This window comes from Acidovorax temperans, assembly GCF_006716905.1.
GTDB classification, from domain to species: Bacteria; Pseudomonadota; Gammaproteobacteria; order Burkholderiales; family Burkholderiaceae_C; genus Acidovorax; species Acidovorax temperans.
On record NZ_VFPV01000001.1, the window covers coordinates 1,324,805 to 1,718,268 of the forward strand.

The window sequence follows — 393,464 nt, forward strand, 5'->3', positions numbered from 1 at the left end:
CCTTCTACGACCAGACCGGTGCGCTGCGTGACATGGTGCAAAACCACGCCTTGCAACTGCTGTGCGCCATCGGCATGGAGCCGCCCATCAACTCCAGCGCCAACGCGATTCGCGATGAAAAGCTCAAGGTGCTGCAGTCGCTCAAGCCCTGGACGCTGGAGAGCATCGGACAGCATGTCATCCGTGGTCAGTACGCGGCAGGTACCCACCAGGGCCAGGCCGTGCCCGGATACGCGCAGGAAAAAGGGGTTGCCCCCGACAGCACCACGGAAACCTTTGTGGCACTGCGCACCGAGATCCTGAACTGGCGCTGGGCGGGCGTGCCTTTTTACATTCGCACCGGCAAGCGGTTGGCGGGACGCGATGCGCACATCGTCATCAACTTCCGCCCTGTGCCCCACCCGATTTTCAAGACGCCCATTGGCGCAGCCAACCGCCTGGTGATCAACCTGCAACCCAAGGACGGCCTGGAGTTGCACCTGATGGCGCAAGGCGCAGCACAGCACCAGACCGAGCCAGCCCTCTCGCAGGTACACCTGAACCTGGACTTTGACCAGCGCTTCGGCGCAGAGCGCGTGGGCGCGTACGAACGCCTGCTGCTGGACGTGATTGCCGGCCGCCTGAATCTGTTCGTGCGCAGTGACGAGCAGGAAGAAGCCTGGCGCTGGGTTGAACCCATCCTGCAGTACTGGAAGAACGATCCTGCAGGCCCCCGTCCCTATGCCGCAGGCAGCTGGGGCCCACGGGCCGCCAGCGCAATGATTGCGCGCGATGGGAATTGCTGGAGCGAAGAGATGTGATTCGGGACGGAGGCGACGCAAGCATCGCCTCTTCCGATTCACCAGGCCAGCGATCGGCAGCTGCAGCGCACGACTGCAGCAGATGGAATCAAGCAGATGTAAACGCCTTCGCATGCTCCGCAAGGTGCATCGCGTGGGCCTGCTCGTAGTCGCGGCGCTCCAAGGCACCGTAAGCAAAGTGCGGACGCAGCGGGCCGGAATGCTGCAGAAAAGCCTGAGCTGCGGCTTCCAGGCGCTGAAGTGCAGAGGCTGGGTCCTGCGCTGGCGCCGGCAGCGGGGCGGCCGATGGAATGGGCTCGTTGATGTCGTGCTGCATGTAGCCACGGGCACGGAACACAGCAAACGCAGCCGCACCGGCCGTCTGCTGGAACAGAGGTGAATACAGCTGCGGATAGCCCTGCAGCGAATATTCAATGCTCTGCGCACAGTGCTCCAGCGTTTGGGACCAAGACCACCGCGCAGCGGCAGACGACGGCTGCGTTTGGGAATGCGCCTGCAACTGCCGCATGCCTTCCAGGGCCTGCTCCAGTGAATGCCATGGTGGTGGATGTTGGCCTGCCGTCAAGCGGGACACGCCCCACCCGATGGCAGCGGCGCCGCCCGCTGAAGCCACCAGCACGGATCGCCGCCGCCAGCGGGCTGGGCTGGGGCGTGGGTTGGAGGCAGAGCTGGAGGGTGCAGGCTGGTGAGACATGGGCGCAGTCGCGGTGATGGCAACTGGCGCATTGTGCGCAGCGGTGGGCCCATTCGCCATGCCCGCTAACGGCTGAAGGTCAGCCAGCCGACACGCCCGGCGCAGCAGCGCCCGAGGGCGCGACCAGCTCAATGGGCAAACCATCCGGGTCCGCAAAAAAAGTGAACAGATCGCCCGTGACCGGATCGGTGCGCACGGGTTCCACCGCCACACCATGCGCCGCGAGCCACGCCACGCTCGCGCCCATGTCGGCCACGCGCAAGGCCAAGTGGCGCAGGCCACACGCCTCGGGGTACGAAGCGCGCGGAGGCGGCGAGGGAAACGAAAACAGCTCCAGCTGCGTGCCATCGGGCAGCTGCAGGTCGAGCTTGTACGACTGGCGCTCGGCGCGGTACATCTCATGGACCACCGGCAGGCCCAGCACCTGGGTGTAGAAGTGCCGGGAGCGGGCGTAGTCCGACGCAATGATCGCGACGTGGTGCAGGCCCGAGATCTGTAACGGGTGGGGTGAGGAATCTGCCACGGCGTTCATTCGGTGCCCGCAATGTCCAGCGCGCGCGCGGCGCCGTGCAATGCGGGGGTGGCGGTAGGGTCGATGATCCAGCACGGAATACCGGCCAGATACGACTGAAAGCGCCCCTTGGACTCGAACCGCGCGCGGAACGAGGATTGGTCAAACCAGGTGCCCAGGCGCGGCACGATGCCGCCGCCCAGATACACGCCGCCCCGCGCGCCCAGCGTGAGGGCCAGGTTGCCCGCCACGCTGCCCAGAAAGCCGCAGAACAGGTCCAGCGCCTCCAGCGCCAGGGCGTCGTTCGACTGCAGAGCCAGGTCGGTCACCTGGGCGGCAGAGCTGACTTCTTTGCCGCCGCGCTGCGCCAGCCTGCGCAGCGCGTGGTACAGGTCTACCAGCCCGGCGCCACACACCGCGCGCTCGGCAGACACATGGCCGTAGCGCTCTTGCAGGATGGCCAGCACATCAAATTCCCGCTGGGTCTGCGCGGCCAGCGTGACGTGCCCGCCCTCGCCCGACAGCGGCACGCCGTGGCTGGCCCCCGGCGGGAACACCAGGCCCGAGACCCCGAGCCCCGTGCCCGGCCCCACCAGCGCAATGGCGCTGCCCGCCACGGCCGCACCGCCGCCCACCTGGCGCAGTTGCGCCGGGGCCAGCGTGGGCAAGGCCAGCGCCAGCGCGGTGAAGTCGTTGATAACCACCAGGCGCTGCAGGCCCAGCGACGCCTTGAGCGCACTTTGCGAGAAACACCAGCTGTGGTTGGTCATGCGCACTTCATCGCCTGTCACCGGGTTGGCAATGCCGAAGGCGGCCTCGCGTGGGATGGGAATGTTCACCTCAGCCAGGTAGGCGGCAATGGCCGCGTCTACCGTGGGGAACTGGGCGCAGGGCAGCACGCGGGTGTCGTGCAAGGGGCCATCAGGCTGGTCTTGCCAGGCCAGGCGAATGTTGGTGCCGCCGATGTCGGCCAGCAGGCGCAGGGGGGTCATGCGGTACTTTAAATAAAAACGGCCTCCAGCGCTTATTCAACAAGCGCCAGCAGCTATTATTTTCATAGCATTTGATCGACTGGTTTGCCACGACGGAGAACGCACCCGCAGGCGGGCTCCCTCTGTCACGCCAGACGATTTTCGCTGCTGGCGTCAAACCAGTGGGCGTTGGCGGGCTCTACGGCCAGGCCCACGGCGTCGCCGGGCTGCACGCGGGTCTGCGCATCCGTGCGCAGCGTCACGCTGCCTGCGGCAGTGTCCACCACCACGTAAGTGTCGGGGCCCGTGGGCTCCACCACGCTGACCTTGCCGCGCCAGGGGGCGCTGTCGTTCATCACCAAATGTTCAGGGCGCACGCCCAGCAGCACCTCGTTGGCGCTGGCCGGGGCTGCCAGGTTCAGCGCCGCGCCCTGGATGCCAAACTGCCCGCCCGTGGCCGCACCGCGCAACAGGTTCATGGTGGGCGAGCCGATGAAGGTGGCCACGTAGGTGTTGGCCGGGCGGTTGTAGATGTCGTCCGGCGTGCCCAGTTGCTGCACCACGCCGCCCTTCATCACCGCAATGCGCGAGCCCAGCGTCATCGCCTCGACCTGGTCGTGCGTGACGTACACGCTGGTGATGCCGCTGGCCTGGTGCAGGCGCTTGATTTCGGCGCGCATCTCCACACGCAGCTTGGCGTCCAGGTTGGACAGCGGCTCGTCAAACAAGAAGAGTTGCGGCTGGCGCGCCAGGGCCCGCCCCATGGCAACGCGCTGGCGCTGGCCGCCCGAGAGCTGGCTGGGCCGGCGGTCCAGCAGGTGGCTGATCTGCAGCATGGCCGCGACTTCATCGATGCGCTTTTGGCGCTCGGCCTTGGGCATCTTGCGCATCTCCAGCGCAAAGCCGATGTTGTCGGCCACGCTCATGGTGGGGTACAGCGCGTAGCTCTGGAACACCATGGCAATGTCGCGGTCGCGCGGGGGCATGCCCACCACGTTCTTGCCGCCAATGCGCACCTCACCTTCGGTCGGGTCGTCCAGACCCGCAATGATGTTGAGCAAAGTGGATTTGCCGCAGCCCGAGGGGCCCACCAGGATGAGGAACTCGCCCGGCGCGACGTGGATGTCCACGCGGCGCAGAACCTCCACGCTCTTGTCGCCGTTGCCAAAGCGCTTGTTGATGCCTGCAATTTCGAGTGATGACGCCATGATCTTCCCTTACCCTCTTAACCCTTAACTGCGCCAGCCGTCAGCCCGCGCACAAAAAACTTTCCGGCCAACACATAGATGGCCATGGTGGGCAGGCCCGCGATGATGGCGGCAGCCATGTCCACGTTGTAGGCCTTCACACTGCTGCTGGTGTTGGCCAGGTTGTTCAGGCCCACGGTGATGGGCTTGGACTCGGTGCCCGAGAACACCACGCCGAACAGGAAATCGTTCCAGATGTTGGTGAACTGCCAGATGAGCGTGACCATGAAGATGGGCGTGGACAGCGGCAGCACGATGCGCCAGAAGATCTGCCAGAAGTTCGCACCATCCATGCGCGCCGCATTCACCAGCTCCTTCGGAATGGCGGCGTAGTAGTTGCGAAAGAACAGCGTGGTGCCCGCCAGCCCCGCCAGGCAGTGCACCAGCACCAGCCCGGTAATGGAGCTGGACAGCCCCAGCATGCCCAGCACCTGGCTCATGGGCAGCAGCACCACCTGGAAGGGCATGAACACGCCGAACAGCAGCAGGCCAAACAGCACATCGCTGCCGCGAAACTTCCACAGGCTCAGCACGTAACCGTTGAGCGCACCCCACAGCGTGGAGATCAGCACGGCAGGCACGGCCATGGCCACGGAGTTCCAGAAGAACGGCCGCAGGCCATTGCAGTCCACGCCCGTGCAGGCACTGGACCACGCGGTGGACCAGGCCGACCAGTTCAGCCCGCCGGGCAGCGCCAGCAGCGAGGTGGTGCGAATTTCCTCCGCATCCTTGAACGAGGTGACCAGCATGGCGTACAGCGGCAGCAGGAAGAACGCTGCCGCCAGCAGCAGCACGCCATACACCAGCACGCGGCCGACGGAAGGGAAAAGTGAGGGCTTAGCGGTCATGGGGCTTGGAACGCAATTCGCTGTAGAGATAGGGAACCACCAGTGCCGCCACGGTGGCCAGCATCATGGTGGCGCTGGCCGCGCCCAGGCCGATCTGCCCGCGCGAGAACGACATGGTGTACATGAAGGTGGCGGGCACATCGGTGGCAAAACCGGGGCCGCCGGCCGTGAGCGCCATCACCAGGTCAAAGCTCTTGATGGCCAGGTGCGACAGCACCATGAGCGTGGAGAAGAACACCGGGCGCAGGGCCGGCAGCACGATGCGCCAGTAAATGCGCGGCAGCGAGGCACCATCGACCTGCGCGGCCTTGATGATGCTGTCGTCAATGCCGCGCAGCCCGGCCAGAAACAGCGCCATGGCAAAGCCTGCGCTTTGCCAGATGCCGGCAATCACCACGCAGTAGATCGCCATGTCGGTGTCTACCAGCCAGCCAAATTCAAAATTGGGAAAGCCCCAGTCCCGCACCATTTTTTCAATGCCCAGGCCGGGGTTCAGCAGCCACTTCCAGGCGGTGCCGGTCACCACGAACGACAAGGCCATGGGGTACAGATAAATGGTGCGCAGCGCGCCCTCGGTGCGGATCTTCTGGTCCAGCAGCACGGCCAGCAGCACACCAATGGCCAGCGAGCCACCCACGTAGCCCACGCCAAAAATGCCCAGGTTCTTGAGCGCCACCCACCAGCGGTCCATGGTCCACAGCTTTTCGTACTGCGCCAGGCCCACCCATTCGTAGTTGGGCAGCATGCGCGAGGCGGAGAAGCTCAGCACCCCGTTCCACACCATCAGCCCATAGATAAACGCGAATCCCAGCACAAAGGCCGGCGCCACCACCAGCTTGGGAAGCCAGGTTTCAAAAGAATTCTTCATGGAAGTCTCGGTTGCATCACCAAACGCGGTCCTGTCCAGTCACCACGAGTCATGTTGTGAACATGAAAAAAGGGGGGAGCGCCCAGAGCTCCACCAAACGAACAAAGTAACTACCTCAGACTCACTCGCTTTTTCACACTCTCACCACCACACCTCGTACTGCACGCCCACCAACGTGCGTGAGGTCTTGCCATTGGCACCAAACGTGGCGGCGTTGGCCACCGCGGCTGCCTGGTTCCAGTTGGCCTTGGTCACATACAGCCGCAGCTCGGGGCGCGACCAGAAGTCTTCGTTCAATGCCAGGGCACCGGCCAGGGTGACCTTGGACAAGCGCTGGTCCGCGCCCGCGCCCTTGCGCGTGGTGGTGGACAGTTCTGCCAGGCCCTTGAAGTGCTTGGTGAAGGCGTAAGAACCGCGCGCACCCAGCGAGAAGTCCTTGGTCTCCACGTTGGTCAAATCGGCCTTGTTGGTCTGATAACCAATCAAGGCCTGCCCGCCGAAGCGGCCCATTTGCCAGCCAATCGAGTCGGCGATACGGAAGACGCGCTTGCCCGCGCTCTTGCCATCAATCGACTCAAACTGCCCATCAATGCGGGCATGCCCACGGGAACCCTGCAGGAACAGCGCATTGCTCATGCCAGGCATGAGGAAGTCTTTCTGGTTGTGCGAGATAGAAATCCCGGAGCCAGAGCCCCCGTTGACCTGCCCTGTGCCGTTCACAGCCGTCAGCAACACCCGCAGCGTGCCGCCCGGATTCACATTGATCTCGGAGATGTCGGCATTGATGCGGCGAGCCTTCACGTTGGCCGGCTGGTTGTTGTCGAACTTGTCGCCGGTGAACACGCCCAGACCCAACTTGGCGCCGCCCAGGGGGATGTCGGTGACACCGGCGCCCTGGTTTTCTCCATAGTTCATCAGGAAGTTGTCCACGATGTGCACGTCCTGAATGCGCAGGCGACGCTGGCCCGCCCAGAACTTGGCCTCGGGCGCAAAGTCAAAGCCACCCATTTCCACATAGGCCTGCTGGGTGGTGATGTCGCCACTGCCCCACTTGGCGGGCATGTAGTGGACCTTCCACTTGATGCCACTGGTCTCGAACCGTTTGATCAGGTCGATTTCAATGCCGTTGTCTCCCTCGTTACCCAGGCGGTACTTTTGCAGCTCACCACCCAGGGCCAGGTTGCCCTTGACACCGTCGGTTTGGTTGAACACGGGGCCACCCCGTGAATAACCGGTGAACTCAAAGCCTGCTACATCCATAGCAAAGGCACCATTCGCGCATGTAGCGGCCAAAGCCACCGCCGTGCGGCGGTTTCTTGTCTGCATTGGGTTGTCTCCTCGTTACTTGTTTTTCGCGGCGGTCGCGATCTTCTTCATGGCATCGGCGACGCTGACCTTGTCGTCGTTCCAGAACTGGCTCACAGCGTCCTTGATGGCGCCTTCCGTGGCAGGGGCAATGGCCATGCCATGGGCCACGCTGGGCACCAGGCCGCCGGACTTGGCGGTATCGGCAAAGTCTTTGGCAGATGCCTTGGCACAGTCGTCAAACTTGTCCATGGACTGGCCTGCACGCACGGGGATGGAGCCCTTGTTCAGGTTGAAGACCTCCTGGAAGCCTGGGCTCATGATGGCGCTGGCCAGGTCGCTCTGCGCTTTTTGCGCAGCATCATCTTTCAGCTTGAACAGAATGAACGAGTCCACGTTGAAGGTGAACGCATTGGACGTGCCGGGCGCTGCGGCGCACATGAAGTCCTTGCCAGGAGCCTTGCCAGCGGCAATGAACTCGCCCTTGGCCCAGTCACCCATCAGCTGAAAACCTGCCTTGCCCTGGATGAGCATGGCCGTGGCCAGGTTCCAGTCGCGGCCTGGGGCGCCAGGGTCGGTGTAGGTCTTGATACGGCGGAAGGTTTCCAGCGATTTCTTCATGGTGTCGCTGGTCAGGGCCTTGTCGTCCAGCTTCACCAGCGCGTCCTGGTAAAACTTGGGGCCACCCACGCCCAGCACCACGGATTCGAAGGTAGTGAAGTCCTGCCAGTTCTGGCCGCCGTGTGCCACAGGGATCAGGCCCGCAGCCTTGAGCTTGTCAGCGGCGGCAAAGAATTCGTCCCAGGTCTTGGGCATGGCGGCAACGCCGGCCTTCTTCAGCGCATCAGAGCTGGCCCAGATCCAGTTCACGCGGTGCACGTTGACTGGGGCAGCCACATAGTTGCCCTTGTACTTCATCACATCGGCCACGACCTTGGGCAGCGCCTCGTCCCATTTCTCGGACTTGGCCAGGGCGTCCATGTTGCCCAGCACACCTTCCGATGCCCATTCCTGAATGGCAGGGCCCTTGACCTGCGCGGCCGATGGGGGGTTGCCCGAAATCACGCGGCTCTTGAGCACCGTCATGGCGCTGTCGCCGCCGCCGCCGGCCACGGCAAAGTCACGCCAGGTGTGGCCCTTGGCCTGCATCATCTTCTTGAGCTCCGCAGCCGACTTGGCTTCCCCGCCGGAAGTCCAGTAGTGCAGCACCTCCACCTCACCCGCATGTGCAGCCACTGCTGCTGCCAGGGCAGCCGCCACAGCGGCGACTTTTGTCAGTTTCCACATATCCCTTGTCTCCTGGTTGTTTGCCTGCGGCGGTGCACCACAGGATTGTTGCGTTCAGCGCAGCCCGTACTTTAATTACAATAATTAAAGAAATGCTCAGGGCTTTCCCTGAGGTGTGATCGGCCTCATTCACGAAGCGCTCGCAGGGGCTTTGCTATGCTCAAACCCATGGCCACGATACTGATCGTCGAAGACGACGCACTGCTGCAAGACGCCCTCACCGGGCAACTCAAGCAACTGAATTACGGCGTTTGCACGGCAACCAGCGTGGCGCAAGGCATGGCGGTTTTGCAGGACCAGGCCGTGGACGGCATCATTCTGGATCTGGGCCTGCCCGATGCTGACGGACTGGACTTGCTGACCTGGGCGCGCACCCGCATTGTGGGCTTGCCCGTGCTCATCCTCACCGCCCGTGATGGCATTGACGACCGCGTGCGCGGCCTCAACGCCGGGGCGGACGATTACCTCACCAAACCCTTCAACATGCAGGAACTGCAGGCCCGCCTGCAGGCCATGCTGCGGCGCGCGCGCCAGCCGGCCTTCACCCAGGCCACCAGCGCCCAGGGCGGGCCCAGCACCACCATCGGCAACCTGCAACTCGACCACCAAGGCCGCGTTGCCGCCCTGGATGGCCAGCCCCTGGAGCTGACACAGCGGGAGTGGGAACTGCTGGAGTTGCTGGTGAACCGCTGCGGCGAGGTGGTGACGCGCGACGACGTGCTGGCCGCATGGCGCGCCAGCCCCCCCGAGCCTGGCCAGACCGCCGCCCCGCTCAATTCCAACGCCCTGGAGGTGTACGTACACCGCCTGCGCAAAAAGCTCGATCAGTCCAGCCTCAACATCCGCAACATCCGCGGCCTGGGGTACATGCTCGAAAAGCCATGAGCCTGTCGCTGTGGCCCTGCAGCCATCGCCAGGGCAGTGGCGTTTTTGTGGCCTGCGCAACTCCCTCCTGAGGCCCATCCCATGCGCCAGGTTCCCGGTGTTTCTCTCCAGCGCAAGCTGTTGCTATGGCTGCTGCTGCCCCAGCTGGTACTGTGGCTTTCGGGTGGCTTTCTGGCGTGGCGCATTGCGCTGCAGAACGGCGAAAAAGGCATTGACCAGACGCTGACCCAGTCGGTGCGCGCGCTCGCGCGGCAGATCAAGCCGGTGGGCGATGGGCTGCTGGTGGACTTTCCCAAAGCCGCACAAGACATCCTGGAGCAAGACCCCGCCGACCGCATCACCTACATGGTGTCGTCCCCGCCCGGCCGCTTTCTGCTGGGCAACGCGCAGCTGCCTGCGCCGCCCGCACAGCCCATCACGCTGGGCGAGCCGTTGCTGTACCACGCACAGGTGGACAGCCGCACCGTGCGTGTGGCCTTGCTGGAGGTGGACTACGGCAGCGAGCCTGCCCGCCAGCGCCTGCGGGTGCAGGTGGCGCAGAGCCTGACGGTGCGTGAACGCATCGCGCAGGAGCTGCTCGAACAGCTGCTGCTGCCCATGGGCCTGATGGGCCTGGTGCTGAGCGCACTGGTGTATGCCGGCGTGCTGCGCGGCCTGCAGCCCCTCAAGCGGCTGGAAGCGCAGATTGAGCGGGCTGGCAAGCGCAGCCACAACGCAGCAGACCCGCTACCGCCCATTGAACTGACCTCGGCCCCGCAAGAGGTGTATTCCCTCGCCAGCACCATCAACCGCTTGCTGGAAGCGGTGGCCCGTGGGCAACAAAAGGAAAAGCGCTTCCTCAACGATGCTGCCCATCAGCTGCGTACGCCGCTGGCAGGCCTGATTGGCCAGACCGAACTGGCCCTGCACGAAAGCCATGAGCCCCAGGTGCGTGAGCGGCTGCACAAAGTGTTATCGGCCGCCCAGCGCAGTGCCCACCTGGTGCACCAGCTGCTGCAACTGGCACGGTCCGAAAGCAACGTGCCCATGCTGCCGTTGGACCTGCCGCAACTGGCCTGCGAAGTCGCCCGCGAATGGACCGCCAAGGCCCTGGCTGCGGGCATTGACCTGGGGTATGAAGGCGAGGAGCAACTCCGCGTGCTGGGCCACCCCCTGCTGCTGCGCGAAGCGCTGAACAACCTGATTGACAACGCACTGCACTACGCTGGCACCGGCGCCACGGTCACTGTGCGGGTGCACATCACCGCCCCTGGCATGGCTGCGCTGGCAGTGGAAGACGATGGCCCCGGGGTGCCCGCAGAGCATCTGGGCGACCTGTTCGCGCGGTTCTGGCGCGGGTCAGACAAGGCCGGCGGTTGCGGCCTGGGCTTGTCCATCGTGGACGAGATTGCCCTGCGCCATGCTGGGCAAACCTTTGCAGAGTCCATAGCACCCCACGGCTTGCGCGTGGGGATCTCGCTGCCAGCCCTGCCCTAAGAACCTGTCAAAGGCTGGCAGAAACCCTGCTCAGATGGCCTGAATCAGCTTTTCGAGCTTGACCGCATCCACTGCAAAAGCGCGAATGCCTTCTGCCAGCTTTTCGGTCGCCATCGCGTCTTCGTTCAAGGCATAACGGACGCCTGGCTCGTCGTAGGTCACGAAGGGCAGATCCATCGCCTTGGCGGCATCGGCGCTCAAAGCAGGCTGCAGGGGGGCTTCGGTGGCGGCCAGCTGGGCCAGCAGCTCGGGGGCAATGGTCAGCAAATCGCAGCCTGCCAACGCCGTGATCTGGCCTACGTTGCGGAAGCTCGCGCCCATCACCTCGGTGGCAATGCCAAAGCGCTTGTAGTGGTTGTAGATCTGCGTGACGGACTGCACGCCAGGGTCGTTGGCGCCAGCACGGGCGGCCTCGTCCCAGCTCGCGCCTGCCTGCTTCTTGTACCAGTCGTAAATGCGGCCCACAAAGGGCGAGATCAGCTGCACCTTGGCCTGGCCGCAAGCCACAGCCTGGGCGAACGAGAACAGCAGCGTGAGGTTGGTGTGGATGCCCTTGCGCTCCAGCTGTGCAGCGGCCTGGATGCCTTCCCAGGTGGCGGCGATCTTGATGAGCACACGGTTGATGTGGATGCCTTCGGCCTGGTACAGCTCAATGATGCGCTCAGCGCGCGTGACGGTGGCGCTGGTGTCAAAGCTCAGGCGGGCATCCACTTCGGTAGAAACGCGACCCGGCACATGCTGGAGGATTTCGCAGCCAAAACGCACCAGCAGGCGGTCAATCACCTCGTCCATCGCCCGCCCTTGCCACTTGGCCACGGTGTCCTTGAGCAGGGGGGCGTATTCGGGCTTCTGCACCGCCTTGAGGATCAGCGACGGGTTGGTCGTCGCGTCCTGCGGACGGAACTGGGCCAGTTGCAGAAAGTCGCCAGTGTCGGCAACCACGGTGGTGAACTGTTTGAGGGCGTCGAGTTGGTTCATGGCAATGGTCTCAAAAGTGGACAGCGAACAGGGCAAGGCATCGCGAATGACCGGGGGCACAGGCGGGCCAGCGCTGATAGCAAGTGTAGACGCGCACCGTTACCGGTAGCCCCCGCTGCATGAAACCAAGTTACATTGCAGTTACCTCGTTTCGTTTTCTGTGGATCTCCCATGCTTGAACGCATCACTGCATCCTTGAGTTCCCTGGCCCCGGCAGAGCAGCGCGTGGCCAAGCTGGTGCTGACCGACCCCCGCGCCTTTGCCCGCCTGCCTGTGCGCGAGCTAGCCGAGCGCGCCCATGTGAGCAAGCCCACCGTGGTGCGCTTTTGCCGCAGCATGGGCTACGACGGGCTGGCCGACTTCAAGCTCAAGCTGGCTGGCAGCGTGAGCGAGGGCGTGCCCTTCATCCACCGCAGTGTGGACGTGGACGACAAGACGGGTGATGTGCTGGTGAAGGTGGTGGACAACGCCGTGGCGGCCTTCCTGCAATACCGCAACGCGGCCAGCACCGTGGCGCTGGAGCGTGCGGCGCAGGCCATCTCTGACACCTGGAAGAAGGGCAAGCGCATCGAGTTCTACGGCGTGGGCAACTCGGGCATCGTGGCGCAGGATGCGCAGCACAAGTTCTTCCGCCTGGGCGTCACCTCTATTTCGAGCAGCGACGGTCACATGCAGGTGATGAGCGCCACGCTGCTGGGGCCGGGCGACTGCGCCGTGATCATCTCCAACTCGGGCCGCACGCGCGACCTGATGGACGCCGCCGACATTGCCCGCAAGAACGGCGCCGTCACCATTGCCATCACCGCCAGCGGTTCACCGCTGGCCAGCACCTGCAACATCCACCTGGCCGCCGACCACCCCGAGGGGTACGACCGTTACAGCCCCATGGTGTCGCGCCTGATGCACCTGCTCATCATTGACGTGCTGGCCACCTGCGTGGCGCTGCGCATCGGCAGCTCGCTGCAACCCATCCTGCAGCAGATGAAAGAAAACCTGCGGGCCAAGCGCTACGCGTAAGCGCCCGTTCCCCAAACCGGCTCAAAGGCCAGGCCCCAGGCCCGGCACCAGATCAATCCAGCGTGACGCCCGCGTCGCGGATCACCTTGCCCCACTTGGTCGTCTCGGCTGCCAGGAAGGCGTCACAGGCCTCGGGCGTGGTGCCTTCGCCGAAGGTGCCCATGGCTTCGAGCTTCGCCTTGGTTTCTTCGCTCTGGATGATGGCGTTCACCGCGTCGGACATGCGTTTGACGATGTCGCGCGGCGTGCCTGCCGGAGCAATCATGCTGGCCCAGGTGCTGCCCACCATGCCGGGGATGCCTTGCTCGATGAAGGTGGGCACATCGGGCAGCATGGGCAGGCGTTTTTCGCTGGCCACGCCAATCAGCGTGATGCGACCTGCCTTGGCAGGCTGGATGAGGTTGGGAGGTGGATCGAGAAACAACGGCACCTGGCCGCCCAGCAGATCAGTGAGCGCCGGTGCCGCGCCACGGTAGGGAATGTGCACCATGAACGTCTGCGTGAGCGACTTGAGCAGCTCGCTCGTCAGGTGCGCGGCCGAGCCGGTGCCTGATGAAGCAAAGCTCACCTTGCCCGGGTTGGCCTTGGCGTAAGCCACCAGTTCCTTCACCGTTTTAAACGGCGCATTGGGCGCCACGGCAGCCACCAGGGGCGATACGCCCATGAGCGACACGCCCACCAGATCCTTGCGCGGGTTGTAGGGCAGCTTGGGGTACAGCGTGGTGTTGGCGGTGAAGGCCGGAATCACCACCCCAAAGGTGTGCCCGTCGGGCGCGGCCTTGGCCACGGCTTCCACACCGATGATGCTGTTGGCACCGGGCTTGTTGTCGATCACCACGGGCTGGCCCAACTGCTTTTGCAGGCCCACGGTCAGCAGGCGCGCCATCTGGTCGGTGAAGCCACCGGCGGTGTACGGCACCACGATGCGAATGGGGCGGCTGGGCCAGCCGGACTGCGCCAGTGCGGGCAGCGCGGCCGTGGCCAGCGCAGCGCCTGTGGCCTGCACGATGCGGCGGCGGGAAAGGGATGCGTTCATGGTGTTGTCTCCTGTATCGTTTTTCAAGTAAAAATAGCTGCTAACGCTTTATGGATAAGCGCTAGCAGCTATGTTTTTAGTAGCAATCAGCCTTGCACATGCGGGCCGATGGTGGAAGGCCTGGGCAAGTCAGAGGGCCTTGATCAATTCAGGCACAGCCGTGAACAAGTCCGCCTCCAGCCCATAGTCGGCCACGCTGAAGATCGGTGCCTCTGGATCCTTGTTGATCGCCACGATCACCTTGGAATCCTTCATACCGGCCAAGTGCTGGATCGCACCCGAGATACCAGCAGCGATGTACAGCTGCGGCGCCACGATCTTGCCGGTCTGGCCCACTTGCAAATCGTTGGGGGCGTAGCCCGCATCCACCGCTGCGCGGCTGGCGCCAATGGCTGCGCCCAGCTTGTCGGCCAGTGGGGTGATGACTTCGTTGAACTTCTCGGCGCTGCCCAAAGCCCGGCCACCGGAGACGATGATCTTGGCGGCGGTGAGCTCGGGCCGGTCGCTCTTGGCGATTTCGCTGCCGATGAAGCTGCTCTTGCCGTTGTCGGCTGTGGCGGCTGCGGTTTCGACGGCGGCAGAGCCACCGGTGGCGGCTGCGGCGTCAAAGCCGGTGGTGCGCACGGTGATGACTTTGACGCTATCTGCGCTTTGCACCGTAGCGATGGCGTTGCCGGCGTAGATGGGGCGCTCGAAGGTGTCTGCGCTCACAACCTTGGTGATGTCGCTGATCTGGGCGACGTCGAGCTTGGCGGCCACGCGGGGGGCGACGTTCTTGCCGCCAGCGGTGGCGGGGAAGAGGATGTGGCTGTAGTGGGATGCGATGGCCAGGACCTGTGCGGCGACGTTTTCTGCGAGGCCGTGGGCCAGGCCTGCTGCGTCGGCGTGGATGACTTTGGCGACACCGGCGATCTGGGCTGCGGCTTGTGCGGCTGCTGCGGCGTTGTGGCCGGCGACGAGCACGTGCACATCGCCGCCGCAAGCAACAGCGGCGGTGACGGTGTTCAGGGTTGCGCCTTTGATGGAGGCGTTGTCGTGTTCAGCAATAACGAGAGTTGTCATTTCTTGTTCTCCTTAGATGACTTTTGCTTCGTTCTTGAGTTTCTCGACCAAAGCAGCCACGTCGGCCACCTTCACACCCGCGCCGCGCTTGGCAGGTTCAGTCACTTTGAGGGTCTTGAGGCGGGGTGCCACGTCCACGCTGAGGTCTTCTGGCTTGACGGTGTCCAGCTGCTTTTTCTTGGCCTTCATGATGTTGGGCAAGGTGACGTAGCGGGGTTCGTTCAGGCGCAGGTCGGTGGTGATGACTGCGGGGAGAGTCAGGGCCAGGGTTTCGAGGCCGCCGTCCACTTCACGGGTCACGCTGACTTTGTCAGCAGCCAGTTCCACCTTGCTGGCGAAGGTGGCCTGGGGCAGGTCTGCCAAGGCGGCGAGCATCTGGCCGGTCTGGTTGGCGTCGTCGTCGATGGCTTGTTTGCCCAGGATGATGAGCTGGGGCTGTTCTTTGTCGACCAGGGCTTTGAGGAGCTTGGCCACGGCCAGGGGCTGCAGTTCGGCATCGGTTTCCACCAGGATGGCGCGGTCAGCGCCGATGGCCATGGCGGTGCGCAGGGTTTCCTGGCATTGGGCCACGCCGCACGAGACTGCGATGACTTCGGTCACCAGGCCTTTTTCTTTCAGGCGCACGGCCTCTTCAACGGCGATTTCGTCAAAGGGGTTCATGCTCATCTTCACGTTGGCGATGTCCACACCGCGCAAGTCCGACTTCACGCGGACCTTCACGTTGTAGTCCACCACGCGCTTGACGGGTACGAGAACTTTCATGGGAACGTCTTTCCTTGGTTTTTGTTGTGGGTGTGCGGGTGGCACATTGAGAGCGGCTGACAAAACTCAGCGAAGCGGCCCTGGCTAGGCGTTCCGCCGCAGACAGTACAAACAGTACGACAAGGCGGAACAACGACGCCAGGGGAGTTTTGGGAGCTGCTCTTACTCGTTCGAGATGCCCTTGTCGCGGATCACAGCGCCCCACTTGGCGTAGTCGCTCTTGATGCGCTGGGCCATCTGTTCAGGCGACTGGAAGGCGGCGATGGCACCGGCGGTGAGCAGCTTGTCCTGGATTTCCTTGTCGGCCAGGATCTGCTTGACCTCGCCCGCGATGCGGTCCACCACGGCCTTGGGCGTGCCGGGTGGCGCCATCAGGCCGCCCCACGACACGGCTTCGTAGCCCTTGAAGCCCTGCTCGGCAATGGTCTTCACATCGGGCAGCATGGCCACGCGCTGGGGCGAACCCACGGCAATGGCGCGCAGCTTGCCTGCCTGAATGTGGGGCAGCGCAGCCACCAGGTCGGCATACATCAGCGGCACCTGGCCACCGATGGTGTCGGTGATGGCGGGCACGCCGCCCTTGTAGGGCACGTGCTGCATTTCAAAGCCACCCATCTGCTTGAGCAGTTCCATGCTCAGGTGGCCAAAGCTGCCTGCGCCCGAGCTGGTGTAGTTGAGCTGGCCAGGCCGCGCCTTGGCGTGGGTGATGAGCTTTTGCACATCGGTCACCGAAGGCATCTGCGCGGGGTTGACGACCACCACGATGGGCAGGTCGTACACCGTGGCCACGGGCGTGAAATCCTTCGTCGTGTCGTAGCCTGCCTTTTTGTACAGGTGCGGCGCCAGCAGCGTGGGCGTGGCGAGCATCATCAGCGTGTAGCCATCGGCCGGGCTCTTGGCCACCTGGGCCGCCGCGATGGAACCCGAAGCCCCTGCGCGGTTTTCCACCACCACCGGCTGGCCCAGCCGCTCGGACAGGCGCTGACCGACGATGCGCGAGGCCGTGTCGGTGGGGCCACCCGCCGGGAACGGCACCACCAGCTTGATCATCTTGTTGGGCCAGGCCTGGGCATGCGCCGGGGCCGTGCCCAGCAGACCGATGGCCGAGACTGCTGCAGTTGCGGCGAGCACCGCGCGGCGCGAAAAGGTGGCGGGGAAAAGGGATGGTTTGTTCATGGCGAAAACGTCTTGTCTTTCAGTGGTCTTTAGCGCTGCGTAGGCCCACGCCGTCCGAAACTGGCGCGGCCGAAGCGGGAGCAGCCGCGCAAGGGCCGCCCCGCCGCGCTGGCTGCGTCCCCTGCCCGCAACGCGCAGCGTTGCGAGAGCGGGGGAAGCCGCGCAGCGGCTCAGGGGGTTAAGGCAACGCTGAACAAGTCCTCCCGAGCGGCGCATCCCTGGCTCAGGACGGTCTGCGGCGTTGCAAATACTCGCCATAGCAATGGCTATGGCTGCGTTTTGCGCCTTGCAGCCCATCCCGATCCAGGGCCCGCCGCATCGCGAGGACTTATTCAACGTCGCCTCAATCAAGCTTTGCGCCAGAGACCTTCACCACCCGCTCCCACACAGGCGCATCTTTCTTGAACTGGGCGTTGAACTGCTCGGGGCTGCTACCCACCGGGATGAAGCCCATCTGCTGGATGCGCTCGCGCACTTCGGGCATGGCGATCACGGCCTGCAGCTCGGTGCCCAGGCGGGCCACCACTTCAGGAGGCGTCTTGGCAGGGGCGCTCATGCCAAGCCAGCCGGTCACCTGGAACACCTCATCCTTGATGCCCTGTTCGGACATGGTGGCAATCTTGGGCAGCGCGTCCATGCGCTGCGTGCCGGTTACAGCCAAGGTCTTGAGTCGGCCTGACTCGATATAGGGCCGAGCCGACTGCAGGCTGGCAAACGCCATCTGGAGCTGACCGCCCACCAGGTCTTGCAGCATGGGCGCCTCGCCCTTGTAGGGCACATGGTTCATGTCGGCCTTGAGCTTGTCCGACAGCCACGCGCCCGCCAGATGGGCATACGAGCCCGCGCCCCACGAGCCGTAGGCGACCTTGCCCTTGTTGCGGTCGATGTACGCCATCAGCTCCTGCGCGTTGGACACCGGCAGTTGCGGGGGCACCAGCAGCACCACCGGCGCCAGGGCAATCTGCGTGATGAGGGCCTGGTCTTTTTGCGGCTGGTAGGGAAGGCGCTCGTACAGGAACTGGTTGATGAGCATGGTGGTGCCCAAAGACACCAGCAGCGTGTAGCCATCGGCTGGCGACTTGAGGGCGTGGTCGGTGCCGCTCACGCCGCCAGCGCCACCCCGGTTGTCCACCAACACGGGCTGGCCCAGGCGGGCCGAGAGCTTTTCGCCCAGGGTGCGGGCCGTGATGTCGGTCGCGCCGCCCGCCTGGTAGGGCACCACCAGCCGGATGGGTTTGCTGGGCCAGGCGTCTTTGCCCGCCTGGGCCAGGGCAGAACCCAGCAGGCCCGTGCTGCCCAAAGCGGCCAGGCCTTGCAATACGCTACGGCGGTGGATGTTCGATGTACGCATGTTTTGTCTCCTTGGGTTGTAGTGAAAACCGGCTGCAGCGCCCTATTTAAAAGCGCTAGCAGCTATTACTTATATAGCAATCAAAGCGGTGGCAGGGTCAGTACACCCTTGTCGCGCAGGGCTTGCAGTTCGGCCTCGGGCAGTTGCAGCAGCTGCTGCAGCACATCGCGCGTGGCCGCGCCCAGCGTGGGTGGCGCGTTGCGAATGGGCAGGCGTTGACCATCGAGGCGGTACGGCGGCGCAAACACATGCGTCGTGCCGGCCACGGGGTGCGGCATCTCTTGGAGCAGGCCGCCACGGCGCGTGCGTTCGCTGGTCAGCGCTTCATGCAAACCAGCCACCTTGCCGCAGGGAATGCCGGCGGCCGACAGGCGCTCCAGCAGCACATCGCGCGGGAAGCCGGCAATCAACTCCTTGAGCATGGGGCCCAGCACCAGGCGGTTCTTGGCGCGCTCCACATTGGTGGCAAAGCGGGGGTCTTCGACGATGTCGGGGCGCTCGATGACCTGGCGGCAGAACTTGTCGAACTGCGCGTTGTTGCCCACGCCGATGATGAGCGGGCCATCGGCCGCGTCGTACATGCCGTAGGGCACGATGGACGGGTGCGCGTTGCCATAGCGCTGCGGGTCGTGGCCCAGCAGCAGGGCATCGAGCCCGTAATAGCCGGTGATCATCAGGCCGCAGTCGTACAGCGCCATCTCGATGTGGCGGCCCTTGCCCGTGCGTTCGCGGCGGAACAGCGCGGCCAGCACGGCCTGCGCGGCGTACATGCCGGTCATCATGTCCACAGCGGCCACGCCAAACTTCAGCGGCGGCTGGCTGGCTTCCCCGTTGATGGCCATGAGCCCCGCCTCGGCCTGGATCACCAGGTCGTAGCCGGGCCGCCTGGCTTCGGGGCCAGAGCTGTCGTAGCCCGATACCGAGCAATAAATCAGATCAGGCTTGATGGCCTTGAGCTGCTCGTAGCCCAGGCCCAGTTTTTCGGCGCCACCGGTCTTGAAGTTCTGGATCACCACGTCGCACTGCGGCAGCAGGCTGTGGATGATCTTCACGCCTTCGGGGGTTTGCAAATCCACCGTGATGGACCGCTTGTTGCGGTTCATGCTGTTGTAGTAGGTGGTCTCGGTCTTGCCGATGCGCATGCCCCAGTCGCGGGTGTCGTCGCCCCGGCCGGGGTGTTCCACCTTGATCACGTCGGCACCAAAGTCGGCCAGCACCTGGCCGCACAGTGGGCCGGCGAACACGCGCGAAAGATCGAGCACACGCACGCCTTCGAGCGGGAAGTCCATGCCCTCGGGCAGCGATGGATTGGGAGATGTTTGCTGGGTCATGGCTGAGTCTCTTCATTGCCAGTGCGCGGTGCATTGACCTGGCGCAGGCGTACAAAATCGGCCGGGCGCTTTTCCAGAAAAGCGCCAATGCCTTCGCGGGATTCTTCGGTGGCTTGCGACTGCACCATGAGCTGTGCTTCCAGCTCCAGTTGGTCGTCCAGCGGCTGCGCATAAGCACTGCGGCACAGCGCCTTGATGCGGCCCATGGCTATATCGGGCCCGGTGCCCACTTGCGCAGCCAGCGCCAGCGCCTGGGCCAGGGCCCCGCCCGGTTCGGCCAGGCGGTTGACAGGGCCCAGCGCGTGCAGGCGCTCGCCAGAGATGCGTTCGCCCGTCAGGCACAGCTCGGTCAGCACCTGGCGCGAAACGAACTCGGCCAGGAAGGCGGTAGCACCGCCGTCGGGCGTGAGGCCCACCTTCACATACGCGACCGAGAACACGGCATTGCGCGCAGCCACCAGCATGTCGCAGGCCAGCGCCAGCGACAGGCCCGCACCGGCGGCAGCGCCCTCCACTGCGGCAATCACCGGCTTGCGGCAATCGCGCACGGTACGGATCAGGTCGTGCAGGCCTTCGAGCTTGGCGCGGCGCTCTTCAATGGGCAGTTCGCGGCGCCTGGCCAATTGGCGCAAGTCACCGCCCGCGCAGAAGTGCCCGCCCTCGCCCGTGAGCACGATGGCACCCACGGTGGGGTCGGCCTCGGCCTGCGCCAATGCCTCGGTCAGCGCCGCGTAGAGCGCGGGCGACAGCGCATTGCGCGCGGCCGGGTTGTTGTTGGAGAGCACCAACACCGCGCCCTCGCGGCGTTGCAGCAGAGGCAGTGGCTGCTCCATGGCCTCAGCCCTGGCCCAGCGCGATGAAGCGCGCCAGGTGGTGGTCTTCATCACCAAACTGGTGGTCCACCATGACGAGGCGCTTGGCGTAGTGCGACAGCGGCAACTCCCACGTCATGCCGATGCCGCCGTGCAGCTGAATGCTTTCTTCTGCCACCAGAGCGCCGATGCGGCCCATGGTGACCTTGGCGGCCGACAGTGCGCGCTCGCGCTCGGCGCGGTCGGTGCTGTCCATGGCGGCCGCGGCATTGATGACGGCGGAGCGGGCCTGCTCCACTTCGAGCAGCAAGTCGGCCATGCGGTGCTGCAGGGCCTGGAAGCTGCCAATCGGCACACCAAACTGCTTGCGCGTTTGCAGGTATTCCAGCGTGTGCTTCTTGGCCACATCCATGGCGCCCAGCGCCTCGGCACACACGGCCAGAATGCCCCAGCCCACGGCGCGCTCCAGCGTGGCAAAGCCCTGCCCTTCCGCGCCCAGCAGCGCACCCGCGCCGACTTGCACGTTCTGCAGCGTGACTTCGGCTACGCGGCCACCGTCGATGCGGCCCATGCCACGGCGTGTGAGGCGTGCAGCATCGGCGGGCACCAGGAACAGCGAGATGCCGTCTTCATCGTCCACCGCGCCCGAGGTGCGGGCGCTTACCAGCAGCATCTGCGCCTGGTCACCATGCACCACCACCGCCTTGTGGCCGGTGAGCAGCCAGCCGTCGCCATTGCGCACAGCGCGGGTCGTCACGCGGTTCAGGGCGTAGTGCGCACCAGGCTCTTCGTGCGCCAGGGTCACCACGGTGCTGCCGTCGATGATGCTGGCAATGTGTTCCTTTTGCGCTGCGCTACCGGCCAGGCCCAGTGCCCGGCCCACCACCAGTGCGCCCAGGAAAGGCTCCACCACCAGGCCACTGCCCAGGGCTTCAAACACCACGGCCACATCAAAGCCCGCGCCGCCAAAGCCGCCATCGGCCTCCGGGAACAGCGCGCCAATCGCGCCCAGTTCGGCAAAGCGGGACCACAGGGCGGGGTCCATACCCTTGTCGCCGTAGGCAATGTGGTTGCGGGTTTCGATGCCGTACTGCTCGGCCACGAAGCGGTTCAGGGTGTCCGCCAGCATGCGGCGGTCTTCGGTATGTTCAAAGTTCATCGCGGCAACCTCACAGGCCCAAGATCATTTTTGAAATGATGTTCTTCTGGATTTCATTGGAGCCGCCGAAGATCGACAGCTTGCGGTAGTTGAAGTAGTTGGCCGCCGCTGTCGCTGCCTCTTTCGGGCCCACGGGTTCTTCGGCATAGCCTTCGTACTGGGCTTCTTCAATGAAGGGCAGCGCGTACGGGCCCACGGCGCGGCGCATCAGCGACAAAATTTCCTGGCGAATCTCGGTGCCGCGTATCTTGAGCATGGAGCTTTCCGCACCGGGCACGCCGCCACCGGCCACGGCGGCAATCACGCGCAGGTTGGTGGTCTTCATGTTCTCCAGATCAATCTCGACCTGGGCCATGCGGGCGGCAAACAGCGGGTCCTGGTCCAGCGGCTTGCCGTTCTTCATGACCTTGGCGGCAATGACCTTGAGCTTTGCCAGCGCGGCAATGCAAAAGCCCACGCCGGCAATGCCCGTGCGTTCGTAGGTCAGCAGGTACTTGGCGTACGTCCAGCCCTTGTTTTCCTCGCCCACCAGGTTTTCCACCGGCACCTTCACGTCGGTGAAAAACACTTCGTTGACTTCCTTGTCACCATCGAGCGTGCGGATGGGGCGCAGCTCTACGCCGGGCGACTTCATGTCCACCAGCAGGAAGCTGATGCCCGACTGGGCCTTGGCTTCGCGGTCCGTGCGCACCAGGCAGAAGATCATGTTGGCGTGCTGGCCCTGGGTGGTCCAGGTCTTCTGGCCGTTGACGATGTAGTGGGCGCCCTGGCGCACGGCTGTGGTTTTCACCGAAGCCAGGTCCGAGCCCGCGCCGGGTTCGGAGTAGCCCTGGCACCACCAGTCCTCACCGCTCAGGATGCGCGGTAGCCAGTATTTTTTCTGCGCCTCGTTGCCAAACTTGATGAGCACCGGGCCCAGCATGTTCACGCCAAAGGGCACGATGCGCGGGCCACCGGCCAGGGCGCACTCGGTGTCGAAGATGAACTTCTCGACCGCGCCCCAGCCGGGGCCGCCGTATTCCTCGGGCCAGTGGTTGGCCAGCCAGCCGCGTTCGTTCAGGATGGCGTGCCACTCGTCCTGGTCCGCCTTGGTCAGGCGCTGGCCAGCCTTGACCTTGTTGGCGATGCGCGCGGGCAGCTTGTCTTTGAGGAAAGCCTGCACCTCGGCGCGGAAGGCTTCTTCTTCAGGGGTGAAATTCAGGTCCATGTCGGTCGTCGGTTTCAGGAATGGATTGCGTTGGATGGATCAGAAAATCTCGAACAGGCCAGCCGCGCCTTGGCCGCCGCCGATGCACATGGTCACCACGGCCCACTTCACGGAGGGGTCCTTGGCCTTGCGGCGCTGGCCTTCGAGCAGGATGTGACCGGCCAGGCGCGCGCCCGTCATGCCAAAGGGGTGGCCGATGGAGATGGCACCGCCGTTGACGTTGAGCCGCTCCATCGGAATGCCGAGCTGGCGTTGGCAATACAGAGCCTGCGAGGCAAAGGCCTCGTTCAGCTCCCACAGGGCAATGTCTTCGACCTTGAGGCCCGCGCGCTCCAGCAGGCGGGGCACGGCGAACACGGGGCCAATGCCCATCTCGTCAGGTTCGCAGCCCGCCACGGCAAAGCCACGGAAAGCGCCCAGGGCCTGCAGGCCACGGCGCTCGGCCTCTTTCGCTTCCATCATCACGCAGGCGGCCGAGCCGTCTGACAACTGCGAGGCATTGCCCGCCGTGACGAACTTGCCCGCGCCCTTCACGGGCTCCAGCTTGGCCAGGCCCTCCAGCGTGGTGCTGGGGCGGTTGCAGTTGTCCATGGTGGCCACCACCTCGCGGTAGGTCACCTCGCCCGTTTCCTTGTTCTTCTCGGCCATGGTGGTTTTGCAGGGCACGATTTCGTTGTCGAACACGCCGCTGGCCTGCGCGGCCGCCGTGCGCTGCTGGCTTTGCAGCGAGAAAGCGTCCTGGTCTTCACGCGTGATGCCGTAGCGCTGCGCCACCACGTCGGCGGTGTCGATCATTTCCATGAACAGCGCGGGCTTGTGTTCCACCAGCCAGGGGTCCAGGTGCGATGCACCGCTGCGGCCGGCGGGGTTCATCAGCGAAATGCTTTCCACACCACCGGCCACCATGGCTGGCACGCCTTCGAGCACGATGCGCCCGGCGGCCACGGCAATGGCCTGCAGGCCAGAGGAGCAGAAACGGTTGATGACGGTGCCACCCACGGTGACGGGCAGGCCTGCGCGCAGCGCCGTCTGGCGGCCAATGTTGCGGCCGGTGGTGCCCTCAGGGTAGCCGCAGCCCCAGATCAAGTCTTCGATCAGGCCGGGGTCAATGCCTGCGCGCTGCACGGCAGCCTGCACCGAGAAGGCACCCAGCTGGGCGCCAGGGGTTTGGTTGAATTCGCCGCGGTGCGACTTGGCCAGCGGGGTACGGGCGGTGGAAACGATGACGGCTTCGCGCATGGCGGGCTCCTGGGTGTGTGAGAGTGCTTTGTTTTTGATAGCTGCTAGCGCTTGATTCACGGGGCTTTCAACATGAAAACCCTTTGAAATCATTGAAATACAAGCGCTGGCAGCTCCTGTTTTTGATGACCGCTGGGGCGATCAAGCCGCCTTGTTCAGGCTGTCGAAATTGCGGCCTTCGGCCACCAGTTGTTCCAGCAGCGGCGCGGGCTTCCAGAACAGCGGGTCTTCCTTGGCAAAGGCCTGGATGTCGGCCCGCACCTTGTTCAGACCCGTCATGTCGGCCCACTTCATGGGGCCCCCACGGTGGCGCGGGAAGCCATAGCCCGCGACGAAGGTCACGTCCACATCCAGCGGGCGCAGGGCAATGCCTTCGGCCACCACCTTGGCGCCTTCGTTGACCATGGCGGCCATGTAGCGGCGCATGATCTCGTCGGCGCTGAAGCTGCGCGGCGTGATGCCTTTCTTGGCGCGCTCGGCATCCACAATGGCCAGCACTTCAGGGTCGGGCTGGCCTACGCGGGCGCCTTCGGGGTAGAGGTAAAAACCGCGCCCGGTCTTCTGGCCAAACCAGCCGCGCTCGCAGATGCGGTCGGCAATCTCCACGTACCGGGCCTTGGGGTCGCGCGTGGCGGCGCGGCGCTTGCGCGTGGCCCAGCCAATGTCTCCACCGGCCAGGTCCGTCACCTGGAACGGGCCCATGGCAAAGCCAAAGCCGCGCACGGCCGCGTCGATTTCGTAAGGGCTGGCGCCGTCTTCCATGAGGTAGTCAGCCGCCTGCTTGTACACGGCCAGGATGCGGTTGCCGATGAAACCGTCGCACACACCGGCGCGCACGGGCACCTTCTTGAGCTTCTTGGCCAGCTCGAACGCCGTGGCCACCACGTCGGCCGCCACCTTGGCGGGCACCACGATCTCCAGCAGCTTCATGATGTTGGCGGGGCTGAAGAAGTGCAGGCCGATCACGTCCTGCGGGCGGCTGGTGGCTGCGGCAATCGCGTCGATATCGAGGTAAGACGTGTTGGTGGCCAGCACGGCACCGGGCTTGCACACGCGGTCCAGCTCGCGGAACACGGCCTTCTTCACCTCCAGGTCTTCAAACACGGCTTCGATCACCAGGTCCACCTGGGCGATGTCGGCGTAGTCGGTGCTGCCGGTGTAGCGCGCCATCACGGCGGCCTTGGCGGCTTCAGTCATGCGGCCCTTGGCCACCAGGCCGTTGTAGACCTTTTCCACGTTGGCGCGGCCACGGGCGATGGACTCGGCATCGCGCTCGATCATGGTCACGGGCAAACCGGCATCCAGCGCGGCCACGGCAATGCCCGCACCCATGGTGCCGCCACCGATCACGGCAACACTGGCCACGGGGCGTGGCTGCGCGGCCTGGGCTTCAGGCACCTTGGCCACTTCACGCTCGGCAAAGAAGGCGTGGATGAGGCCAGCGCGCTGGGGGCTGTCCAGGCATTCGATGAACAGCGCACGCTCACGGGCCAGGCCTTCGTCGAACGGCAGTTGCACAGCGGCTTGCACGCATTCGATGATCTTGAGGGGCGAGAACAGGCCGCGGGCCTTCTTCGCGGTCTCGGCCTTTTGCTCTTCCAGCCAGGCCAGCGCAGCCTGAGGTTCGGCAATCGCCAGATCCCGGGTGCGGCGCACGGGGGCCTTGGCGGTGAGCAGTTCGCGCACATAGGCCAGGCCTGCGGCCTGCGCGTCGGCGCCTTCAACCAATTTGTCCACCAGACCAGCCTGCAGCGCAGCCTGGGCCTTGAGGTGCTGACCGCTTAGCATGAGGCTGGTAGCAGCCTGCACGCCCATCAGGCGCGGTGCGCGCTGCGTGCCGCCCGAGCCGGGCAGCAGGCCCAGGTTCACTTCGGGCAAGCCCACCGTGGCGGCGGGCAATGCCAGGCGGTAGTGGGCCGACAGGGCCACTTCCAGCCCACCGCCCAGGGCGGCGCCGTGCAGCACGGCCACGACGGGCTTGTCCGAGCCTTCGATGGCGCGGCAGACCTCCGGCAGCGCCGGGGGCACGGGCGGCTTGCCAAATTCGCGAATGTCGGCCCCGGCAATGAAGGCCTTGCCTGCGCCCACCAGCAGCACGGCGGCCACGGCCGCATCGGCCTGCGCCTGTTGCAGGGCGGCCAGCAGGCCCTGGCGCACGGCAGCGCCGAGGGCGTTGACCGGTGGGTTGTCGATGGTGACCACCAGCACGTCACCATGCAAGGCGGTGGTAACAACGGAAGAGGCGGAAGCGGCAGCGCCCATGCGGGGAGTCTCCTGGTCAGTGGCTGTTGATGACCGGGTGATTGTTGATGCGCGAAACTATCTTGACAATTACATAGTCCATTGACAGACTGTCAAAACGCTTTTGACAAAAGCGGCGCATGGCCTCATCACACCACCTTTGTTATGGAACTCACCTCCCTCACCGTGCTGGTGGACATCCTGGACGCAGGCAACCTGAGCCAGGCGGCCCGCAACCTGAAGATGACCCGGGCCAACGTGAGCTACCACCTGCACCAGCTGGAAAAGTCGGTCGGCGTGCAACTGGTGCGCCGCACCACGCGCCGGGTAGAGCCCACCGAAGTGGGCCTGCGCCTGTACGCGCATGGCCGAGCCATTCAGAACGAAATGCTGGCTGCGCGCGAAACGATTGCGACGCTGGGCCAGGGCCTGCAGGGCCGGGTGGGCCTGAGCGTGCCCAGCGGTTACGGGCAGATGGTGATGTCTGACTGGCTGATCGACTTCAAGCGCCTGTACCCCGGCATCGTGCTGGATGTGCGCTTTGAAAACCGGGTGGACGATCTGATCCGCGACGAAGTGGACATTGCCATCCGCGTGATGCCCGAGCCCCCGCCCACGCTGGTGGCGCGCGACCTGGGCAGCGTGCGCTACATTGCCTGCGCATCCCGCGCCTATGCAGAAGCGCAGGGCCTGCCGCAAACCTTCGAGGCGCTGCGGGCCGCGCCGGTGATCACCTCGGGCGTGGTGGGCAAGCAGCTGCGCCTGCGGGGCTACCAAGGCGAGCTGCGCCAGGAGGTGCTGCTGGAGCCAACCATCATCTCCGAGCACTTTCCGTTTCTGCGCCAGGGCATTCTGGCCGGGCTGGGCGTGGGCCTGGTGCCCGACTATGTGGTGCAAGACGCCGTGACCAGCGACGAGGTGCTGACTACGCTGAACGAATGGCGCCTGAGCATTTTCGGCACGCAGATGTTCATGCTCTACATGCCCGACAGGCACCAGACGCGCGCGGTGCGCACCTGCATCGACTACCTGCTGGGGCGAGCCCTGCCCACGCAGGCGTGATTGAGATCCACATACAAAAATAGCCTCTAGCGCTTGATAGATAAGCGCCAGAAGCTATGTTTTTGATAGCAAACCTCTACCCACAAACATGGGCAGAGGTAGCTATTGAGATCAGAAAGCGTACCGGGTGTGCGTTTTCACGCCCCCTCAGATGCGCCCTTCTTCCACCGCATGGCACGCAATGCGGATGCCGCCCAGCGTGAGCAGCTGGGGCCGCTCGGTGCGGCAGCGCTCGTTCACATGTGGGCAGCGTGGGTTGAAGGCGCAGCCCGGTGGCGGGTTGAGCGGGTTGGGCACCTCGCCCTGCACGGGGGTGCGGGCCTTGCCGGTGTCGTGCATCTTGGGGATGGCATCGAGCAGCATGCGCGTGTAGGGGTGGCGCGGCGTGTCAAACAGCGTGTGCTTGTCGGCCAACTCCACCAGGCGGCCCAGGTACATCACGCCCACCTGGTCACTCACATGGCGCACCACGGCCAGGTTGTGGCTGATGAACAGGTAGGTAAGCTGCCGCTCGCGCTGCAGGTCCTTCATGATGTTGAGCACCTGCGCCTGCACCGACACGTCGAGCGCGCTGGTGGGCTCGTCGCACACCAGGAACTCGGGCTCGGTGGCCAGGGCGCGCGCAATCGAGATGCGCTGGCGCTGGCCGCCCGAGAACTGGTGCGGGTACTTCACCATGTCGAGCGGCGACAGGCCCACCGACTGCAGCAGCTCGCCCACGCGTTGCTTAAGCTGGGCCTTGTCGGTGATGAGGCCATGCTCCTTGAGCGGCTCGCCAATGATGTCTTCGACCAGCCAGCGCGGGTTCAGGCTGGCGTAGGGGTCTTGGAAGATCATCTGGATGCGGCGGCGCATGGCCTTGGCGTTGCTGCCCTTGAAGGCAGCGTGGGCGTCTTGCCCATCAAAAGTGAGGCCACCGCGCGTGGGGTCATACAGGCCCACCAGCAGGCGCGCCACGGTGCTCTTGCCACAGCCGGATTCGCCCACCAGGGCCAGCGTCTTGCCCTTCTCGATTTCAAAGCTCACACCGTCCACAGCGTGCAGCAGCGTGCGGGGTTTTCCTTCCAGCACGCGGTTGAGCCAGGGGGCGGACACGTCAAAAGTCTTGGCCAGGTCGTGCGCCTGCACCAGGGGCTTGTGTGTGGAATTCACTGCGCTGCTCATGCGGCCACCTTGGTGTTGTCAGCAGCGTGCAGCCAGCAGGCGGCGCGGGTGTTTCCGGCACTCATCAGGTCGGGGCGGTCGGTCATGCAGCGGTCAAATTTCTGTGGGCAGCGCGGGTTGTAGGCGCAGCCCTGGGGAATGGCGTTCAGGCGCGGCATGGCGCCATCGATCTGGTTCAGGCGCTCACGGTCTTGCTCCATGTCGGGGATGGAGGCCATGAGGCCGGCGGTGTAGGGGTGCGAAGGCTGGTTGATCACATCGTGCACCGGGCCAATCTCGGCCACACGGCCGGCGTACAGCACGGCCACGCGGTCGCAGGTCTCGGCAATCACGCCCATGTCGTGGGTGATGAGCATGACAGCCGCACCGCGCGATTTGCAGATGTTTTTCAGCAGCGTGATGATCTGCGCCTGGATGGACACATCCAGCGCCGTGGTGGGCTCGTCGGCCACGATCAGCTTGGGCTCGGCCGCCAGGGCCAGGGCAATCACCACGCGCTGGCGCATGCCGCCCGAGAACTGGTGCGGGTAGTGGTCAATGCGCTCTTCGGCCGCCGGAATGCCGGTGTCCTTGAGCAGCTGGATGGCGCGCTGGCGGGCTTCGGCCGCGTTCACGGGCAGGTGGGCCAGGATGGTTTCCGTCAACTGGCGGCCCACTGTGTACAGCGGGTTCAGCGAGGTCAGCGGGTCCTGAAAAATCGCACCGATGCGGCGGCCACGGATGTGGCGCATTTCTTCGTCGCCCAGGTTGTCGATGCGCTGGCCTTCGAGCAGGATCTGGCCCGAGGCCAAACGGCCTGGAGGTTCGAGCAGGCCGATGATGGCCGCGCCGGTGAGCGACTTGCCCGCGCCCGATTCACCCACCACGCCCAGGATCTCGCCGGGTGCGATGGAGAAAGAGATGTCGTCCAGAGCGCGCAGGGTGCCGCGACGGCCTGGAAATTCGACGACGAGGTTTTTGACTTCTAGAAGGCTCATGGGAGTATCGATTTTTGTTCTTGTGATGGCTTAGCGAAGGCGCGGGTTCAGGGCATCACGCAGCCAGTCGCCCAGCAGGTTCACAGAAAGCGCAATCAGCACCAGCATGACGCCGGGGAACACGGTAATCCACCATTCGCCCGAGAACAGGTAGTCGTTACCAATGCGGATCAGGGTGCCCAGCGAGGGCGATGTGGGAGGCGCGCCCACCCCCAGGAAGGACAGCGTGGCCTCGGTGATGATGGCCGTGGCCACCTGGATGGTGGCCAGCACCATGACGGGGCCCAGCACATTGGGCAGCACATGCTTGCGCATGATGCGCAGCGGCGAGACGCCGGTGACGCGGGCTGCCTGCACATATTCCTTGTTGCGCTCCACCAGCGTGGAGCCGCGCACGGTGCGTGCGTACTGCACCCAGCCGGTGAGCGAAATCGAGATGATGAGCACGCCAAACGCCAGCGACTCGTGCGCGTTGGGGAACAAGGCGCGGCCCACGCCAGCGATCAACAGGGCCACCAGGATGGCTGGGAACGACAGCATCACATCGCACAGTCGCATCAGCACGGCATCGATCCAGCCGCCCCGAAAGCCAGCCAGCAAGCCCAGGCCCACGCCCACAACCACCGACAGCAGCACCGACGCCAAGCCCACCACCAGCGAGATGCGGGCGCCGTAGATCAGTGCAGAAAGAATGTCACGGCCCTGGTCGTCCGTGCCCAGCAGATATTTGGTGGTGCCATGCTCGCTCCAGGCGGGTGGCAGGCGCGCATCACTCAGTTCGAGCGTAGCCAGGTCAAAGGGGTTGTGCGGTGCCACCCAGCCGGCAAAGACCGAGCAGAACACGCACACCAGTGCAATCAAGGCCGCCACCATCGCCATGGGCGAGGTGCGGAAGCTGTAGCCAACGTCGCTGTCGAGCCAGCGGGCAAGTGTTTTTTTCATCGTAAGAACCAGAGGCATCCGCCAGCGCACCAGGCTTGTGGCCTTCGTGCGCTGCGGTCAACAGAAAAAGCGAAACAGGAAACAGCGTGGAATCAGGGCAGGCTGATCCACTTGAAGTACATGAAGTTGTCGGCCAGCTGCACGAGCTTGACCTTCTTGTTCACGCCCCAGGCCAGTGCTTGCTGGTGCAGTGGAATGTGGCCCACATCGGCGGCATGCAGGTCAAACGCTTCCTTGATGTAGGCGTTGCGCTTGTCCTTGTCCGTCTCGGCCTGGACCTTGAGGGTCAGCTCGTCCACCTTGGGGTTGCAATATGCCCCTAGGTTGAACTGGCCTGCGCCCTTGTCGTCCACGCAGCGCATGATGGCATTCATGACGTTGTGCGCGTCGTAGGTCGCGGGGGTCCAGCCCAGCATGTAGAAGCTGGTGTCGCGGCGCAGCACCTTGGGGAAGTACGTGCCCTTGGTTTCGGCCTGCAAGTTGATCTTGACATTGATGCGCGAGAGGTTGGCCGCCACCGTCTGGCAGATGCGCCCGTCGTTCACATAACGGTCGTTGGGGCAGTTCATCGACACTTCAAAGCCGTTGGGGTAGCCGGCCTCAGCCATCAGCTTTTTGGCTGCTTCCACGTCGTAGGGCAGTCGCTTCATCTCAGGCTGGAAGCCGTTGATGCCAGGGCCCACCAGTTGCGCGGAGGGGTTGGAAGCACCGCGCATCACAGTCTTCTTGATGCCTTCAATGTCGATGGCCTGGTAGAAGGCCTGGCGCACGCGCTTGTCCTTGAAGGGGTTCTTGCCCTTGACGTTGGAATACAGCAGCTCGTCGCGCTTTTGGTCCATGCCCAGGAAGATGGTGCGCAGCTCGGGGCCGGTGATGGCGCGGGTGTTGGCGCTGCTGTTGACGCGGTCAATGTCCTGCACGGGCACGGGTTCCATCACGTCCACTTCACCCGAGAGCAAGGCGGCCACGCGGGTGGCATCGTTGCCGATGGGGGTGAACACCACCTCGGTCACATTGCCTTCGATCTTGCCCCAGTAAGAGCCGTTGCGCGTGAACACCGTGCGCACGTTGGGCTGGCGCTCGCGCACCCGGAAGGGCCCGGTGCCATTGGCCTTGAACGATGCCGTGTTCTCCACCCCCTTGCGGCGGTCCACAGGCACGGTGGCCTGGTTGGTCTCGCACCACTTCTTGCTCATGATGTACACGAGCGAGAGCACGTCGGGCAGGATGGGGAAAGGCGTCTTGGTTTCAATCTCGACGGTATGGCTGTCGATCTTGCGCACTTCCTTGAAGTCGTTGGTGTAGCTCTTCATGTCCGAGCCTTCGACCTGGGTGCGGGCCAGGCTGAACACCACATCATCGGCGGTGAAGGGAGTGCCGTCGTGGAATTGCACGCCCTTGCGCAGCTCAAAGCGCCACACTGTGGGCGATGTCTGCTTCCAGCTGGTGGCCAGCATGGGAGTAAGGCTCAGGTCCTTGTTGCGGCCCACCAGGGGTTCGTAGACGTTGCCCGTCACGCTCAACTGCAGGCTCTCGTTGAGCGAGTGCGGGTCCATCGACAAGGCGTCGCCCTGGTTGGCGATGCGCACGGTCTGCGCGCTGGCTACAACGCCAGCTGCAGACAGGGCAACAAACAATGCTGTCGCGGCCATTTTCCGTTGGATCTTCATACGGTTCTCCTGGGAGGGGTTGGGAATTGCGGGTGTGCCCATCATCGTCAAACGGGTTGCTTCAAGGCGTGGGCAGCGGCATGGCCTGCTCGATCAGGCTCGCATGCAAGGCCGAGCCCAGCGGCAGGATGTCGTCATTGAAGTCGTAGCGGCTGTTGTGCAACGCACTGCCGCTGGCGCCGGTGCCCTGCCCTATGCGCAGGTAGGCGCCAGGTTTGGTCTGCAGCATGAAAGAGAAGTCCTCGGCGCCCATGCTGGGCTCCAGGTCGCGCACCACATGGTCCGCCCCCACCAGAGATTCGGCCACATCGCCAGCAAACAGCGCCTCGCTCTCGGTGTTGATGGTGGCAGGGTAAATGCGCTCGTAATGCACCGTGGCGGTAGCACCAAAGCCCAGGGCAATGGCGTTGCACAGATCTTTAAGGCGGTTCTCCACCATCTCCTGCACGAGGGGATCGAAAGTGCGCACCGTGCCCACCAGCGTGGCCGAACCGGGCAGCACACTGAACGCGCCCAACTCGCCAGCCTTCATCGCGCACAGGCTGATGACTGCGCTCTCAATCGGGCGCACGTTGCGCGAGACGATGCTCTGCGCCGCCGTGATGATGTGGGCTGCCACCAGCACCACGTCCACCGTTTGGTAGGCGTGTGCGCCATGGCCGCCACGGCCTGTGATCTCGATGGTGATGCGGTCTGCCGCGGCCATCATGGGGCCGGGGTTGATGCCGATCGTGCCCGGCTTCATGGCAGGCCAGTTGTGCATGGCGTAGATGGACTGCACCGGAAAGCGGTCAAACAATCCGTCTTCCATCATTACCCGCGCACCGGCAAAGCCTTCCTCGCCCGGCTGGAATACCAGCACGGCCGTGCCGTCGAAGTTACGCGTCTGCGCAAGGTAACGCGCCGCTCCCACCAGCATGGCCGTGTGCCCGTCATGGCCGCAACCGTGCATCAGCCCCGGCTTGCAAGACTTCCAGGAAAAGTCGTTGTGCTCCGTCAGCGGCAATGCATCCATGTCAGCCCGCAAGCCCACCATGGCGCCGCTGGCCACGCTGCGCCCACGAATCACCGCCACGATGCCTGTGCGGCCGATGCCTTGGTGGATCTCATCCACCCCGCAGACCTTGAGCGCCTCTACCACCCGCTTGCCGGTGTAAACCTCTTCAAAACCCAGTTCAGGGTGCGCGTGCAGGTCGCGGCGCAATGCAGTCAGCTCAGGATGAAACTGGGCGATGTGGGCAAACGCCCGCCCGCCCGCTTTCAGGCGAGAGCCTTGCATCAGTGCCCCCCGGCCTTGCCCACGCGCAGGCGCGGGTCAACCACGAAGTACAGCAAGTCCACCACCAGATTGATCACCACGAAGATCAAGGCAATCAGGCACAGGTAGGCAGCCATCACAGGAATGTCAGCGAACGTCACCGCCTGGATGAACAGCAAGCCCATGCCGGGCCACTGGAACACTGTCTCGGTGATGATGGCAAACGCAATTAGACCGCCCAGTTGCAGACCCGTGATCGTGAGCACTGGAACGAGCGTGTTCTTGAGGGCATGACCAAAATGGATGGCCCGGTTGGACAAACCACGGGCGCGGGCAAACTTGATGTAATCCGTGCGCAGCACTTCCAGCATTTCAGCACGCACCAGACGCATGATCAGGGTGAGCTGGAAAATGGCCAGCGTGATGGCTGGCAAAGTAATGTGGTGCCAGCCCTTGGCTGTCATCAGCCCCGAGCTCCACCACCCCATCTGCACGACCTGGCCCCGACCAAAGCTGGGGAACCAGCCCAGCGTCACCGAAAACACCAGAATCAGCAAGATACCGATCAGAAAGGTGGGCAGCGACACACCCAGCAGCGAGATCGTCATGAACAGCTGGCTGGTGAAGGTACCGCGCTTCAGCGCCGCATACACGCCCATCGGAACGCCCACAATCAGGGCGAGGAACGCGGCTACCAGCGCCAGTTCCAGGGTAGCGGGGAAGCGTTCTGCAATCAGGCGCGACACCTTCGCCCCTTGGCGCAGACTCAGGCCAAACTCGCCTTGCGCCGCATTGACCAAGAAGTGCCAGAACTGCACGATGAAAGGCTGATCCAGCCCCAGTTGTGCGCGCAATTCACGAATTTGCTCAGGGGTAGCGTCCTGCCCCAGCAAGAACACCACGGGGTCGCCCACATACTGGAACAGCATGAAAGCGATGAAAGCCACCGTGACCATGACAATCACGGCCTGAATGAGGCGGCGCAAGATAAAAGCAAGCATCGGAAGGTCGAGTTTGTTTTCGAAAGCGTGTCAACGTCGCTTTTGGCCACGGTGACACTGGTTGAAATCGTCCGGGGTAGCGTGTGCGCCCCGTGCTGGGTACCAAAGCGGGTATTGTCGCGCCTCTGCCATACCGAGCAAGCCGTTGAGGCACCACATTTCACAGGTTCTGCAAAGGCCTAGCGATGTGTGGCGCCTCACCGGCTTCAATGGAAAGCCGGGCCACCGCGCGCTCGGCTCTCATTCACGGTCTTCTTGGCAGTACCTCAGTTCACCTTCACAGCACGCATGTCCACGCGGTTGTCTGCGCGGTGGATCATCTCCACGTTCTTTTTCATCGCCCAAGGAATGACCTGGTCATGCAATGGAATGTGCGACACCGTGTCATTGGACAACTGCAGCGCTTCGGTCAGCATGCGAGAACGCACGGGCGCATCGGTTTCCGCCTTGATGCGGTCCACCAGGTAGTCCATGCGCTGGTTGCTGTAGCGGCCCACGTTGTAGTTACCGTCACCACCCTGGCCCACGGAGCGGGTCAGCGACTGCAGGCTGTACAGCGCGTCGAAGGTGGGCACGCCCCAGCCCAGCATGTAGATGCTGGCTTCGTAGCGCTGGATCATCGGGAAGTAGTTCACCAGTGGCAGCGTGCGCAGCTTGGCCTTCACGCCCACGCGCGACCACATGGCGGTCACGGCCTGGCAGATGGCCTCGTCATTGATGTAGCGGTTGTTGGGGCAGGCGAAATCCACTTCGAAACCGTCGGGGTAGCCCGCCTCGGCCAGCAGCTTCTTGGAAGCTTCCACGCTGTAGGGGAAGCGCTTGCCCACCGCCTTGGTATAGCCCGCCACCTGCGGTGCCACGATGGTGCCCGTGGGCTTACCCAGACCGCGCATGATGTTGCGCGAGATCGTCTCGGCATCAATGGCCTGGTACAGGGCCTTGCGCACGCGCACGTCCTTGAGCGGGTTCTTGCCCTTGATGTTGGAGCCGGGAAGTTCTTCGCGGAACTGGTCCATGCCCAGGAAGATGGTGCGGTTCTCGATGCCGTCAATCACCTTCAGCTCAGGGCTGGCGCGCAGGCGGCCCAGATCCTGGGGCGTGGGGTCCAGCACCATGTCCACCTCGCCCGAAATCAGCGCTGCGATCCGCGTGGCATTGGACTTGATCGGCGTGTAGATGATTTCGGTCACGTTGCCGTCCATCTTGCCCCACCAGTTGGGGTTGCGCTTGAACACCATCTTCACATCGGGCTGCCACGAATCCAGCGTGTAGGGGCCGGTTCCCATGGCGTTGCGGTGTGCAAAATTCTCGTCCGAGCCCTTGATGTCCTTGGGCTCGACCGACTTGTTCTTTTCCGCCCAGGCCTTGCTCATGATGCGCAGCTCGGTCATCTGGCGCAGCAGCACCGGGTTGGGCGAAGACAGGATCACATCAAAGTTCTGGGCATCCACCTTCACCACTTTGCTGATGCCCTGCACGTAGGGGGTGAAGTTGGACGTTTTGGCCATGGCCCGCTGGATGGAGTACACCGCATCGTCGGTGGTCAGCGGCGAGCCATCATGGAACTTGACGCCCTGACGCAGCGTAAAACGCACCTGCGTGGGGCTGATCTCCTTCCAGGCTGTTGCCAGCACGGGCTCCACATCGAACGTCTTGCTGTTGTAGTACACCAGGCTTTCATACACGTTGGCATGAAGGCCGTTTTGCAGCGCATTATTCTGGGAGTGAATGTCCCAGGTCGAAATTTCCCCCTGACTGGCCCATTTGAAGGGCTTGGCTTGCAGTGATGGCGCAAACAGCAGCGCGGCAGCTGCAGCCACCGCCAAAAGACTGTGGTTGAGTTTCATGGAACCCTCTTGATTAAAAATTTTACTATGCAGTAAAGGTTGCTCTATAGCCAACGGGAAATCCCTGAATCCCCGGTGCTATGAAGGGCCTATATCTGCGCTGACAGCGCGTCCTTTATGCAAGGTTGGTGCCAGCTAAAACTTTCTTTTTATCTTGTCCGCGCGGGCTCACGCCTCTGGGCACGGCTGCGACATCGCTTCGCCGCTCAGCAACCCGGGGTAGGAGACACTGCACCGTGGCCTTGCCACCCACCGGGCCTTCTGGCCGCCTCAACGGAAGCACTCAACAGAGGGGAATCGGTCGCCCCACAAAACGTATAGGTCTGCATGAGCAGTCATGGTTCAGCACGCAAACCACGAGACAGCTTTGGACCACCCGAGCCGATACACAGGGAGTCGCAGGCGACGAACCGACTCACGAAAACAAATCGAGAAATGAAAAAAGCCGCCCGAAGGCCAATGCCAGTCAGTTAAGAGCTGACTGGCATTTTTTTCGTTGGGAATTTGGAAGCGCGTTTTTTGACGACCCTTGGGAAGCGGCGCCCAGTGCGGCGTGGCGGCAGCACGAAGTGTCGCGATTGCGCCAACAGGGCTGCCAACTGCTTGGGCAAGGTGCCGGCAGAGTCCAGGCTGGGGACCGCCAGTAAGTTCACGATGGCGTAGCTGGCTGTGTGGAAGCTGATGCGCTGGGGCTCGACCTGGACGTGCGCTGCCATCTCGCGCATCCAGCGGCGCAGCAGCGTGTAGGCGATCAGCACGCCCCACAGCTCCTGGCGCACCAGCGCGGGCTGCTTGCTGCGCAGCACCGGCTCACCCTCCTGCAGGGTCTGCTTGATCTCCCGGAACCCCAACTCGATCTCCCAGCGCTGGTGGTAGAGCTCGGCCAGCTCCTGCGCCGGATGCGTGCGGGGACACAGCAAGGATGTGATGAAGCGGCGCAGCCGTCCACCCACGCTCACCTCGATCAGGCGTGCCTGCCAGTGGCTGGGCAGATGCGGGTGTGCCTTGCGCGCTTGTGGGGACACCGGCATGCGGATCAGCGCATCGCCGCACGCCAGTTGCTGGACGATCTCATGGCGCAGATTGTCCCGCGCGCGCATCAACCAGTGGCGCTGCGTACCCGCAGCCTGCCAGTCCAACAAGAACGCTGCCGAGAAGTACGCTCGGTCAAACAGGGTCACGGAGTGATCCTCGCCGCGCAACTGCGCTGCCAGGCTCAATTCGCCGCAGTCCATGGCGCCGAGCTTGGCATCAAGCATCTCGTGGCTGTGTGTGTCCATCAGGCAAGTGGCGCGGATCTGCGGCCAGGGCAAGAGGCCATGCTGGTTGCTGCAGCTGCCCAGTTCGACTCGATTCTCAGGGGTGTCCGGGGCCGACCAGACCACACCATCCACAGCCAGTACGCGCAGTGGCTGGCGCACATTCACCGCAGGACGGCTCCAGGCTTGGGTCAGTAGAGCGAACAGCTCGGCTAAAGGCTCCTCGCCCAGGCGCTGGCGGGCTTGCACGCTGACGCTCGGCGCGGGCAACGCTTGTCCATCCAGACTCAAATCCAGCTGCTGCACCACCTGCCACAGTGGCCGATCTCGAAACAGCGCCAGTCCGATCACAAGCCACACGGCATGTTCGGCAGGCAGCTTGCGCCGGCGGATGGAGGCCTTGCCGCTGGTCCCCAGCGCCTGTGCGATCCAGGCAGGGTCTATCAACGCGCTGAGCTGCTCGAGGCGATCAGGTACTCGGGGCAGGGTCTCGCGCAAGGCGTTTGCAAGCAGGCTCATCAAGAAAAAAGGGAACGTGTTGAACACGTCCCCTTTTTACTGGATCAAGCCGCCTGCGGGCTTAACTGACTGGCATTGGCCCGAAGGCGGCTTTTAAGCTTTTGTATCAACAACTGGCCAAAGCCAGCTGACGATATTAGAAGCTGTGACTGATACCGAAGTCGTAACCGTTGGAGTTGCTGTTCAAACCAGTCACAGCGCCGTTCAGAGCTTGTGCAGCGCCGTTCTTGTTGGACAGGCGAGCGTACGTTGCGTACAGAGCAGTGCGCTTGGACAGGTTGTGCACGTAGCCCAGAGCCAGCTTGTTCGTACGTGGATCAGCACCAACGGTGTCGATCTTGTAGGTGGAGTAAGCCAGACGAACTTCGCCAGCGCCCACGGGCACCAGACCACCGATCAGGAAGCCCTTGCCGTCGTTGCCGCCGCTGATCTTGTCTTGGTTGTAGTGAGCCATGATCTTAGCCATGCCCAGGTCGTAGGAACCGCCCAGGTTCACAGCCTTGATGTTGCCGGCCAGGAACTTGGTTTCGGAGAAAGCGATAGCGGCGTTGATGGGGCCGTTAGCGTAACCAGCGCGCAGAGCCAGGCCGTTGCCGTCCTTCTTGTTCGCTGCGTTGCTCAGGTTTTCACCCATGTAGTACTGGACTTGGCCGTAGAAACCGCCCAGGTTGCCAGGCAGGAAGTAGCCGATGGAGTTCGAAGCGCGCCCGGCGGTTGGGCCACCCAGGCTGGAGTTCAGGGTTTGGGTCGTGCCAACACCGACCGTGCCAACACCGACCGTGCCGAACGGATCGAACACGGTCAGGTTCCAGAATTGGGGCGTGTAGTCACGGCCCAGACGCACTTCACCGAAGCCGCCGTTCAGGCTGACGGTCGAACGACGGTTGAAGGTCAAGCCGCCGCTGGTGACGCCGCTGGTGACGCTGCTTGCGCGTTGGTTGTTGGTGCTGGTGGCGTCACCGGAACCGTTGTCGTTGTTCAGGCCAGCTTCGAGCCAGAACGAAGCGGACAGACCGCCACCCAGATCTTCAACGCCACGGAAACCCAGACGGCTGCTGGAGTAGCCGGAGCTCTTCAGTTGGGACTTGTTGGCGACGCTGCCGGAACCGTAAGCGTAGGCTGCGTCAACCACGCCGAACAGGGTCACGGAAGATTGAGCCATTGCAGCGCCGGAAGCAGCCAGCACAGCCAGGGCAATCAGGGATTTTTTCATTGCGAGTTACTCCAAGGTTAAACATCGGGCTCCGGTACGGGGGGGGTCTATGGTGAAAGCACCTGCACAGTCCCGCCGGTTTCCCGGGCCAGCCTCCTGGTGGGGAAGTTGCTCTTATTGCACCAGACCCGGCCGGGTTTCGCAAAGGAATTCGCCCACAATCGCCCCGAAAGGGAAAATTCGTTGCAGTGTTGCAACATTTCAGTGCGTGCGGGCAAAATCACGATTGCTGCAAGCGACCCCTGTGCCTTGCCTGGTGTTTTTGTATCCAAGTGCAATTTTTGTTTCGACACCATTGCCTCCCGAAATTGCCTCCCGAAAGCTTTCCATGGACGCTTTTTTGACTGCCGCAGACAACGCGCTGCGCACACTGTTCGCCCAACCTCGCGCTTCTGCGCAGACACCTGCCCACGGTGTGCCCGAGGCGTCGCTCGATCCCGCACAGAAAAAGCTGGCAGGGGCCCTGATGCGGGTGAATCATGTGGGAGAAGTGTGCGCCCAGGCGCTCTACAGCGCGCAGGCGGCCGTCACCCGCGACCCCGCCCTGCGGGACCACCTGCAGGCAGCGGCGCGCGAAGAAACCGATCACCTGGCCTGGACACAACAGCGTCTGGACGCACTGGGAGCGCGCCCCAGTCTGCTCAACCCTCTGTGGTTCGCAGGGGCTTTTGCACTGGGGCTGGTAGCCGCCAAGGTCAGTGACCGGGCCAACCTGGGGTTTGTAGTGGAAACGGAAACCCAGGTGGCCGCGCATCTGCAAAGCCACCTCGACCGGCTTCCCGAACAGGATCAGGCGTCAAGGGCCGTGGTCGCCCGGATGAAGCAGGACGAGGAGCGGCACGCAGACCAGGCCCGTGCCGCTGGCGCGCTGGAATTGCCCGCCCCGGTGCGCCTGGCCATGAAAGGCGCCGCCAAGATCATGACCACCACGGCGCACTATCTTTGAACCCCCAGCTGGTTCACGCGGGCAGCAGGTGCACCAAAAACATACGCACAGCAGCCCGCTCAACTGGGCAGTCCAGACCACCACACTACCTCGTCAGGCCTCCAGCACCTCGTAGCCGGTGGTGATGTCGGCAGTCTTGCCCAGCATGATGCTGGCCGAGCAGTACTTGTCATGGCTCATGGCAATCGCGCGCTCCACGGCGGCTGGGGGGATGCCCTTGCCCGTGACGGTGAAGTGCATATGGATCTTGGTGAACACCTTCGGGTCGGTCTCGGCGCGTTCCGTCGTCAACTTGACGCTGCAGCCGCGCACGTCATGGCGGCCGCGCTTGAGGATCAGCACCACGTCATAGGCGGTGCACCCGCCTGTGCCTGCCAGCACGGTCTCCATGGGCCGGGGCGCCAGGTTCTGGCCGCCGTTGGCAGGGTGGGCGGCATCGGGGGCACCATCCATGGTCAAAACATGGCCGCTGCCGGTCTCGGCCACAAAACCCATGCCCGAGCGGGTTCCCGCCCCGCCGGTCCAACTGACTGTGCATTCCATTTGTTTTCTCCTGTATGACACGTGGTTTTTTCGCACGAAAAACCGAAACGAAAAGAATTTGATGCGAATTTTGCTGCATCGCAACAAGACTCGCGCTAAACTTCGCCCATGCATTGCCGCTTTCGAACAGAAAGGAAGCGGCAGGCGGCAAGAAGCCCGGAACCCGGCACTTGCCCCGCACCGATTGTCTCCTCCATCTCCTCAAAGGATGGATTAGCCCCAGGCCTCACGGCCTGGGGCTTTTTTTTGCCCCGGGTTTGGTCGCAATGAACCCAGCGTCACCCCGGCCAGCACCGCAGAGACTGCTCAAAAAAAAGGCACCAACCGCCCCCACTATGATGTGTGCCCCGCCTGCTCTGCTGGGCGGGTGATCCTATCGCCCCATGACACAGCCACTCACCCCCGCCGATTACCTGAAAAAAATCCTCACCGCCCGTGTGTACGACGTGGCCGTGGAGTCCCCCCTGGAGCCTGCCAAAAACCTGAGCCAGCGCCTGAAGAACCGGGTGCTCTTGAAGCGTGAAGACCAGCAGCCTGTCTTCAGCTTCAAGCTGCGGGGGGCGTACAACAAGATGGCGCACCTGACGCCTGCACAGTTGGAACGCGGCGTGATCTGCGCTTCGGCCGGCAACCACGCGCAAGGTGTGGCCATGAGCGCCAAGCGACTGGGCGTGCGTGCCGTGATCGTGATGCCCACCACCACCCCACAGCTCAAGATTGACGCGGTGAAGAGCCTGGGTGGCGAAGTGGTGCTGTTTGGCGACAGCTACTCGGACGCTTACGGCCACTCGCTCAAGCTCGAAAAGGAACAGGGCCTGACCTTCGTGCACCCCTTCGACGACCCCGATGTGATTGCCGGGCAGGGGACGATTGCCATGGAAATCCTGCGGCAGTTGCAAAGCCTGGGCAGCAACCAGCTCAATGCGGTATTCGTGGCGATTGGCGGCGGCGGGCTGGTCAGCGGTGTGGCCAATTACATCAAGGCCGTGCGACCCGAGGTCAAGATCATTGGCGTGCAGATGAACGACTCGGACGCGATGATCCAGTCCGTCAAGGCACACCAGCGCGTCACCCTGCCCGATGTGGGCCTGTTCTCGGACGGCACCGCCGTCAAGCTGGTGGGCGAGGAAACCTTCCGCATCGCCTCCGGGCTGGTCGATGAATTCATCACCGTAGACACCGATGCCGTCTGCGCTGCCATCAAGGACGTGTTTGTGGACACGCGCAGCATCGTCGAGCCCGCAGGCGCACTGGCCGTGGCCGCCATCAAACAGTATGTGGACACGCACCACACCGAAGGCGAGACCTACGCCGCCATTTTGTGCGGCGCCAACATGAACTTCGACCGTCTGCGCTTCGTGGCCGAGCGCGCCGAGGTAGGCGAAGAGCGCGAAGCCCTGTTCGCCATCACCATCCCCGAAGAGCGCGGCAGCTTCCGCCGCTTCTGCGAAGCCGTGGGCGCCCTGCCCGGTGGCCCGCGCAACGTGACGGAGTTCAACTACCGCATCAGCGATGCCGCCCGCGCCCACGTGTTTGTGGGACTGACCACGCGCGGCAAGGGTGAATCGACCACGATTGCGCAGCATTTCAACCAGCAAGGGTTTGAAACGCTGGACCTGACACACGACGAGCTGGCCAAGGAGCATTTGCGCCACCTGGTGGGCGGCCACTCGGCCCTGGCGCAAGACGAGCGCCTGCTGCGCTTTGTCTTCCCTGAGCGCCCCGGCGCGTTGCTCAAGTTCCTGAGCTTGATGCAGCCGACCTGGAACATCAGCCTCTTTCACTACCGCAACCAGGGGGCCGATTACGGGCGCATCCTGGTCGGCATGCAGGTGCCTGCCGAAGACACTGCCACGTTCGATGCGTTCCTGGACACGCTGGGCTACCCCTACGTGGAAGAGACGAACAACCCGGCGTATCGCCTGTTCCTGCGCGCAGGTTCTTGATCAAAATGGCCTCTAGCGCTTATTCAGCAAGCGCATGCGGCTACTGAATCAATAGCACCTTCAACACAACCGATGCAAGCCCTGCGCCACTACCTGCTGGCTGTGCAGTTCTTCACCCGCATCCCCGTCACGGGGCGGCTGGCTGCGTGGGTGGGTTACAGCCCGGCCATGCTGCGCGCCAGCGCGGCGCATTTTCCGGGCATTGGCTGGTTGGCTGGGGGTTTGTCATGCGCCGTGTTTGCCTTGCTGCACCAAGGGTTGGGGGCGCAGCAGCCGCTGGCATCCCTGGTGGCTGCGGTGCTGTGCACCGCAGCCACAGTGATGATGACTGGCGGCTTTCACGAGGATGGCCTGGCCGACGTGGCCGACGGCCTGGGCGGCAGCTACGACCGCGAGCGGGCGCTGGACATCATGAAGGACTCGCGCATTGGTGCCTTTGGCGCCATGGCCCTGGTACTGGCGCTGCTGGCCAAGGTCAGCCTGCTGGCGCTGCTGGGCTCGCACAGCCTGGGGGCGGCGCTGGCGGCGCTGGCGGGGGGCCATGTGCTTTCGCGGCTGTGGCCGCTGTTCATCGTGCGGTGGCTGCCGCATGTGGGTGACACGGCCCGATCCAAAAGCAAGCCACTGGCCGACCAGATTTCACGCGGCGCGTTGGCGGCGGCAGCTTTGTGGTGTTTTTTGCCTCTGGCGCTTGTCTATCAAGCGCAAGCAGCTATGTTTTTAATAGCGTCCATCACCGCCAGTATGGCGGCTGCTGCGTGGATGGGGCGCTGGTTTGCGCGCCGTCTGCAAGGTTTTACGGGTGACTGCCTGGGCGCCACCCAGCAGGTGGGCGAAATCGGTTTTTACCTGGGTGCCGCCCTGGCGCTGGGCGCGGCGCGATGAACTCGGCTGCGTGGTGGCTGGTGCGGCACGCGGCACCGCAGGTGGCACCCGGCACCTGTTACGGCGCGCTGGATGTGCCTGCCAACCCCCAGGCCACCCAGCAAACAGCACGGCGACTGGCCGAGGCCCTGCCAACAGCTACGCTGATGAGCCACTCGCCGCTACAAAGATGTGAGCAGCTTGCGCACTACCTGATTGCGCTGCGACCCGATTTGGCTAGCAACCCCGACCCGCGGTTGCGCGAAATGGATTTTGGCGCCTGGGAAGGCCGCCCGTGGGCCGACATTGCGCGTGGCGAGATCGACGCCTGGACGCAGGACTTTGCCCACTACCGCCCGGGGGCCGGTGAGAACCTGCACTCCATGCTCGCCCGTGTAGACGCAGCACGGCGCGAAGCCCTCAAGGCCCTGGAGCAAGGCCGCCCTGTGGCGTGGATCACGCACGCAGGCGTCACGCGCTGCGTGGCGTGGCTGAGCAATCACGGAGGCAAACTGCCGCTATCGCACCAATGGCCGCTGGAGGCGCCAGGCTGGGGAGATTGGGTGGTGATTCAACCCGGCTTTGCCGATAAAGCACCAGTGCAACAGGCGTAACGGGTCGTAGAAGAAAAAGCCCGCCTGCCGACCACAGCAAGGGGTGCACCCCGGAAAGCAGGACCGTTGAAAAAAAGAAGCCGTCAGCCCTTGGGCGGCATCTCCAGGCGCACCGTGGTGGGCCCGTCCACCGACGCACCCAACAACGCCTGGCGCGGGCCCAGCGACTGCAACACCAGCCCCGAATCCACCTGCGCGCCCACGCGGAACGGGCGGGCCGGTTTGCCATCCAGAGAGATCAACGCCGCGCCGCCACCGCTGCTGCGGCCCGACAGCACGCCCAGCAGCGCGAAGCGGCTGGAAGGCGCGGCCACGGCCACCGGTGCCGCAGGCCCGGCGGGTACTGCACCCAGCAGGCGCGCCAGCGCCATGCCATCCGGCGCGGCCTGGGGCGCGGGTGCCACGGGTGCCGCCATGTCTGAAGGCCGCGAGGACAAACGCAGCCCCCAATAAATCACACTGGCACCCGCAGCGGCCCACAAGACCAAAGTTGCCAGTCGGATGCCCCATTGAGAGTGTGTGTTTGTCACCATGTGGCGATTATGATTCAGCCGATTCGAGACCACCCCGAGAACGCTTGCAGTGAACACCCCCTCTTTCTTCTCTCTGCGCTGCGCACGCCGCAGCCTGGCCCGTGGCTTCACGCTCATCGAACTGATGGTGGTGATGGTCATCATCGGCGTGCTGGCCGCGCTGATCGTGCCCAACGTGCTGGACCGCGCCGACGACGCCCGCGTGACGGCCGCCAAGACCGACATTGCCAACATCGTCCAGCAACTCAAGATGTACCGCCTGGACAACCAGCGCTACCCCACGGCAGAGCAAGGCCTGCAGGCGCTCATCGCCAAGCCTACGTCCGGCCCCATTCCCAACAACTGGAAGCCTTACCTGGACAAGCTGCCGAACGACCCCTGGGGCCGCCCCTACCAATACCTGAGCCCCGGCATCAAGGGCGAGATTGACGTGATGTCTTTCGGCGCAGACGGGCAATCGGGCGGCGAAGGCAAGGACGCGGACATTGGCAGCTGGCAGTGACGCCACGCACCGCCGCCCTCGCGTGCATGTGCCCACATCATTGTTGGCCGACCTGCTGATTCCGCCGTGCCCGTGCGGCTGCCTGCCTTGAACCCTTTCCACACCGCCCGCCCGGCGCGTGGCTTCACGCTGCTGGAGCTGCTGGTGGTCATCAGCATCATGGCGCTGGCCACGGCGGGTGTTTCCATCGCCATGCGCGACAACGGCCAGACGGTGCTGGAGCGCGAGGGCGCCCGGCTTGCTGCGCTGCTGGAGTCGGGCCGGGCCCAGTCCCGCGCCACCGGGGCCATGGTGCGCTGGCGCGTGACGGAACAAGGTTTTCGGTTTGAAGGCCTGCCCCCTTCGGCGCTGCCCAGCCAGTGGCTGGACCCGGGCATCATCGTGCGCGGCCAGGCCGCCGTGGTGCTGGGGCCCGAGCCCTTGATCGGCCCCCAGCAAGTGATCTTGTCGCACCAGCAGCGGCCCGACCAGGCCCTGCGCGTGGTGACCGACGGGCTGCGCCCGTTCACCGTGGAGTCCATGCCTTGAGCGCGCAGCGCGCGGCTGGCGGATTCACACTGGTGGAAGTGCTGGTGGCGCTGGCCATCGTGGCGATTGCGCTGCTGGCGGGCACGCGGGCGGCCAGCACGCTGACGAGCAATGCACAGCGGCAGACGGACATCGTTCTGGCCCACCTGTGCGCCGAGAACGAGCTCGTCAAGGCACGTCTGTCGCGCCAGATGCCCAGCGTGGGCGACAGCACCGAGATTTGCGAACAGGCGGGGCGGCAATTCAGCGTGAGCGTGATCGTGCGCCCCACCCCCAACCCGCAATTCAGGCGCATGGACGCGCAGGTGTTTGATGCCGACACGCCCATTTTGCGTATCTCCACCATCATCGGAAGGAACTGAATGGCCACCCTGCGCCGCTCGGCTTTCTTCATCCATTTGCGCAGCCGCTGCTCCAGCGGGGCGGCGCCGTCAGTGCGCGGCTTCACGCTGATTGAGCTGCTGGTGGCCATCAGCGTGATGGCATTGATCGCCATTTTGAGCTGGCGCGGCATTGACGGCATGGTGCGCACCCAAGAGGCAACCCGCCAGCGCGCAGACGAAATGCTGGTGCTGCAAGCCGCACTGGCCCAGTGGGGTGCCGATCTGGACGCCCTGGCCCCGCTGGCACAGACCACACCCCTGGACTGGGACGGGCAAGTGCTGCGCATGACGCGTCGCAGCTCCGCCATCCCCGACGAAGGCCCCGTGGTCGTGGCGTGGACGCGCCGCGCCACCAACAACAGCGCCCAATGGCTGCGTTGGCAATCGCCCCCCGTGCGCACCCGTGCCCAGTGGCAAGAAGCCTGGGCCCAGGCGGCCCAATGGGCGCGCACACCGGGCGATGCAGACCGACGTTATGAAGTAGCGCTGATCCCCATCGATGGATGGCAGGTGTTCTATTACCGCGGCGGGGCCTGGTCCAACGCACTCTCCAGCGCGGGCACAACGCAAGGCACTGCGCCGGGAGTGGGCCAAGGCGCTGACCCCAGCAGCGCCATTCCCGAGGGCATCCGGCTGCAGCTCACGCTCTCGCCCGGCGGGGCCCTCAGCGGCCAGCTGGTGCGTGACTGGGTGAACCCCGCGCTGGGAGGGCGACGCACATGACTAAGCCCATGGCGCAGCACACCATTGACGAGCCCGCGGGCCGCCGCCGGCAGCGAGGGGCGGCCCTGCTGGCCGCCATGCTCACAGTCACGCTGGTGGCCACCTTGGCCGCCTCGGCCATGTGGCAGCAATGGCGCGCGGTCGAAGTGGAAACGGCCGAACGAGGCCGCGTGCAATCCGCCTGGATTCTGGTGGGCGCCCTTGACTGGTCACGGCTCATTCTTGCGTCCGACGGCCGTGCCGGTGGCCCCGACCACCTGGCCGAGCCCTGGGCCATTCCGCTGCAAGAGGCACGCCTGTCCACCTTCCTCGCGGCAGACCGCAACGTGGCCCAGGTGGACGATGCCAGCACCGACACCACGGAAGCCTTCCTCTCCGGCCAGATCACCGACATGCAAGGCCGCCTCAACCTCACCAGCCTGGTCGAAGGCGGACAGGTACAGGCCGGCGCCCTGCGACAGTTCACGCGGCTTTTTGAGCGCCTGGGGCTGCCCCCGCAGCAGCTCAACGCCTTGGTGGATGCCCTGCGCAACGCCCAGGCAGCGCCGGGCAAGGACGATGCCAACGCACCGCTGATGCCGCAAATGGTGTCTCAACTGGGCTGGCTGGGCCTGCCCGCCAGCACGGTGGCCGCACTGGCACCGCATGTCACCATCCTGCCCGTGCGCACCCCGGTGAATCTCAATACCGCCCAGCTGGATGTGTTGTGGGCCGCTATCGACGGCATTGACCTGGCCGGTGCGCAAAAGCTCATCGCGGCGCGTGAATCGCGTCACTTCCGCAGGTCAGACGATGTGAAAGAGGTGCTGGGCGCCAACATGCTGTGGGATGACCAGTTGCACGCCATCGCCTCACGCTACTTTGAAGTGCGTGGGCGCTTACGCCTGGGCCCCTCCACCGTGGATGAGCTTTCGCTGGTGCGAAAAGACGGCACCGTGGCCACCACGCTGTGGCGCCAACGTGGTGTTTTGGACCGCGATTCCGCCGCAGCCGCGCAGCCTCTGCGCTGACGCATTGCCAGCAGCGCATTACCGTCATGCCAGCCCCCTAAAATGGTTTGCAAAACCTGCCCATGAGCTCTCTGATCCTTACCCTGCCCCTGACGCCACCGGGCATCACCACCACCTACAGCTACGCGCTGACATCCGACGGCCACACGGCCGCGGCCCATGCGCACGCGGCTGCCGGTTTGCTGCCCGAGCCATCGCGCCCCGGCGGCGAAGTGGTGGCAGTAGTGCCCCTGGCCGCGCTGTCGTGGCAACGCGTGCAGCTGCCACCGGGCATTCCGCTGGGGGCCAACCAGCAGACACCCCGCCTGCGCTCCATTCTGGAAGGCCTGCTGGAAGACCGCTTGCTGGACGACCCCGCCCAGTTGCACTTTGCCCTGCAGCCTGGCGCCCGCGCTGGCAGCCCGGTGTGGGTGGCCGTGTGCGACCGCAGCTGGCTGCGCGACCACCTGCAGGCGCTGGAGGCAGTCGGCCGACCCGTATCTCGCGTGGTACCTGAATTTGCCCCCGGCCCCACCGCCAGTGGCGTCACCGAAATCTTTGCCATCGGCACTCCTGACGACCCGCAGATGGTTCTGTGCGGCCAGGGTGCAGACCACAGCGTCACCATGCTGCCGCTCTCGGCCGCCGTGCTGGCCTTGGCCGGTCTGACGCCGCAAGCCGACGACGATGCTGCCGCCCCCGTGGTGCGCGCCGACCCGGCGGTGGCCGAGGCCGCAGAGCGCACCCTGGGCCGCCCGGTCACGCTGCACACATCTACCCAACGTGCTTTGGACGCAGCACGCGGTGACTGGGATTTGGCGCAGTTCGAGCTGGCCAGCACCGGCCGCCTGCGGGCCATGCGCAAGGCGGGCTCCGCAGCCAGCGCCTTCCTGTATGGCCCCCAGTGGCGCGCAGCGCGCTGGGCGACAGGGCTGCTGGCAGCGGCGCACCTGGTGGGCCTGAATGCCTGGGCATGGCAAGAAAAGCAGGCCCTGGCGGCCAAGCAAGTGGCCGTGCGCGGCGCGCTCACCACAACATTCCCCCAGGTCAAGGTGGTCGTCGATGCCCCCGTGCAAATGGAGCGCGAGCTGACCCTGTTGCGCCAGAAGGCAGGCAGCGTGTCGCCCCGCGACCTGGAACCCCTGATGGCCGCTGCTGGCGGTGCCCTGCCCGATGGCCGCGTGCCCAGTGCGGTCGAATTTGCGCCAGGTGAACTGCGCCTGCGTGGCGTGACCCTGGCCCCTGATGAGGAATCTGTGTTCAACACCCGACTGCAAGCTGCGGGCTACCGCGCACGGACCGAAGATGGCACCCTGCTGGTGCGCAGCGAGGGCACGCCATGAGCCGCACCACCGCCCTGCAGGCGCGCTGGAAGGCGCTGGCACCGCGCGAACAAAACCTGGTGCTGGCCGCTGGCGGTATCGTCGCCCTCGCACTGGTCTGGTGGGTGGCCCTGGCGCCCGCGCTGGCCACGCTGCGCCAGGCCCCTGAGTTGCACCGCAAGCTCGATCAGCAACTGCAGCACATGCAGCGCCTGCAGGCAGAAGCACAGCAACTGCAAGCCCAGCCACAAACCTCGCCCAGCGATGCCGTGGGTGCGCTGCGCACCGCGCTGACGCAGCGCCTGGGCACTGCCGCGCAAATGAACGTGCTGGGCGACCGCGTGACGGTCACGCTCAAGGCCGCCCCTGCAGATGCCACCGCCGAATGGCTGGCCCTGGCGCGCACCAATGCGCGGGCCGTGACGGTGGAGGCGCGGCTGACGCGCAGCAACGCCGCAGCGCCCTCCAATGCCGGCCCGGCCACACTGGGCAATGCCGCCGCCCCTGCCGCTCCACGCTGGGACGGCACGGTGGTGCTGGCCCTGCCCGCCCGTTAATTTCTCACTCGCCCAGCCAACGCCCTACGCCGTGTTCAACCGCACCCGATCCAGCCCCCGTTCTGCCGATGCCGCCTTGCGCAGCAAGGCACGGTCGCGCTCGCGCGCACTGCCGATGAAAGCGGCGCGTGCACCCTGGGGCTGGGCCGTTGCGGGTGCCTTGGCGGGGGTGTTGCCGGCTATCGTCGCCTTCGCGCCAGCGCAGTGGCTGACGCAGCGCCTGGGGGCCGCCACGGGCGGACAGGTGCAACTGACCCAGGCCCGGGGCACCATCTGGACCGGATCGGCCCAACTCGTATTGACCGGCGGCGGCGCCAGCCAGGACAGCGCCGCCCTGCCCGGTCGGCTGGAATGGCAACTGCGCCCGTCATGGACCGGCCTGCGGCTCCAGATCAACGCCACCTGCTGCACCCCACAACCCCTGCAGGCGCAGGTTCGCGTGCAACTGGGGCAGGTGCGCGTGGCACTGCAAGACAGCCGTAGCCAATGGCCCGCTGCCGTGCTGGCAGGTCTGGGCACGCCGTGGAACACCCTGCAACCACAAGGGCAGCTGATGCTGCAGACCCAGGGGCTGGAGGCCGTCTGGTCCGCCGGCCGTATGGCCCTGGCCGGGCGCGCCCAGCTTGACGCCATGTCCATGTCATCGCGACTATCGACCTTGCGCCCCATGGGCAGCTACCGGCTGGAGCTGACGGGCGGCGAAGTGCCAGCCCTGGCGCTCAGCACCTTGCAGGGGCCTTTGCAACTGACGGGCAGCGGCCAATGGGTGAGCCAGCGCCTGCGCTTTGCGGGCGAAGCCTCTGCCGCGCCAGACCGCGAAGCGGCCCTGGCCAATCTCCTGAATATCATCGGGCGGCGCAGCGGCGCACGCTCCCTCATCACCGTGGGTTGACCCTATGACGACTTCCATCCTTTCGCCACGCCTGCGTTTTGCTATGAATAGCATAGCTTTCAGCGCTTTTCTGGCGTGCCTTAGCGGCCAAATTCATGCACAAACTGCGGTAGGCACGGGTACCAGCAGCGTGCGCGCCGGGGAGCCGGTCACGCTCAATTTCGCCAATGCCGAGATCGAAGCCGTGGCCCGCACCATGGCCACCATCACCGGGCGCAACGTGGTGGTGGACCCCCGCGTCAAAGGCCAGCTCACGCTGATCACCGAACGGGCGGTGCCGCCCATGGCCGCGTTCCAGCAATTCCTGGCGGCGCTGCGCCTGCAAGGCTTCACAGTGGTGGAGTCTGCAGGTTTGTACAAGGTGGTGCCGGAAGCCGATGCCAAGCTGCAGGGCGGCAGCGTGAGCGTGTCGCAGGGCGGCGTCACGGGCGGGCCTGCCGGTGGGCAGATCGTCACGCAAATCTTCAAGCTGAACTTTGAAAACGCAGCCAACCTGGTGCCGGTGCTGCGCCCGCTGATCAGCCCCAACAACACCATCAACGTGAACCCCGGCAACAACTCGCTGGTGATCACCGACTATGCCGACAACCTGCAGCGCCTGGCGCGCATCGTGGCGGCGATGGATGTGTCCAACGCCACCGACGTGGAGGTGATTCCACTGCGCAATGCGATTGCGGCCGATTTGGTGCCGCTGGTGTCGCGCCTGATTGATGGCGGCAGCAACGGCGCAGCGCCAACTGCCGTGCAGGGGCAAACCGACAACGCCTTCAAGACCACACTGCTGGCCGAGCCCCGCAGCAATTCGCTGATTCTCCGGGCCGCCAACCCTGCCCGCGTGGCCATGGTGCGTTCGCTGGTCGAGAAGCTGGACCAGCCGCCAGCACCCGGCAGCAGCGCATCCACCGGCAACATCCACGTGGTCTACCTGAAGAATGCCGACGCCACCAAACTGGCCACCACCCTGCGCGCGGCCATGTCCAGCGCCAGCGGCGCGGCCGCCACGAGCACAGGCGGCAATGGCTCGTCCACGCCCAGCACCACCACCGGCATCACCAACACATCGATGCTGGGCAGCGGCACCAGCAGCAGTTCCGCAGGCCTGGGCTCTGGCACCGCTCTGGGGGCTGGAGCCAACAGCAGCAATACCAACAGCAACCAGCCCTCCACCGGCGGGCAGATCCAGGCCGACCCGACCACCAACTCGCTCATCATCAGCGCGCCCGAGCCCCAATACCGCCAGCTGCGCGCAGTGATCGACAAGCTGGACGGCCGCCGGGCGCAGGTGCTGGTGGAAAGCCTGATTGTGGAAGTGTCGGCCAGCAAGCTCGCGCAGTTTGGCATTCAGTGGCAAGGCACCATCGGTGCGGGCAACAACGGCACGGTGGGCGTGATCGGCACCAACTCGGGCACAGCAGGCGCCAACATCCTGGGCGCGACAGCGGCCATTGCCTCGGGCAACGCCACCACCATCGCTACCGCCGTTGGCTCGCTGGGCGGCGGGCTCAACATGGCGCTGGCACCCCGCATCAACGGCCAGTACTACCTGGGCGCGCTGGCCAACTTCCTGCAAAACAGCGGCGATGCCAACGTGCTCTCCACCCCCAACCTGATGACGCTGGACAACGAGGAAGCCAAGATCGTGATCGGCAACAACGTGCCGTTCGTCACGGGCTCCTACGCCAACACCGGCGGCAATTCTGGTGCGGTGAACCCGTTCAACACGGTGGAGCGCAAGGACGTGGGCCTGATGCTGCGCGTGCGCCCCCAGATCAGCGAAAACGGCACGGTGAAGATGTCGATCTACCAGGAGGTGTCGAAGATCGACGCCGCCACGCTGAAGGACACCAATGGCCCCACCACCAGCAAGCGCTCCATCGAGTCGAACGTGGTGGTGGACGACGGCAACATCATCGTGATTGGCGGTCTGCTGGAAGACAGCTACTCGCAAGCCGAGGACAAGGTGCCGGTGATGGGTGACATCCCCGTGGTGGGTGCGCTGTTCCGCAGCGAGAACCGCTCGCGCAAGAAGACCAACCTGATGGTGTTCCTGCGCCCCGTGGTGGTGCGCGACTCCATGACCAGCGATGCGCTGATGACCGACCGCTACGAAGCCATTCGCGCGCTGCAGCAAGTGGTGCAGCCTGACAACAACCTGGTGATGCGTTCGGTGTCAGGCGCCCCCATCCTGCCACCGCTGGAGCCCCGCGCAATGCCAGCAGCAGAGCCTGCACTGCAGCCCGCCCCTGTTCCCGCTGCGGCACAGCCGCCCGCGCCCATGCCGCCACAAACGGCTGTGCCTGCGGCCCTTGCGGCACCAGCACCTGTCGTGGCGACATTGCCGCCCGCAGCGGAAGCGGAACCAGCTGAAGCCGCCCCATCGCCAGCGCCTGCCAAGGCACTGCAGCCCTCTTATTTCGTGAACGTTGGCATTTTTTCCAACGGCAAGACGACGCGCGACACCGTGGCCAAGCTGCGCAAAGCAGACTTGCCCGTGAATGTGCAGGCCGTGAACACCAACCGTGGTTCGCGCACCCGCGTGCGGGTGGGGCCCTTCAACACATTGAAGGCGGCCGACAAGGCAGCGGTATCGGTGCGGGCGCTGGCGCTCGAAGCCGACGTGATCCGCCAGTGAGGCACAGGCTCACCTTTTTGGCCCTTTTACCCCTCCGATAGAACCGCTGATCGACACGCCATGCGCCACCCCCTGCCCTATGCCTTTGCCCGCTCATCACAGCTTCTGCTGGAGGATGATGGGCAACAGCTTGTTCTCTGGCATGGCCCTGCGCCCGACGTGACCGCGCTGTCGGAGGTCTTGCGCAAGCACAAGGTGAGGCACCTGCTGTCGCTGGACGCTACCAGCCTGGCGCAGCGCATCAGCGCCGCCTACGCGCAGGGAGAATCGAGCGCTGCCACGGTGGTGAGCGAGGTCGAGAGCGATGCCGACCTCTCACGCATGATGCAGGACCTGCCTGCGGTGGAAGACCTGCTGGAAACCGCAGACGACGCGCCCATCATCCGCATGCTCAACGCCCTGCTGACGCAGGCCGCGCGCGATGGGGCGAGCGACATCCACATCGAGCCGTACGAGCGCCACAGCAGCGTGCGCTTTCGCGTGGACGGCACGCTGCGTGAAGTGGTGCAGCCCAACCGCGCGCTGCATGCGGCCCTGATCTCGCGCCTGAAGATCATGGCGGACCTGGATATTTCGGAAAAGCGCCTGCCGCAAGACGGCCGCATCAGCCTGCGCCTGGGCACGCGCGCCATCGACGTGCGCGTATCCACCTTGCCCAGCGCCCATGGCGAGCGCGCCGTGCTGCGCCTGTTGGACAAGAGCGAGAACAAGATCAGCCTGGAAGCCGTGGGCATGCAGGGCGAAACCCTGCGCCGCTTTGAGGGGCTGATCAGCCAGCCGCACGGCATCATTTTGGTGACAGGGCCCACAGGCTCGGGCAAAACCACCACGCTGTACGCTGGCCTGGGCCGCCTGGACGCCACGCGCAACAACATCATGACGGTGGAAGACCCGATTGAGTACGAGTTGCCCGGCGTGGGCCAGACGCAGGTGAACAGCAAGATCGACCTGACGTTTGCCAAGGCCTTGCGCGCCATCCTGCGCCAAGACCCGGACATCATCATGATCGGTGAGATTCGCGACTTCGAAACCGCGCAGATCGCCATCCAGGCCTCTCTCACCGGTCACCTGGTGCTGGCCACGCTGCACACCAACGATGCGGCCAGCGCCGTGACGCGCTTGATCGACATGGGGGTGGAGCCCTTCCTGCTGTCGTCCTCGCTGCTGGGGGTGCTGGCCCAGCGGCTGGTGCGCAAATACTGCGGCAGCTGCCACGGCAAGGGCTGCGAGGCCTGCGGCCACACAGGGTACGCAGGGCGCACCGGCGTGTTCGAGTTGCTGGTGACGGACGACGCCATCCGTGCACAGATCCACGCCCAGGCGTCAGAGGCCGAAATTCGCACCGCTGCCCTGGCTGCTGGCATGACGCTGATGCGCGAGGACGGAGAGCGGCTGATTGCTGCAGGCATCACCAGCCGCGAGGAAGTGCTGCGAGTCACCAGGGATTGAGCCCCGCAGCAGGTGAGGGCGCCCCACCGCTCAGGTGAAGCCTCCTACCTGGCAAACCGGCCCTATTCCATGGCCCCGGGTCAGGCCAGTCGGGGCACTGCTTGCCCCAGCAAGGCCGCGGGAGCATCGTGGCTGTAGCCATCGTCCTCGTGCCGACTCAGACGCATACCCTCTGCAGGCAGCTTGAACTGCGCCACCGCACGCGTGAGCTGCACAGCCTGTTCACGCAGCGATTCGGAGGCCGCGGTCGATTCCTCCACCAGCGCCGCGTTCTGCTGTGTCATGTTGTCCAGCTGGCTCACCGACTGGCTGATTTGCGCCACGTTGTCGCTTTGCTCAGAAGACGCTGCGGTGATCTCTTCGATGATGCCGGACACGCGGCGCACGCTGCTCACGATCTCTGTCATCGTCTCCCCCGCCTGGCTCACCAGGCGCGAGCCATCTTCAACGCGTTCCACAGACGATCCGATCAGGCCCTTGATTTCCTTGGCCGCTTCGGCGCTGCGCTGGGCAAGGCTACGCACCTCGCTGGCCACCACGGCAAAACCGCGCCCCTGCTCGCCCGCGCGGGCGGCTTCCACGGCCGCGTTGAGCGCCAGAATGTTGGTCTGGAAGGCAATCGAATCGATCACGCCGGTGATGTCGGCAATCTTGCGCGAGCTGGCAGTAATCTGGTCCATGGTGGTCACCACCTGCGACACCACGGCGCCGCCGCGGGCCGCCACTTGAGCGGCAGACGAGGCAAAGTCGCTGGCCTGGCGTGAAGACTGGGCGCTTTGCTGGATGGTGCCTGTCAGCACCTCCATGGACGAGGCGGCCTCTTCCAGGTTGGCGGCGGTCTGCTCAGTGCGTTGGCTCAGGTCGTGGTTGCCAGTGGCAATTTCCGAGCTGGCGGTAGAAATGTTGCTGGCAGCCTCTTGCACCTGGTGCACCAGCCCGCGCAGCGCATCCTGCATGCGGGCCATCGCGCCCACCAGTTGCCCAACCTCATCGCTGGAAGTCACGTGCACATCACGCGAGAGGTCGCCACCCGCGATGCGCTCGGCCAATTCACTCGCTTGCGAGATCGACTGGGTGATGGAACGCACGCTGAAGAACGTCAGCGGAATCAGCACGGCCAGCGCCAGCAGCAGGGCTACGCCAATCATTCCAGACATGGTGGAAGCCAGTGCGTCCACACCCTGGCGGGCTTCGTCCATCTTCTTGCGGGCATCCATGGCCAAGTCGAACAGCAGTTTATCGCTGGCCTCCATGTGCTTCTTGTACTTCTCGGCATAGGCACCGCCCACTGCCCCGTCAATCTGCGCACGCTCGATCTGCTCGAACACGGGCGAAATGCCGGCCTCGTACTCTTTCACTTCGGCCAGGGCCTTGTCGATGGCTTCTGCAAAGCTCGCATCGGCCGCCTGTACCTTACGCACATCGGCCATGCCCTTGTTCAGGTTTTGCAGCGACTTCTTCCACAAGTCCCGCCCATTCGACACTTCAATCGTGTTGTTGAAGTTGATGATGATGTCTTTTTCAGCGCGGCGCAGATCCCCCAAAGTGGTGCGCAACTCACCCATGTCGGTCAGGGTCTGCACCCTTTGGGTGAACAGCACTTCCAGCGTGTTACGGGTCCGCTCCAGCGCCAGGTATCCCATTGCACCGATCACGACCAGCAACACCAGAGAAAAGACAGTACCGAAATAAAGGCGGGTGCGAATGGAGAGTCGATTCAGAGCGTTCATGGCGCTTCCTTACACTTTTTAACAAATCGACTACAGGACAGCAACTTTGATGCCATTGAGATGTAGCGTTTGCCCTAGACGCCATAGCGCGCTGATGGAAAGTGGCTGCTGCCCCTGAAAATACAGTCCTCATGGGACAAGCCACGCCAGGCTGACACTGCAGACCACCCATGCCAATAGCTTGAGCAAACCCCCAAGGCAGGCAGCCTTGGGGCGAGTGAAAAACTGTGCACGACTGTAGAGGCCACGGCCATCGCGCTCCAGAGGGTATTCACCCGTGACCCTGCCATGAACAGGGAAACGCTCAAACCATTAGCGATGATTATTCAGCTTTCAGCGGCACATACAACTGCCCGCCATTGCGCTGGAATTCCACCGCTTTGACCTGCATGCCTTGTGCCAGCGCGTTCTGCTCATCCAGCCCCTTCTGCGCGGCAAAATCGCGCACTTCCTGCGTGATCTTCATCGAGCAGAACTTGGGGCCGCACATCGAGCAGAAATGCGCCACCTTGGCGCTGTCCTTGGGCAGCGTCTCGTCGTGGTACTCCTTGGCCGTTTCGGGGTCCAGGCCCAGGTTGAACTGGTCCTGCCAGCGGAAGTCGAAGCGCGCCTGGCTCAGTGCATCGTCGCGCGAGCGGGCGCCGGGGTGGCCCTTGGCCACGTCGGCCGCGTGGGCCGCGATCTTGTACGCGATGATGCCCTGCTTCACGTCGTCACGGTCGGGCAGGCCCAGGTGCTCCTTGGGCGTCACGTAGCACAGCATGGCCGTGCCCATCCAGCCGATCATGGCCGCGCCAATCGCGCTGGCGATGTGGTCATAGCCCGGCGCGATGTCGATGGTCAGGGGGCCCAGGGTATAGAACGGAGCCTCGTGGCAGGTCTTGAGCTGCTCGGTCATGTTGGCCTGGATCATGTGCATGGGCACGTGGCCGGGGCCTTCGATCATGGTCTGCACGTCGTGCTTCCAGGCCACCTGGGTCAGCTCGCCCAGCGTGTGCAGCTCGGCAAACTGCGCTTCGTCATTGGCATCAGAGGCGCAGCCGGGGCGCAGGCCGTCGCCCAGGCTGAACGACACGTCGTACGCCTTCATGATGTCGCAGATGTCCTCGAAGTGCTCGTACAGAAAGCTCTCGCGGTGGTGCGCCATGCACCACTTGGCCATGATGGAGCCGCCGCGCGAGACGATGCCCGTGCGGCGCTGCGCCGTGAGGTGGATGTAGGCCAGGCGCACGCCCGCGTGGATGGTGAAGTAGTCCACGCCCTGCTCGGCCTGTTCGATCAGCGTGTCGCGGAAGATTTCCCAGCTCAGGTCCTCGGCCACGCCGCCCACCTTTTCCAGCGCCTGGTAGATCGGCACGGTGCCAATCGGGACGGGCGAGTTGCGCACGATCCAGTCGCGTGTGGTGTGGATGTTTTTGCCGGTCGAGAGGTCCATCACGTTGTCGGCGCCCCAGCGGATCGCCCACACCAGCTTTTCCACTTCTTCTTCGATGCTCGACGTGACGGCCGAGTTGCCGATGTTGGCGTTGATCTTGACCAGGAAGTTGCGGCCAATCGCCATCGGCTCCACCTCGGGGTGGTTGATGTTGGCGGGGATGATGGCGCGGCCCCGGGCCACTTCGTCGCGCACGAATTCGGGGGTGATGATGCGCGGGATGCTCGCACCCAGGGGGTTGCCCATCAGGCGCTTTTCACGGCCTCCGTCGGCCATGTATTGCTCCATCCACTCGCGCTTGCCGTTTTCGCGGAGGGCCACGTATTCCATCTCGGGGGTGATGATGCCCTTCTTGGCGTAGTGCATTTGCGTCACATTGGCGCCTGCCTTGGCACGCAGGGGCTTGCGCTGCAGCGCGGCGGCCTCGGCACGCAGCTGGGCCAGGCGGGTGGCGTCCTCGCTCTTTTGCCCGTCGTCCAGCGCTACGGGCGCGCGGCCTTCGTAGTGCTCCACATCGCCACGGCCGGTGATCCAGCCGCCGCGCACGCTGGCCAAGCCCTTGCGCACGTCAATCAGGGCATCGGGGTCGGTGTAAGGGCCCGAGGTGTCATACACGCTGACCACCTCGCCATTCGTCAAGGCAATGTCGCGCACAGGCACGCGCAGGTCGGCGTGCAGCTGGCCGGGAATGTAGGCCTTGCGCGATGCGGGGAAAGGCTCACGCGTCAGCGCCAGCAGTTCGGCAAATTTCTCGCGGGTGATGGGGTCGGGGGCGTTCATGGTGCAGGTCTCCTGGTTCCGGTAGCGGTGGGTTGTGCTCCGGAATGGACCTGTGCACCCCTCGGGTGCGGCAGCACCTAAGGCAAGCGGTGCCCGCAATGGATGCAGGCACGGGACAAGAAGGTCAGCTCTTCTTCCGCCGGTATGAACCGGATCAAGTTCGTCGGGTTCGCAAGCTCGCCTGAATTTCTTCAGGTCTCTTGCATCTCAGCGCATCAGCACACCCCGGAGCAGGCGCGAGTATAGGCCAGCTCCGTTGTGGTGCTGTGTGGTCAGAGCAATCGCTCGAAGAGAACCACCACAAAGAAGACGACAGCGGCGATGGTCGTCCACTTGAGAATCACCAGTCCCAGCCGTTTGTAGAAAGCCTGCCCAGTGCCCACATAGAAGCCGAAACACACGGCAGATGCGAGCAACAGAAACAGGGCCAGCCAGCGGACGATCAGCATGACAGGTGATTTACCAGGCCCGCGCTGGCTGGGCGAAGCCAGCGGGTGCGGAACGGTCGTCCTCAAAGGTGACGACATCCCACGCATCGCGCTGGGCTAGCAGTTCACGCAGCAGCAGGTTGTTCAGGCCGTGGCCCGAGCGGAAAGCGCTGTAGGCAGCCAGCAGCGGCTTACCGATGAGGTACAGGTCACCCATGGCATCCAGGATCTTGTGCTTGACGAACTCATCGTCGTAGCGCAGACCGTCGCTGTTGAGCACCTTGTAGTCGTCCATGACGATGGCGTTGTCCAGCCCACCGCCCAAGGCCAGACCGTTGGAGCGCATCATCTCCACGTCGCGGGTAAAGCCAAAGGTGCGCGCGCGCGCGATGTCACGGCTGTAGTTTCCAAGCCCCAGGTCGAACTCCACGCGCTGACCGGTGGAATCCACGGCCGGATGGTCAAAATCAATTTCAAAGCTCAGCTTGTAGCCGTGGTACGGCGTAAGGCGCGCCCACTTGGCGTTCGCGCCTGAACCTTCCCGCACTTCGACCAGGCGATTGACGCGGATAAAGCGCTTGGGCGCGCGTTGCAACTCAATGCCTGCGCTTTGCAAAAGAAACACGAACGATGCCGAAGAACCGTCCAGAATCGGCACTTCTTCTGCGGTGATGTCCACGTAAAGGTTGTCAATGCCCAGCCCCGCACAGGCCGACATCAGGTGCTCCACGGTGTGCACCTTGGCATTGCCCACCGCGATGGTGGACGCCAGCCGCGTGTCGGTCACCGCCTCGGCGCGGATGGGAATGTCCACCGGCTGCGGCAGGTCTACCCGCCGGAACACGATGCCCGTGTCCGGCTGCGCGGGCCGCAGGGTCAACTCGACCCGCTGGCCGCTGTGCAGACCCACGCCTACGGCGCGGGTCAGGGTCTTGAGGGTGCGTTGCTGGAGCATCCGCGCATTTTAGTTTCTGCGCCGCCGCCCCGCATGCGCCGAGGTCTTGTCAGCCCTTCAGAGACGCGTACGTAGAGCTACCGCCGCGTTTTCACCTACTGTGCCGGCCCCATGCTTGGTCGCACAATTTGCACTCTGAGGGCCTTGAAAAATGCACTTTATGAACTCACTACACCCGCCCCGCAGGAGACTCCCATGAGCAAACTCAGTTTCAAGATGAAGGTCATGCTCATGATCGGCACAGCGCTTACGGCGCTGCTGATCATGGCCATCCTGTCCCTCCTCCAGGAGCGACGGCTGATCACCGAGTCCCGCAAGGACATGCTGACCACCGCCGTACAGTCCGCCCACAGCATCGTGGTCGGCTACCAGGCCAAGGCCGCCAGCGGCGCCATGTCGGTGGAAGACGCGCAGAAAGCCGCCAAGGACGCCCTGCGCATTGCCCGTTACGGCGGCCCCGAGGGCAAGACCGAATATTTCTACATCTGGACCACGGAGGGCGTGGGCGTGATGCACCCCTTCAAGACCGAATGGGACGGGCAGGACATGCTCGGCAAGGTCAAGGACGGTGAAGGCGCCGACATCCTCAAGACCATCTCCGACGCGCTCAAGGCGAGCAAAGACGGGCGGGTGTTCGTGCCCACCATGTTTGCGCGGCCCGGCCAGCAGACGCTGGTGCCCAAGCTGCAGTACGTGATTCGTGTGGACGGCTGGAACTGGATGGTGGGCTCAGGGCAATACACCGACGACATCGACGCCCTGGTGCGCAAGACCCTGCTGGCCGACCTGGTGCTGGTGCTGGTGGTAATGGCGGTGGTGGGCGGTGTGGGCTACACCGTGGCGCGCTCGGTGCTGCGGCAAATCGGGGGCGAGCCCAGCGAAGCCATCGGCATCATGTCGGAAGTGGCGCAGGGCAACCTGGACACGCAGATTCCCAACGCCTACCCAGGCTCCATGCTCGACGGGCTGGCGCACATGGTGACTTCGCTGCGCCGCCTGGTGACAGAAGTGCGCTCGGCCACCGACAACATTGCCACGGCATCCACCGAAATCGCCCAGGGCAACAACGACCTGGCGCGACGCACGGAAGACACCGCCAGCAACCTGCAGACCACGGCCAGCAGCATGGAAGAGCTGACCAGCACCGTGAAACAGACTTCCGACTCCGCCCAGACCGCCAACCAGATGGCGACCTCGGCCGCCGAAGTGGCAGCGCGCGGTGGCCAGGTAGTGTCGCAGGTGGTGTCCACCATGCAGGACATCAACACCAGCAGCAAGAAGATCAGCGACATCATCGGTGTCATCGACGGCATCGCGTTCCAGACCAATATCCTGGCGCTCAATGCCGCCGTGGAAGCCGCCCGTGCCGGCGAACAGGGCCGGGGTTTTGCCGTGGTGGCCAGCGAGGTGCGCAGCCTGGCCCAGCGCAGTGCGGATGCAGCGAAGGAAATCAAGTCGCTGATCAACGCCTCGGTCGAGAAGGTGGAATCTGGCACCGCTTTGGTGGGCAACGCCGGAGCCACCATGAACGAAATCGTGGCCAGCGTGCAGCGCGTGACCGACATCATTGGCGAGATCCGTGCCGCCACGTCGGAGCAGAGCCAGGGCATCGAGCAAGTCAACACGGCCGTGAACCAGCTTGACCAGATGACGCAACAGAACTCGGCCCTGGTGGAGGAATCTTCCGCCGCCGCCGACAGCCTGCGCGAGCAGGCCCTCAAGCTGACCGAAGTCGTCGCGCTGTTCCGCGTGAACGGCAGCTCGGCCAGCACGCCACGCCCACCCGCTCCACCAGCACCAGCCCGCGCTGCTGCGCCCCGCGCCGCCACAACGCTGCCCAAGGCCAAGACTCCTGCAGTCACGGCGCGCCCCCCCGCCCCCAAGCCCGCAGCGGCGCTGCCGCCCAAGGCCAGCCCCAAGCCCGCCTCTGAAGACTCAGGCGATTGGGAAAGCTTCTGATCACAAGGCGTTGGCCACCCACAAAAAATTGCTCATGTCAAGCCCTGGCCCGGAATTTCCAGGGTTTGAAATCATAAGCAGGGCAATAGGTTAGCTCTGTTTTGGGCCACTTGAAGTGACTGCTGCGTCGTGGGCTAGGTGCCACATAAGAGCGTCGGGAGAGAAAGCCGGATCGCACTTGGTCGTGCTGGATTGCCGGGAGGCGGCGGGCTTGTCGCACCATGATAGCCCAAGTGGCTTCGCAGCATCCAGAACGAAGAACGCGCAGCCGAAGGCTGCGCGTTCGATGAATGCCGTTGGATGGCACGCGACGCCATCAGGCCGGTTTCGTTGGCGCGCTCCGTATCGCCGAGCCCTTCCTGAATCCCCTGTCCCCCGCCATGAAGGCTTCCAGCATGTACGGAATCAGCGTCATGGCATCGACCACCTCGCCATACGCTTGAGCGTGCAGCGCGGCGTAGCAGTCGAGGTCGGCCTTGAGGCTGGCCGGGCACGAGAACGTGAGCTTCGTGCTCTCAGTCTTGGGAAGCGGCCCGAGCCGCAGCTTCTTGGTGGTGTTCATCGCATTGCTCCCCGGTTGAAGAACATTGGCTGGTACGGTCGCAGCACCAGATCGCGGTTGACGATGATCCGCACCGGCAGGCCCGGCCGCTCCGTCAAAGTCGGCTGGATGTTCATGTTGCGCCTGGTCATCTCCTGGCCCACCTGGTTGATGCTGTCTTGTGCGCTGTCGCGCCCAGCGATCACGATGCGGTTGCCGTTCTGCCGGTTCTCCGGCGCGGCCAGCTCGGCACCCACGCCCAGCAATGTGGTCAGCGCCGCACCGGCAAAGACGCGATCCCAGTGCCAATCGACACCATCCTCCAGGCCGGCATAGCCGGCCGGATCGGTGCCCGCGAGGTTGTCGAGCTTCAGCGAAGACGTGTCCGGCAGGATGATTCGGTTCCACACCACCTGCACGCGGCTTTGCCCGTAGCTCACCTGGCTGTTGTACTTGCCCAGGATGCGCGATCCCTGCGGGATCAGCAGGAACTTGCCCGTCGCCGTGTCGTAGACCGGCTCCGTCACCGTGGCGATCACGTCGCCCGGCAAATCAGACTTGATGCCCGTCACCAGCGCACCGGCGATCACCGTTCCCGCCATGACCTGATACGGCGAGGACGGCATTTGCAGACTGGTGGAATTACGGGTTTCCGTAGAGGCGCCTTTCAGGAAAGCCTCTTTCTGGTTTTGCCGGTTCTGCACGGCGGTTGGGTCGGCAGGCTGGGCCGCCGTCGAGGCCGGGCCAGCGGCCAGCGGGTCGAAGCCCGCCAAGGCCGATGCCGGGCCAGCTGCTTGCGCGGTCGCTGGCGCTGCGGTCTTGCCGGGAGTGCCTGAGCGGAAAAACACCGACGAGGCTGCGGCTGCTTCGGCCTCCTTGCGCCGCGCATCCTCCGGGTCATGACCCGGTGGCGCATAGGTCGGCGTCACCGGCTGCTGCGACTTCACGATGGCCGGGCCAAGGTCGCCGGGCAGCGGCGGCCCCAGCTCCGGCACCTTCGGCAGCTTGGAGTAGTCGGAGGGCAAGCCATCCAGCCCTTCAGACTTCGACACGCGATCGACGTTGTACAGCTCGGTCCGCTCGCCTGCGCCGCGCCGATGTGACTGCAATGACCAGATCGTGGCTCCCAGCACGGCGACCGACAGGCCGCCGGTGAGCATGGCCAAGGTGCGCCGGTTCAGGCGCGTTACCGGGCGCGGCTGGGCGCGCAGCGCCACCGCCTCGGGCGCGACCTTGCCCGCCTGCGCCGCAAGATCAGGGGAGTCGTCCTGGCTCATGGTCAGTTCCTCCGCGTTCCGTCCGTGCGCTCGATCCGAACCACATCGCCCTTGTCACCGCCCAGGCGCAACTCGGCCGCGCCGAACAGGCGATCCACGATGTAGTACGGCGAGCGGAAGCGGTAATTCACCAGTTGCCCATCGCCCTGGGCGCCGATGACGAACAGCGGCGGCAGTTCGCCTTGGGCGATGCCCGGCGGAAACTGGATATAGACCTTCTCGCCGTCATCGAAGGCGCGCAGCGGCTTCCAAGGCGGATTGCTGCCGCTGACCGCATAGCGGAACCGGATCTTCTCCAACGACAGCCCGGCATCGACCGGCGCGGCGGCGCTGGCCGCCTGCGCCTGGCGCTGCAAGGCCAGCATCTTGTCCTTCGGGTACTCCCAGGACACCGACGCCATCCACGTCTTTTCGGTAGAGGTCAGCTCCAGCAGATAGGTGCGCCGGCTGGTCGTGATGACGAGATTGGTCTTCAGGCCCGAGCGGATCGGTTTGACCATCACATTGACGCGCAGCGCGTCAGCGCTGCCGCTCGATGTGTCCCCGACGATCCAGCGCACGGTATCGCCAGCGGCCACCGTCACCAGTTCCTCGCCGGGCTGGAGCGCGATCACCGTCACGCGGCCCACGGCCGCATAGACCTGATACAGCGCGCCATCGGTGAAGGGCCAGACCTGGATCGCGTTGACGTAGCCCTCGCGCGTGGGCGCAATGCGCGCCTCGGCGTTGGCGCGGGACACACGCACGGTTTCATCGGCGGGTTCCGGCGTGGGCTTGGCATCCGGCACAGGTTTCATCTGCGCCGGCATCGGCAGCACCTGCGGCACGGCCACCACTTCCACAGGCGCAGGCGGCTCCGGCAGCGGCTGCGCCTGCGCCGGCTCATCGAGCGAAATGGACGGCGGCGGCTTGCCCTGCGTGGCGCAGCCCGCGAGGGCAAGCAACATGATCGGCAAGGCGGATTTACGGAAAAGATCATTCATGGCTTTGCTCCTTCGTTTCCTTCCAGTTCGCGGCTCCACGACAGCCCGTTGACGTAGATACCCAGAGGGTTCTTGCGCACGCGCTGCTCGGTGCGCGGCGTCTGCTGCACGATGGAAACCACGGCGTTCCAGCGTTCGGTGCGATCCAGCGCGCCATTGACAAAGCGCGTCTCCGTCCAGCGCACGTTGAAAGACGTGTCGCTGGCGCGGGTCACGCTGGTGATCTGCACCGTCACCGACTCCTTGCCGATGCGCGCGAACGGATCGTTCACGCGGGCGTACTCGTTGAGCACCACGGCGCCCTTGTCAGTGGTGTAGTCGTAGGCATCCAGCCAGTTCTGCCGCACCACGATGGGGTCGATGGACAGCGAGCGCACCAGGCCGATGAAGCGGCCCAGGTGATAGGCCACCTGGGCATCGCTGGGCCGATACGGCGTAGCGGCTTCACCGACCGCGCGCACCTGGCCCGCGTTGTCCACCTCGATAACGTAGGGCGTGACGATGGACTGCGCCGAGCGCCAGACCAGCCCGCCCGCCATCAGCACGGCCAACGTGAGGCAGCCAAAGGCCATGAAGCGCCAGTTCTTGGCCTGCACGCGGGCCGAGCCGATACGGTCGTCCCAGACCTGCGCGGCGGATTGGTAGGGGGTGGCAGGCTGCGGCGTATCGGCGTAGCGCACCTGCGGTCTTTTGAATCGCATGAGGGTTCTCCTTGAAGATCAGGAATCGGAATCACGCAGGCTTGGCCCCTGGCTGGAGCTGCCGCCGTCGCCGCCGCGCAGCGTGTGGGCGGCGGTCGTGGCGGCATGGGTGAGCTGCTGCCTGCGGTGCAGGCGCTTGGCCCAAGCGGGTTGTGCGGTGGATGGGGCTGTGACGGGAGATTCGCTCGCAGCCCGTGCGGCACTGTCCCCCGACGCCGATCCGGCGTCATCAGGCCGGAAGGCGGCGGCGACGCGCTCCTTCATCGAGCGTGCGCCTTGGGCCACCTTCTGCCCGGCTGCCTGCGCGCCAGTCTTGGCGACATTGCCCACACCGGCGGCGGCGCCCTGGAGGCCGCCACCGGCCGAAGCGGAGCCCGCCTGATAGGCCGACTTGGCGCTGCTGGCGGTCGATGCCATCGAACGGGCGCCACTGACCCCTGCTTTGGCGGCTGCGGGCGCCATACGCGCTCCGGCCGCCACGGCGCCGCCGACACCCGTAGCAGCAGCGCCGACCGCAACGGCGGTTCCGGCTGCGCCGATGGCAGCACCGGCCATCGCGCCCGCGCCAAGCTGCGGGCCGCCGGACACCAGCCCGGTCGCAATGCCCGGCCCGAAGATGCCCAGGGCCAGCATGGACAGCGAGACCAGCATGATGACCAGCGCCCGGTCGATCGAAGGCTCCGAACCTGCCGGGATGTTGAACTCGGAGAACAGCCCCGAGCCGATACCGACGATGACGGCCAGTACCAGCACCTTGATGCCCGACGACACCACGTTGCCCAAGACCTTCTCGGCCAGGAATGCCGTCTTGTTCCAGAGGGCGAACGGCACCAGCACGAAGCCCGCCAGCGTGGTCAGCTTGAACTCGATCAGCGTCACGAAAAGCTGCACCGCCAGCACGAAGAAGCTGACGATGACCACCATCCATGCGAAGAACAGCACGACGATGGGCATGATGTGAATGAACACCTCGGGGAAGCCCGCCATCTCCTTGATCTGCTCAAGAATGGGCGCCCCGGCGTCGATGCCCACTTTGGCGAGCCGTCCCGGCTGCAAGAAGTTACCCATGCTCAGGGTCGAGCCGCTGGCCGTCAGGCCCAGCCCGGCGAACGAGCGGAACACGATGCTCGCCAAGGTGTTGAAGTTGCCGATGATGTAGGCGAAGGCACCGACGTACAGCACCTTGCGGATCAGCTTGGCGATCACGTCCTCGCCCTGGCCGCTGGCATGGCTCATGGCCCAGAACAGCCCGGCGAGCGTCATGTCGATGACGATCAGCGTGGCTGTGAGGAACGCCACCTCCCCGTGCAGCAGGCCGAAGCCCGAGTCGATGTAGCGCGAGAACACATCGAGGAAGCGATCAATGATCGAAATGTCATTCATGGCGAGTCCTCCTGCCCCGGCAAGGCCGCTGCCACCGCCTCGCCGTCTTCGGTGGGTTCATCGAAGCTGGCCGGAATCGGCGGCAATTCGGCCAGCGTCCGGTACTCATCAGGCCCGGCCTTGCCGGAGAAAAAGCGGCGCAGGTCGGCCTTGACCACCTGCGCGCATAACGCGCCGTCGAGCTGACCCGCGCGGCATTGCTCCTTGAGCAAGCGCAGCCGCGCCGGATGGGCCGAGAGTGCATCGACCGAAGGCACCTCCTGCTGGCCGCAACCGGCCAGCAAGAGCACGAGACCGCAGAAAGCAGGCGCGCGGGTCATGGCAACACCTGTCACCGGCCGTAGAAATCGACGGTCTGCGGCGTGTACGGCGTACCTTCACCCAGGAAACGCCGGTTCACCTCGCGGCCTCGCTCCACGGCGGCAGCCTGCCGCGCCAACTCCAGCGACGCGGCGCGATCCTGGGTGATGCTCAGGCGTTGCGTTTGGATGGACTGCTTGGCCTGCAAAGCCAGAAGCTGATTGGTGGCTTGCATGGCCTGCAAGGCGCCCACGGCCGATTGGCTCTTGCCCACGAGGTCGGCCAGCACGCCTTCGTCGTCGCTCAGGTTCTGCGACGCCTGGGCCTGCATCTGCATGGTGGTCTGCAAGCCGTTGAGCGTGTTCTTCCAGCGCTCCTGCGCGTCGCGGTACATCTGGTTGCCGCTGACGGTAGCGGCATATTGCTCGGGATACAGGCGCTGGAACTCCCGATCCAGATTCGTCACGTCGTAGGCCAGTCCTCTGGCCTGGGCGATCAGCCGCTGTGTGGTCGCCAGATTGGCGCGCAACTGGCCGACCACGCTGGACGGCAGGCTGGCGAGGTTGCGCGCCTGGTTCATCAGCATCTGCGCTTCGTTCTGGAGCTGCTGGATCTGGTTGTTGATCTGCTCCAGCGTGCGGATCGCGGTCAGCGTGTTCTGCACGAGGTTCGTGGGGTCGATCACGACCCATTGCGCATGGGCGGTGGCGGTGCAAAGCATGGCCGCGATGGCGGCGGCGATGAGACGTTTCTTCATGGCTGGTTCTCCAGGGGTTGGTCAGCGAGGGAACCCGGCGCGAGGCCGGGGAACGAGGGCAGCAGGTCGGCCGCCCAATCGAGGCCGCGATGGCGCAGCCAGGCGCCCGCGAAGCCGGGCACGCCGGCGTCGGCCAGCACCGCGTCCATGTCGCGCTGGTCTTGCGGCGTGGACGCGCCCGCGAAGGCCAGCGCCGCCGGCCCCAGGTCGAGGTCGAACAGGCGATTGCCGAGGCGCGATTGGTAGTAGTAGTCGCGCTTGGGCTGCGCGGTGGCGACGATCTCGATCTGCCGCCTGTTGAGGCCGAAGCCCTCGTAGATCGTGCGAATCTGCGGCTCGGTGGCCTGCGGGTTCGGCAGGAAGATGCGACTCGCGCAGCTCTCGATGATCGCGGGCGCGATGCTCGAATCCTTGATGTCGGCAAGGCTCTGCGTGGCGAAGATGACGCTGACGTTCTTTTTCCTGAGCGTCTTGAGCCACTGGCGGATACGCGCGGCAAACACCGGGTCATCGAGGAACAGCCACGCTTCATCGAGGATCAGCAGCGTGGGCGCCCCGTCGAAGCGTTCATCGAAGCGCGCAAAGAGGTAATGCAGCACCGCCATGACGGCGGCCTTGCTGTGCATCAGCTCCTCCATCTCGAAGCACTGCACGTCGGCCATGCCGAGCCGGTCATGGTCGGCGTCCAGCAGCTTGCCGTGGGCACCGCCCAGCACATAAGGCGACAACGCCTGCCGCAGCGTGTTCGATTGCAGCAGCACGGACAGCCCCGTCATCGTGCGCTGCTCCACCGGCGCACCGGCGAGGCTGCCGAGCGCCGACCAGATGGCGGCCTTCTCTTCGGGGCCGACGACCACGCCCTCATGCCGCAAGCGGCCTTCGATCCACTCTGCCACCCAGGTGCGGTAGCCCTCGCGGTCGATACGAGCCAAGGGCTGGAAAGCGATTTCGCCATCCATCCCGAGGTCGTAGTGCTCGCCGCCCAGGCCCAGGATGGTGGCGCGCATCGAGCGGTCCATGTCGAAGGCGAAGATGCGCGAGCCGCGATAGCGACGGAATTGCATCGCCAGGGTGGCGAGCAAGACCGACTTGCCCATGCCGGTCGGGCCTGCGACCAACGTGTGGCCCACGTCGCCGATGTGCGTCACCAGCCGGAACGGCGTGGCGCCATCGGTGCGCGTGACGATCAGCGGCGGGCCGTCAAGATGGGCATTGCGTTCGGGGCCGGCCCATACCGCCGACACCGGCATCATGTGCGCCAGGTTCAGCGTCGAGACGATGGGCTGGCGCACATTGGCGTAGGCATTGCCGGGGAGCGAGGACAGCCACGCATCCACGGCGTTCAAGGTTTCAGGGATCGTCACGAACCCGCGCCCTTGGATGGCCCGCTCCACCATCCGCAACTTCTCGTCGGCCACGGCCGGGTCGGCATCGAGCACTGTAACCGTGGCGGTGAGATAGCCGAAGGCGACTTGATCGCTGCCCAGCTCCTGCAAGGCGGCATCGGCGTCGGTGGCCTTGTTGCTCGCGTCGGTATCGACCAGCGGGCTTTCTTGCTGTAAGATCGTTTCGCGCAGCAGCGCGATGACGTTCTTCCTTTTCGCAAACCACTGGCGACGCAGGCGGACGAGTTCCTTTTCCGCTTCGGCTTTGTCGAGGCACAGGAACCGGGTTGACCAGCGATAGGCAAATCCAAGCCGGTTGAGGTCGTCCAGAATCCCCGGCCAGGTCGAGGGCGGAAATCCCCGCACCGACACCACGCGCAGGTGCCGGTCGCCCAGCATGGGCGCCAAGCCACCGACAAGTGCGGAGTCGGTCAGCAGCGCGTCGATGTGGAACGGCACTTCGGGCACGCCGACGCGGTAGCGCCGCGTCGAAATGGTGGCGTGCAGGTAGGTCAGCGTCTGGCTGTCATCCAGCCAGGCGATTTCCGGCATCACGCCGTCGAGCAGGTCAAAGATGCGATCCGTTTCTGCGGCGAAAGCTTGCAGCCGCTCGCGCCAGTCCACGCCGTCGGTAGGCCGGTTCTCGTACAGCATCCCCGCCGCGCGGGCGTGCGATTCCTCGGGCGGCAGGTACACCAGCGTCAGGTGATAGCCGCTCTCGAAGTGATTGCCCGAGTCCTCGAATGTGGCCCGGCGTTCCTCGTCCACCAGCCACGACAGCGGCTCGGGGAACGCCGAGTGCGGATAGTCGGCGGCGGCGCGGCGCTCGGCCTCGATGAACAGTGCCCAGCCCGAACCCAGGCGGCGCAGCGCGTTGTTCAAGCGCGCCGACGTGGCGATCAACTCGCCTTGCGTCGCGCTGTCGAGGTCAGGCCCGCGAAACCGGGCCGTGCGCTGGAAACTGCCGTCCTTGTTCAAGACGACGCCCGGTGCGATCAGCCCGGCCCAGGGCAACCAGTCAGCCAGCAAGGCCGGGCGCTGGCGATATTCGGCAAGGTTCAGCATGGCATTCCCCTCACACGTCCAGCAGCGGCCGGTGCTTGATATGGCGCGCGAACACGGCCATGAACTGCGGATCGACACGCGCACCCCAGACCGCCAGCGAATGGCCGACGATCCAGAGCACCACGCCTGGAATCCACATCTGTAAGCCCAGCCCGACAGCAGCGGCCAAGGTGCCGTTAGTGATGGCCACGGTGCGCGGCGCACCGCCCATCAGGATCGGCTCGGTCAACGACCGATGCAGCGGCACCTCGAAGCCGGGTATTCCATCGTGTGGGCCGTTCATACGACGGCCCCACCGGAGAAGCTGAAGAACGACAGGAAGAAGCTCGAAGCGGCGAACGCGATGGACAGGCCAAACACGATCTGGATCAGCTTGCGGAACCCGCCCGAGGTATCACCGAAGGCCAGCGCCAAGCCCGTAGCGATGATGATGATGACCGCGACGATGCGCGCCACCGGCCCCTGGATGGATTCGAGGATGGATTGCAGCGGCCCTTCCCAGGGCATCGAGGAACCGGCGGCCTGCGCAGTACCTGCGAGCAGCAGCATGAAGGCAGCGAGCATCAAGCCCTGCATGGCCGGGCGAGCCAGGCCATCCAGCCGTGCGGGCCGAGGAAGCGGATTTGCGGAAATACGGAAAGCATCAGCGTGCGTCATGGAAGTTCTCCAGAGTGGTCAGGGGACGGGGAGGAAAGGTCGGACTGCGACAGCAGCTCCGGGAATGGAGCCTCCAGCGCATCCGCCAGGTGGTAGCCCACGCCATCGAAGCCGATGACGCGGACGATGCTCTCGATGCGGCGCTTGCGCCCGCGCCCAGCGATGTGGATGACCACATTGACCGCTTCCGCGATCAGCGCACGGGGCGGGTTCACCGCCACTTCGAGGATCAGTTGCTCCAAACGCAGCAGCGCGCCCAGCGCGGAGCCGGCATGGATGGTGGCGATGCCGCCCGGATGGCCAGTGCCCCAGACTTTGATGAGATCCAATGCCTCGGCGCCACGCACCTCGCCGACGACGACACGATCCGGGCGCAGGCGCATCGAAGATCGCACCAGCTCGGTCATGGACACCACGCCCTGGCGTGTGCGCAGCGGCACGTGGTCGCGGGCCGCGCATTGCAGCTCCACCGTGTCTTCGAGCACCAATACGCGGTCGCCCGTGGCGGCGATCTCGGCCAATAGCGCATTGGCCAAGGTGGTCTTGCCGGTACTCGTCCCGCCGGCGATCAGGATGTTCTGGCGTTCGCGCACGGCGCGCACCAGCAAGCCCGCCTGCGCGGCGGTCATCATTTCGTCCTCGATGTAGCGCGACAGCGGGATCACGCCAAAGGCGCGCTTGCGCAACGCAAAGGCCGGCCCCGGCGCAGCGGGCGGCAGGATGCCCTCGAAGCGCTCGCCCGTCTCGGGCAGCTCCGCCGTCAGGAGCGGCTGGCCGCGATGCACCTCGGCGCCGACGTGGGCCGCGACCAGCCGGATGATTCGTTCGCCGTCGGCCTCGGACAGCTCCACACCCATCGGCGCGCGGCCCGACGAAAGCCGGTCGATCCACAAGGTGCGATCCGGGTTGAGCATGATTTCCACCACGTCCGGGTCTTCCAGCGCGGCGGCGATCAGCGGCCCCATCGCCGTGCGCAGCATCAGGATGCGGCGATCCAGTGAAACGGCGGTGAAGGAAGGAACGGCGCTCATGACGCGCGCTCCTGCGCGTCGTCCATGCGTGCCGGGTCTGGATGCAGTTCTTCCACCACGTCTCGCACCAGACTGCGACCGCGCAGCAAATGCCGCCCGAGTTGTTCGACGAACTGCTCGAAGCGCGCCTTGCCCTGGGCGCGCGCTGCGTCCTGATGCGCTTCGGGCACGGGCGTGCTCACCGTGAGGAAGTAGCGGATGAACAGTGCCAGCGTCTCGATCTGGATGTTCTGGTCGCGCTCCATGCGTTCGGCCTGCCGCGACAGGCGATCCAGCCGCTTGGCAATGGCCGCCTCGCGCTGGTCGGCGGCATCGGGCGACAGCCACGATGCGAGCGCCGCCGCGACGATGGACGACTTGGACACGCCCTTCTTGGCGGCCAGCTCATCGAGCCGCTTGGCGTGCTCCGGCTGGATGAACACGTTGAGGCGGTGTTGGGTCATAGGTCGATTCCGTCATCAGGGTCGAGGGATGCCAGCCGGGCCGTGCGTTGCAGGGCAGGGTCGAGCTGGCGAGGAAGGGGAAGCGGCAGGTCGTCGTCATCGAGCAACCCAAGGTCGGCCGCAGGCGCGGCCAGCTCGGGGTCGTAGGCGGCGATTTCGGAGAGTTCGGGCTGGCGACGCGGGCCGCCGTCATCGGCGCTGCCAAGGTCGCCAACGGTCTCCGCGACGAGAGGTGCCGGCACCGCAGGAATTGCCAGCCCGCTCCAGTCATCGGCGCGGGCCGGCGGCGCGTCGGCGTACTGCCCGTCCGCCAGCGTGGGCGGCGGCAGCACGCGGCGCTTGAAATTGGCGTCCGCGTAGTAGCGCAGCTTCTTCGCCTTGATGGGCGCCACGCTGGACACCATTACCACGGCCTCATCAGGCGGAAGCTGCATGACTTCGCCCGGCGTCAGCAGCGGACGCGCGGTTTCCTGGCGCGACACCATGAGGTGGCCCAGCCACGGCGCGAGCCGGTGGCCCGCGTAGTTGCGCTGCGCGCGCAGCTCGGTGGCGGTGCCCAGCGTCTCGGAGATCCGTTTGGCGGTGCGCTCGTCGTTCGTGGCGAACGTCACGCGCACATGGCAGTTGTCGAGGATGGAGTGGTTTTGCCCATACGCCTTGTCGATCTGGTTGAGCGACTGCGCGATGAGGAAGCTGCGGATGCCATAGCCCGCCATGAAGGCCAGCGCCGTCTCGAAGAAGTCCAGGCGCCCCAGCGCAGGGAACTCATCGAGCATCAGCAGCAGCTTGTGGCGGCGCTCGATGCCATCGGAGCCATCGAGCGACTCGGTGAGGCGCCGCCCGATCTGGTTGAGGATCAGGCGAATGAGCGGCTTCGTCCGCGATATGTCCGAAGGCGGCACCACCAGATACAGCGATACCGGATGCTCGGCCGCGATCAGGTCGGCGATGCGCCAATCGCACCGCGACGTGACTTGGGCCACCGTGGGATCGCGGTACAGGCCGAGGAACGACATGGCGGTGCTCAACACGCCGGAACGCTCGTTGTCCGATTTGTTGAGCACTTCGCGCGCAGCCGAGGCCACCACCGGATGAGGCCCATCGCCGAGGTGCGGCGTGGTCATCATCCGGTGCAGCGTCAACTCGAAGGGGCTGGCCGGGTCGGAGAGGAAGTTGGCGACGCCGCGCAGCGTCTTGTCTTCGCCCGCGTAGAGCACATGCAGGATGGCCCCGACCAGCAGCGCGTGCGAAGTCTTTTCCCAGTGATTGCGCTTCTCCAGCGCACCTTCGGGATCAACCAGAATGTCCGCGATGTTCTGCACGTCGCGCACCTCATGCGCGCCGTGTCGTACCTCCAGCAGCGGGTTGTAGGCCGCTGACTTCGCATCGGTGGGGTTGAACAGCAGGCAATGCGAGAAGCGCGAGCGCCAACCGGCGGTGATCTGCCAGTTCTCGCCTTTGATGTCGTGGATGACGGCGGATGCAGGCCAGGAAAGCAGCGTCGGCACCACGAGGCCCACGCCCTTGCCCGAGCGCGTAGGCGCGAAGGTCAGGACGTGTTCCGGGCCTTCATGCCGCAGGTACTGTTGGCGATGCAGGCCGAGGAACACGCCCGCAGGGTGGTCAAGGCCCGCCTTGTGAATGTCCTCCACATTGGCCCAGCGGGCCGAGCCATAGGTCGTGACCAGGCGCGACTGGCGCGAGCGCCAGATCGACATGCCGATGGCGACCACAACCGCCAGTAGGCCACTGCCGCCCGCGATGGCGCCGCCGGTATCGAACACGCGCGGCGCGTAGGCATCGAAGAAGAACCACCACTCGAACAACCGCCACGGGTGATAGACCGGTGTGTCCAGGAAATCGAACCACGGCGAGCCCAGGCGTAGTTGGTAGCCCAGGGCCGCCGCTGTCCATTGCGTGGCGCTCCACACCCCAGCGATCACGATGCCGAACACCACGGCAATCTGACCGAACAGCACGTTCGTTCCCTGCATCATCCAGCCTCCGATCGCAGCACAGGCATGTGCCGCCCTCGTGAGGATCAGTGCCGCTGGGCGTGCCGGTCAAAGACCGTTATCGGCAGGTTGATGCCGCAAAAAACATGGTTTCCGGCAGGGAAGAACTGGGGCGAAAGACCGCCACAATGAGCGCGCTGCTGCGCAGCGCGCAAAAAGGCGCAGGCACGCGCAGGTGCGTTGCGGCAAGCCGACCATCAGAACTTCGGCGGTTCCTTCGGTGGCGTATAAGGCACCTTGCCGTCGCCCAGGAAACGTCGGTTCGTCGCCTCGGCCACTCGGTTGCACAGCACGTCGCCCATCGTCGGACGATCCGTCTTGCACTGCTGGCGCAGTTCTCGCAAACGCACGGGGTCAGCAGCCAGTTCCTCCACGCTGGGCACGGCAGCGGGCTTGGACGGCTCAGACTTGCCGCAGGCGACCAGCAGAACTGCTAGCGACGACATAGCGATGATCTTGGATAGGTTCATGGCTTGAATCCTCCGAAGTGAAACGGGGCCAATGGCTAAGCGTCTCCCGGTCCCAGGGCTTCGACCCGCTCGATAAAGCGGGCTAGCGCCTGCGACGGCTCGGCGTCGCGGCGCAGCAGATAGGTAGTGAGCATGGGCGACTTTCCCGCGAGCGGTCGGCCCACCACGCCCGGCTCGCGGCTGGAAGCGATGTGCGCGGCGCCTGCGAGCCCTAGCGCCAAGCCGGCCGACACGAAAGTCATCATCACGTCGAACGTGGCGACGTACTGTTCGATCAAGGGCTCCCGGTCCTGCTTGCGCAGGATGCGGTCGATCTGCTTGGCATGGCCTTCGCAAACTGCCGGGTCGCCCAGCACCAGGGGATGTTGCAGCACTTCATCCAGCGGTACCCGCTTGTGGGCCAGTAGTTCATGGCGCGCGGGCATGGCGACCATCAGCTCATCCTCCCAGGCGGGTTCGATGATGATGCCGTCGCCCACCTCGTCGGCCATCGAGAAGCCCACGTCGTATAGATCGTCACGCAGGCCGCTGAGCTGCTGGGCCAGCGGCACCTCGAACAGGCGGATCTCGATCTCCGGGTCTTCCTCGCGGCAGCGCGCCAGCAGCGCCGGCAAGCGCGAGGGGGTGATGCCGTCGGACAGCGCCACGCGCAACCGGCCGTGAAAGCCATTGGCCGCTGCCTTCACGCTCTCACGCGCCTGGTCCAGCGCCAACAGCACGCGAGGCGCGTTCTCCATCAGCAGCTTGCCCGCAAGCGTCAGGCGCGTGCTGCGGCTGGTACGCACGAACAGTTGTGCGCCCAACTCTTCTTCCAATTCCCTGATGGCGCGCGACAGTGGTGACTGTTCGATATGCAGCCGCTCCGCAGCGCGGGCGAAGTGCAGCTCCTCGGCAACGGCCAGAAAGTACCGAAGGTGACGAAATTCCATGAGTCGATGTCCCTGTAAAGCTCGAAGGAGTCTGTCGTGGTGCCGTAACGGCGTTCATCGTTGTTCCTTTCAAGCGGTTACGCCCTCATGTGCGGGCTCTGCCGTGACATCCTCTTCTTGCTCGTCCGGGCGATGAGCCAGCCGATACAGAATTGGCAACACGAGCAGCGTCAGTACGGTGGACGACAAGATGCCGCCGATAACCACGGTGGCCAGAGGCCGTTGGACTTCCGCGCCCGTTCCCGTGGCGATGGCCATCGGGATGAAACCCAGCGACGCCACTAGGGCCGTCATCAGCACCGGCCGCAAGCGTGTCAGCGCGCCCTCGCGGATGGCTTCATCCAGCGGCGTTCCGTCCTCGCGCAAGCTGCGGATGTAGGAAATCATCACTAGGCCATTGAGCACGGCCACACCTGACAGCGCGATGAAGCCCACGGCGGCGGAGATGGACAGCGGAATGTCGCGCAGCCACAGCGCCAGGATGCCGCCGGTCAGTGCAAACGGAATGCCGGTGAAGACCAGCAAGCCGTCCTTGACATTGCCGAACATAGCGAACAGCAGCACGAAGACCAGCAGCAGCGACACTGGCACGACGATCTGCAAGCGCTGCGTGGCGGATTGCAGGTTCTCGAACGTGCCGCCCCAACTCGTCCAATAGCCAGTGGGAATCTTGACTTGCGCCAGCGCTGCCTCGGCGTCGGCCACGAAGGAACCCACGTCACGGCCGCGCACGTTGGCGCTGACCACGATGCGGCGCTTGCCGTTTTCCCGGCTGATCTGGTTGGGGCCGGGCGCCAGCTCGAAGCTCGCCACCTCGGCCAGTTGGATGAAGTTGGTTCGGCCCTCGCCGCCGCCCGCGCCACCCGTTGCGCGCGGCAGAGGAATCGGCAGGCGCTTCATGCTTTCCAAGTCATTACGCAAGGACTCGGGCAAGCGCACCAGAATGTCGAAGCGGCGGTCGCCCTCGAACAGCGTGCCGGCCTCGCGCCCACCGATGGCGGTGGCCACGGCGTCCTGGATGTCGGCCACGTTCAGCCCATAGCGCGCGGCTTTCTGGCGGTCGATGTTCACGGTCAGCATCGGCAAGCCGGTGGTCTGCTCCACCTTGACTTCGGAAGCGCCGGGAATCTTCTGCAGCATGGACGAGACCTCCTCGGCCGTCTTATTCAGGACATCCATGTCGTCGCCAAAAATCTTCACCGCCACATCGCTGCGCACCCCCGAGATGAGTTCGTTGAAGCGCAACTGGATCGGCTGCGAGAACTCATAGTTGTTCCCCGGCACCTTGCCCACGGTCTCCTGAATAGCCGCCAGCAATTCGTCGCGCGACTTGCGCGGCTCGGGCCACTCGGACACGGGCTTGAGCATGATGTAGCCGTCGGAAATGTTCGGCGGCATGGGGTCGGAGGCAATCTCGGCCGTGCCGGTGCGCGCGAAAACGCGGTCGATCTCGGGGAACTTGGCCTTCAGCGTGGCTTCCAGTTGCTGCTGCATCGCAACCGATTGCGAAAGGCTGGTGCCCGGAATGCGCAGCGCCTGGATGGCGAAGTCGCCTTCGTTCAGACTGGGCACGAACTCGCTGCCCATGCGGGTGGCGATCAAACCGCACAGCACCACCGCCACGGCGGCTGCCGCCAGCATCACTGCTTTGGCCGCCATCACGCGATCCAGCAGCGGGCCATACCAGCGCTTGGCCTGCACGACCAGGAAGTTTTCCGTCTCGCTGACCCGATGGCCGATGAACAGGGCGACCGCTGCCGGGATGAAAGTCACCGACAGGATCATGGCCCCCACGAGTGCAGCCACCACCGTGAACGCCATCGGGTGGAACATCTTCCCTTCCACCCCCGTCAGGGCGAAGATGGGCAGGTAGACCACCATGATGATGAGTTGCCCGAACAGCAGCGCGCGGCGTGATTCCTTCGATGCCAGGAACACCTCGTGAAAGCGCTCCGCCCGCGTCAAGGGCCTGCCCTGGTGCGCCTGCGCATGGGCCAGTCGGCGCACGCAGTTCTCGACGATCACCACCGCCCCGTCGATGATGATGCCGAAATCCAGCGCCCCCAGGCTCATCAGGTTGGCGCTCACCTTGTAATGCGCCATGCCGGTGAAGGTGAACAGCATCGACAGGGGAATCACCGTCGCCGTGATGATGGCGGCACGGATGTTGCCCAGGAACAGAAACAGGATCACGATCACCAGGATCGCGCCTTCCAGCAGGTTCTTCTTCACCGTGGCGATGGCCTTGTCCACCAGCACGGTGCGGTCGTACACCGTCACCGCATGCACGCCCTCGGGCAGGCTGCGGTTGATCTCCACCATCTTCTTGTCCACGGCCTGCGACACCGTGCGGCTGTTCTGGCCGATGAGCATGAACACCGTGCCCAGCACCACTTCGCGGCCGTTGTCCGTGGCGGCGCCGGTGCGCAGTTCGCGCCCCATCCCCACGTCCGCCACGTCGCGCACCCGGATCGGCACACCGCCCGCGCTGCTGAGGATGACATTGCCAATGTCCTCCAGCGTCTTGACCTGCCCGGGCGCCCGGATCAGATACTGCTCGCCGCGCTTCTCGATATAGCCCGCACCCACGTTGCCGTTATTGCGATCCAGTGCCGTCACGATGTCTTGCAGGGTAACGCCGAGCGAAGCCAGGCGAGCGGGTATAGGTGCGATCTGATACTCCTTGGCATAACCGCCAATCGAGTTGATTTCAGTCACACCGGGCACGTTGCGCAACTGCGGCTTGATGATCCAATCCTGAATCTCGCGCAGGTCTGTTGCCGTGTAGGGCATCCCGTCGGGTTTCTTCGCACCGTCCTTCGCCTCGACCGTCCACAGGTAAATCTCCCCCAGGCCGGTGGAGATCGGCCCCAGCGCAGGCGTGATGCCGGAAGGCAGTTTTTCCCGCGCCTCCTGGATGCGTTCATTGACCAACTGGCGCGCGAAGTAGATGTCGGTGCCGTCCTTGAAGATCACGATCACTTGCGAGAGGCCGTAGCGCGAAAGAGAGCGGGTTTGCTCCAGGTTGGGCAGGCCCGCCATCACGGTTTCAATGGGATAAGTCACCCGTTGCTCGGTCTCCAACGGTGAATAGCCCGGCGCCTGGGTATTGATCTGCACTTGGACGTTGGTGATGTCGGGTACGGCGTCGATGGGCAACTTCTGGTAGCTGAACACGCCGACGGCGGCCATGCCAATGGCGGCTAACAACACTAGCCATCGGTGCTCGATGGCCGCGCGAATAAGTTTTTCAAACATGTGCGTTGCTCCGGCATCAATGGGTGTGTTCGGCAGAGGCTTTGCCAAGCTCTGACTTCACGACGAAACTGCCTGCGGCCGCATATGCCGCCCCTGCTTGAAGACCTTGCAGTACCTCGACCCGCTTGCCATCGCTGCGACCCAACTGCACAGGCTGGGCCACAAAGCCGTCCTTCACCTTGACGAAAACGACCGGCTTGTCCCTCACGCTCTGAATAGCGTCGCTAGCCACGCTGACTGGCACGGCGGTTTCGGACGCGATCACTTCCACATTGACGAACAGGCCGGGACGCCAAGCGCCTTGGGGGTTGGACAAGACCACGCGGGCCTTGGCCATGCGGGTTTGTTCGCCAATCAGCGCGCCAACAAAGGTGATGGTGCCTTGCGCGCTGGCATCGAATGCCGTTGCCTTGATGGTGACCTTTTCGCCGACCCTGACCAGTGGCAAGTCCTTGGCAGGTATGTTGATTTCAGCCCAGACCTGTCCCAGATCGGACACGGTGAACACGGCGGCGTCTTCCTTGACGGCCTCACCCAGGCTGAGATGCTTTTCAATCACCAGGCCATCGAACGGGGCGCGCAACTCAAAGCGATTCAGCCCTCCCGAAGATCCCGCGCTCAACCCCAAGGCCGACAGCTTCTGCTGAGCATTGGCCACAGCGACTTGCGCCTCGTTTAACGCCTGCCCTGCTTGTAGGTAGTCCTGCTCGGCGGAAATTTTCTGCTCCCAGAGCCGCTTTTCACGCTCGAACGTGGTCTTGGCCAAGGCCAGACGCTTTTGTGCTGTCTGCAACTCGCTGCGCTGCTCAGACGCAGCCGGGCTGGCAATGACTGCGAGAACCTGTCCCTTCTTGACTGCTTGACCCAGACTGGCCTGAACGCTCTCGACCACTCCTGCAATGCGTGGGACAACGTGCGAAGTCCGGTCTTCGTTCAAGCGAATTTCCCCGGGCAATTGCAAGGCTGACTTGATTCGTGCCGCGCCAGCCGTGTCGATGCTAATGGATGCCGCTTTGATTTGTGCATCACTGAGTTCGACTTTCCCCTCCTCTTGGTTGAGGACGAACATGAAGGGTTCGTTGGCTGTCTGGGCAACGATGCTGATCTCGAACGCGTGCGGCTCCGGCACGACCTCGCGGCTCAGCAGGCTGTCCTTGTCAGGCGCGAAGTTGAGCGCCTGCTTCTCGCCGGTCAAGCGCGTGACGGTGGCGCTGACCTTTGCAGTGTTGCTGGCAAGTGGTTTGCCCTTGTCATAGAGCCAGATTCGCAAACGAGGCTCACCGCCTTCCTCCGCGAGCAACGCCTCCAATCCGAAATCCCCTTCATTGAACAGTTTGCCGCCATGCACCCCCTTGCTCGGCCCTTCGTGGTGCTCACCGTCCGCATGGCCCTTGTCGTGGTCGTGCTGGTCACCACTTGCCTTGTCGTGATGCTCACCATCACTGTGGGCCTTGGCTTCAACGTGGCTGCCGTGACCCTCGCCCTCGGCGCTCTTATCCGTCTTGCCGCCGAGAATGGCGCTGCCCAGTCCTATGCCCACTGCGGCGATCACGGCGATGGCAAACCACTGCTTCTTGCCGACGTTCAGTTTGTTCGTTTCGGGTTTCATGTTCATTCCTTGTTTGCAGGCAGGGTGGTCGTGGATTCGGATGCGCCGATCACGCGATCCATGTCCGCCGCCGCGCGGTGCGCATCGGCGAGCGCCTTGAGGTACTGGGACTTGGCGGCAAAGTAGGTGCGTTGCGCGTCCAGCACTTCCAGGTAGTTGAACTTGCCGTAACCAAAGCCCACGGTGGCCGCGTCATAGGCGCTCTTGGCCCCTGGCAGCACCTCTCGCTGCAATATGTCGATCTCGCCGCGAACCGACGCCAGCCGTTCGCGGGCTTGCAGCACCTCCGTGCTCAGGCGCACGTTCAGCGCCTGGAGTTCGTCCCGCGCCTTGTCTTCGCGCTTCAACGCTTCCAGCAAGTTGCCCTGATTGCGGTCGAACAAAGGCAGCGGCACGGAAACACCAAGCATCAACTGATTGCGTGCAAGCTCGTACGGGCGCTTCACGCCCAGGCTGACCGTGACGTCGGGCGTCTGCTTGCTGCGCTCCACGTCGGCCAGCGACCGGCGACGTTCGATCTCCAACTGCGCCCGGCGCAGTGCCGAAGAGGCCGACAGGCGCTGCTGGATGTCATCCAGCGAAGGGACGTTGGGAAGATCATCCACGCTGCCCGCTACCTGGGTGAAACGCGGCGGGTTGGCCCCGAGCAAACTAGCCAGCCGCGCGCGGGCACTGCGTTGTTCGCTCTGCGCCTGTGCCAGTTCAACCCGCACGCCGGCTTCGGCCACCCGAGCCTTGGTTTCTTCGACCGGGGACACCTTGCCCGCCGTCACGCGCTTGGCAACGGCATCCGTCGCTTGCCTGGCCAGGTCAACGCTGTCCTGGGCTAAGGCCGTGCGATCCTGGGCGGCCAGCGCCTCAAAGAAGGCGGCAACCACAGCGGCGCGAATTTCGACGCGCCGCGTGTTCAGTTCTTCAACTGCGACGTCACGCCCTCGCTCTGCCGCGGCAATGCGGGCAGCGCGCTTGCCCCCCAGCTCGATGGGCAGATTGATCTGGACGCTTTGCGTGCGGGTTGGCGTGCGTTGGTCTTCGAGCGAGTACGCCAGCTCGGGATTAGGACGTACTCGTCCCTGAATTACCTGGCCCTCCACGGCCTCGATCTCCCGTTGGGCGACAGTCAGGTCAAGATTCGCCTCCAAAGCCAGCGCGACGGCCTTTTGCAGGGTCAGGGGCGTTGCTGCTTCAATCTGCTCTACGCCGTTGGCGCTCTGCCCAAGAGCTGGTGCCGTCGGCAATAACTGAGCGAAAGCCGTCCCCGTCATGAGCGCAAGGAGCAAGCCTGCCGCAACCGCCCTCGCGTTGTAATTGTGAATATCCTTCAGCATCCGATTCTCCAGTGATTTGAAATACACAAGGGAATCGGCGGGGGGCAATCCAGATGATCGCCAGCAACGTCATCACATCAGCCGCGCGAAGCCGGCTGGATACCGTAGCGCGCCATGCGCGACGGCAGGGGTGAGGACGAAGGGAAAGGAACGCGCTCCCCGCCGATCAGGCGAGGACACGCCACTGAGGGCGCTCTAAACGTTCAGGTGGAGGCGCAGCAAGGTGCTCCGGGGGATACCCCGTAACCAGGGACGGGCTGACTGGCGACGCCAGCTTCACATCCCCTGACAAGACCGAGAAGCACCCGGCATGACAGGACGCGCAATCAGGATCGCCACCCAGGGTCTTGGCCGGATCAGGGCTGGCATCCTTGCCGTCGGCCGCCTTGTGCTGATGCGCGTGGTGGCCGAAGTGCTTGGCCGCAGCCCCGGTTTCATGCTGGCAATAGCTGGCCGCTGCCGCCCAACTGAATTGAAGCGGCAAGAACACCAGCAAGACGATGGCCAGCCATTTGCGCATAGGGGTAACAGTGTAGCAGCTACATGCTTTACTTTGCCACTCCTCGCTGCTTGGGTTTTCTCAGAGCCCCGTGCGCGTAGCGTGCCTCCTCTCAGGTTCATCCTGCATCAAATCAGAGCCGCTTCGATATTCGGCGAGTTGTGGCCGCTTTGACGACTGAGGCGACACGAGGGGGCGCCACAGCGCAGGGTACGGGCAACTGGAAGCCTTCAATGCTGATGTTGCGCATGAACTGTTCACGCCGTTGGCGACGTTGATGGGGGGCACTGAAGTTGCTTTGCGCAAAGCACGCGATGCCGACACGTTGCGAGATGTGTTGGGCTCGCACCTCGAAGATCTCCAGCGCATGTCGATGATCGTGCAGGACATGCTCTTTCTGTCGCAAGCCGACCGTGGGGCTGAGGCCCGCCGCGAGCATGTCGCCTGTCTGGCCGGCGTTGCGCGCGCGGTGGTGGAATTGCACGAGGCGGCCATTGAAGAGGCCGGGCTGAAGGTTCGTATCGACGGCGATGCCACCGGCTTGGCCGATGTGCGCCTGTTGCAGCGCGCGCTATCCAACCTGATCGGCAACGCAACCCGACACGCGCATCCGCACAGCACCGTTGTCGTGCAAATCGACCGGCTGGACGGCGAGATCGCCCTGCGGGTGGTGAACGAGGGGCAGACGATTTCAGCCGAGCATTTGCCCAATCTGTTCAACCGCTTCTACCGGGCAGATGCGGCGCGGTCGGATGCCGCCCGCAATCATGGACTGGGCTTGGCCATCGTGGCTGCCATCGCCCGCATGCACGGAGGGCGGACGATGGTCGATTCGAGCAACGGCATCACGTCTATCGGGCTCATGGTGCCCACCCCGCGCGCGCAATAGTCAACGGATCGGGCACCACCAACAGACTGGCTCCACTAGCCAATTACTTCTTCCAGCAGGAGAAGCGCCAGAAAGCCGACAAAGAACATCGCCGTCACCCAGGGGCGATCTGGCGTTTCGTGTGCTTCGATCAGCAGTTCTTCGGTCACGAGGTAGAGCAACGCAATCAGACCAAACGCGAAGAAGCCAGTCAGAAGAGGGTTGGGCAACAGCGCCACCGGCGCTCCAAGCAAGGCCCCGATCGGCAGCAAGAGCACGAGCGCGGCCGTGATCCAGACGACCCTGGCACGGGAGCGAACGCTCTCGCCGAGTTCCGTGGCCACTGTCAATCCCAGGAACAGAACCTCGATGGTCAGGGCGATGGTCAGAAGCAAGCCGACCTTTGGGCCAGCCGCAAACCCGATACCAAGCACCAAGCCATCAATCAGGATGTCGATGCCGATCACGGTCAGGAGACCGGCCGGCCCCTTCGCCAACGCTTCCAGATGCTTCACCAGCAGCATGGTGGCGACGCCGATTCCGCCGCCGATCATCGTCGCCCAAGGCGAGGCCCGGTGCATGATGTCGGGCAAGATTTCGCCGGCCGCCGCCGCGAACACGACGCCAGCGGCGAAATGCTGAATCGCGCTGACCAGTGTTGGCCCCGGCCGCACGTTCACCGCGACCGCAGCTCCGATGATGGCGGCCGCTGCCGGGATCAAGGTGTAGATCCAGGCCGAGATCACCATGACTTAAGTTACCGCGTTGCCGCACTGAGCACAGAATTTCGCGCCGATCGGAATGACGCTACTGCACTTCGTGCACGACGCTGGCACCAGCGATGTCCCGCACTGGCCGCAAAAGCGAGCGCCGTTCGGATTGATCGCTTTGCATTGCGGGCAAGTGATGCCGCTGGCCGAAGGCGCCGGATTGCGCCCCCAGTCGTGACTGCTGGGGCCACCGTGGCCATGGCTACTGCCATGCCCGTGGGAGCCGCCATGCCCCCCGCCGTGGCCGCCGCCATGCCCACCAAAAATTCGATCCAGGATTCCCATTTTCAACACTCCATATTCGGTTTTACTGACCCGCCTGCTGCCTGAGCAGCCTCAGCCCGTTGAAGACCACCAGCAAGCTCGCCCCCATGTCGGCGAACACGGCCATCCACATGGAGGCATCGTCGAAGATCGCCAGCAGCAGGAACACTAGCTTGATGCCCAGCGCGAGCGCGATGTTCTGCCATAGCACGGCGTGGGTGCGCCTGGACAGCCGGATCGTTTCGGGCAGGCGGCGTAGGTCGTCGTTCATGACCACCACGTCGGCGGCCTCCATCGCGGTGTGGGTGCCCGCGCCGCCCATAGCGAAGCCGATGTCAGCCTTCGCCAGCGCGGGGGCGTCGTTGATGCCGTCGCCGGTCATCGCCGTGACGCCCATGCGCTGCTGAAGCTCGCCGATGGCCTGCAACTTGTCCTCGGGCAGCAGGTTGCCACGCACCTCGGCGATGCCCGCCTGGGTGCCGACGGTTTGCGCCGTCGCCAGGTTATCGCCCGTCAACATCACCGGCGTCACGCCCAATGCCTTCAGGTCGGCCACGGCCTGCGCGGATGAGGATTTGATGGTGTCGGCTACTGCACAGATGGCCATGACCCGTTCGCTGCTGGCCAACAACGTGACGGTGCGGCCAGCTTGCTCATGCACTGCAAGGCGGGCTTCGAGGTCAGCCGAACACTGCCCGCGCTCTTCAATCCAGCGGTGGTTAGCCAGCACATAGGTATGGCCGTCGATCACCCCCTGCACGCCGCGCCCGGCAACAGCCTGAAACTCATCCACTTCTTGCGTGGCGGACGACACGCCATCTGCGATGGCCTTGGACACTGGATGATCCGACCGCGCTGCGAGGCTCTTGGCCAGCCCCTCCAGGGCTTGTTGGCCGAGTCCTGTGTCCACGGGCTCGAAGGCCACCAGCTTGGGCTTGCCTTCGGTGATGGTGCCGGTCTTGTCCAGCGCCACGGCCTTGATCTTGCGCGCCTCTTCCAGGTACACACCACCTTTGATCAGGATGCCTCGCCGCGCCCCAGCGGCCAAACCGCTGACGACGGTGACGGGCGTGGAAATCACCAAGGCGCAAGGGCAGGCGATGACCAGCAGCACCAGGGCCTTGTAGGCGGCCTGCATCCAGGTCAGCCCCATGAGCCAGGGCGCCAACAACGCAACGGCAACGGCCAGGACGAACACCGCAGGCGTGTAGACGGCGGCAAAGCGATCCACGAAACGCTGCGTGGGCGCACGGGAAGACTGGGCCTGCTCAACGGCGTGGATGATGCGCGCCAGCGTGCTGTCGGACGCGGGGGCCGTGACACGGATTTCCAACGCCGCAGCCTGATTGATGGTGCCGGCGAAGACTTCATCGCCGGGGCTCTTGTCCACCGGCAAGCTTTCGCCGGTCACGGGGGACTGGTCAATAGCGCTCTGACCTAGGCTCACGATGCCATCCAGCGGAACGCGCTCGCCAGGGCGAATACGCACGGTCATGCCCACAGTGACTTCCTTGACTCCCATGCGCACCCAATTGCCATCGTCTTGACGCACTTCAGCTTGCTCCGGCGCGAGCGCCAGCAGGCTCTTGATGGCGCCGCGCGCCCGATCCACGGCGCGGGCCTCGATGGCTTCCGCAATCGCATATAGGGCCATCACCATCGCCGCTTCGGGCCACTGGCCGATCAGGAAAGCGCCGGTCACGGCCACGGTCATCAGGGCATTGATGTTCAAGCGGCCCTGCCGCAGTGCAGCCAGCCCCTTGCCGTAAACCGAGAAACCCGACAGCGCGATGGCCGCCGCGGCCAGCGCCATTCCCAGCGCCTTGACAGGTACGCTGTCTGGAAAGGCGAATGCCAAGCCCTCGGCCGCCACAGCCAACCCCAGGGCGCCCAGCGACTTGCCCCATGTCGTCCAGAAGCCCGTTGGCGAGGCAACCGCAGCAGCCGACGAGCCTGTGTCGCCAAGAGGTTCCGGCTTGAAGCCTGCCTTGCGGATTGCGTCTAGCGCCTGCTGCAAGACAGGATCATCGGCGGCAATGGCCAACTCGCGTTCGCCCAGATTGAATTGCAGGCTACGAATTCCCGCCATGCCGTCCAACGCCCGGCGGATTTCCGACTCCTCCGAGGCACAGTCCATATTCGCAATGCGGAAGCGCTGGACATTCTTCGCGCCGAGGGGTTCTGGCTTGAAACCCGCTTTGCGGATCGCTTCTAGGGCCTCGGGCAGCGCGTGGTCATCGGCGGCAATGGCAAGCTCTCGATCCCCCAGGTTGAATCGCAGGCTGCGAATCCCCGCCATGCCTTCCAGCGCCCGGCGGATTTCCGACTCCTCTGAGGCACAGTCCATGTTTTCTATGCGAAAGCGTTGCGGCCCAATAGTCGTTGCATCAGACGCTGTTGGCTCGGGCGCCACAGGCACTGTTGCACAGCCACTCCCGCAGCAGGCAGCGTCGGCGTGTTGGCGTTGGTGGGCAGAGTTCATGAAATTCTCCTTTTCAGTCAGATTGGAAACCCTGTACCCACTACAGAGTCAAGCGCCTACAATGAGCCTTGGAGAAAAACCCGCGACCGCTGAAGATGAACTCATGAAAATCGGCGAACTGGCTAAGGCCGCACATACCCAGGTAGAGACGATCCGGTACTACGAGCGTGAAGGCTTGCTACCCGAAACGGCCCGTACGGATGGCAACTACCGCATGTACGCAGAAGAACACGTTGACCGGCTGTCCTTCATCCGGCACTGCCGGGGGTTGGACATGACGCTGGATGAAATCCGGGTTCTGTTGCGCTTCAAGGATGCACCGCACGAGAACTGCGCCCAGGTGAACGACCTGCTCGACGAGCACATCGACCATGTGGCTACCCGCATCAAGGAATTGAAAGCGTTGGAACGACAGCTCAAGACCTTGCGGGAACGCTGCCGTGAATCCCAGCAGGCCAGCCAGTGCGGCATCTTGACCGAGCTGTCCTCAGCATCGCGCCATCTGCACGAACCGGCGACGCGCAGGGGCCATGTTCATGGGGCACATAGCCTCAAGTGACTAGCCCAAAGAAACCCCAAGCCGACGCCCGATTTCCCATGAGGTCGTTCCGCCACGCACTGTCGCCGCAAGCGGCTGCCCCAACCGCTGCTCGATCACTGGCCTCCACGGTACCAGGCTGAAGCCCATGCCGTCGTCCAGCATCGCATACCGACCGCTGGCGAGCATGAGGCTGCGGCGGTAGATGCCGGCCACGCGCTGGCCGTCGGCCACCGGGCGGTGCTCCAGGCCGGTTTCGGCGGCGATGTCCTTGGCGGCCTGCGCCAGCTCGCGGCTGCGCAGCGTGCCCAGCAGGTTTCGGGCGAGGATCACGCGCTGCCCGCGCCGCTCGGCCAGTCCCTGTTCGGCCAGGAAGTCGGCGCGCTGCTGCATCGCCTGCTTGGCCTCGCCGCCAAAGCCGAGGTCGCCCAGGCCCGAGCCGCCGCCGATCAGTTGCTGGTCGAGCCAGGTAGCCCCGATGACGCGGGCCTGCCGCTCGATGGGCAGGTGCGATTTCAGTTCCACGGCCACGCCGCCCAGGCGCTGCGCGTCGTACTGATGGCCACGCTCGGGCAGATCGTCCGGCACCTTCCATAGCCCTTCGGCCACGCGCTCCACGATGCCGGCGCGGCGCAGGGCTTCGAGTCGGCGGATGTGGGCCGCGACGACTTCCTGCGGATCACGGCCCGGCACGGCCTGACCCTGCGCGACGGCCAGGTGATGGTCGGTGCGGTATAGGCCGCCGCTCGCCAGTGCGGTGATGTTCTTGTCGGCTGCGCGCACGTCGGCCGATCCCTTCACCTCCACTACGGCGCCGGCCGGATAGTTCGCCAGTTCATCGTGTGCGTTGAGCGCGACGTAGTGGGCCTTGCCGTCCACGCCGTCGATGACCAGATAGCCCCGGTCGCGCAGCTCGTCGGCCAGCCCCTTCGCTGCCACGCGGCCGAGAATGGTTCGGCCATCGTCTCCCGGCTCGAACACCGCCAGCTCGCGCGGCTCGCCGCGCATGGCCCGCCGCATGGTGCGGATGATGTCGCCACGCTCGCCCAGGGCGCACAGGGTCTTTTCCGCGTCGGCATGGACGGCCCAGGTGCCCGGCTGCATCTCGTCGGCCAGGCCCAGGCGCTGCAAGCGTTGCAGTCGGCCGATCAACAGCAGGCGTTGGCGTTGCAGCTTCGGTTCGTTGAAGCGTTCGATCTGCACTCTGCCGTCTTCGCCGGCCTCTCGTTGCAGCGTCCGATCCAGACTCGTCCACCGCTCCTGCTCCACCTCGCGCTGCAAGGTCTGCTGGATCTCCAATTCGGTGCGTGGCCCCAGCCATTCGGTTGCCAGCTCGGATGCTCGATGGCGGAAGCCATCGGCGATGTAGTCGCCCGCGATGATGAGGTCTTTGCCCGTGTCGTCGCGTCCGCGCACGATCAGATGGGTGTGCGGGTTGTCGGTGTTCCAGTGATCGACCGCCACCCATTCCAGCCGCGTGCCCAGGTCGGCTTCCATGCGGCCCATCAGATGCCGCGTGTAGGTGCGCAGGTCTTCCAGTTCCGTGCCATCCTCTGGCGAAACGATGAAGCGGAAGTGGTGCCGATCATCGGCACAGCGTTCCTTGAAGGCATCAAGATCGGCTTCGTCGGTCTGCGGCCCGTAAGCCCGGCCCGGTTCACCGTCCCGGCCCACGCCGTCGCGCTCGATGTAGCGCAGGTGCTTGGCGAGCGACTGCGGACTGGCCCGCTGCTGGTTCACCAGCAAGGTCTTGATGGTCACGCGCCGCGACATGGGCGTGAGCTTCGCCCCCGCGAAGCGCGCCGCCGTATGCCCACGCCCCAGGCGCGAGCCGGGTCGCTGGCCAGTGGTCTTGCTGCCACCAGTCGATGCCGGACGGCGCACCGAGGACTTGCCGCTGCTGGCTTTGCCCGCCTGCTTGAGCACCTTGGAAACGAAGCTCTGGCCCTGGCTCTTGCCCCGGTTCTTCGGAGCGCTGGGACGGATGCGGAAATCATCGTCGCGGCGGTCGGTCATGGCCGCGCTCCCTGCAAGCTCTGGCGTGTCCGGTCGTGCGAAGCACGCGGACATGCCCGCATCGGCGCGGGCCTCGCGCCCCACGCGGCACGGAGGCGAAGCCGCGCCGTGCCGCGCCACCCCCACGTGCAGACTGGCTTTGCGGGCCGACAGGTGCCGCCCCCTTTTGTCTTGCCTTCCGCCTTTGCCCCTCGCTGACGCTCCGGGCAGCGGCGGCCCGGCGGCGCTGCTGCGCGAGCAGTCAGCGCGCTGGCGAACACGGCGATGGCCACAGGCCAACCGTGTTCGAGGCAAGACGCCTGCACGTGGGACGGCTGCGCCGAAGGCAGTGCGAAGTGCGGTGCGAATGCACCCGCACTGCACGCGCGACGACACGGCGACGGCCAGCAGAACGACACGCCCGATGGCACGATGAGATGCACGGCAACGTGCAGCGAATCGGCGGCCATCATGGGCGTGACTCCAGCCAGACCGGGCGCGCAACGCCGATCACGGCGGCGGCGCTGATCGGCCCGAAATACCGGCTGTCGAACGACGCCGGGTTAGTCACGCTCAAGAGGAACAGTTCGCCAGGTCGAAGGCGGCGGCACTGCTGCCAGGACGGCAGTGGACGGCCCAGCCGATCAGCGGGCAGCACGGCGGCCGAAGGCACGCCGTCGATGCGGACGCTGCCGCCAGCGATGCACACCTCCTGCGGCGCGATGGCGCCCACGCGCTTGAGCAGTGGGATGCGCGTCGGTAGGTAGCCGCGCTGCGCTGCGAGCGCAGCGGCCTCGGCGGGCAGCGGAACCAGCACGATGCTGTCCACGGACAACGGACGTGGCAGCGAGCTGGTGCGACGGTCGAGCGGATCGACGCGATACCAGCCGACCGCCACGCTGTCGGACGGGTTGTAGGTCAGGCGCGGCAGTGGATGCACGAAGGACGCCCAGGCCAGCGCAGCGAGGCCGTAGGCGGATAGGCCCGCCAGCACGAGGCGAACGCGCAGGCGGGAGCGAGGATGGGCCGTCATGGCAGCACCCTCCCGGCCAGCCAGGCGGCGTGCCGCTCGGCACTGTATTCGGGCAGCGGCAAGCGCGCCGCGAGCCGGTTGCCCAGTGCGCGCCAGTACGCGGGCGAGGCGGTAGCAGGCGCGATGCCCAGCGCCTCGATGGCGTCGATACGCTCCAACACGGCGCGCACCGCGTTGTCGCCCTCGGCGTGCAGCAGCAGGCGCGCGCCCGGCTGCACGCCGGGGATGCGCTGCGCGTCATCCAATGGCGTGCAAGCCTGCATCACCATGAGCTGCCAGCGGATCGTGCCGTAGTCGTTGGCCTGCCAGCGAATGCGGCAGAACACGGCGTTCGGCATGAACACGGCGAGACTGCGCCAGCGGTCGAGCCGCAGCGTGCGCGCGGGTTCGCCAAAGCGCAGATAGAGCTTGAAACGGTGCTCCAGGAAGGCCAGCGAAACGCGCGTCAGCGGCGTTAAGGTGTGCCGCGCCGCGAGCACAGCGAGCGACGGCGACGGTGCAGCCGTGGCCGCGATAGGAGCCTGCACGTCGGCAGGAAAAGCGGATGCGTTCATGGCGTGTTCTCCCTGCGTTGCTCCGGGAACTCCCGTTCCAGCAGTGCGCGCAGCAGATCGGCCACCGTCACGCCCCGCGTGAAGGCCGAAACCTTGATGCGCGCCCGCATCGCGGGCGTGATGTCGAGGGTCAAGCGGGCGGTATAGAGATCGCCCTTGTTGAGCGCATCGCCGTCGCCCTGCCGAATCCACGCCTCGGCGTGCGGATTCGCAGGCGGGCGGGCGCCGATGCCGACACGCTTGGCAGCACGTTTGCTGCTGGGTGTGGGCTTCGTGGTCATGACGGCCACCGCAGCAGTTCGTCCACCAGTGCGGTGATCTCGCGCGCGGCGGCGCTGTCCGGCGCCGTCTCGCGGGCGAGCCGCCCAGCGGCCACGCTGTCGGCGAAGACGATGCGCTGGCGCACTTCCGAGCGCAGCGCAGGCAGCGGCTGCTCGGCCAGCGCGCCGCGTGCCTCGCGTCCGATCACGGTGGTGCTGACGCGCCGGTTGATGACGAAGGCCGCGCGCAGCGCAGGCCGGAAGACTTGCGCCTCGCGGATCAGCGCCACCATCTCGGCAGAAGCCCACAGGTCGTAGGGACTCGGCTGCACCGGGATCAGCACCCGCTCGGCCGCCAGCAGCGCGGAGCGCGCCAAGGCGGCGATGCGCGGCGGGCCGTCGATGACGACGTGATCGGCCCGCCTGGCGAGTTCTGGCGCTTCCTGATGCAGCGTTTCGCGTGCCAGGCCCACGGCGCTGAACAGCCTTGGCAAGCCTTGCTGGCTGCGGCGCTGCGTCCAGTCCAGCGCAGAGCCTTGCGGGTCAGCGTCCAGCAGGATGACCGACTGCCCACGCATCGCCAGCTCGCCGGCGATGTGGGTGGCGAGCGTGGTCTTGCCCACGCCGCCTTTCTGGTTGAGCAGCGCGACGATCATGGCCTGGCCCTCCGTGTTGGAAAGCCCGGCTGTTGCTGCTGCTTTTCGTGCCGCGTGGTGGTTGTCCACCGTGGCGCGGCGCTTCTACTAAAAGTTAGAGAATTTAAGTTAGGGAAGTTAGGAGAGGCCGAAACCCGCGCCAGCATTGGCTTTGCGGCCGATTTTGTTGCCTGATAGCACGAGGATTCGTTGCCTGATAGCACGATACCTCTGTTGCCTGATAGCACGAGTCCGTCCACAGGCTTTGTCGCAGTTATCCCCGTGCCGTTTGCGGCACGGGCCGGAACGTCAGTAGCGGCGAGGAAATGCCCGAGACGTACTCGATGCCCAACTGGTAGCCCGGCAGGGCTTGCCGCGCCACCAGCGCCCGCAGGTCGGCGGCGAAGTCGTAGTACCGCGCCACGCTGCCCGACTTGCGATACAGGTGCTGGAAGTCGAATTGCCAGCCGCCCGGTTGGCGCCCGCCATGTTTGCGCACCAGCCGGTACAGCCAGCGCTCGATCCCCCCCGTGAGCCGGAAATACGCCGGGTCGATGGTCAGCACCAGGGCGGCGTCGAGCACACCGGCAAAGAACCAGTCCGGCAGGATCAATTCGAGACCCAGCGGCGTGCCCTTGGCATCGGCCAACTCCTTCCACTCGTTGATCCACGAGAAGCGGTGCAGCCGTCTTCCCGTGATCTCCCGGATCGACGTGGCCACCGTCGTGGATTGCAGTCGATCCAGCGCGGCCTTGAGGCGCTGGTAGTCGCGCAGCGACGTACCGCGCCCGATGAAGCGCAGGATCTCGTAGGGCGTGGCTTGCATCAGCCGCGACGGGCGCAAGCCCGCGTCGCGCGCTTCCACGATCTGCGAGGCCGCCCAGATCAGCACGTCCGCATCCCAGATCGTGGCGATGCCGTGCTCGGATGTCCCCTCCACGCGGATCGTGATGCCGCTGGCGCGGAAGTCGATCGGCGCCACGCGCCGCGACTTCGCCAGCGAGAAGAACGGAAAGGCCATCAAATCCTGGCTGTCGCGCGGCGCCATGTCGCCCGGCAGGGCACGGAACAGGTCGAGCTGTTCGCGCTCTGGCACGGGCCGCTGCCGGGACGGCAGCGCAGGGCTGGACATGGCGAAGGCCACCCGCGTGCCTGCGATCAGCGCGCACGGCTGTCCGCCGAGTGCTGCTCGGCGTATTCGGGATCGGACGTGCTCTCAAAGCTGCGATCCGCAGCCCAGGCATCGAGGTCGGCCACGGCGTACATCACGCGGCGGCCGAACTTGCGGAACTTGGGGCCGCCACCCAGCACGCGCTGCTTCTCCAGCGTGCGCGGCGACAGCCGCAGGTAGTCGGCGGCTTCGTCGTTGGTGAGATAACGCTGCGGTTGCGCGACAGCGGTCGAGGTGGTTGCGGGAGCGGCGGCAGGCCGCAAGGGAGCAGGACGCATGGTGAGAACCTCCATCGGTTGCAGGGCTCCGGCCGCACAGCGCAACCGGATGGAGGCAGTCTCAGAAAACGAAGCGCTCCTGCTCAGGGTCGTTTTGCGTGGCCTTCAAAACGACCCTTCTCAAGCGGAGCAAGCTGTGCTAGGCGGCGATAGCCGCCGCGCATCAGCGCATCGCCTCGACGCACCAGGCGGCGCACCTTGGAACGCAGTCCACCATCGCTGTACCAACCAGCCGCGGCATCCACGCCGAACAAACCTTCGGCCACGTCGCGCAAGGACGCGCCCGTCAGGGCCGCGTCGAGCGCCTGCAAGGTGTGCAGTTCCAGCAAGGCCGAATGCGATGGCCGGGGCCGCGCATCGGCCAGCGCCGCACCGGGCGCATGGCCGCGTGCAGGTGCGGCAGCACCGCCGTGATGGGCATAGGCGACAGCCATGCCGTCCTCCAGGCCGGGCGCCAGCGCGAAGCGCAGGCACTGGCCGGGGCTGCGCGCGATCAGCGCCAGTCGCTTGCCGTCGTGGAGCAGGTGCTTGTGGCCGGGGATGTTCCAGAAGTCGAATGCGGCGGCGTCGGGCGGCGGATCAGCATCAGGGTAGAGCTGCACCACACCAGTGTGGCCGGGCAGCCAGGCCGGGTGCGCGTCACGCGCATCCAGCGCCGGGTCTTCCAGCAAGCGCAAGCCCCAGCGATGCGCGGCATCGGGGCGGCGCGCACGGCGCAGCCAGTCGAGCCGGTAGTCAGGATGGCGGCGCAGGTACTCCCAGGCCAACGCGAGCGCATCCAGCCACAGAACGTAGAGGTAGGCGGCAGTGGGATACCAGTGTGCAACATGATGAGGATCGACCATGACCAAAGCTCCCGTCGAATAGCAGGAACGTCGCCACGGCGGCAGGTATGCGGGAGCGTCAAATCAACGTACAAATCCGGTTGAGCTGTAACTTCTAGTGTCAAAGACTAATTGGCTCCGGCGTGTTGCGAAATCCGTCTGAATGCGACGGCCGCCTGACCCAAAAATGTCACGCGGCACAAAACACCGTGCCGCAAGCCGCGCGAAAGATCGTGACTGTTTCAGTCACAGATATTCCGGTTAGATGCAGAGTGCGGATTCAGACCGAACAGGTCTGGAGCAAGACCGAAATAGTCTGAATTCGCCCGGCTTGGCCGGGGCGCGAACGGTTCAATCAACGATGGAACCGTTCTCCTGCGCCAGCCGCAGATATTCCGACAGCGGGCGCACCCCCTGGAAATACAAATCCCGCGTCACGGGCTGTTTGTTCGGGCCAACGATGGAGGCCAGGTCGGACAGCTTGATGCGGCCCACCTCGGGCATGCCGATGCCCACGTCCATGATGCCGAACGCCGTATCGCCATCGGCAGGATCGAGCGAGGCCAGCAGCCAGATAGCGTGCGCGTCGGGGGTGAACAGCCGCATGACCGGCAACGGGTCGTCCGGTTCACCGGCGGCGGCCCGCCGCCCGTTCTCCAGCAGCGCGGCGCGCTGCGCCTCGGTGACGAGGGGAGCTTTCATCGTGATGCTCCTGTTCCAACATGGAATGCCGGTTTTGCGCTTCCGCGCCGAAACACGGATGTGTGTTCCACCAAAGTCGTGGAAACACGAAAGCGCAAAAACGGCGGATTCAAGTACGAGGTGCAACACGGTTTAACGAGGCGTGAAACACCTCGTGGGGTGTCTTGAATCCGAGCCGCTTTCGAGGTCTGTGATTCAATCTGTTTTGGATCATAGCCAGCTCTTCATCCGTCACGGTTTCCATGCGCCGCTTCTTTGGGATGTACTGGCGCAGCAGCCCATTGAAGTTCTCGTTGCTTCCGCGCTGCCAGCTGCAATACGGATCGGCAAAGTAGGTCTGGATGCCCAAGGCCTGATCGATGGCCTGGTGGTTGGCAAACTCCTTTCCGTTGTCCACCGTCAACGTCTTCACCCGCGCAGCCAAGGGCCCCAGTTTGTCCTCAATGGCTTGGCCCACCAGATCAGCGGTCTTGTTGCTGACCTTGGCCAAAACGGCATAGCCGCTCTTGCGCTCTACCAAAGTCACGATGGCCTGCTTGTGTGCTGCGCCAATGACGGTGTCGCCCTCCCAGTGGCCTACCTGCTTGCGCTCTTCAATATGGCCTGGCCGCTCGCTGATCGGGCGTCTGTTGGGGATTTGCCCGCGTCTGTCGCGGCCGTGTAGATAGCGTTTGCGCCGAGGTTTTTGACTGCGCAGGTTCTGGTGCAGCTTGCCACCAGCGGCCTTGTCCGCATAGACACGCAGGTACACGCTCTCGTGGCTGACTGCAACCTTCTGGGCAATCTGCTCAGGACTCCATTGCAGTCCAAGGTAGAACACTACATCGCCCCAGACCTGAGCACTCACGCGTCGGGCGTTGCGGCTGCGCTGCGCTCGTTGGGCTGCCTTGCGGCACGCCTGCTCAGCGCGGTACCCGCGCTGACCACGACCGCGGTTCAATTCGCGGCTGATGGTGCTGCGGCTTCGACCCAGCAGGCGGGCAATCTCGCTGATGGTGTGATTGGCTTTCAAGAGACTGTGGATTTGGTATCGTTCTTCTCGGCTGAGGTGCTTGTACATCGGGCAACTTGGACTTGGCGGTTTGAGCGGCCATGATGCCTTGGCATCCTCAGCCACCCGTCACCGGGTTCATCTTTGTTGCGCTTCGTACTTGAATCCGCCAACAGAATTGTAGAAATCTGGAAAGGCACGTAGGCGGTTCTCCGGTTCTGTCGGAATCCGCAAAAGCGGATTTCCGTAAAAGCACGAATAAGGCCAGAGCCATGAAAGAGTTAAAGATAACGTGGTTTTATTGATCCGGCACGGTTTATTGCAGAGTCCAGATGCCGTTCAACTTGAGCCCGTCGAGGGGCTTCGACACCTCAGCCCGAGCAAGGTTTACGAATAAAGCCTGCCGGATCAATAATTGTGCTGCGACTTGACGCTTCTGTCCATGCAGAAGCGATCCATCCAGCGCGGCCGACCGGCCGGCGCCACCACCTACGATGCCGAGTTGGCGCAAGCCTTCGGCGCGGCGGTGCGCGCGCTGCGGACGGAGCGCGGCATCGCGCAGGAATCGCTGGCGCACCTGGCGGGCATCGAGCGTTCCCACATGGGCAAGGTCGAGCGCGGCGAGCACATGCCCACGCTGGCGATCATCTTCAAGATCGCCAGCGCACTCGAATGCAGCACGGCGCTGCTGATGAGCAAGGCCGAAGAACTGCTGGCGGTAGCCCAGGCGTAGCCACCTGAAGCCCTGCTGTCATGGCGGGGCGTGTCGGGCCGATCCGGCGCCAGCCGGTTCGGCGGTATCGAGGGGCGCCAAGCACCGCGCGGCGGGGATGGGCCTGGCGCCGATCCCCTGGAGGCAAGCGCAGCGCCACAGGCGCGAAGGCGGGAGGGATTGGAGCCGAATGGCTGTGACGGCGTAGTCGGCACGGGGCGGAGCCCGCAAAGCCCGGTGGTGCGCAGCACCGACCCGCCCCGCATGTACCTCTACCAATTCAAGCCATTGCTTGGTGGCCAGGCAAGACACATCCCGCACACTGCCAAGCCCTTCTGCTTGCCGATACAGCGCAGCATTCGCAGCACAGCGCCCCGCCGCGTGGGCGAGGCGCCGGCGGCCCGTCAGGCCGCCTGGGGCTTGCTGCGCGACCAGATCAGGTCGTGCGTGCCGTCCTCGCCCTCGATCAGGCGGGCGTAGACCGTTGCCGGGAACGAGGGGTCATCAAGGGTCACGGAGACGTAATTCCGTCCGGCCTCGCTGGTCTTCTTCCATGCCGCGCCGATGTCGTGACTGGCGGCCTGAACGCGGAAGTCCGGGGCTTTCTCGTTGTCCCCCTTGTCGTTGGGAACCAGCTTGGCCTTGACGTTGAGCGTCAGGGTGCGCAGCGTGCCGGTGAAACCGTCTTTGTCCGCGGTGAAGGTGCCGATGGTTGCCATGATGAAACTCCTTACGGTTGAACAAGGTTCGCGCCCATCGCGTCCTTGTTGTGATCCGGCCGGCGGAGGAAGGGCTGGCTGCACCGCTTGCGGGCGCAACGCAGTGAAGCACCTGGAAGACCAAATAATTTGCCCCGCGAGGAATGCGCGCAGCGCAGGGGAAATTATTTGGGCTGGAAGGTTGCAGACATGAAGCCCGCGCCACCGCCAGGATTCACAACAACACAAGGACGCCTTGGGCCGAACCACCCCAATCCGAAAGGAGTCATGGCCACCACGGCATCCCCGCACGAAGGTTTTACCGGCACGCTCTCTGACACAGGCAAGGCCATTCCCCAACGACCAGCAGGAACACGCCCCTGCCCATGCGGGCGGCCCTGCTTGCAGCGCGGCATGGAACCCAAAAGCATGGCCGGGCGGCGTATTCGTGAACCATCCTTCGTGACACACAGGCAACGAGCCGCCAGCGTCGCGGACGGCACGCATTCGCACAACCTGCCGCAGCAAGCCCCGGCGCACCCACCGAGCACTGCCCAGCGGCGGGGCGTTGACCTTGGCCGATCCGGCGCTGCCGGTTCGGTGGTATCGAGGGGCGCCAAGCCACGCGCGGCGGGGATGGCCCGCAGGGCTTTCCCCTGGAGACAAGCGCAGCGCGCAGTGCCGCAGGCGCGAAGGCAGTTGGATGAGGAATCGGGCGTGCCGCCCGCATATTGCAACGCCGCCGCCTGAGTGCCAGCGAAGGCGGCGGCGTGATGTTCGGCTTCAACACCGGGCGCGGCCACCGCCGCGCCCGGATTTTTGAAGTTCACCGCGCCCAGGGCGGAACGGCCTGGGCGCGGTGCTGACGATGGCTATTCCTTCGTCTCGATGATCCACCATACGGCACGCGGCAAGGCGCGGCCCGTGACGGGGTGAATGTCGGTGAGGTCGGCGCGGGCCGTCCAGCCCGAAGGCGGACGGTAGCCGCGCACGTCGCCATCGCCGTGCCAGCGGCGGGCGCGCACTGTGCCGGGTGCGTAGATTGCCGCCATGCGCGGGCGGCTGGTGGTGTTGATGGTGGGCATCATTCGGCTCCCTGCGGCGAAGCGCCCCGGTCTGAACCGGGGCGCTTCGCTGCGGTGAGGGTCAAGCAGCCAATGCCTCGGCGGGTTCATCCGCCACGGCGGCGGCGTCCTCCGCCCCGTCTTCGGGCACGTCCTCCGGTGTCACCTCCTGCGGCCCTGCGGCCTTGAATATGGCGGGCATCCATCCCGTGCCATCGGCCAGTCGCTCCGCTTCGCTGGCAATGTCGGCCTTCTTCAACTTTGCCAGCCGCGTGACGTGCTCGGGTGCGTATTCGCCCACAGCCTCCAGAATCACGGCCTTCGGCACATGCCGGAAATACCCCTCGGCGGTCGGCTGCCACCATGCGGCCATGTCGAGGCCCACGGCCTGCGCCAGTTTCGCGCCCGGCTGGTGCGGCGTGGCGCGAGGCGTCACCACGTCCACCGTGGACGCCACGCACACAGCCAGCAGCGCCATCAGTTCGGCTTGGCCCATTGCCAGCAACGCGGGGAACAATTCGGCATCGTCCTGCGGAAGCCTTTCGGCCCAGGCCTGCTGCATTTCGCGCAGCGCCACGGCGGCGGATGATTCGGGCAAGTCCGGGGCCATGCCTTCCAGCCGGTCTTGCACCGTGAGCCGCACGCCCAGCGGCAGGTCATGTCCATAGCGGCGATCAAACAAGACGGTCTGCACCATGCCATGCACCAGCGCGGCCAGCGCCACCTGCGGACGGCAGGCCACCCCGATTTGCAGCGCGGCGGTGCGGTGGGCGCTCAGGCGCTGGGCCAGCCGGTCGGACATGGCTGCGGCCTTGGGCTGCTCGTCTTCTTCGCCTTCGTCATCGTTCGCGGCCTCCGGGTCGCTGAAGCCCTGCCGCAGCTTCTCCAGTGTGCGCAACGCCTTGGCCTCGGCTTCCCGCAGCAGCCCGCGATGGATCACGGCTTCGCCGTTGCGGTCAATGGTGACGATAGCCCCGGCAGCGGCCTTCACGTTCGGACTGTAGTCCTGCAAGCCATCTTCCAGCGCCTGCAACTGCTCGCCTACTGTTTCGCCTTCCTCCTGCAAGGCGTCCGCCTTTTCCTCGTCGTCGGCGTCCAGCGCAGCATCCACGGCTTCGGCCAATTCGTGCATCTTGATTTGCAGCTTCTCGATGCGTGCGGCTTCGCGCTTGTTCGGCTCGCGCCGCTCCCTCGGCGCACGCTGGAAGGCGTGCAGGTCGGCATGGGTCACACCCGGCGTGGCATCGACCCACGCCCAACCCTCGGCGCGGACAGTGGCGGCAATGCCTGCCAGCTTGTCTTGCGCCAGCCGTTCCAGCATTGCGGCATCGGTCAGATACACGCCCGCATCGCCTTCCGCGAACAGGTCACGGCGAATGCCGCCGCCTGCGGCTTCGTAGCTATCCAGCCCGACGAAGCGCACCAGCGGATGCCGGTAAGCGTCGATTTCCCTTTCGGTGAGGCGTTCGCGCAGGTGCGGGGGATGGCGCTGCCACTGCGGCGCATCGTAATACGCGGCTTCCTGCGCGGCGTGGTCGTCGGTGATGGCAAGGGCCATCAACTGGTCAAGGCTCACGGCATCGGCGCGATAGTCGGCCATCAGGCGCGGCGACACGTTGGCGAGCTTCAAGCGACGCTGCACCACCAGCGGCGTCACGCTGAAATCCGCCGCAATGTCCTCGATGGGCCGGCCTTCGGCCACCAGTGCCGCGAAGGCTTCAAACTGGTCTGCGGGGTGCATGGTTTCGCGTTGCACGTTCTCGGTCAGGCTGGCGGTTCGGGCGGTGCCATCGGCCACCAGCAGGCAAGGCACTTCCCATTCCTTGCTGATACGGTGTTTCTTCGCCAGCAGCTTCAACGCGGCGAGGCGACGGCCACCGGCCACGACTTCGTAATGCTCGCCATTGGCGGATGCAATCACGATCAGGTTTTGCAGCAGGCCCACGCGCTGGATGGATGCGGCCAGCTCGGGGATGGACATGCGCGGGGTCTTGCGCACGTTGCGGCCCGTGGGGCGCAGCACCAGCCGCGACAGTGGAACCAGAATCAGGTTCTTGGTCGGGTCGGCGGCTTCCAGCACAGGGGTTTGGATGGCGCGGGCTTCGGTTTGGGTGATGGCGTTCATGGTGTATCTCCAATCGAGTGAAACAAGGGAATGGAGGGGAACCGCCCCTCCGGCGGGGGAACGGTTCAGGCTTTCAACTGGCGCAGGCCATCGGCCAGCATCCAGAGGGCGCGATTCAGGCGCACATCGGAATCAATGCCCTGTACGGGTCGGGTCTGCTGGCGGCGTCCATTGGCGCTGCGGCCATGCAATCCACCCTTGGTCAGGTTCTCCTGCGTGCGGTTGAACACGCTCCACAGGTCGGGGCGGCGGTCGTCGAACCGGCGCGGCATCAGGATTTGCGATTCGGTGATGGGCGCGGGCTTGCTGTCGGTAGGGTCGTACTTGAGCGCCAGCGCGGAACGGGCGAACACTTCGGCTTCACCTTCGTCCAGCGTGATCGCACGCATGGCATCGCGGGACTCCTTCACTCGGTCGAAGCCGCGCAAGACTTCGTAAGCGCCTTCGATGACATGCCCGGAAACATCGCCTTTGTGGGGCACGCGCACATCGGCCACGGTGTCGCCGCAGACAAGGCCATTGCTGCAAACGAAGCGGAACATTCCGGCCAGCATCTGATAGCTGCTGGTGCCGTCGTGCGAGTTCAGCAGCACGATTTCGTTAGCCTCCGCACCGTTGATCTGGCTGGCGTGGCGCAGGCGCAGCATGTGTTTCGTGTGGTCGCGCTTGCCTTCATCGCGCACGCGGGTCTGCGTCACCATGAAGGGCTGAAACCCCTCCTTGCGAAGTTCGGTCAGTACGGCAGCCGTGGGGATATAGGCGTACCGCTCGGAACGGCTTTCATGCGGAGCGTCCGCAAAGATGGACGGGGCTACGCGGTGAATCTGGTCATCGGACAGCGGGTAATCGCTGCGCAGCGAGGGGGAACGGGAAGCGAAACGGGATGCGAGTTGCATGGTCTTTCTCCTGACAAAAAGAGGTTTGCTGTTCACACCGCACACCGGATTCCTAGATTCGGAGCCCAGCCTTTCGGCTGTTCGGTGCGGTCGGCACGAGGAACCCGGTTGGCCCTGTTGCCACCGTCTTTCCTGAGTTCATCGCCCGCGACGAAAGGGAGCCCGTGGACGGGGGCCGTCAAGGAAACAAGCGCAGGGTTGGTGCGGCCCGCAGGCGCAGCCGAGGACACGGCCCTGCGCGCCTTGACGGCACACGGCCGCGGGCTACAGTCGCGGACAAGGTGATGAAGTCAGGGAAGACGGCTGGACATGGCAACGGCCTCCCCACACGCCGACCGCACGGCAAGCGCAAGCGCGCAGGCCCGAAGCTGGAAGCCGGGCCGGAGGCGTCAGCCGAGCGGAGCGAGGGAACGATGGAAGCCCGACAGGGGCGAGACGCCGCAGGCGGCTCGATGCGCTACGCGCACGAGAGCGCGACCGGCCATCTCCCAGGTGGCCGGAGACGCCCAGCCTTCAATGCCAAAGAAACGGCAAGATCAGGACGAGCACACGCAAGGCACTGTGGGTGTGATGCGGCTGCTGTCTGGCCGATCCGGCGCAGCCGGGTCGGCGGTCTTCGAGGGGCGCCAAGCTTGCGCGGCGGGGATAGCCCGCAGGGCTTTCCCCTGGAGTGCAAGCGCAGCGCGCAGCGCCGCAGGCGCGAAGGTATCGGCTCCGGGCGCAGCAAGAAGAAAGGTGCGCCGCTCCCGAAGGAACGACGCACCGAAGGCAGCGCGGCGCGATCAGCTCGCCGCCGGCGCCGTCATCGACTGCAACTGTTCGATCACGCCAGGCTCAACGAATACGCAAGCCTGCTTGTCTTCGATCAGCACGTTGAATACCTGCGCGAACACCGTGCGCCGTAGATGGGCCAGTCGGCCCGTCCGGTACGCCTGTTCGGGCTTCATGCGACCACTGGCCTGCGAGCCGCTGCGCTGCGGATCGCATTCGACCAGCGTGACAAAGCCATCGTCGGCCAGCTTCTGATGCTCGGGGCACAGGCCCCAGCCGGTCGCCGTATGGCGTTCCATGCTCGCGCGCAGGTGCTTGTCCAGCAGGATGGCGCCGGTATCGAACGGCTTGCCGCAAACGAGGCAAACATGCTGTTCGAGGGAAACGTGTGATTTGTCGTTCATGACGATCTCCGGTTGCACGGGCGGAATTGCCCGGAACCGTCGCCCTCACGGCGCAGCGCAAGCAGTCAAAGATCGAAGACGGCCGCCAGGCCGCAAGCGTGCCTGCACGCGCAGTCATTGACGGCGCGAACGCCGTGATACGGTGAAGGGAACAGCAAGACCGCCCACACCCCGCCCACTGCACAACCTGCCTTGGGGCAAGCGCAGGCCCGAGAGGGCCGGAGGCGTCAGGGATCAAAGCCGGATGGCCGCGATTCGGCACGAAACGCGGGGCGCAGCCCGCGAGCCCGACGGCGGCACGCCGGGACGCCCGGTTATGGCTTACGCTTCTTGGGAAGTACGGTCACGCGAGATTCGATCAGCCGCCGCGTGTTCTCCAGTTCCTTTTGCAGCACTTCGGCATCCGGCAGCACCATCTTGTAGTTCGCTGCCATCACCTTGTTGGGCAAGCCTTCCAGCGCGTACCGCGCCAAGGCGTGTCCCTTGTCGGCGCAGAGAATCAGGCCCACGGGCGGATTTTCCTCGGGGAACGTCCAGTGTTCCTTCGCATAGTTGCAATACAAGTGCATCTGGCCCACGTCGGCATGGGTCAACGCACCGAGCTTCAAGTCGATGATGACCAGGCAGCGCAAGCGCCGATGGAAAAACAGCAGATCGACGCGATACCACGTCTGGTCGATGCGCAAGCGACGTTGCCGCCCGACGAAGGTGAAGCCGTCGCCAAGCTCAAGCAGAAAATCCTCCAGCCGTCGAATCAAGGCTTGTTCGAGGTCGGATTCCGAATACTCGTCCTTGAGGTCGAGGAACTCCAGCACATACGGGTCTTTGATCGCATCATCGACCGTCACGGCGTCGTCTGGCTTCGGCACAGCGCCCTTGACCAGCATCCCTGCCTTGTTCTTCGACAGCGCCGTGCGCTCGTAGAACTGGCTGCCGATCTGCCGGTCGAGCTGGCGCACGCTCCAGCCGCCGCGCAGGGCCTCGGCTTCGTAGAACTGGCGCGCATGGTCGTCCTTGACCATCAGCAGCCGCACATAGGCCGACCACGGCAAGGGGAAGACCTGGGCCAGTTCGTCCAGCCGCTCAGGGCGCCCCTGCGCCAGCAGGAAATGCCCTTGCGACGGCGCCAGGGAAGATTCGCTAGACACTGTCTGGCGAATTGGCCAGGTCAGGAAGAACGACCGCATCTGCTGCAAGTTCGGGCGGCTGAACCCACGCCCGAACTGCGCAGTCAAGTCGGCAGACAGCCGTTCGATCAACTGCTCGCCATACCCCGCGCGGCGTTTGCCCTGCTGCTCGGCTTCCACGATGCGGCGGCCGATTTCCCAATAGCTGGCGGTCATCAGCGCATTGACGCTGCGCGCCGTTGCACGGCGTGCAGCGTCGAGCAGTTCCACGATGCCGCCGTGGATGCCGGCGTAGCCGGCAGGCAAGGCGGCAGGCTTGACCGCCACTGCGGCCGATTTCTTGCTGTTCATGCTGTTGCCTCCCGCGGCTGACTCTGCCGCGCACCCGTGATGGCCTGCCGCCGGCTGGCCACCAACTCGGCCGCATCGCGGACGGGCTTGTCCTCGGTGTGGACGTAGTGCATGAACTGCGCGACGGTCTTGTGCTGGGTCAGCTCCATGCCGACCTTGATGGGGACGCCAGAATTGGCAATGTCCGTCGCCGAGCGGTGGCGGATGCCGTGCGTGCCAACGTGCGGCACGCCAGCGGCCTTGAGCACTCGGCACCAGCCACCGTAGTGCTCGCCGAAGGTCAGGTGCTTGTCCGGGTCGTTGGGCGAAGGCAGGACATAGGGGCAGCCTTCCCGGCGCGGAGCCGTCGAAAGCAGCCGATAGGCTTCCGCGCTCATGGGCTTGGACATGCCGCCGGTCTTGCTGTCAGGCCACTTCACTCGCCGCCCCTCGAAATCCAGCCAATCCCATTCGAGCGGGCAGATTTCGGAGCGACGCGCGGCAAACTCGAATTGCAGCCGGATCGCCAGCGGAATGACGTAGTTCTCCAGTCCCTCCGCTTCCAGCTTCTCCAACTGACGGAAGACGCGCACCAGTTCATCGTCCACGATGAGCCGCGTTTCCTTGCCGGGCGGGTACATCGGAACGTGGCGGCACGGATTCGTGCCGTCCGGGCGGAAGCCCCACACTTCGGCCAGGTTGAACATCTTGCGCAGCACGCCGAAAGCCTTGTTCGCTTCGGTCGGCTTGTAGGCCAGCTTCTCCATCAGGCCGGCAATGTCGGGCCGTTTCACGTCCTGAACCTTCTTGCGGCCTAGCAGCGGGACGATGCAGCGGTCGATGACGCCCTGGTAGCCGTCCTGCGTGCTGGGCTTGTTGCGCTTCTTGGAGTAGTCCTCCATGAACTTCTTGCACAACTCGGCCATCGTAGGCGCCTTGCGCGCCTCGGCCTTGGCGCCGCCGGGGTCGCCGCCCCGGCGAACCTCGGCCAGCCAGTCCTGGGCCATGACGCGGGCCTGTTCAACCGTCAGTTCCCCGAACAAACCCAAGGCGGGCTTGCGACGTTCTCCGGCGTTCGTGCGGTACTGGAGCATGAACACCCGACGGCCCGCCGGGGTGATCTTGCAGAGGAATCCGGGCACCACGGTGTCCCGCAGTTCGATGGCCATGACCTGGGGTTGTGCCGCCTCTACGGCGGTCTTGGTGAGCTTGATCTTTGCCATGATGACTCCTTGGAACGACCCGATTCCAGGAGCCAGATAGGAGCGGCGCGAGGGGAAACCGGGTCAGGTTTCGGAAAGCACCGGCATATGATGGACGCGCGTAAGTTATTGATAAACCTGCTGTATCGGGCTACAGCGCAGTCCAGCGCAATGTCGGGCTGGAGTCATCGTGAAACAAAAAAGCCCCGGTGACGGGGCTTTTTTGTGGGCAATGCAGTACGGGTACAACGCTATTAATTACATAGCTGCTTGCGCTTATTTCATAAGACTCTTGAGGCTTAAAACCCTCAAAGCCCCGCAAATAAAGCGTAAACAGCTCTCTTTTTCATAGCATTCCTGTGACTGCGCAGCCCTGAGTTTCTGGCGGGCAGCCAGGCGCGCACTGCCATGCGCCCCGGCCGCCAGCCGCCTCAGTCAGCCTGTTTGCGCAGGAACGCGGGGATTTCCAGATCGTCCATGCCACCGGACGACAGCGCGTCCACACGGGCTGCGGCCTGGGTGCGGTTGGTACGCCACACGCTGGGCACCGACATGCTGCCGTAGTCCGCCGCCTGTGCACCACCGGCCACGCCCACCGCACTGCCCACGGCGCCCATGGCACCGGCCACAGGCATCTGGTAGGCGATGTTGTCGGTGCCGGTACGCAGGCCGCCCTGCACCACCGAGATAGGCTGGCGGCGCGCGTTGGGGCGCGACAGGCCGGTAGCCACCACAGTCACGCGAATCTCATCACCCAGGCTGTCGTCGTAGGCAGCGCCGTAGATGACATGCGCGTCGGGCGAAGCGTAGGCGTTGATGGTGCTCATGGCCAGGCGCGACTCGGACAGCTTGAGGCTGCCCTTGGCGGCCGTCACCAGCACCAGCACGCCCTTGGCACCCGAGAGATCGATGCCTTCCAGCAGTGGGCAGGCCACGGCCTGCTCGGCAGCGATGCGGGCGCGGTCAGGGCCGCTGGCGGTAGCCGTGCCCATCATGGCCTTGCCGGGCTCGCCCATCACGGTGCGCACGTCTTCAAAGTCGACGTTCACATGGCCGTATTCATTGATGATTTCGGCAATGCCGCCCACGGCGTTCTTGAGCACGTCGTTGGCGTGGGCAAAGGCTTCGTCCTGGGTGATGTCGTCGCCCAGCACTTCGAGCAGCTTTTCGTTCAGCACCACGATCAGCGAATCAACGTTGGCTTCCAGCTCGGCCAGGCCGTTGTCGGCGTTTTGCATGCGGCGGCCACCTTCCCAGTCGAAAGGCTTGGTCACCACGCCCACGGTCAGGATGCCCATTTCCTTGGCCACGCGGGCGATCACAGGCGCAGCGCCCGTGCCCGTGCCGCCACCCATACCAGCAGTGATGAACAGCATGTGCGCGCCATCAATGGCGGCGCGGATGTCTTCCACGGCCGCTTCCGCAGCATCGCGGCCCTTGTCGGGCTTGCTGCCAGCGCCCAGGCCGCTGCCGCCGAGCTGGATGATGCGGTGGGCCGAGCTGCGGGTCAGGGCCTGCGCGTCGGTGTTGGCGCAAACGAATTCCACGCCCTGCACGTTGCGGGCAATCATGTGCTCAACGGCGTTGCTGCCGCCACCGCCCACGCCGATCACCTTGATCTGGGTGCCCTGGTTGAATTCTTCGGCTTCGATCATTTCGATGGACATCTGGGAGCTCCTGTTTCTTTACGGGTATGGATTTGCCAATGAATGAATGGGGTCAACTTCGCGGGGGGTGAGCCTGGCGGTCCGGTACATCGCCATCGCTCACGGTGGCGCAGGTGGGGACTTTCCCGGGCGAGGGTCGTGGGGAAGTGCTGCATCAGAAATTCCCCACGATGAAGTCTTTGAAACGGCCAAACGCGGTCTTCACAGAGCCGCTCTTTTGCGCAACCTTGAAGCCGCGCAGCCGGGCCAGGCGGGCCTCTTCGAGCAGGCCCATCACGGTGGCAGCACGGGGCTGGGCCACCATGTCGGCCAGTGCGCTGGAATACTTGGGCATGCCACGGCGCACGGGCTTGAGGAAGATATCTTCGCCCAGCTCGATCATGCCGGGCATCACAGAACTGCCGCCAGTGAGAACAATGCCCGAAGACAGCACTTCTTCGTAGCCCGACTCGCGCACCACCTGCTGCACCAGCGAGAAGATTTCTTCGACACGCGGCTCGATCACACCGGCCAGCGCCTGCTTGCTGAGCATGCGGGGGCTGCGGTCGCCCAGGCCTGGCACTTCCACCTGGGCTTCGGGGTCGGCCAGCAACTGCTTGGCGTAGCCGCTTTCGACCTTGATGTCTTCAGCATCTTTGGTGGGCGTGCGCAGCGCCATGGCGATGTCGCTGGTGATGAGGTCGCCCGCAATCGGGATCACCGCCGTGTGGCGAATGGCACCGCCGGTGAAGATGGCCACATCGGTCGTGCCTGCGCCAATGTCCACCACCACCACGCCAAGCTCGCGCTCGTCATCGGTCAGCACGGCCTGGCTGCTGGCCAGGGGGTTGAGCAACAGCTGCTCCACTTCCAGGCCGCAGCGACGCACGCATTTGATGATGTTCTCGGCCGCGCTCTGGGCACCGGTCACGATGTGGATCTTGGCTTCCAGGCGGATGCCGCTCATGCCGATAGGCTCTTTCACGTCTTGCCCGTCGATCACAAACTCTTGTGGCTCCACCAGCAATAGGCGCTGGTCGCTGCTGATGTTGATGGCCTTGGCCGTCTCCACCACACGCGCCACGTCGGCCGCGGTGACTTCCTTGTCCTTCACGGCCACCATGCCGCTCGAATTGAGGCCACGAATGTGGCTGCCGGTGATGCCGGTGTAGACGCGCTGGATCTTGCAGTCCGCCATCAGCTCGGCTTCTTTCAAGGCCTGCTGAATGCTCTGCACCGTGGCGTCGATGTTGACCACCACACCGCGCTTGAGACCATTGCTGGGTGCCACACCCAGCCCGGCCAGCTTGAGCTCGCCACTGGGCAGGACTTCGGCGACCACGGCCATGACCTTGGCTGTGCCAATGTCCAGGCCCACCACCACGTCTTTGTATTCTCTTGCCATATCAGTTTCTGCCCTTCATGGTTCTTTTCTGCTGCGCATTGCCTCTGGCGTCACCGGCGCACGGCGGGGGTTGCTTCCACCCCAGCCGTGGTGGTCACCCCCCTCAGCTTCAACGCGTAGCCCCCAACATGTCTCAAATCTGCCGACTCCAGCGCATCCACCCGTCGCTGGTATTGCGCAGCCACCTGTGCCAGCGTGCGGGCAAAGCGGCGCGTGCGCTGCAGCAGCTCTTGCTCGTCGCCACCGCCCAGTTGCACCACGGCGTTGTTCGCCAGCTTGGCGCGCCAGCCGCCGCGTCCGTTCAACTCCAGCTCTTCCAGCTCCAGCCCCATGGTTTTGAACACCGGGGCCACCACGCCGTACATGGCCAATACCTCTTGCGAACTGCCTTCGGGGCCTGACAGGCGCGGCAGGTCTTCCTGCTCGACATCGCCTACGTTCGCTTCAAATACCTCGCCCTGGCTGTTGACCAGCGCCGAGCCCGACTCCGGGCCCCAATACGCCACAGCGTCGTGCTCTTCCAGTTCCACATGCAGCAGGCCGGGGTATTCGCGGCGCACAGCCGCCTTGCGCACCCAGGGCACCTGCTCGAACGCCTCGCGCGCTGCACGCAAATCCACCGTGAAAAAGTTGCCCGCCAGCCGGGGCCCCACATTGGCCCGCAGGGTGACAGCGTTGTTGTGCACCAAGTCTCCGTGCACCACGATGCGTGCGATGGCAAAGCCGGGGTAGCGCATCACCCACCAGGCACCCGCTGCCAGCACAAGCAGGGCGCAGCCCACAAACAGGACCGAGGCGGTCATGTTCATGAGCTTGACGTCCAGCGGTGCTGGCATGGCGGCGGTCATGGCTGAATGGCTCCTTCATGCCCGGCGGCAGAGTCCAGCGACGCGGTGGCCAAAATGCCCACGCACAGGTCTTCATAGCTCAGCCCCGCAGCGCGGGCCGACATGGGCACCAGCGAATGGCCAGTCATGCCGGGCGAGGTGTTGATTTCCAGCAGGAAGGGCTGGCGGTCGCTGGCGCGAATCATGATGTCGGCACGTGCCCAGCCCCGGCAACCCAGGGCGCGGAAGGCCTTTTCCACCAGACGCTGGATGGCGGCTTCCTCATGCGCTGGCAAGCCGCTCGGGCAGTGGTACTGGGTGGTGTCGGTGAAGTACTTGTTCTGGTAGTCGTAGTTGCCCTCGGGCGCCACGATGCGGATCACCGGCAGTGCCTGGGCAGCAGCCCCCTCGCCCAGCACGGGGCAGGTGGTTTCATCGCCTTCGATGAACTGTTCGCACAGCACTTCAGGGTCGTATTGCGAAGCCAGCGCATACGCCTTGGCGCATTGCTCGGCCGAGGTGACCTTGGTCAGCCCGATGGTCGAGCCCTCACGCGAGGGCTTGACGATCATGGGAGCGCCCAGGGCCTGCAGCGCCTGCTCGGTTTCCGCTGCGCTGGACACCAGACGCCAGTCGGGGGTGGACAGACCTTCAAAGCGCCAGATGCGCTTGGTCATGATCTTGTCGATGGCAATGCTGGACGCCATCACGCCAGGGCCGGTGTACGGAATGCCCAGCAGCTCGAGCGCGCCCTGCACGGTGCCGTCTTCACCATGGCGGCCATGCAGCGCGATGAAACAGCGGGCGTAACCACCGCGCTTGAGTTCGATCAGATCGGTTTCCGAAGGGTCGAACGCATGGGCATCGACACCGCGCGAGCGCAGGGCCTGCAGCACGCCGGTTCCCGACATCAGCGAAACCTCCCGCTCTGCCGAGGAGCCACCCATCAACACGGCCACCTTGCCCAGGGCCTTCACATCAACATTGGTATTCAATTGCGTCATTGCGCTTTCCCTGCAAGCGGTGCTAGCTCACTATTTTGTAGCAAATCGACCACCTTTCCGGGCACCAACCCTATGGAACCAGCCCCCATGCACATGACTACGTCGCCATCGCGTGCGTTGTCGGCAATGGTCTGTGGCAGATCCGCCACGTTGTCTACAAAAAGCGGCTCCACGCGGCCCGCCACGCGCAGCGCGCGGGCGAGAGAACGCCCGTCCGCAGCCACCACCGGAGCCTCACCGGCGGCATACACCTCGGTCAGCAACACCGCGTCGGCACTGCCAATCACCTTCACGAAATCTTCAAAGCAATCGCGTGTGCGGCTGTAACGGTGGGGCTGGAAGGCCAGCACCAGCCGGCGCCCAGGAAAGGCACCACGCGCGGCGGCCAGCGTGGCGGCCATCTCGACCGGGTGGTGGCCGTAGTCGTCGATCACGGTGAACTGGCCGCCGTCCTTGGCGGGCAGGTTGCCATAGCTCTGGAAGCGCCGGCCCACGCCCTTGAAGCCCGCCAGCGCGCGCTGCACGGCTTCGTCGGGAATGTTCAGCTCCACCGCAATCGCGATAGCCGACAAGGCATTGAGCACGTTGTGCTCGCCCGCCAGGTTGAGCACGATGTCCAAGTCCGGCAGCGTGACGCCGTTGCGCCGCTGCACCGTGAAATGCATTTGCCCGGCTTGGGCGCGCACGTTGACGGCACGCACCTGGGCGTCTTCCGAGAAGCCGTAGCTGGTCACCGGGCAGGTCACGTTGGGCAAGATCTCGCGCACCGCGGGGCTGTCCACGCACAGCACTGCGGTGCCGTAGAACGGCATGCGGTGCAGAAAGTCCACAAACGCGCCCTTGAGCCGGCCAAAGTCGTGGCCGTAGGTTTCCATGTGGTCGGCGTCGATGTTGGTCACCACCGCCATCACCGGCAGCAGGTTCAGGAATGAGGCGTCAGACTCATCCGCCTCCACCACGATGTAGTCACCGCTGCCCAGCTTGGCGTTGGCACCCGCGCTGTTGAGCTTGCCGCCAATCACGAAGGTCGGGTCCAGCCCCGCCTCGGCCAGCACGCTGGTCACCAGGCTGGTGGTGGTGGTCTTGCCATGGGTGCCTGCGATGGCAATGCCCTGCTTCAGGCGCATCAGCTCGGCCAGCATGAGGGCGCGGGGCACCACGGGAATCTTCTTGGCGCGTGCCGCCAGCACTTCGGGGTTGTCAGCGGTGACTGCGGTGGAGGTCACCACGGCATCGGCACCATCGATGTTCGCTGCGGCGTGGCCCAGGCAGGTCTTGATGCCCAGGCCCTGCAGGCGGCGCAGCGTGGCGCTGTCGGCCAGGTCCGAGCCCGAAATGCGGTAACCCAGGTTGAACAGCACTTCGGCAATGCCGCTCATGCCGGCGCCACCCAAGCCTACGAAGTGGATATGGCGAATGGCGTGCTTCATTGTGCCAACTCCTCGCACGCGGCCACCACTTCGCGGGTGGCATTGATTTTTTGCATGTTTTTGGCCTTCTCGGCAATCTCTACAAGCGCTGGGCGCTCTGAATTCAATAGCATTTTGGCCAACCCCTCGGGGGTCAGGTCGCTTTGCTGCACCAGCCAGCCGCCGCCCGCGCCCACCAAAAACTGGGCGTTGGTGGTCTGGTGGTCGTCCACCGCCGAAGGGAATGGCACAAAGATGGCCGCGGCACCCACGGCGGCAATTTCGGTCACGGTGCTGGCCCCGGCACGGCAGACGATGATGTCGGCGTGGGCAAACGCACTGGCCGTGTCTTCGATGAACGGAGTCAACTCCGCCTGCACGCCAGCGGCCTCGTAGTTGGCGCGCAATGCATCGATCTGCGTGGCCCCGCTTTGGTGGAGGGCCACGGGGCGTTGCTCGGGCGGAATCAAGGCCAGTGCCTGGGGCACGATCTCGTTGAGCGCCCGGGCGCCCAGGCTGCCGCCCACCACCAGCAGCCGCAGCGGGCCGGTGCGGCCTGCAAAACGCTCTGCCGGTGCCGCCTGGCGCGTGAATGCAGTGCGCAGCGGGTTGCCCACCCACTGGGCCTTCTTGAACACGTTGGGGAAGGCGGTGAACACCCGGTCGGCCACGCCCGCCAGCACCTTGTTGGCCATGCCCGCCACCGAGTTCTGCTCGTGCAGCACCAGCGGCTTGCCACACAGCACGCCCATCATCCCGCCCGGGAAGGTGATGTAGCCGCCCAGGCCCACCACCACATTGGGCTTGACGCGGCGCACGACCTGCAATGCCTGCCAGAACGCACGCAGCAGGCGCAGCGGCAGCAAGGCCAGCGTGACCAGACCCTTGCCGCGCACGCCAGAAAAATCAATCAGCTCCAGCGCAAAGCCGTGCTGGGGCACGATGCGCGATTCCATGCTGCCGGGCGCGCCCAGCCAGTGCACTCGCCAGCCGCGCGCACGCAGCTCTTCGGCCACTGCAAGGCCAGGGAAGATGTGGCCGCCGGTGCCGCCGGCCATGATGAGAGCAGTCTTCTGGCTCATACGCGACCTCCGCGCATGGGCTGCTGCGCAGCCCGCATTGCTGGTGCAATGCAGCGCATATTTTTAAGAAACAAGCTGCTCATACGCGGCCTCCGTGCATCGAATGCTTCGCATTCGGCAGCGCTGACGCGCTGCAGTTGCTTGCTTTGATGAAACAAGCTGCTCATACGCGGCCTCCGCGCATGAGCAGCTTGTTTTCATAGTCCACTCGCATCACGATGGCCAGGGCCACCAGGTTGAGCAGGATGGCCGAGCCGCCGAAACTCATCAACGGCAAGGTCAGCCCCTTGGTGGGCAAGGCGCCCAGGTTCACGCCCATGTTGATGAAGGCCTGAAAGCCGATCCAGATCGCCACGCCCTGCGCGACCAGACCCGAGAAGACACGGTCCAGGGCAATGGCCTGGCGGCCAATGTGCATGATGCGGCGCGTCATCCAGAGGAACAGGACGATGAGCGTGATCACGCCCACCAGGCCAAACTCCTCGCCGATCACGGCCAGCAAAAAGTCGGTGTGCGCTTCGGGCAGCCAGTGCAGCTTTTCCACACTGCCGCCCAGCCCCACACCAAAAACCTCACCGCGCCCGATAGCGATCAGCGAGTGTGACAGCTGGTAGCCCTTGCCCAAGGCGTGTTGCTCGCTGAACGGATCGAGGTACGCAAACACCCGCTCACGCCGCCAGGGGGAACTGGCAATCATCAAGGCGAAGGCCCCCACCAGCACGCCAGCAATCAGGAAGAACATGCGGGCGTTAACGCCCCCCAGAAACAGAATGCCCATGGCAATCACCGCCACCACCATGAAGGCGCCCATGTCGGGCTCGGCCAGCAGCAGTACACCCACAATGCCCACCGCAGCGCCCATGGGTAGCACGGCGCGGAAGAAGCGCTCCTTCACTTCCATCTTGCGCACCATGTAATCGGCGGCGTAGATCAGCACGGCCAGCTTGGCCACCTCGGAAGGCTGAAAGCCAATGGGGCCGATGGCCAGCCAGCGGCGGGCACCGTTCACCACCTTGCCCACACCTGGGATGAGTACCGCCACCAGCAACAGCAACGCGCCCACAAACAGCCAGGGCGCCAGGCGCTCCCACACCTTCATGGGCACCTGAAAAGCCAGCAGCGCCGCCACAAAACCAAACACCAGGTACATCATGTGCCGGGTGAGGAAATGGGTGGGGGCGTAGTTGGCAAAGCGCGGGTTGTCTGGCAACGCAATCGAGGCCGAATACACCATCACCAGCCCCCAGGCCAGCAATGCCACCACCACCCACATCAGCGCCTGGTCGTAGCCCAGCACGCTGGCAGGCGTGGTGGTGGACTGGCGGTACTCCGTGCCGCCCACGCGCACGGGCAGCACATCACCAGCCTTGCCTGTCAGGCTGCCAAACCAGCCGCCCAGGCGCGACAGCAAGCCTGTGCCGGATTCGGGGGATGTGTCGGCGGATGCGGGCATCACTCGCCCTCCAGGGTTTGGCCTGCGTCCTGCGCCAGGCTGCGCACGGTGTCGCAGAACACATGCGCGCGGTGTTCGTAGTCTTTGAACATGTCAAAGCTGGCGCAGGCAGGGGACATCAGCACTGCATCGCCCGCGTGCGCACGCTGCGTGGCCAGGGCCACGGCCTGGGGCAGGTCGGGCGCGTCGATCAGGGCCACGCCCGTGTCGGACAAGGCGCTGCGGATCTGCGGGGCATCGCGGCCGATGAGTACCACGGCACGCGCGTACCGCGCCACGGGCGTTGCCAGCGGCGAAAAATCCTGCCCCTTGCCTTCACCACCCAGGATGAGGACGATGCGGCGATCCGCCCCCAGGCCCGTCAACGCGGCCACTGTGGCGCCCACGTTCGTGCCCTTGCTGTCGTCAAAATATTCCACGCCATTGACCAACGCCACAGGCTCCACGCGGTGCGGCTCGCCGCGGTATTCGCGCAGGCCGTAGAGCATGGGAGCCAGCGGGCAACCAGCGGCAGAGGCCAACGCCAGGGCAGCGAGGGCATTGGTGGCGTTGTGCCGACCGCGAATGCGCAGGGCATCGGCAGGCATGAGGCGCTGGATGTGCAGTTCTTCCTCCGCCTCGCTGCGGCTGCGTTTGCGGGTTTCGTCGGCTTCCAGCGCGCGCACCAGCCAGGGCATGCCGTTGACGATTTCAATCCCGAAATCGCCCGGCCGACGCGGCATGTCGGCACCAAAGGTGATGTGTTCGCGCTGCTGCGGCTTCTGGAGCTTCACCCGCACGGGCGGCGGCAGCATCTGCATCACCTCGGGGTCTTCGCGGTTGAGCACCATGAGGCCCGTCTCGCCAAAAATGCGGGCCTTGGCCGCAGCATAGGCGTTGATGTCGCCGTGCCAGTCGAGGTGATCCTGCGTGATGTTCAGCACCGTGGCGGCCGTGGGTTCAAAGCCAGCCACGCCATCGAGCTGAAAGCTGGAAAGCTCCAGCACCCAGGCCTGGGGCAATGTGTCCGCGTCGATATGACCTGCCAGGGTGTCGAGCAGTGTGGGGCCAATGTTGCCGGCCACCGCCACGGTTTTGCCAGCACGCTCCACCAGTTGCCCGGTGAGCGATGTGACCGTGGTTTTGCCATTGGTGCCAGTGATGGCCAGCACGCACGGTGCGTAGCCGTGCTGGCTGCGCAGGTAGGCCAGCGCTGCGGCGTACAAGGTCAACTCGCTGCCCGTGACCAGGCCAATCGCCTGGGCTGCCCGGAACACCGGGGCAAACGTGGCCGGGCTCAGGCCAGGAGAACGGTACACCGCATGCAGGCCTTTGCCATCGACCAGTGACGCATCGAAGGGCCCTGCCACAAACCGCACCTGCGGCAGCTCTTGCTGCAGCAAGGCCAGTTGCGGGGGCGCTTCGCGCGTGTCGGCCACCGTGACCTGGGCGCCGCAGCGCACGCACCAGCGGGCCATGGCCAGGCCCGAAGCGCCCAAACCCAGCACCAGCACGTTCTGGCCTTGCATGGGGGCCATGCCTTCGCCGGGACGCCCCTGAGGCTCCAGTTCAGCGGGCTGCGCTTCAGCCACAGCAAGGTCATTGACCACGGGTCCCGCGGCGCCCTCGGGCACATCGCTCGCGCGGACCTCGGCAAAAATCTGTGCGACAAAATCGGCAGCGGCCTTGGCCGCAGAAACAGCTGGCGCCACGTAGTTGTCTAGCACCGCCACGCTGGGGGTGGACTCTGCTACGGGTTCGACACCTTCTGCTGGAGGCTCACCTACGCTGGGTTGCAGATTGTCGGACGCGGTTGGGTCCGCTGCAGGTTGTTCATCAGGTGCATCCGCCATGGTGCACTCTGCTGCGGGCTGTACGGCCTCGCCGGCAAGGCCAGTGCGGTCAGCAGGCTCGCTCGCTGCGGGCATTTCTTGACGTTCCAACGCAGCGTCCTCCAGCCCGGTGGGCGCATCAGTGCCCGGCACTTCGGCACCGTGGTTCAGAGAAGAGGAATCCAGCGTACTCATCGCAGTTTCAACGTGGACAGGCCGATGAGGCACAGCAGCATGGTGATGATCCAGAAGCGGATGACCACTTGCGTTTCTTTCCAGCCACTCTTTTCAAAGTGGTGGTGCAGCGGCGCCATCTTGAGCAGGCGACGGCCTTCGCCGTAGCGCTTTTTCGTGTACTTGAACCAGGTCACCTGCAGCATCACGGACAGGGCTTCCACCACGAAGATGCCGCCCATGATGGCCAGCACGATTTCCTGGCGCACGATGACGGCGATGGTGCCCAGCGCGCCGCCCAGCGCCAAGGCGCCCACATCACCCATGAAGACCTGCGCGGGGTGGGCGTTGAACCACAGAAAGGCCAGCCCCGCCCCGGCCATGGCCGCGCAGAAGATCAACAACTCGCCCGAGCCAGGAATGTGCGGGAAGAACAGGTACTTGGAGTACACCGAGCTGCCGGTGACGTAGGCAAACACGCCCAGGGCCGAGCCCACCATCACCACCGGCATGATGGCCAGGCCATCGAGTCCGTCGGTGAGGTTGACGGCATTGCTGGAGCCCACGATGACCAGGTAGGTCAGGATGACGAAGCCCAGCACGCCCAATGGGTAGCTCACCTCTTTGAAAAAGGGCAGTTGCAGGCCCGCCTTGGGCGGCAAATCCAGCGAGAAGCCCGACTGCACCCAGCTCACGAACAGCTCAAGCACCTTGGCGTTGGAGCTTTCCGAAATGCTGAACGCCAGGTACAGGGCCGCCACGAGCCCAATGACTGACTGCCAGAAATACTTCTCGCGCGAGCGCATGCCTTCGGGGTCTTTGTTGACGACCTTGCGCCAGTCATCCACCCACCCAATGGCACCAAAGCCCAGCGTGACGATGAGCACGATCCAGACAAAACGGTTCGACAGGTCAAACCACAACAAAGTGGAGATCGCGATCGACAACAGAATCAGCACCCCGCCCATGGTGGGCGTGCCGCTTTTGGACAGGTGCGACTGCATGCCATAGCCCCGAATGGGCTGGCCGATCTTGAGCGCGGTGAGCACACGGATCACCCTCGGGCCCGCCACCAACCCGATCAGCAGAGCCGTCATCGCCGCCATCACGGCGCGGAAGGTGAGGTACTGGAAGACCCGGAAAAAGCCGAACTCGGGCGAGAGCCCCTGCAGCCATTGCGAAAGCATCAGTAGCATGCGAATCCTCCCTGCACCGTGACCTGGTTCATTGCCTGAGTCATCACTGCACGCCCCCTGCACCTGCTGCGGCGGGCTGTTGTTGTTCTTGTGCGGTGGCGACCATCGCCTCCACCACCTGTTCCATCTTCATGAACCGGGATCCCTTCACCAGCACGCTGCCCACCTGGGGCAGCGCCTTGCGCACCGCTGCCTGCAGCGATGCCATGTCTTCAAAATGTTGTGCGGCCGGGCCACAAGCCGCAGCAGCGTGAGCGGACAGCGCGCCCAGCGTGTAAACGTGCGAAATGCCTGCGCTGCGTGCGTGCTCACCGGCTTCTGCATGGAACGCGGGGCCCTGGTTGCCCACTTCGCCCATGTCGCCCATCACCAGCAACTGGGGGGCGGGCAGATCGGCCAGCACGTCGATCGCGGCGCGCATCGAATCGGGGTTGGCGTTGTAGCTGTCGTCCACCACCGTGATGCCGCGACCGCCATGGGTGATTCGCAGGGCGCGCGAGCGGCCCTTGACGGGAGCAAATGCTTCCAGCCCTTGCACCACCGCATCCAGCGGCGCGCCGGCTGCCAACGCGCAGGCTGCAGCAGCCAAGGCGTTAACAACGTTATGGCGGCCTGCAATGTGCAGCCGAAAGCGCACTGCGCCCGCAGGGGCGGCCACAGCCACGCTCCAGGCCCCTTGCTCCCAAAGAGCCTGCGTGCACTGCACATCGCCGCCTTCACCAAAGGTGATGCAGCGGCGCCCCCCCGCCAACTGGCGCCACAGCGGTGTGTAAGTGTCTTGCGCCGGGAACACGGCCACCCCGTCGGCAGGCAGGGCGGTCAGCACGGAGCCGTTTTCTTCCGCCACCGCCTGCACGGTGTGCATGAACTCCAGATGTTCGCGCTGGGCGTTGTTGACCAGGGCCACCGTCGGTTGGGCCATGGCCGCCAGCGTGGCAATTTCGCCGGGGTGGTTCATGCCCAGTTCGATCACGGCAGCCTCGTGGGCGGCCGTGAGGCGCAGCAGCATCAGGGGCACGCCGATGTCGTTGTTGAAGTTGCCTTGCGTGGCAAACGCGGCCTCGCCCTTCCAGGCCCGCAGAATGGACGCAATCATCTGCGTCACGGTGGTCTTGCCGTTGCTACCCGTCACGCCGATCAGCGGCAAAGCAAACTGGGCGCGCCACCCTGCAGCCAAGGCGCCAAACGCAGCCAGGCTGTCGGGCACCTCAATGCCGGGCAGCCCCGCCGCCGCGACGCCACCGTGCGCCAGGGCGGCTGCGGCGCCGCTGGCCTGGGCTTGGGGCAGAAAGGCGTTGGCATCAAACCGCTCGCCCTTGAGCGCGACAAATAGGTCGCCGGCTTGCAAGGTGCGGGTATCGGTGTGCACACGGGCCAGGGGCGTGGCACCATCACCCACCAGGTGGGCGCTGGGGATGCGCTGGCGGACAAAGCCCAGGGCCTGTTGAAGGGTCATCATGCCCATGTGCTGCCTCCGCGGGCCTGCAGCGCTGCACGCGCCTGGGCCATGTCTGAAAACGGGCGGCGCACGCCCGCCACCTCTTGGTAATCCTCGTGCCCCTTGCCGGCAATCAGCACCACATCCGCAGGGTCGGCCTCGTTCAATGCCAGGGCGATGGCGGCGGCACGATCGGGCTCCACCCGCACGGTTTCGCCGGCAATCGTGCCCTGCAGGATCTGGTGCAGGATGTGGGCAGGGTCTTCGCTGCGCGGGTTGTCGCTGGTGGCCACCACCCAGTCGGCATGGTGCTGGGCGGCAGCGCCCATGAGCGGACGCTTGGTGGCATCACGATCACCCCCGCAGCCGAACACGCACCACAGTTGCCCACCGCGCTGCTGCGCCAGGGGGCGCAATGCTTGCAGGGCTTTTTCCAGCGCGTCGGGCGTGTGGGCGTAGTCCACAGCCACCAGAGGCTGGCCGGGCAGCGCCAGTTGCTCCATGCGGCCCGGCACGGGGCTGAGCTGTGCGCAGGCGTGCACGGCATCCGCCAGCGGCACCCCCAGGCTGCGCAGCGTGGCCACCACGCCCAGCAGATTGAGCACGTTGTAATGGCCCACCACGCGGGATTGCAGCAGGTGCTGCTCCGCCCCTTCGACCACCAGCCACTGCAGGCCTTGCGTGCCGGCGGCAATGTCACGTGCGGCAATGCGCGCTTCGCCCGCAGCAGACACACTCCACACGTCCAAAGCACTGGCACCGCTGCGCTGAAGCAGTTCAGCGTGCAACTGCGCCCCGTGGGGGTCGTCGATGTTCACTACTGCGGTGCGCAACCCAGGCCAGTCGAACAAGGCCCGTTTGGCCAGCCAGTAGTCGGCCATGGAGCCGTGGTAGTCCAGATGGTCCTGCGTGAAGTTGGTGAACACGCCCACGCGGATCTGGGTGCCCGCCAGGCGGTGCTCCGCCAAGCCAATGGATGACGCTTCGATCGCACAGGCTGCCAAGCCTTGGTCGGCAAACTGGCGGAAGGCCCGGTGCAGGCGCACGGGGTCGGGAGTGGTCATGCCAGTGGTGAGCAGAGAGGGCGGAACACCCACACCCAAAGTACCCACTACCGCACAACCAGCAAGCGCAGGCAGCTCATTTTTTGATAGCAAATTCAAGGCTTCTGCCAACCACCAGGTGCTGCTGGTCTTGCCATTGGTGCCCGTCACGGCCAGCACCTGCAGGGCGTGGGACGGGTCATGAAACCATTGGGATGCCATCTCGCCCGTGGCGGCCTTGAGCCCACTGAACGCGGCGATGGGCGCAGCTGCCGGAAAGACAAAGTCCTGCACGCCCTGGGCTTCGACCAAGCAGGCTGCAGCACCGCGCTGAAGCGCATCTGCCACATGGGCGCGGCCATCGGTGGCCGCACCGGGCCAGGCGATGAAGCCGTCGCCCGGCTGCACACTGCGGCTGTCCGTCTGCAAAGTACCCGTGACGCGGGCGCGCAGCCACGCCACGGCTTCAGCCGCCTGGTGCAGGGTGGTCAAGGGGGCTGTCACAGCGACTCCTCCACCGGGTTGGCCACGATCTGGGGTTTGACGGCCATGTCGGGCTGCACGTTCATCATGCGCAGGGTTTGCTGCACCACCTCGCTGAACACCGGGGCGGCCACCAGGCCGCCGTAGACCTGCCCTGCGCTGGGCTCGTCCACCATCACGGCCACGATGATGCGGGGCTTGTCGACGGGGGCCAAGCCGGTGAACCATGCGCGGTATTTGCCGGCGGCGTAGCTCTTGCCCACCTGCTTGCGGGCCGTGCCTGACTTGCCACCCACCGAGTACCCCACCGTCTGGGCCTTCTGGCCCGTGCCGCCGGGGCCTGCCGCCATCTGCAGCATCTTGCGCACCTGGTCAGCGGTGCGCTCAGAAAAAACGGGGACGCCCACAGCGGGCTCATCGGTCTTGAGCAGCGTGGCAGGGATGACGCGGCCGCCGTTGGCGAACACGGTGTACGAGCGGGCCATCTGGAACAGGCTGGCCGACAGGCCGTAGCCGTAGGACATGGTGGCCTGCTCCACCGGGCGCCAGGTTTTGTAGGGGCGCAAGCGCCCACTGATGGCGCCGGGAAAGCCGATCTGCGGCTTCTGCCCAAAGCCAGCGGCCGAGAAGGTTTCCCACATCTCCTTGGCGGGCATTTGCATGGCGAGCTTGGTGGTGCCCACGTTGCTGGACTTCTGGATCACGCCTTCAACGGTGAGCGCGCCGTAGTTGTGCGTGTCGGAAATGGTGGAGCCAGTGATGTTGATGCGCCCTGGGGAGGTGTCGATCACGGTTTCAGGCTTGACGCGGCCAGACTCCAGCGCAAGGCCAATGGTGAAAGGCTTCATGGTCGAGCCGGGCTCAAACACGTCGGTGAGCGCGCGGTTGCGCAGCTGCTCGCCGGTCAGGTTCTGGCGCTTGTCGGGCACGTAGCTGGGGTAGTTGGCCAGGGCCAGCAGCTCGCCGGTGTGAGCGTCCATCACCACCACGCTGCCCGCCTTGGCCTTGTGCAGCGCCACCTGGTCGCGCAATTTTTGGTAGGCGAAGAACTGCACCTTGCTGTCGATGGACAGCTGCATGTCTTTTCCGTCGATCGGTGGAATGGTCTCGCCCACGCCTTCGACCACGCGGCCCAGGCGGTCCTTGATCACGCGGCGTGAGCCAGGCTTGCCAGCCAGCTGGCTGTTGAAGGCCAGCTCCATGCCTTCCTGCCCCTTGTCTTCCACATTGGTGAAGCCAACGATATGGGCTGCCGCTTCACCCTCGGGGTACTGGCGCTTGTATTCCTTGCGCTGGTAGATGCCCTTGATGTCGAGTGCCGCAATCTTCTGGCCCACGTCCCAGTCCAGCTGGCGCTTCACCCAGACAAAGGTCTTGTCTTCGTCGGAGAGCTTGGCCATCAGGTCGGCAAAAGGCATTTCCATCAGCTTGGCCAGCTGGCGCAGCTTGGCCTTGACCTCGGGCTTTTCGTGCTCCACGTCTTCGGGAATCGCCCAGATGCTGGCAGCGGGCACGCTGGACGCCAGGATGAGCCCGTTGCGATCCAGAATCTTGCCGCGGTTGGCGGGCAGCTCCAGCGTGCGGGCAAAGCGCACCTCGCCTTGCCGCTGGAAAAAATCATTGCCAAACACCTGCACATAGGCAGCGCGGGCACCCAGACCTACAAAGCCCAGCCCGATCATCGCCACGATGAACTTGCTGCGCCAGACGGGCGTCTTGCTCGCCAGCAACGGGCTGGAGGTGTAGAGCACGCTGCGGCTCATCGCGCGCCCTCCACCGCAGGCGCAGGCTTGGCCTTGGCACCGGAAGCAGCGGCTTCAGCCCCGGCAGGGTCACTTACGTACTGCGTGATGGCCGGCGTGGCCGTGCGCATGTTCAGCTGGGCGCGGGCCATCTTTTCCACGCGCAAGGGTGTGGCCTGCGCGCGTTTTTCAACCTGCAACCGCTGGTGCTCCGTGTCCAGGCGGCGCGCTTCGGCCACCGCGCGGTCCAGCTCGGTGAACAAGCGGCGCGACTGGTACTGCGTGTGCACCAGATACAGGGCGCTCACCAGCACCGCCAGCAAGAGCATCAGGTTCAGGCGCGCCATGCAGCCTCCTGAACGCGGCGCACGCGCACGCTCTCACCGCCCCAGACAGGGGCGGCGGCGTACAGCGGTGCGCCATGCAAGATCATGCATCCGTCCTTTGCGCGACGCGCATGATGGCGCTGCGCGAGCGGGGGTTGCCCGCCACTTCTTGCTCGCTGGGCTTGATGCGATCGAGCGCGATGAGCTTCATGGCTTGCGGCACGGCAAACGGCGCACGGCGGTCAAACACTTCTTTGGAATGCTTGGCGATGAACTGCTTGACGATGCGGTCTTCCAAAGAATGGAAGCTGATCACCACCAGCCGCCCGCCCGGGCGCAGCACCGTCAGGCTGGCCTCTAGGGCCTGCTGCAGCTCTTCAAGCTCAGCGTTGATGAAAATCCGTAGAGCCTGAAATGTGCGCGTTGCAGGGTTCTGGCCCGCCTCGCGGGTCTTGACCGCGCCAGCCACGAGATCGGCAAGCTCGGAGGTGGTGGCAAGGGGGCCCCGTTCCTCGCGCCGAGCAACAATCGCCTTTGCAATGGGGCCAGCAAACCGTTCTTCACCGTATTCACGTATCACCTCCGCAATCTGCCCGACTTCGGCCGTGGCCAGCCACTCGGCCACGCTTTCGCCGCGCGTGGTATCCATGCGCATGTCCAGCGGGCCATCAAAACGGAAACTAAAACCCCGCTCGGGGCTGTCGATCTGGGGCGAACTCACCCCGATGTCCATCAGCACGCCCGAGGCACTGCCCGCAGGCAACTCGCCCAGATGGCGAAAACCTTCGTGCCGAATGGAAAAACGCGCATCAGTGATGCGCGCTGCCTCCTGGATGGCTTCGGGGTCTTTGTCGAATGCGACAAGATTCCCCTGCGGCCCCAGCCTCTGCAGGATCAGCCTGGAATGCCCCCCTCGCCCGAAGGTGGCATCCACCCAGGTACCGGAAGGCTCAGGGCCAGCATTGCCCAGCAAGGCATCGACTGCCTCATGCAGCAAAACCGTGGTGTGTTGAAGAGATGGGGTCACCGCGGCCTCAGAAAGAAAAATCCTTGAAGGCATCGGGCATTTCGCCTTGCATGGCTTGTGCCTCCTGCTCGTCGTACGTGGCCTTGTCCCACAGTTCAAAGTGGTTGCCCATGCCCAGCAGCACGGCCTCTTTGGTCAGGCCTGCAGCTGCGCGCAGTTCCGGGGAGATCAACACACGGCCCGTTCCATCCATGTCCACATCCATGGCATTGCCCAAAAAGATACGTTTCCACCACTGGGCGGACATGGGAAGCTGCGCCAGGCGCTCGCGGAACTTCTCCCACTCGGGGCGCGGGAACACCATCAGACAACCGTGCGGGTGCTTGGTGATGGTGAGCTGGCTGGATGCCGTCGCCGCCAGGACGTCACGATGCCGGGTCGGCACGGAAAGCCGACCCTTCGCATCGAGACTGAGCGATGAGGCACCTTGGAACACGGATGGATTTCCCAGATTGGTGGACCGCCAGACACTCCGCGAATCGGAGCAAATGGCACTTTCCCCCACTTATTTGCACTTTTTTCCACTGTAGCAGGAAAACCATGTTCATCAACAGGGTCGCTACAAAGTTTTTCAATGAAATCAATGACTTAGCGCCGAATTGCAAGGTAACCAGGCGAGAAAATATGTTCAAAAATAAGCACTTAGAACAGGCTATGCAAGTGATACCTGAAGCATAGGCATGCCGATAGGACTTGTTAACTTTGGTGACCTGCCGATAGGCACCCCTGATCGGCTCTCATCGACACAGACAGGACACCCCGATACCAGACGACTTGCTCGTTACCGGCATAAAAAAGCCCCGCCAAGTAGGGCGGGGCTGAATCACGGCAAGCATTGGCGCAAACATGCGCCCTCTTGCATCAAAGGATGTAACGCGACAGGTCTTCGTCCTGGCTGAGCGACTGCAGGCGTGCATCCACATAGGCCGCATCGATGCGCACGGTTTGACCGCCCAGGCGGGTGGCGTCAAAACTCACCTCGTCCAGCAGGCGCTCCATCACGGTGGACAGCCGGCGCGCACCGATGTTCTCCGTGCGCTCGTTCACTTCGTAGGCAATGTGGGCCAGGCGCGTGATGCCTTCAGGCAGAAACTCCAGCGTCACCCCTTCGGTAGCCAGCAAGGCCTGGTACTGCTTGACCAACGACGCATGGGTCTGGGTGAGGATGGCCTCGAAGTCCTTCACTGACAGCGACTCCAGCTCCACACGGATGGGGAACCGCCCCTGCAACTCAGGAATAAGGTCGCTGGGCTTGGAGAGGTGGAAGGCCCCCGAGGCAATGAACAGGATGTGGTCCGTCTTGATCATGCCGTACTTGGTGGAGACGGTAGTGCCTTCCACCAGGGGCAGCAGGTCACGCTGGACCCCCTGACGGGAGACGTCAGAACCGCTGGTTTCCTGGCGCGCAGCCACCTTGTCAATTTCGTCGATGAAGACGATTCCGTTTTGCTCGGCATTGGCAATGGCGCGGACCTTGATTTCCTCTTCATTCACCAGCTTGCCAGCTTCCTCGTCGGTGATGAGCTTGAGGGCCTCGGCGATCTTGAGCTTGCGGGTGCGGCGACGGTCCTGGCCCAGCTGGCTGAACATGCCACGCAGCTGGTCGGCCATTTCCTCCATGCCCTGGGGGCCCATGATCTCGACCTGCGGGCGGGCATCGGCCACGTCGATCTCGATCTCCTTGTCGTCCAGCTGGCCTTCGCGCAGCTTTTTGCGAAACACCTGGCGCGCGGTGTTGTCGGCAGCGGGCTCAGCCCCGGCCGCTGTGCGGGCCTGCGGGATCAGCACATCCAGGATGCGCTCTTCGGCCGCGTCTTCGGCGCGGGTGCGCACCTTCTTCATCTCGGCTTCACGCGTCTGCTTGACGGCCATCTCGGCCAGGTCGCGGATGATGGCGTCCACATCCTTGCCCACGTAGCCCACTTCGGTGAACTTGGTGGCCTCGACCTTGATGAAGGGAGCATCGGCCAGCTTGGCGAGGCGCCGGGCGATTTCGGTCTTGCCCACGCCCGTGGGGCCAATCATGAGGATGTTCTTCGGGGTGATCTCGTGGCGCAGGCTGCCCTCGACCTGCTGGCGGCGCCAGCGGTTGCGCAGCGCGATGGCCACAGCGCGCTTGGCGCTGGCCTGGCCCACGATGTGGTTGTCCAGCTCGGAGACGATTTCCTGGGGGGTCATGGAAGACATGGTGTCAGCCTGAATTCAATCAAAAATGGCTCTGGCGCTTATTAATAAAGCGCTAGCAGCTATCAAAATAATAGTAAACCTGCGCAGTCGCCGCTCAGAGCGTCTCGATGGTGTGGTTCATGTTGGTGTAGATGCAAAGTTCACCCGCAATTTCGAGCGACTTCTTCACGATCTCCTGCGCGGACAGATCCGTGTTGACCAGCAGCGCCTTGGCAGCCGAGTGTGCATACGCCCCACCCGATCCAATCGCCACGATGCCCTGCTCCGGCTCCAGCACATCGCCATTGCCCGTGATGATGAGCGAGGCTTCCAGGTCGGCCACGGCCAGCATGGCTTCGAGGCGGCGCAGCACGCGGTCGGTGCGCCAGTCCTTGGTCAGCTCGATGGCTGCACGCGTCAAGTGGCCCTGGTGCTTTTCCAGCTTGGCCTCAAAGCGCTCAAACAACGTGAAGGCATCGGCCGTGGCGCCCGCAAACCCTGCCAGCACCTTGCCGTGGTACAGCTTGCGCACCTTCCGTGCCGTGCCCTTGACGACGATATTGCCCAGCGTGACCTGGCCATCGCCACCAATGGCGACCTGCATGCCCTGCGGCGTCTGGCGGCGCACGCTCAAAATCGTGGTGCCATGAAACACCGGTGTGTTGTGTGTTGAGTCCATAGCTGCCGCAGGTGGGGATGGTCCGCCCAATTGCAAGCGCCCCCCCCGCAGACGAAACGCCGCCGCAGCAAGGGCTTCAGTTCTTGCGCGGAATGACCCAGGCGTGCTCGTTGATGCCGATCACGTTGAAGAACACGGCAATGAGGCGGTGCAGGTTTTGAAAATGCACCACATGGCCCTGCGATTGCAGATCGGCCGCCCAGTTAAGCACGGAGCCAGCCGCCGCAAAGTCAATGCGCATGAGCTTGTCGCACGCAATGACCAGAGGCACGCCGGGTTTGACCAGCTCTTGCAGCGGTTGCAGCAAAGGCACTGCATCGCCCTCAATGACGCCACTGAGCAGCGCTGCCGGCCCGTTGTCGATGGGAGGCGGCAGTGTCAGCTCTCCAAAATCAGAGGCCAGCATGTCGCGCTCGTTGGCCTGCGGCTGCGCGTTGGCCGACGCGTTGTCATCGGAATAACCGCACTTGGGCGCCGCCCACGATGGAGGCGAAACTTCAAATGTCACGCAGTAGTCCAGCGCGACCAGTTCGAATTCATCCGGGCGCCCCATCAGGCGCAAAGCCGACATGCGCAGACGCCACCATTCCGTGCCGGAGGTGCGATCTCCCGACTGGGTCATGATCTCCAGCAGGGTCTCCAACCGATCCACACCAGAAAAAACAAACTGGCCTTGCTTGTCGGCCCAGCGGGTGAACAGATCGGCCAGCAGCGGCACCGCAGCATCGTCAATACCCGCAATGCGCGACCAGGCCAAAGTCCAAGGGGAAGCAGCCCGCTCGACAGAGGCCTGCAATGCAGCTATAGAGGACACAGCCAGCCGCTGAGGGGCATTCCAGCTGAACTCACGGCGCCCCGGCGCATCACCAGCCGCCTTAGACGAGGAAACTTGCACACCCAACTGGTCAGGCAGCGAGAACCACAGCGGGGCGGAGCGGCTGTACTGCGCCGCAAAATCAATGGCCAGGCTTTCAAAACGGTCTTGCTGGCCGGTGGCCCGGTACAGGTCGAACAGCGTCATCCACAGTTCCAGCTGCTGCTCAGGGTCATCCTGCCGGTGCTGCTCCAGCACCTGCAGCAAGCCCGACTCAGCGCCTTCGTGGTCGCCGTTGGCGTAGCGGATGGCCGCTTCTTCAAGATCGGGTTCGTGCACGAATCTCTCCAGCTGGACAACCACAGGGGGAACCCCGCCTGGCACGGTGGGGCTGAACGAAGGGTGTACCTCTGGTTCCGCTTGCAGCGCAGCGTCCACACCGCAAAATCGACCTACCGCCATGCTGTCGTTAGCAAACAAAGGCGCCACCGGGCTGGAGGCCGTAGGCGCAGCGGCGCTGGCGGCGGCCAACGGGCTGCCCAGGGTAACCGGCGCCGTGGGCGCAAATGCTCGCACATCGGCCGCCTGGGTGTCCGGCCCCGGTGCGGGCTGTGTTGCGCCAGGGGGCATGGTGAGCGGCATGGTTTCGCCAGCCTCGTTGCCCGACTGCTTGCTCTTCCACCACTGCTGCGACATCTGGGCTTCGATCTCGTCGATCTTCTTGAGCGTCACGGCGCGCTCGTCGGGCGAGGCCATGCTGCTTTGGAAGAGCGAAGGCCGGTTGCTCGCATCTTCAGTGCGATGGCCTTGCAACACCTCACGCTGGCGCAGCTTGCGCAGTTGATCGAACTCGCGGCGGCGCACAAAGTCGTTGCGGCGCTTGCGCTCAATCATCTCCTTGAGCATCTGCTTGCTGTACTGGCTCTCCCGGTCATCTTGCAGTGAGTCCAGCTCTGTCCACTGCACGGTGGGATTGCGCACAAACCTCACCATCTTGGACAGCAGTCCACCGGCTGGTGGGGTTTCTTCCTTGCTCATGGTGATGCGGGTACGGTGGTGAAGAGGCTACTCAGGATACAGCCTGCTTCAATCCCCGAACATCTTTTGCTTGAGTTCGCGGCGCTGCTGGGCTTCCAGCGACAGCGTGGCCGTGGGGCGTGCGATCAGGCGGCCCACGCCGATGGGCTCGCCCGTCTCGTCGCAGTAGCCGTAGTCGCCCGCATCAATGCGCGCGATCGATTGCTCGATCTTCTTGAGCAGCTTGCGCTCGCGGTCGCGGGTGCGCAGCTCCAGGGCGTGCTCTTCCTCGATGGTGGCACGGTCGGCGGGGTCGGGCACCACCACGGTGTCTTCGCGCAGGTGCTCGGTGGTTTCACCGGCACTGTTATGGATGTCTTGCTTGAGCTGAACGAGCTTGAGGCGGAAAAACGCCATTTGCTTGTCGTTCATGTACTCGCTGTCCGGCATCGCCATCACTTCAGCGTCTGTCAGCTCCTCGGCCGTCTTGGTCTTCCAGTTGTTGGCGAGCTTGGGGTCTTTTTTGGCAGCGGTGTAGGTAGGTTGCACTGGCGCGGTCGTGGGCATGGTGTGTTGATAACTAGCTTTGGCAGCGGTGGAAGCCACTGCCTGGGCCATCGATGGTACGGTCAATTGGGCCAATCGCGAAGAAGGCCGAGTGGCGCGCAGCGGAACTTGCGGGCTCTCGGCCACGGGGGCCGGAGCGGCAGCGGCAGCTGCAGCCTTGGTGGAAGCCGCAGGCTTGGTCGCCTTGGCGGATACCGGGGCGGCAGCACCTTTGGCCGCAGTGGCAGGCGCTTTGGTCACCGCTTTGGGTTTACTGGTATCGGCTTTCACTTCCTGGTCTCCTCGCTATACGGGCAGGCCCCGGCTGCGGGGGCAGTCAGGGACGGATGGCAAGCCTTCCGGGGTTTTACCGGGGCGCGATTGTATCGACCTGCGCCGCCGCAAACGAAAACGTTGCAGATACAACACACCCCGGTGTTTCCCCGAGGGAAACGGCCTCAGACCAGGCTCTGGTCCAGACCCTGACGGAAGATGTCCTGCGGCAGATCGATGCCGATGAACACCATCTTGCTCACCCGCGCCTCACCTTCAGCCCACTGGGGGCCCAAATCACTGCCCATGAGCTGGTGCACGCCCTGGAAGATCACCTTGCGATCGGTGCCCTTCATGTTCAAGACACCCTTGTAACGCAGCATGCGCGGGCCATAAATGTTGACAATGGCGCCCAGGAAGTCTTCCAGCTTGGCGGGGTCGAACGGTCGGTCGGAGCGGTAGACAAAGCTCTTGACGTCGTCATCGTGGTGATGGTGGTGACCATGCCCGTGGCCGTGCTGGTGCGAGGGGTGATTGCACGCCTCGCCCGGCGCATGGTCGTGGTGCTCATGGCCATGGTCGTGATCGTGGTCGCAATGCCCATGGTCGTGGTCGCAGTGGCTGTGGTCGTGCTCGTCTTCCTTGAGGAAGTCGGGGTCGATGTCCAGCTTGGCGTTGAGGTTGAAGCCCCGCAGATCCAGCACCTCCTTGAGCGGCACCTCGCCAAAATGCACCGCCTTGATGGGCGCACGCGGGTTCATGTGCTTGAGGCGGTGCGTCAGGGCATCCACGTCCTCGGCACTCACCAGATCCGTCTTGGACAGGAAAATCTGGTCAGCAAAGCCCACCTGGCGGCGCGCCTCCTGGCGGTCGTTGAGCTGCTGCGCTGCGTGCTTGGCGTCCACCAGGGTGATGATGGAGTCGATCAGGTAGGTCTCGGCAATCTCTTCGTCCATGAAGAACGTCTGCGCCACAGGGCCGGGGTCGGCCAGGCCGGTGGTTTCGATCACGATGCGCTCAAAGTCCAGCAAGCCCTTGCGCTTTTTGGCGGCCAGCAGTTGCAGGGTTTCACGCAGGTCTTCACGGATGGTGCAGCAGATGCAGCCGTTGCTCATCTGCACGATCTGCTCTTTCGACTCCGTCACCAGGATGTCGTTGTCGATGTTTTCTTCACCAAACTCGTTCTCGATCACGGCGATCTTCTGGCCGTGGGCCTCGGTCAAGACGCGCTTGAGCAAGGTGGTTTTGCCCGAGCCCAAAAAGCCCGTGAGGATGGTGACTGGAATGAGTGCCATGGGAATCTCTTTCAAATGAACTAAGGCGGGGGCCACAGCCCCCTGCCCGCTGGATAACCGTGTCCGCAGATCGGGGCAGAACTGGTTTTTTCCAGTGTAGCGATCGTGTCAAGCCCCTGCGGGCGACAAAGTGTGCCCGCTCAGGCCTTGCGCATCACCACCAGGCCCTTGAGGTATTCCCCTTCAGGAAACTCCAGTGTCATCGGGTGGTCAGGTGCGCCCCCCAGGCGTTCGGTGATGTAGCCATCCACCCCCGCATCGGCCCCGGCGGATGCCACGATCTTGTGGAACAGATCAGCACTGATACCGCCCGAGCACGAGAAGGTGAACAGCACGCCGCCCGGCTCCAGCAGTTGCAGCGCCAGGCGGTTGATGTCTTTGTAAGCCCGCGCTGCGCGGTCGGCGTGGGCGGCCGTGGGCGCAAATTTGGGCGGGTCGAGCACGATGGCGTCAAAGCGCACGCCGTCCTTCAAAAACTGGCGCAGCGATGCATTCACATCGGCGTCCATGAACCGGGCCTGCGCCACATCAAAACCGTTGAGCAGCACATGGGCGCGGGCCCGATCCAGCGCGGGGCCGGACGAATCGATGGAAGTCACCACGCCACCGCCCTGCCCGCCCGCCTGCTCGGCAGCGCGCATGCCCGCCAGCGCGGCCACGCTGAAGCCGCCGGTGTAGCAAAAGCAGTTGAGCACCTTGCGCAGGTTCAAGCGCTGCACACAGTCGGCAAAACGCTTGCGGCTGTCGCGCTGGTCCAGGTAAAAGCCGGTCTTGTGGCCTTCGGCGATGTTCAGCGTCAGGCGCCAGTCGTGTTCGTGGATGGTCAACTCCAGTGGCGGCTCAGGCTGCCCCGTCTGCCCAGCAACAGGCCCACCCCGCAGCCAGCCGGTGGCGGGCTCCAGACCTTCCAGCTGGCGCACGTTGGCGTCCGATCGCTCATACAGCTTGCTCAAGCCCGTGGCCTGCAGCAAGGCATCGACCAGCACCGCCTTCCAGCGCTCAGTGCCCGCACTGGTGAACTGGGCCACCAGCGTATCGCCGTAGCGGTCCACGATCAGGCCGGGCAGCCCATCGGATTCGCCGTGCACCAGCCGCACGCCATCGCTTTTAACGTCAAATCGGTCTCTAGCGCTTATAGAGCGAGCGCAAGCAGCTATAAAAAAAGAAGCATCAATGCGCTGCTTTTCATCAAAGCTCCACACCCGGGCTCGGATGCGCGAATGGGGGCTGAACGCCGCCCAAGCCAGAAACTGCCCCTCGTGCGACTCGACACGCACCGTCTCTCCGCTGTCGCCGCCGCCTTTGGCAATGGCAGATTCAAATATCCAGGGGTGGCGGCGCTGCAGCGAGCGTTCTTTGCCTTGCTTAAGTCGGATCGTTTTCATCCCTGGATTGTGCAGGCAGCCATCCCGTTAGCCACCGGCCCGAACAGCGGCGAATGACCTCACAGTCAAATAAAAATTTGTCAAAATTGACACGATTTTTCTCATTGATAAAATTTGATTCATATTGTTATCATTTAAGCCAGGGCATCCGATGATCAACGCCGCAACTGCCACATCTACCTCCCTCTCCGCCGCCTCCAGTGGCACCGGGGCGCTGACCCAAATTCGGGAATTCCTGGCATTCAAGATCGCCAACGAGGAATACGGCGTGGACATCCTGCGCGTGCAGGAAATCCGCTCGTACGAAAAGCCCACCAGCATTGCCAATGCACCAGAGCACCTCAAAGGAGTGGTAAACCTGCGTGGCGTGATCGTCCCCATCATCGACCTGCGCATCAAGCTGGGCGTGAGCGATGTGCAATACAACCACCTCACCGTGGTGATCGTGCTGAACATTGGCCAGCGCGTGATCGGCGTGGTGGTGGACGGCGTGTCAGACGTGCTGACACTGGAGCCCTCGCAACTGCGCCCCGTGCCCGCGCTGGACTCCAACTTCGACCCTGAGCACCTTCTGGCCATTGGCTCGGTGGACGAACGCATGCTCATCTTGCTGGACATCGAGAAGTTCCTATCAGACACAGTGCTGGGTGAGTCCACTGTCGGCGCGCATTGACGCCAAAGCGCAGCCTGAGTAGCTGACCAGCGCGTAGCGCCAGGCTTCAGGGCTTTTTGCGCGCCCGCGGGTGGGCTGCGTCGTATACCTTGGCCAAGTGCTGAAAATCGAGCCGCGTGTAGACCTGTGTGGTAGTGATGTTGGCGTGGCCCAGCAACTCCTGCACCGCCCGTAAATCACTGCTGGACTGCAGCACATGGCTGGCAAACGAATGGCGCAGCATGTGCGGGTGCACCGGGGTGGTCAGCCCCGCGAGCTGGCTGCGCTGGCGCAGCCGCAGCCACACCGATTGCGCCGTGAGCCGCTTGCCGCGCTGGCCCACAAACAAGGCCCCATCGAGCCGGGCTGAGGAGGCCCCAAACGGCTGCGCGCGTAGCGCCAGCCAGGCCTGCAGCGCCTGCACCGCCGCACGGCCCACAGGCACGCTGCGGCGCTTGCTGCCTTTGCCAAACACATGGGCTTCGCCCGCCTGCAGATCGACCCAGCCACGGCCTTCGCGCTCGGCTTGCGGGCTGGCCACGGCGTCCAGCCCCACCAGCTCGCCCACACGCAGGCCGCAGCCGTAGAGCAGCTCGACCATGGCCGCGTCACGCGCCTCCAGCCAGGGGTCGGCTCCGGTGTTTTCGTAATCGGCCAGGCGCACCGCATCGTCCACGCCCAGGGCCTTGGGCAGCGGCTTGGGCGCCTTGGGCGCGCGCACGTCCTGCACCGGGTTGTGCGCGACCAGGCCCTGGCGCCCGGCCCAGGTGTAAAACCCGCGCCAGCCCGACAGAATCAGCGCAATACCCCGCCCGCTGCGCCCGCCGCTGTGCATCTGCGCCACAAAGCGGCGAATGTGCGCACTGGTGAGTTGCAGCAACGGCAGATTCACCCCCGCCGCAAACTGCGCGAGCTTTTCCAGGTCCAGCGTGTACAGCGTGAGCGTGCGCGCCGCCAGCCGCTTTTCCACCCGCACATGCTCCAGGTAGCGCAGAACGTGCGGATCGGTGGGCAGCAAAGCAACCAGGGCGTCGGGCATGGGGATTTAGAAGGCCCTGAGCGCAGGTCCCGAGGTGTCCGTGCACCCACTGTGGCGCAGCGTGCGCAACCGGCGCGGCCCCGGACCAGTGCCACCGTGGAGCCGGCTTTGCCGGTCCAGGGGTGGCGTCCCCCCCTTGGGGGGGGAAGACGCGAAGCGGCTCAGGGGGGGCGTCACTTCAACCGCACCAGCGCCGCGCTGGCCAGCTCCGCAATGCGTGAGAGGAATTCCGTGCCCATGGTGGCGTCAAAGCGCTGCGGGTCGGGCGAGCCCAGCACCAGCAGGCCAAACGCTGGCGTGGCGCTGTCGATGGCGCCTTCGCGCAGCGGCAGCAGGGCCAGCGACTGGGCGGGCTCGCCTGCCTCCTGTGCCAGCCAGCCCGCAGGCTCAAAGCCCAGGTTGGGGCCGCAAAACGGCATGGTCAGCGACGAGGCAAATGCCCGCGCGTCTTCGCTCGCGCCTTGCGTGAAGTCGGCGTCGATATAGGGGCCAGCCACCGTCCACACACGCACGGCCGCCTGGGGCACGTCGAACAGGGTGCGGATGCCGCTGACCACCGCCTCGGGCAGGTCAAACGGGTCCTTCACGCGCAGCAAGGCGCTGGTCCACTGGTGCACCTTGGTGGCAATGGCGGTGTTGTCGTTGCTGTTGCGCACCATGTCCATGATGCGGTGCTCCAGCCCCTTGATCTTCTCGCGCAGCATCTCGGCCTGGCGCTCTTGCAGGCTCACGGCGCGCTGGCCGTGGGGGCTGGTGATCTGCACGCTGGCCAACACCTCGGCATGGCGTTCAAAGAAGCCGGGGGTGTTGGTCAGAAAGTTGGCGATGTCTTCTTCGGTGATCGGGGGAACGTGGGTGCTGGTCATAGGTGGTCTGGGATGTCGATCTGGCCTTCGAACACGGTGGTGGCCGGGCCGGTCATGTAAAGGGTGTCGGTGTCCTGGCCCGTCCAGGCGATGGTGAGGCGGCCGCCGCGCATGTCCACATGCACTTCGTTGTCGAGCAGCCCCAGGCGAATGCCGGCCGCTACAGCCGCGCAGGCGCCCGTGCCGCAGGCCAGCGTTTCGCCCGTGCCGCGCTCGAACACGCGCAGGCGCACGTGGTTGCGGCCCACCACCTGCATAAAGCCCGCATTCACACGCTGCGGAAAGCGCGGGTGCCGCTCCACCAGGGGGCCCCAAAGGGCCACCGGGGCGGTGTCCACATCGTCCACCAGCTGCACGGCGTGGGGGTTGCCCATGGACACCACCACTACCAAAACTGTAGCTGGTTGCGCAGGCACATCAAGCGCTAGCGGCCATTTTTGCCCTGAACCTTGCGCCACCGGCTGCAGGCCGGTGGTGTCAAAGGGCACGCGGGCAGGCTCCAGCACGGGGCGGCCCATGTCCACGGTGACTCGGCCATCGGGCGTGAGGCGGGGGGCGATGACGCCGCTGAGCGTTTGCACGCGGATGGTGTCCTTGTCCGTCAGACCCTTGTCGCGCACGTAGCGGGCAAAGCAGCGCGAGCCGTTGCCGCACTGCTCCACCTCGCCGCCATCGGCGTTGTGGATCACGTATTCGAAATCGATGCCTTCAGCGGCAGCATCTGCGGTGGGTCGGCGCACGGTGAGGATCTGGTCCGCGCCCACGCCAAAGTGGCGGTCAGCCAGGTAGCGGTAGTGCGCAGGCGTCAGGCCCAGGCGGCCCTGGGTTTCGTCCAGCACGACAAAGTCGTTGCCAGCGCCCTGCATTTTGGTGAAGCGAATCTGCATGGGACGGGATTATGGCCCCGCCCCTGCGCCAAACCGCGTGCGGGCGTACGCTTGGCAGCTTCTCTCGATTCCACCGGCTTTTCAGGAACCTCGCATGACCGATCTTTCCGCTTTTGCCATCACCCGCAAATGGCCCGCCCGGCACCCGGACCGCATCCAGCTGTATTCCCTGCCCACGCCCAACGGCGTGAAGGTGTCGATAGCGCTGGAAGAACTGGGCCTGCCCTACGAGCCCCATCTGGTGAGCTTTGAGACCAACGACCAGACCACGCCCGAATTCCTCTCGCTCAACCCCAACAACAAGATCCCAGCCATCCTGGACCCGAACGGCCCGGACGGCCAGCCGTTGGCGCTGTTCGAGTCCGGTGCCATCCTGCTGTACCTGGCCAGCAAGACCGGCCAATTGATGCCACAGGACACCGCCGGGCGCTTCGAAACCCTGCAGTGGGTGATGTGGCAGATGGGCGGCGTGGGCCCCATGTTTGGCCAGCTCGGCTTTTTCCACAAATTTGCGGGCAAGGACTACGAAGACAAACGCCCGCGCGACCGGTATGTCGCTGAGTCGAAGCGCCTGCTCAAGGTGCTGGACGAGCGCCTGACGGGCCGCCAATGGGTGATGGGCGACCAGTACACCATCGCCGACATCGCCATCCTGCCCTGGGTGCGCAACCTGGTGGGCTTTTACGGTGCGGGCGACCTGGTGGAGTTTGACCAGTTCAAGGAGGTGCAGCGCGTGCTCGCCGCCTTTGTGGCACGTCCGGCGGTGGCCCGGGGGCTGGCCATTCCGGCACGCGGCTGACGGGTAACCATCCCCCGGCAAAGCCGGGGGCATTCGGGATGTGAGCCGCTCAAAGCGGCTGTAAGGGGTCGCTAACGCGGCCCCTCATTCTTGGGGCCACCTATCGGTGGCTACTCACCTCCATAGACCGAGTTGGTCCAACCTCTCGTCTTCCTTCTCCTGGTTTCGGATGTACTCCCGTATCACCGCTTCGTCGCGTCCCACCGTCGAGACGAAGTACCCTCGCGCCCAGAAGTGCTGACCCACGAAGTTGCGCTTTCGCTCTCCGTACACCCGCGCAAGGTGGATTGCGCTCTTGCCTTTGATAAAGCCCACCACCTGCGACACCGAGTACTTCGGTGGGATCGACAGCATCATGTGCACGTGATCGGGCATCAGATGCCCCTCTTCAACCCTGCATTCCTTTTGCGCGGCCAACTTTCTGAATACCTCACCCAGGTGTTCGCGTAGCTGCTTGTACAGCGTTCGCCTTCGACACTTGGGGATGAAGACCACGTGATATTTGCAATCCCAGGCCGTGTGACTCAAACTTTCATACTTGTCCATCGTGTTTCTTCCTTTCGTTTGCTTGGCGGCTCACGATTGAAAGTCTCTACGGTGGACAACCTCCTGAAAAGTCAAACTTCTACTGCCTCCCCGGCAGAGCCGGGGGGCCTCCTTTTGGTAGCTAGGGCGCCGGGTTTCTCATCCGCCCTTGATCTTGATCATGCCGCGCAGCCCGGCACCCGGGCGCCACGCATCTACCATGAGCCTCCTCAAAAAACAGGGAGCACCCCATGGGATTGACCGTTGATGTTCTTCAGGATCTGGAGCTGCACGACCTGCAGGCTGCCGCCCGCGCAGCGCTGCAGGAAACCAACGCCATCGCGCTGATCGAGTTGCTCGAAATGCTATGGAGCTGCGATGTGGAGGGCGCCAACGCCGTCATCGACGCGGTGCTGCTTCGCTTGCAGCAGCTGCGTGGATTGCGCTGAGAACCAGTCCACCAGCCCGCAAGACGGTCAGCCCAAACGCTCCTGCAAGAAAACCAGAAAACACGTGATGCGTGCCGCCAGCTGCGTGTTGCGGTAGTACGCCGCGCTGATGGACTGGCGCACGTCCATCGTGTCCTTGGCCAGCAGGCACCAGGCCCCCACAGTGGACCAATGCGGACGCAGGGTCCATCCCGAAGGTCGGGCTGCCTCTAGCCTCCCCTCTCAGTCAGCCATCACCCGCACGAACGCCGGCACCACACCCAGCAGGTCGTCGCGCCGCTGCACCGCATGCACATCGGCGCGCGGCGCTTTGGCGCCCAGGGGCTTGAACACCACGCGCGGCCCGAACAGCATGCCCAGGGACGACGGCACCAGGGCCACGCCCAGCCCGGCCGCCACCAGGCTCAGCACAGCCGCCAGCTCCACCGTGGTCTGCGCCACCCGGGGCGCAAAGCCCGCCTGCACGCAGCACTGCACCATGTGCTCGGCATGGGCTGATGAATCGCGGCGCAGCATCACAAAGGCCTCGCTGCGCAGGTCCTTCAAGGCCAGCGCCTTGCGCGCCGCCAGCGGGTGGCCGGGCGGCAGGGCCGCCACCACAGGGTCGGGCCACAGCAGGGTGCTGGCGAGCTGGTCGTCGTTGACGGCCGTGCGCGAGATGCCCACATCGATGCGTTTGTCGCGCAGGGCCGCCTGCTGCAGCGAAGGCTGCATCTCGTGCAGCACCACATCCACGCCCGGATGGCTTTGTCGGTAGCGCGCCAGCGCCGCCGGAAACGGCCCGAGGAAATGCGAGCCAGACAGTCCCACTTCAATGCGCCCCGCCTGCCCCTGGCCGATGGCCGCCACACGCTGGCGCGCCGTGTCCAGCCGCTCCAGCACCGCGCGTGCATCCACCAGATAGGCCTGGCCTGCCAGCGTCAGCTCCACGCGCCGGCTGGTGCGCACGAACAGCTGGGCGCCCAGTTCCTGTTCCAGCTGGGCGATCTGCAGACTCAGCGGCGGCTGCGAGACATGCAGGCGCTGCGCGGCGCGTGTGAAGCTCAGCTCTTCCGCCAGGGCGACGAAGTAACGCAGATGGCGCAGTTCCATTGATACTTTTCAGGTCTTGATCAAGACCAACAATATATTGGACTGTTGATTCGCTTGTTTCCACAATACCCTCACTACAACATCTGGTGGAGACAAACATGACGATCAAGCACAGCCTGCTGGCTGCCACGCTGGCCCTCTCGGGCCTGGCCATGGCGCAAGACAACTACCCCAGCAAGGCCATCACGCTCACCGTGCCCAACCCGCCTGGCGGTGTGGTGGACACCTCGGCCCGCCTGCTCAACGAGCCGCTGGCCCGTGTGATCGGCCAGCCGGTGGTGATCGACAACAAGGCGGGCGGCAGCGGCAACGTGGCCTATGGCGCCGTGGCCCGCGCCAAGCCCGACGGCCACAACCTGCTGATCTCGTACTCGGCCTACCACGTGGGCAACCCGGCCCTCACCCCCAGCCTGCCCTGGGAGGCCAAGGACTTCGCCCCCGTCGCGCTGCTCACCGTGGCCACCAACGTGATTGCAGCCCACCCCTCGGTGCCAGCCAACAACCTCAAGGAATTCATCGCCTACCTCAAGGCCAACCCGGGCAAGGTGAACTACGCCTCGCAGGGCAACGGCTCGCTCTCGCACATCGGCACCGAGATCTTCAAGCAGCAAAGCGGCACCTTCATGACCCACATCCCCTACCGTGGCTCGGGCCCAGCGGTGGCCGATGTGCTGGCGGGCCAGGTGCAGGTGTTCATCACCACGCCACCGTCGGTCATGCAGCATGTGGTCAGCGGCAAGCTCAAGGCCTTTGCCGTCACCGGTACCAAGCGCCACCCGGGCCTGCCCAACGTGCCCACCGTGGCCGAGGCCGGCATGCCCGACTTCAAGCTCGAGGCCTGGGTGGGCCTGTTCGCCCCGGCCGCCACGCCACCCGCCGTGGTGGCCAAGCTCACGGCCGATGTGAAGAAGGCGCTGGACATGCCCGAGACGCGCCAGCGCGCCGACGCTGCCGGCATCGAACTGCGCTACCTGCCGCCCGACGCCCTCGGTGAGCTGGTGAAGACCGAAACCGCCTACTGGGCCAAGACCATCAAGGCCGCCGGTATCAAGGCCGACTGACCGGCCCACAGACATCCCCTGCGCGATCCATTCCCGGCGCTCCGCGCGCCGGGCGGGCCGCGCTTTGCCCATCCATTCCTGAAAGACCACCATGCAACGCACCTACCGCATCGGGCAGATCGTGCCCAGCTCCAACACCACAATGGAGACCGAGATACCGGCCATGCTGCGCGCCCGCGAGCAGATCCTGCCCGAACGCTTCAGCTTCCACGCCAGCCGCATGCGCATGCAGAAGGTCACCAAGGAAGAGCTGGCTGCAATGGACCGCGACTCCGACCGCTGCGCACTGGAGCTGTCGGACGGCAAGATGGACGTGATGGGCTATGCCTGCCTCGTGGCCATCATGAGCATGGGCCTGGGCTACCACCGCGCATCCGAAAAGCGGCTGCATGAGGTCACCGTGGCCAATGGCAAGCCCGCGCCGGTGGTGTCCAGCGCAGGGGCGCTGGTCGAAGGCCTCAAGGCCATGGGCGCCAAGAAGGTCTCGGTGCTCACGCCGTACATGAAGCCGCTCACGCAACTGGTGGTGGACTACATCGAGCACGAGGGCATTGCCGTGCACGACAGCCTGTCGCTGGAAATTGCCGACAACCTGCAGGTGGGCGCGCAGGACCCCGCCGCCCCGGCCCAGCTGGTGCAACGGCTGGACACGCGCGGCGTGGACGTGGTGGTGATCTCGGCCTGCGTCCAGATGCCCTCGCTGGCGTCGGTGCAGATGGCACAGGACCAGTTGGGCATTCCTGTCGTGTCCGCTGCAGCCTGCACAACCTGGGCGATGCTCAAGCGCCTGGGGCTGGAAACGCGGGTACCCAACGCAGGGGCCCTGCTCTCTGGCGCCTACTGACCTCGCCAAAGGCAAGAGGCCGGTCCGGTGCCGAAAGCAGCTGGCGGGCAGGCTGCAGGGCAACACCGGATAATGGCCCCATGCCACGCACCAGCCAGCACCTGCACCCCTCCCGCGAGCCCGTGAGCCCTTTGCACGCAGCCACCGTGCTGCTGATGCGCGATGCCTCGCCGGGCGGCGATCTTGAAGTTTTGATGACCCGGCGCTCTGGCAAAGCCAGCTTTGCGCCGGGGGCGTATGTCTTCCCCGGCGGGGGCATCGACGAGGCAGACCGCCTGGCCCACCCGGTGGCCGACCGGCGCCCCACGCAAAGCGACGAACACCTCACCCAGGCCATTGCGGCCATTCGCGAGAGCTTTGAAGAGCTGGGCATTTTGCTGGCGCGCCATGCCAGCGGCCCCCGCCAAGGCCAGATGGCCGACGCGCAAGACATTGCCGCGCTGGACCGCCACCAGCCCTTTGCCGAGCAATGCAGCGCCCGCGGCCTGCGCCTGGCCGCCGACAGCGTGTTCCTGCTGGCCCACTGGACGGCCGACCGCGACCTGCCCCGGCGCTTTGCCGTGCCCTTCCTGGTGGCGCGCATGCCCGAGGGGCAAGAGCCCGTGGCCGACGAAACCGAGCAGTTTGAGCCCGTGTGGGTGCGCCCGGCCGACGCACTGGCGCGGCACGAGGCAGGCCAGTTCTTCATGATCTTCCCGACCATCCGCACCCTGCAGTGGCTGGCCCGCTTTGCCAATACCGACGCCGTGCTGGCCGCCCTGGCGCACGAAAAGCCGCTGTGGACCAGCTGCCCCCGCGCCGGGCTGCTGGGCGGCAAGGAAGCGCACTACATGGAAGGCGATGCCCCCTTCGGCGAACTGGCCCTGGTGTGCCCCGATGGCCAGATCGCCCACCCGCTGGACTGGCAGAGCGAGCGGCCCGTGCCGCTGCTCAAGAACGTGCAGCGCCTCACCGCCCCCAATTCGGGCGTGATGACCGGCCCCGGCACCAACAGCTACCTGGTGGGCGAACCGGGCACCGGTTTCATCGCCATCGACCCCGGCCCGGCCGACCCCGACCACCTGGAAAAGCTGTGGCGCGCTGCGGGCGGCGATATCCGCATGATCGTGTGCACCCACTCGCATCCCGACCATTCCCCTGGTGCAGCCCCGCTGCAAGCGATGTGCGAACGCGCGGGCCGGGCCAAGCCGCCCATTTTGGGCCTGCCATCGGCCCCCACCGCGCGGGTGGTGAGCCAGTTCACGCCCGACAGGGCGCTACAAAATAATGAGCTGCTGGCGCTTTCTGGTAAAGCGCTAGAAGGCGAAATCACCCATACCCTGCAAGTGGTGCACACCCCCGGCCACGCAGCCAACCACCTGTGCCTGATCCTGCGCGAAGATGGCCTGCTGTTCAGCGGAGACCACATCCTCAACGGCAGCACCACCGTGATCGACCCGCCCGACGGCAATATGGCCGACTACCTCGACTCGCTCGACCGGCTCGATGCCCTGTGCGCCGAACACGACGTGCAATTCATCCTGCCCGCACACGGCTATGTGCTGGACAATGCGCGGGGCGCCATCGCGCAGCTCAAAGCCCACCGCCTGGCGCGCGAAGCGAAAGTGCTGGCCGCCATGCAAGCCCTGCCCGACGGCACGCCCGAAGACTGGGTGCGCCACGCCTACAGCGATGTGCCCCCGCGCATGTGGCCCGTGGCCCAGCGTTCGCTGCTGGCCCATGTGGAGCGCATCCGCACCCTGCCACCGGGCAACAATTGACCCCTGCCCCCTCCACAAGAACAACGAGCCCCGCCTCCATGACCGCACCGAATCCCAACCCCAGCCACATCCGCCTTGCCAAGCGCGTGGCCGAGCAGTTGAACTGCTCGCGCAGCACCGCAGAACAGTTCATTGAGGGCGGCTTTGTGAGCGTGGACGGGCAGCTGGAAGAAGCCCCCGGCGCGCGCGTGCGCCCGGACCAGGTCGTCACCGTGGCGCCCGACGCCAGCTTGCTGGAGCTGACCCCGGTCACGCTGCTGCTGCACAAGCCTGTGGGCTTTGAAGCGGGCCTGGGCCTGCCGCAGGGCGCTGCCGCCCACGGCAGCCGCAGTCAGGGCGCGGCGCAGGCCATCACGCTGCTGAGCGCCGCATCGCACCTGCCTGAAGACGCCAGCGGCATCCGTGTGCTGCAGCGCCACTTCAAGCAGCAGGAATGTTTCACACCGCTGCCCACCGAAGCCAGCGGGCTGGTGGTCTACACGCAAGACAAGCGCATCGCGCGCAAGCTGGCGGAAGACATTGAGTCGCTGGAGCAGGAGTGCATCGTCGAGGTGGCGGGCGAGATTGCGCCCAACGGGCTGCAGCGCCTGTGCCACGGCCTGTCGTTCAACGGGCGGCCACTGCCCCCCATCAAGGTGAGTTGGCAAAACGAGACCAAACTGCGCTTTGCCTTGAAGGGCATCCGCCCCGGCCAGATTCCGGCCATGTGCGAGGCTGTGGGCCTTCGCGTGCTGGGCATCAAGCGCATCCGCATCGGGCGGGTGCCGCTGGCCAAGGTGCCTGAAGGGCAGTGGCGCTACCTGCAGCCCTGGGAAAAGTTCTGACTGCGCCCACCCCGGAGCTACCAAAACCATAGCTGCCAGCGCTTGCCACGATTGCGCCAGAGGCACTTTTCGCCTCAAGCAAACCCCTCCTGGTCGGCTGCTAAACTGCGCCCACAAAAGGGAGGGAGAGAATGCACCACAACACCCAAGGCGGCGCTGCAGAACAGCCGTCGGTTTTCATGTCTCAGAACATTGAGGCGTATCCCATGGAATTCACCGGCAGCGGCGGTGAGTACTTCCGAGTCTGGATCGTGAACGTGCTGCTGGGCATCGTCACGCTGGGGTTCTACACCCCCTGGGCGCGCCGGCGCACCGCCATGTATTTCTACGGCCACAGCCTGGTCGCCCACAGCCCGCTCGAATTCACCGCGCAGCAGCGCAAGATGGTGCTGGGCTTTGTGCTGCTGGCCCTCATTTCCATCGCCTACCAAATTGCCGCCAAAACGGGGCAGGACCTGGCCGTGGGACTGATGCTGCTGGCCGGCGCCGCGCTGGCCCCCTACCTGTGGGCCAGCGCCATGCGTTTTCGGCTGGGGGCCACGCGCTGGAAGGGGCTGCGGCTGCAGTTTTCTGCCAGCTGGAAAGAGGTGTACCTGGCCAGCTGGCCGGTGTTTGCCCTGGCGCTGGTGTGGTTTGGTGTTTTCTTTGGCATGCAGATGCTTTCGCCCGAACTGGCCCAGGCCCTCGATGGCCCGGCCGCCAGCGGTGCCCCCAAGGTCAAGCCGCAGTTCACCGCCCCCATGGGCGCCCTGCTGGGCCTGGGGCTGCTGCTGTCCATCCTGTGCTTTATCCGACTCGAATACAACTACAAAAGCCTGCTGGTGCTGCGCGCCCGCCTGGGCAACGAGCACGGGCGCTGGAAGCCCGTGTACACCGATTTCGTGACGGTGTGGCTGGCCACCGTGGCGGTGTTCATTGCCTGCGTGCTGGTGGTGTGGCTGGCCGTGACGGCGCTGGCCGGTGGCTCCATCGCCATGCTGCTGATGAGCAAGGGCGCGGGCAAGGGCAACATCTTCTGGATCATCGTGATTGCCATCGTGGGCGTCATCGGCTTCTTCTTTCTGCTGCTGCTCGCATCGGCCCCCGCCCGCGCCTACCGCGAGGCGCGCATGTTCCAGCTGCTGTGGAACAACATCGGCGTGAGCCAGATCGCGCGCTTCAAGTGCAACCTGCGCGCCGGCCGTTTTGTGCGGCTGCGCCTGAAAAACACGGTGCTGACGCTGCTGACCCTGGGCTTTTACCGCCCCTTCGCACGGGTGAGCGAATACCGCATGAAGCTCGAATCGGTCACCCTGCACATCAAGGGCGGGGCCGACCAGGTGGCGGGTGTGCTGGTGCGCCAGCAGGAAGGTGGCCTGGGCGATGCGCTGGCCGACGCCGCTGGCCTGGACCTGATTGGCTGACGCATGACCCCCACCGCAGGCCCAGAGGCCACGGCCCCCATGCTGCCCGCCCGCTGGTTTGACGGGCTCAGCAGCAAGCCCCGCCCCGTGATGGTGGTGCTGCAGGCCGGGGCCAAGGGGCCTTCGCTGCTGCTGCACCCCTTGAACGAACCGGGCGCTGCGCCCCAGGTGTTCACCCACGCCCAGGTGGGCTGGCCCGAGGCCTGGAGCGACCGCCGCCCCCAGCGCCGTGTGGTGGTGGACCTGCGCGAGCGCGGCAGCCTTGAAGTGGACGCCGTGGCCGCTTGGTACAGCGCCTGGGCGGCTGCGGGCGCCAGGCCCGGCGTGGCCCAGCGCATGCAAACGCGCTGGCCCTTGCTGCTGGGCGTGGTGGCGGTGTCCATCGTGGCGCTCGGGCTGTTCTACCGCTACGGCACCCCGTGGGCAGCGGCGCAGCTCACGCGCTGGGTGCCCTTGGGGTGGGAAACGCGCTTGTCCGGCGACTTGCTGCAGCGCCTGGACGACGGCTTTCTCAAACCCAGCAAGCTGCCCGCCGAGCGTCGCGCCCAGCTCAACGCACGCTTTGAGGCCCTGGCCCAGCAAGCCCCCCACGCCGCCCAGCGCTACGCCAGTTACCGGCCGCCACTCAAGCTGGAGTTCCGCTCTGGCATGCCTGCCAACGCCTTTGCCCTGCCCGGCGGCACGGTGGTGATGACGGACGCCATCGTCCAGGCTGCGGCCGACAAGGGCATCAGCGACGACGCACTGATAGGCGTGCTGGCCCACGAAATCGGCCATGTGGTGCACCGCCACGGCATGCGCATGGTGGTGGAACAAGGCGTGCTGAACATGGGCCTGGGGCTGGCCTTGGGCGATGTGTCGGGCGTGGTGTCCACCGGCGCCACCCTGCTCACCAGCCGCGCCTACAGCCGCAGCCACGAGCGCGAGGCCGACTGCTATGCCATCGCCCTCATGCGCCAGGCATCGTTACCCACGGCCCCCATGGGCCAGTTGCTGCTGGCGATTGCGCACGATGAGGAAGAAGAGGCCCACAAGCCCAAGGGCACCAAGCCTGCTGAATCGACCGCCCCTGCCGCCGAGCCAGCCTCTGCCCCCAAGGCCAAGGACAAAGCTGCCACCCCACGGGAGTCCAGCCCGGTGTGGTCGCTGCTCGCCTCCCACCCCGATACCGTGCAGCGCGCCACCGAGCTGCAGCAAGGGCACGCGCCGCATTGCGCGCGTTGAGCGTATTGAGCGCGCCCAAGCAAAAGGGCCGGACCGCGTTGGCAGTCCAGCCCTTGAAAATAAAGTGTGAAGCGCGCCGATAAGCCGGATTCTGTGCACCACGGTTGCCCGCAGTGTGACCGCCATTAATCTGGGCCGGGTGTCGCCACCACGGCTCGGTGCTACCTACCCGCCAGCTCTCCCCGCGGATCCACAAGGTCGAGAGAGGTCGCCCTGCTCCCGTGGCTGGCCTACTTGGTATTGCTGCGCGTAGAGATTGCCCGTTTCACCCCCAGTGGTCTACCTTGCGGCACTCCCCTGGGACTCGTCTCTGTTGCTCTGATCCTCACCTCACGGTGGGCAGCCGTTAGCTGCTACGCTGTCCTGTGCAGTCCGGACGTTCCTCCAGTGCCTGGTTTCCCAGATTGCACCAGCGGCGGTCTGGCGTGCTTCACGGCGCTGATTATCCCAGAGCATGGCGTGCGCTGCGCCGAGGGCATTGAAAATAGATGCTCCACCAGCCACCAACGAGCCATGACAGAACCCACCCACTTCGACACCGGCGCCCGCGAATGGGACCAGCGCCCCACCTCGCTGCAACTGGCTGCCGTGCCCCCGCGCCTGCTGGCGCAGGTTCCCTTCGCCGCCACCGACCGCGTGCTGGACTTTGGCGCAGGCACCGGCTTGCTGGCCACCGCCATCGCCCGGCATGTGGCGCATGTCACCGCGCTGGACAGCTCCGGCCCCATGCTGCAGGTGCTGCGCGAAAAGGGCTTTGCCAACATCACCACGCTGCAGCAGGACATCTTCGACGGCCTGCCCGAGCGCTACGACGCCATCGTGAGCTGTATGGCCATGCACCATGTGCCGGACACACGCGCGCTCCTGCAGGCCTTTGCCGACGCACTCCAGCCCGGCGGCCGCATTGCGCTGGTGGACCTGTATGCCGAGGACGGCAGCTTCCACGGCGACAACGCGGCCAAGGGCGTGCACCACTTCGGCTTTGCGCCCGATGCGCTGCAGGCACTGGCCGAGCAGGCGGGGCTGCAGGGCATTGCATTCACCGAGGTGCTGCGCATGCACCGCTCCAACGGGCGCGAATACCCGCTGTTTCTGATGACAGGGCACAAGCCCTGAGCCCGCACGCCCTTCAAAAACCATAGCACCTGCCGCTTTCTGCATGGGCGCTAGACGGTGTTTTTGCACCAAATCCGCATCTTTTTGCAGCGGCATATCCATATGCCCAGGCGGGCAGAACAAGTGGTTCAGAATGTGCGACATCTTTTCATCCCCTTCTCCAGGAGACGCCATGAGAGTCGAGAACATCCTGCAAACCATCGGCAACACGCCCCACGTTCGCATCAACCGCCTGTTTGGCCCATCGGCCAATGTGTGGGTGAAGTCCGAGCGCAGCAACCCCGGTGGCTCGGTCAAGGACCGCATTGCGCTGGCCATGGTGGAAGACGCAGAAAAATCGGGTGCGCTGCAGCCCGGCGGCACCATCATCGAGCCCACCTCGGGCAACACGGGCATTGGCCTGGCCCTGGTGGCCGCCGTCAAGGGCTACAAGCTGATTCTGGTGATGCCCGACAGCATGAGCATTGAGCGCCGCCGCCTGATGCTGGCCTACGGCGCGCAGTTTGACCTGACGCCCCGCGAAAAGGGCATGAAGGGCGCCATCGCCCGCGCCCAGGAACTGCAGGCACAAACCCCCGGCGCGTGGATTCCGCAGCAGTTTGAAAACCCCGCCAACATCGACATCCACGTGCGCACCACCGCCCAGGAAATCCTGGCCGACTTCCCCGACGGGCTGGACGCGCTCATCACCGGCGTGGGCACCGGCGGCCACCTCTCGGGCACCGCACGCGTGCTCAAGGCCAAGTTCCCGCAGCTCAAGGTGTTCGCGGTCGAGCCCACGGCATCGCCCGTGATCTCGGGCGGCGCACCGGCACCCCACCCCATCCAGGGCATTGGCGCGGGCTTCATCCCCAAGAACCTGGACACCAGCCTGCTCGACGGCGTGATCCAGGTTGAAGCCGAAGCAGCCCGTGAATACGCCCGCCGCAGCGCACGCGAAGAGGGCATGCTGGTGGGCATCTCCTCCGGGGCCACACTGGCCGCCATCGCGCAAAAGCTGCCCGAGCTGCCCGCTGGCGCCAAGGTGCTGGGTTTCAACTACGACACGGGCGAGCGCTACCTGTCGGTCGAGGGCTTCCTGCCCGCGTGATACCGCTCACGGTGCAGCAACGCACCTGAATGACCAGGGCCCTGCGGGGCCTTTGGTTTTTGCGCCACGGCAGCACACCGCCACGGCCAGCCGTCCTACACGGGTAGAGCCCCGTGGCTTCAACAATCGTTTGCACCCCTTGGCACGCCCGTAGCGCGGGCCAGCCTAGGGGCTTGTTCACAACGATTTGTTCACCCATGGCCACCCCAACGTCCCTGCCGATTGCATTCAAGGTGCTCACCGTGAATGTGCACAAAGGCTTCACCACCTTCAACCGTCGCTTCATGCTGCACGAGCTGCGCGAGGCCGTGCGCGGTGTGGCGGCAGACCTGGTGTTTTTGCAAGAGGTGCAAGGCAGCCACCAGCGCCATGCGCAGCGCGTGGCCAACTTTCCGCAGGTGCCGCATTACGAATTTCTGGCCGACACGATCTGGTCGCAATACGCCTACGGGCGCAACGCGGTGTATGACAACGGCGACCACGGCAACGCCCTGCTGTCGAAGTTTCCCATCACGCATTACGAAAACCACGACATCTCCATCCGGGGGCCGGAGCGGCGCGGCATGCTGCATTGCGTCCTGCAGCCGCCGGGCCACCACCTGCCGGTGCATGCGGTGTGTGTGCACCTGGGGCTGCAGGAATCGCACCGCCAGCAGCAGTTGCAGCGCGTGTGCGATCTGATCAACAGTTTTCCGGCCGACGAGCCCGTGGTGCTGGCGGGCGATTTCAACGACTGGCGCCACCGCGCCCACGCCGTGCTGCAGCGCGAAGCCGGTTTGCAAGAGGTGTTCGTCCATGCATTCGGCCGTGCGGTGCGCACCTTTCCGGCATCGATGCCGCTGCTGGCGCTGGACCGCATTTACGTGCGCAACGCCGCCGTGCACGCGCCACTGGAACTGCCCCGCAAACCCTGGGACCAACTCTCGGACCACGCCCCCCTGGCGGCGGAGATTCTGTTATGACCCGCCCCTTCTTTGCACCGCGCTCCTCCCGCTGGGTGCCGGGCAACCACTTCGAGTTGCTGGAAAACGGCGAGGAGTTCTTCCCCCGTGTGTTCGACGCCATTGCCCAGGCAAGGCACGAGGTGATGCTGGAGACCTTCATCCTGTTTGAAGACAAGATCGGCCAGCAACTGCACGCAGCGCTGCTGGGCGCCGCGCAACGTGGCGTGGAAGTGCATGTGCTGGTGGACGGCTTTGGCTCGCCCGACCTGTCTGAACAGTTTGTGGGCAGTCTGGTGGCCGCCGGAGTGCATTTCCGCATTTTTGACCCGGGGCGGCGCATTCTGGGCCAGCGGCTGAACGTGCTGCGGCGCATGCACCGCAAGATCGTGGTGGTGGACGGGCAGCTGGGCTTCATCGGCGGCATCAACTACTCTGCCGACCATGTGGCCGACTTCGGCCCCGAGGCCAAGCAGGACTACGCCGTACAGGTGCGCGGCCCCGTGGTGGCCCACTTGCACCACTTCACGCGCCAAGCCGTGCTGCCCAAGGCAGAACGCCAGCGCGCCCGGCAGGCGGGCGTGCTGGGGCGCCCCCATGCGGGCACGGCGCATGCCATGTTCGTCACGCGCGACAACCAACACCACACCAATGACATTGAGCGCCACTACCGCGTGGCCCTGCGTGCCGCGCGCAGCCGCGTGGTGATTGCCAATGCCTACTTCTTTCCGGGCTACCGCTTCATTCGGGAGATGCGCCGCGCTGCCAAGCGCGGTGTGGATGTGCGGTTGATCCTGCAGGGCCAGCCCGACATGCCCATCGTGCGCACGGCCGCGTCGCTGCTCTATGACCACCTGTTGCGCGCCGGGGTGCGCATTTACGAATACTGCGACCGCCCGCTGCACGGCAAGGTGGCGCTGGTGGACGAGGCCTGGGCCACCGTGGGGTCCAGCAACCTCGACCCGCTGAGCCTTTCGCTGAACCTGGAGGCCAACGTCATCATCCAGGACCGCGCCTTCAACGCGCAGCTGCACCGCCGCCTGTCGCACCTCATGAACCATAGCTGCCGCCAGGTGCAAGCTTCGCCCTCGGGGCCGTGGGAGGGGCTGCGCCTGCTGCGCAGCTATGTGGTGTTCCACCTCATGCGCTGGTTCCCCACCTGGGCCGGATGGCTGCCCCGCCATGAGCCGGTCATTACCAAGGCCAAAGCCGGTCCAGCCGCCGAGCCCACGCGCCATGCAACCCGCAGCCCTGCCTGAATTGCATCAGCGGCATGAGCGGCGGCACGGCTGGCGCAGCCTTCCGCAACGCCCGTGGTGGCCCTGGCTGACACGCGGGGCTGCCGCGGCATTCTTTGTGCTGGTGGCCGGGTTGCTGTTTCGCCAGGCCCGCACGGTGGACTGGCCCGCCGTGCTGCAGGCGTTGCGCGCCCTGCCCCCGGGCACCCTCGCCGTGGCTGGTGCGCTGGCGCTGGCCAGCCACTGCCTGTATGGCACGTTTGACCTGGTGGCGCGCCACTGCTGCGGGCACCGCCTGCGGCGCAGCACCACGCTGGGCATCGCCATGACCAGCTATGCATTCACGCTGAACCTGGGCTCGCTCGTGGGCGGGGTGGGCGTGCGCTACCGGCTGTATGCGCGGCGCGGGGTGGATGCGGGCACCATCGGCCAGGTGGTGGGCACCAGCGTATTGACCAACTGGGTGGGCTACCTGCTGCTGGCTGCCGTGCTGCCCTGGCTTTGGGCACCGCCGCCGCTGGCAGGCTGGAGTGCACCCGCATGGCAATGGCGCCTGGGCGGCGCCTTGCTGGGTTGCATTCCACTGGCTTACGGTGTGCTGTGTGCGCTGCGCGCGGGGCGCGCCGTCACGCTGCGGGGCCACGCGTTTGCGCTGCCCCGCTGGCCCGTGGCCTTGTGGCAAATGGCTGCGTCGGCCGGCAACTGGATGCTGATGGGTGCCGCGCTGTGGGCCACGCTGCAGGCGCAGGTGAGTTACCCCGCGGCCTTGGCCACCGTGTTGCTGGGCGCGGTGGCGGGGCTGGTACTGCGGGTGCCCGCTGGCCTGGGGGTTCTGGAAGCCGTGGGCGTAGCCCTGCTGACCAGCCCCAGCCTGGGGCAGGACAAGGTGCTGGCTGCCCTGCTCGCCTACCGTGCGCTGTATTACTTCGTGCCCCTGGTGCTGGCTTCGCTGGCCCTGGGTGCGGCCGAACTGCGCTGGCGCCACGGCGAAGCAGCATCTGCAAAGAATTAAGCCAAATCGGCGCGTAGCGCTTATTCCACAAGCGCAGGCAGCTATCAATTTTGATGAACCACCCCTTACCCGCATCACACCCAGATGGCCAGGGGGTGCGCCCGCCATACACCCCCGGTAAAATCACGGCCCCTCGACTTTGCCTGCCGCCCGATCGACACGGGCCCGCAAAACCATGATCCGAATCTCTGAAATCCGGCTGCCCTTCACGGTGGCCGAGGCCCCCGAGGCGCCCCTGCGCGCAGCCGTTTCGCAACTACTGGGCATGCCTGCTGGCGACATCGCGCACCTCCACGTTTTCAAGCGCAGCTTTGACGCCCGCAAGGCCGACCTGCTGGCCGTCTACATCGTCGATGTCACGCTGATCCAGCCCGAGCGCGAAGCCGCGCTGCTCGCCAGGTTCGCCAGCAACCCGCACATCCAGCCCACGCCCGACATGGCCTGGCACCCCGTGGGCCAGGCGCCGGCCGACCTGCCCCTGCGCCCGGTGGTGGTGGGCTTTGGCCCCTGCGGCATCTTTGCCGCGCTGGTGCTGGCGCAAATGGGCTTCAAGCCCATCGTGCTGGAACGCGGCAAGACCGTGCGCGAGCGCACCAAAGACACCTGGGGCCTGTGGCGCAAGCGCGCGCTCAACCCCGAGAGCAACGTGCAGTTTGGCGAGGGCGGCGCTGGCACCTTCTCGGACGGCAAGCTCTACAGCCAGATCAAAGACCCGCGCCACCTGGGCCGCAAGGTGATGAACGAGTTCGTCAAAGCCGGCGCACCCGAAGAAATCCTGTACGTCGCCCACCCGCACATCGGTACCTTCAAGCTGGTGAAGGTGGTGGAGAACCTGCGCGAGCAGATCATTGCGCTGGGCGGCGAGATCCGCTTTGAGCAGCGCGTGACGGACGTGATCGTCGAGAACGATGCCCAAGGCCAGCGCCACCTGCGCGGCCTGAAAGTGCTGAACCAGGCCACGGGCGAAACCACCGAGCTCGCTGCCTCCCATGTGGTGATGGCGCTGGGCCACAGCTCGCGCGACACCTTTGCCATGCTGTACGAGCGCGGCGTGGCCATGGAGGCCAAGCCGTTTTCCATCGGCTTTCGCATCGAGCACCCACAAAGCGTGATCGACCGCGCCCGCTGGGGCCGCCACGCGGGCCACCCGCTGCTGGGCGCGGCCGACTACAAGCTGGTACACCACGCGCAGAACGGCCGTGCGGTCTACAGCTTCTGCATGTGCCCCGGAGGCACGGTGGTGGCCGCCACCAGCGAGCCGAACCGCGTGGTGACCAACGGTATGAGCCAGTACTCACGCAACGAACGCAACGCCAACGCGGGCATGGTGGTGGGCATTGACCCGCGCGACTATCCGCACGACCCCGCTGCGTTCGAGGCCCACCTGGGCCAGACCTATGGCGTGGAGGCGCTGCCTGCCGGGCAGTTCCACCCGCTGTCGGGCAGCGTGCTGCAGCGCCAGCTCGAATCCAACGCCTTTGTGCTGGGCGGGCGCGACTACAGCGCGCCGGGCCAGCTGGTGGGCGAGTTCATTGCGGGCAAGCCGTCCACCCAACTGGGCGGTGTGGAGCCTTCATACAAGCCCGGCGTGGCCCTGGGTGACCTGCACGCCGCCTTGCCTGGCTACGCCATCGAGGCCATGCGCGAAGCCCTGCCCGCGTTTGGCCGCAAGATCAAGGGCTTTGACATGCACGACGCGGTGCTGACGGGGGTGGAAACACGCACGTCCTCGCCACTCAAGATCCCGCGGGGCGATAACCTGCAAAGCCTGAACACCGCCGGTCTGTACCCGGCGGGTGAAGGCGCCAGCTACGCGGGCGGCATCTTGTCGGCCGGGGTGGACGGCATCAAGGTAGGTGAAGCCGTGGCGCGCAGTCTGCTGGGCACAGGTGCCGCATGACAGTCGCGCCCCTGCAACGCCCCAGCAAGGCACAGTTTGCCACCGCCGCACTGGCCATGGCGGTGGTGGTGCTGGCCTCCAACATCCTGGTGCAGTTCCCCATCAACGACTGGCTGACCTGGGGCGCCATCACCTACCCGGTGGCCTTCCTGGTGAGCGAGCTGGTCAACCGCGCCCATGGGCCAGCGCAGGCCCGGCGCGTGGCCTGGGTGGGGTTTGCCGCAGCCGTGGCGGCATCGCTGGTGCTGGCACCCGCGCGCATTGCCGTAGCCTCAGGCACCGCCTTTTTGCTGTCGCAATGGCTGGACATTGGTGTGTTTGACCGGTTGCGGCATGCCACCTGGTGGCGCGCTCCGCTGGTGGCCACCTTGCTGGCTGCGGTGCTGGACACCGCCGTGTTCTGGAGCATTGCCTTTGCGGGCACCGAGGACCCCTGGGTGACCTGGGCACTGGGCGACCTGGCCGTGAAGCTGGCACTGGGCGTGGCGCTGCTGCTGCCGTTTCGCCTGTTCATCGGCCGCCAGCTGGCACAGCGCGCCGCCTGACGGGCCACCGCGCCGCGTTCACGCGGACGTGGCTGCGGGGAGGCGGAGCACTGGTGCGGCCGCACCGCGCCCCTCTCTTGACTTGAATCAACCCGCCCGCCGGGCCGCGCGCAACACTTGGGGTCTGCGCGCATCTCGCTGAAGTGGCCTTCGGCGGATCGCTCCCGTGCCTTCACAAACCGGAGTTGTTCCATGTCTTCCAGCGCGCCCAGTGCAACCCCCGCCGCCCCTTCGGGCAGTCTCTCCAAACGGCTCGGCCTGGTCGGCGCGGTGCTCGCGCTGATACTGGTGCTGGCGCTGCCCACCCCGGCAGGCTTGCCCTTGGCGGGGCAGACGATGCTGGCCATTTTGGCGTTCGCTGTGATCGTGTGGATGACCGAGGCGCTCGAATATTCGGCAAGCGCGGTGGTGATTGCTGCGCTGATGGTGTTTTTGCTGGCCTATGCGCCCAGCGTAGCCAAGCCCGACGGGCCGGACATGGGCACCGGCGCGGCGCTGAACCTCGCGCTTTCGGGCTTTGCCAACAGTGCCGTGGCACTGGTGGCAGCGGCGTGCTTTATCGCATCGGCCATGACGGCCACCGGGCTTGATCGGCGCATTGCGCTCACGGTGCTGTCGAAAGTAGGGGCCAAGACGCACCACATCGTGATCGGCGCCATGGTGGTGGGCTTTCTGTTGTCGTTCATCGTGCCCAGCACCACGGCCCGCGTGGCCTGCCTCATGCCGATCATGATGGGCTTCGTGCTCGCCTTCAAGGTGGACCGCAAGAGCCGCTTTGCCGCCCTGCTGGTCATCACCACGGCGCAAACCGCCAGCATCTGGAACGTGGGCATCAAGACGGCTGCCGCACAAAACATGGTGGCCATCGGCTTCATCGAAAAGCAGCTGGGCGCCCAGATCACCTGGGGTGAATGGTTTGTGGCAGCGGCCCCGTTTGCCGGGCTGATGACGGTGGCGCTGTTCTTCATCATGACGCGCATGATGGAGCCCGAGATGAAGGAAATTGCAGGCGGCCAGGAGACCATTCGCCAGCAACTGGCCGAGCTGGGCCCCATGACGCTGAACCAATGGAAACTGCTGGCGGTGGTGCTGGTGCTGCTGGGGTTCTGGTCCACCGAAAAGGTGCTGCACAACTTTGACACCACCTCCACCACCATCGCCGCCGTGGCGCTGATGCTGTTCCCACGCATCGGCGTGATGGACTGGAAGCAGTCGCAAAAGGGCTTCCCCTGGGGCACCGTGGTGCTGTTTGCCGTGGGCATCAGCGTGGGGTCTGCGCTGCTGCAGACCAAGGCCGCTGGCTGGCTGGCGCAGCTCATTGTGAGCAACCTTGGCCTGCAAATGGCCTCGGCCTTCGTGATTCTGATGCTGCTGTCGGCCTTCCTGATTGTCATCCACCTGGGCTTCGCCAGCGCCACGGCCCTGGCGTCCACCATGATCCCGATCGTCATCAGCGTGCTGTCCACCGTGCAAACGCCGGGCATCAACATCGTGGGCATGACGATGATCCTGCAGTTCGTGGTGAGCTTCGGCTTCATCCTGCCGGTGAACGCACCGCAGAACATGATTGCCTACGGCACCGACACCTTCGAGGCGCGCGACTTCGTGCGCACCGGCATCGTGATCACGCTGGCGGCGGTGGTTCTGCTGGTGGTATTTGCGCTGACCTACTGGCCCTGGCTGGGGCTGATGGTGAACCGCGCCTGATAGGGCGAATTGACCGCAGCGCCTTGAGTACACCTGCCGCAGCGGGCAGGCGGAAGGCCTCTACCAAACCTGCCAGCTGCTGCGCCTGCACTCGCAAGCCCTGCGCAGCGGCGGAGGATTCCTCCACCAGCGCGGCATTCTGCTGGGTCATCTGGTCAAGCTGAGATACAGCTTCGCTCACCTGGCTCAGGCCCGTGGTCTGTTCGCGGGCGGCAGTGCTGATCTCGCCAATGATCGTGGCCACCTGCTGCACCGATTGAACAATCTCGCCCATGGTGCCGCCGGCAGCGTGGACCAGTTGGGTGCTTTCGTCCACCTGCCGCACGCTGTCGCTGATCAACCCACCGATCTTCTTGGCCGCCGTGGCCGAGCGCTGCGCCAAGCTGCGCACCTCGCTGGCCACCACGGCAAAGCCCCGGCCTTGCTCACCGGCCCGCGCCGCTTCAACCGCCGCATTCAGTGCCAGGATATTGGTCTGGAACGCAATACCGTCAATCACGCTGGTGATGTCCGCAATGCGGCGCGACGACAGTGCGATACCGTCCATGGTGCCCACCACACGATCCACAGCGTCACGGCCGCGCTGGGCAACGCTGCTGGCATCCGTGGCCAGGGTGTTGGCCTGTACAGCCGCATCAGCACTGTGCCGCACGGTGGCCAGGAGTTCCTCCATGCTCGCAGCGATCTCTTCAAGGTTGGAGGCCGTCTGCTCGGTACGCGCCGACAGATCGCTGTTGCCTGCAGCTATCTCGCTGCTGGCGCCCGCTACCGACGTACTGGCCTGGCGCATGCCCACCACCAACTCCGCCAGGCGCGCCTGCATGCCCGGTAACCATCCCCCGGCAAAGCCGGGGGCATTCGGGATGTGAGCCGCTCAAAGCGGCTGTAAGGGGCATCCCTTTCAAGGTCTTGTCCCCGCAGCCTGTTTGAGGACACGAGCGGTGGACAGCTGCTTGCGAGCCACAGCGCCAGCCACGTATCCCCCAGGCTTTTCCTTCTTGGGGCCGCGCTTGGCCGTGGCAACACTGCGCGGGTTGACCGTCCCTGCCAGGCGCAGCAGATGCTGCGCAACCTCCGCGCTTGACGCCTCGCACCACGATTGCCACACCTCAGATGGCAGCGCGATGAGCATGCCCTGGTAGTCGCTGGCCACATGCACGCCCAGGTGATAGGTCGAGACATCCAGACCAGGCGCTCGCTCGCAGTGCGCCTGCTCCACGCAGCGCTTGAGTAGCGCCAACACGTTGAACGCCAGCACTGCTGCAGCAAACCCCAACAGCGCCGCACGCGGGTGGCCCAAGGTCCGGATCTCGCTGTGCAGCACCGATTCGAGCCGTCCGAACAAGCCCTCGATGCGCCAGCGCTTGCGGTACAACTGCGCAATGGTGGCCGCGTCGATGCTCGCCGGCAGGTTGCTCCACAAGGCAATGCTTTGGTCACCCGCTTCGGTGGGCGCCTGCAACTGGATCTCGATGCGGCGCCAGGACGGCGGGGCGAGCACCGTCTCCTGGGTGGCCGCCAGCTCAATGGCTTGCTCACGCACCTGCCCGGTCTCTGTTGGCACGGCTTCGCTCCAGGGGCCGGTATTGTCCAACTTCGGGTGCCTGGCGTGCTCACGCACGATAAAGCCCGCTTGGCGCTGTTGCCAGCCCTGCAGCAGGGTGCGGGTGCAGAAGTGGCGGTCGGCGATCCACACCTGGCCCTGCTGGGCCTGCTGCAGCAAGGTGGCCGCGCCTACGCGCTCGCTCTCGTGCGCGTCCTCGCAGGCCAGGATGTCCGTGACCAGGGCGCTGTCGGGGTCGTAGACCACCAGCGTGTGGCCCGGCATGGCCGCTCCCCGGTGCGAGCGCAGTGGCGCCAGGCGTTTGTCACTGGCTGGCAAATGGTTGCCATCGAGAATGCGCAGTTGCCAGCCCTGTAGGCTGGGCTGGCTGCCTACCGCAGCAACCACCGGCTGCAGGCGCGCCGCGCTGCCTTGCACCAGTGCCCGCAGCACCTGGGGCTCTGTGCGCTTGACCTTGTCGTACAGCGCCGCCAGCGTGACGGGCAACTGCGCCATCTTCTTGGCCGCCGCGTGCAGCGAGGGGCGCAGCCCCAGGCTCACCAGCATCATCAGCTCCACCACGCTGGAGAACAGCAACTCGCGTGGATATTGGCGTTGGCGGCTGGTCTGGAACACTTCATCCACCCAGCACGCCGGCAAGGCATGCTCCAACGCCACCCGGGTCATCACGCTCACCGGCGCATGGCTCTCAAACCTCTCCAAGACTTCTTTCCACATCCGCAGTTCTCCCTCTGTGGGGCGAAGGTTACTGCTGCGGGAGCAGGGACAACACCTTGAAAGGGATGGCTGTAAGGGGTCGCTAACGCGGCCCCTCATTCTTGGGGCCACCTATCGGTGGCTACTCACCTCCATAGACCGAGTTGGTCCAACCTCTCGTCTTCCTTCTCCTGGTTTCGGATGTACTCCCGTATCACCGCTTCGTCGCGTCCCACCGTCGAGACGAAGTACCCTCGCGCCCAGAAGTGCTGACCCACGAAGTTGCGCTTTCGCTCTCCGTACACCCGCGCAAGGTGGATTGCGCTCTTGCCTTTGATAAAGCCCACCACCTGCGACACCGAGTACTTCGGTGGGATCGACAGCATCATGTGCACGTGATCGGGCATCAGATGCCCCTCTTCAACCCTGCATTCCTTTTGCGCGGCCAACTTTCTGAATACCTCACCCAGGTGTTCGCGTAGCTGCTTGTACAGCGTTCGCCTTCGACACTTGGGGATGAAGACCACGTGATATTTGCAATCCCAGGCCGTGTGACTCAAACTTTCATACTTGTCCATCGTGTTTCTTCCTTTCGTTTGCTTGGCGGCTCACGATTGAAAGTCTCTACGGTGGACAACCTCCTGAAAAGTCAAACTTCTACTGCCTCCCCGGCAGAGCCGGGGGGCCTCCTTTTGGTAGCTAGGCGCGCCAACAGGGCACGCAGTTCGTCCCGGCTGCCCGTTTGCGGCTCGGGCACAGCCGAGGTGAGGTCACCTTCGGCAATGCGATCGGTCACTTCGGTGGCATGGGCCAGAGGCCGCAGAATGGAACGCGACAGCAGCCAAGCACAGGCCAGACTGAGCAACAGGCCCACCAGCGAGCCCGCCGCCAGCAGCGTGTGCCTTGGCGTTCGCTGCGCGCGGCGGCCTCACGGGCCTCTGCCACGCGCTGGCGCTGGAATTCGGCCAGCTTGTTCACCGCCGCCGCATAGGCATCAGCCGCAGGCCGCAGCTGGTTGGCAATGGCGTCCGGCGGCAAAGCCTCGCTGGCCTTGCGGCGCGTTACGAGGTCATCCCGCACCGTGCGAAAGCCATTGCCAGCCTTGTCGATGGCGTCGAATAGCGCCTGAGACTCCGCATCTGCCGCCAGCTCATCCAGGCGCTTGCGCACTTCAGAGGAACGGACCGAGGTGGTTTTGCGGTCGGCTTCGATGCGCGCGGCGTAAGCTGGGTTGTCGATCTCTAACAGCGTTTCCGCGCGGGCGGAGCTGAGCACCACGATCGCGTGCAGTTAACGCGCCAGCAATGCGCGCTCGGACGATGCACCGCCCAGGTCATCCGCAATGTCCTGCAAGCCCGCCAGTCGCCAGATGCCTACCGCTGCCGACAGGGACATGACGAGACAGACCACTCCAAAAGCCAGGGCCAAGCGGACTGCAACACGTGCGTGGGAGATAGACATGGGGGTTCTCGTGAGGAAGAAATGAAAATCGCGGCCTTACCGGTGCGGCCGCTACCGAAGTGATATCGACAAATGGTGACGAACCCTTGAACGAACCGACACCAGCTTGCCACTGCGCGCGCGAGAGCAGCCCCAAAACAAAAAAGCCGCCGCAGTACCAGACTGCGGCGGCCTTGAGGCCCGAGAAGGCGTTGCGCCGGTCGTTATTGCTGCGCGTTTTGCAGGGCGGCAATGCGCTCTTCAATGGGTGGGTGGGTGCTGAACAGCTTGCCAATGCCACCGACAATGCCCATGGCGGCCACGCTCTTGGGCAGTTCGCCGGGGTGCATGCCGCCCAGGCGGGCCAGGGCGTTGATCATGGGCTGACGGCGGCCCATCAGCTGGGCTGCACCGGCGTCGGCGCGGAATTCACGCTGGCGACTGAACCAGGCCACGATGATCGCAGCCAGGAAGCCCAGCACGATGTCGAGCACGATGGTGGTCACGTAGTAACCGATGCCGGGGCCGGAGCTTTCCTCGTCGTTCTTGCGCAGGAAGCTGTCCACTGCATAGCCAATGACGCGCGACAGGAACACCACGAAGGTGTTCATCACACCCTGGATCAGCGTCATGGTCACCATGTCGCCGTTGGCGATGTGGGCCACTTCGTGGCCGATCACGGCCTCGATTTCTTCGCGGGTCATGCCTTGCAGCAGGCCGGTGGACACGGCCACCAGCGCCGAGTTCTTGAACGCGCCCGTGGCAAAGGCATTGGGGTCGCCTTCAAAGATGCCGACTTCGGGCATGCCGATGCCCGCCTTGTCGGCAAACTTGCGCACGGTCTCGACGATCCAGCGCTCGTCGGGCGAGCCGGAGCCGTCGATCACGCGCACGCCCGAGGTCCACTTGGCCATGGGCTTGCTGATGAGCAGCGAGATGATGGCGCCGCCAAAGCCCATGACCAGCGCGAAGCCCAGCAGCGCGCCCAGGTTCAGGCCGTTGGCGGTGAGATAGCGGTTTACACCCAGCAGGCTGGCCACCACCCCAAGCACCAGCACGACGGCCAGGTTGGTCAGTACAAATAACAAGATCCGTTTCATGTTCTCTCCGTGGGGTCAACAACAAGTGTTTGTTCGCTCATGTGGGGGCTGGTTCCGTGCAGTTCAAGCATGGATGGCAGGATTGCCGGCCCGCCGCCCCTTCATGGACGCGATTGCATCGCGCTATGGTAGGGGCAAACTCACTGCAGGCCTTATCACACAGGCCATGGCGGGAATTACACCGCCTGCCCAGGATGTGGCCCTGGCTGGTGTCTGCTCACCGGGGCGGGCGAAACACCTGGGCGTCTGCGTAAAACTCCGGCGCTTCGTTGCCCGGCCACCAGCCTGGCACCCCCAGCACCGGCAGGGGTGCGAAAGGCTTGGCATCCCAGGGCTGGGGCTGCATGGCCTGCGCCAGCCAGCCATCCAAAGCAGCTATGGATTTTATAGCTTGCGGCGCTTGATAGACGTGCGCTACCATCGGTTTTCGTGGTGAAACCAGCTTTTCCAGCAGGGCGTGGCCGAACAGCAACAGCCGAGCCTCGGCCCACAAAGGGCGCAGCTCGATGAAAAGGCGCTGCCAGTCCCGCGCGCGCAGGGCCTGCCACAGCGCAGCGGGCGCTTGCAGCAGAGCCCCGTTTTCATCAAACACCGTGAGCGCGTCACGCAGCGGACCGCGCACCGCGCCCACGCCGTCTTGCGCAATCGCCTGGGCCTGCAGTTCGTTGATGCGCCGCTTGGCCTGCGGAAATTCCAGCCACACCAGGCCGTTGAAAAAATCGTGCAGGTTGTCGCGCGTGGGCACGCAGCGGGTGTCCCAGATGAATTGTTCGTAGGCCTGCCCCTCGGGCAGATCGCTCTGGGGCACAAAACGCACCGGAGCGGGGGCGGCTGAAAGCGCGGCATGCACTGGCACACCGGCCGCTTGCAGCGCAGCCGCCAGAGGCTCTCCCCGGGTCTGCCAGGGCTGCAGCCAGGGGGCAGCCCAGTCGATGCGCTCTACACCAGGCGCCACGGCAACGCTTCGCCAGCGCGCAGGGGCTTGAGGTTGGCCTCGCCAAACACAAAGCTTTCGGGCGGCGTCCACGACTCGCGGCGCAGGGTGATGGTGCCGGTGTTGCGCGGCAGGTTGTAGAAGTCGGGGCCGTGGAAGCTGGCAAAGCCCTCGAGCTTGTCGAGCGCGCCCGCGTTGTCAAACGCCTCGGCATACATCTCCATGGCGGCGTGCGCGGTGTAGCAGCCTGCGCAGCCAGTGGCGTGTTCCTTGAGATGTGCAGGGTGCGGGGCGCTGTCGGTGCCCAGGAAGAACTTGTGGCTGCCGCTGGTGGCGGCCTGCACCAGGGCCACACGGTGCGTTTCGCGCTTGAGCACGGGCAGGCAGTAGTAGTGGGGGCGTACACCACCCACAAAGATGGCGTTGCGGTTGTACAGCAGGTGGTGCGCGGTGATGGTGGCGGCCGTGTAGCGGTCGGCCTCGGCCACGTAGTCGGCAGCGTCTTTGGTGGTGATGTGCTCGAAGACGATCTTCAATTCGGGAAAGTCGCGGCGCAGCGGGATGAGTTGCTGCTCAATGAAGACGGCCTCGCGGTCGAAGAGGTCGATGTCGCTGCTGGTCACTTCGCCGTGCACCAAGAGCAGCATGCCTGCCTTCTGCATGGCTTCGAGGGTCTTGTAGGTTTTGCGGATGTCGGTCACGCCCGCGTCGCTGTTGGTGGTGGCGCCTGCGGGGTAGAGCTTGCAGGCCACCACGCCTGCGGCCTTGGCACGCACGATTTCTTCGGACGGCAGGTTGTCGGTGAGGTACAGCGTCATCAGCGGCTCAAAGCTCACGCCTGCGGGCACGGCGGCCAGGATGCGCTGCTTGTAGGCCAGGGCCTGCTCGGCCGTGGTGACCGGGGGGCGCAGGTTGGGCATGATGATCGCGCGGCCAAACTGGGCGGCCGTGTGGGGCACGACGGTGTGCAGGGGTTCGCCGTCGCGCACATGCAGATGCCAGTCGTCAGGGCGGGTGATGGTGAGGGTGTGGGGTGCTGCAGTCATGGGCTCCATTGTCCCATTGCCTCCAGCCCTGCCACAGCCCTCTGCGCAATTGCTATATTTTTAATAGCTACTTGCGCCTTCTATTCGGGCGCTAGAGCCTGAAATGGCTTCAATTCACGCGCCCGTGCACGACATTGAAGTTATTCGGCCTTGATGCCAGCGCGCTTGACCACGTCGCCAAACTTCACCATGCGCTCGGCCATCATCTTTTCGAAGGCGGCAGGCGTCATCTCTTCGGGCGGGATGACGCCACGGTCTTTGAGATTGGCGATCATCGCGGGCGATGCTGCCACCTGGCGCACGGCCTTGTGCAGGGTTTGCACCGCAGCGTCGGGCGTACCGGCGGGTGCGGCAATGCCGATCCAGGACGTGAGGTTGAGCTGGGGGTAGCCCACTTCGGCCAGGGTCGGTACATCGGGCAGTTGGGGCAGGCGCTGGTCATTGGCCACGGCCAGTGCACGCACCTTGCCCGCCTGGATGTGCGGCAGCATGATGACCAGGTTGTCGAGGATGAACTGCACCTCGTTACCCAACACGGCGGTGATCAGTGGTGTACCGCCCCGGTAGGGAATATGGGTGGTATAAGCGCCGGTAGAGGCCTTGAGCATTTCCACGTTCAACTGGCCCATGCTGCCCACGCCGCCACTGCCGTAGTTGAGCTTGCCAGGGTTCTTCTTGGCGTAGTCAATGAACTCCTTGAAGGTCTTGAACGGCAGGCTGCTGTGCACCACCAGGGCGTTGGGCAGGCGCCCCAGGATGGCGATGTTTTCAAAGTCCTTGACCGGGTCGTAGCCCACCTGGGGCTGGGTCAGCGGGTTGGCCAGATGGCTGCTTTGCGACGACACCACCAGGGTGTAGCCGTCGGCCTTGGCGCGCGCCACGTATTGCGCGCCCACCGAGCCACCCGCACCGGGGCGGTTTTCCACCACGATGGGCACGCCCAGCACGCGCGACAGAGGCTCCGAATACTGGCGGGCCATGATGTCCACCGAGCCGCCGGGTGGGAAGGGCACCACCATGGTGATGGGGCGCGAAGGGTATTTGTCTTGCGCAACGGCAGGCAGCGTAGCCAGGCCAGCCAGGCCCAGGCCGATGGAAAGGAGAAGTCGGCGGGAAGAAAATTTCATAGGGTTCAAAGGTTTCACGGGGTCAATAAAAAGTCTTCAATGAGCGCGCTCCACGGCTGCGCCGTCGGCTTCAGGGGTGCCCCAGCACGGCCAGCGCCACTGCCTGTGCGCGCGGTACAAAGGTGGTCAGCTCGCAATACTCGCGCTCGGTGTGCGGGTGGCCGCCCACGGGCCCGGTGGCGCACAGGGTGGGCACGCCCACCGAGGCAGTGAGGCCGCTGTCGGCTGCGCCGCCTGTGAACTCGCCCTGCACTTCAAAGCCCAGCGTGCGCGCGCTCTCCTGGTACAGCGCCAGAAGGTAGTCGGGCGTGGGTTTCATGGGCAAGGTGCTGCGGGCCACGGTGATGCGGCCCTGGGTGCGCGGCACGCTTTCTTCTTCGATGATGGCGCGCACACGGGCCAGCAGGTCCTCCGGGTTGGTGTCGGCAGTGAAGCGCAGGTCCAGCTCCGCCCGGGCATGGGGGGCCACCATGTTGGACACCACACCGCCATGCACCACACCCACGTTGGCGGTGACGCCAGTGGCAGGGTCGGTCAGCGCGTGCAGGGCCAGCGTCTTGCGGGCCAGGGCGTCAATGGCGCTGGCGCCCGCCGCGTGGTTGATGCCAGCATGGGCGGCCACACCCTCCACCTCAAACTCCACCAGCATTGAGCCTTTGCGGCTGGTGACCACGTTGCCGCTGACGCGGCCCGGCTCGGCATTGAACACGGCGCGGGCGCCCCGCACGCGGTCCATGATCAGATCGCGCGTGGCGGGCGAGCCAATTTCTTCATCACACGAAAAGAACAGGTGCAGCGGCGCTTTCAGGCCACCGCAGCGTGCAAAGGCTTCGGCCACGAACACGTTGAGTACCAGGCCTGATTTCATGTCGGCCACGCCAGGGCCGTAGGCGCGCCCGGCTTCCTCGCGGTAAGGTCGCTTGGCGACCGTACCGGCGGGGAATACCGTGTCCATATGCCCCATGAGCACGATGGGGGCGCCCTCGCCCGCAGCGTTGACCTGCGCGTGCAGTAGCACGCCGTAACCAGGTACGGCCTCAAACTGCACCGGCACGCCTGCCGCCTGCAGGCGTTCAGCCAGAGCGTGGGCCACGGCCGTCACGCCTGCTTCGTCGCGGCTGCCGCTGTCGATATTGACCACTTTCTGCAACAAGTCTTGCATCGCTTGCTGCTGGCTGGCCAGCCAGTCCAGGACCAGACCGCGGGCCTGCGGCGCGCTGGCTTCAAGGGTATCCTGCATGGTTCATCCTTCTGTACACCGGCTCACCGGCGAAAAACCGGGCGACAGTGTTGCACGCGTTGCAGGTGTTTGCAATACTCATTGCAATAAATTGGTTTTATGAAATCATCATTGCAAACTTCCGCAGGCCTGCTGACCGAGCGGTTGGCACGGCACCATGCCGACTTGACCGGCAGCGAACGCGCCCTGGCCGAAGCACTGCAGCGCGACTACCCCCACGCGTTGCTGGAATCGGCCACGGCGCTGGCAGCTCGCAACGGCACCAGCGCATCGACCGTGGTGCGGCTGTTTGCCAAGCTGGGCTATGCCAGCTACGCAGAGGCGCAGCGCGAGGCCCGTGCCGAAGTCACCGCCCTGCTGCAAACGGCGGGGCAGCGCGCCCCCGTCACCATCGGAGCAGAGCGCACCCTGCAGCAATGTGTGGACGATGCCCTGCTGCACGACCAGCACAACCTGTCAGCCACGCGCGAAGGCTTGAACCTGGCTGCGTTTGAGGCCATGGCCACGTGCCTGGCGCAAGACAAGGGCCGGGTGCATGTGCTGGCGCAGATCAACAGTGCACCCGTGGGCTCATGGCTGGCCCTGCACCTGAACATGTGCCGCCCCGGCGTGCAGGAACTGGGCGCTGGCGCCATGGACACCACCGACCAACTGCTGTGGGTGCAGCCCGACGATGTGCTGCTGGTCTTCAGCATCCGCCGCTACGCCAGTGGCCCTGCCAAAGTGGCGCAGCACTTTCGCGACGCGGGGGCCCAGGTGCTGGCGATTACCGACAGCCCGGCCGCACCCGTGGCGACGCTGGCGCACCACCATCTGCAAGTTCATACCTCGAACGCCTCACCGTTCGATTCATACACCGCCGCGTTCTTCCTGTGCAACGCGCTCGTTTCTGCCGTGGCCCAGCTACGGCACGGGGCAGTGCCGCAGGTGCTGGCCCGGCGCGACAGCCTGTGGGACCAGTTTGAATCACAGCGCTTGCTGGATCCTCCCGCCAGCCGCAGTGCTGGTACGCGCCGCAAACCAGCAGACAAGAAATAGCGCCTGCCCGCCACGCCCTCACCGCAAGACGGCATGAAAAAAGGCACCCGAGGGTGCCTTTGAACCACCGTACTGCGGCAGCGCGCCGCAGAATCATCAGTGCTGCAGGATCTTGTTGAGGAAGTCCTTGGTGCGGGGCTGGCGTGCGTCGGGGTTGTTGAAGAACTCCTCTTTCGAGCAGTCTTCCAGAATGCGGCCGCCCACGTCCATGAAAATCACGCGGTTGCTCACCTTGCGGGCAAAGCCCATTTCGTGGGTCACGCACATCATGGTCATGCCTTCGTTGGCCAGGCCCACCATCACGTCCAGCACTTCGCCCACCATTTCGGGGTCCAGTGCAGAAGTGGGCTCGTCGAACAGCATCACGATGGGGTCCATCGACAGCGCACGCGCAATCGCCACGCGCTGCTGCTGGCCGCCCGAGAGCTGGCCAGGGAACTTGTCCTTGTGGGCGATCAGGCCCACGCGCTCGAGCATCTTCAGGCCGCGCTTCTTGGCATCATCGGCCGTACGGCCCAGCACCTTGATCTGCGCAATCGTCAGGTTGTCCGTCACCGACAGGTGCGGGAACAGCTCGAAATGCTGAAACACCATGCCCACGCGGCTGCGCAGCTTGGGCAGGTTGGTCTTGGGGTCGTGCAGCTTGATGCCGTCCACCGTGATCTCGCCCTTCTGGAAGGGTTCGAGCGCGTTGATGGTCTTGATCAGCGTGGACTTGCCCGAGCCCGAAGGGCCGCACACCACCACCACTTCACCTTTGCTGATGGTGGCCGAGCACTCGTTGAGCACCTGCACTGGGCCATACCACTTGGATACGTTCTTGAGTTCGATCATTTCTTTCTCCAATCTCTTCTCTTGTCACTTTTTCGGGGCGCCGCCCATAAGACCGATGCGGCCTCATGCGGGGACGCCGTGGAGCTGGCTCTGCCAGGCCACTGGCGTCGTCACCCTCGGGGGAAGGCGCCGAAGGCGACTCAGGGGGGCTACCGAATAATTGCGATCTTCTGGTGCAGGCGCTTCACAGCCCAGGACAGCGCATAGCACATCACAAAGTACAGGACGGCAGCGGCCAGGTACGCCTCGATGGGTCGGCCAAAGTTCTTGCCCGCCACTTCAAAGCCCTTGAGCATGTCGTAGGCGCCAATCGCATACACCAGCGAGGTGTCCTGGAACAGGATGATGGTCTGGGTCAGCAGCACAGGCAGCATGTTGCGGAAGGCCTGGGGCAGCACCACCAGCTTCATGTTCTGGCTGTAGGTCATGCCCAGCGCCTGCCCGGCATACACCTGCCCACGCGGAATGGACTGGATACCCGCGCGCATGATTTCGCTGAAGTACGCGGCCTCGAACGCGATGAAGGTGACCACCGCCGACAACTCAGCACCAATGGGGCGACCGATGATGGCAGGCATCAGCAGGAAGAACCACAGAATCACCATGACCAGCGGAATGCTGCGCATGCCGTTGACGTAGATGGTGGCGGGCACATCCAGCCATTTGCGGCCCGACAGGCGCATCAGCGCCAGCACCGTGCCGAACAGCACGCCGCCAATGGTGGCAACCAGGGTGAGCATCAGGCTGAAGTACAGCCCCTTCAGGACGAAGTTGGAGATCAGGTCCCAGTTGTAGAAGGAAAAGTCGAGATTCATGTTCAGTGACCTCCGCCCGCTCCGCCTGCCACCACCATGCCGGGGATGCGCACGCGCTTTTCAATGAAGGCCATGATGCGGTTGATGGCGAAGGCCGACACGATATAAAGCCCGGTCACCGCGAGGTAGACCTCAATGCCGCGCGAGGTTTCTTCCTGCGCCTGCATGGCAAACATCGTGAGCTCGGCCACCGAAACGGCAAACGCCACCGACGAGTTCTTGAAGATGTTCATCGTCTCGCTGGTCAGCGGCGGCACGATGATGCGAAACGCCATCGGCAGCAGCACATAGCGGTACGTCTGGAACGTGGTGAACCCCATGGCCATGCCTGCATAGCGCTGGCCGCGTGGCAACGCCTGGATGCCCGAGCGCACCTGCTCGGCTATACGCGCCGAGGTAAAAAAGCCCAGGGCAAACACTACCAGCACGAACCCCGGCACGCCCTTCATGGCTGGCACCAGGGTCGGCACCACGTGGTACCACAAGAAAATTTGCACGAGCAACGGTATGTTGCGGAACAGCTCCACCCACGCATTGCCCAGCCGGGTCACGATGGGGCTGTTGGGCAACGTGCGCAACGTGCCGATCAGCGAGCCAATGACCAACGCCAGCAACAAAGCCAGCAGCGATACAGACACTGTCCACCCCCAGGCCGACAGCATCCAGTCGAGGTAAGTGATGTCGCCGCCTTTGCCAAAGCAGCCTTGCACCACTTCCCGCTCAATGGTGTCCTGGCAGAACACCTGCCAATCCCAACTCATAGGATCACCCCTTAGCAGGCCGTTGAAAAAGTGCTCTTCGAACGCATCAAGGTCGTGGATTTCGAAGAAGCAAGTCGCCCAGACGCGCCCACGAATCAAATTCGAGGGCCATTTCGGCCTGTTTGCAGGCCGTTTTGCCCGTTTCGGGCGCACGTATCCCATGGCTCACGCATGATGCGCGTCCCACCAGCCACCCAGACTGCCCATGCGCACCAGGTTGTAGGTGGCAAAGCACAGCAGCGCCTGGCCCGCGAGCTTGGCCTGACCGATCAGCTTGGTCTTGGCCAGACCACCCACGGTCTTGATCCAGCCAAAGGCCTCCTCGATGCGCTTGCGCACCTTCAGGCTGGTCTTGTAGCTCTCGTGCCGCGTGACTCTGGCGTCGACCGCCGAGTGCTTGTCCTTGGCCGCCACGTGTGGCGTGACCAAAAGCCGGCGGCAGCCCTTGATGAAGGCCTTGCTGTCGTAGCCCTTGTCGGCCCCGACCGTGGCCCGCTTGTTCCTGTTGCCCCGGCGCCCCAGCATGGCCAGCGCCGCTTCGCGCTCGGCGGTGCCACTGGCGTGGGTGATCTCAACATCCACGATCAGCCCGTTGCGGTTTTCCATGAGGATGTGCCCCATGTGGCACAGGCGGGACTTGTCACCCGCGCTCTTCTTGAACAACCGTGCATCAGCGTCCGTGGTGCTTTGGTGGGTGTCGTTGCAGCGCTCCTGTCCTTTGAAGTCCACCTCGGGATTGCGTCCGGGCGGCGTGTCGCTGTCATCGTCTTTGCGCTTGAAGCTCTTGTGCGAGGCCCAGGCTTCGATGAGCGTGCCGTCCACGCTGAAGTGCTCGTCGCTGGCAAGCCGCCCCCACTGGGCGCTGAGCTTGACGCGCTCGAAGAAGGCACGGGCGAGGTCTTCGTTGAACAAGCGTTCGCGGTTGGCGCTGAAGGTGGAGTGGTCCCAGACCTTGTCCTCGATGTTCAGGCCCACGAACCAGCGGTACAGCAGGTTGTAGTTGACCGCTTCGACCAACTGGCGCTCGCTGCGGATGGAGAACAGGATCTGCAGCAGCAAGGCCTTGAGCAGCATCTCGGGCGGCACCGAGGGGCGCCCGCGGCGGGCATACACCGCTTCGAACTCGCTGTGCATCGTCGCCAGCAGCGCATCGACCACGGCGCGCAACTTGCGCAGCGGGTGTGCCGCTGGCACGCGATCTTCAAGGCTGATGTAGCTGAACATCGCCCCCTGGAAGTCTTGGTTGCCTCTCATCTTTCTTGTCTGGGTCGTTCTTGGATGGCTTCAGATCGTAGCGGCCCACACGGGCGGCGGCGAAGGATTTTTCAACGGCCTGTTAGTTATTTGATATTGCGTTGGCGCCACCGCTTGGAGGCCCAACAAAAAACGCCCCTTCAAACCCACTGTTCGAAGGGGCGCAGGTGATCCAGGAATTACTTCTTGGCGTAGTCTTCCATGGGCTTGTCGTTGGGGTTGGCCCAGGCAGCCTTGGTGGCTTCAGACAAAGGCAGGCCGATCTTCACGTTGGCTGGGGGCACAGGCTGCATGAACCACTTGTCGTACAGCTTGGCCAGCGAGCCGTCCTTGATCTGGCGCTTGATGGAGTCGTCCACAGCCTTCTTGAAGGCGGGGTCATCCTTGCGCAGCATGCAGGCGATGGGTTCCACGCTCAGCACTTCGCCCACGATCTTGTAGTCGGCAGGGTTCTTGGACTTGGAGATGTTGGCGGCCAGGATGGAGCCATCCATCACGAATGCGTCGGCACGGCCGGTTTCCAGCATCAGGAAGCTGTCAGCGTGGTCCTTGCCGAACACTTCCTTGAAGTCGATGCCGCCAGCACGTTCGTGCTTGCGCAGGGTCTGCACCGAGGTCGTGCCGGTGGTGGTGGCCACGGTCTTGCCGTTCAGGTCCTTGATGGAATTGATGCTCGAGTTGGCCTTGGTGGCAATGCGCACTTCTTCCACATAGGTGGTCACGGCAAACGCCACGTCCTTCTGGCGGGCGGCGTTGTTGGTGGTGGAGCCGCACTCCAGGTCCACCGTGCCGTTGGTCACCAGGGGCACGCGGTTTTGCGAGGTGACGGGCTGGTACTTGATGTCCAGCTTGGGCAAGCCCAGTTGCTTCTGGATATCGGCAAGGATGACTTCAGCCATCTCGGTGTGGAAGCCCACGTACTTGCCGTTGCCCAGGGTGTAGGACAAGCCGGAGGACTCACGCACCCCCAGGGATACGCTACCGGAGGCCTTGATTTTGGCCAGCGTGTCGTTCGCCTGAGCAAACACGCTGCCAGCAGCCAAGGCGGTGACGGCAATAGCCAACAAATGCTTTTTCATAGAGGTCTCCTTAGTGGATAGGGCAGAGAGAATCGGAAGCGCGCTTGCATGCCAATCGTGCCGGCGAGGCAAGTGCTTCCAGCAATAAGCCGCGGGCGGTCATCTTATTCAGAACGGAACCTGGTCGGTAGGGTATTTCCAGAAGTCCCTGAGTAAATAGCTGACCGGTATGTTCAACGGCTTGTTGTGGGGTGGGATAGGTTGGGCAAACCACTTATCGTAAATCGGATAGATCTCGCGGCTGGTGATCAGACGTTTCATTTCTTCGTCCACCAGCTTTTTAAATTCGGGGTCGTTCTTGGGCAGCATGATGGCCAAGGGCTCGGTGGTGACGAATCGGCCCACCACCTTGAGTGCTTTCGGGTCTGGGCGAGCAGCTGCCAGACCGTACAGGAGCACATCGTCCATCAAAAACGCATCGGCCTCACCCTTCTCGACCATTTCCACGCCACGGGCATGGTCTGGCGCCTCCACGATCTTGATACCCATCAGGCGCTCGCGATTGGCTTGCGTCACAGCCTTGAGGGGCGTGGTGCCTTGCGTCGAAGCGAGGATTTTGCCCTGCAAGTCTTCGAGGCGATCCATGGAGCTGGAGGCCTTGGTCAACAAGCGTGCGCCCGTGATGAAGTGGGGCACCGTGAAAGCCACCTTCTGGCGGCGCTCGGCATTGTTGGTGGTGGAACCGCACTCCAGATCGGCCTTGCCCTGCTCGATCATTTCGATGCGGTTGGCGGGTGAGACCATGACGAACTCCACCGCCATGTCCTTGGCGCCCGTCTTCTTGCGCACCACTTCGGCCAGGCGCAGGCACAGGTCTACCGCATAGCCCACGGGCTTGCCCGAAGCCACGTACGAAAACGGCACGGCAGATTCGCGGTGTGCAATCACCAGCTTGCCCCCGGCGCTGATGCGCTCCAGCACCGTGGCGGCCGTTGCGGCAGGCACGCAGCACAGGGCCGCAAGGCACCATGCCAATCCCCAATATTGTTTATTCATACAAAGTTTCCCTGCGTGACCCAGAAAGTACCTTGCAAGCTTTGTGCCATTGCCCGCCGGTGGCGGCCAGCAAGTGCAGTTCACCCGCGCGGGCCAACCAAAAACTTACTGCAAACTTTCAGATCAAGGCGCGACTGTACGTTTCAGTTTGGTGAAACACCAATGCTGATTGCGCGCCCTGTTATGCAAAAATTTTATGTCCGTATTTACCCTAGGCATGGGCCAGCCTGCGTTTGCAGGTAGGCCCAGAGTGCTTGGGCCGTGCCTTTGGCAGACTCCTTGCCCGCAGGCTTTTCACGGTAGGCGCGCACATCCATGATCATCTGCAAGCCTTCGGTATCGGCGGGTGCAGCACTTACCAGGCGCTTGGAACGCAGTTCCTTTTTCACCGCACTGTGGGGCAGAAAGGCCACGCCATGCCCTTCCAGCGCCATGGCTTTCAGGCCTTCGGCCATGTCGGTTTCGTACACCCGCTCCAGATGAATGGGCGTGCGGGACTCTTTCAGGATCAGCTCCGTCACCCGCCCCAGGTAGGCCCCCGGGGCATAGCCCAGGTAGGGCAGTGGCTGCCCGGCGCGGCCCGGCAGGCGGAACAGCGGCTCGCCATCGGCGTCGGGCTTGCTGTAGGGCGACAGCACTTCCTGCCCCAGGCTGACCATTTCGTAGCGGTTGGCATCCAGCTGAAAGGGCTGGGATGAGTGGTGGTAGGCAATGAGCAGATCGCAGCCACCTTCCACCAGCCGCATCACGGCGTCGTGCACATTCAGGGCAATCAGGCGGCTTTTGAAGGGCCCGAACTTTTCGTGCAGGCTCGACACCCAGGCCGGGAAGAACGTGAACGCCAGTGTGTGCGGCACGGCAAACTCGATCATGTCCTTGCCGGCGCTGGTGTGTCCGCGCAGCATGGCGCGCGTGTTTTGCAGTGCCTGCAGCATTTCCAGCGCCTGGTCGTACAGCGTCTTGCCCGCGGGCGTGAGGCGCGTGGGGTACGAACTGCGGTCCACCAGATCAGTGCCCGCCCAGGCTTCCAGGGCCTGGATGCGCCGCGAGAACGCGGGCTGTGTCACATGCCGCAGCTGGGCTGAACGGCTGAAGCTGCGGGTCTCCGCAAGGCTGACGAAATCTTCTAACCACTTGGTTTCCATCGGCAACATTATCCGCGCCTGACTGGAACCTTGCGCACGCAACCCGGCCGACAGGCCCTGTGGAATGGGTGTGGCCCCAAGCGTCGCATAATGTAACGGGGGCTTCAACCACGCGCCCGCGTCCTGCCTTGGGTTGCACAACATCCTCGGGGCATCGACATTGAGAACCTGTTCAAAGTCTTTTTGGTGCTGCTGCCATGGCTTGCCGCGATGAGGGCAAGGCTTGGAATGCGCTCCATCGCCCCGCACGCTTGTCGGCGCTGTTGCGCACCCAGCATGGCCTGCAGCAGATCGGGCGGCGAGGCACTCGCCCACAGGGTTGCGTTGAAGCCAGCAAAGAGACTCTGAACAGGTTCTGAAACCTGTTCCGTTTTTCCGCACCCGCTCTCCATGTCCTCCACCCCTCCCCCCAGCCCGTCCGAGCAGGAGCCCCGCTCACTGCAGTTTGAAGACTGGCTCACCGTCATCGTCATGGCGGCCCTGGCGCTCATCACCTTTGCCAATGTGCTGGTGCGCTACTTCACCAATTCGTCGTTCGCCTGGACGGAAGAAATCTCCGTCTTCCTGATGATTGCCCTGGCCCTCATCGCAGGCTCTGCCGCCGTCGCGCGCGACCAGCACATCCGCATCGAGTATTTTGCCGAGGGCGGCTCGGCCCTGCGCAGCAAGCGCCTGTCCATGCTGGGCGCGGCCACCGTGGCCGTGCTGTTTGGCGTGATCGCCGTGCTCAGCGTTCGCGTGGTATGGGACGACTACCGTTTTGGCGAAACCTCGCCCGGCATCGGCGTGCCGCAGTGGTGGTATTCGATCTGGCTGCCCGTGTTCTCGGCCCTCATCACGCTGCGCGCCGTGGGCCTGTTCATCCGCCGCAGCCGCAGCAAGGTCGATGCCTCTGATGCTCACTCACAGGAGCCCCAAGCATGATCGCCACGCTGCTCTTTGTGGCCTTTTTGGGCCTGATGTTTGTGGGCGTGCCGATTGGCGCCGCGCTGGGCCTGGCGGGTGCCGCAGCCATTGCGCTGGCCAATGCCGACAGCCAGTGGTTTGGCCTGCTGGCTGTGCCGCAGAACTTCTACGCCGGGCTGGGCAAATACCCGCTGCTGGCCATCCCGATGTTCGTGCTGGTGGGCTCGATTTTTGACCGCTCGGGCGTGGCGCTGCGCCTCGTCAACTTCGCCGTGGCGATGGTCGGCCGTGGCCCCGGCATGCTGCCGCTGGTCGCCATTGCCGTGGCCATGTTCCTGGGCGGCATCTCGGGCTCCGGCCCCGCCAATGCGGCCGCCGTGGGTGGCGTGATGATTGCGGCCATGTCGCGCGCAGGCTACCCGCCCTCGTTCTCGGCCAGCGTGGTGGGCGCAGCAGCGGCTACCGACATCCTGATCCCACCGTCCGTCGCCTTCATCATCTACTCGGTGCTGGTGCCCGGCGCCTCGGTGCCCGCGCTGTTTGCGGCCGGCATGATCCCCGGCATCCTGGCCGGTGTGGCGCTCATCGTGCCCGCCGTGTGGATGGCCCGCAAACACAAGATGGGCGCGCTCGAAGCCACCATGCCCCGCCCGCCGTTCTGGAAGAGCCTGCGCGAAGCCACCTGGGGCCTGGCCGCTCCGGTGCTGATTCTGGGCGGTATGCGCGCTGGCTGGTTCACACCGACGGAAGCCGCCGTGGTGGCCGTGTTCTACGGCCTGTTCGTGGGCATGGTGATCCACCGCACGATCAAGGTGCGCGACCTGTTCCCCATCCTGCGCGAGTCGGGCGAGCTGTCGGCGGTGATCCTCATCGTCGTGTCGCTCGCGGGCATCTTTGCCTATTCGCTATCTACCCTGGGTGTGATCGACCCCGTGGCCAAGGCCATCGTGAACTCGGGCCTGGGCGAATACGGCGTGCTGGCGCTGCTCATCGTGCTGCTCATCACCGTGGGCATGTTCCTTGATGGCATCTCGATCTTCCTGATCTTTGTACCGCTGCTCTTGCCCATCATGCAGCACTACCACTGGGACCCTGTCTGGTTCGGCGTGATCCTCACCCTCAAGGTCGCGCTGGGCCAGTTCACCCCGCCCCTGGCCGTGAACCTGATGGTGTCGTGCCGCATTGCCGGTGTGCGCATGGAGTCCACCGTGCGCTGGGTCGGCTGGATGCTGCTGGCCATGTTCCTGGTGATGGTGGCCGTGATCGCTTTCCCCCAACTCGCCCTGTGGCTGCCCGCCAAAATGGGTTATTGATTGATTTCTAACAAGGAGACTGACCCGATGAAACTGCGTACCTTCCTCACTTCCGCCGTGGCTGCCGCCGCCGCCCTCGCCTTCACCGCCCCTGCCGCCCTGGCGCAAACCGCGTACAAGAGCGAATACCGCATGTCGCTGGTGCTGGGCACCGCCTTCCCCTGGGGCAAGGGCGGCGAGCTGTGGGCCAACAAAGTGCGCGAGCGCACCAATGGCCGCATCAACATCAAGCTGTATCCCGGCGTCTCGCTGATCCAGGGCGACCAGACGCGCGAATTCAGCGCGCTGCGCCAAGGCGTGATCGACATGGCCGTGGGCTCCACCATCAACTGGTCGCCCCAGGTCAAGCAACTCAACCTGTTCTCGCTGCCCTTCCTGTTCCCCGACTACGCAGCCGTGGACGCGGTGACGCAAGGCGACGTGGGCAAGCAAATCTTCGCGACGCTGGACAAGGCGGGCGTGGTGCCCCTGGCCTGGGGCGAAAACGGCTACCGCGAAATCTCCAACTCCAAGGTCGCGATCAAGTCGCCCGCCGACCTCAAGGGCCTGAAGATCCGCGTGGTGGGCTCGCCCCTGTTCCTGGACACCTTCACCGCCCTGGGCGCCAACCCCACGCAAATGAGCTGGGCCGATGCCCAACCCGCATTCGCCAGCGGCGCGGTGGACGGCCAGGAGAACCCCATCGCCGTGTACCAGGCCGCCAAGCTGCACACCGTGGCCCAGAAGCACATCACCATGTGGGGCTACGTGAACGACCCGCTGGTGTTTGTGGTGAACAAGGACATCTGGAACAGCTGGACACCCGCCGACCGCGAGATCGTGAAGCAAGCCGCCCTTGACGCAGGCAAGGAAGAAATCGCCATCGCCCGCAAAGGCATGGTCGAGGCGGACAAGCCCCTGCTCAAGGAAATCGCTGCCAACGGCGTGACGGTGACCCAGCTGTCGGCCGCCGAGCGCGAAGCCTTCGTCAAGGCCACCCGTCCCGTGTACGACAAGTGGAAGAACCAGATCGGCGCCGATCTGGTGACCGCCGCTGAAAAGGCGATTGCTGCACGCAAGTAAGTAAGCGGAACGCTCCTAAAACCATAGCTTCTAGCGCTTGTACAGCAAGCGCTAGAAGCTTTTTTTATGCCCAAGAACCTGACCCCAACTGGGCAGAAGCCCGACCGACACAGCACAACCTACCGATTCAAAATTGGTAATACCAATATAGAAAAATAAAGCCGCAAAGACCATAAATCAGTATTAACCCTATCAGGCATAACTCCTAGAAAGACCCAGAATCTCGCCAATTCGCACGGATAAGCATTTTTTTGGTCATACCAATTTAGGTCAATGTCTACCTGAGAAAGCCAGGCGCCACCTGCCCCTTTCAGACAGGCCCGCAGCACAGGTCGCCCGCCGACCCGCAACGCGAGCCTCAGGAGACCACGCCGCCTGGCCGGCGCGTCCACTGCGGTGAAGAAAGCCATGGGCCCTGGGCCCCTGTCTGCGTTTCAATGTCTTTGTCTTCGTTATGCAAACCCTCTGGCAACAAAACTACGACCCGGCCGGGAACATCTGGCTGTCCGCGCTCGTAGCCCTCATTCCCATCGTCTTCTTCTTTCTGGCCCTGACCAAGCTGCGGCTCAAGGGCTACCAGGCGGGCACCGTCACGGTGCTGCTGGCACTGGGCGTGGCGCTGCTGTTCTACAAAATGCCCGTGAGCGCCGCGCTGGCCTCGGCCGTGTATGGCTTCTTCTACGGCCTGTGGCCCATCGCCTGGATCATTGTGGCCGCCGTGTTTCTGTACAAGCTGTCGGTCAAGACCGGGCAGTTTGATGTGATCCGCAGCTCCATCCTGTCGGTCACGCACGACCAGCGCCTGCAGCTCATCCTGGTGGGTTTCTGCTTCGGAGCCTTCCTGGAAGGGGCCGCAGGCTTTGGCGCCCCCGTCGCCATCACCGCCGCGCTGCTGGTGGGCCTGGGCTTCAAGCCGCTGTACGCCGCCGGCCTGTGCCTGATCGCCAACACCGCCCCTGTGGCCTTTGGCGCCATGGGTATCCCCGTCATCGTGGCCGGGCAGGTGTCGGGCATCGACCCCTTCCTCATCGGCCAGATGGCCGGGCGCCAGCTGCCCTTCATGACCATCCTGGTGCTGTTCTGGATCATGGCGATCATGGACGGCTGGCGCGGCGTGAAGGAGACCTGGCCTGCCGTGCTGGTGGGTGGCGGCTCGTTCGCCGTGGTGCAGTTCCTCACCGCCAACTACATTGGCCCTGAGCTGCCCGACATCACCTCCGCCATCGTCTCGCTGATCGCGCTCACCGGGTTCCTCAAGGTGTGGCAGCCCAAGCGCATCTTCCGTTTTGATACAGCAGAAAGCACGACCAGCCAGACCACCGGCACGAAAGCACCCGCTGCAGCCAAGCCCCAAGCCGGTGCCACAGCGCCCCTTACCGCAGGCGCCATCGTCAAGGCCTGGTCGCCCTTCATCATCCTGACCGCGATGGTCACGCTGTGGAGCCTCAAGCCCTTCAAGGCACTGTTTGCTGCCGGCGGCCCCCTGGCGTCCACCATCATCAACATCCCCGTGCCCATGCTCGACAAGCTGGTCGCCAAGATGCCCCCGGTGGTTGCGCAGGCTACGCCTTACGGCGCGGTGTACACCTTCAACTGGCTGGCCGCCACCGGCACGGCCATCCTGATCGCCGCCATCCTGACCATCGCCTTCGCCCGCTTCTCCCCCGCCAAGGCCTTGGCCACGCTGGGCGAGACGGTGCGTGAACTGGTCATCCCCATCTACTCCATCGGCATGGTGCTGGCCTTTGCCTTCGTGGCCAACTACTCGGGCCTGTCGGCCACGCTGGCCCTGGCGCTGGCCCACACGGGCAAGGCGTTCACCTTCTTCTCGCCCTTCCTGGGCTGGATTGGTGTGTTCCTCACGGGCTCGGACACCTCGGCCAACGCCTTGTTTGGCGCGCTGCAGGCCACCACGGCCAACCAGCTCGGCCTGTCGCCCGTGCTCACCGTAGCGGCCAACACCACGGGTGGCGTCACCGGCAAGATGATTTCGCCCCAGTCCATCGCCATTGCCTGCGCGGCCGTGGGCCTGGCGGGCAAGGAATCGGACCTGTTCCGCTTCACCGTCAAGCACAGCCTGGTGTTCGCTGCCATCATCGGCATCATCTGCACGTTGCAGGCCTATGTGTTTACGTGGATGATTCCGGGTCATTGAAACCCTGCATCTGAGAGCCCCCATGCGCCTGGCCGATCACGTTGTCGAGAAACTGCTTGCCCTCGTGCAAGACCGCGGACTGCAGCCCGGACAGAAGCTGCCCGCAGAACGGCAACTGGCCGAGGAGCTGGGGGTGTCGCGCACCTCGGTGCGCGAAGCCATCCAGAAGCTCACCAGCCAGGGTGTGCTCTCGGCCCGGCGCGGCGATGGCACCTATGTGCAGCAGATCCACAAGCCCGCAGAGTGGCTGCAAGAAGCCATGGTGCCGCTGGCGGGCCTGATCGAATCAGACCCGCACTACCGCTACGACGTGCTGGAGACGCGCCACGCGCTGGAAACCAGCACCGCCTGGCTGGCCGCACAGCGCGCCACCGTGCAAGACAAAGTCCACATCCAGCGCTGCTTTGAAGTGATGCTGCAGCACCAGCAAAGCGGCCATGCCGAACTGGCCGCCCGCGCCGATGCGCAGTTCCACCTGGCCATTGCCGAAGCCTCGCACAACCTGGTGCTGGTGCAGGTGATGCAGAGCCTGTTCACCGTGGTGCTCTCCACCGTGGAGCGCAACCGCCACGACATGTTCCGCCTGAGCGCGCCCATCACGCTGCAGGCGCTGACGGCGCAGCACCAGAAGCTGATGCAGGCGATTCTGGACGGCGATCCGCAGCACGCACGCGAATGCATCGGCGAGCACCTGGAGCATGTGCGCACCACCATCCAGCGCATGGACGAAGACCGCGCCCGGCGCGAACGTTCCACACGCCTTCCCCTGGATCTAGCCCCCCAAGACCTGAAACAGCCACCATCATGATCATCTCTTCCAGCGCCGACTACCGCGCAGCAGCGCAACAGTTTCTTCCGCCCTTCCTGTTCCACTACATCGACGGCGGCGCCTATGCCGAGCAAACGCTGCGCCGCAATGTGGACGACTTCGCCGCCGTGGCGCTGCGCCAGCGCGTGCTCAAGGACATGAGCCAGCTCGACACCAGCATTGAGCTGTTTGGCGAAAAGCTCAGCATCCCTGTGGCCCTGTCGCCCGTGGGCCTGACGGGCATGTACCGCCGCCGCGGCGAGGTGCAGGCGGCCCGCGCGGCTGATCGCCACGGCATTCCGTTCACCATGTCCAGCGTGTCGGTCTGCCCCATTGAAGAAGTGGCGCCCAAAATCCAGCGCCCCATGTGGTTCCAGCTCTACGTGCTGAAAGACCGGGGCTTCATGCAGAACGCGCTGGAGCGCGCCCAGGCCGCAGGCTGCACCACGCTGGTGTTCACCGTGGACATGCCCGTGCCCGGCGCCCGCTACCGCGACGCGCATTCGGGCATGAGCGGCCCCAACGCCCCGCTGCGCCGCTACTGGCAGGCCGTGACGCACCCGCGCTGGGCGGTGGACGTGGGCCTGCTGGGCCGCCCGCACGACCTGGGCAACATCTCCGCCTACCGCGGCAGCCCCACGGGCCTGGCGGACTACATGGGCTACCTGAGCGCCAACTTCGATCCGTCCATTTCCTGGAAAGACCTGGAGTGGATTCGCGCCTTCTGGAAGGGCCCGATGGTCATCAAGGGCATCCTGGACCCTGAGGACGCCAAGGACGCCGTGCGCTTTGGCGCGGACGGCATCATCGTCTCCAACCACGGTGGCCGCCAGCTCGACGGCGTGCTGTCGTCCGCCCGCGCCCTGCCCGCCATTGCGGACGCGGTGAAGGGCCAGATCAAGATCCTGGCCGACTCGGGCATCCGCAACGGGCTGGACGTGGTGCGCGCCATTGCCCTGGGCGCCGACTGCGCCATGATTGGCCGCGCCTACATCTACGCGCTGGCCGCAGCGGGTGAGGCGGGCGTCAAGCACCTGCTGGAGCTGCTGGAAAAAGAAATGCGCGTGGCCATGACGCTGACCAGCGTGGCACGAGTGGCGGACATTTCGGGCGATCTGCTGGTGCGCGAAGCGTGAGCAGCGCCCCCCAGGTTCCACGCGAAGCCCTGCTTGCACAGTTGCGCAACGCCGTGGGTGCTGCCCATGTCCTCACCGACGACCAGGCCACCCGGCGCTTTCGCAAAGGCCACCGCACGGGCGAAGGCCCGGTGCTGGCCGTGGTGCGCCCCGGCACGCTGCTGGAGCAGTGGAAGGTGCTGCAGGCCGCTGTGGCGGCGGGCCGCATCGTCATCATGCAGGCCGCCAACACGGGCCTGACCGGCGGCTCCACCCCCGACGGTGCCAACTACGACCGCGAGATCGTGCTGGTGAATACGCTGCGCATCACCGGTGTGCAAGTGATTGCCGGGGGCGATCAGGTGGTGTGCCTGCCCGGTGCCACCCTGGACAAGCTGGAGCAGACGCTGGCCCCGCTGGGGCGCGAGCCCCACTCGGTCATCGGCTCGTCGTGTATCGGCGCGTCGGTGCTGGGTGGCATCTGCAACAACTCGGGCGGCGCGCTGGTGCGCCGGGGCCCGGCGTACACCGAGCTGGCGTTGTACGCCCGCGTGAAGGACGACGGCACGCTGGAGCTGGTGAACCACCTGGGCATCGCCCTGGGCGATACACCCGAAGAAATCCTGACGCGCTTGCAAAACGGCGACTACGCCGAGGCCGACATCCAGCGCGACACCGGCCGGGTCGCCTCCGACGCCCGCTACGCCCAGGACGTGCGTGCCGTGGATGCAGACACCCCCGCCCGCTTCAATGCCGACCCGTCCCGCCTGTTCGAGGCCTCGGGCTCCGCAGGCAAGGTGTGCCTGTTTGCCGTGCGGCTGGACACCTTCCCCAAGGAACCCAGCACCGTGTTCTACATCGGCAGCAACACGCCCGATGACCTCACCGCCGTGCGCCGCCACCTGCTCACCGCCCTGCCCCGCCCGCCCATTGCCGGTGAATACATCCACCGCACCGCGTTTGACATTGGCGAGAAGTACGGCAAGGACACCTTCCTGCTCATCGACCGCTTTGGCACGGCCCGCGTGCCTGCGGCCTTTGCGCTCAAAAGCCGGTTTGATGGGTTCTTTGAACGCCTGGGCATGCGCGGCTTTGTGGACCACGCCATCCAGGCCGTGACACGCCTGCTGCCCAGCCACCTGCCCCGGCGCGTGCGCCAGTGGCGCGATCTGTACGAGCACCACCTGCTGGTGCGCGTATCGAACGACCAGGTGGAAGCCACCCGTGCATTCCTGACCGAGCACTTTGCGAACAGCACCCAGGGCGGCTGGTTCGAGTGCGATGCCGACGAGGGCCGCAAAGCCTTCCTGCACCGCTTTGCCATCGCAGGCGCGGCCATCCGCTACCGCGAGGTGCACCGCAGCGAGGTCGAAGACATCGTGGCGCTGGACATCGCCCTGCGCCGCAACGACCGCGAATGGGTGGAGCAACTGCCGCAGGACGTGGAGCGCGATGTGGTGCACAAGCTGTACTACGGCCACTTCTTCTGCCATGTGTTCCACCAGGACTACATCGTGAAGAAAGGCGTGGACCCGCTGGCCATGGAGCACCGCATGTGGGAGCTGCTGGACGCGCGCCGCGCCGAATACCCCGCCGAGCACAACGTGGGCCACCTCTACGTGGCCAAGCCCGCGCTGGCAGGCTTCTACCAGTCGCTGGACCCGACCAACACCTTCAATCCCGGCATCGGCCACACCCCGCGCGGGCGCAACTGGCAGGAGTGCAACCACGCCAACGGCGGCTGGCCCAAGGGGTATTCCGAAAACGCCTGAGCGCGCGCAGCCCAGCTATGGTCCATCGGCCGAAGTCGGGCCAGCGGGCGGCGCCGGGTGCTTGATGGCGTTCTTCACCAGCTTGCGCTCCACCGCGTCGCGCAAGTCCACGCCGGTGTGGTCGGCCAGTTGCAGCAGATAGAGCAGCACATCGGCCATCTCTTCACCCACACGCTCTTTCTGCGCGGGGTCGGCGGTGAGCTGTTGCGACTCCTCGGGCGTGAGCCACTGGAACAGCTCCTGCAGCTCGGCCGCCTCCACCATCAGCGCCATGGCCAGGTTCTTGGGCGTGTGGTACGGCTGCCATTGCCGTGCAGCGGCAAAGGCACGCAGGCGTTGCTGAAGGTCGGTCAGGTCCAGCGTCATGCGCCGCTCCTGGGTTGACCCACACATCGCCCAACGCAAATGCTATTGATTTCATAGCTGCTTGCGCTTGTTAATAAAGCGCTAGAGGCCGATTTGATGCTCATAGCGGCGTCACAGGTGCTTCGCCCGCCAGGTGGCGGCGGGCGTTTTCCATGAAGCGGTCCACCGAGTTCTGCACCGCTTCAGGCGACCAGCCCGCCACATGGGGTGTGAGCACCACGTTGTCCAGGCCCAGCAGCTCGGCCGGGGGCGCGGGCTCGCTCTCGTACACGTCCAGGCCGGCTGCAGCGATGCGGCCTTCGCGCAGCGCGGCGGCCAGGGCCGAAGTATCGATCACGCTGCCGCGTGCGATGTTGACTACCACGCCGCGCGGGCCCAGCACGTTCAGCACGGTGGCATTGACCAGATGCCGGGTAGCAGCACCACCGGGCGTGGCGATGACGAGAAAGTCCGCCCACTCGGCCAGCGCAGCCACATCGGCAAAGTAGCGGTAAGGCACATCGGTGCGGGCGCTGCGGTTGTGGTAGCCCACCTCGATCTCGAAGCCCAGCGCGCGCTGAGCAATCTTCTTGCCGATGGTGCCCAGGCCGATGATGCCCAGGCGCTTGTGCGACACGTTGGGTGGCAGCGGCAGGGCCGTGCGCCACACACCCGCCCGCGTGGCCTTGTCCAGCGGCAGGATGCGGCGCTGCGCGGCAATCAGCAGGCCCCAGGTGTGGTCGGCCACGCAGTCGTCGTTGGTGCCCGCACCGGTGGCCACCACAATGCCGCGCGCCTTGGCGTGGTCTACCGCCACGTTTTCATAACCCGCGCCCAGCACGCAGATCAGCGTGAGCGCGGGCAGCGCGTCGATCTGCGCGGGCGACAGGCCGATGGCGCCGATGGTGAGCGCTACCCGCACGCGCGGGCCGTGTTCAGCAATCGCGGCCGCAGCCTGCGCTGCATCGGGCGCGTAGACCACTTCAAACACCTCGGCCATCTGGGCGCGGTGTTCTTCCGAGAGAAAAGTGAGGGCAAGCAGGAGAGGCTTCATGGGTTCAAGGTTCCAAATACAGGGGGGATCAGGCGGCGCCATCGCTTTGTTGCAAGGCCCACATGTTGGCGTAGCGGCCGCCTTGGGCCAGCAGCTGCGCGTGCGTGCCGCGCTCAATGATGCGGCCCGCATCCATCACCAGAATCTCGTGCGCGTCCACCACCGTGGAGAGGCGGTGGGCAATGAGCAGCGTGGTCTTGTTTTGCGCAGCGCTTTGCAGCTCGGCCTGGATGGCGCGCTCGTTGGCAGAGTCCAGCGCGCTGGTGGCCTCGTCGAAGATAAGGATGGGCGGGTTCTTGAGCAGCGTGCGGGCAATGGCCACGCGCTGCTTTTCACCGCCCGAGAGCTTGAGCCCCCGCTCGCCCACCATGGTGGCGTAGCCCTTGGGCGTGGCGGCGATGAAGTCGTGGATGCGTGCAGCGCGGGCGGCGGCCTCCACCTCTTGCTGCGTGGCGCCTGTGCGTCCGTAGGCAATGTTGTAGGCCACAGTGTCGTTGAAGAGCACGGTGTCCTGCGGCACGATGCCAATGGCCTGGCGCACGCTGGCCTGCGTCACGCTGCGAATCTCTTGCCCGGCGATGGTGATGCGGCCCTGCTGGATGTCGTAGAAGCGGAACAGCAGCCGCGCCAGCGTGGATTTTCCCGAGCCCGAGGGCCCCACCACCGCCACCGTCTTGCCCGCAGGGATTTCAAAGCTCACGCCTTGCAGAATGGGCCGCGCAGGGTCGTAGGCAAAGTGCACATCTTCAAACCGCACGGTGGGCTGCGCCAGGCCTTGCAGCGGCTGCGCGCCGGGGGCATCGGCCACCTCGCGCTCCTTGTCCATCAGCACGAACATCTTGTCCAGGTCCGTCAGGCTCTGCTTGATCTCGCGGTAGATCACGCCCAGGAAGTTGAGCGGGATGTAGAGCTGGATCATGAACGCGTTGATCATGACCAGATCGCCCAGCGTCAGGCGCCCATCGACCACGCCCTGCGTGGCGCGCCACAGCATGGCCACCAGCCCCACGGCAATGATGAGCTGCTGGCCCGCGTTGAGCATGGACAGCGTGGTCTGGCTCTTGAGCCGCGCGCGGCGCAGGCGCTCCAGGCTTTCGTCGTAGCGACGGGCCTCGAAGCCTTCGTTGTTGAAGTACTTCACCGTCTCGTAGTTCAGCAGCGAATCCACCGCCTTGGTGTGCGCAGCCGAATCGAACTCGTTGGCCTCGCGGCGGAACTTGGTGCGCCACTCGGTCACCAGCACCGTGTAGGCGATGTACAGCACCAGCGCGGTGAGTGTGATCCAGGCAAACCAGGCGTCAAACTTCACGGCCAGCACGCTGAGCACCAGCACCACCTCAATGAGCGTGGCAAACACATTGAACAGCGAGAACGAGATCAGCGACTCAATGCCGCGCACCCCGCGCTCGATGTCGCGCGTCATGCCACCCGTTTGCCGCTCCAGGTGAAAGCGCAGGCTCAGCGCGTGCAGGTGCTCAAAGGTCTGCAGCGCAATCGAGCGCGCCGCCCCCTGCGTGGCCTTGGCAAAGACCAGCTCGCGCAACTCGTTGAACACGGAAGTGGACAGGCGCAGCGCGCCGTAGGCCACCAGCAGGCCCACGGGCACGACCAGCATGGCGGCCGGATCGCCCGGCTTGAAGCTCATGGCATCGACCAGGGTCTTGAGCAGCAGGGGCACGCCCACGTTGGCCAGCTTGGCAGCCACCATGAAGGCGATGGCAGCCACCACGCGCCACTTGTACTGCCACAGATAGGGCAACAGGCGCTGCAGGGTCAGCCAGTCGGTGCGGGATCGCTGCTCGGATGGAGGGGACGATGGGGAATGTGGAGGGCCGGATTCACCGCGTTGGCGCATGGGGGACAATCCTGATTGTTGTTATCTAGTGATTGTGCCCATGTCTGCCTCTTTCAGCCCGCCACCCGCCGCATTGCCCTCCGAGCACGAACTGGTGCTCAAAGTCATTCCCATGCCTGGCGACTGCAACGCCAACGGCGATATTTTTGGCGGCTGGGTGATGGCCCAGGTGGACCTGGCCGGATCGGTCCTGCCCGCGCGCTATGTGCAGGGGCGCATGGCCACGGTGGCCGTCAATGAGTTCATTTTCAAGCAGCCGGTGCGCGTGGGCGACATCCTGTCGTTCTTCTCGCACATCACGCGCGTGGGTAACACCTCGGTCACCGTGCAGGTCGAGGTGTATGCCGAGCGCTTTTCAGACCAGGGCCGCTATGTGAAGGTGACCGAGGCCACGCTGACCTATGTGGCCATAGACGCCAATGGGCGCCCGCGCCCGCTGCCCAAGCCGCAGGCGCCTGCCCAGGGCTGAAAGCCCCAGGCGGTTTTCTGAGCCCTCAGGCCGCCATGGCAGCGGGCTCTGCGCGCACCACCGCAGGCGCAGCCGATGCGCGCGCGCCAGCGCCAATACCGGCTTCGATCTCGCCCGCCAGCTGCCCGCCCTCTTCCACCACGAGCTTGCCGTAGCGGATCTTGCCGTTGACCTTGCCCGTGCTGTAGATCACCAGCTTATGGCGCACGGTGAGGGTGCCGTTGAATTCGCCATGGATCTCGGCAATGTCGATCTCTGCCGAGCCTTTGAATGCGCCGTTTTCCGAGATATGGATCACGCGCGAATCCATGGTGGCTTCTACCGTGCCTTCCACCACCAGCGTGTCGCAGTCGGTGATCTCCACGCCCTTGAGCTTGATATTAGGGCCCACCGTGAGCTTGCTGCCCGAGCTGTCGCCCACCGAAGAGGCCTGTGGCTTCTGCCCCGTGAGGCCGCCCGCTGGTGCGGCCACCGCGGGGGCGGAGCCCGAGGCGAGCGTGTTCAAACCGTTGGCAGGGGGAGTGTGGCGCTGGAAGGGTTCGGGTTCGCGTTTGCCAAAGAAGGGGTTTTGCACGGCCATCAGATCTCCTTGAAAAGGATGCATCCTAGGTTTTCATGCCTGCAAAAGTTGCCATCTTTCGCAAAAGCAGTAACCAAACGGTTCGTTCGTAGCATGCGCTTGCAAGGCTTGCAGGACCACACGCCCACCGCCTGCGGCGCAGCACAACTTACGAAACGATATAAGCCGCCGCCCCGGCCGACATGAGCTGCCCATCGGGGCCAAAGAATTCCATGCGCGTGGTGGCCACGCGCGAGCCCAGGCGCAGCACCTCGGCCCGCAGCTCGAAGTGGCTGCCAATGCCGGGGCGCAGGTAGTCGATGCGCAGGTCGATGGTGCCCAGCTTGGCAAAGCGGTGCAGGCGCTGCTCGGGCGGCTCGCTCATGTGCTTGGCGCCAATGGCAGCCATCACGGCCAGGCCACCCATGGCATCCAGCCCGGCACTGATCACACCGCCGTGGATGCGGTTGTAGGCATAGTGGCCCACCAGCTCCGGCCGCATGTCGATGCGCGCCACCACCTGTTGCGGGGCAATGCTGGTGACCTTGAGCCCCAGCAGCTGGTTGAAGACGATCTTCTCTTCAAAGATGGTGGTGAGCCCGGCGAGGAACTCGGGTTCGAACACGATGGCGGCAGCGGAAGCAGACGAAGCGGACATAAACACCCTTGAGGCTGCGGCGGGCTACCCGCCATCTTTACTATGCTTTTGATAGCTGCCAGCGCTTGTCAATAAAGCGCCGGAAGCCAATTTCGCTTAAATCACGGACATCAGTAGCAGCCTTCAGACCTTGCTGAAATCAGGATGTCTTTTAGCGAAACACTTCCGCCCTGCTGCGCAGTGCGTGCTGGCTGCGCCAGCTCCAGACTTCAGACCTTGCTGAAGTCTGGATGTCTTTTCTAGCGAAAGATCCACCGCCCTGCTTCGCAGTGCGTACTGGCTGCGCCAGCACCAGACTTCAGACTTTGCTGAAGTCTGGGTGTCTCTTTTGATGGAAACACATCCTGCGACTGCGTCGCTGGTGCCTGCGGCACCTGATTTCAGACTTTGCTGAAATCAGGATGTCTTTTCTCCATAAACGCTCCAAATGCTTCGCGGGCGGCGGGCTCGCGCAGCATGCGGCCAAAGCTGGCGCCTTCTTCGGCCATCACGGCGGCGATCTGGGGCAGCTGGTGCTTCTTCATCAGGCGCTTGGTCTCGATCAGCGAAGACAGGGGCTTGGCTGCCAGCTTCTTGGCCTGGGCTTGCGCCACGCCGTTGCATTCGGTGGGTGGCAACACGCGGTTGACCAGACCCACTTCCAGGGCAGCTTCGGCAAAGAAGGGCTCACCCAGCAGCAGTGCTTCGGCGGCGCGGTGGTAGCCCAGCATTTGCGGCACCAGCAGGCTGGATGCGGCTTCAGGGCACAGGCCCAGGTTGACGAAGGGCATGGAGAACGCTGCGTTGTCGCCCGCGTACACCAGGTCGCAATGGAACAGCATGGTGGTGCCAATGCCCACGGCCGGGCCGCACACCGAGGCGATCACGGGCTTGGGGAAGGCGGCCAGGCGGTGCAGAAAGCGGAACACGGGCGAATCCTGCGTGGCAGGGGGCTGCTGCAAAAAGTCGCCAATGTCATTGCCCGCGCTGAAGATGGCCACGTCGCCCTGGAACACCACCACGCGCACGCTGGCGTCCTGCTCAGCAGCGGCCAGGGCGTCAGCCATGGCGGCATACATCGTGGTGGTGATGGAGTTTTTCTTGTCCACCCGGTTGAAGGTGATGGTGGTCACGCCGGCTTCGGTGTGGACGAGGATGTCTTTGGTGGTTTCGGTCATGGTCAAAGAGGTGAATGAGGAACGTAGCAGCGCACGGCGGTGCGCTCACTCCTTGTAGTAAACGATCTGGTGGCTGGTGGCCAGCATGGTGCCGGCTTCGTTCCACAGCTGCACGGTCTGGTCAAAAAACCCGTTGCGGAACTCCTGCCCGCGCGCCTGGCCCAGCAGGTAGCCGGTGCCGGTTTGCGCCAGTTGCTCCGCGCTGGCATGAAAGTACACGGTGATGGACACGGTGCCTGCGGGCACGCGGTGCGCACGGCGCAACCACACGCGGGGGAAGAACAGGTCGGCCAGCGCAGACAGCGCGCAAAAGTCGAGCGGCCGGGCCGGTGCGTCGCGCATCCACAACTGGCTCAGGCTGTGGTCGCCACTGCCATCCCAGGCGCGCGGCAGTGCGCCGGTGATGGGGCGCATTTCATAGCGGTTCAGCCACTCCATGGCTTCGGGCCCGTGTTCGATGGCCGGGTGGGCCGTGGGGCCGGGCACGGCGGGCATGGGCACATCGCCAGCGCTCCAGGTGTCGCGCCGCACGGCGGTCACGGCCGTGGCCGTGGTGGTCACCACGGGCGCGCCTTCGGCATCGGCCTGGAGAATGGTCAATGTCCAGTGCTGGGTGGACCGGTTGGTGCGCACGGGCGTGGCCTGCACGGTAAAGGCCCCCGCCGTGAGCGCCCCCGCGTAATTGACGGTGAGCGACAAGGGGTCGCCCAGCCGGTCAGGGTGCTGCATCACGGCCTGCAGCAGCGTGGCCGCAGTCACGCCGCCGAATGGCCCCACCATGTTCCAGTAACCGGGGTGGGTCTGGCCCGTGAACTGCCCGGGCGCGGAAGACGTCAGCGCAAGCGCCTCGTCCAAAGGATGGATGGATGAAGTCATGCCGCTAGTGTGCCGCGAAACCAAACGCCAGGGCGTCGTCACGGAGACTGCAGCCGCCCCACACCATCACACACCGATTGGCCGGTTGAGCCATGCTTGTCTCCTCGTAGCAAAACCGGTCTGCGCCGGTTTGAATGGAAAACATGAACAGGCAGTGCACTTTCCCCCTGCCTTCACACCCCGCACTCAAAGGCGTAGCGAGCGGCCTTCAGGCGAGGCGGACGGAGCGCAGCAACCGGAACGTACTTGCGGTACGTGAGGATTGCGACGGCAAGGGGGTGGGGCCCCTTGCCTCCCCACTCGGCCCAACGACGCATGAAAGCCGCGCAGTAGCCAGTCAACTCAAAGAGCTTCGATGATGCCGGCGGCGCCTTGTCCTGTTCCTACACACATCGTGACCATGCCGTACTTCAGCTTGTGGCGGCGCAGCGCATGCACCACCGTCGCAGCACGGATCGCACCGGTCGCCCCCAGCGGATGCCCCAGCGCAATGGCGCCGCCCATCGGGTTCACATTCGCAGGATTCAGCCCCAGCGTATTGATCACGGCGAGCGATTGCGCCGCAAACGCTTCGTTCAACTCATACCAGCCAATGTCATCACTCTTGAGCCCCGCATAACGCAAGGCTGCCGGAATGGCTTCGATAGGCCCAATGCCCATGATCTCGGGCGGCACGCCGCGCGCGGCGTAGCTCACAAATCGCGCCAGGGGCGTCAGGCCAAACTGCTTCACGGCCTTTTCGCTGGCCACGATGAGGGCGCCCGCGCCATCGCTGGTCTGCGAGCTGTTGCCCGCCGTGACGCTGCCGCGTGCGGCAAACACGGGCTTGAGCTTGGCCAGGCCTTCCAGGGACGTGTCGGGGCGTGGGCCTTCGTCCAGGCTCACGGTGCGGCGCTTTTCCACCACTTCGCCGGTGGCGAGATTGGGCGAGCGTTCCACGATTTCGATGGGGGTGATTTCGTCGGTGAACTCACCGGCCTTTTGCGCCTTGATGGCGCGCAGGTGGGACTCAAGCGCGAACGCGTCCTGCATTTCGCGGCTCACCTTCCACTGCTGGGCGACCTTTTCTGCGGTGAGGCCCATGCCATAGGCGATGCCCACGTTTTCATCCTTCGCGAAGATCTCGGCGTTGAACGAGGGCTTGTTGCCGCCCATGGGCACCAGGCTCATGGACTCGGCGCCACCGGCGATCAGCACGTCGGCCTCGCCCACACGGATGCGGTCGGCCGCCATCTGCAGCGCGGTGATGCCCGATGCGCAAAAGCGGTTCACCGTCACGCCGCCCACGGGGTGGTCGAACGCCAGGCCCATGGCAATGCGGGCCATGTTCATGCCTTGCTCGCCTTCGGGGAACGAGCAGCCAATGATGGCGTCTTCAATCGCCTTGGGGTCCAGCGTGGGCACCTGCAGCATGGCGCTCTTGACGGCGGCGACCAGCAGGTCGTCGGGGCGGGTGTTCTTGAAATAGCCGCGGCCCGAGCGCCCGATGGGCGTGCGCGTGGCGGCGACGATGTAGGCGTCCTGAACTTGTTTTTGAGCCATGGTGAAACTCCTTCAATTCTTGGGGGGGCGGCTGGAAGGAACCCAGGCCCACGTAAATACACATTCGACCGGCTCCACACCGGCTTCGTCGGTCACGGTGACTTTCACCTGCACCTCACCCTTGTCGCTGCCCTGCATGGCGGCGCGCTGCTCGGCGGTGAGCGTGGCCACGGCCTTCAGGCCGCCCGTGGCGCGCTTCTTGAACGCCATGCTGAACTCCTTGGCCAGCGGCAGGCAGTCGTCGCGCACGTTCATGCCCGCGACCATGCCGGTGGCCGTTTCGGCCAGCAGGTTCATGGCCGAGGCGTGCACGCCGCCGATGTGGTTCTGCACGCGGTGCTCGTTGGCAAGATGCACCTCGACACGCTCGGGCGTGAGCGACACGAACTTCACCCCGGCCGTGCCGGTGAAAGGCACGGCCCGGCGCAGGATGATGTTCTGCACAAAGCCCCGCATGAAGGCGGGTGCTTCGTCCAGACGCATCAGCGAGCGCTGGAGTTTGTTGGGGCGGTGGTCCGTCACGGCGAAGGCGGTCAGTTGCGGACAGGCTTGCCGGTGGACAGCATGCCCAGGATGCGCTCGTGCGTCTTGGGCTGGGCGATCAGGTGGCAGAACACCTTGCGCTCCAGCGTGAGCAGGTATTCCTCGCTCACCATCGAACCCGCATCCACATCGCCGCCACAGACCACCTCGGCAATCATGGCGCCGATCTTGAAGTCATAGGCGCTGATGAAGCCGCCGTCGCGCATGTTCACCAGCTGCGCCTTGATGGTGGCCAGGCCGCTGCGGCCCGCCACGGGGAACAGGCGCTTGTGCGGTGCACGCCAGCCACTGGCAGCCATGGACTTGGCTTCGTTGATGGCGACGAACAGCAGCTCGTCCTTGTGCGGAACGATGACGTCGCTGTCCAGCAGGTAGCCCAGCTTGCGCGATTCGAGCGCGCTGGTGCCCACCTTGGCCATGGCGGCGGCGGTGAAGCCTTCGGTCAGGAAGGGCAGGATGTCCTTGCTCGTCGAAGCCGCCATGTTCTCGGCCGCGCGGCGGGCGATGTAGGTCAGGCCGCCGGCGCCGGGCACCAGGCCCACGCCCACTTCGACCAGGCCGATGTAGCTTTCCATGTGCGCCACGCGCTTGGCCGAATACACGGCCAGCTCGCAGCCGCCGCCCAGCGCCATGCCGTGGATGGCAGCCACCACGGGAACCTGCGCGTAGCGGATGCGCATCATCAGGTTCTGCAGCTCCTGCTCGATGCTTTCCACCGCGTCGGGGCCGCCCACGGCAAAGGCGGGCATGGTGGCTTCCAGGTCGGCGCCCACGCTGAACGGCGCATCGCCCGACCAGATGACCATGCCGTCGTATTCGCGCTCGGCCAGCTCCAGGGCTTCAGCCAGACCTTCCATCACCTCGGGGCTGATGGCGTGCATCTTGTTCTTGATGCTGGCAATCAGAACCTTGCTATCAAGCGTCCAGGTGCGTAGGGCTTTCGATTCGGCAATGGTGGTGCCAGCGGTGCGCCAGTCGGGCAGGCTGGTTTCGCCCAGCAGCGCCTCGGGGAAGATCTGGCGTTCGTACACGGGCAGCTGGCGGCGGGGCACAAACTGGCCGCGCGATGCGCTCCACGAACCTTGCGCGGTGTGCACGCCACCGGCGTCGGCCACAGGGCCCTTGAACACCCACTCGGGCAGCGGTGCCTTGCACAGCGCTTTGCCAGCGTCGATGTCTTCCTGGATCATCTTCGCCACTTCGAGCCAGCCGGCTTCTTGCCACAGCTCGAAGGGGCCCTGCTTCATGCCAAAGCCCCAGCGCATGGCCTGGTCCACGTCGCGGGCGTTGTCGGCAATAGTGGCCAGGTGCACGGCAGCGTAATGGAAGCTGTTGCGCAAAATGGCCCAGAGGAACTGGCCGGGCGCGCCTTCTGCGTTGCGCAGCAGGCGCAGGCGTTCAGCGGCGGGCTTCTTGAGCATGCGGGCATACACCTCGTCGGCCTTCTGACCGGCGGGCACGTACTCCTCGCTTTCCAGCTCGAAGCGCATCACGTCGCGGCCGACCTTCTTGAAGAAACCGGCCTTGGTCTTCTGGCCCAGGTTGCCCAGCTCCAGCAGCTTTTTCAGCACGGCGGGCGTGCCAAAGCTTTCGTAGAAGGGATCGGTCTCCAGGCTCAGGTTGTCCTGCAGCGTCTTGATGACGTGGGCCATGGTGTCCAGGCCCACCACGTCGGCGGTGCGGAAGGTGCCGCTCGATGCTCGGCCCAGCTTCTTGCCCGTGAGGTCGTCCACCACATCGTAGGTCAGGCCGAAGTTCTCGACTTCCTTCATCGTGGACAGCATGCCCGCGATGCCCACGCGGTTGGCCACGAAGTTGGGCGTGTCGTGCGCGCGCACCACGCCCTTGCCCAGGCCGCTGGTGACGAAGGCTTCGAGCTGGTCCAGCACTTCGGGCTGCGTGGTGGGGGTGTTGATCAGCTCCACCAGCGTCATGTAACGCGGGGGGTTGAAGAAGTGGATGCCGCAGAAACGGGGCTTGATGCTCTCGGGCAGCACTTCGCTCAGCTTGGTGATCGACAGGCCCGAGGTGTTGGACGCCAGGATGGCGTGCTTGGCCACGTGGGGGGCGATCTTGGTGTACAGGTCGAGCTTCCAGTCCATGCGCTCGGCAATGGCCTCGATCACGAGGTCGCATTCCTTGAGCAGGTGCATGTGCTCTTCGTAGTTGGCCTGCTGGATCAGCGCCGCATCATCGGCCACACCCAGGGGCGAGGGCTTGAGCTTCTTGAGGCCTTCAACGGCCTTGGTGACGATGCCGTTCTTCGGGCCTTCCTTCGCGGGCAGGTCGAACAGCACCACGGGCACCTTCACGTTGACGAGGTGGGCGGCAATCTGCGCGCCCATCACGCCTGCGCCGAGCACGGCGACTTTTTTCACTTGGAATCGGGACATGGGTTGGGTTCCTTGTTGGGGCGCGGCGTCACCCCGGTGGGGTGCGCGCGGCCACGGGAATGGGGGTTACTGGATGCGGATCCAGGTCTGCGTGCGGCCGAAGGGGCCGATGGAGCCACGCACTTCCAGCTTCTTGCCGCCCTCGATGGGCGTGAGGCGCAGCGTGTAGTTGCGGCCATTCTCGGGGTCGAGAATCTTGCCGCCTTCCCACACGTCCTTGCCGTCGGCCTTCTTGGCGCCACGGATGATTTCCAGGCCCAGCACCGGCTTGTCCTTGCGGTCATCGGTGCATTCCTTGCACACATCGTCCGGCTTGGCGTCCTTGGACAGGCGCTTTTCCAGCACCCCCAGCAACCCACCCGCACCTGTGTCACGGATGCGGATTTCGGCCTTGGCTTCGCCCGTCTTGTCGTCCACGTTGCGCCACAGGCCCTCAGGGGTCATCTGGGCCCAGGCCGGAGCCCCAATTGCTACCAAAATAATAGCTGCTACCGCTTTATACATAAGCGCTCCAGGGCAAAAATGCTTGAAATTCACCGTGCATGCAGGGCGTCGGATCAGGCCAGGGCCAGGTCCGTGTCCATCAGCACCTTGCTGCCGGCACGGGCGGTGCGCATCAGCGTGGCGGTTTCAGGGAACAGCTTGGCAAAGTAGAAGCGTGCGGTTTGCAGCTTGGCACCGTAGAAGGGGTCGGTGTTGCCAGCGGCAATTTCGCGCAGGGCGACCTGGGCCATGCGGGCAAACAGGTAGCCGAACACCAGGTGGCCGGCCACGCGCAGGTAGTCCACAGCGGCAGCGCCCACTTCATCGGGGTTTTGCATGCCCTTGAAGCCGATTTCGGTGGTGAACTTGGTCATCTGGTCGCCCAGCATCGCGATCGGGTTGATGAACTCGGCCATCTTCTCGTTCACGCCCTCTTCTTCCACCAGCTTGCCAATCAGCTTGCCCAGCTTTTTCAGCGTGGCGCCGTTGTTGCCCAGGATCTTGCGGCCCAGCAGGTCCAGCGACTGCACGGTGTTCGTGCCTTCGTAGATCATGTTGATGCGGTTGTCGCGCACGTACTGCTCCATGCCCCATTCCTTGATGAAGCCGTGGCCACCAAAGACCTGCATGCAGTGGTTGGTAGCGATGTGCCCGTTGTCGGTGATGAAGGCCTTGACGATGGGGGTCAGCAGGGCCACGAGCTCTTCAGACTCGGCACGCACCTTTTCATCGGGGTGGCTGTGCACCTTGTCCAGCAGCAGCGTGCAGTAAATCTGCAGCGCGCGGGCGCCTTCGGCGTAGGCCTTGGCGGTGAGCAACATCTTGCGCACATCGGGGTGCACGATGATGGGGTCGGCTTCCTTGTCCTTGGCCTTGGTGCCGCTCAATGAGCGCATCTGGATGCGGTCCTTGGCGTAGGCCAGCGCGTTCTGGAAAGCCACTTCGGTCAGGCCCAGCGACTGGTTGCCCACGCCCAGGCGGGCGGCGTTCATCATCACGAACATGGCAGCCAGGCCCTTGTTGGGCTGGCCCACCAGGGTGCCGATGGCGCCGTCGATGGCGATCTGTGCCGTGGCGTTGCCGTGGATGCCCATCTTGTGCTCCAGGCCCGTGCAGTAAATGGGGTTGCGCTCGCCCAGGCTGCCATCAGCATTCACCTTGAACTTGGGCACCACAAACAGGCTGATGCCCTTGCTGCCCTTGGGCGCATCGGGCAAACGTGCCAGCACCAGGTGCACGATGTTGGAAGCCATGCTGTGCTCGCCAGCGCTGATGAAAATCTTGTTGCCGGTGAGCTTGTAGGTGCCGTCTGCCTGGGGTTCGGCCTTGGTGCGCAGCAGGCCCAGGTCGGTACCGCAGTGGGGTTCGGTCAGGCACATGGTGCCAGTCCACTCGCCGCTGGTCAGCTTGGGCAGGTACAGCTTCTTTTGCTCATCGGTGCCATGCGCGTGCAGGGCTTCGTAGGCGCCGTGGCTCAGGCCGGGGTACATGGTCCAGGCCTGGTTGGCCGAGTTCATCATCTCGTACAGGCACTGGTTCAGCACAAAGGGCAGGCCCTGGCCGCCATAGGCGGGGTCGCAGCTCAGCGCCGCCCAGCCGCCTTCGACGTACTTGTCATAGGCTTCCTTGAAGCCCGTGGGGGTCTTGACCTCGTGGGTGGCCTTGTCCAGCACGCAGCCTTCGGTGTCGCCGCTGATGTTCAGCGGGAAGATCACTTCCGACGCGAACTTGCCCGCCTCTTCGATGACGGCGTTGATGGTGTCCACATCCACCTCGGCATGCTGGGGCATGGCCTTGAATTCATCGGTGACCTTGAAGACTTCATGCATCACGAATTGCATGTCGCGCAGGGGCGGCGTGTAGGTAGGCATCGGTTTACTCCTTGGAGGGGGTGGTCGTTGAAACGGAAACTTTGCGCCGCGCAGCGGCAGGTCGGTGTGCCGCCGGGGCGGCTTTGGCGGACGGTGCCGCCCGCGCTGCTGCACCTTCGGTGCGGTAGCGCGCAAGAATGTTTTGAAAACCCATCACTGCACGCTCGATCGAGCCTGGGTTTTGCAGGAAACGGGCTTCGTAGTGCAGCGCCAGGATGAGGCCGTGGATCTCGAACAGCATCTGTTCTTCGTTGGTGTCCGGGCGCAGCTCGCCGCAGTCCTTGCACTGCTCAATGGCGCGCCGCATAGCGGCGTGCCAGGTCATGACCGAGCTGGCCAGCGCATCGCGCACAGGGCCGGTGCGGTCGTCAAACTCCACAGCGCCGCTGATGTAGATGCAGCCCGAGTCGATTTCGATGGAGGTACGCTTCATCCAGTTGTCGAACATCGCGCTCAAACGCGCGATGCCGCGGGGCGAAGACATGGCGGGGTAGAAAACTTCTTGCTCGAAGCGCGTGTGATATTCGCGGATGACGGAAATCTGCAGCTCTTCACGCGAGCCAAAGTGGGCAAATACGCCCGACTTGCTCATGCCGGTAATGTCTGCCAGCGCGCCAATCGACAACCCCTCCAGCCCAATGTGCGTGGCAAGGCCCAGGGCGGCTTCGACGATGGCCGCCTTGGTCTGCGGGCCCTTTTGCATGGCCCGGCCAGTGGTGGCGCGGGTGCGGGGGGCGCGTGGAGCGGAAGAATCAGATTTGGCGGGCATGCGTGCAAATAAAACGAACGTTCGTTCTATTTTGCAGCATTTTTGATCTTCGGCGAAAGCCCCCTCGAAAAAAAGAGGTAACACCCAAAGCCTGTTGTTCTGCAGCCACCTGTGTGACACCGAAGCACGAACGGGGCCGCGCGCAGGGGCGCGTGTCAACCCAGTGACCAGTTTATGCCGCCCACCCGCCCGGTGCAGCAGGGAAAACGCCAGCACGGAGCCACCCACCCAGGTCTCGCCCAACAAAAAAGCCCCACACCGGTGAGCGTGGGGCTTGGAAGGAAAGGCAGACGGGGCGCTGCGCCCTATCTAACGCAAGCCCATCAATGCAGCATCAGCGCCAGGCTGGCGTCGAGGTGCTCGGTAGGGTTGCGGCGAAAGCCCGAGCGCGCAAAACGTTGCAGGCGTCCCAACGCGAACGAGGTCAACACGCTGGCCTGTACCTGAGCGTGCACAGTGGGCGTTTCTGAACCGCTGGCGCGCAGGCATTGGCGCAGGGTGGACTCGATGCGGTCAAAGAACTGGTTCATGCGCTGCTGCAGGCGTTCATGCTCAAACACCAGCGCATCACCCACCATCACCCGCACCATGCCGGGGTTGCGTTCGCCAAACTGCAGCAGCAGCGCGATGATGCGGCTGGCCTGGCGCAGCCCTACTTCTGCAGGCTGGTCGGGGGCAGGCACGTCACGCCCGGTGATCTGCTGCACCAGCGTGAAAACGGATTGCTCGATGAAGTCGATGAGCCCTTCGAACATCTGCGCCTTGCTGGCGAAATGGCGATACAGCGCCGCCTCGCTCACCGACAGACGCGCGGCCAGTGCGGCCGTGGTGATGCGCTCGGCGCCGGGTTGTTCCAGCATGGCCGCCAGCGCTTGCAGGATCTGCACGCGCCGCTCGCCCGGCTTGGGCCGCTTGCGGGCCGCTGGCGCTTCTTCAGCGTCAACGGAGTCGGCAGGTTCAATCAGAGACGAGGTATCAGACATGCGCAAACAACAAAGAGAAAGACCCACAGGCCAAGTAGACGGAGCCCCGGGCTGGTGGAGTGCGACCGGTAGCACGATAGGTGCCAGGACACCCCGGCGCCTTCAAGCGCGCGGCAGGGCGTAAATCCTGTGTGCAAATGATTCTCGCACACCCGTTCGCCGTCGGTTTGCAAATGGTTTGCAAACGCAGCCCTTGACGGCAAGACTGCCCGCAGCCCCCACAGCCAGACGGTACACCACAGCCGCACTCCGGCTGGGTCACGATGACTAGGGGAAAAGCACCGTCACGCGCAGGCCTCGGCCTTGCGCTCCCGTGTCCAGCGTGAGCGTTGCACGGTGCACCCGGCTGATTTCGTCGGCAATGGCCAAGCCCAAACCCGTGCCCTCGCCCACCGCGCCGGGCACGCGGTAAAACCGCTGCATGACGCGAGAGCGCTCACTCTCGGGCACGCCCGGGCCGTCGTCTTCCACTTCCAGATACACCCGCAATGCCCCCGAAGGCACCAGCCGCTGCCCGCAGCGCATGGTGACCACCCCACCCGCCGGGGTGTATTTAATGGCGTTGTCCACCAGGTTGGACATCAACTCCCGCAGCAGCCAGCCGTGGCCGGTGACGTGCACCGGCTGCACTTCCAGCCCCAGATCCAGACCCTTGCCAGTGGCAGCATCGAGGAAGTTCTCCAGCAGCGTCTCGCACAGGTCTTTCAGATCCACGCGCTGCAACGGCTGCGCGTCCATGCTGCGCTCATCGGCCCGCGACAAAGCCAGCAGCTGGTGCGCCAGTTGCGAAGTGCGACGGGTGGCATTGCGTAGCTTCTCAATCTGCTCCACTCCTAAAACAATAGCACCTTGCGCTTTATGGGCGGGCGCTAGAGGCTGTTTTCTCTCTAAATTAGCAGAATCACCCTGCACCGCCCCAGCCGCCTTGGCCATCATCGCCCAGGCTTCCACCTGTGCCTGCAGGCCTGCCAGCGGCGTTCGCAACTGGTGGGCTGCGTCGGCCACAAACCGGCGCTGCCCCTCCGCCTGCGCGTTGACCAGGGCAAACAGGCGGTTGAGCGAATGCACCAGCGGGCGTACTTCAGTGGGCGAGGCGCTTTCGTCGATGGGGCTGAGATCGCGCGGCGAACGGTGCTCGACCGCCTCGGCCAGGTCCACCAAAGGCTTGAAAGCCCGGCCCACGGCCCAGTGGATGGCCAGCGCGGCGGCAGCCACCAGCACCAGGTTGGGCAGCAGCACCCGCAAGAGCAGCTGCTGAGCCCATTGCTGGCGGGGGTCTGAGCCATCGGCAATCGCCACCACCAGCTCCCCAGCCCCAGTGCGCCCGCGCTGCACCGCCACCCGGTACGTCACGCCGCCATATTCCAGGCTATGGAATTCAGGCTGCGCGGTGGTGGGGACCACGCCATCCACCCACTCATCCCCCAGCAGCAACTGGCCATCGGCGTCACGCACGCTGTAACCCGCGAACCCGGCGTTCTGGCGCAAAAAATCTTCCACCGGCGGGGCCAACAGCAACAGGGGCGCGCCATGTTCATGGATGGAAGGTGCCACCACCGAGTCGGCCAGCGCCGGGAGCAGGCGCAGCAGCCGCTGGTCATGCCGGCTCGCTGCGTCGTCGGCCGAGCGGTAGTCCATCCATACGCCCGCCAGGGCCAGCACGCACAGCGGCAGCACCAGCAGCAACAGCAGGCGGTTGCGCAAGTCAGAGGTCATACCGCTCAAACCAAGGCGGTGTGCGGGGCTTGGCCTGTGGGCATACATATGGCGACGTCCACTCAAGGAACGCAGCGGCCGTGAAGCGCTGCGCCACCATGCCGACACGAACAGGCTTCACGGTGTGCTGGCATGGGCAGTCCTCCTCGGCTTCAGGCCTGCTGCGCCAGTTCCAGCCGGTAGCCAAAGCCCCGGATAGAGCGCAGTGCCACGCCGTGCGGCTCCAGCTTGCCGCGCAGGCGCGAGACATACACCTCCACCGCGTTGGGCGTGATTTCCTTGTCCCAGCCCGTCAAGGCCTGCAAGAGCTTGTCTTTGCTGGCGGGCTTGGGGGCGTGGATGAGCAGGTACTCCAGCACCGTCCATTCGCGCGGCCCGAGCTCAATGACGTGCTCCACCCCGTCCACGCGGGCGCAGGCACGGCGGCCTGCGGTGTCCAGCTCCAGCGGGCCAAAGCTGAGCACCGCCGTGGTGGCGGCCTGTGAGCGCCGCAGCAGCGCACGCAGGCGTGCAAGCAGTTCGGGCAGCTCGAAGGGCTTGACCATGTAGTCGTCAGCCCCCAAATCCAGCCCCTGCACCCGGTCATGCAGGGCATCGCGCGCGGTCAGGATAAGCACCGGCATGCTTCGGCTGGGCATGTCGGGGCGGCGCAGGCGCCGGGTCAGCTCCAGTCCATCCATGCCCGGCAGGCCAATGTCGATGATGGCGGCATCGAACGATTCGTTGCGCAGCACATCCTCGGCCCGCTCGCCACTGCCCACCCAGTCCACGGCATAACCCGCATCGGTGAGCCCCAGCTTGATGCCGCTGGCCACCATCACATCGTCTTCGACCAGAAGCAGGCGCATGGTGCGTCCGCGCTCAGTGCGACCGGATCATGGTGCCGTAGGCCTGCTCGGTCAGAATTTCGAGCAGCATGGCGTGTGGCACGCGGCCATCAATGATGTGCACGGCGTTCACACCGGCCTTGGCGGCGTCCAGCGCGCCCGCAATTTTGGGCAACATGCCGCCCGAGATGGTGCCGTCGGCAAACAGCTCGTCGATGCGGCGGGCCGTCAGGTCGGTCAGCAGGTTGCCAGCCTTGTCGAGCACACCGGGCGTGTTTGTCAGCAGCATGAGCTTCTCGGCCTTGAGCACTTCGGCCAGCTTGCTGGCCACCACGTCGGCGTTGATGTTGTAGCTCTCGTTGTTTTCGCCAAAGCCAATGGGGCTGATGACGGGGATGAAGGCGTCGTCCTGCAGCGCTTTCACCACGCTGGGGTCGATGGAGACAATGTCGCCCACCTGGCCCACATCGTGTTCAATGTTGGGGTCCTTGCTGTCCACCATCTTGAGCTTGCGCGCGCGGATCATGCCGCCGTCACGCCCGGTCAGGCCCACGGCCTTGCCGCCTGCCTGGTTGATCAGGCCCACGATGTCTTGCTGCACTTCACCGGCCAGCACCCATTCCACCACTTCCATGGTTTCGGCATCGGTCACGCGCATGCCCTGGATGAACTGGCCCTTCTTGCCCAGGCGGTTGAGCGCAGTTTCGATCTGCGGGCCGCCGCCGTGCACCACCACCGGGTTCATGCCCACCAGCTTGAGCAGCACCACGTCTTCGGCAAAGTCGGCCTGCAGGGCGGGGTCGGTCATGGCGTTGCCGCCGTACTTGATGACCATGGTCTTGCCATGGAACTTGCGAATGTAGGGCAGCGCCTGGGCCAGAATTTCAGCCTTGTCGCGGGGGGCAATCGAAAGAAGGTCGGTCATGGAGGCGTGCCATCCGGTGAAAACAATGAGGCGCAAATTGTGCCGCATTCACGCCCGCCCGGAAGGCTGGCGCGCGCAAGCCCATCCACCCAGGGGCTGATCTGGCCGGCGCCCCAAAAATCGCCAGCAAATCTATGCGGCGGCAGGGGCTTCGTCCGAGCACCTCACGCCCGCCCCAACAAATAGGCCAGCGCTACCAGCGCGATCACCAACGCCAGCCAGCCCAGTAACAGCCAGCGCCACAGCGCGGGGGCATGGCGCATCTCCAAAAACACCTGGATGACTACGACGCCCTTGACCACCGTCAAGACACCCAGACCTGCCAGGAACCAGCCTCCTGCTTGCGACACGAGGCCCATCTCCCCCAGAACATAGGTGATGGCGGTGGCGGCCAACAGCAGTACCCAGGCAGCATTCAACCAGCGGTTTTCGTGCACAGCTTTCTCCTTCGCAGCCATCTCAGCGCAATACATAGACCAGCGGAAACAGCACGATCCACAGCAAATCGACCATGTGCCAGAACGCAGCGCCGGTCTCCATGGCATGGCTGTCGTGGCTGCCGTAGGCGCCGCGTTGCAAGCGCAGCGCCAGGTAGCCCAGCGCCAGCATGGCCACCACCACGTGCAGGAAGTGGAATGCGGTGAGCATCAAATACAGCGTGTAGAAGGTGTTGGAAGTCAGGTCGATGCCCTGGTTCAGCTTGGCCGCGTATTCAGCCAGCTTCACCACGCCAAAGCCTGCTCCGCAAGCCATCGCAGCCAGCAACCAGCGCAGGCCGGCGCGGCGCGCATCGCTACGCACCGCCTGCACGGCACGGGCCACGCACCAGCTGCCCGTGATCAGCAGCACGGTGTTGAACGCGCCGGAATGCAGGTCCAGCGTGGCCTGCGCTGCGTTGAAGCCCGCCACATCGCGGCTGCGTGCAAACGCGTACGACACAAAGAAGATGCCGAAGGTCAACAGCTCGGCCAGGATGATCAACCACACCCCCAGGTCGCCGCGCAAGCGCGGCGCGGACTCTGGAGCGTGCGGCAATGGAATGGATGGCACCGGGAACTCCCCATGGATGGGTCACGCTTCTGCGCAACAGAAGGTGCGTAACCCGCTTGGTGACGCGCCAGCCAGCCACGTTGAAGAAGTAACAGAGGCTGGATTTGGCGTTCGAGTGTGGGTATGATAAACAAAGATTCACGCAAAATGAATCTTATTGAGAGAAATCAACCCCGGACCTGTGAGAGATCAGTACCGTATCCCTCGTCCCACTACAGAGAGGTAACCCACCATGAGCCAAGGCTTCACCAGCCAGATGGCGCGCAACATCTTCTACGGAGGCACCACGTTCTTCGTACTGCTTTTTGCGGCGCTGATCTTTCACACCGAAACCAAGATTCCCGAGCGATCCAAATCCGCGGAATTGACCCCGGCCGTCGTGCGCGGCAAGCACCTCTGGGAAACGCGTAACTGCATCGGCTGCCACACGCTGCTGGGCGAAGGCGCCTACTTCGCACCAGAGCTGGGCAATGTGTATGAGCGCCGCGGCCCTGACTTCATCAAGGGATGGATCAAGGCCATGCCGACGAATACCCCCGGTCGCCGTCAGATGCCGCAGTTCAACTTCACCGACGATCAACTGAACGATCTCGTGGAGTTCCTGCGCTGGTCGAACGGCATCAACACCGAGAAGTGGCCTCCCAACATCGAAGGGTGAGCGCCTGCGCCTCACGCGATGTCATATCCAACCCTTCAGGATCATCCTATGCAACCCGCAACCATCAAATACCAGTCGCAGGCGGTAGCCAAGCTCTACTTCATTGCCGCACTGGGCCTGTTCACTGGCCAGATCGTCTTCGGTCTGTCGCTGGGCCTGCAATACGTCATCGGTGACTTCTTGTTCCCGGCGATCCCCTTCAACATCGCCCGCATGGTTCACACCAACCTGCTGATCGTGTGGCTGCTGTTCGGCTTCATGGGCGCTGCCTATTACATGGTGCCCGAAGAGAGCGAGACCGAGCTGTACAGCCCCTTGTTCGCCAAAGTGCTGTTCTGGGTCTTCCTGGCAGCTGGCGCAGCCACCATCCTCGGCTACCTGCTGGTGCCTTACGCCAAGCTGGCCGAGATGACGGGCAACGACCTGCTCGCCACCATGGGCCGGGAGTTCCTGGAGCAACCCCTGCCGACCAAGCTCGGCATTGTGGTGGTGGCGCTGGGCTTCCTCTTCAACATCAGCATGACCGTGCTCAAGGGCCGCAAGACCGCCATCTCCATGGTGCTGCTCATGGGCCTGTGGGGCTTGGCGCTGATGTTCCTGTTCAGCTTTGTGAACCCCAGCAACCTGGTGCGCGACAAGATGTACTGGTGGTTTGTGGTGCACCTCTGGGTGGAAGGCACCTGGGAGCTGATCATGGCCTCTTTGCTGGCCTTCGTGCTGGTCAAGACCACTGGCGTGGACCGTGAAGTGATCGACAAGTGGATGTACATGATCGTGGCCTTCGCGCTGATCACCGGCATTCTGGGCACAGGCCACCACTTCTACTTCATCGGTCTGCCAGGCTACTGGCACTGGGTGGGTAGCGTGTTCTCAGCCATGGAGCCCATCCCCTTCTTCATGATGACGTTGTTCGCCTTCAACATGGTGCAACGCCGCCGCCGTGAACACCCCAACCAGGCCGCTGTGCTGTGGGCAGTGGGCACTGCCGTGATCGGCTTCCTGGGCGCTGGCGTGTGGGGCTTCATCCACACCCTCAGCACCGTCAACTACTACACCCACGGCTCGCAAGTCACCGCAGCCCACGGGCACCTGGCCTTCTACGGCGCCTATGTTCTGGTGGTGCTTGCCATCATCAGTTACGCCATGCCCATTCTGCGTGGCCGTGAAGCCAACCCCCTGCGTGCACAGCGTGTGGAAATGTGGAGCTTCTGGATCATGAGCATTGGTATGGCTGTGATGGTGCTGGCCCTGAGCGGCGCTGGCATCTTGCAAGTGTGGCTGCAACGCATGCCCACCACCGGTGCCATGCCTTTCATGGCCACGCAAGACCAGCTGGTGTTCTTTTACTGGGTGCGTGTGGCGGGTGGCGTGATGTTCCTGCTGGGCCTGCTGGCCTACCTGAGCAGCTTCTTTATCGGCCCTGCCGCAGATGAAGAAAGCCTGTCCCTTGGCGTGAGCACACGCTTGCAACGGGCCTGACCATGACGACGACCCCCACCCTCCAGCGCGAAGCCGCCACGGCAGCCCAAGCTGCAAGCAGCAGCCTGCCGTTCTATGCGGAGCAAGGCGACGAGTGCGCCCTGTTTGCACAGTGCCACGCACAGCAGCTGCCTCTGCTCATCAAGGGCCCTACAGGCTGCGGTAAAACGCGGTTCGTCGAGCACATGGCGGCGCGCCTGGGGCGGCCGTTGATCACCGTGTCATGCCACGATGATCTGAGCGCCGCCGACCTGGTGGGGCGTCACCTGATTGGCAACGGCAGCACCGTGTGGGCGGATGGCCCGCTCACACGGGCTGTGCGCGAGGGCGCCATCGTCTATCTGGACGAGGTGGTGGAGGCCCGCAAGGACACCACGGTAGTGCTGCATCCGCTGGCAGATGACCGGCGCATTCTGCCCATCGAGCGCACGGGTGAGCAGCTCAAGGCGCCGCCAGAATTCATGCTGGTCATCTCCTACAACCCAGGCTATCAAAACCTGCTCAAGGGGCTGAAGCCCAGCACACGCCAGCGCTTCACCGCGCTGACGCTGAACTACCCTGCCCCCGCCGTGGAGCGCAGCATTCTTGAAAAAGAAGGACGCGCGTCACCCGCCGTGGCGGCGCGGCTGGTGCAACTGGCCCAAGCGCTGCGCAGGCTGACGGATCACGACCTGGAAGAGACTGCCAGCACCCGCCTGCTGGTCATGGCAGCCCGGCTGGCTTCTGCCGGAATGGGCTTGCGCCAGGCCTGCCGTGCCGCTGTCGTCGATGCGCTGAGTGATGACCTGGACACCGTCCTCGCACTGGATGAGGTGGTGCGTGCGGTGGTGGGTGATGAGGACTGAAACCGAGCCTCCCGGCGGCACTCCCACGGAGTGCCACACAGCGCCTGCCGGACTGCATGCGCTGTGGAGCGGGATTCCCCTTCAGCGCCGCAGAAGGTGGCTGCAAGGCTCTTTCATGGCGCTCTTCTTGTTGGCGCCAGCCCTGAACCTTTTCCGCTTTGACCTCAACGAAACACAGTTGTGGGTTCTGGGGATGCGCTGGTCTTTGGGCATTGATGCCTTCCTGCGCGGCGAAGCCACGGCAGTGCAGACGGGCTGGGCCATTCTTTGGCGCGGCTTTCTGCCCGCCCTGGGTTTGATCGCCATCTTCCTGGGCATTGCCTACCGCTATGGTCGCTTGTATTGCGGCTGGCTGTGCCCCCACTTTTCGATGGTGGAAACTCTGAACGACCTGCTGCACCGCGCAACGGGCAAGTTCAGCATCTGGGACAACTCCCCCACCCCCCACGCTACACGCCAACCCAACGCACGCTGGTGGCCTCTTTTTCTGACCGCCTGTCTCGTCTGTGGCTTTGCCTGGGCGATCACCCTGCTCACTTACCTGCTGCCACCAGCCGAAATCTGGGGCAATCTCTGGCACGGCACGCTCACCGCCAACCAGATGCGGTTTCTGGCGATAGGCACGCTGGTCTTCACGCTGGAGTTCACCCTGGCGCGGCACCTGTTTTGCCGATTTGGCTGCGCGGTGGGCCTGTTTCAAAGCCTGGCCTGGATGGCCAACCCCAAGGGCCTGGTCGTCTCGTTCGCCAGAGACCGGGCCCGTGAATGCCGTACTTGCGACAGCCCCCGTGGCAGCGCCTGCGACCACGGATGCCCCATGCGCCTGCATCCGCGCAATATCAAACGCATGATGTTTTCTTGCGTGCAGTGTGGCCAGTGCCTCACTGCCTGCGATACCACCCAAGGGCAGCAAGGACGCACGCCCACCCTGGAGTGGAAGATTGGACTGGATGCCGTGAAAGAAACGCTGCGCCAACGGCGCGATGGAGCCTCTTGATGGAAGAGTGGATTGGCCAATGGTGGCACCGCGCCATCACCCACCTGGCAGAGCCGCAGCGAACGCATGTGCAGGTGGCCCTGAAAGACATGCAGCGCAGCATATCGCTGCTCTACCGAGCAGGCGGTGGCGACGCAGCCGTGCGGGTGACACCTGTGGCGGCCAGCCGTCACGGTGGCCCACGGCATTGGCTTCAAAAAGTGGCGGGCTCAGGCCTGCGCAGTGCGATGCCGGAACTGGATGCTCAGACGCTCGCGCTGCCCCCCGTCATCAGCGTATTCGACTCTGTAGAGTTGAACCGCGACCTGTACCTCTGGCTTGCTGCACTGGCCTCTGTTTTTGAACCTACGGGCGACTGGATTGCCGATAACCGTGCTGCTACCGCACGCGCACTGCAGCGGTTCGCAGGGCTACGTGAACGCCACCACCGCTTGACGGCCGCGCACTTGGCGCAGCGCCCTTTGCTCAGCAGCCTGCGCGCCAAGGATGTCCCCTGGGAAGCAGCCGTGCAGGCTGCCCTGCGCGGGGAAGAACACACGGCCTTGTTCGTGACTCCGCGCGAAGTCGCGCCCGTGTGGCTGTGGCTGAACGCCTGCGAAACGGGGGAAGGAGCAGAGCCAGCCGCTACGCCCACACCATCCAACGGAACATCGGAAGAAGAGCCCGCCCCCTCCCCTCTGGATGCGCACCGCCGCCGCGCTCGCAATGCCAAGCACCAGCCCTCGCGCAACGCCATGCTTCTGGCCGCCAAGACGGACTCTCTGACGAGCTGGAGTGAACTGGTACGCCTGGATCGCGGCACGGACGACTCTGCGGATGACAACGCTTCGGCCGCAGCCAACGACATGGACACCTTGTCACTGGCCCGGTCGGAACAAACCACTGCATCTCGCGTACGCTTTGACCTGGATTTGCCCAGCGCCAGCGCGGACGACCTGCCCTTGGGGCCGGGGACCAAAACCCCAGAATGGGACTGGCGCCGCAACGAACTGCGGCCCGACTACTGCGCGCTGCAGTGCGTGGTGGCCCGCACCGGAGAACCCTATCGCCCCCCAGCGCATCTGCAAGCCACGGCACGCCGCGTGCGCCGACGTCTGGAGATATTGCAAGCAGCACCCCGCTGGCATAAAGCCCAGGTCAGTGGGGACGAGATCGATATCGATGCGTGGGTACGCTTCCAAAGCGAAGCCTGCGGCGGCAACATCCACAGCGACACCCCCCCGGTGTACGCCCATCGCCAACGGACAGAACGCAGCTTGGCAACCCTGCTGCTGGCAGATCTTTCGCTGTCCACGGACGCTTACGCAACGTCAAACGCCCGCGTGATTGATGTCATTCGCGAAGCTCTGTACGTTTTTGGCTCTGCACTGTCAGGCACGGGCGACGCTTTTGAGATTTTGGGGTTCAGCTCCGTGCGCAGACAGCATGTGCGCATCCAGCACATCAAGGGCTTCCATGAACCTTGGAGCGACGCGATACACACCCGCATTGGCGCCTTGAAACCCGGCTTCTACACCCGCATGGGCGCAGCGGTGCGCGATGCAACCCAACGGCTATCGGCCCGCCCTGAACGCCAGCGCCTGCTGCTGGTACTGACGGACGGCAAGCCCAATGACATCGATGTGTACGAAGGACGTTACGGCCTGGAAGACACCCGCCACGCCATTCAAGAAGCACGGGCCGCAGGGCTGATTCCGTTTTGCGTCACGATTGACCACGAAGCCCACCAGTACCTGCCCATGCTGTTTGGGGCACAAGGCTATGCGCTGGTGCACCGTCCTCAGGATCTGGTCAAACACCTCACGCAGGCTTGGACCACACTCACCAGATAACCAACGGCGGCCCCGAAAAACGCTCTCAATGGCGTAGCCAGGAAGGCACCTTGAAGCGCACGATGACCAAATACGCAGAAACATAGCTGATCACGAACAGGCCGCAAAATCCCATCAGCAGCAATGTGTTATTCCAGAACAGCACCGCAGGCACCACGGTCAACAGCGTGAACCCCCAGAGGTACGGCGAGGTTCGGTTGTTACGCATCAACACCCGGCGGGACTCGTCATCGTGAAAAACGCCTCGGACAATGCGGCGATAGATGAGTTGATGGAAGTGCAAAGCATCAGCCACGCCGGGAGATACGCCACGCACCGCCTTGCGGTAAATGGAAAAAATCGTTTCCCATACCGGGTAAATCAGCAGCAGCATGGGGAACCACGGTGACACCTCAGCGTTGCGCTGCACTAGGGAGATGCTGGCCAACGCAATCACCACACCCCAGATATAGGCGCCTCCGTCCCCGGCAAACAACATACCGCGTGGATAGTTCCACACCAGAAAGCCCGCTGTAGCCGCTGCAGTGGATACCAACAGCGCCGCCAGTGCCCGGTCTCCCACTTGTAGGGCCACGTGCGCCAAAGCCAAGCAGACAATAACCGCCACCATGCCGGCCAAGCCGTTGTAACCATCGATAATATTGAAAGCGTGCGGAAGACCTGCCACTGCCAATAGAACAATCACCAAGCCCAGCCAAGGCACCCACACCAAAATTACGTCAAGCCAAGGTAATCCGAGCCGTGGCAAGGTAAGTCCAAGTCCCCACACTGCAACAGAACTAGACAGCGCAGTAAGAAAAAGGCGATACCGAACTGCCAAGCGCTGAGTCATGTCTTCGACAATTCCACCCAGTGCAGCGGGTAGCAATATAGCCAGCCACCAGAAAATCAATGAAGAGCCTAGCTTCAGTGAGCCTGGGCCCCCCCACTCTGCCTGCACCCAACCCAGTAACCAGCTACTGCTCAGCCCAAGCAAAACCGCTAAGCCCCCCAAGCGAGGCACGTTACCCAGGTGAAAACGCTGAGGCATCCCCGCACCATAATTCCGTGCATGGGCGCGCGCCCAGCGCACTACAGCCGCAGCTGTAATCATTGAAACAAAGAAAGCGATCAAAGATATCCAGATCATTACGGTTAGATCCTATGCCGGCCATCAGGATTAGGCTGTAACAATCGGCTGGCCTTGTAAAAAACTGGAGAGCCCCAGAGTCGAAGCAGACTAGCGATATGCCACCGAAAATGCTTCAAGCTTTTGCGGCTATCTCTTTGCCCCGCGTGACACACCTTGACTCCCGCACGATGTATCGTCAAACCCGCCAAACGCACACGCAAAGATAAGTCCACATCTTCACAGTACATAAAGTAGCCTTCGTCAAAGCCAGCGAGCTGCTCCCATACGTTACGACGGAGCACAAGACATGCTGCATTGACCCAATCTACCTGTTCCACACGTTTTGAAGCCGTATAACGCAGAAAAAGCGCCCATGGTGTGGGTATGGCCCTCTCGCAATCCTGGAGGACACCCGCCTCATCCACTTGCATTGGATAGGCAATACCCACCTCTTGCCTGCCTGCAGCGTCAATGAGCGTATCAAGCACACGCTCGCCTGGAAAAAACCGAATGTCTGGGTTCAACACACACAGAAATGACTCGCTGGATGCTGCCAACGCCCTGTTGTGGTTCGCACCAAATCCGCGTGGGTTTTTGTTATGCACCAATTCAACCTTAAATGGCCAACCAGTCAGTGGCGGCAGGGGCTCGGGGATGTTGAGTGTCACCACCACCCTAGTGATTGAACAATCTTGACCAGCGCACTGCGAAGCGAGATCTGACAGCAGATGCTCAATCATTCGGCCATGGCCATGGCTGACTATGGAAATAACGACATCTCTCTGAGGATGCACCTCTTCAGAGGCCAGAGAGTCAAAAATCATAGATTGGCCTTGACATCAACAACAAACTTACAAACGCCCAAGGGCACCCCTTCACTAGGAACCTTTGTGGATAAGACCAATCGCAGAGCCAATAGGGGAGAATATCTGCACTTCGGCATTGAACCCAAAGCAAACACTGGATCAGAACGCGATGAGCCACAGACAACCGTCCATTGCCGCAGCAGCGCGGTCATCTTGATGCGGAGCTATTCCCCGGCCACTCCACATGATGCACTCATCAATCCTCACGCAAGAGCACTGGCCAATCCATGAGCCAGTGATCTTGAGCAAGGCCCAACAGCACCAACACCACGCACTTGCCAAGGCAAATGACGTCTATTACGTTCACGACACACTCATCGATTGAAGCATCTGAGGGTTCATAGGTTAGCAGAAGCGGGGAATGTGCATGCCAAACGATGATCCGCAGACAACCAAGACCCATTCCACTCTCTAGTTCAGCTTTCGGGTCCTCGCCAGAGTACACCCCAGCATGGCGTTGCCAGTCTATTGATGAAGCCCTCCTCCAGAAAGCCTCTCACCCATCATGTGACGCCTGACTGCTACAGAGTGCACACAGATGGGGAATGGCCATTGCTGCCTTGCTTTCCATTGGGCATCGAGCGACGCAGACTGAGAACAACCCCGGCACTTCGCAGCCTTCATACAATTCGCGGGCATCGCCAAGCACTCCGAGCTTCGGGAAGATCGGCGCGGGACACTGTTGCATTTTTTGCGTTGCTAACATGACATCGACATGTATGCAAGCCAGTGCCCGGTGCTTTGAGGTACACGCAGTGAGGGAACGCTGACTAGCGGAGGCAACGCCCCTACCTAGAAGCACCGCCTGGATGACCAGACAGCGTCACGCTTGCCAGAGCAAGTACTAACACCAGAGTAGCTGTGTCTTAAAGGCGCTGTGCAAGCAACCCAGGCCACCTGCGAGCCTATCGAAGCTGAAAAACGTCGCGTACCCATGAATCAGAAAGCCTCTTTCGCGCTTTTGTCGCCCCAGGCCCAACGGACGGCAAAACGAGAATACTATTTGAAGGCTTGTCAGTGAACACCACCACCCACATCCTGCTGGCCACCTACCAGGGGGCGGAGCACCTGCCAGAGCAGCTGCACTCCATTGAGCAACAGACTTTTTGTCACTGGCATCTTTGGGCCAGAGATGATGGATCTACCGATGCCACGCGGAATATCTTGCAAGCATTTGCCCACAGGCACCCTGATCGAACCACTCTGCTTGAGGGCCAGGGGGGTGGGGCTGCTCGGAACTTTTGGGCGTTGCTACAGGCAGTACAACCCCGCACCGATCACGATTTGTTTGCGTTTTGCGACCAGGACGACGTGTGGCTGAGCGACAAGCTGGAGCGTGCCGTGCACTGGCACACGCACCAGTCAGGCCCGGCTACAGCCAACCTCTATTGCGCCCGAACGCAGGTGACTGACGCCCAGTTGCGACCCTTGTATTTATCGCCTCAGCCTCGGCGCCCACTCACCTTGTGCAACGCGTTGGTGGAAAACATCGCCAGCGGCAACACCATGGTGCTGAATGTGCCGCTATTGCAGGCAATGAAGCGGATTGCCGCTGACAACATGGTGCTGCATGACTGGAGTGCCTACCTGGCCGCGACGGCCTGTGGAGGCAGAGTGCATTTTGCCCCCCATCCGTGCCTGCTCTACCGTCAGCATTCCACGAACGTAGTGGGCGCACGCAAGGGTTTGCTGCAGCGCGCTCAGCGGTTGGGTAGATTGATGAAGGGAGATTACCGCGCGTGGGGCGATGCGACAGAAGGCACGCTGCGGGATCTGACTCCTTTGCTCACGATTGAAAGCAAGGGTATTGCCAGATCATTTGCTGCGGCAAGGCACAGCACTTGCGGTGTACAACGCCTCAACCACGCCCTGCGTGCGGGGCTCGCCCGCCAACGCAGATCGGCGCAGTGGGCTTTTTGGCTGGCTGTGCTATTGGGTTTGGTTTAGAGCGGCTTGAACACCCTGGGTGTCGTTGCTCTGTCATGCCGTGTCCCTGCAGTGCACGCAATGGAACGCGCTGCCCAGGCAGCTTCGCTTAGAACCTGCTCAAAGGCGTGTTGGCTGATACCTTAGTGGGGAACCACGGCTTGGCGGTACAAGGATTCGTAGAAAAAAGCCTCTTCTTCCACTCGGTAAGGCAGGCGCATACCGGTTCGCCATGATGGCAGTGTGCCGGGCACCTCAAGGATTTCTGTGAGGGCCTGCGCCCAGGCATTCACGTCACCCGCAGCCACAACGCGCCCCCCTCCGTGGGCCTTAATCTTTGCCGGAGGCGCCCCCAGGTCTGAGACCAGTGCGGGGACACCCAGGACTGCCGCTTCGTGCAATACCAGGGAAAATGACTCAGGCACAACGGAAGGAAGGCACAAGAGATCGACCTGCTTTAGCACCGCAGCGACGTCGCCCGGAGGCACCTGCCCCACCCACTCCACCCGGGAATCTGCTGCCATCATGTTGCGAATGTCTTGTTGGTGCACTGGATCGCCGTAAAAGCCGCCGACCACACGCAACCGCAGACGTTCAGATGGCACACGCTGCAGTGCCTGCAACAATATATGCAGGCCCTTTTGCGCAACGATCGCACCCACGTACCCCAGCGTGATGGGCGCCTCTGGCGCAAGGTCTTCATGAGCGTGGACAACACTCTGTCCATTGCCCATCAGCGCCAGAAAATCAATGCCGTGCGGAATCACCCGCAAAGGAAGCTCAGGGAAGGATGCCCTGAAAAATTCAGCCACATATTCCGAGGGAGCGACACGTTCTATCGCCCCTTGCAGCAAAGCCTTGGCCAGTTGGTGTCGCTGCAACAAGGCGGGTTCAGTCCATTCGGGAACCAGACAGTCACGCACACAGCTCCTGCCCTCGTCGGGGCCAGAGCAAGGTTGGCCCTGGGCGTTGATTGCATTGATGCGATAGCAGCCGACAAAGAAGTCTGTCAGTGTGACCACATAAGGCAGACCGCACTGCTGGGCGGCCAGCAGGGCAGATGCCATGCGCAGGGTATGAAACACATGAACCAGCTCAAAGCGTTCCGCACGCATCCAGTCGCGCACCTGATCCACCATCGCGGGGGCTACATCAAACCCCAGGTCGCCGGATGCAGGTAGTAGCGAGCGAGGAATGAGCGTTACCGGAACCCCCTGATATACCTCGTGATGCGCGCCAGCCAATGCGCCCGAAGACTTGCCCGCAGGGGCTGGGTCGCGCATGGTACACGCCAATACATGCACGTAGTGACCAGCCCGCTGGGCACAACGGGCGAGGTTGAGAACCACGCGCTCGGTACCGCCAGAAAACTCTGGGTAGAACTGATGGAGAACAAAAACGATGCGCATCAAACGCCTGCCTTCAAGTCTGAGTAGATACCTTGGGCGGCCGCAGCATCGCCCTCGCAATGCTGGGCCTTCACATCCAGGTACATGAATGCCAGTGCCGAACCAGCCGCAGATGCATAGATCTTGACAATGGCCTGGCGCAACTCGTGCATCAATACGTCAGACGAAGACCCGTAGGTTTGCCCGGCGAAGTGAGCAAAATGGTCCAGCCGCCCTAAAAATGCATCCAGGAAATGTTGCGCTTCCTTGGATTCACTCGTTCTGAGCGGCCCCCCAAGCAAGTTCGCCTGCTGCTGACGGAACTGCTGCAGCCAGGCATCAAGACGAGCGTCACCCAACTGCAACTCTCCCTGGGTTTCGATGCGTGCAAATTTGCCACGCCATTCGTCACTCCATTGGCGCAGCATGACTGCAACGCTTTGGCCTTCTGCGGATGGAGGCGCCGCCAACCACCGCGACAAATGCACCGCCATCGAGAGCACACCGGCAAAAAGCCCGCGTTGGGAGTGGATGCGGGGGTACTCGAAATCAGGAAACAGACCCACGAGAAAGACCACATCGACAAACGACCGCTTGAGGTAGTAGTACGCGGGCCGATTGTGTGAGTGAATTACCTTGACGGAAGCGAGCATCGCCACGCGGTAGCCGTCCTGGATCAGCCGAATGCCGAGGTCCAAGTCCTCAGCATAGTCGCCACGGTAGCGATACTGCTGAAATACACCGCGGCCGATCATGCAGGAGACATCACTCAACTGCCCCTGGGAGCGCAGAGACATGTGTCCGGCCTCTCGGAATTCCCCAACGCGATCGTAATGCAAGCATCCCAGGAATTGGTAGTGCGTGTGGATCATGGAGTCATACATGACATCGCTGTCGCTGCGGCTGTACTCAGCACACGACGCAGCCACCACTTTGTCTGCCGCATGATCTTTCAGAAACTGGACCATGCCCGCCATCCAATGGTCGCCGATGGGGTACGCGTCTTGAACCATGAACAGCAGGTAGTCACCGCTGGCAGTGTCGGCCCCGCGGTTGCGGGCATAGCTGTGCGAGAACTCCGATGGCAGTATCTCTACCACCACACAGCCGGCATTTTTGGCAGTACTCACCGTGCCATCTTTCGAGCCGGAGTCCACCACAACGACTTCAATGCGTCCAATGCCTTTTTGGGCAAACAGCTTCTGAAGAAGCCACCCAAACTCTTGACCCGCATTCAGGGTTGGAATGACCACAGAAATGCTGACATCAGGATGCAGCAGGGGGGACGGCAGCAACTCAGGGTGCAGGCGCAACTCCCGTTTCACGCTGTTAGCGTGAAGGAACTCTGGCGCGTGAGACAGCACGCCCTGCCCGGTCAGCAAACCAGGCCGCGCACGCAGATGACGCAAGTAATAAGGCGTGCGCCGGATCACCCCAGCGATCCCATGCCGGTTCAATTGAGTTCGCAGCATATCCAGAGCTCGCTTGGGGCGAGACACTCTCACACTCGCCAGCCCGCCACCAAGGATGCGGCGTACACCCCGCAGTGGCCGGGTTAGTCGCCAGGACTTTGAATGCAATATTCCCGTCAACTCTGCACGCAATGCATTGATAGTCGCTTGCTGCGCATCCATAGAGGCCCGCCCGGCCTCAATAGCGACTTGCTGCGATTCAATAGTGGCTCGCGCTGACTCAATAGTGACTTGCTGCGATTCAATAGTGGCTCGCGCTGACTCAATAGCGACTTGCTGCGATTCAATGGTGGTTCGCGCTGACTCAATAGTGACTTGCTGCGATTCAATGGTGGTTTGCTGGGATTGGATGATGCCTTGGTGAGACTCTTGCAACTGCAAGAAACGCCGTTGCTGCGCAGCCTCGTTTTCAGCGGCAGCGTAGTGCAGCTCCCTGAGCGCGGATTCTCTTGCGCTGATCACCTGGTGCAGGTTCAAGGCCTCTTTCTGCGCCTCTTCAATCGTGGCGTACAGCTTCAAGGATGTCGCATCTCTGTCATCAATGGCCTGCGTCAGGTGTTCACACCGATCGGAAAGAAACTGATTGGTTAAGCGCAATTCAAATTCAGCGCCCAACCGAGCAAATAGCTTGCGCATCACCTCCCAGTGCGAATTGCCTGCCTGCTCTGCCATGGAAGCCAGACTGGGGTGTCTGTCCGTTCCCACCAGCAGAACGCCCAAACCGTTGGAGTGCGTGAAGTTGAAGCCAGGGTACTGCTGCGCCAGCTCTTGCCAGAGCCGATGAACACCGAAATCGTCACGATGAACGCAGGTGTCATGAAAAAGCACTACACCACGGTCAGACAGCTTGGGCAGCCATGTTTCGAAATCATGTTTGACTGCCTCGTAGGTATGCAATCCATCGATGTGCAATAAGTCGACGCTCCCAGGAGCAAAGTCTTCCAAGGCCTGATCGAAGGTTTTTCTGAGCAACGTGGAAAAGCTGCCGTACAAAGGATCATGGTATGCACGCAACTGCTCGTAAACGCTATCGTCATAGCGCCCAGCATGCTCATCGCCCTGCCATGTATCCACTGCGTAGGCCTTGGTTGGGGAAGACGCCTCTTCGATGGACTGACAAAAGGCACAGTAGGAATTGCCTGTGTGCGTACCCAGCTCGACCAAAACCCTGGGTTTGATTTGGTGGATTAGCCACGCGGCAAAAGGAATGTGCCCCGCCCAAGGGTTGGGCAGCACCAAACGCCGTGGCTCTACCAGTGAAACGGCCAAATCTGTATTGTTCATTTTTTGTAAGACATAGAGTCGCGCAACATTCCAGGCCATTCCCAGCCTACGGCAAGTCGGCTGGCAAAACGTCTAGAGAAATCCGGCGCATCGGGATACCGACCAGCCCGGCAGATGCACTGGTTGATTCTGATTTGAACTGGAGCGCATCGTGCATCCAGTGGTGCTGCACATGCTCTTGTTGTGTTCCGTCAGCAAGCGCGACGGTGATTGTGTAGTCACCCACGGGCATTCGAGGCATTTCGAATGAAAAGGTGGCACAGACCGTTTCACCGGCACGGCAGGCGGGAACGCTGTCCAGATAGGCCAGATAGGTGTTGTCACCAAAAAGCGCCTGCCCTGTTCGGTCGTTCACATAAAACCCGATGATCGGAGAGCGCAGAGGCCGGTGGCAAATGGCTTCCACCTTCAGGCTGACCGACTCGCCTCCCACCACCCAACTCAAAGGGCGGCCCTGCCTGTCCAGAAACTGCACGTTGGAGATTTCACCGCCTCGCTCACCAAATGATGCGGAGTCTGGCTGGAACTCGAACACCCGGATGTCATTGCGCAAAGGGCTGGCGTTCAGAAAGTCGCGGCGCTGATCATGAAAAGGCAAGTCGGTAGCGTTAAGGCGTGCGCCTGATGGGCGAACCACGGGCTCGGCACTCTTGCCTTGCTGCTCCTCGTAAAAAGCCTGCAGATACAAATCACAAACTTCCTTGGCCGGACCACTCTCAACGAGTTGGCCCTTTTCTATCCAGATCACCTTATCGCACAGGCTTTTGACCGCTGCGGTGTCATGGCTGACGAAAAGCACGGTGCCCTGCTGCATGAAACTGCGCAAGAAGCGCATGCACTTCTGGGTGAAGAAGGCATCCCCTACAGCGAGTGCCTCGTCGATGACAAGGATATCCGCATCCACATGCGCAATCACAGCAAATGCCAAGCGCACCAACATGCCGCTGGAGTAGGTTTTGACAGGCTGATCCATGAATTCACCGATGTCAGCAAAAGCTTCGATATCGGCAAATTTTTCGCGCGTGCGCTCTTCGCTCTGGCCAAGGACACCAGCATTGAAAAAGACATTCTCGCGGCCGGTGAACTCTGGATTGAAGCCTGAACCCAACTCCAACAGCGCAGCCACACGGCCACGCACTTCCACATGCCCTGCTGTGGGATGCAGGGTGCCACAGATCATCTGCAACAGGGTGGATTTACCCGAGCCGTTTCGACCAATGATGCCTACAGTCTGGCCTTTGCGAATTTCAAACGAGACATCGCGCAAGGCCCAGAACTCCCGGTAATAGCGTTGTACGTCCCGGCCCAACCAACGCTGCACGCGAGGCTGCAAAAACTGCCGTAGCCGCTGGCCTGGGGAGTTATAAATCTGAAAGCACTTCTGCAGGCCTTGGACTTGTATGACCGTATCGTTGTCCGAGTTCAGCGCCTGGGGTTCATAGGACATCTGCAAACCCCTTGCGTGTTTTCTGAAACCAGGCGAACCCCAGCCAAGCGGTAGCTATGGAGGCAAGGCTGTAAACAGCCAAACCTTGCCAATCAGGCAAGCGCCCCCACACCACGACCTCACGCACTTGCTCGATCACAAAAGTCAAAGGATTGAGGTGCATCCAGGGTTGCAAATCAGGTGGCAAAGATTGCACCGGAAAAAACACTGGGGACATGAACAACATCACGGAAGTGACCAAGCTGATGGTCTGCCCCACATCGCGCACAAACACACCCAAGGATGCCAACCACCAGGCAAGCCCCAGCGTCAACAACAAAAACGGTAGCAACACCACAGGCAGCAGCAGTGCGGTGATCGGCAAGCTGCCTTGAAAAACCAACTGGGCCGCGATGAGCACCACCACACTGACCAGAGCATGGAACGTGGCGGACAGCAGCTGCACTACCGGCAGTATTTCCAAGGGAAACACAACCTTCTTGACATAGTTGACGTTACCAAGCACCAGCTGTGGCGCCCGATTGATGACATCGGAAAACAGCGTGTGAACAATCAACCCGGCAAACAGCACCACAGCGAACTGGGTCTTGGACTCCTCACTCGTTCCCCAGCGCGCCTGAAACACTACGGAAAACACGAAGGTGTAGATCGCCAACATGAACAGTGGCGTGATGAATGACCACGCGAGCCCCATCGCCGAGCCCTTGTAGCGTCCGATGATTTCGCGCTGACCCATGCGAGCAATCAATTGCCGGTTTGCCCAAAGGGAACGCACAGCCCCCACGGGGGAGGCTGACGCTGTAGCGTGAGGATTCATGGAAGCTCTGCCTGAGCCAAGGACAAACCCACTGCGTCTTTGGCCGAGAGCAACGGGGTCATACCATCCAGACGCCAATCAATCGCCAGATCCGGGTCATTCCACGCGATGCAGCGCTCAAATTGCGGCGCATAGTAGTCGGTGGTTTTGTACAAAAACTCGGCGATGTCACTGAGCACCACAAACCCATGCGCAAATCCGGGCGGCACCCAGAGCTGACGGTGGTTGTCGGCACTCAGCACCTCACCCACCCACTGACCGAAAGTGGGCGAACTTTTACGGATGTCCACCGCCACATCGAAGACAGCACCCTGTGCCACACGGACCAGCTTGCCCTGGGGCTGCTGGATCTGGTAATGCAAGCCACGCAGCACACCCTTGGCACTGCGGCTGTGGTTGTCCTGCACGAACTGGTGATTGGTGCCCGTGGCCTCGTTAAAGGCCTTCTGGTTGAAGCTTTCAAAGAAGAACCCTCGGGCGTCGCCAAACACTTTGGGCTCAATCAGCACCACTTCAGGAATGGCCAGTCGCGTTGCTTTCATCAGTACACCGTCTCTTTCAGAATTCGTTGCAGGTACTGCCCATACCCGTTTTTGGTAAGCGGCTTGGCCAGCTTCTCCAACTGAGCCGCATCAATCCACCCATAGCGCCACGCAATCTCTTCCGGGCAGGCAATTTTGAGGCCCTGGCGGTGCTCCAGGGTGGCGATGAATTGGCCGGCTTCGAGCAGGCTTTCGTGCGTGCCGGTGTCCAGCCAGGCGTAGCCACGGCCCATGATTTCGACGTTGAGCCGGCCTTGCTCGAGATACAGGCGGTTCAGGTCGGTGATTTCGTATTCACCGCGAGCGGAGGGTTTGAGGCTCTTGGCTAGGTCTACGACCTGGTTGTCATAGAAGTACAGGCCGGTGACGGCGTAGCTGGACTTGGGGGCCTGGGGTTTTTCTTCGAGGCTCAGCACTTTGCCCTGGGCATCGAATTCGGCGACGCCGTAGCGCTCGGGGTCGTGCACGTGGTAGGCGAAGACGCTGGCGCCTTGTTCGCGCTGCATGGCGTTGCCCAGCAGTTCGTGGAAGTCGTGGCCGTAGAAGATGTTGTCGCCCAGCACCAGGGCTGAGGGGGAGTTGCCGACGAATTGTTCACCGATCACAAAGGCCTGGGCCAGGCCGTCGGGGCTGGCTTGCACGGCGTATTGCAGGTTCAGCCCCCATTGGCTGCCGTCGCCCAACAGTTGCTCAAAGCGCGGGGTGTCTTGCGGGGTACTGATGATGAGGATGTCGCGGATGCCCGCCAGCATGAGGGTGCTGAGCGGGTAGTAGATCATGGGCTTGTCGTACACCGGCAGCAGTTGCTTGCTGATGGCCAGCGTGGCCGGGTGCAGCCGGGTGCCTGAGCCGCCGGCGAGGATGATGCCCTTGCGTGTGGGTGTTGTCATTGCGTGCGCTGAGGTCAGAGGATTTCGGCCAGCATGCGCGCCACGCCCTGCTGCCAGGGCGGCAGGGTCAGGCCGAAGGTGGTTTGCAGTTTGCGCGTGTCCAGGCGCGAGTTGTGCGGGCGCCGCGCCGGGGTGGGGAAGCTGCTCGTGGGCACGGGCGCCACTTCGGTTGCTTTTATCTTGATAGCTTCTTGCGCTTGACTGGCAAGGTCTATGACGTATTTCGCATAGGAATGCCAGTTGGCCTCGCCGCCAGCGACGCAGTGGTACAGGCCACCTTCCTCGGGTCGCGCCTCCAGGTGGCGGATGGCATGGGCCGTCACGTCGGCCAGCAGGTCGGCGCCGGTGGGCGCGCCCCACTGGTCGTCGATCACCGTCAGGCGTTCGCGCTCCTGGGCCAGGCGCAGCATGGTCTTGGCAAAGTTGCCGCCGCGCGCGGCATAGACCCAGCTGGTGCGCAGGATGAGGTGGCGGCACCCTGTCTGCTGGATGTGCTGTTCGCCCTCCAGCTTGGTGGCGCCGTAGACCGACAGCGGGGCCGGCGCATCGGTTTCCACCCAAGGCCGCGTGCCGCTGCCGTCGAACACGTAGTCGGTGCTGTAGTGAACCAGCCAGGCACCCAGGCGCGCAGCTTCTTCTGCCAGCACGCCGGGAGTGGTGGCATTGAGCAGCCGGGCAATCTCGGGTTCGCTCTCGGCCTTGTCCACGGCGGTGTGGGCGGCGGCGTTGACGATCACCTGGGGGCGCAGGGCGCGCACGGCCTGCGCCACGGCCTGGGGCTGTGTGAAGTCCGCCTCGTCATGGCCCAGCGCGGTGACCGGCCCCAGCACGGAAAGGCTGCGCTGCAGTTCCCAGCCAACCTGGCCGTTCTTGCCAAGGAGCAGGATGTTCATGCGGCAGCGCCTTCGTATTGCTTTTGCACCCACTCGCGGTAGGCACCGCTTTGCACCTGCGCCACCCACTCGGGGTTGTCCAGATACCACTGCACGGTCTTGCGGATGCCCGTGTCAAAGGTCTCGGCAGGCTTCCAGCCCAGCTCGCGCTCGATCTTGCGGGCATCGATGGCGTAGCGGCGGTCGTGGCCGGGGCGATCGGTGACGTAGGTGATCTGCGTCTTGTAGCTCTGGCCGTCGGCGCGGGGGCGCAGCTCGTCGAGCAGGGCGCACACGGTGTTGACGATCTCGATGTTGGGCTTTTCGTTCCAACCGCCCACGTTGTAGGTCTCACCCAGGCGCCCGGCTTCGAGCACGCGGCGGATGGCGCTGCAGTGGTCGCGCACGTACAGCCAGTCACGCACTTGCATGCCGTCGCCGTACACGGGCAGGTTTTTGCCTGCCAGGGCGTTGACGATCATGAGGGGGATGAGTTTTTCCGGGAAGTGCAGCGGGCCGTAGTTGTTGCTGCAGTTGGTGGTGAGCACCGGCAGGCCGTAGGTGTGGTGCCAGGCACGCACCAGGTGGTCGGATGCAGCCTTGCTGGCCGAGTACGGGCTGTTGGGCTCGTAGCGGTTGTCTTCGCTGAAGGCGGGATCGGTGGCCGAGAGGGTGCCATAGACCTCGTCGGTAGACACGTGCAGGAAGCGAAACGCTTCTTTTTTGATAGCTGGCAGCGCTTGCCAGTATTGCCTTGCAGCCTCTAAAAGCCTGAAAGTACCGACGACGTTGGTCTGGATGAAGTCTTCGGGGCCGTGGATGGAGCGGTCCACATGCGACTCGGCCGCGAAGTTGACGATGGCACGGGGCTGGTGCTCGGCCAGCAGGCGTTCGAGCAAGGCGGTGTCGCCAATGTCGCCCTGCACAAAGATGTGGCGGGGGTTGCCCTGCACGCTATCGAGGTTGTGCAGGTTGCCAGCGTAGGTGAGCTTGTCGAGGTTGACCACGGGCTCGTCGCCGTTGGCTATCCAGTCGAGCACGAAGTTGGCGCCAATGAAGCCGGCGCCGCCAGTTACCAAAATCATAGGATGGGCAGTGTTGATACGCCTGCAGGCGAAGCTGGCGATTATCCCATCCATGGCCCCTGGCCTGTAACAGGATTTGTGCCAGGGTGCGCCACTCGGCACCGCCAGACTCGCCGCTTTCTAGGCACACGCCCCTAACCCATGCGCCCCAACCCGCCGTACAGTGGAATGTGTTTGTTCACCAACCGCCACAGGAGGCTCTACATGGCAACCAAGAAGTCTTTCCCCTTCGGTCCCGAAGACATGGCATCCGGCGCCGTTCCGTTCAGCGACGCCGTAAAGGAATCGGCCCAGCAGATCTGGCTGGCCGGGCTGGGGGCGTTTTCCAAGGCGCAAGCCGAGGGCGGCAAGGTGTTTGAGGCGCTGGTCAAGGAAGGCGTGAGCATGCAGCGCAAGACCCAGACGGTGGCAGAGGAAAAAATCACCGAAGCCGCCCAGCGCATGACCAGCGCAGCCACAGAGATGGGCTCGCGTGCTGCCGGTCAGTGGGACAAGCTGGAAACCATTTTTGAAGACCGCGTGGCCAAGGCCCTGGGCCGGCTGGGCATACCCACCGCACGCGACCTGCAGGCGCTGAACGAGCGCATTGATGCGCTGACCCAGGAATTGGCCAAAAGCCGCAAGGCCCCGGCAGCGCGTACCGCCAAGACCGCAGGCAAAACTGCGGGCAAGCCAACGCCCCCCACACCCGCCAAAAAGGCTGCACCCCGCGCCCGCAAGCCTGCCGCCAAGTAGGCGTCTGCCCCGGCCTTGCGCGAAGCCCAGCGCGCAAGGCCCGCACGCAGCCAAGCCGACACTGGCCGGGAAACCCCCAAGCATTGCTGCGATGAATGCTGCATCGCAGCAAATAGGGCTGCGTTAGAGTGGTGGGCACAGACGCATCCCACTCAGCGCGAAAAGGGCAACTCCCATGGCTAAGAAAGCGCCACGCCGCACGGCGCAACGTATTCTGGAAGTGACGCTGGACCTGTTCAACCGGTTCGGCGAGCCCAATGTGTCCACCACCGCCATTTCTGCCGAGCTGGGCATCAGCCCCGGCAACCTGTATTACCACTACCCAGCCAAAGACGCGCTGATCAACACCCTGTTCGACCAGTACGAAGAGGCGCTGAATGGGCTGCTGCAGGCCAGCGACAGCGTGCACAACGTGGAAGACGCCTGGTTCTTCCTGCACACCCTGTTCGAGCTGATCTGGGAATACCGGTTTCTGTACCGCGACCTCAACGACCTGCTGTCCAAAAACCGCCGCCTGGAAACCCATTTCCAGTCCGTGCTGCACCGCAAGGAAAAGGCAGTGCACACCATGCTGGAAGGCATGCAGCAAGCACAGGCGCTGCTCCCCGGGCCCGAGACCCGTGCGGCCCTGCCCACCACCGCTACCAGCATGGTGGTGGTACTGACCTACTGGCTCAGCTACGAATACGTGCGCGACCCGCGCCATGCGCTGGAACCCGGCAACGCCCACCATGCCCTGCTGCGCGGCGCGCGGCATGTGCTCAACCTGCTGGAGCCCTACCTGGAAGCCACGCAGCGTGCCCATTTGCAAGCCCTGGCGCAGGCCTATGCCCCACCGGCGGGCTGACTCGCCACCACACGATCAACAACAACATGACGGAGACACCCATGGCACCTTGGACCCCCTTCCCCCACGCAGGCGACTACGCCTGGGATACCACCCGTGTGCAGCAACAATGGAGCCAGCTGCACCTGGGAGACGCGGAGCCCCTGCCCCAGGACCCCGCCGTGCTGCACGCCTGGGCGCTGTTCCATAACGGCGAGTTTCAAAAGGCGGCAGAAGCTGGCCTGGCCGCAGGCGGCGCGGGCATCACGGCTGCCAACAAGGCAACGGCGGTGTACGCTACCTACCTGGAGCCGCGCGAGCAAACGCGGCTCGGGCTGTTCATGCAGATTGCCGAGCGTGCCCAGGCACAGGCTGCCGCCAACGCGCAGCACGCCAACGCCTGGTACTGGAACGCCTACGCCCTGGGCCGCTACTGCCAGGGCATCAGCGTGGCCAAGGCCCTGGCGCAGGGGCTCGGCCAGCAGGTGAAAGAATCGCTGGAAAAAGCCATTGCCCTGTCGCCCCGGCATGTGGAAGCGCGCATTGCGCTGGGCACCTTCCACGCAGAAGTCATCGACAAAGTGGGGGCGATGGTGGGCGGCATGACCTATGGCGCCAAGAAAGAAGTTGGCCTGCAGCTGTTTGAAGAAGCGCTGGCCTTGCAACCCGGCTCGGCCATTGGCATGGTGGACTACGCCAACGCCCTGGTCATGCTCGAAGGCGACGAACGCATTGACGAAGCCACCGCGCTGTATGAACGCGCCGCAGTCTGCCAGCCGATGGACGCGATGGAAGAGCTGCACGTGGCCATGGCACGGGCCGAGCTGCACGAGGAAAGCTGAGCAAGCCCCACACCGCAGCAGCTACCAGCGGCTACCTGCCGCTGACCCGCTCAGGCGCCAAAGCGGCGCGAGGCGATTTCGAGCAGGCCGTCAAAAATCAGGTTGTCCACCAGCTCGAAAGGCCGGGTCATGCTGGGCGCCATCTTCCAGCCCGCGCCGCCCGTCATGATGCAGGCGGGCTCCTGGCCGCTGTGCTGCAGCAGGTGCTGGTACATGCGCTCCACCGCGCCGGCAATGGCGTAGGTGCCGCCGCTGGTCAGGGCATCACTGGTGTTGGTGGGAAAGGGGCGCACCTCGCCCGTGGGCACATGCAGGCCTGCGGTGCCGGTTTCCAGTGCGCGCAGCATGATGCCGTGGCCCGGCAGGATGAGGCCGCCCAGGAACTTGCCGTCCACATCAATGCATTCCACCGTCACGGCGGTGCCCACCATCACCACCACCAGCGGCCGTGCCGGGCCCCGGGCCAGCACATGGTGGCGCGCGCCCACCATCGCCACCCAGCGGTCTGAGCCCAGGCGCGAAGGGTGGTCGTAGCCGTTGGTAAGCCCCGCCTCTTCGGCCGACGACACCACCCATTGCGGCTCCACGTCCCAGCGCACCATTTGCTCCATCTGCTCTTGCACCCGGCGCTTGGCAGCGTCCCCTGCCACCACGCAGCCCAGCATGCGCGTGGGCACAGGCAATTGGGCCCAGCTGCTTTCGGCCAGGCGGTCGATGTGGTCAAGGAACTCGGCACCATGCGCGATGAGCGCTGCGCCGGGGCGGTGAGCGTCGTACAACGCCCACTTGAGACGGGTGTTGCCGACGTCGATGGCCAAAAATGTCATGGCGCGGATTATCCCGAGTTTTGCCAAGCCCCCCTGCACAGGGGGTACACAAAGATACAGGCACTGTCACCCGCTGAACGAAATGGCCGCCACGGCAGGCCAGGGCAAGCTGCAAGCCGCACCGTGTGATTGCCAACAATTTTCATGCGCGCTTGGCCTACACCCATTTGTCGCACACTCGGTCTACAGTGGCCTTTCCAATGTTGGCTGCACTAGGAGGTATCTCATGGGTCTTTTCAGTTTTATCAAAGAAGCGGGTGAAAAGCTGTTTGGCGGCAAAGAGGTGGAGGCCGCAGCGGCGCAAGCGGCCAGCAACCCGGCCCCCTTGCAGGACCTGAACGACAAGGCTGCGCGCGCCATTGAGGCCTATATCGCCTCGCAAAACCTGGGGTGCAGGGCGTGCAGGTGGCGTTTGACGGCGCCAGCGGCAAGGTGGTGGTTCAAGGCCAGGCCCCCACGCAGGAAGCCAAGGAAAAAGTCACCCTGTGCTGCGGCAACGTGGCCAGTGTAAAAGACGTGGACAACCTGATGGCCGTGTCGGCCCCCTCGCCCGAAGCCCAGTACCACGACGTGGTGCGCGGCGACACCCTGTCGGCCATTGCCAAGAAGTACTACGGCGACGCCAACAAGTACCCCGTGATTTTCGAGGCGAACAAGCCCATGCTGAGCCACCCCGACAAGATCTACCCTGGCCAGAAGCTGCGCATTCCACCCCTGGCGCAGTGAGCGGTATTTTTTAAGCAAAAAGAGCTGCCAGCGCTTGATACACAAGCGGTAGGGACCCTCTGCACAAACCACCGCGCCGTGTGCATCTGCGGCTTCGGGCGGTCTGCTGCGTTGCAAATCCTCGCAATAGCTGCGGCTATTGCTGCGTTTTGCGCCTTGCAGCCCATCCCGATCCGCAGCGCACACTTGCCGCTCGATACGTGCAGAGGATCCCTAGCAGCTCTTTTTTTAGGAGCACTCATTTCATCTTTGGCCGATGCCAGAGTGCCAAGCCCCTGCAGGGGCGCCGCCTCAGGCCGGGCGATCAGCCCTGCCGCCAGGGCAGGCCGCGAAAACGCCAGCCGCCCTTTTTGCCGCGCTGGCCGTTGTCATCCGGGTCGCCCTCAAAGCCTTCCAGAATGTTGTAGGCGGTGAGCCCCAGTTCGGTAGCCCGTTTGGCGGCGGCAATGGAGCGCACGCCGCTGCGGCACAGCAGCACGGCGCTTTGCCCGGCGGGCACGGCCGCGCGCAGCTGGGCGTCAAAGTCGGGGTTCATGGCCATGCCGGGCCATTGCTTCCACGGCACGGCGGCAGCGCCGGGCACGCGACCCACCCATTCCATTTCGGCCGAACTGCGCACATCCACCAGCACGGCCTTGCCTTCCTGCACCCACTGCCAGGCTTGCTGGGGGGTGACGTCGCCGGCGTAGCCTTCAGCGGGGATCACGGTGGGGGTGGCAGATGAGGTCATGGGTGCAATCCTTTCCATTCGGTCGGTTCAGTCGGGCTTGTTCTTGAAAAGCGGTGTGGCTGCGGCAGCGCGCCATCACCACAGGGGCGCGGGCTCTTCACGCAGCTGGTTGCGCAGCGCGGCATAGTCGGGCACCACGGTGGCCACGGTGTTCCAAAAGCGCGGGCTGTGGTCCATCACGCGCAGGTGGGCCAGTTCGTGCGCCACCACGTAGTCGATGACGGCGGGGCGGTAGTGCAGCAGGCGCCAGTTCAGGCGAATGGAGCCATCGGCCTTGGCGCTGCCCCAGCGGGTTTCGGCGCTGGACAGGCGCAGGCTCGTCCACTGCACACCCAGCAGCGGCGCGAAATGGTCCAGCCGCTCGGTGAAATGGCGGCGCGCATCGCGCATCAGCCAGGCCAGCACGGCATCGCGGATCTGCGTGGCGCTGGCATCTGCCGGCAGGCCAATCACCAGCCGCGCCGGGGTGTCGGGCGCGGCAGCATGCAGGGCCCCGCCCCGGCCGCTGCGGCTTTGCGTGGCATCCAGCACCACCTGCAGGGGCTGGCCCAGGTAAGGCAGCTGCACGCCATCGGCCCACACAATGCGGCCGCTTTCCAGGCGCTGCTGGCGCTCGCGCGCCTGCACCAGCTTGGTCATCACCCAGGCGCTGCGTTGGCGCAGCACGGTGTCCACGGCCGACAGGGCCACCCAGCTGGGGGCGCGCACGGCCAGGCCATCCGCCCCCACGGTGAAGCCAATGGTGCGCCTGCGCGAGCGGTGCAGGGCATAGGCCACCAGGGCGTCGCCCAGCAGCACCTCGCGGTTGGCCTGGGGGTGGCGGAATTCAGCAGGGGCCAACAACGTTGGCAATGGCGCCGTGGGCAGCGCAGAAATTGCTATGTTTTCAGGAGCTGGCGGCGCTTTGCGGGTGCGCCTTGCAGGCACTTTTGGCTTCAAACCCGAGGGGCCAGGCACGCTGGGCTGAGTGCCGCTGCGCGGGTGGGCAGGCGAAGCGGCGGGCGGTTGCGCTGTGCCACGCGCCCCTGCCGAGGCGTCAAAAAAATCCAGGGCCAACTGCACCAGGCGCTTCATCACAGGCTGCCAGCCGCCACGCGCGGGCCACGCCATGCGCTGGGGCCGTCAACGGCGGGCACCGGCGGGTGGCGTTGTGCGGGGTGCTGGCGCATGGCAGGGTTGCGTGAAGCGAGATCAGTCGGCGCTGCCGCCCTGTGCGGGCGCGGCCAGGGGCTGGGGCTCTGCGGGATAGGCTTCGGGGTCGAGGCGGCGCATTTCGGCCTCGATCCACGCTTCCACCTCGCGCATCAGCTCGTCGGGCTGGCGGCCGGCGGAGGCAATGGCGGGGCCGATGGACACATCCACCACGCCCGGCTTTTTGATGAAGGCCTTGCGGGGCCACACCTTGGCCGATGTGACGGCAATCGGAATCACCGGCACGCCGGTGTCGATGGCCAGCCGGGTGCCGCCGTTCTTGTACTGGCCCTTCTGCCCCCGCTCCACACGCGTGCCTTCGGGGAACATGATGACCCAGGTGCCCTTGGCCAGCAGCGCCTTGCCCTGCTGCACCACCTTGTGGAACGCCTTGGCGCGCAGGCTGCGGTCGATGTGGATCATGTCCAGCCGCCCGATGGACCAGCCAAAGAACGGCACGTACAGCAGCTCTTTCTTGAACACGTAGGCCAGGGGGTGCGGCATGATGGCCGGCATCAAGAACGTCTCGTACGTGGACTGGTGCTTGCACAGCAACACCGCACCGCTTTTCTCGCCCTGGGGCAGGTGCTCCATGCCGGTGACGCGGTACTGGATGCCCAGCAGCGGACGAGCGCTGTGCACACAAAGCGACAGCCAGGCGCGGGCAATGCGGTACAGCGACGTGCCGCGCATCCCGAACAACGAACCCAGCACGATGGCCAGGGTGTAGGGCACCACGGTGATGGCCATCCACAGCATGTGGATGATGGAACGGATCAGCGCCATAGTTTTCAGTCTTTCTGGGCTCCAGCGCCCTGTATACAAGCGCCAGCAGCTATATTTTTTATAGTATCAACCCACCGCCGACGGTGCCGGAACAGGCTGCGACTGCGGCGTTGCGGGCAACAGTTGCTCTACCCATTGCGCCAAGCTGGCATGCACCTGAATGCCCGCAGGCCAGCCCTCGGGCAGCGCCTGCCCCGGCTGCAGCCCGGCGGCATGGCCGGTGCACACCAGGTGCAGCTTGCCCCCCAGGGCGGCACCCGCTTGCAGGTGCGCCTGGCAGTTGCCCACCACCAGCACATCGTGCGGCTCCACGCCATAGCGCTCGCAAATCTGCTCCAGCAGGCCCGGGGCGGGCTTGCGGCAGCTGCATTCCTCTTCGGCGGTGTGGGGGCAGTAGAAGACGGCGTCGATGCGCCCGCCCACCGCCGCCATCTGCCGGTGCATTTTGGTGTGGATGGCGTTGAGGGCCGCCACATCCAGCAAGCCCCGGCCCAGCCCGGGCTGGTTGGTGGCCACCACCACATGCCAGCCCGCGTGGTTCAGCCGTGCAATGGCCTCCAGCGCGCCCGGCACAGGCACCCAGTCGTCCGCCGAGGTGATGTAGTCATCGCCCAGGGCGTTGAGCAGGCCGTCACGGTCGAGGATGGCGAGTTTCATGGGTTGCTTCCGTTGCGAGGTCACCAGCACCAGCCTACCAGAGCCACCAAATGCACATCAGGCCGCAGGGCCTCAAGCGGCCAGGCGCGAGAGATCGGCCACGCGGTTCATGGCTTCGTGCAGGCTCTTGAGCAGGCCCTGGCGGTTCAGGCGCAGATCCAGTTGCTCGGCGTTCACCATCACGTCGTCAAAGAACGCATCCACCGGCGCGCGCAGCACGGCCAGGGTCTGCAGGCTGGCGGTGTAGTCGCCCGCGTCAAACTGCGCATTGGCTTCGGGCACAAAGCGCTGCAGGGCGGCAAACAGGTCCTTCTCGGCCTGCTCTTGCAGCAGCGCGGGGTTCACGTGTGCGTCCACGGGGCCTTCCACTTCGGCCTTTTTCAGGATGTTGCCCACGCGCTTGTTGGCTGCCGCCAGCGCGGGTGCTTCGGGCAGCGCAGCAAAGGCACGCACGGCCGCCAGCTGCTTTTGCACCAGGGCCAGACGCTGCGGGCGCAGGGCCAGCACGGCGTCCACTTCCTGGGCACTGTAGCCTTGCTCGCGCAGGCTTCCGGCGAGGCGGTCGTAGATGAAGTCGGCCAGAGCAGCCGATGCGTCGGTGATCTTGTCGCCAAAGGCGGGGACAGCACCAGCCAGCAAGGCGTTCAAGTTGAGTGGCAAGTCCTTTTCGACCAGCATGCGAATCACGCCCAGCGCATGGCGGCGCAGCGCAAACGGGTCGCGGTCGCCCGTGGGCAGGTTGCCGATGCCGAACATGCCGACCAGGGTTTCCAGCTTGTCGGCCAGAGCCACCACCACGCCCGCCGTGTTGCGGGGCAGTGCGTCGCCCGCAAAGCGAGGCTTGTAGTGGTCTTCAATGGCGTGGGCCACGGTTTCGCCCAGGCCGTCGTTGAGCGCGTAGTAGCCGCCCATGATGCCCTGCAGCTCGGGGAACTCGCCCACCATGTCGGTGACGAGGTCGGTCTTGGCCAGCAATGCGGCTTGGTCGGCATCGGCCACCAAAGCGGCGTCGCCCAGTTGTGTGGCAATGGCCTTGGCGATAGCGCGCACGCGCTCCACGCGCTCGCCCTGCGTGCCCAGCTTGTTGTGGTAAACGACCTTGCCCAGGCCTTCGACGCGCGAGGCCAGTGTCTTCTTGCGGTCCTGGTCAAAGAAGAACTTGGCGTCGGCCAGGCGCGGGCGCACCACGCGCTCGTTGCCGCCGGTCACAAAGCTGGTGTCTTCGGGGCTGATGTTGCTCACCACCAGGAATTTGTTGGTGAGCTTACCTGCGGCGTCCAGCAGCGGGAAGTACTTCTGGTTGGCCTTCATCGTGAGGATGAGGCACTCTTGCGGCACGCCCAGGAACTGCTCTTCAAACTGGCAGATAACGACGTTGGGGCGCTCGACCAGCGCGGTCACTTCGTCGAGCAGGGCTTCGTCTTCAATGGGGCGGGCGCCATTGCCCACCTTGGCGGCGGCAGCGGCCAGCTGGCGCGCGATCTCGGCCTTGCGCTCGGCAAAGCTGGCGATCACGGCGCCGTCTTTTTGCAGCGTAGCGGCGTAGCTGTCGGCGTCTGCCAGCACCACGGGCGACACGGCCGCTTCAAAGCGGTGGCCTTGCGTGCTGTTGCCAGCCGTGAGGCCCAGCGCCTTCACGGGCACCACGGTACTGCCGTGCAGCGCCACCAGGCCGTGGGCGGGGCGCACAAAGTTCACGCTGGTCCAGCCGGGCAAAAAGTTGTCCATGCCGCAATCGGTTTCGAGCTGGTAGCTCATCACCTTGGGGATGGGCAGCTTGGCAATGGCTTCGTCCAAGGCCTTTTGCAAACCGGCCTGCAGCGTCGCGCCGGGCACCACGCTGTCGTAGAACAGGGCTTCAGCCTTGCCGTCCTGGGCGCGCTTCAAGGCGGCCACGGCGGCGGCGGGGTTGGACACATCGGCACCCAGCGCCTGCAGCTTTTTCAGCAGCGCAGGGGTGGCGTTGCCGCTGGCGTCGAGCCCCACGGTCACAGGCATCAGCTTTTGCTGCACGGCCTTGTCAGCAGCCTTGTCGGCCACGGCGGTCACATGGGCGGCCAGGCGGCGGGGCGAGGCGAACGGTGTGACCACCGAGGCGGCGCTGGCCAGGCCCTGGGACTTGAGCTGGTCGCCCAGCACGGTGGCGAAGGCATCGCCCAGTTTCTGGAGCGCCTTGGGAGGCAGCTCTTCCACAAACAGTTCGACGAGTAGGTTTTGGGTTGTCATGTTGTCGGCTCTATTCCGTCATTCAATACGGCATCCGCTACGCAAGCGATGCCTGAAAACTGGCGTGCCCCATGCGCAAGCAGCCGCGCCAGGGCCGCCCCGCCGCGCTGGCTGCGTCCCCCTGCCCGCATTGCCTGGCAATGCGAGAGCGGGGGGAAGACGCGCAGCGGCTCAGGGGGGTGTTCACTTCAAGCAGCCTTCTTGGGCATCTGCTCCACCCACTCGCGCGGCGCCATGGGGAAGCCCAGGCGTTCGCGGCTCTCGTAGTAGCTTTGCGCCACGCTGCGGGCCAGGTTGCGGATGCGGCCTATGTAGGCAGCGCGCTCGGTCACGCTGATGGCGCCGCGGGCGTCCAGCAGGTTGAAGCTGTGCGCGGCCTTGAGTACTTGCTCATACGCAGGCAGCGCCAGTTGTTGCTCCATCAGGTACTTGGCCTGCTTTTCGTGCGCGTTGAACGCGGTGAACAGGAAGTCGGCGTCGGAGTGCTCGAAGTTGTAGGTGGACTGCTCCACCTCGTTCTGGTGGTAAACGTCGCCGTACTTCAGGGTATCGGTCCACTGCAGGTTGTAGACGTTGTCCACGCCTTGCAGGTACATGGCCAGACGCTCCAGACCGTAGGTGATCTCGCCGGTAGCGGGTTTGCAGTCAATGCCGCCCACTTGCTGGAAGTAGGTGAACTGCGTCACTTCCATGCCGTTGAGCCAGACTTCCCAGCCCAGGCCCCAGGCGCCAAGTGTGGGGTTTTCCCAGTCGTCTTCCACAAAGCGGATGTCGTTCTTCTTGAGGTCAAAGCCCAGGGCTTCGAGGCTGCCCAGGTACAGCTCCAGGATGTTGGCCGGAGCGGGCTTGAGCACCACCTGGTACTGGTAGTAGTGCTGCAGGCGGTTGGGGTTCTCGCCATAACGGCCGTCTTTGGGGCGGCGGCTGGGCTGCACATAGGCGGCCTTCCAGGGCTCGGGGCCAATGGCGCGCAGGAAGGTGGCGGTGTGCGAGGTGCCTGCGCCCACTTCCATGTCGTAGGGCTGCAAAAGGGCGCAGCCCTGGGCGTCCCAGTAAGACTGCAGCTTCAGGATGATTTGTTGGAAGGTGAGCATGGATGGTGTCTGACTTACCGCAGGCGGAGCCTGCGCCGGTGAATCGAGGGCAGTTTGCACTGCGCAAACGTCGATTTTACGGCGCCCATCGCACCCGGACGGGGGAACAGCCTCCAGGGCACGCACTGCACACCAGAGATGCAGTCACCTTCGGCCACACCACGACATTCACAAAACCGTCATGGTGGTGACATTCAATCCAGCGTGATCTGTTTTGACCCTCTCACCAGCAACTACCCCACATGAATCCTCTGTTGAACGCCTCTCACCGCAAGCTTTTCGGTATCTCCCTGCTGGCCGTGGCCGCCCTTGCCGCCTGTGGCGGTAGCGACGATGAGCCCGAACGCACCCCCGCCTCGCTGCAGCTCGAAAAAATTGGCGGCTACTCTGCCGGGCAGTTCCTCAAGAGTGCGGCAGAAATTCCTGCTTTTGATGCAGCCTCCAAGCGCGCTTTCGTGGTCAATGCACAGTCAGGCAAGCTGGATGTGCTGGATCTGAGCGACCCCAAGAACCCCAAGAAAGTCGGGGAAGTCAACGGCGCAGCCGTACTGACCAACGGCGAAGTCAACAGCGTGGCCGTAAAGAACGGGCTGGTGGCTATCGCCATTCAGGCCAAGCCCAAGACCGATGCTGGCCGCATCGCCATCTACCAGGCCGCAGACCTGAAGCTGCTAGGCTCCGCCCCCGTCGGTGCACTGCCCGACATGCTGACCTTCACGCCCGATGGCAAGACCATCTTGGTCGCCAACGAAGCCGAGCCCAGCGATGACTACCAGGTTGACCCCGAAGGCTCCATCAGCATGGTGGATGTGAGCAACCCCGGCGCGCCCGTGGTGCGCACCGCCGACTTCAAAGCCTTCAACAGCCGCGCCGCTGAGCTGATGGCCAAGGGAGTGCGCCTGTTTGGCCCCACAGCAGACGGCAAGGGCCGCGCCACGGTGGCACAGGATCTGGAGCCCGAATACATTGCCGTATCGGCCGATGGCAAGACCGCCTGGGTGACCCTGCAAGAGAACAACGCCCTGGCCATCGTGGACATCGCCAAGGCCGCCGTCACCGACATCGTGGCACTGGGCTACAAGGACCACGGCGTGGCCGCCAACGCCCTAGACTTTGCCGACAGCGACGGCAAGAGCCCCGTGATCAACATCACCACCGCCCCCAACGTGCTGGGCATGTACCAGCCCGACGCCATTGCCGCCTACCAGGCGGGCGACGGCCAGACCTACCTGGTCAGCGCCAACGAGGGCGACGCCCGCGCTTGGGGCGAAGGCACGCCAGCCTATTTTGGCAACGGCGCCAAAGGCCCTGGCGATGTGACCAAGGGCTTCGTGGAAGAGTGGCGCGTCAAGCACCTGGTGCACAAGGACGGCTTCCTGCGCCGTGCTGACGATGACCTGCCCGCCCACTTGATCGCCCTGGCCAAGGGCAACGGCGGCGCACTGCTCAACCCAGCCAACTTCGCCTGGTGCGGCGCCGTGGCCGGCGACCCCAAGACCTGCCGCGACGACGACAAGCTCGGCCGCCTCAAGGTGACCTGGACCCAGGGCTACCAGACCAACGCCGACGGCAGCCCCAAGTGGTACAACGCCGCAGGTCAGGTAGACCCCGCTGGCAATCGTCTGATGTACGACAAGCTCTATGCCTACGGCGGCCGCTCCATCTCCATCTGGGATGCCCAGGGCAAGCAGGTGTGGGATTCGGGCGCAGCCATCGAGCAGTTCCTGGCCAGCGACGACTGCAAGCTGGGTGCCAAGCGCGACATCGCCTGCAAGACCTACTTCAACAGCGGCCATGACGCCACCGCTGCCCTGGATGCACGCAGCTCTGCCAAGGGGCCAGAGCCAGAAGGCCTGGCTGTGGGCACCATCGGCAGCAAGACGTTTGCCTTCGTGGGACTGGAGCGCATGGGCGGCGTGCTGGTGTTCGACATCACCGATGCCAAGACACCCAAGCGCGTGGACTACATCAACACCCGCGAAAACTGGACAACTGCATTTGGCGCCGCCACCCCACCCGCACTGGACAAGGTGGGCGATCTGGGCCCCGAAGGCTTGGCCTTCGTTCCCGCCAAGGATTCGCCCAATGGCAAGCCCCTGCTGCTGGTGGGCAATGAAGTCAGCGGCAGCACCGCGATCTTCCAGCTCAACCTGGCGTACTGACCGCCGATGAACCCTGGCGCGGCGCATGCACTGCGCGCCAGGGCTCCCCCGATGCAGTCCAAAAAAAGGGCGTTGGCTTTAAAAGCCAACGCCCTTTTTTATCAGTCTACCTGGGGCTGCGGGAAAGCGCCCCGTCCGTCAAGCGCCAGTCCAGCGGCGCAGCACCAGGCTGGCGTTGGTGCCACCAAAACCGAAGCTGTTGGACAGCACCGTGTTCAGCTGCGCATCGCGCGTCTGCGTCACCAAGGGCATGTCGCCCAACGCGGGGTCGGGCGTTTCCACATTGGCCGAGCCAGCGATGAAGCCCTTGTTCAGCATGATCATGCAGTAGATGGCTTCTTGCACGCCCGTGGCGCCCAGCGAGTGGCCGGTGAGCGATTTGGTGGACGAGAACGGCGGCACCTTGTCGCCAAACAGGGCACGCATGGCGCGCACTTCCTGCATGTCTCCCACTGGTGTGGAAGTGCCGTGCGTGTTGATGTAGTCGATGGGGGTGTCGAGCCCTTCCATGGCCTGCTGCATGCAGGCGATGGCGCCGTCGCCCGAGGGGGCCACCATGTCTTCGCCATCGCTGGTGGCACCAAAGCCCACCACTTCGGCGAGGATGTTGGCGCCACGGGCCAGGGCGTGCTCCAGGCTCTCCAGCACCACGGCACCGCCGCCACCGGCGATCACGAAGCCATCGCGGTTCGCGTCGTAGGCGCGCGAGGCTTTCTCGGGCGTTTCGTTGTACTTGCTGGACATGGCACCCATGCCGTCAAACAGCAGCGACATGCCCCAGCTCAGCTCTTCACCACCGCCAGCAAACATCACGTCCTGCATGCCCCAGGCGATCTGCTGGGCTGCCGCGCCAATGCAGTGCGCCGAGGTGGAGCAAGCCGAGGTGATGGAGTAGTTGATGCCCTTGACCTTGAAGTTGGTGGCCAGACATGCGGACACGGTGGAACTCATGCAGCGCGTGACCTGGTACGGCCCCACGCGGCGGATGCCCTTGTCGCGCAGCGTGTCGGCCGCTTCGATCTGGTTGGCAGGCGAGCCGCCGCCCGAGCCCATGATGAGACCGGTGCGTGGGTGGCTGACCTGTTCAGGCGTCAGGCCCGCTTGCTGGATCGCATCTTCCAGAGCAATCTGCGCATAGGCAGCCGCGTCGCCCATGAAGCGCAGCTGCTTGCGGTCAATGCGCGCTTCGATGTCGATCTCAGGCGCGCCGCCCACCTGGCTGCGCAGACCCAGTTCCTTGAACTTTTCTACGGCCTTGATACCGCTCTTGCCCGCACGCAGCGAGGCTTCCACGGTGGCCAGATCGTTGCCAATGCACGAGACGATGCCCGCGCCGGTGATGACTACGCGCTTTTTGGTCATGCTGCGTCCTTGCCGTCTTCCTCACGTTTGAACAAACCTACACGCAGGTCGTTGGCGACATAAATTTCCTTGCCATCGGCCAGCAATCGGGCATCGCCAATGGCCATGACCAGCTTGCGCTTGATAACGCGCTTGATGTCAATTTCGTACGTCACCAGCTTCACGTCGGGGCCAACTTCGCCAGTGAACTTGACTTCGCCCGCGCCCAGCGCGCGGCCACGGCCGGGCAATTGCAGCCAGGTCAGGTAAAAACCGATGAGCTGCCACATGGCATCCAGGCCCAGACAGCCGGGCATGACGGGGTCGCCCTGGAAGTGGCAGGCGAAGAACCACAGGTCCGGCTTGACGTCCAGTTCAGCGCGGATTTTTCCCAAGCCGTGTGCGCCCCCATCGCTGTCGATGTGCGTGATGCGATCGAACATCAGCATGGGTGGCAGCGGCAGACGCCCGCTGTCGGCGTTGAACAGCCGTCCCTCGCCCGAGGCGATCAGTTGTTCATAGGAAAAGGAATCTGCCATTTTCAGTCGTGCTCCAGAACGGCGGCTTGGCCGCCTCAAATCATCGTTCGTGCAACCGTAGCCCCTGGTTGCGGGCCCCTATTATCCAAGGTAAGCGTGGCCACTGGCGCGTATACACCCTCATTGCTGGTTGGGCTCCCCGTGCCAGCGTGACCTGCATCAAGCCTGAGCCTGCGTGCGGCGGCGTTATCGGCGGCGCTTGCCCAGCCAGCCGGCCGCCACACCCAGGCCAGCAAGCAGCCACAGCGGCCACAGCCCCCAGCGCGAAGCCCACCAGGCAAAGGGCGTGATGGCAGCACCACCCGACACCCCCAGCCCGCGCCCGTGCACTTCGCCGCGCAAAACACCCCGGCTGAATCGCTCCAGCGCATGCGTGACCACCCCACGGTGGTCAATGATGACGGTGGCCCCTGTGTTGGTGGCGCGAACCATGGGCCGCTCCAGCTCCAGGGCCCGCATACGGCTGATCTGCAGGTGCTGGTCTACCGCCAGGGTGTTGCCAAACCAGCCAATGTTGCTGAAGTTCACCAGCACGGTTGGTGCCTGGGCGGGGTCGGAAAACCGTGCGGCCAGCTCCTCGCCAAACAAGTCTTCGTAGCAGATGTTGGGTGCAATGCGCTGCCCCAGCCACTCGAACGAGGGCTGCCCCAGCGTGCCCCGGTTGAAGTCGCCCAGCGGAATGTTCAGCATTTCGGTGAACCACTTGAACAGCGGCGGGATGAATTCGCCAAATGGCACCAGATGGTGCTTGTGATAGACGTAGGCTGGCTCGGGCGCCGCCCCCGCAGCCGGGCGCCAGCCCAGTACTGAATTGGTATAGCCCTCGCGCGCATTGCCCAGCGGTATGCCGAGCAGGGCCGCTTGATCGCCCTGGGTGTAGCGGGCCTGCAGCCCCTCCAGGTAGCCGGGAATCAACTGCTGGGGCAGCAGCGGAATGGCGGTTTCAGGCGCCACCACCAGCGAAGCAGTTTCGCTGCGCAACTGCTCGGCATACCAGGCCAGCGCCAGAGGCACGCCGCTGCCCTGTTCAAATTTTTCGTCTTGAGGAATATTGCCCTGCAGCAGCGCCAGCTTCAGCGGCGCCTTCGGCGCATGGGCCGGGGTGTGGCACAGCTCCACCGCGCAATGGCGTTGCACCCAGGCAAAACCTCCTGCCCCCAGCAGAACCAGCGCGACGACCCAGGTACGCCAGTGGCGCAGATCGCGCCAGCGGCATTGCACCAGCGCCATGGCCAGCCCCGCCGAAATCGCGCCCACGCCATACACCCCCACCACCCGCGGCAGGGATGACAGGGGCCCCTGCACGTGGGCATAGCCCCCCGCGCCCCACGGGAAGCCGGTGAACCAGGTGCCGCGCAGCAACTCGGCCAGCAGCCACAATGCTGCAAAAAGCATAGCTGCCAGCGCTTTATTGGCGGGCGCTAGAAGGCTAAAAAGCCCTAAAGCAAAGGCATAGTAGATGGCCAGAAACGCCGCAAGCGCCACCACGGCTGCCACGGCCAGCGGCGCGGCCAAGCCGCCATAGGTGTGCAATGAAATGAACAGCCACCAGAAGGTGCCGCACAGCCAGGCCAAAGCAAAGGCAAACCCCAGCAAGGCGCCTTGCCGCCAGGTCGGCCGCAGCCGGTGCAGCAAGCCCGCCAGCACCACCATCGACACGCATTGGAGCCACCACACAGGCTGCCCGGTGCCCGGCAGTGCCAGCGAGGCGGCTTGCGCCAAGCCCGCCAGGGCTGCCACGACAATGGCGCCGATGCGCGCCCAGGAACCCCATGCGGGGGAGTGGGAAAGCGGGTACAGAACGGCCCCCATCAATTGGCAGGGACGCTGTCGTCCACCCGCGACACCTTGAACCAGCGCACCGCGCCGCCTTTGGTGTGGAGCACGACAAAGTGCAGCCCGCACAACTGCAGATGCTCGCCACGCTTGGGCACCCGGCCCATTTCATGCGCGATGAGCCCGCCGATGGTGTCAAAGTCCTCGCCCGGCGCACTGCCTTGGATGGGCACCCCGAATGCTTCGGAGACCCGATCGATGGGCGTGTCGCCACTCACACGGTAGGTCTTGTCGGCCAGACCAAAAATGTCGCCCGACTCTTCTGCAATGTCGAATTCGTCTTCGATTTCGCCCACGATCTGTTCGAGCACGTCCTCGATGGTGACCAGGCCCGCCACGCGACCAAACTCGTCGATCACGATGGCCAGGTGATTGCGGTTGCCTCGGAATTCACGCAACAGATCGTTCAGGCCCTTGCTCTCGGGCACAAACACGGCAGGCCGGATCAGCGTGCGGATGTGGAGATCTGGGGACCGCTGCAGCTTGAGCAGGTCCTTGGCCATCAGGATGCCGATGATGTTTTCGCGCTCCCCCTGGAACACCGGAAAGCGCGAGTGGCCGGCATCAATCACCGAACGCAGCAGTGCATGGGGCGTCTCATCGATGTCGATCATGTCCATGCGCGGAGATGCCACCATGACATCGCCAGCGGTCATGTCGGCCATGCGAATCACGCGCTCGATCATCACGCGCGAGTCAGCGCCGATTACCTGGTTGTCTTCGGCTTCCGCCAGGGTTTCGATGAGTTCTTCTGCAGAGTCGGGGCCGGGGTGAATGAACTCGGCCACTTTTTGCAGAAAGCTGCGCTTGTCTTCTTTTTCAGGCAAACGATCGGGGTGTGGATCGGACACTGTCGTGGATTGCAGGACTTGCAGTTGTGGTGGACAGGGCCCAAGGATAGCGGATTGTCTTGACAAGACAACGCCCGGCAATGCACCACTGCAGTACCGGGCGGGGGCTGTGCCGGCTTACTCTGCCGACTGGTGCCGCGCGTGCTGCACGCCACGGCGCACTTCTTGCACGCCGGCCAGGAAGTCCCAGAACTGCTTGGCCTGCTTCTTGACCTGGTAGTCCACCTCGGCGAACTGCTGCTCCACCATTTCGGTCATGCGGGTGTCGAAGTTGGCCGGGGGAATCTGCAGATACGCCTCTGACTCGGAGCCATCGCGGTGCACTGTGGCACCAGCGTTGCGCGCAATCTTCAGCATGGCCGTGTTTTCAGACAGGGCGTGGATGAAGACCATGTTCACACCAGCGTTGCGGGCGTGCATGACAGCACGCTCGAACAGGCGGTTGCCGAAACCACGGCCACGGGCATGCTTGAGCACCGAGACGCCGAACTCGGCGCAGTGCTTGTGCTCAGGGTGCTCGGAGAAAGCCAGGTGGGCCATGGCAATCAGCTCCAGGCGGCGGTTGTAGATGCCGAAGATTTCGTCGCGGCTGAAGTCGAGCTGCTCTGCATAGCGGCGGATCTGCTCGTCATTGGCGGCATAGCCAAAGCGCAGGTAGCGGTCAGCGGGCTCCAGTTTGAGCAAATGGGCGGTGATGCGCTCGCGGGAAGACGGGCCCAGAGAGCGAATGGGGACCATCAGGGGCGTGGAAGGCATAGCAGCCTCCTTCAAAGAATGACTGTTACGGGTGCGCAGCATGCCAGTGCTGGCGTGCCAGGATGCCTTGAGCAGGGCTTTGGTAGCGATCATGGGCTGAACTTTAAGGGTTTTCCCTGATAATTTCCAGCACTTTGTTGCAACGCAGCAAAAAACCCACCCAGGACGCTTGGCCGCCAGCGGACTTTGCCACTGATCGGGTGCTGCCACAGCAGCCGAAGCACCTTAACGGCCCAGACACCCACTTTCAAGACAGGGTTTTCTCTACGCCCCAGCGGCGCTGACAGGGGTGGCGAAGTCCCGTGACTTCGCGCCCCGATCCATCACACAGGCAGCGCCGTCGTAGCCTTGACGCTGTCCAGCACAAAGCTGGTTTTGCAATCCTGCACGCTGGGGTGTTTGAGCAAGGTGTCCATGATGAAACGGCTGTAGTGGGCCATGTCGGCCACCACCACGCGCAGCAGGTAATCCATCTCGCCCGTGAGCGAAGAGCATTCCACCACCTCTGGCCAGGTCTGCACGCTGGCGCGGAACACATCCATGGGGTTGCGCTTGTGGCTCTCGGTGTGCTTTTCCAGGCGCACGTTCAAGTAAGCAATGAGCCCCAGTCCCACGGCTTCGGGCTTGACGAGCGCCACGTAACGGTCGATCACACCCGCTTCCTCCAGCCGCTTGACGCGGCGCAGCACCGCGCTGGGCGACAGCCCAATGGCCGCACCGATCACGTCATAAGTCTCACGGCCGTTCTTTTGCAGGCATCGCAAGATGGCCTTGTCGAGCTTGTCGAGTGCGTCTGGGGTGGTCATGGCGCAAGATTTTATGAACGAAAAGCACCTAAACGCAGGTGTTTTCTCTTCACGGGTATGTCCTGATGGTGGGGAGCGGGCGGCGCCAGAACAATGGCTCTCGCAAAAATGAACGCCCGTTCTTTTTTGCAATTGCAGCTTTGCGCGGTTGGAAGCAGGTTCGACGCCAAGGCACTGCAGTACTGCTCAATGCCTGGCTGGCGGAGAGGGAGCGGAGGCTCTGCCGGAAGGTGTGAGTAGCGTCAAACAACATCACAACGGAGACAACCATGACTGGAATCTTTGGACGCTTCATCAAGGGCCTGGCCATCGCGGTGCCCACCGCCCTGCTGCTTGTGGGCCCACCAGCCCAGGCGCAGACCGGGTACACCGCTACCCGGCATCCCATCGTGCTGGTGCACGGGCTTTTCGGTTTTGACTCGGTACTCGGCATCGACTACTTCTATGGCATTCCCGATGCGCTTCGCCAAAGCGGCGCCAAGGTGTATGTGGCGCAGGTGTCCGCAGCCAACAGCACCGAGGTGCGGGGCGAGCAGTTGCTGGCCCAGGTGAAAAACATCCTGGCCCTGTCGGGGGCCAGCAAGGTCAACCTGATCGGCCACTCGCATGGCGGCCCCACCATTCGCTATGTGGCGGGCGTGGCGCCCCAGCTCGTGGCATCGGCCACCTCGGTGGCAGGCGTGAACCGGGGCTCTCGCGTGGCAGACATCGTGCGCGGCGTGGCGCCTGCAGGGTCGGTCAGCGAAACGGTAGCGAACACCGCCGCCACCGCGCTGGTCGGCATGATCAATCTGCTCTCTGGCGGCACAGGCTTGCCACAGATGCCCACCGCAGCGCTGGATTCCCTCACCACCCAAGGCTCCGCCAAGTTCAACCAGAAATTTCCTCAAGGCATCCCCGCGGACTGCGGCAACGGTGCTGAACTGGTCAGCGGCGTGCGCTACTACTCATGGACGGGCACCAAAACAGCCACCAACCTGCTCGACCCCAGCGACGCCTTTCTGGTCACCCTGGGCTGGACGTTTGGTGAGGCCAATGACGGGCTGGTGTCGGCGTGCTCGTCCCGCCTGGGCAAGCATTTGGGCGACTACCGCCAGAACCATCTGGACGAAGTGAACCAGATGGTGGGGCTACGAGACTGGTTCTCTGCAGACCCTGTCACGCTGTACCGCCAGCACGCCAACCGCCTGCAAAAAGCGGGTTTGTGAAGGGCATGCGCGCATGACCTCACCTTCACCCTGGCGTGCGCGCATCTCTGCCGTGGCGGGCGGGGGCGCCGCGCTGACCGCAGCGCTGATCGTTCTTTGGCTGGTGGGGCGGGCCGACCCGCCGCCTGGCTTGCCAAGTGGCGGAAGCGCGTTGACTCGCACGGCCACCGCACCGAGCGCGAGCGGCGTACCGCCGACGACGACCCGTTTGCCGGTGGACCCGCACACCGCAGCCGACCCCTTCCTCACCCCGGACCTGCGCTACCAGATCGAAGCCATGCAGCTGGACGCGGGCGACGCCACCACACCTGAGGAGCTCAAGCTCCGGCTCAGCCAGCTTGTGCGCAAACACTTTGGCGCCGATCTGGCCACCCGGGCGCTGGCCCTGGCGGAGCGCTACGTGGACTACCGCGTGGCCCTGGGCACGCTGAAAGCCCCCAGGCCGGACGACCCCACGGCGCTGCGCAACAGCCTGAACGCACGCGAACGTCTTCGCGAGCGCTACTTCGCCCCGGAAGAACACGAGGCCCTGTTTGCGCGCGAATCAGCGCTGGACCGTTACACCCTGGCCCGCCTCGAAATCCAGCACAACACAGGGCTCACCGCAGAAGAAAAAGCCCGCGCACTCAAAGACGCCGAGACAGAACTGCCGCCAGAGCAGCGGGCAGACCGCGCCCATGCCGCGGCCCACCTGGGCGCCGCGGTACAAACGCAAGACTTTGAAACGCGCGGCGTGGACGATCGCACCCGCTACCAGCTGCGCAGCGCCACTTACGGCACCGACGCCGCCCAAGCCCTGGCGCGCCTGGACCATGAAGAGCGCGCCTGGAACCAAAAACTGGACGACTACGCCGCTGCCAAGGCCCAGGCCCATGACCCCGGCCAGATGCAGGCACTGCGCGAACGGCTGTTCACCCCCCAGGAACAACTGCGGCTGGAAGCGGCCTTGGCGCTGCGGCAATCACAGCACTGACATTGCACAATCGCAAAACACTGCGCGCCGCATTGATCACGCGCAATATTCATGCATTCGCGCAAACAATCTGCGCCCAGAACGCCGAAATCGTGATGAATGGCGCGCCTACAGTGCGTGACATTCATCAATTTTTTGGAGACACCATGAACGCCGCCCTGCCCGCCCAAGCCCTGAAAGAAACCGCCGCGTGGGACAACCCCATGGGCCTGATGGGCTTCGAGTTCGTCGAGTTCACCTCGCCCCAGCCCGGTGTGCTGGAAGCCGTGTTTGAAAAGCTGGGCTTCACGCTGGTGGCCAAGCACCGCTCCAAGGACGTGGTGCTGTACCGCCAGAACGGCATCAACTTCATCCTGAACCGCGAGCCCCACAGCCAGGCGGCGTACTTTGGCGCCGAGCATGGCCCCTCGGCCTGCGGCCTGGCCTTCCGCGTGAAGGATGCGCACAAGGCCTACAACCGCGCGCTAGAGTTGGGCGCTCAGCCCATCGAAATCCCCACCGGCCCCATGGAACTGCGCCTGCCCGCCATCAAGGGCATTGGTGGCGCGCCGCTGTATCTGATCGACCGCTTTGAAGACGGCAAGTCCATCTACGACATCGACTTCGAATTCATCGAAGGCGTGGACCGCCGCCCCGTGGGCCATGGCCTGAATGAAATCGACCACCTCACGCACAACGTGTACCGCGGTCGCATGGGCTTCTGGGCCAACTTCTACGAGAAGCTGTTCAACTTCCGCGAGATCCGCTACTTCGACATCCAGGGCGAATACACCGGTCTGACGTCCAAGGCCATGACGGCGCCCGACGGCAAGATCCGCATCCCGCTGAACGAAGAGTCCAAGCAGGGCGGCGGTCAGATCGAAGAATTCTTGATGCAGTTCAACGGCGAAGGCATTCAGCACATCGCGCTGATCTGCGACAACCTGCTGGAAGTGGTGGACAAGCTGGGCATGGCGGGTGTGCCACTGGCCACCGCCCCCAACGACGTGTACTACGAAATGCTGGACACCCGCCTGCCCGGCCACGGCCAGCCTGTGCCGGAGCTGCAGTCGCGCGGCATCTTGCTGGACGGCACCACCGCTGACGGCACGCCCCGCCTGCTGCTGCAGATCTTCTCCACGCCCATGCTGGGCCCGGTGTTCTTTGAATTCATCCAGCGCGAAGGCGACTACCGCGACGGTTTTGGCGAGGGCAACTTCAAGGCGCTGTTCGAGTCGCTGGAGCGCGACCAGATCCGCCGTGGCGTGCTTGCCGCCGACAAGGCCTGACCCCGAACGGAGGCACCATGGCCGTTGAACCCGTTGTCTACGGCGCCAGCGAGCGCCCACCGCGCGGCGACTATGCCCGCGCGGGCGCTGACTACACCTGCGCTCAGAACTACGCGGCCTACACCGAGGCCGACCACGACACCTACCGGCGCCTGTACGAGCGCCAGAGCCGGCTGCTGCCGGGCCTGGCAAGCCAGGCGTTCATCGACGCCCTGCCCTCCCTGGGCGAGCGCGACCGGATCCCGCGCTTCGATGAAGTGAACGAGCGGCTTTACCGCGCCACCCGCTGGGAGCTGGTGGCCGTGCCAGGGCTGATCCCTGAGGTGCCTTTCTTCACCCTGCTGGCCAACCGCAAGTTTCCGGTCACCGACTGGATTCGCACGCCGCAGGAGTTCGACTACATCGTCGAGCCCGACATCTTCCACGACCTGTTCGGGCACGTGCCGTTGCTGTTCAACCCGGTGTTCGCAGACTATGTGCAACGCTATGGCCAGGGCGGTCTCAAGGCGCATGGGCTGGGCGCTTGCGAAATGCTCTCGCGGCTGTACTGGTACACCATCGAGTTCGGGCTGATTCGCGAAAGCGAAGGGCTGCGGGCCTATGGTGCGGGCATCCTCAGTTCGTCAGGTGAACTGCCGTACTCCGTGCAGAGCCCCGAGCCGCAACGTCTGCCGCTGCAGTTGGCGCGCACCATGCGCACCCGCTACAAGATCGACACGTTCCAGCAAACCTACTTCGTGATCGACAGCTTCCAGCAGCTGTTTGACATGACGGCGGCAGACTTCTCGCCCATCTACCAGGCGCTGAAAGGCCAGCCCGAGTTTGCTGCGAACGAACGCGAGGAAGCCCTCACCGCATAAGCGCACTCAGCTCAGGCACGGGGGTTTCCAGCTCCCGCAGGCAGGCCTGCACCACCTGGGGGCTCAGCACCATTTGCACATGGGCCACGCCGGTCACCAGCCGGTGCTGCGCCCCTGGCAAAGCCGCCACCGTGGCGGGGAACACGATGTTGTCGCAGTTGGAATACCAGCACACAAACAGCTTCGCCCGGCTGGGCGGTTCCTGGGCCTTGAGCGCCTGCAACCAGGCACTGTTCATCCGCATCTGGCGGCCATTTTCTGTATGGCTGAAGCGGGCCAGCCAGGTGCCAGCGTGGGGTGTTCCCAGCGTCAGCACACGGTCCACGCGCGCGTCAGCCGCATAGGCGCGCAGCCAGGCCCGGGCGGCCAGGCCGCCCATGCTGTGGCAGACCAGCACGGGTGGCAAGCCGGTGGCCTCGGTCACCCGCCGCACCGCGTCATCAATGGCTTTGGCATAGCCATCGATCGAGCCCAGCACGGGCTCCAGATTCACGGCCACATGCGCATGGCCCGCAGCGCGCAGATGTCCGAGCCAATGCAGCCACACGCCCCGGTTGCACATCAGGCCATGCACCAGCACCACGCCCCTGAGACCAGTAGGCTGCTCGGGCAACCAGTCGGGCGGGCTGCGCCACCACAAAGGCTGGCGCCAGCCAAAAATCAACAGGGCCGCACCCACCTCATGCCACCACGCCCGAAGCAGCTGCGCTGCGGTGGCCAAAGGCACGGCATCGCGCCGGTTGAGGCGCTGCATGAGCACCAGCTCGACAGCCAGCACCGCCGCCAGCCCCCACAGCGGCAGCAGCGCCATCAGCACCGCCCACAAGGGCTGCTGCGGCCACCACCACACCAAACAGGCAGCGCCGTATAGCACCGCAAAGAGCAGGAAAGTTGTCTGAAGGCGCGCGATCATGAGAAGGGGGCACAAGACCCGATGAGACAAAGGACTATTCAAGCCGAAGCCCCTGAGTTTGCACGAAGGCCTGTGCCCGCCGCCCCCTGTGTTTGTGGGCTTTTCTGTCGCCTTTGAGACGGATATGCCCCGCACCCTAGGACAAGCCCGATAACCCCTGGCGCCCTCCACCTTCCAGAATGGGTCTGAAGCTGTTTTATCTGTCTATCCACCCACTGGCGAGCACAAGGAAAGCGCATGGAAAAGATCTGGCTCAAGAGCTACCCCCCGGGCGTACCGCACGACGTCAACCCCGAGCAGTACCGCTCTGTGGCCCACCTGCTGGAAGAGTCCTTCCGCAAACACGCAAAAAGCCCGTTCTCGGTCTGCATGGACCGGTGGATGAACTACGGCGAGCTGGAACGGTTGTCAGGCGCACTGGGTGCCTACCTGCAAGGCCTGGGCCTGCAGCCCGGTGCGCGTGTTGCCATCATGCTGCCCAACATTCCGCAGTTTGGCGTGACCATGGCGGCCGTGCTGCGCGCAGGCTACACCTGCGTGAACGTGAACCCGCTGTACACCGCCCGCGAACTGGAGCACCAGCTCAAGGACTCGGGCGCTACCGCCATCGTCATTCTTGAAAACTTTGCCCACACCCTGGCCGATGTGGTGGACCACACCAACGTGCAGCATGTGGTGATGGCATCGATGGGCGACCTGCTGGGCTTCTGGTTTGGCAAATGGATCACCTTCGCCGTGCGCCACCTGGCCAAGATGGTGCCGGCATACGAGCTACCCCTGACCAACGGGCGCAAGGTGGTCTCCTTCAAGAAGGCCCTGGCAATGGGCGAGCGGCGCACCCTCGCGCCCAGCACCGCCACGCTCGATTCGATTGCCTTTTTGCAATACACCGGCGGCACCACGGGCCTCTCCAAGGGCGCAGTGCTCACCCATCGCAACATCGTGGCAGCCACCTTGCAGGCCGAGGCCTGGTTCACCCCCGCCCTGGCCAAGATTGGCGACGTGACCAAGGCCAACAGCATTGCCGCGCTGCCGCTGTACCACATCTTCGCGCTGACGCTGTGCCTGCTGGCCATCCGCCAGGGCTCCAGCCTCACGCTGATTCCCAACCCGCGCGACATCCCCAAATTTGTGGCCGAGCTGAAAAAACGCCCCTTTCACATGCTGCCCGCCGTGAACACGCTGTTCAATGCGCTGCTGCAAAACGCCCAGTTCCGCGCACTGGACTTCTCGCACCTGTGCGTGTCGCAAGCCGGGGGCATGGCCGCCAGCGAAGGCACGGCCAAGCAGTGGCAGAAGGTCACAGGCAGCACCATGATCGAAGGCTGGGGCATGAGCGAGACCTGCGCCATCGGCACCAACAACCCGGTGACCAACACCGAGTTCACCGGCTCCATCGGCCTGCCGCTGCCGGGCATTGACATCGCCATCAAGGACGATGCGGGCAACAGCCTGCCCCAGGGCGAGTCGGGCGAGATCTGCATCCGCGGCCCCAACGTGATGACGGGTTACTACAACCAGCCCGAAGAGAACGCCAAGGCCTTCACCCCCGATGGCTTCATGCGCACGGGCGACATCGGCATCATGGACGCGCAGGGCTACACCCGCATCATCGACCGCAAGAAGGACATGATTCTGGTGAGCGGCTTCAACGTGTTCCCCAACGAGCTGGAGCAGGTCATCAGCCTGTGCCCTGGCGTGGTGGAATGCGCAGCCATTGGCGTGCCCGACGAGAAGCAGGGTGAGGCCATCAAGGTGTTCATCATCAAGAACGACCCCGCCCTGACCGAGGACGACGTGGCAGCGTTCTGCCACGAAAACCTCACCGGCTACAAGCGCCCGAAGTACATCGAGTTCCGCGACGATCTGCCCAAGACCAACGTGGGCAAGATCTTGCGGCGGGAGCTGCGCAACCCCACCGCGTGATGGCGTGCGGGGGCCACAAGACCAACACGGTTTTTGGAGGCCCCTCGCAGCCCGGCTGTGCGGTACGCTGAAGCCGTTGCCATTGCCCTGCCTACCGACCCCATGACTGCATCCCCCCCCGCCCCACTGCCCCCCGGCATCACCGTGCTGGAGCGCGGCTGGCTCTCGGCCAACAATGTGGTCTGCATTGGCCCTGAGGGGGCCGCCGTGGTGGACACCGGTTACTGCACCCACAGCGAACAAACCCTGGCCCTGGTGCAAGGGTTGCTGGGCGCGCAGCCACTGCAGCGCATCTTCAACACCCACCTGCACAGCGACCACTGCGGTGGCAACGCCGCGCTGCAGGCGGCCTGGCCCGGCGCCACCACCCACATCCCGCCAGGCCAGATGGCGCTGGTGGAGCAGTGGGACGCCAGCGCCCTGAGCTACACCCCCACGGGCCAGGACTGCCCGCGCTTTCGCGCCGATGCGCCCTTGCAGCCGGGCACCACGGTGCCCTTGGCGGGGCTGGCCTGGGAGGTACACGCAGCGCCCGGGCACGACCCGCATTCGGTCGTGCTGTTTGAGCCCGCCAGCGCCACCCTGATCTCTGCCGACGCCCTGTGGGAGAACGGCTTCGGCGTGGTGTTTCCGGAAATCGAGGGCACAGCCGCTTTCGACGAAGTGGCCGCCACGCTGGACGTGATCGAGAGGCTGGCTCCGCGCACCGTGATCCCCGGCCACGGGCCGGTGTTTACCGATGCACCCCGCGCCCTGGCCACGGCGCGCAAACGCCTGGAAGGCTTTGTGCGCAGCCCCGGCAAACACGCGCTGTATGCCGCCAAGGTGCTGCTCAAGTACAAGCTGCTGGAGCTGCAGCACACCACCGTGCCCGCACTACAGCAGTGGGCCGATGGCACCCCCTACTTCGGCCTGCTGCACCAGGCCCACTTTGCCGACCAGCCCAAGGCGCAATGGCTGCACAGCCTGGTGGCGGACCTGGAACGCTCCGGCGCCGCCGTGCGCCAGGGCGAGGCGCTGCACAACGCCTGAACGGCTGCCCAGGCTGCTGCGGGCAAGCGCAAAAAAGCCCGCGCGAAGGCGGGCTGATTGGGCGGAGGTTTGGCCAGGGGCCTTCTGGCTCAGTGCTTGAACTGGCGGTCGCAGCCCGTCACGTGGTTGTTGCTGCTGGACATGCACTGGTAAAACGACTTCTTGTTGCCGCTGGACGACTGGCAGTCGCCCACGCTGTATTTGCCCTTGGCCTCGCGGATCTTGGGGGCCGTGGTGTCGAAGGCAGTCTGGGTCATGTAGCCATCGCGCACGTTTTTCTGGCCCACCTCCAGCATCAGGTCAGCCTGGTAGTGGATGTTGCTCACCGCCACGGCGCAGTTCATGGGCACCTGCTTGCTATCGACCGTGCCAAGCGACTTGCGCAGCCCTTCGGCCATGTCTTTGACGCCCTCAGGAATCTTCTTGGTGCCGTCGGCGTTGTACTCCACCCCTTTGGTCGAAGTGCTCTTGCCGCCCCCTGAACCAGCGGGGCCCGACGCGCTGCCCGTGGTGGTGCCATTGGTGCCCTGCAGCTTCATCGGGGCGGCATCGTCCTTGTCCGCCGGAGGCTGCGAGCCGTAATGCGTCTTGCCGTTGGCATCCACCCACTTGTACACGGGCTGCGCTTGCAAGCCCACCGACCACACCAACACAGCGGCCCAAACCGCCAGCTTCCCTCGCGCCATGGCGCCCTCCCTCTTTATGAATCAAATATGCCTATAGCGCTTATGCAGCAAGCGCCAGCAGCTTCTCTTTTTATAGCAAACTCATACTGGGCACGGTCAGTGCCCGCAACCCATTCCGCGCCCGCTGCTGGCCTCTCAGGGCAAGTCGGCGTTCACTACCGGCGACGCTGCATCGCGTGGCCCCACGGTGCCCAGGCGGCTGCGCAGCGACTGAGGCTGGCCGGTGAGCAAAGCGGCGTAGTTGGTGGTGTTGGCCAGCACCTTCTTCACGTAGTCGCGCGTTTCTGCAAAGGGCACGTTTTCGGCCCAGATGGCGGCGTCCAGCACCGGGCCATTGCGCCAGTTGCGGGGGCGGCCGGGGCCGGCGTTGTAGGCGGCAGCGGCCAAAGGCATCGAACCTGCAAAGTCATCGAGCGCCAGCTTGAGGTAAGCGGTGCCGATGGTGATGTTGGTGTCGCGGTCCGAAATCTGGTCGGGCGTGAAGCCGGTCAGGCCAATCTTCTTGGCCGTCCAGCGCGCGGTGGCGGGCATCACCTGCATCAGGCCAGAGGCGCCGACATGCGAGCGTGCATCCATGATGAAGCGGCTTTCCTGCCGGATCAGGCCGTAGACGTAGGCGGGGTCCAGGCCAATGCCCTGGGCGCGCTCGACCACCGTATTGCGAAACGGCATGGGGAAGCGCTGGTTCACGTCGATAACGGTCTTGGTGCGTTCGCTGGTGTTGATGCAGCGGTCCCACACCTCGCGCTGGCAGGCAAAGTCGGCGGCCGCCAGCAGTTCACGCTCACTCATGCCGCCAGGGGTGTGCAGGTTGGTGGCGTAGTTCCACTCGCGCACGCCTTCGCCGCGAATACCCAGCAAGATGGCGTACAGCGCGCGGTTGAGCGCGGGGTTGGCGCGGGCAGCAGCCTTTTCCTCGGCCGTGAGGGGCGCAGGCGCTGGGGGCACCACCACGCGCTGCCCCAGCTCTTCCAGGGCCAGCTGCTCGTAAAAGCCCTTGGGGCTGGCAATGCTTTCCAGCGCCTGGCGGGCTTCGGCACGCTCGGCATCGCTGGGCTTGCCATTGAGCACCGCCTTGGCATGCCAATACACCCAGGTGCTGTCCCGGCGGGCGTCGTCGCCCATGGCTTCCACGGCCTTGCGCACCACCTTCCACTGGCCGGCGCGCAGGGCTGCGCGGGCCTTCCAGCCCAGCATGTCGTCGGTCAGGTCAGAGTCCTTGGTCACGTTGCCAAAGTAGGTGAAGGCATCAGACGACAGGCGCTGCGCCGCCTGCTTGCCAATCACGCCCCACACCCAGTTGCGCTCCTCGGGCGAGAGGTGCACGCTCCATTTGTTGTCGAGCTGCGTGGCGGCGTTGTCCGCATCGCCCTGGGCCAGCTTGATGAGCGCCAGCGTCACCAATTCCTGGCGCACCTTGCCGCGCGCCGTGGCGCGGGCCTGCAGGTACTTGGTGGGGGAATCCATCAACTCCTTCACCTGGGCCGAAGATTCAGGCGAGACGATTTCCACCGCAGCGCGTGCCGAGCGCACGCGGTTGGCTTCCACCGCCAAGCGCGCCTTGCGCCAGACATCGTGGGCCGTGAGCTGCTTGTAGCTGTAAAGCTCGCCCGCCGCATGGGTGCAGCCGTCGTCGCTGTCGCGCTGTGCGTACCAGTTGCGGCGCACCTCGTCAGCGGCCGTGGCTGGGGCAGTGCCTTTCAGGGTCTCGATCAGCAGCGAGTAGCAGCGCACTTCCTTGTCGTCCGACATGCGGTAGTTGGGGTGCTGCTCGGCAAACTGCGACCAGTCGCGGCGCTGGCCCAGCAGCAGCAACCAGTCGTTGCGCAGGCGGTCTTCCTGGTAGGTGCCGGCGTAGCGCTTCAAAAAGGCCTGGATTTCTGCCGGGCTGGCCTCGCCCAGGCGCAGTTTCAACTCCCAGTAAGCCGCCCAGGGTTCCAGGGCGTGGCCGCGTGCGGCGGGCAGCAGCTGTTCGAGCTTCTTGCGGTCGCCCTTGCGGAAGGCCTGGTGCATCTCCAGCAAGGTGTCGTCGCCACGGTTTTGCGCCTGGACAAGGGGCGCTGCAGTGGCCAGCACAGCGGCGGCCACAAGGGGTGTCAAAATCGCTCTGAGCAATTGCATGGGGGAATTATCTGATGGACAAAGCAGCCCTTCGGCGCGCATTGATTGAAGAACGCCTCAACCTGCCTGATCGCCTACATCGGGCCGATTTGTTACAACAGGTGATGCGCATCTGGCTGGTCAACCGGCCCGACACCGTGATCGGCGCCTACTGGCCGATCAAGGGCGAATTCGACCCCCTGCCAGCCCTGCACCGCTGGAAGGAAGACGGCGAGCTGCTCGACGAGCCCCTGCGCCGCCGCATCGGCCTGCCGGTGGTGAACAAGGAGCACAAGACGCTCACCTTCCACGCCTGGTACCCCGGCTGCCCCATGGAGGAAGACGCCTACGGCATCCCCAAGCCCAAAGACACCGAAATGATCGTGCCCACGCTGCTGTTTGTGCCCTGCGTGGGCTACGCCGCTGGCGGCTACCGCCTGGGCTACGGCGGCGGCTTTTACGACCGCACCCTGGCAACGCTGCAGCCCAAACCCTTCACCGTGGGGCTGGGCTTTACCAACGGCTATCTGGACGAGTTCGAGCCCGAAGAGTTCGACCTGCCGCTGGACGCCATCCTGAACGACAACGGCGTGGTCTGGCCCGTGTGATCCCCCCTGGATCTGGGAGGGCGGGTCAGAAAAACCCGCCGCCCAGGCGCGCCAAAAAGGCCTCCTCCCGCTCCTGTTCGCGGGCCAGTGCCGCCTGCTCACGCAGCCAGAGCTTGAGCTGTGCATCGTCACGCACCCGCACCAAGTCGTCCTGCATCTGCGACACGACATGGGCCAGCTCCTCTTGCTCTTCCTGCAGCAGGCGCGTGAGCAGTGCCTCCTTCATCCGGGCGCCCACGGGTATGCCCAACTCAACGCTCAGGCGCATCTCTGCGTCTCCCAATTCGCCTTCCAGCGTTTTAACCTGATCCTTGAGTAGCAGCGACAAAGCGGCCAGCTTGTCGTCGGCCATTTGGGCAATATGAGCCTCGTCCACCTGCTCGGCCTGCAATTGCAACTGCAACAGCGCCGTCAGGTCACCCCGCTCATACGCTGCGTTGGCCTGGCTCATCAACGCGCTCTTGCGCTCGCGCTCCACGGGGTCAGGCTCGCGGTCGGGGTGCAGTGCGCTGGCGAGCTGGCGGTAAATGGAGCGCAACGCGGCCTTGGCATCCTGGGCCTGCTCCTGGGCCTTGAGCTGACGGGCCGATGGAGGACGGCGAGAGCGGCGCGCGGCCTGCCGCGCATCCTCTGCCTCCTGAAAGGTATGCACTTGCTGAATCAGCGCTTCCATCAACTCTTCCGGCGAATCGATGCCCTTGAACGCCTCCCGGTCCAAGTTTTTGCCCAACACGCTCTGAGCCATATCCAGCATCTGCTCACGCACCATATTGGCCTGGTCACCCAAGTCGTCTTCGAGAGGCGGTGGTGCATAGATAGAGCACAGTTCGGCCAACTCAGGGTCGGACTCATCCACGGGGCCGCTCGATGGCAACAGGCTTTGCAAAATTTCGCGCATCGCTTTCTGTTGCGCAGCCGTCAAGCCTTTGCGCTGCAAACGCTGGTGCAGAAACACCAGCATCTCGCGGCGCGCCTCGTCCATCTTGCGCTTTAGCTCCGCCATCCGCGCCAAATGAGGGGGCCGCAGCTTGTCAGCCAGCTGTTGCAGGTCATGCAACTGGCGGCCCAGGTTTTCCACACGGGCCAGCAATTTATTGAACCGCTGTTGCGCGGGACTGAGCTTTTCACGTCCACGCGGCAACACCTTGAGACGACTGGCCTCCGGCGGGGAAGGGGAATGGTGCGTAGACGGGGACTGTCCGTCGCCAAAAAAATCTGCCTGGGAAGAATCCATCATGGTCATTTGCAAAGAGGGAGCGGAACCACGCCCTAGACAAGGCGCGGCAGGCGATGCTGCGTAGTGTAAAACCACACAGCAGCCGGACGACACCCGGCGCCAGCCGGGATCGGTGGGAAGCCCATGCGGAGGGCGCATCAATGGCCGCGCAAATGATCATCAGTGGCAAGCCCTGCCAACCTAAAGACTGCGCTAGCATGGTCATCGAGTCGGCCTCTTTGAACTTGAAATATCCGTTCAGGTGGAGCTTTTCGACCTGTGCGCGGCACACCGACTGCGTTCAGTGAACGGGTCAAGCAGCTCAGGCCGGATCCATTGCTACGCGCTCCATCTGGAATGACTGACAGGAACCCCATGCTCAAGCTCTACATCGGCAACAAGAACTACTCGTCCTGGTCCATGCGCCCCTGGGTGCTGCTCAAGCAGGCAGGCATCGCGTTTGACGAAGTGCGCGTGCGCTTTGACAGCTTTGACGCGCAATCAGAGTTCAAGCGCACCATCGGCGCCGTGAGCCCCACCGCCAAGGTGCCCGTGCTGGTGGACGGCGACCTGGTGGTGTGGGACACGCTGGCCATTGCCGAATACGTGGCCGAAACCTGGCCCGACCGGCAGCTGTGGCCAGCCGACGCAAAAGCCCGTGCCCGCGCGCGCAGCGTCTGCGCCGAGATGCACAGCGGCTTCACCGCCCTGCGCAGCCACTGCCCCATGAACATCGAGGCCCTCCTGCCCGACACCGGCGCCCTCATCTGGCGCGACCAGCCCGGCGTACGCGCCGACGTGCAGCGCCTGGTGGAGATGTGGGGCGCACTGCTGCAGGAGCACGGCGGGCCCATGCTGTTCGGCCAGTTCACAGTGGCCGACGCCTACTTTGCCCCCGTGTGCATGCGCCTGCACACGTACGCCCTGCCCGTTCCGCCCCACATCGCCGCCTATGTGCAGCGCGTGCGCGAGCTGCCCGGCGTGAAGGCCTGGATCGACGAAGCGCTGGCGGAAAAAGACTTTCTGGACTTTGAGGAACCCTACCGGCTGGGGCGCTGAAGTCCGGGGTGTGCGCCCTGCAGTTCGGCCTTACCGAAACTGCTTGCGCAAAAACGGCTTGTGCCGCGCAATGTGCGCCAACTGCGCCGGGGCCACGGTGCCGCCCAGGTCTTCGTCTTCGACATTGAGCACCTGGTTGGCATAGGCCAGGGCGCGGGCTACCACCTCTTGCTCGCTCACGCCCTGCTGGGCCGCCAAATCCATCGCCACGCGGCGCATGGCGCGCTGCGACAGCATCCACATCGCCCCGAAAGAATCCCACGCGGCGGCGGCCTCCTTGGCCTTGTCGTGCTCGGCCAGGATCTCGGTCAGCGGCTTGGCCAGGATTTCTTGCAACTGCGCCACCTGGGTCTGCAGCGCTTCGAATTGCGCCTCGCGCTGCAGTGCCTCGGCAGCGGCGTTGGCGGCAGCGTCAGGTGCTGCGGGCACGGGCAGGCTGCCGTCGGGGTTGGGCTGGGCGATGGTGAGGGAGGAAGCGATGGACATGGGCAGACAGAACGATAAAGGCGCTACACACAACGGCAGCAGGGTGGGCCCAGCTCTATAAACTCGGCCCCATGCAAATTTACATGGTTGGCGGCGCGGTGCGTGACCGCCTTTTGGGCCGCCCCGTCAATGACCACGACTGGGTGGTGGTGGGTGCCACGCCCGAGCAGATGCTGGAACTGGGCTATTTGCCCGTGGGCCGCGATTTTCCGGTGTTTCTGCACCCTGAAACGCGCGAGGAATACGCGCTGGCCCGCACCGAGCGCAAGAGCGGGCGGGGCTACCGGGGCTTTGTGGTGGAGAGCTCGCCCAACGTCACACTGGAAGAAGACCTCTCCCGGCGCGATCTTACTATCAATTCCATAGCTAGCAGCGCTGATTCAACGGGCGCTACCGTACTATTTGATCCATATCACGGCGTGCAAGACCTGCAGGCCCGGCTGCTGCGGCATGTGACCGACTCGTTCCGCGAAGACCCGGTGCGCATCCTGCGCGTGGCCCGCTTTGCGGCGCGTTTTACCGACTTCACCGTGGCACCGGAAACCATGCAGCTGATGCGCGAGATGGTGGAGCACGGCGAGGTGGACCACCTGGTGCCCGAGCGCGTGTGGCAGGAACTGGCGCGCGGCCTGATGGAAGCAAAGCCCTCGCGCATGTTCGAGGTGCTGCGCGAGTGCGGGGCGCTGCAGGTGCTGCTGCCCGAAGTGGCGCGCCTGTGGGGCGTGCCCCAGCCGCCCCTGCACCACCCCGAGGTGGACACCGGCGTGCACCTGATGATGGTGCTGGACATGGCCGCCCGGCTGAACGCGCCACTGGTGGTGCGCTTTGCCTGCCTGGCGCATGACTTTGGCAAAGGCACCACGCCAGCGAATATCCTGCCCCGCCACATTGGCCACGAGGAGCGCAGCGCCAAACTGCTGCGCAACGTGGCCGAACGGCTGCGCGTGCCCGTGGACTGCCGCGAAACCGCCGACGTGGTGGCGCGTGAGCACGGCAACATCCACCGCAGCGGCGACCTGGGCGCAGCAGCGCTGGTGCGCCTGCTGGAGCGCTGCGACGCCATCCGCAAGCCCGAGCGCTTTGCCGATGTGCTGCTGGCCTGCGAATGCGATGCGCGAGGCCGCCTGGGGTTTGAAGACGCCGCCTACCCGCAGCGCCCACGCCTGCTGGGGGTGCTGGCCGCCGTGCAAAGCGTGGTCACCCGCGACATTGCAGCCCACGCTGCCGCCCATGGTCTGGCCGGCCCACAAGTGGGTCAACTCATCCACCAGGCGCGCATTGAAGCTGTGGCGCAGTGGCTGCACAGCGGTGCATCACCTTCGCCAGAACCCCACGGGGCCTAGATCACGGCAGACGCGAGAGGCCGACAGCCCCCGGCAATATCGCTGTGGCTCGCGGATTCACACCACCGAGCGTATCCAGCGCACGATGTCCGCAGCCCCCAGCGCGCCCGAAATGCGCGCCACCTCGCGCCCTTGCTGGAACAGGATCATGGTCGGAATGCTGCGGATGGCATAGCGCGCCGCAATGGCCTGGTGGTCTTCGGTGTTGAGCTTGGCCAGGCGCACGCCGGGTTCCAGCTCGCGGGCGGCCTGCGCAAAGGCGGGCGCCATCTGTCGGCAGGGACCACACCACGGGGCCCAGAAGTCCACCAGCACCGGGATATGGCTGCGCGCCACATGCTTGTCAAAGCTGGTCGCATCCAGCTCCAGCGGCGCCCCTGTAAAAAGTGGCTGATGGCATTGGCCGCAATCGGGCGCGCTGCCCAGGTCGGCGCTCTGCACGCGGTTGGTGGTATGGCAATGGGGGCAGACGATGTGCAGGGCTTCGGTCATGGCGCGGCAAGGGTTAGGGGCAAAAAGCTTGCTGATCACATGGCGCCGCAGGTGCGCTGTTTCAAGAGTATGCGTTGCCATCTGCGGCCACCCCCGTTGCAACCGGTCGCAGACCTTGCGCGCGTTTACCAGCCCTGAATCCCCCTGGTGGCCGTGCCTGCATTGCAGCGTCTGCTATGGTTTGGCGCATGCAGCTGCTCCCCACACTGACAACTGCCCATGCGCTTTTTCTGGATTTCGATGGCACGCTCACCGAGCTGGCGCCGCGCCCTGAGGCGGTGCGCGTCGCCTCGGGGCTGATTCCCACGCTGTCATCGCTGCACGCCCAGCTGGGTGGCGCGCTGGCTATCGTGACCGGCAGGCCCGAAGCCGATATCGACGGATTTCTGGCGCCGCTGCGCCTGCCACTGGCGAGCGAACATGGGGCCCAATACCGCCTCTTTGACACTTCGGTGCCCGCCACCGCACCACCCGCCCTGGAGCCCGTCTTGCAGGCCGCCCAGGCCCTGGCCGCGCGCCACCCCGGCCTGCTGGTGGAGACCAAACGCGTGAGCGTCGCCCTGCACTACCGCCTGGCGCCCCACCTCGAATCCCTGTGCCACGACACGCTGGTGCAAGCCATGCGCGAGGTGGACGGTGTGGAACTGCTGCGCGGCAAATGTGTCTTTGAAGTGAAACCCCGTGGCGTTCACAAGGGCCAGGCCATCATCGACTTCATGACGCAGCCCCCCTTTGCGGGCCGCACGCCGGTCTTTGTGGGCGATGACGTTACCGACGAGGCCGGCTTTGCCGCTGTGCAGTCGCTGGGCGGCTGGGGCATCAAGGTGGGCGAAGGGCCCACCATGGCACAACACCGCTGCATGACATCAGCCGCACTGCGGGGCTGGCTGTCGTCTGCACGCACAACGCTGGAGCGCGAACGATGAACACCGCCACCACACACCCCCAAGCGGGCTCGCTCAACCTTGGGATGATCGGCAACTGCGCCATCAGCGCACTCATCGACGACCACGCCCGCATGGTGTGGTGCTGCCTGCCGCGCTTTGATGGCGATCCGGTGTTCAACGCCCTGCTGCAGCCCGGGGATGAGGGCAGCCACTTTGCGATCGAGGTGGAAGACCTGGCATCGGCCCACCAGTGGTACGAGCCGAACACCGCCATCCTGCGCACGCAGTTATTCGACAAGGCGGGACATGGCATCGAGATCACCGACTTTGCGCCGCGCTTTTACAATCGCTCGCGCTACTTCCGGCCCATGACGCTGGTGCGCCGGGTGCGGCCCATCCAGGGCGCGCCGCGCATCCGGGTGGCGCTCAAGGTGCGCTACGACTGGGGCCAGACCACGCCCGAGATCACGCGCGGCAGCAACCACATCCGCTATGTGGGCGAGGGCATGACACTGCGCCTGTCCACCGATGCACCGGTGTCGCATGTGCTGTCGGGCCAGGCGTTTGTGCTCACGCGCGAACACAATTTTTTGCTGGGAGCCGACGAAACTCTGGTGGACGGCATTGCCGACACGGCCCGCCACTTCGAGCAGGAGACCACGGCCTACTGGCGCAGCTGGAGCCGCGCGCTGGCCATCCCGCTGGAGTGGCAGGACGCGGTGATCCGCGCAGCCATCACGCTCAAGCTGTCGCTGTACGAAGAAACCGGCGCCATCGTGGCTGCCATGACGACCAGCATCCCCGAGTCCGCCCACAGCGGCCGCAACTGGGACTACCGCTACTGCTGGCTGCGCGATGCGTTTTTTGTGGTGCGCGCGCTCAACAGCATCTCTGAAGTGGGCACCATGGAGGACTACCTGCGCTGGTTGAGCAACGTGGTGGTGGAAGGCGGCGACGGCCACATCCAGCCGCTCTTTGGCATCGGGTTGGAGAAAGACCTGCCCGAAAGCTTTGTGCCCCAGCTGGCGGGCTACCGGGGCATGGGCCCGGTGCGCGTGGGCAACCAGGCGGCCGAGCATTTTCAGCACGACGTGTACGGCAACATCGTGCTGGGCGCGGCCCAGGCCTTTCATGACCACCGCCTGCTGCACCGCGCGGGCTTGGCCGAATTCAAGCGGCTGGAACAGGTGGGCGACAACGCCGTGCGCGTGTACGGCCAGCCCGACGCGGGCATGTGGGAGCTGCGCACGCGCGCCCGGGTACACACCTCGTCGGCCCTGATGAGCTGGGCCGCCTGCGACCGGCTGGCCAAGATCGCCGCCACGCTGCAGCTGGCCGACCGCGCCAGCCACTGGCAGCACCATGCCGACCGCATGCGCGCCGAGATTCTCGACCAATCGTGGTGCGAAGAACGCCAGGCGTTTGCCGAGAGCTTTGGCGGGCACGAGCTGGACGCCAGCGTGCTGCTGATGGCCGAGGTGGGTCTCATCGACCCCAAGGATCCGCGCTTTGTGAGCACCGTGGAGGCCATGGAAAAGAGCCTGTGCGATGGCCCCTACATGCGGCGCTACGAGGCGGCCGACGACTTCGGCAAGCCCGAGACGGCCTTCAACATCTGCACCTTCTGGCGCATCGACGCGCTGGCGCGCATTGGCCGCAAGGCCGAGGCGCGGGCCATCTTCGAGACCATGCTGGCCGCCCGCAACCCGCTGGGCCTGCTGTCGGAAGACACCCACCCCGACACCCGCGAGATGTGGGGCAACTTCCCGCAGACCTATTCGATGGTGGGCGTGATCAACGCCGCCGTGCGCCTGTCGGCGCCCTGGGACAGCGTGATTTGAGGCGCTGTCCGACAGCGGTGGGGACCGATCTACAACGATGATCGGTCCATGAGCCGCCTCGTCGTCATCTCCAACCGCCTTGCCGATCCGCGCAAGCCCGCCGCCGGGGGCTTGGCCGTGGCCCTGGGTGAAGCCCTCAACCAGACCGGAGGGCTCTGGTTTGGCTGGAGCGGCACGGTGGTGGAGGGCGGCACACCCGGCGAGAGCGAATTGCACACCCGCCAGGCCGGCCCCGTCACCCTGGCCACCGTGGACTTGTGCCGCGAAGACCACGACAGCTACTACCACGGCTACAGCAACAGCGTGCTGTGGCCGGTGTTCCATTACCGGCTGGACCTGGCCGACTTCAACGCTAGCTACATCGCAGGCTACCGCCGCGTGAACCAGATGTTTGCGCGCAAGCTGCTGCCGCTGCTGCGCGACGACGATGTGATCTGGGTGCACGACTACCACCTGATCCCGCTGGCCGCCGAGCTGCGCGCCATGGGCTGCAAGCAGCGCATCGGGTTCTTTCTGCACATCCCCATGCCGCCGCCGCTCATCATGGCGGCCATCCCGCAGCACGAATGGCTGATGCGTTCGCTGTTCGCCTACGACCTGGTGGGCCTGCAAAGCGAGGCCGATGTGGCGCATTTCACGCGCTATGTGCGCAACGAAGGAGGCGCCGAAGCGGTGGACGAAAAGCGCGTGCGCGCCTTTGGCGCCACGGTGGTGGTGCAGTCGTTTCCCATCGGTATCGACGTGGACGAATTCACGCGCCTCACGCACGCCCCCGACGCGGTGGAGACTTACGAGAACATGCGCGATGAGTATTCGCGCAGGCGCCTGCTGCTGGGCATTGACCGGCTCGACTACTCCAAGGGCATCCCGCATCGCGTGCGCGCCTTCCGCGAGCTGCTGGACCGTTACCCCGAAAACCGGGGCAGCGCGACGATGATCATGATCGCCTCGCCCAGCCGCGATGACGTGCACGCCTATGCCGACCTGCGCCAGGAGCTGGAGGGCCTGTGCGGCTCGGTCAACGGCGACTATGGCGAGCTGGACTGGATGCCCGTGCGCTACATCCACCGCATGGTGGCGCGCAAACGCGTGCCGGGCCTGTGCCGCGCCGCCGCCGTGGGGCTGGTCACCCCGCTGCGCGACGGCATGAACCTGGTGGCCAAGGAATATGTGGTGGCGCAAGACCCGGACAACCCCGGCGTGCTGGTGCTGTCACGCTTTGCCGGTGCGGCAGAGCAGCTGAAAGAAGCACTGCTGGTGAACCCCTACGACCCCCAGGGCATGGCCGACAGCATCCAGCAGGCGCTGCAGATGCCGCTGGCCGAGCGGCAGGCGCGCCACCAGAAGCTCATGGCGCGCATCAAGGAACACGATGTGCACTGGTGGCGCAAGGCATTCATGGATGCGCTGCAGGCCTCTGCGGACTGAAGCCATTGACACCCGTCACAGAGGGCGCTCAGACCTCTCCTGCAATCCCGCTCACACCCACTTGGCAATCAGGCTGACCACAAAGCTGAGCAGCACGGTGCTGGCCAGCGGAATGAACCAGTCGCGCCCAAACAGCTTGAACTTGAAGTCGCCCGGCAGGCGGCCCAGCCCCAGGCGCTGCAGCAGCGGCGACAGGCCGTTGATGAACACCAGCGCGAGGAAGATGACGATGAGCCAGCGGAGCATGGGGTGCCTGCGCAGTCAAAGCCGGTGCGACCGGTCTCCGCGCGAAAACCCCACGGGCTCCCACGCATCGCCCGCGCCCAGGGCCAACACCTTGAACAGCTCGCCCATTTCGTGCTCCATGATCAATTTGGCCGCTGTCGCCCGCTCCGCTTGCGCGAGCAGCTCCATTTTTGATAGCAAACCGCAGTTGATGAGAAAGTGCGCCTGGGTGGTGTAGCCCAGCACCTGCATACCCGCCTCTTGCGCGGCCAGAGCCATGGCGGTGAAGTTGACGTGGGCGGTGATGTCCTTGCGGCCCACATCGACGAGCGGGTCGCCGTCGGCCAAATGGCCCTGGTGGCACATCACCGTGCCCATATGACGCTGGGGGTGGTAGTACTCGTCTTCGCCAAAGCCATAGTCCAGCAAGAAGGCCCCACCCCGCTCCAGACGGTCGGCCAGCATGCGGATGAAGCCTTCGCCCTGGGCGTGGATTTCGGTCAGGTAGTCCTGCGGGCCTTCGATATCGATGGGCGGGCGCAGGTCGGTGGGGCGGTCGGCCCAGGCAAAACTGCCGTCTTCTGCCACCACCACACCGCGCTCGTGCCACACACCGCCTTGCTGGCCACCGTGGCGCGCCAGAAGTTGCACAGGCATGGCATCCAACACCTCATTGCCCACCACCACGCCGCTGAACTTTTCGGGCAGCGCATCCACCCAGCGCAGCTTGTGGGCGTGAGCGATCAGCTTAGCCTGCTGGCGGGCCCGCAGGCTGCCGGACAAGTCGACGATGGTGTAGCGCTGCACCTGGTCGCCCAACGCATCCAGCAACTGCAGCGCCAGCGCGCCGGAGCCTGCGCCAAACTCCCAAACTTCATGGGTGCCAGTGCGCTCCAGCGCCTCGCCCACCTGCACGGCCAGCGTCTGGCCGAACAGGGGCGTGAGCTCGGGCGCGGTCACAAAGTCGCTGCCCGATTCGGGCAGGGCGCCGAATTTGGTGGAGTCGTTGGCGTAGTAGCCCAGGCCGGGCGTGTACAGAGCCAAGGCCATGAAGCGGTCAAAACCCAGCCATCCACCCTCGGCGGCAATGGCCTGGGCAATGTGTTCAGCAAGTTCTTCAGTGAGGACAGTCATAATTCGCCCGCCGACAAAACGCCCTCTATGCACACCACATGAGCGATTCATCCAACCCTTCTAGCGCACAGCCCTCGTCTGAGGTCGTGCGTTGGTTACAGTCTTTGGCGCTGCCCTTGTGGGCGCGTGGAGTTCTGGTCATTGTATTTCTCGCCGTCATGCTGGGCGGCCTCGGGTTGGTGGTATGGGCCGTCTTCAACCGGGACAAAGAGTCCATGACAGCAGCCATCAGCCTGCTCACCGTAGCGCTGCCTGTCAGCCTTATTGTGATCGGGCTGGTGTTTGGTCAACGCAGCGAAAAACGCCTTGCCAACATTACCCATACCATTCTCGATAAGCTCATTCCTCAGCAAGTACAAGAAATTGCCTGCCAGTCACGAAAGCTCCAGCTCACACCACTTCTGCGCACGGGATGCAGAGCGACCTACACACTGACCGCACAGCAAGGACATAATTCACTCAAGTCTCCACTGCGGTTCAGCGTAGAGTTGAATGTGCGCAAGGTGAATGTGATGTTCAGCCTGCCTGACGCCATCCAACCTGCAGGGCCGCTGGATAAAAATCCGGCACTTTCGGCCTACCAGCATGTGATTGCCGGGGCCCAAGCAGAGGGCTACCGCTTGAACTCCGAGTTGGCAGAGTACGGCGGCGAAGATGGCGGCAGAGCCCTGCTTTTCTTCCGTGCTCTTCCTGATGATTTCTTGCTGCGCCCCATGGAAAAACTCTACTTTACACAGGATCTGGGTTTTTTTGTACGCGGCATCCTTGAAGCACAGGAAACAACCCCACCCTCTACAGCTGCACCCATTGCAAAACTCACATGAACAATAAAAACTGGGTTTTGATCACCGGGGGCGCCCACCGGCTTGGCCGAGAAATCGCCCTGGCTTTCGCCAAAGCGGGCTGGAGCGTTCTGTGCCACTACCGCACATCGAAAGACAGCGCACAGAAAACCCGACAGGAAGTGCAAGATGCTGGAGCAGACTGCCTGCTGGTGGACATGGATCTTGCCCAAGACAATGCGGCAGAGCTGCTGATGGATCAGTGCGTGCAGCTCACTGGACAGCCTCCGCAGTGCATCGTCAACAACGCTTCGATTTTCGAGGCGGATGACGCACCCTCGGCAACCGCCGAGGGACTGCAAAGGCACTTCCAGGTCAACACGGTAACTCCGCTGCTTTTGGCCAATGCCCTCTACAACCGAGTGCGCCAAGGATCTGGCGTTGCCCACGGGACACATTGCGTAATCCATGTGCTGGATCAGAAAGTGCACAACCTGAATCCCGATTATTTCTCCTACACCGTCAGCAAGCTGGCGCTGGAGCGCAGCGTGGCGCTGCAGGCGCAGGCACTGGCTCCCACAGTCAGGGTGTGTGGACTCTCGCCAGGACTGATGTATCTCAGTGGCCCACAAACCCAGACCAATTTCGACAAAGCCAGCTTGGTTAACCTAGTTCAAAAACGCATTGACCCCGCAGATGTGGCCCAAGGGGCGCTATTCATGGCACAAAACCCCAGCATCAATGGCTGCACACTCAGAACAGACAACGGCCAGCACCTCATTCCATTGAGCAGGGATGTGATGTGGGCCATCGAAGAGGCTGCCCATTAATGAACTCCATTCTTCTGGCCTTTGGAGCCATAGACCCACGACTGGCCACAGATTGCCGTGCACTGAGCCTGCGCCAGCATGAGGTGATGGTTCGCATTGGTGTACACGACTTTGAACGTACCGCACCACAGCGCATCTGGTTTGATGTGGATCTGTGCGTGAAGCTCGAACTGGCCCCTGCCACCCAAGACGACATCTCGGAAACCGTCGATTACGACTTTGTCCGGAAAACGATTTTTGAATGCGTCGGCGAGCGGCATCACGAATTACAAGAAACCCTTTGTGATGGGATTTGTGATGCATTGCTCCAGCGGCAAGAGATTCATGCCGTGCGTGTTTCCACCCGAAAGCCCGATGTCTACCCCGACTGCACGTCAGTGGGGGTAGAACGGGTAGCCATCAACCCCTGGTGACAAACGTGATCACCCCAACCCAGAACATCCCCCCACGTGCAGGTCTTCAAACCCTGACGCTGACCGGTTTGCGCTTCGATGCCAACCTGGGCATCCTTGAGCACGAAAAAATCGATCCGCAGCCGATCCAGGTCGATGCCGAACTGAGCCTGGGCGTGCAGCCCCTGGCCCCGCGCGACGACGACATCAGCCACGTGCTGGACTACCGCCGCGTGCGCCAGATCATCATTGACGAGTGCACCGCCGAGCACGTGAACCTGCTCGAGAGCCTGATCGGCAAGCTGGCCAACCGGCTGATGCAGCTGCCCGGCGTGCTGGGCGTGCGCGTGAAGATTGCGAAGCTGGAAATTTTTGACGATTGCGAAGTGGCGATTCGCATGGAAACGGGGCAGTGGTAAACCTATGAACGCAGTGATCAACAACCCCAATCCCACCACCACCGGCTGGACCGACGAGGCCGAAGCATCGCAAGAGCCTACGGCCAACGCAGCCCGCCTGAAAATCGAACGCGAAACCCACAAGCTGGAAAAGCGCCTGTGCCGCGAGGTGGGCAAGGCCATCGTCGACTTCAACATGATTGAAGAAGGCGACAAGGTGATGGTGTGCATGTCCGGCGGCAAAGACAGCTATGCGCTGCTCGACATCCTGCTCAAGCTCAAGGCCCGCGCGCCCATCCACTTTGACCTGGTGGCCGTGAACCTGGACCAGAAGCAGCCGGGCTTTCCTGAGCATGTGCTGCCCGAATACCTGGCCAGCACCGGCGTGCCCTTCCACATCGAGAACGAAGACACCTACAGCATCGTCAAGAAGCTGATCCCCGAGGGCAAGACCACCTGCAGCCTGTGCAGCCGCCTGCGCCGGGGCATTCTGTACCGCGTGGCCGATGAGCTGGGCTGCACCAAGATCGCCCTGGGCCACCACCGCGACGACATCCTGCAAACGCTGCTGCTCAACATGTTCTTCGGCGGCAAGATGAAGAGCATGCCGCCCAAGCTGGTCAGCGACGACGGCAAGCATGTGGTGATCCGCCCTCTGGCCTATGTGGCCGAGAAAGACACCGCCCGCTGGGCCGCGCACCGCAACTTTCCCATCATCCCGTGCAACCTGTGCGGCAGCCAGGAGAACCTGCAGCGCAAGCAGGTGGGCGAGATGCTGCGCGAGTGGGAAAAGCGCTTCCCCGGCCGCATCGAAAACATGTTCAACGCCCTGCAGAACGTGGTGCCTTCGCACCTGCTGGACGGCAGCCTGTACGACTTCAAGAACGCCCGTGCCACCGGCGTGGCCGACGAAAACGGAGACAAGGCGTTTGACAAGGAAGAGTTTGCGCCCGCGCCCACGCTGCCCGGTGTGCAGGTGGTGCAGATCGGTTGAGGAATCTTTGACCCAGCTTCACGCTCTGACTGCTTGAATCTATAGCCAGGCGGCCGTTCCCCCTGAAGGCCACCCCAGCCAGCGCGCTGCACCACTCACTGCAGCCATCCACCGCAACCGCTTCAGGAGACTTGCCATGATGACTTTGCAATGGAAGAAATGTGCCGTGCTGCTGGGCATGGCCGCTGTGCTGGCCGGGTGCGCCACCCACCGCGTGGTGGAAGGCGATGTACGCAGCTTTTCCAGGCTGCCCGCCGCTGTCACCGCCCAGCAGCCCATGACGTACCGGCTGGAGCGCCTGCCCTCGCAGCAAACGCCCTCGTTCGACCCCATCCTGGCGCTGGCCGAGCAAGCCCTGGCGCGCGCCGGGCTGCAGCGCAATGATGAAAGCGGCCAATGGGTGGTGCAACTGGGCGCGCAGGCGGGCTTCACTCCGCGCCGCGACCCGTTTGATGACCACCCGCACTGGGCCTTTGGCGGCCTCGGCTGGTATGGCGGGCGTGGTAGCTGGGGCATGAGCGGCCTGTGGCAGGTGGGTGCACCCGCCCCGCTGCACCGGCGCGTGGTCAGCATCGTGATGCGCGATGCGCGCACGCAGGAGGTAGTCTACGAAACCTCGGCCGTGCACGAAGACGTGTGGGTGTCTGACCCCGCGGTTTACGGCGTGCTGTTCGACGCCGCGCTCACCGGCTTTCCCCAGCCACCCCAAGGCCCGCGCCAGGTGCGCATTCCCTTACCGACCCAGCCCTGACATTGCATGGACGCCACCCGCATCATCGCCATCCGCCACGGAGAAACCGCCTGGAACGTGGACAGCCGCCTTCAGGGCCATCTGGACATTCCGCTGAACGACGTGGGCCTGTGGCAAGCCCGCCAGGCGGCGCTGGCGCTGGCCGATGAGCCCATCGACGCCATCTACAGCAGCGATCTGCAACGCGCCTGGGTCACGGCCCGCGCCATCGCAGAAACCACACAGGCGCCGCTGGCCGCCCACCAGGGCCTGCGTGAACGCAGCTTTGGCGTGCTGCAAGGCCACACCTTTGAAGAGCTGGAAGCCAAAGAGCCAGAACAAGCGTACCGCTGGCGCAAGCGCGACCCCGCCTTTGCACCCGAGGGTGGCGAATCGCTGATCGCGCTGCGCGAGCGCATCACCGCCACCACCCATGCCCTGGCAGCCCAGCATATGGGCGGGCAGATCGTGCTGGTGGCCCACGGCGGCGTGCTGGACGTGCTGTACCGCGCCGCCACCCGCCAGGACATTCAAGCCCCGCGCACCTGGCAACTGGGCAATGCGACCATCAACCGCCTGCTCTGGACACCCGATGGTCTCAGCCTGGTGGGATGGGCCGACACGCAGCACCTGGACAACGCCGTACGCGATGAAAACCACGCCTGACGCCCTCGCCGCCCTCATCGGCCAGCGGGTAGACCTGATCGACACCCCCGCCCTGGTGGTGGACCTGGACGCCATGCACCGCAACATCCAGCGCATGGCCGACTTCGCCCGCAAGCACCAGGTGCGCTGGCGGCCCCACGCCAAGATGCACAAGAGCGCCGAGCTGGCCTTGTTGCTGCAGCAGGCCGGGGCACAGGGCGTATGCGTGCAAAAGGTCTCCGAGGCCGAGGCGCTGGCCGCTGGCGGCGTGCTGGACATCACCATCACCAACGAGGTGATTGCCATGCCCAAGCTGCACCGCGCCGCGCGCCTGGCCACGGCCCTGGCCAGCCGGGGCGGCCGCCTGGGCGTGGCGGTGGACAGCGCGGAGGGCATCGAGCGCCTGGCCGAAGCGATGGCGCAGTCTGGCAGCGACGCGGGCATGGATGTGCTGGTAGAGATTGACGTGGGCCAGGGCCGCTGCGGTGTGCCGCCGGGCGAGCCCGCCGTGGCCCTGGCGCTGGCGGTGGCCCGCCACCCACGGCTGCGCTTTGCCGGGTTGCAGGCTTACCATGGCCGCGCCCAGCACTTTGCCAGCGCCGCCGAACGGCGCGAAGCCATTGCCCGCGCCGTGCAGCAGGCGGCGCACACGCGCGGCCTCATCGAAGCCGCCGGGCTGCCCGTGCCGCTGGTCACGGGCTCTGGCACCGGCACGCTGGTGAACGAAGCGGCCAGCGGGGTGTATGGCGAGCTGCAGGCGGGGTCGTTCCTTTTCATGGACGCCGACTACGCCCGCAACGAACGCGACCCCGCGCAGCCCGCGTTCGAGCACGCCCTGTTCGTCAAGACCCAGGTGATTTCCGTGCGCGACACCCATGCCGTGTGCGACGCGGGCCACAAGAGCCACGCCATCGACTCGGGCCTGCCCACCGTGGCCCATCTGCCTGCCGACCGGGCGTTGCGCTACGCCAATGGGGGCGACGAGCACGGCCTGCTGTACGCCGAAGGCGACAAGGCGCGCTTACCCGCCCTGGGCCGCATGCTGTGGCTGGTGCCCGGCCATTGCGATCCGACGGTGAACCTGCACGATTTTTTGATCGGCGTGCGGGGAGGGCTGGCGCAAGGCACGGTGGAGCGGATCATCAGGGTTGATGCCAGAGGTGCGCTGACCTGATCAGGGAAACAATCGGCGGACATTTTTGGTGTCCTCCATGAGCCCCAGCCAGATCATCGTCCTCGCCACCCCCGTCTTTCTGCTGCTGATCGCCATCGAGCTGGCCGTGGGCTGGCGGCGCCAGCGCAACACCTACCGGCTGGCCGATGCGGTCAGCAGCATCAGTCTGGGCATGCTCAGCCAGACCAGCGCGGCCTTCACCCACCTGCTGCGCATCGGCATCTATACCGCCCTGTTCGAGCATGTCGCGCTGTGGCGCAACGATGCCTTCTGGACCAGCCTGCCCGGCTGGCTGCTGGCGCTGCTGTTCTACGACTTTTGCTATTACTGGCTGCACCGCATGGGGCACGAATCAGCCGTGCTGTGGGCCGCGCACGCGGTGCACCACCAGAGCCAGGACTACAACCTGAGCACCGCGCTGCGCCAGACCAGTTCGGGCGCGCTGCTGGGCTGGGTCTTTTACGTGCCCATGGCGCTGGCGGGCGTGCCGCCAATAGTGTTCGGAGTGGTCGCACTGATCGACCTGCTCTACCAGTTCTGGGTGCACACCGAGCAGGTGGGCAAGCTCGGCTGGTTCGACCGCTGGTTCTGCAGCCCGAGCAACCACCGCGTGCACCACGCGGTGAACGATGCGTATCTGGATAAGAACTATGGAGGCATCCTGATCCTGTGGGACAGGCTGTTTGGCACCTTCAAGGAGGAGGATGCGCTTGACCGATGCGCGTACGGCACACGTGGGCTGCTCAACAGCTGGGATCCGCTGTGGGCCAACGCGCAGGTGTACGCCGGGCTGGCGCACGACAGCTGGCACGCACGTAACTGGGCAGACAAGCTCAAGGTCTGGATCAAGCCACCGGGCTGGCGCCCTGCCGATGTGGCGGAGCGTTTTCCCAAGCCCGCCTTCAGCATGGCGCAGATGCAGATCTTTCAGCCGCCCATGTCACGCGCGGTGCAGTGGTTTGCGCTGGTGCAGTTTGCGGTGCTGCTCACGGGGGTGGGCGCTTTTTTATGGCAGGCCGACACCGCACCACTGGCGCACAACGCCATCTGGTTTGCGGTGCTGCTGGTGGGGCAATGGGCTTTGGGCGCGGTGATGCAGGGGCGCATCGGCATGCTGATGGCACTGATGCTGCAAAGCGCTGCGCTGGCCACCGCCACCGGCGCGCTGGGGTTTACCGAATGGCACTGGCTGTTCAAACCGCTGACGATGATTTTTGCTCTTTTTTTAGTAGCTGCTAGCGCTTACTCAACAAGCGCCAGAGACCAATTTGATTCAAAGAACTGGCTTCTGCTGGCTGCCGCGTTGGCTGGATCGCTGGCGGGGGATGTGTTCCTCATGTTCCAGGGCTTTTTCATCCCTGGTCTGGTGAGTTTTCTGGTGGCGCATCTGTTCTATGTCGCGCTGTTCAAACGCGGGCAGGTATGGTTTCCCCACCGGGGGGTGCTGGCCGCCACGTTGGGCATTGGCCTGGGCATGTACGCCTTTTTATGGACGGGAGGCCTGCCCCCTGCCCTGCGCGTGCCGGTGGCCGCCTACGTACTGGTGATTGCGCTGATGGCCGCGCAGGCCATGGGCCGGGCGACCGTGCTGCGCAGCGGGCCAGCACTGCGGGTGGCGCTGGGGGCGGGGTGCTTCATGCTGAGCGATTCCTTGCTGGCGACCGACCGGTTTGTGACGCCCCTGCCATGGGCCCCGGTGTGGGTGCTGTCCACATACTACGCAGCGCAGATGCTGATCGTCAGCGGCTGGCTGGCGGGCGAGGCGCCCAATAAGGCAGTAGCCGGCACCCGAGGCTTCCCTGCTCGCGGCGCCAAGCAATTTTCAACCAAATCAGGCTCTAGCGCTCTTCTGTAAAGCGCAAGCAGCTATCAACTTAATAGCATCCACCCTGTCTAACACACCCGTGCGGTGCCGGCTCCACACCCTCGGTGATGGCCTCATCGCGCGCAATGCGGCCGTCAATCAGTTCCACCAGCCGGTCGCATCGCGCGGCCAGGCGCGGGTCGTGTGTGACGACCACAAAGCTCGTGCCCCGCTCGGCGTGAATGCGGCGCAGCAGGGCAAACACTTCAGCAGAAGAAGCCGTGTCAAGGTTGCCCGTGGGCTCGTCGGCCAGCACCAGCGGCGGGTTCATGACCAGCGCGCGCGCAATGGCCACGCGCTGCTGCATGCCGCCCGACAGCTCGGCCGGGCGCTTGTTCATGGCCTGGGCCAGGCCCACGGCGTCGAGCAGGCTGCGCGCATGGTCGCGGTGCGCGCGGCTGACGCGGCCTTCGGCCATGAGGGCGGGCAACGTGACGTTCTCCAGCGCCGAGAACGCTGGCAGCAGATGGTGGAACTGAAACACAAAGCCCAGCGTGCTACGGCGGCGCAAAGTCAGGGCCGCATCGTCCAGGCCCTGCACTTCTTCGCCATCCAGCCGAAAACTGCCGGACGTCATGCGCTCCAGCAGGCCCAGGATGTTGAGCAGGGTGCTCTTGCCCGAGCCCGAGGGCCCCATCAGCGCGATGAATTCGCCCCGGCGCACCTGCAGATTGATGCCGTGCAACACCTCGGCCTCGCTGGGGCGGCCCAGGTTGTAGCTTTTGCGCACGGCATCGAGCGCAATCAATTCAGGGGGCAGTACAGCATCCGCGGTGTTCATCCAAGCCTCACATGCGGATGGCTTGCGCCGGGGCCACGGCCGCCAGCACGCCGCACACCGAGGCAATCAGCGCGATCTGCAGCGCCATGGGCAGCGGCAAGGCAATTGAAAACAGCGGCAGGCCATCCGAGCCGCGTACGAAGTGGGTGAACACCCAGATCAGCGCCACCGCCAGCAGCAGACCAAGCACCGAGCCCAGCGCCCCCACTACGGCACCCTGCACCAGAAACACCCGCAGCACCTGGCCCCGCGTGGCGCCCATGGCGCGCAGGATGCCGATCTCGCGGCCCTTTTGCACGACAGACACCACCAGCACACTGGCAATGCCCAACACCACCACCGCCAGCACCACGCCCCGGATGATGGAGGTGCTGACGGACTGCGCGTTGAGTGCCGACACCAGCTGGGCATTGCTCTCTTGCCAGCTCTCGATCTTGTAGGGGAACTGGCTTTGCAGCTCTCGCGCCAGGGCTTGGGCCACCCACACGTCCTTGAGGGTCAGGTCCAGCTGGGTGGCGCCACCGGGCAGCGCCAGCAGGCTTTGCGCGGCACGCAGCGGCACGATCACGGTGCGCCGGTTCAGGTCTTTCACGCCCAGGTCCACCAGTGCGGTCACGCGCACCGAATCGCTGACCGAGCCACTCACACTGCCCGTCTGCACCGTGAGGCGGTCGCCCACGCGCACCCCCAGGTCCTGCGCCAACTCACGGCCTATCACCGCCTCGCCTGGCGCCAGCCGCGCGCTGCCGCTGACGACCTTGGAGCGCAGGCCCACCACGCGGTCATAGCGGTCCAGCTCCACCCCCATGAGGGCAATGGCTTGTGATGCCTCGCCGCGCAGCGCCAGGCCCGAGCCCGACACCATGGGTGAAACACCTGCCACGGCGGGCAACCCTTCCAGCAAACGGCACCAGCGCCTGCCAGTTGGCTACCGAGCGCAAGCGCTGCGCGCGCGGCTGGGTTTCTGTCAGCGCGGCAGCGTCTGGCAATGCCGGGGCGGCTGGGGTGACCAGATCGTCCGGCGCGCGCAGCGTGACGTGCGCCTGGGCACCCAGCGTTTTGGCCAGGGTGTTGGCCTGCAGGCCGCTGATGAGCGCCGAGATATAGGCAATGACGGCAACGCCCGCGGCCACGCCCACGATGATGAGCACGGTCTGCATGCGCCCTTCGCGCAAGAAGCGCAGCGCCACGCGAAACTCGAAGCCGGGCCAGATCCACATGGCGGCAGGCTCAACGGCCCATGGTGCCGGTCAACGCAGAGGCTGCACCGCCCCCCTGCGCACTGCCCTGAGACGCCGTAGTGGGCGCGGGCGATGACGTGGTCCATGGCACTGTGCGGGCACGCACGCGTTGACCGTCCTGCAAGCTCGCATGGCCGCGCAGCACCGTGTCGCTTTCCTTCAGGCCGCCAAGCACCTCGACCGCATCCAGCGTGCGCAGGCCCAGCCGCACGTTGCGTACCTGGGCGCGCCCATCCTGCAGCACCAGCACGCTGGCTTGATCGCCACCGGCCGGTCCGCGCAAAGCGGCCTGGGGCAGCACCAGGGTGCGCTCGCGCCGGGCGGTCTCCACCTCCACCGACAAGGTCATGTCTTCGCGCAAAAAGGCGGGGGCTTGCTCAATCGAAAACTTCACCTCAATGGCACCGCGCTGCGCATCCACCGCCGGCGCGATGGACAGCACGCGGGCTGCAAAGCGCTGCGCCGCAAACGCATCGGCCACCACCCAGGCCGGCTGACCCAGTTGCAGCTGTTCCAGAAATCGCTCGTCCACCTGGGCCACCAGCTGCGTGGGCCCGGCCAGCGCCAGGCTGAGCAGGGCCTTGCCCGGCTGCACGATCTGCCCAGGCTCCACCTCACGCACCAGCACGCGCGCATCGGCGGGGGCCACCAGCGTGGCTTGTGCCAGGCGGGCCTGTGCAGCCACCGTGGCCGCTTGGGCCAACGCCAACTGGGCCTGGGCCTGGGCCACCTCGGTGCCCGCATCGGCAGTGGCCTGCAGTTGTGCTTGCGCACCGAGCTGCTGCGCCCTTGCCACGTCCACCGCCCGGCGTGCCTCGTCAAGCTGCGCCGGGCTGTAAAACCCCTCGGCCACCAACTGCTGCACCCGCGCCAGGCTGGCACTGGCAGCTTGCAGCGAGGCATCGGCCTGCGCCCGCGCTGCTTGGGCGGCAGTGCGGCCCGTGCTGCGAAGGCCTTCCAGCCGCGCCTTTGCCTGGCGCTCCGCCGCAACGGCCTGGGCCAAAGCGGCACGCAATTCGTCGGATTCGAGCTGCACCAGCACATCGCCCTGGCGCACCGGTGCTCCCTCCATCACCCGCACCTGGGCCACACGGCCGGTGACGGTGCTGCCCACATCCACCCGCGACAACGTGGCGACTCGCGCTGAAAACTGCAGCGTGCGCACCAGCGGCGCCGACTGAACCACCAGCGCATCGACCTGCGGGCCGCGCAACGTGGCCGCGCCCATGGCAACCGCCGCCACCAAGACAGCAGCGCCCAGCGCCCAGACCAGCCAGCGTCGATTCACCCGACCACCCTGGCTGCCAGTTGCTGCGTTTTTGCTCATTCAGAAAACAGCCCACCGGCCGCTTGCGGTGGCGCCACCCCCAGGTGGCGGAACGCCGCCAGCGTGGCGATGCGGCCACGGGGCGTGCGCTGCAGGTAGCCCTGCTGGATGAGGTAGGGCTCAATCACATCCTCAATGGTGCCTGCCTCTTCCCCAATGCTGGCCGCGATGTTGTCCAGCCCCACAGGGCCGCCATCAAAACGGTGGATCACGGCTTCGAGCAGCTTGCGGTCCATCACGTCAAAGCCTTGCGGGTCCACGTCCAGCATGGCCAGCGCCTTGTCGGCAATGGATTTGGTGATGCGACCGTCGCCCTTGACTTCGGCATAGTCGCGCACCCGGCGCAGCAGCCGGTTGGCAATGCGCGGCGTGCCACGCGAGCGGCGGGCGATTTCAAAACCGCCCTCCTCGTCCATGGGCGCATTGAGCAGCCCCGCACTGCGCTGCACGATACGGTCCAGCTCGTCGGCCGTATAAAACTCCAGCCGCGCCACGATGCCAAAGCGGTCGCGCAGCGGATTGGTGAGCATGCCCGCTCGCGTGGTGGCGCCCACCAGCGTGAACGGCTGCAGATCCAGCTTGATGCTGCGCGCCGCCGGGCCCTCACCGATCATGATGTCGATCTGGTAGTCCTCCAGCGCGGGGTAGAGGATTTCCTCGACCACGGGCGAGAGGCGGTGGATTTCGTCAATGAAAAGAACGTCGTTCTTTTCCAAATTGGTGAGCAGGGCGGCCAGGTCCTTGGGCTTTTCCAGCACCGGCCCGCTGGTCTGCCGCAAGTTCACCCCCAACTCGGCCGCAATGATGTGGCTGAGCGTGGTCTTGCCCAGCCCGGGCGGGCCGAACAAGAGCACATGGTCCAGCGCCTCGCCCCGCTTGCGGGCGGCACCGATGAAGATCTCCAACTGCTCCCGCGCCTTGGCCTGCCCAACGTACTCCTGCAGCAGCTTGGGACGCAGCGCCCGCTCCAGCGCCTCTTCCTGCGGCGAGACGGGGGCGGCGGAGATCACGCGCTTGGCGGGGGCGGGAGTGAAGTCGTCGGTCTGGATGGTCATTCGGGCAGGCTTGCACGCACGGTTGAGGATTGCTGATTACAAACCGGGCGTCAGCCAGGTCTTGATGGCCAGTTGGAACGGCAGGTCGAACCGCCCATAGAAATCGCGGCCTGTAGGCGCCTGGCAGCTGGAAGCGCCGCCGTAGAGTTGGCCAACCACGTAGCGTTTCGCATCAATGGTTGAAAACAGTCCCGAGCCACTGCTGCCACCCTCTGTGGTGCCTGACACCCAGCCAACCGAGTAGTAACGCCCGTCTTGCTGGGTGCTGGGGAAACATTGCTCGTTGCTGCAGTAACTGAACGCTTCAACGCTCCCGGCGCTGGTCTTTTGCAGGTCACCGCGTGGATGGTGGATGCCCAAAACCGGCGAGGACTGCGTCACCTGCCCAAAGTACGAGCCCGCGTACACGACGCCCTGAGGCGGCGCACTGTTCAGGCGCATGAACGAGGTGTCGGTCTGCGAATCAGCAAACAGTAGCGCAGCGCCTCCGGTGACCTTTTGCGCGCCCGGGTTGGCACTGGCCGTGTTGCATGACGTGGAGCGGTAGAACCAGTCAGTGGTCAGCGTCGACGCAACGGTCTGGGTCGAAATGCAGTGGTGTGCCGACAGGAAGTACGGAATTCTGCTCGACGATATGTCGTTGAGCAGCGTGCCCGTGCAAAGGTAGCTGCCGCCTTCCTGCACGAAAATCATGCGTGCCACGGCGCGACTTTCTGCATTGAGCTCGGCCTTGCACGACACGTCGATGTTGCAGCTGCCCGACTCGCCCACCTTGGCAAACGACGCGGCCGTGGCCTGATCGGGCGAGACGAAGAAGTGCGAGAGCGTGGGCACGGCGATATCCAGCTCTTCCAGCCGTGCCGCCACCGGCACCTGCAATTCCAGCGTGGTTTCGGCGCCGCCAAAATCGGGCCCCCAGTAGGTGCGTGCGGCATCGCCCTTGTCACCCGCGTCCAGATTGCGCTGAATGGTGCGTAGCACCTCTTCGCCCGTGATCTGCACGGCATCGCCGCCCGCCTGGGCATAAAAGCGCAGCACGGTGCCGGCCGGCAAATTGCGCACCAACACCCCCAGCCGAACGCCATGCGCGCCCTCGGCCTTGAAGCTGACGGCCGCCCGCTGCAAGCCGCCGCCCACGGCCTGCCACTGGAGCTGGCCCAGCATATCGCGCGGCCTGGCGGTGGCGGCCACGGGGCGGGCCACACCGATCTGCTGCGGGGCGCCTTTGGCGAGCGCCGCACGTTCGGTGGCCTTTTTCTCAAACCCTTGAGCGCTGGGTAGCGGGCCGAGGTTCACGGGGGTGGCGACCGGCCCACCCGTGCGGCGCGCCACCGCCGTAGCCGACATTTGGGGGGCCAGCCTGGGAAGACCGGTATCCAGCGCCTCGATGCGGTCGGTAACCACGGGCACAGGTGTGACGGGAGGCGGCGGCGGTGCGGAAGGTGGTGCGGGAGTGAGGGGCGGGTTAGGCTGCTCCGGGGCCACCGGCGTGGACGGGGCCGGCGGTGCGGCTGGCGAGTCGCCGCCGCCTCCGCCACAGGCAGCCACCGCTAAGACCACCAACAGTCCGGCACCTTGAAGCAAAGCGCGATACATCATCATCTCAGTCATCCCCTTCTGGTTGAATCCCATCCACTACTTCGCCAGCGCCTTGAGCGCCATCTTGATCCCCTCGCTCACCCCCACCTCCGCGGGCAGCGCCTTGAGCGCCGCCGCCGCTTCCTTGTCGTTGTACCCCAAAGCCAGGAGGGCCTGCAGAATGTCGGCCTGCGCATCGCTGTTGGCGGCACCTCGCACAGCACCGATGTCCGCTCCCAGCTTGCCCTTGAGCTCCAGGAGCAAACGCTCGGCGGTCTTTTTGCCGATGCCCGGCACCTTCACCAGACGACCCGCCTCCTGCAGCGAAATCGCCTGCGCCAGATCGCTCACGCCCATGCCCGACAGAATGGATAACGCCGTGCGTGGGCCCACGCCGGAAATCTTGATCAGCTCACGGAATGCCTGGCGCTCCGGGGCCGTGGCAAAGCCGTAGAGCAGTTGCGCGTCCTCTCGCACGATGAACTGCGTGAGCAGGCTGACGCGCTCGCCCACGGCGGGCAGGTTGTAGAACGTGCTCATGGGCACATTCACCTCGTAGCCCACGCCGTGGCAGTCCAGCAGCACCTCGGGGGGATTCTTCTCCAGCAGGGTGCCGGTCAATTTGCCTATCATTGGAGTCCTTTGGCGCCGCCGCATGCCGATGCGGGTGGCGCCCTCGTTTTTGCCGTCATTGGCTTTTTTGCCGACTGGAATTATCAGCGTGATCCTGCGCCACACCTTCCTCCCGCACAACAACACCCGCCTGACCCACCTGTGCGGCCCGGCGGACGCGCACCTGCGCACCATCGAGGTGGCCTTGGGCGTGGGCATTGCCCACCGGCACGAGCAGTTCAAGGTGGACGGCCCCAAGGCCAAGGCCACGCAGGCGATGGAGTTGCTGCAGGCGCTGTACGAAATTGCCGAGCGCCCCATCCCGGAAGACCACCTGCAGCTGATGCTGGCCGGCGACAGCGACCTGCTGGACGCGCCCGAGGACGCCATCGTGCTGAGCACCCGCCGGGCCGACCTGCGCGGGCGCACGGCCACCCAGAGCCTGTACCTACAGAACATTGCCACCCACGACATCACCTTCGGCATTGGCCCTGCGGGCACGGGCAAAACCTACCTGGCAGTGGCCAGCGCCGTGGATGCCCTGGAGCGCAGTTCCGTCCAGCGCATTGTGCTGACCCGCCCGGCGGTGGAGGCAGGGGAGCGCCTGGGCTTTTTGCCGGGCGACCTGGCGCAGAAGGTGGACCCCTACCTGCGCCCGCTGTACGACGCCCTGTATGAATTAATGGGCCACGACAAGGTGCAAAAAGCGTTTGAGCGCAACGCCATTGAAATTGCCCCGCTGGCTTTCATGCGCGGGCGCACGCTGAACAACGCCTTTGTGATCCTGGACGAGGCGCAGAACACCACGCCTGAGCAGATGAAGATGTTCCTGACCCGCATCGGCTTTGGCTCGCGCGCGGTGGTCACAGGCGACGTGAGCCAGATCGACCTGCCCAAGGGTGCCATGAGCGGCCTGATCGACGCCGAGCGGGTGCTCAAGCGCGTCAAAGGCATTGCCATCACCCGCTTCACCAGCGCCGACGTGGTGCGCCACCCCCTGGTGGCGCGCATTGTGGATGCGTACGACGCGCCCCGCCGGGCCCTGGCAGCGCGTAGTTGATTATTTTTACTATTAATTTGATAGCTGCTTGCGCTTATTGGATAAGCGCCAGGTGCCAATATGACTCTGAACCAACTCTCGCTGTCCCTGCAATTTGGCAAGTTTGATGGCGTGGCGGAACACCGCGCTGTGCTGTCACGCCACAAGGTCACGCGCTGGATTCGCCACGCCTTGTCGAGCGACGCGGAAATCACCGTGCGCATTGTGGGCACCGAGGAAGGGCAGCAGCTCAACCGCGAATACCGCAAGAAAGACTACGCCACCAACGTGCTCACCTTCGACTACACGCAGGAACCTGTGGTGACGGCCGACCTGGTGCTGTGCGCGCCCGTGGTGGCGCGCGAAGCGGTGGAGCAGAACAAGAGTCTGGAAGAGCACTACGCCCACCTGCTGGTGCACGGCACCTTGCACGCCCAGGGGTGGGACCATGAAACCAGTGCGGAAGACGCGGACGAGATGGAGTCTTACGAAACCGCCATCATGCAAGAGCTGGGGTTTGCGGACCCGTACGCCAAGTAACCCGAAAAACTCAAGACCCAAAGAAGAGGCCCGGAAAAGGCCCGCCACCCACCGCGCCAGAGGCGGTGGGTGACGGTACTTTTCAAGACTCGCGCCGCTCAATCAAGCGGTTGATGCGCAAAGCCGCCAAGGTACACACCGCACCCGACAGCAAGTACACCGACACGGCGCCCAGGCCAAACTTGGCCGACAGCCCCAGCGCCACCAGCGGCGCAAAACCCGCGCCCAGCAGCCAGGCCAGGTCTGCCGACAAGGCCGCGCCCGTGTAGCGGTACTGGGCCGAGAAATTGGCAGTGACGGTGCCCGAAGCCTGCCCGTACGACAACCCCAGCAGTACAAAGCCCACCAGCAAGAACACGTTGTTGCCCGCAGACCCTGCACCCAGCAGCCAGGGCGCCGCAAAGCTGAACAGGCCAATCAACACTGCCATCGAGCCCAGCAGATTGCGCCGCCCGATGCGGTCGGCCAGCCAGCCCGACAGCATGATCGCCCCCGCGGCCAGGAAGGCGCCGACGATCTGCACGCTGAGCACCTCGGTAATGGACTGTTCGGAATACATGACGATCCATGACAGCGGGAACACCGTGGCCAGGTGAAACAGCGCAAAGCTGGCCAGCGCGGCAAACGCGCCAATCAGCACATTGCCGCCTTCATCACGCACCACCTGGCTCACGCTCACGGGTTGCAGCTCACGCTGCTGCAGCAGTTCGGCGTACGACTGGCCCACCACCAGGCGCAGGCGGGCAAACAGCGCCACCACGTTGATGGCAAAGGCCACGAAGAAGGGATAGCGCCAGCCCCAGTCCAGAAACTCTGCCGTGCTCAGGCTGCCGTACAGGTAGGAAAACAGGCTGGCAGCCAGCACAAAGCCCACCGGCGCGCCCAGCTGCCCGATCATGGCGAACCAGCCGCGCCGCTCTTGCGGCGCGCTCATCGCCAGCAACGAGGGCAGGCCGTCCCAGGTGCCGCCCAGCGCCAGCCCCTGGCCAATGCGCAAGATGACCAGCGCCACGATGGCCGTGCTGCCCACCGAGGCATAGCTGGGCAAAAACGCCATGCCCGCCGTGCAAGCGCCCAGCAGGAACAACGCCAGCGTGAGCTTGGTGCCCCGGCCCCAGCGCCGCTGCACGGCCATGGAAATGGCCGTGCCCACCGGGCGGGCCACAAAAGCCAGCGCAAAGATGGCAAATGCCATCAACGTGCCGTCAAGCCGCGACATAAACGGGAAGAGCAGCGAGGGAAACACCAGCACGCTGGCGATGCCGAAGACAAAAAAGTCGAAATATTCAGACGAACGCCCAATGATGACCCCCACCGCGATCTCACCAGGGGTGACGTCCTCATCGGTATGGGCACGTGCAAGGGAGACCGAACTTTCAAAGCCTGGAACAGGCAGTGCCGCAGAACCTGGGCTGTACATATTGACGCTCCTCAAGCAAGTGATACAGCTCCGTTCTACACGCCGCTCTCCCGCGCCACAAGTGAGCTTTCGCTAGGCTGCGCATAGGAAAACCCTGATTGCGCAGGGCGTTTTCGGCACTGCGGCAGATCAAGACTCCTGCGAAAGAGTGAAAAACAGTCGTGCGCCTTTGATGTTGGACAAAATGTCCAATCGACAAATTCGCTAGCCGTACTACATTGCGAACCCTCAGTCATTCGCGTTTACACCTAAACGCGCCTTTGTCGCGCTCTTCGCATGTTGAACACCCAAAAACTCCGCAGGCCCGCCGGGCTGGCAGCGATCGCACTGACAACCGGCCTGGCCGGTTGCAGCAAGGCCGTTGTCCTGAACCCGGCTGGTGACATTGCCGCCCAGCAGGGCCAGATGGTCATTACCGCCACCTTGCTGATGCTCATCATCATCGTGCCGGTGATCGCACTCACGCTGTTCTTTGCCTGGAAATACCGCCAGAGCAACACGGAAGCCGAATACGACCCCGAGTGGCACCACTCCACCACGCTGGAGCTGGTGATCTGGACTGTGCCCCTGATGATCATCATCGCCCTGGGTGCGCTCACCTGGATCGGCACCCACAAGCTAGACCCCTACCGCCCCCTGGACCGCATCGACGCGCAGCGCGCCGTGCCTGCCGACGTGAAGCCGCTCGAAGTGCAGGTGGTGGCCATGGACTGGAAGTGGCTGTTCTTCTACCCCGAGCAAGGCATTGCCACGGTGAACGAACTGGCCGCGCCGGTGGACCGCCCCATCCTGTTCAAGCTGACCGCGACATCGACCATGAACGCGTTTTACGTGCCCGACCTGGCCGGCATGATCTACGCCATGCCCGGCATGCAGACCGAGCTGAACGCGGTGATCAACAAGCCAGGCGTGTTCCACGGCATGTCGTCGCACTACAGCGGCGCGGGCTTCTCGGGCATGACGTTCAAGTTCCATGGCCTGAGCAATGAAGACTTCGCCCAGTGGGTGCAAAAAGCCAAGACCGAAGGCAAGCCGCTGGACAAGGCCACCTACCTGAACCTGGCCAAGCCCAGCGAGCGCGACCCCGTGCAGCGCTTTGCCTCGGTGGAAGAAGGCCTGTACGACAAGGTGCTCAACCGCTGCGTGGAAGAAGGAAAGATGTGTATGCACCACATGATGGCCATCGACTCCCTGGGTGGCGAAGCCTACATGCGCGCTGCCGGCCTGAACCTGCCCCAGGACGTGTGCACCGCACAGAACGCCGCCCAAGTGGTGGCCGCGCTTGAAACCCGCAACGCACCGGCGCAAACCTCCGGCGCCGGCATCCGTCAATGAGCCTCGCTATGACCCCTGAAAACGCAACTCCTGCCCACTGGGCACTGGGCCGCCTGAGCTGGGACGCCGTGCCCATGGCGCACGAGCCCATCGTGCTGTGGACCTTCATTGCCGTCGTGCTGGGCGGCATCGCCGTGATGGCGCTGATCACCAAGTTCCGCCTGTGGGGCACCCTCTGGCGCGACTGGATCTGCAGCATCGACCACAAAAAGATCGGGATCATGTACATGATCCTGGGCTTGGTGATGCTGCTGCGCGGCTTTGCCGACGCCGTGATGATGCGCCTGCAGCAGGCCATGGCCTTTGGCGACAACATGGGCTACCTGCCGCCGCACCACTACGACCAGATCTTCACCGCCCACGGCGTGATCATGATCTTCTTCGTGGCGATGCCGCTGGTCACCGGCCTGATGAACTACCTCGTGCCGCTGCAAATCGGTGCGCGCGACGTGTCGTTCCCGTTCCTCAACAACTTCAGCTTCTGGATGACCACCGCTGGCGCCGTGCTGGTGATGGTGTCGCTGTTCCTGGGTGAGTTCTCCACCTCCGGCTGGCTGGCGCTGTCCAACCTGGGCTCGCAAAGCGCCAGCACCGGGCTGGACTACTACATCTGGGCGCTGCAGATTGCCGGGGTGGGCACCACGCTCTCGGGCATCAACCTGATCGTCACCATCATCAAGATGCGCGCGCCCGGCATGAACCTGATGAAGATGCCCGTCTTCACCTGGACTGCCCTGTGCACCAACGCGCTGATCGTGGCGTCCTTCCCCGTGCTGACGGCCGCTCTGGTGCTGATGTCGCTGGACCGCTACGTGGGCACCAACTTCTTCACCAACGAGCTGGGCGGCAACCCCATGCTCTACGTGAACCTGATCTGGATCTGGGGCCACCCTGAGGTCTACATCCTGGTGCTGCCTGCCTTCGGCGTGTTCTCCGAAGTGGTGGCCACCTTCTGCCGCAAACGCCTGTTCGGCTACACCTCGATGGTGTACGCCACGGTGTGTATCACCATCCTGTCGTACCTGGTGTGGCTGCACCACTTCTTCACCATGGGTTCGGGCGCGAGCGTGAACACCTTCTTCGGCATCACCACCATGATCATCTCCATCCCCACGGGGGCGAAGATCTTCAACTGGCTGTTCACCATGTACAAGGGCCGCATCCGCTTTGAGCTGCCCATGATGTGGACTGTGGCGTTCATGGTGACGTTCGCCATCGGCGGCATGACCGGCGTGCTGCTGGCTGTGCCCCCAGCCGACTTCGTGCTGCACAACAGCCTGTTCCTGATCGCCCACTTCCACAACGTGATCATTGGCGGCGTGGTGTTCGCCATGTTTGCCGGCATCAGCTACTGGTTCCCCAAGGCCTTCGGCTACAAGCTCGACCGCACCTGGGGCGTGCGCTCCTTCTGGCTGTGGGTCGTGGGCTTCTGGGTCGCGTTCACGCCGCTGTATGTGCTGGGCCTGATGGGCGTGACCCGCCGCGTCAGCCACTTTGAAGACCAGTCCCTGCAGATCTGGTTCATCATCGCCGCCATCGGCGCAGCCCTGATCGCTGCCGGCATTGGCTGCTTCCTGATGCAACTGCTGGTCAGCTACCTCAAGCGCGACCAGTTGCGGGACGTGACCGGCGACCCCTGGGACGGCCGCACGCTGGAATGGGCCACCTCGTCGCCCCCACCTGCCTACAACTTCGCTTTCACCCCCGTGGTGCACGAAATTGACGCCTGGTGGGACATGAAGAAGCACGGCTACAAGCGCCCGCTCACCGGCTTCCAGCCCATCCACATGCCTGCCAACACCGGCGCGGGTGTCGTGATCTCGGGCCTGTCGCTGGTGTTCGGCTTCGCTCTGATCTGGCACATGTGGCTGCTGGCGGGCGCGTCGTTCGCGGCGCTGTTGCTGGCTTCCATCATCCACACGTTCAACTACAAGCGTGACTTCTACATCCCGGCCTCCGAAGTGAAGGCCACCGAAGAAGCCCGCACACTCCAACTGGCCCGCCATGTCTGAACTTCGCCTTAACGCTGGCGCCGCCGCAGGCGCCCTGGCCCCGCGCGAGTACCACCTCGCGCACGAGCCCCATCCCGAAAACGGCACCGCCCTGGGTTTCTGGCTGTACCTGATGAGCGACTGCCTCATCTTTGCCGCCCTGTTTGCCACCTATGGCGTGCTGGGCCGCAGCTATGCGGCAGGCCCCACCGGCGCGCAGCTGTTTGACCTGACGCTGGTGGCCATCAACACGGCCTTCCTGCTGCTGTCGTCCATCACCTTCGGCTTTGCCATGCTGCGCAAGCAGCAAAAGGACGTGAACGGCACCCTGCTGTGGCTGGCCATCACCGGCCTGTTCGGCCTGTGCTTCCTGGGTCTGGAGCTGTACGAGTTCTACCACCTGATCCACCAGGGCGCCACGCCCCAGCGCAGCGCCTTCCTGTCGGCCTTCTTCACGCTGGTGGGCACGCACGGGCTGCACGTCACCTTCGGTCTGATCTGGCTGGTGGTGCTGATGATTCAAATCAAGCAGCACGGCCTGATCCCCGAGAACAACCGTCGCCTCATGTGCCTGTCGATGTTCTGGCACTTTCTGGACGTGGTCTGGATCGGCGTTTTCACTTTTGTGTACCTGATGGGGGTGCTGTAAATGAGCGCACAACACACAACCCACGCAGCCCACGGCCACGGCGGGCATGACGACCACCACGACGACGGCCCGCACAGCACGCTGTCGGGGTACATGACGGGCTTCATCCTGTCCATCATCCTCACAGCCATTCCGTTCTGGCTGGTCATGGCCAAGGTGATTGCCGACCGCAACACCGCCGTGCTGGTGCTGGGCGCCTTTGCCGTCGTGCAGATCGTGGTGCACATGGTGTACTTCCTGCACATGAACGGCAAGATCGAAGGCGGCTGGACCATGCTGTCCACCATCTTCACCGTGGTGTTCGTGGCCATCGCGATTGCGGGCACGCTGTGGGTCATGTTCCACATGAACGCGAACATGATGCCCGACCATCCGCAGATCGCCCCCGCCGGGCAGCAGGCCCCTGCCGCTGGCGGCACCCACCACACGGCGCCCTGACGCGGGAGCTGGCCGTGGCACACGCTGCAGCGCTGCCCCGGCGCCCGCATTCCCCGCTGATCCTGGCGATGCTCACTGCGGTGGGCATCGCCCTTTTTCTGGGCTTTGTGGCGCTGGGCGCATGGCAGGTGCAACGCCTGTCCTGGAAGCTCGACCTCATCGAGCGCGTGGACCAGCGCCTGAAGGCCCCGCCCCAGCCCTTACCCCCGCCTGTGCAATGGCCTGAAGTGACGGCTGCGGCATATGAATACCAGCCCGTGCGCCTGCAAGGCCAGTGGCTGGCCGACAAGACCGTGCTCACCCAGGCCACCACAGCCCTCGGCGCCGGTTATTGGGTGCTGACCCCGCTGCAAACCAGCGAGGGCACCCAGGTGCTGGTCAACCGCGGGTTTGTGCCCCAGGACCAACGCGCGCGCTGGCAAGGCGGAGCAGGTGCCGATACATCTGCCAGCACACCCGCCACCGTGGTGGGCCTGCTGCGCATGAGCGAGCCCGGCGGCGGCTTTCTGCGCAGCAACGACCCCGAGCAACAGCGCTGGCATTCGCGCGATGTAGCGGCCATTGCGCAGGCGCTGCAACTGGCACGCCCAGCGCCTTTCTTTGTGGACGCAGGCCTGCCCTCGCTCAAAGCCCCCGCGTCGGCCGACCTGCCCCCGGCGCAAAGCGGCCCCTGGCCGCGCGAGGGGCTGACGGTGGTGCGCTTTTCCAACAGCCACCTGGTGTATGCGCTGACCTGGTTTGGATTGGCACTGATGGTGGTGGGGGCTGCGGTGGTTGTGGCACGCTACGAATCCAGGCTGCGTGCGGCCTACCGCAGCCACACCACCCATGAACCGCAGCACATTCTCTAAAGCCCTCCAGCAGCCCGTGAGCAAAGCCAGTTCGGCCAACACCTCGGCCGGGCTGCGCAACCTGCACCAGCTCATCCAGCTGCGCTGGATTGCCGTGGTGGGGCAGCTGCTCACCATCCAGGCCACCCACTACAGCCTGGGCCTGCCGCTGCCTTTGCAGGCCATGCTGTCCATCGTGGCCGGCATGGTGGTGTTCAACATTGCCAGCCTACTGCGCTGGCGCACGCGCCGGGGCGTGCACGATGTGGAGCTGTTCATCGGCCTGCTGATCGACGTGGCCGCCCTCACCGCCCAGCTGTACCTGAGCGGCGGCATCGGTAACCCCTTCGTGTTCCTGTACCTGCTGCAAATTGCGGTGGGGGCCATGCTGCTGCGCGGTGGCTACATCTGGTCCATCGTGGTGGTGGCATCGGCCTGCGTGGTGCTGCTGGCGCAACACAGCCAGCCCCTGCCCCTGGCCACCAATGTGCATGACGGCTGGGCCAGCCCCTACGTGCTGGGCCTGCTGGTGTGCTTCATGCTCAACGCCATTTTGGTGGTGGTGTTCATCACCCGCATCAGTCATAACCTGCGCCGGCGCGATGCGCGCCTGGCCGCCGTGCGCCAGCGCGCGGCAGAAGAAGAACACATCGTGCGCATGGGGCTGCTGGCATCGGGCGCCGCGCATGAACTGGGCACGCCGCTGGCCACTATGGCCGTGATCCTGGGCGACTGGAAGCGCATCCCCGCGCTGACGCAGGACCCGGTGCTGCAGGAAGAAATTGCCGAGATGGAAGCCCAGGTCAAGCGCTGCAAGACCATCGTCAGCGGCATCCTGCTGTCTGCCGGCGAGGCGCGCGGTGAATCGTCGAGCCAGACCACCGTGCGCCAGTTTCTGGACACCCTCGTGCAGAACTGGCGCGCCACGCGCTCGGTGGACACCTTCGTCTACGACAACCTGCTGGAAGGCGACAGCCCCATGGTGGCCGATGCCACCCTGGAGCAAATGGTTTTCAATGTGCTGGACAATGCCCGGGATGCATCGCCGCACTGGGTGCGCTTGCAGGCGCAGTGCGATGCCGATGCGTTGCGAATCGTGGTCACCGACCGGGGCCCCGGCTTTTCGGCCGCCGTGCTCCGCCACATCGGCACGCCCTACCAGTCCACCAAAGGGCGGCCGGGGGGCGGCCTGGGGCTGTTCCTGTCGATGAACGTGGCGCGCACCCTGGGCGGCAGCGTGGTGGCACGCAACCGCCCCGAAGGCGGCGCCGAAGTCACCATCACGCTTTCGCTGGCTGCCATCACCCTGCAAGACACCGACTCGGAAGACCATGGACACTGACCGCCTGCTGCTGATCGTGGAAGACGACGAAGCGTTTGCCCGCACGCTGGCGCGCTCGTTCGAGCGGCGCGGTTACCAGGTGCTGCACGCCGAGGGCATCGCCCGCATGGAAGAGCTGCTGGTCGTGCACACGCCGCAGTACGCGGTGGTAGACCTCAAGCTCAAGGGCGAAGCCAACGGCCTGGCCTGCGTGCGCGCCTTGCACGCGCACAGTCCGCAAATGCGCATCGTGGTGCTGACCGGCTTTGCCAGCATTGCCACGGCGGTGGAAGCCATCAAGCTCGGCGCGGGGCATTACCTGGCCAAGCCGTCCAACACCGACGACATCGAAGCCGCTTTTGCCCTGCAGGAAGGCAACACCGAGGTAGAGCTGACCAACCGCTCCAGCTCCATCAAGACGCTGGAGTGGGAGCGCATCCACGAAGTGCTGGCCGAGAGCGACTTCAACATCTCTGAAGCCGCGCGCCGCCTGGGCATGCACCGCCGCACCCTCAGCCGCAAGCTGGGCAAACAGCGGGTGTGAGAAGCTGCTCAAAAGGCGCTGCGCACCCGGCCGCATCCCCACCTTTTTGAGCAAAACACCTTTACGCCCGCCAAGCCGCCTGAAGGCCCGGGGCAGCTTGCAACTCTCCTAAGATCCAGCCATCTGGCGCCAAAGCAGCGCCACCGCCCATCTGCCCCTGGAGAAGACATGTTCGATAGCGCCCTGTTGCTGGCTGCCGCGTTTGTGGCCGGTGCACTCAATGCTGTGGCCGGAGGCGGCAGCTTCCTCACCCTGCCCGCCCTGGTCTTCACAGGCGTGCCGCCCGTGGTGGCCAATGCCACCGGTACCGTGGCCCTGCTGCCCGGCTACATCGCCGGGGCCTGGGGCTTTCGCGAAGACACCGCCCCGCCACCGGGGCTGTCGATGCGGCTGCTGGTGGTGCTGTCGCTCATCGGTGGTGCGGCGGGCGCGGCGCTGCTGCTCATCACGCCGGATGCCACCTTCCGCCGCGTGGTGCCCTGGCTGCTGCTGGCGGCCACGGCGCTGTTCGCCTTCGGCCCACAGCTGCGCTCCATGCTGGCGGGCGGCAAGCCGTCTACCGCCAAGGCCACGGTGGGCGTGCTGGCGGTGGCGGCCTATGGCGGCTATTTCAACGGCGGGCTGGGCATCTTGCTGCTGGCCTTGTTCGGGCTGCTGGGGCAAACGCAGCTCAACGCCATGAACGGCTTGAAGAACTGGGTCTCGGCCCTGCTCACGGCCATTGCGGTGGTCATCTACGCCGCAGGCGGCGTGGTGCAGTGGCCGCAGGCGCTGATGATGATGGTGGCCGCCACCGCAGGCGGCTACGGCGGCGCGCGCGTGGCACGGCGCATTCCCGCCCCCTGGTTGCGCGGCGGCATCGTGGTCACGGGGCTGGTGATGGCCGGGCTGTTCTTCTGGCGGCAATAAGCAGGCTACAAACCAAATCAGGCTCCAGCGCTTATCTGACAAGCGCAGGCAGCTATCAAATTTGAAGTTCCATCAATCGCCCGCCTGGTCAGCGGGCGCGCTCGCATCTGGCGAATGCACTTTGGCAAACGTCAAAATCACTTCACGGATCAGCTTGCGCTGCGGGGCGGGCAGCTGCAAAAACGCGTCAAACGTCTCACGCTCCAGGTAGCCCACGCCCTCTTGCCAGCGCTGGTGGTGCTCCCGCACCGACTTGCGCACCGTGCCGCCAAAGCGCAGCACCTCCGGCTCGACCTTGAGCACCTGGGCCAACACGATCAACTTGTCTTGTGCTGGAATGGACTCACCGCGCAACCAACGCGACACGGCCTGAAAAGTCACTGACCGCCCCCAATAGTTGGCATTGAACAAATTGAGCAGCACCGCCGGGCGCGGCTCCAGCCCCGCAGCGCGCATAGCCGCTTGCAGGCGTTCGGCAAATTCCAACTTCTGGTCCATGCCGAAACGTTAAATTTCGGTTGAATTTTGATTGAACTTTGTGTTGTACGATCAATTGAATTATTCATTCAACTATCGATTGAATCGGCTGCCACCAGGCCCGCCGCGCACAACACTCCATGCCCAAGTCCCTGCTTGAACAACTCCCCGACATCGTGGCCCAGGGCCGCAAAGAAGCCGAAAAAATCCTGGAGAGCATTGAGAGCCGACACCGCGTGACCCTGCAAACCCGCGAAGTGGTACTGCCCGCCAAAGACGCAGCCGCCACCGACTGGATTACCGCCCAAGCCCGTGCCGACCGGCGCGAGGTGTTTGCACCGGGGCAAGGCAGTTTGCTGGCGACTGCGCAGCCCATGCTGGGGACGGCACAGGCCGAAGCCCCCTGGGCCAACCGCCTGATCTACGGCGACAACCTGCTGGCCATGGCCGCCCTATTGGCGGGGGACGAGCACACGCCCAGCCTGCGCGGCAAGGTTGATTTGATCTACATCGATCCACCGTTTGACAGCAAGGCCGACTACCGCACCAAGGTAACGCTACCGGGCCTGGAGCTGGAGCAGAAGCCCACGGTGATAGAGCAGTTTGCTTATTCCGATACGTGGAGCGACGGCACGGCCTCGTACCTCGCCATGATCACGCCGCGGCTGATCCTGATGCGGGAGTTGCTGGCGGACACCGGCTCCATCTATGTGCATCTGGATTGGCATATCAGCCACTACGTCAAGATTGTTCTGGATGAAGTCTTTGGAAAAAACAACTTCCGCAATGAAATTGTTTGGAGCTACTTCGGTTTCAAACGCTCCACAGCGAAAAAATTTCCTCAAAAACATGACCTACTTTTCTCCTATGCAAAGGGAGAGAACTACACATGGAAAACTCAATACAAGCCGCATAACCCTGAATACCTGAAGCGATTCAGACCTGACGAGACGGGACGGCTTTGCCGGAGCGATGTGAACCCTACAGGGGGAGGCAGTCGAAAAATTTACTTGGACGAAGTAGAAGGCGACATCGTTGACTCTGTTTGGGACGACATTCCGCCTGTCAATCCGGTCGCCAGTGAGCGTGTGGACTACGCGACACAGAAGCCCGAAAAACTGTTGTCGCGAATTATTGAGTCTTCGTGCCCTCCGGAAGGAATCGTCGCTGATTTCAACGGCGGCTCCGGCACCACGGCCGCCGTCGCCGAAAAATTGGGCCGCCGCTGGATCACCACCGACCTGGGTAAACCCGCCTGCATGATCATGCGAAAGCGCCTGATCGACCTGGAAGCCAAGCCCTTTCTGTACCAGGCCATTGGCGACTACCAGGTCGAGGCCGCCAAGGCCACGCTGGGCCGTGACTTCCGCATTGGTGACCTGTCGCACATCGTGCTCTCGCTCTACGGCGCACTGCCTTTGCCTGCGGATGTGAACCCGCAGCGCAACCTGGGCCAGATTGCGGGCGTTGAGCTGGGTGGCAAGCGGGGCAGCAAAACGCTGGTGCTAGCCGATTCGCCCAACAAACTCACGGGTCTGGCGACCCTGAAGAAGGCGATTGCCCAGCGCGACAACCTGCTGGGCGGCTGGGACCGCGTGGTGGTGCTGGGCTGGAACTTTGAGCCCAGCATTGGCGAGACCATCACCGCGTTAAACGACTCGCGCCTGGAAGTGCTGGTGATTCCGCCCGACCTGATGGACCGGCTCAAGAAGAAAGGCGGCATCGACAAGCTGCGCGGGCAGGTGCGTTTCTCCAGCCTGCAGTACCTCACCATCCACCCGATTGCGCGCAAGACCGACGGTAATACCGAAACCCTGACCGTGCAGCTGAAGAACTACGTGCTGCTCTCGCCCGAGGCCATCAACCTGGACGACGCAAACCGCATCAAACTGCAGCAGATTGCCAACGCCGAGCCGCTGGCCCTGATCGAATACTGGGCGGTGGACCCGGACTACGACGGCAAGGTGTTCCGCTCTGTGTGGCAGGACTACCGGGGCAACACGGCCAACGATGCCGACGCTCTGCGCGTGGTGACCACCGCGACCGTCACCGCACCCGCCAAGGCAGGGCCACGCAAAGTGTGCGTGCGGGTGGTGGATGTGTTTGGCTTTGAGGCCGAGGTGGTGACGACGGTAGGTGCCGTATGAGCAGCAAGACCGATGACCAACTGGCCCTGGCCGCAGGCCTGACCGCCAAAACCCAGCAGCTCTGTCTGGGGCTGGAGTCCGGCGCAGCGGACATTCTGGAGCTGGTGACCCCCACCACGGCGGAACTGCTGCTGTGGTGGTTTGGCGAGGACATGGTGTTAGCGCGGCAGGGATTGAATTTCCACGCCGGGCAAAAGCAGGCTATTTTGAACGCCATTGTTGCGCACGAGGTGCTGGGGCAGGAACGCGACCACTGGACGCTGCTCGACCTGTACCAAGCCTGCGCGCCCGATGCGCTGCTGACGGGCAACCGCATGAACGAGGTGGCATCCCCCAAACACGCCCACCCCAAGTACTGCTTCAAGATGGCCACGGGCACGGGCAAAACCTGGGTGATGCAAGCGCTGATGGTGTGGCAGTTGCTGAACAAGACGGCAGCGCTGGCCGAGGGTATCAACGATGCACGCTTTACCCGCCAGTTCATGGTGGTGGCGCCGGGGCTGATCGTGTACGAGCGGCTGCTGGATGCGTTTTGCGGCAAGCTCGTGGCGGGTGGTGTGGGTGGCTCAGGGCGCGATTTCAGCACCTCCGACATTTATAAGTTTGCTGACCTGTTTGTGCCTGAGGCCTACCGCGATGCGGTGTTTGCCTTTGTGCGCGGCAATGTGTGCAGCAAGGCCGAGATTGGCTTGAAAGCCACCGGCAACGGCATGATTGCCATCACCAACTGGCATTTGCTGGCCGAGGGTGAGGTGTTGGATGACGAAGTGGAAGACGTGGAGGCCTTGGGCGCGCCGCTGGACCCGCACCTGGTGGTGGGTGCCGTGCTGCCGCTGACGCCAGGCCGCGCCACAGGCAACAGCCTGGATGTGCTGGACCGCCGCTATGCGCGGGGCAATGTGCTGGAGTTTTTGGCGGGCTTGCCCGAGCTGATGGTGTTCAACGACGAGGCGCACCACATCCACGAGTTCAAGCGCGAGGGTGAAACCACCGAGGTGGAGTGGCAAAAGAGCCTGAGCCGCATTGCCGCCACCAAGGGGCGACGTTTTGTGCAGGTGGACTTTTCGGCCACGCCGTACAACGACGTGGGCAGCGGCAAGAACAAACGCAAGCTGTACTTCCCGCACATCGTGGTGGACTTTGACCTGAAGAGCGCCATGCGCGCCGGGCTGGTGAAGTCGCTGGTGCTGGATCGACGCAAGGAGATTGGTGCGCTGCCTTTGGAGTTCAAAGCCGAGCGGGACGAATCGGGCAACCCCACGCTGAGCGAAGGCCAGCGTGTGATGCTGCGCGCAGGCTTGAAGAAGCTGCGCAAGCTGGAGGCGGACTTTGCCAAGATCGACCAGAGTCGCCATCCCAAGATGCTGGTGGTGTGCGAGGACACCACCGTTTCGCCGCTGGTGGCAGCCTTTCTGCAAGATCAAGAAGGTCTGAACGAGGATGAGGTGATGACCATCGACTCGGGCAAGAAGGCCGAGCTGGGCGAGAAGGACTGGGCGCCTGTGCGCGAGCGCCTGTTCAGCGTAGACAGCCACGCCACGCCGCGTGTGATCGTGAGCGTGCTGATGCTGCGCGAGGGCTTTGACGTGAACAACATCTGCGTCATCGTGCCGCTGCGTTCCAGCCAGGCGCAAATTCTGTTGGAGCAAACCATTGGCCGGGGCCTGCGCCTGATGTGGCGGGACGATGAATACACCGACCTCAAACGCGAGAACCGAGAGCGCATCAACGCTGGGCAAGAGCCAGGCAGTCTGATCGATGTGCTCTCCATCGTGGAGCACCCGGCGTTTCAGTCGTTTTACGACGAGCTGCTGAACGAAGGCTTGGCAGGTACCACGGGGGACGATACCGACGACACCTCCAGCACGGGTGATGTGCTGGCGGCGGAGCTGCGTGAGGGGTTTGAAGCGTTCGACTTTGGCATTCCCTTCATCTTGCAAGAGGCGGACGAACTCCACGCCCACGATGGATTGGAGATCTCCACCTTGCCCGCGTTCACCGCCATGAATGTGGAGCAGCTCACCGGCCTGCTGGGCAAGGGCGACACCTTCATTTCGCAAGACCTGCAAAGCGCCACGCTGTTTGGCGACTACCGCGTGGATGGCGCGGTGATGAACGTGGGTGGTTACAACGAATACCTGTCGCGCCTGACCCGGCGCATCAGCCAAGCGCTGAGTGAGCCCATGCCCAAGAGCAACAAGATCGCCACACACTTGGCCAAGCCGTATTTGCAGGTCAATACGGCGGAGCTGACGGGTTGGCTGGACGACTACATCTGGACGGCATTGTTTGGCACCACCTTCAACCCGCTGGAGGGCGAAAACTGGCGCGTGTTGCTGCTGCAACCGGTGGTGGACCACATCACCAAGGTGTTTGCGGTGGCCCTGCTGGAATCCGAGCAAAAGCACACCACCGGCCAGACCGAAGTGCACCTGCGCATGCTGAGCGAGGTGCCCAAGCTGATGCTGCGCGAGAGCCATTCGGTAGAGGTGAGCAAGTGCATCTACACCCGGCTGGGCTGGCCAGCCCGCAACGGCGGGCTGGAGCGCGCCTTCATCCACTGGGCGCAGGCCGACACGCAGGTGCAGGCGTTTTGCAAGATCAGCGAAAACCGGCATACCTTTGCGCGGCTGCGGTATGTGAAGGAAGACGGCTTGCCCGCGTTCTACTCGCCCGACTTTTTGGTGCGCACGGCGGGTGCGGTGTACCTGGCGGAGACCAAGGCGCAGCAGCAAACCGCGCACCCCAACGTGCAGCGCAAGCGCAAGGCCGCGCTGGCGTGGTGTGAGCGCATCAACGCCCTCACGCCAGAGCAGCGCGGCGGCCCGCCATGGCACTACGTATTGCTGGCAGAAAACGTGGTTTATGAGTGGCAGGCCAAGGGTGCGCGGCTAGCCGAGTTGCTGGACTACGCGCGACTGCGGCCTCTGGCCAACGCATCGTTGCAAACCAGCTTGATTTGAGAAAAATCAGGCTCCAGCGCTTATCTGGCAAGCGCTGGCAGCTATCAATTTGATACTAAACCGTGGCCGCTGGCGCGATCCGCATCGGAATGGTCACCGGCCCATCGTTGACCAGGTGCACCTGCATATCGGCCGCAAACTGGCCGGTGGCCACCTCGGGGTGCAGCTTGCGGGCCTGGGCCACGGCGTAGTCGTACAGCCTGCGGCCCTCGTCGGGCGCTGCGGCCTGGGTGAAGCTGGGGCGGTTGCCGCCGGTGGTATCTGCCGCGAGGGTGAACTGGCTTACCAGCAGCAGGCCACCGCAGGCGCCCTGCCCGTCCAGATCCTGCACGCTGCGGTTCATCTTGCCCGCGTCGTCGCTGAAGATGCGCAGCTTGAGAATTTTGGCCAGCAGCTTGTCGGCCTCGGCCTCAGTGTCACCCCGCTCGGCGCACACCAGCACCAGCAAACCTGGGCCAATGGCGCCCACCACGGCACCGTCCACTTCCACGCGGGCTTGCCGCACCCGTTGCAATACAGCGATCAAGAAAAGCCTCTTTGTCCAACACAGTCCAGCGTGCGATTGTGCCGCCAAGCAGCGCCGTGTTTCACCCCGCGCGGGCGCCTGCGGATTGCGACGACTGCGCTGCACGCTTTTCTTCATGGATCAGTGCCTGCAACGCCACCACACCGCAGCCCAAGACCAGCGCCGTGACCACCAGAGCCCCGTGGTAACTGCCGCTGGTCGTGGCGATATAGCCCGCCATGGCGGGCGCAATGATCTGGGCCACGCCGTAGCTCAGAGTCATCCGCGCCATGGCCTTGGCCGGGTTGGCCGGAAAGCAGCGTCCGATCAGGGTGAGCGTGAGGCTGACGATGCCCACAAAGGTGGCCCCAAACAGCATGGCGCCGCCCACGTTGAGCAAAGCGTGGTCGGTGGCGATGGGCATGAGGACGGAAACCATCTGCAAGCCAAAAGCCATCATCAGCGCGCGGACCTGCCCCACTGCATCCGCCACGCGGTCCCACAGGAAGCACGACGGCGCTGCCGCCAGCCCCACAATCACCCACACCCACCCGCCCTTGTCGGCCAGCAAAGGCAGCTTGACCAGGATGGCCACCGTGTACGTGGCGCCCATGGCAAAGCCAAAGCCTGCGCAAAAGTAGGCGGCGATGAGCAGCCACATCCAGCGCCGGGGCGGTGTGGTGGATGTGGATGCAGCCTGAGCGGCTGCAGGCTGCACGGGCACTGGCGGCGGCATCCAAAGCCATGCGGGCCCAAAAAAGGCGATGCCGAGCAACCCGAGGCCCAGCCACTGGCGGTCCCACGGCAAGCCTTGCACCAGGGCCGTCACCGCCACGCCAGAGACGGCGATGCCCAAGCCGAGCCCCACAAAGTGCAGCCCCAGCTGCGGCCGGTGCCCCTGCCGAATCAGCCAGTTGAGTACCAGGCCCGACGCCAGCAGCAGCCCCGCCGTGCTGGAAAACCCCGCCACAAACCGCAGCACGGACCAGACGGGCACGCTGTCTGTCCAGCCCATCGCCGCCGTGCTGACCACAGCAATCACCAGGCCGCATCGGTAGATCAGGTACTTGCGCCCCAGGTCGTTGATAGAGGCTGCGAGCAAGGTGCCCGCCATGTAGCCGGCATAGTTGACGGTGGCCAGCCACCCCGCCGCCCAGTGCGTGAGGCCCGCCTGCTCGCGCATGATGGGCAGCATGGGCGTGTAGGCAAAGCGCGCCAGCCCCACCGTGAGGATGAGCGCACAAATGCCCGCCACGATGACACGCCAGCGTGCGGGTTGCTTGATCGCAAGAGGGGCGTGCATGCGGGCTCCACGGTTCAGGAGCAACGATGGTAGCGACCACCGGGCAGGGCAGCTGTCAACGCCACGACTGCGCGGTTCGCCAGAGATGTCAGCCGCGCTCGTCCTCGATCAGGCGCGCCTTCACGCTCTTGCCCTTGACGCGGCCACTGTTCAGGCGCGCCGCGGCCTGCGCGGCAATGGCCCGGTCCACCGCCACGTAGGTGGAGAAGTCGTTCACGTTGATCTTGCCCACCTGCTCGCGGGTGTAGCCCATGTCGCCCGTCAGCGCGCCCAGCACGTCGCCGGCGCGGATTTTTTCCTTGCGCCCACCCACGATCTGAATCGTGGCCATGGGCGGCACCAGCGGGCCGTTGCCCGTAGGCTTCAGGTCGGCCAGTGCAAACCAGGTGGATTCGCGGCCTTGCAGCACCTCGATCTTGCCCACGTAGCCCATCTCGTCCATGCTGGCCAGGTTCAGCGCCAGGCCTTGCGCATCGCCCCGGCCGGTGCGGCCAATGCGGTGGATGTGAACTTCGGGGTCGGGCGTCACGTCCACGTTGATGACGGCGGCCAGGTTGGCAATGTCCAGGCCCCGTGCGGCCACATCCGTGGCCACCAGCACCGAGCAACTGCGGTTGGCAAACTGCACCAGCACCTGGTCGCGCTCGCGCTGCTCCAGCTCGCCGTACAACGCCAGCGCGCTGAAGCCCTGGGCCTGCAGCACGCCCACCAGGTCGCGGCACTGCTGCTTGGTGTTGCAAAAGGCAATTGACGATTCAGGCCGGAAGTGGTTGAGCAGTTGCGACACCACATGCAGGCGCTCGCTGTTCTTCACTTCGTACCAGCGCTGCTCGATCTTGCCTTCGGCATGCTGGGCCTGCACCGTGATCTGCACGGGCTGCTTCATGAACTGGGCGCTGAGCTTGGCGATGCCTTCGGGGTAGGTGGCCGAGAACAGCAGGGTTTGCCGCTCTTTGGGGCACTGGCGCGCCACGGTCACGATGTCGTCGAAGAAGCCCATGTCCAGCATGCGGTCGGCTTCATCCAGCACCAGGGTGTTGAGCGCTTCGAGCGTGAGATGCTGGCGCTCCAGGTGGTCCATCACGCGGCCGGGCGTGCCCACCACGATGTGCGCGCCGTGCTCCAGGCTCAGCATCTGCCCGCGCAGCGGCACGCCACCGCACAGGGTCACGACCTTGATGTTTTCTTCGGCCCGCGCCAGGCGGCGGATCTCGGCAGTCACCTGGTCGGCCAGTTCGCGCGTGGGGCACAGCACCAGGGCCTGCACCGCAAAGCGACGGGGATTGAGGTTGGCCAGCAGGGCCAGGGCAAACGCGGCGGTCTTGCCACTGCCGGTGCTGGCCTGGGCGATGAGGTCTTTGCCCAGCAGCGCAGGCGGCAGGCTGGCCGCCTGGATGGGGGTCATCGTGGTGTAGCCCAGCTGCTGCAGGTTCGCCAACGTGGCGGGGCTCAGCGCCAGCGTGCTGAAGTCCGTGCTGGCTTGGTTTTCTTTGGAGGTCATGGGGCCGATTATCCGGCCCCACGCTTTTCAGACCAGTACCAGCACCCCCACGAACGCCAGTGTGTGCGCCAGCACCCCCGGCGCCACCGCCAGCGCGTAAGCGCCGCCGCCGCTCACCCAGGCCACCACGCTTTTGCTCACTGCGTGCACCAGCAGCGCCGCCATCAGGGCGCGTTCCACGCCCACGGCCTCGGGCTCGGTGGGCAGGGCGTGCATCAGCACCGCCGCAGCGGCAGCGTGCACATCGGCCAGCGCGGCCAAAAGAGCGCCTGCCATCATCCCGGCGTTGCCCTGGGTGCGCTCCAGCCATGCCACGCCCACCTGGATGCCTGTGAGCAGCAGGGTGATCAACACCACGTCGCGCAGTTTGAACATGGGTGCATCGGCCTGCAGCGGCGCTTTGGCGGTGGACTGGTCGGCCGCACCCCACAGCAGCCACAAGCCCCAAATGGCGGCCACCCCGGCCCCAGCCAGCGCAGGCAGCGCCAGGTACGGCAGCCAATGCGGCTGAACCGTGGCCGCCACCACCAGCACATGCAGGGCCGTGGCCACACACGACAACACAGCCCCTGCGGCCTGCGTACGGGCGGGCGCCTTGCCGGCGCGCACATCCATGCCCAGGCTGGCAATCGTGGCCGTGCTGGAAACGAAGCCCGAAGCCAGGGCCGACAGCACGACGGCCTGGCGCGCCTGCATCAGCCGCCGCGCCACATGCGCCAGCGACTGGATCACCAGCAGCACGATCACCAGGCGGAACACCACCTGCGGGTTCAGCAAACCCTGCACCATGGGCTGGTTGGGCACCAGCGGGAACACCAGCAGCACCAGTGCCGCCAGCACCAGGCCGCTGCGCACCTCGCCTGGCTGCAGCCAGTGGTTTGAAAATTCGTGCAGCGGCGCCCGCAGCGCCAGCAGGCCCGTCACCATCACGGCCAGGGCGGCGGCCAGCAGGCGGTCACTGGCGCACAGCACGCCAATCAGGTAGGCCAGCAGCAGGGCGATTTCAGTGGCAACGCCGGGGTTTTCCGAACGGTCGCGGGCATAGGCCACTACGCCCAGCGCGGCCACAAACGCGGCACCGGCCCCCAGCAGGGCCACCGAGCCCGACAGCGCCGCTGCCGCCCCCGACAGGCTGGCCAGCGCGAACGAGCGCACCCCTGCCAAGGCACGGTGCGGCCCGCTGCCTTTGCGGCGTTCGCGCTCAATGCCCATCAGCAACCCACAGCCCAAAGCACTGGCCAGCACGGCCAGCGCGGCATAAAAACCCTGCAAACCCTGCAAATCCTGCATGCCCGCTCCTGCACCCTGCGGGTGCCTTCCGCCATTCTGGCAGCTTGTTACGGCCTGTCAGAAAGCTTGTGGACAATAGCGCCATGGCCCCCACATCCTCTGCTTTCATCGCCCCCACCCGCCACACCACGGCCGAATCGGCCCTGGCCCAGGTGCACCACATCTACAACCACCAGATCGGGCTGCTGCGCGACCACATGCAGCGCTTTGTGGCGGGCGAAACCCTGCCCAGCCGCGTGCGCGCGTGCTACCCCTATGTGCGCATCCAGACGGACACCGTGGCCCGCGCCAAGCCCCACCCCGACGTAGCCCTGCTGGCTTATGGCTTTGTGGCCGGGCCCGGCCGGTTCGAGACCACGCTGACGCGCCCCGACCTGTACCACGCGTACTACCTGGAGCAATTCCAGCTGCTGCTGCACAACCATGGCGTGGAGCTGGAAGTGGGCACCAGCCACCAGCCCATCCCGGTGCACTTCTCGTTCAGCGAAAACGACCATGTGGAAGGCCAGATGAGCCAAGAGCGCCGCACGCTGATGCGCGACGTGTTCGACCTGCCCGACCTGGCCGCCATGGACGACGGCATTGCCAACGGCACCTGGGAGCCCAAGCCCGGCGAAGCGCAGCCCCTGTCGCTGTTCACCGCGCCCCGCGTGGACTATTCGCTGCACCGCCTGCGCCACTACACCGGCACCTCGCCACGCGCGTTCCAGAACTTTGTGCTGTTCACCAACTACCAGTTCTACATCGACGAATTCGTGCGCCTGGGCCATGAAGAGATGGCCAAGCCTGACAGCGAATACATCGCCTTCATCGAACCCGGCAACGTGGTCACCCGCCGCGTGGGCCTAGCCGCCGAGCCCGGCGACGAGCTGGGAGCCCCGCCCCCGCGCCTGCCGCAAATGCCCGCCTACCACCTGGTGCGCGCCGACCACAGCGGCATCACCATGGTCAACATCGGCGTGGGCCCGGCCAACGCCAAGAACATCACCGACCACATCGCCGTGCTGCGCCCGCACGCCTGGATCATGCTGGGCCACTGCGCGGGCCTGCGCAACAGCCAGCAGCTGGGCGACTACGTTCTGGCCCACGGCTATGTGCGCGAAGACCATGTGCTGGACGAAGAACTGCCCCTGTGGGTGCCCATCCCCGCGCTGGCCGAGATTCAGCTCGCCCTCGAATCCGCCGTGGCAGGCGTGACTGGCGTGAGCGGTGCCGACCTCAAGCGCATCATGCGCACCGGCACCGTGGCCAGCACCGACAACCGCAACTGGGAATTGCTGCCCGACAACCAGCCCCAGCGCCGCTTCAGCCAAAGCCGCGCCGTGGCGCTGGACATGGAAAGCGCCACCATCGCCGCCAACGGTTTCCGCTTCCGGGTGCCCTACGGCACGCTGCTGTGCGTGAGCGACAAGCCGCTGCACGGCGAGATCAAGCTGCCCGGCATGGCCAACCACTTCTACCGCGAGCGCGTGGACCAGCATCTGCGCATCGGCATGCGCGCCATCGAGATCCTGCGCAGCGGCGGCGTGCAGCGCCTGCACAGCCGCAAACTGCGCAGCTTTGCCGAGGTGGCTTTCCAATAATCCAGAGCCATGCAGCTGGATTTTCTGACCCTGCTGGCCACCACGGCCATCAGCCTGTTCATGATCTCGGCATCGCTGCCGCTCATCATGGGTCGGAACATCAGCGCATCCGCCCGCTACGTGCAGGCCAGCCTGCTGTTGCAGGCCCTGGCCTGGGCGGCCATCATCGCATCCACCTACGTTCCTGCCACACTGGCCGACCGCATCCTGTCCACGGTCTCCATCGGCTGCGGGTCGGCGGCGCAGTGGATGAACTACCGTGCGCTCGCCGGATGGCTGGGCCCCCGGCCCTGGCCGCGCCTGCTGCTGGTGCTCGTGGTGGCCACGCCGCTGGGCTATTTTTTGAGCTTCGGCAGCTATGCCATCCGCGTGGGCTGGGCCAACACCCTGCTGGCTGCGGTCACGCTATTGGTGGCACGCGCCACGCTGCAACCCCAGCGGCCCGCAGAGACGGGCTGGCGCAGATTGATTTTCGTCAGCATGCTGACCATGGCGGGCCTGACTCTGGCACGTGGCATCGTGGGTGCCTTCACCGACCAGTACCCCAGCTTTCGCACACCCCATCCGGTCAACCTGGCCTTTGCATTGGGCGCCTGCGTGACGGTGGTGCTCAACACCATCGCCATGCTGGTGGCCTGGCGCGACGAAGCCGAGATCAAGCTGCGCGAACTCGCCGTGACCGACGCACTGACCAGCCTGCCCAACCGGCGTGGCTTCGAGAAGCGCGCCCAGGCCATGCTGGCGCACGCCCGGCGCCATGACCTGCCGCTCACCGCCCTCATGCTCGATCTGGACCATTTCAAGCAGGTGAACGACACCCATGGCCACATGAGGTGGGCGACCGCGCTCTGCAACTGTTCAGCCGCCTGCTCAAGGAAACGCGCCGCGACGGCGACCTGGCCGCGCGCCTGGGCGGCGAGGAGTTCTGCCTACTGCTGCACAGCGACGCATCGGCCGGCGCGCCGCTCGACCAGCGGCTGCGCCAGCGCCTGCGGCAGGCGGCCCCTGCCGAACTGGGCCTGGAGATCGATTTCAGCGCTGGCTTGGCCGTGCTGCGGCCTGATGACACCAGCATTCAGCCACTGCTGGCACGGGCCGACAGGGCACTCTACGAGGCCAAGACCGACGGGCGCGGCCGCCTGCACAGTGCGACCCAAGATGCTATGAATTAAATAGCTATCAGCGCTTGACCAGCAATCGACATAGCCACTTTTATCGATTGTTTTCCATCGCACCGGCATCGTCAGCCGGGTGCAGCAGGCGGGCCGCCTCGCGTGCGGCCACGCGGCCCTCGTCGGTCGGAACGACCCAGACCTCCACGGCACTGCCCTCGGCATGGATCGCATGGGCCGCGTCACCCGGCACACCGGCATTGCGCGCTGCGTCCATGCGCACCCCCATCCAGCCGAGCTGGTCGCACACCTGGGTGCGCAGGGCAGCATCGTTCTCGCCGATGCCGCCGCTGAAGGCCAGCACATCCAGCCCGCCCATGCTGGCCGCCATGGCGCCCGACTCGCGCACCACGCGGTAGATGAACTGGTCGATGGCGCGCTGCGCCGCCGCGCTGCCGTCGGCACGCAGGCGGCGCATGTCGGCCGAGATGCCCGAGACGCCGAGCAGGCCGCTCTGCTTGTAGAGCAGCTTCTGGATGCGGTCATGGTCCCAGCCCTGCTCCATCAGGTAGAGCAGCACACCCGCGTCGAGCGTGCCGCTGCGCGTGCCCATCATCAGACCGTCAAGCGCCGAAAAACCCATGGTGGTGGCCACGCTGCGCCCGGCCCGGGCCGCGCACAGGCTGGCGCCGTTGCCCAGGTGGGCCATGAGCACGCGTCCCTGCGCGCGCGGCGAGCGCTCCTGCAGCGTGTCCATGATGTAGTGGTACGACAGGCCATGGAAGCCATAGCGCCGAACACCCTGTTCGGTCAGAGCGGTCGGCAGGGCAAAAGCGCTGGCCACCTCGGACAGGCCGGCGTGGAAAGCCGTGTCGAAACAGGCCACCTGCGGCAGCGCCGGAAAGGCCTGGCGGAACGAACGGATACCCGCCAGGTTGTGCGGCTGGTGCAGCGGCGCCAGGGAGTTGAGGCGCGCCAGGCGTTCGAGCACCGCATCGGTGACAAGCACGCTATCGCGAAAATCCTCGCCGCCATGCACCACGCGGTGCGCCACGGCCGTGATGGGGGGCGCGCCCTCCAGGCCTGCCAGCAGTTCGCGCAGGCGGGCCAGGGCCTGCACAAAAGGCGTCTCGCCCGGGCCGCTCACCGCCTCGCGGCGCGGCTGGCCGGCAAAGGTCCAGGCCATCTCGGGCTGGCCACCGGGCTCCAGGCCTTCGATGTTGCCGCTGAGCACATTCGGCTGCACCTGCCCGAGCCGCAGCGGGTGCAGGGAGAACTTGAGCGAGGACGAGCCCGCGTTGACGGCAAGAATGGCCATGACCGCCACCTCTCAGGCGTTGGACTGCGCCGCTGCCTGCAGCTGGCGCTGGCGGCGCGCGTCGTAGGCCGCCAGCGTGGCCAGCAGGGCCGACGAAACGCGGGTCGTGGGGCCGTCGGCGCGGCTGGTGAGCGCGATCGGCACGCGCGCGCCGAGCACGATGCCCGAGCCCGAGGCCCCCGCCAGGTATTCCAGCTGTTTGGCGAGCATGTTGCCGCTCTCCAGGTCGGGCACGGCCAGGATGTCGGCGTCACCCGCCACGCGCGACTCGATGTGCTTGATCTCGGCGGCCTGGGCCGAGATGGCGTTGTCGAAGGCCAGCGGGCCATCAAGCAACCCCCCCTTGATCTGGCCCCGGTCGGCCATCTTGCACAGGGCGGCGGCGTCCAGCGTGGACGGGATGTTGGGGCTCACGGTCTCCACCGCCGAGAGAATGGCCACCTTCGGGGTCTCCACGCCGAGGATGCGCGCGAAGTCGATCGCGTTCTGGATGATGTCCTGCTTCTCCGCCAGGCTGGGGCGGATGTTCAGCGCGGCATCGGTGATGAGCAAGGGCTTGGGGTAGAGCGGCACGTCAAAGCGGAACACATGCGACATGCGCCGCCCTGTGCGCAGCGCGGGCTGGGCCAGCACGGCCTTGATCATCTCGTCGGTGTGCAGGCTGCCTTTCATCAGCACCTCGACCTCGCGGCGCGCCGCCATGGCGGCCGCCAGCTCCGCCGCCGCGTGGCTGTGTTCGACCGAGTGGATCTCCACCCCGTCGAGGTTGATGCCTGCTTCAGAGGCCACCGCACGGATGCGCGCCTCGGGGCCGATAAGCACCGGAATGATCAGGCCGTAGTGCGCGGAATCCATGGCGCCGCTGAGCGAGCCCACGTCGCACGGGTGCACCACGGCGCAGCGCACGGCGGGCATGCCGTCGGCCAGCGACAGCAGCTCCTTGAACCGCGCCTCGGGGTCGAACAGCTGGATCTGCGGCGCATTGACCTTGGGGATCCGCACCTTGGTGGTGGGTGGCAGCACGCGGGCCGTGCCGTGCAGCACGCTCTGGCCCTTCTGGTTGAGCACCGCGCAGTCGAGTTCGATGCGCTTCTTTTCATCGTCCTTGCTCGTCACGGTCACCGTCACGGTAAGCGTGTCGCCAATGCGCACCGGCTTGGTGAAGTGCAGCACCTGCTCCAGGTAGATGGTTCCCGGGCCGGGGAACTGGGTGCCCAGCAGCGCCGAAATCAGCGCGCCACCCCACATGCCATGGGCAATGACGCCGTGGAACAGCGTGTCGTTGGCGTATTCGTGGTTCAGGTGGGCCGGGTTGGTGTCCCCCGAGACAGCAGCGAAAGCCTGGATATCGGCCTGCGTCAGGGTGCGCAGCAGGCGCGCGCTCTGGCCCACGGAGAGTTCGTCGTAGGTGACGTTTTCCAGCCATTCGGTGTTCGGTGCCATGTTCATGTTGCGGAAATCCTTAAAAAAACAGAGCGGATGCATGCAGATGAGAATTCAACCAGATGACCCGGCGTTGAAAACGGGGGCGACCCAGGCCAGCAGCCACCGCGCAAGGGCCGCCAGTATTCCGCTGTGAGGGCGCTGGTGGCGTCCCCCTGCCCGCCTCGCACAGCGAGGCGAGAGCGGGGGGAAGGCGCGAAGCGACGCAGGGGGGTGTACTGCATCCTAGGCCACTGCGTGACAGCCGCCATCCACATAAATAGTCTGGCCGGTCATGCCGGAAGACGCATCGCAGCACAGGAAGGCGCTGAGCTGGGCGATTTCCTCCAGCGTGACCAGGCGCTTGAGCGGCGCCTTGAGCATGGCATTGGCCATCAGTTCGTCGAAACTGGCAATGCCCGAGGCCGCCCGTGTCAGTATGGGGCCGGGCGAGACAGCGTGTACGCGGATGCCCTGGGGCCCCAGTTCCAGCGCCATGTAGCGCACCATGGATTCGAGCGCAGCCTTCACCGGCCCCATCAAGCCATAGTGCGGCACGGCTTCTTCGGCGCCCAGGTAGGTCATGCTCAGCAGGCTGCCGCCCGCCGACATGTGCGGCACGCACAGCTTGGCCAGTTCGGCAAAGGAGTGGCATGACACCTCCATGGCGCGCGAGAAGCCCTTGCGCGAACTGTCGATCACCTGGCCGTGCAGGTCTTCCAGCGGCGCCCATGCGATCGAATGGATCACGAAATCCAGCCGTCCCAGGCGCTGCACCGCATGCGCCACCAGCGCTTCGAGCTCGCCGTCCTGCTCGACGTTGCAGCCCACCAGGTCCACGCCCAGCGGCCCGGTCAGCGGCTCGACGAAGCGGCGCGCCTTTTCGTTGAGGCAGGACACCACCAGCTCGGCGCCCATCTGATGGGCCAGCTCGGTGCAGCCCCAGGCAATGCTGTTTTCGTTGGCCAGTCCCAGGATCAGGCCCTTTTTGCCCGCCAGGTTGAATGCGTTGGGTTTTTTCGTCATGCGTTGGAAATTCCGGAAAACAAGAAAAAGCGCGGGGCCGCAGACACACCGGGCCCATGCGCGGGGATCAGTTCTGATCGAACAGGCGCTTGAGGTTGGCGCCGTCCGCGCCAGGCTTGAAGCCTTCGCGCACGAGCTGCTCTTGCGCAGACACCAGGATGTGGCGCGTGGCATCCACACCCACGCGGTCCACATAGCTGCGGGCCACGCCGTAGCGCAGCACCAGCAGGCCACGCAACTCTTCACGCAGGTGGGCCTTGCGACGGTCCGGGCTCATGCCGTTTCGGGTTGCGGTGCGCCGGTCGGGCGTGACCCGGCGGTCGGGCTGCGGTACGCGCCCGGCATCGATGTGCAACACCCGCTCCAGCTCGGCCTCGTTTTCCAGGTCCACGCCCAGGCTGGTGGCCAGACGGGCGATGCGTGCGCTCAGCTCGCGCACCAAGGCGATCATGCGGCGCAGCTGGTCGGCCACCGGACCATCGACTTCCGGGCCGTCAGTCGGCATAGCGCACCATGACGTATTCACCAGGGGCATCGCACAACACATGCGCCGGGTCCATGGCAGGCGGCGCCACGGGCTTGCCCGAACGCTCCTTGAGCCAGGCGTCCATGGCTTCCCACCAGGAGCCTTCACGCACCGGGGCGCTGGCTTCCCATTCGTCGGGGCCCGTCCAGCCATTGCCGTCTTCGGTGGCGGCGATCTGGTAGCTGCGGCGCGGGCGGCCAGGCTCTGAGACGATGCCGGCGTTGTGTCCGCCCGCCGCCAGAATGAAGGTGACATGCGTGTCGGTCTGCAGGTGGATTTTGTAAACCGAGCGCCAGGGCGAGACATGGTCACGCGTGGTGCCCACCACCAGCATCGGCGCATGGATGTCCATCAGCGCCACGCCCACGCCGCCCACGCGGTACTGCCCCGTGGCCAGGGCGTTGTTGAGGAACAGCGACGACAGGTATTCGGAGTGCATGCGCGCAGGCAGGCGCGTGACGTCGGCATTCCAGCTCATGAGGTCAAAGTCCACCTCGTCCTGGCCCAGCAGGTAGCGGCGCGTGCTGCGTGACCACACCAGATCGCGCGCATTGAGAAACTGGAACGAGCCGGCCATGGCCTTGCCCGAGAAATAACCCTTGCGCTCCATGTCCTGGCGCAGCGCCTGGATCTGGTCGTCGTCGATGAAGACGCCCATCTCACCGGGCTCGCTGAAATCGGTTTGCGCCGCCAGCAGCGTGACCGAGGCCAGCTCGGGCATGTGGGGCGGAAAGGCAACATGCTCTCGCGCCGGGCCCTTGCCCTGATCTGCGCGGCTTTCGTGCCCCAGGGCAGCCGCCACCATGGCCAGGAAGGTGCCACCCAGGCAGTAGCCCAGCGCGTGGATGCGCGGCGCTTGCGTGCGCTCTTTAACGGCCGCCATGGCCTCCATCACGCCCAGGCGCAGGTAGTCCTGCATGCCCAGGTCTCGGTCGGATGCGTCGGGGTTGCGCCAGGAAACGATGAACACCGTATAGCCCTGGCCCACCAGATAGCGCACCATGGAATTGGCGGGCGACAGGTCCAGGATGTAGTACTTCATGATGCACGAGGGCACGATGAGCAACGGCTCCGGGTAAACCTTGTCGGTGGTGGGCGCGTACTGGATCAGCTCGATCAGGTGGTTGCGGAACACCACCTTGCCCGGCGTGACGGCCACGTCCTTGCCCACCTCGAAGGTGAGAGGCTCCAGCGTTTGCGGGTCGGCATCGGACCGGGCGCCGTGGTGCTTTTTCAGATCTTCGGTGAAGTGCTGGAACCCGCTCAGCAGGCTCTGCCCGCCGGTCTCGCGCGCCCGTTGCTGCGCCTCGGCATTCGTGAACGGCCAGTTCGAGGGCGACAGCGCATCGAGCGCCTGCCGGGTGAAGAAGTCCACCACATGCTGATGGTGGCGCGTCATGCCATCGACCTGGGCCGCCTCACGCCACCAGGCATCGCTGGCCTTGAAGCCCTCCTTCAGGGCATTGAAGGGCCAGTGCTGCCAGCTTTCGTCGCGAAAGCGTGCATCTTTCTCGGACGGGGTGGCACCTTCATCATCGGTCGCCGGTCGCGCCGACGCCAGCCAGGCCTGCTGCGCCAACGCCAGGGCACGCTGCCCCAGCACCATCTGCCGCCCGGGCGAGAGCGCCAGGTGCATGGCCCAGTCGGCCGCTGCCAGCGCCGTGGACACGGGCGAGAGCCCCATGTTGACGCGTGCCATCTGGGCCTGAACGGTTTCGTCCAGCGCCTTGGCGGTCTGGCGCTGCCGCTCGTACGGTGAACCCGGGGAAGCTTGCTTATCCATGCGTGCCCTTTCGCACTTTTGTTACCAACTCATAGTATGCCAGGATTGACAGAAGCATCCATTCAATTAATTAGTAAGGCAATTTAATAGACTTTGATGCCCGTCAATGCACCCCGCCCTCCCATCCGAATGCTATTGAATTTATAGCTTTTGGCGCTTTCATCCAGGGCTCCAATTGCCAATTTCATCCACAATTGCTTCATGGACACCCCCACCACACATCCTTCCCTGGTCGCTTCCCTGTTCGAGGTCCGTCACCTGAGCAAGCGCTATGGCGAGGCCGCCGTGGTCAACGACGTGTCGTTCTCCATGGCACCCGGAGAATGCCTGGGCGTCATCGGCCCCAACGGCGCGGGCAAGACAACCACCATCCGCATGTGCCTGGGCCTCACGGCACCCGACGGCGGCAGCATCCATTACCAGCCCGCTGGCGGCGGCCCTCTGCTGCAGATGCCGCGCGACGCCCTGGCCATCAAGGCCGAGATCGGCGTGGTGACGCAGTTCGACTCGCTCGACCCCGACTTCACCTGCCTGGAAAACCTGCGCGTGTTCGGTCGCTATTTCGGACTGGCGCCACGCGTCATGGACGAACGGGCGCCTCAGTTGCTGGAATTTGCCGCACTTACGCACAAGGCCCATGCCAAGCCCGGTGAACTGTCGGGCGGGATGAAGCGGCGCCTGTCGCTGGCCCGCGCCCTCGTCAACCGCCCGCGCCTGCTGCTGCTGGACGAGCCCACCACCGGCCTGGACCCGCAGGCCCGCCACCTGATGTGGGAGCGGCTGCAACTGCTGCTGCAGCAAGGCACTTCCATCTTGCTGACCACCCACTTCATGGACGAGGCCGAGCGCCTGTGCTCGCGCCTGCTGGTGCTGGACCACGGCAAGAAAATCGCCGAAGGCAAGCCGCGCGAGCTGATCGCCCAGCACCTGGAAAGCGATGTGGTCGAAGTCTTCGGCGTGGGCGCCGTGGCGCTGGCCGAGGACACCCACCTGCGGGCCCTGGCCGCGCGCGTGGAGATCAGCGGCGAGACGGTGTTCTTCTACACGCAGAACGCCCAGCCCCTGTTGCAGGCGCTGGGCCAGCATGGCCACCTGCGGACGCTGCACCGCCCTGCCAACCTGGAAGACTTGTTCCTGAAGCTGACGGGACGGCAGATTCGGGAGTGAGGCGCCAGCGTGGCGTCAGGTGTCCGCGCATCCACCCAAGCCATCAAAAATGATAGCTGCCAGCGCTTACTGAATAAGCGCTGGCGGCCCATTTCACTTAAAAACCAGCATCAAGCCTTGCGCGGCTTGACCTTGCCAGCCGCCAGCTTGGCGTTGCTGCGCGCCGTCTCCACATCGGCCGCACGCGCCAGGGCCACGCCCATGCGGCGCTTGGCAAAGCTCTCGGGTTTGCCGAACAGGCGCAGGTCGGTGCCGGGCACGCGCAGGGCTTCGTCCACGCCGTCAAACACAATGCCCTGGGCTTCCATGCCGCCATAGATCACCGCGCTGGCGCCGGGGTTGCGCAGGCTGGTGTCCACGGGCAGGCCCAGGATGGCGCGGGCGTGCAGCTCGAACTCGCTCTGGTGCTGGGTGCACAGCGTGACCAGGCCGGTGTCGTGCGGGCGGGGGCTGACTTCGCTGAACCAGACCTGATCGCCCTTGACGAACAGCTCGACACCAAACAGACCCTGGCCACCGAGGTTGTCGGTGACGGCCTTGGCGATCTGGCGTGATTTCTCCAGCGCAGCGGGGTGCATGGGGTGGGGCTGCCAGCTTTCCACATAGTCGCCGCTCACCTGCACATGGCCGATGGGGTCGCAGAAGCTGGTGGTGATCTGGCCGTCGGCGCCCACCGACCGCACGGTGAGCTGGGTGATCTCGTAGTCAAAGTCGATGAAGCCTTCGACGATGACGCGGCCGTGGCTCACGCGGCCACCGGCCATGGCGTAGTCCCAGGCTTTTTTCACGTCCTCGGGGCCGTCGATTTTGCTCTGGCCCTTGCCCGAGCTGCTCATCACGGGCTTGACGATGCAGGGGTAGCCAATGCCTGAATCAATCGCAGCCTGCAACTCCTCCAGCGAATTACAGAACTTGTAGGGGCTGGTGGGCAGGCCCAGCGTTTCGGCGGCCAGCACGCGGATGCCCTCGCGGTCCATGGTGAGGCGCGCGGCGCGGGCCGTGGGGATGACGCGCACCACACCAGCAGCCTCCAGCTCTTCCAGCATGGGGGTGGCAATGGCTTCGATCTCGGGCACCACCATGTGCGGGCGCTCGGCTTCGATCAGCGCCTTGAGCTGGGCCGGGTCGCTCATGGTGATGGTGCGTGCGTGGTGGGCCACTTGCTGGCCGGGGGCGTTGTCGTAGCGGTCTACCGCAATGGTTTCCACGCCCAGGCGCTGCAGCGCGATCAGCACCTCCTTGCCCAGCTCCCCCGAGCCGAGCAGCATGACTTTGGTGGCGTGGGGAGACAGGGGGGTTCCGAGGGTGGTCATGGGCAGGGCCTTCAAACGGTGGATGTGAAAAAGCGATCAGGGCGTCGCTGAACGGGGTCGGCCAGGATTTTGCCTGCTGCGCAAAGCCTGAGAACCTGCTGCGCCTCTCGCAGCAGCGCATCCACAGTCTTTGCCACACCCCGCACAATAGCCCCATGAGTACCACGCCCAGCGCCTTGCGCCCCCGCCCGCCCGCACCGGCTTCGGTCTGGCGCCCGCCTGCGTTGTCGGCCCGCTGGTGGCAGGTGTTTTTGCGCAACCTGCTGGTGTGGCGCAAGCTGGCCATTCCCAGCCTGGTGGGCAACATTGCCGAGCCGCTGATGTGGCTGGTGGCCTTTGGCTACGGCATGGGCGCGCTGGTGGGGCAGGTGAGCGTGGGCGGCGCGGGCGGGGATGCCAAGGTGCCCTACATCCTGTTTTTGGCCAGCGGCTCGATCTGCATGAGCGCGATGAACGCGGCCAGCTTTGAGGCGCTGTACTCCGCCTTCTCGCGCATGCATGTGCAAAAGACCTGGGACGGCATCATGAACGCGCCCGTCACGCTCGACGATGTGGTGCTGGCCGAGATGCTGTGGGCCGCGTTCAAGGCGCTGTTCACCGTCACGGCCATTCTGGGGGTGATGCTGGCCCTGGGCATCAGCCACAGCCCCAAGTTGCTGGTAGCTTGGCCGGTGCTGCTGGGCGTGGGCATCATGTTTTCCAGCATTGCCCTCATCTTCAATGCACTGGCCAAGGGGTACGACTTTTTCACGTACTACTTCACGCTGGTGCTCACGCCCATGATGTTCTTGTCGGGCGTGTTTTTCCCACGCGAGCAATTGCCACCGCTGGTGCGCGCCATTTCAGACTGGCTGCCGCTGACCAATGCGGTGGAGCTGGTGCGCCCCCTGTTCATGGACCAGTGGCCCCAGCAGCCGCTGCGCCACGGCCTGGTGCTGGTGGCCACCACCGTGGTGGCCTTCTGGCTGGCGCTGGCGCTGACGCGGCGGCGCTTTCGCGGCTGAAGCAGCCCAAGAACCTCAGGCGGCGCTGGCGCGCAGCAAATCCACTGCTTTCTCGGCCACCATCACCGTGGGGGCGTTGGTGTTGCCGCTGGTGATGCGGGGCATGACGGAGGCGTCCACCACCCGCAGCCCCTGCACACCATGCACGCGCAGCTGCGCATCCACCACGTCCATGGGCCCGGGGCCCATGCGGCAGCTGCCCACGGGGTGGTAGATGGAGTCGGCATGGTTGCGGATGAACTGGGCGATCTCGGCATCCGTCTGCGCACTTGCAGACACGGGCAGCTCCTTGCCGCCCAGGTCAGCCAGGGCCGGTTGCGACAGGATGTCGCGCATGCGGCGCACCCCGCGCACCATGCGCTGCAGGTCGTCCTCATCGGCCAGGAAGTTCGGGTCTACCAGCGGCAGGGCCATCGGGTCCGCACTGGCCAGGGCCACCCGCCCCCGGCTGCGCGGCTGCAGCAGGCACACATGCGATGAATAGCCGTGGCCCAACGCGGTTTTGCGGCCATGGTCCACCAGCTTGCCGATGACGAAGTGCAGTTGCAAATCCGGCGCAGACTCGGCCGCGCTGCTGCGGATGAAACCACCCGCCTCTGCGTAGTTGGTGGTGAGCATGCCGGTGCGGGCGCGGCGCCAGTCCATCACACCGCGCGCAATGCGCACCGCCGCCTCGGCCGACACGCCGAACAGGTCCTTGAGGTGTGGCGCGTCATACAGCAGCACCACGTCGGGGTGGTCGTGCAGGTGCTCGCCCACGCCAGGCAAATCGTGCACCACCGCAATGCCGTGCCGCTGCAACTGCGCGCCGGGGCCAATGCCTGAGAGCATCAGCAGCTGGGGCGACAGTAGCGCCCCGGCGCTGAGCAGCACTTCGCGCGCGGCCCGCACTTCCTTCAGCTGCCCACCCTGGCGGTATTGCACGCCCACCGCACGGCGGCCCTCCATCAGCACCCGCGTGGCCTGCGCGCCGGTGATGACCTGCAGGTTAGGCCGGCCCAGGTGCGGCGTGAGGTAGCCCTTGGCGGTGCTGTGGCGTTCCCCATTCTTGTGGGTGACCTGGTACAGGCCCACGCCTTCCTGGTCTGGCCCGTTGAAGTCCAGGTTGTGCGGGTAGCCCGCCTGCACCCCGGCGTGCACAAAGCTCTGGCTCACGCGGCGCGGCGAGCGCAGGTCGGCCACGTTGAAGGGCCCGCCCTGCCCGTGCAGGGGGCCGCGGATGCTTTCGTTGTGTTCGGCACGCACAAAGTAGGGCAGCACATCGGCCCAGCCCCAGCCGGGGTTGCCCTGGGCGGCCCAGTGGTCGTAGTCGGCCGGTTGGCCACGCACGTAAATCATGGCGTTGACCGAGCTGCTGCCGCCCAGCACTTTGCCCCGGGGCTGGTAGCCGCGCCGGCCGTTGAGCCCCGGTTGCGGTACCGTGCTCTGGCGCCAGCTGTTGAGCTCCAGCCGCGCCATGGCGGCCAGCCCTGCGGGGCAGTGGATCAGCACGCTGCGGTCGGCCGGTCCGGCTTCCAGCAGGGACACCCGCACGGCGGGGTCCTCCGTCAAACGCCCTGCCAGCACGGCCCCGGCCGAGCCCCCGCCCACCACGATGTAGTCGAACATGTTTGTGTCTTCCACCGGCCAAGCACAGTGGCCACCTGCAAGATAACCGAACGGCCGTGCTTTTTACTCAGGAACTTTCCCGGGGTTCCAACGGCCCGCACCGCCGCGTCCCTTACCATGCAGGCGTCTGTTTCACTTGGAAGAAAGCTCTTTTTATGACGATTCAAACGGTTGGCATCATCGGCGCGGGCACCATGGGCAATGGCATTGCACAGGCCTGTGCGGTGTCGGGCATCAACGTGGTGATGGTGGATATTTCGGACGCGGCCGTACAAAAGGGCCTGGCCACGGTGGCGGGCAGCCTGGACCGCCTGATCAAGAAGGAAAAGATCAGCGAAGCCGACAAGGCTGCGGCCCTGGCGCGCATCAAGACATCGACCAGCTACGACGACCTGAAGGCCGCGCAACTGGTCATTGAGGCTGCCACCGAGAACTACGAGCTCAAGCTCAAGATCTTGAAGCAGGTGGATGCCATCGTGGCGCCTGAGGTGATCGTGGCTTCGAACACCTCGTCCATCTCCATCACCAAGCTGGCCGCCGCCACCAGCCGCGCCGACCGCTTCATCGGCATGCACTTCTTCAACCCCGTGCCCATGATGGCGCTGGTGGAAATCATTCGCGGCCTGCAGACCAGCGACGCGACCCACGACGCCGTGAAGGCCCTGGCCGAAGCCCTGGGCAAGAGCCCCATCACCGTGAAGAACGCGCCGGGCTTTGTGGTCAACCGCATTCTGGTGCCCATGATCAACGAAGCCTTCTTCGTGCTGGCCGAGGGCCTGGCCACGCCCGAGGACATCGACGCCGGCATGAAGCTGGGCTGCAACCAGCCGATTGGCCCGCTGGCGCTGGCCGACATGATTGGCCTGGACGTGTGCCTGGCCGTGATGGATGTGTACCTGACCGAGTTTGGCGACAGCAAGTACCGCCCCTGCCCGCTGCTCAAGGAAATGGTGGCCGCCGGCCGCCTGGGCCGCAAGACGGGCCAGGGCGTTTACACGTACTGAGCGGCGCCCTCGCGCCCCTTTCTCCACGCGCAGCGCCACCCGTGTTGCGCCCCTTGGCGGCCTGCGGGTCGCCATTTTTTTGGGCGCGGCACCGATGCAGCCCTTGGAATATTTAGACGAAAACAGCCTCTAGCGCTTTCACAGCAAGCGCTACCAGCTACGTTTTTCATAGCATTTAGAACTCCCTTCGGAAGCGGCGGCAATCCCATGCCCGCAGCGCAGGCATTCACCAATTAAATTGCACGCAATTTGATTGAACACAATAATTCAACCCATGCCCCGCACGCCCACCTCCGAAAACAGCCCCAGCCCCGCCGCCTTGCGGCTGGACAACCAGGTCTGCTTTGCGCTGTATTCCGCATCGCTGGCCATGACCAAGCTGTACAAGCCCCTGCTGGACGACATCGGGCTGACCTACCCGCAGTACCTGGTCATGCTGGTGCTGTGGGAGCAGGACGGCATCACCGTCTCGGAACTGGGCGAGCGCCTGTATCTGGACTCGGGCACGCTCACCCCGCTGCTCAAGCGGCTGGAAGCCAGCGGCCACATCCGCCGCACCCGCGATGCGCAGGACGAGCGCCGGGTGCGCATCGCCCTCACGCCCCAAGGGCTGGGCCTGCGCGACCAGGCCGAGCGCATTCCGCACTGCGTGCTGGAAAGCAGCCAGTGCACCCTGCCCGAGCTGGTGGCGCTGACCAGCCAGCTCAAAACCCTGCGCGAGCGGCTCAGCCAGCGCTGAGCCGCCTGCCTACGTTGCTCCTGCATCACTGATTCTCACCACCGTCCCGCGCTGCGGGCATCACCTCAAAGGAAGACACCATGGCCAAGCTCGACCAAGTTCTCTACACCGCCAACGCCCACACCACTGGCGGCCGCGACGGCGCATCGCGCACCGATGACGGCCGTCTGGACGTGAAGCTCTCGCCCCCCGGCACCGCAGGCACCGGCACCAACCCCGAGCAACTGTTTGCTGCGGGCTACTCCGCCTGCTTCATCGGCGCCATGAAGGCCGTGGCCGGCATGCAAAAGATCAGCCTGCCTGCTGACCTCTCGATCGACGCCAGCGTGGACCTGGGCAAGGTCGGCCAGGGCTACGGCATCGCCGCCCGCCTGGCCGTGAGCCTGCCCGGCATGGACCGCGCCGCCGCCCAGGCCCTGGTAGACGCAGCCCACCAGGTCTGCCCCTACTCCAACGCCACCCGCGGCAACATCGACGTGACCATCACGCTGGTGTAACGCCCCGGGCCCTGCCCACCCCACACCGCCGGTGCCCCCGCCCAGGGAGCACCGGCGGTGTGCTTTTTGGGGTGCCCCGGAGAAAACCGTAGACGGCGCCCCTTCGCCCTGGGGCATGATGCAGCCATGGGGAGAACACCATGAAACTGGCCCTTTTGTCAGACATCCACTCCAACCGCCAGGCGCTGGACGCCTGCCTGCAGCACGCCCGCGCGCATGGCGCCGATCACTTTGCCCTGCTGGGCGACCTGGTGGGCTATGGCGCCGACCCGGCCTACGTGGTGCAGCAGGCCATGGACTTGGTCGCTGCCGGTTACACGGTGATTGGCGGCAACCACGACGCCTTTGCCGTGCAGCCCCCCGCAGGAACCGACAAGGGCGCCCACAGCATGGCCGCACAGGGCGCGCTGTGGACGCACGAACAACTCAGCCCCGAGCAGCGCAGCTTTTTGGCCCATTTGCCCCTCACCGCCCAGGTGGGCGGGGTGCTGCTGGTGCACGCCAGCGCCGAAGCGCCCGAAAACTGGCGCTATGTAGACAACGAAATCGTGGCCGCCGAATGCCTGGAAGCCGCCACGAAGCACCCGGGCGTGAAGCATGTCTTTTGCGGCCATGTGCACCAGCAAACGCTGTACTACCGGGGCACCGGGCGGGGGCTGATGCGCTTCACCCCCACGGCCGGGGTGCCGGTGCCGGTGCCGGTGCCGCCCCACCGGCAGTGGGTGGGCACGGTGGGCTCGGTGGGCCAGCCGCGCGACGGCGACCCGCGCGCCATGTACGCGCTGCTGGACACCGACCACTGGCACCTGCGCTTTGAGCGGGTGCCCTATGCCGTGGCCGATGCAGCCGCCGCCATCCTCGCCACGGGCGGCGCCTTGCCCGCAAGCTTTGCCCACCGCCTGGAGGTAGGCCGATGAAACTGCTGGAGCCCGGCGCCGTGGTGGACGGCTTTGTGGTGCGCGACTGCATCCACGCAGGGGGCATGGCCCATATCTACCGGGTGGAATACGCCAGCGGCGCACCCGACCCCGGTTTTCCCATGGCCATGAAGATCCCGCGCATGACCGCGGGCGACGGGGCCGAGAACATCGTGGGCTTTGAGGTGGAGCTGCAAATACTGCCCGCACTCACCGGGCCACACGTGCCGCGCTTTGTGGCCGCTGGCGACCTGCACCGGCTGCCCTACATCACCATGGAATACCTGCAGGGCCACACCCTGCAGCACTGGCTGGACGCAAGCGAGCGGCCTGACGAAGAACTCATCGCCCGCCTAGGCACTGCCCTGGCCCACGCGGTGCACAGCCTGCACCAGCAAAACGCCTGCCACCTCGACCTCAAGCCCGGCAACGTACTCTTCACGCACGAGAACCATGCCGTGCTGCTGGACTTTGGCCTGTCGTGGCACGCGCACTTCCCCGACCTGCTGGCCGAAGAGCAGCGCAAGGCCGTGGGCTCGCCCGCGTGGATGGCGCCCGAGCAAGTGGTGGGCGTGCGCGGCGACCCGCGCAGCGACATCTTCGCCATTGGCGTGATGCTGTACGAGCTGGCCACGGGCGAGCTGCCGTTTGGCGCCCCCACCACCACGGGCGGTCTGCGCCAGCGCCTGTGGATGGCGCCGGCCCCGCCGCGCAAGCACCGGCCCGACCTGGCCCCGTGGCTGCAGGAAATCATCCTGCGCTGCCTGGAGCCCGAAGCCGCGCGCCGCTACCCCTCGGCCGCCCACCTGGCCCTGGACCTGGCCAACCCCACCCAGGTGCGCATCACCGAGCGAGGGCACCGCACCCAGGGCACGCCGTTTCGCACTCACTTCAAGCGCTGGCTGCGGGCGGCGGGCATGCATTACCAGCCCAGCCCGCTGCCCTCACGGCAGATTGAAGAGACCCCCATCGTCATGGTGGCTGTGCCGCACAGCGATGTGACGGACGCCACGCTGTACTCGCTGCGCGAAGCGGTGGCGCGCTCGCTGGGCATCCGGCCGGGGGCGCGGCTGGCCTGCGTCACGGTGCTGTCGCCGTCGGCCAGCAGCACCAGCGACAGCGCCCGCAGCGAAACCGCCCTGCACCGCCAGCACCACGCCCGCCTGCGCCAGTGGGCCCAGCCGCTGGACCTGACCGAGCACCCGGTGAGCTACCACGTGCTCGAATCCAGCGACGTGGCCCACGCCCTGGTGCGCTACGCAGAGGGCAACCACGTCAACATGATGATCCTGGGCGCGGCCACCCACGGGCTGCAGACCCAGCGCTTCATTGCCACCGTGCCCATGCGCGTGGCACGTGACGCGCCCTGCACCGTCATCCTGGTCAAGCAGTCGCTGCCGTTTGCGCGCCTGGCGGGTGCCAGCTGAGCACCGGTTCCGAGAACGGGGCTGGCCGCGCTGCGGCCTGTCGCCAACGCGGCGCCCGGCACTTGAGCCGGTGCCGCCTTTGCCTTAGCGTGCGGGCATGAGCACCACCACCCTTCTCGTGCGCCAGAACCAGCTGGCCGACACCGCTGTGCGCACCACGACTGATTCAGCGCTACAAGACGGCGAGATCCGCGTCCAGGTGGACCGGTTCGCCCTCACCAGCAACAACATCACCTACGCGGCCATGGGCGAGATGCTGCAGTACTGGCAGTTCTTCCCCTCAGGCGAAGCGGGCTGGGGGATCATTCCGGTGTGGGGCTTTGGCACAGTGCAAGAGTCGCGGCACCCGGACATACCGGTGGGCGAACACCTGTATGGCTACTGGCCCATGGCCACCCATGCCGTGCTGGCCCCACACCGCGTGAGCACCACTGGTTTCAGCGATGGCGCACCGCACCGCGCGGGGCTGCATGCGGTCTACAACCACTACCTGCGCACGAACACCGACCCGTTCTACCAGCCCTTCAATGAAGACATCCAGGCCCTGCTGCGGCCGCTGTTCATCACTTCGTGGCTCATTGATGACTTTCTGGCCGACCAGCAGTTCTTTGGCGCCAGCACCGTGCTGCTGTCCAGCGCATCCAGCAAGACGGCCTACGGCACGGCATTTGAGCTGGCCAAGCGCCCAGGCATCCAGGTGGTGGGGCTCACCTCGGCCACCAACCGCGCGTTTTGCGAAAGCCTGGGTTGCTACCACCGGGTGCTGGCCTACGAAGAACTGGAGCAGCTGCCCGCTCAACCGGCCAGCGTGTACGTGGACTTTGCCGGCAGCGTGGCGCTGCGCGAGCGCATCCACCGGCATTTGACAGGGCTGGCCTACAGCTGCGCGGTGGGTGCCAGCCATGTGCAAGACCTGGGCGGCGCAGGCAACCTGCCCGGCCCCCGCCCCACCATGTTCTTTGCCCCGGCACAGGTCCAAAAACGCAACGCTGACTGGGGCGCCCAGGGCCTGAACGACCGGCTGGTGCAGGCCTGGCAACAGTTCAGCACCGCAGTACAGGCACCGCCACAGCCCTGGCTGGTGGTGCAGCACCACCAAGGCAGTGCCGCGACGCAGGCGGTGTACCTGCAAGTGCTGGGCGGCCAGGGCAGCCCACGCATTGGGCATATGGCCAGTCTGCTGGCGTAATCACCCGATTGAGCGCCTGCTCCAGGCAGGCAGCGACGACAATCTCTGCATGCACGCCCACAACGACACTGCGACGAACACCACCGCCAACGCCCAGCACCCTTTTGCCGCCCTGACGCCCGATGTGGTGCTGGACGCGCTGGCCAGCGTGGGGCTGTACGGTGACGGGCGACTGATGGCGCTGTCGTCGTACGAAAACCGGGTGTACCAGGTCACGCTGGAAGACGGCCAGCGCGTGGTGGCCAAGTTTTACCGCCCAGAGCGCTGGAGCCAGGCCCAGATTCTGGAAGAACACGCCTTTGCCGCCGAACTGACCGCCGCCGAGGTGCCCGCCGTAGGCCCCCTGGTGCTGGGCGGCACCACGCTGCACACGCATGGCGGTTTTGCCTTCTCGGTCAGCCCCTGGCGCGGCGGGCGCGGGCCGGAGCTGGACGACTTTGAGGTGCTGGAGTGGATTGGCCGCTTTCTGGCACGCATCCACACCGTGGGGGCTGCTCAGCCGTTTGCGCACCGCCCGTCGCTCAACGTGCAGACCTTCGGTACTGACTCGCGCGACTGGCTGCTGGCCCACGAGATCATTCCGCTGGACATGCAATCGGCCTGGCAAGGCGCCTGCGAGAACGCTCTTAAATTGATAGCTGGTAGCGCTTTATCCACGGGCGATGGAGGCCAATTTAGCTTAAACCAGGCGCGCCAGATCCGCCTGCACGGCGACTGCCACCCCGGCAACATCCTCTGGACGCCTACCGACCAGCCCGGCGGCGGACCCCATTTTGTGGACCTGGACGACGCCCGCATGGGCCCCGCCGTGCAAGACCTGTGGATGCTGCTGTCGGGCGACCGCAGCCAGCGCACCCAGCAGCTCAGCGCGCTGCTGGAGGGCTACGAGCAATTTCGCAGCTTTGACCGCCGCGAGCTGGCGCTCATCGAGCCCCTGCGCACGCTGCGCCTCATCCACTACAGCGCATGGCTCGCGCAGCGCTGGAGCGACCCGATCTTCCCGATCAATTTCCCCTGGTTTGGCAGCAGCGACTACTGGCGCGGCCAGGTGGACATGCTGCACGAGCAAATCGAAGCCATGGGCGAAGAGCCGCTTTACGCCTGAATACACCCGAAAGAGGGGGATGGAGCTGCGGATGTGGCCTCAAAATATTTGCCATATATGGCAAATATGATTGTTAACTTTTAACAAAACACTTACAATAGCGCACAACTGATACTTCGGTGGTGCAATTGTTGGCTTCCTGTTTCAACGAGTGCAAACGATTGTCAGAAATTCGACCAGGCGTCGGTTCTGAGGCAACATCAGAAGGTTTTCTTTGACCCCTCCAAAGTGCGCCCCAGCGCTGTGACCACCCCATGCGAATAGCCGCCCTCGACGACGATCCGATCCTGCTGGAGCTGATCAAAGCCACCACCGAGCAACATGGCCACGTCTGCCACACCTACCTGACCGGCACCCAGCTGCTGCAGGACATCCGGCACGAGACCTTCGATTTGCTCATCGTGGACTGGCACCTGCCCGACATGGAAGGCCCCGAGGTGGTCTCCGCCGTGCGCCAGACGACAGGGCGGCACCTGCCCATCCTGTTCGTCACCCGCCGCCGCGAAGAGCAGGACGTGATCGAAGCCCTGTCCTGCGGCGCCGATGATTTCATGACCAAGCCCCTGCGCATGGGTGAACTGGTGGCCCGCACCACCGCGTTGCTGCGCCGCGCGTACCCCCAGGCCATGAGCGACAACCTGGTGTTTGGTCCCTACCGGTTCGACCCCGAAAAGCGTTCGCTGTGGCTGCGCGACCAGCCCGTGGAGCTCAAGAACCGCGAATACGAACTGGCCCTGTTCATGTTCCGCAACGCAGGTCGCCTGCTCTCGCGCGCCCACCTGCGTGAAGTGGTGTGGGGCGAAACCAGCGAAGTGCCCTCACGCTCGCTGGACACCCATATGTCACGCCTGCGCACCAAGCTGGAACTCACCCCCGCCAACGGTTACGTGGTGGGCGCCATCTACGGCATGGGCTACCGCCTGGACGCCGTGGACGCCAACGCGACACCGCCCGCAGGTCAGGACGGATCGGCAGCCGATGGCGAGGCCGGCGCCGAGGGCTTCCAGGCAGGCACCACCACCTTGGCCACGAACTGACGGTCCAGCCACAGCCACACCAGAATGGGCGCCAGCGTGGGCACCACCAAAGAGCCCACCTGGTAGCCGTACATCACAGAAAACCGAAACTGTGACCTCGTAAGTGAGCTTGCCATGTGGCAGGGCTCACCGCCGCTGCGGGTATCGTAAGCTGCACGAGTGTGAACGAAGGCAGCCACCTTTGGCCAGTTCGCGTGAACGCACACAGCCATGCTGTGCGTGCCTTGGACTGGAGACTGCACACGCAACTGTCTGGCCAGACTCCGCTTCGAACCGCTTTCACCCATGCCCCGCGAATCGCTCTTCTCCAACCTCTCCCTGGCGGGCAAGATCACCTTGCTGTTGGGGCTGATGGGCGTGGTGTCGATGGCCATCATCGGCTACGCCATGGTGCACATGCGCCAGATGGACGAGCAGTACCGCACGCTGATCTCCTTGGAGTCCGAGTTGGCGCAGAGCTTTGGCCGCACGGGCGTGCTGCTGGGCGAATCCCAGCGGATAGTGCATGCCGCGCACAGCGCGTCCCAGGGCGCCGCCGCCCCCTTGGCGGCCGAAGCCTCGCAGCGGCTGCGCACCCTGCAGCGCGAGTTCGAGACGGAGCTCAACGACATTGCCAAGGACATCCCGCATCAGGGCCGCGAATTGATGGGTGTGCGCGCGCTCGCAGAAGGTGTTTGATGCAGGCGATCAGGTGCTGGGCGCAGCCACCAAAGGAGACAAGTCAGGGGCCACCGCCGCGCTGTACCACGCGTTTGAGCCTGCCCTGCTGGAGCTGAAGCAAGACCTGGATGCCTTTCGCAACCGCTCACACGGCGAATTTTCAGCGTTCATGAACGAGCAAAATCTGGCGACGGAAAAAACCCTGTGGCGCATTGCAGCAGCTGTGGCGGCGGCGCTGGCGGGGGTTCTGGTGCTGTCGGCCTATGTGGCGCTGACGCAGATTTCACGCCCTGTGAGCCAGCTGGCGCGCATCATGCAGCGGCTCACAGAGCACCAATACGACGATGTGATTCCGGCCACAGACCGGCGCGACGAGGTGGGCACCATGGCCCGTGCGTTGCAGGTCTTCAAGAACACGATGGAGGGCGCGGACCAGCTCACGGCGCAAGTGCAGCGCAGCGAAGAGGCGCGCAGGCTTTCGGAACAATTGATGGACCTGACCAGCGCAATTCCTGGCGTGGTGTTTCAACTCCATCTGCAGGCCAACGGCAAATGCCGGTTTCTGTTCGTGAGCGACAAGGCCGGTGCGATGCCTGGGCTGCGGGTGCTGGCGCTGCTGCGCAGCGGCGGGCCGGTGGGCGAGGCCTATGCCGTGCCTCGGCCAGTGCGCCAGCGCATCCAGACCGCGTTCATGGAACGGCTGCGCAACCCTGAGCCGCTGGACTTTGACACCGAGGTGCAGCACGAGGGCGCATCGCGCTGGCTGCAAACCTCTGCCACCGCGCGGCGGCTGGCGGATGGCAGCGTGCTGTTTCACGGCGTGTGGATGGACGTGACCGAGCAAAAGAGCCAGACACACGCCATGGCCACTGCCAAAGAGGCGGCAGAACGGGCTGCGCAGGAACGCGCCCGTTTCATCGCCGTGATGAGCCATGAAATCCGCACGCCGCTCAACGCCGTTCTGGGCATGGCACAGCTGACGTTGAAGGACGAGCTGCCCGCGCAGCAGCGCGAGCGCGTGGAGCAGATCCGACGGGCCAGCCGCCACCTGCTGGGCATCCTCACCGACGTCCTGGATTTTTCGAAGATCGACGGCGGCCACCTGCAGCTGGAGCACAAGCCGTTTTCGCTGTCGTCGATCATGGGCACCCTGGCCGATCTGCTCAGCCCCCAGGCGCTGGCCAACTCGCTGCAGCTGCGCATGGAGGTCGACGATAACGTGCCCGAGCATTGCGTGGGCGATGCCCAACGGCTCTCGCAGATTCTCATCAACTACGTGCACAACGCCATCAAGTTCACCCACCAGGGCGAGGTGGTGGTGCGCCTGCGCGTGGTCGAGCAAGACGGGTACCACCTGCTGCTGCGCAGCGAAGTGCAAGACACCGGCATTGGCATGACGGCGCAGCAGATGGAAGGCTTGTTCGAACCCTTCCGCCAGGCTGACAGCTCCATCACCCGCCGCTTTGGCGGCACCGGCCTGGGGCTGGTGATTGCCCGCCAGCTGGCGCAGGCCATGGGCGGAGAGACGGGCGTGCACAGCGAACCGGGCCGTGGCAGCACCTTCTGGTTCACGGCGCGCCTGCAACGCGCCCCCGCCAAAGACTGGGCGCACGAGGGACTGGAACAACCCCTGAGCCCCCCAGCCTTGGGCGTGGGCCAGACCGCAGGGCTGCGTGTGCTGGTGGTGGACGACAACGAGGTGAACCTGCAGGTCGCCCAGGGGCTGCTGGAAGCCGGTGGCCTCCAGGTGGACCGGGCACGCAACGGTGCCGAAGCCGTGGACCAGCTGACCCGCGCAGCCGACCACACCTACGCCGCTGTGCTGATGGACATGCAGATGCCCGTCATGGATGGCCTGAGCGCCACGCGTGCCCTGCGCGCCCTGCCCCGTTTTGAAGCGCTGCCCATCATCGCCATGACGGCCAACGCCGCCCCGGCCGACATGGAGCGAACCCGCGTTTGTGGCATGAACGACCACATTGCCAAGCCGCTGCTGGAGGCGCCGCTGTGGCAGACGCTGTCGCGCTGGCTGGCACGTTCGGCGAGCGCATTACCGGTCCATCACGCTGCGGGCACCGTACCGCCCCCACCAGCCCCGGAACCCAGCCCGACCAGCCCGACCAGCGCAGAAGCCGCTGCAGCGCGGGCACCAGTATTCGACGTGGCGCTGCTGCAGGATTTGCAGGAGTCCATCACCACGGCACGGCTGCTGCCGCTGATTGCACAATTTGTTCAGGACTGCGAACGGCGCGTCGCACGCATCACCGAAGCCGCCCAGGCCCGCCAATGGGAAGCCCTGCGCCGCCAAGCGCATGACCTGGGTGGCACGGCAGGCAGCTTCGGCTTGTCCACCCTGGGCGAGCTGACCCGCCCGCTGGAAGCCGCCGCCAAGACCCAGGATGCGGCAGCCACCGACCGTTGCATTGCCGAGTTGCAGCAACTGGCCCAGCAAGGGCTGGAGCAATTGCGCGCCCACGCACAGGCTTTGGAAAACCCGGCCTCCCACCAGGGCGGGTAGCCCAGCACGACAAGCCCGACAGAGGCACCGCTACACAAGCACGAAAAAGCCCCGGGGCATCACATGCCGCCGGGGCCACAAGCACTATCAATTCAATAGCTGCCAGCGCTTTATCCGTAAGCGCTAGCAGCCATTTTGGCCCTTGTCAGGCCAGCAAGGCGTTCACCCGCTTGACGTAGGCTGCCGGGTCTTCCGGCAGGCCGCCTTCGGCCAGCAGGGCCTGGTCGAACAGGATGTGGGCCAGGTCGTGGAAGTGCACGCTGCCGTCCAGCTTCTTGACCAGCGCGTGCTCAGCGTTCACCTCCAGCACGGGCTTGGTCTCGGGCGCCTGTTGTCCAGCTTGTTTGAGCATGCGGGCCAGTTGCGTGCTCATGCCGTCGTCCTGCACCACCAGACAGGCAGGCGAATCGACCAGGCGGGTCGTCACGCGCACGTCTTCGGCCTTGTCCTTGAGCGCTTCCTTCAGCTTGGCCAGCACGGGCTTGAAGGCTTCGGCGGCTTCTTCTGCAGCCTTCTTCTCGGCCTCGTCTTGCAGCTTGCCCAGGTCCACCGCGCCCTTGGCCACGCTTTGCAGCGGGGTGCCGTCGAACTCGTGCAGGTAGTTCAGCGCCCACTCGTCCACGCGGTCGGTCATGAGCAGCACTTCGATGCCCTTCTTCTTGAAGACTTCGAGCTGCGGGCTGTTCTTGGCAGCGGCCAGCGTGTCGGCGGTGATGTAGTAAATCGCCTCCTGGCCTTCCTTCATGCGAGCCTTGTAGTCGGCAAAGGAGACTGTCACGGCATCGCTCTGCGTGGAGGCAAAACGCAGCAGCTTGGCCAGGCGCTCGCGGTTGGCAAAGTCTTCGCCCAGGCCTTCCTTCAGCACCGCGCCAAATTCGGCATAGAACTTGGTGTACTTGCCTTCCTTGGCCTTGTCTTCCTCGCTCACCACGTCGGTCACGCCATCGGCGCCTTCACCCGTGGTGTGCTTGTCGTGCTTGGCCAGGTCTTCCAGCATGCTCAGCACACGCTTGGTCGAGCCCTCGCGGATGGAGCGCACGTCGCGGCTTTCCTGCAGCAGCTCGCGGCTCACGTTCAGCGGCAGGTCGGTCGAGTCGATCACGCCCTTCACAAAGCGCAGGTAGGTGGGCAACAGCGCTTCGGCGTCGTCCATGATGAACACGCGCTTCACATACAGCTTCACGCCAGCCTTCTTGTCGCGGTTCCACAAATCGAACGGCGCCTTGGCGGGGATGTACAGCAGCTGCGTGTATTCGGTGTTGCCTTCCACGCGGTTGTGCGCCCAGGTCAGTGGGGCTTCGTGGTCGTGGCTGATGGTCTTGTAGAACTCGGCGTACTGCTCGTCGGTGATGTCCTTCTTGGGGCGGGTCCACAGGGCGCTGGCCTTGTTGATGGTTTCCCACTCTCCCGTCTTGACCATGCCACCGGGCTGGCGGCCGCCGTTTTCATCGTTGGGGTTGATCAGCTCGCCGTCTTTCCACTCTTCCTTTTCCATCAGGATGGGCAGGCTGATGTGGTCGGAGTATTTGGCGATGACCTGCTTGAGCTTCCAGGCGTTGAGGTATTCCTCGGCATCCTCGCGCAGGTGCAGGATGATGCTGGTGCCGCGCTGGGCGCGGGTGATGGTTTCGACCTCAAAGTCGCCCGTGCCGCTGCTGATCCAGCGCACACCTTCTTCGGGCTTGAGGCCCGCACGGCGCGATTCCACAGTGATCTTGTCAGCCACGATAAAGCCCGAGTAAAAGCCCACGCCGAACTGGCCGATGAGTTGGGCGTCCGCCTTCTGGTCGCCTGAGAGACGGCCCATGAAGTCCTTGGTGCCGCTCTTGGCGATGGTGCCCAGGTGGTCGATGGCCTCTTGCTGGCTCATGCCGATGCCGTTGTCGGTGATGGTCAGCGTCTTGGCGGCCTTGTCGAAGGTCACACGCACTTCGAGGTTGGGGGCGTCTTCAAACAGCGCGGCGTTGTTCAGGCCCTCAAATCGCAGTTTGTCGCAGGCGTCCGAGGCGTTGGAGATCAGCTCGCGCAGGAAGATTTCCTGGTTGGAATACAGCGAGTGGGTGACCAGGTGCAGCAGCTGGGCCACTTCGGCCTGGAACGACAGGGTTTGCTTGCTCATGGGAGGGTTCTCTCTCGGTAAATTTTTGAATGGAATCGCACAACGGGGGGCACAAAAAAATCACGCGTGCCAGCCCGGCAGGCGTGATTTATGGGCAGGGGTGAAGGTTTCAAGAGGGGGCGAGCCCCCCACTTAGAGCGGCTAACAAAACTCTTCTGGCGTCGTTGCTGTGTCTTGTCGTACTGCTCGTACTGCCGACGACACAGCGCCTAGCCAGAACCGCTTCGCTGAGTTTTGTTAGCCGCTCTTATTGATCCGGCACGGTTTATTGCAGAGTCCAGATGCCGTTCAACTTGAGCCCGTCGAGGGGCTTCGACACCTCAGCCCGAGCAAGGTTTACGAATAAAGCCTGCCGGATCAATATGCAAGCAGCAAGCTTCAACCGTCGGTGTTGATGCGTTCTACCAGCATCTTGAGGACCGCGTCTGCCTTCTCGTTGGCCACCTGGCAGGTGCCCGCAGCGGCGTGGCCGCCACCGCCAAACTCCAGCATCAGGTTGCCCACATGGGTCTTGCTGCTGCGGTTGAGGATGGACTTGCCCGTGGCAAACACGGTGTTCTGCTTTTGCAGGCCCCACATCACGTGGATAGAGATGTTGGCCTGCGGGAACAGCGCGTAAATCGTGAACCGGTTGGTGGCCCAGATGGTTTCTTCCTGGCGCAGGTCCAGCACCACCAGGTTGCCCAGCTCAATGGCGCAGCGCTCCAGTTGCTCCCTGGCCTTGACGGCATGCTCGCGGTACAGGGCCACGCGCTCCTGCACGTCGGGCAACTCCAGAATCTCCTCGATGGTGTGGTCGCGGCAGTACTTGATCAAATCCATCATCAGCGCGTAGTTGCTGATGCGGAAATCGCGGAAACGGCCCAGGCCGGTGCGTGAGTCCATCAGGTAGTTCAGCAGCACCCAACCCTGCGGGTCGAGGATGTCTTCGCGCGAATACTGGGCCGAGTCGGCCTGGTCCACCGCCGCCATCATCTCATCGGTGATGCGGGGGAACGCGGCCTTGCCGCCGTAATGGTTATAGACCACGCGCGCCGCGGATGGGGCATGGGCCTCAATGATGTGGTTGGTGTCACGGCGGCCTGCATTGCGCACGGTTTCCGACTCGTGGTGGTCGAACACCAGGTGCGCACCCGGCACGTAGGGCAGGTTGGTGGTGATGTCGCGCGACGTGATGGCAACCTTGCCATCCTGCATGTCCTTGGGGTGGACGAACGTGATCTCGTCAATCAGGTTCAGTTCATTGAGCAAAACGGCGCACACCAGGCCATCGAAGTCACTGCGGGTGACCAACCGGTATTTCTCTTCACTCACAGACATCTCCTCTTAGAACAGACGGATGCGGTCATGCTAGCAACGCCCCCGGTGCCGCACCCTGTGCGGCCACAAAAAAATCTCAAAACCGCTCGTGCGGTCCCAGGTAGCGCCACTGGCCTACGGGCAGGTTGCCCAGCGTCACCCTCCCAATGCGGATGCGCTTGAGCCCCACCACCTTGAGCCCCACCAGCTCGCACATCCGGCGAATCTGGCGCTTCTTGCCTTCGGTCAAGACAAAGCGCAGCTGCTCGGGGTTTTGCCACTCCACCTTGGCGGGCTTGAGCGGCTCACCGTCCAGGCTCAGGCCATGGCGCAGGCGTTCCAGCAACTCTTTGGGGAACACCGCCTGCACGTTGGTGCTGACAGGGTCACGCTCGTCGATTTCCTGCAGCGGCACGGAGCGCTCGCCAGGGTGGCGTGGCACCGCCTGGCCCGGTGCCTGGTAGACCACGCGCACCAGGTATTCCTTGTCCACCTCAGAGTCTTCGCCAATGATCTGCCGCGCCACACGCCCGTCCTGGGTCAGCACCAACAAGCCCACCGAGTCGATATCGAGCCGTCCACAAGGCGCCAGGCCCCGCAACTGCGGCGGAGAGAAGCGGTTGCGGCTGGGGTCCTCGCGCCAGTGGGTGCGGGGATTGATCAGGGCCACGGCGGGCGTGTGGCCATCCTCGGCCTGCCCGCTGACATAGCCGATCGGCTTGTTCAGCAAAATGGTGACGCGCTGCTCCTGGAAACCCTGGGCAATCTTGTCCACCTCAATGCGGTCTGCAGCGGTGACCTGCAGCCCCATGGGCGCCACCTCGCCATTGACCTTGACCCAGCCTTGGGCAATCCAGTCATCGGCCTCGCGGCGCGAGCACAAACCCAGCTCGGCCATGCGCTTGTTCAAGCGCGAGGTATCGCCACCTGCCGACGCAGGCCTTGCCCCCGGGGCAGCGGCGGGCCGAGGAGCAGCGGAGCGCGCTGCCGGAGGGCGCTGCGGCTGCGCTGGCGCAGGCCGCCCGCCTGCATCGGCAGACCAGGTACGAGTTGACGTGGGGCCGATGGCGCGCTCGGATCGCGCTGCAGCAGGTCGCGCGCCTGCTGCGGCAGGCCGTGCGGAGGCCCTGGACGGGGCCGTTGCGGCAGGTGCTGGCTTGGCCGACAGGTTGGGGCGGCGCAGCACGGGCCGCGCGGAAGCGCCTTCGGCTGGCGCAGTGGCACCAGCGGGGCTTTGGGGTGGACGGGAACTGGATGAAGACATTGGGCGTATTGTCGCCGCCGGGCGGCGCCTGCTCATCTGGCGTTGCGAAGATTACCCCTGCCTTTGCTGCCACGCCAGAAATTCTTGCGCAGGCATGGGCCGGCTGATGTGGTAGCCCTGGGCTTCGTCACAGGCCAGCGCGCGCAGGCGCTCCAGAATACCGCCGGTCTCCACGCCTTCGGCCACCACGGTCAGGCCCAGGTTGTGGGCCAGATCAATGGTGGAGCGCACGATCATCGCGTCGTCCTCCCCCTGCTCCATGCCCATCACAAACGACTTGTCGATCTTGAGCTCGTCCACCGGCAGCCGCTTGAGGTACGCCAGCGACGAATAGCCCGTGCCGAAGTCGTCGATGGAGAGCTTGAAGCCCTGCTCGGACAACCGGTTGAGCATGGCTTCGGCGCGGAGGGGGTCGTCCATGATGGCGCTTTCGGTGATCTCCAGGCAAAACAATGACGCCTTCACCCCGTGGCGATCCAGAAGAGCAGCCAACTTGTGGCTGAGGTCCGGGTCCAGCAGGTCGCGCGTGGACAGGTTGACAGACACCCGCAAACCCCGGTTCTGCTGAGCGGGCTGGGCAAGGAATTTCGCCACTTCCTCAAACATCCACAGGGTGAGCTGGCGCACAAACGCGGTTTGCTCGGCAAAGGGGATGAACTCCATCGGCGGCACCATGCCGCGCTGCGGATGTTGCCAGCGCACCAGGGCTTCTGCAGCACAGCCGCTTTGGCCATGCAGGGGCACCTTGGGCTGCAGGTATAGCTGCAGTTCGTTGCGTTCCACGGCGCGGCGCAGCTCCGTGAGCAGCGACAGATTCTGGGCGCTGACCGAATCAATCGAGGCGTCGTAGCGCAACGCGCCGCTGAGCTTGCGCTTGGCGGCGTACATGGCGATTTCGGCGTGGCTGAGCAGCATGTCGGCGTCTTGTGCATCGCCGGGCCAGCAAGCGATGCCGATGCCGGCGCTCAGATCCACGGTCTGGTCCTGCAAGGCCAGGGGCTGCTCAAACGAGGTCAGGATCTGCTGGGCCACCGCATGCGCCCCGGGTGCGTCGGCTCCCCGCAGCAGCGCGGCAAATTGATTGCCTCCCAGGCGCGCGACCATGTCGTCAGGTGACGTCACCAGGTCAGCCAGCCGCTGCGCCACGGCTTGCAGCAAACGGTCGCCAAAGGCGTAACCCATCACGTCGTTGACATGCTTGAAGCGGTCCAGATCCAGCGTCAGCACGCTCACCGGCGGAGCTTGGCCTGCGCCAGGCTCCAGGGCCCGCACCAGGGTTTCGCGAAAGCGCTCGCGGTTGGGCAGTCCTGTCAGCCGGTCCCAATAGGCCAGCCGCATGATTTCCTTTTGCTGTGCGCCGATGTCCACGCGCATGCGGTCGAACGAACGCGCCAGCCGGCCAATTTCGTCCTGCCTACGGGTGTGCTCCATGGGGGTGTCGTACTCACCCCGCGACAGGCGCTGGGTGGCGCGCATGAGGGATTGCAACGGGGTGATCACGCGCTGGGCCATCAGGCCACTGCCCAGCGCAAAGAGCAATACGCCGCCAGCGGTAATGAATGCAAGCAGCAGCTGCAACTGGCGATAGGGAGCCACCACCGCGTCCACCGACCGCAGCAGCAATGCTTGCACCTGGCCATTGACACTGGGCAGGGGGCTGGAGCGTGACAGCAGCACCCCGTCGGGCGAATCGATCTCATCCACCTGACCGCCTTGCGCAACGATCTGGTCGCGCTGAGCGGCTGGCAGCGTGCTCACGGGCACGGTCACTCGCCCATCGGCCTCTTGCACCACCAGCGCCACCTGTACCGACAACAACCGGCGCATTTCATCGGCCAGCGCCTGGTCGAGCGGAAAGCCCATCAACACCCAGCCCATGAGCACAGGCGCGCGCATGGGCACCATCACAAACTGGTAGGGCACGCCATCCACCACGGCAATCTGGCTGCCCTGGGGGCTGCGCGCCAGTTGCGGCGCCACTTGCCCCAGAGTGGGAATGAAGGCCTGGGCGGACGACGGGGCCGTCAGTGCGCGGTAGGCCATGTTGGTATCCAGCAGCGCCGTGGCTGCGGCGCCGATGCGCTCTCCATGGTTTTCCAGCACCGAATGGATGGTTTCCTCGTCGCCAGAATGACCCGCAGACCGAAACCCGTAATCCGCCGCCAGCAGGGCCGAGCCCTGGCGCAGACGCGCGGCGTTTTGCTCCAGCAGGCGCAGCCACACGTTTTCGTCCACATCAAGCTGGCGCGCAATCTGGCTGCGGGCGTTGCGCTCGATGCCGGCGCGCACCACGGCAAACCCGGCCAGCTGCACGATCAGCAGCAGCAACAGGGACACCCCCACCAGGCGCAGGATCAAGCTACGGCCGAGGATCCTCCACATCAAGGCGCCAACCCCACCAGCCTGGCCGCAGCGCGCACATTGCCGGTGGCAAGGCAGTGCCACTGGTTGCTCATGGGCGGCAGCGCCCGGAGCCATGCGGGGGTGCCAGACGCGCAGCTTGTAGTTGCCGGCCGGCACGCCGTTGATCTGCACCTGTGCGGCGCTCTCGGCAGCCTGCGCGTAATACGGCGTGTCCACCACCACAATCCAGCCCACCATGCGGTCGTGGATGTTGCAACCCAGGGTGACCACGCCCGCCCGTTCAAACACCACGGGATTGGCGGGCGTGCCGGTATAGAGCTTGAGCTCGAATTTCTTGGCAGGAGAAAACGAGTACACATGGTGGCGCACGCTGTCGCGGTTCGGGAAATGCACGGAAGTGCCCACCGGCACCACCAGTACCCCCGGCAGAAACTGCTTGCCTTGCTGCGCCATCTCGGCCCCCGCCAGGGGCTTGGTCTAGGCACTGGCGGCCGCAGACTCCAGAAACGCCACGACACCATTCACCGGGCGGCCCGCTTCATCCACCACTTCCACCTGCACGCTGGCAGCCCATGCGCCTGCACTGCTGAAGGCAGCCCAGCAGACCACGGCGCGCGCGGCCCACCGCCAGCAAGCACCAGACTGCGTCATGGCTCAATCGCCATGCCCACCAGGGGGCTGCCGTCAGCCACCACCCCCAGCAGCGTGGCCTTGCCGGTGTTCAGGTCGATCAGGTGCAGCTGCGTCTTGGGGTTGCCCGCCGTTCGCACGGCCGCCAAGGCGGTGTTGTTCACGTCGGAAATGTCCATCGAGGCGTCCGTCAACGGCCCCAGGCCCAAGGAGCCCACGGTGCGCAGTTGCCCTGTGTTGGGCGAGACCACGGGGGTTTCACCCTCGCGCGATCCCTGCATGACCAACACCCCCAAGGCCCGGTCAATGGCGTAGTTGGTGGTGAGCTTGCCGTCGTTGGGGTTGTAGGTGTACGCGGCAGCGACCACCTCGGGCGCACGCGCGTGGTTCACATCACTCCACGCATAGCGAAGGTAGGGGTCTGACTGCAGCCCTGGGCGCAAGTTGTCGCCATCCACTTGGGCGCCCGTGTCAGGGTGCAGGCGCAGGTTCTGCCCCAGGTTCGACACCACCCGCACCCGGTCAGCCGCAGGATTGAAGTCCACGCCAAACGCCGAGCCTTTCAACGCCACGGGCGGTGTACCAGCGCCCACGGGGGTGAGCTGGCCTGTGCCCAACTCCAGCGTGTAAAGGCGCCCTGATTGTGCAAGCGCATACAGCACACCCCGCGCCACGCGAAAGTCGATGCCCACCAGCTTATCACCCGCCGGCAAGCCTTGCAGCGGCCTGCGCTCCAGGATGTGGTCGGGCCTGGCAGCGTTGAACGTCAGCAGCTCATGTGCAGCAGTCACCGCAACGACTTGTTCGCGCAGCTCCAGTGGTTCTTGAACCGGGGCTGCACAACCCGCCACCAAGCTGCCGACAGCCAACGCTGCGGCAAGGCCAAAGGGGCTTTGCCAACGGAAACGCAAGCGCGAAAGCAGAGACAGCGAAGGCATGGAGCAGCTCCCAAAGATGTAACAGAACCGAACACAAGCGGACATTGTTGCACTGAGTCCGCGCACACTGCGCAAGGAAACTATGCTGTCAATTTTCATAGCACCAAAACCAACAGCAGAAAACGCAGGCGATGACCTTGTTAAGCCGCTCCAGCGCCATGCTCAACGAAATCGACCCCAAGCAGGCGCAGGAGCAAATCCAGGCCGTGCGAAAGACCTTGCAGGAATACGCCAAGCAGGAAGCGCAGCTCGCACAACTCATTACCCCGGCCAGCGCCAGCGCCGCCGAGACTGCGTTGCTGCAGCAGGTGCAGGCGGCAGCCCAAAAGGCCAGGCCAGAGATTAAGAGCGCGATGCAAGCAGCGGACGATGGCGACACCGTCACCGCCAGCCTGAACCTGATGACCCGCGCCGCACCGGCTGAATCCATCTGGCGGCAACAGCTGGGCGAGTTGATTGCGCTGCAAAACAGGCTCAATGACGAAGCCGCCGCTTCGGCCGAAGCGATCCAGAGCCGTGCGCGCTGGATCGGCGGCGTGCTGGTGGTGGCAGCCATGGCACTCGGTCTGCTGATTGCCTGGCGCATCACCGCCAGCATCACCCAACCGATCGCCCGTGCCGTGGTGGTGGCGGAGCGCATTGCACGGGGCGATCTGACGTCGCAAGTGGAAGTGCGCATCCACGACGAAACCGGCCGGCTGCTGGAAGCGATTGCCGCCATGCAAGACCGGCTGCGCAGTCTGGTGGCCGAGATCGGGCAGGCCGCAGACTCCATTTTGGTGGCCAGCTCTGAAGTGGCTTCAGGCAACCAGAACCTGAGCATCCGCACCGAGCAGACGTCTCACAACCTGCAAGGCGCCTCCCAGGCGCTGGGCGATCTGACGGGCACCGTGGCGCAAAGTGCGCAGGCCGCCCATCAGGCCAACGGCCTGGCGGCCAAAGCATCCACCGCGGCGGCAGAAGGAGGCGAAGTGGTGACCCAGGTGGTGCAGACCATGGACGCCATCAGCGCCAGCTCGCGCAAGATTTCCGACATCACCAGCGTGATCGACAGCATTGCCTTCCAGACCAACATCCTGGCGCTGAACGCCGCGGTGGAAGCTGCCCGCGCGGGCGAGCAAGGCCGGGGCTTTGCCGTGGTGGCCAGCGAGGTGCGCGGCCTGGCAGGTCGCGCGGCCAACGCGGCGCGCGAGATCAAGGCGCTCATCAACGACAGCACCCAGCAGGTTCAGGCGGGCGCCACGCTCGTCAACCACGCGGGCGACAGCATCGCGCAGCTGGTGCAATCGGTGCGGCAGGTCTCCAGCATCATGGCCGAGATCACCGCCGCCACGCAGGAGCAAAGCCAGCGCATCACCGAAGTGAGCCACTCCGTGGGATCGCTGGAAGAAATGACGCAGCAGAACGCTGCACTGGTGGAGCAAGGCGCTGCCGCCGCCGAAAGCCTCAAGGACCAGGCGGGGCGCCTGACGCAGATGGTGCACACCTTCCGCCTCACCCGCGAACACGCCCAGGCCCGGGTATGGGAGGCACCTACCCCAGCGGCCCTTGCAGACCAGGCGCTAGCGAATCAGCGCATCGCCCTGCCCCGCAGCTAGCCTACGGAATCCGAGCAATCGGCGCTCAGCCCTCAGTGGCAGAGGCCCTGCGGACAAACACGCTGGACTGCAACGCTGCCAGGTCCAGCACACGCACGCCGCCGTACTCCACACGAATGGCGCCTTGCGCCTGCAACGCCATCAGCGCTTCATTGACCCGCTGGCGCGACAGCCCCACCAGGTAAGCCAGCTCCTGCTGGGTGATGCGCAGCACCTCGCCCACGCCGGGGTAGAGCACCGGGTTGAACAGTGACGCCAGACTGCGGGCCACGCGCACGTCGGGGTTGTTGAGGCGATCAATCTCGCGCGCGGCAATGAACTGACCCAGCCGCTCGTTGAGCTGGTGCATCACGAACCGGTTGAACGCAATGGAGTGGTCGAGCAGCCAGTGAAACGTGTCAATGGGCAGGCCGGCCACCACGCTCTTGCGCAGCGCCTGGATGTTGTAACGATAAGGCTCGCGCTTCATGGCAGTGCCTTCGCCAAACCAGCCGCCAGGGGGCACGCCCGTGAACGTCATGGTCTGGCCCTGGGCGTTGTCGCTGCTCATCTTGAGCAGCCCCTCCACCACGCCGAACCAGTACGTCACGGGCCTGCCGACGCGGCACACGAAGTCGCCGGGCAGGGCATCACCCACCAACAGGGAAGCCACAGCGCGCGTTCGCGCGGCTGGCTGAAGCTGTGCCAGCCACGGAATGCCCTTCAACTCCTCTGAAGTGGGCGCGCGGCGGCGCTGGTGCAAAGACAAATCGTGATTCATGCCGGCAAGCGTCACCCAAAAGCCGGCAAAAACCGGCAACGTCACGGGACAGGGAGGGTTTAACCCGATGAGGAGTTTCCCGTAGATTGTCGTCCAAAAGACAAAATAACGTCAAAGCCAGTCCTAGTATTTATGCCAGAGCAACACCTCGCGGCGGCACCTGGCAGCTGAGAAGGTCTGTTGCACCCGGGACAGATACCGATCAAAGAGGACACGGAATGAAGACGACGTTTCCCCAGCTGCTGTTGCAGCACGCCACCCAGAGGCCCCAGAGCCCGGCGCTGCGCGAAAAAGAATATGGCATCTGGCAAACCCACACCTGGGCAGACCTGGCCCAGCTGGTGGAAAAGGTGGCAGCCGGGCTGCACCAGGCCGGCTTGCAGCGCCACGAACACATGGTGGTGATCGGCGCCAACCGCCCCCGCCTGTACGCCACCATGCTGGCAGCCCAGTCGCTGGGTGCGATTCCGGTGCCGCTGTACCAGGACGCCGTAGCCGCCGAATGCATCTTCCCGCTGAACAATGCCGAAGTGCGCTTTTGCCTGGTGGAAGACCAGGAGCAGGTGGACAAGCTGCTCGAAATCCGCGAGCAGTGCCCGCAGATTGCACACATCATCTATGACGACCCCCGTGGCCTGCGCAACTACAACGAAGAAGGCCTGGACGCGCTGGACTCGCTGATAGAAACCGGCAGCGCCTTTGTGGCCAAGAACCCCGGCTGGTTCAAGGCCGAGGTGGCCAAGGCCCAGCCAGACGATGTGGCGGCCATGTTCTTCACATCCGGCACCACGGGCAACCCCAAGGGCGTGGTGCACACCCACAGCACGCTGCTCGACCGCGCCACAGCGGGCGCCGAGTTCGACAAGCTCACCAGCAGCGAAGAAGTGCTGGCCTACCTGCCCCCCGCCTGGATTGGCCAGAACATCTTCAGCTACGCCCAGTGGCTGGCCTGCGGCTACGTGGTCAACTGCCCCGAGTCGGCCAGCACCGTGACCATCGACCTCAAGGAAGTGGGCCCCACCTACTACTTTGCGCCGCCGCGCATTTTTGAAGGTCTGCTGACCAGCGTGATGATTCGCATGGAAGACGCAGGCACCTTGAAGCGCAAGATGTTCGAGGCCTGCATGGGTGTGGCCAAACGCGTGGGCCCCGCCCTGATGGACGGCGAAGCCGTGGGCACCATCGACAAAATCAAGTACGCCCTGGGCAACCTGCTGGTGTACGGCCCGCTGCGCAACAACCTGGGCTTCTCCCGCGTGCGGGTGGCCTACACAGCGGGCGAGGCCATTGGCCCCGACCTGTTCACCTTCTACCGCTCCATCGGCATCAACCTGAAGCAGCTGTACGGCTCCACCGAAACCGCCGTGTTCGTGTGCCTGCAGCCAGACAACCAGGCCCGCGCCGACACCGTGGGCGTGCCCATCCGTGGCGTGCAGATCAAGGTGGCCGACAACGGCGAAATCATGGTGAAGTCCGCCGGGCTGCTCAAGGAGTACTACAAGAACCCGGCCGCCACGGCCGAAGTGCTCACGGCCGACGGCTGGTACCACACCAGCGATGCCGGTTTTCTGGACGCACACGGCCACCTCAAGATCATCGACCGCGTCAAGGACGTGGGCCGCATCCAGGGCGGCGCCAATGATGGCGCCATGTTCGCGCCCAAGTACGTGGAGAACAAGCTCAAGTTCTTCCCGCACATCAAGGAAGTGGTGGCCCTGGGCGACAAGCGCGAGAAGGTCTGCGTCATGGTCAACATCGACTTCGATGCCGTGGGCAACTGGGCCGAGCGCCGTAACCTGCCCTACGCCGGCTACACCGACCTGGCCCAGAAGCCCGAGGTGTACGAATTGATCCGCGACTGCATTGAAAAGGTGAATGCCGACCTGGCCAACGACGCCCTGCTGGCTGGCAGCCAGGTGAGCCGTTTCCTGGTGCTGCACAAGGAACTGGACGCCGACGACGGCGAACTCACGCGCACCAACAAGGTCCGCCGTGGCTTCATTGCCGAGAAATACGCTGCACTGGTAGACGCCCTGTACGCAGGCCGCACCGAGCAGTACATCGAGACCCAGGTGAAGTTTGAAGACGGCCGCACCGGCAGCGTGAGCGCCACGCTCAAGCTGATGGACACCAAGACTTTCCCGCCCGTCAAGAGCGCCGCCTGAACGCGCCAGGAAGCAACCCATGAGCACCAAAAAGATCGGCGACGTCATCCTCGACGTCAAGAACATCAGCCTCCGGTTCGGCGGCGTAAAGGCGCTGACCGACATCTCCTTCAACGTCAAAGAGCACGAGATCCGCTCCATCATCGGCCCCAACGGCGCCGGCAAGAGCTCCATGCTCAACTGCATCAACGGGGTGTACACGCCGTCCGAAGGCTCCATCACCTTCCGGGGCAAGACGTTTGATCACATGAACAGCCGCCAGGTGGCCGAGATGGGCATCGGGCGCACCTTCCAGAACCTGGCGCTGTTCAAGGGCATGAGCGTGATCGACAACATCATGACCGGCCGCAACCTCAAGATCAAAAGCAACCTGCTGCTGCAGGCGCTGCGCATCGGGCCTGCCGAACGCGAGGAAATCCGCCACCGCGAATACGTCGAGCACATCATCGACTTCCTTGAAATCCAGGCCTTCCGCAAGACCCCCGTGGGCCAGCTGCCCTACGGCCTCCAAAAGCGCGTGGACCTGGGCCGGGCTCTCGCGATGGAGCCGCAGGTGCTGTTGCTCGACGAGCCCATGGCCGGCATGAACGTGGAAGAGAAGCAGGACATGTGCCGCTTCATCCTGGACGTGAACGACGAGTTCGGCACCACCATCGTGCTGATCGAGCACGACATGGGTGTGGTGATGGACATCAGCGACCGCGTGGTGGTGCTGGACTACGGCAAGAAGATCGGTGACGGCAGCCCTGACGAAGTGCGCAACAACGAAGACGTGATCAGTGCCTATCTGGGCACATCGCACTAAGAGTCTGTTCGAAGCCTTTTCACGGGGTACGCATGACAACAAACGGACACGATCTAGGCGCCCGCCGCGGCACATGCTGGCGGCCTGGGCAAGTCGGGCAACAACGAGCGTGGCCGTTTGTTGCCATGCCCTTCGGGTTGTCCCGCAAAGGCAGCGTCTGCGGCGTTGCCCATCCTCGCCGCACACCAGTGCGGCTTGCGGTGGACGCCTTGCACCCACTGCCTTTGCGGGGCAACGTACTCCATGAAAAGACTTTGAACAGACTCTGAGAACAACAACATGGCATTCTTTCTTGAAACCCTCATCGGCGGCCTGATGGCCGGCATGCTGTATTCGCTGGTCGCGTTGGGCTTTGTGCTGATCTACAAGGCCTCGGGCGTGTTCAACTTTGCGCAGGGCGCCATGGTGCTGTTCGCAGCGCTGGCCATGGCCCGCTTTGCCGAGTGGATTCCGAAGTGGACGGGCATCGACAACCCCATCGTAGCCAACCTGGCCGCCTTCGTGATTGCAGGCGCCATCATGTTCGTGGTGGCCTGGCTGATTGAAAAGCTGGTGCTGCGCCACCTGGTCAACCAGGAAGGCGCCACGCTGCTGATGGCCACACTGGGCATTACCTACTTTCTCGAAGGCCTGGGCCAAACGCTGTTTGGCAGCGACATCTACAAGATCGACGTGGGCATGCCCAAGGAGCCGATCTTCGCCTTTGACACCGTGTTCCAGGGCGGCATCCTGATCAACAAGGAAGACGTGATTGCCGCCGCCATTGCTGCGGGTCTGGTGGCCTTGCTGTCGGTGTTCTTCCAGAAGACTTCCACCGGCCGTGCGCTGCGCGCCGTGGCGGACGACCACCAGGCTGCGCAATCCATCGGCATTCCGCTCAACCGCATCTGGGTGATCGTGTGGTGCGTGGCCGGTGTGGTGGCCCTGGTGGCCGGGATGATCTGGGGCAGCAAGCTCGGAGTGCAGTTCTCGCTGACCACCGTGGCCCTGCGCGCTCTGCCCGTGGTGATTCTGGGCGGCCTGACTTCGGTGCCCGGCGCCATCATCGGCGGTCTGATCATCGGTGTGGGCGAGAAGCTCTCCGAGGTGTACCTGGGCCCGTTCGTGGGCGGGGGCATCGAGATCTGGTTTGCGTATGTGCTGGCGCTGGTGTTCCTTCTCTTCAGGCCTCAGGGCTTGTTCGGAGAAAAAATTATTGATCGCGTATGAAATACGAGACCAATAATTTTTCGAAGGAGGCACAACGCGCACCGCGCGTTGTCAGCGGGGCCGCAGGCTCCGCGTGGCACCGCAGGTGCGCCCCCGTGCAAAAGATCATTGATCGCGCCTAACCCACCACAAGAACAACAGGAGACACACCATGCTCTACCGCGAAAACGGCCAGTTCAAGACCAGCTACCGCGCTGACCAGCAGATCTTCCCCATCGCGCAGGACCGCATTGCCATCGGGCTCATCCTCGCGGTGGCCTTCCTGGTGGTGCCTGCGTTTGCCAGCGACTACATCTTCCGCGCCATCCTGATTCCCTTCGTCATCATGGCGCTGGCCGCCCTGGGGGTGAACATCCTGGTGGGCTACTGCGGGCAGATCTCGCTGGGCTCAGGCGCCTTCATGGCCGTGGGGGCCTACGGGGCCTACAACTTCTTCGTGCGCTTCCCCGGCATGCCGCTGATTCCTGCACTGATCCTTGGCGGGCTGTGCGCCACGTTCTTCGGCATTCTGTTCGGGCTGCCCAGCCTGCGTGTGAAGGGCCTGTACCTGGCCGTGGCCACGCTGGCGGCGCAGTTCTTCAGCGACTGGATGTTCCTGCGCATCAAGTGGTTCACCAACAACTCCGACTCGGGCTCGGTGTCGGTGACCAACCTGCAAGTGCTGGGCATGCCGATTGACAGCGCCACCAGCAAGTACGTGTTCTGCCTGGCTATTCTGGTGGTGGTGGCCCTGCTGGCCAAGAACCTGGTGCGCGGTGCCATTGGCCGCGAGTGGATGGCCATTCGCGACATGGACGTGGCCGCCGCCGTGATTGGCATCCGCCCCATGTACGCCAAGCTCAGCGCCTTCGCCGTCAGCTCCTTCATCGTGGGCATGGCGGGCGCACTGTGGGCCTTTGTGCACCTGGGTGCGTGGGAGCCTGCCGCGTTCTCGGTGGAAGTGTCGTTCCGCCTGCTGTTCATGGTGATCATCGGCGGGCTGGGCTCCATCATGGGTGCGTTCTTTGGCGCGGCCTTCATCGTGGTGCTGCCCATCGTGCTCAACCAGTTTCTGCCTGCCTTCCTGGGCCTGTTCGGTATCGAGATTTCGACAGCGGGCGTGTCCCATGCCGAGCTGATGATCTTCGGCGCCTTGATCGTCTGGTTCCTGATCGTGGAGCCCCACGGCCTGGCCAAGCTGTGGTCCACCGCCAAGCAGAAGCTGCGCCTGTGGCCCTTCCCGCACTGACATGAAACACCCCCTGAGTCGCTTCGCGCCTTCCCCCTCTCTCGCGCTGCGCGCGGGAGGGAGGACGCAGCCCTCGCTGCGGGGCGGCCCTTGCTCGGCTGCCCCGGCCTGGGTAGCGCCAGTTTTTACGGTGGCGCCCTGAAACGTAGCCAAGTTTGTTCCCGTGCTTGCTTCACCCTATTCATCCAAAGGAGACATCCATGAAGCTTTCCAAAATCGTGATCGCCGCCGCAGTGGTTGCCGCCGGTGCGTCGTCGCTGGCCACCAGCGCCATGGCCCAGGCCAAGGAACAGTTCTTCCCGCTGCTGTCCTACCGCACGGGGCCCTACGCGCCGAACGGTGTGCCATGGGCCAATGGCAAGCAGGACTATCTGAAGATGATCAACGCCCGCGATGGCGGCATCAACGGCGTGAAGCTGACGTTTGAAGAGTGCGAAACCGGCTACGCCACCGACCGCGGCGTGGAATGCTACGAACGCCTCAAGAGCCGCCCCGGCGTGACGCTGTTTGACCCCCAGGCCACCGGCATCACCTTCGCGCTGACCGAGAAGGCCCCCGTGGACAAGATCCCGCTGATGACGCTGGGCTATGGCCTGTCGGTGGCGCAGGACGGCCAGGCCTTCAAGTGGAACTTCCCCTTCATGGGCAGCTACTGGACGGGCGCTGACATCCTGATCCAGCATCTGGGCAAGGCCAACGGCGGGCTGGACAAACTCAAGGGCAAGAAGATCGCGCTGGTCTACCACGACAGCCCGTTTGGCAAAGAGCCCATCCCGGTGCTGCAGGAGCGCGCCAAGATGCATGGCTTTGAGCTGCAGATGCTGCCAGTGACCGCGCCCGGCGTGGAACAAAAAGCCACCTGGCTGCAGGTGCGCCAAAGCCGCCCCGACTACGTGCTGCTGTGGGGCTGGGGCGTGATGAACTCCACCGCCCTGAAGGAAGCCCAGGCCACTGGCTACCCCCGCGACAAGATGTATGGCGTGTGGTGGGCCGGTGCCGAGCCCGATGTGCGTGACGTGGGCGAAGGCGCCAAGGGCTACAACGCGCTGGCTCTGAACGGCTACGGCACCCAGTCCAAGGTGATCCAGGACATCATGAAGCACGTGCACGACAAGGGCCAGGGCACAGGGCCGAAGGACGAAGTGGGCTCGGTGCTGTACACCCGCGGCGTGATCATCCAGATGCTGGCCGTGGAAGCCGTGCGCCGCGCGCAAGAGCGTTTTGGCAAGGGCAAGGTCATGACGGGCGAACAAGTACGCTGGGGCATGGAAAACCTGGCCCTGGACCAGAAGAAGCTGGACGCACTGGGCTTCAACGATGTGATGCGCCCGCTGTCCACCAGCTGCGCCGACCACATGGGCTCCACCTGGTCGCGCGTGCACACCTGGGACGGCAAAAAGTGGAACTTCTCGTCTGACTGGTACCAGGCCGACGAGCAGATCCTGAAGCCCATGATCAAGGCAGGCGCGGACAAGTACCTGGCCGACAAGAAGATGACACGACGCGATCCTGCTGATTGCAACTCTTGAGGTCATCCCCCTGAGGCGCTGGCGCGCCTTCCCCCTTCTCTCTTAGCGCTTCGCGCTGCGGGAAGGGGGACAACGCCAGCGCGGCGGGGCGGCGCGGCCGGCGTAGGCCCTTGCGCGGCGTTCCTGGCCTCTGGGCCGCGACCGTATCAATGGCTGGTAACAAAGCGGCTGCTCCCACGCAGAACAGCCGCCAATCCAAAGAATTGCTTGCAGCTCTTTGGATTGGCACAGCGAAGGCAACACCATGGACTCTAAAAACATTGTTCTCAACGTCAACGGCATCGAGGTCATCTACAACCACGTGATCCTGGTGCTCAAGGGCGTCTCGTTGCAGGTGGCCGAAGGCAGCATCGTGGCCATTCTGGGTGGCAACGGTGCGGGCAAGACGACCACGCTGCGGGCCATCTCCAACCTGCTCAAGGGTGAGCGCGGCGAGGTGACCAAGGGCAGCATCGAGCTGCGCGGCGAACGCATTGAAAACCTGTCGCCCGCCGATCTGGTCAAGCGCGGCGTGGTGCAGGTGATGGAAGGCCGTCACTGCTTTGCCCACCTGACGATCGAAGAGAACCTGATGACGGGCTCTTACACCCGCACCAGCAAGGGCGAAATCGAGGCCAACCTGGAGAAGGTCTACAACTACTTCCCGCGCCTGAAAACGCGCCGCACCTCGCAGGCGGCCTACACCTCGGGCGGCGAGCAGCAGATGTGCGCCATTGGCCGCGCGCTGATGGCCAACCCCAGCATGGTGCTGCTCGACGAGCCCTCGATGGGCCTGGCGCCGCAGATCGTGGAAGAGGTGTTCAACATCGTCAAAGACCTGAACACCAAGGAGAAGGTCACCTTCTTGCTGGCGGAGCAGAACACCAACATGGCGCTGAAGTACGCGGACTACGGCTACATCATGGAAAGTGGCCGCGTGGTGATGGACGGCGCCGCGAGCGACCTGGCCAGCAACGAGGACGTGAAGGAGTTCTACCTGGGCATGGGCGGCGGCGAGCGCAAGAGCTTCAAGGATGTCAAGAGTTACAAGCGGCGCAAGCGCTGGCTTGCTTAGGGTGCCCCCTGTGGCGCTGCGCGCCTTCCCCCTCAGGGGGACGCACCCGGTGGCCTGGCAAAGCCAGTTCCACGGGTGCGCTGGCCTTCGGCAGCGCGGGCGCCCCGGGCAGTCATCCTTTTCAGACGCTGGACGAAATTACTCTTAATTTGATAGCTGCTTGCGCTTGATGGATAAGCGCCAGAGGCCGATTTCATTCAAAACCACCACCTCACAAGGAAACACAGGCATGAGCACCTTCTATGACGCCCTGGAAACGCGCAGCCCCGCTGAGCGCGAAGCGGCCTTGATGGCGGCGCTGCCGCAGCAGATCGCCCATGCCCAAAAGGCATCGCCCGCGTTCGCCAGCATTCTGGCGGGGGTGGATGCTGGTGCGGTCACCAGCCGCGAGGCATTGGCCAAGTTGCCCGTGACACGCAAGCACGAGCTGCTGGAGCGCCAGCAGGCGGGCCGAGCCACCAATGTGTTTGGCGGCTTCAGCGCGCTGGGCTTTGGGCCGGGCATGACGCGGGTGTTTGCCAGCCCCGGCACCATCTACGAACCCGAGGGCACGCGGCCCGATTACTGGCGCATGGCGCGGGCCATTTATGCGGCGGGCTTTCGGCGCGGCGAGCTGATCCACAACAGCTTCAGCTACCACTTTGTGCCTGCGGGCTCGATGATGGAAACCGGCGCCCACGCGCTGGGCTGCACCGTCTTCCCCGGCGGCACGGGCCAGACGGAACAGCAAGTGCATGCCATGGCCGAGCTGCGGCCTGCGGGCTACATCGGCACGCCCAGCTTCCTCAAAATCATCATCGAGAAGGCCGCCGAGATGGGCGTGGCCCTGCCCACGGTGACCAAGGCTCTGGTCTCTGGCGAGGCGTTTCCGCCCAGCCTGCGCGACTGGTTTGCGCAGCAGGGCATTGCGGGTTACCAGTGCTATGCCACGGCCGACCTGGGCCTGATTGCCTATGAAACCTCGGCCCGCGAAGGCCTGGTGCTGGATGAAGGCGTGATCGTCGAAATCGTCCGACCCGGCACGGGCGACCCGGTGCCCGAGGGCGAGGTGGGCGAGCTGGTCATCACCACGCTCAACCCCGACTACCCGCTCGTCCGCTTTGGCACTGGCGACCTGTCTGCCGTGCTGCCGGGCACCTGCCCCACGGGCCGCACCAACACCCGCATCAAGGGCTGGATGGGCCGTGCCGACCAGACCACCAAGGTGCGCGGCATGTTCGTGCACCCCGGTCAGGTGGCCGCCATCGCCAAGCGTTTCCCGCAGGTGCAGCGCGCGCGGCTGGTGGTCAGCGGCGAAATGGCCAACGACCAGATGGTGCTGCGGGTGGAAACCACCGAAACGGCCGAGGGCCTGGCCCACCAGTTGGGCGACGCCATCCGCGAAGTGACCAAGCTGCGCGGCGATGTGGAAATGGTGCCGCCCGGCACCCTGCCCAACGATGGCAAGGTGATTGAAGACGCTCGCAGCTACCGCTGACTGCGCGTGGTGTGACAGCGCAGGCCCCGCCTGCGCTGTTGATTTGCCACAAATACCGGGCACCTGAAGCGCCAACCGGCGGGCTGCAAACGCCCGCCTGCGTCAGGGATAACCCGCGCAAACGCTATCAAATACATAGCTGCAGCGCTTGACACAAAAGCGCTGCAGCTATTTTTCGTTAAAGACATTACAGCGTGGCGGCTACGTACAACCCGCATTACCCCAAAAAAACGCCCTCGTTATCATCGCGCCGTTAATCAAAGGAGCATCCATGAAAACATTGCTGAAACTCTCGCTGGCCGCCACTGCCGTTATCACAGCCTTCGGTGCGCAAGCGCAAGAGTTCCCGTCCAAAGACAAGACGGTGACCTTGGTCGTGCCCTATGCAGCGGGCGGCCCCACAGACCGCGTGGCCCGTGACCTGGCCGAAGCACTGCGCAAGCCCCTGGGCGGCGTGAGCGTGGTGGTGGACAACGCGGCAGGTGCAGGCAGCACCATCGGCACCGCCAAGGCTGCACGCGCCACGCCCGATGGCTATACCTTGCTGCTCAACCACATCAGCATGTCCACCATGCCCACGATGTACCGCAAGCTGGCCTTCAACGTGGTGAACGACTTTGAATACCTGGGCATCATCAACGATGTGCCCATGACGCTGATCGCCAAGCCCAGCATGGCGGCCAACAACTACAAGGAACTGTCCACCTGGATCAACCAGAACAAGGGCAAGATCAACCTGGGCAATGCCGGCCTGGGCTCTGCCTCGCACCTGTGCGGCCTGATGTTCCAAAGCGCTCTGCAGATCGACATGACGCCTGTGCCTTACAAGGGCACGGCCCCTGCCATCACCGACCTGATCGGCGGCCAGATCGACCTGCTGTGTGACCAGACCACCAACACCACCAGCCAGATCGAAGGCAAGAAGGTCAAGGCCTACGCCGTGACCACCACCAAGCGCCTCACCACGCCTGCGCTCAAAGACCTGCCCACACTGGCCGAGTCGGGCTTGAAGGACTTCAACGTGACCATCTGGCACGGCGTGTACGCCCCCAAGGGCACACCGGCTGACGTGCTCAAGAAGCTGAACCAGGCCATCAAGGCCGCGCTGAAAGACCCTGAATTCATCAAGAAGCAAGAAGGCCTGGGTGCCGTGGTCGCCACCGACAAGCGCATCGAGCCTGCCGAGCACAAGAAGTTTGTGCAGTCTGAAATCGACAAGTGGGGCGCGGTGATCAAGGCCGCCGGCACCTACGCCGACTAAGCTCTGCGATGGGCAGGAGTTGCCCGAGCCACACCAGCCACCGCGCCTCCCGGCCCGGTGGCTTTTTTCATGGGTTGGCGGCCGCGTGTTCGGGTAATCCATCTGCCCTTGCAGCACCCCCGCGCGTAGAACTGAGGGCACAAGGTATCGCACAAGCAACGCCCCCGATTCGAGAAGGAATGGCCCCATGACATCGCAGCACCACTTCCGCACCCCCGCCAGCTCCCGAGCACAAATCCAGGCCCGCAGCCGGGCCCGCAGCCGCCGCAAGGCCCTGGCGCTGGGCCTCACCGTCACGGCCATGGGCGCCATGGCGCTGGCTGCGGCTGCCGCCCTGCTGGCACCGGGCAACGCGCACGCGCAAGCCGCGCCCAGCACTGCGGGCTGGCCCACCAAGCCGGTGCGCATCGTGGTGCCGTTTGCACCCGGCGGCACCACTGACATCCTGGCGCGCGCCATGGCGCCCGAGCTGAGCCGCGCGTTCGGCCAGCAGTTCATCGTGGACAACCGCGCGGGCGCGGGCGGCAACGTGGGGGCCGAAGTGGTGGCCAAGTCGCCCGCCGATGGCTACACGCTGCTCATGGGCACCGTGGGCACGCACGGCATCAACCGCGCGCTGTATGCCAGGCTGCCCTACGACCCGATCAAGGATTTCGCCCCCATCACCCTGGTGGCCGCTGTGCCCAATGTGATGGTGATGAACCCCGACAAGGCCAAGGCCCTGGGTGTGACCAATGTGCAGGAGTTCATCAAGGCGGCCAAGGCCAACCCTGGCAAGCTGAACATGGCCTCCAGCGGCAACGGCACCTCCATCCACCTGGCGGGCGAGCTGTTCAAGAGCATGACTGGCACCTACATGCTGCACCTGCCCTACCGTGGCTCGGGCCCGGCGCTGATGGACATGGTGGCGGGCAATGCCGATGTGATGTTTGACAACCTGCCCTCGTCCATGGCGCAGATCAAGGCAGGCAAACTGGTGGCACTGGCGGTGACCAGCAGCCAGCGCTCTACCGCCCTGCCCGATGTGCCCACGGTGGAACAGGCCGGTGGCGCGGCGCTCAAGGGCTATGAAGCGAGTTCCTGGTTTGGCCTGCTGGCCCCGGCCGGGACGCCCGCAGACATCGTCAACCGCATTCAGCAAGAAACGGCCAAGGCACTGGCCAGCCCGGCGGTGAAAGAGCGGCTGATGGCCCAGGGCGCCGTTCCTGGCGGCAACACACCGGCCGAGTTTGCGCGGCACATCGACAACGAACACCAAAAATGGGCCGGGGTGGTGAAAGCCTCCGGCGCGAAGGTCGATTGATATTGGGCGCTGACGCAGCCCTCTGCGTCAGACCGTGTCAGCCGCTACACACCCCACACCACGTCGCAGCCCTCTTGCTGGCTGCGGCGCAGCAGGTCGATGAAAGGCGTGGCGCGCTGGCGCAGGTGGATGGTGTCGTTGGGCTCGTCTTCAGCCGGGTTCGCATCAGCAGAACCCGGCTCTTGCTGAGCGACTGCCTGGGCAGCGCGCAGGCGGGCTTCATCACGGGCCACGGCGGCCTCCAGCGCGGCCAGGGCGGCGGGGATTTGCGCCGCTGTCACGATGCCTGTGGGCCCCGGCGTTTTGCCGATGATTTCCAAAATTTGCCGGCCGTGCGGCTCCAGCAGGATGAGGTCCGCCGCAGCGCGGGATTTGAATTTGTACAACATGGCGCATAACTCCGAATGGCAGGTTGCTCGGTGAGGTAACCAAAGCATTAGCCTAACCGCAACTGCGCGGAAGCGTGTCAGCGCATACCGATCAACGCCCTAGGAGCCAGGCAAATGCACTCTGATTCAATTTTGAGTAAAAAGTGCCTCCAAGGCTTATCCATCAAGCGCCATCAGCTATATTTTCAATAGCATCAACCCTGCTCCTGGCAACCGGCGGGCGCACAGGCAGCCCGCAAGCGGGGCAGCACGCGGCGCTGCCACCAGCCCAGCACCATGGGCCCGTAGAGAATGCAGCCCAGCGCGCCAGCAATCAGCGGCAAGGCCGCAAACACCCAGCCGGTGAGCAGCTCGCCCCCCAGCGCCACGCCCACCAACAGGGCTACGGCCGGGTTCACAAACGAATAGCTGCCCGCCAGTGCGGCCGTGGTGTTTTGCAGCAGCCACAGGTAGGCATTGAGGGCCACCATGGTGCCAAACACCAGCAGGTAGAGCCAGGCAGCCCACGACTTGCCGCTGATCTGCGACAGCGCGGGCACGGGCTCCACGCACAGCGCCACCACCAGCCCCATCGCGCCCCCCACAAACCACTGGGCTGCCGCCGCCATGGCCGGTGCAGGCAGCGAGAGCTTGCGTGAGGCGTAGGAGCCCAGGCTCCAGCACAGGGGTGCAGCAAAAGCCAGCGATGCGCCCACCCAGGTGGCAGAGAAGTCGCCCTCCCTCGCCAGCAGCAGCGCGCCCACCACGCCCAGGCCCAGGCCGATCCAGCTCGTCAGGGGCACACGCTCGCCACCCCAGCGCGTCCACAGCGCCAGCCACATGGGCATGGTGGTGACCACCGTGGCCATCAAGCCCGAGCCAATGCCCAGCTTCTGCGCAAAGCCGATGAAGTTCATCGCCAAGAACACCATCAGCCCGCCCACCAGCGCCGAGTTGCGCCACTGCAGCGCCGTGGGCAAGGCATGGCCCTGCCACAACGCAATGAGCAACATGACCACGCCCGCGCACAGAAAGCGCACCGCGTTCATCAGCAACGGGGGCATGGTCTGCAGGGCGATGCTGGTGGCGAAATACGTGGTGCCCCACACCACATAAACCAGCAACAGAGCCGTGGCAACCGCCCAGGAACCACGGGAACGCGCTTGCACATTGAAATTTGCCGGCATATTCTTCACCTTACCGAATAATTTATGGAAACCTTGAGGTTTTCGGAATTTTTACCAGAAACAGGCCCCAATGCAAGCAAATATTCAGACAGACGACATCGATGCCAGAATTATTTCGGCCCTGGGGGCTGATGGCCGACGTTCATACGCCGATGTCGGTGCCGAGGTGGGCCTGTCCACCGCCGCGGTGCACGAGCGCGTGAAGAAGATGCTGGACAAGGGCGTGATCCGCCGTTTCTCGATCAGCGTGGACCCGGAGCGCGTGGGTTTGAACTTCACGGCGTTCGTGGCCATCCGCAACGACGGCGGCATCCACTGCCGTGACGTGGCGCCCCGGCTGCGGGCCATGCCGCAGGTGGAAGAGCTGCACAGCGTGGCGGGGGAATACGACTTCCTGGCCAAGATCCGCACCACGCACGCGCGGGCGCTGGAAGACGTGATCTACGAAATCAAGGCCATTGCCGGTGTGGCCCGAACCACCAGCACCGTGGTGCTCAACACCGAATTTGAAGACCGGCCGCTCGACCTGTCCTGGGTGAATGCGGCCAAGGCCGACTGAAGCGCGTGAGGGCGCGCAGCCCCGTGCGAAGCCGCATCGCTTCTGAACCTGTAAGGCGGGCTGTTGCACGGCACCCACCACGGACACCCATGAACACTGAATCCACCACCCCGCAGGCAGCCACCACCGCCCACCGTTACGCGGTGTACTTCGCCCCCAGCCCCGGCACCCTGGGCTGGCTGGCCGGCAGCCATTGGCTCGGGCGCTGTGCGGCACAACTGCGGCCCCTGCCGCAACTGAACATCCACGGCGTGGCCCCTGCCGACCTGCAGCGCCTGACGGCAGCGCCGCGACGCCATGGCTGGCATGCCACGCTGAAGGCACCCTTCGCCCTTGCACCGGGCACCGACTGGCTCACGCTGCACCACGCCGTGCAGCAGGTAGCGCGCAGCCTGACGCCTTTCACCATGCCCCCCATGCAGGTGCAGCGCATCGACGACTTCCTGGCGCTGGTGCCCATGCCATCGCACCCAGCCAACGCAGCCCTCAACGCGGCAGCGGCCGCTTGCGTCACGCAACTGCAGCCGCTCGCGGCGCCACCGTCTGGCGATGAGCTGGCCCAGCGCCGCGCAGCAGAGGAGTTCCGCTTTCACATGCCGCTCACGGGGCCGTTGTCGCTGGTCGATGACAACACACAGGCCCTGGTGCTGGACGCAGCGCAGCAGTTCTTCTCGGACCTGCCCACACTCCAGTTCAACCAGCTGGCCTTGTTCGCCGAACCCACGCCTGGCGCAGACTTCGTGCTGCTCGACCACCTGGAGCTGGGTTCGTGAGCACGCGCTTGGCCCAGGGCCCGGGCCTCTGACGGCGCGCGACGCCGCTGCGCTGAATGCCGCAGGGCAATCAGCAATGGTTGGCCATCTGGCAGCAGGCACCAGTGGCACACTTCTGCCCCGGCCTGCCCCTCAGAACCAGCTCCAACACCATGTCTGACATCACGATTTATCACAACCCCAAGTGCGGCACCTCGCGCAACACCCTGGCCATGATCCGCAACAGCGGCGCGGAGCCCCTGGTCATCGAATACCTCAAGACTCCCCCTGATCGCGCCACGCTGCAGGCGCTGATCGCTGCCACGGGCCAACCCGTCATCAACGCCGTGCGCACCAAGGAAGCCCTGTTCACCGAACTGCGGCTGGACGCGCCGGGCGTGACCGATGCGCAGCTGATCGACGCCATGCTGGCGCACCCCATCCTCATCAACCGGCCCATCGTCGTCACCCCGCTGGGCACGCGGCTGTGCCGCCCTTCTGAGCTGGTGCTGGACATCCTGCCCACCCCGCAACAGGGCGCGTTCACCAAAGAAGATGGTGAGGTGGTGGTCAACGCACAGGGCCAGCGGGCCTGATCAACCGCGCGGCACGACAAAGGCGGCGCGCGCCTGCAACGCTTTGGCACGGGCGTGGCAGCCTTCCAGATGGTCGTTGACCAGGCCCATGGCCTGCATGAAGGCATACACCGTGGTGGGGCCCACAAAGCTCCAGCCGCGCTTTTTCAGGTCTTTGGACAAGGCCACTGAAGCAGCGGTGGACGTGAGCGTGCGCGCGGCTTCAAGCGTCAGCACGGCGGGCCGGTCCGCCGCGCCGGGCTCGTACTGCCACACGTAGCGGGCCAGCGAGCCAAACTCGCGGCGCAGCTCCAGCACGCGGCGGGCGTTGTGGATGGTGGACTCGATCTTGCCCCGGTGGCGCACGATGGCGGCGTCCTGCACCAGCCGCTCCACATCGGCCTGGTCGAAGGCGGCCACCTGCTCGGCGTCGAACTGGGCAAACGCGGAGCGAAAGCCCTCGCGCTTGTTCAGAATGGTCAGCCAGCTCAGGCCCGACTGAAAGCCCTCCAGGCAGATCTTTTCAAACAGACGCCGGTCATCCGCAACCGGGAAGCCCCACTCGTGGTCGTGGTAGTGGCGGTACAGCGGGCTGGCCTTGCACCAGGCGCAGCGCGGGCAGGCTTCGTCATCCGCAAAAAGGCCCTCGGGCAAGGGGGCCGCGCTGTCGGGTGAAAGGGCTTCGTTCATGCGGCCATTCTAGGAAGGGGCCACGCCAGGCTGCTGACACGGCTACGATGCGAATCCCCCTGTTTTCCCACCCCATGCGCCCGCACGCCTCCACCCCCATCACCGCACTGCGCCCACCGGCACGGTGGGCTTTGCTGATCGCGTGGCTGGGCAGCCTCGCGCTGTTGGGTGGCTGCACCTCCATGCGCAGCACGGTGGGGTATTACTGGCAGTCCATCCACGGCCACGCACAGCTCATGCAGGCCGCCCGGCCGCTGGACGAGTGGATTGCCCAACCCGACACCCCACCCGCCCTGCGCACGCGCCTGCAGCTGGCCCAGCGCGCCCGCGCCTTTGCGGTGGCCGAACTGCACCGGCCCGACAACGCCAGCTACCGCCGCTATGCCGATCTGAAGCGCCCCGCCGCCGTGTGGAACGTAGTGGCCGCGCCGCCGGATGCGCTCACGCTGCACACCTGGTGCTTTCCGGTGACGGGCTGCATTGGCTACCGGGGCTACTTTGACCAGGCCGACGCGCAGGCCGAAGCGGACCAACTGTCCGCCCAGGGGCTGGAGGTGGACGTGTACGGCGTGCCCGCCTACTCCACGCTGGGCTACATGAACTGGGCCGGGGGCGACCCGCTGCTGAGCACCTTCGTGGGCTGGCCCGAGGGCGACTTTGTGCGCCTGCTGTTCCACGAACTGGCGCACCAGGTGGTGTACGCCCAGGGCGATACGGTGTTCAACGAATCGTTTGCCACGGCGGTAGAGCGCCTGGGCAGCGCCCGCTGGATGGCCGAGCACAGCACCCCTGAGGCCCGCGCCGCCCTGGCCGCCAGCGAGCAGCGCCGCGCCCAGTGGCGCGCCCTGACCCGCGCCACCCGCGCCGAGTTGCAAGCCATTTATGAACAAAATCAGGCCGCAGCGCTTGATACACAAGCGCTAGCAGCTATCAAATCAGAAGCAATGCAGCGTTTTCGGGCCAGCTATGACCAGCTTCGCACGCAGTGGCTGGCGGCCATGCCCGGCAATACGCCCCACACCCAGCTGGCGGGCTACGACCGCTGGGTGGCCATGGCCAACAACGCAAGTTTTGCCGCCCAGGCGGCATACGACGAACTGGTGCCCGCGTTTGAAGCACTGTTCGAACGCGAGGGCCGCGACTGGCCCCGGTTTTATGATGCCGTGCGACAACTCACCCAACTGCCCCAGCCCGAGCGCCACGCCGCGCTGCGGGCACTGGCCACGAACGCTCAGCCTCTGACCCCATCCAAGGAGAAACCCGGTGTCTGACCTTCACATCCAACGCGACCACCACCTGGGCCTGCCCCGCGCCCGCGAAGTGGCGCGTGCCTGGGCCCGCAAGGCCGAGGAAAAATTCGACATGGAATGCACCTACGAAGAAGGCGACACGCAGGACACCCTGAGCTTTACCCGCGCAGGCGTCACCGGCACCCTGCTGGTGGACGCACAGCAATTCGACATGACGGCCAAGCTCGGCTTCCTGTTCAGTGCCTTCAAGGATCGCATCGAAACAGAAATCAGCGGTCAGCTCGACGAGCTGCTGGGCACGCCCAGCACCACTTCGGTGGCCTGACGTGCCTGCCATGGCCCCCAGCATTCTCATCAGCGAAGTCGGCCCGCGTGACGGGCTGCAGTCCATCGCCACCACCATGCCCACCGTGCACAAGCTGCGCTGGGTGGATGCGCTGGTGGCCGCTGGCTTGCGCGAGATCGAGGTCGGCTCTTTCGTGCCCGCCAAACTGCTGCCGCAAATGGCCGATGTGGCCGAGGTGGTGCGCCACGCCGTGGCCCGGCACCCGCACATCACCGTGATGGCGCTGGCCCCCAACCTGCGTGGGGCCGAGGCCGCCCTGCAGGCCGGGGTGCGGAAAGTGACGCTGCCCGTATCGGCCAGCGAAGCACATTCGCTGGCGAATGTGCGCAAAACACCCGCCGCCATGGTGCAAGAGCTGCAGGCCGTGGTGCAACTGCGCGCTGCCACCGCACCGCATGCGCTGATTGAAGTGGGCCTATCGACCGCCTTTGGCTGCACGCTGCAAGGTGCGGTACCCGAGGACGAGGTGATCCGCCTGGCCGTGCAATGCGCCGAAGCGGGTGTGGACGAGGTGGGCCTGTCGGACACCACCGGCATGGCCAACCCGGCCCAGGTGCGCCGCCTGTTCACCCGCCTGCGCGCCGAGCTGGGCACCAAAGCAGGCGCAGCCCACATGCACAACACGCGCGGCCTGGGCCTGGCCAACTGCCTGGCCGCCTACGACGTGGGTGTGCGCACGTTCGACGCATCGCAGGGCGGGCTGGGCGGCTGCCCCTACGCGCCCGGAGCCTCGGGCAACGTCGTCACCGAAGACCTGGTCTTCATGTTCGAAGCGATGGGCATCGCCACCGGCGTGGACTACAACCTGCTGATGTCTGCGCGTGAAGCGCTGCAAGCGGGCCTGCCTGACGAGCCCCTGTACGGCATGACTCCCTTAGCCGGGCTGCCCAAGGGCTGGCAGCCCGCCGCCTGACCCAGCCAAGCCCTGACGGAGACCGCCTTTTGGGCACACCCGCCCTGCCCCCGCACCGCCTGTACTACCTGCACAACTTTGTGCGTGCGCTCGACTGGCTGCGCACACGCTATGCCGACGTGCTGGGCGCGCCGGAGCAGGACTTCATCTCCCGCTTTGCGCAACTGCCCGAACCCGCCCAAGCGCTGCTGGTGCGGCTGGTGATGCGACGCGGCCCGTGGTTTCGTGCGGGCAAGCTGGCGTATGAGGAGATTGGCGACATCCACACCGCCGCCGCGCCGCTGCTGGCCCTGGGCTGGCTGGATGCCGCAGCCCCCATGGCGCTGGCCGAGCTGTTTGCACTGCACACCCACCGCGAGGTAGCGGCCCTGTTTGCCACCCCCGGCCCGCACCCAGCCCTGCCCAAATCGCAGACCAAGGCTGCGCTGCTGCAAACCCTGCAGCCGCACCACGCCGCCGCCCAGCCGTATCGACAATGGCACCCGGCAAGCACCGAGTCCGTGTGGCGCGTGGCACAAGAGGTGACGGCGCTGTGCACCCGGCTGCGGCTCATGTTCTTTGGCAACCTGCACCAAAGCTGGTCGGAATTCGTGCTGGCCGACCTGGGGCTGTTCCAGTACGAGGTGGTGCCGTTTGATGCGCAATCGCGGGCGTTTCAATGCCGCGCCGATGTGGATCACTACCTTGCGCTGCACGCCCTGCGCCAGGCGCTGGACGATGGCGCAGAACGCGCGCCTCTTCTGGCCGCCGCAGTGCAAGCCACCAGCCCCAACCCCTGGCTGGAACGGCGCCGCGCCAAACTGCTGATGCGCCTGGGCCAGGCCTGCGAAAAGGCGGCCGACTGGCCACTGGCCGAGCAGGCCTATGCCCACAGCCAGCACCCCGGCGCGCGGCACCGCCGCATCCGCGTGCACGAGCACATGGCCCGCCATGCAGATGCTTTGGCCCTGGCCCTGCAGGCCCAGGCTGCCCCCGAAAGCGATGAGGAAAGCCAGCGCCTGGCGCGCATGCTGCCGCGCCTGCACAGCGCTGCCGGGGTACAGGCGGGCGCCGTGGCGCGCCCCAAAAAGCCTGCCCGCCAAGCGGTTGCACAGCAGGCCCCCCAGACGCTCACCCTGCCCCGCCCAGACCCCGCAACTTCGGTGGAATGGGCGCTGCGCCAACACTGGCACACCGACGAAGCGCCCGTGTTCTACACCGAGAACGCGCTCATCAACAGCCTGTTCGGGCTGCTGTGCTGGCCCGCCGTGTTCGCGCCACTTCCGGGGGCGTTCTTCCACCCCTTCCAGGGTGCGCCCGCCGACTTGAATGCGCCCGACTTTGTGGAGCGCCGCGCAGCCCTCTTTGCGGAATGCCTGCTCGCGCTGGAGGATGGACGCTACCGCGCTCTCATCCGGGAGCGGTTTGCCACCAAGCAAGGACGGCAGTCTCCCCATGTGTTCTGGGGGGTGCTAAGCGAACCGCTGCTCGAACTGGCCCTGCACTGTATTCCCGCCGCGCACCTGCGCCTTTTTTTTGAGCGCCTGCTGCAAGCCCCGGTGGCCCACCGCAGCGGCCTGCCAGATTTGGTGCGGTTCTGGCCCACACGCCCCGCCGAGCAGCGCTACGAACTGGTCGAAGTCAAAGGCCCGGGCGACAAGCTGCAAGACAACCAGATCCGCTGGCTGCAGTATTGCCACACCCACGGCCTGCCCGCCAGCGTGTGCCATGTGCGCTGGCTGGATGCGCCTGGCATGGAGCCCCTCATGGGCGCGACGGGCACATGACCACACCCCTTCCAACCGCGGCCCCGCTGACAGTGTCGGTGCGTGCCCTGTGCGCCTTCACGGCCCGCACGGGTGATCTGGACCTGCGCTTCACTCCCGCGCCCAGCGCGCTGGAGGGCATGGAAAGCCACCGCCTGGTGCAGGGCCGCCGGGGCGATGGCTATGAGGCCGAGGTGCCTCTGAGCGGGCTGTTCCAGCAGCTCACGGTGCGCGGGCGGGCCGACGGGTTTGACGCCAATCGCCAGCAGCTCGAAGAGATCAAGGCCTACCGGGGCCAGCTCGACGGCGTACGCCCCCACCAGCGCGCCCTGCACTGGGCCCAGGCCCGCGTGTACGGCCACCTGCTGTGCCAGACCCGGGGACTGGAGCGCCTGCAGGTGGCTCTGGTCTATGTGCAAACCGGCACGGGGCAAGAGACCGAGCTGGTCGAAACCCACACTGCCGCCGACCTGCAAGCGCACTTTGAGGCGCTGTGCGCGCGCTACCTGGCCTGGGCCCACAGCGAGCAGCAGCACCGCCAAGCCCGCGATGCAGCGCTGGCGGCGCTGACCTTTCCGCACGGCAGCTTTCGCGCGGGGCAGCGCGAGCTGGCCGTGGCGGTGTACCGCAATGTGGGGCCTGGCCACCGGGACGACAAGGATGGCAACGATAGCGGTGATGGCGGCGGTCGCTGCCTGCTAGCGCAGGCCCCCACGGGCATTGGCAAGACGCTGGGAACGCTGTTTCCGCTGCTGCAGGCCAGCGCACGCAAGGGGCTGGACAAACTGTTCTTCCTGACCGCGAAGGGCACCGGCCATGCGCTGGCCCTCGATGCATTGGCCCGTGTGCACGAGCAACTGCGCACATCCTCCCCCATCCCGCCCCTGCGCGTGTTGGACGTGCTGGCCCGCGACAAGGTCTGCGAGCACCCCGACAAGGCCTGCCACGGCGAATCCTGCCCGCTGGCACAGGGCTTTTACGACCGGCTGCCTGCTGCGCGCCATGCCTTGGCCCAGCACACCAGCCTGTGGGATGGCCCCGCCGTGCGCACCACGGCGCTGGCGCATGGCATCTGCCCCTATTACCTGGCGCAAGAAATGGCGCACTGGTGCGATGTGGCGGTGGCCGACTACCACTACTTCTACGACAGCGCCGCCATGCTGTATGCCCTGACGGTGGCGCACGGCTGGAAGGTGGGCGTGCTGGTGGACGAGGCCCACAACCTGCCCGACCGCGCCCGCCGCATGTACACCGCCGAGCTGCACCAAGGCACGCTGACTGATGCCCGAGCTACCGCCACCGGAGCCGTGCGCAAGGCGCTGGACGCGCTGCAGCGGCAGTGGAACGCCATCCACCGCGATCAGGTCGATGCGTACTGCGCGCACCCTGCCTTGCCCGAGGCCTTTGTGCAGGCGCTCCAGCGCGCCATTGGCGCGGTGGCCGAGGCGCAGACCGATGCGCCCCTGCTGCCCGGCGACCCGGTGCTGGCGCTGTACCTGGACGCGCTGCACTTTGCTGCCATGGTAGAGCAGTTCGGCAGCCACGCGCTGCTGGACGTGACGCTGGACCCGCCGCGCTACGGGCGCCGGGGTCGATCCAGCACGCTGTGCATTCGCAACGTGGTGCCCGCCCCGCACCTGGCGGCGCGCCACGCGGCGGCGCACAGCAGCGTGCTGTTCTCCGGCACGCTCACACCGCCAGCGTTTTACCGCGACCTGCTGGGTCTGCCGCCCGAAACGGGCTGGGTGGATGTGGAATCGCCCTTTCACAGCGGGCAGCTGGCGGTGCACACGGTGGGGCACTTGTCCACCCGCTTTACCGACCGCGCGCAGTCGCTGGGCCCCATCGCCCACCTGATGGCCGAGCAGTTTGCGCGCCTGCCGGGCAACTATCTTTGCTTTGCCAGCAGCTTTGAGTACCTGCAGCGCATTGCGGCGCAGCTGCAGCAGGCCCACCCCGAGGTGCCCCAGTGGCAGCAAACGGCAGGCATGGACGACGCGGCCCGCCAGGCGTTTCTCGACCGCTTTCAGGAGGGCGGCCAGGGCATTGGCTTTGCCGTGCTGGGCGGGGCGTTTTCAGAAGGGGTGGACTTGCCCGGCCACCGGCTCATTGGGGCCTTCATCGCCACGCTGGGGCTGCCGCAGGTCAACCCGGTGAACGAAGAAATGCGCCGCGCGATGGACCGGCACTTTGGCGCGGGCAAGGGGTATGACTACACCTACCTCTTCCCGGGCCTGCGCAAGGTGGTGCAGGCGGCGGGCCGGGTGATCCGCACCGAGCAGGACCAAGGCGTGGTGTTCCTGATCGACGACCGCTACCGGCGCGCCGCAGTGCGAGCCCTGCTGCCCGAATGGTGGGCGCTGGATGGCGCACCGCCGCGCCCGCCCAGCCGGTGAAGTGCCCCCAAAAACAAAGCGGCCCGCAGGCCGCTTGAGGGGAAGGCACCACCGAGGTGGCGTCTTGCAAACGATGTTCAGCTCAGCTCGGTAATCAAGTCGATGTACTGCTGCTTGGCGGCATCGGCTGCGGTGCCCTTGAGCTTTTCCCAGGCGTCCCACTTGGCACGGCCCACCATGTCGGAGAAGCTGGGTTTTTTCTCGGTGTTGTCGCCCACGGTGGCTTGCTTGTAGAGGGCGTAGATCTTGAGCAGGGTCGCGTTGTCGGGGCGCTCGGACAGGTTCTTGGAATTGGCGACGGCGGCTTCAAAAGCGGCGTTCAGGTCGGACATGCGGTTGTCTCCGTATCGGATGGGGAAAGGATGCAAAAAAGCGCAAAAAATGAGCCGCGCCATCTTAGAGCCTCTGCCCGCCACTGCCCAGTGCTGCGGCCGGCGAGCGACGTCCACACGACACTCCCCGGCAGCGCCAGTAACGCATGGGCCTTCACCAAAATGCTCATATTTTGATAGCGTATCGCGCTTACCAGATAAGCGCTGCAGGGCTTTTTTATCAACAACCCGTCAAACCATCCACCGCCTGGAACAGCGACTGCCGCGCCTGGCTGATGATCTGGCCCTTCCATGCATCGGTGTCGGTGTAGAAGGCGGCCAGCATCTGGGCCTTGATCTGTGCGGCCAGCTCGGCCGGGGCTTCGGGGTGGATATTGAGCCAGTGCTCGGCGCGCAGCGCCTGGATGACTTCGGTGACCGGCACGGTACCGTATTCCATGGCAATGCCGGTGTATTCGGCCTGCGGGCACTCGTCATAAATGGCAGTCCACATCAGCCCCGTGAGGAAGGCCGAGGTGGATGAGCCGTCGTAGATGGAGGTCACGGGCGTGGCACCGCCGCCACCCCACCACTGGCGCGCGCGCTGCACGGCGGCGGCATCGTCCTTGCCCGCGTAGATGCGCTCGCCCAGGCCGCTCGGGCCCAGGCCCGTGTGCAGATCAATCCAGGCCAGGCGCTGCGCACGGGTGCCGTGCTCGCGCAGCACCTGGCGCAGGGTGTGGTTGCTCCAGGTGGGTGCGGTGCCGCCATAGAACAAGCCCTGCGCAAACTCGTGCTGCCCGCGGGTGATGGCGGCTTGCCAGGCAGACTCACCGCGCTCGGCCATGAAGGCTTGCACCGCCTGCACGTTGGCGGCGTTGGGCGGCCACACGTCGGGCAGCAGCAGGGGCGCTACCTCGCGGTAGGCAGCGTTGTCTGGCAAGGGCCCGGTGAAGGAGTGGAAGTTGCGGTTGAGATCGACGTTTTCATGCGTGGCGCGCCGAATGTGCGAGAAGCCGTACGGGTTGAGCGCATGGATGTAGAGCACCGCCACACCAGCATCGCGCGCCTTGGCGCGCCACTCGGCGTCGTGCAGCGCAAACACCTGCACGCCGCTGCCGCAATAGCCCTCCACCCCGTGGCAGGCGCTGCTCACCATCAACAGCTTGTCTGCGCCACGGGGGCCGTCCAAAGCCACGTCCATGGCCAGCACCTCGCCGTCACGCCCGGCCAGCGGGTGGGTGTGGGACTCCACCTCCAGCCCGCCTGCGGCGACGGCCTCCAGAAACTTCCGGCGGGCTACCGCGTAGGTGGGCGAAAAGGCTTCGGGGATACCAATCATGGAGCGGTTCTTTCAGTCAACGGCAGGGCAGGTGGGGTGGTCTCTCAGGCAGCCTTGGCCTGGGCCGCCAGCCATTCTTCGGCCAGCCGCACCCAGAACGTGCCGCCCAGCGGGATCAGGTCGTCATTGAAGTCGTAGCTGGGGTTGTGCAGCGTGCAAGGCCCGCCACCGTGGCCCATTTCGCGGTGGCTGCCATCGCCGTTGGCAATGAACAGGTAGGCGCCCGGTTTGGCCTGCAGCATGTAGGCAAAGTCTTCCGCGCCCATGCTGGGCTCCTGGTCCAGCGCCCGGTCTTCGCCCACGATGCTGGCCATGACCTTGCGGGCAAACTGCGCTTCGGCCGGGGTGTTGATGGTGGGCGGGTAGTTGCGCACAAATTCAAAGTCGCACACCGCGTCGTGCGCGGCGCAGGTGTGCTCGGCCACCTGGCGCATGCGTTTTTCAATCAGGTCGAGCACCTCGAAAGAGAAGGTGCGCACGGTGCCCTGCAACTCGCAGCTGTCGGGCACCACGTTGGTGGCCTCGCCGGTGTGGATCATGGTGACCGAGATCACGCCCGCATCCACCGGCTTCTTGTTGCGGCTGATGATGGTCTGGAAGGCCTGCACCATCTGGCAGGCAATCGGCACCGGGTCCACCCCCATGTGGGGCATGGCAGCGTGGCCGCCCTTGCCTCGCACGGTGATCTTGAATTCGCTGGTCGATGCCATCACCGGCCCCGCACTGGCGGCCATGGTGCCTGCAGGCATGCCCGGCCAGTTGTGCATGCCGTACACGGCCTGCATGGGGAATTTTTCAAACAGCCCGTCTTCAATCATCACGCGGGCACCGCCGCCGCCCTCTTCCGCAGGCTGGAAGATGAGGTACACCGTGCCGTCAAAGTTGCGGTGCTTGGCAAAGTGCTGCGCCGCTGCCAGCAGCATGGCCGTGTGGCCATCATGGCCGCAGGCGTGCATCTTGCCGTGGTGTTTGCTGGCGTGCTCAAAGGTGTTGAACTCCTGCATGGGCAGGGCGTCCATGTCGGCGCGCAGGCCAATGGCACGCCCGCAGGCACCGCCGTCGCGGCCATGCACGATGCCCACCACACCCGTCTTGCCCAGCCCGCGGTGGATGGGAATGCCCCATTCGGTGAGCTTGCCCGCCACCACATCGGCGGTGCGCACTTCTTCAAAGCACAGCTCGGGGTGGGCGTGAATGTCCCGGCGCACCGCTGCGATACCCGCGGCCTGGGTGACGATGGAGTCGATAACGTTCATGATATGTGTCCTTACGATCCTGCAGTCTAGCCCGTGAGCAACACGGGGGCCAGTGCGGGTTTTTATCGGTTCTTTTGCCCCCAGCCAAGGCACGCCATGCTCTCACCCCACGCCCTCGAACTTGCACAAACCCTGGTGCGCATGAACACCGTCAGCCAGAACTCCAATCTGGAGCTGATCCACTTTGTGCGCGACACGCTGACCCAACTGGGCGTGAAAAGCCGCCTGACATTCAACGCCGACAAGACCAAGGCCAACCTGTTCGCCACGCTGGGCGAGGGCAAGCCCAGCGGCATCATTCTTTCGGGTCACACCGACACCGTGCCCTGGACGGGGCAGGACTGGAGCATGGACCCGCTGAGCGCCTTGGTGCAGGACGGCAAGCTCTACGGCCGCGGCAGTGCCGACATGAAGGCCTTCATCGGCCTGGCCCTGGCCCACGCAGAAGCCTTCCTGAACAGCCAGGCCCCGTTCGCGGTGCACTTCGCCTTCAGCTACGACGAGGAAGTGGGCTGCTTTGGTGTGAAAGAGCTGATTGCCGACCTGCGCGACGCCGGCGTCAAGCCCCTGGCCTGCATTGTGGGTGAGCCCACGCTCATGGTGCCCGCCATTGCCCACAAGGGGGTGTACCGCTACAAGTGCTGCGTGCGCGGGAAAGAAGCGCACTCTTCGTTGACCCCGCACTCCGTCAACGCGATTGAAATGGCCGCCCGCGTGGTGGGTCGAGTGCGCGACATGGCCGAGGGCTTTGAGCAGCACGAGCCCCGCTTTGAGGGCTTTGACGTGCCCTTTTCCACCGCCAGCGTCGGCCAGTTCCACGGTGGCATTGCCGACAACGTGGTGCCGCGCGACGCCGAATTCCGCTACGAATTCCGCGACCTGCCCACGGCCAACGCGGCGCAGATGCAAGCCGAGGTGCTGGCCTATGCCAAGTCGCTGGAGCCCGCGATGAAGAAGGTGGCGCCAGACGCAGGTTTTGGCTTTGAGACCATCTGCGAGATCCCGAGCTTTCTGGGCAGCAAGGACGACGCCGTCACCCGTCTGGCCCAGCGGCTGAGCGGCGAAGCCGGCACCACGCTGGTGGCCTTCGGTACCGAAGCCGGGCTGTTCAAGAACGCCGGCATCCCCACCGTGGTGTGCGGCCCCGGCAGCATCCAGCAAGCCCACCAGCCCGACGAGTTCGTGAGCCTGGAGCAGCTGGGGCGCTGCGAGGCGTTCATGCAGGGGCTGGCGAATACCCAGTCCATGGACTGAGGCCGCACCTGCCCCACCATCGGGCAAAAAATCAGACATAAAAAAAGCCCGGCACTTTCGCGCCGGGCTTGGATGGTGGTTGCAGGGCTTGCGCAACGTGTCAGGTTCTCACCCGGCCATCGCCGGTGAGCATCGACATTTCCACAAAGGTGGATGCCGTGTGGTCATTCGCGCCAAACGACACCGGGAAGCCCGAAATCACCTGGGTGCCCAGGCCTTCCATGCCAGAGATGAAGCTGTCGCGGCTGATCTTGCCGGTGGCTGCGGCCTGGCGCAGGCCTTCGGTGAAGATGCGGGCGGCCAGAAAGCCTTCCATGCTGGAGTAGTTGGGCTGCACCTTGTCGCCCGCCTTTTTGATGGCATCCAGAAACTCGCGGGTGATCTGGCGCGAGGGCTGGTAGGGCGACGGAACCACCTGCGACACCACCACACCGGCGCCATCCTTGCCCAGCTCGTCGGCCAGCGCCTGCGTGCCCACGAACGATACGTTGTAGAACGTGCCGCCGAAACCTGCCTTGCGGGCGGCACGCACAAAGGCGGCGCTGGCGCCGTAGGCGGCAATCTGCACCACCGCATCGGGCTTGGCGGCCACCAGCTTTTCCACGGCGGCAGCCACGTCCACCGAATTGCGCTCCACCGTGGCTGCGCCTGCCAGGGGCAGCTTGTGCTCGGCCAGCGCCTTGTTCACGCCGTCAAGCCCAGCCTTGCCATAGGCATCGTTCTGGTGGAACACGGCGATCTTCTTGATGCCCAGGTTGACCAGTTGGCGCACGATGAGCGCGGTTTCGTCGTAGTACGAAGCCCGCACATGGAAGATGAGGCGATTGAACGGCTGGCGCAGCGACTCGGCCCCCGTGAACGGGGCGAAAAACGGCACCTTGGCCTGGTTGAACAGGGGCACAGCCGCCAGGCTGGTGGGTGTGCCCACATAGCCAAACAGTGCAAACACGTCGTCAGCGATGAGCTTGCGGGTGTTTTCTGCGCAGCGGTCGGGCTCGTAGCCGTCGTCCAGCGTGCGGATTTCCACCATGCGCTTGCCCACGCCACCGGCGGCGTTGAGCTGGTCAAAAAACAGCTTGGCCCCCTGGTTGAACTGGATACCCAATTGCGCGGCCGGGCCTGAAAATGCAGCAGACTGCCCCAGCACGATACGACCTTCGCTTTGGGCCCGTGCCACACCAAAACCAGCCAGCGCGGTAGCGCCAATGCCTAGGGAAAACTGCCTGCGGTTCAAAACGGAAGGTTGCATGGTGGGTGCTGAGGGTTGGTTTTGTGTCAGGGGCAACGTATAACCGCCACACCGGCTTTGGATGCAACGTTAAGTCACAAAGCACGCAACCCTAAGCAGGTTACATACACATTAATACACTCGATTTTCGGTCTATCACGAATAAATGTCTGCATCTATTAGCGTAAACCCTACACCGGAACAGGTTCTAAGCGTTCGCGGCGCCTGCCCGCACGACTGTCCGGACACCTGCGGATTGCTCACCACCGTGGAAAACGGCGTGGCCACCCGGGTGCAAGGCAACCCGGACCACCCCCACACCGATGGCGTGCTGTGCGCGAAAGTGAGCAAGTACACCGAGCGCACTTACCACCCCGAGCGCATCCTCACGCCGCTCAAGCGCAGCGGCGCCAAAGGCAGCGGCCAGTTCACGCCCGTGACCTGGGACGAAGCGCTAAGCGACATTGCCCAGCGCCTGCAAGCCATTGCCGCCCGCGCCCCCGAGGCCATCCTGCCCTACAGCTATGCAGGCACCATGGGCCTGGTGCAGGGCGAGAGCATGGACCGCCGCTTCTTCCACCACCTGGGCGCCTCGCTGCTGGACCGCACCATCTGCGCGTCCGCCGGCGGCGAAGCGCTGGTGCAGACGCTGGGTGGCAAGGTGGGCATGAAGGTGGAGTTCTTTGCCGAATCCCAGCTCATCCTCATCTGGGGCAGCAATTCGATTGGCAGCAACCTGCACTTCTGGCGCTACGCCCAGCAGGCCAAGCGCAATGGTGCCAAGCTGGTGTGCATCGACCCCCGCAAGAGCGAAACCGCCGACAAGTGCCATGAACACATCGCCCTGCGCCCCGGCACCGACGCCGCCCTGGCGCTGGCGCTGATGCACGAGCTGATCCAAAACGACTGGCTCGACCACGACTACATCGCCCAGCACACGCTGGGCTGGGAGCCACTGCGCGAGCGCGCCCTGCAATGGCCGCCCGAGCGCGCCGCCGAGGTGTGCGGCATTCCGGCCGAACAAATCCGCCAACTGGCCCGCGACTGGGGCACCACAAAGCCCGCCGCTATCCGCCTGAACTACGGCATGCAGCGCGTGCGCGGCGGTGGCAACGCAGTGCGCGCCGTGGCCTGCCTGCCCGCGCTCACCGGCGCGTGGCGGCACCGTGCGGGCGGGCTGCTGCTGTCCAGCTCGGGCCAGTTTCCGGTGGATCGCGCCGCGCTGCACCGCCCAGACCTGCTGGCCGGGCGCACTCCGCGCACCATCAACATGTCCACCATTGGCGACGACCTGCTGCGCGAGGCCTCGCCCACATTTGGCCCGAAGGTGGAGGCTGTGGTGGTCTACAACAGCAACCCCGTGGCCGTGGCGCCCGATTCGGGCAAGGTGGTGCAAGGCTTTGCGCGAGATGACCTGTTCACCGTGGTGCTGGAGCACTTTCACACCGACACGGCTGACTACGCCGACTACATCCTGCCCGCCACCACGCAGCTGGAGCACTGGGACGTGCACCTGGCCTATGGCCATACCGATGTGATGCTCAACCGCCCGGCCATCGCCCCCGTCGGCCAGGCACGCAGCAACGCCCAGATCTTCCGCGACCTGGCTGCCCGCATGGGCCTGACCGACCCCTGCCTTGCCGACAGCGACGAAACCCTGTGCCGCCAAGCCTTTGGCAACGCAGTGGACTATGCGCTGCTCGAAAGCCAGGGCTTTGCCACGCTGGCCGGGCCCGATGCGCCGTTTGCCGAAGGCCACTTCCCCACGCCTTCGGGCCGCTGCGAATTCTTCAGCGCCCGCCTGGCCGCGCAAGGCCTGGACGGCCTGCCCGACCACGTTCCCAACCACGAGTTGCAGGGCACCGACGCCCGCTACCCGTTGGCCATGATCTCGCCGCCCGCGCGCAACTTCCTCAACTCCACCTTCGTCAACGTCAAGAGCCTGCGCACCATCGAAGGCCGTCCGTTGCTGGAGATGCACCCCGACGACGCTGCCGCACGCGGCATTGCCGACGGCAGCACCGTGCGCGTGTTCAACGACCGGGGCAGCTACGAGTGCCATGCAGAAGTCTGCACCCGCGCCCGCCCCGGCGTGGTCAACGGCCTGGGCATCTGGTGGCGCAAGCTGGGGCTGAACGGCACCAACGTGAACGAGGTGACCAGCCAGGCCCTCACGGACCTGGGCCGTGCGCCCACGTTTTATGACTGCCTGGTGGAGGTAGAGGCCAGCGCAAACGCCGCGGCCTGAACAGAACGCAGGCCTGCGAAACGCTATTAATTTAATAGCTGCCAGCGCTTTTAGATAAAGCGCTGGCGCCCATTTTTGCTAAAAACCCAGCGCTTACGCCGCTGGCAGTCAAGCGCCCTGCACGGTGGCGTTACCCCAGCAACTGCAGCACCGCATGGGCGCCCGGCTCCGACGAGGCGGGGTTCTGCCCTGTGATCAGCGTGCCATCGGTCAACACATAGGGTGCCCAGTCAGGGCCTTTGGAGTACACGCCGCCGTTGGCCTTGAGCATGTCTTCCACCAGGAAAGGCACCACGTCGGTCAACTGCACTGCGTCTTCTTCGGTGTTGGTAAAGCCCGTCACCTTTTTGCCCTTCACCAGCGGGGTCCCATCGGGTGCCTTGGTGTGGCGCAGCACGCCCGGCGCGTGGCACACCAGCGCCAGCGGTTTGCCAGCGGCAAAGGTCTGCTCGATGAGTGCGATGGACTGCGCGTCTTCAGCCAGGTCCCACAGCGGGCCGTGGCCGCCGGGGTAGAACACGGCGTCAAATGCCTCGGCCTTCACGCTCGACAGCGGCACCGTGCTGGCCAGCTGCTTTTGCGCTTCGGCATCGGCCTTGAAGCGGCGCGTCGCGTCCGTCTGGGCGCTCTCGTCATCGCTTTTGGGGTCCAGCGGTGGCTGGCCGCCGTGGGGCGATGCGAGCGTGATCTGCGCGCCAGCATCTTTGAACACGTAGTACGGCGCGGCAAACTCTTCCAGCCAGAAGCCGGTCTTTTTGCCGGTGTTGCCCAGTTGGTCGTGGGACGTCAGAACCATGAGGATGTGTGCCATGGGGGTCGCTTTCTTTGTTCAGGGGAATCTAAAAACTGGTTGTAAAAAACCAAAACGCCACAGTACCCCCAACCAAGGCTGCTGGGTACTGCGGCGCGCCAAATCGCGGCGCTGGCTTACAGCGCCGCCTCCAGAATCCGGCGGCTGACCGCAGGCGTGATCTCACGCTGCTCACCCAGCTTGACCATGCCGTGGGCTTCGAGCTGGGCAATCACTTTCTCAATCACCTCTGCGCCCAGGCCGTAGCCCGACAGGCGGGTGCGGATGCCCATGCTCTCAAAGAAATCACGGGTGCGTTCGATGGCGGCGGTGATGCGTTCGTCTTCACTGCCGGTGGTGATGCCCCACACGCGCTCGGCGTACTGCAACAGCTTGGCGCGCTTCGGGCCACGGCGCTCGTTGAGCAGCGCGGGCAGCACGATGGCCAGGGTGCGGGCGTGGTCAATGCCGTGCAGCGCTGTCAGCTCGTGGCCAATCATGTGCGTGGCCCAGTCTTGCGGCACGCCAGCGCCAATCAAGCCATTGAGCGCCATGGTGGCGGCCCACATCAGGTTGGCGCGGTCGTCGTACACAGGCTCGGTGGCGGTGAGCAGGCGCGGGCCCACCTCGATCAGCGTGTGCAGGATGCCTTCGGCAAAGCGGTCTTGCACCAGGGCGTTGACGGGGTAAGTCAGGTACTGCTCCACCGTGTGCACAAAGGCATCGACCACACCGTTGGCCAGCTGCTGGGGCGGCAGGGTGTAGGTTTTGGTGGGGTCGAGCACCGAGAAGACGGGGTAGGTGTGCTCGCTGCTGAAGGGCAGCTTGGCGCCCTTGGCGCGGTGGGTAATGACGCTGCCGTTGTTCATCTCCGAACCCGTGGCGGGCAGCGTGAGCACGGCGCCAAACGGCATGGCGCGCTGCACGTTGCGGCCAAACTTTTCCAGAATGGCCCAGGGGTCGCCGCCTTCAAACAGCACGGCGGCGGCGATGAACTTGGTGGCGTCGATGACCGAGCCGCCGCCCACGGCCAGCAGAAAGTCAAACCCGCCTTCGCGGATCTGCGCCACGGCCTGCATGGAGGTTTCGTAGCTGGGGTTGGGCTCAATGCCGGTGAAGGTGGCGTGCTCGCGCTCGCCCAGCGCGGCGCGCACCTCGGCCAGCGTGCCAGTCTTTTCGGCGCTGGCGCCGCCCACCAGGATCAGCACCTTGGCGGCAGCGGGCACCAGCTTGGCCAGGTCGGCAATGCGCCCCTGGCCGAAGACGATGTGGGTGGGGTTGTGGAAGTCGAAATTCAGCATGATTGTCTTTCTCCGTCGAAGGCGTTGCCCCAGCACCGGGCACTGGGCTGCGCAAGAAGCGCCGCGCTCGGTGGCGGCAGCAAGGGCGCGATTGTGCGGCGCAGGGGTGCGCGGCGCCGGTCGCGTGTGCATTACCCCTGCTGCTGGCAGAGCCTCGTGCGGCAGGTCGGCGCTGCGCATGCGGTTGCTGCTAGCGCTCAGCGTGGCGCCCGCTCCATGAGCGCCTGCAGGCGCCCGGCCACGAAGTCGCGCAGCGCCCGCACCAGCGGCGTGAACTGGCGGCGGCTGGGCGCCACCAGAAAGAGCGGTACGGCCTCGGTGGTCCAGCCAGGGCACAGCGGCACCAGCCGCCCGGCGGCCAGATCATCGGCCGCGTCGAAGTACGACTTGTACGCAATGCCCCGGCCCAGCACCGCCCAGCGGCGCACCACATCGCCATCGTTGGCCACGTTGCGGCTGCGCACGCGCACCACCACCTCCTGGCCTGCGGCATCCCAGAAGCGCCAGCGGTCGTGCACGTCCTCGCCCAGCATGAAGCACAGGCCCTGGTGCTCGGCCAGTGCGTGGGGCGTGTCGGGCGTGCCGTGCGCTGCCAGGTAGGCGGGCGCCGCGCAGAGCACACGCCGGTGGTCAGCGGCCAGCGGCAGTGCGACCAGGCTCGAATCCTGCGGCTTGCCGTAGCGGAAGGCAGCGTCCACCGGCTCGCTGTACACGTTGGCCACGCGGTCGGCCAGCTGCAGGCGGATGTCGATACCCGGGTGCTCGGCCTGGAAGGCATCGAGCCAGGGCAGCAGCACATTGCGCCCCAGGTCCGACGGCGCGGCCAGCTGTAGCGTGCCGCGCAAGCCACCGGCGCGCCCGCCTGCCAGCTGGCCTTGCACCTGCTGCAGCGCCACCAGCGCGGGGTGGCAGTGCTCCAGGAACAGTGCGCCCTCCTGCGTGAGCCGCAGGCTGCGCGTGGAGCGCACGAACAGCGCCACGCCCAGCTCGGCCTCCAGCCGCTTGAGCGCGGCGCTCGCAGCGGCGGGTGTGAGGTCCAGCGCACGGGCCGTGGCCGAGAGGCTGCCGCTGTCCACGGTCCGCACAAAGATGTCGAGGTCTTGCAGGCTTTTCATGGCATGCCTTGAGTGCGCAGGGGTTTATTTACAAACAATGATTGAAGATGGATTCAATCATCGGCCTATTTAAAAGTAATTTTGCAAGACCCATCATTGGAGCACCCTTTGTTTACCTCCAGGACCTCCCCATGAAAGCCGTTGGCTACCAAACCGCCCACCCCGTCGACCACCCCGAGTCTCTGCTCGACATCACCCTGCCTGACCCGGTGGCCACCGGCCGCGATCTGCTCGTTGAAGTGCATGCCGTCTCGGTGAACCCCGTGGACACGAAAGTGCGCAAAAGCAGCTCGCCCAGCGGCGACGGGCCCGACTACAAGGTGCTGGGCTGGGACGCGAGCGGCATCGTGCGCGCCGTGGGGCCGGATGTGACGCTGTTCCAGCCCGGCGACCGGGTCTGGTACGCAGGCTCCATCGCCCGCCAGGGCACCAACAGCGAGCTGCACCTGGTGGATGAACGCATCGTGGGCCACGCGCCAAAGTCGCTGGACTTTGCCGAGGCCGCCGCGCTGCCGCTGACCACCATCACCGCGTGGGAGCTGCTGTTTGATCGCCTGCGTGTGGCACCCGGCAAGCAGCCCACCCAAAAGACTCTGCTCATCATTGGCGCGAGCGGCGGTGTGGGCTCCATCCTCACGCAGCTGGCGGCGCGGCTGACCAGCCTCACGATCATCGGCACCGCATCGCGCCCCGAAACGCAGCAATGGGTGCGCGACCTGGGCGCGCACCACGTCATTGACCACAGCAAACCGCTCACTGAAGAGCTGGCGCGCATCGGCCACCCTGCGGTAGACATCATCGTGAGTCTCACGCAGAGCGACGCGCACTTTGACCAGATCGTCGAGGCCATCGCGCCGCAGGGCCAGTTCGCGCTGATCGACGACCCGGTGTCGCTCGACGTGACGAAGCTCAAGCGCAAGTCGGTGTCGCTGCACTGGGAGCTGATGTTCACCCGTGCGCTGTTCGGCACCGACGACATGATCGGCCAGCACCGCCTGCTGACCGAAGTAGCGCAGCTGGTGGACGCCGGACTGATCCGCACCACGCTGGACCAGCGGTTTGGCACCATCAATGCGGAGAATCTGAAGCGCGCACATGCACTCATCGAGAGCGGAAAGGCGCGGGGCAAGCTGGTGCTGGAGGGTTGGAACTGAGGAAGGTGCCCACCAGTCATTGCTCCTAAAAAAAGAGCTTCCAGCGCTTGACAGACAAGCGCTGGAAGCTCTTTTTCCTGATTAGCGACATATCTCAGACTGAGCAGAACCAACGCCAGCTAGGTGCTGTTGAAGGCATTGGTGACTACTGGGCCGCTGCCTTGGAGTCTGCTGCGCGTTTCTGAGGTAAGTAGCTAATCAGGCACTTTTGGCTTCAAACCTTAGGTTGCAGCGCCGGGTGCGGCAATTTCCTGGTCGATGGCGCCGAAGATGCTGGCGCCATCCTTGCCCTTGACCTCGATGCGGATGGTGTCGCCAAACTTCATGAACTCGGTGGTGGGCTTGCCGTCCTGGATGGTTTCGATGCAGCGCTTTTCGGCAATGCAGCTGTAGCCCTTGGGCCATTCCATGCGGCCGTTCTGCTCCACGCCCTTGTTGCTGACGGTGCCGCTGCCCACGATGGAGCCAGCGCGCACGTTGCGCGTCTTGGCAATGTGGGCAATGAGCTGGCCGAAGTGGAAGGTCATCTCGGGCCCGGCGTCGCACATGCCAACCTTGCGGCCGTTCCAGGTGGACTGCACGGTGAGGTTGACGCGGCCCTTGTCCCAGGCGTCGCCCAGCTCGTCCAGTGTCACGGCCACGGGGCTGAACGCGGTGGCGGGCTTGCTCTGGAAGAAGCCAAAGCCCTTGGCCAGCTCGGCCGGAATCAGGTTGCGCAGGCTCACGTCGTTGGCAATCATCACCAGGCGGATGCCTTCGAGCGCCTGCTCAGGCGTGGCGCCCATCTTTACGTCGCCGGTGATGACGGCGATCTCGGCCTCAAAGTCGATGCCCATGGACTCGCTGGGCACCACCACGGGGTCGCAAGGGCCGATGAAGTCGTCGCTGCCACCCTGGTACATGAGCGGGTCGGTGTAAAAACTCTCGGGCACTTCGGAGTTGCGCGCTTTTCGCACCAGTTCGACGTGGTTGATGTACGCCGAGCCATCGGCCCACTGGTAAGCGCGGGGCAGCGGGGCCATGCACTGGGCCGGATCGAACGGGAAGGGGTGGCGCGCACGACCGCTGTTGAGCTGGTCGTACAGGTCTTGCAACTGGGGCGAGAGGAAACTCCAGTCGTCCAGCACCTGCTGCAGCTTGCTGGCAATGCCGGTCGCATAATGGGCTGTTCCCAGATCACGGGAGACCACAACCAGCTGGCCGTCGCGCGAGCCGTCTTTGTACGTAGCGAGTTTCATGGTGGCGGGGACCTTTGTCTCTCAGAGTGGCAAGGCACCAAACCGAATGGCTGGAAGCCCTGGCCAAATTACGATTTGGTAAATTGATTTAACTAAACAAAACTCGCAAATTCTAGTGCACATGGACAAAGAACGCGCAGGCATCCAGTCGGTGGAAGTCGGGTTTGCATTGCTGGAAGGTCTGACGCGCGCGCGCGGGCCGCTCATGCTCAAAGATGTGGCCGCTGCCGCCGGCATGAGCGCTGCCAAAGCCCACCGCTACCTGGTGAGCTTTCAGCGCCTGGGGCTGGTCACGCAAGACGCGCGCACCGCGCGCTACGACCTGGGCCCCGCCGCGCTCAAGCTGGGGCTGGCATCACTGGCGCGGCTCGATGCCATGCGCCTGGCGCGCGAGCGCGTGCCCGGCTGGATGGAGCAGATCGGCCACACCCTGGCGCTGGCGGTGTGGGGCAACCATGGCCCCACCATCGTGCACTGGGAGGAATCGCCCCAGGCCGTCACGGCCAACCTGCGCCTGGGCGACGTGATGCCGCTGCTGTCTTCCGCCACCGGGCGCTGCTTTGCTGCCTACATGCCGCCCGAAGCCGTGGCGCCCCTGCTGCAGCAAGAGCTGGCCCAGGCCGCCAAGCTGCGGCGCACCGACCTGCCCGCCACGCTGGAGCAGGCGCAGGATGTGCTGGCCGATGTGCGCGAGCGCGGCATGGCCCGGGTGGTGGACACGCTGCTGCCAGGCATCGTCGCCTTCTGCGCCCCGGTGTTTGATGCGGGCGGCCATCTGGCGCTGGGCATCACCACACTGGGCTCGGTGGCCACGTTCGACCCGGAATGGGGTGGCGCCATCGAGGTGCCGCTGCGCGCTGCCGCCGCCCAGCTTTCCACCGATCTGGGCGCAGGCAGCGCATGAGCCGCTGCGCCTGCCACCAGGCCTGTTGCACTGCCAGGGCCCGCTGATGCCACGGCGCACCCTGTGGATCCTGACCGCCTTGGTGCTGGCCGTTCACTGGCTGGTGCTGCAAGGCGTGCCCCTGGCGTGGGACGGCTCGGCTGCGCCAGCAGGCAAGGTGTTCACCACCCGCAGCGTGGCCGTGCAGCCGCCTGCGGTAGCGGCAGCCCCCGCGCCATCACCCAGCCCTGCCGCCGCGCCACCTGCGGCTGCGCCGCCCCAGCCCGCCAAACCGCCCCAGCCCGCCAAACCGCCCAAGCCCGCCAAACCGCGCAAGGCAGCGCCCGCGCGCCCTGCAGTCACAGAGCCAGCGCCCGCACCGAGTGAGCCCGCCGAAGTGGCCATCGCAGAACCAGCGGTGGTCGAGCCGACGGGCAACACAGAACAGGGGACGGACAGCGCCACCGCTTCCGCTGCCGAAGCGCCTGCGCCAGAGGCTTCCGCAGCGGTGGCTGCGGCACCAGCGGCGGCGGCCAGCGCCCCGCCCCCCTCGCCCGTGGCCGATGGCTCGGGCGTAGACATCACCCCACCGGGCGGCCCCCCTGGGCAAGGCACCAGCACTTCCGCGCCCCCCGTGCGCCTGCCTGCGCCCATCAAGCTGGCGTTTGACGTGGCGGGGCAAGCCAAAAAGTTTGACTACCAGGCCCGGGCAGAGCTGGTGTGGCAGCACGATGGCGCCCGCTACGAGGCGCGGCAGGAAGTGAGCGCATTCTTGGTGGGCTCACGCACCCAGCGCAGCACCGGCCTGGTGACGGCGCAGGGCCTGCAGCCCGAGCGCTTTGGCGACCGCAACCGGAGCGAGCGCGCCGCCCATTTCGACTACCAGCGCGGCCGCGTCACCTTCAGCGCCAACACGCCCGAAGCAGCCATTGGCCCTGGCGCACAAGACCGCCTGAGCGTTTTCATCCAGCTGGCCGGCCTTCTGGCCGCCACGCCCGACCGCTTTGTGCCCGGCACCCAGTTGACGCTGACCACCGTGAGCGCCACCGGCGCCGACCGCTGGACCTTCACCGTGGAAGCCACCGAAACCCTGAACCTGCCCGCAGGCACGCTGCCCACCCTCAAGCTGCAGCGCCTGCCCCGGCGCGACTACGACCAGAAGGCCGAGCTGTGGCTGGCCCCGGACATGGGCTACCTGCCCGTGCGCATCAAGATCACCCAGGCCAATGGCGACTTTGCCGACCTGCGCCTGCGCAGCAGCGGCCCGCCCTGAGAGCCTGTTGCGAGAATCTGCTCAAAGGCCTGTTGCGCCCGCGCGCCACCCCTGCAAAAAAGCCCTGCCAGGCCGCGCACCTGCGGAATTCGTGAAATACTGATTGCGACCCAGGAAGAAGGTTCAGGGGCATCCCCCTTGAACTCTGCGCAACCGCTGCAATCTGATCTGGGTATCGACTGGGGTAACACCATGCAAATGCTCTACGACTCTGAATCCTTTGTGGTGCTCCACATGCTGCCCGACGCCGTGGAGACATCAACCCAGGCGCTCAACGACACAGCGCCACCCCGCCCCCAACTGGCGCGCCACGGCTTTGAAATCGTGGACAAGCGCTCGGGCAAAGAGGTGTACCTGGATGGCTCCTGGGCCGAGATGTTCCAGCAGCAAATCCTGGCCTGGCAGCGCGACACGCCCACGCAGGAAGAAGTGGAAGACGCGCTGGACCGGTACGCTGGCCTGGCACAAAACCCGGTGGTGGTTCATTGAATCCCCCCTGAGGCGCTGCGCGCCTTCCCCCAAGGGGGACGACGACCTTGCTGCGGGGCGGCCCTTGCTTGTCGTCCTGCGCGACGACCGCGCGCCAGTGTCAAAGAGGGCGGTTCTTTTTTCAGATTGCAGAACCACCCTCGGTTGGCGGGTAGATCCTGCGGAACATCCGCCCCACCAGCATCAGCACGGCAATCAGCCGGCACACCTGAAACGCGGTGACCACGGGCACGCCGAGCTGAAGCACCTTGGCCGTGATGGCCATCTCGGTGATGCCGCCGGGGGAGGTGCCCAGCAGCAGCGTGACCCACGGCAGCCCCGTGGCCCACGCCAGTACGGCGGCAAACGCTGCGCAAATCCCCATCAAGCCGAACGTGCCTACGGCCACTGACGCCAGCCAGCGCGGCGCCGTGTGCAGAAATTCCGCGCGAAAGCGCACGCCCAGACTCACGCCGATCACGAGCTGCGCGGCATTGACCACCGCTTGGGGCACTGCCGACAGATGCAACCCCGCCATGGTGACCGCCATGGACACCAGCATCGCCCCCATGAACCACGGGTTGGCGCGGCCCAGGCGGTCCATCACCAAAGCACCCGCCCCGGTCAGCAAGGCCAGCAGCGCCAGGCCTGGCCAGCTCACGTCGCGGACGGTGGGGATCAAAATGTCCAGCCCCTGCAGGCCGCTCCACTGCAGGGCAAATGGAATGGTGATGGTGACGATGAGCAGGCGCAGGCTGTGGCTGGCGGCTACCAGATCGGTGCGGGCGTTCTCTCGCTCAGAAAGCAGGGTCATCTCAGACGCGGCCCCAATCGCCCCCGCGAAGTAGCTGGTGGACCGCAGCATCGAAGCGGGCACCCCGTGCATGCGCGGCGCATGCAGGCGGTAGAGCCACGCGCCAAAGCCCCAGCCCAGCAGCAGCGCCCACCCAATGCCCAGCACGATGGCCCACCACAGGCTGCCCACGAGCGCCGACACCTCGGGCGTGAAGTACAGGCCCAGCGCGGCGCCAATCGCCCACTGCCCGCCATTGCGCAGCGGCCCCCAGCTTTCGGTGGGCGCACCGGCCATGGACAGCACGGACGTGGCAACCAGGGGACCCAGCATCCAGGGCAGTGGGGTGTGCAGCGCCACACAGGCAGCCGCAGCGGCCCAGGCCAGCAGCAGGGTGCCCGCAACGCGGAGCAGAAATTTCGCAGACATCGGGGACAAGAAGAGCGCAGAAAAGAGCAAGCTGCCGAGTATCGCGCTGCCGGGGCCGGTGGCGAGGCAGTCTTGCCAACCGAAGCCGTCCACCCTAAGAAGGAGTGTGGACGGCCTGTTTGAAGCCAAAAGTGCCTCCAGCGCTTATAAAGAAAGCGCTACCAGCTATCAATTCAGTAGCAATTATTTACGAAGCGCGGCGGCGGCCCGCCATCTCCAGCCCCATGGTGCGCAGGTCGCCCTCGCCCAGAAGGGCCTGTGCGCTGGGGTAGGCGGTGCCTTCTTCTGTCTGGATGTGCTGGCCGTAGCGCTGGGCAAACTGCTCGAGCAGCGCTTCGTCCTCAGCACTCAGGCCCGCAGCGCTGCCGTCGGCGAGAGCCGCCAGAGCGCACCGGGCGGCGGCCCAATCGGCCGCCATGTGCACATGGTCTTGTTGCAGCTGCCGCACCAGCGCCACGACCGACGGTGCGCCCCGCTCCAGCAGCAGCGGAAAGACGTGCAGTTCTTCGTCTTCATGGTGCAAGGGCGCAGCGATGTCGAAGTAACGCAGCACGTCGCGGGCCGCCTGGCGGGCGGCATCGTCCACCGCCTGCTCACGCAGGTAAGAGCGCAGCCGCGACAGCAGGGTCAGGGTGCGCTCAACGCGCTCGTGGCAAGCCTCCAGCATCGCGAAGGGCTGCTCGAACCCTACGGCGGGGGTGTTGAATCCGGGCAAGCCGGCGGACGTGGTCATGTGGGTGAACAGGTGGAGTGGCAGGTCGTCTGATGAATGCCGCGACCTGACTCAGCCCAGGCGCACGGGGTGCCCTTGGCGGTCAAACGGAATGAAGGCCTCGATGGCGCCGCGCTTGATCGCATCGACCATGCGTTGCAGCGGGGCTTCGGCGTCCGCACTGGTGGGGGCCTGGTTGAGCGTGCCCGACATGGCGGCAGCGAACACCATCACCCAGTCATGCCCAGGGGCGGTGAACTGCTGCGCTTCGGCCACCAGGGCGGCAAACGATGGCAGCTCCTGTGGGGTCTTGTCCACACACATCAGGGGCACCAGCGCACCGCCCTGCCCTTGCTCGAAGCGCGCGCGCTGGGCAGGGGTGGCGTCATCGGGCAGCTCCACTCCGACAAACACAAACAGCAGGCGCTGGGGCTCGGGTTGCAGCCGCGCGGCGTGCAGCAAATCGTCAAAGCTGGAGATGTCCATGGGTAGTCTTTTGAAGTGCGATCAATCAATGGGTTAGAACCTGTTCAAAGTCTTTTTGGAGTTACACAAGTGTCTTGCGGGGATGGGCTGCTAGGCGCAGCGCGCGGCCCACATTCATCCAAGGTGGCCCGTGCTATTGGCAAGCGGTGCAACAACGCAGACCGCCCGGCAAGCCACTTGCCCGCAGGGTTGGAGTGAAATCGGGCGATTGAACGCTCCGGCTGCCTGCATGGGCATGAGCCCATGCGGCGCATCCGTTGTATCCACTCATCCCGATTGCACTCCAATGGAATCTCCAAAAAGACTTTGAACCAATGGGATGGACGCCCCCACCCTAAACGGCATCGAAAGTGCCACAGTGGAGATGTCAGTTTTTCCACCTCAACGAGCAGGAGCGTCCACCATGAAGATTACAACCATTGGCATCGATTTGGCCAAGAATGTGTTCCAGGTCCACGGCGTGGATGAGCACGGCAAAGCCGTGTTCAACAAGCCGCTCAAGCGCGAACAGATGGCTGCCTTCTTCGTGAACCTGCCGCCCTGCCTGATTGGCATGGAAGCCTGCGGCAGCGCCCACCACTGGGCGCGCAAGCTTCAGGGCATGGGCCACACCGTGCGCCTGATGGCACCCCAGTTCGTCAAGCCCTACGTCAAGACCAACAAGAACGATGCAGCCGATGCGGCTGCCATCTGCGAAGCCGTCACCCGCCCGAGCATGCGCTTCGTACCGATCAAGAACGTGGAGCAGCAAGGCGTGCTGGCCCTGCACCGGGTGCGCCAGGGCTTTGTCAAGGCCCGCACTGCACAGGCCAACCAGATCCGGGGCCTGCTGGCCGAGTTTGGGGTGATCGTTCCCCAAGGCATAGGCCACATTACCCAACGGGTGCCAATGCTCATTGAGGATGCAGCCAACGAGTTGCCCGGCGTGTTTAGACTGTTGATACAACGTCTGCTCGAGCACCTCAAGGAGCTTGACTGCCAGGTGCAGGAGCTGGAGGCACAAATCGTGGCCTGGCACCGCCAAAGCGACTTGAGTCGCAAACTCGGGCAGATCCCCGGCATTGGCCCCATCACGGCCTGCGCATTGGTGGCATCTCTGGGGGATGCAAAGAACTTCAAGGATGGCAGGCAGGTGGCAGCCTGGCTAGGGCTGGTGCCACGCCAACACTCCAGCGGGGGCAAACAAAACCTGCTGGGTATCAGCAAACGGGGCGACACGTATTTGCGCACCTTGCTGATTCACGGAGCGCGCTCGGTGATCTATCACGCCCAGAAAAAAGACCAGCACCAAGGCCAGGGCAGCGCGCAGTGTGGCTGGCTCAATGGTGTGCTGCAGCGGCGCAACAAGAACGTAGCGGCGGTGGCGCTGGCCAACAAGAATGCCCGCATCGTGTGGGCGTTGCTCGCGCATGACAGGAGCTACGAGCCGGGCTACGTACGAGAGTCGGTCTGAGCAACTAGCGCCGGCACGACAAGAACGAGGAGCGGGAGAAAACCAACCGATTGCTCAAGCAATCATGAAGTGATGGCAAGACAGGTCAGACCGTGGTGGATGAAATCCGATAAGAACGTGGCACTTGGAGTGCGTTGAACCGATAGGACCTCCACCAGCGATTCCCATCAGGGACCGTGGCTCGCGCCACAACAAGTCCGGATATACGGGTGCAATCTTTACCTTCTTGGCAGCAGTGAGTGAGGGCTTGGCTTATTCGGGGCGTCCATATAAGGTTCTTAGAAGCCGGGCAGTATGCCCCGGTGTTCGTCCAGTGTGCTCACGTAACTGCTGGCTGTGGGCCGCAGCCGCGCGCCCTTGCGGGACACCACGGTGCCAATGCTCACAAAGCACAGCGCCTGCTCGCCTGGCGCCAGCCGGAACAGCGCCCGCAGGCTCGAAGCCTTCAGGGCCTTGCCGCTGGTCAGCGCCGAGCCGTACCCCTGGGCGGTGGCCATGAGCAGCATGTTTTGAATGGCGCAGCCGGCCGACACCATGCGCTCGGCCAGCTCAATGTCGGCATCGCCCCGCTCGCCATCCACGATGGCCAGCAGCAACACGGGGGAACGGTAGGCCTTTTCGCGCGCCTGCTCCACCTGTTCAGGGGCGGCGCCGGGGTCGCGCTCCAGCAGGGCCTCGGCAAACACATCGGCCAGCAGCGTGCGCGAGGTGTCGGGCACCAGCACAAAGCGCCAGGGCGTGAGCTGGCCGTGGTCGGGCGCATGGGCGGCCGCCTGCAGGATGGCGGCCAGCTCGGCCACATTGGGGCCCGGCGCCCCCAGGCGCTTGGGCAAGATGGTCTGGCGGGACTGGATCAACGCCGCTGCAAGACCGGCGGTGTCATCGGCACTGGGCATGTGTTCGATCATGGCATGTTTGAGTGCCCCGGTGCTGCGGCGGCCACCGCCGCGCACGGGATCCAAGGGCCAAGGGATGACAGACATGAGGAAGTCCTTTCGTCCAGGGTTCAGCCGGGGCGCCCATCGGGGCGCAAGCGGCCATACCAGCGAGCCAGCCGCCCGCCCCACACCCCCATGGTGATGAGCCACACGCTGGCGCTGGCCAGCAGCAACCAAGGCAACGCTCCAGCCGGCCACACTGGCAAGGTGGCTGCAATGCGCAGCAAGGTGGCCAGCTGCAGCAGGCAGAACAGCGACCACACGATGCGGTCGGCCACCAGAGCCCGCCCGCCGTGGCCACACGACACCCGCGTGACCATGGCCAGCATCAGCGACGCCAAGCAGCCCATCGACAACGCATGGAGCGCGCCCAGGCCCAGGCTGCCAAGGCCCAGCCCCACCGCCAGCCACTGCGCGAGGCCACCCAGCAAGAAGGCGATTCCCAGCCACAAAAATCCAATGTGCAGCATGGCCAACAGCTTGTTCTTGAGGCTTTGCACCAGACCCCACACCCACGCCAGCCACACCAGAACACCGCCCACCAGCACCTGCAGCGTGCCGTGCACCACCGCCCATGCGGGCCCGGCCGGGCTGGCGGCAATGCCGCCCCACTCCAGCCACGCAGCCAGCACCTGCATGGTCGCTGCGGCCAGCATGAGCCAGAGCACCCAGAACGGGCGCCAGGCCTGCACCAGCGGCATGGCGCTGGAGGTGAAGAAAGGAATCATGCGGTGCGCCACCGTGACGTAGACCACCACCACAAAGCCCCACAGGGCGCAAAACACCCACACCCGGGCCAGTGCATGGGCCTGCAGCAGCATGGCCACCCAAACGCCCGCCGCGCTCAAGGTGCCCAGCACGCAGGCAAAGCCGATCACGCGGGCATGGAGCTGGTCTTCCGCCTGGCTCAGCCGCACTCGGCCCCAGAACTGCACCGTCATCCACGCGAGCCCGGCGCACGCCAGGCCCAGGCCAACCAGTGCCAAAGCGGCATGCAAATGCGCACCGGCGAGCCACAGCAGCCACCCAAGGGCTTGCAGAAACAGCGGGGGCCGCACGGCAGAAACGGGCAGTGGATCTACCCCCAGCCACTTGGGGCCAGCAGTGAACAGGAAGCCGGCGAAATACAGCGGAATGAAGCCGAGCACCATCACCGCCGAATGCACCAGGGTGGGAGAGACAGCGTAGCCCGAGGCATAGGGCAGGCCCAGCCAGCCTGTGGCGCGGTCCACCTGCACAGCGCCCCACCACAGCGCAGACGCCACCAGCACCACCATGGCCAGGAAGAAGCTCAGCCGGTGGGGGGCCAGCATGAGGTACTGCACGCGCCAGTGCTTGTCCAGCTGCGCCAGCGCTTCTTTGGAGGGCTTGCCTGACGCGACCTTCAGCGGGATGGTGGGGCGAGGGGCATTCATCCGCAGCTACCCAGGTGGCCGCATTGCGTGCAGTAGTCGCAGCCGTCCTTGCGGATCACGGCGTGCGCGCCGCATTCACTGCACTTCTTGCCTGCCATCGCGGGCGGCATGCCAGCGGGCGCTTCAGGCTCGTCCAGCGGCAGCGACTGCTGCTGCGGCTCGGCCACGCGGCGGGCCAGAATGTTTTGCACGGCAAAGGCGATGGCAGCCACTTCCGAGTCGTGCCACATGGGCACCATGGCGCCATCGGCGCGCTGGTGCGTGCCCAGGCGCACAGGGCCGCGGTCCCACGCCACCTTGCGCATGTCCGAAAGAGCGCGCTCCAGAAAGCCGCCGCGCGCTGCGAGCGACAGCAGCCGCATGCTGGAGGTGATCCACTGCTGCGACTCGCCACTCTGCCCCACGGGCATGAAGAATTCGATGGCGCGGTCCACCGTGTGGTTGCCCACGCCTGTGGGCACGGGCAGGAACGAGACGATGATGTACAGCGTCTTGTGGCCTTCCTGCGTCCAGTATTCGACCTTCTCGGCCACGGCCGAGAGCCCGCCCTTGGGGCGGCTTTCAATCACGGTGCGCATGGGGTCCACCACGGGCGTTGCGGGCGCAGGTGCCGCTGCCGCAGTGGCAGGTGCCGGGGCGGGCGTGCTCACTTCCAGCACAGAGCCCAGGATGGCGTTGGGCCGGTAGGTGGCCAGGCCTTTGAGCCGTGCGCGCCAGGCCTGCAGGTACAGGTCCTTGAAGTCTTCGTACGGATAGTCGGCCGGGATGTTCACCGTCTTGGAAATGGCCGTGTCCACGAAGGGCTGCACGGCTTCCATCATGGCGATGTGGTCCTGGGCCGACATGGCCAGGGCCGACACAAAGTAGTCGGGCAGCGCGTTCACATCACCGCCTCCATCCCGGTACACCCGCCAAGCATGGTCTTCGACCGCGTATTCGCTGGTGCTGCCGTCGGCCTCGCGCTTCTTGCGCTTGTACATCCACGAAAACGGTGGCTCGATGCCGTTGGAGGCATTGTCAGCAAAGGCCAGGCTCACCGTGCCGGTGGGCGCGATGGACAGCAGGTGGCTGTTGCGAATGCCATGCTTGCGGATGCTCTTTTGCAACGCAGCGGGCAAGCGGCTGGCAAAGGTGCCAGGGGCCAGGTAGCCATCTGCATTGAATTTGGGGAAGGCACCCTTTTCCTGGGCCAGTGCCACCGACGCCTCGTATGCCGCGTCGCGCATGCGCTCGGCGATGCGGGCGGCCATGGCGCGGCCTTCGGGTGCGTTGTAGCGCAGTTGCAGCATGGCCAGCGTGTTGCCCATACCGGTAAAGCCCACACCAATGCGGCGCTTGGCCATGGCCTCGTCGCGCTGCTGCGGCAGGGGCCAGAAGGTGACGTCCAGCACGTTATCCAGCGCACGCACTTGCAAGGCCACGGCCTGCTCAAACGCTTCAAAGTCAAACGCTGCGGCACCACCCCGCCCGAAAGGATTGCGCACAAAGCGCGTCAGGATGATGGGCCCCAGGTCGCAGCAGCCGTACGATGGCAGAGGCTGTTCGCCACAGGGGTTGGTGGCGGCGATGTCTTCGCAGTAGTGGAGGTTGTTGTCCTCGTTGATGCGGCCCAGGAACAAAATGCCGGGCTCCGCAAAGTCGTAGGCCGACTTCATGATCGTGTCCCACAACTCGCGCGCAGGCACGGTCGCGTACACCCACAGCCCATCAGCGCGCTGGTGGGCGCCTTGCGCCTGCAGGGCCGCGCCCGGCCGCGCGCGGTGAACCAGCTCCCACGGGGCATCGGCCTGAACGGCTTCGATGAACGCATCGGACACGCCCACCGACACGTTGAAGTTGTTCCAGCGGCCAGGCGTGCGCTTGGCGGTGATGAACTCCTTCACATCGGGGTGGTCGATGCGCAGCACGCCCATCTGCGCGCCACGGCGCGAGCCCGCGCTTTCGACCGTGGAGCAGGACTGGTCGAACACATTGATGTAGCTGCAGGGCCCCGACGCCATGGAGTGGGTGCCTTTGACTTCAGCGCCGCGTGGGCGGATGCGCGAGAAGTCATAGCCCACGCCGCCACCGCGCCGCATGGTTTCGGCCGCTTCGCGCAGGGCTTCGTAAATGCCGGGGTAGCCTTCTTCGTCCACGCCCTGAATGCAGTCACCCACGGGCTGCACAAAGCAGTTGATGAGCGTGGCCTGGATGTCTGTGCCCGCTGCACTCATGATGCGACCGGCGCCGATGGCACCCGCATGCAGGTTGGCCAGGAACAGGGCTTCGTATTTTTCACGCAGGGCCGGGGCCTCGACAGAGGCCAGGGCACGGGCCACGCGGCTGTACAGGTCTTCGACGCTGCTCTCGCCGGGTTTGAGGTATTTCTCGCGCAGCACATCCAGGCTGATGGGCTGCAGGGGGGAGATGGAGGGGGTAAGGGAGGGGGGAGTTTCGCGCTTCATGGCTCGGAATGATTCAAGGTTCCCTTGGCGGCGGCCTTGCGCTCCATCAAGAAGGGGTAAAAGCAACGCCCCACCACCCTGGCAACACGCCAGGGCGGCAAAGGCTAGTCCAGCAGCACCTGGCCGTCATGCTCCACATAGGGGTGGTAGGGCCCGGTGCCGCTGTTGTCGGCACGCGATGCGGGCACAAAACCGCCCGTCTGCACATCAAAAACGTGGACTTCCCCATCTTCAATCACGAAATGCCAGCCGTGCAGGCTGATCTGCCCCGACTGCACGCGACTGCGAACCATGGGGTACTCCATCAGCCGTTCCAGCTGGAGCACCACGGCCCGCTGTTCTGTGCGGCGCAGGGCCTCGGGGCCTGGCTGCACCGGCAGCAAGGCCTCGCGCCCCAGATCCAGCCAACGGTTGAGGTTGGGGGCCTCGGGCGACACCTCACCATACATCGCCTTGATAGCCCCACAGTGACTGTGGCCGCACACGATGATGCGGCGCACCTGCAGGTTGAGCACGGCAAATTCGATGGCGGCTGTAGTGCCGTGGTGGCCATGCGAGCCGTCGTACGGTGGCACAAAGGCACCGACGTTACGCACAAGAAACAGCTCCCCCGGCCCGGCACCCGTCAGCAGATAGGGCACTAGGCGCGAGTCCGAACAGCCGATGAACAAGGTGGTGGGGTGTTGGCCCTCATCCACCAGGTTCTGGAACTGCTCGCGGTACTGCGGAAAAGCATCGTTGTGAAAACGACGCAGGCGGTCTAGCAGTTCATCAGGCATGGTGTCATCCGCAAAGGTGCCAGGGCTTACTGCACCAGCGGCGTGTCGGCCGCGTCCAGCATCACCCCTTCCACCGTGGCTGCACCAGCCAGCAACTGCAGGTACTGGCGCAAAGCGTTCACCCAGGCTTGCTGGCGCAAGGTCAGGGCAATGGCCTGGCGCACTTCCTCAAAGGAAGGCTGCTGGCCTGGATCGCGGGCTACCACTTCCACCACATGCAGGCCAAAGCGGCTGTGCACCAGGCGTGCCAGCACGCCCACTTCGGCTCCGCCAAAGACTTCGCGGGCAAATTCGGGGGCACAGTCGGCCCGCGTGAGCCAGCCCAGGTCACCGCCTTGCTGGCCACTGGGGCAGTTGGACCACTGAGCAGCCGCTTGCGCGAACTTGGCGCCACCATCATCAGCACAGCGCAGCTCGATCAACAGGGCTTCGGCCCGCAGACGCAGCTGCTTCACGTCCACGCCTGGCGTGACGGCAAAGAGCACGTGGCGCAGATGGGCGCGTTCGCCTTGCGCGTGGGCGGCGGGATGGGCCTCGTGGTACCGGCGGCAAGCCTCTAGCGAGGGTTCGGGGATGTTCAGCTCGCGGTCGAGCAATTGCTCAATGGCATTCGATGCTTCCGCACTGGTGGCACCTTCGACGCCCGGAGCATCGTGGGCAGACAGCAAGCCTGCCTGCTGCGCCGCCTGGCGCAGCAATTCAGTGCAGGCGCGCTGGCGCAGCGTTTCCTCGTCCAGCCATTCGCTGGGCGTGTTCAACGGCACGCCGTTGACGCGAGCCACAGGGGCAGCCCCGGCACTGGGCGCGGATGAAGGCGCCGACTGCACAGGGGCATCGACCATGGATGCCGCCAGAGCCTCATAGGCCGCAGCCTGCGTTGGTGTCAGCGTGCTGGCGGGCGCGCTCGCCTGGCTGCTTTCTGTGGAGCTGCAGCCGCAGCTCCCGGTTCCACATCCGCTCATGGTGTGTGCTCCTTGGGTATCGTGGGTTTCAGGCGCGGCGGTCTTGCGACTGCATATGGCCTGCGGGCAGGTTCATGCGGCGTGCACGCACCACCTGGTAGGGGCGCAGCACATAGGCCAGCGTGCCAAAGCCGCTCCACACGTGCACCAGACGGGTGAACGGGAAGATCAGGAAGATGCTCATGCCCAGGAACATGTGGGTCTTGAAGATCCAGCCCGCATCAGCCAGCAGCTCCACGCCACCGCTGCGGAAGGTCACGATGCGCTGGCTCCACTCGGCCAGCTTCATCATCATGGAACCATCCAGGTGCTGCGCAGACAGCGGAATGGTGGCCAGGCCCAGCGCCAGTTGCAGCCACAGCAGGAACAGCAGAACGATGTCACTGGTCTTGGAGGTGGCGCGAATGCGTGGGTCTGAAAGGCGGCGGTGCAGCAGGATGGTCACGCCCACAAAGGCGAGCACGCCAGCGATACCGCCGGAGACCATGGCCATCAGCTGCTTGTTGCCAGCGCTGATGAAATGCTCGTACACCACGTGGGGCGTCAACATGCCGAAGGTGTGCCCGAAGAACAGGAACAGCACGCCGATGTGGAACAGGTTGCTGCCCCAACGCAGGCTGCCGGTGCGCAGCAGCTGCGAGGAGTCGCTCTTCCAGGTGTATTGGTCGCGGTCAAACCGCGCCCAGCTGCCAATGAAGAACACGGCCAGGCAAATATAGGGATAGATGCCAAACAACAGGGTATCAAGCCAGGCGGTCATACGGAGACTCCTTCTGGTGCCCGCTCGGCGCGGGGGGTACGAACAAAATGCATGGGTTGCGGCTGGTCAGGCTTGGACTGACCCTGGGTGCTGCAACCCCCAAACGCTTCGGGCTCGGCCCAGACCTCGTCCATGTCGGGCTCGGGGGTCAGCGCCACCGATTGCACGCGCTGGCCCGAGACTTCGAGCACGGCGGCAATCACGCTGGCGTACGGGCTGTTGCGAGCCACCAGCGCACTGAACAGCGCATTGAGGATGTGGGCCATTTCGCCCAGGAATTCCTTGGCCACTTCGGGCGGCTGGGTAGAGGCAAACTCGAGCACCACGGGCAGGTGATCGGGCAGCTCGTCGGCGTTGAACTGCAGGCCCGCCTTTTCGTAGGTCTGCATCAGATCGATGAGCGCCGGGCCACGGTCGCGCGAGTCGCCATGCACATGCTCAAACAGGTGCAGCGAGGTCTGGCGACCCCGGTCGAAGTTGTCCACATAGCGGGCTTCGACTTCCAGGGGGTCGAGCGCCGCCAGGTGCTGGCACACGGCTTCGATTTCAGACATGCGCTCACTGGTCAAGGCGCCTTCGGAGCGCAGGGCATCGACGAGCTGAGGCATCACGCTGCGCAGCTGTGCATCGGGGTAGCTCAGCAGGTAGCCCAGTGCGCGCAGCGTCAGTCGCAAAGAGGTCGGGTTCTTCTTGAACATGGTGGTTCCTTTCAGTGCTCTACGGCGCTGGACAATGTCCGCGACCTGCAAAACCGGCTCAGCGGTATCGCGAGGACGGCCAGCAAGGGCCGCCCCGCAGCAAAGGCCGTCGTCCCCCTTGAGGGGGAAGGCGCGAAGCGACTCAGGGGGTGTTTCATACCGTGGCCTTGATCGGGATAGTGCGTGGCTTCTTGCCGCCAAACATGCTGACTTCGGTCGCACCATCGGAGCAGCCGTTGCCAAACGAGAAGCCGCAGCCGCCACGGATGTCGAATGCGTTTTCGGCGTACTCGCGGTGGGCAGTCGGAATCACGAAGCGGTCTTCGTAATTGGCAATCGCCATCACGTGGTACATCTCCTCCACCTCGGCCATCGACAAGCCCGCCTGCTGCAGTACGGCCAGGTTCTGGCGTTGCTCGACGTGCTTGTCGCGCTGGTAGGTGCGCATGGCCAGCATGCGTTCCAGGGCTCGTACCACGGGGCCGGTGTCGCCAGCGGTGAGCAGGTTGGCCAGGTACTGCACCGGAATGCGCAGCTGCGAGACGTCTGGAATGTCGCCATTCACACCCACATGGCCCGCGTTGGCTGCGGCCGTGATGGGCGACAGGGGTGGCACGTACCAGACCATGGGCAGCGTGCGGTACTCGGGGTGCAGTGGCAGGGCCACCTTCCACTGCACAGCCATCTTGTAGACCGGGCTGTTGCGGGCGGCTTCCATCCAGCTGTCGGGAATGCCGTCAATGCGGGCCTGCTTGATGACGTCTGGATCATTAGGGTCCAGGAAGATGTCGAGCTGGGCCTGGTACAGATCGCGGTCGCGTTCCACGCTGGCAGCTTCCTGAATACGGTCTGCGTCGTACAGCAGCACGCCCAGGTAGCGGATGCGGCCCACGCAGGTTTCCGAGCACACGGTGGGCTGGCCCGCCTCAATGCGGGGGTAGCAGAAGATGCACTTCTCGGCCTTGCCCGATTGCCAGTTGTAGTAGATCTTCTTGTAGGGGCAGCCGCTCACGCACATGCGCCAGCCGCGGCACTTGTCCTGGTCGATCAGCACGATGCCGTCTTCCTCGCGCTTGTAGATCGAGCCGCTGGGGCACGACGCCACGCAGGCAGGGTTCAGGCAGTGCTCGCACAGGCGCGGCAGGTACATCATGAAGGTGTTTTCGAACTGGCCGTAGATGTCCTTCTGGACATCGTCGAAGTTCTTGTCCTTGCTGCGCTTGCTGAACTCGCCGCCCAGGATTTCTTCCCAGTTCGGGCCCCACTCGATCTTCTCCATGCGCTTGCCGGTGATGAGGCTGCGTGGGCGCGCGGTGGGCGCGGCCTTGCTTTCAGGCGCCGACTGCAGGTGGTCGTAGTCGAACGTGAAGGGCTCGTAGTAGTCGTCGATCTGCGGCAGGTTGGGGTTGGCAAAGATGCGCATGAGCAGCTTCCACTTGCCGCCCTGGCGGGGGGCGATGGAGCCGTCAGGGTTACGCACCCAGCCGCCGTTCCAGCGGTCCTGGTTTTCCCATTCCTTGGGGTAACCAATGCCGGGCTTGCTTTCCACGTTGTTGAACCAGGCGTATTCCATGCCGGGGCGGCTGGTCCAGACGTTTTTGCAGGTGACGGAACAGGTGTGGCAGCCAATGCACTTGTCCAGATTCAGCACCATGCCGATTTGTGCGCGAATTTTCATCGTGTTTTCTCCTTGCGGGCTCAGGCGTGTGCGCCGGTGTCAGACACTTCGTCGTCCAGCCAGTCCACGCGGTCCATCTTGCGCACCAGCACAAACTCGTCGCGGTTGGTGCCAATGGTTCCGTAGTAGTTGAAGCCGTAGCTGTACTGTGCGTAGCCACCAATCATGTGGGTGGGCTTGAGCACGATGCGCGTGACCGAGTTGTGGATGCCGCCACGGGTGCCGGTGATCTCGGAGCCGGGGGTGTTGATGATCTTCTCTTGCGAGTGGTACATCATCACCATGCCGGGGTTCACACGCTGGCTCACCACCGCACGGGCCGCAATGGCGCCGTTGGCGTTGAACAGCTCCACCCAGTCGTTGTCCACGATGCCAGCGCTCTTGGCGTCGTCTTCGCTCAGCCACACCACCGAGCCACCGCGGTTCAGCGTCAGCATCATCAGGTTGTCGCTGTACGTGCTGTGGATGCCCCACTTCTGGTGCGGCGTGATGAAGTTCAGCGCAATCTCGCGGTTGCCATTGGGCTTCTTGCCTTCGACTTCTTCCAGCGTCTTGAGGTGCACGGGTGGGCGATAGCTGACAAAGCCTTCGCCGAAGTCGCGCATCCAGGGGTGGTCCTGGTAGAACTGCTGACGACCGGTGAGGGTGCGCCATGGGATGTACTCGTGCACGTTGGTGTAGCCGGCGTTGTAGCTGACCTTTTCGCTCTCCAGCCCCGACCAGGTGGGCGAGCTGATGATCTTGCGCGGCTGCGCCTGGATGTCGCGGAAGCGGATCTTCTCGTCCTCGCGGTGCAGTGCCAGGTGCACGTGGTCACGGCCCGTCTGCTTGCCCAGGGCCTCCCAGGCCTTGCAGGCCACGTGGCCGTTGGTTTCAGGCGCCAGCATCATCACCACTTCGGTGGCGTCGATGTCGGTCACGATGCGGGGCATGCCCTTGGTCACGCCCTCTTCCTTCACGCGGCCGTTGAGGTCGCCCAGCTGGCCGACTTCAGTCTGCGTGTTCCAGCCAATGCCCTTGCCGCCGTTGCCCACCTTGTCCATCAATGGGCCCAGGGCCGTGAAGCGCTTGTACAGGTTCGGGTAGTCGCGCTCGACCACCGTGATCTGCGGCGCAGTCTTGCCGGGGATGAGTTCGCACTCGCCCTTCTTCCAGTCGCTCACGCCGTAGGGCTGGGCCATTTCGCCAGCCGTGTCGTGCATGATGGGGGTGAGCACCACGTCTTTTTCCACGCCCAGGTGGCCCACGCTGACCTCGCTCACGGCCTTGGCGAAACCCTTGTAGATCTCCCAGTCGCTCTTGGCCTGCCAGGCTGGATCCACCGCGGTGGACAGCGGGTGGATGAAGGGGTGCATGTCGCTGGTGTTGAGGTCGTTCTTCTCGTACCAGGTGGCCGTGGGCAGCACGATGTCGGAATACAAACAGGTCGTGCTCATACGGAAGTCCAGCGTGACCAGCAGGTCCAGCTTGCCTTCAGGCGCATTGGCGTGCCACTGCACTTCTTCGGGCTTGGCTTCGTCTTTGCCCAAATCTTTGCCCTGCACGCCGTGCGTGGTGCCCAGCAGGTGCTTGAGGAAGTACTCATGCCCCTTGCCCGACGAGCCCAGGATGTTGGAGCGCCACACGAACATGTTGCGCGGCCAGTTGTCTGGGTGGTCTGGGTCCTCGCAGCTCATGGTCAGGCTGCCATCCTTGAGCGACTTGACGACGTAGTCCTTCGCGTCCATGCCCGCCGCAGCAGCGTCCTTGGCCACCTGCATGGGGTTGGTCTTGAGCTGGGGAGCGGAAGGCAGCCAGCCCATGCGCTCGGCGCGCACGTTGTAGTCGATCTGCGCACCGTGGTAGGCGCGGGCGTCGGCCAGCGGCGAGAGGATTTCTTCCATGCCCAGCTTTTCGTAGCGCCACTGGTCGGTGTGCGCGTAGAAGAAGCTGGTGCTGTTCATCTGGCGGGGTGGGCGGATCCAGTCCAGCGCAAACGCCAGGGCAGTCCAGCCGGTTTGGGGGCGCAGCTTTTCCTGGCCCACATAGTGCGCCCAGCCACCACCGCTCTGGCCAATACAGCCGCACAGCATCAGCATGTTGATGATGCCGCGGTAGTTCATGTCACTGTGGTACCAGTGGTTCATGGCCGCGCCGATGATGACCATGGACTTGCCATGCGTCTTGTGGGCATTGTCGGCAAACTGGCGGGCCACGGTGATGATCTGCTCGCGCGGCACACCGGTGATCTTTTCTTGCCATGCAGGGGTGAAGGGGCGGTCTGCGTCGTAGCTACCGCCGGGCTCTTCACCGGGCAGGCCACGGTCGATGCCGTAGTTGGCTGCCAGCAGGTCGAACACGGTAGCCACCATCACACGGCCCTGGACTTCATGGCCATCCAGCTCCAGATGGCTCACGGGCACGCGGCGCACCATCACGTCACCGCCCTGGTCGTTGGCGGTGAAGTTGGGGGCATGCACGCCGCCAAAGTAAGGGAAGGCCACGTCAGCCACGTCGTGGGGCTGCTCGCCGTCTTCGATCACCGACAGCTTGAGCTTGACGGTGTTGCCCGTGCGGGCATCCTTGTTCTCCAGGTTCCACAGGCCCTGGTCGGGGCGGCCGTCCGTACCCCAACGGAAGCCGATGGAGCCGTTGGGCAGCGTGACCTGGCCCAGCTCGTCATAGCCCACGGTCTTCCAGTCGGGGTTGTTCGACTGGTCGAGCTTGTTGGGGAAGTCGCTGGCGCGCACGTAGCGGTCAGGCACCATGGCCTTGCGACCGTCGGGCAGCGTCTTTTCCTTGAGCACCACCAACAGTGGCAGGTCGGTGTAGCGGCGGGCGTAGTCGTCAAAGTAGCTGCTCCGCCCCTTGCCACCGTCCTTGAAGTAGAACTCTTTCAGGATCACATGGCCCATGGCCATGGCCACGGCCGCATCGGTGCCCTGCTTGGGGTGCATCCACAAGTCACCCAGCTTGGCCACTTCGGAATAGTCGGGCGTGATGGACACGACCTTGGTGCCCTTGTAGCGCACCTCGGTCAAGAAGTGCGCGTCGGGCGTGCGCGTTTGCGGCACATTGGAGCCCCAGGCAATGATGTACGAGCTGTTGTACCAGTCGGCCGACTCGGGCACGTCGGTCTGCTCGCCCCAGGTCTGTGGGCTGCTGGGGGGCAGGTCGCAATACCAGTCGTAGAAGCTCATGCACACGCCGCCAATCAGGCTCAGGTAGCGCGAACCGGCTGCGTACGAAATCATCGACATCGCAGGGATGGGCGAGAAGCCGATGATGCGGTCGGGGCCATGCTTCTTGATCGTGTACACATTGGCTGCAGCGATCATCTGGTTGACTTCGTCCCAGGTGCTGCGCACGAAGCCGCCCAGGCCGCGCTGCTTTTGCCAGTCACTGCGCGAAGTGCTGTTCTCGACGATGCTGGCCCAGGCGTCCACCGGGCTCTTGGCCAGGGCAATGGCAGCGCGCCAGTGCTTGAGCAGGCGGCCACGCACCATGGGGTACTTCACGCGGTTGGCGCTGTACAGGTACCAGCTGTAGCTGGCGCCGCGTGCGCAGCCACGGGGTTCGTGGTTGGGCAGGTCGGGGCGGGTGCGTGGGTAGTCGGTCTGCTGGGTTTCCCAGGTGACGATGCCGCCCTTGACGTAGATCTTCCACGAGCAAGAGCCCGTGCAGTTCACACCGTGGGTGGAGCGCACGATCTTGTCGTGCGCCCAGCGGTCGCGGTAGGCGTCTTCCCAGGTGCGGTCTTCACCGTTGGTTTCGCCGTGGCCTTGTGCAAATGTCTCGCGGGGTTGCGAGAAGTACGTGAGGCGATCGAGAAAATGGCTCATCGGGGGCTCCTTGTCTTGTCTGTTCTGTGCGGTTCTGTGGGTCGGCTCAGCAAGGCATCTCGGCGTTCTTGCGGCCGTAGTACCACCAGGTAATCACGATGCACACGAGATAGAACGCGAAGAAGGTCCACAGCGCGGCATGGGGGCTGCCGGTGAGCGCGATGGAGCTGCCGTAGCTCTTGGGAATGAAGAACCCGCCGTACGCAGCCATCGCAGCCGTGAAGCCCAGCGTGGCAGCGCCCAGGGTGTTGCCTTCCTTGTTGGCCTGGGCCACGGCAGCGGCGTTGTTCTTGTCCACACCGCGCATGGCTTCGGTCAGGAAGATGACGGGGATCATGCGGAAGGTCGAACCATTTCCGATGCCGGTGGTGAGGAACAGCACCAGGAAGCACACGAAGAAGCCGCCAAACTGGCCTTCGTTGCTGCCCGATGGCAGGAACACCGTGACGCCCACCACGGCAATGGCCATGACGATGAAGTTCCACAGCGTGACGCGCGCGCCGCCGAGCTTGTCGGCCAGCCAGCCACCAAAGGGGCGGATCACCGCACCCACCAGCGGGCCCAGCCAGGCATAGGCCAGGGGGTTGATGTTGGGGAACTGGCTCTTGATGAGCAGCGGAAAACCTGCGGCATAGCCGATGAACGAGCCGAAGGTGCCCAGGTACAGCACGCACATCAGCCAGTTGTGCTTGCGCTTGAAGATGGCGGCCTGCGCAGCGAACGAAGCCTTGGCGTCGGCAATGTCATTCATGCCAAACCAGGCGGCCAGGGCCGTGAGGGCAATCCATGGCACCCAGATGAAGGCGGCGTTCTGCGTCCACACCTGCATGGTTTGGCCGTTCTTGACGATGGTCTGGGGTTCACCCCCCAAAACTCCAAAGATGCCGGCCGTGACGACCAGAGGGCTCAGGAACTGCACCACCGACACGCCCAGGTTACCGAGGCCCGCATTCACACCCAGCGCCGACCCCTTGCGCTCCTTCGGAAAGAAGAAGCTGATGTTGGCCATGCTGGAGCTGAAGTTGCCGCCGCCCAGGCCGCACAGCAGCGCCAGGATGAGCATGGTGGGGTAGGCCGTGGTGTTGTCCTGCACTGCAAAGCCGATGCCCAGGGCAGGAATCAGCAGCGAGGCGGTGGAGATCGCCGTCCAGCGGCGGCCACCAACCAGGGGCACCATGAACGAGTAGAAGATGCGCAGGGTAGCGCCAGAGAGCGCGGGCGCGGCCGCCAGCCAGAACAGCTGGTTGGTCGAATACTTGAAACCGAGGCCCGGCAGGCTCACGGCGACGACGCTCCAGACCTGCCAGATGGCAAAGGCCAGAAACAGCGCAGGCACCGAGATCCAGAGGTTGAGCTTGGCAATGGCTTCGCCCTCGCGCTCCCAGAAGGACTTGTCCTCCGGTGCCCAGATGGTGAGCAGACGCCCTTGGCGCCCGCTGGTGGTGGTGGCAGACATGATGAGGTTTCCTTCGAAAAAATCAGCGGTTGCCGGCTTGCGCGGCACCTTGCGCACCCATCACGCGGGTGTTACGCACTTCGGTGAAGTACATCCAGATGAGCGAGACCCACACCACGCCGTACATCAGCATGAAAGCGCTGGAGCGGATGCCGGTGAGGTCCATCAGCGCACCGAACATGATGGGCAGCACGAACCCGCCCATGCCACCGGCCAGGCCGACGATGCCGCTGATGGTTCCGATGTTTTGGGGGTAGTCGTCGCTGATGTACTTGAACACGCTGGCCTTGCCAAACGCCCAGCAAATGCCCAGCAGGAACATGATGCCGGTGAACACGTACACGTTCAGGCCGATGTGGAAGGTCTTGGGGCCGTTGACGGTGGCGATGGTGAAATCGGTCTGTGGGTAGCTCAGCAGGAACAGGCAGATCCAACTCACCCACATCACCCACCAAGTCACGCTGTGGGCGCCGTACTTGTCACTCAGCATGCCGCCAATGGCGCGCAGCACGCCGCCGGGCAACGAGAAGCAGGCAGCCAGCAAGGCGGCCACGCGGATATCCAGACCAAACTCTCCCACGTAGTACTGCACCATCCACAGCGACAGGGCCACATAGCCACCGAACACGATGCTGTAGTACTGGCAGTACTTGAGCACCTTGGGGTCCTTCAGCGCCTTGAGCTGGTCGGTGAACTTGACGTTGCTGGGCACCAGATGGGCAGGGTCGCTGTAGCTGAACAGCCAGAACAGCACCAGCGTGCCCAGCATGATGGCGGCGTACACCTGGGGCACCATGGTCCAGCCGAAGGCCACCAGAATGACCGGCGCAACAAACTTGTTGACGGCCGCGCCCGAATTGCCTGCGCCATAAATACCCATAGCCGTGCCCTGGCGATTCTTGGGGAACCAGCGGGCAACGTAAGGGGTGCCCACCGAGAAGGAGCCGCCCGCCAGACCCACGAACAGGCCGATGGTCAGGAAGTGCCAGTATTCGGTGGCGTAGCCCATCATCCAGATGGCGGGCACGGTGGCGGCCATCACAGCGGCCATCACGATGCGGCCGCCGTACTTGTCCGTCCAGATGCCCAACGGCACGCGCACCAGCGAGCCGGTGAGCACGGGCATGGACATGAGCAGACCGAATTGCGTGGAATTCAGGTTCAGCATCTTCTTGATGGGGATGCCGATCACACCGAACATCATCCAGACCATGAAGCAGACGGTGAAGGCGAAGGTGCTCACGATGAGCACCGACCAAGCCTGTCGCGTGCGCTGGGGGCTTGCGCCCTGGGGCAGGGTTTCGTTAACCATTGCGCTGTTCCTCTCTTTCGTATGGGAGGTATCGTCCGCGTTACCGAGGGTTTTGCCCATCCTTCGCTAGACCATGTGCAGCGCGGCAGAGGTAGTAGTCAGGGTGCAAGCGCATCGTTCGAAAGAACTACTACCCCGCCCGCCGCCGAAGGGGCTGACCGCACCGCTGGTTGTAGAGCGCCACCGTGACGAAGATGTGGCATATCAGCATTTCAAGCAAAAATGGTCTGAAAGTGCCTATGGATAAGCGCCACCAGCTCTTTTTTTGATAGCAGAAATGAAAAGAGCCCCCGCAGGGGCTCATCGCCAAGGAATGAGAGGGTGGGGCGTGGTGGCTATTCCGCGCGCTGGCGGTCAGATGCGTACACCGCCGCCTGCACGCGCGAGGTCAGGCCGAGCTTGCGCAGGATGTGCTGGACATGGATCTTCACCGTGGTCTCGGCGATGTCCAGCACCCGTGCGATTTCCTTGTTGCTCATACCGCGCGCAATCTCGCGCAGCACTTCTTCTTCGCGCGGGGACAGAGGGGTGCCACTGTCAGACGCGGCGCTGCCAGAAGCTTCGGCCACCTCCGGCACAGGCGCGGCGCTGGCCGCCGAAGGCGCCCCTTGCGACTGGAAGGCCGCCACCAGCTTGCCCATGAGTTCCTGGCTGACCACAGGCTCCCCCTGCGCGGCACGGCGAATGGCCTGCGCCAGCAAATCGCCGTCAATGGTTTTGAGCAGATACCCCTGGGCGCCGTTGCGCAACGCCGCAGCAAGGTCTTGCGAGTCTTCGCTCACCGTGAGCATCAGCACGCGCGAGCGTGGAGACACTTCACGCAAGCCGCGAATGGCGTCCACCCCCATCACGCCGGGCAGATGGTTGTCCAGCAAGATCACATCGGGTTGCAAGGTGGGCACCAGCCTCAAGGCCTCGGCGGCGTCGCCTGCCTCACCCACCACCTGCAGGCCGGCATCCTGCCCCAGCAGGGCGATCAGGCCACGCCGGAACAAGGTGTGATCGTCCACCACCAGCAAGGTCACGGGGGCGGCGGCAGCGGGCTGGGTCACGTCAATAGCTCCTGAAGGGGGGCGGGCGAATGGGGGGCGATGGGCGCGGCAGCCACAGGCGCGGCCTGGGCCGGGCTTGCGGCAGCATTGGCTGGTGCGGGTGGCCTGGGGCTGCTGGGCAGCTCGATGCACACGCGTGTGCCCTGCCCGCGGTGCGACTGCACCTGCACCACCGCGCCAATGCGCTGGGCGCGCTCGCGCATGATACCCAGGCCTACGTGCAAGGAATCGGGCGGAACCTGCTCTACCTCAAAGCCCATGCCATCATCCTGGACTTCAAAGCGCCAGCGCGGATGGCGTTCCACCCGCAGCTCCACCCGCGTCGCCTTGGCGTGCTTGCGGACATTCGACAAGGCTTCCTGCACCATGTGCAGCACCTGGATCTGCACATCGGACGGCAGGGGCACGCCGTGGCCGGCCATGGACAGCGACGTGGCCATGCCGGTCTGGTGCTCAAACTTCGACAGCGTGGCGCGCAGCGCAGCCTCGATGTCCTCCTCGCTGGTGCGGGTGCGAAAGTGCACCAGCAACTCGCGCACATCGCTGTAGCACTCGCGCACGCCTACATCCAGTTCGTCGATGCTGCGGTCACGCTTGGCGGTGTCGCCCTTGGCCACGGCATCGCGCAGCAGCTGGGTCTGGATCTTGAGGAAGGCGAGCGACTGGGCGATGGAGTCGTGCAGCTCACGCGCGATCATGCTGCGCTCTTGCGCCACGGCGGCTTCCCGCTCCAGCGCCGTGGCACGCAAGCCCTCCATGGCGCTGGCCAGGTGGCGCGTCATGGCTTCGAGCAACTCCCGCAGATCATCGTTCAACACCACCGGGAAGCGGAAGAACAGATCCACCTCGCCCAGCACGCGCTGCTGCATTTGCACGGGAATGGTCACCATGGTCTCAAACCCGGCTTCGCGGCAATGGGGCAGCGCCACCATGGATGTGGGGGTGATGGGGATGACGCGGGTGCGCGCCTTTTCCTGGGGCTGTCCGCAATGGCAAGAGCCCGTGTGCAGGCAATGCTCTTCTTCCGCCATGGCCCGGGGCAGGCCGTCATTGGCCAGCAACACATAGCGTTCGTTGGCTTCGTCTGACCAGCGCATGGCCACCGCATCGGCCCCGGCCACTTTTCGGGCATGGCGCACAAACGCATTGGCAAGCTCCGTCAGGCTGGCCGCATCCGACGCCAGGCCGCTCACGGCGTACAGGGCTTCCAGCCGCTGGTTCTGCACGGCAATGCTGGCCGTTTA

351 protein-coding genes, 2 other RNA genes, 6 pseudogenes and 1 riboswitch (1 of these 360 cut by a window edge) are annotated in these 393,464 nt (G+C 64.6%); of the genes and pseudogenes, 133 read left to right on the top strand and 226 right to left on the bottom strand.

Annotated elements, in window-relative coordinates; genetic code table 11:
- A protein-coding gene (zwf, locus tag BDD18_RS06400) for a glucose-6-phosphate dehydrogenase (RefSeq protein WP_066788521.1) crosses the window boundary here: on the top strand, positions 1–800 show its 3' portion. 655 nt of this gene lie to the left of the window's left edge; 800 of the gene's 1,455 nt are visible here — the last part of the coding sequence; its start codon lies off the left edge, out of view; the stop codon is at positions 798–800.
- Positions 801–888: 88 nt separating this feature from the next.
- Here zwf and BDD18_RS06405 read toward each other — a convergent pair whose 3' ends face one another.
- The 8 genes from BDD18_RS06405 to BDD18_RS06440 all read right to left on the bottom strand — a co-directional run bounded on the left by BDD18_RS06405 (position 889) and on the right by BDD18_RS06440 (position 8,531).
- The gene (locus tag BDD18_RS06405; RefSeq protein ID WP_142081992.1) at positions 889–1,494 is read right to left on the bottom strand and encodes a DUF1569 domain-containing protein; all 606 of its coding nucleotides are present in this window, start codon (positions 1,492–1,494) and stop codon (positions 889–891) included.
- Between the two features lie 79 nt (positions 1,495–1,573).
- A complete protein-coding gene (gloA2, locus tag BDD18_RS06410; RefSeq protein ID WP_244938996.1) occupies positions 1,574–2,017 on the bottom strand; it encodes an SMU1112c/YaeR family gloxylase I-like metalloprotein in 444 nt (147 codons plus the stop codon).
- A 5-nt stretch (positions 2,018–2,022) separates the two neighbouring features.
- Entirely contained in the window at positions 2,023–2,997 is a 975-nt protein-coding gene (locus BDD18_RS06415; RefSeq protein WP_142081995.1) for a glucokinase, read from the bottom strand.
- A gap of 125 nt (positions 2,998–3,122) precedes the next feature.
- The gene (locus BDD18_RS06420) at positions 3,123–4,184 is read right to left on the bottom strand and encodes an ABC transporter ATP-binding protein (RefSeq protein ID WP_142081996.1); all 1,062 of its coding nucleotides are present in this window, start codon (positions 4,182–4,184) and stop codon (positions 3,123–3,125) included.
- A 17-nt stretch (positions 4,185–4,201) separates the two neighbouring features.
- Positions 4,202–5,071: a carbohydrate ABC transporter permease gene (locus tag BDD18_RS06425; protein ID WP_066696761.1), complete on the bottom strand. Its 870-nt coding sequence runs from the start codon at positions 5,069–5,071 to the stop codon at positions 4,202–4,204.
- Positions 5,061–5,939, bottom strand: coding sequence for a carbohydrate ABC transporter permease (locus tag BDD18_RS06430; RefSeq protein ID WP_066696759.1), 879 nt, complete (start codon positions 5,937–5,939; stop codon positions 5,061–5,063). Before BDD18_RS06430 ends, BDD18_RS06425 begins: the two co-directional genes overlap by 11 nt.
- 141 nt (positions 5,940–6,080) lie before the next feature.
- Positions 6,081–7,265 (bottom strand): carbohydrate porin, encoded by a 1,185-nt coding sequence (locus tag BDD18_RS06435; RefSeq protein ID WP_211360687.1) that lies wholly within the window; start codon positions 7,263–7,265, stop codon positions 6,081–6,083.
- A 15-nt stretch (positions 7,266–7,280) separates the two neighbouring features.
- The gene (locus tag BDD18_RS06440) at positions 7,281–8,531 is read right to left on the bottom strand and encodes an ABC transporter substrate-binding protein (protein ID WP_066695110.1); all 1,251 of its coding nucleotides are present in this window, start codon (positions 8,529–8,531) and stop codon (positions 7,281–7,283) included.
- A gap of 168 nt (positions 8,532–8,699) precedes the next feature.
- Between BDD18_RS06440 and BDD18_RS06445 the strand changes: the two genes are divergently transcribed.
- Both BDD18_RS06445 and BDD18_RS06450 read left to right on the top strand, forming a co-directional pair.
- Positions 8,700–9,416, top strand: coding sequence for a response regulator transcription factor (locus BDD18_RS06445; RefSeq protein WP_066695112.1), 717 nt, complete (start codon positions 8,700–8,702; stop codon positions 9,414–9,416).
- 81 nt (positions 9,417–9,497) lie between these two features.
- On the top strand, positions 9,498–10,892 hold the full coding sequence (locus BDD18_RS06450; protein ID WP_142081998.1) for a sensor histidine kinase: 1,395 nt from the start codon (positions 9,498–9,500) through the stop codon (positions 10,890–10,892).
- A 30-nt stretch (positions 10,893–10,922) separates the two neighbouring features.
- Here BDD18_RS06450 and tal read toward each other — a convergent pair whose 3' ends face one another.
- Positions 10,923–11,870, bottom strand: coding sequence for a transaldolase (gene tal / locus BDD18_RS06455; protein ID WP_142082000.1), 948 nt, complete (start codon positions 11,868–11,870; stop codon positions 10,923–10,925).
- A 171-nt stretch (positions 11,871–12,041) separates the two neighbouring features.
- On the opposite strand from tal, the gene BDD18_RS06460 reads away from it, so the two are divergent.
- On the top strand, positions 12,042–12,887 hold the full coding sequence (locus BDD18_RS06460; RefSeq protein WP_066699038.1) for a MurR/RpiR family transcriptional regulator: 846 nt from the start codon (positions 12,042–12,044) through the stop codon (positions 12,885–12,887).
- 52 nt (positions 12,888–12,939) lie between these two features.
- Here BDD18_RS06460 and BDD18_RS06465 read toward each other — a convergent pair whose 3' ends face one another.
- From BDD18_RS06465 to BDD18_RS06515, 11 genes are all read right to left on the bottom strand, one after another.
- Complete coding sequence (locus tag BDD18_RS06465) at positions 12,940–13,923, bottom strand: tripartite tricarboxylate transporter substrate binding protein (RefSeq protein ID WP_142082002.1); 984 nt, start codon at positions 13,921–13,923, stop codon at positions 12,940–12,942.
- Between the two features lie 129 nt (positions 13,924–14,052).
- On the bottom strand, positions 14,053–14,985 hold the full coding sequence (locus BDD18_RS06470) for an electron transfer flavoprotein subunit alpha/FixB family protein (RefSeq protein ID WP_142082004.1): 933 nt from the start codon (positions 14,983–14,985) through the stop codon (positions 14,053–14,055).
- 12 nt (positions 14,986–14,997) lie between these two features.
- On the bottom strand, positions 14,998–15,747 hold the full coding sequence (locus BDD18_RS06475; protein ID WP_142082005.1) for an electron transfer flavoprotein subunit beta/FixA family protein: 750 nt from the start codon (positions 15,745–15,747) through the stop codon (positions 14,998–15,000).
- Between the two features lie 162 nt (positions 15,748–15,909).
- Positions 15,910–16,923 (bottom strand): Bug family tripartite tricarboxylate transporter substrate binding protein, encoded by a 1,014-nt coding sequence (locus BDD18_RS06480; RefSeq protein ID WP_142082007.1) that lies wholly within the window; start codon positions 16,921–16,923, stop codon positions 15,910–15,912.
- A 343-nt stretch (positions 16,924–17,266) separates the two neighbouring features.
- Entirely contained in the window at positions 17,267–18,274 is a 1,008-nt protein-coding gene (locus BDD18_RS06485) for a Bug family tripartite tricarboxylate transporter substrate binding protein (RefSeq protein ID WP_044399817.1), read from the bottom strand.
- Positions 18,275–18,354: 80 nt separating this feature from the next.
- Positions 18,355–19,605, bottom strand: coding sequence for a CaiB/BaiF CoA transferase family protein (locus BDD18_RS06490; protein ID WP_142082009.1), 1,251 nt, complete (start codon positions 19,603–19,605; stop codon positions 18,355–18,357).
- Positions 19,602–20,438, bottom strand: coding sequence for an oxepin-CoA hydrolase, alternative type (locus tag BDD18_RS06495; protein ID WP_142082547.1), 837 nt, complete (start codon positions 20,436–20,438; stop codon positions 19,602–19,604). Before BDD18_RS06495 ends, BDD18_RS06490 begins: the two co-directional genes overlap by 4 nt.
- 4 nt (positions 20,439–20,442) lie before the next feature.
- On the bottom strand, positions 20,443–21,576 hold the full coding sequence (locus tag BDD18_RS06500) for an acyl-CoA dehydrogenase family protein (RefSeq protein ID WP_142082011.1): 1,134 nt from the start codon (positions 21,574–21,576) through the stop codon (positions 20,443–20,445).
- A 10-nt stretch (positions 21,577–21,586) separates the two neighbouring features.
- Positions 21,587–22,783, bottom strand: coding sequence for an acyl-CoA dehydrogenase family protein (locus BDD18_RS06505; RefSeq protein WP_142082013.1), 1,197 nt, complete (start codon positions 22,781–22,783; stop codon positions 21,587–21,589).
- A 39-nt stretch (positions 22,784–22,822) separates the two neighbouring features.
- Positions 22,823–24,022, bottom strand: a complete 1,200-nt coding sequence (locus BDD18_RS06510; protein WP_044399840.1) for an acetyl-CoA C-acyltransferase — start codon at positions 24,020–24,022, stop codon at positions 22,823–22,825.
- A 141-nt stretch (positions 24,023–24,163) separates the two neighbouring features.
- A complete protein-coding gene (locus tag BDD18_RS06515; RefSeq protein ID WP_142082015.1) occupies positions 24,164–26,284 on the bottom strand; it encodes a 3-hydroxyacyl-CoA dehydrogenase NAD-binding domain-containing protein in 2,121 nt (706 codons plus the stop codon).
- Positions 26,285–26,428: 144 nt separating this feature from the next.
- Between BDD18_RS06515 and BDD18_RS06520 the strand changes: the two genes are divergently transcribed.
- Entirely contained in the window at positions 26,429–27,325 is an 897-nt protein-coding gene (locus BDD18_RS06520) for a LysR family transcriptional regulator (protein WP_142082018.1), read from the top strand.
- 147 nt (positions 27,326–27,472) lie between these two features.
- Here BDD18_RS06520 and BDD18_RS06525 read toward each other — a convergent pair whose 3' ends face one another.
- From BDD18_RS06525 to BDD18_RS06565, 9 genes are all read right to left on the bottom strand, one after another.
- Positions 27,473–28,489 carry an ABC transporter ATP-binding protein gene (locus tag BDD18_RS06525; RefSeq protein WP_066693573.1) on the bottom strand — a complete coding sequence of 339 codons (1,017 nt, stop codon included), beginning with the start codon at positions 28,487–28,489 and terminating at the stop codon, positions 27,473–27,475.
- Entirely contained in the window at positions 28,486–29,466 is a 981-nt protein-coding gene (locus tag BDD18_RS06530) for an ABC transporter ATP-binding protein (RefSeq protein ID WP_142082020.1), read from the bottom strand. The genes BDD18_RS06525 and BDD18_RS06530 overlap by 4 nt, the downstream gene beginning before the upstream one ends.
- A gap of 30 nt (positions 29,467–29,496) precedes the next feature.
- Positions 29,497–30,408 carry an ABC transporter permease gene (locus tag BDD18_RS06535; protein ID WP_066693571.1) on the bottom strand — a complete coding sequence of 304 codons (912 nt, stop codon included), beginning with the start codon at positions 30,406–30,408 and terminating at the stop codon, positions 29,497–29,499.
- Positions 30,409–30,500: 92 nt separating this feature from the next.
- The gene (locus tag BDD18_RS06540) at positions 30,501–32,078 is read right to left on the bottom strand and encodes an ABC transporter substrate-binding protein (protein ID WP_142082022.1); all 1,578 of its coding nucleotides are present in this window, start codon (positions 32,076–32,078) and stop codon (positions 30,501–30,503) included.
- A 61-nt stretch (positions 32,079–32,139) separates the two neighbouring features.
- On the bottom strand, positions 32,140–33,357 hold the full coding sequence (locus tag BDD18_RS06545) for a M20 aminoacylase family protein (protein WP_142082025.1): 1,218 nt from the start codon (positions 33,355–33,357) through the stop codon (positions 32,140–32,142).
- Positions 33,357–34,337: an ABC transporter permease gene (locus tag BDD18_RS06550; protein WP_044399781.1), complete on the bottom strand. Its 981-nt coding sequence runs from the start codon at positions 34,335–34,337 to the stop codon at positions 33,357–33,359. Before BDD18_RS06550 ends, BDD18_RS06545 begins: the two co-directional genes overlap by 1 nt.
- 266 nt (positions 34,338–34,603) lie before the next feature.
- Positions 34,604–36,184 carry an ABC transporter substrate-binding protein gene (locus BDD18_RS06555; protein WP_142082027.1) on the bottom strand — a complete coding sequence of 527 codons (1,581 nt, stop codon included), beginning with the start codon at positions 36,182–36,184 and terminating at the stop codon, positions 34,604–34,606.
- A gap of 470 nt (positions 36,185–36,654) precedes the next feature.
- Positions 36,655–37,962 carry an IS4 family transposase gene (locus tag BDD18_RS06560; protein ID WP_142082028.1) on the bottom strand — a complete coding sequence of 436 codons (1,308 nt, stop codon included), beginning with the start codon at positions 37,960–37,962 and terminating at the stop codon, positions 36,655–36,657.
- A 136-nt stretch (positions 37,963–38,098) separates the two neighbouring features.
- On the bottom strand, positions 38,099–39,175 hold the full coding sequence (locus BDD18_RS06565; RefSeq protein WP_142082030.1) for a porin: 1,077 nt from the start codon (positions 39,173–39,175) through the stop codon (positions 38,099–38,101).
- A gap of 328 nt (positions 39,176–39,503) precedes the next feature.
- On the opposite strand from BDD18_RS06565, the gene coq7 reads away from it, so the two are divergent.
- Entirely contained in the window at positions 39,504–40,121 is a 618-nt protein-coding gene (gene coq7 / locus BDD18_RS06570; RefSeq protein ID WP_066699434.1) for a 2-polyprenyl-3-methyl-6-methoxy-1,4-benzoquinone monooxygenase, read from the top strand.
- Between the two features lie 93 nt (positions 40,122–40,214).
- On the opposite strand, the gene BDD18_RS06575 is transcribed toward coq7, so the two are convergent.
- Positions 40,215–40,664, bottom strand: a complete 450-nt coding sequence (locus BDD18_RS06575) for an OsmC family protein (protein ID WP_066787667.1) — start codon at positions 40,662–40,664, stop codon at positions 40,215–40,217.
- A 383-nt stretch (positions 40,665–41,047) separates the two neighbouring features.
- On the opposite strand from BDD18_RS06575, the gene ilvA reads away from it, so the two are divergent.
- The 3 genes from ilvA (at position 41,048) to BDD18_RS06590 (ending at position 44,088) form a co-directional block, all read left to right on the top strand.
- The gene (gene ilvA / locus BDD18_RS06580) at positions 41,048–42,610 is read left to right on the top strand and encodes a threonine ammonia-lyase, biosynthetic (protein ID WP_142082032.1); all 1,563 of its coding nucleotides are present in this window, start codon (positions 41,048–41,050) and stop codon (positions 42,608–42,610) included.
- Between the two features lie 72 nt (positions 42,611–42,682).
- The gene (locus tag BDD18_RS06585; RefSeq protein WP_142082034.1) at positions 42,683–43,495 is read left to right on the top strand and encodes an adenosylcobinamide-GDP ribazoletransferase; all 813 of its coding nucleotides are present in this window, start codon (positions 42,683–42,685) and stop codon (positions 43,493–43,495) included.
- Positions 43,492–44,088 carry a histidine phosphatase family protein gene (locus BDD18_RS06590; RefSeq protein ID WP_142082036.1) on the top strand — a complete coding sequence of 199 codons (597 nt, stop codon included), beginning with the start codon at positions 43,492–43,494 and terminating at the stop codon, positions 44,086–44,088. The genes BDD18_RS06585 and BDD18_RS06590 overlap by 4 nt, the downstream gene beginning before the upstream one ends.
- A gap of 83 nt (positions 44,089–44,171) precedes the next feature.
- Here the strand turns inward: BDD18_RS06590 and BDD18_RS06595 are convergent, their stop codons facing one another.
- Entirely contained in the window at positions 44,172–44,621 is a 450-nt protein-coding gene (locus tag BDD18_RS06595) for a type II secretion system protein N (RefSeq protein WP_142082038.1), read from the bottom strand.
- Positions 44,622–44,670: 49 nt separating this feature from the next.
- Here BDD18_RS06595 and gspG point away from each other — a divergent pair, with 49 nt between their 5' ends.
- The 10 genes from gspG to BDD18_RS06645 all read left to right on the top strand — a co-directional run bounded on the left by gspG (position 44,671) and on the right by BDD18_RS06645 (position 54,598).
- Positions 44,671–45,123 (top strand): type II secretion system major pseudopilin GspG, encoded by a 453-nt coding sequence (gene gspG / locus BDD18_RS06600; RefSeq protein ID WP_276490458.1) that lies wholly within the window; start codon positions 44,671–44,673, stop codon positions 45,121–45,123.
- 78 nt (positions 45,124–45,201) lie between these two features.
- Positions 45,202–45,651 (top strand): prepilin-type N-terminal cleavage/methylation domain-containing protein, encoded by a 450-nt coding sequence (locus BDD18_RS06605; protein ID WP_244939036.1) that lies wholly within the window; start codon positions 45,202–45,204, stop codon positions 45,649–45,651.
- Positions 45,648–46,013 carry a type II secretion system minor pseudopilin GspI gene (gspI, locus tag BDD18_RS06610; RefSeq protein ID WP_044399746.1) on the top strand — a complete coding sequence of 122 codons (366 nt, stop codon included), beginning with the start codon at positions 45,648–45,650 and terminating at the stop codon, positions 46,011–46,013. Before BDD18_RS06605 ends, gspI begins: the two co-directional genes overlap by 4 nt.
- On the top strand, positions 46,014–46,757 hold the full coding sequence (locus tag BDD18_RS06615; protein ID WP_142082042.1) for a prepilin-type N-terminal cleavage/methylation domain-containing protein: 744 nt from the start codon (positions 46,014–46,016) through the stop codon (positions 46,755–46,757).
- Positions 46,754–47,767 (top strand): type II secretion system minor pseudopilin GspK, encoded by a 1,014-nt coding sequence (gspK, locus tag BDD18_RS06620; protein WP_244938997.1) that lies wholly within the window; start codon positions 46,754–46,756, stop codon positions 47,765–47,767. The genes BDD18_RS06615 and gspK overlap by 4 nt, the downstream gene beginning before the upstream one ends.
- 62 nt (positions 47,768–47,829) lie before the next feature.
- Entirely contained in the window at positions 47,830–49,089 is a 1,260-nt protein-coding gene (gene gspL, locus BDD18_RS06625; protein ID WP_066692776.1) for a type II secretion system protein GspL, read from the top strand.
- Positions 49,086–49,625, top strand: a complete 540-nt coding sequence (gspM, locus tag BDD18_RS06630; RefSeq protein ID WP_066692739.1) for a type II secretion system protein GspM — start codon at positions 49,086–49,088, stop codon at positions 49,623–49,625. Before gspL ends, gspM begins: the two co-directional genes overlap by 4 nt.
- 115 nt (positions 49,626–49,740) lie before the next feature.
- Entirely contained in the window at positions 49,741–50,517 is a 777-nt protein-coding gene (gspN, locus tag BDD18_RS06635) for a type II secretion system protein N (RefSeq protein ID WP_066692773.1), read from the top strand.
- A gap of 4 nt (positions 50,518–50,521) precedes the next feature.
- The gene (gene gspD / locus BDD18_RS06640; RefSeq protein WP_170207378.1) at positions 50,522–53,149 is read left to right on the top strand and encodes a type II secretion system secretin GspD; all 2,628 of its coding nucleotides are present in this window, start codon (positions 50,522–50,524) and stop codon (positions 53,147–53,149) included.
- Positions 53,150–53,209: 60 nt separating this feature from the next.
- Positions 53,210–54,598: a GspE/PulE family protein gene (locus BDD18_RS06645; protein WP_066692732.1), complete on the top strand. Its 1,389-nt coding sequence runs from the start codon at positions 53,210–53,212 to the stop codon at positions 54,596–54,598.
- An 80-nt stretch (positions 54,599–54,678) separates the two neighbouring features.
- Here BDD18_RS06645 and BDD18_RS06650 read toward each other — a convergent pair whose 3' ends face one another.
- From BDD18_RS06650 to lpxC, 4 genes are all read right to left on the bottom strand, one after another.
- Positions 54,679–56,328, bottom strand: coding sequence for a methyl-accepting chemotaxis protein (locus BDD18_RS06650; RefSeq protein ID WP_142082044.1), 1,650 nt, complete (start codon positions 56,326–56,328; stop codon positions 54,679–54,681).
- 322 nt (positions 56,329–56,650) lie between these two features.
- Complete coding sequence (gene thiC, locus BDD18_RS06655) at positions 56,651–58,543, bottom strand: phosphomethylpyrimidine synthase ThiC (RefSeq protein ID WP_142082046.1); 1,893 nt, start codon at positions 58,541–58,543, stop codon at positions 56,651–56,653.
- 114 nt (positions 58,544–58,657) lie between these two features.
- A riboswitch (TPP riboswitch) is annotated at positions 58,658–58,781 on the bottom strand.
- A gap of 34 nt (positions 58,782–58,815) precedes the next feature.
- Positions 58,816–58,992 carry a hypothetical protein gene (locus BDD18_RS22055; protein WP_167336969.1) on the bottom strand — a complete coding sequence of 59 codons (177 nt, stop codon included), beginning with the start codon at positions 58,990–58,992 and terminating at the stop codon, positions 58,816–58,818.
- A gap of 10 nt (positions 58,993–59,002) precedes the next feature.
- Positions 59,003–59,926, bottom strand: a complete 924-nt coding sequence (lpxC, locus tag BDD18_RS06660; RefSeq protein ID WP_142082048.1) for a UDP-3-O-acyl-N-acetylglucosamine deacetylase — start codon at positions 59,924–59,926, stop codon at positions 59,003–59,005.
- A 195-nt stretch (positions 59,927–60,121) separates the two neighbouring features.
- On the opposite strand from lpxC, the gene BDD18_RS06665 reads away from it, so the two are divergent.
- A complete protein-coding gene (locus tag BDD18_RS06665; RefSeq protein ID WP_142082049.1) occupies positions 60,122–61,885 on the top strand; it encodes a methyl-accepting chemotaxis protein in 1,764 nt (587 codons plus the stop codon).
- A gap of 316 nt (positions 61,886–62,201) precedes the next feature.
- On the opposite strand, the gene BDD18_RS06670 is transcribed toward BDD18_RS06665, so the two are convergent.
- The 19 genes from BDD18_RS06670 to czcI form a co-directional block, all read right to left on the bottom strand.
- Positions 62,202–62,447 carry a DUF2274 domain-containing protein gene (locus BDD18_RS06670; protein ID WP_038212423.1) on the bottom strand — a complete coding sequence of 82 codons (246 nt, stop codon included), beginning with the start codon at positions 62,445–62,447 and terminating at the stop codon, positions 62,202–62,204.
- Positions 62,444–63,703 (bottom strand): TraB/TrbI/VirB10 family type IV secretion system protein, encoded by a 1,260-nt coding sequence (locus BDD18_RS06675; RefSeq protein WP_038212420.1) that lies wholly within the window; start codon positions 63,701–63,703, stop codon positions 62,444–62,446. The genes BDD18_RS06670 and BDD18_RS06675 overlap by 4 nt, the downstream gene beginning before the upstream one ends.
- A gap of 2 nt (positions 63,704–63,705) precedes the next feature.
- Positions 63,706–64,686 carry a P-type conjugative transfer protein TrbG gene (gene trbG, locus BDD18_RS06680; protein ID WP_103519348.1) on the bottom strand — a complete coding sequence of 327 codons (981 nt, stop codon included), beginning with the start codon at positions 64,684–64,686 and terminating at the stop codon, positions 63,706–63,708.
- Positions 64,683–65,387: a conjugal transfer protein TrbF gene (trbF, locus tag BDD18_RS06685; protein WP_024537618.1), complete on the bottom strand. Its 705-nt coding sequence runs from the start codon at positions 65,385–65,387 to the stop codon at positions 64,683–64,685. Before trbF ends, trbG begins: the two co-directional genes overlap by 4 nt.
- Before the next feature lie 18 nt (positions 65,388–65,405).
- Positions 65,406–66,770 (bottom strand): P-type conjugative transfer protein TrbL, encoded by a 1,365-nt coding sequence (gene trbL, locus BDD18_RS06690; RefSeq protein ID WP_024537619.1) that lies wholly within the window; start codon positions 66,768–66,770, stop codon positions 65,406–65,408.
- Positions 66,767–67,090, bottom strand: a complete 324-nt coding sequence (locus tag BDD18_RS06695) for an EexN family lipoprotein (protein ID WP_009523295.1) — start codon at positions 67,088–67,090, stop codon at positions 66,767–66,769. Before BDD18_RS06695 ends, trbL begins: the two co-directional genes overlap by 4 nt.
- Positions 67,091–67,101: 11 nt before the next feature.
- Complete coding sequence (trbJ, locus tag BDD18_RS06700) at positions 67,102–67,827, bottom strand: P-type conjugative transfer protein TrbJ (protein WP_009523294.1); 726 nt, start codon at positions 67,825–67,827, stop codon at positions 67,102–67,104.
- The gene (trbE, locus tag BDD18_RS06705) at positions 67,824–70,277 is read right to left on the bottom strand and encodes a conjugal transfer protein TrbE (RefSeq protein ID WP_142082051.1); all 2,454 of its coding nucleotides are present in this window, start codon (positions 70,275–70,277) and stop codon (positions 67,824–67,826) included. The genes trbJ and trbE overlap by 4 nt, the downstream gene beginning before the upstream one ends.
- A 10-nt stretch (positions 70,278–70,287) precedes the next feature.
- Positions 70,288–70,560, bottom strand: coding sequence for a VirB3 family type IV secretion system protein (locus tag BDD18_RS06710; RefSeq protein WP_009523292.1), 273 nt, complete (start codon positions 70,558–70,560; stop codon positions 70,288–70,290).
- Positions 70,557–70,934: a TrbC/VirB2 family type IV secretion system protein gene (locus BDD18_RS06715; RefSeq protein WP_009523291.1), complete on the bottom strand. Its 378-nt coding sequence runs from the start codon at positions 70,932–70,934 to the stop codon at positions 70,557–70,559. Before BDD18_RS06715 ends, BDD18_RS06710 begins: the two co-directional genes overlap by 4 nt.
- Positions 70,931–71,965, bottom strand: a complete 1,035-nt coding sequence (gene trbB, locus BDD18_RS06720; RefSeq protein ID WP_103519349.1) for a P-type conjugative transfer ATPase TrbB — start codon at positions 71,963–71,965, stop codon at positions 70,931–70,933. Before trbB ends, BDD18_RS06715 begins: the two co-directional genes overlap by 4 nt.
- The gene (locus BDD18_RS06725) at positions 71,962–72,408 is read right to left on the bottom strand and encodes a ribbon-helix-helix protein, CopG family (protein WP_009523289.1); all 447 of its coding nucleotides are present in this window, start codon (positions 72,406–72,408) and stop codon (positions 71,962–71,964) included. Before BDD18_RS06725 ends, trbB begins: the two co-directional genes overlap by 4 nt.
- Positions 72,405–74,402 (bottom strand): conjugal transfer protein TraG, encoded by a 1,998-nt coding sequence (locus BDD18_RS06730; protein ID WP_024537622.1) that lies wholly within the window; start codon positions 74,400–74,402, stop codon positions 72,405–72,407. Before BDD18_RS06730 ends, BDD18_RS06725 begins: the two co-directional genes overlap by 4 nt.
- A 218-nt stretch (positions 74,403–74,620) precedes the next feature.
- Entirely contained in the window at positions 74,621–74,893 is a 273-nt protein-coding gene (locus BDD18_RS06735; RefSeq protein WP_009523287.1) for an EexN family lipoprotein, read from the bottom strand.
- Positions 74,894–74,928: 35 nt separating this feature from the next.
- On the bottom strand, positions 74,929–75,822 hold the full coding sequence (locus BDD18_RS06740) for a LysR family transcriptional regulator (protein WP_009523286.1): 894 nt from the start codon (positions 75,820–75,822) through the stop codon (positions 74,929–74,931).
- A 69-nt stretch (positions 75,823–75,891) separates the two neighbouring features.
- Positions 75,892–79,080 (bottom strand): CusA/CzcA family heavy metal efflux RND transporter, encoded by a 3,189-nt coding sequence (locus BDD18_RS06745; RefSeq protein ID WP_066787373.1) that lies wholly within the window; start codon positions 79,078–79,080, stop codon positions 75,892–75,894.
- 16 nt (positions 79,081–79,096) lie between these two features.
- Positions 79,097–80,689, bottom strand: a complete 1,593-nt coding sequence (locus BDD18_RS06750) for an efflux RND transporter periplasmic adaptor subunit (protein ID WP_142082053.1) — start codon at positions 80,687–80,689, stop codon at positions 79,097–79,099.
- Positions 80,690–80,691: 2 nt separating this feature from the next.
- Positions 80,692–82,017: a TolC family protein gene (locus BDD18_RS06755; RefSeq protein WP_066787370.1), complete on the bottom strand. Its 1,326-nt coding sequence runs from the start codon at positions 82,015–82,017 to the stop codon at positions 80,692–80,694.
- Between the two features lie 166 nt (positions 82,018–82,183).
- Positions 82,184–82,537, bottom strand: a complete 354-nt coding sequence (czcI, locus tag BDD18_RS06760) for a cation efflux protein, CzcI family (protein WP_066787367.1) — start codon at positions 82,535–82,537, stop codon at positions 82,184–82,186.
- Positions 82,538–82,712: 175 nt separating this feature from the next.
- Between czcI and BDD18_RS06765 the strand changes: the two are divergent.
- Positions 82,713–83,405: pseudogene (locus BDD18_RS06765) on the top strand (ATP-binding protein); the annotation flags it as partial.
- Between the two features lie 35 nt (positions 83,406–83,440).
- On the opposite strand, the gene BDD18_RS06770 reads toward BDD18_RS06765, so the two are convergent.
- From BDD18_RS06770 to BDD18_RS06780, 3 genes are read right to left on the bottom strand one after another with little or no spacing between them, the layout of a single operon-like run.
- Entirely contained in the window at positions 83,441–84,133 is a 693-nt protein-coding gene (locus BDD18_RS06770) for a ZIP family metal transporter (RefSeq protein ID WP_009523279.1), read from the bottom strand.
- 3 nt (positions 84,134–84,136) lie between these two features.
- Positions 84,137–84,439: a double zinc ribbon domain-containing protein gene (locus tag BDD18_RS06775; RefSeq protein ID WP_082136747.1), complete on the bottom strand. Its 303-nt coding sequence runs from the start codon at positions 84,437–84,439 to the stop codon at positions 84,137–84,139.
- 22 nt (positions 84,440–84,461) lie between these two features.
- On the bottom strand, positions 84,462–86,900 hold the full coding sequence (locus BDD18_RS06780; RefSeq protein WP_027477924.1) for a heavy metal translocating P-type ATPase: 2,439 nt from the start codon (positions 86,898–86,900) through the stop codon (positions 84,462–84,464).
- A 103-nt stretch (positions 86,901–87,003) separates the two neighbouring features.
- On the opposite strand from BDD18_RS06780, the gene cadR reads away from it, so the two are divergent.
- A complete protein-coding gene (gene cadR / locus BDD18_RS06785) occupies positions 87,004–87,459 on the top strand; it encodes a Cd(II)/Pb(II)-responsive transcriptional regulator (protein ID WP_024537628.1) in 456 nt (151 codons plus the stop codon).
- Here cadR and BDD18_RS06790 read toward each other — a convergent pair whose 3' ends face one another.
- The 10 genes from BDD18_RS06790 to BDD18_RS06845 all read right to left on the bottom strand — a co-directional run bounded on the left by BDD18_RS06790 (position 87,460) and on the right by BDD18_RS06845 (position 95,950).
- A complete protein-coding gene (locus tag BDD18_RS06790) occupies positions 87,460–89,454 on the bottom strand; it encodes a relaxase/mobilization nuclease domain-containing protein (RefSeq protein WP_142082055.1) in 1,995 nt (664 codons plus the stop codon).
- 448 nt (positions 89,455–89,902) lie between these two features.
- Entirely contained in the window at positions 89,903–90,466 is a 564-nt protein-coding gene (locus BDD18_RS06800; RefSeq protein ID WP_142082059.1) for a S26 family signal peptidase, read from the bottom strand.
- Positions 90,463–91,020 carry a DUF2840 domain-containing protein gene (locus BDD18_RS06805; protein WP_060983862.1) on the bottom strand — a complete coding sequence of 186 codons (558 nt, stop codon included), beginning with the start codon at positions 91,018–91,020 and terminating at the stop codon, positions 90,463–90,465. Before BDD18_RS06805 ends, BDD18_RS06800 begins: the two co-directional genes overlap by 4 nt.
- Entirely contained in the window at positions 91,017–91,301 is a 285-nt protein-coding gene (locus BDD18_RS06810; protein ID WP_060983861.1) for a hypothetical protein, read from the bottom strand. Before BDD18_RS06810 ends, BDD18_RS06805 begins: the two co-directional genes overlap by 4 nt.
- Positions 91,298–91,936: a ParA family partition ATPase gene (parA, locus tag BDD18_RS06815; RefSeq protein ID WP_142082554.1), complete on the bottom strand. Its 639-nt coding sequence runs from the start codon at positions 91,934–91,936 to the stop codon at positions 91,298–91,300. Before parA ends, BDD18_RS06810 begins: the two co-directional genes overlap by 4 nt.
- A gap of 253 nt (positions 91,937–92,189) precedes the next feature.
- Positions 92,190–93,047, bottom strand: coding sequence for a replication initiator protein A (locus BDD18_RS06825; protein ID WP_142082061.1), 858 nt, complete (start codon positions 93,045–93,047; stop codon positions 92,190–92,192).
- A gap of 26 nt (positions 93,048–93,073) precedes the next feature.
- Positions 93,074–93,364 (bottom strand): helix-turn-helix transcriptional regulator, encoded by a 291-nt coding sequence (locus BDD18_RS06830; RefSeq protein ID WP_142082064.1) that lies wholly within the window; start codon positions 93,362–93,364, stop codon positions 93,074–93,076.
- 83 nt (positions 93,365–93,447) lie between these two features.
- Positions 93,448–94,209 (bottom strand): DUF2285 domain-containing protein, encoded by a 762-nt coding sequence (locus tag BDD18_RS06835; protein ID WP_060987426.1) that lies wholly within the window; start codon positions 94,207–94,209, stop codon positions 93,448–93,450.
- Positions 94,210–94,539: 330 nt separating this feature from the next.
- On the bottom strand, positions 94,540–94,890 hold the full coding sequence (locus BDD18_RS06840; protein WP_060987425.1) for a DUF2958 domain-containing protein: 351 nt from the start codon (positions 94,888–94,890) through the stop codon (positions 94,540–94,542).
- A gap of 109 nt (positions 94,891–94,999) precedes the next feature.
- Positions 95,000–95,950 (bottom strand): IS30 family transposase, encoded by a 951-nt coding sequence (locus BDD18_RS06845; RefSeq protein WP_031635932.1) that lies wholly within the window; start codon positions 95,948–95,950, stop codon positions 95,000–95,002.
- A 373-nt stretch (positions 95,951–96,323) separates the two neighbouring features.
- On the opposite strand from BDD18_RS06845, the gene BDD18_RS06850 reads away from it, so the two are divergent.
- Positions 96,324–96,614 carry a helix-turn-helix domain-containing protein gene (locus tag BDD18_RS06850; protein ID WP_059400234.1) on the top strand — a complete coding sequence of 97 codons (291 nt, stop codon included), beginning with the start codon at positions 96,324–96,326 and terminating at the stop codon, positions 96,612–96,614.
- A gap of 383 nt (positions 96,615–96,997) precedes the next feature.
- Here the strand turns inward: BDD18_RS06850 and BDD18_RS06860 are convergent, their stop codons facing one another.
- The 28 genes from BDD18_RS06860 to BDD18_RS06995 all read right to left on the bottom strand — a co-directional run bounded on the left by BDD18_RS06860 (position 96,998) and on the right by BDD18_RS06995 (position 131,451).
- Positions 96,998–97,312, bottom strand: coding sequence for a DUF736 domain-containing protein (locus tag BDD18_RS06860; protein ID WP_059400217.1), 315 nt, complete (start codon positions 97,310–97,312; stop codon positions 96,998–97,000).
- Between the two features lie 851 nt (positions 97,313–98,163).
- Positions 98,164–98,376 (bottom strand): hypothetical protein, encoded by a 213-nt coding sequence (locus BDD18_RS06865; protein WP_009523265.1) that lies wholly within the window; start codon positions 98,374–98,376, stop codon positions 98,164–98,166.
- 61 nt (positions 98,377–98,437) lie between these two features.
- Positions 98,438–100,480, bottom strand: a complete 2,043-nt coding sequence (locus BDD18_RS06870; protein WP_060987424.1) for a ParB/RepB/Spo0J family partition protein — start codon at positions 100,478–100,480, stop codon at positions 98,438–98,440.
- Between the two features lie 65 nt (positions 100,481–100,545).
- Positions 100,546–101,376, bottom strand: a complete 831-nt coding sequence (locus BDD18_RS06875; RefSeq protein WP_114482660.1) for a DUF932 domain-containing protein — start codon at positions 101,374–101,376, stop codon at positions 100,546–100,548.
- A 782-nt stretch (positions 101,377–102,158) separates the two neighbouring features.
- Positions 102,159–102,551: a hypothetical protein gene (locus tag BDD18_RS06880; RefSeq protein WP_060987422.1), complete on the bottom strand. Its 393-nt coding sequence runs from the start codon at positions 102,549–102,551 to the stop codon at positions 102,159–102,161.
- A 314-nt stretch (positions 102,552–102,865) separates the two neighbouring features.
- On the bottom strand, positions 102,866–104,029 hold the full coding sequence (locus tag BDD18_RS06885; protein ID WP_142082068.1) for a PDDEXK nuclease domain-containing protein: 1,164 nt from the start codon (positions 104,027–104,029) through the stop codon (positions 102,866–102,868).
- Positions 104,026–105,231: a tyrosine-type recombinase/integrase gene (locus tag BDD18_RS06890; RefSeq protein WP_142082071.1), complete on the bottom strand. Its 1,206-nt coding sequence runs from the start codon at positions 105,229–105,231 to the stop codon at positions 104,026–104,028. Before BDD18_RS06890 ends, BDD18_RS06885 begins: the two co-directional genes overlap by 4 nt.
- Before the next feature lie 410 nt (positions 105,232–105,641).
- Positions 105,642–106,877, bottom strand: a complete 1,236-nt coding sequence (gene ftsZ / locus BDD18_RS06895) for a cell division protein FtsZ (protein ID WP_066691429.1) — start codon at positions 106,875–106,877, stop codon at positions 105,642–105,644.
- Between the two features lie 154 nt (positions 106,878–107,031).
- On the bottom strand, positions 107,032–108,261 hold the full coding sequence (gene ftsA, locus BDD18_RS06900) for a cell division protein FtsA (protein WP_066691430.1): 1,230 nt from the start codon (positions 108,259–108,261) through the stop codon (positions 107,032–107,034).
- A 50-nt stretch (positions 108,262–108,311) separates the two neighbouring features.
- A complete protein-coding gene (locus BDD18_RS06905) occupies positions 108,312–109,109 on the bottom strand; it encodes a cell division protein FtsQ/DivIB (protein ID WP_142082073.1) in 798 nt (265 codons plus the stop codon).
- Positions 109,106–110,092, bottom strand: coding sequence for a D-alanine--D-alanine ligase (locus BDD18_RS06910; protein WP_066691432.1), 987 nt, complete (start codon positions 110,090–110,092; stop codon positions 109,106–109,108). The genes BDD18_RS06905 and BDD18_RS06910 overlap by 4 nt, the downstream gene beginning before the upstream one ends.
- Complete coding sequence (gene murC / locus BDD18_RS06915) at positions 110,089–111,522, bottom strand: UDP-N-acetylmuramate--L-alanine ligase (RefSeq protein ID WP_142082075.1); 1,434 nt, start codon at positions 111,520–111,522, stop codon at positions 110,089–110,091. Before murC ends, BDD18_RS06910 begins: the two co-directional genes overlap by 4 nt.
- Positions 111,519–112,583, bottom strand: a complete 1,065-nt coding sequence (gene murG / locus BDD18_RS06920; protein ID WP_142082077.1) for an undecaprenyldiphospho-muramoylpentapeptide beta-N-acetylglucosaminyltransferase — start codon at positions 112,581–112,583, stop codon at positions 111,519–111,521. Before murG ends, murC begins: the two co-directional genes overlap by 4 nt.
- A 163-nt stretch (positions 112,584–112,746) precedes the next feature.
- Positions 112,747–114,036, bottom strand: coding sequence for a putative lipid II flippase FtsW (gene ftsW / locus BDD18_RS06925; RefSeq protein WP_142082079.1), 1,290 nt, complete (start codon positions 114,034–114,036; stop codon positions 112,747–112,749).
- Positions 114,036–115,943 carry a UDP-N-acetylmuramoyl-L-alanine--D-glutamate ligase gene (gene murD / locus BDD18_RS06930; RefSeq protein WP_420837310.1) on the bottom strand — a complete coding sequence of 636 codons (1,908 nt, stop codon included), beginning with the start codon at positions 115,941–115,943 and terminating at the stop codon, positions 114,036–114,038. The genes ftsW and murD overlap by 1 nt, the downstream gene beginning before the upstream one ends.
- A 95-nt stretch (positions 115,944–116,038) precedes the next feature.
- Complete coding sequence (mraY, locus tag BDD18_RS06935; protein ID WP_142082081.1) at positions 116,039–117,217, bottom strand: phospho-N-acetylmuramoyl-pentapeptide-transferase; 1,179 nt, start codon at positions 117,215–117,217, stop codon at positions 116,039–116,041.
- 43 nt (positions 117,218–117,260) lie between these two features.
- A complete protein-coding gene (locus tag BDD18_RS06940; protein ID WP_142082083.1) occupies positions 117,261–118,682 on the bottom strand; it encodes a UDP-N-acetylmuramoyl-tripeptide--D-alanyl-D-alanine ligase in 1,422 nt (473 codons plus the stop codon).
- On the bottom strand, positions 118,673–120,202 hold the full coding sequence (locus BDD18_RS06945; protein WP_142082086.1) for a UDP-N-acetylmuramoyl-L-alanyl-D-glutamate--2,6-diaminopimelate ligase: 1,530 nt from the start codon (positions 120,200–120,202) through the stop codon (positions 118,673–118,675). The genes BDD18_RS06940 and BDD18_RS06945 overlap by 10 nt, the downstream gene beginning before the upstream one ends.
- Complete coding sequence (locus BDD18_RS06950) at positions 120,199–121,944, bottom strand: peptidoglycan D,D-transpeptidase FtsI family protein (RefSeq protein WP_142082088.1); 1,746 nt, start codon at positions 121,942–121,944, stop codon at positions 120,199–120,201. Before BDD18_RS06950 ends, BDD18_RS06945 begins: the two co-directional genes overlap by 4 nt.
- Positions 121,941–122,270 (bottom strand): cell division protein FtsL, encoded by a 330-nt coding sequence (ftsL, locus tag BDD18_RS06955; RefSeq protein WP_142082090.1) that lies wholly within the window; start codon positions 122,268–122,270, stop codon positions 121,941–121,943. Before ftsL ends, BDD18_RS06950 begins: the two co-directional genes overlap by 4 nt.
- Before the next feature lie 82 nt (positions 122,271–122,352).
- Entirely contained in the window at positions 122,353–123,276 is a 924-nt protein-coding gene (gene rsmH, locus BDD18_RS06960; RefSeq protein ID WP_142082092.1) for a 16S rRNA (cytosine(1402)-N(4))-methyltransferase RsmH, read from the bottom strand.
- A gap of 7 nt (positions 123,277–123,283) precedes the next feature.
- The gene (gene mraZ / locus BDD18_RS06965) at positions 123,284–123,712 is read right to left on the bottom strand and encodes a division/cell wall cluster transcriptional repressor MraZ (protein ID WP_044397702.1); all 429 of its coding nucleotides are present in this window, start codon (positions 123,710–123,712) and stop codon (positions 123,284–123,286) included.
- A 425-nt stretch (positions 123,713–124,137) separates the two neighbouring features.
- Positions 124,138–125,463: an ATP-dependent protease ATPase subunit HslU gene (gene hslU / locus BDD18_RS06970; RefSeq protein ID WP_142082094.1), complete on the bottom strand. Its 1,326-nt coding sequence runs from the start codon at positions 125,461–125,463 to the stop codon at positions 124,138–124,140.
- A 94-nt stretch (positions 125,464–125,557) separates the two neighbouring features.
- The gene (gene hslV, locus BDD18_RS06975; protein ID WP_044397706.1) at positions 125,558–126,121 is read right to left on the bottom strand and encodes an ATP-dependent protease subunit HslV; all 564 of its coding nucleotides are present in this window, start codon (positions 126,119–126,121) and stop codon (positions 125,558–125,560) included.
- 76 nt (positions 126,122–126,197) lie between these two features.
- Entirely contained in the window at positions 126,198–127,973 is a 1,776-nt protein-coding gene (locus BDD18_RS06980) for an STAS domain-containing protein (protein ID WP_142082096.1), read from the bottom strand.
- A 48-nt stretch (positions 127,974–128,021) separates the two neighbouring features.
- Positions 128,022–128,789 (bottom strand): RNA polymerase-binding protein DksA, encoded by a 768-nt coding sequence (gene dksA / locus BDD18_RS06985; RefSeq protein WP_142082098.1) that lies wholly within the window; start codon positions 128,787–128,789, stop codon positions 128,022–128,024.
- Between the two features lie 167 nt (positions 128,790–128,956).
- Positions 128,957–130,066 carry a CobW family GTP-binding protein gene (locus BDD18_RS06990; RefSeq protein ID WP_142082100.1) on the bottom strand — a complete coding sequence of 370 codons (1,110 nt, stop codon included), beginning with the start codon at positions 130,064–130,066 and terminating at the stop codon, positions 128,957–128,959.
- Between the two features lie 140 nt (positions 130,067–130,206).
- Entirely contained in the window at positions 130,207–131,451 is a 1,245-nt protein-coding gene (locus BDD18_RS06995) for a class I SAM-dependent rRNA methyltransferase (protein WP_142082102.1), read from the bottom strand.
- Between the two features lie 151 nt (positions 131,452–131,602).
- On the opposite strand from BDD18_RS06995, the gene BDD18_RS07000 reads away from it, so the two are divergent.
- On the top strand, positions 131,603–132,124 hold the full coding sequence (locus BDD18_RS07000; RefSeq protein WP_142082104.1) for a chemotaxis protein CheW: 522 nt from the start codon (positions 131,603–131,605) through the stop codon (positions 132,122–132,124).
- 46 nt (positions 132,125–132,170) lie between these two features.
- On the opposite strand, the gene BDD18_RS07005 is transcribed toward BDD18_RS07000, so the two are convergent.
- From BDD18_RS07005 to dapF, 3 genes are all read right to left on the bottom strand, one after another.
- Positions 132,171–133,142 carry a tyrosine recombinase XerC gene (locus BDD18_RS07005; RefSeq protein WP_142082106.1) on the bottom strand — a complete coding sequence of 324 codons (972 nt, stop codon included), beginning with the start codon at positions 133,140–133,142 and terminating at the stop codon, positions 132,171–132,173.
- A 173-nt stretch (positions 133,143–133,315) separates the two neighbouring features.
- Positions 133,316–134,008, bottom strand: coding sequence for a DUF484 family protein (locus tag BDD18_RS07010; protein WP_044397717.1), 693 nt, complete (start codon positions 134,006–134,008; stop codon positions 133,316–133,318).
- Entirely contained in the window at positions 134,005–134,895 is an 891-nt protein-coding gene (gene dapF, locus BDD18_RS07015; protein WP_142082109.1) for a diaminopimelate epimerase, read from the bottom strand. Before dapF ends, BDD18_RS07010 begins: the two co-directional genes overlap by 4 nt.
- Before the next feature lie 94 nt (positions 134,896–134,989).
- On the opposite strand from dapF, the gene BDD18_RS07020 reads away from it, so the two are divergent.
- On the top strand, positions 134,990–135,694 hold the full coding sequence (locus BDD18_RS07020; protein ID WP_142082111.1) for a glutathione S-transferase N-terminal domain-containing protein: 705 nt from the start codon (positions 134,990–134,992) through the stop codon (positions 135,692–135,694).
- Between the two features lie 114 nt (positions 135,695–135,808).
- Here BDD18_RS07020 and tnpA (BDD18_RS07025) read toward each other — a convergent pair whose 3' ends face one another.
- Positions 135,809–136,240 carry an IS200/IS605 family transposase gene (gene tnpA / locus BDD18_RS07025; protein WP_026437438.1) on the bottom strand — a complete coding sequence of 144 codons (432 nt, stop codon included), beginning with the start codon at positions 136,238–136,240 and terminating at the stop codon, positions 135,809–135,811.
- Between the two features lie 230 nt (positions 136,241–136,470).
- Here tnpA (BDD18_RS07025) and BDD18_RS07030 point away from each other — a divergent pair, with 230 nt between their 5' ends.
- Complete coding sequence (locus BDD18_RS07030) at positions 136,471–136,668, top strand: hypothetical protein (protein ID WP_066783013.1); 198 nt, start codon at positions 136,471–136,473, stop codon at positions 136,666–136,668.
- A gap of 27 nt (positions 136,669–136,695) precedes the next feature.
- Here the strand turns inward: BDD18_RS07030 and BDD18_RS07035 are convergent.
- A pseudogene (locus BDD18_RS07035) lies at positions 136,696–136,815 on the bottom strand (LysR family transcriptional regulator); the annotation flags it as partial.
- Positions 136,816–136,890: 75 nt separating this feature from the next.
- Positions 136,891–137,760: a LysR substrate-binding domain-containing protein gene (locus BDD18_RS07040; RefSeq protein ID WP_047351092.1), complete on the bottom strand. Its 870-nt coding sequence runs from the start codon at positions 137,758–137,760 to the stop codon at positions 136,891–136,893.
- 98 nt (positions 137,761–137,858) lie between these two features.
- Between BDD18_RS07040 and BDD18_RS07045 the strand changes: the two genes are divergently transcribed.
- The 6 genes from BDD18_RS07045 to BDD18_RS07070 all read left to right on the top strand — a co-directional run bounded on the left by BDD18_RS07045 (position 137,859) and on the right by BDD18_RS07070 (position 144,876).
- Complete coding sequence (locus tag BDD18_RS07045; protein ID WP_142082113.1) at positions 137,859–138,821, top strand: Bug family tripartite tricarboxylate transporter substrate binding protein; 963 nt, start codon at positions 137,859–137,861, stop codon at positions 138,819–138,821.
- Between the two features lie 91 nt (positions 138,822–138,912).
- Positions 138,913–139,665: a maleate cis-trans isomerase family protein gene (locus tag BDD18_RS07050; RefSeq protein ID WP_047351093.1), complete on the top strand. Its 753-nt coding sequence runs from the start codon at positions 138,913–138,915 to the stop codon at positions 139,663–139,665.
- A gap of 80 nt (positions 139,666–139,745) precedes the next feature.
- Entirely contained in the window at positions 139,746–141,425 is a 1,680-nt protein-coding gene (locus BDD18_RS07055; RefSeq protein WP_142082115.1) for an MBL fold metallo-hydrolase, read from the top strand.
- Positions 141,426–141,463: 38 nt separating this feature from the next.
- Positions 141,464–142,249, top strand: coding sequence for an rRNA pseudouridine synthase (locus BDD18_RS07060; RefSeq protein WP_142082117.1), 786 nt, complete (start codon positions 141,464–141,466; stop codon positions 142,247–142,249).
- Between the two features lie 131 nt (positions 142,250–142,380).
- Positions 142,381–143,652, top strand: a complete 1,272-nt coding sequence (locus BDD18_RS07065) for a YjgN family protein (RefSeq protein WP_142082119.1) — start codon at positions 142,381–142,383, stop codon at positions 143,650–143,652.
- 3 nt (positions 143,653–143,655) lie between these two features.
- A complete protein-coding gene (locus tag BDD18_RS07070) occupies positions 143,656–144,876 on the top strand; it encodes a M48 family metallopeptidase (RefSeq protein WP_142082122.1) in 1,221 nt (406 codons plus the stop codon).
- 64 nt (positions 144,877–144,940) lie between these two features.
- Here the strand turns inward: BDD18_RS07070 and rnpB are convergent.
- Positions 144,941–145,308: RNase P RNA component class A (gene rnpB / locus BDD18_RS07075), an RNA gene on the bottom strand.
- Between the two features lie 81 nt (positions 145,309–145,389).
- On the opposite strand from rnpB, the gene BDD18_RS07080 reads away from it, so the two are divergent.
- The 8 genes from BDD18_RS07080 to BDD18_RS07115 all read left to right on the top strand — a co-directional run bounded on the left by BDD18_RS07080 (position 145,390) and on the right by BDD18_RS07115 (position 154,425).
- Complete coding sequence (locus BDD18_RS07080) at positions 145,390–145,992, top strand: class I SAM-dependent DNA methyltransferase (RefSeq protein ID WP_142082124.1); 603 nt, start codon at positions 145,390–145,392, stop codon at positions 145,990–145,992.
- 172 nt (positions 145,993–146,164) lie between these two features.
- The gene (cysK, locus tag BDD18_RS07085; RefSeq protein ID WP_142082127.1) at positions 146,165–147,082 is read left to right on the top strand and encodes a cysteine synthase A; all 918 of its coding nucleotides are present in this window, start codon (positions 146,165–146,167) and stop codon (positions 147,080–147,082) included.
- 197 nt (positions 147,083–147,279) lie between these two features.
- Complete coding sequence (locus BDD18_RS07090; protein WP_142082129.1) at positions 147,280–148,044, top strand: endonuclease/exonuclease/phosphatase family protein; 765 nt, start codon at positions 147,280–147,282, stop codon at positions 148,042–148,044.
- Positions 148,041–149,282, top strand: a complete 1,242-nt coding sequence (clsB, locus tag BDD18_RS07095) for a cardiolipin synthase ClsB (protein WP_066782995.1) — start codon at positions 148,041–148,043, stop codon at positions 149,280–149,282. The genes BDD18_RS07090 and clsB overlap by 4 nt, the downstream gene beginning before the upstream one ends.
- Complete coding sequence (locus tag BDD18_RS07100; RefSeq protein ID WP_142082132.1) at positions 149,260–150,273, top strand: lysylphosphatidylglycerol synthase transmembrane domain-containing protein; 1,014 nt, start codon at positions 149,260–149,262, stop codon at positions 150,271–150,273. The genes clsB and BDD18_RS07100 overlap by 23 nt, the downstream gene beginning before the upstream one ends.
- Positions 150,274–150,448: 175 nt before the next feature.
- Positions 150,449–152,173, top strand: a complete 1,725-nt coding sequence (locus BDD18_RS07105; protein ID WP_142082134.1) for an NAD(P)/FAD-dependent oxidoreductase — start codon at positions 150,449–150,451, stop codon at positions 152,171–152,173.
- Positions 152,170–152,718 (top strand): VUT family protein, encoded by a 549-nt coding sequence (locus BDD18_RS07110; RefSeq protein ID WP_142082136.1) that lies wholly within the window; start codon positions 152,170–152,172, stop codon positions 152,716–152,718. The genes BDD18_RS07105 and BDD18_RS07110 overlap by 4 nt, the downstream gene beginning before the upstream one ends.
- Positions 152,719–152,910: 192 nt before the next feature.
- Positions 152,911–154,425, top strand: coding sequence for a DASS family sodium-coupled anion symporter (locus BDD18_RS07115; RefSeq protein ID WP_142082138.1), 1,515 nt, complete (start codon positions 152,911–152,913; stop codon positions 154,423–154,425).
- Here BDD18_RS07115 and BDD18_RS07120 read toward each other — a convergent pair.
- The 11 genes and pseudogenes from BDD18_RS07120 to BDD18_RS07160 all read right to left on the bottom strand — a co-directional run.
- A pseudogene (locus BDD18_RS07120) lies at positions 154,343–155,257 on the bottom strand (methyl-accepting chemotaxis protein); the annotation flags it as partial. The gene BDD18_RS07115 and the pseudogene BDD18_RS07120 sit on opposite strands and share 83 nt — an antisense overlap.
- A gap of 69 nt (positions 155,258–155,326) precedes the next feature.
- The gene (locus tag BDD18_RS07125; protein WP_142082558.1) at positions 155,327–156,655 is read right to left on the bottom strand and encodes an IS4 family transposase; all 1,329 of its coding nucleotides are present in this window, start codon (positions 156,653–156,655) and stop codon (positions 155,327–155,329) included.
- A 176-nt stretch (positions 156,656–156,831) separates the two neighbouring features.
- The gene (gene tnpA, locus BDD18_RS07130) at positions 156,832–157,263 is read right to left on the bottom strand and encodes an IS200/IS605 family transposase (protein WP_026437438.1); all 432 of its coding nucleotides are present in this window, start codon (positions 157,261–157,263) and stop codon (positions 156,832–156,834) included.
- 71 nt (positions 157,264–157,334) lie between these two features.
- Positions 157,335–157,559 (bottom strand): HAMP domain-containing protein, encoded by a 225-nt coding sequence (locus tag BDD18_RS22445; RefSeq protein ID WP_338071793.1) that lies wholly within the window; start codon positions 157,557–157,559, stop codon positions 157,335–157,337.
- Positions 157,478–157,963: an MCP four helix bundle domain-containing protein gene (locus BDD18_RS22450; protein WP_244939001.1), complete on the bottom strand. Its 486-nt coding sequence runs from the start codon at positions 157,961–157,963 to the stop codon at positions 157,478–157,480. The genes BDD18_RS22445 and BDD18_RS22450 overlap by 82 nt, the downstream gene beginning before the upstream one ends.
- A 12-nt stretch (positions 157,964–157,975) precedes the next feature.
- A complete protein-coding gene (locus tag BDD18_RS22455) occupies positions 157,976–158,146 on the bottom strand; it encodes a hypothetical protein (protein WP_244939002.1) in 171 nt (56 codons plus the stop codon).
- A gap of 203 nt (positions 158,147–158,349) precedes the next feature.
- Complete coding sequence (htpX, locus tag BDD18_RS07140; protein ID WP_142082141.1) at positions 158,350–159,225, bottom strand: protease HtpX; 876 nt, start codon at positions 159,223–159,225, stop codon at positions 158,350–158,352.
- A 217-nt stretch (positions 159,226–159,442) separates the two neighbouring features.
- Entirely contained in the window at positions 159,443–160,180 is a 738-nt protein-coding gene (locus BDD18_RS07145; RefSeq protein WP_240485308.1) for a DUF3025 domain-containing protein, read from the bottom strand.
- On the bottom strand, positions 160,165–161,205 hold the full coding sequence (pyrC, locus tag BDD18_RS07150) for a dihydroorotase (RefSeq protein ID WP_142082144.1): 1,041 nt from the start codon (positions 161,203–161,205) through the stop codon (positions 160,165–160,167). The genes BDD18_RS07145 and pyrC overlap by 16 nt, the downstream gene beginning before the upstream one ends.
- 140 nt (positions 161,206–161,345) lie before the next feature.
- The gene (locus BDD18_RS07155) at positions 161,346–162,332 is read right to left on the bottom strand and encodes a Bug family tripartite tricarboxylate transporter substrate binding protein (RefSeq protein WP_142082147.1); all 987 of its coding nucleotides are present in this window, start codon (positions 162,330–162,332) and stop codon (positions 161,346–161,348) included.
- A gap of 70 nt (positions 162,333–162,402) precedes the next feature.
- Entirely contained in the window at positions 162,403–163,572 is a 1,170-nt protein-coding gene (locus tag BDD18_RS07160; RefSeq protein ID WP_142082149.1) for a M20 family metallopeptidase, read from the bottom strand.
- 99 nt (positions 163,573–163,671) lie between these two features.
- On the opposite strand from BDD18_RS07160, the gene BDD18_RS07165 reads away from it, so the two are divergent.
- The gene (locus BDD18_RS07165) at positions 163,672–164,610 is read left to right on the top strand and encodes a MurR/RpiR family transcriptional regulator (RefSeq protein ID WP_142082152.1); all 939 of its coding nucleotides are present in this window, start codon (positions 163,672–163,674) and stop codon (positions 164,608–164,610) included.
- 96 nt (positions 164,611–164,706) lie between these two features.
- Here BDD18_RS07165 and BDD18_RS07170 read toward each other — a convergent pair whose 3' ends face one another.
- The 7 genes from BDD18_RS07170 to BDD18_RS07200 all read right to left on the bottom strand — a co-directional run bounded on the left by BDD18_RS07170 (position 164,707) and on the right by BDD18_RS07200 (position 171,494).
- A complete protein-coding gene (locus BDD18_RS07170; RefSeq protein WP_044395814.1) occupies positions 164,707–165,444 on the bottom strand; it encodes an amino acid ABC transporter ATP-binding protein in 738 nt (245 codons plus the stop codon).
- Positions 165,445–165,593: 149 nt separating this feature from the next.
- Complete coding sequence (locus BDD18_RS07175) at positions 165,594–166,259, bottom strand: amino acid ABC transporter permease (RefSeq protein WP_044395812.1); 666 nt, start codon at positions 166,257–166,259, stop codon at positions 165,594–165,596.
- Between the two features lie 2 nt (positions 166,260–166,261).
- The gene (locus BDD18_RS07180; RefSeq protein WP_066696305.1) at positions 166,262–167,020 is read right to left on the bottom strand and encodes an amino acid ABC transporter permease; all 759 of its coding nucleotides are present in this window, start codon (positions 167,018–167,020) and stop codon (positions 166,262–166,264) included.
- A gap of 165 nt (positions 167,021–167,185) precedes the next feature.
- On the bottom strand, positions 167,186–168,274 hold the full coding sequence (locus BDD18_RS07185) for an IS5 family transposase (RefSeq protein WP_142082153.1): 1,089 nt from the start codon (positions 168,272–168,274) through the stop codon (positions 167,186–167,188).
- Between the two features lie 179 nt (positions 168,275–168,453).
- Entirely contained in the window at positions 168,454–169,353 is a 900-nt protein-coding gene (locus BDD18_RS07190; protein WP_142082155.1) for an amino acid ABC transporter substrate-binding protein, read from the bottom strand.
- Positions 169,354–169,461: 108 nt separating this feature from the next.
- Positions 169,462–170,349, bottom strand: a complete 888-nt coding sequence (locus tag BDD18_RS07195) for an amino acid ABC transporter substrate-binding protein (RefSeq protein ID WP_142082158.1) — start codon at positions 170,347–170,349, stop codon at positions 169,462–169,464.
- A 206-nt stretch (positions 170,350–170,555) separates the two neighbouring features.
- Positions 170,556–171,494 (bottom strand): LysR family transcriptional regulator, encoded by a 939-nt coding sequence (locus BDD18_RS07200; RefSeq protein WP_198845609.1) that lies wholly within the window; start codon positions 171,492–171,494, stop codon positions 170,556–170,558.
- A 390-nt stretch (positions 171,495–171,884) separates the two neighbouring features.
- On the opposite strand from BDD18_RS07200, the gene BDD18_RS07205 reads away from it, so the two are divergent.
- The 7 genes from BDD18_RS07205 to dld all read left to right on the top strand — a co-directional run bounded on the left by BDD18_RS07205 (position 171,885) and on the right by dld (position 180,625).
- The gene (locus BDD18_RS07205; RefSeq protein WP_044395803.1) at positions 171,885–172,418 is read left to right on the top strand and encodes a TRAP transporter small permease; all 534 of its coding nucleotides are present in this window, start codon (positions 171,885–171,887) and stop codon (positions 172,416–172,418) included.
- On the top strand, positions 172,415–173,713 hold the full coding sequence (locus tag BDD18_RS07210; protein ID WP_142082162.1) for a TRAP transporter large permease: 1,299 nt from the start codon (positions 172,415–172,417) through the stop codon (positions 173,711–173,713). Before BDD18_RS07205 ends, BDD18_RS07210 begins: the two co-directional genes overlap by 4 nt.
- Positions 173,714–173,740: 27 nt before the next feature.
- Positions 173,741–174,775 (top strand): DctP family TRAP transporter solute-binding subunit, encoded by a 1,035-nt coding sequence (locus BDD18_RS07215; RefSeq protein WP_066783136.1) that lies wholly within the window; start codon positions 173,741–173,743, stop codon positions 174,773–174,775.
- Between the two features lie 454 nt (positions 174,776–175,229).
- A complete protein-coding gene (lldP, locus tag BDD18_RS07220; protein ID WP_142082164.1) occupies positions 175,230–176,930 on the top strand; it encodes an L-lactate permease in 1,701 nt (566 codons plus the stop codon).
- 22 nt (positions 176,931–176,952) lie between these two features.
- Positions 176,953–177,738 carry a transcriptional regulator LldR gene (gene lldR, locus BDD18_RS07225; RefSeq protein ID WP_142082166.1) on the top strand — a complete coding sequence of 262 codons (786 nt, stop codon included), beginning with the start codon at positions 176,953–176,955 and terminating at the stop codon, positions 177,736–177,738.
- Positions 177,735–178,874 (top strand): FMN-dependent L-lactate dehydrogenase LldD, encoded by a 1,140-nt coding sequence (lldD, locus tag BDD18_RS07230; RefSeq protein WP_142082168.1) that lies wholly within the window; start codon positions 177,735–177,737, stop codon positions 178,872–178,874. Before lldR ends, lldD begins: the two co-directional genes overlap by 4 nt.
- Positions 178,871–180,625 carry a D-lactate dehydrogenase gene (gene dld / locus BDD18_RS07235; protein WP_142082170.1) on the top strand — a complete coding sequence of 585 codons (1,755 nt, stop codon included), beginning with the start codon at positions 178,871–178,873 and terminating at the stop codon, positions 180,623–180,625. Before lldD ends, dld begins: the two co-directional genes overlap by 4 nt.
- 15 nt (positions 180,626–180,640) lie before the next feature.
- Here the strand turns inward: dld and BDD18_RS07240 are convergent, their stop codons facing one another.
- The 3 genes from BDD18_RS07240 to BDD18_RS07250 all read right to left on the bottom strand — a co-directional run bounded on the left by BDD18_RS07240 (position 180,641) and on the right by BDD18_RS07250 (position 183,879).
- Positions 180,641–180,991 (bottom strand): nucleotide pyrophosphohydrolase, encoded by a 351-nt coding sequence (locus BDD18_RS07240; RefSeq protein ID WP_420482158.1) that lies wholly within the window; start codon positions 180,989–180,991, stop codon positions 180,641–180,643.
- Between the two features lie 100 nt (positions 180,992–181,091).
- Positions 181,092–182,024 carry a 2-hydroxyacid dehydrogenase gene (locus tag BDD18_RS07245; RefSeq protein ID WP_142082172.1) on the bottom strand — a complete coding sequence of 311 codons (933 nt, stop codon included), beginning with the start codon at positions 182,022–182,024 and terminating at the stop codon, positions 181,092–181,094.
- Positions 182,025–182,052: 28 nt separating this feature from the next.
- A complete protein-coding gene (locus BDD18_RS07250) occupies positions 182,053–183,879 on the bottom strand; it encodes an ABCB family ABC transporter ATP-binding protein/permease (protein ID WP_211360691.1) in 1,827 nt (608 codons plus the stop codon).
- A 40-nt stretch (positions 183,880–183,919) separates the two neighbouring features.
- Here BDD18_RS07250 and BDD18_RS07255 point away from each other — a divergent pair, with 40 nt between their 5' ends.
- Positions 183,920–184,348 (top strand): acyl-CoA thioesterase, encoded by a 429-nt coding sequence (locus tag BDD18_RS07255; protein ID WP_044395885.1) that lies wholly within the window; start codon positions 183,920–183,922, stop codon positions 184,346–184,348.
- Between the two features lie 25 nt (positions 184,349–184,373).
- On the opposite strand, the gene BDD18_RS07260 is transcribed toward BDD18_RS07255, so the two are convergent.
- The 17 genes from BDD18_RS07260 to BDD18_RS07340 form a co-directional block, all read right to left on the bottom strand.
- The gene (locus tag BDD18_RS07260; protein WP_142082174.1) at positions 184,374–184,928 is read right to left on the bottom strand and encodes a bactofilin family protein; all 555 of its coding nucleotides are present in this window, start codon (positions 184,926–184,928) and stop codon (positions 184,374–184,376) included.
- 148 nt (positions 184,929–185,076) lie between these two features.
- A complete protein-coding gene (locus BDD18_RS07265) occupies positions 185,077–185,565 on the bottom strand; it encodes a thioesterase family protein (protein WP_066697235.1) in 489 nt (162 codons plus the stop codon).
- 380 nt (positions 185,566–185,945) lie between these two features.
- Positions 185,946–186,722: an enoyl-CoA hydratase gene (locus BDD18_RS07270; protein ID WP_066697239.1), complete on the bottom strand. Its 777-nt coding sequence runs from the start codon at positions 186,720–186,722 to the stop codon at positions 185,946–185,948.
- Between the two features lie 45 nt (positions 186,723–186,767).
- Positions 186,768–187,598 (bottom strand): acyl-CoA thioesterase, encoded by an 831-nt coding sequence (locus BDD18_RS07275; RefSeq protein ID WP_142082176.1) that lies wholly within the window; start codon positions 187,596–187,598, stop codon positions 186,768–186,770.
- Positions 187,599–187,781: 183 nt separating this feature from the next.
- Positions 187,782–187,855: non-coding RNA, sX9 sRNA (locus BDD18_RS07280), on the bottom strand.
- A gap of 85 nt (positions 187,856–187,940) precedes the next feature.
- Positions 187,941–189,140 carry an acetyl-CoA C-acyltransferase gene (locus BDD18_RS07285; protein WP_066783117.1) on the bottom strand — a complete coding sequence of 400 codons (1,200 nt, stop codon included), beginning with the start codon at positions 189,138–189,140 and terminating at the stop codon, positions 187,941–187,943.
- A 12-nt stretch (positions 189,141–189,152) separates the two neighbouring features.
- On the bottom strand, positions 189,153–189,662 hold the full coding sequence (locus BDD18_RS07290) for a DUF4442 domain-containing protein (RefSeq protein WP_142082178.1): 510 nt from the start codon (positions 189,660–189,662) through the stop codon (positions 189,153–189,155).
- An 11-nt stretch (positions 189,663–189,673) separates the two neighbouring features.
- On the bottom strand, positions 189,674–192,076 hold the full coding sequence (locus BDD18_RS07295) for a 3-hydroxyacyl-CoA dehydrogenase/enoyl-CoA hydratase family protein (protein WP_066692988.1): 2,403 nt from the start codon (positions 192,074–192,076) through the stop codon (positions 189,674–189,676).
- Between the two features lie 66 nt (positions 192,077–192,142).
- Positions 192,143–192,580, bottom strand: a complete 438-nt coding sequence (locus BDD18_RS07300; RefSeq protein WP_066692984.1) for a DUF2147 domain-containing protein — start codon at positions 192,578–192,580, stop codon at positions 192,143–192,145.
- 53 nt (positions 192,581–192,633) lie between these two features.
- On the bottom strand, positions 192,634–194,430 hold the full coding sequence (locus BDD18_RS07305; protein ID WP_044395765.1) for an acyl-CoA dehydrogenase C-terminal domain-containing protein: 1,797 nt from the start codon (positions 194,428–194,430) through the stop codon (positions 192,634–192,636).
- Between the two features lie 4 nt (positions 194,431–194,434).
- Entirely contained in the window at positions 194,435–195,199 is a 765-nt protein-coding gene (locus tag BDD18_RS07310) for a TetR/AcrR family transcriptional regulator (RefSeq protein WP_066783113.1), read from the bottom strand.
- Positions 195,200–195,522: 323 nt separating this feature from the next.
- Positions 195,523–196,182, bottom strand: a complete 660-nt coding sequence (gene slmA / locus BDD18_RS07315) for a nucleoid occlusion factor SlmA (RefSeq protein ID WP_142082180.1) — start codon at positions 196,180–196,182, stop codon at positions 195,523–195,525.
- A gap of 267 nt (positions 196,183–196,449) precedes the next feature.
- Positions 196,450–197,898 carry a sensor histidine kinase gene (locus tag BDD18_RS07320; RefSeq protein ID WP_142082182.1) on the bottom strand — a complete coding sequence of 483 codons (1,449 nt, stop codon included), beginning with the start codon at positions 197,896–197,898 and terminating at the stop codon, positions 196,450–196,452.
- A gap of 152 nt (positions 197,899–198,050) precedes the next feature.
- Positions 198,051–198,746, bottom strand: coding sequence for a response regulator transcription factor (locus tag BDD18_RS07325; protein WP_142082184.1), 696 nt, complete (start codon positions 198,744–198,746; stop codon positions 198,051–198,053).
- Between the two features lie 13 nt (positions 198,747–198,759).
- Entirely contained in the window at positions 198,760–199,650 is an 891-nt protein-coding gene (gene argB, locus BDD18_RS07330; protein WP_044395884.1) for an acetylglutamate kinase, read from the bottom strand.
- A 164-nt stretch (positions 199,651–199,814) separates the two neighbouring features.
- Entirely contained in the window at positions 199,815–200,087 is a 273-nt protein-coding gene (locus BDD18_RS07335) for a cytochrome C oxidase subunit IV family protein (RefSeq protein ID WP_244939003.1), read from the bottom strand.
- A gap of 22 nt (positions 200,088–200,109) precedes the next feature.
- Positions 200,110–200,700: a cytochrome c oxidase subunit 3 family protein gene (locus tag BDD18_RS07340; RefSeq protein ID WP_142082188.1), complete on the bottom strand. Its 591-nt coding sequence runs from the start codon at positions 200,698–200,700 to the stop codon at positions 200,110–200,112.
- 232 nt (positions 200,701–200,932) lie between these two features.
- On the opposite strand from BDD18_RS07340, the gene BDD18_RS07345 reads away from it, so the two are divergent.
- The 5 genes from BDD18_RS07345 to BDD18_RS07365 all read left to right on the top strand — a co-directional run bounded on the left by BDD18_RS07345 (position 200,933) and on the right by BDD18_RS07365 (position 206,511).
- Positions 200,933–201,358: a c-type cytochrome gene (locus tag BDD18_RS07345; protein ID WP_044395751.1), complete on the top strand. Its 426-nt coding sequence runs from the start codon at positions 200,933–200,935 to the stop codon at positions 201,356–201,358.
- A 48-nt stretch (positions 201,359–201,406) separates the two neighbouring features.
- Entirely contained in the window at positions 201,407–202,837 is a 1,431-nt protein-coding gene (locus BDD18_RS07350) for a cbb3-type cytochrome c oxidase subunit I (protein WP_052520957.1), read from the top strand.
- 2 nt (positions 202,838–202,839) lie between these two features.
- On the top strand, positions 202,840–203,682 hold the full coding sequence (locus tag BDD18_RS07355; RefSeq protein WP_066783103.1) for a CbbQ/NirQ/NorQ/GpvN family protein: 843 nt from the start codon (positions 202,840–202,842) through the stop codon (positions 203,680–203,682).
- A 115-nt stretch (positions 203,683–203,797) separates the two neighbouring features.
- Positions 203,798–204,679: a 4Fe-4S binding protein gene (locus BDD18_RS07360; RefSeq protein ID WP_244939004.1), complete on the top strand. Its 882-nt coding sequence runs from the start codon at positions 203,798–203,800 to the stop codon at positions 204,677–204,679.
- On the top strand, positions 204,679–206,511 hold the full coding sequence (locus tag BDD18_RS07365; RefSeq protein ID WP_142082190.1) for a nitric oxide reductase activation protein NorD: 1,833 nt from the start codon (positions 204,679–204,681) through the stop codon (positions 206,509–206,511). Before BDD18_RS07360 ends, BDD18_RS07365 begins: the two co-directional genes overlap by 1 nt.
- A gap of 25 nt (positions 206,512–206,536) precedes the next feature.
- Here BDD18_RS07365 and BDD18_RS07370 read toward each other — a convergent pair whose 3' ends face one another.
- Positions 206,537–207,640, bottom strand: a complete 1,104-nt coding sequence (locus tag BDD18_RS07370; protein ID WP_142082192.1) for a glycosyltransferase family 4 protein — start codon at positions 207,638–207,640, stop codon at positions 206,537–206,539.
- A gap of 5 nt (positions 207,641–207,645) precedes the next feature.
- Positions 207,646–208,446, bottom strand: a complete 801-nt coding sequence (locus BDD18_RS07375; protein WP_142082194.1) for a glycosyltransferase family protein — start codon at positions 208,444–208,446, stop codon at positions 207,646–207,648.
- Positions 208,447–209,505: 1,059 nt separating this feature from the next.
- On the opposite strand from BDD18_RS07375, the gene BDD18_RS07380 reads away from it, so the two are divergent.
- Positions 209,506–210,435, top strand: a complete 930-nt coding sequence (locus tag BDD18_RS07380) for a glycosyltransferase family 2 protein (protein ID WP_170207380.1) — start codon at positions 209,506–209,508, stop codon at positions 210,433–210,435.
- Positions 210,436–210,557: 122 nt separating this feature from the next.
- Here the strand turns inward: BDD18_RS07380 and BDD18_RS07385 are convergent, their stop codons facing one another.
- The 8 genes from BDD18_RS07385 to rfbB are packed head-to-tail and all read right to left on the bottom strand — an operon-like array spanning position 210,558 to position 220,211.
- Positions 210,558–211,823 (bottom strand): glycosyltransferase, encoded by a 1,266-nt coding sequence (locus BDD18_RS07385; RefSeq protein WP_142082198.1) that lies wholly within the window; start codon positions 211,821–211,823, stop codon positions 210,558–210,560.
- Positions 211,823–214,558, bottom strand: coding sequence for a class I SAM-dependent methyltransferase (locus BDD18_RS07390; RefSeq protein ID WP_244939005.1), 2,736 nt, complete (start codon positions 214,556–214,558; stop codon positions 211,823–211,825). Before BDD18_RS07390 ends, BDD18_RS07385 begins: the two co-directional genes overlap by 1 nt.
- Before the next feature lie 46 nt (positions 214,559–214,604).
- Positions 214,605–216,005, bottom strand: a complete 1,401-nt coding sequence (locus BDD18_RS07395) for an ABC transporter ATP-binding protein (protein ID WP_142082202.1) — start codon at positions 216,003–216,005, stop codon at positions 214,605–214,607.
- Positions 215,995–216,822 carry an ABC transporter permease gene (locus tag BDD18_RS07400; RefSeq protein ID WP_142082205.1) on the bottom strand — a complete coding sequence of 276 codons (828 nt, stop codon included), beginning with the start codon at positions 216,820–216,822 and terminating at the stop codon, positions 215,995–215,997. Before BDD18_RS07400 ends, BDD18_RS07395 begins: the two co-directional genes overlap by 11 nt.
- Positions 216,819–217,364, bottom strand: coding sequence for a dTDP-4-dehydrorhamnose 3,5-epimerase (gene rfbC, locus BDD18_RS07405; RefSeq protein WP_142082207.1), 546 nt, complete (start codon positions 217,362–217,364; stop codon positions 216,819–216,821). Before rfbC ends, BDD18_RS07400 begins: the two co-directional genes overlap by 4 nt.
- Positions 217,364–218,254 carry a glucose-1-phosphate thymidylyltransferase RfbA gene (rfbA, locus tag BDD18_RS07410; protein ID WP_142082209.1) on the bottom strand — a complete coding sequence of 297 codons (891 nt, stop codon included), beginning with the start codon at positions 218,252–218,254 and terminating at the stop codon, positions 217,364–217,366. Before rfbA ends, rfbC begins: the two co-directional genes overlap by 1 nt.
- 14 nt (positions 218,255–218,268) lie before the next feature.
- Positions 218,269–219,147 (bottom strand): dTDP-4-dehydrorhamnose reductase, encoded by an 879-nt coding sequence (rfbD, locus tag BDD18_RS07415; RefSeq protein WP_142082212.1) that lies wholly within the window; start codon positions 219,145–219,147, stop codon positions 218,269–218,271.
- Positions 219,144–220,211: a dTDP-glucose 4,6-dehydratase gene (gene rfbB, locus BDD18_RS07420; RefSeq protein WP_142082214.1), complete on the bottom strand. Its 1,068-nt coding sequence runs from the start codon at positions 220,209–220,211 to the stop codon at positions 219,144–219,146. Before rfbB ends, rfbD begins: the two co-directional genes overlap by 4 nt.
- Positions 220,212–220,415: 204 nt before the next feature.
- Between rfbB and BDD18_RS07425 the strand changes: the two genes are divergently transcribed.
- The 3 genes from BDD18_RS07425 to BDD18_RS07435 all read left to right on the top strand — a co-directional run bounded on the left by BDD18_RS07425 (position 220,416) and on the right by BDD18_RS07435 (position 222,614).
- Positions 220,416–220,946: a phasin family protein gene (locus BDD18_RS07425; protein ID WP_420837303.1), complete on the top strand. Its 531-nt coding sequence runs from the start codon at positions 220,416–220,418 to the stop codon at positions 220,944–220,946.
- A gap of 175 nt (positions 220,947–221,121) precedes the next feature.
- Positions 221,122–221,793 (top strand): TetR/AcrR family transcriptional regulator, encoded by a 672-nt coding sequence (locus BDD18_RS07430; RefSeq protein WP_142082216.1) that lies wholly within the window; start codon positions 221,122–221,124, stop codon positions 221,791–221,793.
- Positions 221,794–221,834: 41 nt separating this feature from the next.
- The gene (locus tag BDD18_RS07435; RefSeq protein ID WP_142082218.1) at positions 221,835–222,614 is read left to right on the top strand and encodes a tetratricopeptide repeat protein; all 780 of its coding nucleotides are present in this window, start codon (positions 221,835–221,837) and stop codon (positions 222,612–222,614) included.
- 50 nt (positions 222,615–222,664) lie between these two features.
- On the opposite strand, the gene BDD18_RS07440 is transcribed toward BDD18_RS07435, so the two are convergent.
- Positions 222,665–223,441 (bottom strand): type III pantothenate kinase, encoded by a 777-nt coding sequence (locus BDD18_RS07440; protein ID WP_044395704.1) that lies wholly within the window; start codon positions 223,439–223,441, stop codon positions 222,665–222,667.
- 226 nt (positions 223,442–223,667) lie between these two features.
- Between BDD18_RS07440 and lysM the strand changes: the two are divergent.
- Positions 223,668–224,167 (top strand): annotated as a pseudogene (gene lysM, locus BDD18_RS07445) (peptidoglycan-binding protein LysM).
- 304 nt (positions 224,168–224,471) lie between these two features.
- On the opposite strand, the gene BDD18_RS07450 reads toward lysM, so the two are convergent.
- The 6 genes from BDD18_RS07450 to glyQ form a co-directional block, all read right to left on the bottom strand.
- Complete coding sequence (locus BDD18_RS07450; protein WP_082753246.1) at positions 224,472–224,897, bottom strand: rhodanese-like domain-containing protein; 426 nt, start codon at positions 224,895–224,897, stop codon at positions 224,472–224,474.
- 75 nt (positions 224,898–224,972) lie between these two features.
- Positions 224,973–225,971 (bottom strand): M48 family metallopeptidase, encoded by a 999-nt coding sequence (locus tag BDD18_RS07455; protein ID WP_142082569.1) that lies wholly within the window; start codon positions 225,969–225,971, stop codon positions 224,973–224,975.
- A gap of 117 nt (positions 225,972–226,088) precedes the next feature.
- Positions 226,089–226,874, bottom strand: a complete 786-nt coding sequence (locus tag BDD18_RS07460) for a lysophospholipid acyltransferase family protein (protein WP_142082220.1) — start codon at positions 226,872–226,874, stop codon at positions 226,089–226,091.
- 66 nt (positions 226,875–226,940) lie between these two features.
- On the bottom strand, positions 226,941–227,531 hold the full coding sequence (gene gmhB / locus BDD18_RS07465; RefSeq protein ID WP_142082222.1) for a D-glycero-beta-D-manno-heptose 1,7-bisphosphate 7-phosphatase: 591 nt from the start codon (positions 227,529–227,531) through the stop codon (positions 226,941–226,943).
- Positions 227,532–227,603: 72 nt separating this feature from the next.
- Positions 227,604–229,757: a glycine--tRNA ligase subunit beta gene (gene glyS, locus BDD18_RS07470; protein ID WP_142082224.1), complete on the bottom strand. Its 2,154-nt coding sequence runs from the start codon at positions 229,755–229,757 to the stop codon at positions 227,604–227,606.
- A 188-nt stretch (positions 229,758–229,945) separates the two neighbouring features.
- Positions 229,946–230,851: a glycine--tRNA ligase subunit alpha gene (gene glyQ, locus BDD18_RS07480; RefSeq protein ID WP_066694178.1), complete on the bottom strand. Its 906-nt coding sequence runs from the start codon at positions 230,849–230,851 to the stop codon at positions 229,946–229,948.
- A gap of 242 nt (positions 230,852–231,093) precedes the next feature.
- Between glyQ and BDD18_RS07485 the strand changes: the two genes are divergently transcribed.
- Entirely contained in the window at positions 231,094–233,013 is a 1,920-nt protein-coding gene (locus tag BDD18_RS07485; RefSeq protein WP_242638012.1) for a choice-of-anchor I family protein, read from the top strand.
- Between the two features lie 138 nt (positions 233,014–233,151).
- On the opposite strand, the gene fabB is transcribed toward BDD18_RS07485, so the two are convergent.
- The 6 genes from fabB to BDD18_RS07515 all read right to left on the bottom strand — a co-directional run bounded on the left by fabB (position 233,152) and on the right by BDD18_RS07515 (position 239,142).
- Positions 233,152–234,375, bottom strand: coding sequence for a beta-ketoacyl-ACP synthase I (gene fabB / locus BDD18_RS07490; protein ID WP_142082226.1), 1,224 nt, complete (start codon positions 234,373–234,375; stop codon positions 233,152–233,154).
- Positions 234,372–234,893 (bottom strand): 3-hydroxyacyl-[acyl-carrier-protein] dehydratase FabA, encoded by a 522-nt coding sequence (gene fabA / locus BDD18_RS07495; protein WP_044395689.1) that lies wholly within the window; start codon positions 234,891–234,893, stop codon positions 234,372–234,374. The genes fabB and fabA overlap by 4 nt, the downstream gene beginning before the upstream one ends.
- 186 nt (positions 234,894–235,079) lie before the next feature.
- Positions 235,080–236,705: an apolipoprotein N-acyltransferase gene (gene lnt, locus BDD18_RS07500; RefSeq protein ID WP_142082228.1), complete on the bottom strand. Its 1,626-nt coding sequence runs from the start codon at positions 236,703–236,705 to the stop codon at positions 235,080–235,082.
- Positions 236,705–237,580 carry an HlyC/CorC family transporter gene (locus BDD18_RS07505; protein ID WP_142082230.1) on the bottom strand — a complete coding sequence of 292 codons (876 nt, stop codon included), beginning with the start codon at positions 237,578–237,580 and terminating at the stop codon, positions 236,705–236,707. The genes lnt and BDD18_RS07505 overlap by 1 nt, the downstream gene beginning before the upstream one ends.
- A gap of 117 nt (positions 237,581–237,697) precedes the next feature.
- Positions 237,698–238,429, bottom strand: a complete 732-nt coding sequence (locus BDD18_RS07510; RefSeq protein ID WP_066697438.1) for a GNAT family N-acetyltransferase — start codon at positions 238,427–238,429, stop codon at positions 237,698–237,700.
- A gap of 230 nt (positions 238,430–238,659) precedes the next feature.
- Positions 238,660–239,142 (bottom strand): Lrp/AsnC family transcriptional regulator, encoded by a 483-nt coding sequence (locus tag BDD18_RS07515; RefSeq protein WP_044395684.1) that lies wholly within the window; start codon positions 239,140–239,142, stop codon positions 238,660–238,662.
- Between the two features lie 269 nt (positions 239,143–239,411).
- On the opposite strand from BDD18_RS07515, the gene BDD18_RS07520 reads away from it, so the two are divergent.
- From BDD18_RS07520 to phhA, 4 genes are all read left to right on the top strand, one after another.
- Positions 239,412–240,350 (top strand): esterase/lipase family protein, encoded by a 939-nt coding sequence (locus tag BDD18_RS07520; protein ID WP_142082232.1) that lies wholly within the window; start codon positions 239,412–239,414, stop codon positions 240,348–240,350.
- Between the two features lie 13 nt (positions 240,351–240,363).
- The gene (locus tag BDD18_RS07525) at positions 240,364–241,323 is read left to right on the top strand and encodes a lipase secretion chaperone (RefSeq protein ID WP_244939006.1); all 960 of its coding nucleotides are present in this window, start codon (positions 240,364–240,366) and stop codon (positions 241,321–241,323) included.
- A 146-nt stretch (positions 241,324–241,469) separates the two neighbouring features.
- On the top strand, positions 241,470–242,591 hold the full coding sequence (hppD, locus tag BDD18_RS07530; protein WP_142082234.1) for a 4-hydroxyphenylpyruvate dioxygenase: 1,122 nt from the start codon (positions 241,470–241,472) through the stop codon (positions 242,589–242,591).
- Between the two features lie 17 nt (positions 242,592–242,608).
- Positions 242,609–243,451: a phenylalanine 4-monooxygenase gene (phhA, locus tag BDD18_RS07535; protein ID WP_142082237.1), complete on the top strand. Its 843-nt coding sequence runs from the start codon at positions 242,609–242,611 to the stop codon at positions 243,449–243,451.
- Here phhA and BDD18_RS07540 read toward each other — a convergent pair.
- A complete protein-coding gene (locus tag BDD18_RS07540; protein ID WP_142082239.1) occupies positions 243,441–244,364 on the bottom strand; it encodes an esterase/lipase family protein in 924 nt (307 codons plus the stop codon). The genes phhA and BDD18_RS07540 overlap by 11 nt on opposite strands.
- Positions 244,365–244,601: 237 nt before the next feature.
- Between BDD18_RS07540 and BDD18_RS07545 the strand changes: the two genes are divergently transcribed.
- Both BDD18_RS07545 and BDD18_RS07550 read left to right on the top strand, forming a co-directional pair.
- Entirely contained in the window at positions 244,602–246,290 is a 1,689-nt protein-coding gene (locus BDD18_RS07545; protein ID WP_142082241.1) for an AMP-binding protein, read from the top strand.
- A gap of 102 nt (positions 246,291–246,392) precedes the next feature.
- Positions 246,393–247,322 (top strand): MBL fold metallo-hydrolase, encoded by a 930-nt coding sequence (locus BDD18_RS07550; protein ID WP_142082242.1) that lies wholly within the window; start codon positions 246,393–246,395, stop codon positions 247,320–247,322.
- A gap of 89 nt (positions 247,323–247,411) precedes the next feature.
- On the opposite strand, the gene BDD18_RS07555 is transcribed toward BDD18_RS07550, so the two are convergent.
- Positions 247,412–248,008: a DUF4124 domain-containing protein gene (locus BDD18_RS07555; RefSeq protein WP_142082243.1), complete on the bottom strand. Its 597-nt coding sequence runs from the start codon at positions 248,006–248,008 to the stop codon at positions 247,412–247,414.
- Positions 248,009–248,143: 135 nt separating this feature from the next.
- A complete protein-coding gene (locus tag BDD18_RS07560; RefSeq protein WP_142082244.1) occupies positions 248,144–250,129 on the bottom strand; it encodes a lytic transglycosylase domain-containing protein in 1,986 nt (661 codons plus the stop codon).
- A 14-nt stretch (positions 250,130–250,143) separates the two neighbouring features.
- On the opposite strand from BDD18_RS07560, the gene BDD18_RS07565 reads away from it, so the two are divergent.
- Positions 250,144–250,716, top strand: a complete 573-nt coding sequence (locus tag BDD18_RS07565; RefSeq protein WP_142082245.1) for a 5-formyltetrahydrofolate cyclo-ligase — start codon at positions 250,144–250,146, stop codon at positions 250,714–250,716.
- 25 nt (positions 250,717–250,741) lie between these two features.
- Here the strand turns inward: BDD18_RS07565 and BDD18_RS07570 are convergent, their stop codons facing one another.
- Positions 250,742–251,953, bottom strand: coding sequence for a J domain-containing protein (locus BDD18_RS07570; protein ID WP_142082247.1), 1,212 nt, complete (start codon positions 251,951–251,953; stop codon positions 250,742–250,744).
- Positions 251,954–252,307: 354 nt separating this feature from the next.
- Between BDD18_RS07570 and BDD18_RS07575 the strand changes: the two genes are divergently transcribed.
- Entirely contained in the window at positions 252,308–252,991 is a 684-nt protein-coding gene (locus tag BDD18_RS07575; protein WP_142082249.1) for a glutathione S-transferase family protein, read from the top strand.
- Between the two features lie 30 nt (positions 252,992–253,021).
- Here the strand turns inward: BDD18_RS07575 and BDD18_RS07580 are convergent, their stop codons facing one another.
- Positions 253,022–253,477, bottom strand: coding sequence for a hypothetical protein (locus BDD18_RS07580; protein ID WP_142082252.1), 456 nt, complete (start codon positions 253,475–253,477; stop codon positions 253,022–253,024).
- A 71-nt stretch (positions 253,478–253,548) separates the two neighbouring features.
- Here BDD18_RS07580 and BDD18_RS07585 point away from each other — a divergent pair, with 71 nt between their 5' ends.
- Positions 253,549–254,820 (top strand): multifunctional CCA addition/repair protein, encoded by a 1,272-nt coding sequence (locus tag BDD18_RS07585; protein ID WP_142082254.1) that lies wholly within the window; start codon positions 253,549–253,551, stop codon positions 254,818–254,820.
- Positions 254,821–254,877: 57 nt separating this feature from the next.
- Here BDD18_RS07585 and trxC read toward each other — a convergent pair whose 3' ends face one another.
- Positions 254,878–255,312, bottom strand: coding sequence for a thioredoxin TrxC (trxC, locus tag BDD18_RS07590; RefSeq protein WP_142082256.1), 435 nt, complete (start codon positions 255,310–255,312; stop codon positions 254,878–254,880).
- 188 nt (positions 255,313–255,500) lie between these two features.
- Here trxC and otsB point away from each other — a divergent pair, with 188 nt between their 5' ends.
- Genes otsB through otsA form a run of 3 tightly spaced genes read left to right on the top strand, consistent with a single transcriptional unit; the run spans position 255,501 to position 259,468 of the window.
- Positions 255,501–256,238: a trehalose-phosphatase gene (gene otsB, locus BDD18_RS07595; RefSeq protein WP_142082258.1), complete on the top strand. Its 738-nt coding sequence runs from the start codon at positions 255,501–255,503 to the stop codon at positions 256,236–256,238.
- On the top strand, positions 256,235–258,040 hold the full coding sequence (locus BDD18_RS07600; RefSeq protein WP_142082260.1) for a glycoside hydrolase family 15 protein: 1,806 nt from the start codon (positions 256,235–256,237) through the stop codon (positions 258,038–258,040). Before otsB ends, BDD18_RS07600 begins: the two co-directional genes overlap by 4 nt.
- 48 nt (positions 258,041–258,088) lie before the next feature.
- Positions 258,089–259,468 (top strand): alpha,alpha-trehalose-phosphate synthase (UDP-forming), encoded by a 1,380-nt coding sequence (gene otsA / locus BDD18_RS07605; protein ID WP_142082262.1) that lies wholly within the window; start codon positions 258,089–258,091, stop codon positions 259,466–259,468.
- A 51-nt stretch (positions 259,469–259,519) separates the two neighbouring features.
- Here otsA and BDD18_RS07610 read toward each other — a convergent pair whose 3' ends face one another.
- Positions 259,520–259,714, bottom strand: a complete 195-nt coding sequence (locus tag BDD18_RS07610; RefSeq protein ID WP_015015883.1) for a DUF2905 domain-containing protein — start codon at positions 259,712–259,714, stop codon at positions 259,520–259,522.
- 15 nt (positions 259,715–259,729) lie between these two features.
- Complete coding sequence (locus tag BDD18_RS07615; RefSeq protein ID WP_142082264.1) at positions 259,730–260,827, bottom strand: class I SAM-dependent methyltransferase; 1,098 nt, start codon at positions 260,825–260,827, stop codon at positions 259,730–259,732.
- Positions 260,828–260,865: 38 nt separating this feature from the next.
- Here BDD18_RS07615 and BDD18_RS07620 point away from each other — a divergent pair, with 38 nt between their 5' ends.
- From BDD18_RS07620 to BDD18_RS07660, 9 genes are all read left to right on the top strand, one after another.
- Positions 260,866–261,651, top strand: a complete 786-nt coding sequence (locus BDD18_RS07620) for a hypothetical protein (protein ID WP_142082266.1) — start codon at positions 260,866–260,868, stop codon at positions 261,649–261,651.
- Positions 261,648–262,439, top strand: coding sequence for an SDR family oxidoreductase (locus BDD18_RS07625; RefSeq protein ID WP_142082268.1), 792 nt, complete (start codon positions 261,648–261,650; stop codon positions 262,437–262,439). Before BDD18_RS07620 ends, BDD18_RS07625 begins: the two co-directional genes overlap by 4 nt.
- The gene (locus BDD18_RS07630) at positions 262,439–262,852 is read left to right on the top strand and encodes a dihydroneopterin aldolase (protein ID WP_142082271.1); all 414 of its coding nucleotides are present in this window, start codon (positions 262,439–262,441) and stop codon (positions 262,850–262,852) included. The genes BDD18_RS07625 and BDD18_RS07630 overlap by 1 nt, the downstream gene beginning before the upstream one ends.
- Before the next feature lie 8 nt (positions 262,853–262,860).
- Positions 262,861–263,250, top strand: coding sequence for a dihydroneopterin aldolase (locus BDD18_RS07635; protein WP_370541162.1), 390 nt, complete (start codon positions 262,861–262,863; stop codon positions 263,248–263,250).
- Between the two features lie 4 nt (positions 263,251–263,254).
- On the top strand, positions 263,255–264,223 hold the full coding sequence (gene ttcA, locus BDD18_RS07640; protein ID WP_211360693.1) for a tRNA 2-thiocytidine(32) synthetase TtcA: 969 nt from the start codon (positions 263,255–263,257) through the stop codon (positions 264,221–264,223).
- 139 nt (positions 264,224–264,362) lie between these two features.
- Positions 264,363–264,974 carry a DUF4136 domain-containing protein gene (locus BDD18_RS07645; protein ID WP_142082578.1) on the top strand — a complete coding sequence of 204 codons (612 nt, stop codon included), beginning with the start codon at positions 264,363–264,365 and terminating at the stop codon, positions 264,972–264,974.
- 6 nt (positions 264,975–264,980) lie between these two features.
- Positions 264,981–265,619: a histidine phosphatase family protein gene (locus BDD18_RS07650; protein WP_066697744.1), complete on the top strand. Its 639-nt coding sequence runs from the start codon at positions 264,981–264,983 to the stop codon at positions 265,617–265,619.
- Positions 265,603–266,772 (top strand): DSD1 family PLP-dependent enzyme, encoded by a 1,170-nt coding sequence (locus BDD18_RS07655; RefSeq protein ID WP_142082273.1) that lies wholly within the window; start codon positions 265,603–265,605, stop codon positions 266,770–266,772. Before BDD18_RS07650 ends, BDD18_RS07655 begins: the two co-directional genes overlap by 17 nt.
- A 37-nt stretch (positions 266,773–266,809) precedes the next feature.
- Positions 266,810–268,627: a lysoplasmalogenase family protein gene (locus BDD18_RS07660; RefSeq protein WP_142082276.1), complete on the top strand. Its 1,818-nt coding sequence runs from the start codon at positions 266,810–266,812 to the stop codon at positions 268,625–268,627.
- Positions 268,628–268,646: 19 nt separating this feature from the next.
- Here the strand turns inward: BDD18_RS07660 and BDD18_RS07665 are convergent, their stop codons facing one another.
- The 7 genes from BDD18_RS07665 to ruvA form a co-directional block, all read right to left on the bottom strand.
- Positions 268,647–269,417: an ABC transporter ATP-binding protein gene (locus tag BDD18_RS07665; RefSeq protein WP_142082279.1), complete on the bottom strand. Its 771-nt coding sequence runs from the start codon at positions 269,415–269,417 to the stop codon at positions 268,647–268,649.
- Positions 269,418–269,424: 7 nt separating this feature from the next.
- Entirely contained in the window at positions 269,425–270,300 is an 876-nt protein-coding gene (locus BDD18_RS07670) for an ABC transporter permease (protein ID WP_244939007.1), read from the bottom strand.
- On the bottom strand, positions 270,200–270,637 hold the full coding sequence (locus tag BDD18_RS22460; protein WP_244939008.1) for an ABC transporter permease family protein: 438 nt from the start codon (positions 270,635–270,637) through the stop codon (positions 270,200–270,202). Before BDD18_RS22460 ends, BDD18_RS07670 begins: the two co-directional genes overlap by 101 nt.
- Before the next feature lie 10 nt (positions 270,638–270,647).
- Positions 270,648–271,985, bottom strand: coding sequence for an efflux RND transporter periplasmic adaptor subunit (locus BDD18_RS07675; RefSeq protein ID WP_244939009.1), 1,338 nt, complete (start codon positions 271,983–271,985; stop codon positions 270,648–270,650).
- Positions 271,982–273,040 (bottom strand): Holliday junction branch migration DNA helicase RuvB, encoded by a 1,059-nt coding sequence (gene ruvB, locus BDD18_RS07680; protein ID WP_142082282.1) that lies wholly within the window; start codon positions 273,038–273,040, stop codon positions 271,982–271,984. The genes BDD18_RS07675 and ruvB overlap by 4 nt, the downstream gene beginning before the upstream one ends.
- Before the next feature lie 36 nt (positions 273,041–273,076).
- Entirely contained in the window at positions 273,077–274,444 is a 1,368-nt protein-coding gene (locus tag BDD18_RS07685; RefSeq protein WP_244939010.1) for a trypsin-like peptidase domain-containing protein, read from the bottom strand.
- Positions 274,445–274,675: 231 nt separating this feature from the next.
- Positions 274,676–275,251, bottom strand: a complete 576-nt coding sequence (gene ruvA / locus BDD18_RS07690; RefSeq protein ID WP_066692719.1) for a Holliday junction branch migration protein RuvA — start codon at positions 275,249–275,251, stop codon at positions 274,676–274,678.
- A gap of 88 nt (positions 275,252–275,339) precedes the next feature.
- On the opposite strand from ruvA, the gene BDD18_RS07695 reads away from it, so the two are divergent.
- Both BDD18_RS07695 and ybeY read left to right on the top strand, forming a co-directional pair.
- A complete protein-coding gene (locus tag BDD18_RS07695; protein ID WP_066784519.1) occupies positions 275,340–276,290 on the top strand; it encodes a PhoH family protein in 951 nt (316 codons plus the stop codon).
- Positions 276,291–276,350: 60 nt separating this feature from the next.
- Positions 276,351–276,809 carry an rRNA maturation RNase YbeY gene (gene ybeY / locus BDD18_RS07700; protein WP_044395623.1) on the top strand — a complete coding sequence of 153 codons (459 nt, stop codon included), beginning with the start codon at positions 276,351–276,353 and terminating at the stop codon, positions 276,807–276,809.
- Between the two features lie 82 nt (positions 276,810–276,891).
- On the opposite strand, the gene BDD18_RS07705 is transcribed toward ybeY, so the two are convergent.
- On the bottom strand, positions 276,892–278,229 hold the full coding sequence (locus BDD18_RS07705) for an MFS transporter (RefSeq protein ID WP_142082284.1): 1,338 nt from the start codon (positions 278,227–278,229) through the stop codon (positions 276,892–276,894).
- 276 nt (positions 278,230–278,505) lie between these two features.
- Between BDD18_RS07705 and cyoA the strand changes: the two genes are divergently transcribed.
- The 8 genes from cyoA (at position 278,506) to BDD18_RS07745 (ending at position 286,246) form a co-directional block, all read left to right on the top strand.
- On the top strand, positions 278,506–279,564 hold the full coding sequence (gene cyoA / locus BDD18_RS07710) for a ubiquinol oxidase subunit II (RefSeq protein ID WP_142082287.1): 1,059 nt from the start codon (positions 278,506–278,508) through the stop codon (positions 279,562–279,564).
- A gap of 8 nt (positions 279,565–279,572) precedes the next feature.
- Positions 279,573–281,576 (top strand): cytochrome o ubiquinol oxidase subunit I, encoded by a 2,004-nt coding sequence (cyoB, locus tag BDD18_RS07715; RefSeq protein ID WP_142082289.1) that lies wholly within the window; start codon positions 279,573–279,575, stop codon positions 281,574–281,576.
- Positions 281,569–282,204, top strand: coding sequence for a cytochrome o ubiquinol oxidase subunit III (gene cyoC / locus BDD18_RS07720; protein WP_044395617.1), 636 nt, complete (start codon positions 281,569–281,571; stop codon positions 282,202–282,204). The genes cyoB and cyoC overlap by 8 nt, the downstream gene beginning before the upstream one ends.
- Positions 282,205–282,642 (top strand): cytochrome o ubiquinol oxidase subunit IV, encoded by a 438-nt coding sequence (gene cyoD / locus BDD18_RS07725; protein ID WP_142082291.1) that lies wholly within the window; start codon positions 282,205–282,207, stop codon positions 282,640–282,642.
- 68 nt (positions 282,643–282,710) lie between these two features.
- On the top strand, positions 282,711–283,493 hold the full coding sequence (locus BDD18_RS07730) for an SURF1 family protein (RefSeq protein WP_066690008.1): 783 nt from the start codon (positions 282,711–282,713) through the stop codon (positions 283,491–283,493).
- On the top strand, positions 283,471–284,814 hold the full coding sequence (locus BDD18_RS07735; RefSeq protein ID WP_066690006.1) for an ATP-binding protein: 1,344 nt from the start codon (positions 283,471–283,473) through the stop codon (positions 284,812–284,814). Before BDD18_RS07730 ends, BDD18_RS07735 begins: the two co-directional genes overlap by 23 nt.
- The gene (locus BDD18_RS07740; protein WP_066690005.1) at positions 284,804–285,337 is read left to right on the top strand and encodes a response regulator transcription factor; all 534 of its coding nucleotides are present in this window, start codon (positions 284,804–284,806) and stop codon (positions 285,335–285,337) included. Before BDD18_RS07735 ends, BDD18_RS07740 begins: the two co-directional genes overlap by 11 nt.
- 168 nt (positions 285,338–285,505) lie before the next feature.
- Entirely contained in the window at positions 285,506–286,246 is a 741-nt protein-coding gene (locus BDD18_RS07745; protein WP_044395607.1) for a sulfite exporter TauE/SafE family protein, read from the top strand.
- Between the two features lie 72 nt (positions 286,247–286,318).
- Here BDD18_RS07745 and BDD18_RS07750 read toward each other — a convergent pair whose 3' ends face one another.
- A complete protein-coding gene (locus tag BDD18_RS07750) occupies positions 286,319–286,744 on the bottom strand; it encodes a helix-turn-helix domain-containing protein (protein WP_066694963.1) in 426 nt (141 codons plus the stop codon).
- Between the two features lie 119 nt (positions 286,745–286,863).
- Between BDD18_RS07750 and BDD18_RS07755 the strand changes: the two genes are divergently transcribed.
- Positions 286,864–288,870 carry a DNA methyltransferase gene (locus BDD18_RS07755; protein ID WP_066694961.1) on the top strand — a complete coding sequence of 669 codons (2,007 nt, stop codon included), beginning with the start codon at positions 286,864–286,866 and terminating at the stop codon, positions 288,868–288,870.
- On the top strand, positions 288,867–291,833 hold the full coding sequence (locus tag BDD18_RS07760) for a DEAD/DEAH box helicase family protein (RefSeq protein ID WP_142082294.1): 2,967 nt from the start codon (positions 288,867–288,869) through the stop codon (positions 291,831–291,833). Before BDD18_RS07755 ends, BDD18_RS07760 begins: the two co-directional genes overlap by 4 nt.
- Before the next feature lie 55 nt (positions 291,834–291,888).
- Here BDD18_RS07760 and dtd read toward each other — a convergent pair whose 3' ends face one another.
- The 4 genes from dtd to BDD18_RS07780 all read right to left on the bottom strand — a co-directional run bounded on the left by dtd (position 291,889) and on the right by BDD18_RS07780 (position 296,432).
- Positions 291,889–292,359 (bottom strand): D-aminoacyl-tRNA deacylase, encoded by a 471-nt coding sequence (dtd, locus tag BDD18_RS07765; RefSeq protein WP_066694959.1) that lies wholly within the window; start codon positions 292,357–292,359, stop codon positions 291,889–291,891.
- Between the two features lie 61 nt (positions 292,360–292,420).
- The gene (locus BDD18_RS07770) at positions 292,421–293,641 is read right to left on the bottom strand and encodes a YbfB/YjiJ family MFS transporter (protein WP_142082297.1); all 1,221 of its coding nucleotides are present in this window, start codon (positions 293,639–293,641) and stop codon (positions 292,421–292,423) included.
- Positions 293,642–293,729: 88 nt separating this feature from the next.
- Positions 293,730–295,142: an ATP-dependent RNA helicase DbpA gene (gene dbpA / locus BDD18_RS07775; protein WP_066696405.1), complete on the bottom strand. Its 1,413-nt coding sequence runs from the start codon at positions 295,140–295,142 to the stop codon at positions 293,730–293,732.
- A 27-nt stretch (positions 295,143–295,169) separates the two neighbouring features.
- Entirely contained in the window at positions 295,170–296,432 is a 1,263-nt protein-coding gene (locus BDD18_RS07780) for an MgtC/SapB family protein (RefSeq protein WP_211360695.1), read from the bottom strand.
- Between the two features lie 83 nt (positions 296,433–296,515).
- Here BDD18_RS07780 and BDD18_RS07785 point away from each other — a divergent pair, with 83 nt between their 5' ends.
- The 3 genes and pseudogenes from BDD18_RS07785 (at position 296,516) to BDD18_RS22740 (ending at position 299,187) form a co-directional block, all read left to right on the top strand.
- Positions 296,516–298,015: an AMP nucleosidase gene (locus tag BDD18_RS07785; protein WP_142082300.1), complete on the top strand. Its 1,500-nt coding sequence runs from the start codon at positions 296,516–296,518 to the stop codon at positions 298,013–298,015.
- A gap of 624 nt (positions 298,016–298,639) precedes the next feature.
- A pseudogene (locus BDD18_RS22735) lies at positions 298,640–298,777 on the top strand (GGDEF domain-containing protein); the annotation flags it as partial.
- Positions 298,778–298,848: 71 nt separating this feature from the next.
- The gene (locus BDD18_RS22740) at positions 298,849–299,187 is read left to right on the top strand and encodes a GGDEF domain-containing protein (protein WP_276490486.1); all 339 of its coding nucleotides are present in this window, start codon (positions 298,849–298,851) and stop codon (positions 299,185–299,187) included.
- A 40-nt stretch (positions 299,188–299,227) separates the two neighbouring features.
- Here BDD18_RS22740 and BDD18_RS07795 read toward each other — a convergent pair whose 3' ends face one another.
- The 5 genes from BDD18_RS07795 to BDD18_RS07820 all read right to left on the bottom strand — a co-directional run bounded on the left by BDD18_RS07795 (position 299,228) and on the right by BDD18_RS07820 (position 305,202).
- Positions 299,228–300,445: an acetate/propionate family kinase gene (locus BDD18_RS07795; protein ID WP_142082303.1), complete on the bottom strand. Its 1,218-nt coding sequence runs from the start codon at positions 300,443–300,445 to the stop codon at positions 299,228–299,230.
- Positions 300,446–300,457: 12 nt separating this feature from the next.
- Positions 300,458–301,894, bottom strand: coding sequence for a bifunctional enoyl-CoA hydratase/phosphate acetyltransferase (locus BDD18_RS07800; RefSeq protein WP_066695594.1), 1,437 nt, complete (start codon positions 301,892–301,894; stop codon positions 300,458–300,460).
- Between the two features lie 219 nt (positions 301,895–302,113).
- Positions 302,114–302,893 (bottom strand): enoyl-ACP reductase FabI, encoded by a 780-nt coding sequence (fabI, locus tag BDD18_RS07810; protein ID WP_066695595.1) that lies wholly within the window; start codon positions 302,891–302,893, stop codon positions 302,114–302,116.
- A 67-nt stretch (positions 302,894–302,960) separates the two neighbouring features.
- A complete protein-coding gene (locus BDD18_RS07815) occupies positions 302,961–303,398 on the bottom strand; it encodes a hypothetical protein (protein WP_066695597.1) in 438 nt (145 codons plus the stop codon).
- A complete protein-coding gene (locus tag BDD18_RS07820) occupies positions 303,388–305,202 on the bottom strand; it encodes a PHA/PHB synthase family protein (protein WP_142082306.1) in 1,815 nt (604 codons plus the stop codon). The genes BDD18_RS07815 and BDD18_RS07820 overlap by 11 nt, the downstream gene beginning before the upstream one ends.
- A 201-nt stretch (positions 305,203–305,403) precedes the next feature.
- Here BDD18_RS07820 and BDD18_RS07825 point away from each other — a divergent pair, with 201 nt between their 5' ends.
- Positions 305,404–306,369, top strand: a complete 966-nt coding sequence (locus BDD18_RS07825; protein WP_142082308.1) for an ATP-binding cassette domain-containing protein — start codon at positions 305,404–305,406, stop codon at positions 306,367–306,369.
- Between the two features lie 110 nt (positions 306,370–306,479).
- Here BDD18_RS07825 and purT read toward each other — a convergent pair whose 3' ends face one another.
- Positions 306,480–307,682 (bottom strand): formate-dependent phosphoribosylglycinamide formyltransferase, encoded by a 1,203-nt coding sequence (purT, locus tag BDD18_RS07830; protein WP_142082310.1) that lies wholly within the window; start codon positions 307,680–307,682, stop codon positions 306,480–306,482.
- Between the two features lie 155 nt (positions 307,683–307,837).
- On the opposite strand from purT, the gene BDD18_RS07835 reads away from it, so the two are divergent.
- Complete coding sequence (locus BDD18_RS07835) at positions 307,838–308,686, top strand: ABC transporter permease (RefSeq protein ID WP_142082312.1); 849 nt, start codon at positions 307,838–307,840, stop codon at positions 308,684–308,686.
- Between the two features lie 15 nt (positions 308,687–308,701).
- Here the strand turns inward: BDD18_RS07835 and BDD18_RS07840 are convergent, their stop codons facing one another.
- Positions 308,702–310,294 (bottom strand): GMC family oxidoreductase, encoded by a 1,593-nt coding sequence (locus tag BDD18_RS07840; RefSeq protein WP_142082315.1) that lies wholly within the window; start codon positions 310,292–310,294, stop codon positions 308,702–308,704.
- Between the two features lie 155 nt (positions 310,295–310,449).
- Between BDD18_RS07840 and BDD18_RS07845 the strand changes: the two genes are divergently transcribed.
- The 8 genes from BDD18_RS07845 to BDD18_RS07880 all read left to right on the top strand — a co-directional run bounded on the left by BDD18_RS07845 (position 310,450) and on the right by BDD18_RS07880 (position 318,209).
- Positions 310,450–311,298 carry a 3-hydroxybutyryl-CoA dehydrogenase gene (locus BDD18_RS07845; protein ID WP_066698213.1) on the top strand — a complete coding sequence of 283 codons (849 nt, stop codon included), beginning with the start codon at positions 310,450–310,452 and terminating at the stop codon, positions 311,296–311,298.
- A 274-nt stretch (positions 311,299–311,572) separates the two neighbouring features.
- Positions 311,573–312,037: a MarR family winged helix-turn-helix transcriptional regulator gene (locus BDD18_RS07850; protein ID WP_142082317.1), complete on the top strand. Its 465-nt coding sequence runs from the start codon at positions 311,573–311,575 to the stop codon at positions 312,035–312,037.
- A gap of 80 nt (positions 312,038–312,117) precedes the next feature.
- Positions 312,118–312,534, top strand: a complete 417-nt coding sequence (locus BDD18_RS07855; RefSeq protein WP_044395577.1) for an organic hydroperoxide resistance protein — start codon at positions 312,118–312,120, stop codon at positions 312,532–312,534.
- A gap of 140 nt (positions 312,535–312,674) precedes the next feature.
- On the top strand, positions 312,675–313,451 hold the full coding sequence (locus BDD18_RS07860; RefSeq protein ID WP_142082320.1) for a metallophosphoesterase family protein: 777 nt from the start codon (positions 312,675–312,677) through the stop codon (positions 313,449–313,451).
- Positions 313,448–314,878 carry a bifunctional serine/threonine-protein kinase/universal stress protein gene (locus tag BDD18_RS07865; protein ID WP_142082323.1) on the top strand — a complete coding sequence of 477 codons (1,431 nt, stop codon included), beginning with the start codon at positions 313,448–313,450 and terminating at the stop codon, positions 314,876–314,878. Before BDD18_RS07860 ends, BDD18_RS07865 begins: the two co-directional genes overlap by 4 nt.
- Positions 314,879–314,975: 97 nt before the next feature.
- On the top strand, positions 314,976–316,067 hold the full coding sequence (locus tag BDD18_RS07870; protein WP_142082325.1) for a DUF2855 family protein: 1,092 nt from the start codon (positions 314,976–314,978) through the stop codon (positions 316,065–316,067).
- A gap of 49 nt (positions 316,068–316,116) precedes the next feature.
- The gene (locus BDD18_RS07875; RefSeq protein ID WP_142082327.1) at positions 316,117–317,172 is read left to right on the top strand and encodes a serine/threonine protein kinase; all 1,056 of its coding nucleotides are present in this window, start codon (positions 316,117–316,119) and stop codon (positions 317,170–317,172) included.
- Positions 317,173–317,426: 254 nt separating this feature from the next.
- Positions 317,427–318,209 (top strand): response regulator transcription factor, encoded by a 783-nt coding sequence (locus tag BDD18_RS07880; protein ID WP_142082329.1) that lies wholly within the window; start codon positions 317,427–317,429, stop codon positions 318,207–318,209.
- Here the strand turns inward: BDD18_RS07880 and BDD18_RS22810 are convergent.
- The gene (locus tag BDD18_RS22810) at positions 318,131–318,586 is read right to left on the bottom strand and encodes an exosortase H-associated membrane protein (RefSeq protein WP_338071795.1); all 456 of its coding nucleotides are present in this window, start codon (positions 318,584–318,586) and stop codon (positions 318,131–318,133) included. The genes BDD18_RS07880 and BDD18_RS22810 overlap by 79 nt on opposite strands.
- Here BDD18_RS22810 and BDD18_RS07885 point away from each other — a divergent pair.
- Both BDD18_RS07885 and BDD18_RS07890 read left to right on the top strand, forming a co-directional pair.
- On the top strand, positions 318,495–318,887 hold the full coding sequence (locus tag BDD18_RS07885; RefSeq protein ID WP_142082331.1) for a hypothetical protein: 393 nt from the start codon (positions 318,495–318,497) through the stop codon (positions 318,885–318,887). The two genes, BDD18_RS22810 and BDD18_RS07885, sit on opposite strands and share 92 nt — an antisense overlap.
- Positions 318,880–321,387, top strand: a complete 2,508-nt coding sequence (locus BDD18_RS07890; RefSeq protein WP_142082334.1) for a hybrid sensor histidine kinase/response regulator — start codon at positions 318,880–318,882, stop codon at positions 321,385–321,387. Before BDD18_RS07885 ends, BDD18_RS07890 begins: the two co-directional genes overlap by 8 nt.
- Before the next feature lie 145 nt (positions 321,388–321,532).
- Here BDD18_RS07890 and htpG read toward each other — a convergent pair whose 3' ends face one another.
- From htpG to BDD18_RS07920, 6 genes are all read right to left on the bottom strand, one after another.
- Positions 321,533–323,506 (bottom strand): molecular chaperone HtpG, encoded by a 1,974-nt coding sequence (gene htpG, locus BDD18_RS07895; RefSeq protein ID WP_142082337.1) that lies wholly within the window; start codon positions 323,504–323,506, stop codon positions 321,533–321,535.
- Between the two features lie 378 nt (positions 323,507–323,884).
- A complete protein-coding gene (locus BDD18_RS07900) occupies positions 323,885–324,820 on the bottom strand; it encodes an exopolyphosphatase (RefSeq protein WP_066693869.1) in 936 nt (311 codons plus the stop codon).
- Positions 324,821–324,902: 82 nt separating this feature from the next.
- Positions 324,903–325,703 (bottom strand): pseudouridine synthase, encoded by an 801-nt coding sequence (locus BDD18_RS07905; RefSeq protein ID WP_044395562.1) that lies wholly within the window; start codon positions 325,701–325,703, stop codon positions 324,903–324,905.
- 417 nt (positions 325,704–326,120) lie between these two features.
- Positions 326,121–328,451: a putative bifunctional diguanylate cyclase/phosphodiesterase gene (locus tag BDD18_RS07910; RefSeq protein WP_244939038.1), complete on the bottom strand. Its 2,331-nt coding sequence runs from the start codon at positions 328,449–328,451 to the stop codon at positions 326,121–326,123.
- 459 nt (positions 328,452–328,910) lie between these two features.
- Positions 328,911–329,084: a hypothetical protein gene (locus BDD18_RS22470; protein WP_244939011.1), complete on the bottom strand. Its 174-nt coding sequence runs from the start codon at positions 329,082–329,084 to the stop codon at positions 328,911–328,913.
- Positions 329,081–330,001, bottom strand: coding sequence for a DUF4394 domain-containing protein (locus BDD18_RS07920; RefSeq protein WP_142082343.1), 921 nt, complete (start codon positions 329,999–330,001; stop codon positions 329,081–329,083). The genes BDD18_RS22470 and BDD18_RS07920 overlap by 4 nt, the downstream gene beginning before the upstream one ends.
- A gap of 131 nt (positions 330,002–330,132) precedes the next feature.
- Between BDD18_RS07920 and BDD18_RS07925 the strand changes: the two genes are divergently transcribed.
- Entirely contained in the window at positions 330,133–331,599 is a 1,467-nt protein-coding gene (locus BDD18_RS07925) for a methyl-accepting chemotaxis protein (protein WP_142082345.1), read from the top strand.
- A 25-nt stretch (positions 331,600–331,624) separates the two neighbouring features.
- On the opposite strand, the gene BDD18_RS07930 is transcribed toward BDD18_RS07925, so the two are convergent.
- Positions 331,625–332,359 (bottom strand): Crp/Fnr family transcriptional regulator, encoded by a 735-nt coding sequence (locus BDD18_RS07930; protein ID WP_044395556.1) that lies wholly within the window; start codon positions 332,357–332,359, stop codon positions 331,625–331,627.
- Between the two features lie 218 nt (positions 332,360–332,577).
- On the opposite strand from BDD18_RS07930, the gene BDD18_RS07935 reads away from it, so the two are divergent.
- The 9 genes from BDD18_RS07935 (at position 332,578) to BDD18_RS07975 (ending at position 344,390) form a co-directional block, all read left to right on the top strand.
- Positions 332,578–334,524 (top strand): AMP-dependent synthetase/ligase, encoded by a 1,947-nt coding sequence (locus BDD18_RS07935; protein ID WP_142082348.1) that lies wholly within the window; start codon positions 332,578–332,580, stop codon positions 334,522–334,524.
- Positions 334,525–334,543: 19 nt separating this feature from the next.
- Positions 334,544–335,329, top strand: coding sequence for an ABC transporter ATP-binding protein (locus tag BDD18_RS07940; protein WP_044395553.1), 786 nt, complete (start codon positions 334,544–334,546; stop codon positions 335,327–335,329).
- A 279-nt stretch (positions 335,330–335,608) separates the two neighbouring features.
- Entirely contained in the window at positions 335,609–336,538 is a 930-nt protein-coding gene (locus BDD18_RS07945) for a branched-chain amino acid ABC transporter permease (protein WP_142082351.1), read from the top strand.
- Positions 336,539–336,689: 151 nt separating this feature from the next.
- Positions 336,690–337,766 carry a branched-chain amino acid ABC transporter permease gene (locus BDD18_RS07950; RefSeq protein ID WP_044395549.1) on the top strand — a complete coding sequence of 359 codons (1,077 nt, stop codon included), beginning with the start codon at positions 336,690–336,692 and terminating at the stop codon, positions 337,764–337,766.
- 200 nt (positions 337,767–337,966) lie between these two features.
- On the top strand, positions 337,967–339,295 hold the full coding sequence (locus tag BDD18_RS07955; protein ID WP_142082354.1) for an ABC transporter substrate-binding protein: 1,329 nt from the start codon (positions 337,967–337,969) through the stop codon (positions 339,293–339,295).
- A gap of 244 nt (positions 339,296–339,539) precedes the next feature.
- Complete coding sequence (locus tag BDD18_RS07960; protein WP_066691827.1) at positions 339,540–340,349, top strand: ABC transporter ATP-binding protein; 810 nt, start codon at positions 339,540–339,542, stop codon at positions 340,347–340,349.
- 229 nt (positions 340,350–340,578) lie between these two features.
- Positions 340,579–341,826 (top strand): phenylacetate--CoA ligase family protein, encoded by a 1,248-nt coding sequence (locus BDD18_RS07965; RefSeq protein WP_142082358.1) that lies wholly within the window; start codon positions 340,579–340,581, stop codon positions 341,824–341,826.
- Positions 341,827–342,097: 271 nt separating this feature from the next.
- Positions 342,098–343,087, top strand: a complete 990-nt coding sequence (locus BDD18_RS07970; protein WP_142082361.1) for a tripartite tricarboxylate transporter substrate-binding protein — start codon at positions 342,098–342,100, stop codon at positions 343,085–343,087.
- 301 nt (positions 343,088–343,388) lie between these two features.
- Positions 343,389–344,390, top strand: coding sequence for a Bug family tripartite tricarboxylate transporter substrate binding protein (locus BDD18_RS07975; protein WP_142082586.1), 1,002 nt, complete (start codon positions 343,389–343,391; stop codon positions 344,388–344,390).
- Positions 344,391–344,434: 44 nt separating this feature from the next.
- Here the strand turns inward: BDD18_RS07975 and BDD18_RS07980 are convergent, their stop codons facing one another.
- Both BDD18_RS07980 and BDD18_RS07985 read right to left on the bottom strand, forming a co-directional pair.
- Positions 344,435–344,779 carry a DUF1840 domain-containing protein gene (locus BDD18_RS07980; RefSeq protein ID WP_142082364.1) on the bottom strand — a complete coding sequence of 115 codons (345 nt, stop codon included), beginning with the start codon at positions 344,777–344,779 and terminating at the stop codon, positions 344,435–344,437.
- Positions 344,780–344,973: 194 nt separating this feature from the next.
- Positions 344,974–345,945, bottom strand: a complete 972-nt coding sequence (locus tag BDD18_RS07985) for an EamA family transporter (RefSeq protein WP_142082368.1) — start codon at positions 345,943–345,945, stop codon at positions 344,974–344,976.
- Positions 345,946–346,015: 70 nt separating this feature from the next.
- On the opposite strand from BDD18_RS07985, the gene BDD18_RS07990 reads away from it, so the two are divergent.
- The 3 genes from BDD18_RS07990 (at position 346,016) to arsC (ending at position 347,852) form a co-directional block, all read left to right on the top strand.
- Positions 346,016–346,504 carry an Lrp/AsnC family transcriptional regulator gene (locus BDD18_RS07990; protein WP_233099640.1) on the top strand — a complete coding sequence of 163 codons (489 nt, stop codon included), beginning with the start codon at positions 346,016–346,018 and terminating at the stop codon, positions 346,502–346,504.
- An 89-nt stretch (positions 346,505–346,593) separates the two neighbouring features.
- The gene (locus BDD18_RS07995) at positions 346,594–347,277 is read left to right on the top strand and encodes a DUF1045 domain-containing protein (RefSeq protein WP_142082373.1); all 684 of its coding nucleotides are present in this window, start codon (positions 346,594–346,596) and stop codon (positions 347,275–347,277) included.
- A gap of 152 nt (positions 347,278–347,429) precedes the next feature.
- Entirely contained in the window at positions 347,430–347,852 is a 423-nt protein-coding gene (gene arsC / locus BDD18_RS08000) for an arsenate reductase (glutaredoxin) (RefSeq protein ID WP_142082376.1), read from the top strand.
- Here the strand turns inward: arsC and BDD18_RS08005 are convergent, their stop codons facing one another.
- Positions 347,853–348,521: a DNA-3-methyladenine glycosylase I gene (locus tag BDD18_RS08005; RefSeq protein WP_142082381.1), complete on the bottom strand. Its 669-nt coding sequence runs from the start codon at positions 348,519–348,521 to the stop codon at positions 347,853–347,855.
- 74 nt (positions 348,522–348,595) lie between these two features.
- On the opposite strand from BDD18_RS08005, the gene BDD18_RS08010 reads away from it, so the two are divergent.
- The 5 genes from BDD18_RS08010 to BDD18_RS08030 are packed head-to-tail and all read left to right on the top strand — an operon-like array spanning position 348,596 to position 355,171.
- On the top strand, positions 348,596–349,792 hold the full coding sequence (locus tag BDD18_RS08010; RefSeq protein WP_142082385.1) for an aminopeptidase: 1,197 nt from the start codon (positions 348,596–348,598) through the stop codon (positions 349,790–349,792).
- Complete coding sequence (locus BDD18_RS08015) at positions 349,785–350,096, top strand: polyhydroxyalkanoic acid system family protein (RefSeq protein WP_142082388.1); 312 nt, start codon at positions 349,785–349,787, stop codon at positions 350,094–350,096. Before BDD18_RS08010 ends, BDD18_RS08015 begins: the two co-directional genes overlap by 8 nt.
- Positions 350,097–350,106: 10 nt before the next feature.
- Positions 350,107–351,030, top strand: a complete 924-nt coding sequence (locus BDD18_RS08020; RefSeq protein ID WP_142082391.1) for a hydroxymethylglutaryl-CoA lyase — start codon at positions 350,107–350,109, stop codon at positions 351,028–351,030.
- 29 nt (positions 351,031–351,059) lie between these two features.
- Positions 351,060–352,796, top strand: coding sequence for a VRR-NUC domain-containing protein (locus BDD18_RS08025; protein ID WP_211360696.1), 1,737 nt, complete (start codon positions 351,060–351,062; stop codon positions 352,794–352,796).
- A complete protein-coding gene (locus BDD18_RS08030) occupies positions 352,793–355,171 on the top strand; it encodes an ATP-dependent DNA helicase (protein ID WP_066783266.1) in 2,379 nt (792 codons plus the stop codon). Before BDD18_RS08025 ends, BDD18_RS08030 begins: the two co-directional genes overlap by 4 nt.
- Positions 355,172–355,248: 77 nt before the next feature.
- On the opposite strand, the gene BDD18_RS08035 is transcribed toward BDD18_RS08030, so the two are convergent.
- The 3 genes from BDD18_RS08035 to BDD18_RS08045 all read right to left on the bottom strand — a co-directional run bounded on the left by BDD18_RS08035 (position 355,249) and on the right by BDD18_RS08045 (position 358,080).
- Positions 355,249–355,503, bottom strand: a complete 255-nt coding sequence (locus BDD18_RS08035) for an acyl-CoA-binding protein (RefSeq protein WP_066783264.1) — start codon at positions 355,501–355,503, stop codon at positions 355,249–355,251.
- A 220-nt stretch (positions 355,504–355,723) separates the two neighbouring features.
- The gene (locus BDD18_RS08040) at positions 355,724–356,824 is read right to left on the bottom strand and encodes a M14 family metallopeptidase (RefSeq protein ID WP_066783261.1); all 1,101 of its coding nucleotides are present in this window, start codon (positions 356,822–356,824) and stop codon (positions 355,724–355,726) included.
- Between the two features lie 44 nt (positions 356,825–356,868).
- Complete coding sequence (locus BDD18_RS08045) at positions 356,869–358,080, bottom strand: M20 aminoacylase family protein (RefSeq protein WP_066783268.1); 1,212 nt, start codon at positions 358,078–358,080, stop codon at positions 356,869–356,871.
- A 96-nt stretch (positions 358,081–358,176) separates the two neighbouring features.
- Between BDD18_RS08045 and argE the strand changes: the two genes are divergently transcribed.
- Positions 358,177–359,334 carry an acetylornithine deacetylase gene (gene argE / locus BDD18_RS08050; protein WP_142082393.1) on the top strand — a complete coding sequence of 386 codons (1,158 nt, stop codon included), beginning with the start codon at positions 358,177–358,179 and terminating at the stop codon, positions 359,332–359,334.
- A 100-nt stretch (positions 359,335–359,434) separates the two neighbouring features.
- Here the strand turns inward: argE and BDD18_RS08055 are convergent, their stop codons facing one another.
- Positions 359,435–360,583: an ABC transporter substrate-binding protein gene (locus BDD18_RS08055; protein WP_142082396.1), complete on the bottom strand. Its 1,149-nt coding sequence runs from the start codon at positions 360,581–360,583 to the stop codon at positions 359,435–359,437.
- Positions 360,584–360,728: 145 nt separating this feature from the next.
- Between BDD18_RS08055 and BDD18_RS08060 the strand changes: the two genes are divergently transcribed.
- Positions 360,729–362,810, top strand: a complete 2,082-nt coding sequence (locus tag BDD18_RS08060) for a molybdopterin-containing oxidoreductase family protein (protein ID WP_142082399.1) — start codon at positions 360,729–360,731, stop codon at positions 362,808–362,810.
- A 130-nt stretch (positions 362,811–362,940) separates the two neighbouring features.
- On the opposite strand, the gene BDD18_RS08065 is transcribed toward BDD18_RS08060, so the two are convergent.
- From BDD18_RS08065 to BDD18_RS08075, 3 genes are all read right to left on the bottom strand, one after another.
- Positions 362,941–363,621, bottom strand: a complete 681-nt coding sequence (locus BDD18_RS08065; protein WP_066699199.1) for a type 1 glutamine amidotransferase domain-containing protein — start codon at positions 363,619–363,621, stop codon at positions 362,941–362,943.
- A gap of 116 nt (positions 363,622–363,737) precedes the next feature.
- Positions 363,738–364,901 carry an iron-containing alcohol dehydrogenase gene (locus BDD18_RS08070; protein ID WP_142082401.1) on the bottom strand — a complete coding sequence of 388 codons (1,164 nt, stop codon included), beginning with the start codon at positions 364,899–364,901 and terminating at the stop codon, positions 363,738–363,740.
- Positions 364,902–365,098: 197 nt separating this feature from the next.
- Positions 365,099–366,016 carry a LysR family transcriptional regulator gene (locus BDD18_RS08075; RefSeq protein WP_142082403.1) on the bottom strand — a complete coding sequence of 306 codons (918 nt, stop codon included), beginning with the start codon at positions 366,014–366,016 and terminating at the stop codon, positions 365,099–365,101.
- Positions 366,017–366,147: 131 nt separating this feature from the next.
- Here BDD18_RS08075 and BDD18_RS08080 point away from each other — a divergent pair, with 131 nt between their 5' ends.
- Positions 366,148–367,170, top strand: a complete 1,023-nt coding sequence (locus BDD18_RS08080) for a zinc-binding alcohol dehydrogenase family protein (RefSeq protein WP_142082406.1) — start codon at positions 366,148–366,150, stop codon at positions 367,168–367,170.
- A gap of 221 nt (positions 367,171–367,391) precedes the next feature.
- On the opposite strand, the gene BDD18_RS08085 is transcribed toward BDD18_RS08080, so the two are convergent.
- Complete coding sequence (locus BDD18_RS08085; RefSeq protein WP_066693293.1) at positions 367,392–368,408, bottom strand: fumarylacetoacetate hydrolase family protein; 1,017 nt, start codon at positions 368,406–368,408, stop codon at positions 367,392–367,394.
- Positions 368,409–368,529: 121 nt separating this feature from the next.
- On the opposite strand from BDD18_RS08085, the gene BDD18_RS08090 reads away from it, so the two are divergent.
- The 3 genes from BDD18_RS08090 to BDD18_RS08100 all read left to right on the top strand — a co-directional run bounded on the left by BDD18_RS08090 (position 368,530) and on the right by BDD18_RS08100 (position 371,053).
- The gene (locus BDD18_RS08090; protein WP_066693290.1) at positions 368,530–369,312 is read left to right on the top strand and encodes an IclR family transcriptional regulator; all 783 of its coding nucleotides are present in this window, start codon (positions 368,530–368,532) and stop codon (positions 369,310–369,312) included.
- A 46-nt stretch (positions 369,313–369,358) separates the two neighbouring features.
- On the top strand, positions 369,359–370,564 hold the full coding sequence (locus tag BDD18_RS08095; RefSeq protein WP_142082409.1) for a DUF3108 domain-containing protein: 1,206 nt from the start codon (positions 369,359–369,361) through the stop codon (positions 370,562–370,564).
- Positions 370,565–370,756: 192 nt separating this feature from the next.
- Entirely contained in the window at positions 370,757–371,053 is a 297-nt protein-coding gene (locus BDD18_RS08100; protein WP_066699186.1) for a BTH_I0359 family protein, read from the top strand.
- 121 nt (positions 371,054–371,174) lie between these two features.
- Here BDD18_RS08100 and BDD18_RS08105 read toward each other — a convergent pair whose 3' ends face one another.
- The 3 genes from BDD18_RS08105 to BDD18_RS08115 all read right to left on the bottom strand — a co-directional run bounded on the left by BDD18_RS08105 (position 371,175) and on the right by BDD18_RS08115 (position 373,452).
- Positions 371,175–372,254: an AbrB family transcriptional regulator gene (locus BDD18_RS08105; protein ID WP_142082412.1), complete on the bottom strand. Its 1,080-nt coding sequence runs from the start codon at positions 372,252–372,254 to the stop codon at positions 371,175–371,177.
- Between the two features lie 187 nt (positions 372,255–372,441).
- The gene (locus BDD18_RS08110) at positions 372,442–372,987 is read right to left on the bottom strand and encodes a hemerythrin domain-containing protein (protein ID WP_142082414.1); all 546 of its coding nucleotides are present in this window, start codon (positions 372,985–372,987) and stop codon (positions 372,442–372,444) included.
- A 51-nt stretch (positions 372,988–373,038) separates the two neighbouring features.
- Positions 373,039–373,452 (bottom strand): ribonucleotide reductase subunit alpha, encoded by a 414-nt coding sequence (locus BDD18_RS08115; RefSeq protein ID WP_066699184.1) that lies wholly within the window; start codon positions 373,450–373,452, stop codon positions 373,039–373,041.
- 403 nt (positions 373,453–373,855) lie between these two features.
- Here BDD18_RS08115 and BDD18_RS08125 point away from each other — a divergent pair, with 403 nt between their 5' ends.
- Positions 373,856–374,905: an IS110 family RNA-guided transposase gene (locus BDD18_RS08125; RefSeq protein ID WP_027814485.1), complete on the top strand. Its 1,050-nt coding sequence runs from the start codon at positions 373,856–373,858 to the stop codon at positions 374,903–374,905.
- A gap of 278 nt (positions 374,906–375,183) precedes the next feature.
- On the opposite strand, the gene BDD18_RS08130 is transcribed toward BDD18_RS08125, so the two are convergent.
- From BDD18_RS08130 to BDD18_RS08190, 13 genes and pseudogenes are all read right to left on the bottom strand, one after another.
- Positions 375,184–375,888 carry a nitroreductase family protein gene (locus BDD18_RS08130; protein WP_142082417.1) on the bottom strand — a complete coding sequence of 235 codons (705 nt, stop codon included), beginning with the start codon at positions 375,886–375,888 and terminating at the stop codon, positions 375,184–375,186.
- 23 nt (positions 375,889–375,911) lie between these two features.
- Positions 375,912–377,258: an NnrS family protein gene (locus BDD18_RS08135; RefSeq protein ID WP_142082419.1), complete on the bottom strand. Its 1,347-nt coding sequence runs from the start codon at positions 377,256–377,258 to the stop codon at positions 375,912–375,914.
- Positions 377,255–379,702, bottom strand: a complete 2,448-nt coding sequence (locus BDD18_RS08140; protein WP_142082421.1) for an adenosylcobalamin-dependent ribonucleoside-diphosphate reductase — start codon at positions 379,700–379,702, stop codon at positions 377,255–377,257. Before BDD18_RS08140 ends, BDD18_RS08135 begins: the two co-directional genes overlap by 4 nt.
- 104 nt (positions 379,703–379,806) lie before the next feature.
- Complete coding sequence (locus tag BDD18_RS08145; RefSeq protein ID WP_142082423.1) at positions 379,807–380,481, bottom strand: carbonic anhydrase; 675 nt, start codon at positions 380,479–380,481, stop codon at positions 379,807–379,809.
- A gap of 26 nt (positions 380,482–380,507) precedes the next feature.
- Positions 380,508–381,443 (bottom strand): peptidylprolyl isomerase, encoded by a 936-nt coding sequence (locus BDD18_RS08150; protein ID WP_211360698.1) that lies wholly within the window; start codon positions 381,441–381,443, stop codon positions 380,508–380,510.
- A 28-nt stretch (positions 381,444–381,471) separates the two neighbouring features.
- Entirely contained in the window at positions 381,472–382,203 is a 732-nt protein-coding gene (narI, locus tag BDD18_RS08155) for a respiratory nitrate reductase subunit gamma (protein ID WP_066690174.1), read from the bottom strand.
- Positions 382,200–382,901 (bottom strand): nitrate reductase molybdenum cofactor assembly chaperone, encoded by a 702-nt coding sequence (narJ, locus tag BDD18_RS08160; protein ID WP_066786213.1) that lies wholly within the window; start codon positions 382,899–382,901, stop codon positions 382,200–382,202. Before narJ ends, narI begins: the two co-directional genes overlap by 4 nt.
- A gap of 154 nt (positions 382,902–383,055) precedes the next feature.
- Positions 383,056–384,579: a nitrate reductase subunit beta gene (gene narH / locus BDD18_RS08165; RefSeq protein WP_044397305.1), complete on the bottom strand. Its 1,524-nt coding sequence runs from the start codon at positions 384,577–384,579 to the stop codon at positions 383,056–383,058.
- Between the two features lie 20 nt (positions 384,580–384,599).
- Complete coding sequence (locus BDD18_RS08170; RefSeq protein WP_142082425.1) at positions 384,600–388,400, bottom strand: nitrate reductase subunit alpha; 3,801 nt, start codon at positions 388,398–388,400, stop codon at positions 384,600–384,602.
- Positions 388,401–388,446: 46 nt separating this feature from the next.
- On the bottom strand, positions 388,447–389,856 hold the full coding sequence (locus BDD18_RS08175) for a NarK family nitrate/nitrite MFS transporter (protein ID WP_066697704.1): 1,410 nt from the start codon (positions 389,854–389,856) through the stop codon (positions 388,447–388,449).
- A gap of 22 nt (positions 389,857–389,878) precedes the next feature.
- Positions 389,879–391,168, bottom strand: coding sequence for an MFS transporter (locus tag BDD18_RS08180; protein WP_142082427.1), 1,290 nt, complete (start codon positions 391,166–391,168; stop codon positions 389,879–389,881).
- Positions 391,169–391,503: 335 nt separating this feature from the next.
- The gene (locus tag BDD18_RS08185; RefSeq protein WP_142082429.1) at positions 391,504–392,220 is read right to left on the bottom strand and encodes a response regulator; all 717 of its coding nucleotides are present in this window, start codon (positions 392,218–392,220) and stop codon (positions 391,504–391,506) included.
- Positions 392,217–393,464, bottom strand: a pseudogene (locus tag BDD18_RS08190) (GAF domain-containing sensor histidine kinase); the annotation flags it as partial. The pseudogene BDD18_RS08190 and the gene BDD18_RS08185, both read right to left, overlap by 4 nt.

Coding starts and splice junctions, on each gene's coding strand:
- dbpA (WP_066696405.1), bottom strand. CDS start 295,142: ATGACCTCCAAAGAAAACCAAGCCAGCACGGACTTCAGCACGCTGGCG.
- gmhB (WP_142082222.1), bottom strand. CDS start 227,531: ATGAAACTCGCCATCCTCGACCGTGACGGCCTGCTCAACGCCCTGGGC.
- BDD18_RS07210 (WP_142082162.1), top strand. CDS start 172,415: ATGATCGCCACGCTGCTCTTTGTGGCCTTTTTGGGCCTGATGTTTGTG.
- gspD (WP_170207378.1), top strand. CDS start 50,522: ATGACGACTTCCATCCTTTCGCCACGCCTGCGTTTTGCTATGAATAGC.
- BDD18_RS07170 (WP_044395814.1), bottom strand. CDS start 165,444: ATGATCGAACTCAAGAACGTATCCAAGTGGTATGGCCCAGTGCAGGTG.
- BDD18_RS08095 (WP_142082409.1), top strand. CDS start 369,359: ATGCCACGGCGCACCCTGTGGATCCTGACCGCCTTGGTGCTGGCCGTT.
- BDD18_RS06990 (WP_142082100.1), bottom strand. CDS start 130,066: ATGGCACTCATTCCAGTCACCATCCTCACGGGCTTTTTGGGCTCGGGC.
- trbG (WP_103519348.1), bottom strand. CDS start 64,686: ATGAATGATCTTTTCCGTAAATCCGCCTTGCCGATCATGTTGCTTGCC.
- BDD18_RS06755 (WP_066787370.1), bottom strand. CDS start 82,017: ATGCTGAAGGATATTCACAATTACAACGCGAGGGCGGTTGCGGCAGGC.
- BDD18_RS06740 (WP_009523286.1), bottom strand. CDS start 75,822: ATGGAATTTCGTCACCTTCGGTACTTTCTGGCCGTTGCCGAGGAGCTG.
- BDD18_RS07550 (WP_142082242.1), top strand. CDS start 246,393: ATGACTGCATCCCCCCCCGCCCCACTGCCCCCCGGCATCACCGTGCTG.
- tnpA (WP_026437438.1), bottom strand. CDS start 136,240: ATGGACAAGTATGAAAGTTTGAGTCACACGGCCTGGGATTGCAAATAT.
- BDD18_RS06590 (WP_142082036.1), top strand. CDS start 43,492: ATGAACTCGGCTGCGTGGTGGCTGGTGCGGCACGCGGCACCGCAGGTG.
- BDD18_RS06520 (WP_142082018.1), top strand. CDS start 26,429: ATGGAACTCACCTCCCTCACCGTGCTGGTGGACATCCTGGACGCAGGC.
- BDD18_RS07460 (WP_142082220.1), bottom strand. CDS start 226,874: ATGGCGCTGATCCGTTCCATCATCCACATGCTGTGGATGGCCATCACC.
- BDD18_RS07870 (WP_142082325.1), top strand. CDS start 314,976: ATGAGCACCACCACCCTTCTCGTGCGCCAGAACCAGCTGGCCGACACC.
- BDD18_RS07295 (WP_066692988.1), bottom strand. CDS start 192,076: ATGTCCCGATTCCAAGTGAAAAAAGTCGCCGTGCTCGGCGCAGGCGTG.
- BDD18_RS08110 (WP_142082414.1), bottom strand. CDS start 372,987: ATGACCACGTCCGCCGGCTTGCCCGGATTCAACACCCCCGCCGTAGGG.
- BDD18_RS07940 (WP_044395553.1), top strand. CDS start 334,544: ATGAGCACCAAAAAGATCGGCGACGTCATCCTCGACGTCAAGAACATC.
- BDD18_RS06475 (WP_142082005.1), bottom strand. CDS start 15,747: ATGAAAGTTCTCGTACCCGTCAAGCGCGTGGTGGACTACAACGTGAAG.
- BDD18_RS07730 (WP_066690008.1), top strand. CDS start 282,711: ATGCTCACTGCGGTGGGCATCGCCCTTTTTCTGGGCTTTGTGGCGCTG.
- BDD18_RS06880 (WP_060987422.1), bottom strand. CDS start 102,551: ATGAACGACAAATCACACGTTTCCCTCGAACAGCATGTTTGCCTCGTT.
- BDD18_RS06735 (WP_009523287.1), bottom strand. CDS start 74,893: ATGAACCTATCCAAGATCATCGCTATGTCGTCGCTAGCAGTTCTGCTG.
- hslV (WP_044397706.1), bottom strand. CDS start 126,121: ATGGACTCAACACACAACACACCGGTGTTTCATGGCACCACGATTTTG.
- BDD18_RS07270 (WP_066697239.1), bottom strand. CDS start 186,722: ATGACCGAAACCACCAAAGACATCCTCGTCCACACCGAAGCCGGCGTG.
- BDD18_RS07050 (WP_047351093.1), top strand. CDS start 138,913: ATGCAACGCACCTACCGCATCGGGCAGATCGTGCCCAGCTCCAACACC.
- BDD18_RS07265 (WP_066697235.1), bottom strand. CDS start 185,565: ATGTCCGCTTCGTCTGCTTCCGCTGCCGCCATCGTGTTCGAACCCGAG.
- BDD18_RS06670 (WP_038212423.1), bottom strand. CDS start 62,447: ATGAACACCACCAAGAAGCTGCGGCTCGGGCCGCTTCCCAAGACTGAG.
- BDD18_RS07370 (WP_142082192.1), bottom strand. CDS start 207,640: ATGATCTGGATATCTTTGATCGCTTTCTTTGTTTCAATGATTACAGCT.
- gspM (WP_066692739.1), top strand. CDS start 49,086: ATGAGCCGCACCACCGCCCTGCAGGCGCGCTGGAAGGCGCTGGCACCG.
- BDD18_RS08130 (WP_142082417.1), bottom strand. CDS start 375,888: ATGTCTGTCATCCCTTGGCCCTTGGATCCCGTGCGCGGCGGTGGCCGC.
- BDD18_RS06465 (WP_142082002.1), bottom strand. CDS start 13,923: ATGAACGCATCCCTTTCCCGCCGCCGCATCGTGCAGGCCACAGGCGCT.
- BDD18_RS07155 (WP_142082147.1), bottom strand. CDS start 162,332: ATGAAATTTTCTTCCCGCCGACTTCTCCTTTCCATCGGCCTGGGCCTG.
- BDD18_RS06805 (WP_060983862.1), bottom strand. CDS start 91,020: ATGAACGCATCCGCTTTTCCTGCCGACGTGCAGGCTCCTATCGCGGCC.
- BDD18_RS06585 (WP_142082034.1), top strand. CDS start 42,683: ATGCAAGCCCTGCGCCACTACCTGCTGGCTGTGCAGTTCTTCACCCGC.
- fabI (WP_066695595.1), bottom strand. CDS start 302,893: ATGACGAAAAAACCCAACGCATTCAACCTGGCGGGCAAAAAGGGCCTG.
- BDD18_RS07115 (WP_142082138.1), top strand. CDS start 152,911: ATGTCTTCCAGCGCGCCCAGTGCAACCCCCGCCGCCCCTTCGGGCAGT.
- BDD18_RS07620 (WP_142082266.1), top strand. CDS start 260,866: ATGAGCGATTCATCCAACCCTTCTAGCGCACAGCCCTCGTCTGAGGTC.
- czcI (WP_066787367.1), bottom strand. CDS start 82,537: ATGCGCAAATGGCTGGCCATCGTCTTGCTGGTGTTCTTGCCGCTTCAA.
- BDD18_RS06500 (WP_142082011.1), bottom strand. CDS start 21,576: ATGAACTTTGAACATACCGAAGACCGCCGCATGCTGGCGGACACCCTG.
- BDD18_RS07615 (WP_142082264.1), bottom strand. CDS start 260,827: ATGACTGTCCTCACTGAAGAACTTGCTGAACACATTGCCCAGGCCATT.
- BDD18_RS07975 (WP_142082586.1), top strand. CDS start 343,389: ATGGGCGCCATGGCGCTGGCTGCGGCTGCCGCCCTGCTGGCACCGGGC.
- BDD18_RS06665 (WP_142082049.1), top strand. CDS start 60,122: ATGAGCAAACTCAGTTTCAAGATGAAGGTCATGCTCATGATCGGCACA.
- BDD18_RS07825 (WP_142082308.1), top strand. CDS start 305,404: ATGGACACCCCCACCACACATCCTTCCCTGGTCGCTTCCCTGTTCGAG.
- otsB (WP_142082258.1), top strand. CDS start 255,501: ATGCAGCTGCTCCCCACACTGACAACTGCCCATGCGCTTTTTCTGGAT.
- BDD18_RS07125 (WP_142082558.1), bottom strand. CDS start 156,655: ATGACCCGGGTGGCGTTGGAGCATGCCTTGCCGGCGTGCTGGGTGGAT.
- BDD18_RS07660 (WP_142082276.1), top strand. CDS start 266,810: ATGAGCCCCAGCCAGATCATCGTCCTCGCCACCCCCGTCTTTCTGCTG.
- BDD18_RS08090 (WP_066693290.1), top strand. CDS start 368,530: ATGGACAAAGAACGCGCAGGCATCCAGTCGGTGGAAGTCGGGTTTGCA.
- BDD18_RS07275 (WP_142082176.1), bottom strand. CDS start 187,598: ATGACTTCATCCATCCATCCTTTGGACGAGGCGCTTGCGCTGACGTCT.
- BDD18_RS06800 (WP_142082059.1), bottom strand. CDS start 90,466: ATGACGGCCCATCCTCGCTCCCGCCTGCGCGTTCGCCTCGTGCTGGCG.
- trxC (WP_142082256.1), bottom strand. CDS start 255,312: ATGACCGAAGCCCTGCACATCGTCTGCCCCCATTGCCATACCACCAAC.
- BDD18_RS07565 (WP_142082245.1), top strand. CDS start 250,144: ATGGACAAAGCAGCCCTTCGGCGCGCATTGATTGAAGAACGCCTCAAC.
- trbL (WP_024537619.1), bottom strand. CDS start 66,770: ATGAATGACATTTCGATCATTGATCGCTTCCTCGATGTGTTCTCGCGC.
- BDD18_RS06995 (WP_142082102.1), bottom strand. CDS start 131,451: ATGAAAACGATCCGACTTAAGCAAGGCAAAGAACGCTCGCTGCAGCGC.
- BDD18_RS07215 (WP_066783136.1), top strand. CDS start 173,741: ATGAAACTGCGTACCTTCCTCACTTCCGCCGTGGCTGCCGCCGCCGCC.
- BDD18_RS06775 (WP_082136747.1), bottom strand. CDS start 84,439: ATGGGAATCCTGGATCGAATTTTTGGTGGGCATGGCGGCGGCCACGGC.
- BDD18_RS08085 (WP_066693293.1), bottom strand. CDS start 368,408: ATGAAACTCGCTACGTACAAAGACGGCTCGCGCGACGGCCAGCTGGTT.
- BDD18_RS22055 (WP_167336969.1), bottom strand. CDS start 58,992: ATGCTGATCGTCCGCTGGCTGGCCCTGTTTCTGTTGCTCGCATCTGCC.
- BDD18_RS07070 (WP_142082122.1), top strand. CDS start 143,656: ATGACCCCCACCGCAGGCCCAGAGGCCACGGCCCCCATGCTGCCCGCC.
- BDD18_RS07665 (WP_142082279.1), bottom strand. CDS start 269,417: ATGAACACCGCGGATGCTGTACTGCCCCCTGAATTGATTGCGCTCGAT.
- BDD18_RS08140 (WP_142082421.1), bottom strand. CDS start 379,702: ATGAAGCGCGAAACTCCCCCCTCCCTTACCCCCTCCATCTCCCCCCTG.
- BDD18_RS06695 (WP_009523295.1), bottom strand. CDS start 67,090: ATGACCCGCGCGCCTGCTTTCTGCGGTCTCGTGCTCTTGCTGGCCGGT.
- BDD18_RS07820 (WP_142082306.1), bottom strand. CDS start 305,202: ATGGATAAGCAAGCTTCCCCGGGTTCACCGTACGAGCGGCAGCGCCAG.
- BDD18_RS07785 (WP_142082300.1), top strand. CDS start 296,516: ATGGCCCCCACATCCTCTGCTTTCATCGCCCCCACCCGCCACACCACG.
- rfbB (WP_142082214.1), bottom strand. CDS start 220,211: ATGATTTTGGTAACTGGCGGCGCCGGCTTCATTGGCGCCAACTTCGTG.
- BDD18_RS07395 (WP_142082202.1), bottom strand. CDS start 216,005: ATGTCCTATGAACCCCAGGCGCTGAACTCGGACAACGATACGGTCATA.
- lpxC (WP_142082048.1), bottom strand. CDS start 59,926: ATGCTCCAGCAACGCACCCTCAAGACCCTGACCCGCGCCGTAGGCGTG.
- BDD18_RS07200 (WP_198845609.1), bottom strand. CDS start 171,494: ATGGAAACCAAGTGGTTAGAAGATTTCGTCAGCCTTGCGGAGACCCGC.
- BDD18_RS06515 (WP_142082015.1), bottom strand. CDS start 26,284: ATGGGCGCTGCCGCTTCCGCCTCTTCCGTTGTTACCACCGCCTTGCAT.
- BDD18_RS07675 (WP_244939009.1), bottom strand. CDS start 271,985: ATGAGCAAAAACGCAGCAACTGGCAGCCAGGGTGGTCGGGTGAATCGA.
- BDD18_RS07795 (WP_142082303.1), bottom strand. CDS start 300,445: ATGGCCATTCTTGCCGTCAACGCGGGCTCGTCCTCGCTCAAGTTCTCC.
- glyQ (WP_066694178.1), bottom strand. CDS start 230,851: ATGCTCACCTTCCAACAAATCATCCTGAAGCTGCAGTCTTACTGGGAC.
- BDD18_RS07655 (WP_142082273.1), top strand. CDS start 265,603: ATGAAAACCACGCCTGACGCCCTCGCCGCCCTCATCGGCCAGCGGGTA.
- BDD18_RS07300 (WP_066692984.1), bottom strand. CDS start 192,580: ATGTATAAAGCGGTAGCAGCTATTATTTTGGTAGCAATTGGGGCTCCG.
- BDD18_RS07005 (WP_142082106.1), bottom strand. CDS start 133,142: ATGCCCGACGCCCTGGTTGCTTTGCTGCCCACCGATCCGCACGTTCTG.
- BDD18_RS08115 (WP_066699184.1), bottom strand. CDS start 373,452: ATGGACATCTCCAGCTTTGACGATTTGCTGCACGCCGCGCGGCTGCAA.
- BDD18_RS07250 (WP_211360691.1), bottom strand. CDS start 183,879: ATGCGCCAACGCGGTGAATCCGGCCCTCCACATTCCCCATCGTCCCCT.
- BDD18_RS06715 (WP_009523291.1), bottom strand. CDS start 70,934: ATGACGCACGCTGATGCTTTCCGTATTTCCGCAAATCCGCTTCCTCGG.
- narJ (WP_066786213.1), bottom strand. CDS start 382,901: ATGTTCAAGAAGAACCCGACCTCTTTGCGACTGACGCTGCGCGCACTG.
- BDD18_RS06430 (WP_066696759.1), bottom strand. CDS start 5,939: ATGAAGAATTCTTTTGAAACCTGGCTTCCCAAGCTGGTGGTGGCGCCG.
- BDD18_RS08005 (WP_142082381.1), bottom strand. CDS start 348,521: ATGAACGAAGCCCTTTCACCCGACAGCGCGGCCCCCTTGCCCGAGGGC.
- BDD18_RS06555 (WP_142082027.1), bottom strand. CDS start 36,184: ATGAAACTCAACCACAGTCTTTTGGCGGTGGCTGCAGCTGCCGCGCTG.
- cadR (WP_024537628.1), top strand. CDS start 87,004: ATGAAAATCGGCGAACTGGCTAAGGCCGCACATACCCAGGTAGAGACG.
- BDD18_RS08060 (WP_142082399.1), top strand. CDS start 360,729: ATGTCTGCATCTATTAGCGTAAACCCTACACCGGAACAGGTTCTAAGC.
- ftsZ (WP_066691429.1), bottom strand. CDS start 106,877: ATGTCCATCGAAATGATCGAAGCCGAAGAATTCAACCAGGGCACCCAG.
- BDD18_RS06645 (WP_066692732.1), top strand. CDS start 53,210: ATGCGCCACCCCCTGCCCTATGCCTTTGCCCGCTCATCACAGCTTCTG.
- BDD18_RS07645 (WP_142082578.1), top strand. CDS start 264,363: ATGACTTTGCAATGGAAGAAATGTGCCGTGCTGCTGGGCATGGCCGCT.
- BDD18_RS07525 (WP_244939006.1), top strand. CDS start 240,364: ATGACCTCACCTTCACCCTGGCGTGCGCGCATCTCTGCCGTGGCGGGC.
- ybeY (WP_044395623.1), top strand. CDS start 276,351: ATGACTCTGAACCAACTCTCGCTGTCCCTGCAATTTGGCAAGTTTGAT.
- fabA (WP_044395689.1), bottom strand. CDS start 234,893: ATGGCAGATTCCTTTTCCTATGAACAACTGATCGCCTCGGGCGAGGGA.
- BDD18_RS07455 (WP_142082569.1), bottom strand. CDS start 225,971: ATGAAGCGCCTGGTGCAGTTGGCCCTGGATTTTTTTGACGCCTCGGCA.
- BDD18_RS06710 (WP_009523292.1), bottom strand. CDS start 70,560: ATGAACGGCCCACACGATGGAATACCCGGCTTCGAGGTGCCGCTGCAT.
- BDD18_RS06835 (WP_060987426.1), bottom strand. CDS start 94,209: ATGGTCGATCCTCATCATGTTGCACACTGGTATCCCACTGCCGCCTAC.
- BDD18_RS07485 (WP_242638012.1), top strand. CDS start 231,094: ATGAATCCTCTGTTGAACGCCTCTCACCGCAAGCTTTTCGGTATCTCC.
- BDD18_RS06730 (WP_024537622.1), bottom strand. CDS start 74,402: ATGCAGGGAACGAACGTGCTGTTCGGTCAGATTGCCGTGGTGTTCGGC.
- BDD18_RS07835 (WP_142082312.1), top strand. CDS start 307,838: ATGAGTACCACGCCCAGCGCCTTGCGCCCCCGCCCGCCCGCACCGGCT.
- BDD18_RS07860 (WP_142082320.1), top strand. CDS start 312,675: ATGAAACTGGCCCTTTTGTCAGACATCCACTCCAACCGCCAGGCGCTG.
- coq7 (WP_066699434.1), top strand. CDS start 39,504: ATGGACGCTTTTTTGACTGCCGCAGACAACGCGCTGCGCACACTGTTC.
- BDD18_RS07760 (WP_142082294.1), top strand. CDS start 288,867: ATGAGCAGCAAGACCGATGACCAACTGGCCCTGGCCGCAGGCCTGACC.
- BDD18_RS07925 (WP_142082345.1), top strand. CDS start 330,133: ATGACCTTGTTAAGCCGCTCCAGCGCCATGCTCAACGAAATCGACCCC.
- BDD18_RS08045 (WP_066783268.1), bottom strand. CDS start 358,080: ATGAACGTTATCGACTCCATCGTCACCCAGGCCGCGGGTATCGCAGCG.
- BDD18_RS07770 (WP_142082297.1), bottom strand. CDS start 293,641: ATGCACGCCCCTCTTGCGATCAAGCAACCCGCACGCTGGCGTGTCATC.
- BDD18_RS07970 (WP_142082361.1), top strand. CDS start 342,098: ATGAAAACATTGCTGAAACTCTCGCTGGCCGCCACTGCCGTTATCACA.
- BDD18_RS06615 (WP_142082042.1), top strand. CDS start 46,014: ATGGCCACCCTGCGCCGCTCGGCTTTCTTCATCCATTTGCGCAGCCGC.
- BDD18_RS06875 (WP_114482660.1), bottom strand. CDS start 101,376: ATGCAACTCGCATCCCGTTTCGCTTCCCGTTCCCCCTCGCTGCGCAGC.
- BDD18_RS07745 (WP_044395607.1), top strand. CDS start 285,506: ATGTTCGATAGCGCCCTGTTGCTGGCTGCCGCGTTTGTGGCCGGTGCA.
- BDD18_RS07815 (WP_066695597.1), bottom strand. CDS start 303,398: ATGCCGACTGACGGCCCGGAAGTCGATGGTCCGGTGGCCGACCAGCTG.
- BDD18_RS08175 (WP_066697704.1), bottom strand. CDS start 389,856: ATGTCTGCCACCACCACCAGCGGGCGCCAAGGGCGTCTGCTCACCATC.
- lldR (WP_142082166.1), top strand. CDS start 176,953: ATGCGCCTGGCCGATCACGTTGTCGAGAAACTGCTTGCCCTCGTGCAA.
- argB (WP_044395884.1), bottom strand. CDS start 199,650: ATGACCGACCTTCTTTCGATTGCCCCCCGCGACAAGGCTGAAATTCTG.
- BDD18_RS06910 (WP_066691432.1), bottom strand. CDS start 110,092: ATGACGCAATTGAATACCAATGTTGATGTGAAGGCCCTGGGCAAGGTG.
- BDD18_RS07930 (WP_044395556.1), bottom strand. CDS start 332,359: ATGAATCACGATTTGTCTTTGCACCAGCGCCGCCGCGCGCCCACTTCA.
- tal (WP_142082000.1), bottom strand. CDS start 11,870: ATGAACCAACTCGACGCCCTCAAACAGTTCACCACCGTGGTTGCCGAC.
- BDD18_RS07400 (WP_142082205.1), bottom strand. CDS start 216,822: ATGAATCCTCACGCTACAGCGTCAGCCTCCCCCGTGGGGGCTGTGCGT.
- BDD18_RS22460 (WP_244939008.1), bottom strand. CDS start 270,637: ATGTGGATCTGGCCCGGCTTCGAGTTTCGCGTGGCGCTGCGCTTCTTG.
- BDD18_RS06460 (WP_066699038.1), top strand. CDS start 12,042: ATGCTTGAACGCATCACTGCATCCTTGAGTTCCCTGGCCCCGGCAGAG.
- BDD18_RS07320 (WP_142082182.1), bottom strand. CDS start 197,898: ATGACCTCTGACTTGCGCAACCGCCTGCTGTTGCTGCTGGTGCTGCCG.
- BDD18_RS07910 (WP_244939038.1), bottom strand. CDS start 328,451: ATGTGGAGGATCCTCGGCCGTAGCTTGATCCTGCGCCTGGTGGGGGTG.
- BDD18_RS07905 (WP_044395562.1), bottom strand. CDS start 325,703: ATGGCCGAGCTGGGTTTGTGCTCGCGCCGCGAGGCCGATGACTGGATT.
- BDD18_RS07520 (WP_142082232.1), top strand. CDS start 239,412: ATGACTGGAATCTTTGGACGCTTCATCAAGGGCCTGGCCATCGCGGTG.
- BDD18_RS08065 (WP_066699199.1), bottom strand. CDS start 363,621: ATGGCACACATCCTCATGGTTCTGACGTCCCACGACCAACTGGGCAAC.
- argE (WP_142082393.1), top strand. CDS start 358,177: ATGCTCTCACCCCACGCCCTCGAACTTGCACAAACCCTGGTGCGCATG.
- BDD18_RS07515 (WP_044395684.1), bottom strand. CDS start 239,142: ATGACCACCCCAGACGCACTCGACAAGCTCGACAAGGCCATCTTGCGA.
- htpX (WP_142082141.1), bottom strand. CDS start 159,225: ATGAAACGGATCTTGTTATTTGTACTGACCAACCTGGCCGTCGTGCTG.
- BDD18_RS06445 (WP_066695112.1), top strand. CDS start 8,700: ATGGCCACGATACTGATCGTCGAAGACGACGCACTGCTGCAAGACGCC.
- BDD18_RS22470 (WP_244939011.1), bottom strand. CDS start 329,084: ATGACGCAGTCTGGTGCTTGCTGGCGGTGGGCCGCGCGCGCCGTGGTC.
- BDD18_RS06470 (WP_142082004.1), bottom strand. CDS start 14,985: ATGACAACTCTCGTTATTGCTGAACACGACAACGCCTCCATCAAAGGC.
- fabB (WP_142082226.1), bottom strand. CDS start 234,375: ATGACCAAAAAGCGCGTAGTCATCACCGGCGCGGGCATCGTCTCGTGC.
- BDD18_RS07950 (WP_044395549.1), top strand. CDS start 336,690: ATGCTCTACCGCGAAAACGGCCAGTTCAAGACCAGCTACCGCGCTGAC.
- BDD18_RS07090 (WP_142082129.1), top strand. CDS start 147,280: ATGGCCACCCCAACGTCCCTGCCGATTGCATTCAAGGTGCTCACCGTG.
- BDD18_RS07240 (WP_420482158.1), bottom strand. CDS start 180,991: ATGACGCTGGACCTGACCGACCTTCAGCAACGCCTGCGTGCCTTTGCC.
- BDD18_RS06510 (WP_044399840.1), bottom strand. CDS start 24,022: ATGCGCGAAGCCGTCATCGTTTCCACCGCCCGTACCCCGCTGGCCAAG.
- BDD18_RS08150 (WP_211360698.1), bottom strand. CDS start 381,443: ATGAGCGGATGTGGAACCGGGAGCTGCGGCTGCAGCTCCACAGAAAGC.
- BDD18_RS07195 (WP_142082158.1), bottom strand. CDS start 170,349: ATGAATAAACAATATTGGGGATTGGCATGGTGCCTTGCGGCCCTGTGC.
- ilvA (WP_142082032.1), top strand. CDS start 41,048: ATGACACAGCCACTCACCCCCGCCGATTACCTGAAAAAAATCCTCACC.
- BDD18_RS07855 (WP_044395577.1), top strand. CDS start 312,118: ATGGCCAAGCTCGACCAAGTTCTCTACACCGCCAACGCCCACACCACT.
- BDD18_RS07570 (WP_142082247.1), bottom strand. CDS start 251,953: ATGATGGATTCTTCCCAGGCAGATTTTTTTGGCGACGGACAGTCCCCG.
- BDD18_RS06950 (WP_142082088.1), bottom strand. CDS start 121,944: ATGAGCCGCAGCGTGCTCTACACCTCCAGCCCGTTGCTGGCGAGCAAG.
- BDD18_RS07705 (WP_142082284.1), bottom strand. CDS start 278,229: ATGTACAGCCCAGGTTCTGCGGCACTGCCTGTTCCAGGCTTTGAAAGT.
- BDD18_RS06530 (WP_142082020.1), bottom strand. CDS start 29,466: ATGAGCCTTCTAGAAGTCAAAAACCTCGTCGTCGAATTTCCAGGCCGT.
- gspL (WP_066692776.1), top strand. CDS start 47,830: ATGAGCTCTCTGATCCTTACCCTGCCCCTGACGCCACCGGGCATCACC.
- trbB (WP_103519349.1), bottom strand. CDS start 71,965: ATGAGCGCCGTTCCTTCCTTCACCGCCGTTTCACTGGATCGCCGCATC.
- parA (WP_142082554.1), bottom strand. CDS start 91,936: ATGATCGTCGCGCTGCTCAACCAGAAAGGCGGCGTGGGCAAGACCACG.
- BDD18_RS07880 (WP_142082329.1), top strand. CDS start 317,427: ATGCGAATAGCCGCCCTCGACGACGATCCGATCCTGCTGGAGCTGATC.
- BDD18_RS06525 (WP_066693573.1), bottom strand. CDS start 28,489: ATGAGCAGCGCAGTGAATTCCACACACAAGCCCCTGGTGCAGGCGCAC.
- BDD18_RS08075 (WP_142082403.1), bottom strand. CDS start 366,016: ATGAAAAGCCTGCAAGACCTCGACATCTTTGTGCGGACCGTGGACAGC.
- BDD18_RS08035 (WP_066783264.1), bottom strand. CDS start 355,503: ATGTCCGACCTGAACGCCGCTTTTGAAGCCGCCGTCGCCAATTCCAAG.
- BDD18_RS07000 (WP_142082104.1), top strand. CDS start 131,603: ATGATCAACGCCGCAACTGCCACATCTACCTCCCTCTCCGCCGCCTCC.
- BDD18_RS07440 (WP_044395704.1), bottom strand. CDS start 223,441: ATGACATTTTTGGCCATCGACGTCGGCAACACCCGTCTCAAGTGGGCG.
- trbE (WP_142082051.1), bottom strand. CDS start 70,277: ATGCTGAACCTTGCCGAATATCGCCAGCGCCCGGCCTTGCTGGCTGAC.
- hppD (WP_142082234.1), top strand. CDS start 241,470: ATGAACGCCGCCCTGCCCGCCCAAGCCCTGAAAGAAACCGCCGCGTGG.
- BDD18_RS08010 (WP_142082385.1), top strand. CDS start 348,596: ATGCGCCCGCACGCCTCCACCCCCATCACCGCACTGCGCCCACCGGCA.
- BDD18_RS07580 (WP_142082252.1), bottom strand. CDS start 253,477: ATGTCCATCGCTTCCTCCCTCACCATCGCCCAGCCCAACCCCGACGGC.
- BDD18_RS08145 (WP_142082423.1), bottom strand. CDS start 380,481: ATGCCTGATGAACTGCTAGACCGCCTGCGTCGTTTTCACAACGATGCT.
- BDD18_RS06790 (WP_142082055.1), bottom strand. CDS start 89,454: ATGACCGACCGCCGCGACGATGATTTCCGCATCCGTCCCAGCGCTCCG.
- BDD18_RS08070 (WP_142082401.1), bottom strand. CDS start 364,901: ATGCTGAATTTCGACTTCCACAACCCCACCCACATCGTCTTCGGCCAG.
- BDD18_RS06650 (WP_142082044.1), bottom strand. CDS start 56,328: ATGAACGCTCTGAATCGACTCTCCATTCGCACCCGCCTTTATTTCGGT.
- BDD18_RS07375 (WP_142082194.1), bottom strand. CDS start 208,446: ATGATTTTTGACTCTCTGGCCTCTGAAGAGGTGCATCCTCAGAGAGAT.
- BDD18_RS07160 (WP_142082149.1), bottom strand. CDS start 163,572: ATGCAGGATACCCTTGAAGCCAGCGCGCCGCAGGCCCGCGGTCTGGTC.
- BDD18_RS07750 (WP_066694963.1), bottom strand. CDS start 286,744: ATGGACCAGAAGTTGGAATTTGCCGAACGCCTGCAAGCGGCTATGCGC.
- BDD18_RS07165 (WP_142082152.1), top strand. CDS start 163,672: ATGAAATCATCATTGCAAACTTCCGCAGGCCTGCTGACCGAGCGGTTG.
- gspK (WP_244938997.1), top strand. CDS start 46,754: ATGACTAAGCCCATGGCGCAGCACACCATTGACGAGCCCGCGGGCCGC.
- BDD18_RS08135 (WP_142082419.1), bottom strand. CDS start 377,258: ATGAATGCCCCTCGCCCCACCATCCCGCTGAAGGTCGCGTCAGGCAAG.
- BDD18_RS06450 (WP_142081998.1), top strand. CDS start 9,498: ATGCGCCAGGTTCCCGGTGTTTCTCTCCAGCGCAAGCTGTTGCTATGG.
- BDD18_RS07980 (WP_142082364.1), bottom strand. CDS start 344,779: ATGTTGTACAAATTCAAATCCCGCGCTGCGGCGGACCTCATCCTGCTG.
- BDD18_RS08055 (WP_142082396.1), bottom strand. CDS start 360,583: ATGCAACCTTCCGTTTTGAACCGCAGGCAGTTTTCCCTAGGCATTGGC.
- BDD18_RS07360 (WP_244939004.1), top strand. CDS start 203,798: ATGGCGCTCTTCTTGTTGGCGCCAGCCCTGAACCTTTTCCGCTTTGAC.
- BDD18_RS07285 (WP_066783117.1), bottom strand. CDS start 189,140: ATGGCTCAAAAACAAGTTCAGGACGCCTACATCGTCGCCGCCACGCGC.
- BDD18_RS07630 (WP_142082271.1), top strand. CDS start 262,439: ATGAACTCCATTCTTCTGGCCTTTGGAGCCATAGACCCACGACTGGCC.
- clsB (WP_066782995.1), top strand. CDS start 148,041: ATGACCCGCCCCTTCTTTGCACCGCGCTCCTCCCGCTGGGTGCCGGGC.
- BDD18_RS07955 (WP_142082354.1), top strand. CDS start 337,967: ATGAAGCTTTCCAAAATCGTGATCGCCGCCGCAGTGGTTGCCGCCGGT.
- BDD18_RS07960 (WP_066691827.1), top strand. CDS start 339,540: ATGGACTCTAAAAACATTGTTCTCAACGTCAACGGCATCGAGGTCATC.
- BDD18_RS07545 (WP_142082241.1), top strand. CDS start 244,602: ATGGAAAAGATCTGGCTCAAGAGCTACCCCCCGGGCGTACCGCACGAC.
- BDD18_RS06535 (WP_066693571.1), bottom strand. CDS start 30,408: ATGAAAAAAACACTTGCCCGCTGGCTCGACAGCGACGTTGGCTACAGC.
- BDD18_RS07845 (WP_066698213.1), top strand. CDS start 310,450: ATGACGATTCAAACGGTTGGCATCATCGGCGCGGGCACCATGGGCAAT.
- BDD18_RS06505 (WP_142082013.1), bottom strand. CDS start 22,783: ATGGACCTGAATTTCACCCCTGAAGAAGAAGCCTTCCGCGCCGAGGTG.
- tnpA (WP_026437438.1), bottom strand. CDS start 157,263: ATGGACAAGTATGAAAGTTTGAGTCACACGGCCTGGGATTGCAAATAT.
- BDD18_RS07430 (WP_142082216.1), top strand. CDS start 221,122: ATGGCTAAGAAAGCGCCACGCCGCACGGCGCAACGTATTCTGGAAGTG.
- BDD18_RS06560 (WP_142082028.1), bottom strand. CDS start 37,962: ATGAGCCTGCTTGCAAACGCCTTGCGCGAGACCCTGCCCCGAGTACCT.
- BDD18_RS06490 (WP_142082009.1), bottom strand. CDS start 19,605: ATGACCCAGCAAACATCTCCCAATCCATCGCTGCCCGAGGGCATGGAC.
- cyoB (WP_142082289.1), top strand. CDS start 279,573: ATGACCCCTGAAAACGCAACTCCTGCCCACTGGGCACTGGGCCGCCTG.
- BDD18_RS07020 (WP_142082111.1), top strand. CDS start 134,990: ATGACCGATCTTTCCGCTTTTGCCATCACCCGCAAATGGCCCGCCCGG.
- BDD18_RS08030 (WP_066783266.1), top strand. CDS start 352,793: ATGACCACACCCCTTCCAACCGCGGCCCCGCTGACAGTGTCGGTGCGT.
- BDD18_RS07350 (WP_052520957.1), top strand. CDS start 201,407: ATGCAACCCGCAACCATCAAATACCAGTCGCAGGCGGTAGCCAAGCTC.
- BDD18_RS06595 (WP_142082038.1), bottom strand. CDS start 44,621: ATGGTGACAAACACACACTCTCAATGGGGCATCCGACTGGCAACTTTG.
- BDD18_RS22810 (WP_338071795.1), bottom strand. CDS start 318,586: ATGATGGCCATCGACACCACGCCCATCAGCCCCAACAGCAAGGTGATC.
- BDD18_RS07110 (WP_142082136.1), top strand. CDS start 152,170: ATGACAGTCGCGCCCCTGCAACGCCCCAGCAAGGCACAGTTTGCCACC.
- BDD18_RS06420 (WP_142081996.1), bottom strand. CDS start 4,184: ATGGCGTCATCACTCGAAATTGCAGGCATCAACAAGCGCTTTGGCAAC.
- cysK (WP_142082127.1), top strand. CDS start 146,165: ATGAGAGTCGAGAACATCCTGCAAACCATCGGCAACACGCCCCACGTT.
- BDD18_RS07385 (WP_142082198.1), bottom strand. CDS start 211,823: ATGCGCATCGTTTTTGTTCTCCATCAGTTCTACCCAGAGTTTTCTGGC.
- BDD18_RS07345 (WP_044395751.1), top strand. CDS start 200,933: ATGAGCCAAGGCTTCACCAGCCAGATGGCGCGCAACATCTTCTACGGA.
- BDD18_RS06830 (WP_142082064.1), bottom strand. CDS start 93,364: ATGCGTCCTGCTCCCTTGCGGCCTGCCGCCGCTCCCGCAACCACCTCG.
- BDD18_RS06825 (WP_142082061.1), bottom strand. CDS start 93,047: ATGTCCAGCCCTGCGCTGCCGTCCCGGCAGCGGCCCGTGCCAGAGCGC.
- BDD18_RS07850 (WP_142082317.1), top strand. CDS start 311,573: ATGCCCCGCACGCCCACCTCCGAAAACAGCCCCAGCCCCGCCGCCTTG.
- BDD18_RS07305 (WP_044395765.1), bottom strand. CDS start 194,430: ATGCCTACCTACACGCCGCCCCTGCGCGACATGCAATTCGTGATGCAT.
- otsA (WP_142082262.1), top strand. CDS start 258,089: ATGAGCCGCCTCGTCGTCATCTCCAACCGCCTTGCCGATCCGCGCAAG.
- BDD18_RS07625 (WP_142082268.1), top strand. CDS start 261,648: ATGAACAATAAAAACTGGGTTTTGATCACCGGGGGCGCCCACCGGCTT.
- BDD18_RS06890 (WP_142082071.1), bottom strand. CDS start 105,231: ATGGCAAAGATCAAGCTCACCAAGACCGCCGTAGAGGCGGCACAACCC.
- cyoA (WP_142082287.1), top strand. CDS start 278,506: ATGTTGAACACCCAAAAACTCCGCAGGCCCGCCGGGCTGGCAGCGATC.
- BDD18_RS06865 (WP_009523265.1), bottom strand. CDS start 98,376: ATGCCCACCATCAACACCACCAGCCGCCCGCGCATGGCGGCAATCTAC.
- BDD18_RS07840 (WP_142082315.1), bottom strand. CDS start 310,294: ATGTTCGACTACATCGTGGTGGGCGGGGGCTCGGCCGGGGCCGTGCTG.
- BDD18_RS07365 (WP_142082190.1), top strand. CDS start 204,679: ATGGAAGAGTGGATTGGCCAATGGTGGCACCGCGCCATCACCCACCTG.
- BDD18_RS07310 (WP_066783113.1), bottom strand. CDS start 195,199: ATGCCCGCCAAATCTGATTCTTCCGCTCCACGCGCCCCCCGCACCCGC.
- BDD18_RS07800 (WP_066695594.1), bottom strand. CDS start 301,894: ATGAACATGGCACCGAACACCGAATGGCTGGAAAACGTCACCTACGAC.
- BDD18_RS06840 (WP_060987425.1), bottom strand. CDS start 94,890: ATGAAAGCTCCCCTCGTCACCGAGGCGCAGCGCGCCGCGCTGCTGGAG.
- BDD18_RS07865 (WP_142082323.1), top strand. CDS start 313,448: ATGAAACTGCTGGAGCCCGGCGCCGTGGTGGACGGCTTTGTGGTGCGC.
- BDD18_RS07260 (WP_142082174.1), bottom strand. CDS start 184,928: ATGGCCGTGCAAAACCCCTTCTTTGGCAAACGCGAACCCGAACCCTTC.
- rfbA (WP_142082209.1), bottom strand. CDS start 218,254: ATGACAACACCCACACGCAAGGGCATCATCCTCGCCGGCGGCTCAGGC.
- BDD18_RS07585 (WP_142082254.1), top strand. CDS start 253,549: ATGCAAATTTACATGGTTGGCGGCGCGGTGCGTGACCGCCTTTTGGGC.
- BDD18_RS06495 (WP_142082547.1), bottom strand. CDS start 20,438: ATGGAGCAGCCACTGCCTCTGCTGCAACGCCGCGAGGGCGCGGTGTTG.
- BDD18_RS07425 (WP_420837303.1), top strand. CDS start 220,416: ATGGCAACCAAGAAGTCTTTCCCCTTCGGTCCCGAAGACATGGCATCC.
- lldD (WP_142082168.1), top strand. CDS start 177,735: ATGATCATCTCTTCCAGCGCCGACTACCGCGCAGCAGCGCAACAGTTT.
- BDD18_RS07010 (WP_044397717.1), bottom strand. CDS start 134,008: ATGACCAGCACCCACGTTCCCCCGATCACCGAAGAAGACATCGCCAAC.
- BDD18_RS07735 (WP_066690006.1), top strand. CDS start 283,471: ATGAACCGCAGCACATTCTCTAAAGCCCTCCAGCAGCCCGTGAGCAAA.
- BDD18_RS06905 (WP_142082073.1), bottom strand. CDS start 109,109: ATGACCGCCGCCATGCCAGCACCGCTGGACGTCAAGCTCATGAACATG.
- BDD18_RS07100 (WP_142082132.1), top strand. CDS start 149,260: ATGCAACCCGCAGCCCTGCCTGAATTGCATCAGCGGCATGAGCGGCGG.
- BDD18_RS06545 (WP_142082025.1), bottom strand. CDS start 33,357: ATGCAAGGCTCTCGCCTGAAAGCGGGCGGGCGGGCGTTTGCCCACATC.
- BDD18_RS07185 (WP_142082153.1), bottom strand. CDS start 168,274: ATGAGAGGCAACCAAGACTTCCAGGGGGCGATGTTCAGCTACATCAGC.
- BDD18_RS07105 (WP_142082134.1), top strand. CDS start 150,449: ATGATCCGAATCTCTGAAATCCGGCTGCCCTTCACGGTGGCCGAGGCC.
- rfbD (WP_142082212.1), bottom strand. CDS start 219,147: ATGAACATCCTGCTCCTTGGCAAGAACGGCCAGGTTGGCTGGGAACTG.
- BDD18_RS07935 (WP_142082348.1), top strand. CDS start 332,578: ATGAAGACGACGTTTCCCCAGCTGCTGTTGCAGCACGCCACCCAGAGG.
- BDD18_RS08180 (WP_142082427.1), bottom strand. CDS start 391,168: ATGGTTAACGAAACCCTGCCCCAGGGCGCAAGCCCCCAGCGCACGCGA.
- BDD18_RS07175 (WP_044395812.1), bottom strand. CDS start 166,259: ATGAATCTCGACTTTTCCTTCTACAACTGGGACCTGATCTCCAACTTC.
- ftsA (WP_066691430.1), bottom strand. CDS start 108,261: ATGGCAAGAGAATACAAAGACGTGGTGGTGGGCCTGGACATTGGCACA.
- narI (WP_066690174.1), bottom strand. CDS start 382,203: ATGACCGCCTGGCTTGATACCCTGTTGTTTGGCATCTATCCCTATATT.
- BDD18_RS07040 (WP_047351092.1), bottom strand. CDS start 137,760: ATGGAACTGCGCCATCTGCGTTACTTCGTCGCCCTGGCGGAAGAGCTG.
- ftsL (WP_142082090.1), bottom strand. CDS start 122,270: ATGGCGCGCCTGAACCTGATGCTCTTGCTGGCGGTGCTGGTGAGCGCC.
- BDD18_RS07030 (WP_066783013.1), top strand. CDS start 136,471: ATGGGATTGACCGTTGATGTTCTTCAGGATCTGGAGCTGCACGACCTG.
- cyoC (WP_044395617.1), top strand. CDS start 281,569: ATGTCTGAACTTCGCCTTAACGCTGGCGCCGCCGCAGGCGCCCTGGCC.
- BDD18_RS06435 (WP_211360687.1), bottom strand. CDS start 7,265: ATGCAGACAAGAAACCGCCGCACGGCGGTGGCTTTGGCCGCTACATGC.
- arsC (WP_142082376.1), top strand. CDS start 347,430: ATGTCTGACATCACGATTTATCACAACCCCAAGTGCGGCACCTCGCGC.
- ruvB (WP_142082282.1), bottom strand. CDS start 273,040: ATGACCATCCAGACCGACGACTTCACTCCCGCCCCCGCCAAGCGCGTG.
- BDD18_RS06550 (WP_044399781.1), bottom strand. CDS start 34,337: ATGCTTGCTTTTATCTTGCGCCGCCTCATTCAGGCCGTGATTGTCATG.
- BDD18_RS07205 (WP_044395803.1), top strand. CDS start 171,885: ATGTCCTCCACCCCTCCCCCCAGCCCGTCCGAGCAGGAGCCCCGCTCA.
- BDD18_RS07245 (WP_142082172.1), bottom strand. CDS start 182,024: ATGAAGCCTCTCCTGCTTGCCCTCACTTTTCTCTCGGAAGAACACCGC.
- BDD18_RS07985 (WP_142082368.1), bottom strand. CDS start 345,945: ATGCCGGCAAATTTCAATGTGCAAGCGCGTTCCCGTGGTTCCTGGGCG.
- BDD18_RS07740 (WP_066690005.1), top strand. CDS start 284,804: ATGGACACTGACCGCCTGCTGCTGATCGTGGAAGACGACGAAGCGTTT.
- BDD18_RS06575 (WP_066787667.1), bottom strand. CDS start 40,664: ATGGAATGCACAGTCAGTTGGACCGGCGGGGCGGGAACCCGCTCGGGC.
- BDD18_RS07510 (WP_066697438.1), bottom strand. CDS start 238,429: ATGATCGCTACCAAAGCCCTGCTCAAGGCATCCTGGCACGCCAGCACT.
- BDD18_RS06745 (WP_066787373.1), bottom strand. CDS start 79,080: ATGTTTGAAAAACTTATTCGCGCGGCCATCGAGCACCGATGGCTAGTG.
- BDD18_RS08040 (WP_066783261.1), bottom strand. CDS start 356,824: ATGATTGGTATCCCCGAAGCCTTTTCGCCCACCTACGCGGTAGCCCGC.
- BDD18_RS07180 (WP_066696305.1), bottom strand. CDS start 167,020: ATGAGTTGGGATTGGCAGGTGTTCTGCCAGGACACCATTGAGCGGGAA.
- purT (WP_142082310.1), bottom strand. CDS start 307,682: ATGACCACCCTCGGAACCCCCCTGTCTCCCCACGCCACCAAAGTCATG.
- lldP (WP_142082164.1), top strand. CDS start 175,230: ATGCAAACCCTCTGGCAACAAAACTACGACCCGGCCGGGAACATCTGG.
- BDD18_RS07965 (WP_142082358.1), top strand. CDS start 340,579: ATGAGCACCTTCTATGACGCCCTGGAAACGCGCAGCCCCGCTGAGCGC.
- BDD18_RS07190 (WP_142082155.1), bottom strand. CDS start 169,353: ATGAAAAAGCATTTGTTGGCTATTGCCGTCACCGCCTTGGCTGCTGGC.
- BDD18_RS07600 (WP_142082260.1), top strand. CDS start 256,235: ATGAACACCGCCACCACACACCCCCAAGCGGGCTCGCTCAACCTTGGG.
- BDD18_RS07555 (WP_142082243.1), bottom strand. CDS start 248,008: ATGGCGCGAGGGAAGCTGGCGGTTTGGGCCGCTGTGTTGGTGTGGTCG.
- BDD18_RS06425 (WP_066696761.1), bottom strand. CDS start 5,071: ATGACCGCTAAGCCCTCACTTTTCCCTTCCGTCGGCCGCGTGCTGGTG.
- BDD18_RS07390 (WP_244939005.1), bottom strand. CDS start 214,558: ATGAACAATACAGATTTGGCCGTTTCACTGGTAGAGCCACGGCGTTTG.
- BDD18_RS07995 (WP_142082373.1), top strand. CDS start 346,594: ATGAACACTGAATCCACCACCCCGCAGGCAGCCACCACCGCCCACCGT.
- murC (WP_142082075.1), bottom strand. CDS start 111,522: ATGAAGCACGCCATTCGCCATATCCACTTCGTAGGCTTGGGTGGCGCC.
- ruvA (WP_066692719.1), bottom strand. CDS start 275,251: ATGATAGGCAAATTGACCGGCACCCTGCTGGAGAAGAATCCCCCCGAG.
- BDD18_RS07780 (WP_211360695.1), bottom strand. CDS start 296,432: ATGCAGGATTTGCAGGGTTTGCAGGGTTTTTATGCCGCGCTGGCCGTG.
- BDD18_RS07065 (WP_142082119.1), top strand. CDS start 142,381: ATGCACCACAACACCCAAGGCGGCGCTGCAGAACAGCCGTCGGTTTTC.
- gspN (WP_066692773.1), top strand. CDS start 49,741: ATGAAAGCGGCGCGTGCACCCTGGGGCTGGGCCGTTGCGGGTGCCTTG.
- dapF (WP_142082109.1), bottom strand. CDS start 134,895: ATGCAGATTCGCTTCACCAAAATGCAGGGCGCTGGCAACGACTTTGTC.
- htpG (WP_142082337.1), bottom strand. CDS start 323,506: ATGAGCAAGCAAACCCTGTCGTTCCAGGCCGAAGTGGCCCAGCTGCTG.
- BDD18_RS22455 (WP_244939002.1), bottom strand. CDS start 158,146: ATGTCTATCTCCCACGCACGTGTTGCAGTCCGCTTGGCCCTGGCTTTT.
- murD (WP_420837310.1), bottom strand. CDS start 115,943: ATGCCCGCAGCGAGCGAGCCTGCTGACCGCACTGGCCTTGCCGGCGAG.
- lnt (WP_142082228.1), bottom strand. CDS start 236,705: ATGGGGGCCGTTCTGTACCCGCTTTCCCACTCCCCCGCATGGGGTTCC.
- BDD18_RS06750 (WP_142082053.1), bottom strand. CDS start 80,689: ATGAAACCCGAAACGAACAAACTGAACGTCGGCAAGAAGCAGTGGTTT.
- BDD18_RS07450 (WP_082753246.1), bottom strand. CDS start 224,897: ATGACCTCATCTGCCACCCCCACCGTGATCCCCGCTGAAGGCTACGCC.
- BDD18_RS07560 (WP_142082244.1), bottom strand. CDS start 250,129: ATGCAATTGCTCAGAGCGATTTTGACACCCCTTGTGGCCGCCGCTGTG.
- glyS (WP_142082224.1), bottom strand. CDS start 229,757: ATGACAACCCAAAACCTACTCGTCGAACTGTTTGTGGAAGAGCTGCCT.
- BDD18_RS07885 (WP_142082331.1), top strand. CDS start 318,495: ATGCCCCGCGAATCGCTCTTCTCCAACCTCTCCCTGGCGGGCAAGATC.
- BDD18_RS06885 (WP_142082068.1), bottom strand. CDS start 104,029: ATGAACAGCAAGAAATCGGCCGCAGTGGCGGTCAAGCCTGCCGCCTTG.
- BDD18_RS06770 (WP_009523279.1), bottom strand. CDS start 84,133: ATGGTGATCTCGGCCTGGATCTACACCTTGATCCCGGCAGCGGCCGCC.
- mraY (WP_142082081.1), bottom strand. CDS start 117,217: ATGCTACTGATGCTTTCGCAATGGCTGCAGGGGCTCTCGCCCGAGTTC.
- BDD18_RS08125 (WP_027814485.1), top strand. CDS start 373,856: ATGAAGATTACAACCATTGGCATCGATTTGGCCAAGAATGTGTTCCAG.
- BDD18_RS06485 (WP_044399817.1), bottom strand. CDS start 18,274: ATGCGTACATCGAACATCCACCGCCGTAGCGTATTGCAAGGCCTGGCC.
- BDD18_RS08105 (WP_142082412.1), bottom strand. CDS start 372,254: ATGTCTGCGAAATTTCTGCTCCGCGTTGCGGGCACCCTGCTGCTGGCC.
- BDD18_RS07610 (WP_015015883.1), bottom strand. CDS start 259,714: ATGCTCCGCTGGCTCATCGTCATCTTCCTCGCGCTGGTGTTCATCAAC.
- BDD18_RS06675 (WP_038212420.1), bottom strand. CDS start 63,703: ATGAGCCAGGACGACTCCCCTGATCTTGCGGCGCAGGCGGGCAAGGTC.
- BDD18_RS06405 (WP_142081992.1), bottom strand. CDS start 1,494: ATGTCTCACCAGCCTGCACCCTCCAGCTCTGCCTCCAACCCACGCCCC.
- ftsW (WP_142082079.1), bottom strand. CDS start 114,036: ATGCCCGCATCCGCCGACACATCCCCCGAATCCGGCACAGGCTTGCTG.
- BDD18_RS07060 (WP_142082117.1), top strand. CDS start 141,464: ATGACCGCACCGAATCCCAACCCCAGCCACATCCGCCTTGCCAAGCGC.
- BDD18_RS07990 (WP_233099640.1), top strand. CDS start 346,016: ATGCAAGCAAATATTCAGACAGACGACATCGATGCCAGAATTATTTCG.
- ttcA (WP_211360693.1), top strand. CDS start 263,255: ATGAACGCAGTGATCAACAACCCCAATCCCACCACCACCGGCTGGACC.
- BDD18_RS07325 (WP_142082184.1), bottom strand. CDS start 198,746: ATGCGCCTGCTTCTGGTCGAAGACGATGTGATGGTGGCCAGCGGCATC.
- BDD18_RS06565 (WP_142082030.1), bottom strand. CDS start 39,175: ATGAAAAAATCCCTGATTGCCCTGGCTGTGCTGGCTGCTTCCGGCGCT.
- BDD18_RS07045 (WP_142082113.1), top strand. CDS start 137,859: ATGACGATCAAGCACAGCCTGCTGGCTGCCACGCTGGCCCTCTCGGGC.
- BDD18_RS06940 (WP_142082083.1), bottom strand. CDS start 118,682: ATGGGCATGATGACCCTTCAACAGGCCCTGGGCTTTGTCCGCCAGCGC.
- hslU (WP_142082094.1), bottom strand. CDS start 125,463: ATGTCTTCCATGACCCCCCAGGAAATCGTCTCCGAGCTGGACAACCAC.
- BDD18_RS07650 (WP_066697744.1), top strand. CDS start 264,981: ATGGACGCCACCCGCATCATCGCCATCCGCCACGGAGAAACCGCCTGG.
- narH (WP_044397305.1), bottom strand. CDS start 384,579: ATGAAAATTCGCGCACAAATCGGCATGGTGCTGAATCTGGACAAGTGC.
- BDD18_RS08170 (WP_142082425.1), bottom strand. CDS start 388,400: ATGAGCCATTTTCTCGATCGCCTCACGTACTTCTCGCAACCCCGCGAG.
- BDD18_RS07755 (WP_066694961.1), top strand. CDS start 286,864: ATGCCCAAGTCCCTGCTTGAACAACTCCCCGACATCGTGGCCCAGGGC.
- BDD18_RS07945 (WP_142082351.1), top strand. CDS start 335,609: ATGGCATTCTTTCTTGAAACCCTCATCGGCGGCCTGATGGCCGGCATG.
- BDD18_RS06810 (WP_060983861.1), bottom strand. CDS start 91,301: ATGACCACGAAGCCCACACCCAGCAGCAAACGTGCTGCCAAGCGTGTC.
- BDD18_RS07575 (WP_142082249.1), top strand. CDS start 252,308: ATGCTCAAGCTCTACATCGGCAACAAGAACTACTCGTCCTGGTCCATG.
- BDD18_RS06980 (WP_142082096.1), bottom strand. CDS start 127,973: ATGAGCAAGGAAGAAACCCCACCAGCCGGTGGACTGCTGTCCAAGATG.
- BDD18_RS06850 (WP_059400234.1), top strand. CDS start 96,324: ATGCAGAAGCGATCCATCCAGCGCGGCCGACCGGCCGGCGCCACCACC.
- thiC (WP_142082046.1), bottom strand. CDS start 58,543: ATGAACGCCCCCGACCCCATCACCCGCGAGAAATTTGCCGAACTGCTG.
- cyoD (WP_142082291.1), top strand. CDS start 282,205: ATGAGCGCACAACACACAACCCACGCAGCCCACGGCCACGGCGGGCAT.
- trbJ (WP_009523294.1), bottom strand. CDS start 67,827: ATGAAGAAACGTCTCATCGCCGCCGCCATCGCGGCCATGCTTTGCACC.
- BDD18_RS06480 (WP_142082007.1), bottom strand. CDS start 16,923: ATGAACAAACCATCCCTTTTCCCCGCCACCTTTTCGCGCCGCGCGGTG.
- BDD18_RS07255 (WP_044395885.1), top strand. CDS start 183,920: ATGTCTGCCTCTTTCAGCCCGCCACCCGCCGCATTGCCCTCCGAGCAC.
- trbF (WP_024537618.1), bottom strand. CDS start 65,387: ATGCGATTCAAAAGACCGCAGGTGCGCTACGCCGATACGCCGCAGCCT.
- BDD18_RS07540 (WP_142082239.1), bottom strand. CDS start 244,364: ATGATCGCGCGCCTTCAGACAACTTTCCTGCTCTTTGCGGTGCTATAC.
- BDD18_RS07875 (WP_142082327.1), top strand. CDS start 316,117: ATGCACGCCCACAACGACACTGCGACGAACACCACCGCCAACGCCCAG.
- BDD18_RS08020 (WP_142082391.1), top strand. CDS start 350,107: ATGGCCCCCAGCATTCTCATCAGCGAAGTCGGCCCGCGTGACGGGCTG.
- BDD18_RS08080 (WP_142082406.1), top strand. CDS start 366,148: ATGAAAGCCGTTGGCTACCAAACCGCCCACCCCGTCGACCACCCCGAG.
- BDD18_RS07920 (WP_142082343.1), bottom strand. CDS start 330,001: ATGCCTTCGCTGTCTCTGCTTTCGCGCTTGCGTTTCCGTTGGCAAAGC.
- BDD18_RS06845 (WP_031635932.1), bottom strand. CDS start 95,950: ATGTACAAGCACCTCAGCCGAGAAGAACGATACCAAATCCACAGTCTC.
- BDD18_RS06415 (WP_142081995.1), bottom strand. CDS start 2,997: ATGACCCCCCTGCGCCTGCTGGCCGACATCGGCGGCACCAACATTCGC.
- BDD18_RS08100 (WP_066699186.1), top strand. CDS start 370,757: ATGCAAATGCTCTACGACTCTGAATCCTTTGTGGTGCTCCACATGCTG.
- BDD18_RS06780 (WP_027477924.1), bottom strand. CDS start 86,900: ATGAACTCTGCCCACCAACGCCAACACGCCGACGCTGCCTGCTGCGGG.
- BDD18_RS06860 (WP_059400217.1), bottom strand. CDS start 97,312: ATGGCAACCATCGGCACCTTCACCGCGGACAAAGACGGTTTCACCGGC.
- pyrC (WP_142082144.1), bottom strand. CDS start 161,205: ATGACTGCAGCACCCCACACCCTCACCATCACCCGCCCTGACGACTGG.
- BDD18_RS06725 (WP_009523289.1), bottom strand. CDS start 72,408: ATGACCCAACACCGCCTCAACGTGTTCATCCAGCCGGAGCACGCCAAG.
- BDD18_RS07355 (WP_066783103.1), top strand. CDS start 202,840: ATGACGACGACCCCCACCCTCCAGCGCGAAGCCGCCACGGCAGCCCAA.
- BDD18_RS07435 (WP_142082218.1), top strand. CDS start 221,835: ATGGCACCTTGGACCCCCTTCCCCCACGCAGGCGACTACGCCTGGGAT.
- slmA (WP_142082180.1), bottom strand. CDS start 196,182: ATGTCTGATACCTCGTCTCTGATTGAACCTGCCGACTCCGTTGACGCT.
- BDD18_RS06440 (WP_066695110.1), bottom strand. CDS start 8,531: ATGTGGAAACTGACAAAAGTCGCCGCTGTGGCGGCTGCCCTGGCAGCA.
- BDD18_RS06870 (WP_060987424.1), bottom strand. CDS start 100,480: ATGAACGCCATCACCCAAACCGAAGCCCGCGCCATCCAAACCCCTGTG.
- BDD18_RS07080 (WP_142082124.1), top strand. CDS start 145,390: ATGACAGAACCCACCCACTTCGACACCGGCGCCCGCGAATGGGACCAG.
- murG (WP_142082077.1), bottom strand. CDS start 112,583: ATGAGCCAGAAGACTGCTCTCATCATGGCCGGCGGCACCGGCGGCCAC.
- BDD18_RS07055 (WP_142082115.1), top strand. CDS start 139,746: ATGCCACGCACCAGCCAGCACCTGCACCCCTCCCGCGAGCCCGTGAGC.
- BDD18_RS06540 (WP_142082022.1), bottom strand. CDS start 32,078: ATGAAGATCCAACGGAAAATGGCCGCGACAGCATTGTTTGTTGCCCTG.
- rfbC (WP_142082207.1), bottom strand. CDS start 217,364: ATGAAAGCAACGCGACTGGCCATTCCTGAAGTGGTGCTGATTGAGCCC.
- phhA (WP_142082237.1), top strand. CDS start 242,609: ATGGCCGTTGAACCCGTTGTCTACGGCGCCAGCGAGCGCCCACCGCGC.